This is a genomic window from Roseobacter sp. HKCCD6576-2 (genome assembly GCF_013179285.1).
GTDB lineage: Bacteria > Pseudomonadota > Alphaproteobacteria > Rhodobacterales > Rhodobacteraceae > Rhodophyticola > Rhodophyticola oceani.
This window is the reverse complement of sequence record NZ_WVNW01000001.1, coordinates 1012440-1428089: the sequence shown is the minus strand read 5'-3', so window position 1 is coordinate 1428089 and position 415650 is coordinate 1012440. Positions and strand designations below refer to the sequence as shown.

The window sequence follows — 415650 nt, the reverse complement described above, 5'->3', positions numbered from 1 at the left end:
TAATCGTTTGACCTGAAATGATCGACGATTGTGATGGTCTCGCCATTGCCGAAGGTAATCACGAGGTCTTGCCCCCAGTTTTGACCAAAGACAACGTCACCTGCATTAACGTCACTGAGCACAAGCCAATCAATGGCATTCGTTGGTAAACCATAGTCAGTGATCGTGTACGAGCCGTCCCCCAGCGCGTGATAATAGTGCTCAGCCTCCCTCGATCCGATCACCGTCCCGCTGGCTTTTTGGTCAGCCACGGATTTGTTGCGAATTTCTTGAAGGCCCAAAACCGTGCCGTCAGCGAAGGAAATCTGTTCCAAATCATAATCGTTTGACCTGAAATGATCGACGATTGTGATGGTCTCGCCATTGCCGAAGGTAATCACGAGGTCTTGCCCCCAGTTTTGACCAAAGACAACGTCACCTGCATTAACGTCACTGAGCACAAGCCAATCAATGGCATTCGTTGGTAAACCATAGTCAGTGATCGTGTACGAGCCGTCCCCCAGCGCGTGATAATAGTGCTCAGCCTCCCTCGATCCGATCACCGTCCCGCTGGCTTTTTGGTCAGCCACGGATTTGTTGCGAATTTCTTGAAGGCCCAAAACCGTGCCGTCAGCGAAGGAAATCTGTTCCAAATCATAATCGTTTGACCTGAAATGATCGGTGACCGTAATCGTCTCACCATTGCCGAGGGTGACGACCAGGTCTTGCCCCCAGTTTTGGACAAAGCTTACTTCCGACATAGTCACATCAGTCAGCGCTAAACGGTCAATGACAGTGCCAGAGATTGCATAGTCGAAAATCGTGTACGAACCATCGTCCGGACCATGAACGTAGTTCTCGGCACTGGCCGTGCCAGTGACGAATCCGCTAGCCTTTTGATCTGCGACCGACTTGTCTCGGATATCTTGTGCATCCAGAACGGTGCCGTCAGCGAACTCGATCAACTCGATGGCATTATACGACCACTTGAAGTGATCGATAACCGTAACAGTTTCGTTATTGGCGAAGCTGATCACCAAATCCTGTCCCAAGCTCTGGTCGAATAAGACATCCGCAATGTTGGCATCCGTCAATACCAAACGATCGGGGTTCAAGTTGCTTATAATGCTATAGTCGGTAATCACGTCTGACCCGTCACTGGACGTGTAAAAGTAGGTATCAGCAAGGGCGCTGCCGCTGAGCGTGTCATTACCCTCTCCGCCGATTAGGACGCCTTGGTCGGAAACACTCAACACATCGTCTCCGGCTGTTCCAAATGCTGTTTCTAAACCCTCGAAAGTCGCCCGAATCCCTTCGCTCAGAATGTAAGCTTCCGCTGTACCGTTGGCATCGGCTAGTCCCCGGAGCTTGTCGGCATAAATAGTTGTATTTGGCTCGAGATCGTGGCGCATCATATATAACAGATGTGTTGCGTCTTCTCGCGCGAGGCTCCCAGACTGAATTGATGCCACCAGGCTGTCGAAGAACGGACCAAGGTCGCCCTCCAGGCTTCGTGAAGATGGAGAATAACCCGCAACCAAGTTCGACATCTCAGAAAACAGATGCGCATCGAACAGCGTGTTGAACTCGGCCTGAGTCGTAGAGGTTAACAACGCGTCAGACGCCGCTGACTGTGCCACAAACCGTATTGCCAGTCGTTCAACGAGATCGTCAAACTGTTCTGTTAGTGCGGCAGCTGCGAGGTGGTAAGGATCCGAAGCAAAGATATTGAACCCCCACGTCTGCAAAAATCCCGTCCCGTATGCCTTTTCGAGGAAGGTGAGATGGCGTGCGTCCATACCAATCTCTCCAGGGTTGATATTCGTGTTTCGGCTATCAGGATCGATATGATCCACATCGGCCCAGGCAAGCAGGTAGTCCTCAAACGCGGTCATGAACCCACTGACATTTCCGACCGCCAATAGGTCTAGCAAGGCTTCGGCATCGGCCCGCAGCGTGGCGTCTTGCGAGAGAACCACCCAAGTCGAGGCAATCTGCCCATAGCCGAACAGCACCGGCAGTTTGAAGGCATCTACATGATACTGGAAATCGTCGGGCAGGAGCGCCACCGATGCCCGCGTGTCATTCTCGAAATGCACATCTTCGATGGATGTGTTGGTTCCGTCGCCCCAGGTCACCGTGCTCACATCGGAGACCCAATGGCCCTGATTGGTGAAATCGGTACTGGTCGAATTGAGGCTGATCGAAACGATCCCAGCATCCGCTAGGCCCATCATCTCGCCGGCATCACTGAACCCATCGCCATCAAGGTCTTGCCAGACAATCAAATCGGCATAGACTGCGTCATTTGCGTCGATAACCCCGTCCGCGTTCGCGTCATGGGCGGCGAGCGCGAGGAAGCCATTGGCGAACCCAGTCTGATTGCCGAAAAGCTCGGAATTGTCGTCGATGATCCCGTCACCGTCCACATCGAGCGCCAAGAGCGCGTCGTCCGGGTTCACCCAACCGGTCAGTTCGGCATAGCCGTCAATATTGAGGTCGAAGAATGCGGTGCTATCGGCCAGTGAGACCAGTTCCACGCCGTCGCCATCCATGTCGATGACAAGAGGCGTGACGATCTTGGCAAGGAAGGCGGCTAGCAGAGAAAGATCACCGTTGACGCAGCCTCCGTAGTGGTACCTACCAAATGCCGTTGCTATCATTGCTCCGGCAACGCTTGCAGGTAAAACCAGAAGAGCTAGGGCGCTAAGACCAACTAACGCTAAGTCGTCCGATCCAAGCCAACCTGCTCCCCGATCATCGCTAATATAGTCCGCCGCACCTTCGACGCCATCGTAGTTGAAGTTATCCGTCCAAGGATTGAGTGTATCACCAGTCGGCCAATTTGCGTCAGAAGATGGCATCCTATTTCCATCTTCGTTGCGGGGGTTCGATCCTTGCCAGGCAGCAGGATTAGTCTCCGCCAATAGAATTGGACCAACAACAGTGCCGTCAGGCAGAGTGATGCTTGTTGCGTCCAACGCTTGGAAAAGATCGTCATGAGCTACCCAGTCACCATCATACGAACTCGGCAGCGACGCATTCATTACTTTGTTTACCAATGCGAGCACATCTTCCGTCGAACCATTGATACTCGCGACATATCGACCAATCAGCTCACCCACTGAGTTGTTGTGTCGATCCATGGGCCCATTCGAACCACCGCCAACCTCGTGAAGCTCCAAAAACACATCTGCTATTCCTGGCTCGAACCGTCTATGAAGTTCTGCGGAGATAACAAGATGTCTGTAAGCATCGGCGGGGCCATCTGTACGCCCCGGCAGTTGAGATGCGACCGCAATGTCTTGAGCAAAACTTGCCGTACCGTCAGTGAAGAAGTCGCGAATGCCCTCCGTAGAAAGATCAAAGTCTGGCAATGGGCATGGCTGAGGAACTACGGTCACTGGGATTACTCCGGCGTACTATGTGTCTGATTCCTGCGATCGCAAGAAAACTATCGTGCCGATCGATAGCAGAAGCGGAATTATCAAGGCAAATGATAAAACGAACAAACTAGAGAAGGACCCCTCAGAGAGAGCTCGAAAAATCAAATCCGTTCTAATGGTAATATAAAAGCTCCAAAATAACAGAAATGCAGGTACTAGAAAAATGAGCCCTCCAAGCGACCTAACGAAACTAAGAAAATAAGCTAAAAACGCCAGCGGCAGACCGAATCTAGCCAGTATTGAGTCATCTATCCAACCAACCGACCAAGGCATGAGATACAGCAGACAGCTTACCGCTAGAACATGCGCTTCAAGCGAAAATCGATTGACATACAGCATGGCTGGTCACCTCTTAAGTCTTGCAGATCACTCTTTGGCACTGCGGAAAAGTCTCTTACTAATGCCTATTCTTCTTATCTGACTCGAGACTAGCCATCCAGGTTAAGGTGATAGAAGGCGGTGCTGTCGGCATGGGAGACCAGTTCGACCCCGTCGCCAAGTTCATGTACACTAGACCGTCAAGTTGAGCGTCGACATCATTCGTTAGGCTGGATCGGTTTCTGACAAGCTCACTTAAAAGGGATAGCGGACCACCTCCGTCTGTCATTGCATCAAAACTCTTTACTATCATCCAATTTGCACCATCACTCGCTGCCCGATGGAGATTGTAGATGGGTTTATTGGAGCAGTGTGACATATCAACCTCACAAGGAAATCATTACCCACGCGACTATTAAGCTAGACGCGCATCATTCATCGAGGTCGTTTTCGGAGAAGTCAATTTCGATTTGATTAAATTTTGCCTCTCAAGTCATCCCAAATACTGGCCTGATAGCGAGTGATCGTTTCTGCAACTATTCTGGCTCCCATCTCTTCATGACTTGCGTAAACGCAGCTTTCAGTGCGTCGTTAACGCCCTTTCGGTCCACCACAGCCTCCGTCAAAGGTGATGGCGTGTGCTTCTGATCGAACTCGCCCAACGCAGCGACGTAAACCCTGCTGGCTGCGATCACGGCCTATGCTCCCCACGGGCCGATGCTGGTCCCGCTCAACCGTTCGAACGCTTCCAGATCAATCCAATCTAGCGAGACCGGCCTAAAGCGAAGATGAAGCGCGAGAATCCTGAGGAAGCTCAAGTGAAGGCTCTGGCGGATGCGTTTTCGCTTGGGTGCGGCTGGCTGGTGATCAACTCCGATCAGACTGAGGAGCATGTTTCGCCGAAGGACGTTTATTGGTCCTGTGACGATGAAGAACAGAACAAGCCCGAAACGTGAAAGTATGAAACTATGTGTAAAAACCATTAGATGTGCGGCATATGCGGCACGACAGAAGTGAAAATTCACTTTATATATCAAAATATATCAAAATGGTGCGGGTGGAGGGACTTGAACCCCCACGCCTTGCGGCGCCAGAACCTAAATCTGGTGCGTCTACCAATTTCGCCACACCCGCTTGCGCTGCGCTATGTAGCAGAGGCTTTCCGGGCAGGATAGAGGCAAAACGCATGGCTCGATGACCATCTGGACCAATCGGTGAGAGGAACAAAACCAGCCTCATGCCGGGCGATCTGCGCGGTCTTGGAAAACCTTTTGGGAAACCGCACGTTTTGGAGTAACATCTCGTTAATCAAAATCGAGGCAGAATTGCCCGTGATCCGAGAGCAGGACTCAGATGACCGACCCCTATGACCAGTCTCGCACTGGCACGTCACCCCTTTTGGAGACCCGGCTGGAGGCAGCTTTGCCTCTGGGCACAACCGTTTTAACGCTTGATGGTGCCCTGCCGGTCGAACATCTCACCCCTGGAGATCGGGTGATCACGCGAGATGCGGGCGCGCAGCGTCTTCGCGCCATTATACGTCGGAAAGTGCCGCAGGGGTTGCGCATGGTTCGGGTCGGTCGCGATGCTTTGGGCGGCAAACCTGATGCGGACATCACGCTTTTGCCGCATCAACGCATCCTGATCCGTGATTGGCGCGCCAAGCTGCTCTATGGTGCCCCGCAAGCCAAGGTCGCAGCGGCGCGGCTGATCGATGGCGAGTTTATCAGGTGGGCCACCGACACTCCAACCGACGTGATTTCGCTGCATTTCGAGCGACTGCATATCCTTTATGCGGGCGGGTTGGAGTTACAGAGCGCCAATCCGCATTACGCGCCAGGCTTCGGCGCGCAGTAAATCGAAGACGTGATTCACACACACGCAGGGTTCTCATCACACCATCCGAAAGAGCACAACGCGGGCGCACCCATCCCGCGGCAGCGCGGGCTGAGGATGGCTCCCTTTAGGGGGCCTGACGAGGGGCGCCCGCCCCCTCCAAGGTCCGAAACACCTTTGGCAGCATTTCGGGCAAGTCTTCCGCAATCAGTCCTGGGCCGAACATGCGGGCACATTCCACATGGAGCCACGCCCCCGCCTCCGCGGCCTGTATCGCGTCAAGCCCGCGCGCCATCAGCCCAGAGATAAACCCGGCCAACACATCGCCCGCGCCTGCCGTCGCCAGCCAAGGCGCGGCCCGGTCATAGGCCGCAGAATTGATCGCACAGCGCCCGCTCGGACCCGCGATCACCGTGTCGGGCCCTTTGAACAACACGACACAGCCCGCCCGCGCCGCCGCCTCTCGGGTCGCGTCGACTTTGGAATAGGCCGGGCCCGTTTCAGGTATGGCGTTCAGCTTCTCTGCAATATCTGGGAACAACCGGGCAAACTCGCCCGCATGAGGGGTCAACACGACCTCGTCATGAAGCAAGGCAAAAAACGCCTCCGGCTCCGCCTCGAAGGACGTCAACGCATCGGCATCCAGCACAACCGACCGCTCCGACTGCAACGCAACCGCAACCACCTCCCGCGTCGCCGTACCAACCCCCATCCCAGGGCCGAGACAGAGCGCGTTGATCCGCTCATCCTCCAAAACCGCAGCCAACCCATCAGCGCCATCACATTTCCGCAGCATGATCACGGTCAGTTGTGCCGCGCATTCCATCATCGCCGACTCCGGCGCGGCCACCGTCACCAACCCGGCACCGACTCGGAGCGCACCCCGCGCCGCCAGCCGGGCCGCGCCAGAGTGGCCCATGGGGCCGGAGAGGATCACCGCGTGGCCATGAGTGTATTTGTGCTGATGAGACTCCTTTGCGGCCATCGCGGCATCACCGCCATCCGCCAGCCGAACCAAATTGCCCGGCGGCACGACCAAGTTGCCCCCGACCGCCCGCCCGGATGCGCCCTCGAGCCCAATGCTCTTCACACTCGTTTTGCCGCTGATATCCGCGCCGTCGCTTGCGCGATGCCCGATCTTCTCACGGTGGAATGTCACCGTCAGGTCTGCCGGGATCGCCGTGCCCAAAACGCGGCCGCTATCCGAGCACACTCCACTGGGAATATCCAAAGCGACAACGCGCTCGGAGCTGTCGCGCAAGAAATCTCGCGCTTCGGCGAAGATCGTGAACGGCCCTTGAAAAGGGCGTATCAGGCCCGTCCCAAAGAGCGCGTCGACAAGCAGGTCGACATGCTGCGGGATCACCAGGCTGTTAGTCTCCGATGACGGCAGGTTCACGGCATAGACGCTCACCTCGCCCATCTCCACCCACCGCTCATAATTCACCTTCGCATCCGGCGGCAGCTTGTCCGGATCACCGTAGAGGAACACCTCCACCTCCCAGCCCCACTCTTTCAGCAAGCGGGCCACGACGAACCCGTCGCCGCCATTGTTGCCCGGCCCACAGAGGACCACGGCCTTGTGCGGCGCCGCGGCAAGCTCTGGCCATTCCTCGAAGACCGCCTCGACCACGCCACGTCCGGCGCGTTCCATAAGTTCCAGCCCTGTCACCTGCCCGCTTTCGATCGCGGCGGTTTCGATGGCACGCATCTGCGCCGCCGTTAGCAATTCAGTCACTGGACATCCCTCACGATTCACTTCTGCGTAAAAAATAGGCGCAACGCACAATCTCTCATCGCCACGCGCGGATTCCCCTTCCGGCATGGCCCCTGCGTCATGCTACCCGATTGCTCCAGCCATGTGAAAGTGGTGTCACGGGCGGGCATGCAAGGCGAGGAGGCGCGGGTGTCATGAAGAAGATCGAGGCCATCATCAAACCGTTCAAATTGGACGAGGTGAAAGAAGCCCTGCAAGAGATCGGCATCCAGGGTCTGAGCGTGACCGAGGTCAAAGGCTTCGGCCGCCAGAAAGGCCATACCGAGCTCTATCGCGGCGCCGAATATGTGGTGGATTTCCTGCCCAAAGTGAAAATCGAGGTGGTGCTGGCCGATGATCAGGTCGACGCCGCCATTGAAGCGATTATTGATGCCGCAAAGACCGACAAAATCGGCGACGGCAAAATCTTCGTCTCCCCCATCGAACAGGCGATCCGCATCCGGACCGGCGAGGCCGGCGAAGACGCGCTGTAACATACAGAGAATTTTGGGGCGCTGCCGCCCCAGCAACAGACTCAAACGTCAAGGAAGGTCACGATGAGCAAAGAGAACGTTCTGTCCATGATCAAGGATGAGGATGTCGACTATGTCGATATCCGCTTCACCGATCCGCGCGGCAAGCTGCAACATGTCACGGTCATGTCCGATCAGGTTGATGAGGATTTCCTTGAGGAAGGCTTCATGTTTGACGGCTCGTCGATTGCCGGCTGGAAAGGCATCGAAGCCTCGGACATGAAACTGATGCCCGACACCGAAAGCGCCTATATCGATCCGTTCTATGCGGAAAAGACGCTGTGCCTGCATTGCTCCATCGTTGAGCCCGACACCGGCGAAGCCTATGAGCGCGACCCGCGTGGCACCGCCGAGAAAGCCGAGGCCTATCTGAAATCCTCCGGCATCGGCGATGCGGCGTATTTCGGCCCCGAGGCAGAGTTCTTCCTGTTCGACGATGTGCGCTTCTCGGTCGCGATGAACAAAGTCTCTTACGAGGTCGACGCCCAGGATGCGTCCTGGAACACCGACAGCGAGTATGAAATGGGCAATATGGGCCACCGCGCCGGCGTCAAAGGCGGCTATTTCCCGGTCAACCCGACCGATGCCAGCCATGATCTGCGGTCCGAAATGCTCTCCACCATGAAGCGCATCGGCATGAAGGTCGACAAGCACCACCACGAAGTGGCCTCGTGCCAGCACGAGCTTGGCCTGATCTTCGACAGCCTGACCAAACAGGCCGATGAGCTGCAGAAATACAAATACATCATCCACAATGTGGCACACGCCTATGGTAAATCGGCAACCTTCATGCCGAAGCCAATCGCGGGCGATAACGGCACGGGCATGCATGTGAACATGTCGATCTGGAAAGACGGCAAGCCTTTGTTCGCGGGCGACAAATATGCCGATCTGTCGGATGAGGCGCTGTATTTCATCGGTGGTGTGCTGAAACATGCCAAAACGCTGAACGCGTTCACCAACCCGTCAACCAACAGCTACAAGCGCCTGATCCCGGGTTTTGAAGCGCCGGTTCTGCGCGCCTATTCGGCCCGCAACCGCTCCGGTTGTGTCCGTATTCCGTGGACGGAAAGCCCGAAAGCCAAGCGCGTCGAAGCGCGGTTCCCCGACCCCTCGGCGAACCCCTATCTCTGCTTCGCAGCTCTGCTGATGGCGGGCCTCGACGGTATCCAGAACAAAATCCACCCCGGCGATCCGTCGGACAAAGACCTCTACGATCTGCCGCCGGAAGAGCTGGCCGGCATCCCAACCGTCTGCGCCTCGCTGCGCGAAGCGCTTGAGGCTTTGGAAGCGGATCATGACTTCCTTCTGGCCGGTGACGTGTTCACCAAAGACCAGATCGAAGGCTATATGGAGCTGAAATGGGAAGAGGTGTACGCGTTCGAACACACCCCGCACCCGGTGGAATACCTGAACTATTACAGCTGCTGATTGCAGGTGGAGCAAAACACAAAAGGGCGCCCGCGGTGGCGCCCTTTCATCTTAGAAAGATGGCTTTGAAGCTGGCCGATCAACAGATCCAGCGCCGGTGAACCCGGTGACCTAGAACCGCGTGAACCGCGAGGCCCGGCGCATCATGCGCATGGCTTGGCGGGTGTTTTGCTGACTATTCTGCACTTTCTCACGCTGCTCTGGCGTCATCGCGTTTTCGCGGTCTTGGCCCTGACCCCGGCGCGATACGCGATCAATGCCCGCATCCACGCCGCGATTGACCACGCGTCGAATGATGCGGTTGATCACCATGGTGATGATACGGTCCATGTTTTGCGCCTCCATTTCGGTGCTGCCGCTTAATATAGGGCAAATATCGGCAAAAATCAGGCGCAAAGGCCGTCATTCGCCAAATAGCTCGTCCTGGCCATCATCTTCGGGGCCATCATCGAGTTCGGCGAGATCATCTTCGCCGCCCGGACCTGGCATCATTGAAGGCGGCAGGCGGCTGTCGAGAAGCCCCGCCGAACGGAGTTCTTTCAGGCCCGGCAAATCCCGAGCGCTTTCCAGCCCGAAATGATCAAGGAACCCTTGCGTCACAACATAGGTTACAGGGCGCCCCGGAGTCATCTTCCGCCGACCGAACCGGACCCACTCCATCTCGATCAACTGATCCACCGTGCCCCGGCTGACGGAAACGCCGCGGATTTCTTCGATCTCAGCACGTGTGACCGGCTGATGATAGGCGATAATCGCAAGCGTCTCGATCGCCGCGCGGCTGAGTTTGCGGGTCTCGACCGTCTCCCGGCTCATCAGAAACCCAAGATCGGCGGCCGTGCGGATCGCCCAGGCATCGCCGACCTTAGCGACGCTCACCCCCCGACCCTCATAGCGGCGGCGGAGCAGCACCAGCGCCTCGGCGGCATCGCAGCCATGCGGCATCCGCGCCTCCATCTCGCGCGTGCTCATCGGCTCCGTGCTGGCAAAGAGCATCGCCTCAACCATGCGTTCTTGTTCGGCCAAAGGCGGGGCCTGAAACAGGCTCTCTTCGGTATCTTGGTCTGCGTCGCTCATGCGGGATCGTCTTTTCGTTTCAATTGGATCGGCGCGAAAGTCTCGGCCTGCCGGATCGTCACCTTGCCCGCCTTGGCCAGCTCCAACGCGGCGGCAAATGTGGACGCAGTGGCGGAGCGGCGGCGCTTTGGATCAAGCTCCCACCCTTCCGGGATATAGGAAGAAATATCGGTCCAATCCCCCGCGAACCCAATCAATCCGCGCATCCGGTCCAGCGCTTCTTCCATGGTAAACACGCTGTCGCGGTCCATCGTGAAGGGGCGGAACTCGTCGCGGGTGCGGATCCGTGCATAGCCCTGCATCAAGTCGATCAGACTGGCGGTATAGGTGACTTTGCGCGCGGTTGTGATGTCTTCCGGCAGGCCGCGCACAAACCGGTCGCGCCCCAGGCGGTTGCCCGCCATCAACTTGGCCGCACATTCCCGCATCGCCGCCAAACGTTCGAGCTGAAACGCCAGATGCGCTGCCATTTCCTCGCCTGATGGGCCTTCTTCGGTCGGGTCCGGCGGCAAGAGCAGGCGGGATTTCAGGAAGGCCAACCAGGCGGCCATCACCAGATAATCGGCGGCCAGCTCAATCCGCAGCGTGCGCGCCTTCTCCACAAAGACCAGGTATTGCTCGGCCAATTGCAGGACCGAGACCTTGCGCAAATCGACCTTCTGGGTGCGCGACAGCATCAAGAGCAGATCGAGCGGCCCTTCAAACCCGTCGACATCGACGATCAACGCCTCGGCGGCGCGTCGCTCGGCGACCGCGTCCCATTCCGCGTCATTGTCATTTGCCGGTGTCGGAATCTCAGCCATAAACCTGCCCGTCCAGAAGCGTCGCAAGGTCGGCTTCCACGGCCTCAATGTCAAGCGGATCAGGGGCGCGACGCCACGCGAGCGCTGCTTCGGTGCGGGTCTTCGCGGGGCCGTCTAGATCACCGCTGGCCGCCACGACCTCTTCCATTTCGGCGCGTTTGCCATTGCAATGCAGAATGATATCGCAGCCTGCGCCGCGCGCGCCTGCGGCCCGCTCGGCCAAGCGCCCCGGCAACGCCCCCATGGAAAGATCATCGGTCATCAAGAGCCCGTCAAAGCCGATCTCCTCGCGGATCAGCGTGATCAGGTGCGGCGACATGGTGGCCGGCAAGCCATCTTCAATCGCCTCATAGACGATATGCGCCGTCATCCCCATCGGCAGGTCAGAGAGCGGTTTGAACGCCGCGAAATCCACGGCGCGGAGTTCGTCCAACGGCGCCGCCACACGCGGCAAGCTTTTGTGACTGTCCACCTCGCCCAACCCATAGCCGGGCAGATGTTTGAGAACCGGCAAAACGCCGCCCGCCAAGAGGCCATCGGCAACGGCGCGGGCAGTTTCAACCACATCTGGCACGTCCTCTCCGTAAAGCCGGTTCAGAAGGACGGGGTGCGTTGTCTCTCGCGCCACATCGGCCAGAGGCGCGCAGTTCACGTCAATCCCAACGGCCCGCAATTCATCCGCGATCAGCCGGGCGCGGAGCCGCATGGACCGCGCCGCGCCCTCCGGTCCGGCGTGCCGCACCTGGTCCAGCGCCGGGTGCCATTGCCGCCAATGAGGTGGTCCCATCCGCTGCACGCGACCGCCCTCCTGATCGATCAGGATCGGCGCGTCCCGCCCAACTGCGGCGCGCAAATCATCCGTCAGGCGGCGCAGTTGGGCCGGGGTCTCGATATTGCGAGCGAAAAGGATGAAGCCCCACGGTTGCGCACCCGCAAAAAACGCGGCTTCGTCTTCGGATAGGACCGGGCCCAAACAACCAAGAATGGTGGCTGAGGCCCCGGCCATATGGCTTAGCGCACCGTGACCGGGATACAAGCCGCGCCCTGCGCCAAAAGCGTTGTGCAGAAGCGCCGCGCATCGCTCAGATCCGTGAAGCCATGGGCGCGAAGCCGGTAGAACTCCCGCCCGCCAGACACCGCCGGTTGGACGATCCGCGAGCGCCCATCAAAGAAATCGGGGAAGCTGCCGGTCAACCGTTCCCATTCGGACCGGGCGGTTTCTTCGTCATCAAAGGCGCCAAGCTGCACCAGCCGTGTCCCCGATGTCAGCGTATTTGGATCAATCTCCGCGCTGGCCGCGGGCGTCGGCGCGGTCGGCGCCGCAAGGCTGGCAACCTGCACATTGGCCGGACGGCCCGTCGGGCGCGGCGAATTTCGTACCCCGGGCACCGAGATCGGGATCACCGCGATGGTTTCGCGGGTCGGCGCGGCAACGGCATCTTCCGCCACAACTCCTGCCTCTGCATTTTCGGCGGCAGGGGCCGCAGCTTCGTCCTGGATGAGCCGGTCAATCAAAGCCAAGGTCGCCTCGCTCGCCGCTTCTGGGGTCGGGGCTGAGGCCGTCGCCTCGGGCACAACCTCTGTCGTCACCTCAGGCAGGCTGGCCGAGCTGATATCCACTTCGGTCAGCTCCACCGGCGGCGGCGCCAAAACGATCCGATCCGCCGCAGGTTCGGCCTCTTGCCCCTCGGCAATGCGGTTAACCGCCAAACCTTGATGATCCGCTTGACTGCCGCCGGGGTTTTCCGGGGCCACCCGCATCGCGCCTTCCAGCGCGCGGATCACCGGGACCCCGGCCACATCGCGCACTGTTAACTGCCAAGCCCAAACCGCCATGCCTGCGATCAGCCCAAATGAAACCAGCGCCCCGGCCCAATTGACCAAGGTGCCAAAGCGCGACGGCTCCACCTGCGGTGGAGACGCATAGGCCTCTTCCTCGAAATACTCGATATCTGCCATGCCTGCCCTCTTTTGCCCGGCACTGGCGCGCCGGGGGTCTTGCCTGCTCGGCCCCACCAGCGCGCTTTGTTTATCGAGGTCTCGCCTCAGCGCATTTCGTTAAGCGGGGTCACCCCTAAAATACCAAGACCTGATGAAATAACAACGGCTACGGCACGAATCAGCGCAAGTTTTGCCAATGTTGCTGTTTCGTCATCCTCTTGCAGGAAGCGCAAAGACGGGTCGGCATTGCCTTTGTTCCAAAGGCCATGGAATTCGGAGGCCAGATCGAAGAGGTAAAACGCCACCCGATGCGGCTCATGCGTGCTGGCCGCGATTTCAACCAGACGCGGCCATTCCGCGAGCTTGCCCGCCAGCGCGAGTTCCGCTGGATCGGAGATCGCCGAAAGGTCCGCCGCAGCAAGAACCGCGTCATCCGTTGCAATCCCGGCCTCCGCTGCTTTGCGCAACACCGACGCGATCCGGGCATGGGCATATTGCACATACCAGACCGGGTTTTCTTTCGATTGCTCCGTCACTTTCTCAACGTCGAAATCAAGCGGTGCATCGTTTTTCCGGGTGAGCATGACAAAGCGGGTCACATCCGGCCCAACCAGATCGACCACATCGCGCAGGGTCACAAAGGTGCCCGCCCGTTTCGACATTTTCAGCTCTTCATCGCCGCGCCGCAGCTTGACCAACTGCGTCAGCTTGACGTCGAGCGGCACTTGGCCATCCGACAGCGCCGAAACGGCCGCCTTCATCCGTTTGACATAGCCGCCATGATCGGCGCCAAACACATCGATAAGCTCATCGAAACCCCTGGAAACCTTATCAAAATGATAAGCTATGTCCGGCGCGAAATAGGTCCAGGAGCCATCGGATTTCTTCACCGGACGGTCGACATCATCGCCATGCTCGGTGGATTTGAACAGCGTCTGCTCGCGCGGCTCCCAATCTTCGGGCTTCTTGCCTTTCGGGGGCTCAAGCACGCCTTCATAGATCAGGCCCTTGCCGCGCAGATCGTCGATCGCGGCTTCGATCCGGCCCGTGCCATAAAGCGATTTCTCGGAGTAAAACACGTCCATCTCGACGCCCAATTGCGCCAAGTCGGAGCGGATCATCTCCATCATCGTTTCAGTCGCGAACTCCCGTATGTCGGCCAGCCAAAACTCTTCGCCCTTATCGACAAACGCATCGCCAACCTTGTCTTTTAACGCCTGGCCAACGTCGATCAGGTAATCGCCCGGATAGGTGCCGTCTTCAAACGCAACTTCCTGGCCATGCGCCTCCAGGTAACGCAGATAGACTGAGCGGGCGAGCACATCGACCTGCCCACCGCCATCGTTGATGTAGTATTCGCGGGTGACGTCATGGCCGGTGAAATCCAGCAGACTGGCTAGCGCGTCGCCAAACACCGCGCCGCGTGTGTGGCCCACATGCAAGGGCCCGGTCGGGTTGGCCGAGACATATTCGACATTCACCTTACGGCCGGCCCCCATCGTGGAACGGCCAAAACCGGTGCCAGTTTGCACCACATCGCGGATCACTCCACGCCAAGTCTCGGCAGAGAGCCGCAAGTTGATAAAGCCCGGGCCTGCCACCTCAGCGGTCTCAATCCGGGGGTCTGCGCCCAGTTTCACCGACAAAGCTTCGGCAATATCGCGCGGTTTCTGCCGGGCGGGTTTCGCCAACACCATCGCGGCATTGGTTGCCATATCCCCATGGGCGGCATCGCGCGGCGGCTCCACGGTGACGTTTCGCATGTCCAATCCGGCGGGCAGATGGCCATCGGCCACCAGGGCATCGAGGCTTTCCAGAACAAGCGCGCGGATATCGGCAAATAGGGTCATCGGGGCATCTTTCGGGAAACAATTGCGCGGGGGTGTATCACGGGCAGGGCCGAGGTCAATTGCGGTTCCCGGATCGTTGCATATGAAAGATATGTGGCGAGGCGGCGAGCAGTCTGGCAGTCTCGGCCCATCTCAACAGCGATGGGAGCGTCCTTATCATGCGTATCTTGACTCCGCTTCTCCTATGCACGGCCCTCTCTGTGCCTGCACTCGCGGAAGTTCCTGCACCGACCGGCGCCACGATCCTCACCCTTGCCGGCGCGATCCCAGAGGGGAACCGTGGCCCCTCGACCGAAGACGATATCACGGTTTTGGGCCGGATGGGTTTGAGCTTCGAGACCGGGGTCGCGCTTGATGCGGCAATGCTGGCCGCCCTGCCCGAGGTCGAAATCACCACGATGATGCCAGATGACGAAACACCCGCAACATTTGCTGGCCCCAGGCTTTCGGCAGTGATGGAAATGGCAGGCGCAGCTGGCCGGTCGGCCTTTCCAACGGCGCTTGACGGGTATCAGGTCGAAATCCCGTGGGAGATGACCGAGACCTATGAACCGATCTTGGCCACGCATCTGGACGGGGTGCCTCTGGGCATTGGTGATCTGGGGCCGATCATCGTGATCTTTCCAGTGGTGGACGATCCGGAAATGTCCGAGATCTTCGTATCGCTTCAGGTTTGGGCGACCTTCTTTATTGACGTGGAATAGACCCTTACCGCAGGGTTATCCGTGTTTTGTCACGGTCGTTGGCGTGCCGGTGACAAGGTCTGCGTGCCTCTGAAGCGCGAAGCGATCTGTCATACCGGCGATGTAATCGGCCACGATCCGGGCCAGTGCGATCTCGCCCTCCGCCTCTTCCACATCCTTGCGCCACTGCTTCGGCAAGGCCTCCGGATGGGCCATGAAATACGGAAAGAGGTCGTTGACCACCTGCGTCACCTCTGCGCGCATCTCGATCACCCCTGGCGCGCGGTACATGCGTTTGAACAGAAACGCCCGGATCAGGTTGAGATCCGCCCAAAGCGCATCGGAAAACCGGATCACACCGCGCCCTGCCCCGCGGATATCGGCCACGCTCTGCGGCGCGATTTCGGCCAGATTGCCCCGCGCCACCGCAATCACATCCTCGACCAAAACGCCGAAGAACCGCCGCAGCGCCTCATGCCGCCGCTTGTAGTAGTTCAGCCCCGGATAGCGCTGATCGACTTCTGCAAAGCAATCCTGCAAAATCGGGAGCTCCGCCAGCTCATCAGTCGAAAACAGCTCGGCGCGGAGCCCATCATGTAGATCGTGATGGTTGTAGGCGACATCATCGGCAATCGCAGCCACTTGCGCTTCCGCACTCGCATGGGTGTCGAGTTCCAGATCATGGCGTGCGTTATAGGCGGCCAAAGCATAGGGCAGATCGCCTGTGACCGGGCCGTTATGTTTCGCCAGCCCTTCCAAGGTTTCCCATGTCAGGTTCAGCCCATCAAACTCCGCATAGTGCCGCTCTAGGGAGGTTACGATGCGGATCGCCTGCGCATTGTGATCGAACCCGCCATAAGGTGCCATCAGATCGGCCAAGGCATCTTCACCGGTATGCCCAAAGGGCGTGTGGCCGAGATCATGGGCCAAAGCCAAGGCTTCGGTGAGTTCCGCATTCAGCCCCAAAACGCCCGAGATCGTTCGCGCCACCTGCGCCACCTCAATCGAATGGGTCAGCCGCGTGCGATAGTAATCGCCCTCATGTTCCACAAAAACTTGCGTCTTATGTTTCAGCCGCCGAAAGGCCGACGCGTGGATGATCCGATCGCGGTCGCGCTGAAAACAGGAGCGAAACGTGCTTTCCTCCTCCGCAACCAGCCGCCCACGGCTCTCCGCAGGGTCGCATGCATATACCGCCAGCATCGATGTCTCCTTGTCGCCCCCGTTGCCGGTCCATATATTCGGTTCAAACCCGATGCGACACCGCCCGGAGCTTAAAAATGACCCTGACGCTGACTGTTCCGCCAAAAGTAACGCCTCGCGCCTTCGAGCGTCTGGCCGAAATCAACGAGGATGCGGATGCGCCCAAAGCGCTGCGTGTGGCGGTCGAGGGTGGCGGCTGTTCTGGATTTCAATATGAAATCAAGCTCGACGAGCCCGCCGAGGATGATTTGGTGCTGGAAGGCGAAGGCCAAAAAGTGGTCGTCGATAGCGTGTCGTTGCCGTTCCTGGCCGACGCGGTGATCGACTTCAGCGAAGAACTCATCGGCGCGCGGTTCACCATCGAGAACCCAAATGCCTCGTCGTCCTGCGGCTGCGGCACGTCGTTTTCGATGTAGTGACCTAAAGAACGCGCCGAACCATTTGGCGACGCTTGGATGCCTCCGGCGGGGATATTTGAGAAGCAGAGAAGACCGGACCGGGTCCACCCCCACTGTCCCGGAGGCACGGTGGGGGCTTCTCCGCTTACGGCCATCGGCGTCCCCGCCTGTACCGCAAGTCGAGATTAGCGGCGCATGGTTAATCAAACCTGAAGGGCCCTTCTCTGCTTCTCAAATATCCCGGGGGAGTCGCGGCACGCGACGGGGGCTGGCCCCCTCCTCGGCCCGATTGACGCAGATCATGGTGCGGTTTAGCGGAACCCGCCAGCGTTAGCCCATAATAAGGAGACGGCGGATGAGCACACCCAGTTTCAGCAGCAATTTGGAAACCCCAAACCTTTTGGTGATCGAGGCGCATGGAAGTCTGGATGCCGTGGGGATGGAAGTGACGCTTGATATGCTGGTGCGCGAGATGGAGGGCATGCATCATGGCGGCGTCCTGATGCGTGCCGAAGCCGTCGCCTGGCCAAGCCTGGGCGCTATCGGCGTCGAGTTGCGCCATTGGGTGCAGTTGATGGCGATGATCGAGAAGGTCGACAAGGTGGCGGTTCTGACCGATCAGACCTGGGTCAAAGCGGTCGCTGGTGTCGAAAGCGCGCTACTGCCCAACCTGGTGATCAAGAGCTTCGCGCCTGATGATGAAGACGCCGCGCGCACCTGGTTGGCAGTCTCGGATGAGAGCGAAAGCGTGACCGGCTAGCAACAGCGCCTAGTGGCGTTGCGTATGGGCGCTTCGCTCGCATCGGGTAGGGCCACATCAGATGGGACCGATGCGAGGGGCTTATGCTCTGGACACTGCCATCGGAGGCCAGCGCCGGTTGCACGCTGTCGGGCTTGGCCGCGTGTGGCTTTGGCAGAGCGAGGGCCTCATCGGGACGAAACCGGATCGCGCGCTCAAGCCTAAGCCACTTAGGTGGATTCGAACTCGGGGAATTCCCGTCAGCGCTTGGCATTCCTGATCCGTCGAGGCAAAACGGTGGGAGCCGAGGGAGATGCGCCAATGAAAATCGCCACATTCAACATCAATGGGATCAAGGCGCGGGCCCTGGCCCTTCCCGATTGGCTGGATGAGGCGAAACCCGATGTGGCGCTCTTGCAGGAGATCAAAACCGTCGATGAGGGCTTCCCGCGCGAGATTTTCGAAGAGCGCGGATACAATGTGGAAACCCATGGCCAGAAGAGCTTCAACGGCGTTGCGATCCTGTCGAAATACCCGCTGGAAGATGTCGTCCGCGGCTTACCCGGCGATGAAAGCGATGAGCAAGCACGCTGGATCGAGGCGACCGTGATGGGAGAGGATGCCGCAGTACGGGTCTGCGGCCTCTACTTGCCCAACGGCAATCCGGCGCCGGGGCCGAAATATGACTATAAGCTTGCCTGGATGGCCCGGATGGAGGCGCATGCAAGGGCGCTGCTGGCCACCGAAATGCCGGTGGTTTTGGCGGGCGACTACAACGTGATCCCGCAAGATGAGGACGCGGCCCGCCCCGAGGTCTGGCAAGAAGATGCGCTGGCCCGTCCTGAGAGCCGCGCGGCATTTCGGCGGATTTTGAACCTGGGCTATACCGAAGCGTTCCGAGCACGGGTGTTTGGGCCTGGGCATTACTCGTTTTGGGATTATCAAGCCGGGGCTTGGAACAAGAATGACGGCATTCGGATCGATCATTTGCTGCTCAGCCCGCAAGCCGCCGATCTGATGCGCGATGTGCGGATCGACCACGAGGTACGCGGCCGGGAGAAACCCTCGGACCATGTGCCGGTCTGGATCGATTTGGCGGCTTAGGTTTCCTTGCGGTCCATCTGGATAAAGGCCGGGACCAAGAAAGTCAGAAACAGCAATCGATAGACATGATGCAGCGCGGTAAAGGCCGGGTCTGCGCCCAGCATGATCGAGAGCGCCGCCATCGTCTCCAACCCGCCCGGCGCAAAGGCGATCATCAAATCGGTAAGCGGCAGCGCGGTCATTTGATTGACCAATAGGGCCGCGATCAGCGTGGTGACCAGAGCGAGCGCCGTCAGAACACCCGACGCCGCGGCCGCGCGGGCCACAAGGTTTAGGGTGACGCCGGAAAACCGAGTACCGATAAGCGTGCCCATGACGGCGAAAGTTGGGACCGCGATCCAAATCGGCATGCCGCCTTCGACCACGCCCGCGCCATGCGCCAAGGTTGAAATGACCATCCCCGCCAGAAGCAGCGCCGCCGGGACATTCCAGCGCTTCAGTATCAACCCGATGCCGGTTGCCAAAACCAGGACACCCGCCAGCGCGAGGATTGGCATCGCGGCCATAGGAGATTGGCTCATCGACAGATCCGCTTCGGTGATCAACGCGACGACAGCGGGGACCAGAAGGGTCAGGATCAGCACGCGCAAAGACTGGATCACCGCAACGATGGGAATATCTGCTTTCACCTCGGTCGAGAGCGACAGGATAAAGCTGAGATGCCCGGGTGTGGCGGCCAAACGGGCGGTATTTTGGTCATAGGCGAAGAGGCGTTGCACGCTCCAAGCTCCGCCAAAGAAGATCACCAGAAGTAGCACCGACAAAACCACCAGCGGCAACGGCCATTGCCGCGCGGCCTCCACCACTTCGGGCGTCACACCTGCGCCCATCCCGATCCCCAAAAGCACAAAACACGTGTCACGGAGTGGGATCGGAATGTCCGTTTTCACCCCCATCAACGAGGCAAAAGAGACCAAAGCCGCAGGGCCGGTCAAAAACGGTGCTGGGATGCCGAGCGCCCAAGCCAACGCGGCGCCGATCGCCCCGATCACCAGGGTCGTCAGAGTGATTCTCATGCGGTCTCGCTTGAGGGAATGTCTGTATGTGCCATGTCTTTGGCGTGGCACTGTCCCAAGGTCAAGTCACCCGCGCCACAGAGGCGATGCCCCTCAATCGCGACCAATCATCAGCTAGTCGGTGGTGAAACCAGCCTCTTTGTGGCTGCCATCGCAATAAGGCTTGTTGCTGGAAGCCCCACAGCGGCACAGATAGAACTTGGTTGTGGTATCCACTTGCCGGCCCGAGCCCGCCACCACTTCGAGATTGCCCGAGATAATCACCGGCCCATTCGGCGCGACCCGCACATTCAGCGGTCCATCCCGCGCCTCTAACGGTTCCGCCGCATCATTGGAGGCCGGTTCCGACGTCGCCTCGAGCCCGGCCTGAATATGGGAGTTATCGCAATAGGGTTTATTGGCCGATTTCCCACAGCGGCAGAGCGTGGCGCGGCTCCGCGTCTCATCACCGATGACGATCTCACCATGCAGCTCCACTGGACCGTTTTCCCAAAGCCGCGCGGTGTTGACCTCCGGCAGCGGCTCCTCCGGTCCGTCCTTCCGCGTGTAGCTCAGCGCGCCGGAGGGGCAGGCTTCGATCACCCGGACCAGCGCCTCGGTGTCGGCCTGATCGGCCAGGATCCATCCGCCTTTGGTGCCCGGCTTGAACACATTCGGCAGGCCCAACACACAGCGGCGGGCATGGATACAGGTCTTGGCGTCAAATTCGATTGTCAGATCATCGGTTTCGACCGGGCGCATGGAGATCTCCATTGGCTGAGGGAAAGATACACAATGCACAAAGAGAACCACAGCGCGGAGGCTTGGGGCAATAGATTTGCGCGCCGCCTTCTCCGCAAGCTCAATAGGTTAATCCTAAGGCAATCCTCGGGCCTTCGGACGACAAGATCGAGCGGCACGCCTTGCCAACGGAAAATTCCCGGGCATACTCAGGCGCATAACACTTCAGGGAGCAATACCATGACACTTCGCTTTACCGCGATGGCGGCCGCCTTGCTGGCCACCACCGCCATGACCGCCGCCCCGGTCGACGCCGAGACACTGCGTTGGGCGCGCGCCGCCGAGGCGCTGACGCAAGACCCCCATGCGCAAAATGAGGGCCCGACCACAACGCTGAACCACCAGATTTACGAACCTCTGATCCTGCGCAATATGGAAGGCGCGATGGAGGCCGCCCTCGCCACCGATTGGCAGCCCTCGGGCGACAACCCGAATGTATGGGTGTTCACGCTGCGCGAAGGGGTCACCTTCCATGAGGGCCAGACCTTCGACAGCGCCGATGCGGTCTTCTCGCTGAACCGCGCGATGTCGGACAACTCGAACTTCCGAGAGCTGTTGAGCGGTGTTGTCGATGTGCGAGCCACCGGCCCCTACACGGTTGAAATCGAAACCGACGGCCCCAACCCGCTTCTGCCGAACAACCTGACCAATATCTTCATGATGGATGAAGGTTGGTCGACGGAAAACGGCGCGGTCGAGGTGCAAGATTATGCCGGCGGCGAAGACACGTTCAGCGCGCGCAACTCCAATGGCACCGGGCCTTATGTGCTGCAAAGCCGTCAGGCGGATGCGCAAACCGTGCTGACCGCGTTTGAGGATTATTGGGGCATCGGGGAGTTCCCGCTGGCGGCCTCCGAAATCATCTTCACACCGATCCAGAACCCCGCGACCCGTGTGGCGGCTCTTCTGTCGGGCGAGGTGGACTTCATCCAAGACGTACCCGTGCAGGACCTCGACCGTGTGGCCAGCGCCGACGGGCTGGGCCTTGCCACCGCGCCGCAGAACCGGGTGATCTTCTTCGGTCTGAATGTCGGCGCAGAAGATCTGAGCCGGGATAACGTGGAGGGCGCGAACCCGCTGGCCAACCAGCAGGTGCGTCAGGCGATGGATATCGCGATCAACCGCGAGGCGATCATGCAGGTCGTAATGCGCGGCCAGTCCGCACCCGCCGGTGTCGTTCTGCCGCCGCCGGTTCATGGCTGGACCGAGGCGTTGGATGCCTATCCCGAATACAATATCGACGCAGCCAACGCGTTGATGGAAGAGGCCGGATATGGCGATGGGTTCACGATCCAGCTCGACTGCCCGAATGACCGCTATGTCAATGACGAAGCGATCTGTCAGGCGGCCGTGGGCATGTTCGCTCAGATCGGCATCACGGTGAACCTCTCCGCCCTGCCCCGCGCACAGCATTTCCCGCTGATCGCGAATGGCGAGACGGATTTCTACCTGCTGGGTTGGGGCGTTCCGACCTATGACAGCGAATATATCTTCAACTTCCTCTATCACACGCGTGACGAGGGCCGCGGCAGCTGGAACGGCACCGGCTTCTCCAACGAGGTGATGGATGAGATGATTGTGGGCCTGTCCTCTGAGGTCGATCTGGACGAGCGCGACGGCATGATCGCGAGCCTCTGGCAGATGGCCGAGGAAGAGCTGATCTACCTGCCGATCCACAACCAGATCCTGAACTGGGGGGTCAGCGATGACTGGTCCACCCTGGTGGATGCGGACGATCAGGTGAAGTTCAAGTATTTCTCCGCGAACTAAACCGCGCTTGAAATGTTGATCGACAGGGCGTCGCGCATGCGGCGCCCTGTTGCGTTTGGGCGGGGTCTCGCACTGCGCTTATCACGGCGTTGTGATCTCTTTGCCTTTACACTGGCCCAGCTTCTGCGTCAGGCTGCCACAGGCCCCGATGGACGGCGGGCCAACCACTTACAGGGAATTGCTTGCATGAAACGCGCACTCACTCTCACCGCCATGGCGCTCTGCCTTGGCACGACGGCCGGGGCGGAGACCTTCCGCTGGGCCACCACAACCGACCCGCAGACCATGGACCCGCATGCGGTCAGCTCCGCGCCGGTTCTGGGTTTCTTGAACAATGTCTACGAAGGTCTGGTCCGCCGCGGTCGCGACATGTCGATCGAGCCGGCGCTGGCCACCTCTTGGGAGCCGATTGGCGAGGGCGAAGGCTGGCGCTTCAACCTGCGCCAGGGTGTGACCTTCCACGATGGCAGCGCATTTGATGCCGAAGATGTGCTGTTCTCCTATCAGCGGGCGTCTTCTGAACAATCCGATGTAGCAAGCTGGTTCTCGCCGGTCTCGGACGTGATCGTGGTGGATGATTTCACCGTCGACATCATGACCTCTTCGCCGCAGCCGATTTTCCCGGATTCTATCGCGAATTGGATGATGATGGACAGTGGCTGGGCCGCCGCCAATGGCGCGGAACTCCCCGCGCGCGACGAGGAAAACCACGCAACCTTGAACGCCAACGGCACGGCCGCCTTCATGCTTCAAGAGCGTCAGCCGGGCCTGACCACGGTCTTGGTGCCCTATGACGGTTGGTGGGGCGAGGTGGAACACAATGTCACCCGCGCCGAACTGACCCCGATCCAGAACTCCGCCACTGCTGTGGCCGCGCTCCTGTCGGGCGATGTGGATATGATCAATCCGGTGCCAATCCAGGATGCCGAACGCCTGTCAGGTTCTGACGGCGTCCAAGTGATCCAAGGCATCGAAGCGCGCGTGATCATGCTGGGCTTCGCCCATGATCATGACGTGCTTTACGCCGGCGGCGACGCCGGCGCGCCAAACCCGTTCTCCGATGTCCGCGTGCGTCAGGCCGTGGCACATGCGGTGAATGTCGACGCGATCCTGCAAACCATCATGCGCGGCAATGCGGAACCGGCGAGCCAGTTGGTCAGCCCGGCGATGCGCGGCTATTCCGAAGCCCGCGATGCCCGGCCCGAGGTCGATCTGGATGCGGCGCGGGGGTTGCTGGCCGAGGCCGGCTATCCCGATGGGTTCTCCTTCGGCCTCTCTTGCCCCAATGACCGTTACCTGAACGACGAAGCCGTCTGTCAGGCCGTGGTTGGGATGCTGGCACAGATCGGGCTGGAGGCGCAGTTGGACTCCATGCCGGTGTCGAATTACTGGCCGGAACTCCGCGCCGATAATTTCGACATGTATCTCTTGGGCTGGTCACCCGGTACCTTTGATGCTGAGCACCCGATCCGCTTCCTGGTTCACACCAATGGCGAGCGCCTTGGCACTTGGAACTTCGGCGGCTATTCCAACCCGCGCATCGACGAAATGCTGCCGATGATCCAATCCGAGATCGATGACAGCGCACGTCAGGCGATGCTGGATGAGGCCGCCGCGATTATTCAGGACGATATGGTATATGTCCCGATGTATGTGCAGCCGCTCGTTTGGGGCGCTGGCGACAATATCGAACTGACACAGCGCCCGGATAACTTCTTCATCCTGCGTTGGGTGACCGTAAACTGATCTGAGTTTTGGACGCGCCTGTCGGACGGCTCCGCCCGGCGCGTTTTGAGACAGAGCAAGGCAGGGCGTATCGCGAGATGCGCCCTGTTTGATTAAGGAGGCGCGACATGGGTGTGATGATCGAGGGGGTCTATTATGCGGAGGACCCGGGGCCGGACACGACGCTGAACGGCGCGTATGAGCGGCAGAAAGCCACGATCCGGCACTGGATCACCCGCGATGGATCGTCGGGGTTTGGGCCTGAAACCGGGCGCTATCATCTTTATGCCGCCTGGAACTGCCCTTGGGCGCATCGGGCGCTTTTGACCATTTCCCTCAAGGGTTTATCGGAGACCATCAGCGTGTCTTATGCCCGGCCACGGCGGACGCCGGAGGGCTGGGTTTATGATGAAGCGGGGCCGTATGCCGACCCGTTCAAGGGCGTCACTGCGCTGCATCAGGCCTATGCCCTGGCCTCCCCAGCCTATACCGGGCGGATCACCGTGCCGCTTCTGTGGGACAGGGAGACCGATCAACCGGTCTCGAACGAAAGCGCCGATATTGTGCGAATGCTGAACGATGCATTCCCCGGCCCCGACCTTGCGCCTGAGGCGCTGCGCTCGGAGATCGACGCCTGGAACGCGCAGATCTATGCGGAGGTGAATAATGGCGTCTACCGCGCCGGGTTTGCGCGGACACAAGAGGCATATGATACCGCCGTCCTGCGCCTCTTCGCGACGTTGGACGAGATCGAGGCACATCTGGGTCATCATCGCTGGCTCTGCGGAAACCGCTTTACCGAGGCGGATCTAAGGCTCTTCCCAACGCTGGCTCGGTTCGATGTGGCCTATCACTATGCGTTTAAATGCAACATCCGGCGGTTAATGGATTACCCACACCTCTGGGCTTATGCCCGCGAGATGTACCAGATGCCGGGTGTGGCCGAGACGGTCAAATTCGACATCTACAAACAGGGCTATTTCTCGCCCTCGGAGCTCCGCAACCCGCTTGGGATCGTGCCCGCCGGGCCGGCGATCGACTGGACGCTGCCCCACGGCCGCTAACCGTTTCGAAGGGTGCACCAGGCCTGGATAATGGCGGACAATTCCGAAGCTTGCCCGTCTAGATCATTGAATGCGGCGACTCAGAAGCTCCGCGCCTCTTTACCGTCTCCTGCCAGATTCGGAAATCCGCCGGGAGTTGCCGCGCCATTATGGAGTATCAAGCGCGCGTGTTGCTTTGTTTTCGGAAAGACGCGCGCGGTAACCGATTTCATCGGGTTGTGATAGGCCGCAAGCCATGCATCCACATCCGGCGATCTGGTCATTCCCCGGCCCCATCCAATGTGGTGATCAATCGCGTGATCAGCCCATCTTTCAACGTGAACCGGTTCTTTCCACTGCCACGACCGCCGGGGATTGAGGGTGAGTGGCAGGCCCAATCCACCTGCACCTCGCCGTCCACGACCTGCGCGCCCAGCACCTCGATCCGTGTGTCCAACATCGGCATTTCCCAACCAAGCGCCATTGCCTTGATAATCGCGGCCCGGCCTTCATGGCGGCGCGTTTCGCCAGTGAAGGGTTCTTCATAGACAGCATCCTCGGCAAAACAGGCCTCCAACGCCGCTGCGCCGGGCTTGCCCGCCTGCATGGACAAAAAGAAATTACTCACTTCCACCGGAATTTGGGCCATACTTCCCTCCATGTTCGATGTTTCATCTGCCGAAAACCTGCGCCAAGCCCTTGAGGGGCTGACGGCGCGCGATGGTTCCGCTATGGCGTGGAGTGCCATCCCCGCGCTTGGCCGCTTGGCCGAAGCTGGTCATCACGTGGAGATCGACCTGACCACCACCGCCATCATCGGGGCGCCGGTCATCATCGCCCACCTGCCGGCCCCCACCTTCCAGGGTTTGACGCGGCGCCAGCGCGAGGTGGCGCAGTGCCTGTTGCAAGGCCAGTCGAACAAAGACATCGCCCGCCATCTGGGGATCAGCCCCGCCACCGTCAAAGATCACGTCCATGCCATCCTCACCCGTCTTGGCCTCAGCCGCCGGGGCGAACTTGCCGCCTATGCCCGACAGAACAGAGCCTAACAAGCGGGCATCGCCCGGCCCATCCGCCAAAGGATGGATCACAACCACAATAACCGGCCCCCCGGCCTCTTGACCCCAGTCATCCAGCAGATCAGAAGAGCCAGATGCTTAACTATATCATCCGCCGTATCCTCCAATCCGTTCTCGTGCTGCTTGTTGTCGGGTTGGTGGCTTTCGCCATGTTCCGCTTCGTCGGCGACCCGATCGACAACATGCTCGGTCAAGAACGCACCATGGAGGATGTCGAACGGCTCCGCGCGCAGCTTGGCCTCGATCAATCCTTTTTCGTACAGTATTACCGCTTCCTCGAAGGCGCGGTGCAGGGAAACTTTGGCATCTCTTACCGACAAGGCCGGCAAGTCTCTGAAATCATTGCCGAACGCATTCCTGCGACGCTTGAATTGGCGGCCGTTTCCGGGGTGTTCGCCTTGGTTCTGGGCATTGGCCTGGGCGTGTTTACAGCGATCCGACGAGATGGGTTTGCCTCAAATGCGATCATGACGTTATCGCTCATCGGGGTGTCGCTACCCACCTTCCTGATCGGGATCTTGCTGATCTATCTGTTCTCGGTGGAGCTTGGCTGGCTCCCCTCATTTGGACGTGGGGAGGTCGTCCAGCTTGGAAGCTGGTCCACCGGCTTCCTCACACAATCGGGGCTCCTGGCCCTGATCCTGCCCTCGATCACGCTTGGGCTCTATCAGATGACGCTGATCATGCGGCTGGTCCGCTCGGAAATGCTCGAAGTTCTTCGACAAGATTACATCCGCTTTGCCCGGGCGCGCGGCTTGAAACAACGGGCGATCAATTTCCGCCACGCGTTGAAAAACACTCTGGTGCCGGTGATCACCGTGACCGGCCTACAACTCGGCTCGATCATCGCTTTCGCCATCATCACCGAAACGGTGTTCCAATGGCCGGGCGTCGGCCTCCTCTTCATCAATGCCATCCAGTTCGTCGATATTCCGGTGATGGCGGCCTATCTGATGCTGATTTCGGTGATGTTTGTCGGCATCAACCTGGCCGTCGATTTGCTTTATGTCGCGATTGATCCGCGCCTTCGGACTGAGGGGAAAAGCCAATGACCGATACCCCGATCACCCCGGAAAAGCCCCGCGCGCAGTCCCGTCTGGCCATCGCCTGGGACAGCGATGTGGGCTATTCCTTCCGCCACTCACCGGTGGCGATGGTCTCGCTTTGCCTGACGCTGATTCTGGTGTTGAGCGCTGTGTTCGCGCCGCTCATCGCGCCGCATGATCCGTTTAATCCGGCCACGCTGAACCTGTTGAACGGGTTCACCGCCCCGGGGGAGGCCAATGCCTTTACCGGCGAAAGCTTCCTGCTTGGAACCGACGACCAAGGCCGCGATGTGTTCTCAACCATCCTTTACGGGCTGCGCATCTCGCTTTTCGTGGGGTTTGCGGCCGTGGCCTTTGCGATGGTCCTGGGCATCTCGCTTGGCTTATTGGCCGGCTATGTCGGCGGCTGGACCGAGACGATCATCATGCGGGTCGCCGATGTTCAATTGACCTTCCCCGCTATTCTGGTGGCAATGCTGATCTTTGGGGTCGCCAAAGGCATCACCCCGATTGAATACCGCGATCAGGTGGCCATTTGGGTCCTGATCATCGCGATTGGCCTGTCGGATTGGGTGCAATTCGCGCGGGTCGTGCGCGGCGCGACCTTGGTGGAGAAATCCAAGGAATATGTGCAGGCCGCCCGCCTGATCGGGCGCTCGCCATTTGCAATTATGGCGCGGCATATCTTGCCCAATGTCCTCTCGCCGGTTCTGGTCATCGCCACGATCTCACTGGCGCTGGCCATTATCGCCGAGGCCACGCTCAGTTTCCTCGGCGTGGGCGCGCCACCAACCCAGCCTTCGCTTGGAACACTGATCCGCATCGGCCAAGGCTTCCTCTTCTCCGGTGAGTGGTGGATCTTGTTCTTCCCGGCCTGCACGCTTTTGGTGCTGGCGCTGGCGGTCAACCTGTTGGGTGACTGGCTCCGCGATGCTCTGAACCCGAGGTTGCGCTGATGGGTCTGCTTGAAATCACCAATCTGACGGTGGAGTTTCCCACCCGTCGCAAGACCTTCGTGGCTGTGAACAAGGCTGATCTGACCGTCGAACCGGGTCAAATCCATGGGCTGGTGGGCGAAAGCGGCGCTGGCAAGTCGACCATCGGCGCCGCCGTTATGGGGCTTTTGGACAGGCCCGGCCATATCACCAGCGGCACGATCCGCTTCCGAGGTGACGAAATCTCGGGCCTTGATGCGGCGGCGATGCAGGCCCTGCGCGGCAAGAAAATCTCGATGATTTTCCAAGACCCGCTGACGTCGCTGAACCCGCTCTTCACGGTGAAACAGCAGCTGGTCGAGACAATTCAGGAACATCTGGGGTTCGACGATGCCGCCGCCGAGGCCCGCGCCATCGAGCTGATCAACCGCGTCGGCATCCCCGATCCGGAAACCCGCGTGAACCAATACCCGCACCAATTCTCCGGCGGGATGCGGCAGCGGGTGGTGATCGCGCTGGCGCTTTGCTCGGAACCCGATGTGATCATCGCGGACGAACCCACAACCGCGCTCGACGTCTCGATCCAGGCGCAAATTCTGGACCTGATCAAAGAACTGGCTGCGGAGCGCCAAGTGGGTGTGATCCTGATCACCCATGATATGGGTGTGATCGCCGATACGACCGACAAAGTGACGGTGATGTATCAAGGCGAAGTGGTGGAAAGCGGCACAACCGAGCAGGTTATGGGCCAACCAAACCATCCCTATACGAAATCGCTCATCGCCGCCGTGCCGCGCCCGACAGTGAAGCTGCATCGCTTCCCCTTGATCGGCTATGGCGGGCGGGTCACCGAGTTTCATATCGAGGATTTGGCGCGCAACTGGCCCTCGACCGAGGCCGAACGCGGCAGCAAGCTGCTAGAAGTCACCGGTCTGACCAAACGGTTCCTGCAAAAACCCGCGCTTCTGCCCTCGCGGCGGGAGTATTTCACCGCCGTGGACAGCGCCAGCTTTGAGATCAAACAGGGTGAGGTCTTTGGCCTGGTGGGTGAAAGCGGCTCGGGCAAGTCGACCATCGCGCGGATGATTGCGGGGCTGTATGCGGTGGATGGCGGCTCGGTTCAATTCGAAGGGCAAGACGTGACCGCCGGGCGGCGCGGCGTGCCAGAGTTTTATCGCAAACAGATCCAGATGATCTTCCAGGACCCCTATTCGAGCCTCAACCCCCGCATGCGCGTGGATCAGATCGTGGCCGAGCCAGCCCGGCACCATGGGCTTCTGTCCGGTGAACCGTTGAAGGCCCGGGTTGATGAATTGCTAGATCGGGTTGGTCTTGGCGCGGAAGCGGGCTTGAAATTCCCACATGAGTTTTCTGGCGGGCAGCGGCAGCGGATTTCCATCGCGAGGGCGCTGGCGACCCAGCCCCGGTTCTTGATCTGTGACGAGCCGACCAGCGCGCTGGATGTCTCGATCCAGGCGCAAATCCTCAATATCTTGAAGGATTTGCAGGAGCATCTGAACCTAACGATGTTGTTCATCAGCCACGACCTGCCCGTCGTGCGGCAGATGTGTGACCGCGTCGGCGTGATGAAAGGTGGGCAACTGGTCGAGGTGGCCGAGACCGAAGCGCTCTTTGCCGATCCGCAGCATCCCTATACCCGCGATCTTCTCTCGCTCATGCCGCGTCTGGATGGGTTGTCGAACGAGGGCCTCGCGGTCGCATGAACGAAAACCGGCCCGCCGTGGGGAACGGCAGGCCGGTGCACATCCGGGTCTGATTGGGGAGGATCAGAGCCCGGCGAGGGTTTCGATCAAACCAAGGATCGCGGCCAATTCCGGATCAATGCCATCCTCGTCTTCTGGTTCAGGCGTGACCTCAGCGGTCTCCTCTGGCAACGGCGACGGCATCACCGGGATCGGCATGGGCGTTGCATCGGCAATCTCGGGGAGAGGGGTGAAAAAGCGCCGCGCCAAGTCACCTTCGGTGATCCGGGCGATGACCTCGGGGCTGAGCGTGACGCCCGCGTAATGCATGTCGTCGCAAGATTCCATGCCGGCATCAGCACAGATCCCGGAACGGGCAGCGCCATCGCACGCGCGGATCACTTGCGCATAACACGCGCGCAGATCGTCTTCCGCGCCGGCAAATGCAGCGGGGGACGTGGCCAGTGGGCCTGCGAGGGCGGCGAGCAGAATGGCGGTGCGGATCATGGGACGATCTCCAGAGCTTGCGCCGGGTCCAGCACCCCGCGCGTCTATGCTCATAGGTCGTCCGACCTCGGACAAACGTTCAAAGAAAGCCTAGCAGCCGCCCGCGCGGACCAGCCCCCAGCCGAATTCCGCATCCCGGCCCGGGCTACCCAAATCGACGGAGGCGGCGCGGAGCCGGTTGCGCACCGTCTGCACCGAGCCACCGGGCGCCAAACGGGCCGCAAGCGCTGTGATGATCGGCGCAGCGTAGGACGTGCCGGAAGCATAATGCGCGCCGCGACGGGTGGCCACGAAGAGGTCAACGCCAGGGGCCGCAAACTCGATATGCTCGCCAAAATTCGCGCGGCGATAGCGGCGATAGCCCGCATCAACAGCCGTTACCGCGATCACATCCGAATAGCCCGCCGGATAGGCGGCCAAGGCCTGACCATTATTGCCCGCGGCGGCGATCATCACCGCACCTCGTCCGGCGGCGGCGTCAAGCACATCCGCCATGGCGCGGTTTTCCGGCCCCGCGAAAGACATATTGATCAACCGCACGCCCTGGCTCAGGAGCCGGTCCAATGCCGCCGCGATCCGCTCAATATCGCCCGCCTCCCGGCCTCTCGATTGCGTGAAAGCGGAGATCGCATGGAGCCGCGCGCCACCCGCAAACCCGGCCAGGGCACCTGCCTCATCCCGACCGGCCATGAGAATCGCCACGGCCGTGCCATGATCCGCGCCGGGTGGCCGGTCATCACGGTTCAAGACGCTCTCATTGGTGACACGAACCCGGGCCAAAGCCGGATGCGACGGATCAACAGGACCGTCGATCAGCCCAAGCGTGACCGAGCCTGACAACTGGCACCGCTGTGGGGCGGCCATACCGACCATTTCGGGCGCATAAAGCCGAGGCGAGCCTTGGGCAAAGCGGTAAATCGCATGGATGTCGACGAAGCTCTGCGGGGCCGCCGCATCCAGCCGGACTTGCGCAAGGGTGCTGGTCAACCCTTGCGGAAAGGCAAAAAACAGTGCCCGGCGGTTCAAGGTGGGGTAGTCTCGCGTGCGACGCAGATCGGCACCGAGATCGCTCAGCGCCTGGGCCGCGGCATTCGATTGGCCGGGCGGCCCGATCACCACATATTCGATGCGGCCTCCTGCGATACGCACCGCATCGCGCGATGCGCCGCCGCGCGTGCCTTCGCCGTCATCACCCCTGTCGGTGACAACGCCCTGGCCACCTTGGCCCCCGGTTGTTTGTGCCGAAGCCATAGGCCCTGCCACGGCGAACGCCGTCACGAAAATGAGCAATGCCGCCAGTCGTTGCATGGTCACGGCCTCTTAATCAGTGGCCATCGCCTCAAAGGTATCGATGATCCCACCCTCGGCAGCCCTTAAAATCTCGGCTGCGGACTCCGCCATAGCATCGTCGAAGATCGTCAATTCGTAAAGCCCGAGGGCAGACGGGCCGGAAATGATCTCCACCCCGGCTGTCAGAAGAAGGTCTCGCATCTCGGCTTCGGACGTCCCCGGCGCGAACCCAACGACAAATGCGGCCTCGCCCCGCGCGGTGCCGCCGCTCGCCAATTCGAAGCCAGGCTGATTCGGCGCGGTCATCACAAAGACCGTTTGCGCCAAGCCCGCCGCCAACACCAGCGCTGCCGCAATCTGCCAGATTCTGAGCCGCCGGAGTGGGACAACATTTTCGGGCGAGGCCGTTGGGATGACGTCCTGATCCGTGCCCTCCACATCCCGCATCAGCCGCGCCAACCCAAACTCGCCGGGGCTCTGCACCGCCTCGGCCTGCATCGCAGCACGAAGGGCCACAAGAACCTCCAACTCGGCGCGCAAATCACCATCTTCGGCAAGGGCCGCCTCGACCTCGGCGCGTTCCGCCTCGTCCAGTGTTCCATTGGCATAAAACGGCAGCAGTTCTTCGATATTCTGGGTCATGCCGGAACCCTCCGCTCCACAAGGCCCGAGAGACAGCGCATCAACAGTTTCTTTGCGTGAAAGACCCGGGTTTTGATTGTGCCCTCGGGCACGCCCGCAACCTCGGCAATCTCGCCATAGGTCATGTCGTCATAGAAGGCCATCGCGATCGCGGCGCGGTGGTCATCCTTCAACGTCTCTAGGCAATGACGCACATGCTCCGCCTCTTGGCTCGAGGCCAAACAGGTCTCCGCATCGGGGCTATCATCCACGCTGTCGGGGGTTTCTCCCATCAGATCGGTGCGCCCGCGTTTGCGGTGCGCGTCGATCACCTTTCGGTAGGCAATGCCAAAAATCCATGTCTGCACTTTTGATCTTCCTTCGAAACGGCCGGCGGAACGCCAAACCTCCATAAACACGTCATGGAGTATGTCGCTGGCTTCAAAGGAATCGTTCAATCTGGAGCGGATAAATCGGAAAACCGGCTTCTCCAGCGCCTTATAAAGCGCCGCAAGCGCCTGTTTGTCGCCCTCGGCAACGCGCGCCAAGAGCGCCGCTTGGGTCTGGTTATCGGTCATCGCGCCACCTGTGGTCGGGCGGTTTGAAAGCTTCGCATGTGTCCTCAACCTGGCAGGTCCGGAGTATTCGGACATGTCTTAACAATTTCAGGGCTCTATGGATATGCTTTCTCTGTCAAGACGCTAGAGCTGAGCACTGACGTCCAAATCGGTGACGAAAATGCCGTCATGCCCGCCAGTTGCCGCAGCCACCAAGAGCGCGCCTGCCGCTTGATGGTCAGGATGGGTCTCATATTCCAGATGCGCCGCCCGGTCGGTGAAGGTGATGATGAAGCCATAGGAGTAGGTCTGGGATTTTTGCTCGAAATCCAGGTTGGGCCCATGGGCGAGGTCCAGCATGCCCGGCAGCTTTGCTTGAAGCCCTTCAATCAACGTCATCGCATCGGACACTTTCGCCAAGGCGTCTGAATCATGCGCGGCGATATAAACACTATGTTTCAGCATGTTATGCAGGTCCTTCAATTAAAATGGCGCGGAAATCATTCACATTTGTCAGGGTCGGCCCGGTGATCACTTGATCGCCCAAAGCCGCGAAGAACCCATGCGCGTCGTTCTGCGCTAAAGCCTCCGCCGCATCCGCCCCCGCCGCCACTGCTTTGACCAGAGTCTGCGGCCCGATCACGGCACCGGCAACCTCCGCCGCCCCATCCACGCCATCCGTGTCACAGGCCAGTGCGTGGATACCTGGCGCCCCCTTTAACGCCAAAGCCAGCGCGAGCGCATACTCCGCGTTCGGCCCGCCAACGCCCGCGCCGCGGCGCGTCACGGTCAGTTCACCGCCCGAAAGGATCAGATGTGGCGCGGCGCCAGGTGCCATCGCCCGTTGGCGGGTCAGCGCAAGGGCGGCGTGTTCGGCCGCAACGTCGCGGGCCTCTCCCTCAAGCGCATCACTCAGGATTTCGACGGTTATACCCCCCTGCTCCGCCAGTTCTGCGGCGGCAGCCAGAGATTGCGACGGCGCGGCGTAGAGGCGGTTCTCAACCGTTTCCAAACGTGGGTCACCGGGAGGCAGGACCCCAGTGGGCTCGGACAAAACCGCGCCCACCGAGTCCGGTATGTCGATCCGCCACGCCGACAAAATGCGCGCGGCGTCTTGTCGGGTGCTGCTATCGGCCACGGTTGGACCGGACCCGATAAAAGCCGGATCGTCGCCCGGCACATCGGAGATCAACAAGGTCAACATCTTGGCGGGATAGGCTGCGGCGGCCAGTTGCCCCCCCTTCACCCGGCTCAGATGTTTGCGCACCGTGTTCATCTGATCAATCGGCGCGCCGGAGGCCAAAAGCGCGGCATTGATCGCTTGCTTTTCGTCCAAACTGATCTCGCCCGCGGGCTGCACCAGCAAGGCCGAAGCCCCACCCGAGATCAGCGCCAAGACAAAATCATCTGGGCCAAGACCGTCAAGCAACGCCAACATGCGGGCGGTCGCCGCCTGCCCGGCTGCGTCCGGCACCGGATGCGCCGCCTCGACGATTTCGATACCCTGGCAAGGGCGCGCATAGCCATAGCGCGTGATGACGAGCCCGTCGCAAGGCCCCCAAACGCTCTCCACCGCTTCCGCCATACGGGCCGACGCCTTGCCCGCGCCGACCACCAGCACCCGGCCATCTGGTTTGGGCGGCAGGTGATCGGGCAAGCTGCGCATCGGGTCAGCCACTTCGACCGCCCGGTCAAAGAGGGTACGGAGGCGGGTTTCTGGCGTCATATCTGCCCTCGTTGACTGGAGGCTCGGGTCACGAGATGCACATCGGTATAATACTCCGATGGCGGCTTCCTTCCATTTTCTAACCAACTTAACATCAAATTGGCAGAAAAATCCCCGAAACTTGCAATATCGCAACTTACCGAGGAGAGTTGTGGATAAACCTGTGCACATTCTTCGATATCGTCGAAGCCGACCACTTGAAACTCAGGCCCGACCTTCCGGCCAATCTCCGCAAAGCCCGACAACATGCCCAGGGCCACGAGGTCATTAAAACACACAGCCGCATCGATCTTGGGGTGATCCCGGGTCAGTTGCAAAGCCGCCTCCCGCCCAAACCCCCGCGCTGCGCGACCGGGCAAGATGAACGGTTTGCGTCCTGCGGCGGCCAGCGTGCTGAGATAGCCCGACAGCCGCTCTTGCGTGATCGGCAACCCCTCCACCCCGCCGACAAAGGCGATGTTCTCCGCGCCAGTGTCCAAGAGATGCTGCGTCGCCTCCGCCCCGCCTGTCGCGTAATCGAAGGACGCGAATGGGAAGAGATCGGTCCGCGGGTCCGCGCAGCGCAACATCTGTAGACACGGCAGACCGGCGCGCGCGATCCGATCGAACATCGCCTCCGTCTCGCCATAGGCGGGTGAAATTACCAAGCCTGACACGCCATGCTCAATCATCGAGCCTGCAACCTGGGCCTGCAACACGTCGTCCTCATCGGTGTTCGAGATGATCGTGGCATAGCCGCGCGCGGCGAGGCTCATTTGCACAGAGGTGGCAAACTCGGTGAAAAACGGGTTGCGGAGGTCGTTGATCACCATACCGATCAGCCCCACCCCACCCGCGCGCAATTGCGCCGCCGCCCGGTTATAGACATAGCCCAGATCGGCCATAGATTTGCGCACCAGATCAGCGGTCTCCGCCTTGACCAGTGGGCTCCGCTGCAACACCAGCGAAACCGTGGATTTTGACACGCCCGCATGGTCGGCCACATCCAATATGGTCGGTCTTTTACTCAACCCCGACTATCCCCCGTCGATCCCATACAGGCCCAATAACACGCGCATCCGCGCCTCCGCCAGATCAGGCCGGGCCAAAAGCCGCGCCTGATCCGCAAGGCGAAAGACCTCCGCATAGTGGGCAATCTCGCGGGCGGATTGGAACCCGCCGGGCATAATGAAATGGTCCTGTGCGCCATTCAGCCAAGCCAGAAAGGCGATGCCCGCTTTGTAGAATTGCGTGGGAGCTTTGAAGATTTCCCGGCTCAACGGAACGGTCGGGGTTAACAGCGTGTGATAAGTTTGATGATCACCACGCGCGAGCGCTTCAAGCGCTTGCGCCGCAGCCGGTGCGATCGCCGCGAAAATACCAAGAAGAGCGTGGGAATGGTGGCTCCCGTTGCCCTCGATCAAGGGCGCATAGTTGAAATCATCACCCGTGTAGAGCCGGACGCCCTCCGGCAGTCGCGCGCGGAAGGCTTCTTCATGCGCCTGATCCAAAAGGGAGATCTTTATGCCATCGACCTTATGTTGATGCGCCTTGATGATCGCCAGCACCGCGTCGGACGCGGCGGCCACATCAGCACTGCCCCAATAGCCAGACAGCGCCGGATCAAACATATCGCCGAGCCAGTGCAGGATCACAGGGTCCTTTGCTTGGCCAAGCAAATGGCCATAAACGCGCGCATAGGTTTCGGTATCTGCCCCGATCGCCGGAAGCGCGCGGGTCGCCATCAAGATGATCTGTCCCCCCGCCGCCTCAATCGCCGCCATTTGCTCTTCATACGCCGCGATAATCGCATCGACGGTGCGAAGTTCTTCCAGCGGCACCTTATCGGTTCCCGCGCCGCAGGCCACGCGCGGGGTCAGCGGATGCGCCTTCGCCTCGATCATGGTGCGCTCGATTAGCTCTTTGGCGGTGGCCCAATCCACCCCCATCCCGCGCTGTGCCGTGTCCATCGCTTCGGCCAGGCCAAGCCCTTGATCCCATAGATAATGGCGAAATTTCAACGTGCTGTCCCAGTCCACCGCTGGCCGCCCCTGCCAGGGCGCGCGTTCGGCCACGGGATCACTCACCACATGGGCCGCCGCAAAAGCCGTGCGGGTAAAAGGCACCGATGGCGCGCGTGGGGTTAACGGATCACCTTGCAATCTGTAGGGTTCCAGCGTGCCGGAATAGGTTGGGAGCAGCATCGGATCACACCCCATGATCGGCGCGGATCATGTCGGCGGCTTTCTCCGCGATCATGATGGTCGGCGCATTGGTATTGGAGGAAATCAGCCGCGGCATGATCGACGCATCGACCACGCGCAACCCGCTGATCCCATTGAATTTCAGCCTGGTATCGACCACCGCCGCAGCATCCGGACCCATGCGGCACGTCCCCGCCGGGTGATGGTCGGTCTTGGCATTGGCGCAGGCGAAGTTGTGGAATTCTGCGTCGCTTTGGACATCCGGGCCAGGCAACACCTCCCGCTTCACGAAGGGTTTCAGCGCATCCTGGCGCAGAATCTCCTGCGCCAGTTTCAGCCCCCGAATCGACATCTCGCGATCATGCGGGTCGGCCCAGTAATTCGGATCGATGAGGGGCGCGGCCGCCGGGTCCGCACTGGCCAATCGCACGGTGCCACGCGACCGCGGGCGCAGATAAGCCGAGTTGAGGGTGACACCGGGGTTCGCCATCTTCGCAACGCCCGCTTCGATCCCGGAGCCAAGGCCAAGATGGAACTGAATATCCGGGCTGCGCGCGCCCTCTTCGGCATACCAAAATCCCCCCGTCTCAAAGAGGCTGGAGGCCACCGGCCCGCGCTTGGTGAGCAGATATTGCAACCCCGCAACCGCGGACCAATGCGGCTTGGCATATTTGTCATAGGTATGATCGCCGGTGCATTCGGAGATCGTGAAGAGGTCCAAGTGATCCTGTAGATTGGCACCGATCTCCGGCTGATCGAGGATCACGTCAACACCCACCTCTCGCAGATGATCCGCTGGGCCAAGCCCTGAGAGCATCAGCAATCGGGGCGACCCGATCGCGCCGGAAGACAAGATCACCTCCTGCTCCGCCATCACCCGAGCGCCATCCATCAATTCCACACCAACCGCACGATGGTTTTCGACAATGAGCCAGCGCACTTGAACACCGGTTTTGACCGTCAAGTTGGACCGATTGAGAGCCGGCTTTAGATACGCAACTGAGGTTGAAGATCGGCGCGCATGTTTTTGAGTAAGTTGATAAAATCCAACCCCATCTTGGGTCTCTCCGGTCATATCATGATTGCGCGGGATGCCGAGTTCAGCCGCCGCTTCGAAATACGCATCACAGATCGGCAAGGGCGCGCGGGGTTGTGAGACGCCAAGCGGACCGCCCTGCCCGTGATAGGCGTTGTTATAGGTGTCATTGTCTTCGGCCTTGCGGAAGTAAGGCAGCACATCGTCGTAGCTCCAGCCATCGCACCCGATCTGCCGCCACTCATCGTAATCGAGCGCATTGCCGCGCGTGTAGATCTGTGCATTGACGGTCGAACCGCCGCCGATCACCCGAGCTTGCGTATAGTTGAGCACACGGTTCTGCATGTGCCGCTGCGGCACGGTCTGCCAGCCCCAGGCACCAATCCCCTTGGTCATTTTGGCGAATCCCGCAGGCATCTTGTAAAACGGGTGCCAATCACGGCCCCCGGCCTCCAGCAGGCAGACCTTCAGGTCAGCGGCCTCAGACAGCCGCGCCGCGAGGACGCACCCGGCGCTTCCGCCGCCAACGATGATAATGTCGTAGCTCTCCGCCATCTTCCCCTCACAACCGCTGGATCGACAAGCCGCCATCGACCGGGATCACTGCCCCGGTCGCGAAGGCGAATTGTCCGCTCGCCAAGGCCGCAACTGCGCGCCCGATATCGGCGGGCTCGCCCCATCGTTTCGCCGGGACCAAACCGGCCTGAATCGACGCGTCATATTTGTCTTTCACCGCAGCGGTCATCGGGGTGTCGATAATGCCGGGGCGCAGGTCGAAAACACCGATCCCCGCCTCGGCCAATCGAGCCGCATAGAGCTGCGCCATCATCGCCGCCGCGGCTTTCGAGATACAGTATTCGGCCCGCTCAACCGAGACCATTTCGGCACTGACCGAGGTGACGAATTGGATCGACCGATAGGGTCCATCTGGGGCGGCCAACATGCGCCGGGCCACCTCTTGCGCCAGGAAGAACCCGCCGCGCAGATTGACGGCCATGACATGATCGAAACTCTCGACCGTCATCTCGAGCATATCGCCCCGGATCTTGGCCGGTACGCCCGCGTTAGAGACAAAGCAGCTCACCGGTCCGAGACGTTCAGCAATGGCATCTAGAAGATGAGCTTCACCTCCTACCACGCTCAAATCATGATGATAATAGTCAGCGCCCAACATTGAAACGGCATCCTGAACAGCGGCACTGTCCTCAGGTTGCTCCGCGCAAATCGCAACCCGAAACCCGGCCTCTTTCAGGGCTTGCGCAATGCCAAACCCGATCCCTTGTTGTCCCCCAGTGATCAGCGCGACGCGGGTCATGCGGCAAGCTCCGTTTCTGTGACATGTGCCGCGCTGCGCAACGCGTTGGCGGCGATGGTAAGCGCTGGGTTCACGGCGGCCGAGGTCGGCAAAATGCTGGCATCGGTGATAAAGAGATTGGGATGATCGAAGCTCCGGCCGAAGGAGTCGACCACGCTGAGCGCCGGGTCTCGCCCCATCCGGGCGGTGCCACATTGATGCGACGGCGTGCGGCGGTCAAAGGGGCGCGAGAGGATCACCGGGAAGCCAGCTTTGCGCAGCACCCGTTTCAGGCGAGCAACCAGGGCTTCATGGGTCGCCCAATTGGAGCGTTTCCAATCCAGCACGATCCGATCCCCTTTGAGTGTCACGCGGCTCTCCGGATCGGGCAGGTCCTCCGACATGACATAGAAATCAATTGCATGATCCGCGATCCAGCGGGCCAGCGGACGTGGCAATCGCGTCTGCGCCGCAAGGATCGGGGCGGAGACCCGGCCAAGCAGTTGAATATTGCCAAGCGGCGCGCCATCTGCGCCACCGCTGGTATAGAAATCATTGATCTGCAGCGTCTTTTGGTAGGTCGCGCGGTTGCGGCGGAACGGGTGGATCGCCAGTGCGGCGGAGCAATTGTGGTTCATGAAATTCCGCCCGACCTGATCGGAGCGGTTGGCAAGACCGGTCGGGTAAGCTTCAGTCGCGGACCGCAGCAAAAGTGCGGCGGTGTTTACGGCACCAGCGGCCAGTGCCACATATCGAGCGGCTATTTCGACCTGGCCCGTCGGTCCGGTCGCCCGAACGCCAAGAATGCGGCCCGCGCCATCAACCTGCAGCTTGTCAACATGCACACCCGTCTCAACCGTCACGTTTTCAAACGCCAAAGCTTGGGCCAGCCCGACGCTCTCCGCGTCCATTTTGGCGCCGGTTGTATCTGGAAATGCGTCCCAAGGCGTCGCTGCGCGCGCCAACCACTTCGGCAAATCCACGCCAAGTGGCAAAGAAGAAGGGTGCAGCCCCACCCCAATCAGACGCGCGCGCAGATCGGCAATCTCGGGTTCATCGGGCAGCGGCGGATGTGGGTAAGCCCCGGAATGCGGCGGCTCGGTCGGGTCTTCACCTTGCGCGCCGCGCACCTGATACATCTCTTCAGCCGCCTGATACCACGGCTCAAGCTCTGCGTAGGTGATGGGCCAGCCAGGCGTCGTGCCGCCCAGATGGGCAATCGGCGCAAAATCCGCCGCGCGATAGCGCAGCAAGACCGCCCCGTAGAATTTGCTGTTGCCACCAACGCAATAGTAATTGCCGGGATCGAACGGTTGCCCCGCTCCATCAAGCCATATCTCATCGGGCCGAAACACACCCTTCCCGAATATCGCCTGCGGATCGCGCGCATCGTCACTGTCGTTCAATCGCTCACCCCGTTCCAGGATGACAATGCGCGCCCCGGTCGGCGCCAGAGCAGCGGCCAACGTCGCCCCGCCCATGCCGGAGCCGATGATCAAAACGTCGATGCTCATCTCGCAACTCGCATTTGGAACCTTCCAATTCCAACTCAAAAGAAAGGGCGGCACGCGGGCCGCCCCGATGGGTCAGCCGATCCGATCTTCGGTCTTGGGATCGAACGCCACAGCCTTGTCCATATTGATCGCGAAATCAAATGCGCTGCCGGGATGCACATTTGCGTCGGCCCGCATCCGCGCGATGCAATCCTTGCCCGAGATGGTTGAGGTCACGAATGTGTCGGCCCCGGCCGGTTCCGTGACACCCACCGTGTTTGGGAAGCTTTGCACATGTAGCGCCTTGCGATCCGCGCCTTCTGGGTCGGTGATCGCCTCGGGCCGGATACCAAGGATGATCTCCTTGCCCAAATAGGCGCGCAAATTGGCGGACTCTGCGGCGAACCGCAGGCGGACCGGTTTGCCGTCGGCATCGGTCACCTCGGCATGAAGCGCGCCGTTTTCGTCCACCACCGTCGCAGGCAGAAGGTTCATCGAGGGCGACCCCATGAAGCTCGCCACAAACAGATTGGAGGGGTAGTTATAGATCTCGCTCGGCGTGCCAAGTTGCTGCACATACCCGTTGAACATCACCGCGATCCGGGTCGAAAGCGTCATCGCCTCGATCTGGTCATGGGTCACGTAAACGATTGTTGTGCCAAGCTTTTGGTGCAGTTTCTTGATCTCGGTCCGCATATCGACACGCAATTTCGCGTCGAGATTGGAAAGCGGCTCGTCAAACAGGAAGACATCCGGGTTCCGCACCAAGGCACGGCCCATCGCAACCCGCTGGCGCTGCCCGCCGGAAAGCTGGCCCGGTTTGCGGTCGAGCAGGTTTTCGATCTGCAAAAGCTTGGCCACATCGGCCATCGCCTTCTCGCGCTCCGGCTTCGGCGTGCCATGCATTTCCAAGCCAAAGGTGATGTTCTGGCCAACCGTCATATTCGGGTAGAGCGCATAGGACTGAAACACCATCGCGATATTGCGTTTGGACGGGTGGACGCCATTCACAACCTTGTCCTTGATCGCGATCTCACCGGACGTGATCCCCTCAAGCCCCGCGATCATGTTCAACAGCGTGGACTTTCCGCAGCCGGATGGACCCACCAGAACCAGGAACTCCCCCTCCTCCACCGAGATATCGACTTGGTGCAATACCTCGACCGCGCCGTAGGATTTGGTGACGTTGTTGATGTCGAGAAAACCCATGGGTCTATCCTTTGACTGAGCCGGCCATGAGACCGCGTACGAAATATCGACCCGCAACGATATAGACGAGCAAGGTGGGCCCGGCGGCCATGATCGCGCCGGCGAAATGGACATTGTATTCGCGCACACCGGTCGACGAGTTTACGAGGTTGTTCAGCGCCACGGTCATCGGCGCACCGCCACCACTTGCGAAGGAGGCGCCGAAGAGGAAATCGTTCCAGATATTGGTGAACAACCAGATCACGCAAACAACTGTGATCGGTCCCGATGACGGGATCAGAATGCGCCAGAAGATCTGAAAAAACCCGGCCCCGTCAATCTGCGCCGCCCGCACCAGTTCGGTCGGGAAGGCGGCGTAGTAGTTGCGGAAATAGAGCGTCGAAAACCCGATGCCATAGACCACATGAACCAGCACGAGGCCTGCGGTGGTGCCCGCGATATCGAGGATACCAAGGATACGGGCCATCGGGATCAGCACGATCTGAAACGGGATGAAGCAGGAAAACAGCATCAAGCCGAAGACCAACGTATCGCCCCGGAACCGCCATTTGGTTAGGATATAGCCGTTCAATGCTCCGATGATCGTGCAGATCACCACCGCCGGCACGACCATCCTGATCGAGTTCCAGAAATAGGGGCGCAAGCCCGTGGGTTCGACACCGATCTGTGCCGTGGACCAGGCATCTAGCCAGGGCTGGATCGTCCAGACCTCCGGCAGGGCGATCATCTGGCCACCGGTGATCTCGCTAAGCGGTTTGACCGAGTTCACCAGCATGATGAAGAAGGGCAGAAGGTAGAAAAGCGCGAAGAGCAGCAAGAAAAGATAGATGAAGGTGCGCGTGGCGCGGCTCATCCGAATGGCACTGTCTTGGGAGGCGATGGACATCACTTCTTCTCCCTGAGTTCGGCATAGAGATAGGGCACCATGATCGCGGCGATGGTCATCAACATGATCACGGCCGAGGAGGCGCCGATCCCCATTTGGTTCCGGGTGAAGGTATAGGAATACATGAAGGTCGCCGGCACAGCGGTCGCGTTACCGGGACCGCCACCGGTCAGCGCAATGACCAAGTCATAGGATTTGATGGCCAGGTGGCTGAGGATCACAAATGCACTTAGGAAAGCGGGCCGGAGCTGCGGGATGATGACCCGGCGATAGAGGTTCCAGTTCGACGCACCGTCCATCTGCGCCGCCTTCAATATCTCGGTGTCGATACCGCGCAGGCCCGCCAGGAACATCGCCATGACAAAGCCGCTGGTTTGCCAGACCGCCGCAATGACGACGGTATAGATCGCCATCTCCCGGTCTTTGATCCAGTCAAACTCGAAACTCTCCCAGCCCCAGAGATGCATCGTCGCTTCGATCCCGATGCCGGGGTCGAGAAACCACTTCCAAGCGGTGCCGGTCACGATGAAACTGAGCGCCATCGGGTAAAGGAAGATCGGGCGCAGCACCCCCTCACCCCGGATTTTCTGATCGAGGAAGATCGCGAGGAAGAGGCCGATCAGCGTACAAATGATGATGTAGAGCGAGGCGAAAATCGCCAGATTGGTGATCGCGGTGTCCCATTCGCGAATCCGGAACAGGTTCTGATAGTTCTGCAGGCCCACCCAGTCATAGCTCGGCAACATGCGGCTGCCGGTAAAGCTCAGATAGAGGGTGAATAGGATAAACCCGTAGACAAAGATCAGGACCATCGCGAAGGACGGCGCCAAGACAAGCTTGGGCAGCCAGACTTGGATGCGCGTGCGCAGATCCGTGGGCGCGTTGGCGGCCATGGCGATCCCTCCCTAATGGTTCTGGCAGATACGTTCGGAAGTCCGGGCCGAGGTGGCGGGGCACCCCGGCCCGGACGGTGATCAGATCAATCGCTTACTGTGCGATCGAAACGGCGGTGACCATTTCCTCGGCCGCGGTGGCTGCATCATACTCGCCGTTGAAATGCGCGGTGATCACGTCATACATCGCGTTCTGCACCGACGGATTGTTGGCGTGGCCATGGGCCATGGAGCCAAACAGAGTCCCGTTCTCGGCCGCTTCTGCCAGCTGCGCCATACCAAGCTGGCCGCAAGCATCAAACGCCTCATCCGAGATGTCGGTCCGGGCTGGCACAGAGCCTTTGACGGTGTTGAACGCCACCTGGAATTCCGGGCTCATCACCGACGACGCCATGGACATTTGCGAGGCCATCGCCGTCTCGTCGGAGACGTTGAACATCGCAAATTGGTCGGAGTTGAAGGTCACGGTGCCTTCGGTGCCGGGCACGCGGAAGCACTGGAATTCAACGCCGGCGGTCTGGCCTGCGTTGATGAACTCCCCCTTTGCCCAATCGCCCATGATCTGGAACAGCGCATCGCCATTGGCAACCATCGCCGAGGCGAGGTTCCAGTCGCGACCGGAGAAATTGTCATCAACGAAGCCGCGCAGGGTTTCCATCCGCTGGAACGCTTCAACCATCTGATCGGAGCCAAGGGCGTCCGCATCCAGATCGACCATCGCGGCCTGATAGAACTCCGGCCCGCCGACGCCCATCACGATGGAGTCGAAGATGGTCGCGTCCTGCCAGGCTTGTCCACCATGGGCGAGCGCGGTGTAACCTGCATCCTGTGCCGCTTGCATTGCGGCGACGAACTCATCCCATGTTCCGGGCTGTTCGATGCCGAGCTCTTCCATCAACGCGGTGTTGGCCCAGACCCAGTTGGTCGAATGCACGTTCACCGGCGCCGCCACCCAAGAGCCGTCATAGGTGGAGAAGCGCTGCAACGCCTCTGGCACAACATCGGACCAGTTCTGCTCGGCGGCCAAATCGTCGAGATTGGCAAGCGCGCCTTCGGCGGCCCAGTCCTGAATCGAGAACCCGAGCATTTGCACCGCGGTCGGCGGATCGCCAGCCGTCACCCGGGCGCGCAGCACGGTCATCGCGTCAGACCCGCCGCCGCCAGCGACGGGCATGTCCATCCAACCGATGCCCTGGCCTTCCAGATCCCCTTTCAGCACGTTCAGCGCCGCCGCTTCGCCGCCTGAGGTCCACCAGTGCAGCACCTCAACCTCTTGCGCCGCCACGGCTGTGACCGACAGGGCCACCGCAGCTGCCGAGAGCGGCAGTTTTCTAGTGAATGTCATGATTGTCCTCCCTTTTTGTCGCGAGTCCCTTTTGGACTGGCGGAATTAAAACGTTATAATTCGACACAAAGTCAACGGTAAACTTTGACATAGCGACGCATCGTGAACAGCAATTACTTGCTTTTATAAGTGACAAATGCCGCGACGCCGCAATGCACCCGCAAAACGCTTTTCTGTTGAAACGTTTCAAAAACTGACCATAGTTGCAGGTAATTCTCATGCTGGATAGACCCGCCCCATGACCCGCGACGCCGACGAAATTGCCCCGCTTGCCCCAAGCGAAAAACCGACCCTCCGCACCATTGCGGAGATGACGGGCTTCGCAATTGCGACCGTTTCGCGCGCCTTGGCGGATGACCCGCGAATCGCCAAAACGACGCGTGAAAAGGTCGCCAAGGCGGCGAAATCGGTGGGCTATGTCCCGGACCGTGCGGCGCGGCGCTTGCGAACCGGGCGCACGCAGGTGGTCAGCCTTCTGCTCAATACCGAGCATGAGTTTCTGGGCTTCACCCATGAGTTTCTGACCGGCATCACCGACGCGCTGCGTGGCACCGGCTATTCCGTAACCGTGGTGCCGGATCAGGTGGGGGAAGATCGCTTGGCACCGGTCCGCACCATCCTTCGCAACAACCTGGCCGATGGGCTGCTGTTCACCCGCACCGAGTGTTTTGATCCCCGCGCCCGGCTGTTGATGGAAAGCGGGTTTCCCTTTGTCAGCCATGGACGAACCGAGTTCACCACGCCCCACGCTTGGGTCGATTTCGACAACGAGGCTTTCGCGCGCGCTGCCGTCCATCGGCTGGTCGAAAAGGGCCGCAAACGGATCAGTTTGATCCTGCCCGAGGATCGGTTCACCTTTGCCCAACACTTGCGTTACGGCTTCATGAGTGCCGTGCGAGAGACCGGCGTCGAGTATGAAATTGTCACCGATGTGACGCTCGATTCCTCGACCCGCGCGGTTTCTGAGGCGCTGATCGAGCGGCGGCAGAAACCCAACCCGCCGGATGGCTACATCTGCGTTGGCGAAGTGATGGCGCTGGTCACGCTTTCGGCGCTGGACGATACCGGCGTGACCCCAGGGGTTGAGGCCGATGTGCTGGCCAAGCGCGCCTCGCCGATTTTCGACAATATCCGCCCACGGATCGAAACCGTCTTCGAAGACCTGCGCGCGACGGGCCGGGCGATGTCGGAGATGCTGCTCCGCCGGATGGCGGGCGAGCCGCCCGAGGAGCTGCACGTCATGTTCAAACCCGATGCTGGATTTGGCGACAAAAGCTGACATCACGCCACCCAAGGCGCACGCGTGTCGCCAATGCGCATCTGAACGGTTTTGACCTCCAGGAATTCCTCCAACCCATAGCGCCCGAGCTCACGCCCCTGCCCGCTTTGCTTCACCCCGCCAAAGGGCAACTCGGCAAAGCCATCCATCCAGGTATTGGTCCAGACCGTGCCCGCCTGCACCCGGCGCGAGAAGGCCAGACAGGTATGCACATCCCGGCTCCAAACTCCGGCAGAGAGGCCGTAAGAGGCGGAATTGGCGAGAGAAATCGCGCCTTCCATATCGCGGAAGGTCAAGACCGACAGAACCGGGCCAAACACCTCTTCTGAGGCGATCGGCATCTCCGGCGTGACGCCGGTGACGACCGTTGGGCCGTAGAACTGGCCATCCATTCCCTCCAAGTCCAGCGCTGCGCCCCCAAGGGCCAGCGTCGCACCGGCGGCGACGGCCTGCTTGACGTAGCCGTCGATCTTGGCTTGATGCTCTGGCGAGATGATCGCGCCCACCTGCGTTTTCGGGTCGAGTGGATCGCCAAAGGGCACCCGGCGGGAGAGCGCCACGACCTTCTCTGTCAGCGCCTCGGCAATGTCTTCGTGCACAATGATCCGGCTGCCGGAATTGCAGCATTCGCCAGCGTTGAAATAGATACCGAAGGTGATGGCATCGGCAGCGGCGTCCAGATCGGCATCCGGGAAGATCACTTGCGGGTTCTTGCCACCCAGTTCCAGCGAGACCTTTTTCAGTGTCTCCGAGGCGGCCGCGCTGATCCGTTTGCCAACACCGGTTGAGCCGGTGAAAGACACCATATCCACATCCGCATGGGTCGACATCAGCGCCCCAACGGGGTCGCCGTAACCCAAGACGATATTAACCACGCCAGCGGGCAGCCCGGCCTCTTGCAGCAACCCACCGAGGATCACCGTCGTCGAAGGGGTCATTTCCGATGGCTTCACCACCGCCGTGCAGCCCGCGGCGAGCGCAAAGGGCAGTTTCTGGCTGATGATCAGGAAGGGGAAATTCCAGGGCGTGATGAGCGAGACGACTCCGATTGGCTCTTTCAGCACAAGCCCCAACATGTCGGGTCCGAGGCTGTTATGGCTGTCCCCATGCATGGTGCGCGCCAGCGCGGCGGCGTAGCGCCAGAGGTCCGCCGCACCGTCGATCTCGGCCTTGGCCTGGCTGATCGGCTTGCCGCTCTCGAGCGTCTCAATCAAGGCAATCTGATCGCGTTTTTCATCAATCAGATCAGCCACTCTGAGCAGAATCTTCGCGCGATCCGCGCCAGAGGAAAACGCCCAATCGCCCGCATCAAAGGCACGCCGTGCGGCGGCGATCGCTGCTTCAGTCTCGGCCACGCCGCCTTGCGCGGAGCGGCTGATCAAATCGCCATGGGCCGGGGAATGCCGCTCGAACCAAGCGCCATCTGCGCTTTCGACCCAGGCACCATCGATCAGGTGTTTGCCGATGAACGGCTCTGCCGGAATCGGCGCGTTGGTGGCTGGGATCAGGGTCAGGTCTGTCATCACTTACGTCCCAGGGAAATCTGGTTTGCGTTTCTCGGTGAAGGCGGCGACGCCCTCAGCCTTGTCGGCGCTGGCGGCAATCATCCCACCGGCAAGCGCCTCGGTAACGGCCGCGCGGTCTTCATCGGCGGCGGCGTGGATCAGGTATTTTGCGACTTCCGTGGCGCGCGGGCTGGTTTGAGCCAAGCACGCCGCGATGACCTCAGCCGCCGCCAGCGGGTCATCTGCAACGTCGGCGACGAAGCCGAGCGCCAACGCCCGCTCCGCATCCAACCGTCGCCCGAAAAGCGCCATCTCTTTCACAACCGGCTCCGGCAGAAGCCGCAAGAGCCGCTGCGTGCCGGACCAGCCCGGTACAATGCCCACAGAGGTTTCCGGCAAAGCCAAGGTTGCCTGTGGCGCGATCACGCGGATGTCGCAGGCCGCTGCCAACTCCAACCCGCCACCAAACGCATGCCCACCAAGGACCGCAATCGTCGGTTTCGAAAGTCGCGCCAGCCGATCAAAGACTCGGTGCCCGTCGCGCACCCAATGACGCGCGAAATCGGCCGGGCTGAGACCACCCCAGGCGAGGATATCCGCGCCAGCGCAGAACGCTTTGGCCGGTGCGGCGGTGAGCAGGACGCCCAGAACCGACGAGTCCGCATCGAGCGTCGCGCAATGGTCCTCCAAGGCCGCGAGCATCTCAGGTGTGAAGGCATTGAGCTTGGCCGGATTGTCCAGTTCCAGCCGGGCAATAGGCCCCAAATGAAGATGCACCGCACTCATAGCGTCAGCCCCATCGGCTGCTCCGACAGCAGGCTGAGCGGCATCGCGGTCGCATCATCGGAGACCGTCACCCGCCCATCGGAGGCCGCAACGATGTCCCGTTCCGGGTCGATCCCCGGCATGATTTCGGTCGCGAGCAGACCGGCTTCGGTTAGTCGCATCACGCAGCGCTCGGTGACGTAAAGCACCTCTTGGCCTTGGCGAAGGGCCCTTTGCCCCGCGAAGGTCACATGCTCGACAGCCTCAACCATTTTGGTGAACTTGCCGGGTTGAGAGACGCTCAGCCCCTCCTCGGTCAGCGACAGGCCCGCGCCTGCCTCGAAATACCCGGAAAACACGATCTTCTTCGCATGCGCCGTGATATCAACGAACCCGCCGCAACCCGCTGTCAGGTAAGGCTTTTTCCCAAGCTTTGAGACATTTACATTGCCCTCGATATCGACCTCAAGGAACGACAAGAACGAGACGTCAAAGCCGCCGCCTTGGAAATAGGTGAACTGGTTCGGGCTTGGCACAAAGGCATCGGCATTCGAGGCGCAGCCAAAGGCAAACCCGGTGAGCGGCATGCCCCCCACCGCGCCCTGCTCGATGGCCCAGGTCACGGCTTGCGCCTGCCCCTCTTCCAGCAGAATGCGCGGGACAATCGCGGAAATCCCGAAGCCCAGATTGGCAGTTTGTCCTGCCTGCAACTCCATCGCTGCGCGGCGGGCGATGATTTTCTCCACATTATGCTCGGCCAGCGCGAAACTCTCCCAAGGCCGCATCACTTCACCAGAGATTGCCGGATCATAGGCGGTTTCGGTGGTCTGTTTCTGGTCCGGTGCGACCACGATCAAATCCACCAGATGACCGGGCACATGCACATCATGGGGGCGGAGCGAGCCTGCCGCCGTCACCCGTTTGACCTGCGCAATCACCAACCCACCATGGTTTCGGACCGCAATCGCCTGATCCAACCCGCCAAGCGTCGCGCCCTCATGCTCATAGGTCAGATTGCCACTCTCATCGGCAGTGGTCGCCCGGATGATCGCCACATCGGGGACGATATTGGGGAAATGCAGCCAGGTTTCACCGCCAAATTCTTGGCGCTGAACGATGGGGCGATCCGCCGCCAGATCATTCATCGCGCAGCCTTCGCGGATCGGGTCGACGAAGGTCTCTAGGCCGACTTTGGTCAAGACACCGGGCTTCCGCGCCGCCACATCCCGATGCATGTCGAAGAGGATACCGGAGGGCACGTTATAGGCCGCGACGCGGTTCTCGACGACCATCTGCCAGATGGCGGGCATCGGTAGATTGGAGGGACCGGAGGGGTACGATCCGCCGATGATCGTGCCAAGCAAACCATCGCGCGCGATGTGGTCGACACCTTTCACGCCATACATGTCCCCCGCCGCAATCGGATGGATCGTGGTGAGGTCGCGTGGGTGGCCTTCAGCTTCGAACCGCGCGCCGATGGCCTGCAAGACCGCATCCGGGCAGCCCAAAGCGGAGGAGGAGGAGACGGTCACCACCGCCCCATCTTTGATCCGCGAAACGGCCTCCGCCCCGGAAACGATCTTACCCATCACTCAGATCCCGCCGTAATCGACGGCGGTCCGCTGACCGGTCTCCGCCGCTTGGGTCACCGCCGCCGCGACGGCCAGTGACTTCACTCCGTCAACGCCATCCGCCGAGGGCCGCCCCTGCCCATTCACCGCATCGCAGAACAGGCCGATCGCGCGGTGATAAAGATTGTGGGTGCTGAAACTCAGCGCTTCCGTCCCGGCCTCAGTGGTCAGGATAATCTCGCCCACCGGCTGCTGCGTCATGACGTTCCGCGCGACAATCGAGCCTTCGGTGCCATGGATCTCAAACCCCGATTTTGCAAAGCGGTGGGTGAAGCTCTCATGAGTCATCACGGTCGCGCCCGATGGCATCGACCAGACCGACATCACGCTATCTTCAACGCCCTGCCCCATGCCAGCACTGGTCGCGAGGGCGACGATATCCGTTGGGTCCTCGCCGAGATGAAACCGCACCGTATCGGCGTCATGGACCACGATATCGGGGATCACGCCGCCGCCCGCGCTCGGGTTATCAAGCCGCCAGCCCTGCAGATGCGGTGGCAGATAAACCGCGTGGAAGACGCGCAGACTCAACACATCCCCGATCCGCCCGGCCTGCACCGCCTCGCGGATCGCCAGATGGCTGCCGGCATTACGCAGGTGATGGTTGGTGGCAAAGACCAGCCCCGCCTCCTCCGCTGCGCGCACCATCTTGGTGGCGTCGGCGACATGCATCGCCAGAGGCTTTTCGCACAGCACATGTTTGCCCGCCGCAATCGCGGCCATGGCTTGCGGGAAGTGCTTTTCATTGGTGGTGGAGATGTAAACGGCGTCGACCTGCTCATCGCCGAGAAGCGCATCTAGATCGGTCAAACCATGGGCAATCCCATGCTCCGCCGCGTAAGACGCCGCGCGATCTGGGCTGGATGACAAAACGCTGACAACCTCACCACCCTCGACAGCCCGAAATGCGCCAATCATATGCTCGGCGGCAATCGTACTGGCCCCGATCAGACCCCATTTCATTCAGACATCCTCCCATCGTTCCAGATCATGACGCGACTCACCCAAATTGGAACGTTCCACATCTTTATTGGATCGATCCAAAATTCGTCAATAGATTTCTTGTGAGGCCTCTGGCCCCTGGCGCTGAGACGGGTAATAGTTGCAATCACAACGAGCGTTGGGAGGCGCACGTCACGCATGACTATCCGGTTCTTTTCCGACGCCAAACGCCCGGTCCATTTAGGCCCCTATCCGCTCGAAAGACTGGCCCGTGGACAAATGCCGGACCTTGACCAAGTGCCGCTGTTTCAACCGCTCGATTTCACACGGGCGGAGGTGCCGCACTCCATCGTGAACGCGATGACGGAATATCAGGCGATGATGGATGCGATCCGCGACGGCTTGGTCAACAAGGCCCGTGCCGACTGCCCCGTCGATCCAACAGAACGCGCCAACCACCTGAAAGCCTTTGGCTATTTCGCCGACGCGTCGATGGTGGGTGTTGGGCCAATCCCAGAGGCCGCGCGCCTTGATCAACCCTATCGCAATCCCGGCATTGATGCGCTGGCCCATGACCTGCGCACCAAACAGACCAAGACACTGGCCTCCGGCATCGACATGATCATGGCCGATCTCAAAGAGGCCGCCGAAGCCCCGCCCAGCACCATCGACAGCCACACCCGCGCGATTGTCTATCTTTACGAAATGCCACGTGACCCGCGCCCAGAGGAGCCTGGCACGACATGGCTTGAAGACGCGCAAGCGCATCGCGCCTGCCTGCGGGCCACCGAAACCGCCGTGGTCCTCGCCAACTACATCCGCATCCTGGGCTGGGACGCGAAAGCACATACGGCAACCTCGGCCGATGTAGACCTGAACCGGCTGACCGTGGCGGCAGGGCTTGCGACTTGGGAAGACGGCAAACTGGTAAGCCCCTATCTGGGCGATCGGTTTGGCGTGGCCATTGTGACGACCGATTTCGACCTGACGGTTGATCAGCCGCTGATTCCGCTGGCCGAACAGCCTTGGTTCAAGACCAAAGGCCCGGCCTGGTGGGTTGGTAAGGGCTTCGCCAAATCGGCCCTAAACGGCGACCCGTTCGCCAAACGCGATTTCGTCAACGGCCCGCACCCGTTTGAAACGCTGAAACGGGTCGACACACCAACGACCTATATCGACGAGGCCAATGTGGCCCGCGTCCCGAAACGCGCCGACATGTTCGCCCGCGCCCAGTTTGGCGACATGGGGAAATCGAACCAAGCGGCGGCCACGGGCGGATATTATGTGCGCAAAGCCGCCCCCTCCATGGCGCAGCGGCGGATGCTGGGGGCGTTCGTGCTCCTACAAGACGGGGCATCTGAGGACGGCCCGCGCCCGGGCGATGCTCAGGCCAATGCCGAGGCAATCAAGGCCGCAAGCTATTTCCTCGGCGTCGACGCCGTGGGCATCAGCCGCTGCCCGGATTGGACCTGGTATTCTCATGACGCGCGTGGCGAACCCATCGATCCGCCCCATGATCAAGCGATCTCGATGATCATCGATCAGGGATACGAGACGATGGAGGGCGCCTCGGGCGATGACTGGATCAGCGTCGCCCAAAGCATGCGTGCCTATCTGCGGTTCTCGCTTCTTGGGGGTGTGATTGCCAAGCAGATCAGGAACTTGGGCTACAAGGCGAAAGCCCATTCAGTGATGGATGGTGAGGTGCTACAGCCGCCGCTTTTGCTGCTTTCTGGCCTGGGCGAGGTCTCCCGCATCGGCGAAGTGATCCTGAATCCGTTCCTCGGCCCGCGCCTGAAATCTGGCGTCGTGACGACAGACATGCCGCTCGCCCATGACAAACCGATTGATTTCGGGATGCAGAAGTTCTGCGACAGCTGCAACAAATGCGCCCGCGAATGCCCCTCCGGCGCGATCACCGCCGGGCCAAAACTGATGTTCAATGGCTATGAGATTTGGAAATCCGATAGCGAACGCTGCGCCAGTTACCGGATCACCACGCTCGGCGGCGCGATGTGCGGGCGCTGCATGAAGACCTGCCCCTGGAACCTTGAGGGGCTCTTCGCCGAGAAACCCTTCCGATGGGCCGCGATGAACCTGCCCGCCGCCGCGCCTGCGCTGGCCAAGCTCGACGATATGGTTGGCAATGGCGGGCTGAACCCGGTCAAAAAATGGTGGTGGGATTTGGAGCTGGAGGAGGATGGCGGCTATCGCCCGACCCGGCACAAGGTGAATGCCCGCGATCTGCAACGCGATCTGAACCTGAAATACGAGGATCAGACGCTGGCGGTCTACCCCGCCCCGCTGGCCCCGCATCCTTACCCCTACCCGTTCCCCATGGATCGCGAAGCCGGGATCGAAGCCTATCAGGCCATGGTCACCGCCGAGGAGTACCAGACCCGATTGGCAGACGGGGACGAAAGCGTGATCCACCGCTACACCAATGATGGCGACAGTCCCGTCTTGCAGGTGGTCGTCGCGAAGTCTGAGGCGATGACGGCGGATGTCACCAAATACGAATTCCGCAACCCCGATGGCGGCGACCTGCCCGAATGGACCGCGGGCGCGCATCTGGACATCGTGGTCGCGCCCGAATTCCTGCGGCAGTATTCGATGTCGGGCGACCCGGCGGACCGGTCAAAATATCAGATCGGCGTGCTGCGGGAAGACGGCGGCCGGGGCGGCTCGAAACTGATGCACCGGATTTTCAGCGAAGGGCGGCGGATTTTCATCTCGAAACCGATCAACCATTTTCCGCTGGTCGAGGAGGCACCGTTCAGCCTGCTGATGGGCGGCGGCATTGGGATCACGCCGATGATTGCGATGGCGCATCGGCTGCACGCTTTGGGCAAACCCTTCGCGCTGCATTACTGCACAAAATCAAGACGCTCGGCGGGATACCTGGACGATCTTGCGGCGATGCCCTGGGCCGACAACCTACATCTGCATATCTCCGATGAAGGGACGCGGGCTGATCTGGACAGGATCATGAAAGCAGCGCCAGAAGGCACCCATATCTATACCTGCGGCCCCGAGGTTTTCATGGGTGCGGTGATGGACAGCGCCGAGCGCGCGGGCGTACCGGAAGAGGCGCGGCATTTGGAGTATTTCTCCGTCCCCGACCTGCCGGAATACGAAAACCACGATTTCACGCTGCGCCTGAAAGATGGCCGAGAGCTGCTTGTTCCGGCGGACAAGCCCGCCACAGATGTGTTGGCTGAAAATGGCATCCATGTGGATGTGAAATGCTCCGACGGCATTTGCGGCGTCTGCAAATGCGGCGTGATCTCTGGCGAAGTGGAGCATCGCGACTTCGTGCTGTCGAAAGCGCAGCGCAAGGACGCGATGATCCTCTGTCAATCCAGGGCTGCGGTACCCGGCGGTGTGGTCGAGATCGACCTCTAGCCCCGGTTGTAATAGGTCATCACCGCGTGTTCAGCCTCGGCAAAGAACAACCAGCGTTCGGCCAAAAGCCCGCCGAGAAACGCCAGAACCGCGATCACCATAAAGAGGCCAGGCAAGACCCCCCATGAGGCCAGAAGCGTCGCGACCAGCGGCAGCGCACCGCCAAGTGCAATTGCGATCTGGCGCAGCTTGGCCTGGTGTTTGCGGGCCACCTTGTACCCCATTTCCTTTAAGAGGTAATTGCCGCCGGTGTGCGGCGCTTCCAGCATCCGAACCCGGCCCATATGCCCAAGCCCGGTCGCGCTCTCCGGCGTCGACAGGGCCGGTGCCTCATCGCCCCGCCGCCACCAGAGCAGTTTCACCCCCCAGGCCGCGAAGATCAGAAGCGCGGCCAGAGTCGGGAGGATACCGCCGCCGCCATAGGCCATCACCCGCAGACTGGCATAGAGCAACGCGCCGCTCGCCAGTGCGAAGCTCAAGAACATCACCGGTGTCAGAGACTGCGACCAGCGTTGGACGGTCTTGAGTTGCCCATAGATCATCGAGGTGGAGTAGACCGTCACCAAAGACAGGATGGTGGTGAGCAGGCCCCATATCTGCCCCGCGCCGCCGATCAATAAGATCAGCGCGAAGACGCCGCCAATGGCCAAGGTGGCGATCGCCAACACCCCTTCGCGCGACAGCCAAGAACTGCGCCATTGGCTGAGCGCGCGCCAGGCCCGTTCCGGATGCCCCAGATGGAAGGTGGAAGAGATCAGCCCAGCACCCGAGAGCCCGAAACCAAGGACAAAGCCCGCCCAATAGACCACGCCAAGCGGCGGCAGACCGAAAAACGCCGCGAGCCCCAAAGCGGCCAACAGCCCAAACCCGGCACCGGAACTGACGGTGAAGAAAATGATCGAATAGGCTGGATGCATTAGAGTTTCTCCAGGGCGCGGTCGAGCCAGCCGAAGAAGCCATCGGCCTTTTCCTCGGCGCGGCTCGCGGCCAAATCGGTCAGGTCCGGCAACTCCTGCACCGGCGTCACGGTCTTCGGTCGCGGCGGCAGGTATTTATTCACCGGTTTGGTGCCCTGCTCGGGCATCAGGTCAAACCCGCCCCGCGTTTCAACCAATTGCGAGATATCCGAGTCTGGATCGCCCAGATCACCGAAATGCCGCGCGCCTGCCGGGCAAGTGCGGACGCAGGACGGCACCCGATCTTCCTCGGGGATATTCTCGTTGTAAATCCGATCAACGCAGAGGGTGCATTTCTTCATCACCTTCTCAACCGGGTCCATTTCCCGCGCGCCATAGGGGCAAGCCCAAGCGCAGAGGCCGCAGCCGATGCAGGCATCTTCATTGACCAAGACAATCCCGTCTTCGGCGCGTTTATAGCTCGCCCCGGTGGGGCAAACCGTGACGCAGGGCGCGTCTTCGCAATGCAGGCAGGATTTCGGGAAATGCACCACAGCGGCCGGGCCATCCTCGGGCTTGGCCTCAAAGGTGTGGACCCGGTTCAGAAAAGCACCGACCGGAGCGTCGCCATAGGCGTCTTGATCGCCAAGCGCAGCGCCATAGCCGCCGGTGTTCCATTCCTTGCAGGAGATCACGCAGGCATGGCAGCCGACGCAGGTGTCGAGATCGATGACGAGGCCGAGTTTGACATCGGACGGCGCGGGCAAACTGGTCATGTCCATTCCTCTCCAAAGGCCACATCGCCCTCCGCTGTTCCGACCGGGCTTTCCTGCGCCTCGATCTGTGGTTCAGGTGGCCCGGCCTCTGCCGGTTCAATCCGCACGCGCAGGTCATACCAGGCCGCTTGACCCGTCACCGGATCGGAATTTGCCCAACGCAACCCATCCCCTTTTGGAGGAAGAAGCTCGCTGATCAAATGGTTGAGAAGAAACCCTTTTGTCGCCTCGGGCGCGCCCGGCGACAGAGCCCACGCGCCTTTGCGTTTGCCAATCGCGTTCCAGGTCCACATGGTCTTGCCATTGGCCGCATCGGTCCGCCGCACCGGCACTTTGATCTTGCCGTGATGAGAGATCACCCAGGCCCAGCCACCATCGGTCAGACCGGCGCTCTCCATCACCTCGCCCGGTACATAAAGCGGGTTTTGGCCGTGGATCTGCCGGAGCCAGGCGTTTTGCGAACCCCAGGAGTGATACATCGCCGCCGGGCGTTGCGTGATCGCATGCAGCGGGTAATCGGCAAGCTCCACCCCGGCCCCTTCAAAGGGTGCATACCAGGTGGGCAGCGGGTCGAAACTCTGACCTATCTGGTCTTTCAGATTGTCGGGCGGTTGCCTATCGCCATGCCCCTCGGCGGCAAGCTGAAACTTGCGCAGCGTCTCGTTATAGAGGTCAAACGTCACCGGCTGCGGCGCATCGAAAAAGCCCATCCCAACGGCCCAGTCCTGATAGGCCGCATTGGCCATCTTGTAAAACCGAGCCTCCTCCGGAATTTCACTTTCCCAGAAGCCGCCATTTTCGATGTAGCGCTGCAACTGATCCGGATTGGGATCACCGCGACCGTTTTCGCTGCCATCGCCGCGCCACCCAGCCAGCGGACCCACGCCCGGTTTGCGCTGATGCCGAACAATGTAATCGGCATAGTCGGCATAGGCCGCCGCGCCGTCCTCCGTCACAAACCCGGGAAGCCCCAGACGCGCCCCCAAATCAAGCAGTGCCGATTGGAAGCCGCGCACATCGCGATCGGGCTCCACCACAGGCCAGCGGATCGCATCGGCCACCGCATCGGGCTCGGAAATCGGCCGGTCAAGCAGCGAGATGCAGTCATGACGCTCCAGATAAGTCGTATCTGGCAAGATCAGATCGGCATAAGCCACCATCTCCGAAGAATAGGCATCGGAATAGATGATATGCGGGATTTTATAGCTGCCATCGGCATGTGTCGCGCTCAGCATCTCCATCGTGCCGCGCGTGTTCATTGACGAGTTCCACGCCATATTGGCCATGTAGAGGAAGAGCGTGTCGATCTCGTAAGGGTCGCCCGCAACCGCATTCGAGATCACCATATGCATCAACCCATGGACCGAAAGCGGTGCCTCCCAGGAGAAGGCTTTGTCGATCCGCTCCGGTTGCCCGTCGGCGTCAATCCGCAGGTCCTCCGGCCCTCTGGGATACCCCAGATGCGGGCCTGGCAACGGGGCATTTGGAAGGTTTTCGGTATGCGGCGTCGGATGCGCCGCGACCGGTTTGGGGTAAGGCGGTTTGAAGCGGAACCCGCCCGGGCATTCGACCGAGCCCAGCAAAATCTGCAACAGATGCAGCGCGCGGCAGGTTTGGAACCCGTTGGAATGCGCCGAAATCCCGCGCATTGCATGGAAGCTCACCGGACGCCCAATCATCGTTTCATGCCGCTCGCCGCGCATATCGGTCCACGGCTGATCAATGGTGATCGCCTCGTCAAAGGCCGTGCGCGCCAGTTCCGCCGCCAGACGGCGGATCGTGTCGGCCGGCACGCCGGTTTCTTCCGCAACGGCGTCGGGCGCATAGCGTGGATCGAGATATTTCCGTGCCAAAAGCTCAAAAGACGGCACGGCTTGACGGCCATCGGGGAGCGTGACCTCGCCCTTCATCGCGGCTTGGGTGCTGATCTCGGAGGCCGGGCGGGCCCGTGCCTCTTGCCGGTCCCAAACCAGAGCTGCGCCGTCATCATCCCGGGCAATCAACCCGTGATCGGCCCCACCCGCGTTCTGTACCACCAAATGCGCCGCATTGGTGTAGCGCATCAGGTAATCCAGATCGATCCGTCCTGCCCTCAGCAATTCATGCACAAGGGCCAAAATGAACAAACCGTCGGTGCCCGGCGTGATCCCAACCCATTCATCGGCAATCGCGTTATACCCGGTGCGGACCGGGTTCACCGCGACCACTTTGGCACCGCGCGCTTTCAGCTTGCCCAGACCCATCTTGATCGGATTGCTGTCATGGTCTTCGGCCACGCCGAAAATCATGAACATCTTGGTCCGCTCCCAATCCGGCGAGCCAAACTCCCAAAACGCGCCGCCCATGGTGTAGATGCCAGCGGCCGCCATATTGACCGAACAGAACCCGCCATGGGCCGCGTAGTTCGGCGTGCCATATTGCTGCGCCCACCAGCCGGTGAAGCTCTGGCTCTGATCGCGGCCAGTGAAAAAGGCCAGCTTCTTCGGGTCGGTCTCGCGGATCGGCTTCAACCAAGAGACAGCAGTTTCGAGCGCCTCGTCCCAGCTGATCTCTTCGAATTCGCCCGATCCGCGCGGCCCGACACGTTTCAAAGGTGCCTGGAGCCGTGACGGCGCATAATGCTGCATGATCCCGGCGGAACCCTTGGCACAAAGCACGCCCTTATTCACCGGATGGTCGCGGTTGCCCTCAATATAGCGCACTTTCGGCGTGCCATTTGCATCGGCTCTGAGATGGACATTTATCCCACATCGGCAGGCGCACATGTAACATGTGGTTTGGCGAATTTCGTCGGAGACATCTGGCGATAGATCCAGATCAGGCTGTTGTAACGTCACGTGCGCCGCCCTCGCATCCGGGCGGGTGTCACTCCATAACTGTCTACGATTATCGCCATTTAGACCCTCCCAAGCCACAATGGGCGCGTCTTGGACGGCGCCTTTTCTGCACATTGTGGGCATAAGGTACCGATGACAAGGGCCAGAACGGCGAGCGGATAAGGCCAGTGAGCTTGGCAGCTAAGGCCAATCCAGAAACAACGTCAATCAGATGGCCCGCTCAATCAGGTCGCCCAAAGGTTGTGCTCGGGATGTCGACCGCCGCGATGACAGTGTGGCTCACACCAAACTTGGCAACCACAACACGATGCCAGGGAACGCCACCAAGAGTGCGATGGTGATGCCATCGGCGATGAAGAACGGTGTCACGCCTCGGAACACATCCTGGACCGAGATATCGTCGCGCACACCGGCCACCACGAAGCAGTTGAGCCCAATCGGCGGTGTGATCAGGCAGAACTCCGCCATTTTCACCACCAAAATCCCGAACCAGATCGCACACATCGGCCCGCTCATCCCGAAGGCACTGTCTGCCGCCGAGACATCGAGGCCACCATTCAATGCCATCACCGCAGGATAGACGACCGGCAGCGTCAGAAGCAGCATGCCAATCGCATCCATGAACATGCCCAAGACCGCATAGGCCAGAAGGATGCAGATCAGGATCAACATCGGCGACATCTCAAGCGAGGTGATCCAATCCGAAAACGCCCCTGGCAAATCGGCGAACCCTAGGAAGCGCACATAGATCAAGACGCCCCAGATGATGGTGAAAATCATCACGCTGAGCTTGGCCGTCTCCAGAAGCGCGTCTTTCAGCTGCTCCCACCGCATCCCGCGATAAAGCGCCATCAAGAACACAACGAAGGCGCCGATCGCGCCGCCTTCGGTGGGCGTGCCCCAGGCATCGCCGCCGAAGGGGTTGTAAACAAAGAAGATGATGATCACGACAACAAACACGATCGGCAGAGCGGGCGGCAGAGCCTCGAAACGTTGCCGCCAGGTGAAGCCCCGTACTGGCGGGCCGAAATTCTTGATCGTCAGCGCCAGCCCGATGATCAGAAGACCATAGATGATCGCGGAGAATGCGCCTGGGATGAACCCTGCAAGCAGCAGTTTACCAACATCCTGCTCCACGATGATCGCATAGATCACCAGGATGGCAGAGGGTGGGATCAGGCTGGCCAAGGTGCCGCCAGCGGCCACGACGCCGGCAGCGAAGCGCTTGTCATAGCCGATCTTCAACATCTCGGGGATCGCGATCCGCGCGAAAACGGCGGAGGTGGCGACCGAGGCGCCAGAGACCGCCGCGAAGCCCGCCGTGGCGAAGACGGTGGAGACGGCAAGACCGCCCGGCACCCAGGCCATCCAGCGTTTGGCTGCCTCGAAAAGCGCCTTGGTCAGACCGGCGTAATAGGCGAGGTAGCCGATCAGGATGAAGGTCGGGATCAAACTCAGCGCCTGGCTGGAAATCTTCGAATGCGGCACCTGCCCGGCGGTTTGCACCGCGACGCCAACCGCCCAAGAGAAGCGCTCTAAATCGTAATCGCTGCGCGCCCAGAAAATCCATACCAGGCCAACCAGACCGGCGAGACCCGCGGCAAAGGCGACACGCATGCCCAAGACCACCATGACCAGCAGGCCACCGGTGACAAAAAGGCCAATATCAATCGAATCCATTCTGCCGCCTCTTAATCATCTGCGCCCGACACATGGTCGGCTTCCAAACGGGCTTGGGTCGCGGCATCGGCGACCAGCGGCACCGCCACGGGCTCGGTAGCGCCGGAGATCAGCGCGCGGGTATAGGCCACGATCTGCAAGACCAAACGCAGGCAGATCACCGAAAACGCCACAGGCGCCAGAAGCTTGGCCGGCCAAATCGGCAGCGCGATATCCATCGAGCTATCGCGGCTCCAGAGCGGCGCGTTGAAATCGAAGCTGCGCTGGAAATGGGTCCAACTGCCCCAAACCAGAAGCGCCATCAGCAGCAAAATCGCCAATGTCGTGATAAGCTCGGCCAGCCAAAGCGCCCGCCCTTTCAGCGCGCCGACAAGCAGGTCCATCCGGATATGCCCGCCTTCACGCTGCGCATAGGAAATGCCCAAGAAGGCGATGATCGGCATCGCCTGCTCGATCCAGTCGACATAGCCCGGCACAGGCTGGTTCATGAAATTCCGCCCGCTGACCGAGATCACGGCCAAGATCATTAGCGCGAAAACCGCAAGCCCACTGATCAAAGCGAGGAATTTCTCCAGCCGGAACAAGGTCTGATCCAACCGACTGAGTTGGCTCTCATCAGACCGTACCAGAGACGCACCAGCCATGGCTGCCCCCTTTCAAAAGAGACGCGAAAGCGCCCCGTCCGGTCCACTGGAGGGATCGGGCGGGGCTCGTCGAGTTTGGCTTAGCTGCCGTCGGCGATCATGCCGGTGACGTAATCGTAAAGCTCCTGCGCCGGGAGGCCGCGCGCGGTGTTCTCTTCGATCCAGGCGGCGGCTGCCGGGGCAGCAGCGGCCTCGCGGAAGGCTGCAATCTCTTCATCTGTGAAGGTCACGCGTTCGATCCCACGCTCATCCAGTGCCGGGCCCCACGCGGCCATGGTCTGGTTTTCGTAGTACTCGACATAGTGGTCGAGCGCTTCGTCCACCGCACCTAGAAGCACCTCGCGATGCTCATCTGAAAGCATGTCCAGCGCGTCGGAATTCACCACAACCGGGCAGTTCACGGTGCCGGGGTTGAGGTTCGTCGTCCACCATGTGCCGTTTTCAATAGTGCCGAAGGACATATGGGCATGCGGCGCGAAGCTGACGGCGGTCACAACGCCGCTATCCATCGCCTGGCGCACTTCGGTGGCCGACATCGAGGTCGGAACCGCACCCACGGTCTCCATCGCGGCACCGATACCGCCGGTCGCACGAACAGCCAGGCCTTCAAAATCGGCCAGTGTTGCGGGCGCATCACCGCTGCCGACGATGTTGTATTGCGGCAAGGGCGACGGCATCAGCAGCGTCGCGTTCCAGCGCCCCAGATCGGCCTGAACCGCCGGATGCTGATAAAGCGCTTGGCTGATCTCGCGTTCTTGCTGCAACGTGGTCACGCCGAGGAACGGCAATTCCAGCACGGTGATCGAAGGGTTTTTGTCCCGGTGATAGCCAGCGCAGAACTGCGCCATCTCAAACGCGCCGATCGAAATCCCATCAAGGTTCTCGCGGTTGCCTGAGAGGCCGCCGTAAGAGATGTTCATGGTGAACTCACCATCGGTGCGCTCAGACACCAGTTCGGCGAGGCGTTCCACATGTTCGGTAAACGCACGACGTGTGCCCCAAACGGAGACGTTCCATTCGGTTGCGAGCGCCTCGGTCACGAAACTGGCGGACAGAATGACGGCGGTGGTTCCGGTTAAAATCTTCTGCATGGGTCTCCTCCCTGGATCCTGCATATGTCGGTCTGCGCAGCATCACGGATTCGTGTGGCTTTGCCTATGAGAGATTTTGCCGACAGGATCCGCCCTGCCCTGCGGAAATCCGCAGAGCTTAGAGCAGTGCGTCTTTGTCGAGGCCGAGCTTGACGATTTTCTCGTTCAATGTCCGCCGCCCAATGCCAAGCGCTTCGGCGACGGCGTCCATCCGGCCTTGATGCGCGCGGATCGCTTTGCCGATCAATTCGCGCTCAAACACCGCCACGGCCTCGCGCAGGGTTTCGGGCACATCTTCGACAAGAGGATCGCTTTGGATCGCCGCCGCGACTGACCCGGCACCGCGCCGGGCTGCCAGAACCCGGCGTTCGGCAGCGTTGCGCAATTCGCGCACATTGCCGGGCCAGTCATGCGCCAGCAAGGCCGCCACATCCTCAGGGCCAAGCTCCGGCGGGGTGACCTCATAAACCTGGCCAAACTCTTGCAGGAAATGGGTGTAAAGCAGCACCAGATCATCACGGCGGTGCCGGAGCGGCGGCAGGGTCAACACCATTGTGTTCAACCGATAGAGCAAATCCTGGCGCAAATGGCCGTCCTGCACCGCCTGCTCGGTGTCGAGATTGGAGGCTGAGATGACCCGGAAGCGCACTGCAACCGGCGTCGTGCTGCCGATCGGGGTGATCTCTTGATCCTCGATCACCCGCAGCAATTTCGCCTGAACCGGCAGGGGGCACGCGCTGATCTCATCCAGGAACAACGTACCGCCGCTGGCCGCGATCAACTTACCCGCATGGCTGCCTTTCACGCCGAACATCTCTGTCTCGAATTGATCCGGCGGGATCGCGGCGCAATTTAATGGCAGGAAGGGCGCGGCGGCACGCGGCCCCAGATCATGCAACGCGCGGGCGACCAGTTCTTTGCCGGTCCCGGTCTCGCCTTGCAGCAGCACCGGCATATCGATCTCGGCCAAGTCCAAGATCTCTTCGCGCAGCGCTGCGATCTCCGCGGTCTGACCGATCAGAAGCCGGTCGAGCCCGGAGAGGCGCGCCAGTTGCACCTTCAGCCGCTCGGTACCCTTTGCCATGCGGTGTTGTTCGGCGGCATGGCGCAGGATGGTCAGAAGACGGCGCGGCTCATAAGGTTTCTCCACGAAACTATAGGCCCCGTCCTGCATCGCCTGCACCGCTGTCGGGATGTCGCCATGGGCGGAGATCAGCACCAAAGGCGGTGCGATACTCTGGTCGAGGCTGGCCAGAAGCTCCAGGCCAGACATGCCCGGCATCCGCACATCCGACAGGATAACATCGGGCTGCAACTCGGGCCAAAGCGCCTCGACCTGCGCCGCGCGAGAGACCGCTTCGGCCCGCCACCCCGCGGCCTCCAGCAGGTTGATCAGCGAGACGCGCATGGATTTGTCGTCATCCACGATCAGAATGCTGTATGTATCTTGCGCGCTCATGCCACCGCCTCTGCCACCGGCATCTCAACCCGAAACACCGCCCCTCCGCCATCGCGGTCCTTAGCCATCATACGCCCATGATGCTCTTTCACGATCCCCGCCGAAATCGCGAGGCCCAGCCCCATCCCCTGCCCCGACGCACGGCTGGTCACGAAGGGTTCTTGCAACTCGGCCAGATCGGCGCCGCCCAGACCATGGCCGCGATCTCGGACCTCAAACCAGGCTGTCTGACCGGATATGCCCATCTCGATACTCAATGCGCGGTCATCCATTTCTTCCATCGCATCCAGGGCATTGCGCAGCAGATTGGTCATCACTTGCTCAACCCGCAGCTTGTTGCCCTGCACAATTACCGGATTGGGAGGCAACGTGGCCTCAAGCGCAACCCCGCCCGCCTCGATATTCGGTTGCACCAATGTCAGCGCCTCGCCCATGGCCGCGCGCAAATCGACGGGCTCCAAGGCCTCCGCCCCAGGGCTGGCAAAGAATTTCAACTGCCGGGTGATCCCGGCCATCCGCTCGACCAGCCCGCTCAATTGGCCAACCGGCTGAGATCGGGGCGGGTCAGTCATTTCGGCGGCGGCCAGATGATTGCGCATTGCGGTGATCGGTTGGCCCAGCTCGTGGGTGACCGACGCCGCAAGTTCGCCCAGAGCGGCCAAACGGCTGGCGCGGGCCAGCTCATCGCGGGTGCGTTCCAGCCGCCGCTCGGCCGCACGACGCTCTTCGATCTCGACCGCCAGGCGTTCATTGGAGCGGCGCAGCAGGACCTCCTCAGCCTCGGATCGGCGCAGCGAGGCCTCGATCTGCGCATTGCGCCGCAACTGAAACGCGATCAGCAGTGCGCCGCCCAAGATGATCGCGAGACCGGCGGCGAGCCAGCTTCGCGTCACGGCGGGCTCGTCAGACGCGAAATAGTGCAGGACCCAATCATGCGGCAGCCGGTCCGTGGTCAGATGTATCTGCTCTTGGCCCGCAATCTCGGCCCTGGTGTCGCCCAGAAGCGTCCAGTCAAGTGGCGCCAGGTCTTGCCCGTCAAACTGCCGCGCCTCAGCGATTTGAGCGCGTTGATCGGCGTTGAGCGGCGCGAGCGCCCGATAGCGCCAAGACGGATCGGAGGCGAGAAGCACCACCCCATCCTGATTGACCAACACGACCGTCTCGCCGGCCTCACGCCAGGTGTTTTCCAACCGGATCAAATCAAGCTTGAGCGCGATGACACCGACCACTGCGCCCTCGTCATCCACAACCGGATCAGCGATGAAAAATCCAGGGAGCCCCGTGGTCGCCCCAATGCCGTAAAACTCGCCCTGCCGTCCGGCGAGCGCGTCCCGGAAATAGGGGCGGAACGCATAGTTCTGCCCGACAAAGCTTTGCGGCGCGTTTGCGTTGGACGACGAGATCGTCAGCCCGTCGGGCGTCATCAGATAAATCGCATCAAGCTCCGCCTGTTCCGCAAAGGCCGCAAGCCGAACATCAAGCGTTTCGGTCGGCGCGCCTGTCGCCGTCGCCACCACAAACGGGTCCCGCGCCAGGACGAAGGTCAGATGTGAGAAGCGTTCAAGCTCGGCCACAACAGTGCTGCGATAGAGCGACAATCGCCCCTCGGCCTCAGTCAATTCATTGGACAGAAACACCCGATAGGCCAGCGTAAAAACCATGGCCGCAACCGCCAGCGGCAAGACGCCATAGAGCAGACCCGGGCGCATATAGCGCGCCAAACCGCCAACCCCGCCAGCAGGCGGAGCAACGATGGTCGATGTTTTGCTCACAACGGGCCCCTCCTCCCCAATCCGGCCGCCCCCCTTAAGACTGACCATTTCATTTGATGCCACGCCGAGGGGCGTTTTCGCAATGCCGGGTGGGTCACCTTATCTGGCGAACGGGTTTGCGTCCGGTGAGGCGGGCGTATAAGTTGTCGATCAACGGAAAAAGAGCGGTTTGGAAACACCCCCAATATGCAGGTTGTCTATCATCTCGGCGCCCCTTGCACCGACGAAGATCGGCTGATCAAATCGCTGTTGCAGAACCGTGCGCAGCTGGCGGATTTGGGAGTCGTGGTTCCACCGCCCGGTCGATACCGGTCAGTGATCCGCGATGCGAGCCGGGCCCTGAAGGGGGCTGCTGCATCAGAAGACATTCAAGACGCGCTGCTTGATGCCATCATGGATGAGGAAGATTGCGAACGTCTGGTCCTCTCGGACCCGCATTTCATCTGCATCAACCGTCTCATGGTGCAGCGGGTGCAAATCTGGCCGATGATTGAGCGCGAAACGACGAAGCTGCGCAATCTGGTGCCGCACGCGCAGGTCGAATTCTTCATCGGGATGCGCGACCCCGCCACCTTGATTCCCGCCTTGTTCAAAGCATCGCGGTTCACCGATTTCGATGAGTTTACCGAAGGCATGCAACCCGGGGCGGTGACCTGGTCCGAAATGCTGGGCCGGTTGCAACGGGCCCATCCCGATTGCCAAATCACGGCGTGGAACAACGAGGACACCCCATTTCTTTGGGGTCAATTGATGCGGGAACTGGCAGGGATCGGCAATGATGTGCCGTTGGCTGGCGTTGATGATCTGCTTGAGTCGATCATGGATCCGGCCGGATACAAACGGATGCAGGCTTATGTGGCGCAGAATCCACCCGAAACCGAGATTCAACGGCGCCGGATCGCAGCGGCGTTTTTAGACAAATTTGCCTTGGAAGATGCGATCGAAGAGGAACTCGACGCCCCCGGGTGGAGCGAAGAGATGATCGAACAGATGACCGAGGCCTATGAGGCCGATATGGACTATGTCGCGGATTTGCCCGGCGTGACCTATATCAGGCCCTAACCGTCCCGTCCGGCGATCATCGCATCCCAAGCGCTTCTTTGTACATCTCCAACACCGCCTCTTCTTCGGCGATATCATCCGGTTCCCGTTTGCGCAGCGCGATGACTTTGCGGATGACTTTGGTGTCATACCCTCGGCTCTTGGCCTCGGCCATGACCTCTTTTTGCTGATCCGCGATATCCCGCTTTTCCGCGTCCAAGCGCTCGAAACGCTCAATGAACTGCCGCAGCTCGTCGGCGGTCACGCGGTAGCTATCGGAGGGGGTTTGAGCGTCATCCATCATGTCTTGGGGACCTTTATGTTCGCAGGATCGGGCCAAAGCTCTACATCTCGCACTTAGGAGCCGCAAGTGATGCTGGACCCCGGCGCGCAAATTGCGCAAACTGACACACTCTGACGATGAGGAATGTGGCCAATGGAACTGTTGATCTGGATCGGAACCGGACTTGCGATTTTGGGCCTCATGGCCATCGGATACTGCATCGTTGTCGCCATCGGCGCGAAACGGGCCAAGCTTTCCGATAGTGAGCTGCGCGCCCGATTGCAGCGTGTCGTGCCGATTAATATGGGCGCGGTCCTGGCCTCGGTCTTGGGCATGATGAGCGTCGTGGTCGGCGTGGTGATGGGCGGCTAACCCCCTGCCAACCGACTGATATATCTTTAAAATTCAGCCGAACAGCAAATCGCTGCTGTCTAATGGCGCAAGTTGATTGGCCCGCTTGACCTCGCTCTTCTAATCGTGATCCCGTCGCCGCGACGGCCGCCCTCACAAAATCCCGCGCGCTTCCCGCAACATTCAGATTGATGACATCGCTCTCGGCACCGCCGAAACGCACATTGCTCAGAGCATTTGCGTGAGTATTGATCATAGATTCAGTCTCTCTATGAAAGTCTGGAAAATGGGCCTTTCCAAAAAAGACTCCTGCAAAAGTGATCTTAGGTCCGCTTTTTTGCCCGGATGCGTATTGCCGTCCGACCTGTTCCACCCCAGCATGACCGCGAACGACATAGCCAACCGGGAGGTCCCTTATGCGTCTCATTCTCTTTTCAACCACGGCCCTTTTGCTGACGACCAGCCTCGCGCTGGCGCAGGACGCCGCCGATGCCGTTGCACCCGAGGGGGCCACCGAAACCGGCGCGATGGCACTGTCGCAGGCTGCGATGGATGCCATGGCAGCGCGCGATGCCGGGCAGCCGGTGACAGCGGAAAACTGGATGGTGGCCGCGGCCAATCCGCTTGCGGTCGAAGCGGGTGCGGATGTTTTGCGCGCCGGTGGATCAGCGGCGGATGCGATGGTCGCCGTGCAAGCCGTTTTGGGCCTTGTGGAGCCGCAAAGCTCGGGCCTCGGCGGCGGGGCGTTTCTGGTTTGGTATGACGCGGCGACTGGCGAGGTCACCACGCTTGATGGCCGCGAAACCGCACCGATGGCGGTGACCCCCACCCTGTTTCAAAACGAAGATGGTGAGCCACTGGGCTTTTTCGATGCCGTTGTGGGCGGGCTGTCCGTTGGCACACCCGGCACGCCCGCGTTGATGGAAGAGGCCCATCGGCGATGGGGCGAGGCAAACTGGGGTAGCCTGTTTGAGGCCGCGATCAGCCATGCCGAAGACGGGTTTGAGGTTTCGGCCCGGATGGCCGGTTCCATCGCGCGGGATGCTGAGCGGCTCTCCACCTTCCCGGCCACTGCGGCCTATTTCCTGCCGAACGGCACGCCGCTGGCCGAAGGCACGCTTCTGCAAAACCAGGCCTATGCCGATACGCTGCGCGCGATGGCCGCTGAGGGTGCCGAGGTGATCTATAGCGGACCGATTGCCGAAGGGATTGTCGAGACCGTGCGTAGCGCAGAGGGCAATCCGGGTCTGCTCTCGCTTCGCGATCTCGCGCTTTATGAGGTGATCGAACGTGCGCCAGTCTGTGTCGAATACCGCGCCTATGATGTCTGTGGCATGGGTCCGCCCTCCTCCGGCGCGCTGACGGTTGGGCAAATCCTTGGGATCGTGAACAATTTTGACATCTCGGACCCGACCGATCCTGACACTTGGCGACTGATCGGCGATGCCTCCCGCCTCGCCTTCGCCGACCGCGGCCGCTACATGGCGGATAGCGATTTTGTGCCGATGCCGACGGCGGGTCTGGTCGATCCGTTCTACCTCGAGGAACGCGCGGGCCTGATCGCGGGGGATCGGACCGATGGGTTCGGTGCGCTGCCCGAGGTGGCCCCCGGCAATCCGGAATGGGATCACGCGATGCTCTGGGCCGATGACCAGTCGCTCGAACTGCCCTCAACCAGCCATATCTCCATCGTTGATGCAGAGGGCAATGTGCTGTCGATGACCACGACCATCGAAAACGGCTTCGGCTCGCGGTTGATGGCGCCCGGTGGGTTCTTGCTCAACAATGAGTTGACCGATTTCTCCTTCCGCACCCATGTGGATGGCGTCCCGATTGCCAACCGGATCGAGCCGGGCAAACGCCCCCGCTCCTCCATGGCGCCGACGATCGTGTTGGAAGATGGCGCACCGGTCCTGGCCGTGGGCTCGCCGGGCGGCAGCCGGATTATCGGTTATGTCGCGCAGACGATCCTCGCGCATCTGGAGTGGGGGATGGATGTGCAACAGGCCGCGTCGATGCCGCATCTGGTGAACCGCTTCGGCACCTATGACCTGGAAGAAGGTACCGAGGCCGAAGGCTTTGCCGAGGCTTTGACCGATTTGGGTTATGAGGTGAATATCCGCGGCCTCAACTCCGGCATCCATGTCATCGCGATTGGTGACGATGGCTTACAAGGCGGGGCCGACCCGCGCCGCGAAGGCATTGCCTTGGGTGAGTAAAACCAAAACAGGCCGGGGATTTGCTCCCCGGCCTGACGACCGCGCCCGCGCGGTCTGATCATCGACGTACAACGTCTGTTGCGCACGTCGTCTGCGTCAAACCGGCATATCGTTGAAGAGATCATCCAGAAGATCGTCCTCTTCGGCTTGTGCAGCCGCCACTTTCGAGCGTTTTGCGACGCCGGTTTTTACCTCTGCCTTGCCAGCCGTTTTCAGCTTGCGAAGCTCGGTATGCACCTCTTGTGGAGGGGTTTCCTTGGGGTCTTCAGTCATGTCGTCACCTCCCGTGTTACAAAGCGCCTCTACCCGAGCGCCCCAGGGTCGTCATGTGTCTCGTCCCGCGATCCGTTTCAGGTGGCGCATTTGCGGCAAAACGGCGTGAAGGGCAGCAAGTCCAATCGTTCCTCCGAGATCACTTCACCACATTTCACGCAGTCGCCATACTCTCCTGCATCCATCCGGGCGAGCGCGGCCTTGATCTGGCGGATTTCCGCCTGACCGCTGACACCCATCTGTTCCAGCACCTCATCGCCTTCGCGTTCGGTCGCCAGTTCTTCCCAGTCTTTGGATTGGTGGCTATCGAGCTCATCCTCGATCTCATGCAACCGCTCCTCCAAAGCGGTCAAACGATCCATCAGTTGTTGCCGGCGCTGAACCAGGTTTGTCATCGTTTGATCCTCCTCTCAGGGCCCGCCTCGGCGCGGTTTCGCCCTTATCCCATGCTATCTTGCGCAGAACCGTTGAGCTTTGACTTCGATCAAAGGGCATAAGACAGGCTTGACCTTGAGCCCAAAAACCCCAAGATAGTTGACAACGTAAACTTTAACCGGGGAAAAATCGATGCATCCCGAGATCACGCCCTTTTTCGACACCGCGACAAACACTGTCTCTTACGTTGCGCGCGACCCCGCGGGGAAAGCCGCCGCCATTATCGACAGCGTTTTGGATTTCGATCAGGCCTCCGGCCGGACCACAACCGACAGCGCCGATGAGATCATCGCACATTGCAAGGCCGAAGGGTTGGATGTGCAATGGGTTCTGGAAACCCATGTCCATGCCGATCACCTCTCCGCCGCGCCCTATCTGCAAGAGCAGCTTGGCGGCAAGATCGGCATCGGCAAGAACATCACCGTGGTGCAGGACACTTTCGGCAAGATCTTCAACGAAGGCACCGAGTTCCAACGCGATGGCAGCCAGTTTGATGCGCTTTTCGGCGAGGGTGACAGCTTCCATGTCGGCCAGATGCGCGGCGACGTCATGCACACGCCGGGCCACACGCCGGCTTGCATGACCTATGTCATCGGCGACGCGGCCTTTGTCGGCGACACGCTGTTCATGCCAGATTTCGGCACCGCGCGCTGCGATTTCCCCGGCGGCTCGGCGTCGGACCTCTACAACTCGATCCAGCGGATTTTAGCCCTGCCGGATGAGACCCGCGTCTTTGTCGGCCATGACTACAAGGCCCCGGGCCGTGACCAATACGCTTGGGAAACCACCGTGGGCGAGCAAAAGGCGCTTAATGTGCATGTCGGCCAAGGCCGCCCAATCGAAGAGTTCGTTGAGATGCGGGAGACGCGGGACGCCACCTTGGGCATGCCCCGTCTGATCCTGCCCTCGCTGCAGATCAACATGCGCGCAGGTCAGATGCCGGAGCCGGAAGATAACGGCACCTCGTATCTGAAGCTGCCCTTGAACACGCTCTAACCCCGAGGCGCACATGGAATTGCATTATCTTTACGGCCTGCTTGGCGGGCTGATCATTGGCACGGCAGCGGCGGTTTTGTTGCTGATCAATGGCAAGATCATGGGGGCCAGTGGCATCTTGGGGTCAATTGCCGACGGATCGGCAGAAGGCAGCGATCGGCGCGAAAAACTGGCCTTCTTGGGCGGGTTGATCGGCGCACCGGCTCTGGTGGCGCTGTTCTTCGGCGCGGGATCGACCAACCTGACGACAAATGTGGTGGTGATCATCGCCGCTGGCCTTCTGGTCGGCATCGGCACGCGGATCGCCAATGGCTGCACCTCGGGTCACGGGGTTTGCGGCATCTCGCGCCTGTCGATCCGCGGCATTGTCGCGACGGTGTTTTACCTTCTGGCCGGTGGGATCGTCATGGTGCTGTTCCGCCACGTTCTGGGGGTGATCTGAGATGCGGATGTTTGCCTCGGCGCTGGCGGGCGCCCTTTTTGGATTGGGCCTGATGCTGTCAGGGATGACCGACACAACCCGGGTTCAGGGCTGGCTAGATATCTTCGGCGCATGGGATCCGACCCTGGCCTTTGTGCTTGGCGGCGCGATCCTTCCGATGGCCGTGGCCTGGCGGATGACGCGGAGATTCGCCTCGCCGATCTTGGGCACCGCATTCCCACCGCCACCGCAGCCCAAGCTCGGTCGCAACGTCGTGGTCGGCTCGACGCTCTTCGGCATGGGCTGGGGCTTGGCCGGTCTTTGCCCAGGCCCAGCCTTGGCCTCGCTTTCTTGGGGTGGTTGGGGCGGAGCGCTCTTTCTTCTTGCAATGGTGGCGGGCATGGTGGTTACACCGCCCCTGCGCCGACGTTTCGCGTTGTTCGCCTGACCGACAAAGAAAGAGTGCCTAATGGATATCCGCCCGCTGACCGAAAGCTATGCCGTCGCCCCGCAGCTTGAACCTGCCGATATGGCAGCCTTGGCCGCGCAAGGCGTCACGACAATCATCTGCAACCGGCCTGACCCGGAAATCACGCCCGACCTTCATGCGGCGCAGATGCAAGCCGCCGCAGAAGCCGCTGGTCTAGAGTTCGTGTTCAACCCGATTGTCGGTGGTGCGATGACCATGGCCAATGTGGAAGAGCAAGCCGACGCAATCGCGGGCGCAGATGGCCCTGTCGTGGCCTATTGCGCCAGCGGCAACCGGTCGAGCATCGTTTGGGCCCTCACCCAAGCGGGGCAGTTGCCAACAGATGAGATTTTGGCCGCAACCCGGGCCGCCGGTTATATGCTCGATGGCATGCGGCCCCAAATCGACGCTCTCGCCGCAAACCCACGGGGGTGAGCGGGCTAAGCCCGACGGCGCGCGGCATTCTCTACATGCTGGCGGCGATCTTTCTCTTCTCCGCCATGGATGCGTTGGCCAAGCTTTTGACCAGCCGTTATGACGTGTTGCAGGTGGTTTGGGCCCGTTATGCAGGCCAGACTCTGGTTGTGGCCGCCGTCTTGGCACCACGACTGCATCTCGTCATCCGAACCCGGCATCTGGGGCTGCAACTGCTGCGTTCCGGCTTTCTGTTCGCGGCGACAGTCTGCTTTTTCCTTGCGCTCAGCCTGATGGAGATCGCCTCGGCCACAGCGGTGATGAACATTCACCCGGTGCTTCTGACACTCGGCGCGGCACTGATCTTACGCGAAGCGCTTGGGCCACGGCGGATTTTCGGGATCGTCGCGGCGATGATCGGCGCCTTGATCATCATCCGCCCGGGCACCGATGTCTTCACCCCCGCCGCTCTCTTCCCGCTTTTGGGGGGCGTGTTCTATGCCAGCTACGCGCTCAGCACCCGGTTTCTGGGGCGTGACGAGGGTATCTTGACCTCTTTTCTCTACACCGCCCTAATCGGCACCATTGTGGCCAGCTTGGTGGTCCCGTTTTTTTGGACCACGCCCGATCTGGCGGACGCAGCGCTTTTTGTGCTTTTGGGGGCGGTTGGCGCGGGCGGGCAATTCCTGCTGATCAAGTCACTGACGACGGCGGAGGCCGGCGCGGTCGCCCCCTTTGGCTATGCCGGGGTGATCTTTGCGACCACCTGGGGCCTTCTGGCCTTTGGCGAGGTGCCGGACGCGTTGACCATTCTGGGCGCGCTTGTGATCATCGGGGCTGGTGTCTATGTCTGGCACCGCGAAACCCGGGCCCGCCGCGATACCGCGGCAATATCGCCTGAAACCTAAACCTCGCCGAAAGGTCGCCACCCGAATGGGCGTCTCAAATGCGCAAAGCTTTACCTGGCGCGACTGGCTGACCGATCGCGGGGCGCGCGGGTTGATCGGCCTGGCCCGCGCCCTGCCCTACACGGCCAGGGTGCCGATGATGGGGTGGTTGATGCGCCGCATTGTCGGCCCGCTTACCGGTGCCCGCGGGCGGGCATTGGCCAATATGGCCCATGTGTGGCCCGGGCTGCCCGATGAGCGGGCAAACAACATTACCAATCGGATGATGGAAAATGTCGGACGCACGCTGATCGAGAATTACTCCACATCCGACCTCTTGGCTCGGGCGGAAGCATGGGACCCGAGCGGCCCCGGTGTCGCCGCTTTGGCCGAGGCGCAAGGAGCTGGTCGTCCCGTGTTGCTGATCACCGGGCATTTCGGCAACTACGAAGCGGCGCGCGCCGCGCTGACCGTGCGGGACTATTCCATCGGTGGACTCTATCGACCAATGAATAACGGCTATTTCAACCGCCACTATGTTGCGACGATGGAGAGCTTCGGCGGCCCGGTCTTTCCGCGAGGCCCGAAAGGTGTCGGGAAATTCGTGCGACACCTGAGATCAGGCGGCCAGGGCGTGCTGTTGACCGATCAGTATTTCGCCGCCGGCGAACAGTTGGATTTTTTGGGAAAGCCCGCGCCCACCTCGCTGTCGGCGGCGGAGATGGCGCTGAAATACGACGCGCTCTTGATCCCGTTTTATGCCCGACGCCTAGAGAGCGGTCTCGATTTCGAAGTGACCCTTGAGGCGCCGATTGCCCACAGCGATGCCAAGACGATGACGCAGGCGCTGAATGACAGCCTCGCGGCCCAAGTTACGCAACATCCGGAACAATGGTTTTGGATTCACCGGCGCTGGAAACCGGGACGCCAGGCGAGGTATTTCCGGACTGCGAACGAAGACTGACAAACGCGGCTAGTTGAGGCGTGCGGCCCCGAGAATGGCACCATGTCCGGCGCTTTGAATGATCACCACCAGCGGCGTTTCACTCTGCGGGCGCACCCGCGATTGGAAAGTGCCAGCGCCATCCCATTCATCCATAACCTGCCAAGACGTCACGACATTGTGGTAGCTCACCACCCGGCCCGCATTCTCGCCACGGCGAATATCGACCTCCTCATATGGCGAATACCCAACCAATTGCACCACCATCTCGGGGCGCGGCGGGGCCATGTCGGTTTCGGCACGGATCACAAACACATCGTCTTGACGGGTCACGCTGACTGACACCGGGTCGGCCTGTCCACGGTGCGCCATGATCAGATCGGCGACATCCATCGGTCGGTACCCCACAACGTGATCGACGCCGCCGATGACCATTTGCGGCGTGTAAACCACGGTCGACCCTGCTGCACGGCCATAGGCGTGCTGCCGCGCAGTGTATTCAGGCGTCGCGAATGTGTCGGCCCAGCCAATGTAATCCCAGTAGTCCACATGCAGGCTCAACGCGATGATGTCCTCTCGTTGGGCCAGTTCCCCCAAGAGCGCATCCGCTGGCGGACAAGATGAACAGCCCTGCGAGGTGAAAAGCTCCACCACAACGAGATCGTCTGCCTGAGCCATGGCTGCAGGGGTCAAACCGGCGCATGCCAGCACAAAGGACAGGATCAGCCGCATGAGATACCTTTCGTCACATGGGAGTTGCTCCCCATAGCTAGCGGCGCGACAGCAGTGAGGCCAATCAAGGATTTGCGAGGCCGCGTTACAACCAGCGCCGTGTGGCTTGCAGGTATCGCTCAGCCTCAGCTCCGAAAGCATCGGCCAAGCGGGCCTCCTCGGGTTGGATGAACCGCAGCGTCAGCACACTGATAAAGAGGCCCGGCAGCAAAACAGCGCTGAGGGCGCCCAACCAGAGGACATAGCCGGTCAAGATCATCACCAGACCCAGATAAGTCGGGTTCCGCGAATAGCGATATGGACCCTCGGTGATCAACGCCTTCGGCGCTTCATGAGGTTCAATGGTGGTTTTCTTTCGCCAGAACCACAGCGCCGACCAGGCGATGGCGGCAAACCCCGCGAAACAGGTTACCAGGCCCAGAAGCTGAAAAAGTGGACCAAACACGATCAGAAGCGGTAGTTCCGCAGCCAAAAACCAAGCAATGACGACAAATCCAGCCAGCCAAATTGGTGGTAGGTCGGGAAAGCCTTTCACGAAACCGCTCGCTCGAGCAGCACATTGTTGCGCATGTTTCCAGTGGTCTCAAAACCGCGTTCTGCAAGCGAGGCCAGCAAATTGTCGATCTTCTGCTGACCGACGATATGGGGATGCAACTCAACGACCAACGCCTTAACGCCGTCTAGGGATAAGTTGGCAAGCAAGTCGATCTCTGCCCCCTCCACATCCATTATGACCACATCCGGGGCCAGTTCGACCAAGACATCGGCGAGCGCATCGCTTTCCACCGTAACTGTGGTTTGTGTCTCAGCACGCTGATAGAGTGAAGAGGAAATCACATTATCACTTTGATGGAAGCTTACCGGCTTCCCATCGACAGTGATCGCCTTCATTCGTAGGTCTGGCGCAATGCTGTTGAGCGCGTAGTTCGCTTCGATCATCGGTTTCATCAGCGGATTAGCCTCATATGACGTGACCTGTCCTGATCCGGCAATCCGTGCCGCGATCAATCCAACCAGACCAATGCCGCCGCCAATCTCGAGCACTTTGCAACCGGATTTCAGAACCCGCGCCATCAAGGCACGTTCGGCATCTTCATAAGTGCCTTTGAACAGCCCGTTTCGAACCGGTCGCGGCACACGGTCAGCGTCAGCATGGACCCGGACACCATCCATGGTGATCAGAGATGTCTTCATCATCCGGTGCCAGTAAAGCCGGAGGTTGCGGAACGGATCAGCCAATCGAGAAATCCTTTGCTTTTTCAATCCCTATAGCCTCAGGCATACAGGCACGACAAGCTGTAGAACGGCTGACCACTCTCGATCAGCTTCGTCCCCGATCTATCTCGGGCAAGCTAACTTTGAGCGGTGGTGTTGCTTGATGCCATCATTGGAGGCCAGCTGGCCGCTGGTCGAATGTGTCTCCGAACGCCTTTCGACAACCTCACGGCCTGACGCAGCCCCATCCGGACTTGCGCCCAAACACGACGGCGGCGAAACGCCTTCTGTTCCACCTCCGAATACCGCTCCAATGCGACCGGCTTCTTCACCGCATCGATCAGAGACGTGGTCGGGATCGGTTGCGGCACACCATAGGCGGCGCATTGGTCAAGCTGGATCGCGAGCGCCGGGTCGGCTTGATAGCTCTCCATCCCATAGGTCGAACTGATGATCGCATCAGAGGGGCCGCCCGCATCCCGCGCATGTTCCAGCATCTCGCGCGCGCCCCGAGGCCAAGCAATATAAGCCGCCGAGCCGGTGCGATCCTGCCAAAGCCGCCGGATCGGGGCGGCGGGATGCATATGAAACCCAACGAATTTCTTCCGGCTGCGGGTCTCCAAGCTGATGTGATCGATCCCCGGCAAAGGCGCCACGCGCGCCAAAAACCCCGGGAGATCGACCGCCAAAACCGCGTCATCCTCCAAGACAAGACAAGGTGCGTCCAACTCCAAAACCCGGGTCCATGCGCGCATATGCGAAGCGCAAAGCGCCATCTCGGTCACGCGTAGGGGCCGCTGCCAGCGGTGCCAAACCGGGTCGTCTTCGGGCGGATCCAAAGTTTGGGGCGTCACAGCCTCGATCCGCTCCCAGTCGAACCCAAAATGATCCATCTGCGCGCGCATGAAGCCCATGCGGTCCGTCGCGCTGGCCATATTGATGATCAGCACGCGCATGGCTCAGTAGCCGCCATTGAAGATTTCGAAATACTGGTCGAGCACGCGGTCTTTAGTGAATTTCGCTTCAAGCGTCGCTGTGCCTGCGGCCACCAGGTTTGCCGCCAGGCCCTCTTCATCCCGAACACGCTCAATAGCGGCGGCCGTCCCGTCTACATCATCGATATCAACCAGCAAGCAATCCTGCCCGTCGGTTGCGAACCAGCTTGGCCCTTCGGATTTCGTAGAAATCGTCGGCACCTGTGCCTTCCAGCTCTCCAAAATCACATTGCCGAGGGGCTCATGGCGCGATGGCATCACAAACACATCCGCCGCGGCCACATAGTGCATCGGCTCGTCGACCCACCCAAGAAACCGCACCCGCTCGGACATGCCGAGTTCCGCCACCAGCGCTTCCAATTCGGGCCGTTTTTCCCCCTCGCCCAGCAACCAGAGCCAGGCATTCGGGATCTTGGCTGCTGCCCGGATCAACACATCGAAGCCCTTCCGATGCACAAACCGACCCGACCCGCAGATTACAAAAGCGTCGTCTGGCGTGTTCACACTCACCCGGCTGATCGGGACCGGCGTAATCTCGCGCGCGAAGTTCGAGATGACCAGCGCAGGTTTTTGCCATCCCAAATCGCGACACGCCTGCGCGATGCCGGGCGTATTCCCGATGATTAGGTCGTTGTACCGGAAATGACGCAAATGCCGCGGGTAATCGCCAAGACGGGTCAGTTTCACCGCTCCGGGATAATCCGGGATCAGGCGAGACGACCGCGACATCCACGCCATGATCACATCAGGTTGCCAACGCTGGATCATCCGGTGGACCCGCCAGGTCAAAAGAGGCGTCGATATAGACAAGCGGCGATAGTGGTTTTCCATAATCGGACCCAAAGGGGCGATTTCGTCTTTCCAGATGCGTCCGGGGCGGGTGACAAAACGCTGCTCGGCACCGCGCACGCCAAAGCCCTGAACAAGGTTCACGAAAAACCGCTCGGCTCCACCATCTTTGCCGAAATGCATATGGAGGATTTTCTTGCTCATTGCCCTTGTCCTCTGAACCGAGCCAACCGCAGCCGCGTCTCGTAACCCAGTTGATATTTCAGATTGTGCCATGCCCCAGCCAAGCCGGTCCGCCCCGGCGCTGTTGAACGGCGCGTCTCGCCAATCGTACCTGTCTCTGCCTGCTGATCCCCAACCAGAACCGGCTGCGGCAAGATAAGTGCCACTCGCAGGCCCGTTTCCCAAAAAAACTTCTGATCCTCATCCACCGGCCGAAAAAACGGTATCGCTCGCGCCACGAGCTTGCGGGCCGCTTCACGGGTGACGCCATAGCCGATCAGACAAGTCGGTACACGGTACGGAATGCCAATTTTGAATGGGCCAAGTGGCTTGGTCGCGATCATTTTTGGTGCAGGATCAAAGGAGAACAGCTTGACCATATCCCAGTCATCCTGAGCTGCGCTCAAATGCGTCAGGGCAACGCCAAGATCATCACTGGCCGCGAAATCATCCTCAAAAACAAACCCGCCCGGCGCGTCCCCTTCGGCGATCGCTTGCCAAGCCGCAATATGGCTAAGATAGCAGCCGATCTCTGGCGGAACCAACGGATGTTTTGCTGCGATAGCGTTACGATCTGCGTCATAGACTTTCGCCAATGCGCTGTCGTCCATCGCCCATCCGTTAACACCTTCGAGCCGCCGCCAGGGCAGACCTGCCGCCTCCAGTTGTCGGGAGCTGGTCTCCATCCGGCGGGTATTCTCGGCCAAGTTGATGACATAGGACGGCCAGGGGGCCATGGAACTCTCCCACGCGGGTATTCGTGCCGGTTTAGGCCCGGCGGAGCACGAAAACAAGTCACCCGCCCAAGACTTGCCCCCGCGCGCGCTTTCATGACAGAACACGTCGGCCTGCCCTGCTTGTCTGGACGCAAATGCCCCAATCCCTCCCCATCTATGTGATCAATCTGACCCGCCGCCCCGACCGGTTGAAGCGGATTGGCGACCATCTGGCGGAGCGCGATGTGGCGTTCATCCGGCAAGAGGCCTGCGATGCGACCACCACCCCCGAGGCAGCGATTGCCAGCGTGATCCACAGCAGCGGCCCCCTTGGGCAGCTTGGCCAGGGGGATCGCGCCTGTACCGTCAGTCATAGCTGGGCCTGGCAAGCCTTTCTGGAGAGCAGGGCCAGCCATGCCCTGTTTCTGGAAGATGACATCTATCTGGCGGAAGACTTGGCATCGGTTCTAGACCATGCGGATTGGATCCCGCCGGGCATCGAGGCGGTGAAACTGGAGAAATTCGGCGCCGGCGCCTCGCGGCTTCTGCTCGGCCCCAAGATCGGCGCGACACCGACGGGCCGCGCTATCCACCGGATGATGTCCCGCCATGTGGGCGGCGGGGCCTATATCCTCTCACGCACGGGTGCCGAGGCCGCGCTCGCCTGGCGTGGGAAGATCCGGGTGCCGATTGATCATTTTCTGTTCAATGACACCGTGTCACCGCTCCGCCGGGCGCTGAAACCCGCGATCATTGTGCCCGCCATGGCGACACAACGCGCCTATGATTACAACTCTGATATCGCGCCCTTGGGCAAAGCGATCCGGCCCAAAGGGTGGCGCAAACGGCTGCGGACGCTCCGGCGCGGCGCCAATGAGGTCAACCAGGCCCCGCGTCAAGTGCTGCAATATCTCACCGGCCAGGCGACACTGGTGGATGTGGCCTTCGCCGAGACCCCACCCGCTCAGAGCCGATAGCCGCCCGCCACGGTCAAAACCTGCCCGGTGATGAAGGACGCCTCTTCGGAGAGCAAAAACGCGACGGCACCCGCGATATCCTCCGGTCGCCCAATCCGGCCAAGCGGCGTCTCTTCCAAAACCATATCGATGATCTCCTGCGGGCGCGGCTTCTCCACCCGCTCGATCAGACCTGGGGCCACCGCATTCACACGGATTCCGAGAGGCCCCAACTCGCGGGCAAAAGCCGCTGTCGCGCCATCGAGGCCCGCCTTGGTCGCCGTATAGACTACTGCGCCAACAGGCGGGCGGATCGCATTGAGCGAGGAGATATTCACAATCGCGCCGCCCCTCGGCAGCACTGCCCGCGCGGCATCCATCATCGCGATGGGCGCGGTGAGGTTCACCTCGATCATGTCACGATGGGCCTCGGTCACGCCGCCATCTGGCCCCTCCGCGACGCCAGCAGCGTTGCAGACAATCTCATCCAGCCGCCCCGCCTTCGCCGCGACGTCTTTCACAAGCGCCTCGGCAGCACCCGGCTCGCGGAGGTCACAGGGCACCGCCTCGACCCGGTTGCCAAGCGTGGCCTCCAGTTCCCGCGCCTCAGCCTCGCGGCTGACATAGGTGAAGACGACCTGCCGCCCGGCGCGCAACATCCGTTCGACGATCGCCCTACCAATGCCACCCGCTCCGCCAGTGATCAAACACACTTGGTCCGTCATTTCATCTTCCTCCATTGAAGGCTACAGATGGCTTAGGCGCCTGACGGCAGCGAATAGCGCAACGACATGCAAGACAGCCCGCCATCCAGCAACGCGGCCTGGGTCGTTGGCATCGGCCAAATCTCATAGCCCGCCGCATCAAGCCGATCCGCCGTTTGCGAGAACCCGTCCGACAAAAACACCGGCGCGTTGAAGCGGATCGCGTTGGCCGCGCCCTCCTCGCCCGGTGCGGTCTCAATCACCTTGTAGCCATCGAAACAGCCCGTCGCCGCCAGCCTGGGCGAGGCCAGGATCGTTTCGGGGTCTAGAAGGCTACTTTCGGTTTTGAAATGCAAGATCTCGGGCGGCGTCTCGACCATGCGCAGGCGATAGCCCAGATCCTCGACAATCGGGCGCAAAGCCGCCACGCCCGCCGCATCGGTGCGCGCTGACAAGCCGACCATCACCTCGGTGTCGGAACACAGGATATCGCCGCCATCGACAAATCCCTCACCGTCAAGCTCCCGGACCTCCGGAAACAGGCGGATCAAATCCGGCCGCAGCATCGCGGCCTCTCCCCGTCGGCTTGGGGCCTCGGGCCGCAACACAATCGCCACACTGTTCAGGCAGAGCGCCGGATCTTCGATGAACACGCTGTCGGGGAAGTCTTCTCGCGGTGGCAGAACCGTCACCTCAGCCCCGGTTTTGCGCAAGGCCGCGACATATGCGGCATGCTCTGCGGCAAACAGATCCGCGTCCGGCGCGCCCCGATCCTCCGCGCGCAACCCATCCGTGACGGATCGGGACGGCGCACGGCAGAGCGCATGGGTGAAGGTAACGGAGTGACCAGTCATGGCCTCCAATCTGACCGCAGACCTTACGATTGCAAGCCCGAAACGACAACAGCCCCCGGCGGGATCGCCGGAGGCTGCTGCGGGATGTCTTGCGGGCGTTGTTTACGCGGCTTTCGCCAGGTTGCGCAGCACGTAATGCAGCACACCGCCATGTTCGACATATTCTTTTTCAATCGCCGTATCGATCCGGCATTTCAGCTGAATCTCTTTGCTGGTGCCATCGGCATAGGTGATCGTGCAAGGCACGATATCCTGCGGCTTCAGATCGCCGGCCAGACCAGAAATGGAGACCGTCTCGTCCCCTTTCAGGCCCAAAGACGACCGCGTATCGCCGCCGGTAAACTCAAACGGGATCACGCCCATGCCGACCAGGTTCGAACGGTGGATCCGCTCGAAGCTCTCGGCGATCACAGCCTTCACACCCAAGAGGTTGGTGCCTTTCGCAGCCCAGTCGCGAGACGAGCCCGCACCGTACTGCTCCCCACCGAACACAACCAGCGGCGTGCCATTGGCCTGATGCGCCATGGCCGCATCGAAGATCGAGGTCTGCTGCCCATCGGGACCAAGCGTATAGCCGCCTTCAACACCTTCCAGCATCTCGTTCTTGATGCGGATATTGGCGAAGGTGCCGCGCATCATCACCTCGTGGTTGCCACGCCGCGCGCCGTAAGAGTTGAACTCCCTGACCGGCACCTGACGGTCGACCAGATACTGCCCGGCAGGCGTGGTGTCTTTGAACGAGCCCGCGGGCGAGATGTGGTCGGTGGTGATCATGTCGCCCAAGATCGCCAGGACTTTCGCGCCCTCGATATCGGTGATGATCCCCGGCTCCATCCCCATGCCTTGGAAATAGGGCGGGTTCTGCACATAGGTCGAGCTCGGCGGCCAATCATAGGTCTGGCTGTCGGTCGTCTCGACATCCTGCCATTTCTCGTCGCCTTTGAAGACATCGGCATATTTCTCGATGAAGGCTTCGCGGGTGACGGTCTTTTCGACCAGTTCGGCAATCTCGGCCTGGGTCGGCCAGATGTCTTTCAGATAGACATCCTTGCCCTCCGGCGTCTGCGCAATCGGGTCATTCGCGAGATCAATATCCATCGTCCCCGCCAGCGCATAGGCCACAACGAGTGGCGGCGAGGCGAGGTAGTTGGCGCGCACATCGGGCGAAATCCGGCCCTCGAAGTTCCGGTTGCCCGACAGGACCGAGGTGGCCACCAAGTCACCCTCGGCAATCGCCTCGGAGATTTCTTTTTGCAGCGGGCCGGAGTTGCCGATGCAGGTGGTGCAACCATAACCCACGAGGTTGAAGCCGATGGCGTCGAGATCGTCTTGTAGCTCCGCCGCTTCCAGATAGGCCGACACAACTTGCGAGCCAGGGGCCAGCGAGGTCTTCACCCACGGTTTGCGGTTCAAGCCCAGTTCATTGGCTTTCCGCGCCACAAGCCCTGCGCCGATCATCACATACGGGTTCGACGTGTTGGTGCAGGAGGTGATCGAGGCAATGACAACCTTGCCCGATTCCATCGTGTAGCCCTCGCCCGCAACGGTCACTTCTTTGCCCATCGGGCGTTTGAAGGTCTCCGCCATCTCGCGGGTGAACGCCGCTTTCGCATCGGTCAGCGCGACATAGTCCTGCGGCCGTTTCGGACCCGAGATCGCGGGCACGATGGTGCCCATATCCAGATGCAGCGTGTCGGTGTAGACCGGCGCGTAATCTGCGCCGCGCCAGAACCCGTTTTCTTTTGCGTAAGCTTCGACCAGCGCAACCGTGTCTTCGTCGCGACCGGTGTTCCGCAGATAGCGGAGCGTCTCACCGTCGATTGGGAAGAAGCCGCAGGTCGCGCCATATTCCGGCGCCATATTGGCAATCGTCGCCCGGTCCGCCAGAGGCAGGGTGTCGAGGCCCGCGCCGTAGAATTCAACGAATTTGCCGACAACACCGCGTTCACGCAGCATCTCGACCACCTTCAGCACCAAATCGGTGCCGGTTGTCCCTTCGACCATCGCCCCGGTCAGCTCGAAGCCCACGACTTCGGGGATCAGCATCGAAATTGGCTGCCCCAGCATCGCGGCTTCGGCCTCGATCCCGCCAACGCCCCAGCCCAGAACCGCAGCGCCATTGACCATAGTGGTGTGGCTGTCGGTGCCGACCAGCGTGTCGGGATAGGCCACCATCTCACCCGACTGATCGGTGTCGGACCAGACGGTTTTCGCCAGATATTCCAGGTTCACCTGGTGGCAGATACCAGTGCCCGGCGGCACGACGCGGAAGTTGTTGAACGCCGACTGGCCCCATTTGAGGAAGGTGTAGCGCTCCATATTGCGCTCGTATTCGCGGTCCACATTCATCTGGAACGCGCGCGGGTTGCCGAACTCGTCGATCATCACCGAGTGGTCGATGACCAGATCAACCGGGTTCAGCGGGTTGATCTTTTCCGGGTCGCCGCCAAGTGCGACCAGACCGTCGCGCATCGCAGCTAAGTCAACCACCGCCGGCACACCGGTGAAATCCTGCATCAAGACGCGCGCAGGGCGATAGGCGATCTCGCGCGGGTTCTTCCCGCCCTTCTGCGCCCATTCCGCAAAGGCTTTGATGTCCTCCACGCTCACCGTCTTGCCATCTTCGAAGCGCAGCATGTTCTCCAGAACCACCTTCAACGCGGCAGGCAGTTTCGAGAAATCGCCAAGACCCGCGGCCTCGGCGGCGGGGATCGAATAATAGGCGTATGATTTGTCGCCGACCTTCAGCGATTTGCGGGTGCCGGATGTGTCGTGGCCAACGATGATGGGCATGGGGCTAGGCCTCCCTATAATCCAGTGGAATTGGGTTGGTGCTGCCCCGGCCTATGCCACCAAGATCGGAGCCGATCAAGGCTGATCGGTCGGGGTGCGACACTTTTTGTATGCAATTGCATACCGTTTTTCAAGATGTATCGCGTTTGGCCCCGGGTGAGTCCGCCGTTCTGGCCGCTCTGCCGCAGGTGGCCACCCTTCCCTCGCCCCGATCTTTCCGCTACCCCTCGACACGATGCATATGACGGTCACCGATCTGGCCTGCGCACGCGGGTCGCTGCAAGTGCTTGCGGGCGTGTCTTTTACCCTTTCTCCGGGGCAGGCATTGATCCTGCGTGGGCCGAACGGATCGGGGAAAACGACGTTATTGCGAACCCTTGCGGGGCTAACCCCACCTCTAAACGGACAGATTGAGGCCGCGCCAGACAGCCTCGCCTATGCCGGCCATGCGGACGGATTGAAAGCGCAGTTGAGCGTGGCCGAAAACCTGCGGTTCTGGTCTGGTGTGTTCGGCAAAACCGGGATCGACGCCGCCATCTCCGCCTTTGATTTGACCGAGCTTCTGGACCGCCCTGCGGGCGAGCTGTCTGCCGGGCAAAAAAGACGCCTCAGCTTGGCGCGGCTTCTGGTCACAGGACGGCCGATTTGGGGCCTGGACGAGCCAACCGTCTCGCTCGACACGACCAATGTCGCCCGGTTTGCCGCCGCCGTTCGCACCCATCTGGCCGCTGGCGGCAGCGCGATTATCGCCACCCATATCGACCTCGGCTTGCCGCAAGCCGACATCCTCGACATCAGCCCCTTCATGGCCAAATCCCTGCCCGAGCGTGACCCATTCAGCGATGAGGCCTTCGCATGATGGGTCTGTTCAAACGCGATTTGGCGCTGGCCATCCGGGCGGGCGGTGGTTTTGGCCTCGGCCTCGCCTTTTTTCTGATCGTGACCGTCTTGGTGCCCTTTGGGGTCGGCCCGAACACTGGGGTCTTGTCCACCATCGCCCCCGGCATCCTCTGGCTCGGCGCGCTCCTGGCTTGTCTCTTGTCGCTTGATCGCGTCTTTCAACTCGATTGGGAGGACGGCTCGCTTGATCTGCTGGCCACCTCCCCCCTGCCGCTAGAAAATGTCGCGGCGGTGAAGGCCCTGGCGCATTGGGTGACAACGGGCCTGCCACTTGTTGTGGCCGCGCCGATCCTTGGGCTGCTCTTGAACCTGCCCGCGCCCGGCTATGGCTGGCTCATGGCGTCCCTGGCCATTGGCACCCCCGCGCTCAGCGCCATTGGAACATTTGGTGCCGCGCTCACCGTGGGGTTGAAACGCGGCGGACTGCTTTTGTCGCTACTTGTCCTGCCGCTCTATGTCCCGACCCTGATCTTCGGCGCCTTGGTGGTCACGCGCGGCGGCGCTGGCCTTGACGCCATGACCCCGCTGGCGCTTCTGGCCGGTATCACTTTGGTCACGATCGCCACCCTGCCCTTCGCGGCCGCCGCCGCCCTCCGCGTCAATCTGCGCTAGCCCTGCGCGCCCTTGGCATATTGTGAGCGCTCACAGCCCCGCCTACATTCGCGCCCATGTCGTTCTGGGAATACGCAAATCCGCGAAAATTCATGGCGCTTTCGAGCGCTCTTTTGCCATGGGTCGCAGGCATCGCGGCGCTCTGCTTGGGCGTCGGACTGATCTGGGGCTTTTTCTTCACACCGGATGATTTCCGTCAGGGATCAACGGTGAAAATCATTTATCTGCACGTGCCCGCGGCGCTCATGGCGATCAACGCCTGGTTGATGATGCTGATCACCTCCCTGGTCTGGGTGATCCGACGCCACCATGTCAGCGCCTTGGCCGCCAAGGCCGCCGCGCCCGTGGGTATGGTGTTTACGCTCATCGCGCTTTTCACCGGCGCGGTCTGGGGCCAGCCGATGTGGGGCACCTGGTGGGAATGGGACCCGCGCCTGACCTCTTTCTTGATCCTCTTCCTGTTCTATCTTGGCTACATGGCTCTTTGGGAGGCGATCGAGAACCCCGATAGCGCGGCTGATCTAACGGCGGTGCTGTGCCTCGTGGGATCGGTCTTTGCGATCATTTCCCGCTATGCGCTGCTCTTCTGGAACCAGGGTCTACATCAAGGTGCAACACTGTCACTCGATGCGGAGCAAAACATCTCAAATGTGTTCTGGTATCCGCTGGTTATCTGCATCGCCGGTTTCGGGTTTTTGTTCTTGGCCCTCGTACTGTATCGCACCCAGACCGAAATTCGCGCGCGACGGCTGAAAGCGCTGATTGCGCAAGAGAGGATGGCGTGATGCCGGATCTGGGCCGATACGCAACAGAGGTGTTGTCCGCCTATGCGGGGTCTCTGGCACTGTTGATCTTGGTTGTTGTCGTCTCTATTTGGCAGGCACGACGGGTTCAGAGGCGGCTGAACTCTGTCGAAGAACGACGCGGGAAATCCACATGAAAGTCAATTGGTTGATGGTTCTGCCCGTGGTGTTGACCATCGGGTTCTTCGGGATCGCAGGCGTTCAGTTGATGATGAATCAGGACGATCTGCAGCATGGCGTGGACACGATGGCCTTGCGCTCGGCGCAAGAGGGGCGGCCTGCCCCCAATCTGGAACTGGCGCCGCTTGAGGGAACCGCGCTTCTGAGCCGGGAAGATCTTGAGGGGAATGGCCTCATCATCGTGAATTTTTGGGCGAGCTGGTGCCCACCTTGCCGTGCGGAACACCCGGTTCTGACCGAGCTGGCCGAAGCCGGAAACCCGCTCTTCGGAGTCAACTACCGGGATCGATACGATCAGGCGCTGGCGTTTTTGGACGAGCTTGGCAATCCCTATGACAGGATCGGGCGGGATGAGTTGGCCCATAACGGTCGGGATTGGGGGGTCGTCGCGATGCCAGAAACCTTCTTCATCAATGATGAAGGTGTTGTGGTTTACCATTTCCGCGGCCCTGTTCTGGCCCGCTCGTTGGAGAACCAGATTCTCCCGGCCCTTGAAGCGGCCGGATATACTCTGGCGATAGGCACCAGCGACGCAGCCTCTGATAGCTAGGGCTCACATCGTATCTAGTGGCGACCACTTGCGACAGATGCGGGCAAAACGGTTGAGCCAGTTTTTCTGTTCGCGAATATCTGAGCCCTGCCCCTGACAAAGTCAGCCGACCCCTCAACGCCGATGCCGATACAGCATCCGGAACCAGGCCGAAGGCATGTACGCGACCGCCGGGACCCTATCGCTGCGATGGACAATTGGGTCTGCTGTTAGTGCGGGCGGCGCAGCCGAGATGCTCAATAGATGTACCGAATCTGATCCGCCCAATAGCGCTCGACCCGTTTCAGAGAATGGTTGATCTGATTAATCCCATCAGGACCCAGAACCCCATGCGATTGCAAGCCATCGGCATGACGCCCGAAAAGATCAGCCACCACATCGCGCACATGGCGCCCTTTCTCGGTCAATCGCACCCGAACCGAGCGGCGATCGATCTCGCAGCGTTGATGGTGCATGTATCCCATTTCGACGAGCTTCTTTAAGTTATAGGAAACGTTGGAGCCCTGGTAATATCCCCGGGTCTTCAACTCCCCCGCAGTGACTTCATTATCGCCGACATTGAACAAGAGCAGCGCTTGGACGGCGTTGATCTCTAATAAACCAAGGCGTTCGAACTCATCTTTGATGACATCGAGCAGAAGCCTGTGCAGCCGCTCTACCAAAGACAAGGATTCCAGATACCCGGTGATGAAACCGTGGTTGGACGTCTCCGCGACAGGGGCGTGCATACTCATTTGTGACTCCGCATATCTGCTCGATTCAAGAGATGCGGGAAAAAGACCAACAAGGAGTTAAGACCTCGCCGGATTTGCGTCGAGGCGGCAGATTTCCGACGTCTAACCGGCAAAAATCCGCCCGCGACCTTGGCGGAACTCTTAGAATTCGAGCTGGAATCCGGCTTCAACGCCATAGCTCACCAAACCCGACCTGCTCCCGATCCCGTCCATGAAAGCGCGCGCGTTGGATGTCAGGCCGCGGCCGTTATCAAGCATGTAACCGAGATCAAGACGCCCGCGCACAGTCTCCTCTTCGGTTACAAAGGCTGAGGCTTCGCCGCCGCCGTGGATCTGAGACATGATACCCGAAACACCCCAGGTGATCGTCAAATCTCCTGCATCCAGCGCAAAGGGCATCTCAAAATCCACGCCAAGCGATAGCTCACTCAACGCGATCCTCTGGGCCGGGACCAAGGCGCCCGCGCTATTGGAATAAGCATCTTGCCGGTCGTGGACCCTGCTGAACGTCAGGCTTGGATAGGTGCTGAGGTTTTCGCCATGATGCGCGCCACTTACAGCCAATGTGGCCAGCCAGCGCGTCCCTTCGAACTGCTCAGGGACACCCCCCGCCGGGGCTAGGGTATTCTTGACCTGTCCCCTCAACAGCCGCCCCTCAAAATAGAGCGGTTGGCCCGGAAGATGTGCCGCAAAATAGGGGCCGAGGAGCCAGCCGTCACCTTCAATCTCGACACCGCCGTTGCCGATCATCTGAGCATGATCGAATTGCAGCATCGCACCGAGTATGGCGGTCGGACCAAGCTCCAAATGACTGCCGAAAACCGCCAAGGCATAGGTCGCGTCTTGCCCGCTGTCATCTTCGCTGCGCGACGCTTGGAAAGACATCCAAACTGGGCCTCCGCCATTGGTCTGGAGATCCAAACTGGCCTGCCCCCGGCTGACATCTGCGATGACCTGGCCCGACTGGCGGCCTCTGAGGAACTCCGTAAGCCCCGGCTGACCCGCGATTAAATCGCGGGAGCGCGCTTGTAGGAAATCGCTGATCTCATCGCTATGCGTTGTATCGATGACAACCATTGCTGCAAGGCGCGCCGGCATTGACCCCTGCCCCGATGCATCATGCGCGGCCCCACCGGCCACATTGAGGCTCAGAGGCCCCTCACCCGTGGGGGCTATTTCAACCGAATAGTGTTGCGGCCCGCCCGACATTCCCAGCATCACCGCATTTATCAGATTGATGTCGTTCGATGAAAAGCCGACGACGGGTTCCGAAAAGTCGAACCTGAGCGTCACCGGTTCACCTGCCCTTAATGAAGATGGCATACCGTTGATCTGAAGCGATGGCGGGTGTCCGTCAGGGACGATTTCGAATGCTGTGGAGGCTCGGTTCCCACGACCTGCGGCATCCTGGGTGGCGTTTTCAGGCAGTCGAACGGAATGCGCCATCTGGGTCGCGGTGAGTTGCATCTGATACACAGCACCGCTGCCCGTGAGTTGGGTCACGGTTGCACCGACCGTCACGAAATCGGAGAGGTCGAGCCCCGTCACCGGTTCCGAAAAGACAACTGCGATCATGTAGGCCACGCCCACAGGCGCTGGTGTGCCGCTCAAAGAAACGGTTGGCGGCGTGAGGTCCGCCAACACCGACGGCATCACAAAGGCTTCATTCCCAGCTCCGCTTGTCGCGACCGCCACATCTTCGGGAATACCAAGCGAAACCGCACCCTCATTTTGGGGGGTCACACGCACGGCATAATCCGCGCCGGAGCCGGAGAAATCCGACAAGGCGGCATTGCTGCTTTGGATATCACCAAGCTCGAACCCAGTGACCGGTTCGGAGAATCTGATCTGCACAAGCGCCGGTCCGAGGATTGGGTTAGGTAGCCCCGTGATCGACACAGTCGGTTTCGGCACGACGCCCAGGCTTGTCCACAAATCCGAAGCTTGATTGGGCCGCCCCACGCCGTCAGTTACAACGCCCTCCGGGATCGAAACAAAGATCGGGCCATTGCTTTCTGGGGTCAGCGTCACCGTATAAACCGCTTCGTTTCCGGAGAAATTCGTGAGCGTCGCGTTTGCGACGACGATATCAGCCAACGTGAATCCAATGACGGGTTCGCCAAATGCGATGGTAATCGGCTGCGCGCCAGCGACTGTTGTCACCGATGGCGTGATATTGACCGTGGGATCGGTCATGTCCGCAACACTGTTGATGGCCAAGGAAGCCACATTCGCATGACCGGCAGCGTCAAAAACGCGACCACTGGGTAACTGCATCTCGACGGGCCCGTCCCCCGATGGGATGAGCGTCACCTGATAACCCGCCCCGCCACCAGACAGATTCGACACCATCGCATTCAGGGTCGTGAAATCGGCGACCTCAAGACCGGAAACCGCCTCGCTAAACGTGATAGAAACCTGCACCGGCGCCCCTAAAACGGATGGCAGGGGCGAGAGTGTTACGGTCGGAGGGGAGATATCTGCCACGCTGCCAACCCAGTCAGATGCAAGGTTCGGATTTCCCGCCGCATCGTTCAGCCGCCCGGCAGGTAGGCGCAGCGAGACCGCTCCATCCGCATCTGGTGTGATCTGAAGCGTATAGCTGCTGCCCGTGCCCGTCAGCGCGGACAGTTGTGCATTGACGGTTTCGAAATCGCTCAGCTCAAGGCCGAATACCGGCTCTGAAAACGTCAGGTTCACTGAGGTTGAGCCGGTGATCATGGGCGGCAAAGCAGAAACACTGACCGTCGGGCCGGACATATCCGCCAATGCAGAAATTGGATTGGGGGCTGTATTGCCATTGCCCGCTGCATCGATAGCGGCATTGGCTGGCAGCAATAGGCTGACGGGGCCGTCCGCCTCTGGGGTCAGTGTGAACTGATACTCTGCACCGTTCCCGGAAAACATGCTGATCTGCGCATTGCTGAGCGTCAAATCTGCGACCGTGAACCCGGTCACCGGCGCGCTGAACCGGATCGTCACAAGCGTTGGCCCCGCCAGATCCGGCGGAACCCCCGTGATCATCACCGACGGGGCGCTCAAATCTGCGGTCGCGGTGGCAGTGTTCGAGACGGTATTGAACCGCCCTGCCCGATCTTGGGCCGCATCTGCCCTGACGCCCACGGTCACCGGGCCATCGGCTAGAGGTGTTAGCAGGACCTGATACACCGCACCGGCTCCGGACAAATCGCTGGCCGAAGCATTGCTGAGCACCAGATCAGCGATGTCAAACCCACTCACGGGCTCATCGAATGTCACGGTGATTGTCGCGGCTCCGTTTAGAAGGGCCGGAAGCCCGGTGATCGACACGCCGGGCGGGCTTAAATCCGCTGTCGCTGCTATCGTTCCACTCTCCTGATTGCCGTTTCCCGCCGCATCCTCGGCCCGGCTTGCCGGAACCTGAACAGAGACGGCACCATCGGAATCTGGGGTCAAGGTCACGGAATAGGCGCGGCCACTCCCGGCAAACCCAGAGAGTGTGGCGTTCTCAACCGCGATATCAGCTTCCACAAAGCCAGTGACGTCTTCGGAGAAGCGAACGGTCAGCGGCACCGCTTCCGTGATAAGAGCGGACAGCCCGGATATCGCAACGTCTGGCACGGTCCGATCGGACAGGATGCTAAGGGCGGTGGCCGCGAGATTGCCGTTGCCGGCGGCATCAACAGCCACCGCCGCATTGACCATTGCCGTCACCATCCCATCGGCGCTCGGCGTTAGTGTTGCGCTATAGGTCGCGCCGCTGCCTGAAATTGCGCTGATCGTGCCACCCGTGACACTCACATCGCCATCACCGAAGCCGCTCACCGGCTCGTCAAAGACGATCATCAGCGGGAAGCTGGCCGCGTTGCTTGGCGATGCGGCGCCGCTCGACAGAGTAACGCCAGGCGCCGTGTTGTCCAAAAGCGCCTCCCGCGTATCCGGGCTGCTGCTCGTGATGAGATTGGCGAGCGCATTGCCCGCGAGATCGGTGATGTTTTGGACCACCGCGAAACCTAAGGTGACCGTCCCGCTCAGAGACGGGATATCTCCCCCAGAGACCACAACATCATAGAGCATGTCGGTTATCGGACTGACCACAACGGTCCCGGTCCCGGGCACAGCCCCGGCAATCGACAAATCGCTGGCATCGAAACCCATGACGGGCTCATCGAATGCCAAGCGCCAGTTCAGCGTATCGGCGTTGCTTGGCGTTGTCGCGGGCTGGAGTCGCGTGACGGAAACCAGCCGCGGTGCGGTGACATCGGGGCCATATTCCCGCGATAGGGTCGCTTCGCCGGTTGTATTCCCGGCGGCGTCGCCAAACGCACCGGCTGGCAATCGCACGGTCACAGGTCCGGGGTCGGTCGGGGTGATGACGATGTTCAGGGTGCGCGCATTAGGTTGGCTTTGACTTGTAAGCGTGCCGTTGGTGATCTGAAGTGCGCCGCTTCCAAACCCTGGGATCACCTCATCGCTTTGCATCACAAGGGTTAAATCGCCCTCGGCGAACGGATCGGGCGTGGTTGAACTCAAGCTGATGGCGGGGGCGATGTTGTCGAGCATATAGCTCTCATTTGTTCCGACCGGCTGCGGATCACTGATCGAGTTTGTGGCCAGATCCTGTATCGCCGCGCTCCCGGTCACCGCTAAGCTGACGGTGCCTTCGAAACTCGCCAGAAGACCGCCAGAGGCTGTTACGTCATATTGAGTTGAGTCGATCGCGGCCACAGACAGATCCGCACTGGTTCCTGAGAGCGTGAAATCCTCCGCGCTGACGCCGGTTACGGGTTCGTCGAACACAACCCGCCACGTCAGGCTGTCCGCATTGCTCAAGGCATCACTTGGTGTACGGCGTTCGATCGACGCAACACGTGGCGCGCGGCGATCCGATGTGATCGTGAAGGTCTCCGCCGCCAGGCTGGGTTGCCCCACCTGATCCAATGCAGCGGCGGACGGAAGGTCGACCGTTATTACACCGTCGCCCGAGGGGGTCAGGTTTGCGCTGTAATCCGCTTCGGTTCCTGAAAACCCGCTGATCGCGCCGCCGGAGACGATGAAATCACCCACGGTCAACTCGGTCACGGCTTCTGAAAACTGGATTGTCAGCGGGATCACCGCGAGATTGGTCGCGGCGCTTGCGCTGCTGCTGATCGTGGGGCTCGGTCGCGCCGTATCCAAAATGAAACTCGGTTCATTGGCCCCGGTCGGGGCGGTTTCGGTCAGTGCATTACCCACCAAGTCGGTGATGTCTTGCCCCGGCACCAAGCTCAATTTCACCGCCCCATTACCGGACATAAGCGCCGCGCCTTGAAAGGTGATCTCATATTGGCGGTCGGTCAGTCGACGCAGACCAAGAGAGCCTTCCCCTCCGGTCGCGACAAAATCACTGACATCGACATTCTGGACGTCCTCATCAAAGGCAATCTGCCAGACCAGTTCCGGCACGGCACCGGTCAACTCTGTCGTCGGGCGGATCCGTGTCAGGCTGGTGATGGTCGGTGCATCAGTATCGGCGCTGCTGCCCTCGCGCACGCTCGTGACATCTAGGCTGGCCGTCTTTGTGCTTCCATCGGTCGTCACGGTCGCCGTGAACTCAACCGTCACGGCGGTCACATCAGCCACGTAACGCAAGGTGCATGCATTCGGCAGTCCATCCACGTCCGCCCGATAAGACGCCAGGTAGAAGGGCGGCGCTGTCGACGTGCCAAAAGATGTGGCGCAGTCAAGTGAGACATCAGAGATGTCGGCCCTTGGCTGAATCCGGAACATCAAGTCATATATGTTGTCGCTCAGCGCGGGGGGCACCGTGAGCGCAATCAAAACACCGTCGCTTGGGATAGATCCGATTGGCGTGCAGCTATCTGCGCCAAAGTCAATTCGTTGAAATAGCGTTCGACCAGCCGCATCCGGCTCGGAGACTACTGAACAGGAAATTGCCTCCGCGCGGACTGCGGCGAAAGCGCTGCCCAGTGCGGCAAGTCCAACGACAAAGACAATGGTCGCCAGCCGGTGGAAAAGACCTGCGCAACGTCCCTCGCTGGAGCGTTCAAACCATCGCCACGCATCCGATCGTTCGAATGCCACTGGGACCGGACCAGATCGCCCATTCCGTTTGGCCATTATACTACCAAGACTTGTAACCCCAGGTTACGATGTCTTAACCAAACATTAATAAACGGTTAAATTTAAAGAGAAAATTGTCGAAAGGGATATCCACCCCAGTGGCGGTGGGAACGCTCGAAACGGGTTTTATTGCGAGCCACGCATGCCGAAAAGCCGGGGATTAGGCGTTGTCGCCACTGATCGTTTTGGACAGTTCAGCCATGAAATTCTCATAGGCCGTTGGCACAACAGCCTGCCCCGTCACCCAATTGTAAAGGTCGTGATCGGCCTCAGCCAAGATGGCCTCAAACAGGTCCACTTCTGCGTCGGAGGCGGTTGCAAGATGCGCCGCCGCCCACCCGCCCAGGATCAAATCCATCTCTTTGATCCCGCGATGCTCGGCCCGCATTTTCAGACGTTTTAGGCGAATGTCACGCGGCTCTTCTTGCATCAGGAGGTCTCTGCCAGGGCACCTCGCAGGCGTTTTTCCAACCGGCCCATTTTCTCGGCAATCTGCGCCTGCTCGGCGCGCAGCTTGCGCATCTCGGTCAGCATGTCTTCAAGACCTGTGGGCAAGCTCTCGACCATTTCAGGGCCGTCCAGCCCCTCCCCTTGCCCGGTCAGGAGCCACATGATCGACACGTTCAACAGCCCCGCCACCATCTGCAGTTTATTGGCCCGGGGCTCGTTTTGATCGTTTTCCCAACCCTTGATGGTCTTGGTCTTGGTTCCCAAGCGCCGCGCCAACTCGGCCTGGCTCAACCCGGCGGCATCACGCGCACCGGCCAGACGGTCGCCAAAGGTCGCCGTGTCTTCGTCAAACCAGCCTGCGCCGAGTATTGCCTCTTGGGTCATGGGATCTCCTGCTTCAGATGCGGTGCGGGTCATGGGGCCATTCTTGCGATCTAACCAGCCCATGATCCGCGTCGATGCGCCGTTTCCACGCTTGATTGCGACGCGGCGCGACCCTAAGCATGGGCCTGCCTGATGTAAACCGGACCGCCTGACGCGGCCCGACCAGCCCCGGAGACCGCCGATGCCCTTCCTGTCTGACACTCTGTCCCGTGTGAAACCCTCGCCGACCATCGCGGTTTCGAACCTGGCTGCCGAGTTGAAGGCTGCAGGCAAGGATGTGATCGGTCTGGGTGCGGGCGAACCCGATTTCGATACGCCTCAGAACATCAAAGATGCCGCAAAAGCCGCGATCGATGCGGGCAAGACGAAATACACCGCGCCGGACGGTATCCCAGAGTTGAAACAGGCGATCTGCGCCAAATTCAAACGCGACAACGGGCTTGATTACACGCCCGCCCAGGTCTCTGTTGGTACGGGCGGCAAGCAAATCCTTTATAACGCCCTGATGGCGACTCTGAATCCAGGCGACGAGGTGGTGATCCCCGCGCCCTATTGGGTGAGCTACCCCGATATGGTGCTCCTGGCCGGGGGGGAGCCGGTGATTGCTGAGGCCCAGGCGCAGACCAGTTACAAGCTGACGCCCGAACAGCTTGAGGCCGCGATCACGCCGAAAACCAAATGGTTCATCTTCAACTCACCCTCCAACCCAACCGGCGCGGGGTATACGGCGGAGGAGCTGAAAGGTTTGACCGATGTGTTGATGCGCCACCCGCATGTTTGGGTGATGACCGACGACATGTATGAGCATCTGGTCTATGGCGATTTCAAGTTCGCCACGCCGGCGGAAGTGGAGCCTGGGCTGTATGACCGCACGCTGACCTGTAACGGCGTCTCCAAAGCCTATGCGATGACCGGCTGGCGGATCGGCTATGCCGCCGGCCCCGAAGAGTTGATCAAAGCGATGCGGAAAATCCAGTCGCAATCGACCTCCAACCCCTCCTCGATCAGCCAATGGGCGGCGGTCGAGGCGCTGAACGGCACGCAGGATTACATCCCTGAAAACAATGAGATTTTCAAACGTCGCCGCGATCTGGTCGTTGAGATGCTGAACGCGGCTGAGGGCATCACCTGCGCGACACCGGAGGGCGCGTTTTATGTCTACCCGTCGATCGCGGGCTGCATGGGCAAGACCTCACCGGCGGGCACGGTGATCGATAGCGACGAGACGTTTGCGACCGCGCTGCTGGAGGAAAAAGGCGTGGCCGTCGTCTTTGGCGGCGCGTTCGGGCTTAGCCCGAATTTCCGCGTGTCCTACGCCACTTCGGATGACAACTTAAAAAACGCCTGCACGCGCATCAAAGAGTTCTGCGCGGGGCTGAGCTAAGACGTCACGATCAGGAAAACACGCGCCACCCGTTTTGGGGCGCGTGTTTTCCCATCATATCTCCCGGTCTTTAGCTGCTGACGCTTGTCACGCAGCGCTGGCTCTCAGCATCCCAGGTCGTTCCCTGAGCACAACTGATCGAAGCTTCATTGCTGCCGTGGCCCCAACTGCATTCGGCGATGGCGAAGCTTGGGGCTGTCATCAGCGCCAAGGCGGCCAGAAGGGTCTTGATACGCATCAGGCGTCTCCCTGTTGGTCGATCTTAAGCTCGTCTCTTGCAGGTCAAAGCCTAGCACGGATCGGCCAAAAGACAATCAGCCTTGCCGCGCATGCAGGACAAAGCGCCGCCAGAACACCGGCTCAGGCAGTTACACGGACGGCGTATCCTCAGGGCCAATCCAGCCAAATGGATTATAAGCCACCTCCCAGAGATGCCCGTCCAGATCGCTGAAATAGCCGTGATACCCGCCCCAATCGGCCTTTGCTGCGGCTTTGACCAGCGTGGCGCCCGCCGCAACGGCCTCCTCCAAAAGCGCGTCGACCTCTGCCTCAGACGCAAGATTGTGCGACAGGGTCACACCGGAAAACCCCTGCCCCGCGCCTGAAACGCCGGCATCTTCGGCCAAGGCATCGCGGCCAAACAAGCCCAGCCAACTGCCGTTGAGATTGAAAAACGCCACACTGGGCGGGCTGTCGATTTTCGGCAGACCCAGCCCATCGCGATAGAAGGCCACCGCGCGTGGCAGGTCTTTGACGCCAAGGGTGATCATGCTGATGCGCGGCTTCATGTCTGTCTCCATTGGTTTGAAAACAGCCTGGAACATATAGCGAACATCGTCAAGTCTTAGTCGCCGAACACCCGCGCGAAAATCGTGTCCACATGTTTGGTGTGATAGCCCAGGTCGAACTTCTCTTCGATCTCGGCGGGGCTAAGCGCGGCGGTGACGTCTGCATCATCAAGAAGCTCGGTTTTGAAATCCTTGCCCTCTTCCCAGACCTTCATCGCGTTGCGCTGCACCAGGCGATAGGCATCTTCCCGGCTCACCCCGGCTTGGGTCAGCGCCAGAAGCACCCGCTGGCTCATCACCAGACCGCGGAACTTGTTCATATTGGCGAGCATATTGTCGGGATAGATCACCAGCTTTTCGACCACACCCGCCAGCCGGTTCAGGGCGAAATCCAGCGTCACCGTCGCATCCGGCCCAATCCCGCGCTCAACCGAGGAATGCGAGATGTCGCGCTCATGCCAAAGCGCCACATTCTCCATCGCCGGCACCACCGCCATCCGCACCAACCGCGCCAAACCGGTCAAGTTCTCGGTCAGAACCGGGTTGCGCTTATGCGGCATCGCCGAGGACCCCTTTTGACCCTTGGAGAAGAACTCTTCGGCCTCCAAAACCTCGGTCCGCTGCATATGCCGGATTTCGGTGGCGATGTTTTCGATTGAGGAGGCGATCACCCCAAGCGTGGCGAAGAACATCGCATGCCGGTCCCGCGGGATCACCTGGGTTGAGATCGGCTCCGCCCGCAGGCCAAGCTGCTCACAGACATGCTCTTCCACCGCCGGGTCGATATTGGCAAAGGTCCCGACCGCGCCGGAAATCGCGCCGGTCGCCACCTCCCAGCGGGCCTTTTCCAGCCGGTTTTTGTTGCGATCCATCTCGGCATAAAACCGCGCGAAGGTCAGGCCCATAGTGGTCGGTTCCGCATGAATGCCATGTGACCGCCCGATCCGCACATCCATCTTATGCTCCAGCGCGCGCGTCTTGAGCGCCGCCAAGAGCCGATCCATATCGGCCAACAGAATATCCGCCGCACGCACCAGTTGGATGTTGAACGTGGTGTCGAGCACATCCGACGAGGTCATGCCCTGATGCACGAACCGCGCCTCATCATTGCCGATGATCTCGGCCAGATGGGTGAGAAACGCGATGACATCATGCTTGGTGACCGCCTCGATCTCATCGATCCGGGCCACGTCGAACTCCACATCTTTGGCCTTCCAGACCGCATCCGCGTTTTCCTGCGGGATCACGCCAAGCTTGGCCTGTGCATCGCAGGCATGGGCCTCGATCTCATACCAGATGCGGAACTTGGTGGCGGGGTCCCAAATGGCGGTCATCTCGGGGCGGGCGTAACGGGGGATCATGGGCAGGCCTTGCTTTTCGGGGGCATTCGGCGCTCTCATATGGCGGTGAGGCGCAAGGAACAAGGCACGAGGAGGTCGCAGGAGGATGCGGAGCGTTTTGGCACTGGCGGCGTTGCTCGTTCCGGGTGTCGCTTTGGCTGACGATTGGGTCCGGCTTGATGATGCCGGGATCACCGAGATTCTGACCACTCACGACCTGATCTACGAAAACGACGCTTTCCAGCGCTTCCTGCCCTCCGGTCGCACGCTTTACCGCTATGGCGAGACCTCTTGGGGCTATTGGCGTGCCGAGGAGGGCCGCTATTGCAGCCAATGGCCGCCTGGCGACGAATGGGATTGCTATGATGTCGAGTATGACGGCGCCACCGCGCTCCGCTTCATCGACGATTGGGGCAATGTCTCATCCGGGGTGTTTGACGAGTGATTTCTCTGGCCGCGCTTGAGGGCGTCTGGCGGCTCGAGCGCCAGATCGAGGATCGCCGGGCGAAGCTGACCGGGCACCTGACCGGCGAAGCGCATTGGGTGCCGGACGGAGACGGGCTTTTGCAGATCGAAACCGGCCTGCTCCACTATGGCGATGCCCCCCCGATGCAGGCCGAGCGGCGCTATCTTTGGCGCGATGGGACCCATGGGCTTGAGGTGTTCTTCGAGGACGGCCGCCCATTCCATAAGGTCGATCCGACAACGCCCGAAGCCGACCATTTCTGCGCACCGGACAGCTACCGCGTGCGCTATGACTTTGCCGACTCGCCGAGATGGTCCAGCCGCTGGCAGGTGACCGGCCCGCGCAAGGACGCGGTGATTTTCAGTCGATATAGTCGATAGGTTCTCAGTTTCTCTGGTGATGAACGACCAGAATGAATGTCATGATCTGTTGTTGATGAGATATAGAGCTGTCGCGAGCTACTCTCGAGGTTTCCATATGAATATATGCCCAAAGAGACCATATATGGCGATGTTATCTGCATGTGATCCAATCTCTATCTCTAGAGAATGTTGATCGACGAAGAGACCGCATCGGGAAAAGGTGATGGCGTCGGCGCCTGGGTCATCAACTCTCGGGCGAGGGGCATAATCGTGTCTTTCGCACTCATCATAAGCTGAGCTAAGGCGGCGATCTATCTCAGCCCAATATGGAGATGCCCTATCGCTCAGGGAAGAAATAACTGGTCGGCGCGGCGGCGAGTCAAAATAATGGGAAACCAGTGAAATACTGCAGCCAAGCTGCAAATCCTCTATGGTCAGTCGGTTTTCGGTAGATTCAAAATGAATCGTATAACGAGAGTTCTCAAACGAAAGATCGCCAATCACAAGAGTTCCAAATTCAAAGAGATCCGGCCTTTCCAAAGGCGATGTGCATTGAATATCACCATCAATCTCCAGCCCATCTTGTATCTGAACCCTAGGAGCTTGAGGTTCGAAGCTGCATGATACCAGCACAAAAATCATCAATACCGAAAGAACAAACCTCATATGACCACGCTCCTCAAACCCCAGCATCCATAACGATTTAACAGTCTCTCAAAGGGCTTCTCTGTTTGAACAGGCCGTAGGTTCTTTGATTATCTACGATCTCGACTGACGGTGTTTCGTGACACCCGGCGATCACCGAACCGTCGGACGGCTCGAAAAGATTCACATCGCTCAGTTTCGTCGCAACAATCTCCTCAATACTGTTTGAATTATGGCCGGAACCCCAACCAACACATTGATTTTGATCAAACCGCCCGAGGAGATCGGATATCAGACAGAACCGTCGCCAAGCCTACAGATCCCCGTCGCTTTGGGTGCTCTTAAGCAAACACCCACGCCCGGGTCTGGTTGATCGCGCTATTCGCCCGCTGCCACCCAAGCCGTGTGTTAGAGAAATCCGCCATCGCTCGTATTAATGGTGCCGCCGATTGGCTCGGCGGCCATCGGTTTCTTCGAATGCTCTCTGCTCCCACCCATTTCTCGAGGAATTTCCAACGCCGTTAGGCATGTCATCGCCAGCACCGCAGATATACGGTGCAGTTTGGTATCTCGGTCGCGCTCGTTTGAACGACATCAGCCTCGAGAGCGCGGCCCGTTTCCTTGCCGCGCCCTCTCTTCAATCAAACATCGACGCCTGCTTGATCAGCACATGAACCAAAAGACGTCCATCTCGGCGACATCTGTGATCCCGTCCAGTGTCAGCGCGTTGCCATCACCGAAATCGACAACCGCATTGCCATCGACCACTTCGGCGGCATCGGAGAAGGCTGCTTCGAAAGCGATGCCAAAATTGACAAGGAACGCATCAAGGACCAGGACATCTTCGCCAAGGGCAAAGTCGGTGATCCTGTCATTGCCACCGATGAAATGGAAGACATCTTCACCTAATCCGCCGGTCATGATGTCGTCACCGGCACCTCCGACGAGATAATCCATCCCCTCGCCGCCGTCCAAAGCATCGTTGCCCTCACCCCCGATCAGAGCGTCGTCCCCCTGCTCGCCCGTCAATGCGTCGTCACCTGCCTCGCCATCAAGATAGTCGTGACCGTCCGACCCCGTGACCGTGTCATTGCCAGCATCTGCGAAGACCATCGCCCAATCGCCTTCGGCCGTGATCTCATCATCGCCGGTTGTCCCAAATTGCACATCTGTGTCGTCGCAACCGACCATATCTGGCTCTGGTGTCGGGGTGGGTGTGGGATCTGGCTGTGGCTCGGGCTCTGGCGTTGGGGCCAGATCGGGGGTCGGCTCTGGGGTCGGGTCTGGTGCAGGGGCCGGATCTGGCTCAGGTGTTGGCACGGGCTCTGGCGCGGCATCGGGTTCGACGGACCCAGAGGTATCGCCATCGGTCCGCGCAAAGTTCTGTGTCACAACAACAGAGTCGAAGCCCTCCATGTCGCCACGTTCGATGCCAATCCCGATCTCGGTGAAGTCGGGGTTGAGAATGTTTGCGCGATGCGCGGGGCTTTCCATCAATCCTTGGTGAAGTTGGATCACATCATCCGCAATCCCATCTGCGCCACGTTCGGACTGCCAGGCGATGTTCTCGCCAGACGCCCACGAGCCTTCAAACGGATAGTTTGCGGCCTGCATACGATCCGTGGCGGATGATCCCCCCTGTCCGGTATGGGAGAATGTGTCGGTGTTGATCATCCAGGTGCTGTGATCCTCACTGGACTGGTTGAGGAGAGTGTTCAGTTTCAACGGGTTCAGACCGGCATTGGCCCTCTCCACATTGATCAGATCAAGCATCTGTCGTTCAGTTTCGCTCGCAAGTGACATAGGTCTGCCTTTCATTGCCTAGGGTTGGAAGGCCAACCAACAGCGCCGACCGGTACAAGCGCAATCACCGGCAAAACCGCGCCTGCAAACCAGCCAGCAACTGCCAAAAACGGCGCGAGGCCATCGCAGGACTTCGCTGAGAATTTTTCTGCTGGGACTATGCGGAATGCCGCCGAGCGGCCCGCATTGGCGCTACTCTTTCAGGCCGCAAGGGGTGGCACTCTGGCTCAATTCGTTTGGACCTATAGCTGTCAGCGTCGGCGCTGGCACTACTGCCACGCAACGCCCGTATCTCCTGGAACTGAAATGGGTCGCTGATTTCGGCGGGCACCATCATGCGCACCCCTGAGACCTTCCGGTCCGCAGATGTCATCCAGTGGCGGCACCGCCACCTGACCCCTTCATCAACCGATCCGCCTTTTTGCGCACCAAGACGCTGCGCAGATCATGCATCGCAAGCAAGAGCCGGTCTGTCACATCCTCTAGGTCCTCATCCGAGGCTCGGCTTTGCGCCCAATGCGTCGTCAGATTCAGATAATCGACTGCCCGGTGGATATCGTCGATGTCACGATCCGCTAGGACCGCTCGGCGCTCCTCCATCCACTCGGCAATCACGGTTTGCTCTTCGTCGGTCAGAACGTGCTCGCCATGGGGCTTCACATTGCCGTTGCGGATATTCACCACGGCAATCTCCTGCATCTCGATCCGGCGTTGGCGGTTCTCGGTATCGACCCGAAACACCGCCGCGCCGTTTTCGCGGATGCGGAAATAATACTCTGGTAGCTCTGACATCGCCTGCACCCTGCCCGTTTTCGCCAAACTATGGAGCGGCGCGAGCGGTGTCAAAGGCCGATGAGGTTCAACGGTCCGGTTTCCGGGCCACCACAAAGCGGCTGATTCCACCGGTCGGATGGGTGTCGGTCTCGACCAGTTCGAACCCAGCCCCTGCGATCACATGCTCCACATCTGCCCCCGACAGGAAGGCGACAAACGGCGCCTTACCGATAGCTTGCATCGCCCAGATCACCGGGCGCAGATACCATTTCCCACGCAAGCACACGGTTTTGGAGATGAAATACCCGCCGGGTTTCAGTTGCGCATAGGCCTGCGTCACGCCAGCGTTCATGTCCTCCAGCAGATGCAACAGATTGTAGGCCAAAACCGCATCATAGGGTGGTGTGCCAATTGTGTCTGCATCCGCCTCGGCTTGGACCACGTCGAGATTTTTCAGACCCGCGTTCCAGACCTTCTCGCGGCCGATACCGACCATCTCAGCCGAGATATCGCTGGCGGTGTACTGAGCGACCAAAGGCGCCAGAAGGATCGCGGTCGACGACGTACCGGCGCCAATCTCCAACACATGATCGCCCTCACGCAGATAGCTGCGGGTCCGCGCCATCGTGTGCTCATAGGCTTCCATATTTTTGATCGGGGATTTCGCATAGCGCGCGGCGGTACGGTCCCAAAATGTCATACTGTCCATGATGTGCTCCTTTTGGCGCCACCTACCCAGGTTCCCATTCAAAAGAAATTGCATATTTTTGTACTTATTATATGCATTTTTGCATGGATTGGCGATCAATCTCCTTCGACTGGAACCAGGTCCGGGCGTTTCTGGCCACGGTCGAAGAAGGCTCGCTGTCCGCCGCAGCCCGCGTTTTGGGTCAGGCGCAACCAACTCTTGGCCGCCAAGTCACCGCGTTGGAAGAGACGCTTGGTGTGACCCTTTTTGATCGGGTCGGCAAAAGCTTGGTCCTCACACCCTCCGGTGTCGATCTTCTCGACCATGTGCGCGATATGGGCGAGGCCGCGACCCGGATATCTCTTGCCGCCGCCGGACAGTCGCAAGAGATCGCGGGCGACGTGCGGATCTCGGCCGCCGACTCCACCGCGGCCTATATCCTGCCCGACATTCTCGCGGACCTGCGCGCGCAAGCGCCCGCGATCCGCATAGAAATCAGTGTCTCCAATGAAATCAGCGACCTGCGTCGTCGAGAGGCCGATATCGCGATCCGTCATGTCCCCCCAAAGGAGCCCGATCTGGTGGCGCGTAAATTACCGGGCAGCATGGGTCATCTATATGCTGCGCCGTCTTATCTGGCGCGTTATGGCCGCCCGCAGACCGTCGATGATCTGATCGATCACGTCTTTATCGGGGTCGACCAGACCGACCGCATGATTGAGGTCTTGCGCCAACACGGGTTGAACCTCAGCCACGCCAATTTCCCCCTTCTCTCCTCGAACACCGTCGCGATTTGGGAAATGGTCCGAAAGGGCCTCGGGATCGGGATCATGTCCGAGCAGATTGCAAGCAGAACCGAGTCTGTCGAAAAGATCGACCCGCCGGGATTTCTGCCAATCCCAGTGCCCGTCTGGCTCACCACGCACCAAGAGCTGCATACCAGCCGCCGCATTCGCCTTGTCTTTGATTTCCTGGTGGAGAGACTTTCGGCCTAACCACATGCGGTGGACATGGTTGCGTGTCGACGCCTCGCACCCCGAGTGTCATGAGGCGGAAGCGCAAATCGGCTGCTGCAGCCCCAAAAGACCTGATACCATCCAAGATGGCACCCGATTCCTCGCGCCGTGGCGCCCGGCATATCTTGAGAAAGGGAGACCTCACGCCATGTATCGCGCCTTGCTATTGGCAGTCGCAGTCTGCCTGCCGGGTCAGGCTCTCGCCGTCGGTCCCGATGATAGCCCGCCAACCCCGACCGAAACGACGATGACCTGCGATGAAGGGTTTATCTGGGATGGTGTGATCGGTCGCTGCGTGGTGATCCGCGAAAGCCGGTTGGGCGATGAGGCTCTTTACGAGGCGGCCCGCGAGTTGGCCTATGCCGCGCGCTATGGCGATGCCATCGCCGCGCTAAACCAAATATCGAACCAAGACGATAGCCATGTGCTGACCATGCTCGGGTTTACCCACCGCCAAGCCGGGCGTGTAGCGCTTGGGCTGGCCTATTATGACCGGGCCCTCGACGCCGACCCGGATAACCTTTTGGCGCGATCATATCTTGGCCAGGCGCATGTGCTGGCCGAGCGTTACAATCTGGCGCGGCAAGAACTAGACCAGATTCGCAATCGAAATGGCGCCGGCACATGGGCAGAAACCACGCTGATCCAAGCCATCGCCACCGGCCAAACCACAGATTACTAGGGAAATTCTCTATAAATCTGGCCGATTTCTACGCCGCTGCAGAAACCTACGCTTAACCCTGAAACGGGATGCTGCATCATAGGTGGGACAATGGGGTAATGGGGCAATGCAATGCTGCGGGATGCCGATTTGATAGATGACCCGGTCGCCGAAGGGGTCGGCGGGCGGTTGAGAGTGCGAAAGTTGAGCTCCGGACAAAAGGCGGCCGTGATCGTTCGGCTGCTTCTGTCCGAAGATGTGGCATTGGCGTTGGACCGGTTGACCCCGCAACAACAAGAACGCCTCGCGCGATATATGGCCACGCTCAGCCATATCGATCGCGTGACATTGGCCAGTGTCGTGCAGGAGTTCACATCCGCGCTCGACAATCTCGCGCTCACATTTCCGGACGGTCTGCCGGACGCGCTCGCTTTGTTGGAGCCATATCTCTCCTCCAACGCCCGCGACGGCTTGCTGGCCGAGGCAAATGCCAATGTTCCGGCTGATCCGTGGACCCAACTCGCGGAACTGGATGATGAGGAGCTCACACCGCTCATCGCCCAAGAAAGTGCCGAAGTGTGCTCAATCTTGCTTTCAAAGCTCGACGTCGCGCGCGCCGCGACCCTGCTTGGCAAGATGCCCGAGGATCGGGCCGAAGTGATCGCCCATGCGGTCTCGCTCACCGGCACAGTCTCCCCCGAAATGGTGGACCGGATCGGCGCAACCTTACTTACCCAGCTTGAAAACAAACCCAAGGCCGCCTTTAACGACAGCGCTGTCGACCGGATCGGCGCAATCCTGAATGCCGCTTCAGGCTCGATCCGCGACGCCATCATGGACGGGCTTGAAACGCGCGATGCCAGCTTTGCCGAAGCCGTTCGCAAGGCGATCTTTACCTTTGATCATATTCCAAAGCGCCTGAAACCGACGGATGTGCCCAAGGTTTTGCGCCAGATCGACCCGGAAAGAACCGTCGTCGCCTTCGCTTCGGGCATGGTGGAATCCCCCATCGCCGTCGAGTTCCTGTTCGAAAACATGTCAAAACGGATGGCCGAACAACTGCGCGAAGAGGCCGAAACATTCGGCACGCCCCGGCTTAGAGAGGGCGAGGCGGCGATGGCCGAAATTGTCACTGCGATCCGCGAATTGCAGGAGGCCGGTACGATCACATTGATCCCGCAGGACGAGGAAGAGGAGTAGCCGCCGCCCGTCTCGCGCCCTATCTTGGATCGGGCAACGGAAAGGCAGCGCATGGTCCTCACCTTCACCGATCGTGGCATCTACTGCCCGGCTGGCGATTTCTATATCGACCCCTGGCGACCGGTGGAGCGCGCCTTGATCACCCATGGCCATGCCGATCATGCGCGCGCCGGTCACCAAGCCTATCTCGCGACCGAGAGCGCGGCCCCGGTTCTGCGCCACCGGTTGGGTGATATTCCCTTAAAAACAATCACCTATGGCGAGACCCGCGAGATCGGCGGCGCAACCGTCAGCTTTCACCCCGCCGGCCATGTCCCGGGCTCAGCCCAGATCCGTGTCGAGGTGGCGGGCGAGGTTTGGGTCGCGTCGGGTGATTACAAAACCATTGATGACGGGCTGTCGGAACCGTTCGAGCCCGTCCGCTGCCACACATTCATCACTGAAAGCACTTTTGGACTGCCGATCTATAGCTGGCCCGACCAAGCCAGCTTGGCGCAAGAAATCAACGCCTGGTGGGCGGAAAATGTCGCCGCCGGGCGCGCCTCGATCTTGGGATGCTATTCCCTTGGCAAGGCGCAGCGGGTCTTGCGCCTGCTGGACCCGGCCATCGGCCCGATCCTGACCCACGGCGCGATCGAGGCGACCAATCAGGTGATCCGCGCCCAGGGCCTGTCTCTGCCGGAGACGACCAATGTCACCCCCGATCTCGATGCCAAAGCCTTTCCCGGCGCGATGGTTATCGCCCCGCCCTCAGCACTCGGCTCGGCCTGGATGCGCCGCTTTGGGGCGGCTTCGACCAGCTTTGCCTCAGGCTGGATGCGGCTTCGCGGTGTGCGCCGCCGCCGCGCCGCCGACAGGGGTTTTGTGATCTCGGATCACGCCGATTGGAGCGGGCTGAACGCCGCCGTTGAAGCCACTGGTGCAGAACGGGTTTTTGTCACCCACGGCTATACCGCTCAGTTCTCTCGTTGGCTGACCGAACAAGGCTATGACGCGGGCATTGTTGAGACCGATTACGGCGGCGAAACGCTTGATGACCCACAGGATGCGGAGGTCACGGAATGATCCGACAAATTGGCCTCGCCTTAACCCTGATGGTCATAGCGGCCCCCGCGCTCGCACAAGAGTTCTGCTTCTGCCTGCGCTGCACCATCGGCACCCATCGCAGCTTCTCCCCGGAGACCGAGGCGATGTCGCCCACCGTGCCCCGCGGCCTCTGCACCGTGTCTGAACGCATCTTCCCCGGCGCGGCCGACCCGCAGCCTGGCGACGTGATCCTCTACACCCATCAAACCCAGGGCCGGATCGAGATGGCGCGTGTCGTCGCCCTGCCAGGTCAAACCGTTCAGATGATCGGCGGCCTTCTCCATATCGACGCCACGCCAGTGACGATAGCCCCCCTCCCGCCATTCACCATCCAGCGCCGAGCGGACGCCACCGGTGCCTTGCCCACCTGCCCTGCCGAGACACCTGACACCGCTCCAACATGTGACATCCCGCAAAACCTGGAAACGCTGCCCAACGGTGCCAGCTATCCGATTCTGAACCTGACCGAGGGGCATCGCTTCGATGATACACCCCTGTTCACCGTCCCAGAGGATCACGTCTTCACCCTTGGCGATCATCGCGACCTTGCGCGCGACAGTCGGGTCAGCCTCTCGCGCGGCGGGCCCGGCTTCATCGGTCTACATCTGATCCTCGGCACGTTGGAGACCCCCGTGCCCTATCAGACGGCGCCCGAATGAACCGTTTCGCCGCCCTTTTCACCGCGCTGGACCAAACCACCAAAACCAGCGTCAAAACCGCGGCCCTCGCCGCCTATTTCCGCGCCGCGCCCGATGATGACAAACTCTGGACCATCGCGCTCCTGTCTGGCCGCCGACCACGCCGAACCGTGACCACAACCAAACTCCGCGAATGGGCCGCAGAAGTGGCCGGCATCCCGCTATGGCTGTTCGAGGAGTGTTACCCTGTCGTGGGCGATCTCAGCGAGACCATCGCGCTGGTGCTGCCACCCGCGACGCAGACCAGCGACCATACACTCACCCATTGGATCACCACCCTCCGCAGCCTCGACAAGGCGGAGGAAGAGGAGAAAAAGGCCGCGATCACAGCGGCTTGGGATCAGCTGCCACCAACAGAGCGCTTTGTGTTCAACAAACTGATCACCGGCGGCTGGCGCATGGGGGTGAGCCAGAAACTGATGACGCGGGCGCTGGCGCAAGCCACGGGTATGGATGAACCTGATCTGACCCACCGGCTGATGGGCAATTGGACGCCCGAGACCACCAGCTATCACGCCTTGATCGAGACGCCGGACCCGAGCGCCGATCTCTCCCGCCCCTACCCGTTCTACCTGGCCTATCAACTGGACGGCGTCCCCGAAGCCCTCGGCCCGGTCAGCGATTGGCTGGCCGAGCGGAAATGGGACGGTATTCGCGGCCAGTTCATCTTGCGCGAAGGGCAGCATTTCCTGTGGTCGCGCGGCGAAGAGTTGATGACCGATCGCTTTCCGGAATTGGCGCAACTAAAGGACTTCCTGCCAGATGGCACGGTGATCGATGCAGAGGTCTTGGCCTTCGCCGATGAAAAACCGCTGCCCTTTGCCCGGTTGCAACCCCGGATTGGTCGCAAAACCGTGCCGAAAAAACTGCTGGCCGAGGCCCCGGTGATCCTGATGGCCTATGACCTCTTGGAAAAAGACGGTGCCGATATCCGCGCGCAGCCCTTGGCGGATCGTCGCGCCGCGCTGGAGGCGATCATCGCCGATCTGCCGCCTGGGTCACCGCTACGCCTCTCTGCGGCTGTGCCGGCAACCGACTGGCCCGATCTGACCGCCGCGCGCGAGATCAGCCGCGAGGTCGGCGCCGAGGGTCTGATGCTGAAGCGCCTCTCTGCCCCCTATCTTTCGGGCCGCAAGAAAGGCGATTGGTGGAAATGGAAAGTCGATCCGCTGACCATCGATGCGGTGATGATCTATGCCCAGGCCGGGTCGGGCCGCCGCGCAACGCTTTACACCGATTTCACCTTCGCGGTCTGGAAAGACAATGATCTGGTGCCTTTCACCAAGGCTTATTCCGGCCTAACCGACGCCGAGTTTCGTGAAATCACCGCTTGGGTGCGGAAAAACACCCTGGAACGGTTCGGCCCGGTCCGCGCGGTCACCCCGCAACATGTGTTCGAGATCGCGTTTGAGGGCATTCAGGCCAGCCCCCGGCACAAATCCGGCGTCGCGCTCCGCTTCCCCCGCATGGCCCGCTGGCGCAAGGATAAGCCCGTGCAAGAGGCCAATACCTTCGAGGACCTGCAAGAGATGTTGCGGCTCTACGGCTAGCGCCTCAACCCCCAAGCCGAGATCGGCAAAGACACGCTGGCAACCGCACGCCTTGCCTGAAACCCCAAAAACTATGCTACACTGAAGCCCCGAGGGACCTTCTCAACACCAAAACAGGAGGAGAGACCAATGAAGATGAACGAAATCATCGCTTATGCCCGCTCACTCTATCGCGCCCATGGCGACAGAGCGGAAGCCGAGGCGGCGCAGCGGGTTCTGGTCGAGGAAGCCGCCGGTCGCGCAGACCAGGCCGAAACCTGGCGCCGCATTCGCCGCGCGATTCATGAGGCCAGAGGACCCCGCGCCACCTAACCGGCCAAGGCAGCGCGGATTCTGTCCGCATGCGCCGCGATCACCGCGTGGTCGCCCATCTTGCCAGGCGGGCGCAGCGACACGCCCGCATGGCGGGGCAAGATATGGAAATGTAGGTGGAACACCTCCTGCCCGCCGGCCGCCTCATTGAACTGCTGCAGGGTCACGCCCTCGGCCTCAAACGCCGTCATGACCGCATGGCTGATCTTCTGAACCGTCGCCATGCAGGCCGCCAATTGCTCCGGCGTGGCATCAAGGATATTCCGCGCCGCGCTGCGCGGGATCACCAGCACATGCCCATCTGCGCGCGGCATGATATCCATCAAAGCAACGGTGTCGTCATCCTCATAGACCCGCTCGGATGGCAGATCGCCGCTGAGGATTTTCGCAAAAACATTGTCTGGATCATAGGTCATTCACGCAGCCCTCGATGTTCAAGCCTCGGCCCAATCCGACCGTTTGGCTCAGACATAGCCCAACGATAGAGCTTAGGCCACATCCGCGACCGAAACCGGGCGACGCCCCGCCGCCCAAGCCGCCGCCGCCGCGCCAAACGCCTCGAACAAGGGGCGCGAGACCGGGTCTTCGGCGGCGCGATATTCCGGATGCCACTGCACCGACAGTGTGAAACCCGGCGCATCGGCCACATAGATCGCCTCTGGCGTGCCATCATCGGCATGGCCATCAATGATCACCCGAGAGCCGGCCGTCTTGATCCCCTGCCCATGCAGCGTGTTGGTCATCACCTCACGCGCGCCCATCAAGCGATGGAACGGGCCACCTTCCGTAAAGGTCACTTTGTGGCGGATCTCGAATTTCTCATCCAGCGTCCCGTCGGGTGGCATCCGATGGTTCATCCGCCCCGGCAAATCCCGGATCTCTGGGTAAAGCGTGCCGCCCAAGGCCACATTGACCTCCTGGAACCCGCGACAGACGCCCAAAATCGGCTGTCCGCGCGCGACACAAGCCCGGATCAGCGGCAAGGCCACCGCATCCCGCGCCCTGTCGAACGCACCATGGGCCTCGGTCTCCGCCTCGCCATATTCCTCTGGGTGCACATTAGGCCGCCCGCCGGTGAACAGGAACCCGTCACAGGTCTCCATCAACTCCTCGGTCGAGACAAAGCGCGGATCGGCCGGGATCAACATCGGCATGCCGCAGGAGACCTCGGCAATCGCGGCGGAGTTCATCGTCCCACCCGCATGGGTCGGATATTCATCATTGATCAGGTGATGATTGCCGATGATGCCAATCACTGGGCGGGCCATGGTACCTCCGTCGCGCGTTGGCCTTCTATATAAGCCATCGACGCGTGAGGAAACCCACAGCCCTCGCAGATTCCGCTGTGCATCTGCGCACCTGCCCGCAAATTGGGCACTTACGGCAGCCGTGCGGTGACTTCGATCTCGATTTTCATCCGCGCGTCCTGAAGGCCCGCAATGATCATCGTCGCCGCTGGCCGCGCCGCCCCCAGCCAAGCGCGGGTGACTGGCCAACAGGCCTCCCAATCACTGCCATCGGGCAAGATGTAATTGACCCGCACCACATCCGCCATTGAGGCACCGGCCTCCGTTAACGCCTTGTCGATATTGCGGAAACACTGTTCGGCCTGCACCGCAACATCGTCACTGATCTCCATCGTGGCATAATCAAAGCCTGTGGTTCCGGCGACGAAGACCCACCCGTCACAGACAACCGCCCGCGAATAGCCGATCTCCGCCTCAAATGCCGACCCTGAGGAGATCCGCCGCTTCACGCAGCACCCTCAAGACCCGCCGCCGCAATGCCCGCCAGCGCCGCTTCTGCGTCATTGTCCGAGGTGTCACCTGTCACGCCAACGGCACCAATCACCGCGCCCGCGCCGTCTTTCACCAAAACACCGCCCGGCACCGGGATCATCTTGCCGCCCAACGCGCCATTGGCCGCCGCGATGAAATAGGCTTGTTCCTCGGCCCGCGCCATCTGCGCCGAGCCCGGCATCCCCAACATCACCGCGCCATAAGCCTTGCCGCGCGCAATCTCAAACCGTCCCGGGCTCGCACCATCTTCGCGCTCAAACGCCAACACATGACCGCCCGCATCCAGCACCGCCACCGACAAGGGCTTCAACCCCATCGCACGGCCCTTCTCCAACGTACCGCGCACCATCGCCCGCGCCTGGTCCAGTGAAATCATCATCTCATCTCCTTCAAGGTCGTCTCAGACGCCCTTGCTTCTCTGCTTTACAAATATCCCCGCCGGAGGCAGCCGGTCAAAGACCGGCCAGCGCCTGCCAAGGGCTCCCGAATGGGGGCACGCGGCAGGCGCTCCCCCGCTCAGGCCGCCTTCTTCTGCAACCGCCGCGCATGCAGCACCGGCTCGGTATAACCGCTCGGCTGGACCCGGCCCTTGAAGACCAAATCACACGCCGCGGCAAACGCCACGCCATCGAACCCCGGCGCCATCGACTCATAGAGCGCATCACCGGCATTCTGACGGTCAACCACCTCCGCCATCTTGCGCATGCCCGCCATCACCTGCTCTTCGGACACAACCCCATGATGCAGCCAATTCGACAGGGCTTGCGAGCTGATCCGGCAAGTCGCGCGATCCTCCATCAGACCCACATCATGAATATCCGGCACTTTCGAACAGCCAACGCCCTGATCCACCCAGCGCACCACATAGCCCAGAATACCCTGAGCGTTGTTTTCGATCTCCTGGGCAATCTCATCAGCACTCAAGTTCCGCCCATCCATCACCGGAATGGTCAAGAGATCGCTCAAACTGCCCCGCGCACCGCCAGATTTAATCTGATCCTGCACCGCAAACACGTCCACCTGATGATAATGCGTCGCGTGCAAGGTCGCCGCCGTCGGGCTCGGCACCCAAGCGCAGTTGGCGCCGGCTTTCGGGTGGCCAGCCTTCTGTTCCAGCATCGCCGCCATCAAATCGGGCATCGCCCACATGCCTTTGCCGATCTGGGCCTTGCCCTGCAACCCGCAGGCCAGCCCGATATCGACATTCCGGTCCTCATAGGAACTGATCCAAGCCGTTGATTTCATGTCACCCTTCGGCAACATCGGTCCGGCTTCCATCGAGCTGTGAATCTCATCGCCCGTCCGGTCCAGGAACCCGGTATTGATGAAGGCCACCCGGTGTTTCGCCGCCCGGATACACTCCTTCAGGTTCGACGAGGTGCGCCGCTCTTCATCCATGATCCCGAGCTTCACTGTATGCTGCGGCAGGCCCAAAGCCGCCTCCACGCGGGTGAAAATCTCATCGGCAAAGGCCACTTCCTCCGGCCCATGCATCTTCGGCTTAACCACATAAACCGACCCTTTGACCGAGTTCCGTGCGCCCTCGGTCTTCTGCAGGTCATGGCGCGCGATCAGCGTGGTGATCATCGCATCCATCAGCCCTTCGAACACCTCATGGCCATCGCCATCCAAGATCGCCGGATTGGTCATCAAATGCCCGACATTCCGGATCAGCATCAGCGACCGGCCTTTGAGCGTGACCGTCTCGCCCGCCTTCACGCAGGTGCGATCTGCATTCAACGCCCGGGTGAAGCTTTTGCCGCCCTTTGCAACGGTTTCGGTCAGATCGCCCCGCATCAGCCCGAGCCAGTTACGATAGGCCACAACTTTGTCGGCGGCGTCGACGCAAGCCACCGAGTCCTCGCAATCCATAATCGTCGACAGCGCCGCCTCCAACAGCACGTCATTGACCCCCGCCGGATCGACTTTCCCGATCGCGCCATTCCGGTCGATCTGCACCGCGATATGGAGCCCATTATGACGCAGCACCAGCTCGGTCAGCGTTCCATCCTCGGCGTGATTGGCGCCGACGAACTGCGCCGGGTCGGCCAGCGCCGGGGTCATGGCATCGCCCGCAACCACATAGCCCGTCACATCCGCATGGCTGCCATCGGCCAAGGGCGCGGCCTGATCCAGGAAGCCTTTCGCCCAGGTGATCACGCGATCCCCCCGCGCCGGGTCATAGCCACCGGCCTGGGGCAGATCCCCCATCGCATCGGTGCCATAAAGCGCATCGTAAAGGCTGCCCCACCGCGCATTGGCAGCGTTCAGCGCATAACGCGCATTGGTGATCGGAACGACCAATTGCGGCCCGGCGATCTCGGCGATCTCCGGATCGGTATTGCCAGTCTCGATGGCAAACTCCGCCCCCTCGGGCACCAGATACCCGATCTCGCGCAGAAACGCCTCATAAGCCGCCGCATTATGACCCTGCCCGCGCCGCTCACGGTGCCAGGCATCGAGTTGCTCTTGCAAGGTCTCACGGGTCTCAAGAAGGGAGCGGTTTTTCGGCGTTCCCCAAGCCAAAAGCCCGGCGAAGCCGTCCCAAAACGCCTCTGGCGCAACACCTGTCCCCGGCAGCGCCTCGGCCTCCAGGAAATCCACCAATTCAGCCGCAATCTGCAGCCCAGCGCGTTCAACCCGCTCGGTCATGCTCTCCCCTCTCTTCGCAATGCATCTCGGTTTCCGCGCACTTAGCGCGAAACCCAGCCAGAGGCAAGAAAACCGGTCAACTCCTTTTACCAATACGAGAAAACATCGCCAATATACGGCGCTGGACGCCGCCCCGGCGCTGGCCTACCGTCCGTCGAAACCGCTCAAACAAGGACGTCCCGTGACCGACGCTGCCCCGCAACCGATCCATCTTTCCGACTATCGCCCGCCCAATCATCTGGTCGATGAAGTGGCGTTGACCTTTCGTCTCGATCCCAAGGCGACACGCGTGCGGGCCCGGATCGCCTTTCGCACGAACCCAGACGGCGTTGATGGGGCTGACCTGACCCTTGATGGCGAGGATCTGAAAGTGATCTCGGTGACCATCGACGGAACGCCGCTCGATGCCACCCAGTATGTTCAAACCAAAACTGGCCTAACCGTGCCTGCCGCCCATTTGCCCGGCCCGGCCTTCATCTGGGAGGCCGAGGTGGAAATTGCGCCCGAGGCGAATACCGCGCTCGAAGGGCTCTATATGTCCAACGGGATGTATTGCACGCAATGCGAGGCCGAGGGCTTCCGCAAAATCACCTATTACCCGGATCGGCCCGACGTCATGGCGCCCTTCACCGTCACAATTGAAAGCGATCTCCCGATCATGTTGTCCAATGGCAACCCGGGTGATGCGGATTTTTCGAAAAATCCGGCTGGAAACCGCGCGGTTTCCAGCACCACGTGGCACGACCCTTGGCCCAAACCCGCCTATCTCTTCGCCCTGGTCGCGGGTGATCTGATCGCTGTCTCGGACACATTCACCACGATGGAGGGCCGCGACGTCGCGCTCAACATCTGGGTCCGGCGTGGCGATGAAGACCGCTGCGATTACGCGATGGACGCGCTGAAACGGTCGATGATCTGGGATGAAAAGGTCTATGGCCGCGCTTATGACTTAGACATTTTCAACATCGTTGCCGTCGATGACTTCAATATGGGCGCGATGGAGAACAAAGGCTTAAACATATTTAACTCCAAATATGTTCTGGCCTCACCCGAAACCGCCACGGATCGCGACTTCGACTTCATCGAACGGATCATCGCGCATGAATATTTCCACAACTGGACCGGCAACCGGATCACCTGCCGAGATTGGTTTCAACTTTGCCTGAAAGAAGGCCTCACCGTCTTCCGCGACCAACAATTCACCGCCGATATGCGCTCAGCTCCCGTGAAGCGGATCGAAGACGTCTTGACGCTGCGCGCGCGGCAATTCCGCGAAGATGCTGGACCCCTGGCCCATAATGTCCGCCCGGAAAGCTATATCGAAATCAACAACTTCTACACCGCGACCGTTTATGAGAAAGGCGCGGAGGTGATCCGCATGCTGCGCCTCCTCGTCGGGGCGGAGGCCTATGATGCCGCGCTGAACCTCTATTTTGAGCGGCATGACGGCCAAGCCTGCACCATCGAGGATTGGCTCAAGGTGTTCCAAGACGCCACGGGCCGCGATCTCGGCCAGTTCAAACGCTGGTACACCCAAGCGGGCACGCCCCGCGTCCATGTCAGCGACCGATTTAAAGACGGCACCTATACGCTCCACCTTCGGCAGAAGGTGGCGCCCACGCCGGACCAACCGGAGAAGGCTCCGGCGGTGATCCCGGTTGCATTTGGCCTTTTGGCGCCCGATGGCACGGAAACACACTCGACCCAGGTGATCGAACTGGCCGAAGCGGAGGCCGAGATTGTGATCGACGGGCTCGGCGCCTGCCCCATCCCGTCGATCCTGCGGGGGTTCTCCGCGCCGGTGATTTTGGATCATCAGCCAAGTTTCGAGGATCGCGCGCTGCTTTTGGCGTTCGACACCGACCCGTTCAACCGGTGGGAGGCCGGGCGCAGCCTGGCGCGCGAGACGCTTTTGGGCATGTTGGCCGACGGTGCAAGGCCACAGCCGGTCTTCCTGGATGGGTTGGCGCGCGTGGCCAGCGATGACAGCCTCGATCCCGATTTCCGGGCATTGGCTTTGGCCCTTCCCTCAGAGGATGACCTTGCGCAAGGCGCTGTCGATGCCGGGATCGTGCCAGACCCGCTGGCGATCCACAGCACGCGCAAGACCCTGCGCCAGGCGATTGGGTCGCATCTACAGCCAGTGCTCGATACCCTTTACGCCGAAATGGACCCCGGCCCCAGCTACAGCCCCGAGGCCAGCCAAGCGGGCAAACGCGCGCTCCGCAACACGGCCCTGGCGCTCACCGCGCATCTGGATGGCGGGGCGCGCGCAAAGGCCCATTACGATGCGGCCAGCAACATGACCGATCAACTGGCCGGGTTCGCCAGCCTATTGGAGCTTGGCCACGCCGAGATTGCCACGCGGTTCCATGATCAATGGCAGGATGACCGGCTGGTGATGGACAAATGGTTCACCCTGCAAGTGAGCCTCGCCGCGCCGGATCAGGCCGTGGCCATCGCCGAAACCCTCACCGCGCATCCGCTTTTTGACTGGAAGAACCCCAACCGGTTCCGCGCTTTGGTCAGTGGTCTGGCCGCCGGCAACCCGGCGGGGTTCCATGACCCCTCCGGCGCGGGCTATGCCTTCCTGGCCGACTGGCTCATCCGGCTCGATCACCTCAACCCGCAAACCGCCGCGCGGATGTCCACCGCCTTTGAGACTTGGCGCCGCTATGACGCCGATCGGCAGGCCCTGATCCAGGGCCAACTCGCGCGGATCGCCGACACTGAAGGCCTCAGCCCCGATCTCTCGGAAATGGTCGCACGGATGCGCGGCTAGCGGATCACCTGGGTCACTAGCCACAGCCCAGAGATCAGCACCGGCTGGTGGACCAGGTACAAGATCAGCGAATGCCGCCCCGGCCACGCCAAGAGCCGGGCGGTGTGCCCCGGCACATGCGGGCGCGGCATCCACCCGGAAAGATCGACAAACCGCGTCAGCGCCAGGCCCGCCAGAAACGGCGCCAGCCACGGAAACACCGGCTCATAGTCAATTGTCGGCGGCCAACTCGTGCCCAGCCCGGTCCAATAGAACCAGGGCGCATTGAACATCTCGAACCGCGCATATTGCGGCAGGAAAAACACGCCCATTGCCACCGCTAGAGTGACCAAAACCGGCAGCCGCAGAAACGCCAACCCGATCACACTGCACAGCGCGATGGAATGCAAAATGCCAAAGAAAACAAAACTCTGCGGCATAACCACATAGGTCGCCACAGAGATCAATGCCGCCGCGCCGCCAACCATCGCAATCCGCCGCCAGAACGCAGGCCAGCGGATGCCGCGCCCATGCGCCAACCATAGGCTTACCCCCGCCAGGAACAGAAAGCTGCCCGCAACCAGCTTGGCAAACAGCGCCCAGCCACCGGTGACGGCCGTTTCTGGCGGCACATAGCCGAACAGCGCCAGATCGAAGATGAAATGATAGATCACCATGCCGGCGAGCGCCGCCGTGCGGGCCAAATCCAAGGCCACGATCCGGCCTGGAACGCTGATTTCTGATTGTGCTCTCATCTCATCTCGCTCTTGCGCGCCCTACCCTAGCGGCCCGTCAACGATCCGCCACCCTATATCCGCTGATCGCCGCTCACGGGGCTCTATCGTCATGGCCGCGTCATACAAAGGGTGTTTTTGCGCCTTATGACCATCGCGGCTCGCACCGATCCTTTGATTGCCGAACGGGCACCCTGGTTGTTCTCCGACAGGCCCGGGACGCGGCACGTGCGCGCGTTGCTGAACATGCTTTTGGCCTACAATCGTACCTTGGATTTGGGCGAGACACTTAGCCCCTTGCCGATGCCAGAGATCATGGCTCGTTTGGCCGGTCTGATCGCGCAAGATGTCACAGTTCGGGGCCTCGCCCATATCCCGACGGAGGGGCCCGCTCTGATCGTCGCGAACCACCCGACCGGGATTGCCGATGGGATTATCCTGCACCATCTCATCGCCCGGCGCCGCAATGACAGCTTCATCATGGCAAATGCGGATATCCTGCGCGTCTTACCACAGATGGCCGATCTCATCCTCCCGGTGGAATGGCGTACTGAGAAACGGTGCTATGCCAAAACCCGCGCGACGATGCACGGGCTGCATCGCGCGCTGGACGCGGGGCGGATCGGTGTGATCTTCCCATCGGGGCGGCTCGCCAAACGCCACGGTCTGCGGCTAGAGGAGCGCCCGTGGATGGGTTCGGCGGCAATGATCGCCCGGAGATTCGAGCTTCCGGTGATCCCGGTTCATATCTGCGCCCGCAACTCCGCCCTGTTTTACGCCTTCGATGCGCTGCACCCCAGCTTGCGCGACATCACGCTCTTTTATGAAACGCTGAATAAGGCCCGCCAACCGTTCCGCATCAATATAGGCGCGGCCATCGCGCCCAGTGCCTTACCTGCCGATGGCCCATCTGCGATCGAAATGCTGCGCGCCCGAACCCTGGCGTTGGGCGGACGCGAGCGGACTCACGGGTTTTCTCTGCTGCGGGCCAGCCGCCCATCTTTGGCCAAGGTTGGGCCTAAGCTTTCCCCAGACACGCCACATTGCAGGCTCAATACTTTCTTATGCAACGGCCATGACCAGTGACTTTGAATATCGTGCCCGTCCGGGCAATCTTGCCTTGAGTGCCACGGCCTTTGGAGTCCTGGTATTATTGACCGCTTTTCTATGGCAGTCCGTGCCGGGATTGGTGCTGTTGTTGCTGATCCCCGCGCTTTGCGTCTGCTTCTGGCAAATCGTTGTAACCCCGGTTTATGGGCTGCATTTATCCCCCGAGTGTTGGCATATTTTTGAAGGTCCGCGCGACCGCAGCCTGCCCGCGCGATCGATCGCGCATCTGCGTGTCTATGACGGGGATGGCCCGACGCGATGCACCATCGTGATGACCGATGGGACCGAGGTGAAGCTGCATCACATGGCTGTGCCCGACCCGACCGTGTTGATCCGTGAAGCCACCAATCGCGGGGTCCCCGTGCGCGAGGGTTAACCCGCTTCTGCAAGACCCGCGAAAGGTTCAGGTCGCGGCACCGGCAAAACCGGCTCTGGCACCAGCCCGACCGGTCGGATTTGCGGCCGTGTGGGTGGACGGCAATAATCTTGCTGACGCACCCAATTCCGCATCTCTTCGCGCTTCCGCCGCGAATGAAATGGCCCCCAATCGGCAGCTACACCGCGCATCCCTTCTGAGACCACCCCGTCGCGCGGCACAGTGATGGCCATGATCCGAATGCCGCACCGCAGATTGGCTGCGCCATCCAGCAGCGCCTGGCCCGACCGCACCTCGCAATTGCGCCAGCGCGCCGTGCCGGGCGCGATCTGCACCAGGCCGAACCAGCGCCCGCCGCCGCCGACCGCTCGCGGCCGATGGGTGCTTTCATGAAACGCCAGCGTCGACGTAAGCCCGGCCCAAAAGGCCGCGCGCTGCGCCCGATCCGCCGCTTCATAGGCCGGGCACCAAGCCTCGATATCTTCGGGCACCACATCCATAAGACCGGCGCCATGCCCTCTGAGCGCGCCCATGACGGCAAGACTCCATCGTGCACCACGCGGGTGGCCATCCCACATCATATCGGGCATCGCCCATTCCGGTCGCGATAGCGGCCGCAGGCTCACCCGCGGCGCTTGGGTCTCGGGCTCGATCGGTTCAAGAAACTCGGATTGCGGCGTCAAAGTCATCGCACCAACCGTCACAGTTGGCCCGGCCTGAGCCGCCGCCATCCCTGGCAACAAGCCGAAAACAAGAACATAGCAAGTGTCGCGTAAGCGCATAACCTGGCCCCCTCCAGATAACACGGACCTCAGGGTGACGATGCGTTAACCATTGCGCAAGCCCGTGAGTTGCCCGATTCGGGAAACAATCCACAGGGCTGTGGATTACTCCTGGCAGTAGCTTTGCTGCGACACCCAAGCGCGCATTTCCTCGCGCTTGTTGCGCATGACCATCGGACCCCAATCCGCGGCGACACCACCGCCGCCAGCGGAGATCACACCGTCGCGCGGCACGGTCGTCGACCAGATGCGCAGGGCACATTGCAAATTGGCCTCGCCATCTTGCAGCGCAGTTCCACTGCCCGCGCCGCAGCCATAGCCGCGCGCGGTCGCCGGCGCGATCTGAACCAGGCCAAACCAACGGCCCCCACCGCCCACCGCTTCAGGCCGCCACGTGCTTTCATGCTTGGCCAAAGCGGACAAAAGTCCAGTCCAAAACGCCGCGCGCTCCTGCACGCTGGCCTCTGGGTAAGCGGGGCACCAGGATTGGATGTCGCCCGGTACGGTTTCTGTCAAAACAGCCGCGTCTGTGGCCAGCATTTGCAGCGACGCATCGGTCCACAATCGTCCCTCCGGTCGGAAGTCCCACCGCATCGGGGGCGGCATATCGGTTGTTGAAACATCCGGCGTGGCCGACACGCAGCCCGACAGGCCGAAACAGGCCAGCAAAACCATGGCAAAGACACGCATTAGATTGGACCTCAAACGGAAACAATGAGCAGGCCAACTAATCTGCCCGGTCGGGCGGAGTGGCACAAGGGGCTGCGCAGATTTGGGCCGATATCCGCCGGGATAAGGGCAGAACGCGCTCGGTTCCGCCGGTCGGCTCTGGCACATCTCACCCTTAATTATGGACCAGACCAGCGGACCTCATTTGTCTTGATCATCGACTGTCCGAAAACTCTAGACTGACCCTTGCAAATGACCAACAACCGTCGGCGCGTGGCGCTCAAAGACCTGACCGTGATCTATCGCCGCGAGGCCAACACATCCAACCGCCCCTTGCCCGTCTCGCCCGGCTCGCTTAAACCCGCTCCGACCGATGCGGAGGCCCCCATGCTCGACCTGACCTACGAGACCCCGAAACCCAAAGTGATCCCCGGCGCCAAGCAGGACTGGGAACTGGTGATTGGGATGGAAGTGCATGCCCAGGTCTCGTCGAACGCCAAGCTCTTCTCCGGCGCGTCCACAACTTTCGGCGCGGAGCCCAACTCCAACGTCGCCTTCGTCGACGCGGGCATGCCGGGCATGCTGCCAGTGATCAATGAATTCTGCGTCGAACAGGCCGTCCGCACCGGTCTGGGCTTGAAGGCCGAGATTCACCTGCGTTCCGCCTTCGACCGGAAGAACTATTTCTACCCCGACCTGCCCCAGGGCTATCAGATCAGCCAGCTTTACCACCCGATAGTCGGCGAAGGCGAAGTGCTGGTCGAGATGGGCGACGGCACCGCGCGCCTCGTGCGCATCGAACGCATCCACCTGGAGCAAGACGCGGGCAAATCGATCCACGACATGGACCCCGCCATGTCCTTCGTCGATCTCAACCGCACCGGTGTGGCCCTGATGGAGATCGTCTCCCGCCCCGATCTCCGAGGCCCCGAAGAGGCCGCGGCTTACGTCACCAAACTGCGCCAGATCCTGCGCTATCTCGGCACCTGCGACGGCAATATGCAGAACGGCAACCTGCGCGCCGACGTCAACGTCTCCGTCTGCCCGCCCGGCCAGTACGAGAAATATCAAGCGACCCAGGATTTCAGCCATCTGGGCACGCGCTGCGAGATTAAGAACATGAACTCCCTGCGGTTCATACAGCAAGCCATTGATTTCGAGGCCAAACGCCAGATCGGCATTCTGGAAGCAGGCGGCGAGATCGATCAGGAAACGCGCCTCTATGACCCCGACAAAGGCGAAACCCGTTCCATGCGCTCCAAGGAAGAGGCGCATGATTACCGCTATTTCCCCTGCCCCGACCTCCTGCCGCTGGAGATCGAACAGGCCTGGGTCGAAGGTATCGCCGATACGCTGCCCGAATTGCCCGATGCAAAGAAGGCCCGCTTCATCGGCGATTTCGGCCTATCGGATTATGACGCTTCGGTGCTTACCGCCGATACGGACTCAGCGGCCTATTTCGAAGCCGTCGCCTCGGAAACCGATGGCAAACTCGCCGCCAACTGGGTGATCAACGAACTCTTCGGGCGCCTGAAGAAAGAAGACCACGACATCACGGAAACGCCGGTCACGCCCACCCAGCTCTCAGGCATCATCAAACTAATCCAGTCCGGCGATATCTCCGGCAAAATCGCCAAGGACCTTTTCGAGATCGTCTATACCGAAGGCGGCGACCCGGCAGAGATCGTCGAGGCGCGCGGCATGAAGCAGGTCACCGACACCGGTGCCATCGAGGCCGCCGTGGATGAGATCATCGCCGCCAACCCCGACCAGGTTGAGAAGGCGAAACAGAACCCGAAACTCGCGGGCTGGTTCGTCGGCCAGGTGATGAAAGCGACGGGTGGCAAGGCCAACCCGAAGGCCGTGAATGAGATCGTGTCCGGCAAGCTTGGACTTTGAAAGCTTGGCCAAGCAGGACGCGAGCGCTCGTGCACGTTGCTAACTGGTCAATTTGAGGCCAGCCCAAAACTGATTTGAGGGCATTATGATCCGATATGAATACAAAGTGGTTCCTGCGCCAGATAAAAGCTTGAAGACCAAGGGGATAAAGGCCAATGCCGACCGGTTCGCGCATACCCTTGAAACCCTGATGAACGAGGTCGGCGCAGATGGGTGGGAGTATGTCCGCGCCGACACCCTGCCCGTGACCGAGCGCGCGGGCCTGACCAGCAGTCAGACCGTCTATCGCAATGTCCTGGTTTTCCGTAAACCCCTTGAGGACGAAGTCGCTGAGCCCGCGCCGGAACCGGTGCTGATCGAAGCGCAGCCCGAGCCGGAGCCAACCGATCTTATAGAAGAAGACAGCGCCCCAAACCTCGACACGCGTGAGGCCGTCGAGGAAGAGACCGTCACGACCGACAGGGGCTAGCTGCGGATATCCAGCGACAGTGCGTGAATCTCTGCCATGAGCTCCTTGCCCAAGGCGTCATGCACCGCGCGGTGTTTCGCGATCCGGCTCAGACCTTTGAAGGCATCGCTTTGAATAGCCACATTAAAATGGCTCTCTCCGCCTTCCTGATACCCGGCATGACCGCGATGGCTTTCGCTGTCATCAACCACTTCAAGCAGGACAGGATCAAACGCCTCGCTCAGCCGTGACTGGATTTTCTCGGTTCGCGTCATTATTTTCGCCTGCTCCCTCTTCACCTCACCGACCAAAACTCTAAACTGGCTGCTCCGAGTCGAAAAGGCACTTCCGATGACCGACAAAGACCCGTTCAATTTCGACCTCCGCGTCTCGACCGACAAAAAGAAACGTCGGGGCGGCCGTCGGGGTATGTCTGGCGCGTTTGAGACGTCGCAGCGGGTTTGCGAACATCCGGGCTGTGAAGAACCGGGGCAATATCGCGCGCCGAAATCGCCCGATGTGTTGGACGATTTCTTGTGGTTCTGCCGGGAACATGTGCGGGAATACAATCTGAAGTGGAACTTCTTTGACGGCACGACCGAGGCCGAGATGGAAGCGCAGCTTGACCGGGATCGCGTGTGGGATCGGCCCACAAAGCCGTTCAAGCAATCGGCCGAAGAACGGGCATGGGCGCGGCTTGGTATCGATGATGCGCATCAGGTTCTGGGCGGCAACGCGACGCAAAACCGCGGCAAATCGATCACCGGGACACGAAAGCTTCCGCCGACGGAGCGTCGGGCCCTCGATATTCTTGAGGCCAAGGACCATTGGGCCAAGGCGGAGATCCGCAAGAGCTACAAAGCCCTGATCAAAATCTTGCACCCCGATATGAATGGCGGTGATCGGACCGACGAAGACCGGTTGCAAGAGGTCGTCTGGGCCTGGGACCAGATCAAAGAAAGCCGGAATTTCAAAGACTAACGGCACGTCGCGCTCGCTGTATCTTTGCTTCATACCCCTCGCCGGAGACGTCGACCGTTGCTGCAAGACATGACCATGCAATGAGCGCGAAACACGTCAAAACACTTATCTTAGGAGCAGGCGCTGCCGGGCTTTTATGCGCGACATATGCAGGCCCGGACACATTGGTTATCGATCACGCCAAGGCGCCAGGCGAGAAGATCCGCATCTCGGGTGGCGGCCGGTGTAACTTCACAAATATGGGCTGCGCGGCAGAGAATTTTCTGTCGGAGAACCCACATTTCGCCAAGTCAGCGCTGAGCCGGTATACGCAATGGGATTTCCTTGATCTCGTTGGGCGGCACCAAATCCCTTGGCATGAGAAAACCCTGGGGCAGCTCTTCTGCGACCGATCGGCCAAGGACATCATCCAGATGCTCCTGGCGGAAATGCAGCCTGCCGAGCTTTGGCTGCAGACCTCTGTGGGCGAGGTCGCCCATGACGGGATCGCGTTTCGGGTGTCGTTGGTCCGGGACGGTAGGCCGATCACCGTGACCGCAGAAAATCTCGTGATTGCCACCGGCGGCAAATCGATCCCGAAAATGGGGGCCAGCAGTCTTGGGTACCAAATCGCCGAGCAATTCGGCCACCGGCTGACGGAAACCCGCCCGGCCCTGGTGCCGCTCACCTTCAATGACCCAGCCAAGACGGAGTTCGCGGCGCTCTCCGGCACGGCGGTCAACACCCGGATTAGCTGCAACGGCACCGCTTTCGAGGAGGCGATGCTCTTCACGCATCGCGGGCTATCCGGCCCGGCGATCCTGCAAATCTCGTCCTACTGGCGCGAGGGCGACAGGCTATCGGTCCATCTTTTGCCGGACCAGGACCTATTTGCCCATCTGCGGGCGCGCCGCGCGACGGCGGGCGGCAAAGCAATTGGCACCTGTTTGGCCGAACTGCTGCCGCAGAAACTGGCGCGGCATCTGACAACGGAGTGGGGTCTCGGTGGCAATCTGGCCGATATGTCGGACACCGCCCTGCAGACCCTCGCAAAGGCCTTAACCCAATGGGACCTGACGCCGACTTCGTCGGAAGGATATCGCACGGCTGAGGTGACCCTTGGCGGCGTCGCAACGGATCAGGTCAGCTCCAAAACCATGGAATCCTCTCGCATCCCTGGCCTTTACCTTATCGGTGAAGTGATGGACGTGACCGGTTGGCTTGGGGGGTACAACTTCCAATGGGCATGGTCATCCGGCGTCGCGGCGGGGCGTGCGATCACCGCCAAGCAGTAGCCGTTTTCCGGCCAAACCTCTTGCGAGGTCCAGGGCTCACCCGCGCCAAAACGCAGCAGTGAACAACACAAAAACCGCCATCAGCTCCAGACGCCCAATCAGCATCGCGGCGGAGAGAACCCATTTCGCGGTGTCATTCAGCTCGGCAAAGGTGCCTGCCGGGCCGATCACCGGGCCAAGACCCGGGCCGATATTGCCCAGCGCAGTGGCCGCACCAGAGATCGCAGTAATGAAATCAAGCCCGGTCAACCCAAGCAGAATCGCCACCACGCCCAATGTCACAAAGAACAGGACGAAAAACGCCATGACCGAATTCAGGACATCTTCGGCCACCGGGCGCCCCTGATATCGCGGCTCAAAAACACCATGCGGCGCATAGAGCCGCCGCACCTGGGTCGAGATGGACGTCATCAGCAACTGATAACGGAAGACTTTGATCGAGCAGGAGGTCGAGCCCGCACAACCACCGATCAAGCCAGCGAAGAAGAACAGCACGACAGCAAAGGCGCCCCATTGCATATAATCCGCGCTGGCATATCCCGTGCCTGTCACGATGGAGACTGTGTTGAAAAGGGCTTTGCGCAGGGCAATCTCCTGCGCCTGCCCTTCGCCCATCACAAGCCATGTGCCCATAACGGCGGTGAGGATGGCCACCGTGGCAAAAAACGCCCGAATCTGACTGTCTTGCCAGAATGGGCGGGCCGATCCAGCGATCAATTGCACATAGCGCACGAAGGGGAGCGCCGCGAGCAGCATAAAGATGACCGCCGCATATTCGACGCCCGGCGCGACATCGGCAAAGGATGTGTCCGAATTGGCAAATCCGCCGGTGGCCACCGTCGTCATCGCATGAACGATGGCGTCGAAGACCCCCATGCCCAGAACGGAATATGCCCCCGCGCAGGCCAGGGTGAGCGCGATATAGATGACCGAAATCCGACTGGCGATCTCCGTTGCACGAGGTAGGATCTTCCCAAAGGTATCAAAGCCTTCCGAGCGGAAGATTTGCATCCCGCCGACACGAAGCTCAGGCAGAAACACCATCGCAACAACGATGATCCCGATACCGCCAAACCATTGCAGAAGACCGCGCCAGAGCAAAAGACCCTCGGGCAAAGCGTCCAACCCGGTGAACACGGTCGAGCCGGTCGTCGTTAACCCCGACATCGCCTCAAAAAACGCATCGACATATTGTGCTTCCGTGGCCCCGAAGACGAAAGGTAGCGCGCCAAAAATCGGCAAGACCAGCCAGACACCAGTGGTCAGCACAAAGGTCTGCTGCAAGCTCAAGCCCTTGGTCACCGCATTGGCGCAGGCCAGCGTTAGCAATCCGCCGATCACCATGGTCACCAACGCGCTTTCCGCGAAGATCAACCAGTGACCATTTTGCAGATAAAGGTCCACCACCATGGGCAGCAACATCGTTGCGCCCAGCACCGACACCAAAAGTCCCAGAACGTAGCCGACAGGGCGCAGGTCAAACATGAGGCCGAGCGTTGGCGCGCCGACGCTGGCCTGTCAAGCAGGACCAGAGGCGATGCAACCGCAGCGTGAAAACATGGCACCATTCCCGCTATTCCTATTGAGTTGATAGGGCAAGCAAGCTAGCCTGCCGCTAAGTCAGTATATTTTTGTTCTTTTTTTGGCGGGATGTCCGCCCGCAACTCATCATAGCCGGCAGATATCTGTGCTGCCTTTCGCCATTGGGAGTGTATTATGAGCGATAAAGACGACAAGAAACCATCCCTTTCCGATAGCGATATTATCACCTCCGTCAGCCGACGCGGCATGATGCGTGGTGCTGGAACTGCGGCGCTTGGCGCGACGATCGTTGGTGTCAGCGCAGGAACTGCCGAGGCGGGCACGGATAACGATAATGGCGCGATCACTGATCCTGGCGGTCGTGGCCGCGGCTACTGCCGCGCCTATGGTTCTGGCGTGACAGACCAAGACAATGGCACCTGGCGCGATCCGGGCGGCAATGGCCGCGGCGATGGCCGTCAACAGCGTGCAGGCTATACTGATCGCGACAACGGCTCCTGGACCGATCCGGGCGGCGCGGGCCGTGGCAACCCGCGCAACGCCGCCAGCGGCATCACTGATGCGGACGGCGGCAATTGCTCTGATCCGGGCGGCAACGGCCGCGGGTGAGCGACGACAGAGGCACATCTGCGGTCGCACCCGACCCGTCCCTTTTTGTGTTCTGACGAGGGACGGCGACCCGGTTGGCCTCAGCTTCGGCAGCAATAGCCAGAGGTGGGACTATGAAAGACGGCAAAGAAGACAAAACTCCCAAGCTGACCAGCTTGGACGATGATCAGATTGAAACACGGCGCGGCCTCAGCAGACGCCGCATCCTGCAGGGGTTTGGCATCGGTTCGGTCGGCCTTGGGTTGAGCGGCTGTGTCGTTGTGCCAGCCACGATTGGCACCGGCGTTACAGATCGAGATAATGGCCCGATCACTGATCCGGGCGGCGTCGGACGCGGAGGATTGCGCTCCTCCAGAACCGGGCTGACCGATGCCGACAACGGCCCGATCACCGATCCGGGCGGGTTTGGTCGCGGCGGCGGCAATGGCAGCTTCACCCCGATCCGATCGGGCATCACCGATGCGGATAACGGACCAATCACCGATCCGGTGGGCAATGGCCGCGGTGGGCGGCGCAGCTTCCGTACCGGGATCACCGATAGGGATAATGGCCCCATCACCGATCCGGTCGGGTTTGGCCGCGGCAGCTAACCACCGCGCACCGCTAAGCATGTATTTTTTGGCGCTCCCGGCCCAGGGCGCGCCACTCAGGACGTCGAGCATCGAATAACCCGGCGTATCGGCACGGGTGGTGTTGGTTTGGAACAGCTGCGCGGCTGTGTCTGTTGAGCCATCGAAGAACGCATCCGACAGGGCGTCTAGCCCAAGATGCGCCAAGTAACGCCCTAACATATCCGGGTCGAACCCCGCCTCCGGCTGCTCTGCCGCTTCGAAACGAAGAGGCGTCCCGCGCTCGGCAAAATGCCACACGCCCTCCTCTTTCCAGGCCCGAAGACTCCGCCGGAACCCTGTGTCATCCCCGCCAAGTTGTTTCGGCGCATAAATCTCCAACACGGTTTCAGGCGCAGTGAATTGCCCGGACTTGCGGCAAATTCTATACGCCCGAACGCGCAGCTTGCGCGCCAGCGAGCGCATCGTCATCGCTGGTGCGGAGCCATCAAACCCGTTCTGAAAAAATGCCGTGCGATTGCCAGCGCAAGGCACCAAAATCCTGCGGTCTAGCCGCTTGTTGAGCGGGAACAACGCCTCCAAAGCCGCGCCGAGCCCTCCCGGAACATCCTGGCGTGTCGCGGGTTTGCCGGTCAGCGACCACCAGCTCATATAGGCAGCGGTCACGTCGTTGATCGGCGCGTCGATGACCCCGAAATCCTGGGTGATCGGCCAATACTGATCCAAATAGTTCGGCACATGCGTCATCCGTGCAGCCTAGCACGGACACGCCTATCCGCCAGCGGCTTTAACCGACATGAAAGAGCGTTGCGAACAGCTTTGGGTCCAGACTATCGGCTGCGAAGCTGTCCCCTTCGGTCAAAACGCTCACCGCATCATGGCTGTGCAGGCTTTCTTGATGGCTGGCCACCACACGGAAATCCTTGATCCGCGCATCCGCTTGGAATTGCTCAGCAAAGAGCCGCGCAGCGTCTTCAACAAAGATTGGATTGGCCGCGTTCAACTCGGCAAAGGCCTGCTCATCTTCACGCTTGACCATCACCTGAGTTTCGGTCGGCACGGCGGCGCGGGCCATATCGATGATGTCTTCGAACCACAGGCAATTCTCGGCGCAGTTCACCTCCACCGACAGCCGCGCAACAGAGCGCTGCGAATGTGGTGTGGCGAGTTGGTTCCGGGTCATCCGCGCATGTTCGGCAAGTTCGAGAGAACAGGGACACGTCGAAGAATAGACATAGTCCAAATGGACGATCTTCTTGCGTACGCCGGCCTTCTCAACCAGTTCCAAGGCGATATCGTAATATTGATAACCTGCCAGGCCGGAGCGCAGGCTTTCGACCTTCATTGGAAAGCTCAGGCGCATTTGAATGCGCGCGTCGAAGCTTTCCAAATCGGCTTTGTAATCATCAAGCGCGGCCTCGATCACCTCAAAACTGAAGGTGCGCTCCGCATGGGCATAGAAGGACCGCATGATGCGGCTCATATTGATGCCCTTCTTCTCCGCCTCCAGGCTCACCGTGCCGGTGACAGAGGTTTCGAGGGTCAGGTCGCCATTATCCCGCGTGTGATACCGAAGCGGCAGGCGGAAATTCGAAATCCCCACATGCTGGATTTGCCGGTTCGCCCCTTTGATGAGCGAGGCCGGGCCGTTCTGAAGATCCGGCAGTGACGCTTTATAAGCGGCATCCACTTTGAAATCGGCCGGATAGTCGCGCGCAAAATCGGTATAGCCCTCGGATGTCAGAAGCTCTGCCGCCGCAGGATGCAGCGCCGCCACTTCTTCCTTCCCCGCGGTCTCGGCCCAGGCTTTCAACACGCGAAGCGCGTCAGCGGCCTCCTCGCGGCTTGGTCCATCCGAGGTCGGTGTGACAAAGACATTCATTTGAGGCCCCTTTGCGCCCTGCTCCGGCCTCAGCATATGGGCCAAATGCAGAATTATTCAAATACTTGATCTCAAGAAAGGATACGCAGGCCGGGGCAGGCCGGATCATCGCGCCGCGAAAAAACTCTCTCGGGGCGCGGGTTTAGCCGCGATATCGCGTCACAAAGGAGTGCAGCATCTTTTCCGGCACCGTTACATCCTCAGCCCGGCACGCGACCTTCAATGCCTCGGCCTCATCCGGCGCGAAATAGCCCCGGTCTTTGTAAATCTCGATCCGCGTGGCGAAGCTTTCGCCATTGGCTTCGGGGTGGAATTGGGTGGCATAGACATTTTGACCCGCCCGGATCATCTGAAACGGGCATGGGCCAGAGCTGGCCAGATGCACCGCGCCGGGCGGAAGGGCTTGCACGGCCTCTTTGTGACCAACGAAGGCTTTGAACGAACGTGGCAAATCCGTCATGAGCGGGTCGCTCACCCCATCCACGGTCAGGGCGCAGTCCACCGCGCCAATCGGCTCACCATAGCGCGCTTTGCTGACCTCGCCGCCCAGATGTTTGGCCAAGATGCCTAGGCCATAGCAGCAGCCCATAAACGGCATGTCGCGGGCCGTGATCTCGGGCATGAGCGATAGGATATCGGCCTCGATCCGCGCTTCCAGCGGGTCTTTTTCCTCGGGCGCGTCGCTAACGCAGCCCGGGCCGCCGCCGACAATCACGCCGCTGTACTCCTCAAGCTGCATCGCCGGGAGTGTCTGCTGATCCAGCCGGACGCGCCGGGTCTCCGCTTCGGCCATCCCACCACGCGCCAGCAGCGCGTGATATTCTTCATCCGCAGCCTCGTCTTCAGGGCGGAGTTGGATGACCAGAAACGGTTTCATACACGCTCCATGGCTTGGGTGAGATCGTCGAGCAAGTCTTGCACATCTTCCAACCCGACGCTCAGACGCAAAACCCCATCGCTGATCCCAAGGGCGGCGCGTTGCTCTTCCGTCAGCCGTTGATGGGTGGTCGTGGCGGGATGGGTGATGATCGATTTGGCATCGCCCAGATTGTTGGAAATGGTCACGATTTCCAGCGCATTCAGCAACCGGAACGCCGCCTCGCGCCCGCCTTCAACCTCCAGAGCAAGGACGGTGCCGCCCTGCTCCATCTGCCGACTGGCCAGCGCATGTTGCGGATGGCTGGCAAGCCCGGGGTAGAGCACCCGTTTCAAGCCCGGCATGCCTTCGAGGCCTGTTGCAAGGGCCAAGGCGCTCGCGGCCTGCGCCCGGCACCGGAGATCCACGGTTTCAAGCGATTTCAGCATCACCCAGGCGTTGAACGGCGACATCGAGCCGCCGGTATGTTTCAGATAGGGTTCCGCCGTTTTGCGGATGAACTCTCGACTGCCGCAGATCACACCGCCCAGAACCCGGCCCTGCCCGTCGATATGTTTGGTCGCGGAATAAACGACCACATCGGCGCCGAGACCCACAGTGTCTTGGAACACCGGCGTGGCAAAGACATTATCGACAATCACCAAAGCCCCGACCGCATGGGCGATTTCGGCCACGGCAGCGATGTCGATCACTTCCAAAACCGGGTTCGAGATCGCCTCGAAAAACACCGCTTTCGTATCGGGCCGGACGGCTTCTTTCCACTGATCCAGATCTGTGCCGTCAACGAAGGTCACCTCGACGCCATAACGCGCCAGCACCTCCTCTAGGATGTAAAGACAGGAGCCGAACAGCGCCCGTGCGCTGACCACGTGATCGCCCGCCTTCAGCATCGAGGTGAGCGCGCCGTTGACCGCCGCCATGCCGCTGGCCGTCGCAAAGGCGTCTTCGGTGCCTTCCAGCGCGGCGATCCGCTCTTCGAACATCCTAACCGTCGGGTTGCCATAGCGGGCATAGATGAATTCATCCTCGCCCGCCTCGATAAACCGCGCCTCGGCTTGTTCGGCGGTGTCGTAAACGAAGCCTTGGGTCAGGAACAGCGCCTCGCTAACCTCGCCATATTGGCTGCGCCGGGTGCCGGCATGCACGGCGCGGGTTCGGGGGTTCCAACGGCGCCCTGTGGTGTCTTTCATTGTCTCATCTCCATGCGCGTCCGGGCATAAAAAGACCCCGGACCTGGGGTGGCCGGGGCGCGCATCTCATCAAAAGCACCTTCGACCTCTTTAGCGGGATGTTTTACGTGGCCCGCAATCCGGTAAACAAATCGCCACGACAGCTGGATTAGGCCGCGCCAACAGTTTGGTCAAGCCGCAATCCACGGGCTGTCATCTTGGCTTCATGGGCGCGTCACGCATCTGTCGCTCCGATGTCACCTAAATGTTGCGGACAGGCTTTATCCACACCCCAAACCTTGTGGGGGTCGTGCCATGCCCGTTCTCGCTTTGAATGCTCAGGATGCCCAGATAGACTCGCCGGATGCGCTCCAGTCCACCTTGGCAGATCGGGCTACGAACGAGACTGTCACCCTCATGGTGCATGGCTATCGGTTCTGTCCGTTCAGCGCCCGGGACAATCCGCATCATCATATTCTGTCGCTGACACCCCAGGCCAGGTGTTGGAAGGCTGTGAGTTGGCCACGACATTTGCATCTCAATCGGCCCGGCGCGGGGCTGGGCATCGCTTTCGGCTGGCCGGCGCGGGGGCGTCTGGCGGAAGTCGCAGCTCATGCGTTTGTGGCCGGAGACGCCCTGGCCGAGGCCATTCGCATCATCCGGGATGTCCGGCCCGACCTGAAAATCAACCTGATGGCTCATTCCCTCGGCGCGCGGGTTGCTCTGGCGGCATTGGCGGCATCGGCACCCGGCGCCGTCCGGCAAATGGTCCTGCTCTCAGGCGCGGAGTATCGCAGCATTGCCGCCGCCGCCATCGCGGGCAAAGGCGCGCGGATTTTGAATGTCACCAGCGGCGAAAACGCAATGTTTGATGCCTTATTTCGCGCCTTGATCCGCGCCCCAAGCTGGACCGATCGACCTTTGGCTGCGGGGCTTGATCGGCCCACGCCGCGCTGGATTGATCTGGCGATCGATGCAGCCGAGCATCGCGCCGTGCTGACCCAGTTGGGCTTTGCCACCCGTTCGCCCAGCACCCGGATCTGCCATTGGTCGGGGTATCTCCGGCCTGGCCTGTTCCCCCTCTATCGCGGGCTATTCGACCCCGCCCAAGATGGGCTGTTCGATCGACTTGGCGACGCCCTGCCGTCCCGCAAAGCACGGTACCGGCCACAGCTCTATGGACTTGCCAATCCCTGGCGCGGCACGGCCCGACCCTAGGCTCTTGTTCCGTCAGACATTCTGGTTGATGCTGCCGCGCGCGCAGCAAAGGACAAGTCCATGACAGCCCCAATTGATCTCTATTTCTGGCCCACGCCAAATGGCTGGAAAGTCGCTATCGCCCTGGAGGAGATGGACCTGCCCTATAAGCTGAACCTCATCGACATTGGCGCGGGCGATCAATTTGCGCCGGAGTTCCTCAAAATCTCGCCGAACAATCGTATGCCCGCGATTGTGGACCCAGATGGCCCCGACGGTGCGCCAATCTCGATCTTCGAGTCGGGCGCAATCCTGCAATACCTGGCCCGCAAGACGGGCCGGTTCGGCGGCCCGACCGAACGCGACAGGATCACCGTCGATCAATGGCTGATGTGGCAGATGGGCGGCGTCGGGCCGATGGCGGGCCAGGCGCATCATTTTCTGAAATACGCGCCCAATATGGAGCCGCCGAACGACCTGCCTTATGCAAAAGACCGATATCGCGGCGAAACGGGGCGCCTCTATCGTGTCCTGAACACACAACTGGCTGATAATGAATTTGTCGCAGGCGATTTCTACTCCATCGCGGATATGGCGATTTGGCCTTGGGCCAGCCTATGGGAAGGTCAGCAACAAACGCTAGACGACAAACCACACATGGCGCGATGGCTCGACATGATGGCCGCGCGTCCCGGCGTGCAACGTGGGCGGGCGCTTGCCGCAGAGAAGCGCGGCGAGACCCATGACAAGGCCGCGCAAGACAGGCTTTTCAAACAGAAGTGACGGGGAAAATGCGCGCGCCACTCCCCACCGATAAGCGCCCAAACCCAAGCCCTGTTGAGGTTACCACGCGGCAGTGCGGCGTTTGCGGTCACAGGATCACCGGTCATGTCTAGTTTTTGTCATGCGAAATGCCTATTCTGTTGATCGAAAGGGGTCTTTTATGAGCCTAGAGACCATACGCGGCGTGGCCTTTGCGGCCTTGTTGATCATCATCGTGATGTCCGTCTTTGGCGGGTTTGGAGGGCTGTAGATGGCCAAGCGTTACGGTGGAGAGTTCAGCCCACAGGGCGAGAGCAGCCGCGAGAGCGTGACTGCGCCGCCTGCGCGCCCGCTTGAGGCGAGCTTCAAAGGCCGCGCGCCTGCACGGCATGGCGCTAAGATCAATCTGCTGTTTATCGCGCCGCTTGGCGTGTTTCTCACCGCGTTCTTTCAACCGACTGTTGCGATGGTCACCGATCTGGCGGGCGGCGCCATTTTGCTTTTGGCAGCGTGGTTGCTGCGCGACGGCATTCGGGCAGAAGATGCCTATAACGAGCGGAAAGTTGCACGGCGTCCCGCGATCCCCCGGAAAGTCTTCGCCAGCATTCTGACGGCCGTTGGCGTCGGGCTCTTGGTGTTCGGCGGGCAATGGAACCCCGCCTCGGCCTTGATCGCGGCCGTAGTCGCCGGCGCGCTCCACTTGTTCATTTTCCAGCCCGACCCGATGAAAGACAAAGGGCTCGAAGGGGTCGATCAATTCCAGACCAACCGGGTCGCCCGCAAGATCGAAGAGGCCGAGACCGTTCTGGAAGCAATGAAGGATGCCATCCATCGCGCCCGGGACAGACAGTTGGAGGCCCGCGTCGATGGGTTTCAGGCCACCGTGCGCGAGATGTTTCGCACCGTCGAAGACGACCCGCGCGATTTGACCGGGGCCCGCAAATATCTCGGCGTCTATTTGCAAGGCGCCCGCGATGCGACGGTGAAGTTTGCCGATATCTATGGCCGCGGGCGCGACCCGCAGGTGCGTGCCGATTACGTGACTTTGTTAGACGATTTGGAAACCAATTTTTCCGCCCGCACTCAGAGGATGCTGCTGGATGATCGCAGCGATCTGGATGTGGAAATTGAGGTCCTCAGGGACCGCCTGAACCGCGACAATCTAATTCATGAGCGAGGACAGACGCATGAGTGACACCATCCGGCAGCAAGCCGAAGCGGCGGCCAAAATGGTCGATGAAATCAACGCGACCGTATTGCCCGAACCCTCAACCGAGTTGGTGCCTCTGGCCGAGGCCGAACCACCGACCGCCGAAGAGATCCGCACCCGGATGGCCGAGATCGACATAAGCGACACGAACTCCATCGTGAGTTTTGGCTCCAACGCGCAGGCCGAGTTGCAAACGATCTCTCAGGCCATGTTGCAAGGCGTCAAGAACAAAGACGTTGGCCCGGCGGGCAACAGCCTGCGCGATATTGTGGGCACGATCCGGGGCTTCTCGGTCGATGAGTTGGATCCAAACCGCAAGCAGAGCTGGTGGGAGCGGCTTTTTGGTAAGGCCAAGCCAATCCATGATTTCATGGCGAAGTACGAGGATGTGCAGGGCCAGATCGACAAGATCACGGATGAGTTGCTCGCCCATGAGCACACACTGATGAAAGACATCAAATCACTCGATCAGCTCTATGACAAAACGCTCGCCTTCTATGACGAATTGGCCCTCTACATCACCGCGGGTGAGGAAAAGCTGAAGGTTCTGGATGAGGAAGAGATTCCCGCCAAAGAGGCCGAAGTTCAGGCCGCGCCTGAGAACGATCAGGTGATGAAGGCGCAGGAGTTGCGCGATCTACGCGCCGCCCGCGATGATCTGGAACGCCGGGTGCATGACCTGAAACTGACCCGTCAGGTAACGATGCAATCCCTGCCCTCGATCCGGCTGGTGCAGGAGAATGACAAGTCCCTGGTGACCAAGATCAACTCGACACTCGTCAACACCGTGCCGCTTTGGGAAACCCAATTGGCGCAAGCCGTGACGATCCAGCGCTCGACAGAGGCCGCCAAAGCGGTGCGCGAGGCCAATGATCTGACCAATGAGCTTCTGACGTCCAATGCCGCGAACCTGCGCGAGAGCAATCGCATGGTGCGCGAAGAGATGGAGCGTGGCGTCTTCGACATCGAAGCGGTGAAACAGGCCAATGCCGAATTGATCGCGACGATCGAGGAAAGCCTCGCCATCGCCGATGAAGGCAAAGCGCGCCGCGCCGCCGCCGAGGTCGAAATGGAGAAGATGGAGAGCGAACTGCGCGATACGCTTGCCGCCGCCAGCGCGCGGGGCGATGGCACCGGCAGCAATGTGGGCGGTGCCGTAAACCCGGCGGGCTAAGAGCCCAACGACAGGCATAGGAACGGGGCATGGCGATAGGTAAGGGCCGAATCTGGACCGGGATGGTTGCAGCGCTAGCTTTGGCGGGGTGCGACCTCTTGGACCCGGGCGAGCCGCCTCAGCGCCCCGTTCCGCGCGACGTGTCCGAGACAGCCGAAATCCCCGAGCCCTCGCCCGAGAGCCAGTCTTTCGCGCGCTACTATGCCAGCGTGCAGCAACGGCTGGTTTCCGACGGTCTTTTGCGCACCGACGGTGGCGGACCCGACACACCAATTACCACCCGCAATCTGGTGGCGAATTTCGAGCGCATCGCCCTTTTTGACGAATATACGCTTACCAATGGGCGCTTCATACAGCAGCAAACGCCGTCGCAACTGCGCCGTTGGCAGGGGCCTGTTCGTTTGCAAGCGCATTTCGGCGCCTCGGTCCCCGAAGCCACGCGCGACCGAGATCGGTCGATCTTGGGCACCTATGCCACACGGCTGGCGCGGGTCACCGGGCATCCGATCCGCCAAGTGTCAACTGGCGGCAATTTCCACGTCCTCTATCTCAATCGCGATGAGCAACGCGCCGCTGGCCCTATACTCCGACAGATTCTGCCCAGCATCGGTGAGGAGACCGTGAATGAGATCACCAGCCTGCCGCGCTTCACCTTCTGCTCGGTCTATGCCTTCTCGCAAGCGGGCGACAATCCGACCTATGTGACGGCCATCGCGATCATCCGCACCGAACATCCCGACCTTCTGCGCCGATCCTGCGTACATGAAGAGGTTGCCCAAGGTCTGGGCCTGCCCAATGACAGCCCGGTCGCACGGCCCTCAATCTTCAATGACGATGAAGAATTTGCGCTGTTGACCCGGCATGACGAATTGCTGCTCGAAATGCTCTATGACGACCGTCTGCGCCCCGGCATGTTGCCAGCCGAAGCCCGCCCTATTCTGCGGACCCTGGCCGATGAGCTACTTGGCGGGCCGAGTTGAGCCGCCTAAATTGATTTCAAAGGAGACCGCTTATGCCGATTTTCGATTTTCTCTCCGGCCAGTTCATCGACGTCATCGAATGGACCGATGATACCCGCGACACGATGGTCTATCGCTTTGAGCGCCACGGCCATGAGATCAAGTACGGCGCCAAGCTGACCGTGCGCGAAGGTCAGATGGCGGTCTTCATTCATGAGGGCCAACTGGCAGATGTGTTCACGCCCGGGCTCTACATGCTTGAGACGAACAATATGCCGATTATGACCTCGCTTCAGCACTGGGATCACGGCTTCAAATCGCCCTTCAAATCCGAGATCTATTTCGTCTCGACCAACCGTTTCACGGATCTGAAATGGGGGACGAAAAATCCGATCATGCTGCGCGACCCGGAATTTGGGCCGACCCGCATCCGCGCCTTTGGCACCTACACGGTCAAGGTCAAAGATGCCGCGCGCTTCATGACCGAGATTGTCGGCACAGATGGCGAGTTCACAAAGGATGAAGTCACCTTCCAAATCCGCAACATCATCGTGCAGCAGTTCAGTCAGACGGTCGCGGGTTCCGGCATCCCCGTGCTCGATATGGCGGCCAATACCGGCGAGTTCGGGGGCCTCATCGCGCAGAAGATTTCCGAGACGATCGATCAATACGGGCTGACCCTGCCCGAGCTGTATATCGAGAACATCTCGCTGCCTCCGGCTGTGGAGGAAGCCCTCGACAAACGCACATCCATGGGCGTGGTCGGTGATCTGAACAAATATCAGCAGTTCCAGACCGCAGAAGCGATGCGCGCGGCGGCAGAAAACCCAAGCGGCGGCGGCGGCATGGGCGCCGGGCTCGGCATGGGAATGGGCATGGCCATGGCCAATCAGATGGCCCAATCCGGCCCTTGGGGCGCACAGCCGCAACCCCAGGCCGCGCCTGCCGCGCCACCTCCGCCACCCGTGGAACATGTCTGGCACATCGCCGAGAACGGCGCGACCAAAGGCCCGTTTTCCAAAGCCGCCCTTGGCCGTATGGCGCAGGAGGGCGGCCTGACCCGCGAAACGCTGGTCTGGACCCAAGGGCAAGACGGCTGGATGAAAGCCGACGATGTGCAGGAACTGGCACAACTCTTCACCGTGCTGCCGCCACCGCCTCCGCCACCGCCGCCCGCGGGCTAATCGACCCCGGGGGCCCGCAGTCCGCCCCGAACTTTAGGAAACCACCACACCCGCCCGAGGCACGACCCCATGGCAGACGGCCCGCCCCCCGCCCCGCCGACCGAGGAACATCGGTTTCCCTGCGACAATTGCGGCGCCGACTTCCGCTTTGACCCGGAAGCCGGGCGGCTTGTCTGCGACCATTGCGGCAATGAGCAAGAGATCGAGGGGCCGGGCGGCCCCTGGGGCAATGGCGCGATCCGCGAGTTGGATTTCCGCGACGCGATAGAGAACCAGCTTCCGGCGCAGGAGATGGAGGAGACCCGGGTTCTGCAATGCCCCAATTGCGGTGCGCAGGTCGAGTTCAGCGCCGATATCCACGCCAAAGAGTGCCCGTTTTGCGCGACACCCGTCGTCACCGATACCGGGACGCATCGGCATATCAAACCCAAAGGTGTCATCCCGTTCAAACTGGACGAAGAGGCCGCGCGCGATGCCATGACCACATGGCTGGGCAAGCTTTGGTTCGCGCCAAATGGGCTTAAGGAATATGCCCGTAAGGGCCGCAAGCTTGACGGCATCTACAGTCCTTATTGGACCTTCGATGCCGACACGAACACGCGTTATTCCGGCCGACGCGGCACCTATTATTATGTCTCGGTGCCCGATGGCAAAGGCGGCACCAGACGCGAGCGTCGGGTCCGTTGGCGCCCGGTTTCGGGCCGCGTCAGCCGGTTTTTCGACGATGTGCTGGTCCTTGCCTCGCGCAGCTTGCCGAAACGCTACACCGACCGTTTGGCGCCTTGGAACCTGTCCGAGCTCGATGCCTATGCGCCTGAATTCCTGGCCGGATTTCGGGCCGAGGGGTACACGGTCGACCTGCAAGAGGGCAAAGACGAAGCCAAAGAGATCATGGAGCAGACGATCCGCCAGGATATCCGCCGCGATATTGGCGGCGATCTGCAACAGATCACTCAGATGCACGCGCAGCTGAGTCGCGTGACCTTCAAACACATCCTCCTGCCGGTTTGGCTTGCTGCCTACAAATACCGGGAGAAGAGTTATCGCTTCGTGGTCAATGGACAGACCGGCAAAGTGCAGGGCGAGCGCCCCTATTCCGCTTGGAAAATCGCCTTTGCCGTGCTGATCGCCCTGATCCTCATCGCGGGCGGGGCGTATCTCTACAGAGTCTATGGCGAAGGGAGCAGCGGGCAGCTTTTGCCCGCTGGCGGTCTCAGTATCGAGACGAAGTAAGCGGTGGCGCCTTAGCCACGCTTGATCGTGACTTTTTGCGTGCCCTCATCAGGGACCGGCGCGATCTTCTGCACTGTAATGGTCAGAACACCATCCTTAAGATCGGCTGAAACGCCGCCCGAATCCGCATCGGGCGGCAGGCGAAAGCTCCGCGAAAACGCCCCGTATTCCCGTTCGCTGAAATACCAGGTCTCGCCCTTCTCTTCGCGCTGCGATTTCTTCTCGCCTTTCACGGTGATGACGCCATCAGCGACCGAGAGGTCTATGTCACTGTCATCGACCCCTGGCAGTTCCATGACGATCTTGTAGGCATCGCCATTGGTCGCGGCCTCGGATGCAGGCGCAAACCAATCCGCTACTCGCGCGCCCATTGTGCGAAAAGGATCATAAAGTGAGGGCCAAAAACCTGTGGTATGAGATTTCTCGACCATGATCGCCTCCTCAGTTCGGTCAAACTCTCTGTACGCGAAAGTCATAGGCGTTCTGTCTTGCCCCCTCATTGACGTGCGTCAAATCAGGCTGGCCCGGGCGGTCACTTGCCGTTAGGCAATACGGCAGAGCTTTGAAGGAGCCCTGCGATGATCCTGTGTTGTGGCGAAGCGCTGATCGACATGTTGCCGCGCAAAACCGAGGACGGAGAGGCGAGCTTCGCCCCCTACCCTGGCGGCGCGGTGTTCAATACCGCCGTGGCGCTGGCGCGGTTGGGCGTGGGAACCGGGCTTTTTACCGGGTTATCTCGCGATCTTTTTGGCGCGCGGCTGGAGGCCGTCTTACAACTCAACGGCGTGGAAAGCGGGCTTGCCGCTCGATCGGATCGGCTCACAACTCTTGCCTTCGTCACGCTGACCGACGGCCAAGCCGAATACGCGTTTTACGATGAGAACACCGCCGGGCGGATGCTCAGCACCAGCGATTTGCCCGATGATCTGAGCGGCATCGACGCGCTGTTTTTCGGCGGGATCAGCCTTGCGGTGGAACCTTGCGCCGAGGCGTATGAGGCGCTTTGCTTGCGGGACCCGAACGCCCGGCTGATCATGATCGACCCCAATATCCGCCCCGATTTCATCGCCGATGCTGATCGCTATCGCGCGCGCCTGGCGCGGATGATCGCGGTGGCGGATATCGTGAAGCTGTCCGACGAAGATCTGCATTGGCTGGAAGGCGCGGGTGAGATCAGCGATCTGGCGCAAGGCCTGTTGGCCAAAGGGCCGAAACTGGTGCTGATCACCGAAGGCAGAGCCGGGGTCACGGCCCATTCGGCCAAGGGTCAGGTCCATGTGCCCGCTGAGCCGGTCGAAGTTGTCGATACGGTCGGCGCAGGTGACACGTTTAATGCGGGGTTCCTTGCGGGTCTGTCCGATGCGGGCTGTCTGACAAAATCCGCACTGGCGACTGGATTGGATGACGCGGTTCTGACCGCCGCCCTCACCCTCGGCGTGAAAGCCGCCGCTGTCACGGTGTCGCGCGCAGGGGCGAACCCACCGATGCGGGCGGACCTGTCATGAGGGCGCTGATCCAACGCGTCGCCGAGGCCAGTGTCAAAGTCGATGGTAACCTGATCGGCCAGACCGGTCCCGGCTTGCTGATCCTGGTCTGCGCGATGCAGGGCGATGGCGAGACCGAGGCCGAAACCCTCGCGTCGAAAATCTCCAAACTCCGGATTTTCAAGGACGACGCGGGCAAGATGAACCGCAGCCTGATCGACACCGGCGGCAGTGCGCTTGTGGTCAGCCAGTTCACGCTGGCCGCCGACACCTCGCGCGGCAACCGCCCCGGTTTCTCAAGCGCGGCTTCGCCCGTTGACGGCGAACGGCTCTATCTGCATTTCGCCGCGGCCTTGCGAGGGTTGGGCCTCTCCGTCGAAACCGGCGCATTCGGCGCCGATATGGCCGTGAGCCTGGTCAATGACGGGCCGGTCACGATTTGGCTCGACACGGGTCAATCTGCCTAATTATTGGGCGAAATTGGCGGAATCTCTTGGAAAAACAGGGCAAAAGCCCGCCAATGATGCAAATAGTTGCAGTCCGAGATTCAGCCGATAGGCTGTATATCCATGACGGAAGGGCCTGTTTTCTTCGATGAAATGAGCGGCGGCGCAGACGCCGCACGTGCGCCTTACCAGCCATATGAAGCCTGGTTTCAAAACGAAGACCTGCGCGAGTTACGCAAGAAATCCATCGAGGCCGAACGGTTTTTCCGCCGCACCGGCATCACCTTCAATGTTTATGGCCAGGACGAGGCCGATGAGCGCCTGATCCCTTTCGACATTGTGCCCCGGATCATCTCGGGCCGCGAATGGGCGCGCCTGACTAAGGGCATTGAGCAGAGGGTCCGCGCGATCAACGCCTTCCTCTATGACATCTATCACCGGCAGGAGATCTTGCGCGCGGGCCGTGTGCCGAAAGAACTGATCGCGCGCAACGACGCTTTCCTGCCGCAGATGATCGGCGTCGCCCCGCCCGGCAACATCTACACCCATATCGTTGGGGTCGATCTCGTGCGCACTGGCGAGGATGAGTTCTATGTCCTCGAAGACAACGCCCGCACACCCTCCGGCGTCTCCTACATGCTGGAGAACCGCGAGACGATGCTGCAGATGTTCCCGGAGCTGTTCAGCCGGATCAAAGTCCGCGAGGTGCAGGACTACCCTGTGCAGTTGCGCCGATCACTGGCCGCCTGCGCGCCACCAGCCGCCGCCGGTGGCTGTACCGTCGCCGTTCTGACCCCTGGTATCCACAACTCAGCCTATTTCGAACATGCGTTCTTGGCCGATCATATGGGTGTGGAGCTGGTCGAAGGCAGCGATCTGCGTGTCATCGATGGCCGGATCGCGATGCGCACAACCCAGGGCTATAAGCCGATTGATGTCCTCTATCGCCGGGTCGATGACGATTTCCTCGATCCGCTGAACTTTAACCCGGAGTCGATGCTGGGCGTGCCCGGCATCATGGATGTCTATCGCGCGGGTGGGGTCACGATTGCCAATGCGCCCGGCACCGGGATTGCCGATGACAAAGCGATCTACAGCTATATGCCTGATATCGTGGAGTTCTATACCGGCGAGAAAGCGATCTTGCAGAACGTGCCGACGCATCGCTGCTCGGAACCTGACGCGCTCGCCTATGTGCTCGACCATCTCAGCGAGTTGGTCGTGAAAGAGGTCCATGGCTCGGGTGGCTATGGCATGTTGGTGGGTCCCGCCGCCTCGAAGAAGGAACTCGCGGCGTTCCGCACCAAGCTCGAAGCGAAACCGGGCAACTATATCGCGCAGCCCACGCTTGCGCTCTCCACCGTGCCTATCTTGACGCAGAAGGGCCTCGCGCCGCGGCATGTGGATCTGCGGCCCTTCGTTCTGGTTGCCCCCGATCGGATCAATATCACGCCCGGCGGGCTGACGCGGGTGGCGCTCAAGAAAGGCTCTTTGGTGGTCAACTCGTCGCAAGGCGGCGGCACCAAAGACACCTGGGTCTTGGAGGAATAGGCCGATGCTGGGCAAAACCGCAGGGGGCCTGTTTTGGATGTTCCGCTATCTGGAGCGTTCGGAAAACACCGCGCGGTTGCTTGAGGCCGGATTTCGTATCGCGCTCACCCGACCGGACGGGGCCGATGATGAATGGGCCAGCATATTGCAAACCGCCGGGGTGACAGATCTCTATGGTAGCCGTCATGACGGGATCGATGCGGCCCGAGTGATCGATTTTCTGCTGCGCGACACCGCCAACCCCTCTTCGGTTCTCTCCGCGATTTCCGCCGCACGGCAGAATGCAAGGCTGGTCCGCACCGCGATCACCCGCGAGGTCTGGGAGGCGGTGAATGACACTTACATGACCTTGAAGCAGACGCTCTCCCGGCCCGTCGCGCCCCGAAACCTGCCTGCGATACTCGGCATGGTTCGGCAGCATTCGGCCCTGGTCCGCGGCGCGATGCATGGCACGATGCTCCGCAATGATGTGTTTGATTTCTGCCGGATCGGCACGTTCCTGGAACGCGCCGACAACACCGCGCGCATTCTGGACGTCAAATACTATGTGCTCTTGCCCTCGATCAGTCAGATCGGCTCCAGCCTGGACAACGTGCAGTGGGAGACGATCTTGCGCTCGGTCGCCGGGCAACGGGCTTATCGTTGGATCAGCGGCGGGGAGTCGAGCCCAATCGGGATCGCGAATTTCCTGATTTTCGACGGGCGGATGCCGCGCAGCCTGCGCTTCACGGTTGGCAAATTGACCAACAATCTGAGCTACCTTGAGCGAGAATATGGTGACCGGCATCTCTGCCAGGATTTGGCCGATCAGTTGGCGGCGCAGCTGACGACAACCACGATTGAGCAGGTGTTTGATGACGGCTTGCATGAGTTCATTATCGAATTCCTGCGCGATCTGGGGCAATTGGGCGCCCAGATCGACCGCGATTATCGGTTTTTGGGATAGCGGATATGCGGCTCACCATCCTTCACACCACGACCTATCATTTTGATCATCCGGTGCCTTACGGGCTGCAACAGTTGCGGTTGATCCCGAAGAGCCGCGCCGGGCAGCAGGTGATGAGCTGGGAAATGGAGATCGAAGGCGGTCGGGCGCAGACCGAATTCAACGATCATCATCTGAACCGGGTGTCCTTGATTTCCTTCGATCCAGATGCAACCTCGATCGTTGTACATTGCCGCGGCGAGGTAGAAACCGCCGATGAGGGCGGTGTGATCGGCAAACATGGCGGTTTCGCGCCGCTTTGGCTGTTCCAACAATCGACCGAGCTGACCCGCGCCGGTGCCCATGTGCGCCGCTTGGCTAAGGGGTTGAAAGACGAATACGAGGAGGACATCCCCAGGCTCCATGCCCTCTCGGCCCGCGTTCTGGATGCGGTGCCGTATGAGATTGGCCCGACCCATGCCGCGACCAGCGCCGAGGAAGCGATCGAGCATGGCGGGGGCGTGTGCCAGGATCACGCCCATATCTTCATCGCCGCCGCCCGTGCCCTGGGATATCCGGCGCGCTACGTCTCGGGGTATCTGATGATGGATGACCGCGTGCATCAAGACGCCAGCCACGCTTGGGCCGAGGTGCATGTGCCAATCTTGGGCTGGGTCGGATTTGACATCTCCAACGGCATTTCACCTGATCCGCGCTATGTGCGGGTTGCGACAGGGCTTGATTACACTGAGGCGGCCCCGATCTCGGGTCTGCGCTTCGGCACGGCTGGCGAAGCGATGATGGTCGATATACAAGTACAGCAGCAGTGATGGCGCGGGCAGGCGCGCAAGCGTAAGGGACGAACAGGCATGACCTATTGCGTGGGCCTCAGGTTGAACCGCGGGCTTGTGATGATGTCGGACACACGGACCAATGCCGGTGTCGATAATATCAGCGTTTTCAAGAAGATGTTTCTTTGGGAAACCGAGGGGGAACGGTCGATCACATTGATGACGGCGGGCAACCTCGCGACCACCCAGGCCGTGGTCAGCCTGTTGAACGAGCGCGCAAAGCCAGCCGAGGAGCGCGGACAACCCTCGATTTTGGAAGCGCCCTCGATGTTTCAAGTGGCGCGTTTGGTGGGTGAGACCCTGCGCGAGGTGATTGTGGATCAGGCTGGCGAGGGCGGCCCCGCGAGCGAGAGCACCTTTGGCGCCTCGATGATTTTGGGCGGACAGGTGAAGGGCGGCGATCCGCGGCTTTTCATGATCTATCCGGAAGGAAATTTTGTTGAGGCCAGCAGCGATACGCCATTTTTCCAGATCGGCGAGACCAAATATGGCAGGCCGATCCTGGTCCGGGCCTATGACTCAGAGATGAGTTTTGAAGAGGCGGTGAAGCTTTTGATGGTGAGTTTCGATTCGACCATCAAAGCGAACCTCTCGGTCGGGTTGCCGCTCGATATGCATCTTTATGAGGCCGATACGTTCCGGCATGGGCGGCAAGGACGGATCGAGCGCGACGATGCATATTTCGAGATGATCTCATCTCGGTGGGGCGCCGCCTTGCGGGAGGCGTTTCAGAGCCTGCCGTCTTATTCAATGGAGTGAGAGCGGCGGCGACTCGGCTCAGGCCCCCTAGCGGGAGCCATCGCCGCGCCGCGTTGCCACGGCCATCTGGTGATGCTCGTCTGACGTAACGAGGCCAGGACGATCATTGAGATTTCGGATGCCTCCAGTGGGGATATTTTTAAAGCAGAGAAGGGAGGCGTGTCAGCCGTCTGTGACGTCGTGGCCATAGAGCCATTCGAATTGGTTCGACGCCATTTGAGGTGCAAAACGACTGGCCAGACGCAGAGCCGTATGCGCGGCAGTGCGGTAGGGGCCGGGCCGCAGGTGATAGTTCTCGGCATTCTTTGAAGCCGCATCGACAATCCGCGCGCACCGGGGGCGGCGTGTGGCGGCGTAGCGGGCGAAGCCGGTCGAGAGATCATCCTCTTTGGCCAAGCTGTCCGCCAATACCCACGCGTCCTCAAGCGCCATGTTCGCGCCCTGCGCCAGGAAGGGCAGCGTCGGATGGGCCGCATCGCCGAGGAGTGCGGCATGGTCATTGTGCCAGGTTTTGGCCAGCGGATGACGGAAGAGCCCCCAGAGGAAGACATCATCGGCCCGCGCCAACATCTCGCGAATCTCGGGCGCGAAATCTCGGAACGCGCGGTGGAGATTGGCCGGGTCATCTCGATGGTTCCAGCCTTCCTCTGCCCATCCATCTCGTTCTTCGACGGCCACAACATTCATCTCCGCGCCATGGCGGAGCGGATAGCGCACCAGGTGACGCCCGGGGCCCATAAAGACCTGCGCTTCGGCTGGTGTGTCCGGCGCATCCATCGGGATCGTGCACCGCCACGCCACCTGCCCGGTGAAAAACGGCTGAGTCTTGGGATTGAGCGCGGCGCGGGTCGGCGAATGCAGCCCGTCAGCGGCAATCAGACAGGTCACAATCTCGGTTTCACCTGTGGCGAAATGGAGTTCCATGCCACCTGGGGCCTCGGTCACCGCCGCTATCGCGCGGCCCAGTTCGACGTTGACGCCTGCCGAGACAGCGGCTTGGCGCAGCATCTCAATCAAATCGGCGCGGTGCATAAGGTGATAGGGCCGGTCGGGACGCGAGAGTGGCAGGTGAAACACCTCGGCACCGCGGCGGAAATCCCGCAACCGCACCGCTTGCGCCAGGGGCGCCGCTTGTAACAGCGCCTCGCCTAGACCAAGCGCTTTTAAAACAACCGCTCCGTTGGGGCTGATCTGGAGGCCCGCGCCAACTTCGGTGATCCGGTCGCTCTGTTCCAGCACGCGGACCTGTGCACCACGTTGGGCAAGCGCTGTGGCCACGGCCAACCCTGCGATCCCTGCGCCCAGAACCGTGATCTCGCGTCCGATCAGCATAATGCCTCCAAAAAAGAAAGGGCAGCGCCTGTGCAGCCCTGCCCTCTCATTAGATTTATCCGTTCATGTCCGCGCGCGGTTAGTCGTCGCGGTGGACCTTCTCACGCCGCTCGTGACGTTCTTGCGCCTCGAGGCTCATCGTCGCGATCGGGCGGGCATCCAGCCGTTTCAGCGAGATCGGCTCGCCCGTGTCTTCGCAATAACCGTATTCGCCTTCTTCGATCCGGCGCAGCGCCGAATCGATCTTGGCGATCAACTTGCGTTGGCGGTCACGTGTCCGCAACTCAAGCGCCCGGTCGGTTTCTTCCGACGCCCGGTCGGCGACATCCGGAATATTGCGCGTGCCGTCTTGCAGGCCCGCAACCGTATCCCGGCTTCCGGCCAGGAGGTCTTCTTTCCAGGAAATCAGCTTGCGGCGGAAATACTCCACCTGGCGCTCGTTCATAAACGGTTCGTCCTCTGCGGGACGATAATCTTCAGGCAGAAAGACTTCGACTTTCATGTCACTCCCCTTGTCGGGGCCGGATTGCTCAATCATGTCTTGTGTCGCGCCCATCCGGCTACTCCCCGGGGTCCGATTATCGGAATGTCTCTTGCTTGTCACGCACCTAATGTGCCGCTATGGCGAAAGAAAGGCTGACGTCGGTCAGAAACGCGTGAAGCGCCATTTTTTTGAGGGGGTTGCATGAAATTTAGCGGCACAAAAGACTATGTGGCGACCGAAGATTTGACCGTTGCGGTCAATGCCGCCGTGACATTGGAACGCCCGCTTCTGGTCAAAGGCGAACCCGGCACCGGCAAGACCGAACTGGCGCGGCAAGTGGCTGGCGCCTTGGGCCTGCCAATCATCGAATGGCATATCAAGTCGACAACGCGGGCGCAGCAGGGCCTTTACGAATATGACGCCGTTAGCCGGCTGCGCGACAGCCAGTTGGGCGATGAGCGGGTCAATGATGTGGCCAATTACATCAAGCGCGGGAAGCTCTGGCAGGCCTTCGCCGCCGAGGAACGGGTGGTCTTGTTGATCGACGAGATCGATAAGGCGGATATCGAGTTCCCGAACGATCTTCTACAAGAACTCGACCGTATGGAGTTCTTTGTCTATGAAACCGGCGAGACGGTGACAGCCCGCCAGCGACCCATCGTCATCATCACCTCGAACAACGAAAAAGAACTGCCGGACGCGTTTTTGCGCCGCTGTTTCTTCCACTACATCCGATTCCCCGAGATGGAGGTGATGAAACAGATTGTCGAGGTGCATCATCCGGGCATCAAGCAGGCGCTTCTGACCACGGCTCTGACGCAGTTCTATGAGATCCGCGACCAACAGGGGTTGAAGAAGAAACCCTCAACATCTGAGGTTCTCGACTGGCTGAAACTGCTGTTGGCCGAAGACCTGGATCCGGAAGACTTGCGCCGCGACGGGGCCAATGCGTTGCCGAAACTACATGGCGCGCTCCTCAAAAACGAACAAGACGTCGCCCTGTTTGAACGACTGGCCTTCATGGCGCGCGGACAGCGCTAGTGCTGCAAACCCTTGCAGACCCGATTCTACCAGTTTTTCTGGCGCTGGTGACGGGATATGCTCTGCGCAAAGGTGGCGTGATGGAGGCCGCCCATGCCGCTGCGATCAACAAGTTCGCCTTCTATCTGGCGGTGCCTGCGCTAATCGTCTCGGTCGTCGGCAAGGCACCCATCGGAGACTTTGAATGGGCGGCTGTCGGCGTCTATTTTGTGGTGCAGATGATGCTCTATCTGGGCACATTTGCCCTACTGAAAATCGTCCTCCGCCTGCCGACGGCTGAAGCGCTTTTGCTCGGCATGGCGGCCAGCTTCGTCAACCATGTCTTCTTTGTTTTACCGATTGCCGAACGCTTGGTTGGCCCGGATGCTGGCGTGCCGATGGCCGGGTTGGTCATGCTGGATGCGGGCGTGATCTTTCCGGCCACCGTTCTGGCCACGGCCCTTCTGACAGCCAAGGGTGAGACCAGATCCGGCATGGCGGGCCTGATCCTGAAGAACCCATTTGTCTATGCCTCGCCCATCGGCATCGCCTTGGGCCTGTTGGGCGAGGCGGCCCCATCGGGCATTATGACCTTCGCGGAGTTTGCCGGGGCATCGGCGGCGCCCGTGTTGCTCTTTACCCTTGGGGTCACGCTTGCGGGCTCCTCCCTCGCCCGCATCGGTCCCGAGGTTTGGATCGTGACAACGGTGAAACTGTTGGTGCATCCGGCCTTGGTTGGGGGCCTCCTGTCCCTGGTGACGGTCAGCCAACTCACGACCGACATCACGCTTTTGGTGGCTGCCGGCCCCTGCGGCGCGATGCCGTTCGTGATCGCCACGCAATACGGCGTTCGCACCGAGGCGATTGCGAAGGCGGTTCTGATCTCGACCGTGCTTTCGATCCTGTCGCTTGCAGTTTTAACCGCTTAGGAAACAATCCGTTTTTGGCAACCGACCAAATTTGTGCCACATTTGAACCATAGCTCAACACCTCCACCACGGACCGAATGGGACAGTTTTCCAGTGACATCTGACATTTCCATTCGCCCGCTTTCATCAGATGACAAGGCGGTCTGGGTTAACCTGTGGCGGGACTATCTGGCGTTCTACGACACCACCCTCCCATCGGAGATTTATGACCTGACGTTCGCGCGCTACACCGATACCACCCGACAAGACATGCGCGCCTGGCTCGGTTGGGACACAACAATGGCGGTCGGTCTGGTTCACGCAATCGCGCATCCCCATGGCTGGAAGGCCGAGCCCGTCACCTATCTGCAAGACCTCTTCACCACGCCCGCGGCGCGCGGCAAAGGCGTGGCGCGGGCGTTGATCGAAACCGTCTATGCCGATGCGGATGCCGCGGGGCGCCCATCGGTCTACTGGCTTACACAGATCGGCAACACACCGGCCCGCGCGCTCTATGATCGCGTCGCGACCCCGACGGATTTTATGAAATATCAAAGGACCAATTAGTGTTTCGATTGTCTCTTCTCGCTGCTTGCGTCGCGCTTTGCGGTTGTGTGCCTGCGGCGGTCTCTGACTTGCCCGAACGTCGCGATGCCACACTGCCGACCGCGCTGCCACCGATGGCGCAATTCTCGCTCCGCGCGGCGGCGGCTCCGAGACGGTCGAATATCGAGATTGCTCGCGATTTTCTGGAGCTCAGCTTCGAGATGGAAAGCGGCCGGCACATCGACCGGATTAGCCGGTTCGAAGGCCCAATTACGGTGGCCGTCGCCCCGGGGGCACCCACCTCGCTTGGCCCAGATCTCGACCGGCTTTTGGCGCGCCTGCGCCGCGAGGCCGATATCAACATCTCCCGAGTGCAACGCGGCACAGGGCCCGCGTCGATCACGATCGAAACCCTGCCGCGTGCCCAGATGCAGCGGATCGTGCCACAAGCCGCCTGTTTCGTGGTGCCCCGGGTATCAAGCTGGCAAGAATTCCGCCGCGCCCGCACGTCGCGCGATCTGGATTGGACAACGCTTGCAACCCGCGAGCAGGTGGCGGTGTTCATCCCCTCTGACGTTTCCCCGCAAGAGATACGCGACTGCCTACATGAAGAAGTGAGCCAAGCGATCGGCCCGCTCAACGACCTCTATCGCCTGTCCGATAGCATCTTCAACGATGACAATTTCAACGCGGTCTTGACCGGGTTCGATATGCTGGTCCTCCGCGCTTATTACGATGACAGCTTACGGTCGGGGATGACCCGCGCCGAGGTGGCCAATCGCCTGCCCGGCCTGCTGTCGCGCCTGAACCCGCGCGGCAATCGCAGCGCGGGCCCCGCCGCACCACGCAGCCCGGATGCCTGGATCAACGCCATCGAAACCGCCCTTGGCACTGGAACCAGCGGCCCGCGCCGACTATTCGCCGCGCAGCAAGCGGTAGCTTTGGCACAGTCCGCCGGGCTCCACGACGGTCGCCTGGCGTTTTCCTATTTCGCTTTGGGCCGCCTGACGCTGGCCCGGGATCCAGACCTGTCCCTCACCTCTTTTTTGAATGCTGGGCGTCTCTATCGCGAGATTGACCCAAATGGCATCCAGTTAGCGCATGTGGATATGCAACTGGCGGCATTCGCTCTCTCCTCTGGCCGGATCGACCAAACGCTCGCCTTGACCGGGGGTGCGATGCCCGCCGCCACACGGGCCGAAAACGCCAGTCTCTTGGCCACGCTGTTGATGATCCGCGCCGAAGCATTGGATGCGGCCGGGCGCGCGTCAGAGGCCCGTGCGGTTCGGCTCGACAGTCTTGCCTGGGGCCGTTATGGCTTCGGCCGGACCGAGGCCGTGCAGGCCCGGCTAACCGAGGTGGCCGGGCTCAGCCCGCCAGCCTGATCGGGAGCGGAAGGGGGCGACTATGTTGAATTTTATCGGCTTGGCGGTTGGGGCAGCCCTCGGGTTCTGGACCGCGCGGCGCCGCGGCGGCAACCGGTTGGATATGCTCCATTATGCGGCGATCTATGGGTTGATTGGCTTCATCATCGGTGCCTTCGCAATGCTTGTGATCCCCGCCCCTGCGTGACAGGCTGGCGCCTATGTTCCTGCCGTTTTTTGAAACCCTGCGCATGGCGCGCATCCCAGTCTCCCTGCGGGAGTATCTTGGGTTTCTGGAAGGTGTTTCCGCCGGTTTGGTGACCTATGATGTGGACGGGTTTTACTACCTCGCCCGCGCCGCGATGGTGAAAGACGAACGTCACCTGGATCGGTTCGACCGCGCCTTTGCCCATGCCTTTGGCGGGCTGGAGCAGATCACCCCCGAACAGGTTCTGGAAGCCACGGAAATCCCGCAAGACTGGTTGGAGAAACTGGCCGAGAAGCACCTGACGGAGGAAGAACGCGCCGAGATTGAAGCGCTTGGCGGATTCGACAAGCTTATGGAAACGCTCCGTGAGCGGTTGAAGGAGCAAGAGGGTCGGCACCAAGGCGGCAATAAATGGATCGGCACCGCAGGCACCTCGCCGTTCGGTGCTTATGGCTACAACCCTGAGGGCGTGCGCATCGGACAGCACGAGTCGCGCCATCGCCGCGCCGTCAAGGTCTGGGACAAGCGCGACTTCAAAAACCTCGACGGCGATGTGGAGCTTGGCACCCGCAACATCAAAGTTGCGCTCAAACGCCTCCGCCAATGGGCCCGCGACGGCGCGGCGGATGAGTTGGACCTTGATGGCACCATTCGCGCCACGGCCGAGCATGGCTATCTCGATGTACAAACTCGGCCCGAACGGCGCAATGCGGTGAAGGTGCTGCTGTTCCTCGATATCGGCGGCTCAATGGATGACCATGTGCAGATCGTCGAAGAGTTGTTCTCGGCTGCGAAGTCCGAGTTCAAACATCTCGAACACTATTACTTCCACAATTGCCTCTATGAAGGCGTCTGGCGCGACAACCGCCGCCGCTGGACCGAACAAACGCCGACTTTCGATGTGCTCAACACCTACGGCTCTGATTACAAATGCATTTTCGTGGGTGATGCGGCGATGTCGCCCTATGAGATCGCCTTTGCCGGGGGGGCGAATGAGCATTGGAATGCCGAAGCAGGCCAGGTCTGGCTGGAACGCGCTTGCGCGCAATGGCCCGATCACCTCTGGATCAACCCGACCCCTGAGAAGCACTGGCGCTATACCCAATCGACGCAGATGATCGGCGAGATTTTCCAAGGCCGCATGGTGCCGATGACGTTGGAAGGGCTCGACCGAGGCATGCGCGAATTGAGCCGGTAATCGGTCGTAACGGCTCCCGCCCCGTCAAACCCAGCCCGGGATATAGTTTCATCCGCAAATAAGCGGGAGAATTTCCATGCGTGCCACCTTGCCCTTACATGGTGCAAAAGGCCTCGGCCAATCACGACGATACGATGTTCGACGCCGCCGACACTGTTTGACGCCCTGCCTGATCTGCGCCTGACCGGCCCGGCCAGATTCGGCGGCTGGGCTTTCCGGGGGCCGCTATCCGTGCCCGTGGCCTGGGCCGCGTAGGCGGTCCCAAAACGGGGCGGAGTAGACCAGTTTCGCTTTGCGTTTGAAGCAAAAATCGCAGGCCTCGCAACCCTGCGCCAAGGTGCCCGAGCGGCTGATCGATACGGGCCTGTCGGACGCATTCACGATCTCCATCCATTGTGCATCCCAGGCACAGAGGATCGGCGTCAGATCGCTGCGCCCGGCATCCCAGAAATAGTCCACAAACACGCATTCTGTGACCATCAAAGTCGCATGATCCGGGCCATTCTCCTGATGAACCGTCAACCCGCTTCCCCAAGCCATCCGCGCTCGTTCGGCCAGTTTGTTGCCCGCTTTCGCGTGGCCAACCGGGTCCGGCGTGACCCAAAGCCAAAGCCGCATCGACCAGCGCGCCAGGTTTTGACCGGATTTCAGAAATGCGACCCCGGCCCGGTCCCGCGCGTCGCGACGGCTTAGTCCCGCCTCTTCTAACAATTCTGTCGCCGCATGTAGCCCGGTGGCCAATGCATGAGTCAGTTCGGTCTGCCCATCTTCGGCCACCAAATGCCGCCGAGCAGCCAAATGCCTCGCACGCGCAGTCAAATCTTCGTCGGATATGTGCGGGTCACCACCGCGATTCAAAGCGCTCAAAAACCCGCGCCGCCACAATCGTACAATCATCTTTCCCATGTCTTTTCTCCCACTCGCGTCTCAAATCTCTCCGCCCGTCATGGCTTACACGGTGCCATCGGGCCTTTCCGTCGCGGGCTGAAATCGGGCCCGCAGCAACTCGTCAAACAACAAATAAATCCGTCTTCTCTCATCGATCGAAATATCTGGGTTTAGCAGAACGATCCCGCTGAAGGCGCCATAGTCCAGGAGCGACAGGTCGCGCGCGGTCTCTTCATCAACACCGAAACGCGATTTGTAGACCTCGGCGACAAAGGCAAGCCGCGCCGTTTCGGTCTCCGCCAGCAAGGCCGCAATTCGGTCATCTCGCTTCGCCAACTCACGAATGTTAAGCTCCAAATGAATGTCGATTTCCAAAGCTTCTTCAATCAGCGCGGCAAGCTGTGTGTCGGTGAGCGTCGCCGGGTTGAACTGCTCCACGAAGATATCGGTGTAGAGCACCCGCCACTGCTTGGCCAAGGCTATGAGGAAGCTGCTAAGATCCTCAAAATGATGATAGAAAGAGCCTTTAGTGACCCCCGCCTCGGCACAGATCCGATCAACACGCAGGGCATCGGGCCCATCGGCGCTCAAGAGCTTCAACCCAAGATCAAGCCAATCTTCCCGGTAGAAGCGTTTGCGCGACCCGGTCATAAGAGCAGCCCCCAAAGACCCAGCCCCGCAACCGGCACAAACAACCAGCCTTGAGGCAAACGCGCATAGCCCGCGCCAATCCCAAGCGGCAGGAGGATACCGATTGCCGCGAAGCCCGCCGCCAGGGCCACACCTGCCATCGCCAAACCGGCGGCACCGCTTGCGCCGAGGCCGGCGGCCAGGAACAATCCTGCCATGATCGCCAAGGTGATCGAGACCAGATGCCAACAGAGATAGGCCGTGTCTCGCACCATCGCGGGCAGGTCACGGCTCTGGCGCAATGGACCAGCCACCTGCGCCCCACCCATGAACAGATGTACCACCGTCCAAAGGGCTGAAAGCGCTGCGGCCGCAAGGAAGAGGGTGCTGGACATGGGTGACCTCGACTCAAATGTTACGGCGATATACATACCATACCGAACGGTATGTCAACCGCCTATTGCCGCCCTCCTCCAAAGGCCCCATATCCCCTATATGCTGAAGTTCACCCCGATCCTTTTGGCCATTCTCTACGCGCTTGCGATGTATCAGTTTTCGGCCTGGCGGACGCGGCGGGAACTGGATCAACGCTCCAGCGAGTTGGCCGATGCCCGGTTGCGCGGTTTGACCGATCAAATGGCACGCGCCCTTGGGATCGAGCGGATCAAGGTCCACCTGTATGAAATCGATCCCGTGAACGGATTGGCCGCGCCCGATGGGCGGATTTTCCTCACGCGCGGGTTCTACAACAAATACCGGTTGGGCGAGGTCAGCGCCGAAGAGATTGCGAGCGTCATCGCCCATGAATTGGGCCATGTGGCGCTTGGCCATACGCGCCGCCGGATGATCGATTTCTCCGGGCAAAACGCCGTCCGAGTAGCCCTCGCCACGGTTCTGGGTCGCCTCATACCGGGCGTCGGCGTTTGGATCGCCAATATGCTGGCCTCGCTTCTGATGGCCCGGCTCAGCCGACAGGATGAATACGAAGCTGACGCCTATGCCTCGGCACTTTTGGTGAAAGCGGGCATCGGGACCGGCCCGCAAAAGACACTGTTTGCCAAGCTCGAAGGGCTAACCGGCATGGGTGGGCGGGGTATGCCCGCCTGGCTTATGAGCCATCCCAAGACGCAGGACCGGATCGCAGCGATCGAGGCGCTCGAGGCCCGTTGGGCCCGAGAGTTGCCAAGCGAGTAACCCGATGCCGATGCCCACCACCTATCGCCACGCGACCAAGGATTGGCAAGCCTTCTTGGCCGATGCGAAAGATCAGATGGGGCTGATCTCGGACAACTCGACCTATACGGCCATCGACGCGGTGTTTCAGGTGTTCCGCCGCCGATTGACCGTGGCCCAAGCGCTAGAATTCGCGGATTTGTTGCCCGCCGTCGCCCATGCGCTGTTTCTCGCCCGCTACGACAGTGCGGCGGTGCCCCTGCCCTTCGCGGATCGCGCCACGATGACCGCGGAGGCAAAATCGGTGCGCCCGCATCACAACCTGACCCCCGACAACGCCATCGCGGCGGTTGCCTATGCGCTCCACCGCCACACAAACCCGATCGACCTTGCCCGGGTCTTGGCAGCAATCGGTCCGGAGGCCGAAGCGTTCTGGCACGTGGATGTGGCCGATCCGTCGGAGTTGGCGCGGCAGATCACCTAAGTCGAAAGCGCTTTTCCCAATCGGGGCAGCCGCGCCCGCTTCATCAGCTTTCGCAAATCAAGCCTCTCGCCCGAGAGCCTTTCTGCCTGGCCATGCACCCGATTAATCACTTCGGCGATGATATCTGGTTGCTCCTGCCAAAGCCGATAGAGCAAGGCATCGGGATGGATGGCTTGCAAATCATGACCGTGCAGCTCCCGCGCCGGAAAATCCTTGAGATTGAAGGTCAAAATTGCCTCAGCGCAGCCCGCAATCGCCGTTTCCAGCACATGGATGTCATGCGCATCGGGAAGCCAGAGTTGCGCCTCCAAATCGGGCTGCGGCGCGATCTCGGCTTCGGGCCATGCGCTCCGCAGAACAGCGATCTCACCTCGCGCAATGACGTCATCTGCCGTGTTTCGCCGCGCTGCAGCGCGCGCCCATTCCTCCAAGATCCGCGCCGACCAAAGCGGCTGGATCAGCCCGGCCTCCGCCACGCCAATCAGGATCTCGCGCAGAACCGTTGGATAGAGCACGCAGGCGTCGAGGCACAGCCTCATGGCATCAACCGAAACGCCAGCGCTTTGAGATACCCTGTCTCGCTCAGATCAGGATGTTGCGGATGATCCGGCCCCGCAAAACCGGTATAGATCAATCTCGGCACCCGGCCCGCGCGCCCGATCCCGCGCAAACAGGCCGCACGGAACTTGGGCAGCTCCGCGGCGTGAGAACAGGAGCACAGGATCAAGACGCCGCCCGGCGCGACCAGAGGCGCCGCGAGGCGCGCCACACGTTCATAAGCGCGAAGCCCCTTTTCAAGCGCCGGTTTCGACGGTGCAAAGGCGGGCGGGTCGGCAACAACCAGATCGAACTGCGCGCCCTCCCCTGAGAGCGCCTCCATCACGTCAAAGGCATCTCCCGCGCGAGTCTGGAACCGCGCTTCGGCCCCAATTGCTGCTGCGCCGGCCTGGGCCAGGCTCAACGCGGGTGCCGACGCGTCCACGGCCATCGCCTCGCTTGCGCCGCCTGCCAGTGCGGCCAAACCGAACCCGCCGACATGGGAAAATACATCCAAAACCCGCGCATCGCGGGCCAAAGAGGCCGCAAATGCGTGGTTCGGGCGTTGGTCGTAAAACAGGCCGGTTTTCTGGCCACCGATCACATCGGCCAGATAAGTCGCCCCGTTCATTGAGACCTGTATCGGGGCCTCAGGGGCCGCCCCCCGCAACACCGTCATCTCTTCCGGCAGGCCTTCGGCCGCGCGCGCGCGACCGCTGCCGTTTTTGATCAGCGTGGTGCAGCCGGTCAGGTCGAGCAAGACATCGGCAAACACCTCCAACCGCTCTTCCAGCCAGATCGCATTCGGTTGCATCACCAGCGTGTCGCCAAACCGATCCACGATCAGCCCCGGCACGCCATCGCCCTCGGCATGGATCAACCGGTAAAATGGCGCTTCAAAGAGCTGGTTGCGTAATGCCAGAGAGGCGCGCACGCGGCCCCTGATCCACGTCTCGTCTATGACCGCGTCGGGATCGCGATCCAGCATCCGAAAGGCGATTTTGCCGCCGGTCGTGGCCACGCCCATCCCAAGTGGCCGCCGCTCTGCATCTTCAAGTACCGCCAAAGCCCCGGCCGTCAATCCGCGCGAGCGACGATCCAACACCAGCTCATCGGCCCAGGCCCAGGGAAAGCCATGGCGCAAACGGCGCGCGTCGGCTTTCGGTTTCAATCTCAGGGCGGGTAATGTGGAAAGGGGCGCTGTCATGCGCCCCCTCTATCTTGCCTTATCGATGGCGAAAAGGGATCAGTTGGTCAAACTGGCCATGACAGGTGCGGGTGCAAAGGTTTCTGATACCCAGGTCTGCAACCGCGCCTGAATACGATCCCGTTGAAAAATGCCTTGTCGTTCTGCGGCGATGGCTTCGGACCCGCCAAACGCGCGGAAGGTCAAATCCACATGCTCCGGACCGTGCAAGAGCGCGCCGGTTTCCGCATGGCGCACGGTCAGATCGAACTCGACCTCATGTTCGCCACCAAAGGTATAACGCGTGCGTTCGGTCAGAGCGTGGAACCGTGTCACCACAAGCTGAACCTGCACCGGCACCTCGCCTTGCAAGCCGGAAAAGGCAGCTTCAAGCGGCGGCGTCATCACATTGGCGACCTGCTGGTGACGATCGCCAATCGGATCCTCGCGCCAGACGATATCTGCACGGGGTTTGATCGAGTTGGCCTCAGAGACCGTAAGCGCACCGGGCACATCCACCCGCAACGCCGAAACCTGCCAATTCTGCGCCTGAATCGCCAAAGCCGATGGCGCGGCTTGTCCAGCGGGCGAGAAATCGAGCGGCGCGGCGCGGCTCACGGGATCCGGTGTGGCACATGCCGATACGGCTAGGCCAAAACCCAGAATGATGAAGGGAATCAATCGTTTCATGCTCTTCCTCCTACCCATTTTCCTGGGTTTCGGTGGGACTCTAAGAGCAGAAATAGCCCCCAAAAGGGGCCGGATTGGGATACCGATGGTGCGTTGACTGGGCGTTTTGGTGATGAAACCCTGTTCTAAATACGGCGAAAATCGGCGTAACTGACGGGCATCAGCCTGCTTCAACCGTCATTTTTTGTTGACCCAACCCGTCGATTTCCAGCGTGATCTCATCACCTGGGGCAAGAAACACCGGTGGTGTCATGCCCGCGCCCACACCTGGCGGCGTGCCCGTGGCGATGATGTCACCAGGCTGCAATGTGAAGAAATCGCTGAGATATGAGATGAGTTTTGGGACGCCGAAAATCATCTGCTCGGTCGACCCATCTTGCCGCGTCTCACCATTGACCCGAAGTCGGAGGCCCAGTTTCTGTGGGTCGCCCACCTCGTCCGGCGTCACTAACCAAGGCCCGATCGGCGCAAAACTGTCGCAGCTCTTACCTTTGGTCCACTGTCCGGCGCGATGTTTCTGAAAGTCACGCTCTGAGACATCATTGACCGCCACATACCCCGCGACGTGATTGAGAGCCTCCGCTTCGGTCACATGTTTTGCAGGTTTGCCGATGACCACGCCCAATTCCACCTCCCAATCGGTTTTCACCGACCCGCGCGGGATATAGATTGTATCATTCGGCCCAGTGATGGCCGAAGTCGCCTTCATGAAGATCAGAGGTTCAGGCGGCGGCGTGGCCCCAGTCTCCGCCGCGTGATCGGCATAGTTCAATCCGATACAGATGATTTTACCCGTGCCGGTGAGTGGTGGCCCAAGTCGTGGCGCGCCGGGCACAAGTGGGCCGTCGGCGGTGAGGTCGGGCAATCGGGTCAACACGTCGCCGCTCAAATCTGCGACTTGTCCCGAAAGATCCCTAACTTGGCCCGCTGCGTCCAACACCCCGGGCTTCTCCATCCCCGGTGCCCCATATCTTACAAATCGCATCGCGCGTCCTCTTCTAGTCGATCTTCCGAATACCAGCGACCTCGGTTCTGGCGCCGGACAACATCCAAGCGTGTTCCGAGGCAATGAAAAACGCGCTGAACCCATATTGGCGGAGCGCCGCTGCCTTCTCGGCATTTGGCGTGAAGGTCATATACGCTTTGCCAGCCGATTTCGCTGCGTCTCCAACCGCCGCCATGGCGGCCATCAATTCCGGGCTGTCTTGGTTCATTTTGCCATACGCCACGCTCAGGTCGGCCGGCCCGAGGAAAAGCGCATCTATCCCATCGGTCTTGGCAATCGCGTGGGCCTGATCCACCGCCTCGGGGTCTTCGATTTGTGCGATCACGACCGTTTCCTTGGCGCTTTGCGCCAGCAATTCTGGCATCGCGCGGGTGGCAAACCCCGCCCATCGGGTCGAGCCCGCATAGCCGCGCCCGCCATGGCCAAACCGGGCGGCCTTGGCGATCCGCGACGCATCTTCGCCATTCATGACATGAGGCACGACGATGCCCGTGGCACCGGCGTCCAAGGCCTGCAAAATATGTTCCGGCGCAGCGGACGGCACCCGCACCAAGACCGGAAACCCGGCAGCCCGCGCCACGGCGAGGCAATTGTTGAGCGTTAGACGATCGAAAGGCGCGTGTTCGGCATCGATACAAACAAAATCGAGGCCCGAGAGCATCAGAACCTCCATCACATCGACTGCGGGCGTTTTCATGAAGGTTCCGGCCATAACCTGACCCGATGCGATCTTCGATTTGAACGTTGTGCTTGCCATGCCCCTGCCTCAGGTGATCCTGCTTTCCTCCTGGGCAACCTGACCGGATCGGGATCGGAATGCAATTGCGGGGATTTAGTCCGCTTCATCACTCTCCGACTCCACGACATCGGGCAGTGGCACGCTTGGCGGGGCTGCCTCGGGCGGGCGTGGCGTCACCGGCGGCTCATTGACAGGTTGCGCCTTCGGCACAGGTGCGGGTCCGGTCGTCATCAACATCGCGCGGCGCCCATATTGCTGCCCCAACCTCCCACGAAATATCGTTTGCCCGGCCGTGTCTTCTAGGCCAACCTTGGTTAAAGCCGCCGGATCAAACCCAATCAGATCACCAGGGGCCAGTGCTTCCAGTTCTGCAAAACTCCGGCGTACTCGGGTCAAGATGACGCCAACTGGCACCTCTGCCTGCCCAACAGCCCGACGAAAGGCGGCCTGCCACGCCGGGTCTGGGTCGACCGATGCCGCCGCTTCCGATGTCATCGCTCCGTCGGCAGCAGCCGGCACGGCAAGAAGCAAGGACCCGGATTTTGCGCCTTCCCCCAGGGCCACGTCGACCCCAAACCGGTGATATCCGACATCAGGCATCAAAAGCGGCAATTGACGCCGATCCGAGAGCACTCCACCGAAACTCAAGCGCCGGGGCCAATCAACGCCCGAAACCCCGTCCAGTTCAGCTGCAAAGGCCGAAAGAAACAGTTCGACGAAATCCCGGGTCAGTGCGATATCGATTTTGGTCACGGGGCGGCCCGGCCCCTGCACCCGATCTACCCGACCGGTCGTTTGAACCTCAATCAGCGCATCAACCAAAGGCTGCTGCAGCAGGCACAAGCCGCGCCCATTCTGCGGCGCATCCAAGCCAATCAACAAGCCTCCATCGGGAAGCTCGGTTAGCAAATCGCCCAATGGGAGGCCCCAGTTCACCTCTTCCCTTTTCGGCTCGGGCGACAGCCCTGGAAACGGTGCGCCAGCCCGACGAACCGCACGCTGAAACGCCCGCTTTGCCCGGGTTCCGCGATCCGGCGCGGGCGTCGCATGCGCCCGCCTTGTCATCCGTTGTATCGCCGAGAGATTGGCGGGTTCCGCCATATCGAGCCTTCCCGTTTACAGTGTGGCAGCCGTTCAGACCTTATGCGCCCGGCAAGGTTAAAAATCTCTCAACCGCCACCCATCATGCAGCCCTAAGGGCACGCCCCGGCAGACGCACTCGGAAACATGCTCCGGACTGGCCTGGTAAGAACACCAGGCCGCCGCCCAAACGGGCCATGATCTCGCGGCTGATCGCCAGCCCTAACCCCGCGCCCGGGGCCTCCCGCGCCGTATCGGCCCGTGCGAATTTTTCAAATATAAGAGCGTGTTGGCGCGCCGGGATGCCCGAGCCGTTATCGGCAAACTCAACCTCGGCTCGGCCCGGTAACTGCTTGAGTGTGATCCGAAGCTCCGGGGCCTCTGCATCGCAATATTTCTGAGCGTTCGAGATCAGATTGATGAAGACCTGCGCCAGACGGTCCGCATCCGTCCAAAGCGGCAAATCTTCCTGGTCTTGCTGTCGAATGATCTTCAATCGCGCGCCGTGTTCCAGTGCACTGGTCGCGTCGACCGCGCGATCCAACACATTGCTGAGCGTTGTCTCCCCTTCGTTCAGCGTCACCCGCCCGTCTTCGAGCACACTCAAGTCCAACAGATCATCCAGCAAGCGAGTCAGTCTGAGGCTCTCGTCGTGAATGATCCGGCTAAAGCGCGCGCGCCCCGCGCTATCCAAGCCATCGCTTTGCATCAAGATTTCCGAAAACGCCCGGATCGATGTCATCGGTGTGCGCAACTCATGGCTGATCTGGCTGAGAAACGCGTCTTTTTGAACCGACAACTCGGTGAGTTTCTCATTTGCCTCACGAAGCCTTGCAGCCGTCTGCGCCAGTTCGGCGGACTTCGCCTCAAGCTGGCTAGAATACTCCATCATCTGCGCTGTTTCATCGGCCACCGCCAAGAGATCCCGAACCGAGACGCTGGCGCCACCGGTGATCTGCCCGACCATGGCATTTGCAGTGGCCGCCCCGACGGACCCGGCCAACTCCCGCTCCAAGTGCTCCAAGAAATCCGGCGTCGGCTCTGGCAATTGCGCCTCCCGCCCTTGCCCGGCCGCCGCATCCCGAAAGAGCCGCGCGGCGCGCCCTGCCCCCAATATCCGCTGCGCCATGATCAGCAGATCATCCGCCGTACCGGCGCTGCCCTTCCAGGCCAGAGGGGTCTGCGAATGCTCATACACATTGACGAATTGCGCCCCCATGAGCCGCTCCATCGGACTCGGGAAGGTGAAGAGCGAGACCAGGACAAACGCGAAGGTGTTCACCCCAAGCGACAGGATCATCGCGGTCAAAAGCGGGTCGGCGCCATCAAGGCCCAAAGGGGTTGCCGGGCGGAGCCAGGCAATGCCAAAAGGCCCGTTCTCCAACACGCCCTGCATCAACCCGGCGGTTGCCGCATTGGGGACCAAAAGCACCCAACCCCAGATCAAGAAGCCCAGTCCAATCCCCGCCGCAGCCCCGGGTCGCGTCGCGCCTCGCCAAAAAATCCCGCCCAAAAGCGCGGGTAAGACCTGCGCCACCCCGAGAAACGCGATCAAGCCGATCGAGGCCAGCGCATCATCGCCGCCGGAGAGCCTGTAGTAGAGCAGGCCAAGCGTCAAAACGCCTGCGATGCTCAACCGCCGCGCCATCAGGGCCACGCGGCGCATGTCCCCCGACATCGGGTTTTCGCCTTTCGTGGCCCGCATCCAAAGCGGCACGATGATGTGGTTCGACACCATCGTGCTCAGCGCCAGCGCGGCAATGATCACCATTGAAGTTGCGGCCGAAAACCCACCCAGAAAGGCAAAAAGCGCAAGCCCACCCTGCCCCAGTTCCAGTGGAAGGGTCAGCATGAACAGATCGGGGTTCGCGCCCGCGGGCATCATCTGCAACCCAACCACCGCAATCGGGATCACGAAGAGGCTCATAAGCAGCAGATAGAGCGGGAAGGCCCAGCTCGCCGTCGCCAGATGCCGCTCATCGGCATTTTCCACGACCAGGACCTGAAACATGCGCGGCAGGCATAAGATGGCTGCGCCGCTGAGCACGGTCAGCCCGACCCAACGCGCGCCGTTGGAGGTCCATTTCGCGATCGGACTATCTTCGACCCGCGCCAGAATATCCGCTGGCCCATCGGCCAAGCCCCAGACAACGAAAGCGCCAACCGCGATCAGCGCAAAAAGCTTCACAATCGCTTCCAATGCGATCGCTGAGACGAGCCCGGGATGACGCTCATTCACATCGAGCGACCGGGTTCCAAAGATGATTGTGAACAGCGCCAGACCACCGGCGACCCAGATCGCAGTGCTCTCGGCATCCGGCTGTCCCAATGCTCCCGGTCGGACGAAAACCGAGAAAGAAAGCGTCACCGATTGCAACTGAAGCGCGATATAGGGCGTCGTGCCGATCACCGCCAGGACCGTGACCAGCGCCGCCAGACCGCCGGATTTGCCATAGCGGCTTGAGATCATATCGGCGATCGAGGTGATCCGCTGCGCCCGCCCGATCCGTACCATCTTCCGCAGCAGCCAAAACCAGCCGATAAAGACCAGCGTCGGCCCCAGATAGATCGTCATGAATTCGAGGCCGGACCGCACCGCCGAGCCGACCGCACCGTAGAAGGTCCACGCGGTGGTATAGATCGACAGGCTCAGCGTGTAGACCAAAGGCGAACTCAGCCATCTCGCCTTGCCCAAAGAGGCCCGTCTTTCCGCCCAGAACGCGACCCAAAAGAGCCCCGCCACGTAGACAATGCAAACCGCAACCAAGCCATTGAAGGACAACATGTTAGCTACCGTCCGGCTGGTCCGGGCCGCGCGGGGTGATCCGGTTCAGCGCCGCGGCCAAACCGGCGGCCACCCCAATCAAAATCAGCCAAACCACCAGGAAATAGACAAGCCAACGGGCGGTGCCGCCACCGACACCAGAATCGGTGGTGAGAATAAAGACCGGCCCGAAAAACATCAGCGCCCCCAAGACCGGCAGCAACTTGGCCGCATCTTGCAGTCGGTTCCGCCGATAGGTTCGGCGCTCCAAAAACACGCGCTGCTTAAGAGCCTTGCGCGACTCTGGCGCAGTCCCATTGGGTTTGTCGCGGCTCACGACGCGATCCCTTGACCACTGACCTCGTCGGCACCGTCTTTCCCAGCCACATGACGTAAGGTGTCCAGCATTTCAGAATTGGAGAACGGTTTTGTCAGATAGGCGTTCGCGCCAAGTGCCAAGGCCATATCGCGATCCTTGGCCTGCCCCTTCGCGGTCAACATCAGAACCGGCAGATGTTCGGTTTCGGCACCGCTTCGCAACTCGCGCAGAATGTCCAAGCCCGACCGGCCGGGCAGCATAACATCCAGCACCACCACATCCGGTTCGACCCGCATCACCGCGTCCAGCGCGGTTGCGCCATTGCCATGGCCATGCACCTCCCATCCGTCACGCGACAGGATAAAGCTGATGGCTTCCAGAATGTTGGCCTCATCCTCGACCAATAAGACTCGCGTGCCCAAACCACTCTCCTCCACTGGTCAGGCGCTCCCAACTCTCACACTGCCCGATTTCGGTGCAATGTCAAACGCCTCCGCCCCATGACCTCAACTCACCAAACTGGCCGCTCGCCGCGCACCACATTCGGCACGCGGGCAGACAGCGCAGCCAGGGCCAACCGGTTGTGCATCCCTGTACTGCTCATCGTCCAAGGGCTTGAGCAACATCGTCGCCCGCATCACCGGCTCTGTGCCAAAGCCCACCGGCGCAATCGGCTGGCAAATCGCCCAGGCTTGAAACTGCGCCCCGTTGGGCAAGTCCAAAATGGCGGTCTCCGGCACCATCGGACGGCTCAGCGCGTGATAGAGCGGCCAGAGCGGACAGCCCGCCCCAAAGCGCGGGATTGAAAAGGCATTGATCCGGCGGCGGAAGAGCAATGCCCCCGCCGCATCGCATACCGCCAGGCCGAGCGCTGGCGCGCCGCTGCTGCGCGGCAGCGTCGCCAAGCGCCGTAGGACAAGCGCCACATCCCCCCCTGCCTTTGGCAAAAGCGGCTCAGGCGCGAATTCGGCCGCAATGGCAGCTTCTAAGAATGGTTTGATCGGCAGACGCACGGCGTCTTCGGCGTAGCCTTGCAAGAGTTGGTTGGCCAAGACTCGCGTGGCCTCATCCTCCATCCCGGGCGCGTCTGCCAAAAGCGTGGGGATCGCCGCCACCCCTCCGGCCTCAATTGTCGGAAAATGATGATCAGCCGCATCAAACAGCGCCTCGACCGTTTCTTGCGGCGTCGATGGCGTGCCTTTCCGGCGGCCTTGGTCTTCAAAATGCGCCAACATAGCTGTCGCCCGGGTCGAAAGCCGCTCCGCCTCTTCATGCAGGTTGCGGTGAAACCGTGTGCGCCATTGCGGCTCAATGTCCGGCTCACGGACAAGAATGTCGGCCGTGGACCGGATCGCCGCAACGGTGGAGAGCACTTCATGCATCGCCTCGGCCAGAACCGGATCATGGCTCAACCGGTCATGCAGACCATCGACTAGCCCCTCTAACCCGGCAATCCGCTTATGCTGCGCCGCGATCAAGCCGGTCCAACCCGGAAACCGGCCCGCAATCTCGTCAATCCGATCCGTCTCAGGCGTTGGGCCAAAGCTGGTCGCCGTTTCCGCAGCCGCCCCCTGTAGCGCATCGAACAGTGTTGCATCGGCCCCTTCGCTCAACGCGGCGGGCTCAACCTCAAGCCGTTTTGCCAAATCGATCAAGAGCTTCCCGCCGATCCGGCGCCGATTATGCTCGATCAGATTGAGATAGCTTGCCGAAATGCCCACCGCCTCGGCCAATGCGGTCTGCTTCAAACCCATGACCGTGCGCCGCTCCCGAATGCGGCTCCCGGTGAGGGTGTGGCGGCGGTGCGAACTGGGCGGTTTCGTCATCGGGGCCTGCTACGATCCTGCGAAGGTGTCAAAACCTTTACAGACCGAGGCGTCAAACTCAACGCCCCTCGTCGTCGCAGAGGCCGCCTCTCTCAAAAGGTACTCTTTGAGCAGTCGATGACTCTCAGAGGGTGCCGCCACTGAGGACCCATTCGCGCCGACACCGCGCGCCCCTTTGGAAGCGCGGTGTCTCAATCTGTGCAGGGTCAGCCGCGCCGTTCGGCCAGCATCAACTGCGTGCGCTTCAACTCGCGCAGCACGCGGTCGGCCTGGATCTGCGGCATGAGGCTCAATTTCATCTGCAGCGCCATCAAAATCAGCACCGTACTGGGCAGGCCCCATTTCAACGCCAGGAGCATGTCACCTGCGGCAAAGAACTGCACCGCGCAATACGCACCAATCACAAACAGCGCGACTTGCACAATCATCACCACCCAAGTGACCCAGCCCAATTTGCCCCGGAACTGCGCCCGGCCCAGTTGGAACCAGCCTTGTTCCTCGGTCGCTTCCAAAATGGCGCGATCTTCCGTTCTCAGCGCCTCTTCGATCAGTTGGTCAAGCTTACTCATCCTCTTCTCCTTTCAACGCCTCTTTCAGTTTCGCCCGCGCATGGACCAGCCGCGATTTAACCGTGCCCACAGGGATATCGAGTGCGATGGCCACCTCGGCCACACTCATGTCTTCGAGATAGAACAGCGCTACCGTGGCCGCGTGATCCGATGGCAACGCCGCAATCGCCGCCCGTATGGCACGGGCATCCGCGGCTTCTGGGCCAGCCTCAGAAACCTCAGCGGCCATCTCTACTGCGGCCTCTCGCATCAAATCGCGCGCGGCGATCTGGGTCTTGATCTGTCGAGCCACCCGCCGCGTGACGATCCGCGTTGCCCAGGCCGGAAAGGCCACAGGTTCACGCAGCTTCGGCAGGCCGCGTAAGATTTCGACCCAGGCCTCCTGAACCACATCCCGCGCAAGCTCCCGGTCGCCCAAGAGCCGGGTTGCATGGGCCAAGAGTCGAGGTCCGCGCAACTCTGCGATCTCCGCCAGCGCGGCCCGGTCTCCGGCTTGGGCCTGCGTCACAAGCATCTCTTCAAAAATCCGGCCTGCCTGTCTCATCTGCCTTATCTTTCCGTCTTGCAGGGATAAGGTGCCTCGAAACCGGAAATCGGTTCACCAGAAAATCCACTTTCAACGAAGAAGGGCCGCCCCTCGCATGGGACGGCCCTCTGTCGCCAAGATGTAACGACGCTTACTCGCTCAGCGCTTGGTCGGTAATCACATGGGTCCAGGCCCCTTCGGGCGCGGCGGTAATGACTGGGTCAGAGCCTCCGGCAAGAAGCGTGGCGACGGTCCGCTCATAAGCAGCCTCGTCCAGCGCCCCATTGGAGCCCGCAGTCAGCAAAGCCACCTCGCCCATCATCCGGGTCTGGTGCTCTTCGGTCTGCGCGCCGGTCTCGTCATAATCGAGCACGATCAGCGCCGCCTCATCCGGGTTTGCTTCGGCCCATTTCCAGCCTTCCATCGAGGCCCGGACAAACCGCACCATCCGGTCGACGAATTCTGGGTCTTCCAGGTTCTCTTCCAGAACCCACATCCCGTCTTCCAGCGTCGCGACGCCCTGATCCTCATATTTGAACGTGATCAGATCATCTGGGCTCACGCCCGCATCGATCACCTGCCAATACTCGTTATAGGTCATGGTCGAGATGCAATCGGCCTGACGCTGCAAGAGCGGATCAACGTTGAAACCCTGCTGCAGCACCGTCACGCCGTCCTCGCCACCTTCGGTCGAGATGCCCAACTGGCTCATCCAGCTCAGGAACGGGTATTCATTGCCGAAGAACCACACGCCGATGGTCCGACCGGCCAGGTCAGCAGGCTCTTCAATACCCGCATCGGCCCAACAGGTCAGCATCAGCCCCGAGGACGCGAAGGGCTGCGCGATGTTCACCACCGGCAGACCACGCTCCCGCGCAGCAAGTGCCGAGGGCATCCAGTTCAGCATCACATCAGCGCCACCGCCGGCGAGCACCTGCGGTGGTGCGATGTCAGGGCCGCCGGGCTGGATCGTCACATCGAGCCCTTCATCGTCGTAATAGCCATTCTCGAGCGCCACATAATAGCCCGCGAATTGCGCCTGCGTGACCCATTGCAGTTGCAGCGTCACCTCGTCAGCCGCCGCGGCGCCCGTGGCCAGGCCGAGCGCCAGCGCGGATGTCATCAGTTTTTTCATTGTTTTCCCTCCAAGTTGGTTCGTTGTTATCTCTGTTGGTGCGTTTCTTATCACTCTTTACCGTTGCGACGGATGCCAGAAGGTCAGCCTCTTCTCCGCCAGGGCCATCAACCCATAAAACCCCGTCCCGGCCAATGCGGCCACGGTGATCGATGACCAGACCATATCCATGGCCAGCCGCCCCACCTCGATTTTTATCCGAAAGCCCATGCCAACAGTGGGTGAGCCAAAAAATTCCGCCACAATCGCCCCGATCAGCGCAAGGGTTGTGCAGATTTTCAACCCGTTGAAGATGAAGGGCATGGCCGCTGGCAGCCGCAGCTTGAAAAGCGTCTGCCAATAACTTGCCGCATAGGTCCGCATCAGGTCGCGCTGCATCACCTCGCTGGCCTTCAAGCCCTGCACCGTGTTCACCAGCATTGGGAAGAACACCATCACGACGACCACAGCGGCCTTCGATTGCCAGCCGAACCCGTACCACATCACCAGGATCGGCGCGGTGCCGACAATCGGCAGCGCCGCGATGAAATTGCCCACCGGCAAGAGGCCGCGTTGCAGGAAATTCGACCGATCCACGGCCAAGGCCACGGCGAAGGCCGCCGCGCAGCCCATCACATATCCCGACATCGCGCCCTTCACGATGGTCTGGATGAAATCGGCCCAAAGCACATCGGTTGAAGAAATCAGCCGCACCCAGATCGCCGAGGGTGCGGGCAAAATAACAGGCGAAATCTCATAAAGACGAACGGCCATCTCCCAAAGCACAAGCAAGGTCACGCCAAAGAGTACCGGCACCAGAAACCGTCCAACCGCCCCGCGCCCATCGGCAGAAAGCCAGATGTTCATCCCCCAAGCGAGAAGCCAAACCGCGAGGATCAGCCCCAGACCCTGGTCCGTCATTAAGCCGACAAACACCACCAATGCCGCAACAACGGGCCCGATCAAGGGGTTGCGCATAATCCCCGTCATCGCGCCATCCCCATCCGCTTCAAGGTCAACCGCTCAATCAAACCCAGCCCGCCAACCAGCACCGCCGCGCAGATCGCCGCCATGAAAAGCGCCGACCAGATTTGGATCGTCTGCCCATAGTAGCTCCCGGTCAGCAGCCGCGCGCCGAGCCCAAACCGAGCGCCTGTCGGCAGCTCCGCGACAATCGCCCCGACCAGCGCCGCCGCGATGGCGACCTTCAACGAGGTGAACAGAAACGGCGCTGAGGCGGGCAGACGCAGTTTCCAGAAGGTCGCAGCGTGACTGGCCGAATAGGTTTTCAGCAGGTCCAAATCCATCGGGCCGGGGCTGCGTAGCCCTTTCACCATGCCAACCACCACAGGGAAGAAACTCAGATAAGCCGAGATCAGGGACTTCGGCAGCAGCCCCTCTACCCCGATGGAATTGAGCACCACAATCACCATCGGCGCGATGGCCAAGATCGGGATGGTCTGCGATGCAATCGCCCAGGGCATCACCGACATATCCATGGCACGGTTATGGACGATGCCAACCGCCAGAAGAATGCCCAGCCCAGTGCCGAAGAGAAAGCCGAGCAGGGTCGGCGCAAGGGTCTGATACGCATGGAAGAACAGCGAGCGCGGATTGCCGCGCAACTCGCCCCGCCGCTCGCGGAACATCGCCTCCCCCGCCGTTGTATTCCAAAGCTCTGCAAAGACCTGATGCGGGGTCGGCAATACCGGCCGTTCTTGGTTCATCGCATCGGCGATCACCTCGCCTGCGCTGAGTTCCACCCCAGCGCGTTCTGCCTGATCCAGGGTCCAGGCCCGGTTCATGCCGACGCTGGCGGCATACCAAAACGCGACGATACAGGCGACCACGACCAATACCGGCATCACGTGATGCACAGCCCCGGCGACGCTTCGGCCAAGAAGGCTCCGGCCGGTTGAAGCGTGTCTGGCTTGGGCGACGTCAGTCATTGGCGCGCCACTCCATCTTCACCTCGCGTACGGTCTCCGGCGGCTCGGGTATAAACCGCTCCACCTCCGTAAAGCCTTCGCGGATATAGAATTTCTGCGCCCGGAGATTGGGTTCATGGGTGGTCAGCCAAAGATAATCCTGCCCCTCTTTCACCCGATCCATAAGCGCCTTTCCAACGCCGCGCCCACCATGGCGGCAAAACAATGCGCCGACGCGTTTCTTTTCGGGATCATAGGACAGATACGCCTCCACCGGATCACCCGCGACCCAAATCTCGCGGGTCGGCAACGCGTCGCGGATCATCCCCTCGATGGCCTCGGGCGGATAATCGCGCGGCAACCAATCTGTGTCGTCAATCCACCAGTTGGCCACCGCCGCGCAGGCCGGGACATCGCCGATCTCGGCGCGCCGTATGGAGATGGCCTCAGTCGTCATAAGCATGCCCCGCGCGCAACCCCTCGCGCACCCGATGGGCAATGGCCAGAAACTCTGGCGTGTCGCGAATATCGAGCGGGCGCTCCTTCGGCAAATCGCTCTCGATCACGTCTGTGATCCGCCCGGGCCGGGGCGACATCACAACGATCTTGGTGCTAAGATAGACCGCTTCGGGGATCGAGTGGGTCACGAAACCAATCGTCTTCTCCGTCCGCGCCCAAAGGTCGAGCAGCTGCTCATTCAAATGGTCGCGGACGATTTCATCCAACGCCCCAAAAGGCTCGTCCATCAACAGCAGATCAGCATCAAAGGCCAGCGCCCGCGCGATACTCGCCCGTTGCTGCATGCCGCCGGATAGTTGCCAGGGGTACTTCTTGCCAAACCCTTCGAGATCGACCAATTGCAGAACGTTCTTTACACGTTCCGCTTGTTCCGAGGCACTGAACCCCATGATCTCCAGCGGCAGCTTGATGTTCTTTTCAATCGTCCGCCACGGATAAAGCCCCGCGGCCTGAAACACATAGCCATAAGCCCTCTGGCGCCGCGCCTCATCGGGGCTCATCCCGTTCACAGTGATCTCGCCGCCCGTTGGGTGCTCCAGCGCGGCCACGACTCTCAGAAACGTGGTCTTACCGCAGCCAGACGGCCCGATGAAGCTGACAAATTCACCTTTGTTGATCGTCAGATTGACGTCTTTTAACGCCTGGACCGGGCCGTCATTGGTTTGGAAGGTGAGATCAAGGCTTTTCGCTTCAATCACGGGGGATTGCGTCTGGGTACTCACCATCCGATGTGCTGCCTCGCCCGCCATCACACCCCGCTCGGAATGTTCATTGGATTACGCTCGATCTTCCGCGGCGTGTTCAGCGATTTCCATTTGCTGAGCGCCTTGGACGCACTGGCATATGGTGAGCGTTTCACAAATCGGCCGCGCCCCGGCTGCGGCTGTGAGTTCTGACCATAAGCCCAGATCACATCGCCCCGGGAGAGCGTGTAGCGGGGCTGCGCCGTCACCTCCATGCCCTCGAAAACATTGTAATCAATGATGGATTTCTGGGTGCTCACATGCACGGTCTTGGAAATCGTCGGATCCCAAACCACGACATCGGCATCCGCGCCAGGCACCAAAGCGCCCTTCATCGGGTAGATGTTCAGGATTTTCGCGATGTTGGAGGAGGTCACCGCCACAAACTCCTCAGGTGTCAGACGGCCAGTCTCAACCCCTCGCGTCCAGAGCATCGCCATGCGTTCCTCAAGCCCGCCGGTTCCGTTCGGGATCGTCGTGAAATTGTCCAACCCCATCCGCTTTTGCTCATCAGTGAACGCCGCATGATCCGTCGCCACAACCTGCAAAGAGCCCGCTGACAAACCCGCCCAAAGCGAGTCTTGGTGGTCCTTTGACCGGAAAGGCGGCGACATCACGCGCCGCGCCGCATATTGCCAGTCTTTGTTGAAATATTCCGTCTCATCCAAGGTCAGATGCTGGATCAACGGCTCGCCATAAACCCGCATGCCCTTTTGCCGGGCCCGCCGGATCGCCTCATGCGCCTGCTCGCAGCTAACATGCACGATATAGAGCGGCGTGCCTGCGGCATCCGCGATCATAATCGCCCGGTTCGCGGCCTCCCCTTCGACCTCAGGCGGGCGAGAATAAGCGTGCCCCTCGGGGCCTGTCACACCTTCGGCCAGGTATTTGTTCTGCAACTCCTGGACGATATCGCCGTTTTCCGCGTGGACCAGCGGCAACGCTCCTAGCTCAGCACAGCGCTTGAAGGAGGCATACATCTCGTCATCCTCCACCATCAACGCGCCCTTATAGGCCATGAAATGCTTGAACGTGTTCACGCCGCGCTCTTTAACAACGGCCTCCATCTCATTGAAAATGCTTTCATTCCAATCGGTGATGGCCATGTGGTACGAGATGTCGGTGCATATCTGATCTTTCGACTTCCGATCCCACTCATCAAGCGCGGTGAGCAAGCTGCCATCCTCACCGGGCAGGCAGAAATCGACCAACATCGTCGTCCCTCCAGCCGCCGCCGCAAAGGTACCGGACTCGAAGGTTTCCGCCGCCGTGGTGCCCATAAACGGCATTTCCAGATGGGTGTGCGGATCGATACCGCCGGGGATGACATGAGCGCCCTCTGCGTCGATCACCTCGTCGCCGGTGAGGTTCTCACCAATCTCAGCGATCTTCTCGCCTTCGATCAGCACATCGGCTTTGAACTGACGGTCGGCGGTGACAATTGTGCCGCCCTTGATCACTTTGCTCATGTCATCTCTCCCCTTTCGGTCAACTCGGCGCTTGCGTGCAGATGCCCCGACCTTCGGTCGTCAAGAGCGGGATATAGGTGTCTTCGACGGGTCCGCTGTGCAGATACCAATAGCAATTGTCGTCCTGCAGAACGACATTCCGCAGATCCTGGCCCGGCGGCAAAAGCGCCAGCGTTTCCTCGGAAAACTCAACCGACGGGGCGTTGGGGTCGGCGGGCGGGGCCGGCTCGCAGGCCGCCAATGCCAAGACGCCACCTAAAATCAAGAATTTCTTCAAAGTCATCACTCCACAATCTGAGCTGTTTCGACGACAGCATGGAACAAGACATTCGCCCCCGCTGCGGCCCAATCCGGGCTGATCTCTTCTGCCTCGTTATGGCTCAGCCCGTCAACGCAGGGGCACATCACCATCGCAGTTGGTGCGACCCGGTTGATCCAGCAAGCGTCATGGCCCGCGCCCGAAATCAGATCGCGGTGGGAGTAGCCCAGGCGTCCCGCCGCGCTTCGCACGGCAGTTACGCAGGCCTCGTCAAACCTTACAGGATCGAACCCCCCAACCTTCTCAAACGCCACTTCCAGGCCCATTTCCTTGCAGATTTCAGATGCACCGGCTTGAAGGCGGCTTTCCATATCTTCGATCACCGCAAGCTCGGGCGACCGGAAATCAATGGTGAAGACGACCTTGCCGGGGATCACATTGCGTGAGTTGGGATACACATCGATATGCCCCGCCGCCCCAACCGCATGCGGTGCATGGGACCAAGCAATCTCATCCACCAGATCCAGAACCCGCGCCATGCCGAGACCAGCATTCTTGCGCATTGGCATGGGAGTCGAACCGGTATGGCTGTCTTTGCCGGTGATCGTTACTTGCGTCCAACTCAGGCCCTGGCCATGAGTCACAACGCCGATCTCTTTGCCTTCGGCCTCCAGGATCGGCCCCTGCTCGATATGCAACTCAAAGAAGGCATGCATCTTGCGCGCGCCCACCTCTTCGTCGCCTTTCCAACCGATCCGCTCCAACTCGGCGCCGAATTTTTTGCCCTCCGCATCTTCGCGGTCATAGGCCCATTCCTGGGTATGAATGCCCGCGAATACGCCGGAGGAGAGCATCGCCGGGGCATAGCGCGTCCCCTCCTCATTGGTGAAATTCGTCACCACAATCGGATGCTTGGTTTTGATGCCGAGATCGTTGAGCGAGCGGATGATCTCTAGCCCTCCGAGCACCCCCAACACGCCGTCATATTTTCCGCCCGTCGGCTGCGTGTCGAGATGCGAGCCCACATAGACCGGTAGCGCATCAGGGTCTGTTCCCGCGCGCCGGGCGAACATATTGCCCATCTGGTCCAGCCCCATCTCGCATCCGGCCGCTTCGCACCAGCTTTGGAACAAGGCGCGGCCTTCGCCGTCTTCATCTGTCAGAGTCTGACGGTTGTTGCCGCCCGCCACACCCGGCCCGATTTTGGCCATCTCCATTAACGAGTCCCACAGGCGCTCGCCATTGATCTTCAGGTTTTCGCCAGGTGCCGACATCGATTTCTCCCAAGTATTTCTTTTGGCTCGGCCGCAGTCTCAATCCAGAGCCATCAGCACATCTCTGAGCGTTCCAAACAGTTGATCAATCTGCGGTTTCTCGATGATCAGGGGCGGCGACATCGCGATGATGTCTCCGGTGGTGCGGATCAACACACCCTTCTCATAACAATCAAGGAAGGCCTGGAAGGCGCGTTTTGTGGGCTCCCCCGCAATCGGCTCCAGTTCCACCGCTCCGATCAGGCCCATGTTTCGAATGTCGATCACATGCGGGCAATCGCGCAAGGAGTGCAGCCCATCCTCCCAATAACCTGCCAAATCAGAGGCCCGCTCAAAGAGACCGTCTTCACGATAGGTTTCCAGCGTCGCCAGACCGGCGGCGGCCGCCATCGGATTGCCGGAATAGGTATAGCCATGGAACAGCTCGATCAGATGCTCCGGTCCGGTCATGAAGGCATCATGGATTTGCTTTGTTGCCAGCACCGCCCCCATCGGGATCACCCCATTGGTCAGGCCTTTGGCGCAGGTGATCATATCCGGCATCACCCCGAAATGCTCGGCCCCAAAGCTTGAGCCGAGCCGCCCGAACCCGGTGATCACCTCATCGAAGATCAACAAGATGCCGTGCTGCGTGCAAATCTCGCGGAGCCGCTCCAGATAGCCCTTGGGCGGCATCAAAACGCCGGTGGAGCCCGCCATCGGCTCCACAATCACCGCCGCGATGGTCTCGGGCCCATGCAAGGCAACGATCCGTTCCAAATCTTCGGCCAGATAGGCGCCATGTTCCGGCTGGCCGCGTGTGAACGCGTTCTGATCCGGCAAATGCGTATGTGGCAAATGATCGACGCCCGTCATCAGGGTGCCGAAGAACTTGCGGTTGTTGACGATCCCGCCGACCGAGATGCCGCCGAAATTCACCCCGTGATAGCCGCGCTCTCGCCCGATTAGCCGGGTCCGTGTCCCCTGCCCAATCGCCCGCTGATAAGCGATGGCGATTTTTAGGGCGGTTTCGACGCTTTCGGAGCCGGAATTGGTGAAAAACACATGCTCCATCGGCTCGGGCGCCATATCGCGCAACCTGGTCGCCAGCTCAAAGGCTTTCGGGTGGCCCATTTGGAAGGCCGGGGCGTAATCCAACTCCGCCGCCTGCGCCTGGATCGCCTCGACGATCTTTGGCCGCTTGTGGCCCGCATTGCAGCACCAGAGCCCGGCCGTGCCGTCCAGCACCTGTCGCCCGTCGCCCGTGGTGTAATGCATGCCTTCAGCGGCGACAAACATGCGTGGGGTCTGTTTGAACTGTCGGTTCGCGGTGAATGGCATCCAAAACGCTGAGAGGTCGTTCGGATTGGAACGGTCGAGTGCCATGGGGCCCACCTTATCTGGCAGCGCCGGTGCGCCACCGGGCGGCTGGAGTTAATGTTTTGACCATCTGGTCAATATCACGCTAGCAGAGGCGCATGGTCAGTCAAGAAATTGAACGCCTGAATCTGCCCAATCGCAAGGCAAATGATGGCCAAACGGGCGGAGATGACGCTCGTTTGGGCGCATCTTGCATGGCACTTGCCCCGCATGGGGGCGGAATGGCAGAGTGATGGTATGAATATTCAACCGCCGCGCACCCGTATTCAGCGCAAGAATACTGAAGCCATTTTGAACGCCGCGCTGGAGGTGTTCTCGCAACATGGGTTCCGCGGCGCGACACTGGATCAGATCGCGACCGAGGCGGGACTGTCGAAACCCAATCTGCTCTACTATTTTCCCTCGAAAGAAGCGATCCACGTCACGCTGCTGAGCCAGTTGATGGATACCTGGCTCGACCCGCTCCGCGAGATGGACCCAGAGGGCGACCCGGTGGAAGAACTGCTTGGCTACGTCCGCCGCAAACTGCAAATGAGCCGGGATATGCCGCGCGAGTCACGTCTCTTCGCCAATGAGATCGTGCAAGGCGCCCCGCGGATGCAAGAGGCTTTGGCCACCGATCTGAAAGAGTTGGTGGACGAAAAAGTGGCGCTTTTGAACCGCTGGATGGAGGCCGGCCAAATTGCCCGGGTTCATCCGCATCATCTGATTTTCTCGATCTGGTCGCTGACGCAGCATTATGCTGATTTCGATGTTCAGGTCCGGACACTGATGGGCGACGACGATCCGTTCGACGCCGCCCCCGCGTTTCTCGAAACGCTTTATCGACGGTTGCTCACCCCCTGATCAGGCGGCGGCACTTTCCGGCGCGGCATGCACCGCACGAAACGCAATCGACAGCCGGTTCCAAGTGTTGATCATGGTGATGACCGTGGTCAGTTTCACAATCTCGTCGCCGGGGAACTCCCATTGGGTGTCGGCGAAAAGCGCGTCATCCGGTCCGTTATCCCCCAAACGGGTCAGCGCCTCGGCCCAGGCCAGGGCTGCACGCTCCCGCGGGGAAAATAGAAAGCTGTCGTGCCATGCGGAGGTCAGATAGAGCCGCTGCTCCGTCTCCCCATCGGACCGGGCTTCACGGCTGTGCATATCGACACAGAAGGCACAGCCATTGATCTGCGACACCCGCAGTTTGACCAGATGCAGCAGACTCCTTTCAAGCCCAGAGGCCTCGATCTGTGTATTCAGGGCCAGATGCCCGTTCATCAGCTCCGGGGCCGCTGCCCAGTATTCGATGCGCGGTTCCATATCGTGTCTCCTTTCGGTTGAGAGGTTAGGTGGATTGTGGTCGGCGATGCAGGTCGAGAAAGGCGCAGCCGCGCTGCATCACCCGCGGGTCTGCGGTGCTGACGTGGTCCTCGATGATCGAGGCGAGCGTCGTTTCGGCCAATGCAGCCCGATAGGCCCGTTCGGCGCGGAGCATGGCCAGTTTGATCCCGCAAGGGCTGGAAAACACCTCCTCCGGCAAGGGGTTAGGCCCCCGTTTGCGGATTTCCTGGCATTGGAATGCGAAACCGGGGCCTTCGACAGCCAGAACGATATCCAAGAGCGTGATTGCGTTTGGCGTCTTGGCCAATCGGTAGCCGCCATTGCGACCGGGTATGGAGTGCACCAACCCCGCGCCGACCATGGCGTTGAGATGTTTCACCAAATAGCTGGGGGACAGCCCGTGAAACTCCGCCAGAGCGGCGCCGGGCATGACCGCGCCATCTTCCAGGGCCGCAAGCGCTGTGGCGCAGTGAATGGCGGCCTCAACACCGTCTCCAAGCTTCATGATCGTCACCTTCTGATTCGTAGATATATTTTATCCAGGATAAACTTTATCCTCAAATAGAATCTAAAAAAGGCCCCAAACGTTCGCCTGGGGCCTCAAACTGACTTACTCGGCGGCGCAAGCCCCTGGGTTGTTGGGGTGCGTCGTCCAGTTGGCGTATTCCTTTTCCACCACTTTGCCGGTGCGGGTGTCGGTCACGCCAGGCTCCAACTCGACCATGGTGATGCAATCCTCCACCGGGCAGACATTGACGCAGAGATTGCAGGCCACGCATTCCGCATCAATCACCTCGAACACCCGATCCTCCGACATCGAAATCGCCTGATGCGAGGTATCTTCGCAGGCGGCGTAACACCGACCACATTTGATGCAGGCATCCTGATTGATCTTCGCTTTGGCCACGTAGTTGAGGTTGAGATATTGCCAGTCGGTGACATTCGGCACCGCGCGTCCCACCACCTCGTCGATGGATGTGTAGCCCTGCTCATCCATCCACTGGCTGAGACCCGACTTCATCTCTTCGACGATCTTGAAGCCATAGGTCATGGCGGCCGTGCAGACCTGCACAGTCCCCGCGCCAAGCGCCAGGAACTCCGCCGCGTCGCGCCAAGTGGTCACGCCGCCGATACCGGAGATCGGCAGACCGGCTGTTTCGGGGTCTCGGGCAATCTCCGCCACCATGTTGAGCGCAATCGGCTTCACCGCCGGGCCACAATAGCCGCCATGGGAGCCTTTGCCGTCAATCGAGGGCTCCGGGCTCATCGTGTCGAGATTGACCGACGTGATCGACGAGATCGTATTGATCAGGCTGACCGCATCGGCCCCGCCGGCCTTGGCCGCGCGCGCCGGATAGCGGATATCGGTGATATTCGGCGTTAGCTTCACGATCACCGGCATCCGCGTATTCGCCTTGCACCAGCGCGCCACCATTTCGATATATTCCGGCACTTGGCCCACGGCGGAGCCCATGCCGCGCTCGCTCATCCCATGCGGGCAACCGAAATTCAGCTCGATCCCGTCTGCGCCAGTATCTTCGACCAGCGGCAGGATGCGTTTCCACGAGGCCTCCTCGCAGGGGACCATCAAGGACACGATCATCGCCCGGTCGGGCCAGGCGCGTTTGACCGCCTTGATCTCCTGCAGGTTGGTCTCGAGCGGGCGATCCGTGATCAACTCGATATTGTTAAGGCCCAAAAGCCTCCGGTCGGCGCCATAGATCGCGCCATAACGCGGGCCGTTGACGTTCACCACATGGGGGTCTTCGCCAAGCGTCTTCCAGACCACGCCACCCCACCCGGCCTCAAAGGCGCGGACGACATTATACTCCTTGTCGGTCGGCGGCGCCGAAGCCAGCCAGAAGGGATTTGGGGATTTTATGCCTAAGAAATTCGTTGATAGATCAGCCATTTATCCGTTCTCTCCCATCAATGCGATGTGAATATCCTCGGCTGCATCGCGCCCTTCAGCGACGGCGGTCACCGTCAAGTCTTCGCCGCCGGAGGCACAATCGCCACCGGCCCACACGCCCGCCAAGCTGGTCTGCCCGGCGCCGGTCACCGCGATTTTGCCGCCATCCAGAGTCAGACCATCGGGTGTGCCCTCCAAGGTCTGACCAATCGCTTTCAGAACTTGATCTGCAGGAACTTCAAAAGTCTCGCCCGTGCCGACCAGGCTTTGGCCCTCGGCACGCGTATACTCCGCCTTCACAGCTGTGACAGAGCCATTGCCTAGAACGGCGACTGGCATCGCGTTGAAGACGATCCGCACGCCTTTCGAGGCCGCGAGATCTTGCTCGTAACGGCTCGCAGGCATCGCGTCACGGTCGCGGCGATAGAGGATCGTCACACTCTCCGCGCCCAGAAGCTTCGATTGCACCGCGGCATCAATCGCGGTCATCCCGCCACCGATCACCACCACATTGCGACCAATTGGAAGCGAGGCGACATCGCCCGCTTGCCGCAGATCGGAGATAAACCCGACCGCATCGAGAACGCCGGCTTTGTCCTCACCATCGGCTCTGAGCGCATTCACGCCAGCCAATCCCATACCGAGGAACACGGCATCGAACTCGGCCCTCAGACTGTCGAGCGTCATATCGACGCCAAGCGCCTTGCCGGTCTCCAAGGTGATCCCGCCGATCTTCATCAGCCAGTCGACTTCCGCCTCGGCAAAACCGTCCACGGTCTTATAGGCCGCGATCCCATATTCATTGAGGCCGCCGCCCTTGGGTCGCGCATCATAGATCGTCACCTCATGGCCATGCATCGCCAACCGATGCGCGCAGGCCAGGCCCGCCGGCCCCGCCCCCACCACCGCGACGGATTTGCCGGTCGGCGCGGCGCGGGTGAAGGGATGGACGCCCGCCTCCATCACGGTGTCGGTCGCATAGCGCTGTAATTGTCCGATCAGAACCGGCTTGCCCTCGGCCAACTCCCGCACACAAGCCTCTTCGCAGAGCGTCTCCGTCGGGCAGACACGAGCGCACATCCCACCCAGAATGTTCTGGTCAAAGATCGTCTTGGCCGCCGCCTCTGGCGTGCCGGTCGCGATCTGCCGGATGAAGAGCGGAATGTCGATCTCCGTCGGACAGGCCGTGATACACGGCGCATCATGGCAGAAATAACATCGATCGGCGGCCACAAGAGCCTCGTGCCCGTCCAGGGGCGCATGCAGATCGGCGAAATTCGCCTCATACTCGGCGTCATCTAGCCGACCCGGGGCGATACCGGGGGTAAAGGGGCTGTTCGTCATGGGGCGTTTTCCCTCCCTGATCGAATGGCTGCTGTCCAACAAACGCTGGCACGGATCCGTTTTTTGATCAAATGGTAAATTCTCTGTCAGGCCTTTTTTGCTGATAAATGCCCGCAGACCGCCGGATTTGCGCGTTTCCTGGGCACTCGTTGCAGCCCGATAAAGGGGGACGTTCCGAGCGCTTTTCCCGTCGCAAGCGCTTTTCTCCCCGCCACGGCTCATGTAAAGAGCGGCAAAGCCAGGGATAAGGGCGAGGAGCGAAATGACCAAAAACACCCGTGACGGAGACGTGGCCTTTATCAAGGCTCTGGCCGAGTTGCTGAATGAAAACGACCTGACCGAGTTGCAGGTCAAACGCGACTATGGCGAGGCCGACAGCCTGAATGTCCGCGTATCCCGTCAAAAACAGGTGGTTCAAGCGGTCACTGCCGCAGCGCCTGTTGCCGCCCCTGTTCCGCAGGCCGCAGCCCCCGCCGCCCCGGCGGATGCAGCTGCCCCGGCCCCTGCCACCGACCCTGCGCAAGACCCGAACGCCGTCACCTCACCGATGGTCGGGACCGCCTATCTTCAGCCGGAACCCGGCACACCGGCATTTGTCTCGGTCGGCGACAAAGTGGCCGAAGGCCAGACACTCATGATCGTTGAAGCGATGAAGACCATGAACCAGATCCCGTCCCCCAAAAGCGGGACGGTCAAACGTATCCTGGTCGAAGACGGCGCGCCGGTGGAGTTTGGTGCACCGTTGATGATCATCGAATAAGGCGGCGGGCGCATGTTCTCCAAAATTCTCATCGCCAATCGCGGCGAGATCGCACTGCGTGTCATCCGCGCCGCGCGTGAGATGGGTGTGGGCACCGTCGCGGTGCATTCGACCGCAGATAGTGACGCGATGCATGTGCGTATGGCCGATGAGGCGATTTGCATCGGCCCACCACCGGGCACGCAGAGCTATCTATCCGTGCCGGCGATCATCTCGGCCTGTGAGATCACCGGGGCTGAGGCGATCCACCCGGGCTATGGCTTCCTGAGTGAGAACGCGAATTTCGTGCAGATCGTCGAAGATCACGGCATCAAATTCATCGGCCCCTCGGCGGAGCATATCCGAATGATGGGCGATAAGATCACCGCCAAAGACACGATGAAGGCCTTGGGCGTCCCTTGCGTGCCGGGCTCCGACGGCGGCGTGCCTGATCTGGACGCAGCCCGTGCGGTGGCGGAAGAAACCGGTTATCCGCTGATCATCAAGGCGACCGCCGGCGGTGGCGGCAAGGGCATGAAGCTCGCCCGCTCATCAGATGAATTGGAAAACGCGTTCCGTACCGCACGCAGCGAAGGCAAGGCCAATTTCGGCAATGACGAGGTCTATATCGAGAAATACCTCGGCGCGCCGCGTCATATCGAGGTTCAGGTGTTCGGCGATGGGCGCGGCAATGCGGTTCATCTGGGCGAGCGCGATTGCTCACTACAACGGCGGCACCAGAAGGTGTTTGAAGAGGCCCCCGGGCCCGCGATCACGCCCGAGATTCGCGCCGAGATTGGCGCCACCTGCGCCAAGGCCGTGGCCGAGATCGGCTATGAGGGCGCGGGCACGATCGAGTTCCTCTATGAGAATGGCGAGTTCTATTTCATCGAGATGAACACACGTCTTCAGGTCGAGCATCCGGTGACTGAGGCGATTTTCGGCGTCGATCTGGTGCGCGAGCAGATCCGCGTCGCAGCGGGCGAGCCGATGTCCTTCGCGCAAGAGGATCTGACCGTGAATGGCCACGCCATCGAGGTGCGGATCAATGCCGAAAAGCTGCCGAACTTCACCCCCTGCCCTGGAAAAATCACGCAATATCACGCGCCTGGCGGTTTGGGGGTGCGAATGGATAGTGCGCTTTATGACGGCTACGCGATTCCGCCCTATTACGACAGCCTGATTGCCAAGTTGATCGTCCATGGTCGTGACCGGCCCGAAGCCCTCGCACGGCTGAGCCGCGCCCTGGGAGAGTTGATCGTCGACGGTGTAGACACGACGGTTCCGCTCTTTCTTGCGCTTGTCGAAGAAGGAGCCGTGCAAACCGGCGAATACAATATCCACTGGCTTGAGAAGTGGTTGGAAACCAACTTGGGTTAGGCGGCGATCAAGTCGCGAACATCTGCTGCGGAGCCCATACCTCGATTTTCTGCAGCATCTACCAATGTCTGCGATGGGCGATTGGCAGGTCATCGTTGCGATGACCTGCCCTGTCGCTAGCCGCAGCAACTTGCAGTGTTCCCTTGCGGCACTTCTGGAACAGGCTCCGAAAAGTCAGCGCCACGGCCAAGGAACGTGCGGTCGGCGAGATAGAAGTCCGAGAACGTCTCTTGGAAGTCGTCCGCGACAGACTTTGCATAAAGGCCGGTATCGGCCAGCGCAGACTGCCAAGCTCGGATTTTGGGATAGTCGGCAAGGAAGTCGTAGCCGGAATGTTCTCGGACGATCTGAGCTCGGTGGAGTAGCGGGAGCCAGGCAATATCCACGTTCCCGAGAATGTCACCATTAAAGAAAGGGCCTTTGCCAAGTTGCTTTTCGGCTTTTTCGAACGCCTTGGTCAGTTTGGCTTCGCGTTCCGCTAGGACAGTTTGGTCCTTACTCTGCATCGTACTGCATTGAACGAGGTAATGCTTGGAGGCCTGATAACTCCATGCGCGATCTTTCGCACGTTGCACTGGAGTGACTTCGGGCACTAACGGCGGCGTGACTTCCTCGATGTATTCGACGATTGCGTCACTCTCGAAGAGAGCATCACCGTCATCAGTAATCAGCATCGGCACCTGCCCGGTGGGTGACATGTCCAGAAACCATTGCGGTTTGTCGCTGAGATCGATGAACTCAATGTCATAGGGAACTCCCTTGGCTTCCAGCAATGCGGTCACGCGCTGAACGAAGGGGCAGATTTTGAAGCTCACAATTTTGATCATCGGTTTGTCCTTTCAATGTCGATGTCTACAAGTGAGACGGGCGACATCAGGAAAAGACGAAACATCGTCGGATTATTCTTTGAGAAGAGGACCTGAGCGGTCAGCAGCGATCGCAACCTGTCGATTTTCTGCTGTAGTCCATGATTGAGCCATCGGACGCGAAAGCGATATCACAGCACTGATCGAAGAGTTGACGTAGCTGTCTTCGGCTGGCTTGAACTCGAGATTTAAGAGTCGAGTAGCTGATCCCGGCTTTCTCGGCATATTCCTTTTGCGAGATGCCCTGCAGCTCTACAGCACGAAGCAAATCGGCCGCCTCGCTCGGTAGCGCGTCCAAGAACGGCGCGACGCATCCTTCGAAGGCGTGTTCCCGTGCTTCGACTGGTTCACTATATCAAAGATCACCGGCCTTAATCGAAGCCTCAGGACCTCTCCGACGATGGTGATCCATCATTGCATTTTGAGCGATCTGAAACAGCCAAGGCTTGATCTTTTCTTCTGATTGCAGCGTATGAAGATTCTGAAACGTCTTGGTAAGAGCATCCTGTAGAACATCATCAACATCTGATGGATCTCGCATACGTGATAGGAGAAAGGCGCGAAGAGACGACTGATACTCTGCGATGACGTCATTCGCGTTCATGGGCCTTCAAACCTTCTCCGAGCTCCTTGGCGGTGTTTATCTCTAGAATGCAACGAGGTTGGCAAGTCTTGCGCTGAAAATGTTCTACACCCGGCGTCCGGCACGAGCCCAGTGTACCAGATGCTGCACGCCGCACGAACGACTGCTATGCAGTAGCTTTGCTTGTGGGTTGCGCGCTTAGGAAGAGCGCCAGCACACCTGCGCCAACAGCGAGCCAGACTGAACCGGTCCAAACAAGATCGTAGGTCTGTGTCGCGGTAAACAGATAGCCACCGGCAAATGCACCCATGGCACCGCCAATCGCGTGCCCAGCTGAGATCATACCCATCGCGAGACCCATCATCTTGATGCCAACATGGCTGGCCACCAGGCTGGCCGTGACAGGAACGGTCGAATAATCGACCGCCCCGAACAGAACTGCGAACAGGAAAAGCATTTCGATGGATGTGCCTGGAAGGCTGCCGAGCAGAATGAATGTCAACGCACGCAGCATATAGATTGAGGCCAGAAGCATTGGACGATTGACCCGATCCGTCAGCCAGCCCGCAGCGATCATGCCAATCAAGTTTACCAGTGACAGAAGGCCGTAGGCAGTTGCACTTGGGATCGGAGGAAAGCCACAGAATGCAGCAAACGGGAGTAAATGAGTCTCGATCACCCCAGTTGTCGTGAACCCACAGATCAGAAAGCTCCAAAACAGCAAATGGAATGCTGGTTGTCGAACGATCACGGCAAGGTCTTGACGCATTGAGGAGGACGGGGCCTCGGCATCGGTTCTCTCATCCAGCGGGGTATCTGCCCGCATACTCATACGGATACAGGGAATGAGGGCGAGGCTGGCGAGAGACAAAGCACCAAAACTCCACCGCCAACTTGCAAATGCCAGTAATGCCGCAATCAGCGGCACAATGAGGAACTGCCCGCCTGTCGCGCCAGATGTGCCGATGCCGGTCGCCAGGCCCTGATTTTCGGAAAAACTACGGGTGACGGCTGTGGCCACAACATGCGTGGCGACAATCCCAAAACCAATCGCGCTGAACCCCGCGAAGCCGATGACAAACATCAGCTTGCTATTCATCAACGCGACGATGGCGCATCCAACCCCAAGAAGCCCCATGCCAAGGTTGAGCGTGAACTGCGTTCCGCGCCTGTCCACGAGCCGCCCGGCAAAGGGGGCAACAACGGCCATGACGACCAGAGCGGCGGCCCCCACACTTGAGATATAGCTGCTGGTCCAACCAAACTCCGTTTGCCAGACTGGCATGATGAGCCCAAGTGCAGCGCGGCTGGAAAAGGCCAGCGATAGCGCCAGAAAACCAAACGCAACAACGGTCCAGTTTTGGCGTGACGAATGGGTGCGTGTATCTGACATGAAGCGTCTCCTTGATGTCCAGATGCCATCAAGCCCGCGCTTTGACGAACGATATGCTGGTCACATGACTTTAGGTGATCTAAAGTTAAATATGGCCATCCGTATCCAAGACCTCTATACATTTCATGTTGTTGCCCGAACTGGCGCGATGCAGGACGCGGCGCATGAACTTGGTGTCACGCCCGGTGCCATCAGCCAGCGTATCCGGGAGGTCGAAGAGCGTCACGGTTTGCGTCTGTTTGACCGCAGCAAGCATGGGATCACACTGACAGCAGCAGGGCTGGCACTGCAATCCGATGTGGGGGCTGCGTTCTCCAAGATTGAAGCTGCCCACGAAGAGCATTTCTCAACCTATCTTAACACGGTGCGGATCAGCGCATCGGCAACCTTCGCGCAATCTATGCTGGTCTCTAGCGTCGGTCGGTTCTCAGAAAAGTATCCCACGATCAGGGTTTCAGTTGAAACGGCGGATCGACTGGTCGATCTCAAATCCGAACCGATTGACCTTGCCATTCGCCATGGTCTCGGCAGGTATCCCGGCCTTCGTGCCGAATGGCTTTGTGCGCCCGAGCTCGTCTTGGTCTCAAGTCCCGCCTTGCTGGAAGAGCATGGCCCACTTGCACAACCTGCAGATTGTTTACGTTACAATCTGCTGCCCGATGCAACTGGCAAAGATTGGTCGATCTGGTTTGAAGCCCAAGACGTTGATGCCACAACCGCACGCTATGGTCCGCAATATGGAGATGACTTTCTAACCGTCAAAGCAGTGACCGAAGGCCAAGGTTTGGCCTTACTCAATGATCTTTATGTCAAGGAAGGCTTGGCTTCGGGTGCGCTGGTACGTGCTTTGGAGACCGTGTGGCCAACCAAATTTGCTTACTACGCCGTGGCACTTCCGGAGGCATTCGAAAAGCCATCTGTGCGATCTTTCGTGACTTGGCTGAAAGACGAAATGAGCTGATCTGAAACTGCAGAAACAGACATTGACGCAGCCACAGCGAGGGTCAGAAAAGTCCGCAAAACCGCCTCTCGGCAACCTGGAACAGTCCACCATCTTTGTAAAAAACATCCGGGTTTTTTTTCACGTTGTTGCCCTATTATCCCACCAATGCCCCATGAACGGCGACCAACTCTCCGCCCGGCCCTGAGGGCCGATTTCAAGGACAATCATGAAAAGAGTATTCAAGATAGCAACGCTCGCACTCAGCCTCTTCTTTGCCGGGGTGCTCGGCTACGGCGCTTTTGGATTTTGGGATGCTGTTCGTCAGTCGGATGAATACGCAACGCGCGCGAATGCTCTGATTGCAGATGGACGGGGACCGGCGGACTTGGGAGCCGAACGCCTGCGACAGCTCATTTTGGTTCAGGACCCTGGCTATCTGGAACATGGCGGCATTGATCTTTCCACAGGAGGGGCCGGTTTGACGACCATTTCCCAATCCGTTTCCAAACGACTGGGATTTGAGGAATTTCGCCCGGGCATTGGCAAAATACGCCAGACCGGTTTCGCTTTCGGTCTGGAGAGCCGTCTTAGCAAAGAGCAAATCCTTGCACTCTGGCTCGATACCGTCGAGATGGGGCGCGGTCCCGATGGGTGGATGACGGGCCTCTTCCATTCCAGTCAAAGCATCTATGGTCGGCCTCCCTCGGAGCTTTCCGATCAGGAATATCATCGTCTTTTGGCTGTCCTTATTGCGCCAGGCCAATATCGATTGCTTGAAGAAGATGAAGCGCTCGCGGATCGCGCGTCACGGATCGCGCGGCTTGTATCAGGGGATTGCCGCCCCGACGGCCAGAGAGATGTCTGGCTGGACGGTTGCGCTTAGGGCCTGCACGCCCTGGAAGACGCACCGGACTAGGTTTTCATCAGCATGAGAGTTGGCGTTTTCCGTTCAAGGACCAACGGCAAATCCGTCTTGCAAAGCGGACCTTCGGCGGCCGAAAACACCCGGCCGATCTTTAGGAAAAACATGCGAGATTTTTTCGCGGCATCGCCTTATCATCCCATCAATGCCCCATGATGTGCGACCAACCCGCCGCCCGGCCCTAACGGCCGATCTTCTGCTCCGCGCTTATGCGGCGGGTATTTTTCCGATGTCTGAGGGGCGCAACGACCCCAATCTCTTCTGGGTCGATCCGCAGCGTCGGGGCATCCTGCCGCTTGATGGGTTCCACATGTCGCGCAGCTTGGCGCGGCGGATTAAGGCGGAACCGTTTGATATCCGGGTGAACAGCGATTTTGACGCCACCGTAGAGGGGTGCGCCGATCGGGAAGAGACGTGGATCAACGCCGAAATTTTCGCTCTCTATCAACAACTTCACGCCGCAGGTTACGCCCATTCCCTCGAAGTCTGGGATGGGACGGAATTGGTTGGCGGTGTCTATGGCGTCACGTTGGGTGCCGCGTTTTTCGGCGAAAGCATGTTCTCGCGCAGGCCAGATGCGTCGAAAATCGCGCTGGCCTATCTGGTCAGCCGCTTGCGCTATGGCGGGTTCCAACTGTTCGATACGCAGTTCGTGACCGACCATCTGATCCGGATGGGTGCGGTAGAGATACCGCGCGCCGACTATCACAAACGTTTGGAACGCGCCTTGGGGTGGGCGGCTGATTTTCTAGCGCAACCGATGCCAGTTCCAGTTCAAGACGTGTTGCACCTGAGAACCCAAACATCATAGCGCGGGTGCTCAAGCGCGACGAGCGCGGGGCTGGACGCGACCATCCAGCCGTCAAACAACTCTGTGCCTTCCAAATCCAACACCTGGACATGGGCGAAGGCGTCCGATGATGGATTGTCGATCGGATAGCGGCATTCGAACATCCGGATCGCAATCCGGCCAAAGACCACAGCCTGCCCGTTGGAAAGCTCAATATCCGTTGGCCGACCCAAGGTCTTGTCGAGCGCGCGCAAGATCGCACCATCGGCCGGGGCAACATTTGGCGCCGAAACAGATGTCGACGCGTTCAGATTGGGCCGTTGTTCCAACCGCACGCCATCGCCAAGGTCCTGCAGAAAGGTCCCCAGATCATCATTCTGCTGCGCACCGGTCGTCAGCGGCCACAGCGCGAGTGTCAACGCGATCAGGGCAAGCCTCATTGGGAACCGGTCCCATCGCCGCCGACATACCGCAAGAGAAGCGTGATCAGGCTGACCGAGCTTTGCGTGTCGATGATCTCCCCACCCTCTTCCAATGCGAAGGGCGACCCGCCCGGCACAATCTCAACAAAGGCCCCGCCCAACAGGCCTTCGGAGGCAATCGAGATTGCACTATCGTCAGGGATCTCGATGCTATCGAGCACCGTGAAGGTGGTGTCGGCGCGATATGTCGTCTCATTAAGGGACAGGTCGGTGACCGACCCGACGCGGACACCCGCAAGACGGACATCGGTGCCAACGCCAATCCCCTCAACCGAGCGGAACGATGCGGTCAGTTCATAGCTCCCGGTATCGCGCTCAAACCCCGTGGCCTGCACGGCATAGACGAAAAATCCGACCGCTGCGGCCAGGACAACGCCGCCCACGGCGATCTCGGTGGTGGTGTTTTCAGACATCGGACGCTCCCTGCCCTAAGCCATCAGCTTATTCCGGGCTCCAAGCCTCATAGTCCCGCCGCTCTTCTGGTTCGGCCCGGCGAAGCGATCCTGCGGGGGCATAAGCTTCGGCGGTTCCCGTCAGGTTTGGCAGATGCGGCTTTTCCCAGGGCTTATGCACCACGGGCCGGTCTGTCGGCGGCTCATCCCAGGTATGATGAAGCCACCCATGCCATTCCGGGCTCACCCGGCTGGCCTCGGCCTCGCCATTGAAAATCACCCAACGGCGGCTGCCATCCTTGGTCTGGTAGAAGATATTGCCGGCCTCGTCTTCGCCAACCTTCTGCCCTTTGCGCCATGTCAGAAGCTGTGTGCCGATGGTTTGGCCATGCCACCATGTCACAAGACGTTTCAGGAAAGTGAGCATCGGGGCCTCCGGATCAGGCAAAAGCACGTTGCATCGGTAATGCCGTAACCGACGGCGGAGGTCTAGGGGCAAAGGCGCACGCCGATGTCGCGGGCGCCCCGACGCCGATTGCCATCTGGCGATACTCATAATCATGAGCGTCGAGGCAAAGCGTTCAAAACACTGGTTCTCAGCGAGACGGTTTTCCTACACAGACCAAGCATCGACAAACCCTCGTCCTCCCCGGCCAATCCGACAAGCGCACATGTTCTTTATGAATGTGATGACGTTGTCGCATTGTCCGGCTTGCCCTAAAGCTGTCGCCAACCACTGCTTTCCAGGGAGGAACACTCATGACTGACGGACCCAGCTACGGTTTCGACACACTGCAAATTCACGCCGGCGCGCGGCCCGACCCGGCCACAGGCGCACGGCAGACTCCGATTTATCAGACCACGGCCTATGTGTTCCGTGACGCCGATCACGCCGCCGCACTCTTCAACCTGCAAGAGGTCGGCTATATTTATTCCCGCCTGACCAACCCGACCGTCGCCGTTCTGCAAGAACGCCTGGCGACGCTGGAAGGTGGCGTCGGCGCGGTCTGCTGCTCCTCGGGCCATGCGGCGCAGATTATGGCGCTGTTCCCACTGATGGAGCCGGGCCGGAACGTCGTTGTATCAACCCGACTTTATGGCGGTTCTGTCACGCAGTTCAGTCAGACCATCCGGCGGTTCGGCTGGTCCGCGACCTTCGTGGATTTCGACGATTTGGACGCGGTGCGCGCGGCGATTGATGAGAACACCCGCGCGGTCTTCTGCGAGAGCATCGCCAATCCCGGCGGATACATCACCGATCTGCGCGCGATCGCGGATATCGCCGATGCGGCGGGTCTTCCGCTCATCGTCGATAACACCTCGGCCACGCCTTATCTCTGCCGCCCGATTGAACAAGGCGCGACGCTGGTCGTACATTCGACCACAAAATACCTGACCGGCAATGGCACCGTCACCGGCGGCTGCGTTATCGACTCGGGCAATTTCGATTGGTCCGCATCGGACAAATTCCCGTCGCTCAGCGCGCCGGAGCCTGCCTATCACGGGCTAAAGTTCCACGAGACCTTTGGGCCCCTCGCCTTCACCTTCCATGGTATTGCCATCGGATTGCGCGATCTCGGTATGACGATGAACCCGCAAGCCGCACATTACACGTTGATGGGCACCGAGACGCTCAGCCTGCGTATGGAGCGCCATGTGGAAAACGCGGTGAAAATCGCGAAATGGTTGGAGGCAGACCCACGCGTCGATTTCGTGACCTATGCCGGGCTTGAAAGCTCCCCCTATTACAGCCGGATTGAGAAGGTCTGCCCGAAAGGCGCTGGTGCGCTTTTCACCTTCGCAGTGAAAGGCGGTTATGAGGCCTGTGTGAAACTCGTCGACAGTTTGGAGATCTTCTCCCATGTGGCCAATCTGGGCGACACACGCTCGCTGATCATCCATTCGGCCTCGACCACGCACCGGCAGCTTACGCCGGAGCAGCAGGAGGCCGCAGGCGCGGCACCGAATGTGGTGCGGGTCTCCATCGGGATCGAGAATGCCGAGGACCTGATCGCCGATCTGGATCAGGCCCTGGCAAAAGCGACAAGCTAACTACCCGCCGATTTCATAGATAATGGTCACCGTCGCCGAGACGGTGACCTCGCCCTCGGCAATTGGCACGGCATCGCGGGCCAACATGCCAAATTCCGCCCTGCCCGCCGGGCTCATCCCGCCGGTGCTATCCTCAATGCGGTGGATACCGACAATCTCCACCTCTGCGGCCTCGGCCAGCAACGCAGCGCGCGCCTGTGCATCGGCCACGGCCGCCAAGCGGGCCTCTTCAGTCACTGGGTCGGGATCGCTGAGCCCAAAGGACAATCCGCGCATCGTATTCGCGCCTTGCGCGGTTACAGCATCCAGCACATCACCCAGTTTCTCCAAATCGCGGACGCGGACGGACAGTTCATTGGTCGCGATAAACCCGGTGATCTGACGATCTCCGCCCTGCGAGATGTTTGACGTATGGTCAGACCAGATCGGATGGATTGAAAGCTGCGAAGTTTGAATGTCCCGCGCCTCGATCCCGGCAGTGCCTAGCGTGTCCAAAACCGCGGTCAGATCAGCGCTGTTGGCCGCCAGCGCCGCGCCAGCCGTTTCCGCTTCGGTCACGACGCCAAGCCGTAGGGTCGCCATATCTGGCGTCACGGCGATCTCGCCCTGGCCATGAATCGTCATCGTCGCGATCTCTTCCGCCGAAGCGACCGCTGCGCCGCCTAGGAAAACCGCCATACTCAGAACAAGATATTTCATCTTTGGAATGCCTCTTTTGTCATATCGAAATCCACCCTAGGATGATCTTCGCCGGTCCGCATCCGAGATGTGTTGCGTTGTGGTTTCCACAAGCGATTTCCTGCTATAAAGATCGGCGTTAGGGAGGAGCCGCTGCCCGGTGGCTCCGTGGATTGAGGTCACCCGTGACTGTCGAGTTTGCGCTGTTTCTGTCGCCGGAAGGCATAGCCTTGGCCCATCGCCAGGAGGCGGGCCATTGGGCGCTTATCGGAGATACGGGGTTGGATGTGCCCGATCTGGGCGGCGCGCTTGCCGAATTGCAGGCCCTGGGCGAAGCCCGTGGCGGGACAGATTTTCCGACACTCTTGATCCTACCAGACGATCAGATCCTTTACACTGAGCTGGATGGTCTTGGCGGGTCTGCCAGCATCCCTGGCAGGTTGGAAGGTCTGACCCCTTATGAGGTGGCCGATCTGGCCTATGACTGGCGGGATCTGGGCGGCGGACGCGCCGTCTTGGCCATCGTCGCCCGCGAAACATTGGATGAGGCGGAGGGGTTTGCCCGCGAGCACGGGTTTAACGGTGTTGGCTTTGCCGCATCGCCGCCGGTCGAAAAGTTCCCCGGCGTGCCATTGTTTCAATTGGCCGATGATGCCAAAGGGCTGGACCTGCCGGATACCGGCTTGGCGATTGGTCCAGATACCTGGACACCGCCCGCACCCGAACCGGACCCAGTGCCAGAACCCGAGATCGTGCTGGAACCGGAGGTGTTGTCACCAGTTCTGCCGGAACTGGAACACTCCGCAGAAGATATGTCGGATTCAGCCGATCCGCAGGAGCCATATCAGGAAGATGACCCATCGCCCGCGGCAACCGACGCCGATGTAGGGACGGAACCTGAACCATCAGACGATGCGGACAGCGATACGCTCGCGCCGGTGATGAAATCCCGCGCTCCGCGCCGATCCCAGCAAGAGCCCCCGCTACAGATGCCAAGCGGTTTCGGTGCCAGACGCGGCAAGGCCCCTGCACCCGATGCCGAGCCGGGCCGCTTGGTTGGTACAAGACCAAGCCGCATCGGATTGACCAACGTTCCGCAAGAAGCGGAACAAGCGCAATCCGCCGCCGAGCCCGGAGACGACACGCCGCCGACGCCCAGCACTGGCCTGACCGCAGAGCCGGTCGAGCCACAATCAACCGACACGCCCACCGGCATTTCAGCACCCACGCGGTCTCCCACCGCTTACGCCAGCAGCGTGCCTGGCCGCCGCCTATCACCGGCAGCGGACACGCGAATGGGCAACCTGTCACCCGACTCCGCCGCAACCGATCAGAGAGAAGATGCAGCGCCCATCGCCGCTCTCACCGCCGGAGCTGGCCGAACGAAACCGGCAGACACCGATCCCGCAGCGGGAGACCCATCGATAATAGGGGGGCTTCTGGCCCGGCGCGCACCATCTGGCACAGGCCCATCCTTCCGCACAGGGCTTGTTTTGACACTGGTTCTGCTGCTGATCTTGGCCCTGATCGCCGTATGGTCGGCGTTGTTTTTGCCCGACAGCACGGTGGCCAGGTTGTTGGGTCGCACCACGCCCGATGTAGAGATTGCTACATCACCCGAGCATTCGGCCCCATCGGCTACCGTCAGCGCCCCGGCATCGGTGGACCGGAACGACACGTTGGCGCGGCTCGACCCAGAGGCTGACGCGCTGCCGGACCCCGTTGAACCCACCGCCGCGCCGGACCTCAATGACGTCGATACCCAGGCCGACCTGCCAGATATCGACGCCGATATCGATCTCGGCCCGACGCCAGTCGATCCAGAGACGTTGCTGCCGTCCGCCGAAGAAACAGAGGCGCTCTACGCCTCGACCGGGATCTGGCAGCGCCCACCAGAGCAGCCGATTTTCGTTGATCCCGGCCTGGAAGATGAGATCTACATGGCCGCCATCGACCCGGTTGTCGTGACCCATGATGCGCTTGCCATTCCGGCCCCGGACGTGATCCCTGAGGTCACACGGAGCTATGCCTCGCCCGCCCCGTTCGGCACCAGTTTTGCACTCGGCCCCAATGGTCTGGTCATACCAACACCAGAGGGCGCGACGACGGCGGATGGCGTGCGGATCTTTGCCGGCACACCGTCGATCCAACCGGTCCCCCGCGCGGGCGGGCCCGGCCCAACGTCGGCGGAGGGCGAAGCGACACAGCCTGATCTTGATGTGAATGCGACCCTTTTGGCCGCCTTTCAACCCACGCCCCGTCCTGGCGATCTTGCCGAACGGCGCGAACGCCAACGTCTCGGCGGATTCACGATCAGCGAACTGTCCAGCCGACGCCCAACAGAGCGGCCGCCATCGGTGCAGCAATTGGCGCTTGCCGCCCGCACGCTCGCAACCGAGACGACACCGGAAGCCTCAAGCGGCACACCAGGCGCGACCTTTGACGCCAATGCTCTGACGGGGCGCAACACCACGGATGATGCGCAGATCATTCAAGCCAGCGGCTTGGCTGTCGCCTCCTCTCGCATGCCCGCGATCCGTCCCGGCGATATCGGGGAGATCGTCGCACGGGCCACCCGCAGCACTGCAAGCAGCGGCGCCAGCACGGCGGCCGTTCAACAAGCCAGCGCGCCGGCAACCGTGCAACCATCTATCCCCTCAACGGCCACGGTTACCCGAGCCGCCACGGATCGGAATGCGATCAACCTCCGCAATGTCAATCTAATCGGCGTCTCTGGCACGCCATCGAACCGCCGCGCGTTGGTGCGTTTGCCTTCGGGTCGGTTTGTGCGGGTTGGCGTTGGCGATCGGGTCGATGGCGGCCGGGTGGCTGCGATTGGCGAAGACAGTCTGCAATATGTGAAAAACGGTCGGAACATCACTTTGGACATTCCGGGCTGACTCAGCCGCTACAAAAGCACCAAGACCGCCAGTCCGAGAAACGCGAAAAAGCCGACCACATCAGTCACGGTGGTTACAAACGCCCCCGATGCAAGCGCCGGATCAACGCCGAACCGATCAAGCGTGACGGGCACCAGAATACCCGCCAGCCCCGCGACCAAGAGGTTGATCACCATAGCCAAGGCAATCACGCCACCAAGCGCCATCGAGCCGAACCAGATCAGCCCGACCGCCCCCATCACGACCGCGAAAATCAATCCGTTGATCAGACCGACACCAGCCTCCCGCACGATCACCCGCATCAAGTTGGAGCGCGTCAAATCCTTGGTCGCAATGGCGCGGACGGCGACCGTCAGGCTTTGTGTCCCCGCATTCCCGCCCATCGAAGCGACGATCGGCATCAGCACGGCCAGCGCCACCAATTGTGCAATCGCCGCCTCAAACTGCGCAATCACCAGAGACGCCAGGATCGCCGTGATGAGGTTCACCGCAAGCCAGGGGAACCGCCGCCGGGTTGTATCGATGATCCGGTCGCTGAGCCTGCCCTCGCCCACGCCCGCCAGGCGCAGGATATCCTCTTCGGCCTCGGCATCCAGAACCGCCATCGCATCATCAATTGTGATGGCGCCCACCAAACGGCCATCATCATCGACAACCGGGGCCGAAATCAGATGGTACTGGTTGAAGGCGTAAGCGACCTCTTCCTCGGGTTGGGTCGCCGGAATGACCCGAAAACTGTCTTCAGTGATCTCGGTCAGCTCCGTCGTGCGCGGCGTGGACAACATCCGACCAAGCGTCACATAGCCGGTGGGTTTCATCCGCGGATCGACCAGGATCACATGATAGAATTGCTCCGGCAAATCGGCTTTGTGATGCCTTAGATGATCGATCATCTCGCCGACGGTCCAATGCTCAGGCGCGCGCACCACCTCGCGCTGCATCAAACGGCCAGCAGAGTCTTCCGGGAAGCTCAGCGCCTCTTCAACGGCGGCCCGGTCGGCGTCGTCCAGCGCGCCGAGGATGGCCTCTTGCTGGTGATCTTCGAGATCCTCAACAAGATCGACCACATCGTCACTGTCGAGGTCCCTGACAGCCTCGGCCAGCACATGATCGGGCAGGAAGGAGATCACCTCCTCGCGGAGGTTTTCGTCCAGTTCAGAGAGAACGTCGCCGTCGACGCCAGCGGACCACAGGTGCAAGAGCGCCTCACGCTCGGCGCCGGAAATCTGCTCCAAAAGGTCCGCGATATCCGCCGGGTGGAGCGGCTCCATCAACGCGTCGATAGCGGCCAAATCCTCCGCCAGTACCGCGCGGCGCACCTGCCCGCGCAGCGATTCATCCAGCGCGTAGCTGTCTTTTTCCTCTAGCAGGATGTCATCCGCCTCGTCCGCCATGCCCGACCTCACCTGACATCTTTCGCTTTTGGCCTAACATAGGCCACGCCTCATCGCTATGACAGGCGCGGGGAAAACTGCAACCATAAGGTGCGCGAGATGTCCGACATACTCCTTCTGGGCCAAACCCTTCGCTTCACCGGCGACCCGTTTGCCGAGGGCACAGAGACGGCCGAACACACGCGTCATGGCGCGGTATTGCTCCGCGATGGCCTGATTGCTGAGGTCGGCACCGCTGACAGCTTGCGCGCGGCGTATCCGGCGGCGGCAGTCGTCGATCATGGTGATGCGCTGATCTTGCCGGGCTTCATCGACGCCCATGCCCATTATCCGCAGACCGCGATCATCGCCTCGTGGGGTCTGCGCCTGATCGACTGGCTGAACCGCTATACCTTCCCCGAAGAAATGCGCTTTGGCGACCCGGCCTATGCCGCCGATGTCGCCGCGCGGTATTTCGACCTAACGCTCGCGGCGGGCACCACGACGGTCGCCAGCTATTGCACTATCCATGCCGAGAGCGTCGATGCGCTTTTCGGCGAAGCCCAAGCCCGGGGCGTGCGGGCGCTTGCGGGAAAGACCTGCATGGACCGGAACGCGCCGGAGGGGCTCCGCGACACGGCGCAGTCGGCCTATGACGACAGCAAAGCCCTGTTGGAGCGGTGGCATGGGCAGGACCGGCTCAGCTATGTGATCACGCCGCGGTTTTCGCCAACCTCGACGCCGGAGCAACTCTCGGCCCTGGGCGCGCTCTGGGCCGAGCACCCAGAGTGCTTGATGCAGACCCATTTGAGCGAGCAAACCGATGAGATTGCATGGGCCAAATCGCTCTTTCCTGACGCGCGCGATTATCTCGACACCTATGAGCAGCACGGGCTTCTTGGCCCCGGCGCGCTTTTTGGGCATGCGATCCATTTGGAGCCGCGCGAGATTGACCGCTTGGCAGAGGTTGGCGTAGCGCTGATCCACTGCCCCACCTCGAACACGTTCATCGGCTCAGGACTCTTTGATATGGCGCTCACCGCGCGGCTGCGGGTCGGTCTGGCGACGGATACCGGCGGCGGCTCGTCCTTCTCCATGCTGCGCACCATGGCGGCAGCCTATGAAGTGGCCCAGTTGCGCGGCCAAGCCTTGCACCCAAGTCAGCTTCTCTGGCTGGCGACGCAAGGCTCGGCCAAGGCGCTTGGGTTGGAACATCAGATCGGAACTCTCGCGCCAGGCATGGAGGCCGATCTGATCGTGCTGGACCTCGCCTCAACGCCCGCCATTGCGCAACGAGCGGCCCGCGCCGATGATATTTGGGAGGCGGTGTTCCCGACGATCATGATGGGCGATGACCGCGCAATTGCGCAGACCTATATCGCCGGGAAGCCGGTCAAAGCCTGACGCGGTTCAGTTCCAGCAACTCACCAAGACTGTCATATTCGCACCAAGCCGGGCCAAGGCTTCACGGCCCAGCGCTTGCCCGCCCGGGGCCATAGCGGGCGTGATCCCTGCCTCAGCCAGAACCGTGTTCAGCTGATCTCCGCGCAGCGCAAAACTGACCCCCTCGGGCAGCGCCCGGCCCGAGCCATCGCCCGGCAAAACCATGCCAAGCACGGCGCCAGTTGCGTCCAGAACCGGACCGCCCGCCTCACTCTCCGCTGCTGAGATGTCCAGCCGCTGAATGGTATCTTCGCCATTTAAACCGCTCAGATCCGCCAAGGTCCCGAAGGTTAGCGAGGCGGTGCTGAGCGCGCCGTTGAACGGGAAACCCGCCACGGCAATGTCAGAGCGAAGCCGCGCCGGTGCAGGCGCGAAGGTCGCATAGGACATCGGTGCAAGCTGGCTTCGCGGTCGCAAAACCGCGAGGCCCAGATCATCATTGCGATAGGTCAGTTCAACCTCATGCACATCATCGATCAAAAGCCGTGTGCACTGGCCGATCACCTCGGTCGTGGTCAAAACCGCGCCCTCTGCACTGATATAGAAACCAGAGCGGCTGATATCCGGGCGGCGCACCTCCAGGCCCGAGACGAGATCGATGCCCTGTTCCGTGGTCGGATCGGTCGCCCCAGGGTCCAGCGCCCCGTCGAGGAAGGTCAGGCTCTGCTCCATCATCGGCAAAACGCGCGCCATCTGCGCGTCGCGTTCCGGTGTCCAGATCAGAGAGAACCCTTTCACTTGGCCGTCTTGCAGCCGCGCCACGGTGTGCGACCGCAGACTGGCGCTTTGGCCGGTCAGAACGAAGCTGTCATTCCGCCGCTCGCGCTCGCCTTCCAACGGCACAACCTCTAGCGTCTGCATGATTTCATAAAGCCCCGCGAGCGTTGCGCGGTTGCCGGTTTGCGAGATCAGCAAGACTTGGACACCGGAGTTGTCGCGGCTGGCGAAATGCACAAACGGGTATTCATACCGGTCAAATTGGATCATCGCCATCGGCAGGTTGATCTCGATCCCGGCGCGCTCATCGCGCACCGGTTCCATCCCAAGCGCCGCCAACTCACCAGCATAAGCGTCTAGCAATTGCGCCCGTTGGCGCGTGGTCAAGATGCCGGTCGGCTCAAACCCATTTGCCGTTTGCCAGTCGGTCATGGCGCGACGGGTGCCGGGACCAAACGCCCCATCGATGCCCGAATTGTAGAACCCAAACCACTGCATCGCGATCTGTAATGCTTCACGTGCGGGGCGATCCAGCGCGCGTTCGGACTGCCGCGCCTCGGACACGGTTTCATCCAAAGGGGCCGCCGGCACGATCGGCGCCGCTGGCTCAGCCGTGACGACCGGCGCGGTTGGCGTCGCCGGCGTTACGGGCTGCGCCGTCAGGGTATTTGCGCCTATGGGCCAGAATTGCTGCCGGTAGATGGTGCCCAATTCGATATAACTGTCGCGTGGGATCAATCCCTGAGCCTGGAGGGCGCGCAACTGTTGATTGGCATCTGCCGGGCCGAAGGGCCCAAGCGCGACCGCATACCAACCGGAGGCCAGGCGGTAGCCGTTCACATTGTCGATCAGCCGCGAATAGGCCCGCACCCGGCTCTCGGCGGTGGCCAGATCGGGATGCGCCTCGATCTGAACCCAAACGCGTTCCTGTGCCGCCGCACCACCGGCGGAAAATGCCGCCACACATAAAGCAATCCCAATCGCAAGACAGACCTGCGTAAAACCGCGTTTCATCAAAATAGACCCCGTATCGTCGGTTATCCGGGCCATAATGCCCGTTTCTTATCGGCGGCAAACTACCAAAGCCCACAGGATTCGCACTCGAAATATGCGCGGCGCGGCAATTGACCCTCGCGGGGGGCACACGTATGGAAGCGCGAGCCTGTTCAACCCCGGAATCCTGCCATGTCTGCGCTTGTCCACCCGAAGAGTTTTCAGGAGATCATCCTGAGGCTGCAAAGCTATTGGGCCGAAAAGGGCTGCGCGATCATGCAGCCCTATGACATGGAGGTCGGCGCGGGCACGTTTCACCCGGCCACGACGCTCCGCAGCCTTGGATCAAACGCCTGGGCCGCAGCCTATGTGCAGCCGTCGCGGCGGCCGACCGATGGGCGCTATGGCGAGAACCCGAACCGGTTACAGCATTATTATCAGTATCAAGTGCTGATCAAACCCTCGCCGCCCGATCTGCAGGCGCTCTATCTCGGCTCCCTTGAGGCGATCGGGATCGATATGGCGCTGCATGACATCCGCTTTGTCGAGGATGACTGGGAAAGTCCAACACTGGGCGCCTGGGGCCTTGGTTGGGAGGTCTGGTGCGACGGGATGGAAGTGAGCCAGTTCACCTATTTCCAACAGGTCGGCGGTCATGATTGCAAACCGGTTTCGGGCGAGCTGACCTATGGGTTGGAACGCTTGGCGATGTATGTGTTGGGCATCGATCATGTGATGGATATGCCGTTCAACGACCCTGCCGCACCGATCCCGCTCAGCTATGGCGACGTGTTCCGCCAGACGGAGCAAGAATACAGCCGTTGGAACTTCGACGTCGCCAACACCGATGTCCTCCTGAAGCAGTTCGAAGAGGCAGAAGACGCGTGCCAAGCCATTCTCGCCGAAGAACATCACGACCCGAAAACCGGCAAACGGATCGTCATGGCGCACCCCGCCTATGACCAGTGCATCAAGGCCAGCCATATCTTTAACCTGCTTGATGCACGCGGCGTGATCAGCGTAACCGAGCGACAAGCCTATATTGGGCGCGTCCGGGCGCTGGCCAAACAATGCGCCGACGCGTTTGTCATGACTGAGGCGGGCGGTTGGGCGGCATGACGTCGGTGCAGTTGAAAGACATGATTGAGCAAGACTTGATCCCTCGGGGTTGGGTCGAGCGAGGTTTTGCAGCCTTCAGCGGGTTGCCCAACCCAATTGGTTGGATGATGTATCGCAAGCTCAAACGGCGAATGGCAAATCGGGCCTCCGCTCGCTTTGATAGCGTCGTGGCAAACCTGGGTCCTGACGATGTGGTTATCGACCTGGGCGCGAATGTTGGAGACATTACGGACGTGCTCGCCAAACATGGCGCGAGCGTCTATGCCTTTGAACCAGAGCCGTCCACTTATGCGGCCCTGTCAGAGAAAATGGCGGGTCGACCGAATGTCACTGTTATCAATAGCGCAGTATCTGATTTCGACGGTCACACCAGCCTCGTCCTTCCAGCATCCTTCCGCGACAACCCGCGCAGCGCATCAAAAGCCGCATCAATCGTCCATGAGCGCTACAAATCGGATCAGGCTTGTGAGGTCGAGGTGAAGGTCACGGATTTCGCGCGGTTTCTTGCAGAGCTGGGATCCAAGGTCACATTGATCAAGGTGGATATCGAGGGCGCCGAATGGCCCGTGCTGAAGGCCTTGAGAGACGCAGATTTGATGGACAAATTCGACATGATGTTCGTTGAAACCCATGAGCGGTTCGATGTGTCGACCGTTCCCTCGGTCAAACAACATCAAGCCTGGGCGGCGGGTTTGACGCGCCCCTACATCAACTTGTTTTGGAAATGACACCGTGAGCGGAAAAATCATGGCCTCCCTCATCGTTCTTTCAACGGCAATCTTTGGTGCCGCACTGTGGTGGTTCCAAACCCGCGCCTATTACGAGCCGGTTTTGGCGGATGCGCCTGCGGCCGAGATTCGGTTAACAGGGTTTTCCGGCGTGGTAGAGCCGCTTTTGATCGAGGATTTCGAGGGGATTGATGCCGAAAGCTCGCCGCTTCGGTTTCGCGCCTGTTTCACGACACCGATCAGCTTGGCGACTCTGACGGAGAGCTTTGAGCCCTACGAAGATGCCGCGCCGCTCGTGGCACCCGGTTGGTTCGACTGTTTCGATGCGGCTGAAATCGGGGCGGCGTTGGAAAACGGCTCTGCCCTCGCCTTTTTGGGTGAGGCCAACACCCCTTACGGAATTGACCAGATTGTGGCGGTGACAGGCGACGGGCGTGGCTACGCCTGGCCGCAGATCAACGCCTGTGGCGAGGCCGCCTTTGCCGGTGACCCGCTGCCCCCGGGCTGCCCGCCCGCGCCTGAGAGGACTGAGACTGATGCCTGACCTGTTGTTGGAGCTGTTTTCCGAAGAAATCCCCGCCCGGATGCAACGCCGCGCGGCGGAAGACTTGAAAAAGCTGGTGACTGATGGCTTGGTCGAGGCTGGCCTGACCTATGCCAGCGCTGGCGCGTTTTCGACGCCGCGGCGATTGGCGCTGACCATCGAAGGGCTGCTTGACGCCTCCCCCACCCTTCAGGAGATCCGGCGCGGCCCCCGGGCCGATGCGCCCGAAAAGGCGTTGGACGGGTTCTTACGCTCCACTGGAACCAGCAAAGAGCAGCTTGAACTGCGGGAAGAGAAGAAGGGCAGTTTCTACTTCGCCACAATCGAAAAGCCGGGGCGCCCAGCGGCAGAGATCATTGCCGAGGTCATCCCGCACGTCATCCGCAATTTCCCTTGGCCGAAATCCATGCGGTGGGGCAGCGGGCCGCTCAGATGGGTCCGCCCCCTGCATTCGATCCTCTGCGTCTTAAGCGCTGAAGACGGGTCCGAAACCGTGGCGTTCGACGTCGACGGCATCGCTTCGGGCAACACCACCGAAGGCCATCGCTTTATGGCGCCGGGGGCATTCTCGGTGAACGGCTTTGCCGATTATGAAGCGAAGCTGAAACAGGCCAAGGTAATCCTCTCGGCCGAGGAACGCGCCGAGCATATCTGGCACGACGCGACCAATATGGCTTTTGCAGCCGGGTTGGAAGTGGTCGAGGACCCCGGGCTTCTGGCCGAGGTCGCGGGGCTGGTGGAATGGCCCGTCGTGCTGATGGGGCAAATCGGCGCGGATTTCCTCGATCTGCCGCCTGAGGTGCTGCAGACCTCGATGAAGGAACATCAGAAATTCTTCTCTGTCCGGAACCCGAAGACCGGGCGGATCGAGCGGTTTATCACGGTCGCGAACCGGGAAACGGCGGATCAGGGCAAGACGATCCTGGCAGGTAATGAGAAGGTTCTGGCGGCCCGGCTTTCGGACGCGAAATTCTTCTGGGAGAACGATTTGCGCGTCGCGCGCGCAGGCATGCAGCCCTGGCTCGATCAGCTTGGCAATGTCACCTTCCATGCCGAACTTGGCACGCAAGCCGCCCGGATCGACCGGATCGCCGCCCTGGCGCGAGAAATCGCCCCGGTGGTTGGGGCCGAGGCGGATCAGGCCGAACAAGCTGCGCGCATCGCCAAGGCCGATTTAAGCACCGCAATGGTCTATGAGTTCCCGGAGCTTCAAGGGCTTATGGGCCGGTATTATGCCGAGGCTGCGGGCTTCTCCGCTGAGATCGCCGCCGTGGCCGAAGATCACTACGCCCCTCTTGGACCCTCCGACGCTCTGCCTGAGGCACCGCTTTCGGTTGCTGTCGCGCTGGCCGATAAGATCGACACGCTCACCGGATTCTGGGTGATCGACGAAAAACCCACAGGCTCAAAAGATCCGTTCGCGCTCCGCCGTGCGGCATTGGGCATCATTCGGATCGTGCTCGGCGGGGATCGCCGGATCAATCTGGACCGGTTCATCGACAGCCAGATCCTGAAACATAAAATCGCGATCAACCGCGGCGGCGCCAAGGAAGCCGAAATCGCAGCGCTGGAAGATGTTCTGCAAGCGATCGCTGCTCATGGCGTGTTTGGCGCGGCCTTCGAAGCGGTCATGAATGTCATCCGCGCCAATGGCAAAGACGAGCCTAAGACCGGCGAGGGTTCGCTCCTGCGCACCGTTGGTGATCTGGTACCCGATATCTCGACGGACCTCCTGGCATTCTTCCATGACCGGCTGAAAGTGCATCTCCGCGACGAAGGCATCCGCCACGATGTCATCGACGCGTGCTTGGCGATGCCTGGCCATGACGATCTGACCCTCATCGTGATGCGCGCCCGCGCCCTCGCCGCGTTCTTGGAGAGCGACGAGGGTGGCAATCTGTTGCAAGGCTACAAACGCGCCGCCAATATCTTGAGTCAAGCCGAGGCGGCCGATGGCGTCGAGTACCGCTATGGCGCCGATGTAAAATATGCCGAAATGGATGAAGAACGCGCCCTTTTTGCCGCTTTGGACCAAGCTGAACAGGCCATCGCGCCCGCGCTAGACGCCGAAGATTTCGCAACAGCCATGACCGAAATGGCACATCTCAGAGGGCCGATTGACGGCTTCTTTGACGCGGTTCAGGTGAATACCGAGAACCAAGTCTTGCGCCGTAACAGGCTGAATTTGCTGCACCAAATCGTCGAAATCTGCACCCAAGTGGCCGATCTGTCGCATATCGAAGGGTAGCGGCATCACGTTCCGAGATAGGTTGGGGCACAAATCCTTATCGGCCCTTAATCAGCTGTTCGCGATGAAAAGCTAGACAGGTCGCATGCGGGTTGTATCTTATGCTGCACCTGCAAAGGACGTGCCCACCTTATGTTGACGACCCCAGATTTCACCGAGATCACGCCGACGGCGGATATCAAAGCCACACGTCATGGCAGCCGGGCGAAATGCCTGCAGCGGCTGGTGCGGCTTGATTTGCCGGTGCCGTTGTCGGTAGCGTTGCCCTTTGACACGGTGCGGTCGATTGCCAAAGGCAAGCTTCCGAACATGCAGGCCTTGATGGGTGTCTTTGGCGATGGCGCGTTGGTTTCGGTGCGGTCGTCCAGCCAGGCGGCCGATTGGGGCGGGCCGGGCACGGTGTTGAATATCGGGATGAATGATGCGGTGGCGGCCCGTCTGGCCGAGACCCATGGCCAAGATGCCGCCGACGCGCTTTATCTGAGTTTTATCAAAGCCTACGCCGTCGACGTTTTGCGGCTGGATGAAGACATCTTCGACGAACCGATCACCCCGCGCTTGGCCAAATCCTATTTCGAAGACGAGACCGAAGAGCCGTTCCCGCAAGATCCAGGCGTGCAACTCACCGAAGTGTTGCGCTCCATGGCGCGGGCTTGGGAAGGCACGACCGCGCGGCTTCTGCGGCAGGCGCAAGGCGCGCCCGCGGATGCTGGTTTGGGGCTCGTAGTGCAGCAGATGGCGCTTGGAATTGGTCAGGGCATCAGCGGCTCAGGTGTGATGCAGTTTGTTTCGGCGCAGACCGGCAAGCCGCAAGTGACGGGACGCTATCTGCCGCAAGGCCAAGGCCGCGCAGCGCTTGATGAGCAAAATGCGCAGTTTGTTGAAAGCGATGCGCGGGGCCCAGCTCTGGAAGATGCTTGCCCCAAGCCAGTGGCGGCCCTCAGGGAAGCTGGCGCATTGATCCGCACGCGGTTGCGCGAAGAGTTGCAGATTGAGTTTACCCTGATGAATGGCGAACTGTTCATCCTGGATGCAGTCCGCTGCCCGCGCTCCGGTCAGGCGGAGGTCGCGATTGCGGTGGCGCTGGCCGAAGATGGGGTGATCTCAAAAAGTGAGGCGATGCTGCGCATCCCGCCATTCACCTTGAACCAACTCTTGCACCGCCAAGTGAACCCAGAGGCGCCGCGCGATGTGTTGACCCGGGGCATTGCCGCCGCGCCTGGAGCGGCGACCGGCAAGATCGTCTTCACCTCCGAGGCCGCGCAAGCCGCCGCCGCGCAAGGCGACGCCTGTATCTTGGTACGGCGCGATACCTCCCCTGAGGATATTCGTGGCATGCATGCGGCCCAAGCGATCCTGACAGAGCGCGGCGGGATGACCAGCCACGCGGCGGTGATCGCGCGCGGGCTCGGCTTACCCTGTGTCTCGGGCGCCACGCGGCTGCAGCTGAACAGCCGCAAGAAGACCCTGACCGTACCCGGGCGGAAAGTTTTCCACGAGGGCGATGTTATCACCGTTGATGGCTCATCCGGCGAGGTTCTGGCGGGGACCGCCGAGATGATCGAACCCGCGCTTGGCGGCGCCTTTGCAACGCTGATGAAATGGGCCGATGAGGCCCGCGATATCGGGATCCGCGCCAATGCCGACACACGCGAGGATGCCGAGGCTGCGCAACGCTTTGGCGTCGATGGAATCGGCCTTTGCCGCACGGAACATATGTTCTTCGATCCGATCCGCCTGACCGTCATGCGCGAGATGATCTTTGCCGAAGAGCCGGGCGACCGGACCGCCGCGCTCGATCGGCTTTTACCGATGCAGCGCAAGGACTTCACCGAGCTTTTTAAACTCATGCAAGGGCAGCCGGTTTGCATCCGTCTGTTCGACCCGCCATTGCACGAGTTCCTTCCGACCGAGCGCGACGGCATCCGGGCGATGGCCGAAGCGATGGATATGTCCGTCAGCCGGGTCGCATCGCGGATTGAAAGCATGCAGGAGTTCAACCCGATGTTGGGCATGCGCGGCGTCCGTTTGGGGATCACAGTGCCTGAAATCTACGACATGCAGGCGCGCGCGATCTTTGAGGCCACCATTGCCGCGAGCGACGGCGACGCACCTGTGGTGCCCGAGATCATGATCCCGCTGGTCAGCGCCCGCCGCGAGGTGGAGCTGGTTAAAGCCCGGGTCGATGCGGTTGCCGCGGCAGTGCGTGCCGAGACAGGTGTCGCATTCGACTATCGGCTTGGGGTCATGGTCGAGACGCCCCGCGCAGCGCTTCGGGCGGGTGAGATCGCGGAAAGCTCCGCCTTTTTATCTTTTGGTACCAACGATTTGACCCAAATGACCTATGGGCTCAGCCGTGACGACGCAGGCCGGTTCATGTCGGCCTATGTCCACCAAGGTGTGTTCCCGGAGGATCCGTTCCAACGGCTCGATACTGACGGCGTGGGCGAACTGCTCTTGCTGGGCGCCGAACGGGGGCGCGCCGCACGGCCGGAGCTGGTCTTATCGCTCTGCGGCGAGCATGGCGGACACCCTGACTCGATTGCCTTCTCGCGGACCGCCGGGTTCGACTATGTGTCCTGTTCACCATTCCGTGTGCCGGTCGCCAAGCTTGCGGCGGCACAATTATCGGTCCAGGACAAAGAATTGCCCTAATTAACGCGTAGTTATGAGGCGAGGCTAATGATTCCCTAAAGGGAACGGCGCTACCTATTGGGGGGCGCATACAGGACACTCACAAAACTGAGGGTCGGGTTTACGATTTTGGGTCCTACCTCTATGAGGCGGGGCTGAATTTGCTGGAAGCTATGCAGGTGGGGCACTGGAGCCCCCGAAAGTGGATCGATGGTGGGAAAACAGGCAATTGCCGCAGCAGCGGCGGGCGTTATGCTGTGGGCCGGGGCCGCAATGGCCGATGTGACGGCAAGCTCTTCAACCGACCCAACCGCAGGGATCAACATTCGGCTCTCCTCTCTGATGGGCGAAGAACATGCGGCCCTGGGTGCCGTAAGCGCAGATCGTCTGCGCCGGATTGGCACGCCCTTCACTGCGCGCGATTATGGCGTGCGGAATGGCCAGGGCGCGATTTATGACGCCGCGACGCTTGATGCGATGCCGCGCGCCCGGGGTGGCCGCGATCTGCAATGCCTCACCGAGGCGCTCTATTTCGAAGCCCGTGGCGAAAGCATCCGTGGCCAATACGCGGTGGCTGAAGTGATCCTCAACCGGGTCGACAATGCCAATTACCCCAATTCGGTTTGTGCCGTGGTCAACCAAGGGACGGGTCAGCGCTATGCCTGTCAGTTCACCTATACCTGCGATGGCCGCCCCGAACGGGTGACCGAGACCACAGTGCATCGCCGCTTGGGCCAAATCGCCCGGATCATGTTGGATGGTGGCCCGCGCAACCTGACGCAAGGCGCCACGCATTATCATACCACGGCGGTTAATCCTCGTTGGGCCCGCGTCTATCCTCGCACCGCACGGATCGGCACCCATATCTTCTATCGTCAGGCCTACTGATCTGGTCGTTTTGACGCGCTTTGCCGCCGTCTTTGGGGCGGGCCATGACGCTCTCGCTTTGTTAGATTGGCCCATGCTGCAGCCGGAGCGTGATCATGACTGACGAAACCCGCCTCGCCTTTGCCCACCCCTCGGAGCGCGCCAAAGCGACCGCCCCCGAGGGTCCGCTCGACCGGATTAGTCTCAGCGATCATGAGCGCGAGGTGGAAATCGGCGCGTTCCAGGCCGAACGCGGCACCACGCAGCGTGTCCGCTTCAATGTGGTGGTCGAGGTGCGCTCAGAGGCCGATCCGGACGCTGACGATGTGGACCGGATCCTGTCCTATGACACGATTGTCGAAGCAATTGATATCGAACTGGCCGCCGAACGGCTGAACCTGCTGGAGACCCTCGCCGCGCGCATCGCAGAGCGCATCCTGGCGCACCCGTTGGCCGCGCGCTGTTTTGTGCGGATCGAGAAGCTTGACCGGGGGCCCTTTGCCCTAGGTGTCGAAATTGTTCGCAGCGCGCCGGAGAAACCGAAGTTGCGCCTTCTGGCCGAGGAGATGCCGCACCCGCTGATCGTGTTTCTCTCAAATGGCGCAATATCCCGGGCCGATCTGGCGGCACTTTTGGATCGTTTAGAAAGCAGTGGCGCGCCGGTGATCCTGTGCGTCGGTGCCGCCGACCTGCCCCGCCCCCAGGCAGCGCATGGCATGCCACAACGGCGGATCGAACTTCTGGCGATTGAACAAAACGCTTGGGTTCTCGCCGCGCGCGATGATCGCTGTGTCGTTGTCGATAGCCGAACTGAGCTCGACTGGGCGATGAAGCAGGGACAGATCAGCGTCTGGGCCCCGTCGAAACTGGTCTTGGATGCTGTCGACGGCCCCGCCACCCATATCCTGGATGGCGAAAGCTTGGCGCTCTGGCTCGCCGAAAGCTTTGAAGCCGAACGACTGGTGCTTCTGGGAGGTGATATGCCCGAAGATGGCGCCTTGCCGGTACAAAGCTGGCCCGCTGAGGCGCTACCGGAGCTTTAGGCGCAACTCGGTCATCGGGGCGCCGCTCACCATATGTTCGGCGGCATGGATGAACCCGGCCTTCTCCAAGACCCTGGTCGAGGCCGTATTGGCGGGGCGGACAAGGCCATAGACCTCCTGGGCCTTCAGGGACAGCGCGGCATAATCCAGCGCGCCACGAACAAACTCGCTAGCCAGCCCCTGCCCCCATAGATCTGGCAGAAGATGATAGCTAAGATTAAGCCCGCGATATTGGAACTTCAGGCTGAGCCCCCCCAGACCGACCGTCCGACCGGCATGGACCAAGGCCCATCTGCCAAAGCCATGTTGTTTCCAATGGGCCAAATCCTCACCGAGGCGCGTGGCACTGCGCGCGGCATCAAACGGCGTCGGATCCGGGCGATACGCCACCAGTTCCTGCCGCGAAAACAGATCCGCATAGAACGGCGCATCCGACGCCTCAACCGGGCGACAGGTCAAGCGCGCGGTGCGAAAGATCGGGTCCAGTTCGGTGGTGCGCAGAGCAACAGTCATACGATATTCTGCCCATGGGCCAGCGGCGGGGGCAACCTGTTTGCGCCAGCGCTGCGCCGCGGCAAGCAAAGCTTTGCCACTTGCGATACGGCCGTCGCGGGTCTACGCCCGGCATTATGACGCGCTATTTTAGACCGATTCCGCTGACCGACCCGGCACGTATCCCGGGGGCTAGAGGCCTCGCCGGAGGCTGGTGCCATTTCACGCAGGTGGAGGTGTTGTCTCGTGATGACGCATCTCGAGTCGTGCCGATAGAGGCCGTGCCACCGGAGGTCATGGCCCGGCTGACAGGGCCCCGTGCAGCCATCAACGGACTGTCTCTGGACCAGCCGCGGATCATGGGGATTTTGAACCTCACCCCCGATAGCTTTTCCGATGGCGGCCGGTTCAACGCGCCGGATGCGGCACTGCAGCGCGTTCGGGAGATGTTGGATAATGGAACCGACATGCTCGATATTGGCGGCGAATCGACCCGCCCCGGCGCGGCGGAAGTCTCTGTCGAAGAGGAGATCGCGCGGACTATCCCCGTGATCGACGCCATTCGCACCAGCGGGTTGCAGGTTCCGATCAGCATCGACACTCGGAAGGCCCCGGTTGCAAAGGCCGCTCTGGCTGCGGGTGCGCAGGTTGTGAACGATATATCGGGGCTGCAGTTTGACGCCGATTTGGCGCGGGTCGCGGCGGATGCCAACGCGCCAATGATCCTGATGCACTCCCAAGGCCTGCCCGAGACGATGCAAGACGATCCGCGTTATGATCACGTCCTTCTCGATGTGTATGACGCGCTGGAAGCCGCCATCCAACAAGCCGAAGCTGCAGGCATGCTGCGGGACCAGATCATGGTCGATCCCGGTATCGGATTCGGCAAACGCGACCCGCACAACCTGGCGCTTCTCAGCCGGGTCAGCCTGTTTCATGCCTTGGGGTGCCCGATCCTCTTGGGCGTGTCCCGCAAAGGCATGATTGGTCGTTTGGCAGGGGTCGAGCCACCCGAAGCGCGCGGCCCCGCCTCGGCGGCAGTTGGCCTATGGGCGATCAGCCAGGGGATACAGATGCTGCGCGTTCATGATATAGAGGTGCACAGGCAAATGATTTCGCTGTGGTCAGCCGCAAGCGGAACGGGCAGTGAAGGAGAGACCGGGGCATGACGCGCAAGCTGTTTGGCACCGATGGGGTGCGAGGCCGGGCCAATGAGTTCCCAATGACCGCCGAGTTGGCGCTGCGCTTGGGCGCGGCGGCGGGGCGGTATTTCCGCACCGATGGCAGCCGGGCGCACCGGGTGGTGATCGGCAAAGACACGCGGCTCTCGGGCTATATGATCGAGACGGCATTGACGGCGGGGTTCACCTCGACCGGGATGAATGTGCTGTTGCTCGGTCCGGTGCCGACGCCGGCTGTCGGGCTTCTGACACCCTCGATGCGCGCGGATGTCGGGGTGATGATTTCCGCGTCGCACAATCCGGCGACCGATAATGGCATTAAGCTCTTTGGCCCCGATGGGTTCAAACTGAGCGATGAGGCCGAGGCCGAGATCGAAGCGCTTGTCGCCTCGGATATTCAACCGGCGCAAGCGCAGAATATTGGCCGCGCCAAACGGATTGATGATGGCCGGTTCCGCTATGTCGAGCGGGTGAAAAGCACGTTTCCAGCAGGGTTGCGGCTTGACGGGCTGAAAGTGGTCGTGGATTGCGCCAATGGCGCGGCTTACCGGGCGGCGCCCGAGGTGCTGTGGGAGCTTGGCGCCGAGGTGATCGCAATCGGCGTGAACCCGGACGGGTTCAACATCAACGATGGGGTTGGGTCCACCGCGCCGCAGACGGCGATGGCGAAAATCAAAGAGACCGGAGCCGATCTGGGGATTTGTCTTGATGGTGACGCCGATCGCGTGATGCTGATCGATGAAACGGGCACGCTGGCCGATGGCGATCAGATCATGGCGCTTTTCGCCAATCGGTGGGCCGCCGAAGGCCGCCTGAAGGGCCAAACTTTGGCTGCGACGGTGATGTCCAATCTGGGGTTGGAGCGGTTCCTTGCCGAGCGCTCGATCGACCTGCATCGCACCCCCGTGGGCGACCGCTATGTGGTCGAGGCGATGCGAACCCATGGGCTGAACCTGGGCGGAGAACAATCCGGCCATATCGTGATGACGGATTATGCAACGACGGGCGATGGATTGATTGCCGGTCTGCAATTCTTGGCTGAGATGGTGCGCACCGGCCAGCCCGCCAGCACCCTGGCGCAGAGCTTCGAGACGGTGCCGCAACTCTTGAAAAACGTGCGGTATGGCGCCGGGCAAGTGCCTTTGGACACGCCTTCCGTCCAAGCCGCCATCGCCGCTGGTGAGGCCAAGCTCAATGGCCACGGGCGGCTCTTGATACGGAAATCCGGCACGGAGCCTCTAATCCGGGTGATGGCCGAGGCGGAAGATGAAGCGCTTATGGTGTCGGTGGTCGATGAGATCGTCGGAGCCGTCGAAGCAGCGATCTGACCCGCGCATCTTCTCCGTGGCAACGCGGACCAAGGATGGCCCCACGGGGCCTGACGCGGCCCGCCGCCCCGGTCGATCAGCCGTCAGGCTGGGCGAAACACCAAGGACACGCCATTCAAACAATGCCGCAGCCCCGTGGGTTGCGGCCCATCGCCGAAAATATGCCCCAGATGCGAGCCACAGCGGCGGCAATGGCATTCGGTCCGCACCCGCAGCAATCGACGGTCCTCCATTGTCCCGATCGCATTCGGCAGCACATCCCAGAAACTCGGCCAACCCGTCCCGCTGTCGTATTTGTGGCGCGAGTGATAGAGGCGTAAATCGCAGCCCCGGCAGTGGAACCGGCCCCGGCGATGCTCGTCGTCGAGCGGGCTTGACCCGGCGCGCTCGGTGCCGCCCTGGCGCATTACCCGATACTGCAAATCGGTCAACATCGCGCGCCATTCTGCATCGGTGCGTTCCACTTCGAACGGCCCCGGCGCGATGGCCGCCCATGACGGCAGTCCCAAAAATACCGACGCTGAGACGGCAGCGCCCAGAAATACTCGTCGATCCATATCGCGTCTCCCAATTGGAACCACGACCACTCTAGCACAGGATACCAAGCGCCAAGTCACGATGCGGTGAGAAACCGCGCCGCAAAGCACCGGCCTGCCCTTGCAGCCCCTTGGAAATTGTTGCACCACATCCCAGTCGAACCGGACGTAAGAAAACAGATAGGGCGGATGCGCGATGAGCAGTGATCAAAAACCCACCGAAGAGATTTCCGTCCGCGAAACCTTTGGCATCGACAGCGATATGAAAGTCAAAGCCTTCGCCGATGCCACCGACCGTGTGCCCGCGCTGGACACGACCTATAAATTCGACCCCGACACGACTTTGGCCATCCTGGCGGGCTTCAGCCATAATCGCCGGGTGATGATCCAGGGCTATCACGGCACCGGCAAATCGACCCATATCGAACAGGTCGCCGCGCGCCTGAACTGGCCCGCCGTGCGTGTCAATCTCGACAGCCACATCTCCCGGATCGACCTGATCGGCAAGGATGCGATCAAGCTCCGGGACGGCAAACAGGTCACCGAGTTTCACGAAGGCATCCTGCCCTGGGCGCTTCGCAACCCCGTCGCCATCGTCTTCGACGAATATGATGCGGGCCGCGCCGATGTGATGTTCGTCATCCAGAGGGTGCTGGAGCATGACGGCAAGCTGACGCTGCTCGACCAGAACGAAATCATCACACCGCACCCGTCCTTCCGCCTCTTTGCGACCGCGAACACGGTCGGCTTGGGCGACACAACGGGCCTTTATCACGGCGTGCAACAGATCAACCAAGCGCAGATGGACCGTTGGTCCCTCGTCGCGACCTTGAATTACCTGTCGCATGACGCCGAAACCGCCATCGTTCTGGCGAAAAACCCGCTCTACAATACGGAGCATGGCCGCAAGCAGATTGCCCAGATGGTTACCGTCGCCGATCTGACCCGGACCGCGTTCATGAATGGTGAGCTTTCGACGGTGATGTCGCCACGGACCGTGATCAACTGGGCCGAAAACGCCGCGATCTTCCGCAATATCGGCTACGCGTTCCGCCTGACCTTCCTCAACAAATGTGATGAGTTGGAACGCCAGACTGTGGCGGAATTCTATCAGCGCTGCTTTGACGAGGAACTGCCGGAAAGTGCCGTCTCGATGAGCATGGGATAATCCCATCAGGACCTGAGACGGCCTGCCGCACTCGCAGGACGCTCAAACGATACCTCGGACTATCCTGGGCAAAAATCCGCTCAACGAAGAGCGCTTGACCCTACGTTAACTTTTTGCGTTGGGAAGCGTGATATCCGGACTCTATCGAAGCGCATATTTAGTTCTGCCTTTTCTTCCAATGGAGGGCGAATATGCTGCGCCATGAATCCTATCCAAATTATATTGTCGCCGATGCGGGAGTGGTCTCAATCCTTGATTGCGATACATTATCTCTCGCAACCGGAGCCAGCCAATCTCAACAAGATGCGCTCAACGCAATTCGACGCATAGATCCTGCCGTCAGACATAAGGTCGATTTACACGCCGGTGCGGATCCATTCTTTCCGGTCGCCGTCGACACACCGTCCGATGATGATATCCGACTCAGAGCACGGCAGTCTTCATTCGCGCCCTTCATTCTGGGGCAACGATCATATCTCAACCGCTTAACAATAAATATCGCGAACAGTTGCAATCTTTGGTGTTCTTATTGCTATGCCGATCACGGGCATTATCATGATACAAAACACCTGATGAAGCCGGATCGCGCCCTGCGGATCTTTGAGCAAACATCCAGGCTCTATGACGGTATCGGCAATATCCATTTCTTCGGCGGCGAGCCGCTATTGAATCCCAAGACCATCGATGCCGTCTGCATCGCGGCGAAGGCCCGTTTCCCAGATATCGGCTTCGCAGTCACTACAAACGGGACGCTCGCAACGCCGGAAATCCTCGATGTCCTCTCTCGACACGGCATCGCGCTCACAATCAGTATCGATGGCCCGGCCCCGGTCCATGATGCACAGCGCCCGACTGTCTCGGGCGACGGCAGCCACGCAAAGATTTGCCAATCAGTCGAGCTGTTTACCCAACGCGGCATCGAATGGAGCATTGAGTGCACCTTCAATAAGGCGCATCTGGAGGCCGACGTCTCGGTGTCTGACCTGCTCCGGTATTTCGACGCCGAGTTTAACGAACCCGTGCCGCATATTGCCTGGTCCTATGTGCCGCTCAAGGACCTCGTCGCCGATGACGGCTACACCAAAAACGGCGTCTTCCGTGACGATCTGGAAGAGCAGCAGCAAAGCTTCATCTCAGTTGATCAACTGATCACTCAGTTCCGAGATGCCGCCCGGCTTTCGATGCAAAACATTGCGGCCGGCAGCGGTGGCGTTCTTTCCTTTGTTCAGGATACACTGACCTCATTGCAACTGCGCCGCAAATCTGACGCCTATTGCCCCGCTTTTTCCAGCCAAATCTCTATTGGCTCGAATGGCGATATCTATCCATGTTTCATGTTCTTTGGCGACCCAAGAATGTGCATCGGCAATATCGACCGGGCCAATATTGATGTTCCACGGGCACAGGAAATTTGGAGGAAATACAGTAGGGAATTCTCTGATAGTGCAACCGGCACGCAGCGTTGGTTTCGAAACCTTGGATTTGGCTGTATTGCTGGAGATTACATTTCAACAGGTACATTTTCGAATAGACTTTATTACGACATACAAGAAGCAATTGTCGAAGAAGTTCTTCTCGGCATTGCTCAATTCGAGGCAACCCGAATGGCGAAAACCGATTCCGGCAGCTTAAAAGCAACCTAATAGAGGAAATCGATATGCCACATGAGAAGATAGCTCGCGCGATTATCCGCGAGGTTCCCGTGATGTCCATTGGCGAATTGCTCAAAGGGCTAGACGACCCCACCACGCCCCTGGCCGCCGGCAATGGCTGCGGCAATGGGTGCGGTGGGAATTGCCGGGCCCCGGTCGGGCTCTCGTTTGACCAGTTCGGACATGCCGAGATCTCGGAAGATGAACTGCTCAAGGCCTCGAAGGACGCCGCCGGTCTGCGCGACGCATTGAAAGCACAGATCGCCAGCAGCTTCTAACGGCGGTCCGGCACCGGCGGCAGGGACTGCCTCCTTCGAGCGACTCGAGCGCTTCGATGGCCGAAGGTTTACGCCCGGATGAGACTGATCCGGAACGTGCTAGGCAGAACAAATCGCCATTTTGCGATACTTCCCTGTCGCCGGGCTCAAACCCCGTCATCCGAAGCGGGTGACATGGAACCGCTGCGCGCCCCCAGCAGCACCAGCCAAAATCTTGAACATCACCAATCCTGATTTGACGAACAGACCTTCGCATTGATGAAATGCACCGACCTTAACAGGAGCATGTTCAATGCATATCGGCTTGATAGGCGGCATCGGCCCTGCCGCGACACTTGTCTATTACGAACGGCTCGCGGCGCGAATGCGCACCCTGGACAGCCGGTTGGAGCTCACCATCGTCCAAGCGGACGTCCACGACCTGATCCGGAACAACAACGCCGATCAACGCCACGCCCAGGCGGAGATTTACCTCGACCTTCTCAACCGTCTCAAAGCGGCAGGTGCCGATTGCGCGGCCATCACCTCTCTTGGTGGGCATTTCTGTTATGCCGAGACCGAGAAAATCTCTCCCTTGCCTTTGATCAGCGCCATCACCCCGCTAGACGAGGCCTTCGCAAGTGAGGGCCTGGAGACCGTCGGCCTGCTCGGCACGGAGGTTGTCATGCGCACCGGCCTTTACGGTCAGATGGCCAAAACCCGCACCGTCGCACCCGCATGTGACTTGGTGGAGCTCGGCAAAGTTTATCAAGATGTCGCGGTATCCGGCATTTGCACCGAGGCACAGCGCGCACGGTTCTTTGAGGAAGGTCGCCGGATGATCGACGATCAAGGCGCCGAGGCGATCGTTATGGCTGGCACCGATCTTGGCCTTGCATTTGACGGCTACGACCCCGGTTACCGCATCATCGATGCGCTCGACATACATGTAGATTTGCTCGCCCGCTTGGCTGCCGATCACCTGACGCTTGGGCAGATCACCTGATTGACCGCAAGCCAAGGACATGGAACATGTTTTTCCATGTTAGACCCGAGCCAAATCACCGCCGCCGCGACGCGCATTGCCCCACATATTCGCCACACGCCCATGATCGGCATCGAACCCGGGGCGCTTGGCCTGGAGTATCCAATTCAGGTCAAGCTGGAACACACGCAGGTCACCGGCTCCTTCAAGGTGCGCGGCGCGTTCAACAACCTGCTCAGCCGTGAGGTGCCTGAGGCCGGTGTGGTTGCAGCATCAGGCGGCAATCACGGCGCGGCAGTGGCTTATGCCGCCACGAAACTTGGCCACAAATCGAAAATCTTCGTCCCAAAAGCGATTGCTAAGGAGGAAAAACTCCGCCGCATGCGCGCCTTCGGCGGCGAGGTGATCCTAACCGACGGATCCGTCGCGGATTGCATGACACAATATGCCGACCACGCGGCCGAAACCGGTGCGCTTGCGGTTCATCCCTATGACACGGCCCCAACGCTTGCCGGCCAAGGCACTGTCGCCAAAGAAATCGAAGAGCAACTGGACGGTCTCGACACGATCATGGTTGCCGTCGGCGGCGGCGGTTTGATTGGCGGTATCGCGGCCTGGTTTGGCGAGCGTGTGAATGTCGTATCGGTCGAGACGGAGGGGACAAATACGCTCGCTCGGTCTCAGAAAGAGGGTCCGAATATCGACGTCTCCGCCTCGGGCATATCGGCGGGCTCATTGGGCGGTCCGGCGCTCGGTGCCCTGCCCTATGAGATTGTCATGGAGCGGGTCAAAGACACGATCGTGTTGCCCGATGCCGAGGTCTACACCGCCGCACGCCGCCTCTGGGAAGCGACGCGCCTGATCGGAGAACCCGGAGCCGCAACCGCGCTGGCTGCATTGACCTCTGGCGCCTACACGCCTGCACCTGACGAGCGTGTCGCGGTGCTTCTGTGTGGCGGCAATGCGGAGGTGGATTGGTTCACCGGCTAGCCACGCCGCCATTGCCTGATCAAGACAAATTGCATATCTGCGGGAATTCGTGATTTTGCCGATGTTTGAAGCTTTGCTACCCTTCTGATCAGGCCCCGCAATGGGTCCAATCCTGCCGCAACGAGCAGGTGTCACGACTGGAAAGGGTAATACGATGCGCGCAAGACGCCTTTGCGCCGCCATTGGTTTGGCGGCATCACTACCCCTATCAACAACCGCCGCGCCGATTCATTGGCCCGCTGATGGAACGGGAGAGGCCGGTGTTGCCTTTCACTGCGCCGCGGTCATGACGGCCTTCGGTCAAGCTTATGAATTCGCGACCGAATTGACCGGCTCCGAGAATGCCCCGCGGTTCCAAACGCCCACAAGATTGGTTGATCTTGCAGGCGGCCCGGACCGATTGGGTGAGATCGCCGAGGCCGCAAGCGCTTGGCGCGACAATTGGGAAAGTCTGGGGCGAACCAGTTTCTATCCCCGGCTGACCGAATCCGGCACGCCTTACCTGGCCGATGATGGGCTTGAACTGCAAAGCGCGGTGAGCCGCTGCGCCGCGCATTTCGAACTCTAGGCACCGATACCGCGCGCCTTGAAAAGACCTCTTGCCTTGCAACAGGTCGCTCTCCAAGTTGCGCCCATGGCACCGATCCGTTTGTTCCTCGCCGCCCTTTTTCTGCCCTTGCCAGTTTGGGCGGACGGCCTTTCGGCGCCGGAGGCCGCGCTGTTGCCGCGCATTATCGATCACGAATGTTTCGACATTCGCAGCGATCTGAATGGCTGCGAATCCGTGATCTTAATGACCTCAGAGATAGATCCAGATGCCGCGGATCTCGTCATCTACCCCGACAGGCGAACCGATGACGCTACCGGCCCGTTGCTGCTGGCGCGTGCCGTAGCCTTCAATGGCAGCATGTGGGGCATGTCGCCCTCTCTTGCGCAGGCCGATAACGGCTCGTTGTTGGTGCATTCTGAGCAATCCGGTATCGGCCGCGCGCCCTGGTTCCAAACGCTGACCATCGCCTGGCGTGACAATGCGTTTGTTGTCGCAGGGTTCAGCTACTCAACCTATGACCGGCTCACTGCCCGCGATTTCCACTGCGATATCAACATCCTCACTGGTGACTACACCCATGAGCTCAAAATTCCGGAGCCCGAAGGTGACGGCGACCACGATGAGGTCATCGCCGATCAAGGCCGCGGTCCCGGCGGGCATATTCCGCTCACAGATTGGGATGTCTTCGGCCCTTTGCCCGCCCCGTGCAATGCCGCGATCAACCGGTTCTACGCCGAATAGCGGACATCAAGCGGCATCCCAGTGACCGCGCCGTAGCGCCCCGCGCATGGCAACCGACCAACGGCGCCACAGATCCGCGGCAGCATGGCCGGGTGAGGCCTCCCGAAGGGCGGGCCGAGTCGGCCATTCTCCCCCCGCCGCATCTTGCCACCGCCCGCGATCTGGCCCATCTTCGCGCCCATGAGCAAGCCACCCGCCGACAACCCCACCGAACCGTTCAAAAAGGCCCTGGCCGAGGCCACGCGCGTCCTGGCCGATGACCCAGAATTGTCGGTGAGCTATTCCGTCGACCCCCCCGGTGCGACCAATGATAGCGTGCGCCTGCCGCAGATCAGCCGGCGGATGACGCGGGACGAGATTCTGCTCGCCCGCGGCACCGCGGACGCCCTGGCGCTGCGCCACAAATACCACAACCAGGCCACCGCCAACCGCTATGCGCCGCAGGGGCAGATGGCCCGCGATCTGATGGAGGCGATGGAAACCGCGCGCTGCGAGGCGATTGGCGCCCGCGAGATGCCCGGCACGGCCACCAATATCGACGCAAAAATCGGCTCTGAGGCCCGCCGCAAAGGCTATGGCGAAATCCGTCAGGCTTCCGAGGCGCCGCTTGCGACGGCCGCCGGGTATCTGATCCGCCATTTGGCCACGGGCCGCGATCTTCCGCCGGAAGCGGCCAATGTGATGGAACTCTGGCGCGGTTTCATCGAAGATCGCTGCGCAGAGACGCTCGACAATCTCGATGGCACCCTCGCCGATCAACAGGCCTTTGCCCGGCTCGCCCGGCAACTGATTGATGATCTCGGCTATGGCGACCAACTCGGCGACGACCCTGACGAGACCGACCCGGAAGGCGAAGACGAAGCCAGTTCCGAAGAGGAAGAGCAGCCCGATTCCACCGGCGACGCGGATGATGACGACGAGCAAGACAGTGAAGCCGCGCCAGAGCGCAGCCAAGAAGAGCAGCAGGACGCGTCTCAAGCCCAGGTCGAAATGGACGACACTGGCGAGATGGAAGAGGCCGAAGAGCAGGAACTGCCCGATGGAGAGGCCCCGCTCGAGCCGCCTCCACCCGCGCCGCACTCCGAGGCCGACCCGGATTACACCGTCTTCTCAACCGAGTATGATGAGGAAATCGCCGCCGAAGACCTTGCCGAGCCGCAGGAGCTGGAACGCCTCCGCGCCTATCTCGACCAGCAGCTTGAACCGCTGAAAGGCGCGGTCAGCCGTTTGGCCAACAAACTTCAGCGCCGCTTGCAGGCGCAACAGAACCGGTCTTGGGAGTTCGACCTCGAGGAAGGCACGCTAGACGCTGGCCGTCTGGCCCGCGTTGTCGCCAACCCCACCACGCCGCTCAGCTTCAAGATCGAGAAAGATACGGAGTTTCGCGATACGGTGGTGACGCTCCTGCTCGACAATTCCGGCTCGATGCGAGGCCGCCCGATTTCAATCGCGGCGATCTGCGCCGATGTTCTGTCCCGCACGCTGGAGCGCTGCGGCGTGAAGGTCGAAATCCTGGGCTTCACCACCCGCGCTTGGAAAGGGGGCCGCGCCCGCGAAGACTGGCTTGCCGCCGGACGCGCACAGCAACCGGGCCGTCTGAACGATCTCAGGCACATCATCTATAAGAAGGCCGATGCGCCGATGCGCCGGACCCGGGACAATTTGGGCCTGATGATGAAAGAGGGCCTGCTGAAAGAAAACATCGATGGCGAGGCGCTGGAGTGGGCGCATCGGCGGATGATTGGGCGGCCCGAGGCCCGGAAAATCCTGATGGTGATCTCGGATGGCGCGCCTGTCGACGATTCAACACTGTCCGTTAATCCCGCGAATTACCTGGAAAAACACCTCCGCGATGTGATCGCCATGGTGGAGAAACGCCGTGCGGTAGAACTCCTTGCCATCGGCATCGGTCACGATGTGACGCGGTATTATGACCGCGCCGTGACCATCACCGATGTCGAGCAATTGGCCGGTGCGATGACGGAACAACTCGCCAGCCTCTTCGACGCCGACCCCCGGGCCCGGGCCCGCGTCATGGGGATGAAGCGGGCCAGCTGATGTTTCAAAGTTTCACCGCCACCACCCGGCCCGAACAGGGCCCACCCCGCCTCGCCGCGCTTCGCGCAGAAATGCTGGAAGCCGAGGTTGATGGATTTCTGGTCCCACGCGCCGATGCGCATCAAGGTGAGTATGTCGCCGCACGGGACGAACGCCTGCCTTGGCTGACAGGCTTCACCGGGTCCGCCGGGTTTTGCGCGGTACTGCCGGAGATCGCTGGCATTTTTGTCGATGGCCGCTACCGGCTGCAGGTCAAAACCCAAACGGATACGGATCACTTCACGCCGGTCGATTGGCCCGAAACCAAGCTCGAAGACTGGCTGATCGCCGAGCTGCCGGGCGGCGGGACCATCGGCTATGATCCTTGGCTGCACACAACCGCCGAGATCACGCGGCTTGAGAAAGCCCTAGCACTGCATCAGATCACACTGCGCCCGATAGACAACCTGATCGATGCCATCTGGGCGGATCAACCCGACCGTCCCGATGGCGCGGCCCTGGCCTATTCGGCGGAACTCGCGGGAAAGACATCTGGCGAGAAACGCGCCGAGATTGCCGCGCTCCTGCAAGAGGCTGGTGAGGCCGCTGCCGTTCTGACCCTGCCGGATTCCATTGCTTGGCTGCTGAATATCCGTGGCGCGGATTTGGTGCATCTGCCCGTTGTCCAGGCGTTCGCCGTGATTGATACGGCCGGGCATGTGACCCTCTTCTCTGAACCCACCAAATTAGCCGGTCTGGGTCCCGACCCCGACATCACACTCCGCGACTGGTCCGATTTCGAGGCTGATCTGGCGACTCTGTCCAGCCCGGTGCGTGTTGACCCAGCTACGGCGCCACATCAGGTGCGCCTGGTGTTGGACGCAGCTAGCATTGAAGTCTCGGACGGTGCCGACCCCTGTCTCTTACCAAAGGCGCGCAAAACCGCCGCCGAGATAGCCGCGACAACACAGGCGCATTTGCGCGATGGCGCGGCGATGGCGCGGTTTTTGCATTGGTTCGACGAGACGGCCCCGGACGGCGGATTGACAGAAATCGACTGTGCCAAAGCGCTGGAAGGCTTCCGGGCCGACACCGGCGCCCTCAAAGACATCAGCTTTGACACAATCTCCGGCGCCGGCCCGAATGGTGCGATTGTGCATTACCGGGTCACCGAAGAGACAAACGCGCCACTCCTGCCCGGTCAGCTTTTCCTGATCGATAGCGGCGCACAATACGAAGACGGGACCACTGACATCACCCGGACCTTGCCGGTGGGTGAGGTCGGCCTCGAAGAGCGCACAGCCTTCACTCAGGTCTTGCGCGGCATGATCGCGATCCATCTGGCGCGGTTTCCAAAGGGTCTCACCGGCCGCGATCTTGACGCTTTGGCCCGTGCGCCGCTTTGGGCGGCCGGACGCGACTATGATCACGGCACCGGCCATGGCGTCGGCGTCTATCTCAGCGTGCATGAAGGCCCGCAACGCCTCTCACGCGCCTCCGATGTCGCGCTGCAACCCGGCATGATCCTCTCCAATGAGCCAGGATACTACCGCGAGGGGGCCTTTGGCATTCGGATCGAGAACCTGGTGGTGGTGACCGAGGCGGAGACGCCGCAGGGCGGCGATGCACATCGTGAGATGTTCTGCTTCAACACCCTAACCTATGTACCGATTGACCGCCGCCTGATCGACCGAGATCAGCTTTCGCCTCTGGAACTCGGCTGGCTCAACACCTATCATAAGGAAGTGGCCCGCCGGATCAGCCCGCTTCTTGAGGGACCGGTGGTCGAGTGGCTGGCGCGCGCGACAGCGCCCCTCTGACACATTACCGTTACAGGCCCAGGGCACATCCTGCCCGACAAGGGTCTTTTCACAGACAAAAAGACTGGCAAGGGGAGGCAGGTCATGGCTGAGCATATTACAATTCGCAACGCGCCCGGAAAATGGGTGGTGCGCGCCGATGGCGCCGTGATTGGCGAGACGGACCGCGCGTTGGAGCTTACCGAGGGCAGCTATGCGCCGGTGATTTACTTCCCGCGCGACGATATCGGTATGGCGTTTCTGGAACAGACAGCGAAGAGCAGTCATTGCCCACATAAAGGCGATGCAACCTACTTCACCATCTCGACCACGGGCGAAGAACTGACGAACGCGGCTTGGAGCTATGAGGCGCCGAAGGCTGGCGTCGAACAGATCCAAGATCATCTTGCGTTCTTCACAGATCGGGTCGCCATCGAACAGCTCTGACGGGGCGCGCGCCAGTTAGCTGTGCTCTTCGGCCGCCGTCGCGGCCAGAGCACGGTTATACGCTTTCAAGGCGTCGACATGGAACAAAGCGCCCGTGAGCCTGGGTGAGGTGTCGCCCGGCGTCAGGCGCACCACAGGAATGAAATCCAGCGCCGTCCGCTCGAAGATCGGCAAGGCCCGCTCCAATGTCGCGTTTTCATCTGTGAAAATGCCCTGCTCCATCAATGTGTTGAGAGCATCCTCAGATGCGGCATTGTCATGATCCATCGGGCGCATCACTTTGCTCACACGGAACATCGACAAGAGATAGGCCTGCGGTCCGGCGGCCAAATGGATGTTGCGCCGCTCCAGTTGGGTCAGGAAGAAAGATCGGTCGACCAATCGCGACGACAACGCCGTCGACATCGAGACGGCCACCATCACCGCCAAGCCGGTCTGCCAATCGCCCGTCAACTCAAAGACGATAAGGGTCGTCGATATGGGTGCCCCCAAAACCGCGGCGGCCACAGCCCCCATGCCGGCCAGCGCGTAAAGCGTCTCGGACCCTGACACAGTGGGCAGAAGTCCGGTTGCGATGATGCCGAAGGCCAAACCGGCCAGCGCACCGACCATCAGCGATGGCGAGAACACGCCACCTCCCATCCGCCCGCCCACCGTGATGGCCACGGCGGCGGTCTTGATCATCGCAAAGACGATCGCCTCATGCAGAAGCAACTCGCCGGTCAACGCGGCGGATGTCGTCTCATAGCCGACGCCGATAATGTGGGGGAACCAAATCGCGATGGCACCCAGCAATAGCCCCGCCACAGCCGGGCGAAGCCAACGCGGAATATTCGCCAAACGTTGAACCAAGCTCGCCATATCCTCGGCCCAAAAAATCGACCGCATGAAGGCCACCGCGATCAGGCCGCAAATCAGCCCCAAGATCAGAAAAGCCGGCAATTCCACATAAAATTGCAAGGCCCCATCACGGCCCAAACTGAACTCCGTCACGTTCCCAAATTCGAGCCGGTTGATCACTGTACCCGCGGCGGAGGCGATAACAATCGGCGCGAAGGCATGCACAGCGAAATGGCGCAGCACCACTTCTAACGCAAATATCGCGCCCGCGATCGGCGCGTTGAACGACGCACTTACCGCCGCCGCCACAGCGCATCCCAAGAGGTCGCGTCCAGTGATCCCGTTGGCTTTGATCCAATTGGAGACTTGGCTGGAAATCACAGCGGCCAAATGCACCACTGGCCCCTCCCGCCCCGACGACCCGCCCGAACCAAGCGTAATCAACGAGGCCAGCGCCGACGCAATCCCGGCGCGGGTTTCGACCCGGCCATCGGCCAAGGCCGCGCCCTCGATCACATCCGCGACGGATCGCACCCGCGCATCCGGCGTGAACCAGTGTAAAATGAGCCCCACAGCCAATCCGCCCAGAGCCGGGATCACCAGAATCCAATACCACGGCAAGCTTTCGGCGAAGCTATGCAGCATCCGCACATCTTCGACACCGTAAAGCTGTTCCTGAAGCGCATTGATCCCCATGCGGAAGAACAGCGCGGCAAAGCCCGCGGCGATCCCAATGGCCAGGGCGATGAACCAAAACTGAACCTGGCTCGGCCCCTTCTGGCGCAACACTTGCCAACCACCACGACAGGTCTCGGAAAACCTGCCGAGCTGATCTTTGACAATCGGGCCTATGCCTTTGAACAAGGGGGAGATCCCCATCTGATAACCCATGTCGGATATGCACGCCTGCGGCGGGGTCGATCATGTCACCACGAGCGGGCGGCGTGCACCCAAAGGCTTGAGCGCAGGCCTATCTCGGTTCTAAATCAGGATGTTGTGCCTGGAAACCCCACGAAATGGATAGGTTCATGCCCGCCCTGCCCCAAACACCGGAAGATATCCCCAACGCCTTTGCCGCCGCTTGGATGGCTCGCGATGCTAAGGTGCTCGCCGCCTTTTTTGCCGAGGACGCGGACTTCGTAAATGTGGTGGGAATCTGGTGGGAGGATCGAATGGCCATCGAAAAGGCCCATGACTATGGGTTGCGAACGTTCTTTTCCAAATCCCGCCTCGCAATCGGCCGGGTTAAAACGCGTCGTGTCACGGCGGATGTCGCAATAGTCCACGCCAGAATGCGTCTCACCGGCCAGCGCGCGCCAGACGGTTCCGAAGCAGCAGGACGCAGCACGATCCTGTCATTCGCCGCCCATCACACAGATCGCGGCTGGCAGGTCGTCTCGGCGCAGAACACCGACATCGTGCCCGGCGTCGAAACGCAGCTCAACACCGGCGGGCACCTTACGCCTGCGGATTACCGCAATCCGTAAACTTTCTCTGCTTCTCAAATATCCCCGCCGGAGGCCTCCATCCGCGCCACACAGCAGATGCCCTATGCCCCACACCCAGGTCGACAGAAAGCACCAATCAGAAAAAAGCGTGGCCCGGAACGGGCCTCAACCGGATCACTCAGATCCCGTCTGAAGCAAAGCCTTCGCGGCGTCGCGCGCAGCGTCGGTCACGATGTCACCCGCCAACATCCGCGCAACCTCATCCACGCGCGCATCTTCGCTCAATGGGCTCACATCCGACGTAGTCACCCCATCGGCCACAGCTTTGGCCACGCGCCAATGATGGGCACCGCGCGCAGCAACTTGCGGTGAATGGGTCACAACCAATACCTGCCCACCCTCGGCAAGGGCTGCCAAGCGTTTGCCTACAGCATCCGCTGTCGCGCCCCCCACGCCACGGTCGATCTCGTCAAAGATCATTGTGACGCCTTCCGCTTCCCGGGTCAGGCAGACCTTCAAGGCCAAGAGAAACCGCGACAGTTCCCCGCCGGAAGCAATTTTGTTCAACGGTCCCGCAGGCGCACCGGGATTGGTGGCCACCACAAAGGCGACGGTGTCGATCCCGTCTGGCCCCGGCGCAGCGTCGGACAACGCCGTCGAAAACACCGCGCGCTCCATTTTCAGCGGCGCCAGTTCGCCAGCCATATCTGCGTCCAGCCGCTTGGCGGCTGCTGCCCGCGCCGTTGAGAGCGCCTGCGCGGCTTTGTCATACGCGGCCTCCGCCGCGGCCAATGCCGCCAGCAGCACATCGATCTGTCCGGCCCCGCCATCCAACGCCGCCAGACGGCCCCGCAAGTCATCGGCGAACCCGCTCAGATCGTCGGGCGGCACCCCATGTTTGCGTGCGAGGCCTCGTAACGCGAAAAGCCGCTCTTCTGTTTCTTCTAACTCGCCCGGGTTGAAGGCCAGGGCCGCCGCAAACCGCTCCACACCAGCTTGCGCCTCGCCCAAATCGACCAATGCCCTCTCAATCGCTTCGATGGGTGCCTCCAAACCGCCCTCCGCCCGGTCGGATAGACCGTCGAGCCAACGGACCGCATCGCCCATCGCGCCTTCGGCCCCGTCCAGACCCAGAGCCGACAACGCCTTGCTCAGATCCTCGCGCATCCGTTCCGCCCCCTGCATCAGGCGGCGGCGGGTATCCAGCTCCGCCTCCTCTCCCGGGATCGGGTCTAGCGCATCCAATTCGCCAACCGAATGCCGCAGGAAGTCTTCTTCGGCTTGCATATCTGCAAGCGCGGCCTCGGCCGCGGCCAGATCCTTGGCCGCGACAGATCGGGCGCGCCAGAGGCGCGCAACCTCATCGCGCATGGCGTCCAACCCGCCAAATGCATCCAGCATGGCCCGATGCTGGCGCGGGTCCAGCAGCCCACGATCATCTTGCTGACCATGCAACTCGACCAACGTCTCGCTAAGCGCGCGCAACACCTCGCCCGACGCGCGGCGATCATTGACCCAGGCGGTCTTGCGCCCCTCTGGCGTATTGACCCGGCGCAAGATCACCTCTGCGCCGCCGGGCAACCCCGCCTCTTCCAAAATCCGATGTGCTGGATGGTCAGGTGCCAGATCGAAGACCGCCACGACCTCGCCTTGCGCGGCGCCCGCGCGCACCAAATCGGCCCGACCACGCCACCCCAGGACAAAACCCAAACTATCGAGCAGAATGGATTTCCCGGCTCCGGTCTCACCAGTCAACACATTCAAGCCCGGCTGAAACGCGAGGTCCAACCGATCGATTATTAACATTTCGCGAATATCGAGACCGCGCAGCATCAGCTCTCATCCCGCCGGGTGGGGCATGGCCCCAATCCTATAGCCAATCGCCCCGTACCGTTTGCCGCCAGATGTCGCGCAGCCAGCCTTCGCCCGACGCCTCGGGGCTGAGTTCTTGACCGGTGAGCAGACGGAAACTGTCATCATAGAAGGGCGACGATTGGAAGTTATAACCCAGGATCGCCGCCGCCGTTTGGGCCTCGTCCGTCAATCCGAGCGATAGGTAGGCTTCGGCCAAACGGTGGAGCGCTTCGGGCGTGTGGCTCGTGGTCTGGAACTCCTCAACCACAACACGGAAACGGTTGATCGCCGCCGTGTAGTGGCCCCGGCGCAGGTAATAGCGACCGATTTCCATCTCTTTGCCGGCCAGATGGTCGAAGGCGAGGTCGAATTTCAAAATCGCCGATGTGGCATAAGGGCTATCGGGATAGCGTTCGATCACGACACGCAGAGCCTGCAAGGCTTGAAATGTGAGGCCCTGATCCCGGCCCACTTGATCAATCTGATCGTAATAGCTCAGCGCCAAGAGATATTGGGCGTAAGCCGCTTCCTCATCGGCGGGATAGAAATCGATATAGCGTTGCGCCGCAATGCGCGCGTTCTCATAATCCTCATCTGCGTGATACGCGAAGGCGGCCATAATCAGCGCGCGCTGCGCCCATTCAGAATAAGGATGTAGGCGTTCAACCTCAGTGAAAAGCTGCGCCGCCTCATCGGGATTGTCTTGTTCCAGTTCGAACTCGGCGCGCTGGAAAATCTCTTCGGCCCCCAACTCTTCCAAGGGAACCTCATTGGAGCGGTTACCAAACAAGCCGCCGCCGCCGAATAAGCCGCCACCCTCTCTGCCGCCACCACAGGCCGCTAAGGTCAGAATCAAAGCCATCGCAACACCGAATCTCAAGCGTGTTCCGATCATGCTTCGCCCGCGTGACATTGCCTGCAACCCCGTCCACCGTCTTCGGCAGGCTTGATCGCCTGCCCTGTCTGACCATGGTCCTAGCACATTAAATCTGAGGGCAAAATGCCTGAATGCAGCCCATCGGCGCTTCAAGCAACGTGGGCGAGATCGGCGGCATTCACCCCGACACCCGGAAGCCGGGCCACTTGCGCCGATGTGCATTCCACCAGGCGGTACGCCGAAGGCGTTGCGAAAAGAGCCCTGAGAAGCTGGTTGGTCAACATGTGACCGGCCCGTTCCCCTTCATAATGACCCAAAATCGGCGCGCCCGCCAAAGCCAGATCGCCAAGTGCGTCCAACATTTTATGACGGACCGCTTCGTCCGCGTGCCGCAACCCGCCCGGACTGGTGACCTCATCACCATCAAACACCACCGCGTTTTCGCCCGGAACACCGCCCAAGGCCAAGCCGCTGGCTTGCATCGCGTCCACATCCGACTGACGACAGAACGTACGACTGTCGCAAAGCTCGCGCACAAACCGCCCATTGGCCAGATTGGCGGTCCGTGTCTGGCGACCAATTGCGGCGTCGGTGAAATCGATGGTGAAACTCATCGTGAGCCCATCCGCTGGTGTGAGAGTCGCGACCGCGTCACCGTCGCGCACGCTTACCGGCTGCAATATCTCGATCGCGTGGATCGGCGTGCCCTGCCGCTGAAGACCGCGCGCCAGGAACCCTCGCACGAATTTCGCAGCCGACCCGTCAAGGATCGGCACTTCCGGCCCGTCAATCTCGACCAACGCATTGTGAATACCACAGCCCGCAAATGCCGCCATCAGATGTTCAACCGTCGAGACCTCGACACCCACATCGTTCCGCAGCTTCGTGCAAAGTCGGCTCTCTGGCACCAGGTCAAACCGGGCCGGGATCAAATTGTCTCGATCTTGGATGTCGCTGCGCTTAAACCAAATCCCGAAATGCGCGGCCGCCGGGCGCACGGTCATCCGTACCGGATGCCCGGTGTGCAAGCCGGAGCCTGCGAAGCTGATAGGGGAACGAAGGGTCGCCTGCACGAAGTCACCGTTTGCGCGTTTGAGTTACGATCTGCTCATAGGTCTCGATCCACAGTAGATCGGTTCAATCTGCTCCCTATCGGTCCGGCCAGATAGAGACAATTCAACCTTTATGTCGGCTTGCAACAATGCCCGTGAGGCTCGGCGAGATTCTGCCACCTAGGCAGGGAACATAGGGTAAAGAGTTGTTTTAAAAATAAAAAAGGCCAGCGCGATGCTGGCCTCTTCTTGTCTGTTGTGATGACTTAGTTGGCCTGGCGACGCAGGAATGCCGGGATTTCGATCCGTTCCTGTTCCGGGTCCACCTGGGTCTCTTCCGGCGCCGGGCGACTTGCCACGGGCGGTTGGCGGCGCTCAATCGGCGTCGGTTGGTCCTCGCCATGGCCAGTCATCCGATTGATCAGAGAGTTGATGCCAAAGCGCGGTTTGCCAGCGCTTTCGGCGTCCGCAGCAGCCTGGGCCACGGGTGCATCCTTGTTGATCGCGGCACGGAGGCGCGCCAAAGCCTCAGGCGACGGCGTACTGGCTGAGGCCGGACGTGGCGCTACAAACTCTGCCTCAGGCTCTGCCGCAGCGGCGGGAGCTTGCGCCGCCGGAGCGGCGTATGTGGCCACCTCAGGCTGCGGTTGATAGGCAGGAGCTGGCACATCGTCCTCCGCGACCTCGACAGCCGGTTCCAGCTCAGCAAACAGGCTTGGTTCTGGCTGCGCGGCATCGGCGGCGATCTGCGGCTCAACGACGTCTTCCTCCACGTCGGCCTGGGGGGCAGCAACCGGCTCACGCAGGCTGCGGCGGGTGGCGACGGGAATGTCTTGATGAATCTCGCTGGCATCGATGCCGGTGGCGACAACGCTAACCCGCATTTTGCCTTCCATCGACGTGTCCAGGGTCGACCCAACGATGATATTCGCCTCGGGGTCCACCTCTTCGCGGATACGGTTGGCCGCTTCGTCCAACTCGAACAAGGTCAGGTCATAACCACCTGTAATATTGATCAAAACGCCGCGCGCACCGCGCAAGCTGATCTCATCGAGAAGCGGGTTGGCAATCGCCTTCTCGGCGGCTTGAACCGCGCGGCTTTCGCCATCGGCCTCGCCGGTGCCCATCATCGCTTTGCCCATCTCGTTCATCACCGCGCGGACATCTGCGAAGTCGAGATTGATCAGGCCTGGGCGTACCATCAGGTCGGTAACGCCCTTGACGCCCTGATAAAGCACATCATCGGCCATCGCGAAGGCTTCGGTGAAGGTGGTTTTTTCGTTGGCGAGGCGGAACAGGTTTTGGTTCGGGATGATGATCAGCGTATCGACAACTTTTTGAAGCTGCTCAATGCCCTCATCGGCCTGACGCATCCGCTTCGCGCCTTCGAATTGGAAGGGCTTGGTGACAACGCCCACGGTCAAAACACCAAGTTCGCGTGCGGCCTGCGCAATGATCGGTGCCGCGCCGGTGCCGGTGCCGCCGCCCATACCCGCGGTGATAAACGCCATATGCGCGCCCGCCAGGTGGTCGACGATATCTTCGATGCTTTCCTCTGCAGCGCTCGCACCAACAGCGGGCCGGGCACCTGCCCCAAGGCCTTCGGTGACGCGCGCGCCCATTTGAATGCGCGCCGTGGCGGTCGACTGGGCCAGCGCTTGCGCGTCGGTATTGGCGACGACGAACTCACACCCGTCCAGCGATTGGTCGATCATGTTATTGACCGCGTTGCCGCCAGCGCCCCCCACGCCAAAGACTGTGATGCGAGGTTTCAAATCCGGCTGATCATCCGGCAAGGTGAGATTCAATGTCATAAGCTCTGTCCGCCTGTTTCATGGATAAGGGCCCCGGTCTTGTGCCGTTCGGCCATGTGCTGCCTCATTTTCATGCGAGATTACCTGTTTCGTTGACCTCCGTCACGTGAAAACTGGCAAAAAACCACGAAATATGGTGGAAATGTGGCAGAGATCGGCGGTATTTCGCCCGATCCGCTGTATCTTGCGGTCACCAGTTGTCTCGGAACCATTTTACCGCCCGTTTCAGCGACCGCGCCGGGTACCGATCAGCCGGCACTTCGAAGTCCCACCACTCGTCTTGCGGATAGGCCGCAAAGAGCGACAGCCCGACACAAGCAGAGAATGCCGGACCACATGCCGACTGCGGCAGGCCCTGCACCCGGAGAGGCCGCCCAAGCCGCACTTGGTTGCCCAAGATCTTCGACGCCAACGCATCCAGCCCCGGCACTTGGCTCGCCCCACCGGTCAGCACGATCCGCTGACTCGGCAAATGGTCGAAGCCCGCCGCATCGAGCCGCGCCCGCGCCTCTTCCAGAATTTCCTCGACCCGTGGCCGCATCACCCCGATCAGCTCGGCCCGGCTTATTGCGCGGCGGTCATGGTGCCAATCGCCGGTATCGGCCTCCAACTCGATCATCTCGCGATCGTCCATGCCGGTCGCCACCACGCCACCGAAGCGGGTTTTCAGACGTTCGGCATCGTTGATCGGGATCTGCAGCGCTTGCGAGATGTCCGAACTGACATGATCGCCGCCCATTCGCACGGTATCCGCAAAAATCATGTGTTTCTTGATGAAGATCGAAATACTCGTCGATCCGCCACCCATATCGACACAGGCTGCGCCGAGCTCCTGTTCATCCTCAACCAAGCTCGAAATGCCCGCCACGTAAGGCGACGACGCCACACCAGCCAGTTCCAAGTCACAGCGTTTGACGCAATAGAGCATATGTTCGATCGCATGCGCATCGATGGTCAGCAGATGCATATCCGTCGAAAGCCGGTTGCCGACATGGCCACGCGGGTCACTCAAGCCCGTGCGATGGTCGAGCGCGAAATTCACCGGCTGCGCGTGCAGAACCTCGCGGCCTTCGCCAAAGTCTGGCACATCGCAGGCGGCCAAGACCCTTGCCACGTCACATTCGGTCACGGTGCCGGTCTGCAAGCTGACCTCACCAGTCAATCCGTAGGACCGTGGTCGCGCGCCTGCAAAGCTGACGATCACATGATCCACCCGGGTGGCGGCCATCTTCTGCGCGCCCTGCACGGCGGTCCGGATCGCACGCTCAGTTTCCTGCATCGTGTCGATTTCGCCGAATTTCACGCCGCGAGACCGCGTCGTCGCGGCCCCAATCACTCGGAAGGAACTCTGCCCCGCCATCGCGCCCACGCCATCAGCGGGCCGAAACTCATCGGAACTGTCAAAGCGCAGCACCAGACAGGCGATCTTGTGGCTGCCGATATCCAAAATGGCCATCACGCCTCGGCGCATCGCTTCCTGGCGTTTGGCGCGCATGGCCCGCTGTGACTGGTACAGCATACTCATCCGTTCCCATCTCCGATCTCAATGCCCCGCATCCGGCGCAATTCCGTCAGCGCATGGGGGCTCAGTTGTAAACTGGGGCGCGCAGGGTTGCGCATATCGATCCTGACCACATCGCGGCCAAGCACATCTTGGGCATCATCGAGCGCCAGCACGCGATCGAGCGCGGTCTGGGCGTCTTCCGCGGGTAGCAAAATGCGCCGCCCGTCTCTCAACACCACGTCCCAGCGGCGCTCTCCCATCCGCACCAGCCCATGCAGCCGCTCACCCAAGGGCGCGGCGGCCTCGATCAGCGCCAGCGCCTCTTCAACCGCCAAATCGGCGCCCTCCCCCGCAATCATTGGGAGCGGTGCGATCAATTCCCGTTCGGCAACGCTGGCCACATAATTGCCCTCGGCATCAAGCAGGACAGGCTCAACGCGGGTTTGCCAGATTATAACCGGCTGACGCTCTTCGATGGTTACCGCCAAGTATCCGCCGGATTGGATGCGCAATTCGGCGCGGTCTACGGCGGGCACCTCTTCGAGCGTGGTGCGCATCGCATCCAAGTCCAGATCGAAAGACGAGACTGGCAAATCCAGCGCCAAGACCCCCCTGAGCTCTTCGGCCAATTGCGGGCTGGCCCCGTCGATATTCATCAGGTTCACGCGAAACTCGGGCCGGTTCTCGATCTCGCGCCGCACCTCCGACACTTGATCCGTCACCGCACGCCAATTGGCCGGTTCTGACATATACCATCCCACGGCCATAATCACCGCAAACGCAGGCAGACCGACCCGGAGAAAAGAGCGGAAAATCGGCGTCAGCCAGAGCCGCTGGAACCGATAAGACCAGATCGACGGCGCGGGATCGCGCGGCGGTAGAACCGGGCCACGGCGGGCGATCAGCGGTCGCATGATGCATCCTCCACGATCCAGGCACAAAACTGCCCGAAACTCATGCCGCAGACCTGCGCCTGCTCGGGGCTGAGCGAGGTCGGGGTCATGCCCGGCTGCGTATTGGTCTCCAAGATGATCAACCCATCCAGACCGCGCGCCTCATCCCACCGGAAATCAGTCCGCGACACACCACGGCATCCCAAGGCATCATGCGCCGTCACTGCCATGTCCATGCATGCATCAAAGATCTGACTCGGGATATTGGCGGGCACCTCATGGCGCGACCCACCAGGTGCGTATTTGGCGTGATAGTCATACCAGCCATCGGTGATAATATCAGTGACGGTCAGCGCCTTGTCGCCCATCACGGTCGTGGTGAGTTCGCGACCCGGCGCATAGGTTTCCACCATCACCTCTGGCGGCATGATGTCTTCAAGCTGCGGCGGGCCGTTGGCGGCCTCTTGCACAATATAGACGCCGACCGAGGAGCCTTCGTTGTTCGGCTTCACCACGTAAGGCGGGGTCATCACATGGTCGGCCATGACGTCGGCTTTGGGGGCCAAGAGGCTTTCAACCACGGGCAAACCATGGGTCCGAAACACGGTCTTGCTGCGCTGTTTATCCATCGCAAGCGCCGAGGCCAGCACGCCGGAATGGGTGTAGGGAATGCGCAGCCACTCGAGAAGGCCTTGGACGCAGCCATCCTCACCCCACCGGCCATGAAGGGCATTAAAGACAACATCGGGTTTGAGATCGCCCAAGCGCGCAGGCAGATCGGTGCCCGCATCGAGCTCCGTCACCTGATATCCCTCACCCCGCAGCGCGTCGGCGCATTCACGCCCAGTGGACAGAGACACCTCGCGTTCCGCCGAGGGGCCACCCATCAAAACCGCAACTGTGGGGCGTGCTCTGCTCGAACGCACCGCCACGATCTGCCTCATATACCGCCGGGCTTATTTGACGCCCGTTTGGTGTTGTTTTCCGCCGGTTAGTCCGACGGTTTGTCGCCCGCAGGTTCCCCCACGCGCATAATTTCCCACTCTAGCTCTATTCCACTGTGTTGGAAAACCTTTTTTCGGACCTCCTCGCCCAATCCTTCCAGATCGGCTGCGGTGGCGGTACCGGTGTTGATCATGAAATTGGAGTGTTTCGGGCTCATCTGCGCCCCACCCCGGGTCGCCCCGCGCATGCCCGCCTGGTCAATCACCTTCCAGGCCTTGAGATCATGGATGTCGTCGGCGCGCCCAGTGGAGCTGAACCCCGCGGGATTACGGAAGGTCGACCCGGCGCTGCGGTCTTTCGTGGGCTGGGTCGCGTCGCGTTTGGCGAGTTGATCCTCCATGCGGGCTTCTAGCGAGGCGGGATCACCCGGTTCGGCACGGAACGTAACGGAGGTGATCACCGCGCCCTCGGGAATGTCGGTCTGACGGTAGGCGAAATGGATATCATCGGGTCCAAGTGTCACCCGGCTGCCATCTCTGAGGATGGCTGTCGCCTCGACAAAATGATCCGCGACATAGGAGCCATAACAACCTGCATTCATCTTCAGCGCACCCCCAATCGAGCCCGGAATGGTGCGCAAGAAGGTCAGATCCAGCCCAGCCTTCGCCGCCTTCCGCGCCACATGAGCGTCGAGCGCAGCGGCCCCCGCCGTAACGCTGGTCTCTCCCGTCTCAATCCCGTTGAAGCCGCGCCCAAGCCGGATCACCACAGCGCGAAGGCCCCCGTCGCGGACGATCAGGTTGGACCCCACGCCCATCGGAAAAACCGGAAGCGCCGGATCGAGCGCCCTTAGAAAAGTCGCAAGATCGTCTTCATCGGCAGGTTGGAAGAACACATCTGCCGGGCCACCCACACGAAGCCATGTGAGATCGGCAAGAGGGCGCGCCAGGGTCAAATGGCCACGAGTTTGGGGAAGTTTTGTCAATCGGGCGCATCCTGTTCCAAACGCCGCCCTGCGACAGGCGAACCGATGCGGCCATCGATAAACGCGCCAACAGTGACGAGCAAGGCGCTATGAACTCGATACGCTGCTGCCAAAGCATCCTAAAGGTGACTTCATTGTCTTGTCAGGCGGTTCGACAGCGAAAGGGCGTACCTATTGGCTGCCGCTAACCCGGCGCAACCAGCGACCCAAATAGATCAGCGGCCAACGCAAGATCGACGCCCCCGCCAACAACAGCCCCAAGCCCCACCACGGCCCAAGTTGCCAGGTCACATAGCCCAGAAGGGGGATACCGGTCGCGATCAGTATCCAAGCCGCCGGCCAATGATACCGCTGCGGCCCAAGCCCGATCAGACAGGCGATCAGCGCCCAAAGGCATGCCAATGTCAGCGACAAAGGCATCAAGTTTCCCCTTTCAAGCGATCCAATGCGCGGCGGGCGAAATAGATTAGGGGGCGGCGGAACATCGACAGTACGGCGAACACCACCAGCAGAACCAAAAGCGGGCCATGTTGCAAAGCCACATAAACGGCCAGCGGAACGGACAGGATCAGTAGCGTAATGCCCGGAAGATACTGATGCCGCATCGGCAACATCGCCACGATGGCGGCGGCCAGCACCCACAAACAGGCCAAGGTCAAGGATACGCTCATATGGCCGCTCCCGATCTCTGGCTGGGCAGGACCACTTCGCCACACGCCAAGACCCGCACCATAGCTCTGAGCAGATCAACGGAATGGAAGCCCGGCCCGATCATAACGGTTAACGCTTCGATAACCGGTCGGGCAAACCATGGGCCCAAGCGGAAATCGTGCCCGCGCCGAGGCAGACCACCATATCGCCAGCGCGGGCTTGCTCGCGCACAAGGCGCTCAAGGTCATCCTCATGATGTAACGCGCGCGCATGGCGGTGGCCATGGCGGATTAATCCGGCCACCAAATCATCCCGGCTCGCGCCCTCGATCGGCTCTTCGCCTGCCGCAAATACCTCGGCAATTGCCACCACATCCGCCTCGTTGAAACAGGCGCAGAACTCTTCGAAAAGCGACGAAAGGCGGCTGTAGCGGTGCGGTTGATGCACCGCGATCACCCGCCCCTCGCAGGCTTGGCGCGCCGCTTTCAACACGGCGGCAATCTCCACCGGGTGATGGCCATAGTCGTCAATGATGGTCACCCCATCCACCTCGCCAACTTTGGTGAAGCGGCGGTTGACACCTTTGAACGCGGCCAGGGCATCGCGGATTTCGCTTTGTTTCATACCCAGATGCCGCGCGACGGCCACCGCGGCCAGGGCATTTGAGACGTTGTGATCACCCGGCATCGGCAGGGTACACCCCTCGATCACATGCCCTTCGGCCTGGAGCGCGATGTCGAACTGCGCTGCGCCTTTGGCATAGGTCAGATTGACCGCCCGCACGTCGGCCTGCGCATTGAACCCAAAGGTCAGGACCCGGCGATCGGTGATCTTTCCAACAAGCGTTTGCACATCCGGATCATCGGTGCAGCAGACCGCCAAGCCATAAAACGGAATGTTGGAGACGAAATCGAGAAAGCCCTGATGCAAGGCCTCTTCGGTGCCCCAATGCTCCATATGTTCGGGGTCGATATTGGTGACAATCGCGATGGTCGCGGGCAGCCGGTTGAAGGTGCCGTCGCTCTCATCGGCCTCGACCACCATCCATTCGCCCTGCCCCATCCGCGCGTTGGACCCATAGGCGTGGATGATCCCGCCATTGATCACCGTCGGATCGACACCACCAGCGTCAAGAAGTGTCGCAACCATGGTTGTGGTTGTGGTCTTTCCATGTGTGCCCGCGACGGCGATGTTGGATTTGATCCGCATCAGCTCGGCCAGCATCTCCGCCCGGCGGACAACCGGCAGGCCCATCGCGCGGGCCGCGTCGAGTTCGGCATTGCCCGGCTTGATCGCGCTGGAGATCACCACGACCTCGGCCTCTTCCAAGTTCTCCGCCTTCTGGCCGATGAAGATTTTCGCGCCCAACCCGCCCAAACGCTCCGTGATCTTCGAGGCTTTCAGATCCGAGCCCTGGACCTCATACCCGTGGTTCAGCAGAACCTCTGCAATACCCGACATCCCGATCCCGCCGATGCCCACGAAATGGATCGGTCCCAATTGGGTGGGAAGTTTGGTGGCGGCGTTCATGACTGACCTTTCTTTGCCAATTCTTCGACCAGAACCGCCAGCCTCTCGGTGGCGTCGGGAAGCCCGGTGCTAAGCGCGGCAAGCGACATCTGCAAGGCGGCATTTGGCTGGTTCAGAATGGCGGTGATGTGCTGGGCCAGGCTCTCCGGTGTAAACTGACTCTCGGGCATCAAAATCGCGGCATTGGCCTCAACCAAAGCTCGAGCATTGGCCGTCTGATGATCCGCGGCGGCCGCGGCGAAGGGCACCAGAATAGACGGGCGTCCGATGATCGAAATATCGGCCACCGAGGACGCGCCCGAGCGGCTGATGACCAGTTGCGCTTCGGAAAGCCGACGTGGGATATCGCGGAAAAATGGCTCGACCTCGGCATCGACCCCCATCTCGGCATAGGCCTGGGCCACACGCACCTGATCCTCCGGGCGCGCCTGTTGCGCCACACGGATATTGGCGCGAAACGGCTCAGGCAGAGCGGCAATCGCTTCCGGCACCACATCGGAGAGAATGCGCGCGCCCTGGCTTCCACCAATCACGACAACCGACATTGGATAGTCGCCCGGCGCGATATAGGCAGCCCCGGCGCGTTCCAACACCGCTGCGCGCACCGGATTGCCGGTGTGAACCGCGTTGGTGCCGTCGGGCAATTCGGTTGGCCAAGTCCCGCAAGCCACAACATCCACGCGTTTGGCGAAGACCTGATTGACCCGGCCCAAAACGCCATTTTGTTCGTGCAACATGCGCGGCCGCCCAGTGAGCAAAGCCGCCCCCATCGCCGGGATCGACGGATACCCACCGAACCCGACCACGACCGCGGGCTTCTCCCGCGCCATTCGCGCGGTCGCCGAGAGAATGCCCCCCAAAATCCGAAACGGAGTCACCAGCTTCGCCAAAAGCCCGCCCCTTGCGAATGTCGCCGACGAGACCTGTCGCACCTCCACCACATGTGGGAACCCACCGGTATAGCGCGCACCGCGCGCATCGGTCGACAACGTCACTTTCCACCCTCGGCGTAGCATCGCCTCGGCTAGAGCTTGCGCCGGGAACATGTGACCGCCGGTGCCGCCAGCCGCGATGATCAGATGTGGAGCGGTTGCAGTCATAGGCCTACCGATGCCGCGACAGAAGAATATCGCCGATTTCGCCTTGAGGACGGGTTCGGGTCAGGGCTAGAAGCATACCGATGGCAATACCCGTGGCGATCAGGCTGGATCCACCATAGCTCACAAAGGGCAAGGTCATGCCTTTGGCCGGCAGAAGCCGTACCGCGACCCCCATATTGATGATCGCTTGCAGGGCCAGAAGGCTCACCAGCCCGGCACCGGCGAGACGGATGAACGGATCCCGCTCCTTCATCAACCGGAAGAACCCACGCAGCGCGATGGCTCCAAAGAGGGCGATGATCACCAGAACCAGAACCAGCCCATATTCCTCCGCCGCCACGGCGATGATGAAATCCGTATGCGCATCCGGCAGGGTCCATTTCACGGCCCCCTCGCCCAGCCCCGCGCCGAAAAAGCCGCCTTCTCGGATTGCGTTCGTAGCATAGGCAAGCTGCGTGTTGGGGTCGAGCTCTGCCGAAAGGAACCCATCGATCCGACGCGCGAAATGTTCCGAGTTGGAGTAGGCCACCGTTCCGGCCACGGCCACCGCAGCCCCCACCAAACCCAAAAGCAGCATCGGCGCACCGGCCACAAAATAGATCACACACCAGGCAAACAGCACCAGCGCCGCTTGCCCGAAATCGGGCTGCATCGCCAAGAAGCCAACAATTGTCAGCGTCACAACCAGCGAGACCAGCTTGCCCGGCGGGCCGCCGACCTCTTGGCTGGCCGCCACCATCCAGGCGACGAAAATCACATAGACGGGTTTGAGGAATTCAGACGGCTGCACGCTGGCGAAACCAAGCGAATACCAGCGCACCGCGCCTTGCCCGTAATCCGTGCCAAAGGCCGGCAAGAGCGCCAAGGCCCCAAACGCCGCGAAAAACCCAAGAACTGCGAGGCGGCGGATTTGGATCGGCGTCAGCATGGACACCATCACCATCACCGTCAGAGCCAAGCCGCCAAAGGCCGCTTGCCGCAAAACATAGTGAAACGGATCATGGCCATTTCTCTCTGCCAAAGGTGGCGACGCCGCCAAGCCCAAGAGCAGACCAATGGCGAAAAGGGCCAAAATGCACCCAATGGTGACCCGGTCCACTGTCCGCCACCAGCGCGGCAGAATCGCCTCGCCCGATTGCACGATCACCGTGCCATGCGCCATTTCCGTCATGGGATACCGCCCGATACTGCCTCATTGTGCCCGGTTTTCCGGGTCTGCGCGGCAGCTTAGCGCGAAATCGTGCCCGGGGCCAGCAAAACAACAGCCATGGGCGGGGAGTGGCCGATCTCAGCTTGGCGGTTGCCAGAGCTCAATCTTGCGACCATCAGGGTCTAGAATCCAGCCGAATTGCCCGTATTCGAGATTTTCGCGCGGCTGCAACTCTTCCACACCCTCGGCTTTCGCGCGGGCCAGCATTCCGTCGAGATCATCAACCATCAAGTTCAGCATGAACGGCAGTGTCGACGGTTTGAAATAGTCGCTATCCGCCGCAAATGGCGCAAAAATCGTCCGCGCCCCTTCGGGAAACTGCTTTGCGCTCTCGCGATGCCCGAAATCGAACCCGCCATAATCGTTCGGCACCATCCCCAAGACACGCGCATACCAAGATTTCGTCGCATCCGGGTCCGCGCAATGCAAAAACACGCCGCCCACACCGATCACATCCGCCATATCGACCTCCCTGCCGAAAGATTTCTGAAACGGGTTTCAGGCAGAGACTAACACGGATTGTAAAACGACCCTATCCGGCCAGATGACGGGAGACGTGATCCATAAAATCCTGACCGCGCTGTTCGAAGTTGTCGTACTGGTCAAAACTCGCCGCGGCAGGGGCGAGCAAGACTGTCTCGCCCGGCGCGGCCTCTGCCGCAGCCCGATCCACCGCCGTCGCCATATCGGTGCAAATCTCATGAGGCACATCGCCCAGTTGCAAGGCAAAACCCTGCGCCTCGCGCCCTATGACATACGCCTTCACAACGGTTCCAAGCGCCGATTTCAGACCGTCCAGCCCGCCCTCTTTCTCCAACCCGCCGCAAATCCAGCGGATGCTTGGAAAGGCCGCAAGTGCCTTGGCCGCCGCATCCACATTGGTGGCTTTGCTGTCATTCACAAAAACAACGCCGTCTTTCTCACCGACAATCTGGCTCCGATGCGGTAGCCCGGCAAAGCTATGGAACGCGGCTTCGATAGCCTTCGGTGCGACGCCGAGCGCGCGCAAAGCGCCATAGGCACAGCACGCGTTCTGATGGTTATGCGCCCCTGGCAACCCCCGAATGCCGCGCAAATCGATGGAGGCCACCTGCCGCCCCTTTCGGGTTTCGCTGAGCCAGCCTTTGCGGGCCACGATATCCCATCCGGGACCAGACAGTTTCTGCGCCCCCGACACGCGGATCAAGCGCCCATCAGCCGGGCTTTCGACCAGTTGATTGGCCATATACTGGCCTTCGCGCTCATCCACACCGATCACCGCGCGATCCGGCCCGCCTTCGGCAAAAAGCCGACGTTTGGCGGCGAAATACCCGCCCATGCCGCCATGGCGATCCAAGTGATCGGGCGAGAGATTGGTGAACACCGCCACATCCGGGGTCAAGGCACGGGCCAGGTCGATTTGATAGCTCGACAACTCCAGCACGATCACCTCGCCATCGATGGGTGGTTCGATATCCAAGACACCCACGCCGATATTGCCCGCCAGTTGCGCCGGAATGTCGGCCTCTTCCAAGCAGTGGTGGATCAGCGCCGAGGTGGTCGATTTCCCGTTCGAGCCGGTGACTGCGATCACCCGGGGCGGGGTTGGGTGATCCATCCAGTCGCCGGAACCGAGAGAGCGGAAAAACAGCCCCACATCATTGTCGACCGGCACGCCCGCCGCCCAAGCCGCCGAAATGGCCGGGTGTGGGGCCGGATACAAATGAGGGATGCCCGGCGAAACGATCATCGTGGCCACCCCTTCCAAAGCGCCTGGCTTCGATGGGTCACGAAGCGAAAACCCCTCCGACTCGGCCAGATCGCGCGCGGCCGCGCCGTCATCCCAAACCAACGGCTCCGCGCGCCCCGCGCGCAAGGCCCGCGCGGCGGCCAAGCCAGACCGGCCCAACCCCAACACAGCCACTGTCGCGCCTTCAAACCCTTGAACCGGGATCATATCTGCCCCACCCCCAGCTTATTCTGATCTCTCGTCGTCGCGCCGAAGGCTGCCTTGCCGTTGCACATTCTACAAGCCCCAGAGATCGGATCACCCCGCCGACCACAAGCGCCAGTCAAATATTGCGTGGCCCGGAACGAGCCTCCTTTGGATTGCAGGCGCTTACCATGCAATTGGCGTCCGACGGCGGAAAAACCCGCCCGTCGGGCCATCTTCGGGCAATGTCGCCAGCCATATGGCGGTATCGGCGCCCTCTTCCGCGCTCAAACTCGCGCCCGCGCCGCCCATCCGGGTCCGCACCCATCCCGGGCACATCGCATTGATTTTCACACCTGTGGGCAAATCCCGCACCATTGCGAACGTGAGCGCATTCAGCGCCGCCTTCGCGACCCCATAGGCGCCCGGCCCGCCGAGACCTTCGTCAAAACTGCCCCAACCAGAGGAGATATTGACGATCCGCCCCCAGTTTTGCGCCCGCATATGTGGCGTACAGATCCGGATCATCTCATAGGGCGCGTGGAACATCACGTCGACAGAGGTATGAAACCCCTCCGGGTCGTCCATCATATTGGTCTCGATCAAGACACCGGCGTTGTTCACCAACACATCGACACCGCCGATCCCGGCCAAAACGGCGGCAAATGTGCTCGGGTCTTGCAGGTCCAGATGCACCGCCTCAACCCCAATCTCGCCCGCCACGGCTTGCCCTGCCGTCAGATCACGCACGCCAATCACCACGCGATACTCTTGATCCCGTAAGCCCACAGCAATCGCCCGCCCGATCCCGCGATTGCCGCCAGTCACCAAAGCGGTGGGGGTCGCCGGGCACGTCATCAGCGCAGCTTCAGGGTGGCCAGGCCGATCAACGCGAGGATCAGCGAGATGATCCAGAACCGGATCACCACCTGCGGCTCGGCCCAGCCCTTCTTCTCGAAATGGTGGTGGATCGGGGCCATCAAAAACACCCGTTTGCCGGTGGATCGGAAGTAGATCACCTGCACGATGACGGAGAGCGCCTCTGCCACAAACAACCCGCCGACAATCGCCAAAACAATCTCATGTTTGGTGGCCACCGCAATCGCGCCAAGCGCGCCGCCCAAAGCCAACGACCCGGTATCGCCCATGAAGACCGCCGCCGGGGGAGCGTTATACCAGAGGAACCCCAGGCCGCCACCGATTAGACCGGCCGTGAAGATCAACAACTCACCGGTACCTGGCACGTAATGCACATCGAGATAATCGGTGAAATCGACCCGGCCCACCGCATAGGCGATCACACCCAACGTGCCCGCCGCAATCATCACCGGCATAATCGCCAGCCCGTCCAACCCATCGGTCAGGTTCACCGAATTGGCGCTGCCCACAATCACGATCATCGCGAAGGGCACGAAGAGAAAGCCCAGATTGACCAACACATCCTTGAAGACCGGCACCGCCAGTTGAAACGCCAAACCATCAGGGTGGAGTTGCGTCGCGACATAGCCCGCGACGCCTGCGATCACCAAACCAATGCCAAAACGGATACGCCCCGGCACACCCTTGGTGTTGTTCCGGCTGACCTTCGCCCAATCATCGGCAAATCCGACCAGCCCGAAGGCCACGGTAACCAGCAAAACCAGCCAGACATAGGGGTTGTCGAGCCGCGCCCAGAGCAAGGTTGAGAGTGTCAAAGCGGCCAAAATCAGCAGTCCGCCCATGGTCGGCGTGCCGGATTTGGTCGCGATATGATGCGCCGGGCCATCCTCGCGGATCGGCTGCCCATTGGCGTATTTCCGACGCAACGCATTGATCAGCGGGCGCCCAAAGATGAACCCGAAAATCAGCGCCGTGAAAAAGGCCGCCCCGGCCCGAAAGGTGATATATCGGAAAAGATTGAAAAAATCGCCGCCGTCAGACAGCTCGCTTAGCCAAAACAACATATAGCGGTTTCCTTACGCTTTATCCGCAATCGCTTGCCCCAGTTTCCGTAGCGCGTCAACCGCGAGGGAGAGTTTCGTGCCCTTGGAACTTTTGATCAGCACGATATCGCCCGGCTGCAAAAGCCCCGGCAGGATATGCGCCATCTCTTGCGCCGTCTCGACATGCGGTCCGCGTTTGTCCGCGGGCAAGACCGCATCGAGGGCGGCCATCAATGGCCCGGTGGTGCAGACCAGATCAACCGCCGCCATGGAGGGCAAATCGGCCAGAGCCGCGTGCATCGCAGGCGCGTCTGGACCGAGTTCCAACATATCGCCCAAAACCGCGACCCTGCGCCCGCGCCCCTCTGGCGTGGCGACCGCCAAGACCTCCAAGCTGGCTTCCATCGCGGCGGGGCTGGCGTTGAACGCATCGTCGATCATCTCGACCGCGCGATCTTCGGCCAGATCCAACACGATCCGCTCGCGCTTGCCACGCCCGATCACCGCCTCCCAAGCGCCAAGCGCTAAGGCGGCACGGGTGACATCCGCGCCCACGGCGTCAACTGCCGCCAAGGCTGCAAGGGCATTGAGCGCCAGGTGCCGCCCCGGCGCGGTGAGTTTGAACAAGATCGGGGTGTCGTGCAGATCAGCTTGAACAACTGTTGCCGCGTCACTCAACGTGACCGTCTCCAAACGGACCGGCAGCCCCTCCCTCTCCCCGAAATGGACCAAGCGCGCAGCGGCGTCCTGCGTCGCGGATTCCAGAATTGGCGTGGTTTCCAAATCGGCATTGATCAAGGCCACACCGCCGGGCTCCAACCCCTCAAAAATGCTGGCCTTCTCCCGGGCGATGCCCTCGATGACGCCAAAAGCTTCCAGATGCACCGCCGCCACTGTGGTCACCATGGCCACATGCGGCCGGGCCATCCGGCTCAAAGGGGCAATCTCACCCGGCGCGTTCATCCCTATCTCGATCACCGCGAATTCGGTATCCGCTGGCATCCGCGCCAGCGTCAGCGGCACACCCCATTGGTTGTTGTAACTCGCTTCGGCCACGTGGGTGCGCCCTTGCGGCTCCAACGCCATGCGCAGCATGTCTTTCGTTGTGGTTTTCCCGACGGACCCGGTGATTGCGATCACCTGACCGTTCATCCGTCCCCGACCGGCCCGGCCCAGATCGGCCAGCGCCTCCAAAACATCCGGCACGATCAGAAGTGGCGCATCCTGGGCGACATCTGCGGGCCGATGGCTGACCAATGCCGCTGCCGCCCCGATTTCCAGCGCTTGGGCCACAAAGTCATGCCCATCCCGGATATCCGTCAGCGCCACGAACAAATCGCCGGGTGCAAGCATCCGCGTATCAATCGACACACCGCTCGCGGCCCAATCCCTGGTGACCTGTCCGCCCGTCGCGGCGGCGGCGTCGGCGGCAGTCCACAGCACGGTCATATCGCCCCCTCCAGCGCGGCCACGGCCACGCTCGCCTGTTCCACATCGTCAAACGGATACACCACATCGCCAATGGTCTGGCCGGTTTCATGCCCCTTGCCCGCGATCAACAACGCGTCGCCGGGTTGCAGCGCATCGACGCCGCGCAAAATCGCCTCGGCCCTGTCCCCCACATTGATCGCGTCGGGACAGCCTTCCATCACGGCAGCGCGGATCACGGCGGGGTCTTCGCTGCGCGGATTATCATCGGTGACAAAGAGCATATCCGCATTCTCCGCCGCCGCTTTACCCATCAAGGGGCGTTTGCCCCGGTCGCGATCTCCGCCCGCCCCAAAGACCACGATCAACCGGCCCAGCACATGCGGACGCAGCGCCTTGAGGGCGGTTTCGAGTGAATCCGGGGTATGAGAATAATCGACGAAAACGGGTGCACCAAAGCTGCGTCTCGCGGCCAGCTGCATCCGCCCCCGCACGCCTTCAAGCTGCGGTAGCACTGCAAAGACGGCTTGGGCCTCGGCCCCGCCTGCAATCGCCAGCCCGGCGGCGGTCAGCACATTCATCGCCTGGAACCCGCCGATCAAATCCAGCCGGGTCTGATAGTTCTGCCCCTGCCAGCGGAACAGCACATCTTGCCCCGCCTCATCCAACCGCCGTCCGGTGATTTTCAGCCGCGCGTCCTCGGCATATTGCCCAATGGTGATCGCCTCGATCTCCCGCTCGGCGCAGGCTTTGACCACATCCGCACCTCTTGGGTCGTCCAGATTGACCACAGCCGTGGCCTCTTCAGGCAAAAGCTCGGTGAAAAGCCGCAGCTTGGCTTGGAAATAGATCTCCATCGTGCCGTGATAATCCAGATGATCCTGGGTCAGATTGGTGAAGGCAGCGGCGGCCAAGCGCACGGCGTCCATCCGATGCTGATCGAGTCCATGCGAGGACGCTTCCATCGCCACATGCGTCACCCCCGCCTCGCCCATTTCGGCCAAGACTTTCTGCAAGGTCAGCGCATCTGGGGTTGTATGAATGCCCGGCGCGGCAAACGCCCCTTCGATGCCGGTTGTGCCGATATTGACGGCATCATGGTCCAAAGCGGCCCAAATCTGCCGGGTAAAGCTGGCGACCGAGGTTTTGCCGTTGGTCCCGGTCACCGCCACGATCGTTTCGGGCTGCGCCCCAAACCAGAGGGCGGCGGCATGAGCCAGCGCCGCGCGCGGCTCCTCAACCACAATCAGCGCGACATCGCCCAGATGATCCGCCGCAATCTCAGCGCCTGCCCGATCGGTCAGAACCGCCGCGGCCTGCATCCGCACGGCATATTGGATGAACTCCGCACCATGAACTTGAGTACCGGGCAAAGCCGCGAAAAGATGCCCCGGTTTGACCTCGCGGCTATCGAGGCTCACGCCCGTGACAGTCACATCCGCGCCCCTGGTGGGGGTTAGTCCAAGCGCCGATAGCGGTTTTGCCCTTGGCGCCATGGCCGATTCCCCCGAACTCTATTCTGAGGCGCTGGATAGCTGAAAGCCGTCCTGAGGTTCAATCTCTGGTCTCAATCCCAAAAGCGGCGCGACCCGGCGGATCACTTCGGCGGCAACGGGCACGGCCGTCCAACCGGCTGTCCGCCGCGCCTCGCCCAAAGCCACGATCTCCGGCTCATCTAGGGTCACGATCAGCACATAACGTGGGTCATGGGCCGGGAAAACGCTGGCAAACGTGGACAGAACCCGATCCTCATAATAGCCACCATTCGGGCGAGGCTTATCCGCCGATCCGGTTTTGCCGCCAACCGCATAGCCCTCGACATCGCCGAAACTGGCCGTGCCCTCGGTCACCACGTCGCGCAACATGCTGCGGATCTGCTCTGAGACCTCTTCGGACACGATCCGTTCGCCATTCTGCGGCCCGTCTTGGAGCAACAATGTCGGTCGGATCAACGTGCCACCGTTGGTGATTGATGCATAAGCTGCGGCGAGGTGGATCGGCGACGTGGAAAGGCCATGACCATAGGAGACGGTCATCGTCGTCAACTCGCCCCATCGCTGCGGCAGAAGCGGGCGGCCTGAAGGCGCCTCGATCATCTCGACCAAGGTTGGTTGGAAGAAGCCGAGCTGTTCTAAGAAACGTTGCTGCCGCTCCGCGCCCAGCATCTGCGCTATACGCGCGGTGCCGATATTCGAGGAATGGATCATCACTTCGGTGACCGAGAGGCGCGAGCCATAATTGCGGAAATCCGAGATCGAGAACCCGGCCATACGAAGCGGCCCGGCGGTATCGATGATCGTCTCCGGATTGACCATCCCCTCGTTCAGCGCCTGCGCGACGGTGAACATCTTGAAGACGGAGCCAAGCTCATAGACACCTTGCAGCGCGCGGTTGAACAGCGGGCTGTCGGCCTGTTCGCCTTCGGTCAGCGGTGCCGGGCGGGCATTTGGGTCGAAATCGGGCAACGACGCCATGGCGCGGATTTCGCCCGTATGCACATCCATCAACACGGCGGACGCGCCACGCGCGTTCATAATCACCATGCCGCCGGCCAGCACCTGTTCGACAGCAGCCTGCACTGTCAGGTCAATGGAGAGCTCCAACGGTGCGCCGTCACGCGCCGGATCGCGCAGCGCGTCGTCAAACCGCGCCTCAACTCCGGCGACGCCAATCACTTCCGCCGCGTTCACCGCCTCTTCCCCAAAACCTGCGCCACCCAAGATATGCGCGGCGACAGAGCCATTGGGATAGAGCCGCATCTCGCGTGGGCCGAAGAGCAACCCCGGCTCACCCAGATCATGCACCAATTGCTCCTGTTCCGGTGAGATATACCGGCGCAGCCAAATGAAGCGGCTGTCCGAGGTGAAGCGACGCAAAAGCGTTTCCTCATCCAGATCAGGGAAAATCTGAGCCAACCCACGCGCCGCTGTGGCAGGGTCGATGATCTCATGCGGATGCGCATAGAGCGAATTCGTCACCAGATTGGTCGCCAAGACCCGGCCTTGCCGGTCCACGATATCGGCCCGAGTGTTCAAGATCGCCGAACCAGACGTCGCAATGCGCGGCTCTTCCGGCTCACTCGCGGCAAGCGTCGACATGCGCAGGCCAACGGTGATGAAGGCCGCGAAGAAACACATCGCCAGGAGTAAGAGCCGCGTTTCCGCCCGCTGCCGCATCTTATCGCGCATCGCCTCATGACGCAGACGTAGGTTCTCGCGTTCAATCGCGTCCGGGTTCTCCCCATGTTCACGCGCACGGAGGATGCGGGTCAGAGGGCGCAACGGCGTGCGGAGCGTCATGGCAGCATCTCCGGGCTTGAGGCGCTATCGATCAGCGCCTCGTCGATCAATTGGTCAAGCAGGGTTGGATACACGACCTGATGCACATCGCCGAAATGCTCCGGCGTCATCGGCATCAAGCCGAGGCGCTCGAAGTTCAGATCCGCCAATTCGCGCAACCGGTCGGGGCGATTGAGATAGGCCCATTCGGCGCGCAGAACCGACAGGCGCTCACGTTCGACACCAATCTGCCGCTGCAACTGCTCGACCTCGCGGATCGAATGCTGGGTCAGGATGTTTTGGTGATACGCCCAATAGCCGAGCCCGATCACCGCCAATGCCGCCAGTAAACTCGCAAATCCCCGCATCTTACATCCCCTCCGCCAATTGCGGCAGGCCCAGGGTCTCGCGGCTGACCGGGGCCGCGGGGGCATCGGTGCGCTTAGCTACGCGCAGCTTTGCCGAGCGCGCCCTTGGGTTTGCGTCCAGTTCTTCGGAGTCCGGGGCGATCGCCCGGCGTGGGGTCAGTTCAAAACCTGGGGTCCGCGCGGCTTCTTCCGGCGCATAGCGCGACCCGCCACCGCCACTGCTGGCACGATCTTGCAAGAACCGCTTCACGATCCGGTCTTCGATCGAGTGAAAGCTCACAACCGCCAATTGACCACCCGGTTTGAGCGCGCGCTCGGCGGCTTGCAGGCCTTCGGCCAATTGACCCAATTCATCATTCACCGCGATCCGGATCGCCTGGAAACTCCGGGTCGCCGGATGGCTCTGTCCGGGCTTGGCACGCGGCAGGTTTTTCTCAACGATGGCAGCAAGTTCTGCCGTCCGCGTGATCCGGCGTTCCGCGCGGGCCGCGACAACCGACCGGGCAATCCGACGCGCCGCCCGCTCTTCACCATAATGATAGAGAATGTCGGCCAAAAGCGCCTCAGGGGCCTCATTCACCAGGTCTTCGGCCGAAAGCCCCGCCTGCCCCATCCGCATGTCCAGCGGCCCATCATTGCGGAACGAAAACCCGCGCTCGGCTTGATCAAGCTGCATTGAGGAGACGCCCAGATCCAACACGACCCCGTCCAGCTCTGGATACCCAGCCGTCCGCGCATGTTCATCCAAATCGCCAAACTCGCCCGCGACCAACACCAAGCGATCTCCGAAAGTGCTGGCCCAATCGCTGGCCATCTCAAATGCTGAAGGGTCGCGATCCACGCCAATCACGGTTTCGGCCCCCGCTTCAAGCAAGCCACGGGCGTAACCACCAGCGCCGAAGGTTCCATCCAGCCAAACGCCGCCCACCGGCGCGACCGCGTGCAGAAGCGGCGCCAACAAAACAGGAATATGCGGAGACGCGGGCAGGCGGTTGGGCCGCTCGGCCATGATCACGCACCTCCGTCATCCGGGCGCCCTGTCCCGGCCTTTCCCGCAAGCGAAAGCGGATCGAAGAACTCATTGCCCTGCCCCAGTGCCGCCAACATGGTCTCGATATCCTCCTCCGCGGCGGCGCCATCTTCGGGGTTGAGGATATGGAATTTGTCGCCCTTGCCCTGGAACAACGCCTCAGGGCCAAGCGCGATTTTGTCCCGCGCCGCAGGCGGCAAGACCAGACGACCCGTGTCATCCACGCTCGTCTCGTCACATTTTGAGTAATAGAGATGCTCAAGCGCCGCGCGCAGCGGCGTGCCGCGCTGCTCCGCCTGGATCAGCGCGTCGATCTCATCGAACGCGTCACCTGACAGACATTCAAGAAACTTGGCGCTTGGATTGCCATAAGCAATGTAAAGACGCGGCGCGCCACCGGGTGCGTAATGCTTGTCGGAGTTTTGCAGGACGCGACGAAACTTGACCGGGATCGAGACCCGGCCCTTTCCATCGACTTTGTTCAGGCTTTCACCCTGAAACCTGCGTTCCACTGTCCCGCGTCCTTTTTCAACGCCTCACCTTCGCCGTCCGAAACGGACAACGGCGGATCGAGCAAGCTGCCACTGCCCAATCCGCCGCCCTCGTCCCATTTCTGGGTGTCCGACTGCGCAGGCCACCTGGGGGGATGTCTGCTCGCTTGCGCGCCGGATCTCTTTGTTCAGCATGTGAGAGTGCCTGTATAAAACCTGCCGTTTTTTATTTTTGATCCAGACCTCGTTGGGTCCGGTACGTTCTCAACTGCTGTGCAAGATTTGTGACACGGAAGTTTTTCCCAATCAATCCCTTTTTATGGGAAATTTCTCCATTCACTGGACTCAACAACCTAATAGACACAACAGATGGCGGCCCAAATGCCCCCCCACAACCCCATAGGTTGTACCCATGAAGCGCAGGGAGCCTACATATAGGCGCGGCTACTCATCACCCGATTATGGGAAAAAACCCCAGCCTGACGGCATGTTTTGGCGATTTTTGGATGGATTGAGGCCTCGAAAGCCCGAATCACCCCTTCGACCTCACGGAAAACGGTGTCGATCCGCTGTTTTGCGCGGCTTGCCAAATCACCGTGGCAACGCGGCGGGCCGAGGGGGCCCTTTCGGGGGCGCGAGGCGCGCCGCCGCCTGTCTTAGGCCATCCCGCCAGCCACCAATCGCGCCGCAAGCGCGCCATATGCATCCGCCATTGCCCCATCTCCCACGGCGATCGGCACACCACTGTCTCCCGCGATCCGTGTTTCGAGGGAGATCGGCAAAGCGCCCAAGAACGGCAATCCCATCTGCTTGGCGGCAGCCTCGACTCCACCTTGACCAAAAATATGCGCTTCATGTCCGCACTTGGGGCAGGCATAGGTCGACATGTTTTCAATCAGGCCCAAAACCGGGGTCTCCAACATCTCAAACATATTGAGCGCCTTGCGCGCATCCAAAAGCGCCACGTCCTGCGGCGTGGAAACCACAATCGCCCCGGTCAGCTTGGCGCGCTGACACAAGGTCATCGCCACATCGCCCGTGCCAGGCGGCAGGTCGACCAAGAGCACGTCGAGCGTGCCCCATTCCACCTGCCCGAGCATCTGCTGTAGCGCGCCCATCAACATCGCCCCGCGCCACGCCACGGCTTTCTCTTCCGGCAACAGAAAGCCGAGCGACATGCATGTGACGCCATGGTTGCGCAGCGGAATGATTGTCTTGCCATCAGGAGAGAGGGGGCGCTGGTTCACGCCCATCATCCGCGGCTGCGACGGGCCGTAAAAATCGGCATCCAACAGGCCAACTTTACGGCCCTGTTTCGCCAAGGCCACCGCAAGGTTTGAAGTGACGGTGGATTTCCCCACGCCTCCCTTGCCGGACCCGATTGCGATGATGCGGGCCACGCCTTCGGGGTTCATCGGCTCGGTCTGAGGCTTCGGATGCTGACCAATTGTGAGATTAGGCGGATCTGCTGCCGGCTCGGCAGCGCGCGCTGGCCCCTTCGCCGCCGGACCATGCGCGGTCAACGCCACGGTCGCTGTGCGCACTCCCGGCAATTTCATGATCAATTGCTCGGCCGCCAGACGCACAGGCTCCATTTTCGGTGCCTGATCTAGGCTCTCTACCTCAATGACAAAACTCACATGGTTGCCCTGGACCTGGATCGCTCGCACCAAATCCCGGCTCACCAAATCGCCGCCATCCGGCAAAGTCAGCGCAGCGAGCGCCTTAACTACAGTTTGCTTCGTTACAGTCATCGGGCGTCAGCCTCGGCTTTCGGCGGGAATTGGTCAGGTTTGTCCACCACATAGGGCAGTTTTCATCGCCGCGCACCCCATAGGACAAGAAGGATCTGGCACAATCCGCCCGCAACACCCGCCATCACCAAAGCCAAACCGATGCCAACCCACTCCGCCAAGCCGCCAATGGCAAAAGCCCCAAGCGCCACGGTGCCGAACCCCACGACAGTCCAAAGGCTCATCACCCGGCCGCGCAGGTCATCGGGCAAGTCGGTCTGGATCGCCGATTGCAGGCTCACCCCCGACCAGGTGGCGCAGAACCCCGCCAAGGCTGTCGCCGCCAGCGCGACGGGCCAGATCGGCGCAAGCCCCATGGCGATCACCGCGCCCTGCCCGGCCAGCCCGACGACATACACCGCTGGTGGAATACGTGCGCCAACGGCCCCCAAACCCAAAGCCTTCGCGATCGCGGCCAGCAACGCGCCAGCGCCCGCCGCCGCCGTCAGCAACCCCAAGCCCTCCGCACCGCGTTGAAATGCGCCGTCGGCCAAGACCGGCAACACCTCCAGCGCGCCGCGCACCTGTGTCGCAAAGATCAAGGTCAACAGAAACGCCATGCGGATCAGTCGCGTGTCGCGGGCATAGTGCAGCCCATCGAGCAATTCGCGAAAGAAGGCGCGCGGCGGGCGTGGCGGCAAGCTTCGCGGCGTCAATTGCGTCAGAACAACCAACATCGGCAGATAGAAGACCACCGCCACCCAAAGCGCCACCGGCGCACCGAATTGCGCGATGATGAACCCCGCTCCGGCCGGAGCGACCAGTCTCGCAATGTTGAAATTGAGCGCCGTGGCCGACACCACATGCTGCACCAAATCAGGCGGCACCAAGCGCGGCCCGAGCGACATCCGCACCGGGTGATGCGCCGAACTGACCAACCCGATCGCCAGAGCCGCCACAGCCAAACCTGGCGCGCCAATCCACGGTAAAGACAACGCCAAAGCCGTAATGCAGACTACCTGAGCGGTATTTGTGACGACGGAAGCCCGCCGAATATCGACCCGATCCGCGATGACCCCGAAAAGCGGGCCAGTCAACAAAGTCGGCAACAAGCTGAGCCCTGCAACCAGCCCCACAAACGCAGCAGAGCCGGTCCGTTCCCACGCCAACCAAGACAGCGTCACCCGTTGGACCCAAATCGCCTGAACCGCGAAAAACACACCTAAGAAAAACAGCCGGAACTGCCTGTTCGAAAAAGCAGCGCCTTTCATCGGCATTGCTCAAAAAAGCTGCAAAACAAGGGCGGTTGATATGCAATTTCTGCATGGCAGCAATGAAAGGAGGGGGGATTGTGCATCCGCAGCATGGGGCTATCTTCTATCCGCAAGAGGCAGAACGCCCCGATATCCAAAGCGCTTCGGAAATGGGTCCGATACCGCGCGACAGACTCTGATTGAGGTACAACCAATGGCCTATGTAGCGGGCTCTCGTTCATCTTTTCTTTCTTTCGGCGACCGGCTCGCCGAGATCAAGAGCCAGTTTGCAGACGCGCTTGCCGCGCGCCGGCTCTACAACCGGACCGTGTCCGAGTTGCAAAGCTGCACCGATCGCGAACTGAACGATCTTGGCATCTCGCGCTCGATGATCAAATCCATCGCGCTTGAAGCCGCCTACGGCAAGGCTCCGCGCTAAGCCGATACGACCGAATTCGCGCGGCCCTCTCCTCCCTTCGGGCCCGCGACTACAGGCGATATCATCCCCTCCTCCCGTTTGGATGATGTTGCGACCCAGAGCCCACCCTCTCCTCCTCCCTTTGAGGTTGGGCTCATCCACGGCGGTTCCGACCTCCTCCCTGGGGCCGCCGTTCGTTTCCGGGCCAATTGGCCCAACATATCGGTCCCCTCTCCTCCTCCCTTTGAGGTGGACTGAGATCTGGCGGTGGCACCTTCTCCTCCCTTTAGGTGTCACCGCCTCTTTTTTTCATATGCATGATCAACCTGCTCTACCTTGCGGTCCTCTATGGATCCGTTATTATATGCCATATAATTAAACAGGAGAGACCGATGACAACCGGCCATGTCTTCATTGCAACCTCGCTTGACGGGTTCGTCGCACGGCCTGATCACAGTCTCGATTGGCTCATGGCGCGTGATGATGGTGACGAGGATCAGGGCTATGAGGCCTTCATCGCCGAGATGGATGGCTTGATCATGGGCCGCGCGTCTTACGAAACCGTGCTCGGGTTTGGTGACTGGCCCTACGCGAAGCCTGTTGTCGTTCTCAGCCGTAGCCTGACCCAAGCTGACCTGCCCGAGGCTCTTCGCGGCAAGGTCACAATCAGTAACGCATCCCCGGAGCAAGCGATGGCGGATCGGGCTGAGCAAGGCTGGCGCAAAGCCTATGTGGATGGCGGGCAAGTCGTGCAGTCCTTCCTGCGCGCTGGCTTGATTGCGGAGCTCACGATCACCACGATCCCGGTTTTGATCGGAGAAGGGCGGCCCCTCTTTGGACCGCTCGACCGCGATATCGAGTTGGAGCTTTGCGAAAGCCGTGCCTTTGCCTGCGGTTACGTTCAAACCCGCTACAAGGTTCGGCCATGAGCCGCCGCCGAGGGCGCCCGTCAAGCACCACCGTAACGCTATCGAAACCCCGTATTCTGGAGGCCGCGAAAGCGGTTCTGCACGAAAGCGGGGCCGATGCCGTCACCTTCCGCGCCATCGCGGATCGGTTGCAAGTCACGCCCATGGCGATCGCCCATCACACTGGCCCAAGAGCGGATTTGATGGCGGATTTAGTGACCGAGATTTACCGCTCCCTAGATGCACCGCTCACCGCCGGTCCACCCAAAGACCAACTCCGTGAACTGCTCCTCCGCCATGCCAGATGCGTGCAAGAAGTCCCGTCTCTCGCGCTCTACATCTTCGCCACACCCACGCTGTTTTCAGGGCGGTTTGAGAAGATGTTCGAGCAGCTTTGCGACCTTGCGGCGCAGATGGGTCTCGCTGACCCAGATCGGATGTCCCAAGTGCTGATCGACTACACTCATGGGGCCGTCCTAGCCGCGGCGCACGCACCGGCAGACCTGACCGAGACGGCTTGGGCTGAGTTAGGGCTTGGGTTGGACTGGCTCTTGGCCAGAGAGACCGCAAGCTAAGCGCGTTCGTCCTTCGGTGACCCCATCACCACATAGGTCGTGATCGTCGCAACTTGCGGCAGCGCGCCCAGAACATCGGTATGAAAGGTCTTGTAGCTGCTCAAATCTGCCGCCTCGACCCGCAACAGATATTCCACGCTGCCGGTGATGTTATGACACTCCCGCACCTCCGGCGCTCGGGCAACCGCCCGCTCAAACGCCTCCTGTGCGCGCTTGGAATGCTCCGACAGCCCCACGGCCATATAGGCTGTAAAGCCGATGCCCATTTTCACCGGGTCCAAAACCGCGCGATAGCCCGTGATGACGCCAGCGGTTTCGAGCGCCGCAACCCTCCGCAGACAAGCCGACGGGCTGAGCGTCACCCGCTCAGCCAGATCCAGATTGCTGATCCGCCCATCCCGGGACAGTTCACGCAATATCTGGCGGTCTTTTCCATCCATCCTCGTCATTTGTTGCAAGATTATCCATTGAACACGTCACTTTGCAATTTCATTGCGCCTGATGCCGCCTAACGTTGCGCATATGACACTTGACCTCATCACCGCGCTTGCGCTTTTCGCCTTCGTCAGCTCGATCACGCCGGGACCGAACAACTTGATGCTGATGGCGTCCGGCGCCAATTTCGGGATGCGCCGAACCATTCCGCATATGTTGGGCGTGGCGCTTGGCTTTGTGATCATGGCCGTGGCAATCGGTGCCGGTCTGATCCAGATCTTTGATGCCTATCCGGTGATCTATACGATCCTGAAAGTCGTCAGTGTCGGCTATCTGCTTTATCTGGCGTGGAAAATAGGCTCAGCCGTCCCGATTTTACCGGAGGTGCAGGCCGCCGGCACGCCGCTGACCTTCCTGCAGGCCGCCGGGTTCCAATGGGTTAACCCAAAGGCGTTGAGCATGGCCTTGACGGCCATCACCGTCTACACGCCGCCTGGGCGCGGCTTCGACGATCTGCTGGTCATGGCGGTGGTCTTTGGCGTGATTAACCTGCCCTCGGTTGGGTCTTGGGCTTGGTTGGGTCTACAAATGCGCCGCTTGTTGACCAACCCGGCACGGCTCCGGGCCTTCAACATCTTGATGGCCCTGCTTTTGGTGGCCTCGCTCTACCCAATTTTGACGGCATAGAACGCAGGCTGAGGCTAACCGAAGCATGCGAAACGGTGCTTACAAGATGCTAGGCACCATAGAGGCCGCCGGACGACCGATAGATCGCTGCCTAAGGCTCCGCCCGCAGATCGCGTTTCGCATCCGCCAAGAGGCCCAAAGAGGGTCCGGAAATCGGGCGCCGGGTCTTTCTATTGAGATCAACGACTTCACATTCCGGGTTGCAAGCCCGCGCGACAGACAAGATCGCGTGGCTTTGCCCCTCCAACTGGCCGGGCCTGAGACAAAGCCGGTCATATGTTTCGGCAATCAGCATCAGCCGCGCCTGCCCCGGGCTTTGCGCCACATCGCAGCTGTTATGGGCCATGCCATAGCGTGCAACCCACGCCCGGGCGCGGACAGGATCGGGTTCCAAAACCAGTGTTTTCATGCGGCAGCCTCCCCGGTTCGGGTCATCCCTCCGTCGGCAAGCACGTGCTCCCCCGCCGTTTGTCCCTAAAACGGCACGTCTCCGGCGCTATCTGCGGCGACCAAGAACCGGCCCACCACATGTTTCACGCCCGCCTTGTCGAAAACGACTTCGACCTTATCCCCTTCTACCGCATTCACGCGGCCATAACCGAATTTTTGGTGGAACACCCGGTCGTCCAGCAAAAACGCGCTGATCGCTTCGGCATCGATGGTCATGTTGCGGCTTTCCCGCGGCTGGCTCATGCCGCGTTGGCCCTGATTGGCCTGGAGCCGCCGCCAGCCGGGCGAGTTATAAACATTCGCCTCCGCCGCTTTCTGGTGCAGGTCCGAGCCGCGCATCATCCCCGCCGTCGGCGACGCACTGCCCGACATGCCCGTGCCGTGGCCGTAAAGCCCAGGCGGGGTCAGCACCTCCACATGCTCTTCGGGCAATTCATCGATGAAACGCGAGGCCATTTGGCTTTGCCATTGGCCATAGACCCGGCGATTGCCCGCGAAAGAGATCGTGCAGACCTCTTCGGCCCGGGTGATGCCGACATAGGCGAGCCGACGTTCTTCCTCGAGTCCCTTCATCCCCTCCTCATCCATCGAGCGCTGACTGGGGAACAGCCCATCCTCCCAGCCCGGCAAGAACACAGCGGGGAACTCGAGCCCTTTGGCTGCGTGCAGCGTCATCAACGTGACTTTCGGCTCTCCATCCTCGGTCTCGTTATCCATGATCAGACTGACATGTTCGAGGAACCCTTGCAGGTTTTCAAAGCCTTCCAGGGCCTTGATCAATTCCTTCAGGTTCTCCAACCGTCCCGGCGCTTCGGGCGTTTTGTCGTTTTGCCAATGGCCGGTATAGCCGCTCTCATCGAGGATGATCTCCGCCAGTTCGATATGGCTGGGGGCGGCCCCCGCCGGGCGCTCCACCTCGATCAGGTCACTCTCCGGCGCAGAGGCCACTCTCGACCCAAGCAGCATCATGCGCCAGCGATCGATCCCCTCGATCAACCGGGCCAGTTCCTTGGCACCCTTGCCACCGATGCCTTTCTCGGCCAGCAAAATCCGCGCGCCTTCCACCAGGCTGACGCCGTTTTGCCGGGCCGTGATCTGGATATTCTGCTGCGCTTTGTCACCAAGGCCCCGTTTCGGCGTGTTCACGATCCGCTCAAAGGCCAGATCGTCCTCGGGGCTGACCACCACGCGGAAATAGGCCATCGCATCGCGGATCTCCATCCGCTCATAAAACCGCGGGCCACCGATGACCCGATAGGGCAGACCGATGGTCAGAAACCGATCCTCGAAGGCGCGCATCTGATGGCTGGCGCGGACCAAAATCGCCATGCCGTCCGGGCTGATCGGGTCCATGCCGCGCGTGCCCTTCTCCATCGCCTCGATCTCATCGCCAACCCAACGGGCCTCCTCGTCGCCATCCCAATGGCCGATCAGGCGGATTTTCTCGCCATCCTCGCCATCGGTCCAAAGCGTCTTGCCAAGCCGCCCTTTGTTGCCCGCAATCACGCCCGAGGCCGCCGCCAGGATATGCCCAGTCGAGCGGTAATTCTGCTCCAGGCGCACGACCTTCGCGCCTGGGAAATCCTTTTCAAACCTCAGGATATTGCCCACTTCGGCCCCGCGCCAACCATAGATCGACTGGTCATCATCGCCGACGCAGCAGATATTCTGATGCCCCTGCGCAAGAAGCCGCAGCCAGAGATATTGCGCGACATTGGTATCTTGGTATTCGTCCACCAGGATATAGCGGAACCAGCGCTGATACTGCGCCAGAAGATCCTCATTCTCCTGGAAAATCGTCACCATATGCAGGAGCAGATCGCCAAAATCGGTCGCATTCAGCGTCTTCAGTCGCGCTTGATAGGCCGCGTAAAGCTCGACACCGCGTTTGTTATAAGCCCCCGCCTCTCCAGCGGGCACTTTCTCCGGAGTCCAGGCGCGGTTCTTCCACCCGTCGATGATCCCGGCCAGCATCCGCGCAGGCCAACGTTTTTCATCAATCCCTTCGGCCAGGATCAACTGCTTCATCAGCCGGACCTGATCATCCGTATCCAGGATGGTAAAATTCGACTTCAACCCAACCAGTTCGGCATGACGCCGCAGCAGTTTCACGCAGATCGCGTGGAAGGTGCCGAGCCACGGCATGCCCTCAACCGCCTCGCCCATCAACCCGCCGATCCGGTGCTTCATCTCGCGCGCGGCTTTGTTGGTGAAGGTCACCGCCAGGATTTCATTCGGTCGCGCCGTGCCGGTGGCCAGCAAATGTGCGATCCGCGCCGTCAGCGCCCGGGTTTTTCCGGTGCCCGCGCCGGCAAGCATCAAGACCGGGCCGTCCAGCGCCTCGACCGCCTCGCGTTGCGCCGGGTTCAGCCCGTCCATGTAAGGCATGGGCCGCGCGGCCATGGCGCGGCGCGACAGGGAGGCCGCCTCGAAAGCGTCCGTCTCGTCAAATGTGTCGTCAAATCTGCTCATGCGCGCAGCATATATAGGGTTGCTGCGTCTGGGAAGGCATGTTCTTAGATTGTTCTGCCTGCAGGATTTGTGGATCAACCCGCGCCGAGGCGGAAGACCTTCGAGCCATAAAACGGTGGTCATGACACATCTGAGCCGTTGATTTTTCTGGACAAGCGCGCGGCGGCGGGTTTGCTGGGCCTCATGAGCTTGGAGCAGCAATATCCCGCCCTCAGCGATCTGAAAGCCCGTGCCCGGCGGCGTATTCCGCATTTTGTCTGGGAATATCTCGATAGCGCCACGGGCGCCGAAACCGTCACGTCCCGCAATCGGACCGCATTCGATCAGGTGCTTTTGCAACCGTCGATCCTGCACGGTGAGATCGCGCCCGATCTCTCGACCCGGTTTCTGGGCCGTGACTATCCGGCCCCTTTCGGCATTGCGCCTTTGGGGATGTCGGGCCTGATCTGGCCCGGGGCGGAGCGCATCTTGGCGCGCCATGGTGCAGCCGCAGGCGTGCCCTATTGCCTGTCGACCGTCGCGACTCAAACCCCGGATGATTTGGCCGATGTGATTGGCAACCAAGGCTGGTTTCAGATGTATCCGCCACGTGATCCTGCGATCCGGACCGATATGCTGCGCCGCGCCAAGGATGCCGGGTTTCACACATTGGTCTTGACCGTCGATGTCCCCGCCCCCTCGCGCCGCGAGCGGCAAACCCGCGGCGGCCTGGTCCAACCGCCACGGCTCACGCCGCGCTTGGCGTTGCAGGTGGCGCGCTGCCCTGCCTGGGCGGGCCAAATCCTGCGAAGCGGCATGCCCCGCATGCGGCTGATGGACAGCTATGCGCCGAAAAACACGGGCACTTTGCCCTCGACGGCCCATGTTGGTTACCTGCTCAGAACCTCACCGGATTGGGCCTATCTTGCTGAGTTGCGTGCCGCCTGGGACGGCCCGTTGATCGTCAAAGGCGTGTTGCAGGCCGAAGATGCGGCACGATTAGGCGGCGAGGGGGTTGATGCCATCTGGGTCTCCAACCACGCGGGACGGCAGTTTGATGCTGCACCTGCAACGATCGACGCATTGCCCGCCATTCGCGCCGCGACAGCTCTGCCGATCCTGTTCGATAGTGGGGTCGAGGGCGGCCTCGACATTCTGCGCGCGCTGGCGCTTGGGGCGGATTTCGTGATGATGGGGCGGCCCTGGCATTACGCGCTCGGCGCCTTGGGAGCGGACGGGCCAACCCACCTCCACGACCTTCTTGTGAAAGATATGATTGCCAATATGGCGCAGATCGGGGCGGCGCGTTTGGCCGATCTGCCGGAGCGGTTGGTGCCCCGCCAGTAAGCCTGAAGTCTTACAGGCTTGTCATGATTCGTGACGCAGCGTCACAGCTTGCGGTTGCAGCCGTCACATCTCCGTCATAGACATGCTGCAACTGCGAAAAGGAGGCCCGTGTCCGATGCCTGAATTCCAGAAAATCCTCATTGCCAATCGCGGCGAGATTGCCATCCGCGTCATGCGCGCCGCCAATGAGTTGGGCAAACGCACGGTCGCGGTTTATGCCGAAGAAGACAAGCTGAGTTTACACCGTTTCAAGGCCGATGAGGCCTATAAGATCGGTGAGGGCCTGGGACCGGTCGCGGCCTATCTGTCGATTGAGGAGATCATCCGGGTCGCCAAGATGTGCGGCGCCGATGCGATCCATCCTGGCTATGGCCTTCTCTCCGAAAACCCCGATTTCGTCGATGCCTGCACCAAGGCCGGAATCACCTTTATCGGCCCGAAGGCGGAAACCATGCGCGCCCTGGGCGACAAAGCCAGCGCCCGCCGCGTGGCAATTGAGGCCGGTGTGCCGGTCATCCCTGCCACCGAGGTCCTAGGCGACGATATGGAGGCGATCCGCGCCGAAGCGGCGGAGATCGGCTATCCGCTGATGCTGAAAGCCTCCTGGGGCGGCGGCGGGCGGGGGATGCGCCCAATCATGGGCCCCGATGAGTTGGAAGAGAAGGTCCGCGAGGGGCGGCGCGAGGCCGAAGCCGCCTTTGGCAATGGCGAAGGCTATCTAGAGAAGATGATCCTCCGCGCGCGTCATGTGGAAGTGCAGATTCTCGGCGACAGCCATGGCGCGATCTATCATCTGTATGAGCGCGATTGCTCCGTCCAGCGCCGCAATCAGAAAGTCGTGGAACGCGCGCCCGCGCCCTACCTGTCGGAGACACAGCGCGAAGAGATTTGCCTGCTCGGCAAGCGGATCTGCGAACATGTGAACTACGAGTGTGCCGGCACGGTCGAGTTCCTGATGGATATGGAGTCCGGCGCGTTCTACTTCATCGAGGTCAATCCACGAGTTCAGGTTGAACACACTGTCACCGAAGAAGTCACCGGTATCGACATCGTCCGGGCGCAGATCCTGATCGCCGAGGGCAAAAGCCTGGTCGAAGCCACCGGCACCGCCTCACAATATGATGTGAAGCTTGATGGCCACGCGATCCAGTGCCGGGTCACAACCGAGGATCCGACCAACAATTTCATCCCCGATTATGGCCGGATCACCGCCTATCGCGGGGCCACCGGCATGGGCATCCGGTTGGATGGTGGCACCGCTTATTCGGGGGCGGTGATCACCCGCTATTACGATTCGCTTCTGGAGAAGGTGACGGCTTGGGCCCCCACACCCGAGGCGGCAATTGCGCGGATGGACCGGGCACTCCGCGAGTTCCGCATCCGGGGTGTTTCGACCAATATCGCTTTTGTCGAGAACCTGCTGAAGCATCCAACTTTCCTGAATTATCAATATCATACGAAGTTCATCGACGAGACGCCGGAGCTGTTCGATTTCGCACCACGCCGCGACCGCGCGACGAAAATCCTGCGCTATATCGCAGATATCACCGTCAACGGGCATCCTGAGACCGCCGGTCGCCCCCTACCCGTCTCGGATATCAAACTGCCCCGCGCCCCCGCGCAAAAGGCCGATATCCTGCCGGGCACCCGCGATTTGCTGGATAAGAAAGGCCCGCAAGCCGTCGCCGATTGGATGGCGGCGCAAAAACATCTGCTGATCACCGACACCACAATGCGCGACGGGCACCAATCGCTTTTGGCGACGCGGATGCGCTCAATCGATATGATCAATGTGGCGCCCGCCTATGCCGCCAATCTGCCCGGGCTGTTCAGCGTCGAATGCTGGGGCGGTGCGACCTTCGACGTGGCCTATCGCTTCTTGCAGGAATGCCCGTGGCAACGTCTGCGCGACATCCGGCGCGCAATGCCCAATGTGATGACGCAAATGCTGCTGCGCGCCTCCAACGGGGTTGGCTACACCAACTATCCCGACAATGTGGTGCAAAGCTTCGTGGCCCAAGCCGCCACATCTGGCGTCGATGTGTTCCGTGTCTTTGACTCGCTCAACTGGGTCGAAAACATGCGCGTTGCGATGGATGCGGTGATCGAGGCGAATAAGGTCTGCGAAGGCACGATTTGCTACACCGGTGACATCCTCGACCCGGCGCGCGCCAAATATGACCTGAAATACTATGTGGAGATGGGCAAATCTCTGCGTGATGCGGGCGCCCATGTTCTGGGCCTGAAAGACATGGCGGGGCTTCTGAAACCGGCCTCCGCGACGCTCCTGATCAAGGCGCTGAAAGAAGAGGTCGGCCTGCCGATCCATTTCCACACCCATGACACGGCAGGCATCGCCTGCGCCACGATCCTGGCAGCGTCCGAGGCAGGCGTTGATGCGGTCGACTGCGCCATGGACGCCCTCTCGGGCAATACCAGCCAGGCGACGCTTGGCACTGTGGTTGAGGCGCTGAAACACACGCCGCGCGACACCAGGCTCGACATCAAATCCGTGCGCGAGATCAGCGACTACTGGGAAGCGGTGCGCGGCCATTACGCGGCCTTTGAAAGCGGCATGCAGGCCCCAGCTTCCGAGGTGTATCTGCATGAGATGCCCGGCGGTCAGTTCACCAACCTCAAGGCGCAGGCGCGGAGCCTGGGGCTGGAAGAACGCTGGCATGAGGTCGCTCAGATGTATGCCGATGTGAACCAGATGTTTGGTGATATCGTGAAAGTCACGCCGTCCTCCAAGGTTGTGGGCGACATGGCGCTGATGATGGTCAGCCAGGGCCTGACCCGCGATCAGGTCGAGGATCCGACAACTGATGTTGCCTTCCCCGACAGCGTGATCGACATGATGCGCGGCAATCTAGGCCAGCCGCCGGGTGGCTTCCCGCCGGGTATTTTGAAGAAGGTCCTGAAAGACGAAGCGCCGGTACTGGATCGTCCGGGCAAGCATCTCAAACCGGTCGATTTGGAGAAGGCGCGGAGCGACCTCTCCGCCGAGCTGGGCCTGGAGATCGATGACGAAGACCTGAACGGATATCTGATGTATCCCAAGGTTTTCACCGATTACATGACCCGCCACGCGGAATACGGGCCAGTCCGGACGCTGCCGACACGCACCTTCTTCTACGGCATGGACTCGGGCGAAGAGATCGAAGCCGAGATCGACCCCGGCGTCACCTTGGTGATCCGGATGCAAGCCGTGGGTGAAACCAATGACGAGGGTGAAGCCAAAGTGTTCTTTGAGCTGAACGGCCAACCCCGTACCATCCGCGTCCCCAACCGAAAGATCGCAGCCAGCACCGCTAAACGTCCGAAAGCTGAGTTGGGCAACCCAAACCATATCGGCGCACCGATGCCGGGCGTCGTGGCCAGCGTCGCCGTGCAGCCAGGCGCCAAGGTGAAAGAGGGCGATCTGCTTCTGACCATTGAGGCGATGAAAATGGAAACCGGCATCCATGCCGACCGCGACGCAACAGTCAAAGCGGTGCATGTCACGCCAGGCGGTCAGATCGATGCCAAAGATTTGTTGGTGGAATTGGGATGAGGTGCTTCCGCGCCATCACTCTGCCGCTCTTGATGTCTCTGGCTTTGGTCACGCCACTGGCCGCCCAGGTCAAAGGCGGCGGCGGCGGGGGCGACGAAACAACCGTGTTTGAAGAGCATGATCCGGTGATGAATGCCGCTATCGCCGAGGCCCAGGCAGGTCTGCCACGCTTCTTGGCCGAGGTGCTGAACGCGGATGGCGAAAGCCAAGGGCGCGGCACAGTCAAGGTCGCGTTTCAAACCTTCCCGGTCGATCATGGCGATGAGATCATCTGGGTCCGCGACATCTCACAGCGCGCAGGTGGTCAATTCACCGGCTTTCTCAACAATGCCCCGGTCAATCTGGGTGATTGGCGAGAGGGCAGCCAGGTGCAGTTCTCCTATGAGATGATCCAGGATTGGAGCCTCACCTCGCCCGCCGGTCGACTTTGGGGCAATTACACCACACGGGTTATCGCCGATTTGCCGGGCAATGGTTATCTCTGGGATTATCTTGAGCCAGCGCCTTTGCCGCCAGGCTGGTGATGGCCACCAGGCGAGGATGAAAACTGCGCCCAGGATGCATTTTTTCTCTTGCAGCCCCGGCCCGGTCAAAATAGATACCACCTCCACAGAGCGGGCGTAGCTCAGGGGTAGAGCATAACCTTGCCAAGGTTAGGGTCGTGAGTTCGAATCTCATCGCCCGCTCCAATCAAAAGGCCCGGGGATTTTCCCCGGGTTTTTTGTTGTTTGGCGATCAGCGTTAACCCCATGGCCATCTACGGCCAAACTTGGCTATACCCATCGGAAGGATTGGCCCTACCCGGTCTATAGCTCTTCTGCTTGATCCAATAAAACCTCGCGATTTGCGGCCAATCAAGCCTTGGGAGAGAACACGATGAAAATGACAACCGAAGAAGCCTTTGTGAAGGTCCTGCAGCGCCACGGGATCGAACATGCGTTTGGGATCATCGGCTCTGCCATGATGCCGATCTCCGATCTGTTCCCAAAGGCCCGCATCACGTTCTGGGACTGCGCCCATGAGGGCAGCGCGGGGATGATGGCCGATGGCTACACCCGCGCCACTGGCAAGATGTCGATGATGATCGCGCAGAACGGACCCGGCATCACCAATTTCGTCACCGCCGTGAAAACCGCCTATTGGAACCACACGCCGCTTTTGTTGGTCACCCCTCAAGCCGCGAACAAAACAATCGGCCAAGGCGGGTTCCAAGAGGTCGAGCAGATGAAACTGTTCGAAGATATGGTGGCCTATCAGGAAGAGGTGCGTGATCCGAGCCGCGTCGTCGAGGTGCTGACCCGGGTGATTGCGCAAGCCAAGCGCCTCTCGGCCCCGGCGCAGATCAACATTCCGCGCGATTTCTGGACCCAGGTCGTGGATATCGAGATCGCCGACCCGATCGAGTTTGAACGCTCTCCGGGCGGAGAAAACTCTGTCGCGGATGCCGCGAAACTGCTGTCCGAGGCGCAAAACCCGGTGATCCTGAACGGCGCGGGCGTGGTCCTCTCCGAAGGCGGGATCGACGCCTCCAAGGCGCTGGCGGAGCGGCTCGATGCGCCGGTTTGCGTCGGCTATCAGCACAATGACGCCTTCCCCGGCAACCACCCGCTTTTTGCCGGCCCGCTTGGCTATAACGGCTCAAAAGCCGGGATGGAGTTGATCAAGGGGGCCGATGTCGTGCTCTGCCTCGGCACCCGGTTGAACCCGTTCTCGACTCTGCCGGGCTATGGGATGGAATACTGGCCGACAGACGCGAAAATCATCCAGGTCGACATCAATCCGGATCGGATTGGGCTGACCAAGAAGGTCACGGTCGGCATCGTCGGCGATGCGGCGAAGGTCGCGAAGGGCATTCTCGCCAACTTGAGCGACAGCGCGGGCGACACAGGCCGCGACGAGCGAAAAGCACGGATCGCGCAGACCAAATCAACCTGGGCGCAGCAGCTCAGCTCGATGGATCACGAAGACGACGATCCAGGCACCACCTGGAACGAACGGGCCCGGTCCGCGAAACCGGATTGGATGTCGCCCCGCATGGCTTGGCGCGCGATCCAGCAGGCCCTGCCGCGTGAGGCGATTATCTCGTCCGACATCGGCAACAATTGCGCCATCGGCAACGCGTATCCTTCCTTTGATCAGGGTCGCAAATATCTGGCACCAGGCCTCTTTGGCCCCTGCGGGTATGGCTTGCCCGCAATTGTCGGCGCCAAGATTGGCTGCCCCGATGTACCGGTCGTCGGGTTCGCAGGCGATGGCGCGTTTGGCATCGCAGTGAATGAACTGACGGCGATTGGCCGGGGCGAATGGCCCGGGATCACTCAAATCGTGTTCCGCAATTACCAATGGGGCGCGGAGAAGCGGAACTCGACCCTCTGGTTTGATGACAACTTCGTCGGCACCGAGTTGGATGATGACGTGAGCTATGCCGGAATCGCGCAGGCATGTGGCCTGAAAGGCGTCGTGGCTCGGACAATGGACGAGCTCACCGCCGCGCTGAACCAGGCGCTGAAGGATCAAGCCGCAGGCAAGACCACCCTGATTGAGGCGATGATCAATCAGGAACTGGGTGAGCCCTTCCGCCGCGATGCGATGAAGAAGCCGGTCGAAGTGGCGGGCATTTCACCTGATGACATGATCCCCCAGGCCGGCGCATGACCGCATCGGTCCTGACCGATCTACATGCCCGCGCGGCCGTTGCGGGGAAGCGTATCGTGCTCAGCGAAGGTAACGACCCCCGGGTCGTTGCCGCGGCTTTGGCCGCACGGGATGCTGGCTTGGCGCAGGTCTCGCTTGTCGGCGGCCCAGATGTGGTCGCCGAGATTGCACGACAAGGTGGCTCGGCTGACGGGATTACCATCTATGATCCGCTACACTCCGATCTGACGCCGGGCTTGGCCGACCTGCTTGTGGGCCTGCGCGGCCATAAGGGTATGACCCCGGAAAGGGCGGCGGAGCAGGTTCTGGACCGTTTGGTCTTTGCCGCGCTTCTGGTGCGCGCTGGCCATGCGGATGGCACAGTGGGCGGCGCCGTTGCGACGACCTCTGATACTGTCCGAACCGCGCTTCAGATCATCGGGAAGGCCGAGGGCGCGGCGCTCGTTTCGTCCTTCTTCTTGATGGTTTTGCCAGAGGCCCACGCTTCAGACCGGGATGCGATGATCTTCTCCGATTGTGGGCTGGTCATTGACCCATCCGCCGAAGAGCTCGCGGCCATTGCGGCCCAGGCTGCCGGGTCTTGGAGTGCTCTGACGGGGCGGGAGGCCAAAGTCGCCATGCTGTCCTTCTCGACAAAAGGCAGCGCCCGCCATGAGAGAGTCGACAAGACGACAGAGGCGCTCGCCATACTGCGCGCGGCCCATCCCGAACTTGATGCCGACGGCGAATTTCAGTTCGACGCCGCGTTTGTGCCTGAGATCGGTGCCAAGAAAGCCCCCGGGTCGACGAGCGCGGGCCAGGCCAATGTGATGATCTTTCCCAATCTGGACGCTGGCAATATCGGCTACAAGATTGCCCAGCGTGTGGGCGGGGCGAAGGCCATCGGCCCCGTTCTGCAGGGCTTGGCGCGACCGGCCAATGACCTGAGCCGGGGCTGCGTGGCCGAAGACATCGTCGACATCATCGCCGTGACTGCGGCGCAGGCCATCGCACTGGACGGCTAACGCCTCTGCCCGATCATAAGAACGGCCCCGAGGTTTTGCCTCGGGGCCTTTTTATTAGGCTGCTCGACTGTGGAGATCGGGTTTCCGATGCTCCGCCCGTTCGCGTCTGGAAAGCCCCCACTGGCGGCTTTCCAGACCAGCGCTCACCCCTTCCCGCGCCAGGGGATCAAGATGCGCTCAAGCCAGCGCATGAACATCTCGATCCCAAAGCCGATGACACCGATGATGATGATACCAAGCACCACCACTTCGGTTTGCAGAAAGTTCTTCGCGATCAGGATCATCGAGCCGAGGCCCTGATCCGCCGCCACCAGTTCCGCAGCCACCAACGTGCCCCAACAGACGCCCATCGCCGTCCGCAACCCGGTGAAAATCTCGGGCAGAGCATTGGGCAGGATCACATGGCGCAAGACCTGCATCTTCGACGCCCCAAGCGAATACGCGGCGTGAACCTTAGAAATCCGAACCGAGCCGACACCGGAGCGCGCGGCGATGATCATGATGAAGAGCGCCGCGAGGAACAGCAGGAAGACCTTTGCCGTCTCATCGATGCCCAACCACAAGATCACCAGCGGGATCAGCGCCAGAGGCGGGATCGGGCGCATGAACTCGACAATTGGGTCCAACAGCCCGCGCCAGAAAGAGCTGAGCCCCATGGCAAAGCCTAGCGGAATGCCGACCAACGCACCGAAGAACACGCCCAGCAGCACCCGATAGACCGAGGTCCAGACATGCTCCCAAAGCGCCACGTTGCGGTAGCCATCGGCGATGAGTGAGAAGAACCGGTCGATCACGCCCGGGCGCGCCCGTTCGGGGTTGGGCCAGGGATAAAGATCGCCCTCGATCGGCGGCCAGAAAATCGGATCGATGAGACCGATCACGGTGGCAAGCGTCCACCCCCCGAAGAGCACGACTAGGGTTATGATCGACCAGAACCGCCCGGAATTCACCGCCGAGGCATCGCCGAATTTCACGGTCTTTTGCCGGGTGAAGCTGTTATCGGCCAAGCCAAGCCAGATCATCATCTGACTGGGGGAGCTTTGCGGCTCACCAGTGGGCGGGGTCTGATCTGTTTCAGAGCTTTGATCGGTCATCACGCATGCCCCCCGGCCATAATGTCTTCTTCCATGCTCCAGATCATGTTCAAGATCTCCTCGCGGTTCTCCACGAATTCATGGCCCGCCTTGATCTCGCGCGCATCGCCCTCGACGCCCTGATCGGCAAAGGGCAGATCATAGACTTTGTGAATCCGCCCCGGACGTGGGGCCAGAACCACCAGCCGTTCGCCGAGAAACAACGCCTCTTCCACCGAATGGGTGATCAGAATGATCGTCTTCCCGGTCTCTTTCCAAAGCTTTAGGACCAAGCCTTGCATCTTTTCGCGGGTCAGGGCGTCCAATGCGCCAAGCGGCTCATCCATCAAGATCACGTCTGGATCATTGACCAAGCACCGCGCTAGGGCGACCCGCTGCTGCATACCGCCAGAAAGCTGATAGACCGGTTTCGGCCCAAAATCCTTGAGCCCGACCACGTCCAGCATATGCTGCACATGGTCCTTGGCCTCGGCGTTGTAGACACCCCGCATTTTCGGCCCGAAGGAAACGTTTTCCTCCACCGTCATCCATTCAAACAAGGCGCCCTGCTGAAACACCATGCCGCGTTCGGCATCGGGGCCAAGCACCTTGTGGTCATTCAACAAAACCTGCCCGTTGGTCGGCGCAAGAAAGCCCGCGACGATGTTGAGAAGGGTTGTCTTGCCACAGCCCGATGGGCCGAGGATGCTCATCAATTCGCCTGAGTTCAGTTCAAGCGAGACATCTTTCAGCGCCTGGATGTGCCCGCCATCGGGCAAATCGAACCGCATAGAAATGTTCTGGATGGATAATTGTGACATGGCTACTCCCTCGCCAAAAACGAGCGGCCGAATGGCCCCGGCCGCTCGTCTCTTTGGGTTAGTTGACGAAGTTTGCGTTGACCGTCGAAGAGTAGTCATCCAGCGCCACGTCAAGCTGCCCCTGCTCGACAAAGAAATCCGCCACTTCTTTCATGAAGGCCTGCACCGTTCCGCCGAGCCAAGCCTCCGATGCCTGATCGGCGCTGGAGGGGAAGGAGAACATGCCCAGCATGTTTTCAGTTGCGGCGAGATCCATACCGGCGGCACCCGCGATGGTTTCCACATACGCGCTCGGGTCGGCGGCATAGGCCAGGTTGGCCTCGTCCGTCACATCCATAAACGCTTGCAGCAGATCGGGATGCTCAGCCGCGAAATCCGAGGTGACCGAGACGACATCGAAGACGCGGATACCGATGGCTTCCTGCTCCGCCGCCGTCATCAACGGCTCGCCATACTCCATCATCCGCTGCAGAGCGCCGCCAAAGGCGCAGCCGACGGCCACATCGCCACGAGCAAGAGCCACCGCAGCATCAGCGCCGTTCATCTGCACGAAATTCACGTCATCCGCATTCACACCCAGATGGTCGAGCATCCGCAGCAGTTTGTAGTGGGTCACGTTGCCGATCGGCGTCGCGATGGTCTCTCCAACAAGTGCTTCCGCAGCGTTTTCTTGGGTCACACCTGCATCCATATGCACGACGCAGTTATCGGCCTCGGCATAGCTCACGGCGACGCCGACAAGCTCAAGCGGCAACCCGTTGGACACGGCGACAACAAACGGCACCAAGCCTTGCGAGAACGCGATATCCACGTCACCCGAGGCCATCGCCTGGGTCATTTCATTGCCGTTGCCGAATGCGCGCCATTCCACATCGACGCCCATACGCTCCTGGTAGGTCTCTTCGACTTGCGCCACCTGGTTCGCGGTGGGCCATTCGAGGAAATACGCTACTGTAACCGTCTCTGCCGACACCGCGCTTGCTGTGAATGCAAGTGCTGCGGCGCCTGCCATCATTTTAAAGCCAGACATATTTGTTAACTCTCCATGTTGGTGGCCGTATATTATTTTGGACTCTCGGCCATTGGATAAGAGGCTTGTCTCCGCAAGCCGCGCCTGACAGGCTCATACGGAACCTGCCCTTGCTATATATCCAAATCGCACGGGTTATAGGTCCAGGTGATCCAGCGTCCTGGCCTTATTCTTTTCCATAGCTGGAGGTATACGTGCTCGGGGCGCGGCGCGAGTTTCACCAAATCACACAGGAGGATGCCATGGCTTACGACTCGAGCACAAACTCGCTTGAAGCGCACTGGATGCCGTTCACGGACAACCGTGGTTTCAAAGAAGATCCGCGCCTGATCGTGCGCGCCGAAGGGGTGCATCTTTATGATCACCATGGCGGCCAGTTGATCGACGGCTCGAGCGGTCTGTTCTGCTCTCCGGCGGGCCATTGCCATCCGAAAATCATCGAAGCCGTGCATCAGCAGATGAAGGATTACACCTATGTGATGCCGTTCCAGGCCGGGCACCCCGCCAGTTTCGCGCTGGCCGAGAAGGTCTCGCGCCTGACGCCCGAGCCGATGAACCATGTTTTCTTTGTGAATTCCGGGTCAGAGGCCGTGGATACCGCGATGAAAATCATCATGGCCTATCATCATGCCCGTGGCGACATGCGGACCCGTTTTGTCAGCCGGGAGCGCGCTTATCACGGGGTGAATATCGGCGGTGTCTCCCTCTCGGGCATGGTAAAGAACCGCGACATTTTTCATGCCACCGTGCCTGGCGTGGTGATGATGCGTCACACCTGGAGCGAAGATGAGCTGTTCATCCCGGGTGGGCAGCCGCAAAACAACGGCGTCGAACTGGCCAATGACTTGGAGCGCATCTGCGCCACCTATGGCCCCGGCAATATCGCCGCCGTCTTTGTCGAGCCGGTCGCTGGCTCTACCGGCACCTTGCCGCCGCCCGTAGGCTATTTGGAACGGCTCCGCGAAATCTGCGATCAGCACGGCATTTTGTTGGTGTTTGATGAGGTGATCACCGGCTTTGGCCGGCTCGGCACCAATTTCGCGGCACAAAAATATGGCGTTGAGCCCGATATCATGACCATGGCGAAGGCGCTGACCAACGGCTCGATCCCGATGGGGGCCGTTGCCGTGAAGGACGAGATTTATGACACCGTGGTCGGCAGCAGCCCGCGCGGCCTGACCGAGTTCTTCCACGGCTACACCTATTCCGGTCATCCCGCCGCCTGTGCCGCAGGTATCGCGATGATGGACATCCTGGAAGAGGAAGACCTGATCCAGCGCGCCGCCGATCTGGCGCCCTATTTCGAAGAGGTACTCTTTGCCGGGTTGAAGGGCCACGAGATGGTCAAGGATATCCGCGTCGCTGGCCTTATGGCCAGTGTCGAGGTCTTCCCCAATGGCGGCCCCGGCATGCGCGGCACCGCGCTTCAGAAAGAGATGTTCTGGGAAGGGCTCAGCGTCAAATTCACCGGCGACAACGCGGTTCTCGCGCCGCAATTCATCGCCGAGCGCGCCCATGTCGACGAGATCGTCGATAAGTTCCGAAAAACCCTCGATAAAACCACGGCTTAATCATATGGCAGATTTCCCCTCTACCGCACGCGTCGTCATCATTGGTGGCGGCGCGGTCGGCTGTTCGACGCTTTACCATCTGACGCAGGCCGGTTGGTCCGATGTGGTTCTTCTCGAAAAATCCGAACTGACGGCGGGCTCGACCTGGCACGCCGCTGGTAATTGCCCAACCTTCGCGGGCAACTGGACCATCATGGCGATCCAAGCCTATTCGATCGACCTCTTCTCGAGACTCGGCGACGAGGTCGGATATCCGATCAACTATCACCAGACCGGTGCCGTACGGATCGCCCATACCGACGAACGGATGCGCGAATTCGCGCATGTGGCCGACATGGCGCGCAGCCAGGGCCGCGTGATGGAGATGATGGATTTCAACGATCTGCGCGAGAAAATCCCGCAGATGGAGCATCATGACCTGAAAGGCGGGCTTTGGGATCCGCTGGATGGCGATATCGACCCCTCGCAACTGACCCAGGCCTATGCCACCGGCGCGCGGAAAGGCGGCGCGACGATCATTCGCGGCTGCCCCGTCACCGGCATTGACCGGCAGGGCGATGAATGGGTCGTGAAATCCGAAAAGGGTGAGATCCGCTGCGAGATCGTGGTGAACGCCGCGGGCTATTACAGCCAGGATATTGCGGCGCATTTCCTGCCCTTTGGCGGTCGGGTGATCCCGCAAGTGGTGATGGCGCACCAATATCTCGTCACCGAAGAAATCCCCGAATTGGTTGACGCGCCGGTGATGCCTATGCTGCGCGACCCCGACAGTTCTTACTATCTCCGGCAGGAGAAACACGGGCTGCTGCTTGGCCCCTATGAAAACGGCGGGCGCATTCATTGGCAATCGGCCGATGACCCACGCCCCGATGATTTCAGCTTCCAGCTTTACCCGGATGATCTGGAGCGGATCGAGAGCTATATCGAGGATGCCTGCGAACGCGTGCCCCTTCTGGGGTCGGTCGGTTTGCAGCGCGTGATCAATGGCCCGATCCCCTATGCGCCGGACGGCTTGCCACTGATCGGGCCGATGCCGGGCGTGCCAAATGCGTTCGAGGCAACCGCCTTCACCTTTGGCATTGTGCAATCGGGCGGCGCTGGCAAGCTGCTGGCGGACTGGATTGTCGAAGGCGAGCCGGAATGGGATGGCTGGTCCGTCGATCCGCGCCGTTTCACGGGGTATGCCGATCAGGACTACGCCAACGCCAAGGGCAAGGAGATTTACGACCACGAATACGCGATGGGCTTCCCGCACTACAACTGGCCTGAGGGACGGAACAAACGGCTTTCCGCGATCCAGCCGAAACTGGCTGATACGGGTGCCGTATTCAGCGCATTTTCGGGCTGGGAGCGCCCGGTCTGGTTTGCGGAACCGGGCGACAACACCGACCCGGAAGATTGCGCGACTTGGGACCGCGAAGGCCCTTGGTACAAGGCCGTTGCGCGCGAGGTGGCACATGTCACCGAAAAGGCAGGCCTCCTCGATCTGACCGGCCTCACGCATTATCACCTGACGGGTGCGGGCGCGGCGGAATGGCTGGAAGGTCAAATCCTTGGCAAAGCGCCAAAGGTCGGGCGGACGAAACTTGGCTATTTCGCAACGAGCAAGGGCCGGTTTGCCGCAGAGATGACGATCACCCGGCGCGGCGAGGAGGATTTCCTCCTGATGACCGCGGCGGTGGCCGAATGGAAGGATTTCGAGCTTCTGAAATCCACCCTGCCCGCCGGGCTGACACTGACCAATACAACCGATGACACGGTGGTCATGCTGGTCACCGGCCCCAATGCGCGCAAAGTTCTGGAGGGCGCGATCGAGGCTGATCTCGAGAAAAGCTGGCTCAGCCATCAGACGGCGCAAGTAAATGGCCAGCCCTTCGACCTCCTGCGGCTCTCCTTTGTGGGTGAGCTTGGTTGGGAGTTGCATATGCCGAAAGAGATCGCAGCCGAAGCTTTCGACACGATTATGGCGGCGGGTGCGGCCCATGGCCTGAAACCCTTCGGCATGTATGCGATGGAATCGATGCGGATCGAGAAGGGGTACATGCATTGGGGCAATGACCTGAACGCCGATTACACACTGGCCGAACTTGGCGCGCCCCTTGCGGGCGAAGCCGATCGCCGGATGGTCTCGATGCTGGTCGAGCCGGGCGAACGCGACGCGCCAGGGCTGAGCTCGATCTGGCAAAACGGCGCCCGGGTCGGCCTCGTTAGTTCCGCCGCCTATGGCCACCGGACTGGCCAGGCCATCGCGCTTGGCATGGTGGATCGCGGCATTGAGGGCGAGGTGGAAATCGATGTCTTTGGTGAGCGGTTGAAAGCGGTCATCCAACCGTCGATGACCCTCTATGACCCGACAAATGAACGGATCAAAGCATGAGCCAAATTCCCTCCCATGCCCGTGTCGTCATCGTTGGTGGCGGTGTCGCCGGCTGCTCGGTCGCCTATCATTTGACCAAGCTCGGTTGGACCGATGTGGTGCTTTTGGAGCGCAAGCGCCTGACCTCGGGCACCACATGGCACGCGGCCGGCCTGATCGCGCAGTTGCGCGCCTCAAAAAACATGACGCGACTCGCGAAATACAGCCAAGAACTCTATTCCGAGTTAGAGGCCGAGACCGGGATTGCGACGGGGTTCCGCCGCTGCGGCTCGATCACCATGGCGCTGACCGAGGCGCGGCGCGAAGAGGTGCTGCGCCAAGCCTCGATGGCGCGCGCCTTTGGTGTCGAGGTGGAGGAGATCACCGATACAGAGGTGAAATCCCGCTATCCGCATGTCAGCACCGATGGAATGACGGCAGCAGTCTATCTGCCGCTGGATGGCCAAGGCGATCCGGCGAATATCGCCATGGCGATGGCGAAAGGGGCCCGGCGACGCGGCGCGAAGGTGATCGAGAATGTCAAAGTCACCGGTGTGAGCCAAGAGGGCGGTCGGGTCACGGGCGTGTCCTGGGATCAGGGCGGCGAGACAGGCACGATCACTTGCGATCACGTCGTCAATTGCGCCGGCATGTGGGCTCGCGATTTTGGTGCCATGGCAGGTGTGAATGTGCCGCTTCAGGCCTGCGAGCATTTCTATATCGTCACCGAAAACATTCCCAATCTGACGCAGCTTCCGGTGCTGCGCGTCCCGGACGAATGCGCCTATTACAAAGAAGACGCGGGCAAGATCCTGCTTGGCGCGTTTGAACCGGTGGCCAAACCCTGGGGTCCGATCCCAGAGGATTTCGAATTCGACCAACTGCCCGAGGATTTCGACCATTTCGAGCCAATCCTTGAACAGGCCATCGAACGGGTGCCGATGCTGGCGGAGGCGGGCATTCATACCTTCTTCAATGGTCCGGAAAGCTTCACGCCCGATGACGCGTATCACTTGGGCCCTGCCCCCAATCTTGACGGCTATTGGGTTGCGGCAGGCTTCAACTCCATCGGCATTCAATCCGCTGGTGGCGCTGGCATGGCGCTGGCGCATTGGATGGACACGGGCCTTGCGCCGTTCGATATCGGCGATGTCGATATCCAGCGCGCGCAGCCGTTCCAACGCAACAAACGCTACCTCAAGACCCGCGCCAGCGAGACGCTTGGCCTGCTCTATGCGGATCATTTCCCCTATCGCCAGAAGGCCACCGCGCGGGGCATTCGTCGCTCGCCGCTGCACGAACATCTGAAAGCCCAAGGCGCCGTCTTTGGGGAATTTGCCGGATGGGAGCGCGCCAATTGGTTCGCCAATCCCGGTCAAGCGCCGGAATACGACTATTCCTGGGGCCGCCAGAACTGGTTCGACAATCAGCGCGCAGAGCATGAAGCGGTCCGCGAAGGGGTTGGGCTTTACGACATGTCGTCCTTTGGCAAAATCCGGGTCGAAGGCCGGGATGCAGAAGCGTTCCTGAATTTTGTGGCAGGCGGCGACATGTCTGTGCCGGTCGGTCGGATCGTCTATAGCCAGCTTCTGAACGCAAATGCCGGGATCGAGGCCGATGTCACCATCACCCGGCTCAGCGAGACCGCCTATCTCATTGTGACCCCGGCTGCGACACTCATCCGTGATCTGGCTTGGCTGCATCGCCACAAAGGCAACCACAGTGTCGTCCTCACCGATATGACCGCCGCCGAAGCGGTGATCTGCGTCATGGGGCCAAAATCCCGCGATGTGATGCGCGCGGTCAGCCCGGCCGATTGGTCGGGCAATGCCTTTCCCTTTGGCTGGGCCCGCGAGATCGAGATCGGCATGGGCCTCGCTCGTGCCCATCGCGTGACCTATGTGGGAGAGCTTGGGTGGGAGCTTTATGTCTCCACGGATCAGGCCGCGCATGTATTCGAGACCTTGCTTGAGGCCGGGGCCGCGCATGGGATGAAACTTTGCGGCCTGCATATGATGGACAGTTGCCGGATCGAAAAGGGCTTCCGCCATTTCGGCCATGACATCACCGGCGAGGATCATGTGCTCGAGGCGGGCCTCGGCTTCGCGGTGAAAACGGCCAAGCCGGATTTCATCGGCAGGGACGCGGTGCTCAGACGCAAGGATGAGGGGCTGCAAAGCCGCCTTCTGCAATTCCAACTGACTGAGCCAGAACCGCTTCTGTTCCATGCGGAGCCGATCCTGCGGGACGGCGAGATCGTTGGCTATATCACCTCGGGCAATTACGGCCACACGCTTGGGGCCTCAATCGGGATGGGCTACGTCCCCTGCCCCGGCGAAGCGGCGGCGGATGTGCTGGCCTCAAGCTATGAGATCGAAGTCGCAGGCGACCGGATTGCCGCCACACCCAGCCTGAAACCGCTCTACGACCCGAAAAGCGAGCGGGTGAAGGCTTAGCGTTCGGCCAGTTGCGCCCGGATTGCGGCGGCGATGATCTGAACGCCATCCGGAATACGCGCGGTGGGGATTGTTGAGAACCCCACCCGAATGGTGTTTCTGGGCGGCGCGTCGGACGCATAAAACGCTGATCCCGGCTCGATCAGCACATTTTTCTCGCGAAGATCGACGGCCAGCCGGTCGGCATCCAGCCGCTCCGGCCCGGTCAGCCATAAAGACGCGCCGCCAAAGGTTGTCGTCGCATCAGAGGTCAGCAGCCCCTCGGCCTGCAACGCGCTCCGCAGAATTGAGTGACGCCGCTCCATCCGCGCCCGCATCCGCCGCGAATGGGCATTGTAATGCCCGGCGGAGAGGAAATAGGCCACCGTGCGTTGGGTCAGCCCCGGCGGATGGCGCACCACCATGGTCCTCAGAGCGCGGGCATGCTGCACAAACGGCTCTGGCGCCGCCAGATAGCCCAGGCGGAGCCCCGGAAAGACCGATTTCGAGAAGCTGCCGATATAGATCACCCGGGCGCGCTCATCGAGGGATTTGAGCGCTGGCAAGCTTGGGCTTTGATAGCTCATTTCATAATCGTAATCGTCCTCGACAACGATGAAATCATCCGCTTCGGCCCGCTCCAAAAGCGCCTTGCGCCGCGCCATCGACATCGTGGCGCCGGTTGGCGCCTGATGGCTGGGCGTGACGAAAACCACGCTTGTGCCGGGCGGGATCTGATCAACGATCAACCCTTCCTCATCGACCGGCACAGGCGCAATCTTCACCCCCATCGCAGTCAGCAGGTTGCGCAGTTCTGGATAGCCCGGCTCCTCCATCACCATCGTGCCGTCTGGGTCTTGTACCCGCAACACACGAGCCGCGAGCCAAAGGGCGTTCTGCGCGCCGGTCGTGACCAAAACTTCGGACATTTCGGCCGCCACACCCCGGCCTGAGATGCTGCGTTTGACGATTTGCTCCAACAGCATCGGGTCATCGCGGTCTGCCGCATCATCCGCCACCCGCTCGAAATAACGCTTGCCCAGCGCCTGACGGACGCAGTCGCGCCAGTCATCCACGGGGAAGTGTCGCAAATCCGGCTCACCAAAGATGAACGGGTATTGGAAGCGCCGCCAGTCTTCGGTCTTGGCCTGATTGCCCAGCGCCGCTGGCGGAGGCCCCAAGCGCGCCTGCCAATCCAACCGCTGATCCGAGCCCGGTGTCGCCGCCCCGACCGTGTCGCGCCGATTGGGGGCGTCATCTGCCACGAAAAACCCACTGCGCGCATGCGGCACGACATAGCCAGACGCAACCAGGGCGTCGTAAGCCAGACTGACCGTGATCCGCGAGATACCCAGATGGCGCGCCAATGCGCGGGTGGCAGGCAAACGATCGCCGGGGGAGAACCGGCCATCCCATATGGCCCGCGTGATCGTCTCTTTCAGTCGGGTTTGCAGCCCCACCGAATGATCCTCGGACAAAAAGATATGATGTTCCGAGATAACGGCCACAGATACCCTTTCCAGCACTTAGGACTGGCTAAGAACATGCTCTGTCAGAAGAAAAACCGCAAGACATCGGCACGGCAGTCGTCTTTTGCCGATCACGTCGAGTAATCGTCGATCAATGGGCTCGGTTTTGCCAGTTTCCGCAGGTCGTCCAAATCGGTGATCCTGACCTTTTGGCCATCGATTTCGACGCCATAGGGTCTCAGCGCTTTAATCGCGCGTGAGAGGTTTTCTGATGTCATGCCGAGAAACGAGGCCAGCCGGCGCTTCTCCAGGTTCAGATCATATTCAAGCGCGTGGCCATTGGTTTCATGACCCCGGATCAAGAAATTCGCCAGCCGTTCAATCGAGCTGCGTAGTTTGAGGTTCTTGGTGTTCTTGATCACCGAGCGATAGCATTGCGCCAGCTCTGTCACCACGGCGCGGGCAAACTCGCTATCTGTCTCAAACACATCCCGGACATCCATGGATGGGATCAACACAACCCGGCTCTTCTCCATCGTCCGCGCAGACATCAGATAGGGCGCGTCCTTGATTGTGGCCGCCAAGATAAAGGTTGATATCGGGCGCACCGTAGCCATTGTCGTGTTCCGTCGGTTCCAACTCGCGAAGAGCTCGACACTGCCAGAGATCACGACATGCAGAAAATCCGACCGGTCACCCTCAGTGATGAGCTCCACCTGCGGTGGAAAGGTCTGCACATAGGCACCGCGAAACAGCGCGTCGAAGCTTTCCTGTGCCATATCTTCAAACAGTGGCAGGGCCCGAATCTCGGGCAGGTCGTGAATGGGCATCAAGGGCTCGCAAGACAGTGATTGACGATTGTCGTCTGACTACTTGATAAATATCAATCAATCGATACGCAATTCTTGAGTGGGAACTTGACCCCAGTTTTCGCTCGACACAACAGTTTTCGGTAATCCATTTATTTTAAAAGAAAAATCCCGGTTTTTGATCCGGATCAAGTCGGAACGCCGAGTTTAGGCGCCTCCTTGGGCAAGCACCCGCATCGCAAAGCGGGAAGGGACAGACCTAGGAGGACACAGATGGATGTCATGATCGCCTACGACCATTCGCGCAACGCGCGGATCACACTTGAGGTCGTCAAGGAAATGTTCGCATCCGCCAAGCCCAGCATTACGCTGATCTCGGTAATCGAAGATGTCGGCAGCGCCACGGCGGGTGCCGATGACATGTTTAATGAGCAATTTGCGGATCAGAAGGCCGGCGTTGAAGCCGCCGCAGCTGAGCTGACTGCGGCGGGGTTTTCAGCCCAGGTGCTGATGGCCGAGGGGGACGCCCGCAAGATGATCTTGCGCGCGGCCGATGAGCGCCGCCCAGACCTCTTGGTCATGGCGCGCCACAGCCACAAGCCCGACGGCAATTTCATCACCCGCCGTCTCGACGCGCTGGTGGAAGAGTTCGACCACATGACCTTTGGGTCGGTTTCGGCCTTTCTCGCCCGCCGGGCGCAATGCCCGCTCCTGATTATTCCGACCGGTGCGGATTGATCCCCAACACACAGTGAAACGCCAGCCACTCTTTAAGCCCGACCGAGGTTAGAAATGAAAGTCTCAGACGTCTTCCGGTTTAAAAACCGGGAAATTCGGGCGCTCCACCTCACTTGGATCGCCTTCTTCATCACCTTCTATGTATGGTTCAACATGGCGCCGCTGGCGTCGTCCATTTTGCGGTCCGCCGATTGGTTGACCCGGGACGACCTGCGGCTCTTTGCGATTGCCAACGTGGCCCTGACGATCCCGGCGCGGATCGTTGTCGGTATGGCGCTCGACAAATGGGGGCCCCGGCGAGTTTTCTCCGTCTTGATGGTCTCAATGGCCATTCCGACGCTGTTCTTCGCCTTCGGCGATACCCGTGAACAACTCTTCTTCGCCCGTTTGGTGATGTCCTCGGTCGGGGCCTCCTTCGTGGTCGGCATTCACATGACCGCCCTGTGGTTCAAACCGCGCGACATCGGCTTTGCCGAAGGCTTCTATGCCGGTTGGGGGAACTTCGGGTCCGCCGCTGCGGCTCTGACCATCCCGACGGTGGCCTTGTCGGTCTATGGCGGCGACGATGGCTGGCGCTATGCGATTGCCACCTCCGGCATCATCATGGCGGCTTACGGCGTTTTCTACTGGTTCGCCATTACCGATGGTCCGACCAAAGACACCCATAAGAAACCTCGCAAAGCTGCGGCTTTGGAGGTCTCCACCTATCGCGACCTTGGTCTGTTGATCCTCTTCACCATCCCCCTGATCGGGATTCTGTCGATCCTTGTCTGGCGGGTGCAGAACCTCGGCTATATCGACACGATGACGGCCAGCTTCTGTTATGCCGCAATCGTCGTGGTGGTGATCTACCAGGTCTGGCAAGTGCTGCGCGTCAACCTTCCGATCCTGCGCAAAGGTGTGCCGGAGGATGACCGCTATCCGTTTAGTTCGGTGGCGGCGCTCAACACGACCTATTTCGCCAACTTTGGCGCGGAACTGGCCGTGGTCTCGATGTTGCCACTGTTCTTCCAGGAAACCTGGGGGCTGACCCCGGTGACCGCCGGTATCATCGCGTCGTCCTTCGCCTTCGTGAACCTTTTCGCCCGACCGATGGGCGGCCTGGTCTCCGACCGGATGGGCAACCGTCGCTTCGTGATGCTGGCCTATATGCTGGGGATCGCCATCGGCTTTGCGCTCATGGGTCTGCTCGACAGCACCTGGCCGTTGATCATCGCGATTGCCATCACCATCGGCTGCTCGTTCTTCGTGCAAGGAGCCGAGGGAGCGACCTTCGGGATCATCCCATCGATCAAGCGCCGCGTCACCGGCCAGATCGCGGGTATGGCAGGGGCCTACGGCAATGTCGGCGCGGTCTTCTACCTCTTCATCTTCATGTATGTCACGCCGTCGCAGTTCTTCTTCATCATCTCGGCTGGTGCCGCGATCAGCTGGTTGGCTTGCTACTTCCTGCTGAAAGAGCCCGAAGGCGGGTTTGGCGATGAATATGTGATCTCGTCGGTCGACCAAGCCATCGCTGACGAAGCCCGTGTCCGCCAAGAAACCGAAGCCGATCTGGCCACGATCTTTGCCGGCAGCGAACGGGTTGGATTGGCCGATCGCGGCACCGGTCTGACCGTCACGGCGCGGTTCAAGGACATGGATGACCTCCGCGAAGCCCTGGCCAAGCTCTCACCCGCTGGCGGCACGCCACAAACCCAAAAGTAACGCGATCTGCGGCCCGGTCACTCCGGGCCGCAGGTTGACCCTCCACGCAAAAGCACAAGTCCAAGGAGACACACGTGGGACAAGACCTTAGAAACTACACCCCGGATGACGAGGCCTATTGGGCCTCCACCGGCAAGGCGATTGCGAACCGCAATCTCTGGATTTCCATTCCATCGCTGCTCTGCGGCTTTGCGGTCTGGCTTTATTGGGGGATCATCACCGTTCAGATGATCAACCTAGGCTATCCGTTTGAAAACTCGCAGCTCTTCACACTGACCGCGATTGCGGGCTTGTCAGGCGCCACCCTGCGTATCCCGGCCACGTTCTTTATCCGCATCGCGGGCGGGCGAAATACAATCTTCTTTACGACCGCGCTTCTGATGATCCCGGCCATCGGCACAGGCATCGCATTGCAAAACCCCGATACGCCGCTCTGGCAGTATCAGATCCTGGCGCTTCTGTCGGGGATCGGCGGCGGTAACTTCGCGGCCTCGATGTCCAACATCTCGTTCTTCTTCCCCAAGAAGATCCAAGGTTACTCGCTTGGCATGAACGCCGGTTTGGGCAATTTCGGTGTGACCACGATGCAGATCGTGATCCCGCTGGTGATGACCTTCGGCCTCTTCGGTGGCGCGTCGCAAACGCTGGTCAACACGTCTGGCACACTGATCGGGCGCATCCCCGCAGGCACCGAGACCTATATCCAAAACGCCGGTCTGGTCTGGCTTCTGGCGCTCATCCCGCTGGCCTTCCTGGGTTGGTTCGGCATGAACAACATCCGCGACGAGCATGTCAGCCCCAACATCCCGAACCCAATCGGCGCGTTTAGCATCATTGGCTTCATGTATGGCATCGGCCTGGCTTGTGCGGGCTTTGGCCTCTGGCTGATGTTGCCAGCCGCTGTTGGTGGCTCCGGCTTCATGATCTCGAAATGGTTCGTCCTGCCGATCGTCATCGTTCTGACCGTGGCCGCGCTCCGGATGATCCCCGGCCAAGTCGGCCAAAACCTGTCGCGCCAGTATAAAATCTTCGGCAACAAGCACACTTGGGCGATGACCATCATCTATGTGATGACCTTCGGCTCCTTCATCGGCTACTCCGCCGCGATGGGCCTGACGATCAAGGTGGTCTTCGGCTTCCAACACATCATGGTTGATGGCGTCATGACCCACGATGTGGCGAACCCGAACGGGCCGTCTGCCCTGATGTTCGCTTGGATGGGGCCGTTTATCGGCGCGCTGATCCGCCCCTTGGGCGGCGTCTGGGCCGATCGGGCTGGTGGCGCGAAAGTGACCCAGATCATCTCTGTTGTGATGGTCGGCTGTGCACTCGCCCTCGCCTACATCCTGCAGCAGGCCTATGCCTCGGCCACGCCTGAGACGTATTTCGTGCCCTTCCTGCTGATCTTCCTGTTGCTCTTCGCGGCAACCGGTATCGGCAACGGCTCGACCTTCCGCACGATCGCGGTTGCGTTCAACAAAGAACAGGCTGGGCCCGTTCTTGGCTGGACCAGCGCCGTGGCGGCCTATGGCGCCTTCCTCATCCCGCAAATCTTCGGGGAACAGATGGGCGCTGGTACACCGCAATACGCGCTCTATGGCTTTGCCGTCTTCTACACGGTCTGCATCGCCATCAACTGGTGGTTCTACCTGCGCCCCAATGCGTACATCAAGAACCCGTAAACCCTGATCTCCCCCGCCCGGAGATCCCCTTCGGGCGGGGCCGCGTAACCCCTAGGGAGCAAGAGATATGAGCCACCTGCTCGACAGACTGAACTTCCTCCAGTCCAAAGAACTGGACCAGTTCTCCAATGGCCACGGGCAAGTGACCCGCGAAAACCGCGATTGGGAAGACACCTACCGGAACCGTTGGCGGCATGATAAAGTTGTCCGCTCGACCCATGGCGTGAACTGCACCGGGTCCTGTTCCTGGAAGATTTATGTGAAATCCGGGATCGTCACCTGGGAAACCCAGCAAACCGATTACCCCCGCACGCGGCATGACTTGCCGAACCACGAACCGCGTGGCTGTGCCCGGGGCGCCTCTTATAGCTGGTATCTTTATTCCGCGAACCGGGTGAAGAACCCGCTGGTGCGCGGGCGGCTGATGAAGGTCTGGCGCAAAATGCGCGAGACGCTCAGCCCGATCGAGGCTTGGACCAAGCTGCAATCCGATCCGATCCTGCGTGCGTCTTACGTGGAGACTCGTGGCAAAGGCGGGTTTGTCCGCGCCACCTGGGATGAGGCCACTGAGATCACGGCTGCGGCCAACGCGTATACGGTCAAAACCTATGGCCCCGACCGCGTCTTCGGCTTCTCGCCGATCCCGGCGATGTCGATGATTTCTTATGCCGCCGGCTCGCGTTATCTGTCGCTTCTGGGCGGCGTCTGCATGAGCTTCTATGACTGGTATTGCGACCTGCCGCCGGCCTCGCCGATGACCTGGGGCGAGCAGACCGACGTGCCCGAAAGCGCCGATTGGTACAATGCGGGCTATCTTCTGGTTTGGGGCTCAAACGTGCCGCAAACCCGGACGCCAGATGCGCATTTCTACACCGAGGCACGCTATCGCGGCACCAAATCCGCCGTCATCTGCCCGGACTATTCCGAGGCGTCCAAATTCGGCGATGTCTGGCTCAACGTAAAGCAAGGCACCGACGCAGCGCTGGCCATGGCCTTTGGCCACGTGATCCTGCGTGAATTCCACCTGGACCGTCAGGCCGAGTATTTCGAGGAATACACCCGGAAATACTCCGACTTCCCGATGCTGGTGAAGCTCGAAGAGAAAGACGGGCGTCTAATCCCCGGCCGTTTCCTCCGCGCCGATGATCTCGATGGAAAACTGGGGGAAGACAACAACCCCGAATGGAAAACCGTGGCGTTTGACGGCGCATCGGGTGGGTTGGTCGCGCCGAATGGCTCGATTGGCTATCGGTGGGGCGAAGACGGCGAATGGAACCTCGAAGAGCGCGCTGGTGAGGCTGAGACCGATCTAAAAATGTCGCTGATCCTCGACGATGATCATGACGATGTTTTGGGCGTCGACTTCCCCTATTTCGGCGCTGCGGCGACCGAGCAATTCACCACTGGCGACACGCGCCCCGACGTCTTGACCCGGCATATTCCGGTCAAGGTGGTCAACACCGCCGAAGGTGAGATCAAAGTCGCCACGGTTTTCGACCTGTTCTGCGCCAATTATGGCCTCGACCGGGGCCTGGGCGGTGATTGGGTCGCCTCCGACTATGCCGATGACGTGCCGGGCACCCCCACCTGGGCCGAGAAGATCACCGGCGTTTCCGCCGACAAAATCATCCATGTGGCCCGGGAGTTCGCGCAGAACGCCGAGAAAACCCAAGGCAAATCGATGGTCATCATCGGTGCGGCGATGAACCACTGGTACCACATGGATATGAACTATCGCGGCGTCATCAACATGTTGGTGATGTGTGGCTGCGTGGGGCAATCCGGCGGTGGTTGGGCCCACTATGTGGGTCAGGAGAAGCTCCGCCCGCAGACCGGCTGGCTGCCCTTGGCCTTTGCGCTCGACTGGGGTCGTCCGCCCCGGCACATGAACTCCACCTCCGCTTGGTATGCCCATACGGATCAGTGGCGTTATGAGCAGCTGACCTCGGACGAGATCCTCTCGCCCACCGCGCCAGAAGGCGACTGGGACGCAACGATGATCGACTACAACATCCGAGCGGAACGGATGGGCTGGTTGCCCTCGGCCCCACAGCTCAAGACCAACCCGCTGGAGGTGGTGAAGGCCGCCAAAGCCGCAGGTCAGGAGCCCAAGGATTACATCGCTGCGCAGCTCACCTCCGGCGATCTGGAAATGTCCTGCGAAGACCCGGATGCGCCAGAGAACTGGCCGCGCAACCTCTTTGTCTGGCGCTCGAACCTTCTGGGCTCCTCCGGCAAGGGCCATGAGTACTTCCTCAAACACCTGCTTGGCACCGATCATGGCGTTCTGGGCAAGGATCTGGGCGAGGAAGGCAAGCAATTGCCGAAAGAAGCCAAATGGTACGACGATGCCCCACGCGGCAAACTCGACCTTCTGGTCACCATCGACTTCCGGATGAGCACCACGGCGGTTTACTCCGACATCGTGCTGCCCACTGCGTCTTGGTACGAGAAAAACGATCTCAACACCTCGGACATGCACCCGTTCATCCACCCGCTTCAGGCGGCCGTGGACCCGGCCTATGAGTCCAAATCGGATTGGGAGATTTTCAAGGCCATTGCCAAGAAGTTCCAAGAGGTTGCGCCGGAGGTGCTCGGCAAGGAGACCGATGTGGTGGCCCTGCCGATCTTGCACGATACCCCAGCTGAGATCGCGCAAGACCAGGTCAAAGATTGGAAGAAAGGCGAATGTGACCTGATCCCCGGCAAAACCGCGCCGAACTATGTGCCGGTGGAGCGGGACTATACGGCGATCTATGACCGCTTCGTGGCCCTTGGCCCGCTTATGGACAAGCTTGGCAATGGCGGCAAAGGCATCACCTGGAACACAGAACATGAGGTGCAGCATCTGCGCGATCTGAACGGTGTCTGGGAAGATGGCCCCGCGAAAGGCTGCGCCAAGATCGTCACCGATATCGACGCCTCGGAAGTGGTGTTGATGCTGGCGCCGGAAACCAATGGCGAGGTCTCGGTCAAAGCCTGGGATGCGCTTTCCAAAGCGACGGGCCGCGATCACACCCATCTGGCCAAGCCGAAAGAGGATGAGAAAATCCGGTTCCGCGATATCGCGGCACAACCGCGGAAGATCATCTCTTCGCCGACTTGGTCGGGGCTTGAAAGCGAAAAGGTTTGCTACAACGCAGGCTATACCAATGTCCACGAATTGATCCCCTGGCGCACACTCACGGGACGCCAACAGCTGTACCAGGATCACTTGTGGATGCGGGCCTTCGGCGAAGGCTTGATGTCCTACCGCCCGCCGGTGGATCTCAAGACCATTACCGATGACATTCACACCGATAAGGACAATCCGCATCTGGTGCTGAACTTCATCACCCCGCACCAGAAATGGGGCATCCATTCCACCTATACCGACAACCTGTTGATGCTGACGCTCAACCGGGGCGGTCCGGTGGTCTGGATCAGCGAGAATGACGCCAAAAGCGTCGGGATCGCTGATAATGACTGGGTGGAGGCCTATAATGCCAACGGGGCGCTCACGGCTCGCGCGGTTGTCTCTCAGCGGATGAAAGATGGCACCATCTTCATGTATCACGCGCAGGAGAAAATCGTGAACACGCCGGGCTCCGAGAAGACCGGCAACCGGGGCGGCATCCACAACTCCGTCACCCGGGCCACGCTGAAACCCACCCATATGATCGGCGGCTACGCCCATCAGGCCTATGGCTTCAACTACTACGGAACCGTCGGCGCAAACCGGGATGAGTTCATCGTTCTCAGAAAAATGCGAAAGGTCGATTGGCTCGACCAAGAGGCAACCAAATCGGAGGCAGCCCAATGAGAGTGCGCGCACAAATCGGCATGGTTCTGAACCTGGACAAATGCATTGGCTGTCACACTTGTTCAGTCACCTGCAAAAACGTCTGGACCAGCCGCGAAGGTGTTGAATACGCCTGGTTCAACAATGTGGAGACCAAACCGGGCACCGGCTATCCCACGGATTGGGAAAACCAAGAGCGCTGGAATGGCGGCTGGACGCGCACCCGAGGGGGCAAGCTCCAGCCGAAACAGGGGGCCAAGTGGCGGATCCTGTCGAATATCTTCGGCAACCCCGATCTGCCCGAGATCGACGATTACTATGAGCCGTTCGATTTTGACTATGACCACCTGAAATCGGCGCCCGAGATGAAGGCGTTCCCGACGGCGCGCCCGTTCTCAAAACTTACCGGCGAGCGGATCGAGAAGATCGAGAAAGGCCCGAACTGGGAGGAAATCCTGGGCGGCGAATTCGCGAAACGGTCGCAGGATTACAACTTCGAGGGTGTCCAGAAGGAGATCTACGGGGAATACGAGAACACCTTCATGATGTATCTCCCCCGTCTCTGCGAGCATTGCCTGAACCCGACCTGTGCCGCCTCCTGCCCGTCCGGCGCGATCTATAAGCGTGAGGAAGACGGTATCGTCCTGATCGACCAGGAAAAATGCCGGGGCTGGCGGATGTGCGTCTCGGGCTGCCCTTACAAGAAGGTCTATTACAACTGGGAAAGCGGCAAATCCGAGAAATGCACCTTGTGCTATCCCCGGATCGAAAGCGGCAACCCGACGGTCTGTTCTGAGACTTGCGTGGGGCGCATCCGGTATCTCGGCGTGATGCTTTACGATGCCGACAAGATCGAAGAGGCGGCCAATCAGGCCAACACAACCGATCTGTACGATGCGCAATTGGGTGTCTTCCTCGACCCCAATGATCCCGGCGTGATCGAAGCCGCGCGGGCCGATGGCATCCCCGAGGATTGGCTGAAATCGGCGCAGGAAAGCCCGATTTGGAAAATGGCAATGGAGTGGAAAGTCGCCTTCCCGCTGCATCCGGAATATCGGACCCTGCCAATGGTCTGGTACATCCCGCCGCTCTCCCCGATCCAAAACGCCGCCGAGGCCGGTGCGATTGGCGTCGATGGCGCGATGCCAGATGTCCGGTCTTTGCGCATCCCGCTGAAATACCTGGCGAATATGCTGACGGCAGGTGATGAGGCGCCGGTGGCTCAGGCGCTGGAACGGATGCTGGCGATGCGCGCCTATATGCGGTCGAAAACCGTGGATGGCGTGATCGACGAGGGCATTGCCGCGCGGGCGGGTCTCTCCGGTCGGGTGATCGAGGACATGTACAAAATCATGGCCCTTGCCGATTACGAAGACCGGTTTGTGATCCCGACCACGCACCGGGAACAGGTCGAAGATGCTTATGATCTGCGCGGCGGCTGCGGCTTTACCGATACCAATGGCTGCTCACCCGGCATCAACAAAGGCTCGCTCTTCGGCGGGTCCAAGAAACCCCTAAAAATGCCGGAGGCGATGTAATGGACCGCACCTTAAAAGCCCTTTCGCTCATCCTCAGCTATCCGACCCGGGAGCTGCAGGAGGCGATGCCGGAAATCGGAGGCGTCTTGGCCTCCGATACAAGGCTTACCGCGGCGGCCCGCAGGGCATTGCGCCCGCTGGTCGAGGATATTGCCCAAAGCGATATCTATGACCTGGAAGAGCGCTTCGTGATGCTCTTCGATCGCTCGCGCACCCTCTCGCTCAACCTGTTTGAGCATGTCCATGGCGAAAGCCGGGACCGGGGCGGTGCCATGGTCAGCCTGATGGAGACCTATCGCGAGGCTGGGTTTGAACCCATGACCTCGGAACTGCCCGATCACTTGCCGGTTTTGCTCGAATTCCTGTCCACGCGTCCCTTCGTCGAGGTACAGGATACTTTGGCGGACGCGGCCCATATATTCCAAGCTTTGGCTGACCGGCTCGACCGGCGCGAAAGCCCGTATGGTGCCGTGTTCGCCGCTCTTTTACAGCTTTCCGGTCACAAAGCGGACGCCGCTGCCGTGGCCGAATTGCTGGAAGAGCCCGAGACAGACCCCAATGATTTGGAGGCGCTGGACCAGGTTTGGGAGGAAAGCGAGGTCGTGTTTGGCCCCGATCCCAATGCCGGCTGCCCACAAGTGCGCGAGATGCTCTCGCGCATGGAGACCCCCGTACCCACCGCTCCGCAACACGCGGCCGAATAGGGAGAAAGAGACATGTTTTCGAACTTCAGCCTCGACTTCATCATCTTTGGAGTCATGCCCTATGTCGCACTGACCGTGCTGCTGGTGGGCACCATCGCGCGTTATGAACGCGACCCCTACACCTGGAAATCCAGTTCTTCGCAATTGCTGCGGCGTAAGCAGCTGATCCTGGGCTCCGTCCTCTTCCATGTGGGTATTCTGACGGTGTTTTTCGGCCACCTCTTGGGGCTGTTCACGCCGGTCTGGGTGCTGGATGCCTTGGGCATACCCTACGCCTTGAAACAGTGGCTGGCGGTTGTTGTTGGCGGCATTGCGGGGATTGTCGCGCTGATCGGGGCGACCATGCTGATGCATCGCCGCCTGACCGATCCGCGTATTCGGGCCACCTCCAGCTTTGCTGATATCGGCATTCTGGGCCTGATCTGGCTGCAACTTCTGATCGGGTTGCTGACGATCACGCAGACGATGCAGCATATGGATGGTGCCGAAATGGTCCGCTTCATGACCTGGTCACAAAGCGTGGTGACCTGGAACCTGAACGCCTGGCTCATGGTTGTGGATGTGCATTGGCTCTACAAGATCCACATCTTCCTAGGCCTGTTGATCACCATGCTCTTCCCGTTCACCCGGTTGGTGCACATGATCTCGGCCCCGATCCGCTATCTTTGGCGGCCCGGCTATCAGGTGGTGCGCTCGCGCCGTCAAACCTCCTTGCCGGCACGGTCGGCCAAACCTCAGACGCCAGCGGAGTAAGGCCCGATGAGCACTGCCCTTTTTCCCGATCTAATCGTCAACGGTCAGCTGGTGCCCCAAGCCCAGATCGCCGCCGAGGCGCAAAACCACGCCGCGCCGAAAGGCAAGCCCGGCATCGCCTGGCGAAAAGCGGCGCAGGCCGTGGCGATCCGCACGCTTCTGCTGCAAGAGGCGGCGCGGCAAGGCCTGACACCCGCGCCGGAAGAGATTGGGCCGGGGCAGTTTGAAACCGAAGAGGAGGCCCTGATCCGGGGCCTTCTCGACACCGCCGTCGTGGCGGACATCCCCGACGAAGCTGACATCAAAGCCGAATGGGAGAAGGACCCGGATCGATTCAAGACACCGCCGCTTTGGGAAGTGTCCCATATCCTCGTCGCCTGCGACCCGCGCGACGAAGAGATGTGCGAGATTGCCCAGAAACGGGCGGCCGGTCTGATTGAGCTGGCCCTTGAGACCCCGACAAGCTTTGCCAAGCTGGCCCGCAACAACAGCGATTGCGGCTCAAAGGCAAATGGCGGGGCGTTGGGTCAACTTGGCCCGGGCGACACCGTGCCGGAGTTTGAGGCCGCTCTGCGCGGTATGGATGAGGGCGAGATCACGCCCGAGCCTGTTCTGACCCGCCATGGCTATCACATCATCCGCATGGATGCGCTTGGAACGCGAAAAACCCTACCCTATGACACCGTGCGACCAAAAATCTCTGAGGCGATGGAGAAAGCCGCCTGGACCCGTGCGGCGGAAGCTTATGTGAATGACTTGGTGGCAGGGGCAGAAATCACTGGTGCCAACATGGTGCCGATCTGAGCCTGCCAACCGGATGACGGCCATGCTATCTTCAGCCCCACCCCGGCCGCCGCGAGACACAGGCTTTGACGCCGAAGGGTTGGCGACGCTCCATGCTTTTGGCAATCTGTAAGAACGAGGATTGATATGAACATCGCATACACCATAGCACCCGGACGCGGCGATACAGATCTGCTTTTGGCGGGCGTCGCCGCCCGTCTGGCCGCCTGCGGCGTGAAGGCCGCAGGCACGGTGCAGATCAATACCGATCGTGAAACCTGCCATGCCTGCGACATGGATGTCCGCGTTCTGCCCGATGGCCCGGTGATCCGCATCTCGCAAGACCTCGGCAAAGCCTCGCGCGGCTGTCGTCTAGACCCAGAGGCCTTGGAACAAGCCGTGGCGCAGGTTCAGACCAATCTCGGCGCAGGCGTCGACCTTCTGATGGTCAACAAATTCGGAAAACATGAGGCCGAAGGGCGCGGGTTTCGCCCGGTGATCGCCGAAGCCCTGGAACTGGGATTGCCGGTTTTGGTCGGGTTAAACACGTTGAACCAAGCCGCGTTTATGGAGTTTACCGCCGATCTCGGTGAGGCCTTGCCGCCTGAGGAAGCCGCACTTGTGGACTGGGTCAAAGCGCATTTGGCGGCAGAGGCTGCCTGAGCGGCCTCTTGTTCATTCTGCAACCCTGACCGATTGCGCGTTTTGCGCCCCTAGGCAGCGGGCTCGCCCACGCCTATAACGCGCCGGAGATCAGAACCGGAGGCGCCCCAATGCGCAGCGCAGAGATCAGCCGCAAGACGGCAGAAACCGATATCCGTGTCGAGATTAATCTCGACGGCACGGGGGTTTATGACAATCAGACCGGCGTGGGCTTTTTTGACCATATGCTGGATCAACTGGCGCGCCATTCGCTGATCGATATGAAAATCCGCTGCGCGGGTGATCTGCATATCGATGATCACCACAGCGTTGAAGATGTGGGCATCGCCCTTGGCCAGGCGCTGACGGCCGCGCTAGGCGACAAACGTGGCATCCGGCGCTATGGTGCCTGTCTTTTGCCGATGGATGACGCTTTGGTACGCGCCGCGCTTGATCTGAGCGGGCGGCCCTATCTGGTTTGGCATGTGGAGATGCCCACCGCGAAGATTGGCGCCTTTGATACCGAGCTGGTGCGCGAGTTTTTCCAGGCGTTTTCGACCCATGGCGGCATCACACTGCATGTGGACCAAATCCACGGGATCAATAGCCACCACATCGCCGAGGCGGCATTCAAAGCGGTCGCGCGGGCGCTGCGCGAGGCGGTTGAAACCGACCCGCGCAAGGCCGATGCCGTGCCGTCGACCAAGGGCAGTCTCTGAGCATATGACCACCGTTTTAATCGACTATGACAGCGGCAATCTGCATTCCGCAGAGAAGGCGTTTCAACGCATGGCGCGCGAGGGCGGCTATGAGCCGGTGATCGTGACCGACCGGCCCGAGGATGTGGCGCGTGCCAGCCGCGTTGTGCTGCCCGGTGACGGGGCGTTTCCGGCCTGCCGGCGTGGCCTGCAAGCGATAGACGGGCTGGAAGAGGCCATTGTTGAAGCTGTCGAGGCGCGCGGCGTGCCATTCCTCGGCATCTGTGTGGGCATGCAGATGCTCGCCTCGTGGGGGCGGGAATATGAGGATGTGGCGGGGTTTGGTTGGGTTCCGGGCGAGGTGGTCCGCATTACGCCTTCAGAGCCGCGGATGAAAGTGCCGCATATGGGCTGGAACGATCTGGTGATCGATCAGGTCCATCCGGTCTTGGCCGGGTTGGAAACCGGCAATCACGCCTATTTCGTGCATTCCTATCATATGCAGGTGGCCGAACCGGGCGACCTCTTGGCGCATGTGGACTATGGCGGGCCGGTGACAGCAATTGTCGGTCGGGACAATGTGGTTGGCACACAGTTCCATCCGGAAAAGAGCCAGCACGCGGGGCTACGGCTGATTTCAAACTTTCTGGGTTGGGCCCCTTAGGGCTTGCGCCGGTCCGTATCGGACCGACGCGGTGGCGCGGTGCGGCTCAGGCCCCTTTGGGGCCATCGCCACACCGCATTGCCATGAACTTGATGCAACCGCTCAGTTGACCCGCTGCCAGCGTCCGCCTTCGCGGCACACGGCTCCACCCATAACGCAGCCCGAGACGACCAGTTGATCGCCAGAGAGCTGCAAGCGCGAGCGATAGGTGCGGTCACGATCCGGCGAATAGAGCCGCCCGCGATATTCGCCACCGCCCTCGGGCATGGTGTCCCAGATGATTTGACGTCCGACATTCTCCGAGGTCATCGTCGCACCCGAGGCATCAAAGGCCTCGATCAGCGTCCCGCAGAGCGCCGCGCCGCATTGTTGCACCTGGATGATCCCAGTATTGCCATTGTCGTCCGGTGCCGTCCGCCAATTGCCGATAAGATCGTCCGCGCTCGCCATGCCAGTCATCGCGAGGCTGGCGGCAGCCGCCAAAATGAGATGTTTCATGATCGTCTCCTCCCACAGATTGGCCAGATGGTGAGGCATGGGCGGCCCCTCTGGCAAGCCTGACGTTGGGGTCACTTAGGTCTCTGGCTTGGCAATCGGTCGCGGCTGCGTCAAAAGGGCGGCGCTGAATACACCTGGAAAGCCCGCGCCATGATCCTTTATCCCGCCATCGACCTCAAAGACGGCCAGGCCGTGCGCCTCCTGAAAGGCGATATGCAGAAGACCACCGTTTTCAACGACGATCCCGCCGCTCAGGCCCGGGCGTTTCAGGATGCAGGTTGCGCCTGGCTGCATTTGGTCGATCTGAACGGCGCATTTGAAGGCCAGCCGGTCAATGGCGCGGCGGTCGAAGCGATCTTGGCCAAGACGGACGTCCCCGCGCAGCTTGGTGGCGGCATTCGCGATATGGCAACGATCGAGATGTGGCTGAGCCGGGGCATCGCGCGGGTGATCTTGGGCACGGTTGCGGTCGAAGACCCCGATCTGGTGCGCGCGGCGGCCCGCGCCTTCCCCGGCCAAGTGGCCGTCGGCCTGGATGCGCGCGACGGGCGGGTGGCGACCCGGGGCTGGGCCGAAGAAACCGATATGATGGTCACCGATCTGGCCAAGAGCTTCGAAGATGCGGGTGTGGCCGCGATCATCTATACCGATATCAACCGCGACGGCGCGATGCAGGGGCCGAACGTGGCCGCAACCGCCGATCTCGCGCGGGTCACGTCCATCCCGGTGATCGCGTCGGGCGGCGTCTCGTCTCTCGCCGATCTGATCGCTCTGCGCGACACGGGCGTGATCGCGGGCGCGATCTCGGGTCGGGCGCTTTACGATGGCGCGCTGGATCTGGCCGACGCCCTGGCGCAGCTGGCCTGACCTCACACCCCTTGCCAAAAAATGCCGTCGCTCTCGGGTTATTCGGGCGGTTCCATAGTCATGCCGCATTCAGTGTCCAGAGTGACTCTTTGAGAACTCCGGCAACTTGGCCCATAGCGCCCGCCGGATGAGCTGGGGGACGGCACATGGCCATTGGCGAAGCGGGCAAACTTTCGGCAAACACCTCTTTCGAGGGTGAGCCGATCGCGGTGACATTCACCGAGCCGCTGACCGACCCCGTCGTGGTCCTGACCGGGACCAATTTTGGGGGAAACAAGTTCTCGATCCGTGTGTTGGACATCCAAACCAATGCGGACGGCGACGCCACCGGGTTCACCTTCACCATCGATGAATGGGAAAATCATGACGGTCGGCATCCGCGGGTTGAAGATTTCAACTGGCTAGCTGTCGAATCCGGCGTCCATACCTTGCCCGACGGTCGGGTGATTGAAGCAGGGCATAGCAGCGCCGACAGCAATGGCGAGACGGTAAGCTTGTCGGGCACCTTCGCCACCCCACCTGTGGTCGTGACAACAGTCGCCTCGAATGATGGCACATCCTACACCGACAGCGACCCGTCGAACATTACCTCAAGCGGCTTTACCCTGACCGTGGAAGAGGCCGAGAGCCAAGATGGCGTTCACGGCCTTGAAGATGTTGGCTGGATCGCCATTCAACCCGGCGGCGATGGTAGCGCCGGAACCGCCTTGAACAGCGATACGGTGGACAGCTCGTGGGACGAAACCAGTTTGGGCGCAACCTTCACCGACGGCGTGGTGCTGGCCGAGACGCAAACCCGCGACGACACCGACCCGGGCAATGTCATCTTGCGCAACCAAGATGGCGACTCGGTCGATATTCGGTTTGAAGAAGACACTTCCGTCGATAGCGATGGCGGCCACGCGGCCGAGGGTGTTGGCATCGTCACCTTTGAAGACGGGCTGATCCTCTGCTTCACCGCGGGCACGAAAATCGCAACGCCTCATGGTGACCGATTGGTAGAAGATCTGCGCCCGGGTGATCCCGTGCTCACCCGTGACAGCGGTGTTCAACTTCTTCGTTGGACATGTGCCCAACCTGTCGATGCCGATCTTCTGGCGGAAGAGCCGAGCCTCGCGCCGGTCCGGATTCCGAAGGACAGCTTTGGCACTGGCCTTCCCGCGATTGACACATGGGTATCGCCACAGCACCGGCTTCTGACAGGTGGCCCCGAGGCGGAGTTGCTATTTGGCGCGCGCGAGGTATTGGTTCCGGCCAAGGGCCTCTTTGCCGCTGATCCCCTGCCCCGGCTCACCTGCTATATCCATCTGTTGTTTGACCACCATGAGATCATCCTTGCCAATGATCTGCCGATGGAGAGCTTTCATCCCGGCGATATGATCGAAAGCACCCTGACGGGCGCCGCGCGGGAAGAGCTCTTCGCCCTCGCCCCCGATCTGCGCACTGCGCCGAATGCATGGGGCCCAACCGCGCGGCTCGCATTGCGGCCACGCGAGGCGGCCCTCTTGGCCGCCTAAGGCTTTTCTCCGGCGCTGAGCTCGGTTAGACCGCACCTATGTTGAAAACCCGGATCATTCCCTGCCTCGACGTCGCCGATGGGCGCGTGGTCAAAGGTGTTAACTTCGTTGATCTCGTGGATGCGGGCGACCCGGTGGAAAGCGCCCGTGCCTATGACGCCGCGGGCGCAGATGAGCTCTGTTTTCTCGACATCCATGCAACCCACGAAAATCGCGGGACGATGTATGATCTGGCCACCCGCACGGCGGAGCAATGCTTCATGCCTTTGACAATCGGCGGCGGCGTCCGCACGGTCGAAGACGTGCGCGCCTTACTCTTGGCCGGTGCCGATAAGGTCAGCTTCAACTCCGCCGCTGTGGCCGACCCTGATGTGGTGGCGCGGGCGGCAGACAAGTTTGGCTCGCAATGTATCGTGGTCGCGATTGACGCCAAAACCACGGCCCCCGGCACATGGGAAATCTTCACCCATGGCGGGCGCAAACCCACCGGCATCGACGCGGTGGCATTCGCCAAGACCGTCGCGGAGAAAGGGGCCGGTGAGATCCTCCTGACCTCGATGGATCGTGACGGCACCCGGGCAGGCTTTAATCTTCCCCTCACACGCGCCATCGCAGATGCGGTACCGATCCCAGTCATTGCCTCGGGCGGCGTCGGGACATTGGATCATTTGGTCGAAGGCGTCACCGAGGGCCATGCCAGCGCGGTTTTGGCCGCATCGATCTTCCATTTTGGCGATTACACAATTGGCGAGGCCAAAGCGCATATGGCCGCCGCCGGAATTCCGATGAGGATGTCATGACCGTTCTGGACCGTTTGGGCGCCGTCATCGCAGCCCGCAAAACCGCCGACCCCGACAGCTCTTGGACCGCGCAATTGCTTTCCCGTGGCCCGGAAGCCTGTGCCCAGAAATTCGGGGAAGAAGCCGTCGAGGCGATTGTCGAGGCCGTGCGCGGTGACCGCGACGCTTTGGCCAGCGAAGGCGCCGATGTGCTCTATCATTTCCTGGTCATGCTGGCGGCGCGGGACCTGACGCTAGAGGATGTTCTGGCCGAACTAGAGCAGCGGGAAACTCGGTCTGGCATTGAAGAAAAGGCCAGCCGCTGACCCTTTGTCCGCCTTTCCGAAAACGACCGACGTCTCAAGCGCCCTAGCCACAACCGCTATAGTTTCGAGCTGATCACCCCGGTCGCGAACCCACCCATCCGAAGCTCTCCGAAAAGCCGTTGATACTCGATTTTCGGGCAGCGGTTCTGGATCACCTGGACACCCGCCGCCTCGGCCTTGGCCGCCGCCTCGGCATGGGTCACGCCAATCTGCATCCAGATGGTTTTCGGCAGCGGATTCATTGCCAACGCTCCATCAACAATCTCTGGCACCGCTTCCGGGCGACGGAAAATGTCCACAACATCCAACGGCGTGGTGATCTCCGCCAAATCGGCCACGACCGTCGCGCCGAACAGGGTCTTGCCCACTTGGACCGGGTTCACCGGGATCACCTCATACCCTTTCAGGTCCAGATACCGCGCCACATAATGGCTGGGCCGGATCGGGTTGGGCGACACGCCAACACAGGCAAACACCCGACTTTCCTTGAGGATTTTGCGCAGCAGATCATCGGAAGGGTTCTCGGTCATGCCGCCGACTTAGCACAGCAAAAAAGCGCCCGCAGCGAAAAAGCAGCGGGCGCAAGTCACGGAACGAGGGACAGTGATGGACGGGCGGTGTTCCGAACCGCCGCGTCATACGTTGTATTTAGGCAACGGGCTGCGACTTTAAAGGCAATCGCACGACTTTGTGATAATTGGCCTAGCCAAGTATCCCCGGCCAATTCGCCTCGCCCGCCGCGATCACATCGGGCAAGCCCGCCAACCACAACTCCCGCGCACGCAGGCTCGCATTGAGGTACAAGCGGCCTTCATAGACCGACCATGCCTCCGGGACCGTCGGCGCGAGATAGCCAAGCGACGCGGCATAGGCGCAGTAGCCACCAAAGGCCGGCGCGTAGCGTTCGGGGTCGGAGACAAACATGTCGCGATTGGCGGCGGAAGCAAACTGCCAGCGCGCGCCCATCCAGTCATGGGTGAATTCCGCACTGCCGGGCACCGGGCCATTTTCGGCGAAATAAGCAACCGCATCGCTGCCATTGATGGCGAAACCACCGTCGGCATAGACAGGCGGCTCTGCGGCAAAGGCAGCGGGCGCAAGGGTTATCAACGGCGCGGCGGCGAATAGGCCAAGCGTGGTGCGGCGGGTCAGCATAATGAAACTCTCCGTGTGGGTGTGTCGCCCCAATATGCTGACGCGAAACCGTGCGTGACATCCCCCCTGACGCAAGCGTGAAGCCGCGTGTGCGCCGCTGAGGACCTAGTCGAAAATGTCCTCGACCAGATCAAACGCCTCTTCGAAAGCCTTCTTCCACATGGGCTTGCGCCGCTTCTGCTTGCGCTTGGCATGATGGCGCGGCGGGCCATGAACGTAGTCGACATAAGGCGACGGCTGCGGCCTGCTCCGCTTGACCTCATGGCTGTCGCTCTTTTTCAAAGCCTTCATCTCATGGATCGGCGCACCGCAGGAGGCGCAGGCCAGCTCATGCCCATCCCGCGCAGTGAGTTTCAGCAAGGTCCGGGACCCGCAATAACAACAGGTGCCGATTTTCGTTCCTTTGGGCATCAGCGATTATCCTTTCGACACCGCATATAGGGAGACTGCCGCCGCATTTGAAACATTGAGCGAGCCAAAATCGCCCGCCGCCGGAATCCGCACCAGATGATCGCAGAGCTCCCGGGTCCGTTCGCGCAGACCTGGCCCCTCGGCGCCCAGCACAAGCGCCACGGGCTTGCCAGCATGCTCAGCCGCCGCCGCACCGATCTCGGCTGTGCCCTCACCGTCGAGACCAAACAGGACATAGCCGAGCTTCTTCAGCTCCAGCATCGTGTCGCCAAGGTTTTTGACCCGAATATAAGGCTGACGCTCCAGCGCGCCCGAGGCGGTCTTGGCCAGCGCCCCAGTCTCTGGCGCCGAATAGCGCGACGGGGCAATCACAGCGCGCGCGCCGAACACCTCGGCCGAGCGCAGAATCGCGCCCACATTATGCGGATCCGTCACCCGGTCGAGCAGCAACAAGAGCGGCGCCCCCGCGCCAGAGACTGCGATCTCGGCCAAAGGCTCCCAATCCAGCTGCTTCACCTCAAGCGCGGCCCCTTGATGGACCGAACCGGGATCAAGCGGCACCGGGAACTTGCGCGGATCAGCCATCTCAGGCTCAACGCCCCCCGTCGCGATCGCCTCGGCGAGCTTATCGGCCGCGTTCTTGGTGACCACCAGCCGCAATTTCTGCCGCGCCGGGTTCATCAACGCATCCCGCACCGCATGCAGCCCGAAAAGCCATATGGTCTCTGCCGCTGCGGCGCGCTTCGCCTGCTCTTTTTCGATCACCCAGGTAGGTTTCTTGGCCATGGTGGCACCTCCAGCGCGGACCTTGCGTCGTGCCCGACGGGAGTGCAAGCTAAAGCCTCTCCGTAGATCAAGGGCAAAGCTATGATCTCTCTTGCACTTCTGAAGATCCCGGTCACCGACCTGAGCCGCGCGCGGGCATTTTACACAACGTTGTTTGAGACCGAACCCGTGTTTCACAGCACGGAATATGGCTGGACCCAATTCATGCTCGGGAAACTGCCTGTTGCCCTCTACACGCCCGGCGCAGGCGGTGGCGCAGGTGTCCCCGGCCACGACTTGGATTTCCAACTGACGAGCCCCGATCTTGAGGCGTTGAAGGCGCAAATCCTGCCACATGCGCCCGATGCCGCAATTCATAAAAACGCCGATGGCAGCCAATCACTTGAGTTTCGCGACCCCGATGGCAACGGGTTGAAGATAATGGCGCGAGTTGACCCTTGACGCCCCCCGCCGCGCCCGATATTTCGCGATCCGTTGGGCGACAGGCCGCAAGGTGTGGCAGGGGACTGTAACTCCCTCGCGGAGACGCACGCCTGGTTCGATTCCAGGGTCGCCCACCATTCTACTCTAAGCCAATAACTTAGGCTGCATAGACCGTGGGTGAGCGGCAATTGTGGGACACATCATGCGCCTCGCAGCCTATCTGGGCACTTTTCGGCACGGCATTTTCGACTTCCGCTCCCCAGTTCCAGCGGCATATCACCCAAACGGAAAGCGAACCCAAATCAAAGTATCTTTTCGGCACTCGCAGCCCGTGTGACGCAGCGGATTTCTCACGGCTGCTGGCCGTCGCCGGATATTCCGCCCTATCGCATCAAAAGTTCCGACGTATACGTTACGAAGAAATGAGAGAACACATGCGGGATCACTTCGGAGAATTACTCTGAGAGTTCCGCGAACGAAGCACCGTAGAGGGAGGCACAAGCCAAGACCTCTATACCCAGAAGGCCTCCCAGGGGCTCGCTGAGGGGGACGCTGGCGGTCGGGCCACATGACCTATCCTGATGGCGAAAGTGGGACTTCTGCGTTCGTTCTGCTAAGCCCGTGGGATCACGCCGGAGCCCGGAGGGCGTGAGCGGGATTTGCTGCTTGGTGAGTTGCACACGGGCTATCGAGAGTATCTTGGCAGGGCTGTAGAGCACAAAGCGGGGTTCGACGCTCTCCCGTTGGATGAAGTCGCAAGCCAAGCATTGGGCGAAGCACAAACTGTAAGTTGATGCGCCTGTCTTCCATGAGCGTGGCGATGGTCGAGACCTTCCGGGACAGCCTGTCCAGCTTGCTCACCAAGAGCGCGGACCCGGTCTTGCGGCACATACCCGACGCGACGGTGAGTTCTGGCCTGTCGTTATCCATACCGCTGAGTACGTCCGTGAATGTAGCCGCGGCCCCTAGAGGCTCAGTGTTGACCTGACCTAGGTATACAGGTCGATCAACTGCTTGCGTGCGGCGCGCCGGCGCGATCCGCCGGAAGTGTCATTGGCCGTCTCGCTCGCGCCCATCGTCAAGGCCGAGGCCAGTGCCTCGCTGGGATTGAACCCGAAGGTGGATCGGAACAGCCGGGTGAAATGGGCCTGATCGTGAAAACACCAGTGTTTGGAGATGCGCCCAATCGCACCGCGTTCGGGTGGTGACACCGATAGATCCTCCAATGCGCGCTCAAGACGCATGCGCGTCACCGCGCGACGCAGGCCGCCGTCTTCCGAAAACATGCGATACAAGACCGGCCGGGACACCCCCACAGCCCGACAGATCGCGTCTGCATTAAGCTCGGGCTCACGGAGATGCTGCTCGATATACCGGCGGACTGCGACCTCCCGGGCGCGAACCGACGCTCGGAACACAGTCTCATCGCGCAGATCGCGCGTAATCAGCCCCTTCATCAGGCCAACAAACCCATCTGCCAAAGTGAGGGCATCGTTGACCGACCCCGGTGGGACGATATCGAGAAGCATTTCAAGGTTGCTCCGAATGACCCGTCCCACTGCCGAGTCGACCGGCAATTGCAAAAGCGCGGCATGTTTCGATGGGTCATACCCAAGCGCCGCATAAGGAAAGGTCAGACTGACAAAATCGGCATCGTGTTCGCTGGCCTGATAGTCCTGATGAAAATCAAATAGCGTCAGACGGCCGGGTTCCATCTTGAATGAGACACCACCCATCGCCCCCCGCGTCACGCCGGCCAGATGGATCCGAAGTACCAAGAGGTCTTCCCGCTCCAGCTTCAGGTTCTTCTGAGTGCGCCGGATGCCGGAGTTCGTCACCCGATAATGGCCGAGGACAGTTTGACCGATGCGATAAGCCTCGGCGCTCGCGTCAAACTCCTGATGTGCCAGGTTGTGCAAACTCACATCGAACAGGCCGGAGAAATGCGCGCGCCATACATCCATCTTCTCTTGTTGAGACAAGCCCTCAAGATCGAGCTTTGTATGGGGCAGGCTGTAGTTGGCCTCCGGCACTTCACGCGCGCGATTGGCCGGCGCGGGCGTGGAGATCGGCGCAGCCACGACCACCGGCCTCGTTGGCAGGTCGCACTCGGCGCCTCGGCTGTCTAACTGCGGTTTGGGCATGTATTTGACCGTCGAACCCAGAACAATGATGTCGTGTCGCGGGCAATCGCGACCTAGCACGATGCGATGCCTTCCCCCGCAACTTCGATATCTGACTGAACGATCGCCGACGCTTCGGATACCGCGTCCAGGAATATTGAGACGGGCATCCAAGTGAGCTCTGCCATCTCACGCATTCGTGATCTGAGCGTCCATTTTTTGAGGTGCCGCGGCTGGGTGCGCGCCGCGGCCTCGGGGCGTGATTGCAAACGCGGGAACCAGCAACCGACGACAGGCCCAGACCCGACGATTTTGGCGAAAGACCTCTGCTTCAATGCTGACCGTGGTACGCATGCACTGCCGGTGGCCGTCACGAAATCGCCTCAATTCGAGCCTTCTTCGAGACGCCCATCCAAAGACGGAACCGGCGGGCGGCCCTAACCTTCCTACTGAGATCAGCACAGCATTCGTCACCTGGGCCGTGCCCTGGCTGTGATGGGAACCTTTGGATGGGACCGACACGATGACACAAATGACTGCACCCGTCCTTGTCGAGCAGATCGATTCCGCAGAGAGATCGACCAACCCAACTGCCGCGGCACCGGCAGCGCTATTGGTGCTTGAGGCGATTGCGACATTGGGGCCAATTACAGTCGCCCAGATGGTTCGTGCCCTGTCCCTTCCCGAAGACGAAATCTGGCAGGTGATAAGTGCGCTTGAGAGACGTGACTGGGTCTCGGCACGCATCAGCGATCATGCCTTCGAGATCAGCCCGAAGATTGACACGTTTTTCGCCCGCGCCCATGTGGCCCTTCCGGAGGCAGATGAGGCGCGACAGATTCTTGAACCGGTGGCGGCCAGTCAACGCATGCTGGCAACAGTCGGGGCGTTCAGTGCAAAAGGCGAGTTCTGCGCAATGGATGCAACCGGCTCCCAAACGGATCTTGGGCAGCCCCGGTCGCTTGCCTTCGATCATCTCGCATTGGCCGCGCAATCCGTGTTAACGCCAAGCGCCCTCAATCGGCATCTGACAGCGTTTCAGGAGAAGTTCGCGACGCCTGAGGACTTGGCGATGATCAAGTCCGGCGGGCATGCGGCCAACCTCGCCCGGCTGCAGTTGGATGGCCTTGTTTGGTCCGCGACCAAAGACGGGTTCGCTGTTCCTTTACGTTTCGCCTTCGGCGCGGTTGGCGCCGTCGAGTTTGCCGCCTGCCCAGAGTTGGGCACGCAGGCGTTCTTCTTTCAGGAGTTCGCTCGGCGTCTAAAGATAACCTACTTGCCTGGCCGCTATGGGATCGAAGCAAGGGGGTTGTCCGATCTTCTGAAACTGTCCCTCGCATTCGACGACTTCATCTATGACCAACGGGAGGCATGACGATGACACGCGCAAGCGGACCCCCGCGAGATTTCCGGCTCGGATACAGCCCCAATTGTCGGCTTTTCCATGATACGCTGTTGTCGCGGATGGCGCGCAACCAGCTTTTCGACAGCCGCACCGGCGGAATGGCCGGTGATACCCCGATTTATAGCAAGCGCGGTGTTGTGCAGGTCAAAGACCTTGAGCCGGGCGACTTCGTGCTGGACCAGAAACACGGCGGTTTTGTACGGGTTGTTGACATTGTGCATGAGACGAGCGGGCAGGACAGAGGCGGCATCGCGGTCGAGGTGCCCAGTTCCGCGCTATTCTCACATCGCAGCATTACCCTGCATCCCGCGCAACCGATCTTGCTCAACACCTTGCCCGCAGCCAAGCGTATCTTTGGCACCGACCAAGTCATGCTGCCGGCCCTCTGGGCCAGTCCGTTTCTGGGTGCGCGATTACGGCCCGCCGCGCTGAGCGGGCTGTACAGACCGATCACGGAACGTGCCATGCTGATCTGGACGGTGGAGCGGCCAATCCCCTGTCTCGGCCCCGATCAACGGTGGGCCGATTTGCAGCCGCAACACACGGTTTCAGATGTCGAGCTGCGCAAATGGCTGTTCCTGTACAGCTTTCGCGTGGAACACTTCTTTAAGCACCTACCACCCGGCCAACGGCACTTCCCCGTCGGTTTGGCCGCAACGCATCCGTTGGATGACGCCAAAGAGAGTGGCTCAGCCATCGGCTAGGGGGGATGCTAGGTCCCCAGCCCTGTTGGTCACTCCAGTGCTCTGCTCTGTCTTACGACTCGCCAAAGCAGAGCGACCAACAGGGTCGAAGAAACCGCGCCCTGATCGTTGTTCTCCGGTTGCTTGGCGGTCGCAATCGGATCAGCGGCGCGGCTTCTTCGCATAACCTGGTGACCAGGGCGCGGATCAGTTGATGACCGTGCCCGGCACGTTGGGGCGCAAGGCTGCGGCCCCAACCCGATCGCTCTCCCATCCCATCTGGCAAGAGGCTTTCGGGCACCGTGCTCGGCAGACGCTGAGATGCTCCCATGACGTCAGATAGGTGTGCTGCGGCACGAATCGTCAGAATCATTGCTTAGGTGAGAGATTGTTTCGCGGATCCACACTGGGCTTGCCGCGACAGATGGACCGTTTCCGTTTCCTGAACCAGCGCCACAGTTCCGCCGCAAAATGGCCTGCGGTGCAAGAGTCTTCGAGACGCCGGTCCAAAGAACCCACAGGCCCGCCCCGCTAGCCTGATCCCGCAAACATCACGCAATTGCCTCCGATCCGACGCTGGATCTGGCCCCGGCTGACGGAGCCACACCAGCCCCGGGGGCAGGACCGTGAGCAAGGGACTGGACCGCATCATGCCAACCACCACCAAAGCGATATCGGCTGCGGCCGCAGTGCCATCCGCTCAGCGCCATTCCGGCCCTCTGCGGTTGTTCTGCGTTGCCAGCAACCCGACGCGGCACTCCCGCATCCCCCCCCTATCTGCAGAAGGATAACTCGACGATGACAACCGCTGAAAAAACCACCGCCGCCCCCGCAGCCGGGGTGACGTCCGAAATCACGATCACTTTGTCCAAAGAGGTGCTGGGCAAGCTCAGCACGCAGGTGGCGTTCAAGACGGCCGCCGATGTGCGCGCGTTGGTTGCCGACGCCATCAACACCTACGTCCAGATCGGCAATTTGCGCGCCAGCGACGTCGGGATTTTCGCCAAGCAAGGCGAAGACGGAGACCTTGTTCGGCTGCGCTTCCCCTTTGATCCCGCGCCGGACGCATTGATCGCCCCCACAGATGAAACGCCCGGCGCGTAAATCGACAGAAGCAAGGATCACATCATGGCCATCAAATCGTATACGTTTATTGGCGGATTAGGCGGCGAAAACGCTGGGTTTTCGGTATCCTCCGCAGGGGACGTCGATGGCGACGGGTTTGACGATATTCTCGTTGGGGGCGGCGGTTCCGCGCCCGTCGGTTTCAACACGTTCGCAACCCTTGGCTATCTGCTGACAGCCAAGGACCTTGAGGCCATCGATGCCGCTGATGGATCCGCTGACGGCGTGATTGATCTGGCCAATGTCGACAACCAAAGCAGTTCTTTTACCTTTGCCACGTTTAACGGATCGGCCAGTGGGAGTTTCACCATGTCGTCGGCAGGCGATGTGGATGGCGACGGGCTGGATGACCTGTTGATCGGCGATCCCGACAATAGGCTCAGTGGTGAAACCTTCCTGCTGACCGCCGCTGATCTGGCAAGCGCGGACGCCGCTGATGGGTTTTCGAACGGCGTGATCACTCTGGCCAATGTCGGAGCGCAAGCCGGTTCGTACCGTTTCATCGGCAACACCTCCAGTGGCGATCTAGGGCTATCTGTCTCATCTGCTGGGGACGTGGACGGTGACGGCCTGGATGATTTGCTCATCGGCGAGCCGAACGGCGGCAATCTTGCCTTGCGCGAAGGCGCGGTACATTTGATGACGGCCGATGATCTGGCCGCAGCCGATGCGGCGGATGGGTTTATCGACGGGATAATCCAGGTCGACAATATTTCCGCTCAACCCGGATCTTACAGCTTTACCGGCGAGAGCTTGAATTACGAGGCCGGGTCTGCGGTGACATCGCTGGGTGATATCGATGGCGACGGGCTTGATGACTTGGCCATTGGATCAGAAAACGCGGATGATGGCGGGCTCAGGTCAGGATCGATCTATATCGTAGCTTCCTCAAATCTTGCCGCGGCGGATGGCGCGGATGGGGCAACCGACGGAGAAGTCGATCTTGGAAATGTTGCGGCTCAAAGCAATTCTTACGAGATTCAGGGCGCTGGACCCAGCCAAAACACTGGCAATTCGATCGCCAATGTCGGCGATGTGGACGGGGACGGTCTCAACGATCTTTTGATCGGTGCGTTTCTTTTGGACGAAAACGGGAACAATGCCGGTGGTGCCTATCTGTTGAGCACTGCGGATCTCGCCGCAGCGGATGCAGCAGACGGTGCCGCAGACGGCGTCATCGACCTGGCAAACGTAGCTGGCCTGGGGTCGTCCTATCAGTTTATCGGGTCAGAAGCCGGGGAGCTGGCCGGATTTTCAGTAAGTGCCGCAGGCGATGTTGATGGCGATGGGCGCGGCGATTTGCTGATCGGGTCGAACAGCGGCGTCAGCTATCTTGTGGCGATCACTGATCTGGCCGCGGCTGATGCAGCAGATGGGTCGGTTGACGGCATCATCCAACTCGCAAATGTGAGTGACCAGGACAACTCCTACGAGTTCGAGGAGGGAACCGGGATCGGCAATGCTGGTTTCTCGGTCTCCTCTGCGGGCGACGTGGATGGCGACGGGCTTGATGACCTGGTGATCGGAGCGCCAGATGGTGGCGGGGGCGGCGGATACATCATCAACGCCACCGATCTGGCCGCCGCAGATGATGACGGCACAGGCGAGGACGGCATTATCAATCTGGGTGCCTTGTTCTTTGACGGTGTGGTCGAGGGCACCTCGGGCAACGATCTGATTGATGGCGACTACCTGGGCGATCCTGAATTGGACCTGGTCGACAACAACGACAACCCGTTGGGCAACAATGACGATGTGATCCGGGCCGGGGCTGGCAATGACACGATTGTCGCCAGCTACGGCGATGACGATATCGATGGCGGCGCCGGGCGCGACACCTATGTCAGTGCCGATCTTGGCACGAGCTACACGTTCCTTGGTCAGGGCTTTCTGGCAAACTCCGGCACTAGGGCGTCGATGATCGGTGACATCGACGGCGACGGGCTGGCAGACTTTGCAATCGAGTCGGACAATATCTTTGCGACGCTCCCGGACACACGTGAGGTCTTCATTGTTTCTGGCGCCGATCTGGAAGCAGCCGATGCGGCGGACGGCACTGTCGATGGCGTGATCAATCTCGAGAATGTGGATGAGCAGGCGAACTCCTACCAGATCATCGGTGGCCCGGACCAGTTCAACCCGGTCCAGGACATCTCTGCCGCCGGGGATGTGGATGGCGATGGGTTGGGCGATTTCCTGATCGGAATTACCCCCCTAACGGGGGGCGGTGGGGCCTCGAGCTATCTGGTGACCGGTGCTGGCCTGTCGGCGGCGGACGCAGCGGATGGCTCTGTCGATGGGGTGATTGCATTTGACAATATTGCCAGCCAGGCAGGCTCCTACGCGTTCGTTTCAGCTACAGGGGACGCTCTTGGAACCGCGGTCGGGACGGTCGGTGATTTCGACGGCGACGGATTGGACGACCTGATCCTTGGCGCCCCTTTGGCCGACGGGGCGGCGGATGCCGGTGGTTTCGATGCCGACGGTGATAATTACCTGCTTTCCGCCGCTGACCTGCAAGCGGCTGATGCCGCGGACGGTGTGGTCGATGGTGTGATCAATACCGCCAATATCGGCGCACAGGCCAACTCCTTCGTGATCCAGTCTGGTGGCGCCGCCGGCGCCAGTGCCGGCTACTCCCTATCGTCGGCGGGCGATGTCGATGGCGACGGTCTCGATGACTTCCTGGTTGTGGGTCCGGATGGTGGCCCCTCCATTGGCGATGCGGCGTTCCTGATATCCGCGGCGGAGTTGAGTGAAATCGACGCCTGGGATGGCAGCCAGGACAGCGTTCTGAACCTATCCGAATACTTTGACACGTTCTTCGGGGGCGCTGGCGGACCGGGTTCGAACTCATACCAGTTCACACCAGATGATGTGACGAGCAATGGACGCGGTTTCGGGCTGCAATTGGCCGGGGGGGCAGATCTGGACGGCGATGGCATCACTGACATCGTGATCGGCGAACCCGAAAACCCCAGCCCAGTGGCGGGCGATCCGGGATCGGTCTATTTCGTGAGTGGCACAGATCTGGCTGCGGCGGATGCGGTCGATGGGTTCGTTGATGGCGCAATCCAACTCAACCAGGTGCATACGCTTGCCAACTCCTATGAGTTCCGGGGCGAAAACGCAGGCGCCAATGCTGGCATAAACCTGTCGATCGTGGAGGATACCGACGGCGATGGTCTCAGCGATCTGCTGATTGGCGCCTCCGGCGGCTTTGGTGGAACGGGGACCGTTTACCTTGTCAGCAGCGAAGATTTTGCTGCAGCTGACGCTGCGGACGGGACTGTGGATGGGATTGTCGATCTGGGCAATGTCCATGATCAGTCCAACTCGTACCAGTTTGTCGGACTGCGAGGAAATGCGGTTTCAGGTGGCGATGATGTGGACGGCGACGGGATCGCCGATTTTCTCATCGGCTCGTCCGCAACAACGACAGGTGTTAACTCGTTCGAGGGCGGGGCAACCTACCTCATCTCAGGCAATGATCTTGCCGCCTTGGACGCGCTCGATGGCAATACCGATGGCATCATCAATGTCGGTCTTGTCACGCGGATCGACGACACAGTTACTGTTGATGTGAATGATGACGGCGACGGGACGGTGACAGGCACCTATGTTACCGGCACCGATACCATCACCTCGGTGGAGAACTACGTCGCAGGCGAAAACCCCGATGAGACTGACACGATCACCATTACCGATACCGGATCCGGGTATCTCACATCTGACATCTCTGGGCTCGACAACAACGCAACGGGCACGTTTACGCCCAACAACGGCGATCCGGTGGTCAGCTTCGCGCCTGGGTCCGGGACCGAGTTCAGCGATGTGCTTCAGGCGATCGAAAATGGCCCCTATGTCAGCGGCGGCACCTTCCAGATCACAGGTGGCGATGAAGACGGCCAGGTTGGCAACATCTCGTTCGAGAATTTCGAGACGATCAATTTCAACATCGTTTGCTTCGCTCGCGGAACGATGATCACGACGAAGACCGGGTTTGTCCCGATTGAGGATCTCGCGGTCGGCGCCGAGGTCATGACATTGGACAATGGATATCGCCCGATCCGCTGGATTGGGTCGCACAAACTCGATGCGATCAGTCTGAGGCACAAGCCGAAGCTCAAACCGGTCCGTATCCGCCAAGGCGCGCTTGGGCACGGCCTACCATACTCGGATTTGTGGGTCTCTCCGCAACACCGGGTGTTGATCCGCTCGGCAGTCGCGCAACGCATGTTTGGCCAATCCGAAGTGCTGATCGCGGCCAACAAGCTTCTTGATGTTTATGGATTTGAGATCGATCACGACGCGCAAGATATGGAGTATTTTCACATGCTGTTCGATCAGCACGAGATCGTCTTTTCGAACGGTGCTCCGACCGAAAGCTTGTTCACAGGGCCTGAGGCGCTGAAATCCGTTGCGCCTGAGGCCCGGGCGGAGATTCAATCCCTCTTCCCTGAACTCCTTGAGCCTGATTTCGTCCCGGTTCCCGCCCGGCTGATCCCCGAGAAGGGACGGCGGATGCGGCGCTTGGCCGAACGCCATCAAGCCAATGAGAGGCCATTGCTGGCGATGTAACGGCTTTTTGGCACGTGCCGCTATATTTTGTGGTATGGTCACGCATAGGCGCTAGAACTGCAAGCCAACAACGCTGTCCATGGAGCCCCTGGAGGGTCGGGTCTGCTCCGGCTCTAAGGGGGTCATCCTTGGAGCCAGGCAGTGTCGGGGGCGCGGTGTACTGCAGGGCGACGGAAACCGATCGAGCGGCCGGACAAGACCAAAAGCGAGACAAAGATTTAGGGAAACTCGGACTCTTGAATGTGCATCTTCACCACTTTTCGGTCAGGCGGCGAGATGAGCCGCCGGTTATCGAGACTGCGCGATCGGCATGGCGATGATGCCGGATAGCGCACCGCAGATCCCGTCGGTCTCGTTCGATACTTCGGCTTATGCGCCCGAGCATCGGATTGACGCGTGGTGTCGCTTCAATGCCGGGCTTTTCGAGCTGAGGAAACACGAGATCCCCGAGCACGGCTTCGCGGCCAGCGCCCAGTCCTACCGCGTTGGTCAGGCTGTCCTCGGACGTTACAGCGTTACAGGCAACATCGTCCGGCGCGCAGAGAACCGGTTGAAGGTCGAACGCGAGGATCTCTTCGTCTTGCGGCTGCACCGGGCCGGCTACACCAAAGGCGTAATGAGCGATGCGAGCTTCACAATGCAATCGGATCGCTTCACATTGTTCGATTTCCACCAAGATCTAAACGCCGAGACCGAGAACGTCGATTACATCAGCGTGACGATGCCCTATGCAGCCATCGGTTATGACCCGTCGCGGCACTCCAAGCTGCTCCAACTGCCCTATGCCTCGCCGGTGGGGCGGGTTCTGCGGAGCAATCTAGAGATGATGTTGGAGCTCGCGCCGACCCTCACGCAAAGTGAGGCGGCTGTCTTGGCTGACGGGTTCTCGGGTCTGCTCAAAGGGATCATTACCAGAGACCTGAGGGACGAGTCGGTCTTCCAAAAGTCTCAACAGTCTCTCGAAGTCGCCGCGCGGCGGTTTGTCGAGTCCAACCTGCGGGAACCATCTTTGGATGCCGGAACCATTTGCCGGTCGGTTGGCGTGTCTAGGCCAACGCTTTACCGCATGTTCGCAGACGACGGCGGGGTCGGTCGTGCAATCACAAAGCAGAGACTTGAACGTGCTTTTGAGGATCTGGCCGCATCTGAACCCGCGCGCGGCGCAATCGCGCGAATTGCCCGGTATTGGGCATTCAGCGACCCGGCATATTTTTCGCGGCTGTTCCGTGACACGTTTGGCGTCACGCCAAGCGAGGCCATTGGCTCTTCGATCGGATCACTGAAACCATCGCCATTGGGCCGACGGCACCATTCGCGCGCAAGCGAACGACCATCCTGGTCATTGGTCGATCTTTACAACATGGGTGGCACAGCATCGGTCTCTTAGATGCGACGGGTTTCGTGGTTCCCGCCGCGGGCGTTTTTCTCAGCACCGCGGCACGAACGCTGCCGCCCTGCGCGTGCGGATCATTGTCGGCTCAGGGCGACAAGTTCCAGAACAGATTTGTTTCGCTGACAAGATTTGCACCGAACTGCAAAGTCGCGCGAATGGTTGTTCCGTTCGCATCATAAAGAAGCTAAGGGTTTCGGTCTCCAGCAATCCAGACTTGAGAGGAGCCGATAATAAGCGCCCTGGAAAAGGGCCACAGATCCGGCTCGAACGAACCATAAGGGTTTAGAGATTATGGATTCACTGGCTCTATTTGGTATAGTAATCTCAAAACTACAACGGGAGTGGCAAAGGGTCACGAGAAATAAGCTGACGCTCTGACCACGGCAAGCGCAGCGCAGTGCTTGGAGCGCTTCGCGATCTACACCATCTGTTAACACTTCAATTGGCATAAGCCTTCATAGCAAGAACTCTGATGCGCCAAGATTCGACAACGAAACAGATTGCAGCACGATTGTATTCCCTGAGAGGTCGTCAATGATGACGTCTGAGCCCACTTGGCTCAAGTGATTGGCTGTAAGGTCAGCAAAGTCTACAATTGCAGTCACACCGGTGAGATCAATGACGTCGCCGCTCGCGAAGTCCGAGACGATGTCGCCGCCATCCCCGTCTACGAAGACAAAGGTGTCATCTCCCTCGCCACCGACCAGCACATCGGCGCCATTGCCGCCATTGAGCGTGTCGTTGCCTTCATAGCCATAGATATGGTCTGCGAAGCCCCAGCCTGTGAGGGTTTCGCTGGCGGCGGTACCTTCGATCATGGTCTGGGCGACGGTGTCTTAAGTATCTCCAGGCTGACGCCATCGGCGAACTCCCCTGCTATCGCAGACTATCAGATCGGCCTTCGTGCTTAACGGGCATCCGCCGCGGCGCATACACACGAGCGCTCGCGGCCAGTTGAGACAAGCGGCCGCGAGCAAGCTTTAAGCGATGCTTAGAACGAGACGTTCAGACCAAGCCGCAAACCGTGATCAGCGAAGTTGTCTGCCAAGCGGCCAGAGTAGCTGACGTTGAAAGTCGAGCTGCCCGACAACGCGATGTCCAGCCCGGCCTCAATCATCAACTCGTTGCGCGCGACCGGCATGCCTTGAACGTCGAACGCGTTCCCGAGGAGCGAGGCACTCTGCAACGGGTCTGTATCACCAAATGCATGGCGCCAGCCCAACATCCCGGTTGCGACCGTATTGACCCCCAGGCCGTCAAGCGGTGTTACACCACGGAGGCCAAGCGTCGCGAAGGTGGTGTTGGTCGAAACACCTGAAACGGTCAACGCACTCGTGCTGCCTGTTTCGGTGAAATCATCGCTGTCGTATGCGACATGGGTTAGACCAAAGAATGGCTCAAGCGCGTAGCGACCCACCTGATGCATGTAGCTGGCTTCGGCAAAGATCGAATAGCTGCGCGCATCATATTCGCCCAACGCGATATCCGTCCCGACGGTCGACAGGCTGCGCATCGTCTCAACATCATACTCGCTCATCAGAACACCACCGCTCCACTGCAGGCCCGGGCGGTTCTCGTCCGTGCTGAAATAGAGGCCGAAGGTGGTGCCATCCGCATCCGAACTGGCACCGGCATCATTGCGGATAGACGAGTTTGAATAGCCTGCCAAGATCCCAACCTGTAACCCGTTGGACATTTGGTAGTCGTATCCAAGGGCAAAGCCGCCAGAGTCACGACGGGTTCCGACGGTGTTGCCATCCCCATCGAAATCCGACCAAGACCCGAACCCTTCCATCCAGACACCTTCAGCGCCCGAGGTCCCGGCGGGGTCCGCACTCATGTTATTGCGGCTGACAAACCTGTTGCTTGGGGTGTTCCGCTGCTCTCGCAGCCGGTGCAAAAGCGTTTCTTGCATCACGACGACATCTTGCACAACCGCCGAGGCGCGAGAGCCATGGATCTCTCCGGCCAGTTGCTCATAGGCCTGACGGGCCGAGCTTGGCGACATCGTCAGAACCGTCTGTATCAGCGGATCATTCTCATCCAATCCCGACAGCACGCTGCTCAAACTACGTTGATTGGAGGTAAGCGCAATATCTTCTAAGCCGATGTCATTGCGCGACAGATCCATCCAGACTTCGGTGCCCGTGTAACTTAACTCTGGTGTCATGAAGGCCAGTTCTGACGTCACGCCATCAAACTCTCCTTGAACACCACCCTCCGCTAGAGCGATCCGGTATCTGGATAGCAGATTGAAGTCGGCAGTGCTTTCCTGGTGGCGCACGGTGCCGCCATCCACGGTAAGCGTGCCGGTAACCGACAGAAAGTCGCTGCCAGTTGGATCCGCATCGACCAGATAGAAAGAGCCAGCGTCAAAGCTGGCATCGCCTTGAACCGTCAGCGTGCCGACCGGGGCCAGATTGCCGCCCGTCGCCACATCAAGGCTAGACACCGTGCCGCTGCCGCCAAAGGTCCCGCCATTGAGAACATTAAGCGTACCACCCAGAGCCCCCTCGCGGAGCAGCAGGCTGCCGCCTTCGACGTTGGTCGTGCCGGCAAAGCCGCTGCTGTCAGCGGTCAGCGTCGTCTCGCCCGACAGATGCGAGATGGTCCCAATGCCCGTGAAATACGGGGCGAACTGATAACCTTCGGTATTGTGGTTAAACACCAGCTCCGCAGTCCCTGGGCCGAAGCGCACTTCATCAACAGCGACAATACCAGCGCCGACGGCTGCAGCGCCCCGCGCAGCCCCGATATTCACTGTCCCGGTCGAGCCCGCATTTTCGGCGATACGAAGGGTCGTGGTGCCAGCCCCTTCCGCCGCCTCCAAGGTCGCCCCATCTGACAGCGTCGCAACGCCCTCCCCGTTAAAGCCGACTCTCATGGTTGTCTCGACCGCAATACGGCTTTCAGCGCCGGATGCCTCCAGATCGCCGCTGCTGCCCGCAAACCAGCCGAGCATCACTTGGTTCGCTTGCAGACGGCCGCCGTCGGTGACTGAAGCGGTGCCAGAAGCGGGCGTAGTGGTGTGGTTGCCCAGGACGAACACTTCCCCAACCGTCAGAGCACTGCCAGCGCCGTCGATTGTCACTGTTGCAGTTGCGTCGTCGTTACGCGTGCCGACGACCATCCGTGCCGCCGCGTCCACGGTCCCACCGTCGCGGATGTTGAGCGTGCCGGACCCGTCCCTTAATGCCAGGTTCAAAGTGCCCGTGGTCACTGTGAAGTTCGAACCGGCACCGCTGACTTCCATTGTCGCCGGGCCGTCTTGACCGATTGTCGCCCCACCGGCCGTGACCCGCGCACCATTTGTCACGGAAACGGTCGAGCCTTCGGTCGCACCTGCCACCAAAGCGCCCAATGTGGCGGTCGTGCCAACACCATCGAAAGACAGAGTGCTGTCTTGGCTTCCCTCAGGGCCGCCCATATTGACGAAACCATCCACCACCAAATCGGCACCGTCAGAAAAACTGGCGGTTCCGGAGCCATAGAACCCAACTTCCAGCGAATTGGTTGTGAGAAGACTGTCGTTTCCCGTTACATTCAGGGTGCCCGATTGCTCGAATAACCGGTTGTTGGGATTAGCGTTGATGATGTTGACGCCGATGGTTGTGCTATTGAGGGTCAACTGGGCCCCATTTCGAATGGTCAGTTCAGCGCCCGCAAGCGACCCCAGAAACACGACGTCTACCGCGCGCGGATCGCCGCCGTCCAGAACGGGCTGATTGTCAACCGGCTGAGGTTGGTTCGGACTTCCAGAAACCAACAAATCGCGCGAGATGGTGACCCGATCTGTCTCTCCTGGAACACCGTCACTCCAGTTGGCGGCGTTGTTCCAGTCGGAATCCTCCGCGCCGGTCCAGACGGTCTGGGCCTGCGCGGCATCGGCCACAAAACTGGCCACGACTGCCGAAATGACCAAGCTGGCGATATTTATACGAGATTGACTGGCCGATGAGGCTGGCGAATTAATCACAAAGACTACTCCCTTTAAGTCTGTTTTCTGAAGTTTTCGAGATTTGTTTGACTTCTTCCTCGCCACCCAAAGGCTGGCGAGATCACGTAACGGTGTGTCTGATTGTCCCTGTTCCACTCACGTACTGCGATGGGCAGAGGGCGCGATTGATGGCGACGCGCGGCCACCAAATCTGCGGGCAAGACGCCCGGGTCCATTGGTGTATAGATTGGCATTGGTGTGCGGTTCGGTCGGGTCAACGCGCGCAGCCGCCCAGGGGCAAACAAGCGCCAAGATCGCTGCTTCGGTAAAGTAGGTTCCCCGCACGATCACCAGATACCGCGCGCCCATCCGGCGACTGCGTCCGGTTCTTGACACTCGTCGCGACGGTCGTTGCAACCAACACCGCCCGCATCGGCGCTCTGCGCATCCTCGCACCCCTTCACCACTGATCTTTGCGCCGTCATGAGCAAGATATTGCCGATTAGTTGCACATGAAAATGACAACCTCATGTCCGATGCCGATCACCCAAGAGCTGTTGCCCCAGCGCAACTAATTGCTGCACCAGCAAAAAAAACGAACGCTTGTTCATCAATTGTTAAGGCCGCCGAGAATCATCCCATGAGCGCGGGATGTCGTGATTGACGGGGATGGTGATGGCCGTTCAACCGGCCAGGCTCCACCGGCGGGCAAGACACCAGAGAGGATCGCGCCAAATCACACCTATAGTGCCGACCCAATCAGGCTTATCTTGAGCGGTTCGGCGCGACAGTACGCGTGGCACATCCCATGCTAGACGACGCGCCAATTGAGCCTGCGTTTGGTAAGGCAATTCGGATGCCTCGGGTCCAGACGCGCCGAGATGCCTATGGCATTGGGCCGGGTAAAACGGGTTGGAGCAACGGCAATCAGCTAAAGGACCGTCCGCTCACAGCAAGCCGACACGCCACAAAGAAAAACGCGGGCCGTGGCCCGCGTCTTGATGTGGTGCAATCGAGTGCTTGTTAACGGCTCGACCACGAATTCTGAATGTGGAAATACTGTAACCGATCTCGCGATGCGGTCCAAGCAAAAAAATCCTCAATCTGAAACTACGCTTCTGTCAGCACTCAACCTACCACTTATACCCCGGCAAACGGCGCCACACTTGTCATTGCGTGTCGGTCGACGGTGGCTTTGAAGTGCTACGCGCATTCTTGCGGCCTTGGGCGTCGCAAAGGACAAGCATCACCACTCTCCAACCGAATATCTATTAAATCCAATGGCCCACGCTCTGATTTGATTGCCAAAGCCACTCATTTTTATGACTAATGTGTTGTGGTAATTGGTTTGGAGCATTCTCTATGCACACGCGTCTCGGCCTCGATATCGGCACCAACTCCATCGGCTGGTGGCTCTATGAAACGGATGGCGACCGGATCATCTCCGTTCTCGATGGCGGTGTCCGCATCTTCTCCGACGGGCGCGACCCGAAATCGGGGGCGTCCTTGGCCGTGGATCGGCGCGCGGCCCGCTCCATGCGCCGCCGCCGCGACCGGTACTTGCGACGGCGCAGCGCGTTGATGCGCAAGCTGGCGGAGGCCGGCTTGATGCCGAAGCACCCCGCCGAGGCAAAGGCACTTGAGTCCCTCGACCCCTACGCGCTGCGGGCACAAGGGCTGGACGAAGCGCTTCCATTGCACCATCTGGGCCGGGCGCTATTCCATCTCAACCAAAGGCGCGGCTTCAAATCGAACCGCAAGACCGACCGAGGCGACAACGAGTCCGGCAAGATCAAGGACGCGACCGCGCGGCTGGATCAGGCGATGATGACCAAAGGCGCGCGGAGCTATGGCGAGCTCCTGCACATGCGCCGTGCCGCCGCGCCCGATCCGCGGCAGACGCCCTCGGTCCGCACCCGGCTGACCGTCGCGCGCCGCGGCCATGCCGAGAAGGAAGAGGCTGGGTATGATTTCTATCCTGATCGGCGGCATCTGGAGGAGGAATTTCACAAGCTTTGGGATGCGCAGGGCGCGTTTCACCCTGAAACCTTGACCGATGATCTTAAAGACGCACTCTTTGAGATCATCTTCTACCAGCGCCCGCTGAAAGCGCCGGCCATCGGCCTGTGTCTCTTCGCTGGCATGGGCGATGTGCCGGACGGCGAGCGCCGCCTGCCCAAAGCGCATCCGCTGACCCAGAGGCGCACGCTGTATGAGACGGTCAACAACCTGCGGGTCACCTCGGATGGGCGGGAGCGGCGCCCGCTCACCCTGGAAGAACGCGATCAGGTGATCGGGCTTTTGGACACGAAGAAGTCCACCAAAACCTTGACCTCTATGGCGATGAAACTCCCGGCTTTGGCCAAAGCGCTAAAGCTGCCGCCCGGGGCCCGCTTCACCCTGGAAACGGCCAATCGCGATGCCATCGCCTGCGACCCGGTGCGCGCCAGCCTGAGCCATCCAGACCGGTTTGGACCAAACTGGTCAAAGCTCGATCCCGATCAGCAATGGGAGATCGTGCGCAGCATCCAAGCAGTGGAAAGCGACGCCGAACACAGCGCTTTGGTGGATTGGCTTTGCGAAGCGCACGGGCTCAACCGGGACCATGCGGAGGCCACGGCACATGCACCACTGCCCGAGGGCTACGGGCGGCTTGGGGAAACCGCGACCCGGATGATCCTGTCCGTCCTGGAGAACGACAAGGATGAAGACGGCTATCCGCTGACCTATGCCGAGGCCGCAACGCGATGCTTCGGGCACCATTCCGACATGCGCACCGGCGAGGTTCTGGACGCCCTGCCCTACTACGGTGAGACTCTGGAGCGCCATGTGATCCCCGGCACTGGCGACCGGCATGATGACGACATCACCCGCTTTGGCCGCATCACCAACCCGACGGTGCATATTGGCCTGAACCAGTTGCGGCGATTGGTGAACGGTATCATCACCGTTCATGGCAAGCCGGATCAGATCGTGGTGGAACTGGCCCGCGAGCTGAAGATGTCGGAGAAGCAGAAAACCGAGGTCAACAAGAAGAACCGCGACAACCGCGCGGCGGCAGAGAAACGCAGCGAGAAGCTGGCCGAGCTTGGTCAAGCCGACACCGGCGCGAACCGGATGGTCCTGCGCCTCTGGGAGGATCTGGGGCATGATGTGATGACACGCAACTGCCCGTATACTGGGCAGCGGATCAGTGCGGGGATGCTGTTTGACGGCGCCTGCGACGTCGACCACATCCTGCCCTATTCCCGGACGCTCGACGACAGTTTCGCGAACCGCACGCTTTGTCTGCGTGAAGCCAACCGGGAAAAGCGCAACCAGACGCCATGGGAAGCCTGGGGCGAAACGGATCAATGGCACGCGATTGAAGCCAATCTGAAAAACCTGCCCGACAATAAGCGTTGGCGCTTCGCCCCAGATGCGATGGAACGCTTCGAAGGGGAAAACGATTTCCTCGACCGGGCGCTGGTCGACACGCAATACCTGTCGCGCATCGCCAAGACCTATCTGGAGGCGCTCTACACCAAAGGTGGACATGTCTGGGTTGTGCCCGGGCGCTTGACCGAGATGCTGCGCCGGCATTGGGGGCTGAACTCCCTGCTGCCCGACCACAACAAAGGCGCGGGCAAGGCCAAGAACCGAACCGACCACCGTCACCATGCCATCGACGCCGCCGTGATCGCGGCCACCGACCGCGGCCTGATCAACCGGATCAGCAAGGCCGCCGGACGGGAGGAAGCGGATGGGAAAAGTGCCGAAGACATCGCCCGAGACACACCGGAACCCTGGGAGCATTTCCGGTCGGACATCCGCACGCAGTTGGACAAGATCACCGTCAGCCACCGTGCCGATCACGGTCGCATCGACCCGCAGGCCCGCAAACAGGGCCGCGACAGCACCACCGGGCGGCTCCACAATGACACGGCCTATGGCATCGTCGATGACCAAAGCGTGGTCAGCCGTGTGCCGCTCCTTGCCCTGAAACCAGGCGATATCGAAGTGACATCGCGGGGCAAGAACATCCGTGACCCGTTCCTGCAAAAGCACTTGGCCCGGGTGACGCGCGGCAAGACGGCACCGAAGGAGATCGAGGCCGCTTTAGTGCAGTTTGCATCTGCTGAGACACTGCCCGATGGGAAAGACAACCCCTATCGTGGCCTCCGCCATGTGCGTCTGATCGAGAGCCTCCAAGCCTCGGCCCGGGTCGTGCCGCCAAGCCAGCCCTTCAAAGCCTATAAAGGCGACAGCAACCACTGCTTCGAGATTTGGCGGATGCCGGATGGCAAGCCGAAAGCCCAGGTCATCACCACGTTTGAGGCCCATGGCGCGGATCCGCGCAAACCCCATCCGGCGGCAAAACGACTTCTGCGGTTGTTTAAACGCGACATGGTGGCGATGGAGACAGACGGTCGCACGGCGACCTACTATGTGCAGAAATTCAGCCAGGCTGGCACCCTTTGCCTTGCACCACAAACTGAATCCAACGCGGATGCCCGAGACCGCGACAGCGCCGATGACTTCAAACTGATCAGGACCAGCGCAAGTTCAATGGTAAAGGCGGGGATTCGGCGGGTCTTTGTCGACGAAATGGGCCGACTGCGCGATCCGGGACCGGCAGGTTAGCGGCCAGATTCGCCCGAATCGGCAAAATATGCCATGCTTCCAAGCTGTTGGGAGTGTGACCAGTGGATCAGATTATCGATATCGCCGTCGATGGGCGGCACCTGTCGCGCGATCGCGGCTTCCTGAAAGTCTCTGAAAATGGCCAGGAGATTGGCCGCACTCCGCTTGATCAGATCGCTGGCGTTATCGTGCACGCCCATGGCACGACCTGGTCCACATCGCTCCTGACAGAACTGGCCGATCGCGGCGCGCCAGTAGTCTTGTGCGGGTCCAATCATGCGCCGCGCTCTGTCCTGATGCCGCTGGAAGGCCACCATGCGCAGGGCGGTCGCCTGCGCGCGCAATGGCAGGCCAAAGCGACGCTCATGAAACAGGCTTGGAAGCAGATCGTGGCCTCCAAAATCGCGATGCAAGCCGCTGCCCTTGAGGCGGTGGGTCAGTCCCCCGCGCCCCTGCGGATGATGATCCGCAAAGTCACCTCGGGCGACAAAACCAATATCGAAGCGCAGGCCGCCCGCCACTACTGGCCACGAATGATGGGCGATGACTTCCGGCGCGACACCAACGCGCCAGACGTCAATGCGCTCCTGAATTACGGCTATACCGTCCTGCGCGCGACCACCGCCCGCGCCGTCGTTGCCGCCGGGTTGCACCCTTCCATTGGGTTGCATCATTCCAATCGCGGCAACGCGTTTGCGCTGGCCGATGATCTGATGGAGCCCTTCCGCCCTCTGGTCGATTGCGCCGCGCGCCGTCTGGCCACACAAAACGGCGCGAAGGTCGACACAGCAGCCAAGCAAGCACTGGCCCGATTGATCGCCATTGATCTGCCTCTCGATGACGCGATGAGTCCGGTTTCTATCGCCGTGATCAAACTCGCCACCTCGCTTGGGCAAAGCTTCGAGACCGGCAAGCTCTCTCTCGCCCTGCCGCGACCGCCCGATACCCTGACGCTCGCGGGGTTGGGTGCATGACCTTTCAGCCCGCCATTCTTTCAGGATACCGCCTCATGTGGATACTTGTGATGTTCGACCTGCCCACCGACACCAAGCCGCAGCGCAAAGCGGCCACGGATTTCCGCAACTTCCTGCTCGACGGGGGCTTCGAGCGGAGCCAGTTTTCGGTCTATGCCCGGTTTGTGAATGGCAAGGAGGCGTTTCAGACCCGGGTGACCCGTATCGAACGGAACCTCCCTGCGATGGGCGACATTCAGATCCTCAATTTCACGGATCGTCAGTATCGAGATATCATTCATTTCTCAGATCAAGGGCGACGCGCGGCGCGCAAGAATCCAGAGCAATTGGTGATGTTTTGAAGATAATTGAGCGGATTTGCGTAACAACAAACCGTGTATCCTCTTGTAAAAACAAGAAGATACACGGCGATCGAGTTTAGCCATTCAGAATTCGAGGTCCAGCCGCAACACGGCTGGAGGCCAGAAGATTGGCCAGAGTAGTTTAGCCATTCAGAATTCGAGGTCCAGCCGCAACTCGCCCGGATAGGGGCGCAGCTTGTTATGGAGTTTAGCCATTCAGAATTCGAGGTCCAGCCGCAACTCCTGGCCGGACATCCGGTTGAAGAGATCGGAGTTTAGCCATTCAGAATTCGAGGTCCAGCCGCAACGCGTCGAAGCCGCCCTTGCCAAAAGGCGCGAGTTTAGCCATTCAGAATTCGAGGTCCAGCCGCAACCGTTGCCTGCATCCCCTCGCATGGCCCAGCAACCGGACGCACAGACTCGGATGCCGAACAGCTAGTCGACATCCCGTCTCTCGCCCCTTCGGCCCACCGCCATCGTCGCCGATCTACGGCCCGGCTTAGCCCCGGGATGGGAATCGCTTGACAACTTTGCGGCACGCGAACCAAAGTAAAATTGGTTCGGACCAAATCCACTTTGGTCCCGGTTCTGGAGAAAGCCGTGCGCGATACAGCTCAGATCATGCAAGACAACGCGTCGCTCGCTCGCGCCAAGATTCGCGAGTTGATCCGTCGTGGCGCGGTCGAGAAAGACGGAAAACTTCCGACAGAACGGGAGCTATCTGGGCGCTTCAATGTCAGCCGCCGGGCCGTGCGCCGGGCACTAGATGCGTTGGAGGTCGAAGGGCTGGTTTGGCGACGTCAGGGCAAGGGTACGTTCATCGGCGAGCCACCAAACCCCAACGATCATTTGATCGCCGCGCTCGCGCCCGATATCGACCCCATCGGGGTGATGGAGGCGCGCCTGGCAGTCGAGCCTGAACTGGCCGCGCTTTGCGCCCGCCGGGCGACCGCCGAGGATGTCGCGCGGATGCGTGACTTGGCTGACCGAGCATCGCAGGTGACCGATTCCGATGCTGCCGAGCTCTGGGACGGCGCGCTGCACCGTTTTATCGCCCGCGTCGCCGATAACCCGATCTTGCACGCCGCATTTGGCCTGATCAATGACGTGCGAAGCGACGCCCGCTGGCAGACCGAGCGCCAGATGGCCCGCTCGACCAAGCTCGTCATGGAATACGATGCGCAGCACCTGGACATCATCGCCGCGATCGACGCCCGCGACGAAGATGCGGCGCGCAACGCGATGCGCGCCCATCTCAACGCGCTCAAGACCAACTTGGAATCCGCCCGCCAGAAAGGGCCATCATGACCGCCACACCTGCACCTCTTTTGGAGGTTGCCCATCTGTCGATCCGGTTGGGACGTTTGCCACAGAACATCGTCGATGATGTCTCTTTCACGCTGAATGCTGGTGAAACCTTGTGCCTTGTGGGGGAGAGCGGCTGCGGCAAGAGTCTGACCGCTCTGGCGCTGATGGGGCTCTTGCAATCTCCGCCTCTGGCGATTGCTGGCGGGACCGCGCGATTTGAGGGGGAAGACCTGCTGACGATGCCGCCCACGCGCCTGCGCGAGACCCGCGGCGGCCGGATGGCGATGATTTTTCAAGAACCGATGACCTCGCTAAACCCAGCGATCAAAATCGGGGAGCAAATCGCGGAGTCCGTCCGGCGGCACAAACGTGTCTCCCCCGCCGCCGCGCGGGAGCGCGCTTTGGAAATGCTGCGCCGGGTGCGCATCCCGGCCCCGGAAAAACGGCTTGATGAGTTTCCGCATCAGCTCTCTGGCGGTATGCGCCAACGGGCGATGATCGCCATGGCGCTGGCCAATGACCCGCAACTCTTGATCGCGGATGAACCCACCACGGCGCTGGACGTGACGATTCAGGCGCAGATTCTCGAGCTTATGCGCGACCTGCAATCGGAAACGGGTGCCGCGATGATCATGATCACCCATGACCTGGGCGTTGTGGCAGAGATGGCCGATAAGGTCGCCGTGATGTATGGCGGTCGCATTGTCGAGGCGGGCACGACCGAGGCGGTCTTCACCGATCCGCAGCACCCTTACACAATCGGCTTGATGAGCTCGATGCCCTCCCTTGGGGATCGTCATGACCGGCTTGTCACCGTGCCAGGTTTGGTGCCGCAACCAGCCGAGATGCCCTCAGGCTGCCGGTTTGTCACACGATGCCCCTTTGCCGCGCCGATCTGTGCCGATGTGCCGCCGTTGCAAAGCTGCGGCGAAGATCACGCCGTCGCCTGCGCCCGCGCCCCGCTGGAAACCCTGGCCGCCGCAGAAATGCAGGAGACAGGAACATGAGCACGGCCCTGTCCGCGCGAAACCTGCGCAAGGAATTTGTTACCGCCCGCCCGCTTTTCGGCGCTCCGACGGTGGTTCGCGCCGTCGATGGCGTGTCGCTCGACATCGAGGCAGGGGAGACTTTCGCGATCGTCGGGGAAAGTGGCTGCGGCAAGTCCACCTTGGCCCGGCTGCTCTTGCGGTTGATCGATCCGACCGATGGCGAGGTCTGGTTCAATGGCGAGGACTTGGCCCATATCGATACCGCCCGAATGCGGGCCCTGCGAAAGGACCTGCAGTTCATTTTCCAGGATCCGTTTTCGTCGCTGAACCCGCGGATGACCGTCGGCGCGCTGATCGCCGAACCGATGGAAGCCCATGACATCGGCACCGCCGAAAGCCGCCGTGACCGGGTGGCCGAACTTCTGACCCGCGTTGGTCTCCCCACGGCCGCCGCAGATCGGTTTCCGCATGAGTTCTCCGGCGGCCAGCGGCAGCGGATCGGCATCGCGCGGGCCTTGGCCACAAGACCGACCGTGTTGATCGGGGATGAGCCGGTCTCGGCGCTTGATGTTTCGATCCAGGCCCAGGTGATCAACCTGTTGGAAGATTTGAAAGACGAGTTGGGCCTGACCCTTGTGGTGATCGCGCACGATCTGGCCGTGATCCGGCACATGGCGGATCGGGTGGCGGTGATGTATCTCGGGGAAGTGGTCGAATGCGGCCCGGCCGATGCGCTGTATGAGCAGCCACGTCATCCTTATACCGAGACGCTGCTGGCCGCGATCCCAATCGCCGAATATGGCGCGCGCCGGGCCAGGATCGCGGTTGAAGGTGATCCACCCAACCCCATCGCGCCGCCGCCTGGCTGCCGGTTCCACACGCGCTGCCCCTATGCCACCGATCTGTGCAAAACCGAGCGGCCGACGCTGAGCGCCCTGCCCGATGGCCGCCAAGTCGCCTGCCACCACGCCCAAGATTTGACGCTTGAGGGCTTGACCAGCATCGAACCCGCCCGGAGCGCCGCCGCCGCAGAGCGCTTCGCCCTTTACGCACGCGGATCAAGCGCATCGGCCACCGAAAATCCGAATAACGACTCGTAAGTGAGCACCCAAATCCGAACAGATGGAGGAATTCCAGAATGATACGAACGAAACATATCGCCCTTGCGCTGGCCTTTGGGGTCGCGGCAACGGCCCTTCAAGCGCAGGATTTGCGCATCGGCTTGCAAGAGGACCCCGACGTCCTTGACCCGGACCAATCGCGCACATTCGTGGGGCGGATCGTCTATGCCTCAATGTGCGACAAGCTGGTCGATATCACCCCGGGCCTTGAGATCATCCCGCAACTGGCCACTGGTTGGGAATGGTCCGACGATGGCCTGCAACTGACCATGACCCTCCGCGAGGGCGTCGTCTTCCACGATGGCACGGCGTTTAACGCCGAGGCGGTCGCAGCCAATATCGACCGCAGCCAGAACCTGCCGGAGAGCCGCCGGAAGTCGGAACTGGGCTCGATCACCGGGGTTGAGGTGGTCGATGACTACACGATTACCTTCACGCTCGGCGCGCCGGACGCGACCCTCTTGGCCCAATTCGCCGACCGCGCGGGCATGATGCTGTCGCCCACGGCCTTTGAAGCGGCGGGAACCGATTTCGGCCTCAATCCGGTGTGCTCCGGCCCGTTCAGCTTCGTTGAGCGGATTCAGCAAGACCGCATCGTGCTTGATCGGTTCGCTGATTACTGGAACGCCGATGCGATCAACGTCGACAGCGTGACCTTCCTCCCGATGCCCGACACCACCGTGCGTCTGGCCAACCTGCGCGCTGGCGATCTGGATATGTTGGAGCGTCTTGCGGCCACCGATGTGGCCTCGGTTCAGGCCGACGATAGCCTGACGATGGAACAGGCCGTGTCGCTTGGTTACCAGGGGATTACGATCAATGTGGCCAATGGGGCGGGTGCCGACAATCCGCTTGGGCAAGACGAACGCATTCGCCAAGCGTTGTCGCTTTCGATCGACCGCAACGTGATCAACCAGGTCGTGTTTGAAGGTGCCTTTGCCCCTGGAAACCAGCCCTTCCCGCCAACCTCGCCCTGGTACAATGACGCCTACCCTGTGCCTGAGCGTGATGTGGAGGCCGCGCGCGCGCTTCTGGCCGAAGCCGGATTTGCCGATGGGATCGACATCACCGTTCAGGTGCCGAACAACCCTGTCCAACTGCAGATGATGCAGGTGGTTCAGGCCATGGCTTCGGAAGCCGGGATCAATATCGAGTTGCAGGCCAAGGAGTTCGCCACCCTGCTCGCCGATCAATCCGCCGGTGACTATCAGGCAAGCCAGGTTGGCTGGTCTGGCCGGGTCGACCCCGATGGCAACATCCACCAGTTCATGACCACCGATGGCGGCATCAACGACAGCGCCTATTCCAACCCAGAGGTTGACCGATTGCTGAACGAGGCGCGGACCTCGACCGACACCGATGTGCGCTTAGCCAGCTACAATGCCGCGCGGGATATTCTGATCGAGGATACGCCGATCATCTATCTTTACCACGTGACCTGGATCTGGGCGCTGGATGATGCGGTGCAGGGGTTCGTGCCCTACCCCGACGGGATGATCCGCCTGGAAGGTGTCACCCTGGCCGAATAATCGGCTGATCTAAACTGGCTCCGCGCGACACCCCTCGTCGCGCGGGCCACCCCCACGCCGCCTTCACCCCTGGGAGAGCGCAATGCTGGCCTTCATCGGACGCCGTATCCTCATCGCGATCCCGACGATCATCCTGATCTCGGTTTTCGTCTTCACCTTGCAGCATCTGCTACCCGGCGATCCGATCCTGGTTTTGGCGGGAGAAGAGCGAGACCCCGAAGTCATCGAGTTCCTACGGGAGAAGTACCGCCTAAATGACCCGATCCCGATCCAGTATCTGGCCTGGGTCGGCAATGCGCTTCAAGGCGACCTAGGCATTTCGCTCAGGACAAATCAGCCGGTTCTGGAACTGATCGGTGAGAAGCTTCCGGTCACCTTACAATTGGCCACGATGGCGCTGATCATTGCCATGGTGATCGGCATCCCGGCGGGTGTCCTCTCGGCCTATAAGAAAGGCACCTGGATCGACTGGGTCGCCAATGTCGTTGCCCTTTCGGGCCTCTCAGTGCCGAATTTCTGGCTGGGGATCATGATGATCCTTCTGGTCTCGGTGCAGCTTGGCTGGCTGCCCGCCTCGGGCTATCAGCCTTTTGCTGATGACCCGCTCCAATCGATCAAGACCATGCTGATGCCCGCTTTCGTTCTGGGAACGGCGATTGCCGCAACGCTGATGCGGCACACCCGCTCAGCGATGCTGAGCGTGCTGAAATCCGATTATATCCGCACCGCGCGCGCCAAAGGCCTGGCGGAGCGCGTGGTGTTGGTGAAACACGCCCTCCGCAATGCGCTTGTGCCAATTGTCACGGTCACAACCTTGATTTTTGGAGAGCTTCTGGCCGGCGCCGTGTTGACCGAGCAGATCTTCACGATCCCCGGCTTTGGCAAGCTCGTCGTCGATGCGGTCTTTAACCGTGACTACGCGGTGGTGCAGGGCATCGTGCTGTGTACCGGGATCGCGTTCATCTTCATGAACCTGCTGGCCGATGTGGCCCAACGCATTCTCAACCCACGTATGAGGGACAAATGAGCGCTCTGACCGATTCACAGACGCCCGCAGGGACGCTCCCCAAAAGGCGGAGCCGCTTCTGGGCCAAGATGCGCAAAAACCCCGCGGCGCTTCTGGGCGGCGCGCTGGTCCTGTTTTTTGTCATTGTGGCGGTAATGGCTCCGCTGATGCCGATCGTCGACCCAACCGCGACGGACTGGCTGGCCGTGCGGCAAGCGCCGTCGGCCGCGCATCCTTTCGGCACCGATGAGATTGGCCGCGATGTTCTCTCCCGCATGATCTGGGGCGCGCAGGCATCGCTTCTGGCCGGGGTGGTCTCGGTCGCGATCGCGGTGTGCCTCGGCGTGCCGCTTGGTGTTGCCGCCGGTTACATGGGCGGCTGGACCGATGCGGTGATCAGCCGGGTGACCGAGGCGCTTCTGGCCGCACCCTTCCTGATCCTAGCGATTGCGCTGGCGGCCTTCTTGGGCCCCAATCTGACCAATGCGATGATCGCCATCGGTGTGTCTGCCATGCCGATTTTCATCCGTCTGTCCCGGGCGCAAACCATGTCGGTGATGACCGAAGACTATGTGGAAAGCGCCCGCGCCGTGGGCCTGAAACCCCTTGTTCTGGTGCGCCGCTACATCCTGCCGAATATCTTCCCGCCCCTGCTAGTGCAGGCCACACTCACCATCGCAACCGCGATCATTGCTGAGGCCTCCCTGTCTTTCCTTGGGCTGGGGCAACAGCCGCCCGCGCCGTCTTGGGGCTCTATGCTGAACGTGGCGAAAAACTTCCTGGAACAAGCGCCCTGGATGGCGCTTTACCCCGGCGCGGCGATCTTCCTGGTCGTGCTGGGGTTCAACCTGCTCGGCGACGGTCTGCGCGATGCGCTTGACCCGCGTGATCACTAATGGCTCGACTATGAAAGGCGTGTTCCCAAAATGACGTTTACGACCCGTCCCGAAATCACTGGCACCTTTGGGGTTGCCACGTCGACCCATTGGATCGCCTCCGCCATTGGCATGAAAATCCTCGAAAGCGGCGGCAACGCCTTCGATGCGGCGGCGGCCATGGGCTTTGCCCTCACCGTTGTGGAACCACATCTGAACGGGCCGTTGGGCGATATGCCACTGATGATCCGCACCGCCGGGGCCGAGGCGCCGCAAATGATCTGCGGACAGGGCACCGCCCCCGCGAAGGCCACGATAGCACATTACAAAAGCGAGGGGCTAACGCTGATCCCCGGCTCGGGACTTCTGGCCACGGTCGTGCCCGGTGCGTTCGGGGCTTGGATGCTGATGCTGCGCGATCACGGCAAACTGTCGCTGCGCGAGGTTTTGGAACCCGCGATCCACTACGCCCGGCGTGGCCATCCGGTTCTGCCCCGCGTTGCCCATACCATCGCCGGATTGGCCACGTTCTTCGAGGAGGAATGGCCGACGTCGCACGCGACCTGGCTGCCGGGTGGGTCCGCCCCCAAGCCGGGCGAATTGTTCCGCAATCCCGACCTGGCCGACACGTGGGACCGCCTGCTGGGAGAGGCTGAGGCGGTTGACGGTCGGGAAGCGCAGATCGAAGCGGCGACAGACGCATTCTACAAAGGCTTCATCGCCGAGGCGATCGATGATTATCTGCAAACCGCCAGCGTGATGGATGCCGCAGGCGGTCGCCGCAAAGGCGTGTTGGCCGGCCAAGACATGGCCGATTGGCAAGCCACCTACGAAGACCCGCTCAGCGTTGACTATCACGGTTGGAAAGTCTGGAAAGGCGGCACTTGGACCCAAGGCCCGACGCTGCTGCAATCTTTGATGACTCTGTCTGGCCTCGACATCGCCGCGATGGATCTGAATGGCGCAGAGTTCGTTCATACCGTCACCGAGGCGATGAAACTAAGCTTCGCAGATCGCGAGGCCTATTACGGCGACCCGCTCCATACCGACATCCCGGTGGAAACCCTGCTTTCGGCGGAGTATGCGGCCACACGACGCGCGCAGATCGGTGCAACGGCGTCTTTGGACCAACGCCCCGGCCAGATTGCAGGTCATGAGGCCTGGGCAGAGGCCGCTATCGACAGGGCTGGGCGCGATATGGCCGCAGGCCCGGGCATCGGCGCTGGTGAACCAACCATGGCGCATTTGACCGAGCGGCGCGGCGACACGGTGCATATCGATGTGATCGACCAATGGGGCAACATGGTTTCGGCCACGCCGTCGGGCGGCTGGCTGCAGTCATCGCCGGTGGTTCCGGGCTTGGGTATGCCACTCAATTCGCGCGCGCAGATGTTCTGGCTGGACGAAGGCCTACCAACGTCGCTGGCGCCCGGCCGGCGACCGCGCACGACCCTCTCGCCCTCGATGGCGGCGCGGACGGATGGCTCACTAGATCTGACCTTCGGCACGCCCGGCGGCGACCAACAGGATCAATGGCAGCTGATCTATTTCCTGCGCCTGGTCCATGGCGGCCTGAACCTGCAAGAAGGGATCGACGCGCCGCTGTTCCATACCGGGCATCTCCAATCCTCCTTCTATCCGCGTGGCGTGCGGCCGGGTCACCTGATGGTGGAGCCGGCCTTTGACGAGGCGGTGATCGCCGATCTGCGTCGCCGGGGCCATGATATCGAACTGGCCGAGCCTTGGACCGTGGGTCGCCTGACCGCCGCCTCGCGTGATCGGGACGGGCTGCTCAAAGCCGCCGCCACCCCGCGCCTCATGCAAGCCTACGCCGCCGGGCGTTGAGACAGGAGAACCGAGCATGACCTATTCCATCGCCGCCCGGGATGCCGAAACCGGCCAATACGGCGTCGCCGTGGCCAGCCGGTTCTTCGCCGTCGGTGCGCTGGTGCCGCATCTGCGAGGCGGCAAATGCGCCGTGGCCACGCAAGCCTTCGTGAGCCCGATCTGGGGCATCGAAGCCGCGGATCGCATGGCCAAGGGCGAAGCGGCCGCCGATGTCATGGCCGATTTGGTCGCGCGCGACGGTGGCCAAGCGATCCGCCAAATCCACATGATCGATGCGCAGGGCCAAACCGCTGCCCATACCGGCTCGGATTGCGTTGAGTGGTGCGGGCATATCGCCGGTAATGGCGTGTCGGTGGCGGGTAATATGTTGGCCGGACCTGCCGTGATCGCGGACAGTTTGGCGGCGTATGAGGCGCATCTGCACATGCCGCTCCCTGAACGTCTGATGACCGCGATGGAGGCGGGCCAAGCCGCAGGCGGCGACAAGCGCGGCACCCAATCCGCCGCTCTCGTCGTGCACCGGACCGAAGATTACCCATGGCTATCGCTGCGGGCTGATGACCACCCTGATCCGCTCGAAGAGATCCGGCGCCTCTATGATGTGGCCCATGAGCGCTTCGTCCATGTGGCCGATGCCATGCCGACGCGAGACAATTTCTCGGGCACAACCGACCGAACTGGGATCGATGCCGCGATCATGGCCTCCGACGAGAAACGCCGTGCCGAAGGGCGCGCCAGCCGCTCATTCGCGACAGAGTTGCTAGCCTGATTGCCCAGGCCGCAACCTGCGTTTGGCCGAGGGCTTCGGCGTCTCTACGGCGGCAACGGGAACCGGCGGCCCTTCACCAAGTGGTGCCTTGGGCCTTCGGGCGGCTGTATCACCTCAATCCGGCGCCTCGAAATCCAAGCGATCCGGACGATAGTTGAAGAGTTCCAGCCGGGCGGGCTTGTCCTTTCCCAATCTAATTGATGTTAGACTGGCCGGCGCGACGGGGATGATCCGGGCGGGATTGAGGTTCAAAAACCGTTGCAGCACTGCGCGGATGACACCGCCATGACACACCACAAGTAGGTTCCGGCAAGGAGTCACAGCGGCCTCGTCAATCACCGCCGTGACCCGGTTTGAGAAGGCCGTCCAACTTTCGCCACCCGGCGGAGATCCATTGCCCGCGCGCCAGTCGAGATAGGCCTGCTCGTCCTCAGCTTCGATTTCCGGGATCCCGCGCCCGGTCCAGTCGCCTACATCGATCTCCCTGAGCCGGTCGGTGAATGTCACATCCGGCGCACCGATCCGCGCCGCGGTTTCACGCACCCGTTTGAGATCGGAGGAGATGGCCCGGCACGGCCCGATATGCGCGATCACCGGTCTCAAGGCATCGGCCTGCTGACGGCCAAGCGCGGTCAACGCAATATCCGCCTGTCCCTGCAGCCGATGATCGGCGTTCCATTCCGATTGGCCATGACGAACAAGAAGTACACGCATCAGCGGATCCTTTCGCCGTCAGGGCCAAACCAGCTATCGGGTTCGGGCGGCAGTTGGAACTGTACGATATCGCCAATGCGCGCCGTGGGTGCCTGATCGACGATCGCGGTCAGACGAAGACCTCCTCCCAAGCCCGTCACCATGGTGCGCCCGGCAATTGCACTCATCTCAACCAGCTCCATCGGGAGCGTTGTCGCGGTTTCCTCGGCAGCCATACCCATCGCTTCGGCCCGGTACATCGCCATGCAGTCATCCGCTGGCGGCTGAACCGGCATATGCCGTCCGCCGACCTTGTAGCCGGTGCCGTTCTTCACCACCGGCACCATATTGTTGGGCGGCGTGCCCACGAAAGTGGCCACAAAGGCCGTCTCCGGGTGGTCGATCAGATCGGCCGGTGTGCCGAATTGCTGGACTCGACCATGGTTCATCACGGCGACATGGCTGGCCATCGTCATCGCCTCGATCTGGTCATGGGTGACATAAACGGTCGTGGCGCCCGTGGCGCGGTGTAGCCGCATCAGCTCGGTCCGCATCTCGACCCGGAGCTTGGCGTCAAGGTTCGAGAGCGGTTCGTCGAAGAGCAACACCGAGGGTTTCGGGGCGATGGTTCGGGCGATGGCCACGCGCTGCTGCTGTCCGCCGGAAATCTCATTGGGATACCGGTCGGCGAGTGGGCCGATGTCGAGGAGCGCCAACACTTCTTCGACGCGGGCGGCGCGCTCAGATTTCGCCATCCCGGCGACTTTCAACGGCCAGTCCACATTGCCGCGCACCGACATGTGCGGCCAGAGCGCGTAGGACTGGAACACCAGCCCGGAGTGGCGTTTGGCCGGGTCGACCGACCAGTTTTTGTCGCCATCCGACACCACATGACCGTCAAACACGATCTGCCCCGCGCTTGGCAACTCCAGCCCCGCCAGCATCCGCAGAAGCGTGGTCTTGCCGCAGCCAGAGGGCCCGAGCAGGACCAGAAAAGCGCCATCGGGGACAGAAATCGAGACGTCTTTGACGGCCTCGAAGCTTCCGAATTTCTTATAGAGGTTTTTGATCTCAAGCATCGCTCAGACCTTCAGTTTTGCAGCCAGGGCTGGGATTTGGTTTGCAGCCGCTGCGCGATAAGCGTTGCGGCGATCGAAATGGCCAGGATCACCACGGTGATCGCATTGGCGAATTGGGTGAACCCTTCCGAAGCGTAGCGATAGGCCACGACCGAGAGGACCGGCATCGTCGGTGTGAAGAGCAGCACCACGAGTGACAGATCGCGGATGATTTTCACGAAGATCAGGATACCGCCTGCGGCCAACCCGCGGATTGCCAAGGGCACGGTAATCGCCGCCAACCGGCGGAGAAACCCCGCGCCGGTGATCCGAGCGCTTTCCTCCAACTCACCGCCCACCTGTTGGATCACGGCACGGCCTGTTTGCACCGAAAACGGGAGGAGATAGGCGGTGCCGGCGATCACCAGCAGCGCGAAGGTGCCGTAGAGCGCGGGCAGCGGGCCGATCGGCGCGCCAAGATAGGCGATATAGGCCGCGCCGAAGGCAATGCCGGGCACCAGAAGTGGCAGGAAACTGATCTGAGTGATCGCCGCCGACATCCAGCCCTCGCGGTAACGCGCGGCGGTGTAGGAGGCCAGAAGCCCGACCGCCATGCCGGTGAAGGCCACCGCCAGGCCAAGGCTCAGCGTGACCCACAGCGCCCGCAAGATATCCGAGTTATGGACGATACCTGCAGTGCCCTGCGCGAAGTCTGGGCGGCTCTCCCCCAGCCAGAAATGCAACGTCCAGTTCGAGAACAGGTCCGACGAGGATTGCGCGAAGCTGGACGCGGTTAGCACAATCACCGGCACCACGGTCGAGGCCATCAGGAGGGTCATCGCCACGGCGAAAAGCGGCCAGCGCGCGCCGCGCAGATCGAAGCGCTTGGCACGTCCGCCCTTGCCGGTAATCGTCGCGTAGGAGCGGCGGCCCGAGACGATCCTGTTGCCCGCCCAGAGGAAGGCACCCGAGATCAAAACCAGCATGATGCCGATGACATAGCCCCGGCTTACTTGCCCGACCTCGATCATCCCGAAAAGACGGGTGGAGAGGGTCTGCATCCTTACCGGCAGGCCCAGAAGCGCCGGTGTGGCGAAGTTCGAGACGGCCCCTGCAAAACAAAGCGATCCGGCGGCGACCAACGCGGGCGTCGTAACGGGCAGGATGATCCCCATCAGAATGCGCCGCCCTTTGGCACCGGCGATCTGCGCCGCCTCGACCAGATCGGAATTCACCGTGGCCAGCGCCGCGGCGATGATCGTAAAGGCAAGGGAGAAGTAATGCAGTGTCAGCACGATCAGGGTCGGCACCATGCCCCAGGCCAGCCAGTCCGGCACATCCAGGCCGGAGCCTTGCAGAAACCCGACCTGCCCCCCCACACGGTCATTCCGAAACAGCGTGCCCCAGGCGAGCGCCGCGGCAAAGCTCGGGATCATGAAGGGCAGGGTCGCCATCACCCCGATCAGTTTGCGGTAAGGCACGTTGGTCATCACCACCAGCCAAGCCAGAAACCCGCCAATCAAGACACAGAAACTGGCCACGACAACGCCAATGATCAGCGTATTGGTCAGCGGCTTGTAAAACAGGTTTTCGCTCAGCCGTCCGGTCAGAACATCGGCCCAGGCGCGCAGGTTTTCAGGCTCCAGGGTGAACAAGACAGTCCGGAGCAGCGGCAGCACAATCAGCGCGATCAGAAGGGCGAGAACGACCGTCTTCAACACGGTGCCCTGTTTGAACAAGACACGCCGTCCTCGACCGTTCATGGCGACATCGGCCATCTCAGGTAGTCCTTCGTTTGATGACAGGAAGAGTAAGGTGGGGGCGGGCATCTCACAACGCCCACCCCTGCGCGGGAGAGGCCCGTTATTGCAGGGTCAAGACCAGATCCCCGATTTCGGCGCGGATCGTGGCGGTTTCCGCCGGATTGATGCGCCATGCGGTGAAATCTTCCAGAGGCACAGCATCGGGATGCGGCGGGATATCGGTCCGCGTCACATAATCGCCCGCCACATAGAAGGGGGCGAGGCCAGGGCCGCCGGTTTCACTTTCGTCGCCCATCAGGAAGTCGATGACCAAACGCGCAGCGGCCGGGTTGTTCGGCTCGGTTGCGAGCGCGACGACTGCAGGGAAGATGATACCGGGCGCCGGGCTCACATCATTGGCCACTTGTAGCGCCCACCCCTCATCTTCATTGTCGCGACGGTCGGAATAGGAGGTGAAGCCCACCGGTGGGTTCTCCTGCCCAAGCGCGCCGACTGCGGCATTTACATCATCGGTAGAACCGACAAGGATCAGGTCATTGGCGAAGAGGTCCATGATGAACTGCTCGCCCGCGTTGGCCGCGCCATCCAGTTCGATTGCCATCCCGAATTGCGCCTCATAGGCCTCGGCCATCTGGTCGGATTGCAGCACGATCTCCGTCATCAAGTCGAGATAATCGCCCCGTTGCAGCGGATCGACCATGATGACGCGTCCGCGCCACTCATCGGTTGTCAGTTCCCAAAGGTTCGACACCGGCGCGCCGTTGGGGTTCGCTTCTTCATTATACATCAAGACCTTGGTCGAGAGGCGTTGCGCGAGAAGCGGGGTTTGGAATTCCGCCGGAACCCGGTCGGCCACGCGCGGCGGCACATAAGGCGCGATAATCCCGGCCTCCAGAAGCGCGGTCAGCACCACAGGCGTGTCCGAGATATAGATGACATCGGCATTGGTGACACCGGCTTGCGCCTCAGCGGTCAGACGCGCGATTTGTTCAGTCGACGAGATGTCGAACCCTTGCAAATCGACGTTCGGATAGGCCTCTTCAAAGGCCATCTCGACCCGCCCAATTCGGCTGGTGAAGGAATAGACGATCACCTTGCCTTCCGCCTCTGCCATGGGCAGCAACTCGTCCGCCGTCATCTCGTTCAGATGGCCATCGGCGAATGCGACCGTCGCCGTAGACAAAGCGATAGCGATCGCGCCGAGGCGCGTTTTCATCAGAACCTTCATGATCTTCTCCCTTGGGTTCGTCCTTGGTTATTCGAACCGCTCGATGAGTTGCCCCAGATGTTCGAGTTTCTTGAGTGACTCTTCTCTTTCCGTATGCCCCGCCGCGATGACAATGGCATTACATACGGTCATCGGCACGGTGAGTGTTTGAAACGCGTCCGGATCGCCCGAGCGCGGCGCGGCCAGCAGATGATCGGGCGCGGGCGACAGCAAAGCACCGGAGGTGCCTGAGATGACGATTGTCTGCGCCCCTGCATCGCGGGCCGTCTCGAGCAGCGCCGCATAAGCGCGCGGCGCGCGGCGAAATGCAAAGGTCAAGACGGCGTCTCCAGCGCGCAGGCCCAAAGCTTGTTCGGCCAAACCGCGCGGATCGGCCGCCAGCTTATGAACATCCTTGCCGAAGCGCCGAAATCGTTTGATCATCAACAGCGACAAGACTTCGGCATTGCCATAACCATAGACGAAGATCCGACCGGCCCGCATCAGAACCTCCGCCACTTCAGCGATTTGATCGGCGGTAATGAAGTCTTCGATCCGTTCGAGCGCTTGGGCCTCATCCGCGGCGAGCTTGCCCAAAACCGTATCAGAATTGCCCTCGGCAATCGTTTTTTCAAAACGGGTTGCGGTGTCTCGGGTGGCTATAAACTCGTCTCGCAACGCATCGCGGAAAGCGGCGTAGCTGTCATAGCCAAGCTTGCGCGCCAGGCGCGAGGCCGTCGCCTCATGCACGCCCACGGCCTTGGCCAACTCATTCGCTGTTCCAAGGGCCGCGGTGGTTGGGCTGTCGATGACAGATTGCACCAATCGCCGTTCATTTGGCGTGAGATTGGTGGCCTCACCGGAAATCTTCTCGAGAAGAGACATGATATTCGAATCCCCTTTGCGCAACTAAACTTGCACAGGTAACTTATAATTGCAAGTTAACTTGCAATCACTGCGGTAGATATTGGTTTCCACGACGCCTCTGACCGAAGACAGAGGTCGTTAGACATACGGAGATTTGCGTGTTAATTATAGGTTTCACGCGCTAGGTTGGGCCCCGGCGCGCGCCGCCCAGGCAAGCCAGACTAGCGCAGATGGCGGCCGCCATTTCGCTTAACTAGACACGAAATGCACTGTCACGCGTCAAACCCGAGCCCTCAATGGGTTCCGAAAGAGCCGTTGACCAAACACACTTCCAGTTCGGCCAGAGTGTCACCGGGGATCGCCCGGCAACAAGCAACGATTGCTCTCGCCCGACGACACGTCCAAGCCTATTGCGCTCCGGCACCGCTTTTGACCAGCTTCAACAGCGCCACCAACATGGCCTGGCCAACCGTGGCCCCCTGCCCGACGCCGACAAAGGCGTCATTGTCCCGCGACGACGATTCCCGCAGCGAACAGCGCCAGTGCCCATCGGGCTCCAACGCCTTGCCATGAAGCGAGATCGTCCAGCCCGGCAAACAGGTATCGACCAGATGTAGCGCCCCATCGGTGACGGATAGCCCGTCGAAATCCAGCGCCGCAGTACTTGGAAACCGATCCGCGATCTTGGCACTGACCGCACCAAGTACGGCGACATCCAAACCGTCTGTCGCTTCTACCTGAGCCAAGAGCGTGTTGATCTGGTCCTCTGTCATGGCGTCGAGTCCTTGCGTTTTTGTCATCATCGGTCGGCATCTCCCGACACCAGCCAAACTAACCACAGTTCCCACAACCAGAAATTGATTCACCTCAAATCGCGACGCCGCGCATCCGGCCATACTGCGCCAGGAATGGCCGCAAACACGCCGAGGAGGGCGACATGCAATCTGACATCAAAACAGTGATCTGGTTCGAGACGTTGTCGCGGGGCGATGTGGCCCTTGTGGGTGGCAAAAACAGCTCACTGGGCGAGATGGTGCAGCAATTGGGCGCGAAAGGCATCCAGGTTCCGCCGGGTTTCGCCACCACATCGGATGCGTTTCGCGGCTTCATCGAGGCCAATGGGCTGAACGGTTTCATTGCGGAGACGATGGAAGATCTGGCCGCGCATAAGATCACGTTGCAAGACGCCGGATCGTCGATTCGCGCCGCGATTGTGAAGGGCGATTGGCCCGAGGCGAGCCGCAAAGCGATTCTCGACGCGTATGCCGAACTCTCCGCGCGCGCCGGGGTCACCGACATGCCCGTCGCCGTCCGCTCCAGCGCCACGGCGGAAGACTTGCCCGATGCCAGCTTCGCCGGGCAGCAAGAAACCTTCCTCAATGTCCGCGGCGAGACCGCGCTCTTGGCCGCCTGTTCCCGCTGCTACGCCTCGCTCTTCACCGATCGCGCCATTACTTATCGCACCCTCAAAGGCTTCGATCATAACCAGGTCGCGCTCTCCATCGGTGTGCAGCGTATGGTGCGATCCGATATCGGCGGCTCAGGTGTGATGTTCTCCATCGATACCGAGACCGGGTTTGACAAAGTGGTCTTAATCAATGCGGCCTGGGGCCTTGGCGAAAACGTCGTTCAGGGCGCCGTCAACCCCGATGAATACATGGTCTACAAACCACTTTTGGATCAGCCCGACCTTGTGCCCATTGTCGAGAAAGCCTTGGGCGCAAAAGAGAAAAAGATGATCTATGCTGGACGCGCCGGCGGCGACATCAAAAACGTGCCGACCTCGAAAGTCGAACGCGCATCCTTTGTGCTGAGCGACGCTGAGATTCTTGAGCTTGGCCGCCAAGCCGCAACCATCGAAGAGCATTACGGCCAGCCAATGGATATGGAATGGGCCAAGGATGGCGAGACGGGCGAGCTTTTCATCGTCCAAGCCCGCCCCGAAACCGTGCAATCCCGGGCCGATACCGGGGCGGTCAAATCCTACACCGTGAAAGAGGCGGGTGAGGTCATCCTGACCGGCTTGAGCGTCGGCGCGGCGGTCGCGACGGGGCGCATCTGCCTGATCGAACATGCCGCTGATATCGACCGTTTTGTCGATGGCGCGATCTTGGTGACTTCCACCACCGATCCCGATTGGGTGCCAATCATGAAACGCGCCGCAGCGATCATCACCGACCATGGCGGCCGCACCTCCCACGCCGCGATTGTCAGCCGCGAGTTGGGCCTGCCGGCCATCGTCGGCACCGGCAACGCGACCCAGGTGCTACACGATGAGCAAGAGGTGACGGTCGATTGCGCCAGCGGCGATACCGGGATGATCCACGCCGGCATCGCGGAATATGAGGTGGAGGAGCTGCGCCTCGACCATGTTCCCGAGACCAAGACTCGGATCATGCTGAACCTCGCCAACCCATCGGCTGCGTTCCGTTGGTGGCGCCTGCCGGCCGAAGGGGTTGGCCTCGCGCGGATGGAATTCGTCGTGAACAATGCCGTGCAGGTCCACCCGATGGCTTTGGTGAACTATGACAGCTTGCCGGAGAATGAGGTCAAAGAGCAGATCGCCGATCTCACCCTTGGCTATGATCATAAACCGGATTTCTTCGTCGAAACCTTGGCCCGGGGCCTCTCGCGGATCTGTTCGGTGGTCTATCCGAAACCGGTCATCATCCGGATGAGCGATTTCAAGACCAATGAATATGCCGAATTGCTCGGCGGCCATGATTTCGAGCCGTCGGAAGAAAACCCGATGATCGGCTTCCGCGGCGCGTCCCGCTATTACTCGCCGCGCTATCGCGACGGGTTTGCGCTGGAATGCAAAGCGATCAAGATGCTGCGCGAGACGATGGGTTTCGACAATGCCATCGTGATGATCCCGTTCTGCCGCACCCCCGGCGAGGCCGACAAAGTATTGGAGGTTATGGCCGAAAACGGCTTGGCACGGGGCGAAAACGGTTTGCAGGTCTATGTGATGGGCGAAATCCCGTCGAATGTGATCCGGGCCGAAGAGTTTGCCGAGCGGTTCGTCGGGTTCTCCATCGGGTCCAACGACTTGACGCAGTTGACCCTCGGGATCGATCGCGACGGCGAAGAGCTGGCCGACCTTTTCCGCGAGGATGACCCTGCGGTGCTGTGGATGATCGAAACCCTGATCACCCGCGCCCATGCCGTGGGCGCGAAAGTCGGGCTCTGCGGCCAGGCGCCTTCGAATGACCCGGCCTTTGCCCGACGTCTGGTCGAGGCGGGGATCGACACGATCTCCGTCACGCCCGACAGCTTCCTGGCCGTCAAAACCCACGTGGCGGCCGCCGAGGGCTAAACTGGTCGCGTTCCACCGATCCGCGCTTGGATTGATACGCGCGGATCGGCTAGACTGCGCCCGACCAATCGGGCCAGCGAGCAGATATGCCCTCAGATCAGACCTTTAACGTCTTCGTCGTCGGCCAGGCCGGTCGGCTGCAATACGAAGCCGCGCTCTTCGCGGCCTCGTTCCGGCATTTCAACCCAGATTTTCCCGGCAAGCTTTTCATCGCTGAGCCACAGCCGGGTGGCGCATGGCCAAATGACCCACGGATCAATGACGAGGCGGTCCGCCAACTCCTAGACCGGTTGGGGGCCGAAATCCTCCCCTTCGAGGCGCAGCATTTCGGCCAATCCTACCCCTATGGCAACAAGATCGAAGCGCTCAGCGCCCTGCCGAAAGACGAACCGTTCGTCTTTTTCGATACCGATACGCTGATCACTGGCGATCTCACCGAGATTCCCGTCGATTTTTCCAAACCCTCCGCCTCGCTCCGCCGCGAAGGCACTTGGCCGCAACTGGAACTCTACGGACCCGGCTATACCGCCACGTGGAAATCGCTCTATGACAAGTTCGGGCTCGATTTCGAAAGCTCGCTCGACCTCGGCCATCCCGATGAATACTGGCAGCGCTATCTCTATTTCAATGCGGGCCTTTTCTACTACAAATGCCCACACGTGTTTGGCGAGAAGTTTCTCGATTACGCCCTGGCGATCCGGGACGAGCGACCGGAGGAGTTGGTCTGCCAGTCGCTCGATCCCTGGCTTGATCAGGTCGCGCTGCCACTGGTGATCCATGCACTCGGCGGCGGGCGCGACGCACTCGACCCCGGCTGGCTCGATGGGTCCCACAGCTGCCACTACCGGGTTCTGCCGCTGCTATATGCACGCGAGGCCCAATCGGTGATTGATGTCTTGGAAGAGGTCACGGCGCCGAACTGGATCAAAAAGGTTCTGAAAGCCTATGAGCCGATGAAGCGGATGATCTATCAATCCAAAGGCCAGAAGGCCCGCGCGCTCTTCGATCAAGAGAACCTGCCGCGCAAAGAGCAAGCCATCCGCAATGCGCTCAAACGCGAGAAGCTCTGGCTCCGCTGATGCCACCTGCGCGCCGGAGATATGCGCCGCAGGCATCCAACGGCAAATCTCTTCGCAACGCTTCAGGCTCGGGTTCACCGCCCCACAAACCCCAAAAAAGAAAGCCCCGGCGCATGCGCCGGGACCGTTGGATTACGGAAAGAACTGTGGAGATCACCCGGCGCTGGCCGGCTCCTCTTTCGAGCGTTCGATATAGATCATCAGCGGCTGTGCATCCGAGGTCACGGCCTCTTCATTCACCACAACCTCTTCGACGCCTTCGAGACCGGGCAGATCGAACATAGTATCCAGAAGGATATCCTCCATGATCGACCGCAGACCCCGCGCGCCGGTTTTCCGCTCAATCGCGCGCTTCGCAATCGCGCCCAGCGCGTCATCGGTGAACTTCAGCTTCGCATCTTCCAACTCGAAAAGCCGCTGATATTGTTTGACCAAAGCGTTTTTCGGCTCGGTCAGGATCGTCACCAGCGCGCTTTCATCCAGGTCTTCCAGAGTCGCGATCACCGGCAGACGGCCAACGAATTCCGGGATCAACCCGAATTTCAGCAGATCCTCAGGCTCAAGCTCTTTGAAATGCTCGCCAACGCTCTTCTCGCTCTCATCGCGCACATCGGCACCAAAGCCCATGGCGGAGCCCTTGCCCCGCTGCGCGATGATCTTGTCGAGACCCGCGAAGGCACCGCCGCAGATGAAGAGGATATTCGTTGTATCCACTTGCAGGAATTCCTGCTGCGGATGCTTGCGGCCACCTTGTGGCGGCACGGAGGCAACCGTGCCTTCCATGATTTTCAGAAGCGCCTGCTGCACCCCCTCGCCCGAGACATCACGGGTGATCGACGGGTTGTCCGATTTGCGGGTGATCTTATCGACCTCGTCGATATAAACGATCCCGCGCTGCGCCCGGTCCACGTTGTATTCCGACGCCTGCAACAGCTTCAGGATGATGTTCTCGACATCCTCGCCGACATACCCGGCCTCGGTCAGCGTGGTCGCATCGGCCATGGTAAACGGCACATCGAGAATCCGAGCCAGCGTCTGCGCCAAGAGCGTCTTGCCGCAGCCGGTTGGGCCAATCAGCAGGATATTTGACTTCGCCAATTCGATATCGGTTTTGCCTGCGTGGTTCAGGCGTTTGTAATGATTGTGCACCGCCACCGACAGAACCCGTTTCGCATGGGCCTGGCCGATCACGTAATCGTCTAGCACCTCGCAAATCTCTTTCGGGCTCGGCACGCCATCGGTGGATTTCAGACCCGCCGACTTCGTCTCTTCGCGGATGATGTCCATACAAAGCTCGACGCATTCATCGCAGATGAACACCGTCGGCCCCGCAATCAGCTTGCGGACCTCATGCTGGCTTTTGCCGCAGAACGAGCAATAAAGCGTGTTCTTTGAGTCGCTGCCGGATGAATTTGCCATATCGTCTACCTCAACGGGTTGCGTCCGGAGGCCCGCCCAGAGCCAGAATGGCCCATATCTGGGATGCCGTTCGCGGCAGCCTAGAACAGGCCAAACCCGGCCACAACGCCAAAATGTGTGCGGCGGGGCCAACCCCGCCGCATTGTGATCGTCTAGCTATCGTCGCCATCCGCCACGCGGTTTTCGACGATTTCGTCAATATGGCCCCAATCCTTGGCCTCTTCCGGCGACATGAAATTGTCGCGCTCCAGGGCTTTTTCCACCTCTTTCAAGGTGTTGCCCGTGTGTTTGACATAGATACCATAGAGCTGCTCTTTGACCTTCTGTGTCTCAGCGGCGTGGATCATAATGTCCGTCGCCTGGCCCTGATAGCCGCCCGAGGGTTGGTGCACCATGATCCGCGCATTGGGCAGCGAGAAGCGCATGCCCGCCTCCCCGGCGACCGACAGGACCGAGCCCATCGAGCCCGCTTGGCCAACAACCAGGGTCGAAACCTTCGGTTTGATGTATTGCATCGTGTCGTAAATCGACAGGCCTGAGGTCACCACGCCCCCAGGCGAATTGATATACATCGAGATTTCTTTCGTCGGGTTCTCGGCTTCGAGGTGCAAAAGCTGCGCCACGACCAGTTGGCTCATCCCGTCATGGATTGGGCCATTGACGAAAATGATCCGCTCTTTCAGGAGCCGCGAAAAGATATCATAGGCGCGTTCGCCGCGGCTGGTCTGTTCGACCACCATCGGCACGAGATTGTTCTGAAGATAATCAACGGGGTCTTGCATCGGGTCCTGCCTGTCTGATCTCGGAAGAGTCTTATGAACTTACGGTTAAGAGAGTCTTAGTTGTGGGTCACCGGGGCTTCAAGGGGCGGCGATCCGCCGAGATATCCCCGATTGACAGAATCGTAAGTAGATACTTACGGTAAGCCATGGCGAACGCAAGACCCACTCCAGAAGAAGCCATCGCCGCGCTCGGCGACCCGACCCGCCGCGCGATCGTTGAGCAGCTGCGTCACGGCGCGCTCCCGGTGGGCGAACTGGCCCAAGGCTTAACCGTCAGCCGCCCGGCAGTGTCGCAGCATCTCAAAATTCTCAGCGATGTCGGCTTGTTGGAGGTCACGCCTCGCGGCACCCGCCGGGTCTATGCGCTTGCACCGGATGGCGTCGCAGCCCTGCGCCGCTATCTCGACGGGCTTTGGGATGACGCTCTATCTGCATTCGCAGCCGAGGCCGAAACCCGTGCCTCTAGCCCCAACACGGAGACCGATTCATGACCGATCCAATCGAAAAAACCGTCACCGTTCCTCTGCCGCCTCATGAGGCTTTTGATCTTTTCACCAAAGATATCGCCAAATGGTGGCCGCTCGACAGCCATTTTCTCTCTGCGTCCCACGGGGAGACCGCCGCCAATGTCACAGTTGACCCCCGCGAAGGCGGCCAAATCATTGAAACCCAGCCAGATGGCGAGACCGCCCCTTGGGCGACAGTGACCGAATGGCGCCCCGGGGCGCGTCTATCGCTCGACTGGTATGTCGGGCGCGACCCGTCCGAAGCGACCCAGATCACCGTCACCTTCACGCCAGAAGGCCCGGGCACGCGGGTCGATCTGACCCATGGCGGCTTTGCAGTCTTGGTCAGCGCCGCCACCGAGACGATGGCGGGCTATCAGACCGGTTGGGATCATGTCTTGGGCAGTTGCTATCGCGGCGCCTGCACCAAACGCGCGGCCTAACCGCAGGTCGCAAAGCTTTCGACCGATGCCCCGCTTAGGCGGGGCGCAGGCCCAACATCTCGCGCGCCTCGGTCACGCTCGCCACAGGGCGCTCATAACGGTCGCAAATCTCCACAACCCGGCGCACCAATGCCGCGTTTGACGGTGCTAAGGTCTCGCGGTTCAGCCGAACATTGTCTTCCAGACCCGTCCGCGCATGCCCGCCCGCGGCCACCGACCATTCATTCACCTCGATCTGATGTGGGCCAATGCCTGCTGCGCACCATTCGCTCTCGGGCAAAAGCCGCTCCATGGTTTTGACGTAGTAGTCAAACACATCCCGATCGGCGGGCATCGCGTTTTTCACGCCCATGACGAACTGCACATAAGCCGGCGCGGCCAAGCGCCCGTCGCGCTGCATCTTGGCGGCCTGATGAATATGGCTCAGATCAAAGGCTTCGATCTCGGGCTTGATGTCATAGGTCAACATCTCGCCCGCCAACCAGTCAACCAAATCCGGCGGGTTCTCATAGACCCGTGTGGGGAAGTTGTTCGACCCGACAGAAAGAGACGCCATATCGGGCCTCAAGGGCAACATGCCACCCCGCGCCTTGCCTGCGCCAGACCGCCCACCGGTGGAAAACTGGATGATCATCCCCGGGCAATGCTGCTCCACCGCGTCTTTCAGCGCGGCGAATTTCTCCGGGTCCGAGCTTGGGGTTTCGTCGGCGTTGCGCACATGGGCATGTACAATCGCAGCGCCCGCCTCAAAGGCTTCATGGGTGCTTTCAACTTGCTCAGAAATGCTGATCGGGACGGCTGGATTGGCGGCTTTGGTCGGGACTGAGCCGGTTATGGCGACGCAGATAATACAAGGTTTAGACATCGGTTCTCCTTCGCGCGCCAACCTGCCGCCAATACCCGGCGACTGCAAGCGAGAGCATTTGTGCCCGCCGCGTGATCGGCGTAGACCAAGGGCACGGACGCGAAAAGGACCGCTTGCATGACCGACCCCGTTGCCACGCTTCTCGACCTGCTCGATATCGAACCACTGGAGCTGAACCTCTATCGCGGTAAGGGCTCGGGCGGTGAAACCTCTAAGCGGATTTTTGGCGGTCAGGTTGTGGGGCAGGCCCTCTCGGCGGCCTATCACACGGTCGAGGGGCGGAGCTGCCATTCGCTGCACGCCTATTTCATGCGCCCGGGCGATCCGTCTCGCCCGGTGATCTATGAGGTCGACCGTGCCCGCGATGGCGGCAGTTTCACCACCCGCCGGGTCATCGCGATTCAGAACGGCAAGCAAATCCTCAACATGGCCGCGTCGTTTCACGTCGACGAACCGGGACTTCACCACCAGCACGATATGCCCACAGCGACCGACCCCGAGACGCTCCCCACCCGCGCCGAGGCCAAGGCGAAAATGGCCGCCCGCGCGCCGGAGGCTCGCCGCGCCGACATCTTGCGCCCCTCGCCGATCGAACTCCGGCCCACGGATGACTATGATCCGCTGACCCCAAACCCTTCGCCCGACGGCCATTCGGTGTGGTTCCGGCTGACCCGCCCGGTGCCCGACGCGCCCGCCTGGATGCAGCATTGCCTGCTGACCTATGCCAGCGACCTCCATCTGATGGGCACCGGCCTGCGCCCCCATGGGAAAAGCATCTTTACCGGCGAAATGATGATCGCCAGCCTCGATCATGCGATCTGGTTTCACGCGCCGGTCGATTTCGGCAACTGGCATCTCTATGTGATGGACAGCCCCTGGACCGGCGCCGGGCGTGGCGTCAATCGCGGCTTGATCTATGCCGCCGATGGCACGCTTGTCGCCTCGACCGCGCAAGAGGGTCTGATGCGCCCGGTCACTCCGGGCTAAAACCTACGCAACGGAAATCGCGCATTTTCCAAACGCCCCGCTATTCTCTGCCCCGTGGCGTGGAGGATGCCGCCCCAAAATCGACCCGGAGGAGGACAGATGGATTTGACCTATTCGCCTGAGGAACAGGCATTTGAGGCCGAGGTGCGCGAGTTTCTGCGCGATCACCTTCCCGAAGATCTTTCCACCAAGGTCCGCACCCACCGCGAATTGGCCAAAGACGATATGGATCGCTGGCACGCGATCTTGAACGCCAAAGGCTGGCTCGCCGCCACTTGGCCGGTCGACCATGGCGGCACCGGCTGGTCTCCGGTAGAGCAGCATATTTTCGAGGAAGAATGCTGCCGCGCGCACGCGCCCCGCATCGTGCCCTTCGGACTGAAAATGCTCGGACCCGTCCTCCTGAAGTTCGGCAGCAAGGCGCAGCAGGAAGAATATCTCCCCCGCATCCTCGATGGTACCGATTGGTGGTGCCAGGGCTATTCCGAACCCGGCGCGGGCAGCGATCTCGCCTCATTGAAAACCCGGGCTGTGCGGGACGGCGGTGACTACATCATCAATGGTCAGAAAACCTGGACCACGCTCGGCCAACACGCCAATCGCATCTTCTGTCTGGTCCGGACCTCGACCGAAGGCAAACCGCAAGAGGGGATCAGTTTCATCCTGGTCGATCTCGACACACCCGGGATCGAGATGCGCCCAATCCGCCTGATCGAGGGTGGCCATGAGGTCAATGAAGTCTTCTTCACCGATGTCCGCGTGCCAGCCGGCAACCTGGTGGGCGAAGAAAACATGGGCTGGACCATCGCCAAATATCTGCTTCTGCATGAGCGGACCAATATCGCGGGCGTCGGCTACTCCCTACAAGCGCTCGAAGAGCTGAAATCCCTCGCGACGCAGATCAAACGCGGCGGCAAACCCCTGATCGAAAACCCGTTATTCGCCGCGAAATTGGCGGAGGTGGAGATTGATCTCGAAGCGATGAAGCTCACCAATCTGCGCATGCTCTCCGAGGCGCAGAAAAAGGGCGCGCCGGGCCCGGAAACCTCGATGCTGAAGATCAAAGGCACCGTGATCCGGCAGGCGATCAACGATCTGGCCCGCCGCGCGCTTGGGCCGGCTGCCGCGCCCTTCCCCTCCGAAGCGCTGGAGGGCAACGCGGCGCTGGTGCCCGAGGATCACGCGGCCAATGCGGCAAGCTATTTCAACAACCGGAAAATCTCGATTTATGGCGGTTCGAACGAGATTCAGAAGAATATCTTGACCAAGGGGATCCTGGGCTGATGGATTTCGAGATTTCCGAAGACCGCCGGATGTTGGCCGACAGCCTGGGCCGGTTCCTCACCGATCAATACGGCATCGAACATCGCAACACGGTCGCCTATGAGGCGCCGTTCCACGACCCGGCGAAATGGACCGATCTGGCAGAACTGGGTGTGCTCTATGCACTGGCACCCGAGGATCAGGGTGGCTTTGGCGGCACCGGGTTCGATATTGTGACGGTGTTCGAACAGCTCGGGCGCGCGCTCTGCCCCGAGCCGGTTTTACCGCAACTTCTGGCCGCACGGCTGCTGATCGCGGCAGGTGCGGATCTCGAGCCGCTCCTGTCGGGCGCGACGCGCTACGCGGTGGCTCTAGGAGAAATCGACGCGCCTTATGCGCTCGATCAGATCACGACGGAGGCAAAGAAAACAGGCGGCAACTGGCATATTTCTGGGCGAAAATCCGTAGTTTACGGGCTCGGCGCTGCGGATGCGCTGCTCGTTGCGGCGCGTCATAACGGTGGACTCGGCCTGTTCCAGCTCACCCCGCCCGAGGCAGATGTGACCGCGTATGGCATGATCGATGGCGGTGGTGCCGGCGAAGTCTTCTTGGACAACGCGCCGGCAGCCTTGCTGTTCGATGAGGCCGACGCCGCGCTGCAAGACGCGCTTGATTGGGGGGCATTGGCGCTTTCGGCCGAGGCGGTCGGGGCCATGGATGCGGCCAACGCGATGCTGATCGACTATCTGAAAACCCGTAAACAATTCGGTCGCCCCATCGGCACGTTTCAGGCCCTGCAACATCGCACCGTCGAACTTGGCATCGAAATTGAACAGGCGCGGTCGATCACTACGCTTGCAGCCTCCCGGATGGGCACGGATCAGCAATCCCGCACGGTCTCGATGGCGAAAAACCTGATCGGCCGCGCGGCGAAACTGGTCGCCGAAGAGTCGATCCAGATGCAAGGCGGCATCGCGATGACCTGGGAGTATCCGGCCTCGCACTATGCCAAACGGCTGATCATGATCGACCACCAATTGGGTGATACGGAGTTCCACCTGGAACGGGTCATGGCCGACCTGCACACCGCATCTTAACTAAGAGTTAAGGATAACCCGCCCCTTCTCTGCTTCGGAAATATCCCGGGGGTGTGGGGGCTGGCCCCCACCATGCACTCGACCACACATAGATAGGTTACAAAACTCCGCAATATCGCAGATCTTTGTAACCTATTCCCCCGCCGCCTTGAGCCCGCCGCGGGCGAATTCCGGCACATAAGCACCAAGCTTCAACCCGCGTTTCGGGTCCGACGCATTGCCGTCCAACGCCCGCTTTTTCACCCCCTGCAAAATCGCGCCCATGCGGAAGAAACTGAAGGCCAGATAGAAGCCGAAATCCGGAATGCCCGACAGGCCCATCCGCGCGCAATAGGTCGCGATAAAGGCCTGATCCGAGGGCAACCCCTCGGCGGCCCGATCCACCCCGGCCAAGCCGCGCCCCTCGCGCCCGGGCGGCATCTGCCACTGCATGATGACGGCGGCCAGATCGGCGAAGGGATGGCCGATCGTCGACAGCTCCCAATCCAAAACCGCAAGGATGTCAGAGCTGCCCGGGGCGAAGAGCAGATTGTCGATCCGATAATCGCCATGCACCAGACAGCTCAACCCGTCATCTGCGGGGCAAGCCGCGCCGAGCCAAGCGATCAGCCGGTCCATCTCGGGGATCGTCTCGGTCTCAGAGGCGCGGTATTGCTTGGTCCAACGGTCGATCTGGCGCTGATAATAAGCCCCATGCGGCCCGTAATCGCTCAAGCCCGCAGCCTCAAGATCGACGGAATGAATTGCGGCCAGGACCCGGCCCATTTCGTCGAAAATCGCGGCCCTGTCCGAAATCGGCACATCGGGCAAACGCGGGTCATCGAAGTTTCGGCCGTCAACATAGTCCATCACGTAAAAGGCCGAGCCGATCACCGCATCGTCTTCGCACAGCGCCAACATCCGTGCGACGGGCACATCGGAGTCCGCAAGCGCCTGTTGCACGCGGAACTCCCGATCCACCGCATGGGCGGATTTCAGAAGCTTTCCCAGAGGCTTACGCCTCAGAACATAACGTCCCGACACGGCATCCAATAGATAGGTTGGGTTCGATTGCCCGCCTTCGATCTGTTGCGCCCGGAGCGGCCCGTCAAACCCCGCGACATGGGCCGCCATCCAACCCGCAACCTGATCCAAATCCAGATCTGTCATCGCGCTTGATTGCTGTATTTCTTCAACTCGGCGCGCGCCACCTGCCGCCGGTGCACCGCATCTGGCCCGTCGGCCAGGCGCAGCGTCCGGATCCGGGTCCACATCGCGGCCAGCGGAACATCTTGCGAAATCCCGGTCGCGCCATGCATCTGTACGGCTTCATCCACGACTTGCAGCGCCATCAGCGGGGCCACCACCTTGATCTTGGAAATCCAGGGCTGCGCCGCGCGGACACCTTCATGATCCATGATCCAGGCGGTTTTCAGGCAAAGCAGCCGCGCCATTTCGATCTCCATCCGCGCATTGGCGATGATGTCATGGTTCGCGCCCAGTTGCGCCAGCGGCTTGCCAAAGGCCTCGCGGGTGAGCGCCCGGCGACACATCAACTCCAACGCATATTCCGCCTGGCCTATCGCACGCATACAATGGTGGATGCGGCCCGGCCCAAGACGGCCCTGCGCCACTTCGAAGCCCCGGCCCTCGCCCAAAACCACATCCGTCGCCGGCACCCGCACATTGGTGAAGCGGATATGCATATGGCCGTGCGGCGCGTCATCGGTGTGATAGACATGCATCGGCCGCAGCACCTCGATCCCGTCCGCATCGGACGGCACCAGCATCATCGTGTGGCGCGCGTGTTTCTCGCCTGCCGGATCGGTGCAGGTCATGACGATGTAAAGAGCGCACCGCGGATCACCGGCGCCAGAGGCCCAGTATTTCTCGCCATTCAGGACGTAATCATCGCCATCGCGGACAGCGGAGAGGCTGATCTGCGTCGCGTCCGAGGAGGCCACATCCGGCTCAGTCATCAGATAGGCCGACCGGATCACACCATCGAGCAAGGGCGGCAGCCAGCGGGCTTTCTGCGCCTCGGTGCCATAACGCTCCAAGACTTCCATATTCCCGGTGTCCGGCGCATTGCAGTTGAAGATTTCGGCGGCAATCCCAACCTTGCCCATCTCTTCGGCCAGATAGGCATATTCGACCGTGCTGAGGCCAAAGCCCTTCTCGCTATCGGTCAGCCAGAAATTCCAGAGTCCCCGCTCTTTCGCCTTGGCCTTCAGGTTTGAGAGAATTTCCAACTGCCGCGCCGTATGCTGAAATCGGTCGCCCGAGGGGTGTTTGCCAACCTCGGCTTCATATTCCGCATCCAGCGGGGCGATCTCTTCCATCACCATCTGACGGACTTGCGCCACCAGCGGGCGAACGCGGTCACTCATGCCAAGGTCCATCAGTCTCTCCCCTTCGCGTAATCCATCACGGAGACCAGGGCCGCATCATATTCCCGGGCCAGGCGATCCACCAAATCGCTGGCGGGGCCCACCGCTTTGACCGTGCCGATCCCCTGCCCCGAGCCCCAGATCTCTTTCCAGGCTTTCGGTTTCGACGAGCCGGATTTGAAACTCATCGACGAGGCATCGGCGCCGGGGAGATTGTCTGGGTCCATGCCCGCCTTGGCGATCGACGGTTTCAGATAGTTGCCGGAGACCCCGGTGAAGAGCGAGGAGGTGACAATATCTTCGGCGCCACCAGCGACGATCATCTGTTTGTAATCGGGGACGGCATTCGCCTCTTCCGTCGCGATGAAGGGGGAGCCGATATAGCCCAGATCAGCGCCCGCGACTTGCGCGGCCAGGATCGCGTGACCGGTGGCGATGGAGCCCGACAGAAGCAAGGGTCCGTCGAACCATGCCCGGATTTCTTCGATCAGAGCGAAAGGATTCTGCGGCCCGGCATGGCCACCCGCCCCGGCGGAAACGGCAATCAGCCCATCGGCACCTTTGTCGATCGCTTTCTTGGCGAAGGTGTTGTTGATGATGTCATGGAGCGCGATGCCGCCACAGCTATGCGCCGCCTCGTTCACCTCCACCCGCGCGCCGAGCGAGGTGATCCAGATCGGCACCTTCCAACGGGCGCAAATCTCCAAATCGCGCTCCAGCCGGGTATTGGAGCGATGCACGATCTGATTGACCGCGAAGGGTGCAGCCGGACGGTCGGGATTGGCCTGATTATGCGCGTCCAACGCTTCGGTGATCTGTTTCAGCCAAGCCTCCAGCATCGGTGGCTCGCCCTGGGCCTCGCGGGCATTCAGCGCCGGAAAGCTGCCGATGATGCCAGAGGTGCACTGGGCGATAACAAGATCAGGCACCGAGACGATGAAAAGCGGCGCGGCGACGGCGGGAATGCGCAGGCCTTGCAGCGCTTTGGGCAGATGGTTGTCAGAGCGCATGAAGCGCCTGTGATGAATGCAACATTATGATCCTCCCTCAGTTGTCAGGACGGTAGAGGGGGTATCGTGCCTCGGCAAGCGGGCGCGCTCCTGCGGGACGTCACGTCAGATCATTGCCCGCGTATGGGTGGGTCAGCCAAGGCTCTTGGCATAAGTCGTAAAGTCGGCGATCTCGTCAGGCTGCGGCTGCCGCCCGGTGAAGACATAGAGATACATCGGCACCAGTTTCAGGCGGTCCTCGACCGGCTCTTTCAGATCGGCGTCGTTATAGCCGATCTGCATATAATAAAGCGTGCGGGCCCGAGTCAGGGCCTCAAGCGGCGGGTAATCATAGCGTGCGAACATCTGGGTCAGCGCGTCGAGACGTTTCGCGTCGGAGCGGTCCAAGACTCGCCGCACCGCGCCAGATCGGCGGGCCCAATCACGCACGGCGAAATCAAACGCGACATCAAAGAGCTGCGGGTTCACCACGGCGCGAAAGACGTTGCAAACCGCGCCCGTGACGGTTTTGGCATCGGCGCCAGCCAGATCGACCAGGGCGGCGGTGTTGGTATCTTCCCAGTGCTTCAGAAGGGCATCCAACAGATCCTGCCGCGAGCTGAAATACCAATAAAAACTGGACCGGGAGACGCCGAGACGATCCCCCAGGGCCAGCACTTTCACTTGTTCCACCCCGTCGGAGACCAGCACATCCAAGGCGACGTTGAGCCAATCCTCACGGGTCACTTTCACATTGCCGACCAGCGGTTCTTTGGCGGGGTCATTGCGGTGCAAGGGGCGCGAGCGTGGCATGGCTTAGCTTTCGGGCGGCGCGCCACCAGCGGCGCTTTGGATACGAATATACTCATTTAGCGCCGCAACCCGGTCTGGGTCCATCGGGGGCGGGGTGAAACTCGCGAGCTTTTCTTGCCAAATGCCGGTGGCCCGGTGGTTGGCGTCGATCTCACCGCGCTCGGTCCAGGTGCCGAAATTCGACCAGTCGGCCACCAGCGGTTCGTAGAATTCGGTCTGATAGCGCTCCATCGTTTGACCGGCAGCAAAGAAATGCCCACCGGGCTGTACCTCGGCCAGCGCGTCGAGACCGATCTCCGCGTCGCCCGCCTGGGTCTCGGCGCACATCTCGGCCACCATTTGCAGGACTTCCAGATCCGTGATCAGTTTCTCATAAGACACGGTCAGCCCGCCCTCGAGCCAACCCGCCGAATGGATCACCACGGTGGCGCCCGCCAGAAGACAGCCCCAGATGCCGAACTGTGTCTCATTCGCCGCCTGCGCGTCGTTGATATTGGCCGCCGAACCGCTGGCGCAGCGCCAGGGCAGCCCCACCAGCCGGGCGAGTTGCCCCGCCGCCAGCGAAGCTTTGACATGTTCCGGTGTGCCGAAAGCGGGCGCGCCGGATTTCATATCCACATTCGAGGTGAAGGTGCCGTAGCAGACTGGCGCGCCGGGTTTGACGAGTTGCGTAAGCGTGATTGCCGCCAGCGCCTCCGCATGGCTGAGCGTCATGGCACCCGCCACAGTGATCGGCGCCATCGCGCCCATCAGCGTGAACGGCGTCACGATCGAGACCTGACCCGCACGTGCGAAATCGATCAACCCCTGGGCCATTGGGATGTCGAGCGTGCGCGGCGAATTGGTGTTGATGATCGTGTAACAATGCGGCGCGGCGTGGAAGTCCGCATCCGACAGGCCCCGGAAATCGCGCAACATTTCAAAGCTTTGCGCGACCTGCGGGCTGCCACGGGAGAAGACAAACGGCAGCTTGTCGGTCAGCGTGAGCTGCGCCTCCATCGTTGTATAGTGGCGCAGATGCGTGGGCGCGTCTTGCGGCTCGATCAGCGGCGGGACCATGTGGAGCACGTCGAAAACCTGGGTCAGGATCGTCAGCTCGCGGTAGTCCTGGATGGTGCCAGGGCGGCGGCCACGGACCAGATCGGTGGCATGCGGCGCACCCGCCCCGGGTTGGAAGATGAGATTGCCCAATTCCAGGGTCAGATCACGGTCGGGGTGACCGGCCTTTACCGGGATCGATTTTGGCGCTGTGGCCAAAGCGGCCTCGATCATCTCGCGCCCGAGAAACACCATCTCCTCGGTCTCATCGACGGTCGCGCCCCCGGCTTTGAACTGCGCCCGCGCCTCGGGCAGAAGGACTTTCACGCCGAGGCGCTGCAAGACATCGAGCGCGGCCTCATGGATCGCATGAATGCGATCTTCGGAGAACACGGTCATTTGCGGGAAAGGGTTCTTCAGATGGCGATAGTCGGTTTTGCGTTTGGGTGGGGCCGCCGCAGCCCCATCCCGCCCCCGTCTGCGCCGTGTGCCCCGGGTCATCCGCGCATCGCCTTGCCTTGCGGATCATAAGGCGATGGCGCGATCACCTTTGCGGCGCGTTCGACCCCGACGACATGAACGCTCAACGCCGCCCCCTCGCCCGCATGCTCCTGGTTCACCAACGCCATGGCCAGCGATTTGCCGGTGTGATGGCCGAAGCCGCCAGAGGTCACGAAACCCACCTTCTCGCCCTCAGCCCAGATCGGCTCAAACCCGCTGGCGTCGGCCCCATCGGCGTCGATTTCCAAGGTCACCTGCACCTGAGCCGGGCCGTTGCCATCGCGTTCGGCAATCGCGGCGTCGCGCCCGATGAAATCCGGTTTTTCCCAATCGATCCAACGATCCATGCCGGTCATCCCGGGAGTGTAGCCTTGGGTGAACTCGGCGTTCCAGATGCCGAAGCTTTTCTCTAGCCGGGTGGAGAGCATCGCATTGAACCCGCATTCGCGGAGCCCCTCTCCGGCACCGGCCTCAAGCAGCATCCGGCGGAGCGCCACGTGATCGCCAATGCGGCAGTTGATCTCAAACCCGAACTCCCCCGTCACCGACATACGCGCCACACGCGCCCGGATCAGCCCGATATCGGCCTCCATACAGCCCATGAAGGGCAAGCCGGAAAGATCGGTTTCGGCCACTCTCTCGATCACCGCGCGGGATTTTGGCCCGGCGAGACCAAAGCCGCAGATTTCCTCGCCCAGATCGCGCACCTGAACGCCCTCGGTCAGATGATCGTTGAACCAGCGCATATGCCAGGCACGGAGGTAATAGCTGCCCATAATCCACCAGCTGCCATCACCCCAGTTGAAGACCGTTAGGTCACCTTTGAGTTTGCCGGTTTCACTCAGCATCGGGGCCAGCCGCGCGCGGCCTGGCGCGGGCAGTTTCGAGGCCATGATCCGGTCGAGCCACGCCTCGGCATTGGGGCCGGTGACCTCGTAGCGCGAGAAGCCGGTGATATCGAGCAGGCCGACGCCTTCGCGGATCGCGCGGCATTCTTCGGCCACGATGTCATGGGCGTTGGAGCGTTTCAGCGTTGGCGTCTCTTCGAACCCTTTCGGCGCGAAATAGAGCGGTACCTCCAAGTCCCAACTCACGCCCCATTTGCAGCCGGCTTCCGTCATCGCGTCATGAGCCGGAGCCATTTTCAGCGGGCGGCCTGCGGGCAGTTGCTCGTTCGGATAAGTCATCACGAAACGGCGGGAATAGAATTGCCCGGTGGTCTCGCGAATATAGCGCCGGTTCTCCGCAAAGCCGCCATAGCGGGCGACATCCATGCCATAAACATCGGCCTCAGGCTCGCCATGGATCATCCATTCGGCCAGCGATTTGCCGACGCCACCGCCTTGCAAGAAGCCTGCCATCACGGCGCAAGCGCACCAATAGCCAGGTTTGCCGGGGACCGGGCCAACCAGCGGATTTCCATCGGGCGAGAAGGTGAAGGCGCCGTTAACCCAGGTTTTCACGCCGACCTCTTGCAGCGCTGGGTAACGTTCGAAGCCGAGGATCAGCTCCTTTTCGATCCGGTCGGTGTCTTCCTGAAACAGCTCCATGCCATAATCCCAAGGCGCGCCATCCATTGCCCAATGCTCATGGTCGATCTCATAGATCCCGAGCAAGACGCCCTTCTGATCCTGCCGGAGATAGGTGAACCCTTCGAGATCGACCGTCATCGGCACCTCGAAATCCAACTCTTCCAGGGCCGGGATCGTGTCGGAGATCAGGTAGTGGTGTTTCAAGGGCGAAACCGGCAGTTCGATCCCCGCCATGCGCCCGACCTGCTTGGCCCAAAGCCCGCCCGCATTGACCACATGCTCGCAAGTGATCGTGCCTTTGTCGGTCACCACCTGCCAACCATCAGCGGTCTGGATCAGCTCTTCGACCTTGGTGTGCTCAAAGACCGAGGCGCCGTTTTTCTTGGCCGCGCCCGCATAGGCATGCACCGTGCCGGTGGTGTCGATATACCCCTCGCGATCGGCCCACATGCCGCCCAGAAGCCCGTCGCCCGACATAATCGGATTCAGCGCCACTGCTTCTTCCGGCGTGACCAGGCGACAGTCTTCGATGCCAATGGATTGGAACACCCGATAGGCCGATTGCAGCCATTCCCAGCGGTCCGGCGTGCCCGCCATGGTCAAGCCGCCGGTCATATGAAGGCCGATATTCTGACCACTCTCCTCTTCGATTTTCGGAAGAAGATCAATGGTGTAAGCCTGAAGTGCCGCGATATTCGGGTCCGCGTTCAAGGCGTGGATGCCCCCCGCTGCGTGCCAGGAGGACCCAGCCGTCAAGACCGAGCGTTCCAGCAGGCAAACATCGGACCAGCCGAATTTGGCCAGATGGTACAGCACCGATGCGCCGACAACCCCGCCACCGATGACCACAACGCGATACTGCGATTTCATGCCGAGCCTCCCATATCCTCATGGCTTTGGGGGGAGGCTATGCGCCGATTCCGACCCTGTCTAGACACATTTGTCTAGTGCTTGCATGTCGCTTTTAGACCACCAGCTTGCGTTGATCCTCCCGCCCCATGGCGATCAGGAATGGGTTCTGGGCCTGTCGGGTCTGGAAATCCGCCTTGCTGGCGAGGCCGCGCCAATCGCAAGCGATCAGCGATTGTGCCACGGCACCGCCAAGCGTCGTGCCCGGACCGGTGACAATGAAGAGATCGGGGGCAAATTCACGGGCCGCGACCGTAACGGCACGGGTGAAATCATAAGGTTCGAAGACCTGATGCCCAAGCGTGTAATCCCAAAGCGCCGCCGGATCGGTCGCATATGGCCACCAGATGGCGCCCCGACCGTCAATGAGCGCGGCTTTGGGTTGACCAAACATCTCTGGAGACAGGAGGCCACGCCCCTGTTCTGCAACGGGGGTCTGCATCCCGGTATGAAAAGCCGCATGGTTCGGCAGGCGCAGTGGCGCCCGCGTTGCATCCTTCGGCGCAGCTGCCTCAAACGCGGAGAGGCCCGGCTCGTCACCGGCCAAGACAAGCATCCCGCCCAAATCGATCGAGAGCGCCAGAGTGTGGTTTTCTCGGGCGTTGATCTCTGCCACCAAGGCCAGCAGATCGCTCTTTCGTGCCGGATCGGGCTGCCAGGTCTCCCCCACAACGGGATAAACCAATTGCCCGCCGATTGAGGCCTCTTGCATAAAGCGGCCCATCGTATTGACGACCCGAAACCCATCTTCGGCGGAAAGCGCACCTCCGGCGGCCAGTGCGATGTACCAGCCCATGGAATTTCCGGTGACGGCGACAATCTCGATATCCTCGGCCAGGGCCTGTGCATCGGCAAAGGAAGACGCATAGATCAGCGGGGATGCGATATCGCCGCGGGTGTGCTTGGCCGTCTGGAACCGCGCGGCACCGTCAAGCTCCGTAACGGTCTCTTGCCCCTCAGCGGTGCGGATCGCATTGAAGCGCGCCAGAAGATCCGGTTTGTCGCCGTGATGACGTGCCAGATACCCAAGTTCGGCTTTGTTATAGGTGCCCCGCCCGGGGCAGATCAGCACCGCCCGCCGGGTCATTTTGCACCTCCTACGAGAGCCATTGCTGCCTCAACGATGCCGTCTGCCGAGGGCATGGTGGCGGCATAGGCCGGCCCGGTCGCGATGAAACTGTCCTCCGCCGTGAACCGGGCATAAGAGGCCACGCCCGCTTCGGCCAGCATCGCCATCAACGCCTCGGCCACACCGCCAGAGCGCCGGGTTTCATCGACGATCAGCACATGTTTGCAGCCCGAAATGGACTCTCGCACAGCAGGTTCCGGCAAGGGGGATAACCAACGCAAATCAATCACCCGCGCATCGACACCCGCCGCCGCAAGCTTTGCCTGCGCCTGATGCGAGAGATAAGTGCCATTGCCGAATGTGACGATGGCGAGGTCCGTGCCGTCGCCCTGTTGGCCGACCTCGCCCAAGGCGATCCGCTGATCCGGCGCGGGATAGGTCTGCATCCATCCGCCATCGCCGGGCTCATGCAGATCCCGCATCGGATAGAGTGCGATGGGTTCGAGGAAGACCACCAGCCGCTGCTCTTCACGCGCCAGCCGCACGGCCTCGCGCAGCATCATCGCGGCGTCGGCACCATTGGACGGGCACGCCAAGATCAACGCCGGGATATCGCGTAACACGGCGACCGAATTGTCATTGTGGAAATGGCCGCCGAAACCCTTTTGATAGCCGAGTCCGGCAATGCGAAGGACCATTGGGTTGGTGAACTGGCCCTGGCTGAAGAACGGCAATGTTGCTGCCTCGCCCCGGAGCTGATCCTCGGCATTGTGCAGATAAGCAAGGAACTGGATCTCGGGCATCGGGACAAACCCGTTCTGCGCCAAGCCAATGGCCAGACCGAGGATGGATTGCTCGTCCAACAGCGTGTCGATCATCCGGTCCGCGCCAAAACGCTGATGCAGCTTCTGTGTGACGCCGTAAACGCCGCCTTTGCGCCCCACATCCTCGCCCATCATAACGATCTCGCCATGCTCCAACATCAGATCGGTCAGCGCCCAGTTGATCAGGCGCGACATCGGTTGCGGGCTGTCCAACTGCTTGAGATCGCTGCCAAAGGCCGCCGCCCGCGCCTCTGCCGACGGGCCATTGGTCGGGCGGCAGGCGCGTTTCGGCGGGATCAGGCTCGCCATCACATCTTTCGCGGTTTTCAGACGTGGGCGGGTCGTCGCTTCGGCGGCAATGGCCTGTACCCGGGCGCAGGTCTCGTCATAAATCGCCAGAGCCGCGCTGCGATCCAGTGCCCCGGCCGCTTCCAACAAGCGGACGGAGTGCAAAAGCGGGTCATTCGCCTCCTCCGCCTCGACCTGCGATTTTGGCAGATAGGTGGTGGGCAGATCGGCCCCCGCATGGCCGTAGAGCCGCACCATGGTCAGGTGGAGCACCGCCGGTTTGCGGCGCGTGCGCACATAGTCGGCGGCCTCAGCAGCCGCGCGCGCCGTATCGTAGAGGTCCAGCCCATCGGCATGGACGTATTTCACGCCAGGGCGATGCTGTAGCGAGGCCGCGACCCAGCCTTTCGGCGTTTCCGTCGAAATCCCAATGCCATTATCCTCACAGACGAACAGAAGCGGCAGCGGCACCGATTGCACCGAGGTCCAGCCCGCCGTGTTAATCGCGCCTTGCGCCGTGGAATGGTTCAACGAGGCATCGCCAAAGGAACAAACCGAGATGGCATCCTCGGCCAGCATCCGGTGTTCGGGCGGGTGCCGCCGGGCCAAGCCCAACCCATAGGCCGCGCCGACGGCTTTCGGCAGATGGCTGGCAATGGTGGAGGTTTGCGGCGGGATCATCAGCGGCTTGGAGCCAAGCACTTTGTGCCGCCCGCCAGAGATCGGGTCTTCGGAAGAACACGCAAAGCTGAGGAGCATATCCCAAGCGATCGATTGCCCCGGCACCTGATCGGCGCGGGCGATTTGAAACGCAGCATCCCGGTAATGCAGGAAGGCGATGTCATCGGGGCGCAGCGCATGCGCGACGGCGGCCATCCCCTCATGGCCAGACGATCCAATCGTGTAAAACCCCTGCCCGGCTTTCTGCATCGCGCGGCTTGTCCGATCCAACGCCCGGCTGAGGCATTGCGCCCGAAACAGCCGCACCGCATCCGGGTTGTTAAGCGCGGCATTTGGTGCCGCCCCAGGCGGAAGGTCGCCCGCGCGGACCCGGGTTTGGAAATTCTCATGTACGATCTCGGCGCGGTCCATCCTGCTCCCCAAATGATGGTGGTGCCCGGGTTCCGGCCCGGGGTCGGCGCGAGGTTAGCGGCAGTGTCGGGGACTTAAAACTCCCTGATTGCGGAGGGCGGCACCGGGTTCCGGCAAGTTGCCGGAGCAATGTGTCAAACTGCATGTATGGGCTGGCACCGGGGAAGAATCTGAGCAAAGCTTGCCTCGAACTTTGCTGAGGACAGCCGTCATGCCGCATCCGCTTGTCACGCCCGACCAAATCACTGCCTATCAACGCGATGGCGCCGTGCTGATCAAAGGGCTCTTTGCCGATCATGTTGACACCTTGCGCAGCGGCATTGCCCGCAACATGGCAGAGCCCGGGCACTATGCTGCCGAGAACCTCAAGGAGGGCGAAGCGGGCCGGTTTTTCGATGACTATTGCAACTGGACTCGCATCCCCGAGTTTCAGGACGTGATCGCCAGCTCGCCCGCCGCTGAGGTGGCCGCCGATTTGATGGGGTCAGAGCGTGTGCAAATGTTCCACGATCATATTCTTGTAAAAGAACCGGGGACCTCGAAACCCACGCCCTGGCATCAAGACGGGCCGTATTACTTCGTCGAGGGGCGGCAGGTGGTTAGCTTCTGGTCACCGCTTGACCCAGTGCGCGAGGCGTCGTTGCGTTGCGTCGCAGGTTCGCATCTATGGGAAAAGCCGGTCTTGCCGACCCGCTGGCTGTCGGAGGAAGATTTCTATGCCGAGAGCGACGCCTATCTGCCGGTGCCGGACCCTGATGCCGAAGGCATGACGGTGTTGGAGTGGGAGATGGAGCCGGGGGATGCGGTGGCGTTTCATTACGGCTGTTTGCATGGCGCGCGCGGCAACGAGGCCGCAACCCGGCGGCGCGCCTTTTCGCTCCGCTTGTTGGGTGATGATGCGCGCTATGTAGAGCGCCCGGGGCGGACGTCGCCGCCCTTCCCCGGCCATGACATGGTGCCGGGCCAGCGGCTCCGCGAAGACTGGTTCCCGGTGATCTGGACCCGGTCGGCACAGAGCGGCTGACACGTTTCGCTCAGCGCTGCGCGGTCTGCCAATCGGGATGCATCCACGGTTCCGCATTGGAGGGCGGTAAGGGTGTCTTACCCAGGATGTGATCCGCCGCCTTCTCACCCACCATGATCGAGGGGGCATTCAGGTTTCCATTTGGAATCAATGGGAAGACAGAACTGTCAGCCAATCGCAGCCTGTCGACACCAATAACGCGCGCTTGCGGGTCCACGACCGCCATCGGATCATCGGTACGGCCCATCCGCGCCGTTCCGCAGGGGTGATAGGCGCTTTCGGCATGCTCGCGGATGAAACCGTCCAACTCGTCATCCGATTGCAGCGCATCGCCTGGTTGGATCTCATGCTTCACATAGGGTTTGAACGCGTCTTGCGCGAAAATCTCCCGGGTCAGGCGGATGCAGCGGCGGAAATCCTCCCAATCCTGCGCGGTCGACATGTAGTTGAAGAGAATTTTGGGTGGGTCCTTTGGGTCGGCCGACGCCAAAGTGACGGCACCGCGTGACGGGCTGCGCATTGGGCCGACATGGGCTTGGAACCCGTGGCCTTCGGCGGCTGTCTTGCCATCATAGCGCACCGCAAGCGGCAGGAAATGAAACTGAATATCGGGATAATCGATGCCCGCACGACTACGGATGAAGCCGGTGGATTCAAATTGGTTCGACGCGCCCAGACCGGTTTTGGTGAAGAGCCACTGCGCCCCGATCACCGCTTTCGAGATCAGGTTCCAATGCTTGTAAAGTGTCACCGGCTGACTTGCCGCCATCTGGATATAAAGTTCCAGGTGGTCTTGCAGGTTCTGCCCCACGCCCGCACGGTCTGCGACAACCGGAATGCCATGCTCAATCAGATGCGCAGCCGGGCCGATCCCGGAGAGCATCAACAGCTTCGGTGAGTTGATTGAGGAGGCGGCGAGAATCACCTCGCGGCGCGCTTTGATCACGTCGGTCCCGCTGCCGCGCGTCACTTCGACCCCGACGGCGCGGCCTTGTTCGATCACCACACGTCGAACCTCTGCACGCAACAAATCGCAGTTTTCCCGCTTTAGCGCGGGCCGCAGATACGCATTGGCCGCCGACCAACGCCGCCCGCGCCAAACAGTTTGCTCAAACGGGCCAAAGCCTTCCTGTTGATGGCCGTTATAGTCATCCGTCTTGGGATAGCCTGCCTGCTGCCCGGCTTCGACAAAGGCGTGATAAAGCGGGTTCTTTCGCGGACCACGGGTCACATGCAGCGGACCCGTTGTGCCGCGCCAATGCATGTCGCCGCCCCAAGGGCCCGGATGCCAATGCTCCAGCCGTTTGTAATAGGGCAGCACATCGGCATAGCTCCAGCCATCCGCGCCCATCTCGGCCCAGGTGTCGAAATCGCGCGCATGGCCGCGCACATAGATCATGCCGTTGATCGAGCTTGATCCACCGACGACTCTGCCGCGCGGCGTGGCGAGGCGACGACCGCCCAGATGCGGCTCCGGCTCGGATTGGAAGCCCCAATCATAGCGCCGCATATTCATCGGATAGCTGAGCGCAGCGGGCATCTGAATGAACGGGCCGATATCGGTGCCGCCAGCCTCTACAATCAAGACCGAAGCGCCGCTCTCCGACAAACGATAGGCCATTGCACAGCCAGCCGAACCGGCGCCGACGATCACAAAATCTGCTTCCATGTCAGAGCCTTAGAAAGGAGCCTCTACAGCGTTCATCGCGATGTAGACGGTCCGGGTTTGGGAGTAGTGGTTGAGTGCTTCGCGGGAGTTTTCGCGACCGACGCCGGAGGCTTTGACGCCGCCAAAAGGCGCTTCGACGGGCGCGAGATTGTAGCAGTTCACATAACAGGTGCCGGCCTCGAAACTTTGCACCACCCGGTGTGCGCGGGTGATGTCTTGGGTGAAGACACCCGCGGCCAGGCCAAATTCGGTGTCATTGGCGCGCGCGATCACGTCCTCTTCGGTCTCGAAATCGAGGACACTCAGCACCGGGCCGAAGATTTCCTCTTTCGCGATGGTCATCTTATCGGTGACGTCGGCAAAGACCGTGGGGGCGAGGAAGAACCCGTCGCGGTCGAGGCGTGTGCCACCAGTGACCAAATGTGCGCCTTCCTCAAGACCCTTGGCGATATAGCCCGCAACAATCTTCATCTGCGCCTCTGACACCATTGGGCCGAAGCTTGTTTTCTCATCCAGCGGGTCGCCGATCACGGCATCGGCAAGCCGTTCACTCAGCCGGGCAAGAAACGCCTCTTTGATACCGCTTTGCACGAAGACTCGGGTGCCGTTGGAACAGACCTGACCCGAGGAATAGAAATTCGCCATGATCGCGCCAGACACGGCGTTTTCCAAATCGGCATCGTCAAAGATCACCAGAGGGGATTTGCCGCCGAGTTCCATGGTGACATGCTTCATCCCCGCCGCAGCGGCAGCATAGACCTTCTTGCCCGTTGGCGCCGAGCCGGTGAGCGAGACCTTGGCCACGCGCGGATCGGTGGAGAGCGCCGCGCCAACCGTGCCATAACCTTGGATCACGTTGATCAGCCCCGGGGGCGCACCGGCTTCGGTGAGGATTTCAGCAACTTTCAGGGCACAAAGCGGCGTCGTCTCCGACGGTTTGAACACCATCGCATTGCCGCAGGCGAGCGCCGGGGCGGTTTTCCAGCAGATGATCTGCGTCGGGTAATTCCATGCACCGAGCCCCGCACAGACGCCAAGCGGCTCGCGGATCGTATAGGCGAAATCGCCGCCAGGCAGCGAGATATGTTCCCCGGTCATCGTGGCCGCATGGGCCGCGAAGTATTCGAGGGCATCGGCACCGGAGGTCGCATCGGCCACCAGTGTTTCCTGCAACGGTTTGCCGGTGTCGTAGGTTTCCAACACGCTCAGCTCACGATTGCGGTCACGCATGATTTCCGACGCCCCGCGCAAGATGCGGGACCGATCCGCGCCGCTGGTCTTGGCCCAAACCCTCTGCGCCGCCTTTGCCGCCTCCAGCGCCTGATCAATGATCGCAGGCGTGGCAGCATGGAGCGTGCAGAGCACCTCTCCCGTGGCCGGATAGACCACCGGAATCGGGTCACCAGCGCTGTCTTCAACATAGGTACCATTGACAAAATGGCTGGCTTTGGGGGGCGTGAATGTCATTACAATCCTCATTCGGCGCGCCGCTCGCGCGCATCACATTCAAGGTCGGTCCGTTGCAAAAAGCGGCCAAATCGGCACGCCTTCGCATCTCTCTTTCGTGGTCTTAGGGCAGCGATCCGTCCGGCACGCGCACGGTCAGCTCCAGCTCGATCTTGAGGTCCGCGCCCGCTAGGGCGGCCACGCCGACGCCGGTGATGCAGGGCTCTGCTCCATCCAGAAACTCCAACAGCGGCGGAAACGCCTCGGCCAGCGGGTCATCATTCAAATCGGTCATGAAACAGCGCAGCATGACGATATCCTGGGGTGTCGCCCCCAGGGCATCGAGGGCGGCTTGCGCATTGGCCGCCGCAAGACGGGTCTGCTCGGCCAGGCTGTCAGGTGCAGGGGTGCCATCGGGCGTCCAAGCAACCTGACCTGAGACATAGGCCATCCGGCCCGGCTCAACGATCGAGATCTGCGAATATCCCATATCCCGAGAATTCGGCATGGTCGGCGGGTTAAGCCTGATGATGGGCTGTGTCATGATCCGGTCCTCATCCTTTGATGTCAGCCGCGACGGGCCGTCATTCGCCGCGCGGGAAGCGCTGGCTTTCTTCGAGTGTGTTCAAATCCATATGGTTGCGCATGAAGCGCTCGCTGGCCTGTTGCAGGGGCTGAAAATCCCAGGGGTAATAGCCGCCCTTGCGGAGCGCCTCATAGACCACCCAACGACGGGCCTGGCTTTCGCGCACCTGCGCGTCGAAGGCCTCCAGGTCCCAGCGCGCCTCGGATTTGGCGCGGAGCGTCGTGACGGTGCCCTGATGGTCCGGGTGATCGGCCAGATTGGTCAGCTCCTGCGGGTCAGCCTCCAGATCGAAGAGCTGATCGGGATCGAGCGCGCAGCGGGTGTACTTCCACTTGCCATACCGCAGGCAGACCAGCGGCGCGTAGGAGGCCTCGGCGGCATATTCCATCGCCACAGGTGTGTCGCGCGTGCCGCCTTGGCCCAGCGGTACGAGACTTTCGCCCGTGGTCCATGGGGCCACCTCATCCATCGACACACCCGCGAGATCGCAAAGGGTCGGGCAGATATCGATGTTCGAGACCGGATCAGTGACAAGGCCCGGTGCCATATCCGGCGCGGAGATCATGATCGGAACGCGGGCAGACCCCTCATAGAAGCACATTTTGAACCAGAGCCCGCGCTCGCCCAGCATATCGCCGTGATCCGAGACGAAAAGGATGATCGCCTCTTGCCGTGTCGCCTCTAGCGCCTCCATCACCTCGCCGATCTTGTCGTCGAGATAAGAAATATTGGCGAAATAGGCACGGCGGGACCGGCGGATATCATCTTCGCGGATGTCGAAACTGCGCCAGTCATTGGCGTCGAAGATGCGCTGCGCGTGGGGGTCATGGTCTTCATATGCCATCGCCGGGACCTCGGGCAGCAGATGGTCGCAATCCTCATAAAGGTCCCAATATTTCTTGCGCGCCACGTAAGGGTCGTGCGGGTGGGTGAAGCTGACCGTCAGGCACCAGGGGCGGTCGTCCTTGCCGCGCGCGAGATCATAGACCTTCTGCCGCGCCTGAAACGCGACCTCATCGTCATATTCCATCTGGTTGGAAATCTCGGCCACGCCTGCGCCCGTCACCGAGCCCATATTGTGATACCACCAGTCGATCCGCTCGCCCGGCTTGCGGTAGTCCGGCGTCCAACCGAAATCGGCAGGGTAGATATCGGTGGTCAGCCGTTCCTCGAACCCATGCAACTGATCGGGACCGACGAAATGCATCTTGCCCGAGAGGCAAGTTTGGTATCCCGCCCGGCGCAGGTGATGGGCATAGGTGGGGATATCGGAGGCGAACTCGGCGGCGTTGTCATAGACGCGGGACCGGGACGGCAGAAGGCCGGACATGAAACTGGCGCGGCCTGGGGCGCAGAGCGGGCTGGCCGTGTAGCTATTGGCAAAGCGCGTTGATCGGGCGGCGAGTTTCTTCAGGTTCGGGGCGTGGAGCCAATCGGCCGGACCATCGGGAAAGAAGGTGCCGTTCAACTGATCGACCATGAATATCAGGATATTGGGCTGGGTCATGTGTCAACCTCCGCCGCGAGGGCGGTGTCGAGATAATCGAGCAGGAGTGCAATCGCGTCCTCCGCGCGCAGCTGCTCGGCATTCAGAGCCTGGCGGATATAAAGCCCGTCGATCATCGCCGCGATGCCGCGGGTCAGCTTCATCGCCTGGGCGCGTGAGAGTTTGCGCAGATCATGATGCAGATTGCTGCGCAGACGCGCATGATAGAGGCGCAAAAGACGCGCTGCCTCGTCAGACCGCTGCGCTTGGACGTAGAAATTGAGCCAGGCCGCGACCACTTCGGGCCGGAAATGGCTGGGTGAGAAACTGGCGCGGATCACCGCCTCGATCCGCGCGCGTGGGGTTTTCGCCATTGCCAAAGCGCCACGTATTTCGGCCCCATAAAGTGTCAACACATGCCGCATGGCCGCGGCGAACATCTGTTCCTTGCCGCCAAAATAATGATGCGCCAGCGCGCTCGACATGCCCGCGCGCTTTGCAATCTGCGCCACGGTGATGTCTAACGTCCCTACACGGCCGATCTCGATGATCGTTGCCTCGACCAAAGCAGATCGACGGAGAGGTTCCATACCGATTTTGGGCACAATCTTCTCCGTTGACAGGATGCAGATTAAGATTCGTTAATGTTGACTGACGAGTCAATCAAAAAACAGGGAGTAGCACAATGCTAAAACTGACGACAACCTCCGCCATCGCCTTGGTGATGAGCGCGGGCCTCGTGGCCGCCGAATGCGAGACAATCACCTTCTCGGATGTGGGCTGGACCGACATCACCGCGACGACCGCGGCGACCACCTATGTGCTGGATGCGCTTGGTTATGAAACGGATATTCAGGTGCTGTCCGTGCCGGTGACCTATACCGCTCTGGCTTCAGGCGATATCGACATCTTCCTGGGCAACTGGATGCCAACCATGGAGGCCGATATCGCCCCATACCGCGAGGCGGGCACGGTCGACACCGTCCGCGCAAACCTGGAAGGCGCGAAATACACGCTGGCGACAAACGCCGCCGGAGCGGCCCTGGGCATCACCAGTTTCGATACGATCGCCGCCAATCTCGACGCGTTGGACGGTGAGATTTACGGCATCGAGCCGGGCAATGACGGCAACCGCCTGATCCTCGACATGATCGAAGCCAACGCGTTCGGGTTAGAAGAGTTCGACGTGGTGGAAAGCTCCGAAGCTGGGATGCTGGCGCAAGTGGCGCGCGCCTCGGACCGCGATGAGCCCGTCGTGTTTCTTGGCTGGGAACCGCACCCGATGAACGCGAATTTTGACCTGACATATCTTGAAGGCGGCGATGACTGGTTCGGGCCCAATCTGGGCGGCGCAACCGTCTACACCAACACCTCTGCTGGCTATGTGGATGCCTGCCCGAATGTGGGCGCGTTTCTGAACAACTTGGAATTCACGCTGGCGATGGAAAACGAGATCATGGGCGGCATCCTGAATGACGGGATGGATCCGCGCGATGCGGCCTCGGCCTGGCTGTCGGCGAACCGGGATGTATGGCCTGCTTGGCTGGATGGCGTGACCACCATGGATGGTGGCGATGCGGTCGACGCCGTGACTGCCGCGCTCGACATGTAAGCAGACATTCGGGTGGGCATGTGACAAACGCGTGCCCGCCCCGCCGGCCCCGGAATTTTGAAAATTCCGGACCGGTTTTTTCAAAAAACCGGGGGCGTGATGCTAGACTGGATAGAAGACAATAAGATCCCTGTAGGTCGGATCGCGGGCGACGCCTTCGATTGGCTGCAGGAGCACGGCGCACTGTTTTTCGACGGGCTGTCGATTTTGCTTGAGGCGATGATCGACGCGATCCTCGCGATCCTGCAAGACCCGCTCGACATCTCTTGGGCCACCGGGGCTGAACGCTATCAACCGCTGTACAACCCCGATCTGCACCCGTTTCTGATCATCGCGATTTTCACCTGGCTGGCCTGGTATATTCATCGCCGCTGGCAAGTCCCTGCCCTTATTTTCTTGGGCTTTCTCTTCATTCTGAACCAAGGTTATTGGGAAGAAACCACCGAAAGCCTAACCCTCGTGCTTTCGGCCTGTGTGGTTTGCATGGTCGTCGGCGTGCCGATTGGCATTGCCGCCGCACACAGGCCTCGTCTCTATCAATTCATGCGGCCAGTCTTGGACCTCATGCAAACGCTGCCGACCTTTGTCTACCTGATCCCGGCAATTGTGTTTTTCGGCATCGGCATGGTCCCCGGCCTGATCGCAACAGTGATCTTCGTTCTGCCCGCGCCGATACGGCTGACACATCTGGGCATCTCTTCAACGCCGCAGCCATTGATTGAGGCGGCGGAGGCTTTTGGCGCCACCCCGCGCCAGAAGCTTTGGAAGGTCGAGCTGCCTTACGCGCTACCGCAGATCATGGCCGGTTTGAACCAAACGATCATGCTGTCGCTCTCGATGGTGGTGATCGCGGCGCTGGTTGGGGCAGATGGCCTCGGTGTGCCTGTCGTCCGCGCCCTGAACTCCGTCAACACCTCGCTCGGCTTTGAGAGTGGGTTTATTATTGTGGTTGTGGCGATCATGCTCGACCGCATGCTGAGGGTGGAACGCAAATGAATACCGCTGTTGAATTCGACGATGTTTCCATCGTCTTCGGCGAAAAACCGGAAACCGCTCTGCCATTGATGGATGACGGCAAATCGCGTCATGACGTACAGGCTGAAACCGGCCAAGTGCTTGGCGTCCATAACTGCAAACTCGATGTGCAAGAGGGCGAAATTCTGGTCCTCATGGGCCTCTCCGGCTCGGGGAAATCGACCCTTCTGCGCGCCGTGAACGGGTTGAACCCGGTGGTCCGCGGCACGGTCCGGGTCAATGACGGCACCGAGATGATCGATGTTACGCATGCCAATCCGGCGACACTCCGACGGATGCGCCAGACGCAGATTGCCATGGTGTTTCAACAGTTTGGCCTGCTGCCTTGGCGGACAGTGCGCGAAAATGTGGGCCTGGGCCTGGAACTTGGCGGCATCTCAGCGGCGGATCGCAAGGAGCGCGTGGATCGGCAGTTGGCGCTTGTGGGTCTGACCGATTGGGCCGACCGCAAAGTCGGCGATCTCTCTGGCGGGATGCAGCAGCGCGTGGGTCTCGCCCGCGCCTTTGTCACCGACGCGCCAATCCTGCTGATGGATGAACCCTTCTCGGCGCTGGACCCGCTCATTCGCACGCGATTGCAAAATGAGTTGATCGAGCTGCAACAGACCCTCAAACGCACCATCATCTTCGTCAGCCACGATCTGGATGAAGCCTTCAAACTGGGCGATCGGATCGCGATTATGGAAGGCGGGCGGATCGTGCAATGCGGGACGCCGAAGGAAATCTATTCCGATCCGGCCGACGACTATGTGGCCGACTTTGTCGCGCATATGAACCCGCTCGGTGTGCTCTGCGCCCGCGACGTGATGGTGCCGGTTGAGGGCACTCCGACCGTGTGGGTCGGGCCGGATGAAGACATCCGCAAAGTGATGGAGATCATCGAGGGCGAGAACATGCCCGTCGGCGTGGAACTGGACGGCAAAGCCATCGGTCAGGTGACGAAAGACCGTGTCTTGGCCAAGCTTCTCGACCCGCGTCAGGCCTGATCGGCGGCGAGTAAGTCCATTACCAACCGGCCGTTGATGATCATGCAGGTCAGATCGACCTCGGGCCGGTCTGACCCAGATTTCGGATCAATCACGCAGGCGCCCGTCTTGGCCGCACCAACCCAACGCGCCGAAAACCGCTTGCCACGCCGCGATGCCGTGATGGAGAGTGCGGAGCGATATGGTCGAATACGCCGGAAGTCTGAGGGAGTCCGGACGTTTCCCCGCTGGAGGAGCCGAAGATGCCGCAACCCGAAACAATGAAGGCAATGGTGCTGACCGGTCATGGCGATCTCGACGCTTATGAGTGGCGCGAGGATTGGCCAGTTCCCGTGCCTGGACCCGGTCAGGTTCTGATCAAGGTCGCAGCCTGCGGGCTGAACAATACCGATGTGAATACGCGCTCCGGCTGGTATTCGAAGGCCGTCAGCGACGCCACAACCGGCGGCGCCTATGCGGAGCTTGCCGAGGACGACCCCTCCTGGGGCGGTGCCCCAATCACCTTTCCGCGCATTCAAGGCGCGGATGCCTGTGGCCAGATCGTGGCCGTTGGCGATGGCGTCGACGCGGCGCGCATCGGCGAACGGGTCATCACCGATAATTGGATCCGCGACCCGGAAGACCCAGAGAATAAGGACAAAGCCGGATATTTCGGGTCCGAAATGAATGGTGGCTTTGCTGAATACACGGTCATCCCATCGACCAATGCGCTTGCCGTCCAGTCAGAGTTATCCGATGCCGAGCTGGCGACGTTCAGTTGTTCCTACTCGACAGCCGAGGGGATGCTGAGCCGCGCTAAGGTGGGTGCGGAGGACACCATATTGGTTCCAGGTGCCTCGGGCGGGGTCGGCGGCGCGCTGGTGCAATTGGGCAAACGTCGGGGGGCGCGGGTGATTGCTATGGCATCTGAGGCCAAACACGCGGATATGGCCACACTGGGCCCCGACAAAATCTTGCCGCGCGCGCCGGAGAACCTCCGCGAAGCGCTTGCGGGGGAGCGTATCACTGTCGTTGCGGATGTGGTTGGCGGGGCCTATTGGCCGCATCTCATCGATATCCTGGCTCGAGGCGGGCGCTATACCTGCTCGGGTGCCATCGCCGGACCAATGGTTGAGTTGGATCTGCGCACCCTCTATTTGCGCGATCTGACCTTCACCGGCTCGACCGTGATCGACCGGGAGGTCATGCCGAACCTGATCCGCTACATCGAAGCCGGGGAGATCAAACCGGCGCTCGCCGCGACCTATCCGCTGTCAGAACTTCGCGCGGCGCAGCAGGCCTTCATCGACAAGACCCATACTGGCAACATCGTGGTGATCCCGTGATAGATCTGCCACCGGCTGTCGCCGCCGTGTTTGCCGCCACCCCCACGGCACCACGCGAGCGGATCATGGAGATGCGCGACCTGATCTTTGCGGCGGCTGAGGCGACCGAAACCGGGCCACTGACCGAAACACTGAAATGGGGCCAGCCCGCTTATCTGACCGAGGCCACCAAAGCCGGTACGACAATCCGGCTTGGTTGGTCGGAGAAGCAGCCAGAGCATTGTGCGTTTTATGTCCACTGTCAGACCGATCTCCTGGATCGCTATCGCGCGCGATTTCCAAGCGAGTTCACCTATGAGGGCGCGCGCGCTGTCCTGATCCCGACGGAGGGCCCCTATCCGCAAGCGGCACTGCAACAGGTGGCCGCGATGGCGCTGACCTATCATCGGGACAAATCCAAGGTTGCGCGGCCATAAAGGTCCCCTCGCTCACAATCAACCACTTGGCCCGCTCTTGCCGCCACCCGTCTCGTTCCGGGATCGGCGGTGTTCGTGACGTCACTTGATCTGCCGCCGCAGAGCCAAGGATGAAAGCGAGACAGGCTAGGTTGTCCGCAAGGCGCGCTCCAACTGATCTTTGAGCGCGACACGTTCACCGGGGGTTAAGAAGGCGCCAAGCTCCACCTCACGCGGGCCACCTGAAAGGGTGACGTAATTGGGCACCGGCCCGCCACGCGGGTGCAGGTTCACGCGCACCCAATAGGGGTTGGCCTCCCACTCTTTGACCCCGCGTTTCGGCTCATGACGTTCAAGGCGGATCAAATCGCGCCAAAGGACCACCTCTTCGTAAAGCTCCATGTCCCGCCAGCTGCGTTTGAGCCCCCACCAGATGGCCGCCACTGCCGCGACGATAAAAGGTAAGAGGCCCCAGAAAAGCGAGGTGCCGATGACTGCCAGAAGCGGCAACGAAATCAGCGACGCGGTGAGCCCGATGAACCAGACGAACCCATCAGGTGTTAGCGAGCGATAAGGGGTCAACACCACGCGCAGACATGGCGCGCCGTGGCCGGAATGAGAAAGGGCCCCGAATATCTCCGGGGCCCCAGTCTCTGTGGTTTCGATCAGGACCGGCATGGACCCTAATGATGCGGCTGCTTGTCCCACATCTCCCGCGTCGGCAGCTCCTCGAAGGTGTGCTCCGGCGGTGGGTTCGGCAGGGTCCATTCCAGCGTATCCGCATGTTCGCCCCAATAGGCCTTCTCTTCGACCTTGCGACCAAAGCGCAGCGTGTAGAACACGATGCCGATGAAGAGCAGGAAGGAGGCAAAGGATAGGAACGCGCCCCAGGACGAGATCCAGTTCCAGTAAGCGAAGGCTTCCGGGTAGTCGATATAGCGGCGCGGCATACCCTGACGACCCAGGAAATGCTGCGGGAAGAAGGTGATGTTCGCGCCGATGAAGAAGAGCCAGAAATGCAGCTTACCAGCCCATTCCGGATATTGCCGACCGCTCATCTTGCCGATCCAATAATAGACCGCCGCGAAGATGCCGAAGACCGCACCCAAGCTCATCACATAGTGGAAATGGGCCACTACATAGTAGGTGTCGTGATACGCCCGGTCCACGCCTGCCTGGCTGAGCACGATGCCGGTCACACCGCCAAAGGTGAACAAGAAGATGAAACCAATGGCGAAGAGCATCGGGGTTTTGAAGCTGATCGAGCCCTGCCACATGGTGGCAATCCAGGAGAAGATCTTGATCCCCGTGGGCACCGCGATCACCATCGTGGCGACCATGAAATAGGCCTGCTGCGTCAGCGTCATGCCGACGGTGTACATATGGTGCGCCCAGACCACGAAGCCCAAGCCCCCGATTGCCACAAGCGCATAGACCATCGGCAAATAGCCAAAGATCGGCTTTTTCGAGAAGGTCGCCACCACATGGGAGATTACGCCAAAGGCGGGCAGAACAACAATGTAGACCTCAGGATGGCCGAAGAACCAGAAGATGTGCTGGAACAAAACCGGGTCACCGCCGCCAGCCACATCGAAGAAGGTGGTGCCGAAATTCCGGTCAGTCAGCAGCATGGTGATCGCGCCCGCCAGAACCGGCAGCGCCAAGAGCAGCAGCCATGCAGTGACAAAGATCGACCAGGCAAACAGCGGCACCTTATGCAGCGTCATGCCTGGCGCGCGCATGTTCAGGAACGTGGTGATGAAGTTGATCGCCCCCAGGATCGAGCTGGCGCCCGAGACGTGGATGGCGAAGATCGCAAAGTCGACGCCCGGCCCGGCAGAGTACTGGCTTGACGACAGCGGCGGATAAAAGGTCCAGCCCGGACCAGCCGTACCATTGTTTACCCCACCGTCAATAAACACAGCGCAGAAAGCCAGCGCGGTCCCGGCGACATACATCCAGTAGCTCAGGTTGTTCAAACGCGGGAACGCCATATCCGGCGCGCCAATCATCAGCGGCATGAAATAGTTTCCAAACCCGCCGAACAGCGCCGGAATCACCACAAAGAACATCATCAAGACGCCGTGGCCCGTGATCATCACGTTCCACAAATGGCCATCTGGCGTACATTCCGCCTCTGCAGCGGCGCTCAGGAAACGCGCGCCTTCGGCGCACATATATTGCACACCCGGCTCCATCAGCTCCAACCGCATATAGACGGTGAAGGCGACCGAGATCAGCCCCACCAAACCTGCGGTGAAGAGATAAAGGATGCCGATATCCTTGTGATTGGTGGACATGAACCACCGGGTGAAGAACCCCGGCCGCTCGTGATCATGCCCGGAAATGGCGGCGTCTGCCATAGCGCACTCCTGTTCAACTAATGCGTTTCGGCAAAGGGTCTGGCCGCATTGCCCGCGTTCCTAGCCTTCGTTCTAGTGCTGTGCCCGGGGTGGTGCAATGCGGAAGGGCCGGTTCAAGTGGGAAAAATTGCCTCAGCCGAGGCGGGATCACCCCCAAATGGCCAGCAAGATTGCCATGGCTCCAGCAATTGGTAGAAGCGCGACCAAGGCCCAAAGCCCGTCACGGGTCGTTATCGCCAACCCCATCAGGCAGATAGCCGTCGCCAAAAGGGAGGACGAAAATGGCACCAATTCCAGAAACGGCATCGCAAGGCCGCAAAGCGCGGCGGCCAGATGAAGCACGCTGAGAAACGGTTGCTGCGTGAGCAGCGTGAGCCGCCGCCCGCTATGCCCATCGAGCCAGAGGGCCGTGCCACGCAGTCGTGCCATGCCCGATTTGAGCCGCGATGTGGCGATACTCCGGCGACACAACCAACGCGGCAGCCAGAGATGCCGCCGCTGTGCCAGCATTTGCATTGCAACCAGAAAAATCATTGTGCCGCAGATGGTTGGCAGTATCGGTATCCCACTCAACGGAGAAACCACGATCACCGCCGGGATCAACAGAGCCGGGAGAAATCCGGCGCCGCCAAACGCGGACAACATATCGCCGATGCTGACCCGTTCTGTTTCACAGAGCGCCAGAACATCGTCGACGATCTCGGTCAGCCCGGTCGGGTTGGGCGGCAATGTGCCAATTGAATTTTCGGTCGAAGTCATCCTGCGCGATACATCCCTGATGCAGCGCGCATCCTATCTGTGATCATCCGACGCTGCCAGCCTGCCCTAGCGCGCGTCCGACACCCAAGCCGTCTGCAAAACTGGCGTGACATTTTGCGATACTTGCGGTGTCGTGAGGTCGAGCATCAAGCCTGAAATCGCGATCCCGAGAATCGCGCATAAACCAGATATCGCCCCGATCATCACGGCAACCTCAAGCCAGTCATCGCGCTTGGTCGGATCACCTGTATCTTGGCGTGGGACCACCCCGTAATGCATCATCCGTCATCCTCTGTGTCATCCCCAGATGGCAGAATAGGAACATTTCGTGAACAACATATTGCCAGATATGGCGAGAACGGAAGAGCCTTGATAAGGATTTCACCAAAATTGAGCAGTCACTTGCCGAAGATCGGCGGAAATGTGCGCTTTAGCGCGTCGTCCACGTCTTCGAGTGTCACCGGCAGCCCCAAATCCACCAGGCTCGTCACCCCGTGTTCGGCAATGCCACACGGCACGATCCCCTCAAAATGACCAAGATCCGGCTCTACGTTTATTGAGATTCCGTGGAAACTGACCCATTTGCGGATCCGCAACCCAACGGCGGCGATTTTATCCTCGCGCGGGCTGCCATCGGGCATTGGTGGCTTTTCCGGCCGGGTTACCCAAACGCCAACCCGGCCCGCGCGGCGTTCGCCTTTGACGTTGAATTCCGCCAGTGTCGCGATCACCCAATCCTCTATCTGATGCACGAATCTGCGGACATCTCGACCGTGCGCGTTGAGGTCGAGCATGACATAGGCGACCCTTTGGCCAGGCCCGTGATAGGTGTACTGCCCGCCGCGGCGGGTCTCGTAGACCGGAAACCGGTCGGGCGTGAGAAGATCGGCGGGCTTGGCCGATGTGCCCGCGGTGTAGAGCGGCGGATGTTCCAGTAGCCAAACCGCCTCATCCGCATCACCCCCTGCGATCCGCGCGACGCGCGCCTCCATCTCGGCCAGCGCGGTCTCGTAGGGCACAAGCCCGTGAGATGTTAACCATTCCACCATCGTTTAGCGCGGCAAAAGTCTGGCCGATTTGGCATCGGCGAGGCGAGATCGGCTTACGGGGATGTCGCCCCCGTGGCTCATCGTCAGGATCGCCCGATCCCCCTCCCGCCGTGCAGATCGAACGGCATCGAGCGCGACCCAATGAGATCGATGGACTTGCAGGCCCGCCGTCGCGCCCACCTCACGGATCGCATCCGTTAGCCGCATCAACACCATCTCTTCCCCTTTCGTCGTTCTCACCCGGACATAATGATCCTCGACCGAAAGCGCCACCAGAGGGCCCCGCTTCTCAAGTGGCAGCCGATCAAGGAGTGGCGCGGGCGGCGCCTCATCATCGGGTGGAACAGACCGTGTTTGACGGTCGGCGACATCGAAAACAAACGTGATGATCATGGAGATCGCCACAACCGTCGCCACAAAACGCGGAAGGTCGCCCGGATCCGGCAGAAAGGAAAAGACGGCGTAATTGAGCGCCACAACGAAGACGCTCACACCGAGGCCGATGACCAACCCGATCCAGATGACCGCCCCGCGCGTCGGCAAAACGGGTTTCAGGACGGCGCTTGCCCAATATCCGATCACATAACTTGCCGCGACCAAGACCGCCCAATACCCAAAGCGCGGCACAAGACCGAGCACGCGATCCGTCCCAAACGGCCCGATAAGCGCGAGAATTGCGCTTAGGCCAGCCAGCGTCACGACCACCGCCGGTTGACCCATATGAAGCCCCCATCTGCGAAGCGCGGATTGCGGATCATTGGTGGTCACGCGGCTCTCCCGTTTTTGGCGCATCCAGAATTGAGATGGGTGGCCTCTCACATTGTGGTGCCATGGCAAACCCGTCTTGCCAAGAAGGTCCCCCTAAGATGACATTAGAGCCTATCCTATCGGCCCCCGCCGCCGTGCAACTTCATATGATGGCTGCGGTTATGTCGATCCTCCTCGGCCCGTTTGCGATCTATCGGCGGCGGCGGGACCGAGTGCACAGGATGATTGGTTATGCCTGGATCATCTCGATGGTCCTGCTTGCAGGCTCCGGCCTCGCGATCCCGGCTGTTGTTCTTCCGCTCTTGGGACCCTTTGGTCCAATACATGTTTTGTCAATCGCCATGCTCTATTGGCTTTGGGAGGGATATCGTCACATCCGCGCCGGTCGGGTGACCGCCCATGAGGCATCCATGCGAGCCCTGTTCTGGAACAGTTTGGGGATTGCCGGTGCGTTCACCTTTCTGCCCGGGCGGAGACTCAACACGGCTTTCTTCGCGGACGCGCCGGAGCGGGGCTATGCCGTGATTGCGGTATTGCTGTGCTTGGGGCTGGCCCGGATGATCCGTCAAAACCGACTCAGGGATGCTTCGTGATGGCGGCGCTTGGGCTGCAAGACCAATCTCGTCTGGATCTTGGACAAATTTCCTCTTTTCTTTCCAGGACGACCTGCGTAAACGTGCGCGCACTTCTGATCACGTGCGGTCGTGGCGGAATTGGTAGACGCGCAGCGTTGAGGTCGCTGTGGGGTAACTCCCGTGGAAGTTCGAGTCTTCTCGACCGCACCATTTAACCTTCTCTGCCGCGCAGATTTGGCGTCCTGAGATGGATCGACAACCAGGAGTCATTCGGTTGATCTGAAACGTTTCGATACTGCGGCTTGTGGCCTTGCGCTTTCGGGACCCGTTTCCGAAAGCCGTCTTACCGATCTCACTGATGCAGCCCATACCTCGATAGTATCCAGATCGCCTTATGCAGCCCATTGGGGTTGATTGAGAATCGCAATGCCGTCCGGCAGGCAATTGATCTGTCGCATATCGGTGGACGGCCTTGTGGCCATAATGCGGCGCATCTGCGTGCTTCTCTCTCAGGTCATTTCATGTCCGATTCTATACCATTGCCCGAACACGGGCTGACATCCGCAGCCGTCGCCGAAGCCAGAGACCGCTACGGCTGGAACGAACTGCCAAAGGCCAAACGGATTCCTTGGATCTTGGTTTTGCTCCGCCAGTTCACCGGACCTTTGGTATTGATCTTGATTGCGGCCGCAGCCATCGCTTCGGTCTTGGGCGAAGTCGTGGATGCCATCGCCATCGGTCTGGTCGTCTTGCTCAACGGTATCTTGGGCTTTGTGCAGGAATGGCGCGCCGAAAACGCGCTGGACGCGTTGCGTTCGATGCTGACCCCAACCGCTTTGGTTCTACGCGATGGGGAGGAGCATGTGATCCCAGCCAGGGAGATTGTGCCGGGCGATTTGGTCATCGTTGCCTCGGGCGACAGTGTTCCCGCCGACCTGACGCTGATCTCGGCAACGGAACTGCACGTCGATGAAAGTGTTGTGACGGGCGAGTCCGTCGCGGTTAGCAAGCGTGTCGACGGGGACTCCGACGCAGGCCGCCTTCTGATGGGAACCGGCGTGACCGCAGGGCGTGGCGAGGGGATTGTCTCGGCCATCGGCGCGGCGACCAGTTTTGGCTCGATTGCCGAAATGACCCAATCCGTTGGTCAGAAACAGACGCATCTGCAACGCAAACTGGGGCATTTGGCTCGACAACTCGGCATTGCCGCCCTGCTGATTGCAGCGGCGATTGTGGCGCTTGGGACATACGTTGGGCGGCCGCTGTTCGAGATGTTCATGACCGGCCTCTCGCTCGCCGTCGCGATGGTGCCTGAAGGCCTGCCTGCCGTCGTTACGATTACGCTGGCGCTCGGCGCATCCGTGATGGCGCGGAAACGGGCGCTCGCGCGGCGGCTGCAGGCGATTGAGACCCTGGGCGCGGCCTCCGTGATTTGCACTGACAAAACCGGGACACTGACCGAAAACAAGATGACAGCAACCCAGGTCTGGACCTTGGATGCGACGTATCACGTCACCGGAACGGGTTATGACCCCGCCGGCCATATCGCGCGCGATGGGCAGCGGGTCCGGGCCGTCGATGACCCGGTGCTGGCGCTGCTGCTTGAAACTGGGTTGACCTGCACCCATGCGCGATTGCGGCGGAGCGGCGGCGATTGGACGATGATCGGGACGCCAACCGAAGGCGCCTTGGTCACTTTGGCGTATAAAGGCTGGGCACCGGCACCAGCTGAACTGACTGCGGAGCGCCCGTTTTCGAGCGAACGTAAGCGGATGAGTGTGGTCGGCCCATCGGCCGATGGGCATCGGCTGTATATGAAAGGGGCGCCTGAGGCCGTTTTGGCCTGCGCGACAACCCTGCAAACGGCGGATGGCCCCATCCCTTTGACGGAGAACCTGCGGGATCAGGTGTTGGAGACACATCGCATGATGGCCGCGCACGGGCTGCGCGTCATCGCCCTGGCGTGGCGTGAAGCTGACAAGGATGACCTGGAAGAGGAAAGGTTGACCTATATCGGGCATGTTGGCCTGATCGACCCGCCCCGGCCCGAGGTGAAAGACGCCGTAACGCAAGCGAAACAGGCGGGCATTCGCGTGATCATGATCACCGGCGACAGCCCGGTAACCGCTGGTGCGATTGCCGCGCAGCTTGGGATGGGAGAGCCGCGCTGCATCCAAGGTTCTGAACTCGACAATCTCTCAGATGAGGCTTTGGATCGGCTTCTGGCCGAAGACGTGATTTTCGCGCGGACGCTACCCGCTCATAAGATGCGGATCGTGGCAACGCTTCAGGGTCAGGGGCAGATCGTTGCGATGACCGGCGATGGCGTGAACGACGCCCCTGCCCTCAAGCGCGCCGATATTGGCGTGGCGATGGGCATTCGCGGCACGGATGCGTCGAAGGATGCCGCCGATCTGGTCCTGCTCGACGACAATTTCGCCACTATTGTTGGGGCCATCGCCGAAGGGCGGCGGCAATTCGACAATGTGCGCAAATTCGTGCGCTATCTCTTGTCCTCAAACGCCGGTGAGGTTTTGGCGATCTCGGTCAATCTGTTGCTCGGCGGGCCGCTGATCTTTCTGGCGACGCAGATCCTCTGGATGAACCTTGTCACCGACGGGGTCACCGCCGTGGCCCTTGGGTTGGAAAAGGGCGAAAAGCAGCAAATGGCGCGCCCGCCCCGCCGCCGGGACGAGCCGATTTTGGGCGGACATGGCTTTGCCCTAATCCTGCTCTTCGGCACCTATACGGCCACGGCCAGCCTGTGGCTGTTCTATAGTTTGATGCCGCTTGGCGTTGATCTGGCACGTACGGCGGCGTTCACGGGCATGGTCGTCTTTGAAAAGATGAGCGTCTTTGCTTTCCGGTCCCTCACGCAGCCCTGTTCGCGGATCGGCTGGTTCAGCAATCCGTTCCTGATGCTGGCCCTTGTTGTCACCCTATCCTTACAGGTCTTGGCGGTCTATTGGCCGCCGCTGCAGACGCTTTTGCGCACGGTGCCGTTGGAGTTCGAACATTGGGCGATGATCGCCGCCTTGGCGCTGCCGCTGATCCTGGTGCCGGAAGGCGTGAAATTCCTGGCCACGCGCCGGGCTATTCCGGGGAATGTGACATGACCCTTTCTCGCGCGATGGTCCTGACGGCGCCCGGTCAACCTTTGCAGATGGTCGCCCGCCCCTGCCCCGAACCAACTGCCGGCGAGGTCTTGATCAAGGTCGAAGCCTGCGGTGTGTGCCGGACTGATCTGCATGTGATCGATGGCGAGTTGCCGTCACCGACATTGCCTCTGGTGCCTGGGCACGAGGTTGTGGGCCGGGTGGCGGCCCTTGGCCCTGATGCGCCGGGAGATCTGGCGTTGGGCACCCGGGTTGGCATTCCCTGGCTGGCCTGGACCTGCGGCAGGTGCCGCTATTGCCGCGCGAGGCAGGAAAACCTCTGCGATCAGGCGCGGTTCACCGGCTACACCGCCAATGGTGGCTATGCCGAGCATTGCGTGGCGGATGGTCTCTATGTGCTGCCCTTGCCGGCGGAGGCCGATCCGGTCGCGCTGGCGCCGCTGCTCTGCGCTGGTCTAATTGGTTATCGCACGCTGTCCTTCGCGGGCGATGCGAAGCGGATCGGCATTTACGGCTTTGGCGCGGCGGCCCATATCATCTGCCAAATTGCCCGCCATCGAGGGTGCAAGATTTATGCCTTTGTCCGGCCCGGAGACGAGGCGGCAGCGGATTTCGCGCGCAGCCTTGGGGCGGTTTGGGCTGGCCCCTCGACCGCGCCGCCGCCTGAGGAACTGGACGCGGCCCTGATCTTCGCACCCATCGGTGACCTGATTCCGGCGGCGCTGAAAGCGGTCCGCAAGGGCGGGCGGGTGGTCTCAGGCGGCATCCATATGAGCGACATCCCAAGCTTTCCCTATCGCGATCTCTGGGAGGAACGGTCACTCTATTCTGTGGCCAATCTCACCCGGCAGGACGGGCTCGACTTCTTCCCGCTCGCCGAAGCGGCAGGCGTCAAGACCGAGACAACACCCTACCCGTTGGAAGACGCCAACCGCGCATTGGACGACCTGCGCACGGGACGGTTGCAGGGGGCGGCCGTGTTGGTGCCCTAGGCGGTGGCATGCAGCAGCGTCGTGACCTCGGCATCGCTTAATTGATCGAAACGTTGGTAATGGGCCCCGATCGCATAGAAGGGCTCCGGCGTCACGAGGCAGATCAGGTGATCGACCTCCTGTTCAAACTGCCGCAAGGTTGATGCCGGAGCCACGGGCACGGCCAAGACCAGCGGCCCCGGGTTTTGCGCCTTCAGCCCCCGAAGCGCGGCGCGAACGGTCGCCCCCGTCGCAATCCCGTCGTCAACCACGATCACCGGGCGTCCGGACAGGGCGACCCGGTCCCGCCCTTTCAGATACCGGTGCCGCCTGCGCGCGATCTCGATCAGGGCGTCCGCCTTCAACGCCTCGATTTGGCCGTCGGTCAACCGGCTCCGCGCGCGGATATCTTCATTGAGAACAAGCTGAGGCGGGTCACCATCGACAACCGCCCCAAGCGCCAGTTCGGGATGGGACGGCAGCCCAAGCTTGCGTGCGAAGAGTAAATCCAAGGGCGCACCGAGCCTTTGTGCGACTTCGGCGGCCACCGGAACCCCGCCGCGCGGTAACGCCAAGACTACCGGATCGACCAAGGCCGGCTCGACCGCCATCAACTCGGTGAGTTTGGTGGCCAGCAACCGCCCGGCGTCGGCGCGGTCTTTGAAGGTGGGGCCTATCCTCATCGACCTCCCTCTATTCCTTGATATAGGGCTTGCCGTCCGCCGCCGGGGCGCGAGCGCGGCCAATCAGCCCCGCAACCACGATGATCGTCGCGATATAGGGTGCCATGGCCAGGAACTCCGACGGGATCGGCGTGTTCAGCAGCGCCAGTTTCTGCTGCAACGAGTCGGTGAAGCCAAAGACCAGCGCCGCCATCAGCGCGCCGACCGGGTGCCAGCGCCCGAAAATCATCGCCGCCAGCGCGATAAAGCCGCGCCCGCCGGTCATGTTCTCATCAAACCGCCCGACCGAGCCAAGCGTGAACCAAGCTCCACCAAAACCGGCGATCATGCCGCCGATCGTGACATGCACATAACGCGTCCAGTAGACGTCAATGCCAAGCGTGTCGGCGGCGCGGGGGTGTTCGCCGACGGCCCGCGCCCTCAGCCCATTTCTTGTGTGAAACAGGTAGTAGGTTGAGACCGCCACCATGATCAGCGCGCCGTAGACGAAGATATTCTGGTGAAACAGCATCGGGCCGATCACCGGGATATCACCGAGAACGGGGATCTTGATCGCACGGAAAACCGGCGCGTTGTTCAGGTGTCGCATCTCGGCAAAGACCTGGCTTGAGACATAGCTGGTGAGGCCCAGTACAAAGAGGTTGATCACCACGCCCGCGATGATCTGATCCATCCGGTAGGTCACGACCAACGCGGCGAGGATGAAGCCGAAGAGGCCGCCGATCACCACGGCAGACAAAAGCCCGCCCCATCCGCCTAGAACCGAGCCCATCAAGGCACCGGTGAAGGCGCCTGCCAGCAGCATGCCCTCGACCGCGATATTCACCACCGCGACCCGTTCACAAAACACCGCCGCCAGCGCGCCGAGCGCAATCGGCATGGCGCGCACAACGGTGGCTTGCAACATACCAGTCAGTGAAAAGGCGTTCCCAGCGGTGGCCCAGAGCAGGAAAGCGATCACCAGCAATATGAGCCCTACGCCCAGAGACAGGGTGGTCCACCGCCCTCCACCACGCAGGAACAGCCGGGCGCCGAGGAAGGCCGTCAAAACGGCGGCGACATAGATGAAGGGGCGCGCCGGGACGACCAGATCGCCGATCACCCAGGTATCCCGCACCCGCGACAGGCGGAAGGTCGCGTCGCCCGCCGCGTCACCGAAGGCCACCACAATAAACAGCGCCAGCGCGATCATCACCCCGCCTGTGATCTGCGCCCGGCGCGTCTCTGCCCGATCGACAATGGGGGCGGCCGCCCGACGGTCGGGGATCGCGGTCATGACGCGCCTCCGCTATCGCCGCGCCGGAAGCCCCAGGGGAATATCGCTCGGACCAGGAGCGGCGCCGCGATGAAAACGATGATCAGCGCCTGAATGATGCCAATGAGGTCGATGCTGACGCCCGCATCCACCTGCATCTGCCGTCCCCCGGCCTCCAAAGCCCCAAACAAAAGCCGGGCAAAGAGCACGCCAACCGGATGCGAACGGCCTAGAAGCGCCACGGCAATGGCGTCGAACCCGATCCCGGCAGAAAACCCGGGGCTGGCGCGACCCAACACACCCAGGACCTGATTGGCCCCGGCCAGGCCAGCCAGCGCGCCGGCGGTGGCCATGGCCAGCACGATCACCAGGCCGGCCCGCATGCCCGCATAACGCGCCGCCGAGGGGCTGGCCCCACTGGCGCGAAACTCGAAGCCAAGTTTGCTGCGGAACAACAGCCAATAGACAAAGGCGACAGCCAGTAAGGTCACGAAAATCCCGGCATGAACCCGCAGATTGGGGTCGATCCAGTCCAGAAGTCGGGGCAGCTCCGCACTTGGCGGCACCGATTGGGAGACTGGATCGGACCGTCCGGGGCGCTGCACCCAGGGCAGGCGCAGCATGTAATCCACCACCCGGAAGGCGATCATGTTCAGCATGATTGTCGATATGACCTCATTGGCACCGGTTGTGGCACGCAAAACCCCGGCGATAGAGGCATAGGCCGCCCCTGCGACCCCACCCGCGATGAGGCAGAGCGGCAGCAGGATCGCGAAAGGCAGCCCCGGAAAGCTGAACCCGCAGATCACCGCCGCCATGCCGCCAATCAGGATTTGACCCTCCGCCCCGATATTGAACAACCCGGCCCGGAACCCCAGTGCCAGCCCCAGGCCCGCCAAGATCAGCGGGGCGGCGGCCGTTAGCGTTTCAGAAAGCGCATTGAGCGACCCGACCGAACCTTGCAAAAGCGCCACATAGGAGCGCCCAATCGTTGCCAGATCGACATTGGCCGCCAACATGGTCAGCGCCCCAAGGATCAGCGCCACCAAAATGGCAAAAAGCGGGACAACCACCAGATCTTCAAACGCCACCCGCCCGGGCGCGGCGCGTTCCAGAAGCTTTCGCGTGGCTGTGTTGATCGCGTCCTGCGTGCTCATGCCGCAACTCCCGCCATGGCCAGGCCGACGTCGGATTTCTTGGGCGGGCCGGTGCTGGCATCGAACTCGGCAACGATACGGCCTTTGAACATCACCAGAACCCGGTCCGAGAGCGACAGAATTTCATCGAGTTCCGAGGACATCAGCAATATCCCATCCCCCTCCGCCCGCGCGGCCATCAGGCGTGCGTGGATGTATTCGATGGACCCCACATCCAGCCCCCGGGTTGGCTGCGCCGCGACGACGAATTTCGTGTCCCGCGCCAGTTCGCGCGCCACGATAAGCTTCTGCTGATTGCCGCCGGAGAGATGCCCGGCCTCGGCAAAGACCGAGGGGGTGCGAACGTCAAACTCAAGCACCGCCTTGGCCGACCAGTCTTGGGCGGCTGCCCAGTTCACCTGCGGCCCGCTTGAGAAGCGATCATCGTAATAGGCATCCAGCACCATGTTCTCGGCCACGGTAAAGCCGGGGATCAGCCCGACATGCTGCCGGTCCTCAGGGATATGCGCGATCCCCATACGGTGCCGGGCGCGGACGCTGACATCGGTGATGTCCTCGCCCAGGAACCGGATCGCGCCCTGCGCTGGGGCGCGCAACCCGGTGATCGCCTCGATTAGCGCCGATTGGCCATTGCCCTGCACTCCGGCCAGACCGACCACCTCGCCGCTGCGGATCGTGAGGCTTACATCGTCGACCGCCCGGTCGCCATTGTCGCGCAACACGGTCAGGCGGTCGATCTCAAGTAAGCTTTCGCCAGGATCGAAGGCGCTCTTATCGACCTCGAATTGCACGGGACGGCCCACCATCATCTCGGCCAGATCGGCCTTGCTGAGCTGTTTCGGATCGCCCTCACCGATGATCCGCCCACCACGCAGCACACTGATCCGATCCGAGATGTCGAGGATTTCGTTGAGTTTGTGAGTGATGAAGACAATCGCCTTGCCGCTGTCACGAAGCGATTTCACGATCTCGAAGAAATCGCGCACTTCCTGCGGTGTCAGAACGGCGGTGGGTTCGTCGAGGATCAGCACATCGGCCGAGCGGAAGAGAACCTTGATGATCTCCACCCGTTGCTGCACCCCGACTGGGAGCGTTTCGACCAGGGCATCGGGGTCAACCGTCAGGCCATATTCGGCACTGATCTCGCGCACCTTGGCGCTGGCCGTCTTGAGGTCCAGATGATCGAACCGCCCGGTCGGTTCGACACCCAGCACAACATTCTCGGCAACGGAAAAGACGGGGACCAGCATGAAATGCTGATGCACCATGCCAATCCCCGCGGCGATGGCATCCCGGGGACCGTCGAACACAGACGGTGTGCCATCAATGATAATCTGACCGTCGTCGGGCCGGTAGAGGCCACAGAGGACGTTCATGAGGGTGGATTTGCCCGCACCGTTTTCCCCCAGAAGACCCAAAACCTCGCCAGCCCGGATGGTCAGGTTGACGTCTTCATTGGCCACAACCGACCCGAAACGCTTGGTGATGCCGCGCAGCTCGACGTCCATATCCTGTCTCCGCGCCGCTCAGATCAGTTGCTACCGACGACAATGCTGCCGCCAATGATCCCGGCACGGATTTCGACCAGCTCCGTCATCAGACTTTCCGGCACTTCGGAGGCCAAGTCATGAAACGGCGCCAGATCGACACCGCCATTTTCCAGCGTTCCGACAATGACCCCACCCTCGAATGCGCCGCTTTGGACCCGTTCGATCACCTGATAGACGGTGGCGTCCATGCGTTTGACGATCGAGGTCAGGTAGACATGGCCGCGTTCGGGGTCGGTCTCGTAGAGATCGGCATCGACGCCGATGATCATCAACTCCTCCACACCCAGTTCATTGGCCAGTGCCGCGGACCCGAGCCCCACCGGGCCCGCCACTGGCAACACGATATCGGCCCCCTCGTCATAGAGGTTCTGCGCGAAGGCACGGCCATCATCGAGGGAGTCGAAATTGTTGGTGAAAAGCCCCTGGCGCGTTTCTGGGGACCAGCCGAGAACGGTCACATCGGTCCCGTGACGGGCGTTGTAATGCGCAACACCATAGGCAAAGCCATCCATGAAGATCGTCACCGGTGGAATGTTGATGCCGCCAAAGGTGCCCACAATACCTGTCTCGGTCATACCGGCCGCCAGATAGCCCGCGAGGAAGGCGGCTTCATCGGTGGCATAGACTTGTCCCAACACATTGGGCAGCGGTGGGTCATAGGCGAAGTCGACGATGGAAAAGACCTGGTCGGGATTGGCCGCCGCGGCGGTTTGTGTTGCATCACCCAGCAGGAACCCGATAGTAAAGATCACGTCGCAGGCGCCACCCAGGAGCGAGTTGATATTGGCCTCATAATCGGTTTCGGCCTGCGACTCGAGGAACCGGCCCTGGATACCAAGCTGCTCCTCTGCATCCAGCACGCCTTGCCATGCCGTCTGGTTGAAACTGTTATCGTCGATCCCACCCGTGTCGGTCACCTGACAGGCCGTGAAGGCGGTCGCCGGGGCCGCAAGGCCAATGGCCAGGGCCATCGCGAGCCCGGTCAATCCTTGGTATCGTGTCATGATGTATCCTCTCCAGTTTTGTGCGAGATCACCGACCGCCAAGCTTGTGAGACTGGGCCGCCAGTGCCTCACTCGGGCGCGGCAGTGCCAACTTGACCAATGCTCACGACATCTCCCGCCGCCCAGACGGCCTGATCCGCCAGCGCCAAGATATGATGTTTGGGACGCACAGCCGGATATGCCGCTCACCTAGGTAAAGTATGGGCCCGGGTCAGAGCGGATCATTAATCCAGGTTAATCCCGCTGCCCCCATAATGACGCATGTCGAACGCCTCCCAGATCAATGGGATACCCGCAGATGAAATAGTTGACGGTATCGACAAAAACCGGACTCTGAGGTAATGAGACATGGTGCGGAACTTGGCTGGGTTGCTGCGTGCCGCGATAGCCCCGTTGATCCGGGGCCTTCTGTTTGGACCTGCCGCTTGCAAGAGGTCAGTCACAGAGAGGCCTCCCGCAGAAAAGGGACTTTGTCGATATGCAGTCAACATGCGGATCAGCCAAAGCGCAGACGGGCGGTGGCCATGGTCAAGGCGGTTTGATCGCAGTTTATGATGATGGCGGTCCACTCCATAATCTTAGGCGGAATGCGCGACGCGTCCGGGCTGGCCATGTGCTGGTTCAGGATGGCGATGAGTTCGACAAAGTGATCGTCGTGATCGAGGGTTGGCTTGCGACGTCGAAATCCTTCGAAGATGGCGAGCAACAAATCATCGATTTCATACTCCCGGGCGATATCCTTGACCCAGCAACCGCCGATGGTCTGACAGTCGGGGTGACATTGGAAGCGGTGACGGACGCGCTCGTCTCGATCATCCCAGCAAGCGTGTGGCAAACGATGTTGAAAACCTCGCCCACTTGGGAGGACATGGTCGGGCACCTCTGGGCGGCGACACAAGCGCGGACTTCAGAACGACTGCTACGGCTTGGAAAGGGCACGGCGCCCATGCGGATCGCATTTGCAATTCTGGAACTGTCGCTCCGGCTCCGAGCTCTTGGCCATGATACGGATATCGCCTTTCACCTGCCTCTGACGCAGAAGGCGCTTGGCGACTATACCGGCCTCTCCTCGGTCCATGTCTGCCGCACCATGCGGCGGCTGGTCCGGCATGGGGTGATCGAGACCAGCGATCACATAGACATCCGGATCGTCGATCTACAGGCTCTGTCCGAGATCGCCGGGATTGATGTCAAGCGCTTGCAACAAGAGATCACGCCAACCGCCGCTTAGCGATCTTCGACAATCTCCCCAAGGGCTTCGCCGGCCAGAAGCTCCGACACATGCTCGGCAATATCACTTATTGAAATCATGCCCACCAGCACGCCGGCGTCATCGATCACGGGCAAGCGCCGGATTTGATGATCTCCCATCAGACCGGCGATTTCTTCGATGGTCTGATGGGGGCGGCAGCAACGGACATCGGGTGTCATGACATCCCGCGCTGTCTTTGGGCTCTCGAAATCTACCGTCGCAATCAGCTTCAGAACGATATCGCGATCTGTCATAAGCCCTACAAGATCGCCATTCTTCATGACTGGGAGCGCGCCGATATCTTGATCCCGCATAAGCGCAGCCACTTGCCTGACGGGACAGTCTTGGGCGACTGTCACAACAGGCGTTGTCATGATGTCCTTAACCTTCATTTGATTCTCCTGCGCAAAACTGCACGGGCGCCGATATGGAGGTGGCGATTTATGAACCGGCGGTCATCTTGCAGCCCCTGTCCATGATCTTCGACGAAGCCGTCTCGGGTCTCTGAGGCATTCTGCGTCCCACACGATTAGGGTGCGTATCGACGCCGCAGATAGTGTCAGCACTTGCATCGGTCGCGCATTAACAGAAGATAAACGCCCGCCACACGGGCCCTATGCCCCGGCTGATCTTGGTGGCTCAGGTTCTTGCTCGTCGAAATGAAACAATCTGGTAGAGACCGGTTCGATCTCACCGGGATGGCCGTCAAGGACCGATGCACCGCTCCAGTTTGGCGTCTAGCCGAGCCGGGCTTTCACCGCAGGACCGACAGTGCCGAAATCCATCTGACCGGTGTATTTCGACTTCAATACACCCATCACTTTGCCCATATCGCGGATGCTATTGGCTCCGGTTTCGGCAATCGCGGCGTCCACGGCTTTGGCAACTTCGTCTTCGCTCAATTGACGGGGTAGGAAATCCTCGATCAACTTGATCTCGGCCAGTTCCTTCTCCGCCAGCTCCAACCGCCCGCCCTCTTCATAGGCGCGGGCGCTTTCCTGGCGTTGTTTGACCATCTTGCCCAGAATCGCGAGCACCTCGGCCTGGCTGACGCCATCGGCATTGCCTTTGGCGCGCGCGTCAATGTCCTGGTCTTTGATCGCGGCATTGATCAGACGCAGCGTCGACAGCCGGGTGGCGTCTTTCTCGCGCATGGCCTCTTTCAATCCGGTATTGATCCGCTCTCGGAGTGGCATAGTGATTTGGTCCCTGTGGCTATCCCCAAGCCATGTAAGATAAGGGATCGGAGCAGTCACAACAACACCCCTTTGACCATCTTGACCCGACGCGCCCGCCCCCATAGGTTGCCGCGAATTTGCCAGCCCTAATTGACGGAGTCGCGCCATGACCGACCATCCCACTGCCTGCCTTGTGCTTGCCGATGGCACGGTTTTTTACGGGCGTGGCTTCGGTGCCACCGGGCAAACCGTGGCCGAACTCTGCTTCAACACTGCGATGACGGGCTATCAAGAGATCATGACCGACCCGTCCTATGCGGGGCAGATCGTGACCTTCACCTTCCCCCATATCGGCAATACCGGCGTCACCGCACAGGATGATGAGACAGCCGACCCCGTGGCGGCCGGTATGGTTGTGAAATGGGATCCAACCGAACCGTCGAACTGGCGCGCCGAGGCGGAGTTAACGGCTTGGTTGGCCGCACGGGGGCGGATTTGCATCGGCGGCGTCGACACCCGCCGCCTTACGCGGGCAATCCGGCAACAAGGGGCGCCGCACGTGGCCTTGGCCCATGACCCGGACGGTCAGTTTGATCTGGAGGCCCTGGTTGCAGCGGCGCGCGGGTTCGCGGGGCTCGAAGGGCTTGATCTGGCCAAAGACGTGACCTGCGCCCAAAGCTATACGTGGGACGAGATGCGGTGGGCCTGGCCCGAGGGGTATCTGCGCCGGACCGAGCCGGGATTCAAAGTTGTCGCCGTCGATTATGGCGCAAAACGGAACATCCTCCGCTGCCTCGCCTCCGCGGGTTGCGATGTAACCGTGATGCCAGCCACCTCCACCGCCGAGGATGTTTTGGCACAGAACCCAGATGGGGTCTTCCTGTCCAACGGACCCGGCGACCCGGCGGCGACCGGCGAATATGCGGTGCCGATGATCCAAAGCGTCCTGGAAGCCGATCTTCCGGTCTTCGGAATTTGCCTGGGCCATCAGATGCTGGCCCTGGCCCTCGGCGGTCGGACGGTGAAGATGAACCACGGGCATCACGGCGCTAATCACCCAGTAAAAGACCTCGAAACTGGCAAGGTTGAGATTACCTCGATGAATCATGGCTTCACGGTCGACAGCCAAACTCTCCCCAAAGGCGTCAAAGAGACCCATGTGTCGCTGTTCGATGGCTCCAACTGCGGCATTCGCGTCGAAGACCGCCCGGTCTTCTCGGTGCAATACCACCCGGAGGCGAGTCCCGGTCCGCAAGACAGCTACTATCTGTTCGAGCGCTTCGTTGCCGCCATGCGCGCGCGCGCGACACAGCCCGCTTAGAGACTGTCTCCTCCGTCCAGTTCTTGGTTAACCGGCTGTTAACAAAACACATCGCATTGTCTGCGTATCGTTTTGTGTGCAGTGCTGGGGACGCCTGCTTTTGGATTCACCGATCTTCAAATCGGTCCGAGCTTTTTCGGGCCAGCAGGTCCTGCGCGACCCGCCAGTCCGCGTTGTCGAAAAGGGACGGCGGCGACCGCGCCCATTGGCAGAGATTCTTGTCGATCAAGGCGTTATCGACCAAGAAACTCTTTTGAAAGCGGTCGCGCTTCAGCGCCATCAAGACTTGCCAATTGGCGAAATCCTCATCGCCCATGACAAGATCACCGAGGATCAATTGGTTGCTGCGCTCTGCGCGCAATTTGGCGCCCAGACGATTAATCTCAAAGACGAACCTGCGGATCAATCACTCGTCAGTCTCCTTCCTGCAAAGACAGCCGTTACGTTGAACGCGTTGCCGTGGCGGCGCGTCGGGCAAGCATTGATTGTCGTCACCAACCGCCCTGACCGCGAAGCGAAAATCCGCGATGCTTTTGGCCCCTATCAGCCGGTGATTGTGGCCCTGGCAGACCGCGCGAGCATGCAGGCCGCCTTGACCCGCGCCTATGGGGATCAACTCGCGCGGTTGGCAGAGGCCCGTGTTCCCCTCGGCGCAAGCTGCCGAAGCTGGAACCCAAAGCGCCTAACACCCTGGCTCGCCGCCCTCGGGATCTGCCTGCCGCTCGCGGTTTGGTTGGCTCCTGTCACACTTGCGGCATTCACGTTCGGCCTGGCGCTGTTTGTGTTCGCATGCAACACGGGCTTGAAACTGGCCGCGTTGATCGCGACATTGCGCACCCCTCTGACCGAGACGGCCCAGGGAAACCAGTCAGCGACCTCCAACACAGGGCCAATCCCGCTGCGCCGCCAGCCTGTTGTCAGCATCCTCGTCCCCCTCTTGCGGGAGAAGGACATTGCCGGGCAATTGGTGACGCGGTTGTCAGAGCTCGATTATCCGCGCGAGTTGCTGGACGTGATCCTCATTTTGGAGGCCGATGACACAACCACGCATGCGGCGCTTGCGCAAACCAAGCTCCCCACATGGATGCGCGCCATCACAGTGCCCCCTGGTCAGCCGCGCACCAAGCCGCGGGCACTCAACTATGCTCTGAACTTCGCCCGCGGATCGATTGTCGGGATCTATGACGCCGAAGATCGGCCCGAGCCAGATCAGATCCGCAAAGTCGTCCAGCGCTTTTCTGAATGCCCGCCAGAAGTGGCCTGCTTGCAAGGCCGGCTGGACTATTACAACGCCAATCACAACTGGATAAGCCGTTGTTTTACCATCGAATATGCTAGCTGGTTCCGGTTGATGCTGCCTGGCGTTCAGCGGCTTGGCCTGTTTGTTCCCCTTGGCGGCACCACGCTTTTCATGCGTCGCGAGGCGCTGGAAGATGTCGGAGCCTGGGACGCGCATAATGTGACAGAAGATGCCGAGTTGGGCCTGCGATTGGTCCGCAACGGCTATCGAACGGAAATCGTGCGGACGACCACGTATGAAGAGGCGAACTCCGCGATTCTGCCCTGGATTCGACAACGCTCTCGTTGGCTGAAAGGCTATGCGATGACGTGGGTGACGCATATACGCCAACCTGTTGCGCTTTGGCGGGCGCTTGGGACGCGGGCGTTCTTGGGCTTCCAGCTTCAGATTCTCGGAACTGTTATTGGGTTCCTCGCCGCGCCGCTTTTATGGAGCTTCATGCTGGTGCCTTTCGGACTGCCCCACCCCTTGGATCCTCTGGTTTCACCACTTGGCTATGGGATCATCGGTTTTGGCTTTGTCTTCTCATTCGCATTGACGCTGACAGTTTCCTTCATCGCGTGTCGTGCGCGCCATTTGCGGCGACACCGCTTCGCGCTGCCCCTGCTGGCGCTCTACTTCCCCCTTGCTTCAGTAGCGGCGGCCGTCGCCGTGGCTGAAATGCTGCTCAGACCGTTTCACTGGGCCAAAACAGCCCATGGGAGGTTCAGTCAGACCGAAGGTCCGACGGGGGCAGAACCTGCCGTAGACACCACCCCCTAATCGCGTCGCGCCTGTTCTTTTAGCCGAACTTCGAAGGCGATCGACAGGTGATCTTTCAGAGCTTTTGCCGCCGTATCGCCATCCCGATCCGCGATGGCTTGCACGATCGCCGCATGTTCAGAGAGCGCATCTTCCCCGCGCCCTTCTGCAGCCAATGACGTCGTCGCCATCAGCGCCATAGAGCGATGCACCAGATCGAGTTGCTGCACCAGATATCTATTGTGGCTAGCCAGGTGGATTTGCTTGTGAAACCGCCGGTTCGCGCGGGCCAGGGCAGCCGGATCATCCAACAACGCATGATCGGCTTTCACCATCTCGCGCAGGACTTTGATCTCTTCTTCGGCCGCATGTTGCGCAGCCAAGCGCGCCGCCAACCCCTCAAGCTCGGTCCGCACCGCGTAAAGCTCCGCCGTCTGCGCGTGATCCAGCGAGGCCACAATCAAGCTCCGCCCATCACGCGTCAGCAGGCTTTGGGTCTCCAGCCGCTGTAGCGCTTCGCGGATCGGGGTGCGGCTGACGCCAAATCGTTCGGCCAGTTCCGATTCCACAAGGCGCGAGCCGGGCCGGTAAACACCGATATCAATCGCTTCGAGGATCAGGTCGTACGCATCTTTATGCGGGGGTTTTTTCTGCGCCATCGCCTTTGTCCTTGTGATCCAGGCGAGGCTAGGCGGGCACGCGCCGCAACACAAGCACCCCCTTGCCGCGCCCTTTGCCCTTGCCTAAACCCTCACTATGCCTGCCGAACACTTCTCTCATGTCGAAACCTGGGTCTTCGACCTTGATCACACGCTTTACCCTCCGGAAATGGCGTTGTTTGATCAGATCAATATCCGCATGACCGCATATGTCATGGAGGCGCTTGGCGTTGATCAGGTGGAGGCAAATCGGCTACGTCAGAAATACTGGCGCGAGCACGGCACGACTTTGGCGGGCTTGATGGATATTCACGGCGTCGACCCCGGGCCGTATCTCACCGAGGTGCATGAGATCGATTTCACGGTCCTCGCCCCCGACCCGGATCTCGCCGCACGGATCGCGGCCCTGCCTGGCCGTCGGATCATCTATACCAATGGCACCGCACCTTATGCCGAGCAGGTGATCGCCCATCGTGGATTGTCCGGCCTCTTTGACGCAATCTATGGCGTGGAACATGCCAATTTCCGCCCAAAGCCAGAGGTCCGCGCGTTTCAGGCCATCTTTGACGCCGACGGATTGACCCCAACCCGCGCCGCGATGTTTGAAGATGACCCCCGCAACCTGGCCGCCCCCCATGCCATGGGGTTGCGCACGGTGCATGTCGCACCAGAGCCCGATCCGGCGGACCACATCCATCATCACACCGATGATCTCACCGCATTTTTGTCGCGCTTGATCCGCTAAGCGCTTTTGTCGCGCTCACGGCTGCTGCACTGCGGCGATAAGGACCATCGCAATTCCCCTGTCACGAACCACATCTGGCGGAGCGAACAGGAGATCCAAATGACGATGACATCTGCGGCCGATACCGGCCATTTCACCCGTAAAATCACATATCGCATTCCGCTGATCGGACGGATGGCGCGCGAGATTGTGGAAGGCGATGAGGACACGCCGTTTTACGCCGTTGCCATGCTGGTGAGCCTTTGGGCGTCTGCTTTCATTATTTTTGGCTATGCTGGCTTGATCATCCCGGCGCTGATCATGGTTGCGGTTATGTTTTTAACGCTGATCCGCATCACGATGGGCTAGGACCCTGTGCGCGTTTGACGCTTCGACCCTCTGCTGAATGCGGCCTATCTCTGGGCTATGGCAGAGGTGATTGATACCGATATTCTGGTCTCCGGCGGCGGCGTCGCCGGATTGATCGCAGCTTCGGCCTTTGGCCAAGCTGGGTTTTCCGTCATATGCGTTGATCCGGCGCCGCCAATCACAGAACGCGACGCCGAGGGGTCGGACCTGCGGACCACGGCGTTCTTGCAACCTTCACAGACTTTCTTGGACAAAATCGGGCTTTGGGACCGGTTTGCGCCGTTTGCCATGCCGCTTCAGATCATGCGGATTGTGGATGCCGGCGGCGAGACCACAGAACCGCGTGTGGCGCATGACTTCAACGCCGCCGATATCTCGGATGCGCCCTTTGGGTGGAACTTGCCCAACTGGCTGCTGCGCCGCGAAATTCTGTCTTTTCTCGACGCGTTGCCCAATGTCGATTTCCGCCCCGGCACCGCAACGACACAGGTCCTGACGCGGCAAGCCGAGGCGCGCGTTGGTTTGAGCGACGACACGCAGGTGCGCGCGCGTTTGGTTGTCGCCGCTGATGGCCGCAACTCGCCGGTGCGCGAAGCGGTGGGTATCGACACAAAAACAATGCGCTATGGCCAGAAGGCGCTGGCCTTCGCGGTCACCCATCCGACCCCGCATGAGAATGTCTCTACCGAGATTCACCGCTCTGGCGGGCCATTCACGCTGGTGCCTTTGCCGGATTATGAAGGGCACCCTTCCTCCGCCGTGGTTTGGATGGAGCGCGGGCCAGAGACGAAACGGTTGATGGCCCTCGACACCGCTGATTTCGAACGCGAAATGTCGGATCGCTCGGGGCATCTGTTTGGCCCGCTGACCCTGGTTTCACGACGGACAATCTGGCCGATTATCAGCCAATATGCGGAACGGATGGAGGCGGAACGGGTCGCTTTGATCGCCGAGGCTGCGCATGTGGTACCCCCAATCGGCGCCCAAGGGCTCAATATGAGCCTTGGAGATTTGCGCGCGCTGCTCGAGCTGGCCGAGGCGCACCGAGATGACCCCGGCGCGCGCGACCTGCTGAAAAAATACAACCGGATACGCCACACGGAGGTTCTGGCCCGGGTGACGGGTGTGGATGCGCTAAACCGCGCGTCGATGGTCGAGGCGCAGGGGCTCCGCGATGCGCGGATGCATGCGCTGAACCTGTTTTATTCTGTGGCCCCAGTCCGCCGGGTGTTGATGCGGGCCGGATTGGGCACCTCTGGCCGCGCGTCCTGAGCGCGGGGGCGGATCAGGGGAAGACCTGATCCACCACTGCGCGAAGACGCGCCACCGCACCCTCCACATCGTAGAGCTTATCGAGGCCAAAGAGGCCCAACCGGAAGGTCATGAACCCCGCCGGCTCATCGACCTGCAAGGGCACACCCGCCGCGATCTGCATCCCCAAAGCGGCAAACTTACTGCCGTTTTGAATGTCGGGATCATCGGTATAGCTGACCACCACGCCCGGCGCGCCAAACCCTTCGGCGGCGACAGATTTGACGCCCTTTTCGGCCAGCAACGCGCGGACAGCGCGCCCAAGCGCCCATTGGTTCTCTTTCAGCTTTTCAAAGCCGTATTCGCGGGTTTCCAACATGGTATCGCGGAAGCCACGCAATGCATCCGTCGGCATCGTCGCGTGATAGGCATGCCCGCCACCTTCATAGGCCAACATGATCTGATGCCATTTGTTCAGATCGACGGCAAAACTGTTGGAACTGGTGCCCTCCATCCGAGCAACGGCCCGATCTGACATCATCACAACCCCGGCGGAAGGGGACGCGGACCACCCCTTCTGAGGCGCCGAGATCAGAACGTCGACACCTGTCGCCTTCATATCGACCCAGATGCAGCCCGAGGCGATGCAATCAAGCACCATCAGCGCCCCCACCTCATGGGCGGCGGCGGCCAGGGCGGTGACATACTCGTCGGGCAAGATGATCCCTGCGGAGGTTTCCACATGGGGGGCGAAAACGATATCGGGCTTTTCTGCCAGAATACGAGCCGTAACCTCTTCAATCGGGGCAGGCGCAAAGGGCGATGTGGCGGCATTTCCCGCCGCCCGCGCCTTCATCACCGTCGTCTCTCCCCCGAAACCCTTGGCATCGAGAATTTGCGACCAGCGGAAGGAGAACCATCCATTGCGGACCACCAACACCTTGGCATCTTGGGCAAATTGCCGAGCCACGGCCTCCATCGCATAGGTGCCGCCGCCGGGGATGATCGCCACAGCATCGGCGTGATAGACCTCTTTCATCATCGCGCCGATATCGGTCATCACGGTGCGAAAGGTCTGGCTCATATGATTGAGCGAGCGGTCGGTGAAAACGACCGAGTATTCCAGAAGCCCCTCCGGGTCGACGGTGTCGAGAAGTGCGGTCATTTCATCCTCCATTTGCTTACGCCAATGGGTAGCGAGGTCCGGGCAAGCTGGCAACGGACGGAATGTCACCCAAGCGGACCCGGGCGGCGCTCTTCGGAGAGGAGCACATTGGCCTCGACATTTCCAACGCCGGGCAGGGTCATGATCCGGCGGCGGAGCACACGCTCAAAATCGCTCAAATCGCGCGCGACAACACGCAGGCGGTAATCGTAAAGCCCCAAGACATGCTGCACCGTCTGCACCTCCGGGATCGCCGACACGGCGCGCTCGAAGTCTTCCAAGCTCACGCGGCCTTTCGTGGCAAGTTTCACACCCAAAAACACGGTCACACCGAAGCCCAGCTTCTCCGTGTCGAGGTCTAGGCGGCGAGTCTGCCACACGCCGGCTTCTTGCAGCCGCTTCACACGACGCCATGCGGCGGGTTGGCTGAGACCAAATCGGCGCCCGAGTTCAGAGGCTTTCAGCGTCGCATCCGCTTGCAGCGCGCGCAGGATATCACGGTCGATGGCGTCGAGATCGATCATATCGGCAGCGCCTCCGCGTCTTTGATCGTCGCCACATGCATCAGCGCTTCGATATCGGCGATATGCGGCAAGGTCAGAATGCGCGCCCGATAGATCTCCTGATAATGCGGCATGGTCCGGGCAATCACCGTTAACCGCACATCGACACGCCCCAGAAAGGTTTGAATTTCAGTGACTTCCGGCACGTCACGCGCGGCCGTGAGGAACTCATCGAAAGCGCGTGGATTGGTCTTGTCGAGCGTCACGCGGAGCGACACTTCCACCGTGAACCCAAGCGCAGGCCAGTTCAGGACCATCCGCTGACCACGCAAAACACCCTGCTCGCGCAATCGGTCGCGGCGTTTGTAGCAGGTGGCCACGGGGATGCCGGTCGCCGTACTGAGCGCAGCCATCGATTGCTCAGGATCGGCCTGGAGATGGCGGAGGAGTCGCCTGTCGCTGTCATCAAGCATAGATATCTCTCGCATTACTCCATATAGGCGAATGATTTTCTCGCATACTTAGTAAAACTTGCCAAGACTCATGCGATATCACGTCTTCTTCCCCGTATGGTCTGCGGCCAGAGAGACATGCCAACAAGGAGCATCAAGACATGCGCGTGTATTACGACCGGGATTGCGACATCAACCTGATCAAAGACAAAAAAGTGGCCATTCTGGGCTATGGCAGCCAGGGTCACGCCCATGCGCTGAACCTGCGCGACAGCGGCGCGAAAAACGTCGTTGTGGCGCTGCGCGAAGGCTCCGCCTCTGCCGCCAAAGCCGAGGGCGAAGGTCTGAAAGTCATGGGCATTGCCGAGGCCGCGGCCTGGTGTGACCTCATCATGTTCACCATGCCCGATGAATTGCAGGCCGAAACCTACAAGAAATACGTGCATGACAATCTGCGCGAAGGTGCGGCGATTGCCTTCGCGCACGGGTTGAACGTGCATTTTGGATTGATCGAGCCGAAGCCCGGCGTCGATGTGATCATGATGGCGCCGAAAGGCCCGGGCCACACCGTACGCGGCGAATATACCAAAGGCGGCGGCGTGCCGTGCCTCGTTGCGGTGCATAACGACGCCTCGGGTAAAGCTCTGGAGCTTGGCCTCAGCTATTGCTCGGCCATCGGCGGTGGCCGCTCCGGTATCATCGAGACCAATTTCCGCGAGGAATGTGAGACGGATCTCTTCGGCGAGCAAGCCGTGCTCTGCGGCGGTTTGGTCGAGCTGATCCGGATGGGCTTTGAGACCCTGGTCGAGGCCGGGTATGAGCCCGAAATGGCCTATTTCGAGTGCCTGCACGAGGTGAAGCTGATCGTCGATCTGATCTATGAAGGCGGCATCGCCAACATGAACTATTCGATCTCCAACACCGCCGAATATGGCGAATATGTCAGCGGCCCCCGCATCCTGCCCTATGATGAGACCAAAGCCCGGATGAAAGCGGTTCTGACCGATATTCAGACCGGCAAATTCGTCCGCGACTTCATGGTTGAAAACGCTGTGGGTCAGCCCTCGTTCAAAGCCACGCGTCGCCTGAACGACGAGCATCAGATCGAACAGGTCGGCGAGACCTTGCGCGGGATGATGCCTTGGATCTCCGCAGGCAAAATGGTGGACAAGGCCAAGAACTAAGGCCAAACCAGGGGCATGACCCCGGTTCAAAAACGCATCGTCAGATTGTCTGTCGCGGTGGTGGCCCTCGGCCTAATCCTCGACGGCGGTCTGACGCATTTAACGGCGCGCACCCACGGGGACGCGCCGTTTGATTTGGTGTTTGAGGGGGAGCGCTATCCGGTTTGGCGGGGTGGCGAACCTGCGCCTACGGACGCGGCCTTTGCCTTGCCCGATCCCGAAGGCTCGTTCGGCCTGACCGAACGCTACACTCTCCCTGATGGCACGGAAGTCTCCTGCCGCTTCATCACCACTCGCAGCTGGTGCGGGCAAGGATGGGCCGTGGAGTACACCACACCGTAGCGCGCACAGATTTGGTGCATTTTTGTTATCTTGTAACAAATCCACACACCCCCATCTGCCCTGTCATGACACATCTTGATATCCATACCCGTACGGGGTGGCCCTCGGATGTGGAGACTTTGCTTGCGGAGTATCCACGGGAGGCCTGGCCCGATCACCCGCATTTCGCGCAATCCATTCGCAATTGGATGGGGGCTCATTTGGGCTTTCGTCAGTTGGGAGAACTGGTCCGGCTGGACACCGAGGCCTATCTTGGCAAAGCCCGCGCACCGGAAGATTACGGCGCGCGCCTGGGCTATTTCGGCAATCTCATGGTGCGCAACTTACACGGCCACCACACCTGGGAAGACCGGTCGTTTTTCCCGGAGATTCAGGGCGTTGATGATCGGTTCGCTACTGGGCTGGAGACATTGGAAAGCGATCATGAAACCTTGGATGAGGTCTTGGAGCGGATCACCGGGCAGGCCAATCGGGTGATAAAATTGATCCAACTGGACGAGGCCCAGGCCAGGGAAGAGGCCAAAACGCTAAGGGACACCGCGGCGGAGATCGAAGGGTTTCTGGCCCGGCATCTAGAAGATGAAGAAGACCTGATCGTCCCAATCCTGCTGCATCACAAAATGCGGGGCTAGGGACCCGGAAACTGCGCCTCGAAGGCGCTTTGCCCGGCATCGGAAAACAGGACGGCGCGGCTTTTGGGGTCGCGCCGCGCCCAACCAAGCGCCTCGATCCGGGCGAAAAGGGCCCTGCCCAAAGAGCCCGCAAGATGGGAGCGGCGCTCGGACCAATCGAGACACTCTCGGCAGAGCGGCGCCCGCCTTGCGCGCAGCTCGGGCAGATCCACGCCAAAGGCCATCACAGCCTCTGCGCCTGCCGGACTCAACACGGGCCCAACCTTGGTTTCCTCCACCAGGCCCTGGGCCAAGAGACTGTCATAGAGCCGGATTCCCATAGCCCCTGCCAGATGATTGTAACACACCCGCGCATGGCGCAGCGCGTCATCGCGCGGCCCGGTGCGGGTTCGGGCGCGGGACAGACCCGCGGAAAGACCCATCAACCGCTCCAACACCTCGGCCACTTCGTCATGGGCCAGCGCAAAATACTTATGCCGTCCTCGCTTTCGGGGTTTCAGCAACCCGCCATCGGCCAATTTCGCCAGATGCGCGCTGGCCGTTTGGGCCGTTACGCCGGCCTCAACCGCCAGCTCCGACGCGGTCAGCGCCCGACCATCCATCAGCGCGGTCAGGATATTCGCACGCGCCGGATCACCGATCAACGCGGCAATGAAAGCAATATCGGGCCCTTCTTTCATAGTTCGACCATAACCGAAGCATTCGCGCAGGTCGATACGGTAGATCAGGCCGTGAGATCACAGAAAGGAACCTCGATGCTCACCTGTATCATTCGTTATCATATCGATCCGACCAAAAGGGACCAGTTCACGCAATATGCCCGCAATTGGGGCAAGGCGATCCCACGCTGCGGCGCCGACCTCATCGGGTACTTCGCGCCGCATGAAGGATCGAGCACTTTGGCCTATGGCCTCTACAATATCGATAATCTCGCCGCTTATGAGGCCTATCGCGCCCGTCTGGCCGCCGACCCCCTTGGCCAAGAGAATTATGCCTTTGCTCAGAAAGAGAAATTCCTCTTGCGTGAGGATCGGACCTGGTTGAAACGGGTGTCTGACACTGATGGAGACCGCCGATGATCGCCGTGATATTTGAGCTGTGGCCGAAAGCGGATCACCGCGACGCCTATCTGGACATCGCGGCGCGGATCAAGCCGGAGCTTGAGGCGCTGCCCGGGTTTATTTCGGTCGAGCGGTTCGAAAGCCTGACCGAGCCAGGAAAACTACTATCGCTCTCGTTTTTCGAAGATGAGCGCGCATTGGAGAGCTGGCGGAATCTACCCAATCATCGGGGGGCACAGACATCCGGTCGAGATCAGCTCTTTGCCGACTATCGGCTGCGTGTGGCGGGTGTGATTCGCGACTATGGGATGTTTGACCGAGCTCAAGCCCCCGACGACAGCGTGGCGATTCATGACACGCCCGACAATGGTCAGGGGGCATGAGCCCAACCACCTTACCCAACCCAGACCGGCCTGGCGCACTCAACTGGGCGCTCATCCTCGGCCTCGGCGTGATCTGGGGCACGGCTTTTATGGGGGTCTCAACCGCACTCGAAGGCTTTGGCGTCTGGACGGTGACGGCTGGCCGGACCGCACTGGGCGCGCTGGCCTTGATCCTAGCCGGGCCGTTGATCGGCCAAGGGTTGGGGCAGATCAAAGGCATGCGCGCGTGGGGGTATTCCATCGTGATCGGCACGGTCTCGGTCGCGCTGCCCTTTTCATTTCTCTCTTGGGGGTTGAGCCATGTGCCCTCGGCCTTTGCTGGCGTGGCAATGGGGGCGGTGCCGCTCTTGGTCTTGCCACTTGTTGCCATTTTCTCGCCCGAGGAGGGCATTGGCCCCAAACGGATCGCGGGGGTCACCTTGGGCTTCTTTGGCCTTATTTTATTGGTTGGTGACGGCGCATTCGACAGTACGGGGCGCGACGCAGAATGGCTTGGTCGGCTCGCCTGCATCGGCGCAGCAGGATGTTATGCAATCGGCTCGGTCATGACCCGGCGGGCGCCCAAAATGCCGCCGGTGAGCTTTGCGACCGCAACGCTGCTGGCCGCCGCCGTCGTGATGATGCCCGTCGCGCTAATCACCGAGGGGGTGCCGACAGATTTTCCGACCCTTCCAACCGCGGCGCTAATCTATGTCGCGCTTCTGCCCACCGGCCTTGCCGCGATCATTCGCGTGCGCGTGATCACCACGGCGGGTTCAATGTTCATGAGCCTGGTCAGCTATATGGTGCCCGTCTGGGCGGTGATTTTCGGGATCACTTTGATGGGCGAAGCCTTGCCCGCAACGCTCTTCTGGGCGCTCGGCCTGATCCTTGCGGGCATCTTGCTCAGCCAATGGCGAAGCCTATTCGGCCCCCGTTAGCAGGGCCGCGCCAGCACAAGAACCCACGTATTGCCCGCGCGCGCGAAGCCGAATTGCGAGGCGTTGGGGTTGACCATATTCGCTTGGTGGGCCGCAGAATTGGTCCAAGCGGCAATCGCACTCCGCGTATCAGTCTGCCCTTGCGCGACATTTTCCGCCGTGAAACAGGCTGTATATCCGGCCCGGTTCACACGATCGGTCAGGCTCGACCCATCGCTGCCGGTATGACTGATCCCGCCGGTCGCTGACATATCGTCGGCATGAGCCTGCGCTGCGGCCTGAAGCGCGGGGCTATGCACCAAGGGGCGCAGGATGCCTGCGCCCGCCCGTTGCACCGAGATCAAGGTATTGGCCTGCGCGATCATCCCCGTCGACGCCAACGGGACCCGTTCCGTCCCTGGCGCGGGGGCGCAGGCGGCAAGAGCTGTGACAAGAAGCAAAGCGGTGAAGCGGATCATGGCCTGTCTCATTGATTGGAACTGCGTTTGAGCGGAGTCTGCGGGAGCCGATGCCGGTCCGCAAGGGGGTGTTCCCGCGCGAAAGAATTCGGCAGGGATCGGCTGTTGCCCAAATGAACGCTACGCTCTCAGAGCAAGTCGCCAGATTTAGGCAGGAACCTCTCGCAGCAGAGCCAATGCCGCAGCATGGAGAACCGGGTTGGCCGTCGCCACAACGCGCCCGCCGGGATGGGCCGGCTCACCTTGCCAATTGGTGACCACACCACCGGCCGCTTCGATCACCGCAATCGGCGCGGCGATATCATAGCTGTGCAACCCCGCCTCAATGACCAGATCGACCTGCCCCACCGCCAGAAGCGCATAGGCGTAGCAATCCATGCCATAACGGGTCAGCCTAACCTGATCACGAACGGCCTCGAAGCCGGCCCGCTCGGCAGCTGTTCCAATCTCGGGGAATGTGGTGAAAAGCACCGCGTCGGCTAGGTCGTCCGTCTGGCGTGTCTTCAGCGGTGCAACGCCATGAGGGCCCGCCACCGCGGCATGGCCAAAACCGCCTTCGAACCGCTCTCCAATATAGGGTTGATCAATCAGCCCATAGATCGGCCCGGCCTCCGCCTGTAGGCCGATCAGGACGCCCCAGGTCGGGGTCCCCGCAATAAAACCGCGGGTGCCATCAATCGGGTCGAGCACCCAGGTTAGCCCGGATCGGCTCGGCACGTCTTCGTCTTCCTCGCCAAGGATGCCGTCTTCGGGCCGGCGCTCTGCAAGCACGGCACGCATCGCCGCCTCGGCCTGCCGATCGGCCTGCGTTACGGGATCAAATCCCGCTTCTTGTTTGTTTTCCGTCACAAGGCCAGGCGCGCGGAAATGCGGCAAGGTCGCCGCGCGGGCAGCATCAGCCAGCGCATGCGCAACAGCGCGCAGTTCGTCAACGGGCATGGAATGATTTGCGGCGGGCGGCATAGGCGACATCTCACAAGCTCTTGGGAACGTTAAGTTGCAAGAGCCGGGGTCGCATGCCGCCCAATGGGCGTCAACAGGGCTTAGGCCGCGTCAGACAAAACACGGGCCAGTTCAAACAGACGCCGACGCTGATTTTCAGGGATCGCGTAATACGACCGGACAAGCTCCAGCGCTTCCTTGTCGGCTAGGATATCTCCCGGTACCGCCGTCTCAGTCGCCTTATCTTCGGCCCCATCCAAGCCTTCGAAGAAATAGGCCACCGGCACACTCAACGCTTCGGCAATATCCCAAAGCCGAGAAGCACTGACACGGTTCATGCCGGTTTCGTATTTCTGTATCTGCTGGAACTTAATCCCCACCTTTTCGGCCAGCTGTTGCTGTGTCATGCCCACCATCCATCGGCGATGGCGCACACGTTTGCCGACATGGACATCAACAGGGTGTTTCACTGGTTTTCTCCTTACCTTACAAGACTTAGCCTCACTGCCACGGCGCAACGCGCGCCGTCATTGATGCCGCTTCACACAGGCGGCAGCCTATCGAGACCGTCTCCGAATAGCAGCTATCAGATACATATCCGCAGCCAAGTCAGCTAACGCCTACTATCGCAGGCATAGGTTAAAACTACTCTACCTAGGCGTGTTCAACAATGATGTGGATCAACTAGCTCAGATTTTCAGCCTGTCTTCGCGCTGGCTCTTTGCTGCGCCGCAGCTTAGCCTGCGACCGACCGCAAGAGAAAGGATTTCAACAGATGCGTGCCTATCGCGTAAGTGACTTTGACAGCCCCCCTGCCCTGGCTGAAATCGAGACGCTCGCGCCGGGCAAAGGCGAGGTGCTGATTGAAATCGCGGCGTGCGGTCTGAACTTCGCCGATCTGTTGATGATCAAAGGCCAATACCAGGATACGCCGCCGCCGCCCTTCACCCTTGGCATGGAGATCGCAGGCACGGTCCGCGGCTTGGGCGAGGGCGTGAGCGGTCCCGCGATTGGCACGCGGGTGGCTGTGTTTGCTGGTCAAGGTGGCTTGGCCGAGTTTGGTTGTTTTCCAGCGGCACGCTGCATCGAGATCCCGGATCAGATGCCGTTTGAAGACGCAGCCGGGTTTCTGATCGCGTATGGCACATCCCATCTGGCGTTGGACCATCGCGCACGGTTGCAGCCTGGCGAGCGGTTGTTGGTCTTGGGAGCGGCTGGCGGTGTTGGTCTCACTGCGGTCGAGATCGGTGCGCGGATGGGCGCCGAAGTTATCGCTTGCGCGCGCGGGGCGGAAAAGCTGGCGGTGGCCAAGGCCGCGGGGGCCACACATCTGATCGACAGCGAGAGCAGTGATCTCCGCGCCGAGGTGAAGGCTCTGGGCGGTGCAGATGTTGTCTATGACGCGGTCGGCGGCGATCAGTTCACTGCGGCGATGCGAGCGACCAACCCCGAGGGGCGGATCTTGACCATCGGCTTTGCCAGCGGCGAGGTGCCGAAAATTCCTGCTAATCATTTGTTGGTCAAGAATATTTCGGTGATCGGGCTCTATTGGGGTGGCTATATGGGATTTGCGCCTGAGACCTTGACTAGGAGCTTGGCGACCCTGTTCGATCTCTATCGCGACGGCGGTCTCAGACCGCATATCGGCGCCCGTTTCCCGCTCGCCGAAGCTGGGGACGCCTTGGCCTTGCTGAAAGCGCGAAAATCCACGGGGAAAGTGGTCGTGACGCCCTAATTGGCGGCCCGCCAAGACCCGTATCGGCCGCACCGCCGGTGAATTATGGCACCACCAAGGCGGGGTGCCCCTAAATCGCCTTGGCTGAAGCGAAATCCCGCCGCAGCAGCCCCCTACGGAACCTTGAAGCAATACGCCCGGCAACCGGGCATTTGGGGCAATGCGGCTGCCCTGGACAAGGTCAGGATCTCCGCGCGGCCCGACATTGGGTGGACACACCCGCTTTGAGGTGGAGCGCAGGATATGCCCGATGGCTATCTGGTCAGCTTAGGAACGAATTCCGCGCTGGATGCTGGCGACAGCATTTCCGGCGGGCTGGTCACGTTCACCACCGCCTCCACCATCGGCGCGGGTCAGTGGGAATGGTCGGGCACCTGGAGCGGTACCACGTTCACCAATGAGTTGGAACCGGGCGTCTATTACGAGGCGACCGACGGCAACGTTTATTTTGTCCCCGACTTTGGGCCGGTCGATACGCTGACCAGTTCAAGCGTCGTGTCTGCCCCCGCTTATTCCCAAGATGACGGGATCGTCGAAGGCACCGACGGCGATGACCTAATCGACGGCTCTTATGTCGACGAGGATGGCAGCCAAGTCAGCGGTGGAGCCGACAGCGTCGTGGCGGGTGACGGCGACGACACGGTGATCGCGGGCGGTGGTGCCGACACGATCTTTGGCGGCGCGGGCGACGACTCGATCGAAGGCGGCGGCGGCGCTGACGTCATTCACGGCGACAGTGGGCCGGCGGCAGCCGTCACCTCAGAAGCCCTGGTCTGGGAGAATGTGGCGGCCGATGAGGCCGATGTCTCAGCTGGCTTCACGCAATCGACGGGCGAGATCGATGTCACGCTGAGCTTCACCAATACCGGCAACAACACGCCGGAATTCGAGATCGAATCGACCGACGATATCTATGTCGGAAGCGGCGAGCCCTTCGGCAGCACGTCGAGCCTGCGGCTTTGGGGCAATGGAGATGGGCCAACCTCGACCACAACGATCGATTTCTCGACAGGCAATCCCGCCTATTCGGGCGAGGTCGAAAACGTCCAGTTCCGGATCAACGATATCGATTGGGCCTCGGGCAATCACCAAGATGAAGTGACGGTCAACGCCTTTGACGCCGATGGCAATCCGGTCACGGTGACATTGACCCCCGGCGGCGGCGATACGGTCAGCGGCAATACGATCACCGCCGAAACCGTTGGGGAATCGCCCGACGATCTGGGCGGGTCCGTCTTGGTCGAGATCGCCGGCCCGGTGTCGCAAATCGAGATCATCTATTCCAATCTCGACGATGGCACGCAGGCGATCTGGGTCAGCGACATTCATTTCGACAGTGTGCCAACACCAGACGGCAATGACACGATTGATGGCGGCGGCGGTGCCGACGATATCGATGGCGGCGGCGGCGACGACCTACTGACCGGCGGCACGGGCGATGACACGATCGCCGGTGGTGCCGGCAACGATACGATCAACATCGCAGAGGGGGACGTTGCCACAGGCGGCGACGGCGACGATCTCTTCATTCTCACCGATCTCGGTGAAGCCGGCGCGCAAGACATCACCATCACGGGCGGCGAAGGCGGCGAGATCGGTGGAGATACGCTTGATCTGAACGGGATTGCGCCGCTGAGCTCGGTCGTGATCACCAATTCCGACGACGCGTCCGGCGGGTTGAGCGGGTATGCGATCCTCAACGATGGCTCGACACTCTTTTTCAATGAGATCGAGAACATTATCTGCTTCACGCCGGGCACGCGGATCCTAACGCCCCATGGTGAGCGTGCGATCGAGACCTTGAAGGCCGGAGATTTGGTGGTCACCCGGGACGATGGCGTGCAACCGATCCGCTGGATTGGCAGCCGTATGGTGCCCGGTGTCGGCAAGTTCGCTCCGGTCCAAATTGACGCGGGTGGCGCGTTTGGGGCCAAGCGGCCGCTATTGGTCTCGCCACAGCACCGGATGTTGGTTGAGGGCTACCGCGCAGAGTTGACCTTTGGCGAAGACGAGGTGTTGGTCGCAGCAAAACACCTGATCAATGGGCGCTCCATCAAGCAGGAAGAGCGTGGTTTCGTCACCTACATCCACATGATGTTTGACCGGCACCAGATCGTTTATGCCGAGGGCGCGGCGACCGAGAGCTTCCATCTGGGCGATCAGGGGTTGGAGGCATTGAGTAACGAAGGCCGAGACGATCTCTTTCGGCAATTCCCACATCTCCGCGCCGACCCGAACGTCTACGGCGACACAGCCCGACGCTGCGCCAAGGCGCATGAAGCGCAACTGATCCTCGCTTAGACCAGGACGTCCTCTTCAACTTCGTGCGGTGTAGGTCAAACGATCATCTGTTTCCCGAACATGCCGCGCCGGCCCATTTGCTTTCGCTGTCAAACACGCCACTGACCCGGGTACGCACCTCCCCCTGGGCCGAGCGATTTACCCGTTTAAAGACCACCGGCGACCCTGATGGCACAAAGCTGGCCAAGCAGGTCTTCGAAGATATGATGGGCCCGCTGGATTAGCTTGCGCGGAAAGCCTGCCGCACTAGGTCGGTCAACGCCTGGGCGGGTTCATCGCCCGCCAACTCCGCCCGATACATGTTGATCTTGACCGACGGCAGCTCTGGCAGAGTGCCGTTATGTTGTACCCGCTCCACATAGGGCGGCTCGGTGCCTGCGATGCTGGCATGAATCGCCAGATCGGCGCTAACCGACGCCTCAACGGTACGTGTTGAATCACTTTCGACCGCCATTTCCCAACTGATCGCATGGGCATCCAGCGCCGACTGGACGGCTTTGCGGAAGATACAGTTATGCTCGAACGCGAGGCGCAGCGGGCGTTGTTTCCAAACTTGGCCATCCTGCGCCCCCACCCAGACCAAAGGGCGTTCGCGGAGTGTCTCGCCGCCCGTATCCAGATGGTCCTCGGTGGTCAGGATCACGTCGATCTCCCCCCGGTCGAACATCCGTTTCAGGCGGGACGTATAAGATGACATTAGTTGCACCTTCATCCGCGGATAAGCCGCATTGAACCGGTGCAGCACCTGCGGGATCGCGGGATAGACGATGTCATGCGGTACGCCGAGGATCAGCTCGCCCTCGTACTCCTTGGCCGTCAGACGGCCCAGAACCTCGTCATTCAACTCCAACATCCGCCGGGCATAGCCTAACATCTGCTCCCCCGCGCCGGTCAGAGACAGCCGCCGCGCGGTGCGGTCCAGAAGCGTAACACCAAGACTTTCTTCCAGTCGCTTGAGCTGCATCGACACGGCCGATTGGGTCAGGTTCAAAAAGCCACTGGCCTTGGTCACACCGCCCGCATCCGCGACAGTCACGAAGGAGCGCAGGGCCGTCATATCGAGGTTCCGAGGCATATCACATTCCTTGATGTCAAACTTCAGAAATATTCGTTTTTAAAATGCACATTCCTGCTCCATATATCAAGCATCGAAATGTCTTCCCCAAGACCCATCACAAAAACGAAAGGACTTGTCATGGCTCATACCGTTGCACATCACCGCGCCCTCCCTGCCCGCCAGGCAGGCCTGTTCCACCTGATCTCGACCGCATTCGCCGTCTGGCGTCAGCGCCGCGCACTGGCTTCGCTGGATGCCAATGCCCGCCGCGACCTTGGCCTTTCGAACGAAGAGATCTCGATTGAAACGGCCCGCCCGATTTGGGATGTGCCGCAGACTTGGCGCTACTGATAGTAAAAAACTATCCGATTCCCGGCTCGGCGTACGCCAAGATAGCTTGAAAAAGCGCCCATCCTCGCCAATATTCAACGGCAAGGATGGGCGTTTTTTTATTGCGCCCCAAACGGCCAATTAAGTGGAGGACCACATGGCAGAATTCGACACGATCCGGACCCGCGGCGCAGCCGTTAGCCAGGCCGAGATCGATCAGGGCCTGCGCGCCCATATGAACAAGGTCTACGCCACCATGTCCGGTGGTATGGCGATCACCGCTGCTGCGGCCTGGGCGATTGCCAATCTGGCCGTGACCAGCGACCCGACCGGGGCGACGGTGGCGCTGCGCGATGGCGCCTATCTGACTGGTCTGGGCGAGGTTCTGTTCACAACGCCGTTGCGTTGGGTGGTGATGTTTGCACCGCTGGCTTTCATCCTCTTCGGTTGGGGCGCTCTGATGCGTCGTGGTTCCGCCGCGGCCGTGTCGCTTGGCTTCTTCGTCTTTGCCGCCGTGATGGGCGTGTCGATGAGCTCGATCTTCCTGGTCTTCACGCCCTATTCGATCGTGCAGACCTTTTTGGTGACGGCCATCGCCTTCGCGGGGCTGAGCCTCTGGGGCTACACGACCAAGCGGGACCTCTCAGGGATGGGCACCTTCCTGATCATGGGCGTGATCGGCCTGATCGTGGCGATGGTGGTCAACATCTTCCTGCAGTCGCCCGCTATGATGTTCGCAATCTCGGCCATCGGCATCCTGATCTTCGCCGGTCTGACCGCCTTCTACACCCAGGCGATCAAAACCGAATATGTGGCCCACGCGGCCCATGGCGATCAGGAATGGCTGGACAAAGCAGCTATCGACGGCGCGCTCAGCCTCTACATCGCCTTCCTGAACATGTTCCAGTTCTTGCTGATGTTCATGGGGCAACAGGAATAGCCTGACGACAACATGTTTTTCGGAAGGGCCGGTCCATGCGACCGGCCCTTTTCTTTCGCGGCCTCAAAGCGCCCGGATCATCTGCACCGCCGGGAAGGTGATGCCGGGACGAAGCGCGATCTCGATCTCGCCTTGGACTGCAAAGCCCATAGCGGCGTAGAACGGCAGAGCCGTACGGGTGCTCTGACAACTGAGCCGGGTGACGCCTGCCGCGCGCGCCTGCTCGAATGCATGGCGCAAAATTGCCCCCGCCAAGCCCCGCCGCGTGGCCTTCGGATGTGTCACCACATGACGAATATGCCCCAAATCGCGCGGGCCAACGCCGCCTTGTGGACCTGAGTGGGTCCACCCACCCGCAGCCAGCGCCTCCCCCTCATCATCCTGCGCCATGTAGAATGTGCCCGAGCGTAGCAGCTCGGGCCGCGCCCGCGAAATGAGTGGCAGCGCCGTGACCAGGACCGAGGATGGGTAATCCGGTTTCAACAGCACCGGATAGCTCGCCGCCAAAAGCGCATCGATCGCCGGTGTATCGGCCCCTGAGGTGGGCCGGATGGTGATGTTCTGAGTCATCGCGTTGCCCCTTCTAAACAACAAAAGGGCCGCGGAGCGAATGCTGCGCGGCCTAGGTCGGTAGACTGTAAGAAGGCTTACTTGATTTTGCCTTCCTTATATTCCACGTGCTTGCGCGCAACCGGGTCGTACTTACGTACGACCATTTTCTCGGTCATGGTGCGGGCGTTTTTCTTGGTCACATAGAAGTGGCCGGTGCCTGCGGACGAGTTCAAGCGGATTTTGATCGTGGTGGGCTTCGCCATGTCACAGGCTCCTTGGAAGGTCGGGCCGGGGCGCGCGTGCAGCCTCCGGGAATCTCGGAATGAGCGCGCTTTTTATCTGCCGCGCGCCCCGTGTCAACCATCAAATGCCGGGAAGGAGCAGATGAAGGGCGATGCCGGGCAAAAGCATGAGGGCGATCACCTTGAGGAGGTCCAGCTTCCGCCAGAGCAAGAGATAACCGGCCAGGCAAGCCAACAGCAACGCGGGCCAAGAAAGCGTGGAAAGCGTCGGCGTCCAGAGCTGCAGCGGACCAAGGGGCTCGCGGCTGACCTCGGCGAAAAAGACGTTCAACGCGAACCAAAGCGAGAGGTTCAGGATCACGCCCACCACAGCAGCCGTTATGGCGCTGAGCGCGCCGGTCAATCGGGGTTGGGCCGAAATCCATTCGATATAGGGCGCGCCAGCAAAGATCCAAAGGAAACACGGCGCGAAGGTGACCCAGAGCGTAACGACAGCGGCGGCAATGCCGTAGCCCGTGCCACCCGCCTGCGCGCCCGCCAGAAAGCCAACGAACTCGGCAACCAAGATCAACGGCCCGGGCGTGGTCTCTGCCAGGCCAAGCGCGTCCATCATCTGCCCGGTGGTCAGCCAGCCGAAATCGCCGACGACTTCCTGAACCATATAGGCCAGCACGGCATAGGCCCCGCCAAAGGTCACCACCGCCAGTTTCGAGAAGAAAAGCCCGACCTGGGTGAGGACGCTTTCGGGCGCCATAAGCCACAGCACGGCCAGAGGCGTCAGCCAGATCACCGCCCAAGTGACGATGGTTTTCAGCGTTTGACCGCTCTTCACTGCGGGCACAGGCGCGACATCCGTCGCCCCTCCAGCCATGAAGAGCGCACCGATCACCGCAGCGGCCACGATGATCAATGGAAACGGGAGTTGCAGGAAGAAAATCCCGACAAAAGCCGCAGCCGCCAACCCATAAGCCAGCCGCGATGTCAGGGCCTTTTGGCTGACTTTGATCAACGCCTGGATCACGATGATGATCACCGTGGCTTTGATGCCCAGGAACATCGCTTCGACCAGCGGGACCTGGCCAAAGGCGGCATAGAGCATGGCCAAAGCGAGGATCAGAGCCGCCCCCGGCAGCACAAAGAGCATCCCCGCGATCAGCCCACCCATCGTGCCAGCGAGGCGCCAGCCGGAATAGGTGGCCAATTGCATCGCCTCGGGGCCGGGCAACAGCATGCAGAAGGACAGCGCGTTGAGGAATTGGCGTTCGGTGAGCCAGGGGCGGTCCTCGACCAGTTCCTTGTGCATCAGGGCGATCTGTGCTGCCGGGCCGCCGAAGCTGAGCAGGCCGATCCGGGCGAAGACGCGGGTGAGATAGGCAAGGTCGGGTTGCTCTTTGGCCGTGGTGTTTTCGGCAACGCTCATGCCGCACATCCTTTCGTCTCGGCGGGGCCTGTCCCCACATAAAGGGCGTCGAAGACGCAGGCCAGACGTGAGAGCCATGCCCGATCCCCATGACCTTGGCGTGACAAACCGCGGATGACCACCGCAACCGGACCGGTCTTGCTGCTCCCCTTTCGGCAAGCACCATGATATCAATCAGTTTGACCAAGAAACTGGTGCCAAGGGCCCGCGCCTCAAGCCAAGCCCTCGCGTCACATCGGTCGAACACGCTCGGCCTATGATCACGGCGGACGGAACTCGCCTCTGTCAGAGGTTCAACCTAGCGCAGAAAAACCCAAGCTGAGAGCACTCTGGTGAAGCTCCGACCCCTCCAGCCCCATGCCGCCCTCGGTCGTGACACAGCTTCGGCTGCTAGAGCGAGATTGGCACCAAAACCTCAGGGTCATGCACCGTCACACCCGGCAGCGCCGCTTTCAACTCGTCAGCGTTTTGCGCCAGGAGCGGGAAGGTCTTGTAGTGATAGGGAATGACCGTCTCGAACTTGAAGAGTTTCGAGGCCGCATATGCCGCGCGCTTCATATCCATGGTGAAATGCCCGCCCGCACAGAGAATGCCGATCTCCGGCGCGTGGAGATCCTGCAAGACGCCCATATCGGCCATCACATCAGTGTCGCCCGACACATAAACGGTGCGCCCCTCGCCCGCGATCATGTAGCCAGCCTCCCCACCAGTATACAGCGGCCCCTCATCGGTGCCGATGGAGGAGGAATGGGCCGCATTGACCATGGTCACCGCGACATCACCGATCTGCACAGTGCCGCCCTTGTTGAAACCGACCGTCTCAATCCTTTCGCTTTCGCTCCACCACGCCATGAGGTCATAAATCCCATAAACCGGGACGCCCAACTCTTTGGCGAGGACCGGTACATTGCCAGTATGATCAAGATGGCCATGGGTGATCAGAATGGCCGTTGTCCCTTGATTGGCCTCATCCCGGCGGTCCTTTGGGAACAGCGGATTGCCGTCTTCCCAGGGGTCGATCAGCAGCACTTGATCGCCAATTTCAAGCCGCACTGCGGAATGTCCAAGCCACGTGTATCTCATCGGGGGCGTCTCCTTCTGGTCTGCCTGCCAAGAAGGATGCCTCAATTGCAGCAACTGGGCAAAGCCCGATTAAGGGGCGGGCGCCACCCGGCGACGCAGGATCTTGGCCGTGATCGCTGCAGAACTGCCAGCAATAAACAAAACGAGCGTCACAAATGGCATGAACGGCAAAGCCATATGCATGAGCATGGGTGTCAAAGAGATCGAGACAAGCAACGATCCAAGCAGCGCGGCAAAAACAATGATGATGGATGTCTTGGCGGGGTGTTCCAAGGGCTTTACCTCTTTGCAGATGAGGCAAAGAGACCTCCAGACCAGGACAAAAATGAGGCGAAGTTATGGAATTAGACGACGCCATTGACGCCTATTGCGAGCGGCTTGACCCTTCGTTTTGGGCCGAACCGCTGAATGCCGTGACCAATTCCGCCTTTCTTCTGGCGGCGGTGTTTATGGCGATCCGGTTGCGAGACGCACGGCTCCCTCTGGCCTGGGGGCTGGTGGGTCTTCTTGCCGCGATCGGGATCGGATCGTTTCTGTTTCATACCTTTGCTACAGCCTGGGCTGCGCTCTCCGATGTGATCCCGATTGCGCTCTTCATCTTGGTCTATCTCTTTGCGCTCAACCGTGACGTCTGGCGCTGGCCGTTTTGGACCGCCTTTCTCGGGACGGTCGCGTTTCTGCCCTATGCGGCCCTGGTCACACCGCTTTTCAACGCTCTGCCCTTCTTTGAGGTCTCTGCCATCTATTGGTCTGTCCCCCTGGCGCTTTTGATCTATGCCGCCCTGCTCCGGTCCCGAACCCCCGAAATCGCACGTGGCATGGTCATCGGCGCGGGCATTCTGATGCTCTCACTCACAGCGCGGAGCCTCGATATGCCGCTCTGTGCCGCCCTACCCTTTGGCACACATTTCCTCTGGCATCTGCTCAATGCGGTCATGCTGGCCTGGATGATCGAGATTTACCGCCGCCATATGCTTGCGGCGCAGCAAAGGCAGGGCTAAACCCCATTCGGGTAAAGAAGACGGAGCGCCCATGTCCATCGACAAAGACACCGCCGCGAAAGTGGCGAAATTGGCCCGGATCAAGGTCGAAGAGCAGGAGCTCGACGCCTTGGCCGGAGAGTTCAACGCAATTCTTGGCTTCATCGAGCAATTGAACGAGCTGGATGTGGAAAATGTCGAGCCGATGACCTCCGTCACACCGATGCGGCTGAAACGGCGCGCAGATGTCGTCACGGATGGCGACCAGCAGGACAAGGTTTTGGCCAATGCGCCCGATGCGCGGGAAGGCTTCTTTGCGGTGCCGAAGGTGGTGGAATAATGTCTGATCTCAACACATTGACCATTGCCGCAGCACGCGATGCGCTGCGGGCGGGTGAGACCACATCGGTCGAACTGACCGAAGCCTGCCTGACGCAGATCGATACGGCTGACGGCCTTGGCGCCTTTGTCCATAAGACACCTGAGCTGGCGCTGGAGCGCGCCCGCGCGGCAGATGAGCGGATTAAAGCCGGGGACGCGCCAGATATGTGCGGTATCCCGGTGGGCATCAAAGACCTGTTCTGCACCGAGGGCGTGGCAAGCCAAGCAGGTTCGAAAATCCTCGAAGGGTTCTTGCCACAATACGAATCCACCGTCTCGGGTCAGTTGAAATCGGCGGGAGCCGTGATGTTGGGCAAGCTCAACATGGATGAGTTTGCGATGGGGTCGTCGAACGAGACATCCGTTTATGGCAATGCGGTGAACCCCTGGCGCTCCGGCAATTCTGACGCAGCACTGACCCCAGGCGGCTCGTCGGGTGGCTCGGCCAGTGCGGTCTCCGCCGATCTCTGCCTTGGCGCCACGGGCACCGACACCGGTGGTTCCATCCGCCAACCCGCAGCCTTTACCGGCATTGTCGGCCTCAAACCCACCTATGGCCGTTGTTCGCGATGGGGCATTGTCGCCTTCGCCTCCTCGCTTGATCAGGCCGGCCCGATGACCAAAACCGTACGCGACGCGGCGATCATGGGTCGCGCGATGATGGGGCATGATCCGAAAGACTCAACGTCCGCCGATCTGCCCGTGCCGGACTTCGAAGCCATGCTGACCGGCGACATCAAGGGCAAAGTTATTGGTATTCCAAAAGAATACCGGATGGATGGCATGCCAGATGAGATTGAAACGCTTTGGACCCAGGGCCGCGAGATGCTGGCCGATGCAGGCGCCGTCATCCGCGATATCTCGCTGCCCCATACGAAATATGCGCTGCCCGCTTATTACGTGGTCGCGCCGGCTGAAGCATCGTCGAATCTCGCCAGGTATGATGGGGTTCGCTTCGGGCACCGAGCACAACTCAGCCAGGGTGACGGCATCACCGAGATGTATGAAAAAACCCGCGCCGAAGGGTTTGGGCCGGAGGTCAAACGCCGGGTGATGATCGGCACCTATGTGCTCTCCGCCGGGTTCTACGATGCCTACTACAACCGCGCGCGGAAAGTGCGGGCCTTGATCAAGAAAGACTTCGAGGATGTGTTTGCCGACGGCATTGATGCGATCCTGACACCTGCCACACCATCCGCCGCGTTCGAGTTGGGCAAAGAGCATACCGACCCGGTGGAGATGTATCTCAACGACGTCTTTACCGTGACTGTAAACCTCGCGGGCCTGCCCGGAATTGCCCTGCCGACCGGGCTGGACCGGCAAGGCTTGCCGCTTGGCTTACAATTGATCGGGCGGCCTTGGGAAGAGGGTGATCTGCTCAACACCGCCTATGCACTGGAACAAGCCGCTGGTTTTGTGGCGAAACCGGCGAAATGGTGGTAAGAGCAAGCGCTCAAGAGCAAGACATGAGGTTGAGCGATGCGGAGAGTTAGCCTGGCCCTGGCCTCGGTGATGGTGGTCGCGGCTTGCGTAAGCAGCCCCCCAAATGACGTATCCGAAGGCGTCGGCTTTGGCGATTATGGCCGTTATTCCGCCGACCGCGCCGCGCGGCAAGCGCAGCTGCGCGGTGACGCCCCGCCGCAAACCGTCCTGCCCCCTACCAGCGCCACGGCGTCGACCAGCACCACGGCCAGCGCGACCGGTGCGACCGATAACGTGACCGCCCGCGCTGCTGCGGCCATCGCAGAGGCCGAAACCGGGCCTCAACTCACACAGACGCCCAGCACCCAAGTGGCCGCCAACAATCCCAATATCTCCGATGAGCAAGATTTCGGCGCGGTAAGTGCGCGCGAAAGCATCGAAAGCGACGCCGAACGGCGCGCTCGGATGCAGGAACAATTGGTCATCGTGCAGCCCACGGCGGTGCCGGATCGGCCCGGAGCCACGGGTCCCAATGTGATCGAATACGCGCTCAGCACATCTCACCCGGTCGGCGAGCAACGCTACCGGCGTTCGCCTTTCCGTCAAGGACGGCATGAGGCGAACTGCCTCGCCTACCGTTCAGACGATTTGGCGCAGGAAGCGTTTTTGTCGCTCGGCGGACCGGAGCGAGATCGCCAAGCGCTCGATCCCGATGGCGATGGCTATGCCTGTAACTGGAACCCGTCGGTCTATCGCAATGCCGCCCAGGCCGCGCGCGGGAACTGATGCGCTCGCCCAATTTCGGGGAGCGGCGCGACGGGCTAAGCCCTGCGCTTGTTGTCAT

Annotated in this window: 392 protein-coding genes, 4 tRNA genes, 1 pseudogene, 1 CRISPR repeat array and 1 riboswitch (1 of these 399 cut by a window edge); of the genes and pseudogenes, 184 read left to right on the top strand and 213 right to left on the bottom strand. The window is 60.7% G+C overall.

Annotation, left to right across the window (positions count from 1 at the left end; all coding sequences use genetic code 11):
• Nucleotides 1-3383, bottom strand: a 3383-nt coding sequence (locus GTF44_RS22505; RefSeq protein WP_171564023.1) for a calcium-binding protein, incomplete at its 3' end; no start/stop codon positions are given.
• A 1148-nt stretch (nucleotides 3384-4531) separates the two neighbouring features.
• Between GTF44_RS22505 and GTF44_RS07045 the strand changes: the two genes are divergently transcribed.
• Nucleotides 4532-4699: a hypothetical protein gene (locus tag GTF44_RS07045; protein WP_171558540.1), complete on the top strand. Its 168-nt coding sequence runs from the start codon at nucleotides 4532-4534 to the stop codon at nucleotides 4697-4699.
• A 93-nt stretch (nucleotides 4700-4792) separates the two neighbouring features.
• On the opposite strand, the gene GTF44_RS07040 is transcribed toward GTF44_RS07045, so the two are convergent.
• Nucleotides 4793-4877: transfer RNA gene (locus tag GTF44_RS07040), tRNA-Leu, on the bottom strand.
• 219 nt (nucleotides 4878-5096) lie between these two features.
• On the opposite strand from GTF44_RS07040, the gene GTF44_RS07035 reads away from it, so the two are divergent.
• Nucleotides 5097-5600: a Hint domain-containing protein gene (locus tag GTF44_RS07035; protein ID WP_171558538.1), complete on the top strand. Its 504-nt coding sequence runs from the start codon at nucleotides 5097-5099 to the stop codon at nucleotides 5598-5600.
• A 106-nt stretch (nucleotides 5601-5706) separates the two neighbouring features.
• On the opposite strand, the gene GTF44_RS07030 is transcribed toward GTF44_RS07035, so the two are convergent.
• Nucleotides 5707-7317, bottom strand: coding sequence for an NAD(P)H-hydrate dehydratase (locus GTF44_RS07030; protein ID WP_171558536.1), 1611 nt, complete (start codon nucleotides 7315-7317; stop codon nucleotides 5707-5709).
• A gap of 173 nt (nucleotides 7318-7490) precedes the next feature.
• On the opposite strand from GTF44_RS07030, the gene GTF44_RS07025 reads away from it, so the two are divergent.
• Both GTF44_RS07025 and glnA read left to right on the top strand, forming a co-directional pair.
• Nucleotides 7491-7829 (top strand): P-II family nitrogen regulator, encoded by a 339-nt coding sequence (locus tag GTF44_RS07025; RefSeq protein ID WP_145209915.1) that lies wholly within the window; start codon nucleotides 7491-7493, stop codon nucleotides 7827-7829.
• A 63-nt stretch (nucleotides 7830-7892) separates the two neighbouring features.
• Complete coding sequence (glnA, locus tag GTF44_RS07020) at nucleotides 7893-9299, top strand: type I glutamate--ammonia ligase (RefSeq protein ID WP_171558535.1); 1407 nt, start codon at nucleotides 7893-7895, stop codon at nucleotides 9297-9299.
• A 111-nt stretch (nucleotides 9300-9410) separates the two neighbouring features.
• On the opposite strand, the gene GTF44_RS07015 is transcribed toward glnA, so the two are convergent.
• The 6 genes from GTF44_RS07015 to argS form a co-directional block, all read right to left on the bottom strand.
• A complete protein-coding gene (locus GTF44_RS07015) occupies nucleotides 9411-9629 on the bottom strand; it encodes a hypothetical protein (protein ID WP_145209922.1) in 219 nt (72 codons plus the stop codon).
• 72 nt (nucleotides 9630-9701) lie between these two features.
• A complete protein-coding gene (gene scpB, locus GTF44_RS07010) occupies nucleotides 9702-10373 on the bottom strand; it encodes an SMC-Scp complex subunit ScpB (protein ID WP_171558533.1) in 672 nt (223 codons plus the stop codon).
• Nucleotides 10370-11176 carry a ScpA family protein gene (locus GTF44_RS07005; RefSeq protein WP_171558531.1) on the bottom strand — a complete coding sequence of 269 codons (807 nt, stop codon included), beginning with the start codon at nucleotides 11174-11176 and terminating at the stop codon, nucleotides 10370-10372. Before GTF44_RS07005 ends, scpB begins: the two co-directional genes overlap by 4 nt.
• A complete protein-coding gene (locus tag GTF44_RS07000) occupies nucleotides 11169-12182 on the bottom strand; it encodes a glycoside hydrolase family 3 protein (RefSeq protein WP_171558529.1) in 1014 nt (337 codons plus the stop codon). The genes GTF44_RS07005 and GTF44_RS07000 overlap by 8 nt, the downstream gene beginning before the upstream one ends.
• Nucleotides 12183-12187: 5 nt before the next feature.
• Complete coding sequence (locus tag GTF44_RS06995) at nucleotides 12188-13135, bottom strand: SPOR domain-containing protein (protein WP_171558527.1); 948 nt, start codon at nucleotides 13133-13135, stop codon at nucleotides 12188-12190.
• A gap of 86 nt (nucleotides 13136-13221) precedes the next feature.
• Entirely contained in the window at nucleotides 13222-14967 is a 1746-nt protein-coding gene (argS, locus tag GTF44_RS06990) for an arginine--tRNA ligase (RefSeq protein ID WP_171558526.1), read from the bottom strand.
• Nucleotides 14968-15125: 158 nt separating this feature from the next.
• Between argS and GTF44_RS06985 the strand changes: the two genes are divergently transcribed.
• The gene (locus GTF44_RS06985; protein ID WP_171558524.1) at nucleotides 15126-15671 is read left to right on the top strand and encodes a hypothetical protein; all 546 of its coding nucleotides are present in this window, start codon (nucleotides 15126-15128) and stop codon (nucleotides 15669-15671) included.
• A 15-nt stretch (nucleotides 15672-15686) separates the two neighbouring features.
• Here the strand turns inward: GTF44_RS06985 and GTF44_RS06980 are convergent, their stop codons facing one another.
• On the bottom strand, nucleotides 15687-16853 hold the full coding sequence (locus tag GTF44_RS06980) for a deoxyguanosinetriphosphate triphosphohydrolase (RefSeq protein WP_171558522.1): 1167 nt from the start codon (nucleotides 16851-16853) through the stop codon (nucleotides 15687-15689).
• Nucleotides 16854-16930: 77 nt separating this feature from the next.
• Between GTF44_RS06980 and GTF44_RS06975 the strand changes: the two genes are divergently transcribed.
• From GTF44_RS06975 to xth, 3 genes are all read left to right on the top strand, one after another.
• Nucleotides 16931-17269 (top strand): iron-sulfur cluster assembly accessory protein, encoded by a 339-nt coding sequence (locus tag GTF44_RS06975; protein ID WP_171558520.1) that lies wholly within the window; start codon nucleotides 16931-16933, stop codon nucleotides 17267-17269.
• Between the two features lie 337 nt (nucleotides 17270-17606).
• Nucleotides 17607-18011 carry an STAS/SEC14 domain-containing protein gene (locus GTF44_RS06970; RefSeq protein WP_171558518.1) on the top strand — a complete coding sequence of 135 codons (405 nt, stop codon included), beginning with the start codon at nucleotides 17607-17609 and terminating at the stop codon, nucleotides 18009-18011.
• A gap of 300 nt (nucleotides 18012-18311) precedes the next feature.
• Nucleotides 18312-19094, top strand: a complete 783-nt coding sequence (gene xth, locus GTF44_RS06965) for an exodeoxyribonuclease III (RefSeq protein WP_171558516.1) — start codon at nucleotides 18312-18314, stop codon at nucleotides 19092-19094.
• Here the strand turns inward: xth and GTF44_RS06960 are convergent.
• Entirely contained in the window at nucleotides 19091-20110 is a 1020-nt protein-coding gene (locus GTF44_RS06960) for an AbrB family transcriptional regulator (RefSeq protein ID WP_171558515.1), read from the bottom strand. The genes xth and GTF44_RS06960 overlap by 4 nt on opposite strands.
• Before the next feature lie 114 nt (nucleotides 20111-20224).
• The gene (locus GTF44_RS06955) at nucleotides 20225-20851 is read right to left on the bottom strand and encodes a CDGSH iron-sulfur domain-containing protein (RefSeq protein WP_171558513.1); all 627 of its coding nucleotides are present in this window, start codon (nucleotides 20849-20851) and stop codon (nucleotides 20225-20227) included.
• A 219-nt stretch (nucleotides 20852-21070) separates the two neighbouring features.
• Between GTF44_RS06955 and GTF44_RS06950 the strand changes: the two genes are divergently transcribed.
• From GTF44_RS06950 to GTF44_RS06940, 3 genes are all read left to right on the top strand, one after another.
• Nucleotides 21071-22660 carry an ABC transporter substrate-binding protein gene (locus GTF44_RS06950; protein ID WP_171558511.1) on the top strand — a complete coding sequence of 530 codons (1590 nt, stop codon included), beginning with the start codon at nucleotides 21071-21073 and terminating at the stop codon, nucleotides 22658-22660.
• Between the two features lie 186 nt (nucleotides 22661-22846).
• Nucleotides 22847-24406, top strand: coding sequence for an ABC transporter substrate-binding protein (locus tag GTF44_RS06945; RefSeq protein WP_253261160.1), 1560 nt, complete (start codon nucleotides 22847-22849; stop codon nucleotides 24404-24406).
• A 107-nt stretch (nucleotides 24407-24513) separates the two neighbouring features.
• Nucleotides 24514-25449 (top strand): glutathione S-transferase family protein, encoded by a 936-nt coding sequence (locus tag GTF44_RS06940; RefSeq protein WP_171558510.1) that lies wholly within the window; start codon nucleotides 24514-24516, stop codon nucleotides 25447-25449.
• Between the two features lie 80 nt (nucleotides 25450-25529).
• Here GTF44_RS06940 and GTF44_RS06935 read toward each other — a convergent pair whose 3' ends face one another.
• Together GTF44_RS06935 and GTF44_RS06930 are read right to left on the bottom strand one after the other, a co-directional pair.
• Nucleotides 25530-25712 (bottom strand): hypothetical protein, encoded by a 183-nt coding sequence (locus tag GTF44_RS06935; RefSeq protein WP_171558508.1) that lies wholly within the window; start codon nucleotides 25710-25712, stop codon nucleotides 25530-25532.
• Nucleotides 25709-26077 (bottom strand): nuclear transport factor 2 family protein, encoded by a 369-nt coding sequence (locus tag GTF44_RS06930; RefSeq protein ID WP_171558507.1) that lies wholly within the window; start codon nucleotides 26075-26077, stop codon nucleotides 25709-25711. Before GTF44_RS06930 ends, GTF44_RS06935 begins: the two co-directional genes overlap by 4 nt.
• A gap of 10 nt (nucleotides 26078-26087) precedes the next feature.
• Here GTF44_RS06930 and GTF44_RS06925 point away from each other — a divergent pair, with 10 nt between their 5' ends.
• The 4 genes from GTF44_RS06925 (at nucleotide 26088) to GTF44_RS06910 (ending at nucleotide 30212) form a co-directional block, all read left to right on the top strand.
• The gene (locus tag GTF44_RS06925; protein ID WP_171558505.1) at nucleotides 26088-26477 is read left to right on the top strand and encodes a LuxR C-terminal-related transcriptional regulator; all 390 of its coding nucleotides are present in this window, start codon (nucleotides 26088-26090) and stop codon (nucleotides 26475-26477) included.
• Between the two features lie 104 nt (nucleotides 26478-26581).
• Entirely contained in the window at nucleotides 26582-27559 is a 978-nt protein-coding gene (locus tag GTF44_RS06920; RefSeq protein WP_171558503.1) for an ABC transporter permease, read from the top strand.
• Nucleotides 27556-28509, top strand: coding sequence for an ABC transporter permease (locus tag GTF44_RS06915; protein ID WP_171558502.1), 954 nt, complete (start codon nucleotides 27556-27558; stop codon nucleotides 28507-28509). Before GTF44_RS06920 ends, GTF44_RS06915 begins: the two co-directional genes overlap by 4 nt.
• Nucleotides 28509-30212, top strand: a complete 1704-nt coding sequence (locus tag GTF44_RS06910; RefSeq protein ID WP_145209972.1) for an ABC transporter ATP-binding protein — start codon at nucleotides 28509-28511, stop codon at nucleotides 30210-30212. Before GTF44_RS06915 ends, GTF44_RS06910 begins: the two co-directional genes overlap by 1 nt.
• A gap of 63 nt (nucleotides 30213-30275) precedes the next feature.
• Here the strand turns inward: GTF44_RS06910 and GTF44_RS06905 are convergent, their stop codons facing one another.
• From GTF44_RS06905 to GTF44_RS06835, 15 genes are all read right to left on the bottom strand, one after another.
• Nucleotides 30276-30698 (bottom strand): hypothetical protein, encoded by a 423-nt coding sequence (locus tag GTF44_RS06905; protein WP_171558500.1) that lies wholly within the window; start codon nucleotides 30696-30698, stop codon nucleotides 30276-30278.
• A gap of 90 nt (nucleotides 30699-30788) precedes the next feature.
• On the bottom strand, nucleotides 30789-32006 hold the full coding sequence (locus GTF44_RS06900) for a S8 family serine peptidase (protein WP_171558498.1): 1218 nt from the start codon (nucleotides 32004-32006) through the stop codon (nucleotides 30789-30791).
• 12 nt (nucleotides 32007-32018) lie between these two features.
• Entirely contained in the window at nucleotides 32019-32630 is a 612-nt protein-coding gene (locus GTF44_RS06895; RefSeq protein WP_171558496.1) for a zf-HC2 domain-containing protein, read from the bottom strand.
• Entirely contained in the window at nucleotides 32627-33187 is a 561-nt protein-coding gene (locus tag GTF44_RS06890) for an RNA polymerase sigma factor (protein ID WP_171558495.1), read from the bottom strand. Before GTF44_RS06890 ends, GTF44_RS06895 begins: the two co-directional genes overlap by 4 nt.
• Nucleotides 33188-33310: 123 nt before the next feature.
• Nucleotides 33311-33631: a Dabb family protein gene (locus tag GTF44_RS06885; RefSeq protein WP_145209987.1), complete on the bottom strand. Its 321-nt coding sequence runs from the start codon at nucleotides 33629-33631 to the stop codon at nucleotides 33311-33313.
• Nucleotide 33632: 1 nt separating this feature from the next.
• Complete coding sequence (locus GTF44_RS06880; RefSeq protein WP_171558493.1) at nucleotides 33633-34892, bottom strand: glycerate kinase; 1260 nt, start codon at nucleotides 34890-34892, stop codon at nucleotides 33633-33635.
• Nucleotides 34889-35902: a LacI family DNA-binding transcriptional regulator gene (locus tag GTF44_RS06875; RefSeq protein ID WP_171558491.1), complete on the bottom strand. Its 1014-nt coding sequence runs from the start codon at nucleotides 35900-35902 to the stop codon at nucleotides 34889-34891. Before GTF44_RS06875 ends, GTF44_RS06880 begins: the two co-directional genes overlap by 4 nt.
• Nucleotides 35903-35908: 6 nt before the next feature.
• Nucleotides 35909-37075: a dihydrodipicolinate synthase family protein gene (locus GTF44_RS06870; protein WP_171558490.1), complete on the bottom strand. Its 1167-nt coding sequence runs from the start codon at nucleotides 37073-37075 to the stop codon at nucleotides 35909-35911.
• Between the two features lie 4 nt (nucleotides 37076-37079).
• On the bottom strand, nucleotides 37080-38666 hold the full coding sequence (locus tag GTF44_RS06865) for a GMC family oxidoreductase (protein ID WP_171558488.1): 1587 nt from the start codon (nucleotides 38664-38666) through the stop codon (nucleotides 37080-37082).
• 7 nt (nucleotides 38667-38673) lie between these two features.
• Nucleotides 38674-39426: a 3-ketoacyl-ACP reductase gene (locus GTF44_RS06860; protein WP_171558486.1), complete on the bottom strand. Its 753-nt coding sequence runs from the start codon at nucleotides 39424-39426 to the stop codon at nucleotides 38674-38676.
• On the bottom strand, nucleotides 39423-40919 hold the full coding sequence (locus tag GTF44_RS06855; protein WP_171558484.1) for an FAD-dependent oxidoreductase: 1497 nt from the start codon (nucleotides 40917-40919) through the stop codon (nucleotides 39423-39425). Before GTF44_RS06855 ends, GTF44_RS06860 begins: the two co-directional genes overlap by 4 nt.
• A 72-nt stretch (nucleotides 40920-40991) precedes the next feature.
• On the bottom strand, nucleotides 40992-42107 hold the full coding sequence (locus GTF44_RS06850; protein WP_171558483.1) for an ABC transporter ATP-binding protein: 1116 nt from the start codon (nucleotides 42105-42107) through the stop codon (nucleotides 40992-40994).
• A gap of 4 nt (nucleotides 42108-42111) precedes the next feature.
• On the bottom strand, nucleotides 42112-42993 hold the full coding sequence (locus GTF44_RS06845; RefSeq protein ID WP_145210009.1) for a carbohydrate ABC transporter permease: 882 nt from the start codon (nucleotides 42991-42993) through the stop codon (nucleotides 42112-42114).
• On the bottom strand, nucleotides 42993-43886 hold the full coding sequence (locus tag GTF44_RS06840; protein ID WP_171558481.1) for a carbohydrate ABC transporter permease: 894 nt from the start codon (nucleotides 43884-43886) through the stop codon (nucleotides 42993-42995). The genes GTF44_RS06845 and GTF44_RS06840 overlap by 1 nt, the downstream gene beginning before the upstream one ends.
• Before the next feature lie 94 nt (nucleotides 43887-43980).
• Nucleotides 43981-45231: an ABC transporter substrate-binding protein gene (locus tag GTF44_RS06835; RefSeq protein WP_171558479.1), complete on the bottom strand. Its 1251-nt coding sequence runs from the start codon at nucleotides 45229-45231 to the stop codon at nucleotides 43981-43983.
• Between the two features lie 238 nt (nucleotides 45232-45469).
• Between GTF44_RS06835 and GTF44_RS06830 the strand changes: the two genes are divergently transcribed.
• Nucleotides 45470-46510, top strand: a complete 1041-nt coding sequence (locus tag GTF44_RS06830) for a LacI family transcriptional regulator (protein ID WP_171558478.1) — start codon at nucleotides 45470-45472, stop codon at nucleotides 46508-46510.
• 2 nt (nucleotides 46511-46512) lie between these two features.
• Here the strand turns inward: GTF44_RS06830 and GTF44_RS06825 are convergent, their stop codons facing one another.
• The 4 genes from GTF44_RS06825 to GTF44_RS06810 are packed head-to-tail and all read right to left on the bottom strand — an operon-like array spanning nucleotide 46513 to nucleotide 51374.
• Nucleotides 46513-48033, bottom strand: coding sequence for an aldehyde dehydrogenase family protein (locus GTF44_RS06825; protein ID WP_171558476.1), 1521 nt, complete (start codon nucleotides 48031-48033; stop codon nucleotides 46513-46515).
• A gap of 3 nt (nucleotides 48034-48036) precedes the next feature.
• Nucleotides 48037-48801, bottom strand: a complete 765-nt coding sequence (locus GTF44_RS06820) for an enoyl-CoA hydratase/isomerase family protein (RefSeq protein WP_171558475.1) — start codon at nucleotides 48799-48801, stop codon at nucleotides 48037-48039.
• Nucleotides 48798-50369, bottom strand: a complete 1572-nt coding sequence (locus GTF44_RS06815) for an acyl CoA:acetate/3-ketoacid CoA transferase (RefSeq protein WP_171558473.1) — start codon at nucleotides 50367-50369, stop codon at nucleotides 48798-48800. Before GTF44_RS06815 ends, GTF44_RS06820 begins: the two co-directional genes overlap by 4 nt.
• A gap of 3 nt (nucleotides 50370-50372) precedes the next feature.
• A complete protein-coding gene (locus tag GTF44_RS06810; protein WP_171558471.1) occupies nucleotides 50373-51374 on the bottom strand; it encodes a Gfo/Idh/MocA family protein in 1002 nt (333 codons plus the stop codon).
• A gap of 177 nt (nucleotides 51375-51551) precedes the next feature.
• On the opposite strand from GTF44_RS06810, the gene GTF44_RS06805 reads away from it, so the two are divergent.
• Complete coding sequence (locus tag GTF44_RS06805; RefSeq protein WP_171558470.1) at nucleotides 51552-54758, top strand: reductive dehalogenase; 3207 nt, start codon at nucleotides 51552-51554, stop codon at nucleotides 54756-54758.
• Here GTF44_RS06805 and GTF44_RS06800 read toward each other — a convergent pair.
• The 8 genes from GTF44_RS06800 to GTF44_RS06765 all read right to left on the bottom strand — a co-directional run bounded on the left by GTF44_RS06800 (nucleotide 54755) and on the right by GTF44_RS06765 (nucleotide 65913).
• Nucleotides 54755-55675 (bottom strand): DmsC/YnfH family molybdoenzyme membrane anchor subunit, encoded by a 921-nt coding sequence (locus tag GTF44_RS06800; protein ID WP_171558468.1) that lies wholly within the window; start codon nucleotides 55673-55675, stop codon nucleotides 54755-54757. The genes GTF44_RS06805 and GTF44_RS06800 overlap by 4 nt on opposite strands.
• Nucleotides 55675-56430, bottom strand: coding sequence for a 4Fe-4S dicluster domain-containing protein (locus GTF44_RS06795; RefSeq protein ID WP_171558467.1), 756 nt, complete (start codon nucleotides 56428-56430; stop codon nucleotides 55675-55677). The genes GTF44_RS06800 and GTF44_RS06795 overlap by 1 nt, the downstream gene beginning before the upstream one ends.
• Nucleotides 56427-59267: a molybdopterin oxidoreductase family protein gene (locus GTF44_RS06790; protein ID WP_367383364.1), complete on the bottom strand. Its 2841-nt coding sequence runs from the start codon at nucleotides 59265-59267 to the stop codon at nucleotides 56427-56429. Before GTF44_RS06790 ends, GTF44_RS06795 begins: the two co-directional genes overlap by 4 nt.
• Nucleotides 59268-59546: 279 nt before the next feature.
• Nucleotides 59547-60947: a TRAP transporter large permease gene (locus GTF44_RS06785; RefSeq protein ID WP_145210047.1), complete on the bottom strand. Its 1401-nt coding sequence runs from the start codon at nucleotides 60945-60947 to the stop codon at nucleotides 59547-59549.
• Nucleotides 60948-60958: 11 nt separating this feature from the next.
• Nucleotides 60959-61591 (bottom strand): TRAP transporter small permease, encoded by a 633-nt coding sequence (locus GTF44_RS06780; protein WP_171558464.1) that lies wholly within the window; start codon nucleotides 61589-61591, stop codon nucleotides 60959-60961.
• 80 nt (nucleotides 61592-61671) lie between these two features.
• On the bottom strand, nucleotides 61672-62682 hold the full coding sequence (gene dctP, locus GTF44_RS06775; RefSeq protein WP_171558462.1) for a TRAP transporter substrate-binding protein DctP: 1011 nt from the start codon (nucleotides 62680-62682) through the stop codon (nucleotides 61672-61674).
• Between the two features lie 118 nt (nucleotides 62683-62800).
• Nucleotides 62801-64141 carry a sigma-54 dependent transcriptional regulator gene (locus GTF44_RS06770; RefSeq protein ID WP_171558460.1) on the bottom strand — a complete coding sequence of 447 codons (1341 nt, stop codon included), beginning with the start codon at nucleotides 64139-64141 and terminating at the stop codon, nucleotides 62801-62803.
• Nucleotides 64138-65913, bottom strand: coding sequence for a cache domain-containing protein (locus tag GTF44_RS06765; RefSeq protein WP_367383363.1), 1776 nt, complete (start codon nucleotides 65911-65913; stop codon nucleotides 64138-64140). Before GTF44_RS06765 ends, GTF44_RS06770 begins: the two co-directional genes overlap by 4 nt.
• 186 nt (nucleotides 65914-66099) lie before the next feature.
• Here GTF44_RS06765 and GTF44_RS06760 point away from each other — a divergent pair, with 186 nt between their 5' ends.
• A complete protein-coding gene (locus tag GTF44_RS06760) occupies nucleotides 66100-66975 on the top strand; it encodes a hypothetical protein (RefSeq protein ID WP_171558459.1) in 876 nt (291 codons plus the stop codon).
• A gap of 16 nt (nucleotides 66976-66991) precedes the next feature.
• Here the strand turns inward: GTF44_RS06760 and GTF44_RS06755 are convergent, their stop codons facing one another.
• Nucleotides 66992-67255 carry a DUF2312 domain-containing protein gene (locus tag GTF44_RS06755; protein WP_145217193.1) on the bottom strand — a complete coding sequence of 88 codons (264 nt, stop codon included), beginning with the start codon at nucleotides 67253-67255 and terminating at the stop codon, nucleotides 66992-66994.
• A gap of 135 nt (nucleotides 67256-67390) precedes the next feature.
• Between GTF44_RS06755 and GTF44_RS06750 the strand changes: the two genes are divergently transcribed.
• Complete coding sequence (locus tag GTF44_RS06750) at nucleotides 67391-67609, top strand: hypothetical protein (RefSeq protein WP_145210061.1); 219 nt, start codon at nucleotides 67391-67393, stop codon at nucleotides 67607-67609.
• Between the two features lie 395 nt (nucleotides 67610-68004).
• The gene (ggt, locus tag GTF44_RS06745) at nucleotides 68005-69807 is read left to right on the top strand and encodes a gamma-glutamyltransferase (RefSeq protein WP_171558457.1); all 1803 of its coding nucleotides are present in this window, start codon (nucleotides 68005-68007) and stop codon (nucleotides 69805-69807) included.
• Between the two features lie 96 nt (nucleotides 69808-69903).
• Here the strand turns inward: ggt and GTF44_RS06740 are convergent, their stop codons facing one another.
• Entirely contained in the window at nucleotides 69904-70080 is a 177-nt protein-coding gene (locus tag GTF44_RS06740; protein WP_171558455.1) for a hypothetical protein, read from the bottom strand.
• A gap of 77 nt (nucleotides 70081-70157) precedes the next feature.
• Nucleotides 70158-70475: a TraR/DksA C4-type zinc finger protein gene (locus GTF44_RS06735; protein ID WP_145210067.1), complete on the bottom strand. Its 318-nt coding sequence runs from the start codon at nucleotides 70473-70475 to the stop codon at nucleotides 70158-70160.
• Nucleotides 70476-70647: 172 nt separating this feature from the next.
• Here GTF44_RS06735 and GTF44_RS06730 point away from each other — a divergent pair, with 172 nt between their 5' ends.
• Genes GTF44_RS06730 through GTF44_RS06705 form a run of 6 tightly spaced genes read left to right on the top strand, consistent with a single transcriptional unit; the run spans nucleotide 70648 to nucleotide 74666 of the window.
• Nucleotides 70648-71511 carry an MBL fold metallo-hydrolase gene (locus GTF44_RS06730; RefSeq protein ID WP_145210070.1) on the top strand — a complete coding sequence of 288 codons (864 nt, stop codon included), beginning with the start codon at nucleotides 70648-70650 and terminating at the stop codon, nucleotides 71509-71511.
• A gap of 13 nt (nucleotides 71512-71524) precedes the next feature.
• Nucleotides 71525-71953 carry a YeeE/YedE family protein gene (locus GTF44_RS06725; protein WP_171558454.1) on the top strand — a complete coding sequence of 143 codons (429 nt, stop codon included), beginning with the start codon at nucleotides 71525-71527 and terminating at the stop codon, nucleotides 71951-71953.
• 1 nt (nucleotide 71954) lies between these two features.
• The gene (locus GTF44_RS06720; protein ID WP_171558452.1) at nucleotides 71955-72380 is read left to right on the top strand and encodes a DUF6691 family protein; all 426 of its coding nucleotides are present in this window, start codon (nucleotides 71955-71957) and stop codon (nucleotides 72378-72380) included.
• A 21-nt stretch (nucleotides 72381-72401) separates the two neighbouring features.
• Complete coding sequence (locus tag GTF44_RS06715; protein ID WP_171558451.1) at nucleotides 72402-72836, top strand: TIGR01244 family sulfur transferase; 435 nt, start codon at nucleotides 72402-72404, stop codon at nucleotides 72834-72836.
• Entirely contained in the window at nucleotides 72833-73723 is an 891-nt protein-coding gene (locus tag GTF44_RS22500; protein WP_171558449.1) for an EamA family transporter, read from the top strand. Before GTF44_RS06715 ends, GTF44_RS22500 begins: the two co-directional genes overlap by 4 nt.
• Nucleotides 73724-73748: 25 nt before the next feature.
• Nucleotides 73749-74666: a lysophospholipid acyltransferase family protein gene (locus GTF44_RS06705; RefSeq protein WP_171558447.1), complete on the top strand. Its 918-nt coding sequence runs from the start codon at nucleotides 73749-73751 to the stop codon at nucleotides 74664-74666.
• A 9-nt stretch (nucleotides 74667-74675) separates the two neighbouring features.
• Here GTF44_RS06705 and GTF44_RS06700 read toward each other — a convergent pair whose 3' ends face one another.
• From GTF44_RS06700 to GTF44_RS06675, 6 genes are all read right to left on the bottom strand, one after another.
• A complete protein-coding gene (locus GTF44_RS06700) occupies nucleotides 74676-75377 on the bottom strand; it encodes a thioredoxin family protein (protein ID WP_171558445.1) in 702 nt (233 codons plus the stop codon).
• 85 nt (nucleotides 75378-75462) lie between these two features.
• On the bottom strand, nucleotides 75463-75912 hold the full coding sequence (locus GTF44_RS06695) for an isoprenylcysteine carboxylmethyltransferase family protein (RefSeq protein WP_171558444.1): 450 nt from the start codon (nucleotides 75910-75912) through the stop codon (nucleotides 75463-75465).
• The gene (locus tag GTF44_RS06690) at nucleotides 75909-76616 is read right to left on the bottom strand and encodes an FkbM family methyltransferase (RefSeq protein WP_171558441.1); all 708 of its coding nucleotides are present in this window, start codon (nucleotides 76614-76616) and stop codon (nucleotides 75909-75911) included. Before GTF44_RS06690 ends, GTF44_RS06695 begins: the two co-directional genes overlap by 4 nt.
• A gap of 113 nt (nucleotides 76617-76729) precedes the next feature.
• On the bottom strand, nucleotides 76730-77548 hold the full coding sequence (locus GTF44_RS06685; protein ID WP_171558440.1) for a glycosyltransferase family 25 protein: 819 nt from the start codon (nucleotides 77546-77548) through the stop codon (nucleotides 76730-76732).
• Nucleotides 77549-77551: 3 nt separating this feature from the next.
• Nucleotides 77552-78580, bottom strand: coding sequence for a glycosyltransferase (locus GTF44_RS06680; protein ID WP_171558438.1), 1029 nt, complete (start codon nucleotides 78578-78580; stop codon nucleotides 77552-77554).
• On the bottom strand, nucleotides 78577-79335 hold the full coding sequence (locus tag GTF44_RS06675; RefSeq protein ID WP_171558437.1) for a glycosyltransferase family 25 protein: 759 nt from the start codon (nucleotides 79333-79335) through the stop codon (nucleotides 78577-78579). Before GTF44_RS06675 ends, GTF44_RS06680 begins: the two co-directional genes overlap by 4 nt.
• 134 nt (nucleotides 79336-79469) lie before the next feature.
• Between GTF44_RS06675 and GTF44_RS06670 the strand changes: the two genes are divergently transcribed.
• Nucleotides 79470-80291 (top strand): glycosyltransferase family 25 protein, encoded by an 822-nt coding sequence (locus tag GTF44_RS06670; protein ID WP_171558435.1) that lies wholly within the window; start codon nucleotides 79470-79472, stop codon nucleotides 80289-80291.
• On the opposite strand, the gene GTF44_RS06665 is transcribed toward GTF44_RS06670, so the two are convergent.
• The 3 genes from GTF44_RS06665 to acnA all read right to left on the bottom strand — a co-directional run bounded on the left by GTF44_RS06665 (nucleotide 80279) and on the right by acnA (nucleotide 84621).
• Complete coding sequence (locus tag GTF44_RS06665) at nucleotides 80279-80995, bottom strand: SDR family oxidoreductase (protein WP_171558433.1); 717 nt, start codon at nucleotides 80993-80995, stop codon at nucleotides 80279-80281. The two genes, GTF44_RS06670 and GTF44_RS06665, sit on opposite strands and share 13 nt — an antisense overlap.
• A gap of 32 nt (nucleotides 80996-81027) precedes the next feature.
• Nucleotides 81028-81828 carry an arginine deiminase-related protein gene (locus GTF44_RS06660; protein ID WP_171558431.1) on the bottom strand — a complete coding sequence of 267 codons (801 nt, stop codon included), beginning with the start codon at nucleotides 81826-81828 and terminating at the stop codon, nucleotides 81028-81030.
• Between the two features lie 102 nt (nucleotides 81829-81930).
• Nucleotides 81931-84621 (bottom strand): aconitate hydratase AcnA, encoded by a 2691-nt coding sequence (gene acnA / locus GTF44_RS06655; RefSeq protein WP_171558430.1) that lies wholly within the window; start codon nucleotides 84619-84621, stop codon nucleotides 81931-81933.
• A gap of 235 nt (nucleotides 84622-84856) precedes the next feature.
• Between acnA and ccmA the strand changes: the two genes are divergently transcribed.
• The 5 genes from ccmA to GTF44_RS06630 are packed head-to-tail and all read left to right on the top strand — an operon-like array spanning nucleotide 84857 to nucleotide 87666.
• Nucleotides 84857-85480: a heme ABC exporter ATP-binding protein CcmA gene (gene ccmA / locus GTF44_RS06650; RefSeq protein ID WP_171558428.1), complete on the top strand. Its 624-nt coding sequence runs from the start codon at nucleotides 84857-84859 to the stop codon at nucleotides 85478-85480.
• Nucleotides 85477-86133, top strand: a complete 657-nt coding sequence (gene ccmB / locus GTF44_RS06645) for a heme exporter protein CcmB (RefSeq protein ID WP_171558426.1) — start codon at nucleotides 85477-85479, stop codon at nucleotides 86131-86133. The genes ccmA and ccmB overlap by 4 nt, the downstream gene beginning before the upstream one ends.
• Before the next feature lie 56 nt (nucleotides 86134-86189).
• The gene (locus GTF44_RS06640) at nucleotides 86190-86918 is read left to right on the top strand and encodes a heme ABC transporter permease (protein WP_145210132.1); all 729 of its coding nucleotides are present in this window, start codon (nucleotides 86190-86192) and stop codon (nucleotides 86916-86918) included.
• Entirely contained in the window at nucleotides 86918-87073 is a 156-nt protein-coding gene (gene ccmD, locus GTF44_RS06635; RefSeq protein WP_216364877.1) for a heme exporter protein CcmD, read from the top strand. The genes GTF44_RS06640 and ccmD overlap by 1 nt, the downstream gene beginning before the upstream one ends.
• Nucleotides 87070-87666 (top strand): DsbE family thiol:disulfide interchange protein, encoded by a 597-nt coding sequence (locus tag GTF44_RS06630; protein ID WP_171558424.1) that lies wholly within the window; start codon nucleotides 87070-87072, stop codon nucleotides 87664-87666. The genes ccmD and GTF44_RS06630 overlap by 4 nt, the downstream gene beginning before the upstream one ends.
• Nucleotides 87667-87902: 236 nt before the next feature.
• Here the strand turns inward: GTF44_RS06630 and GTF44_RS06625 are convergent, their stop codons facing one another.
• The 4 genes from GTF44_RS06625 to GTF44_RS06610 form a co-directional block, all read right to left on the bottom strand.
• A complete protein-coding gene (locus GTF44_RS06625; RefSeq protein WP_171558423.1) occupies nucleotides 87903-88400 on the bottom strand; it encodes a MarR family winged helix-turn-helix transcriptional regulator in 498 nt (165 codons plus the stop codon).
• Nucleotides 88401-88541: 141 nt separating this feature from the next.
• Complete coding sequence (locus tag GTF44_RS06620) at nucleotides 88542-94001, bottom strand: Ig-like domain-containing protein (protein WP_171558421.1); 5460 nt, start codon at nucleotides 93999-94001, stop codon at nucleotides 88542-88544.
• Between the two features lie 661 nt (nucleotides 94002-94662).
• On the bottom strand, nucleotides 94663-94932 hold the full coding sequence (locus GTF44_RS06615; protein WP_171558419.1) for a succinate dehydrogenase assembly factor 2: 270 nt from the start codon (nucleotides 94930-94932) through the stop codon (nucleotides 94663-94665).
• A complete protein-coding gene (locus GTF44_RS06610; RefSeq protein WP_171558417.1) occupies nucleotides 94932-95336 on the bottom strand; it encodes a helix-turn-helix domain-containing protein in 405 nt (134 codons plus the stop codon). Before GTF44_RS06610 ends, GTF44_RS06615 begins: the two co-directional genes overlap by 1 nt.
• 181 nt (nucleotides 95337-95517) lie before the next feature.
• Between GTF44_RS06610 and GTF44_RS06605 the strand changes: the two genes are divergently transcribed.
• Nucleotides 95518-96720 (top strand): pyridoxal phosphate-dependent aminotransferase, encoded by a 1203-nt coding sequence (locus tag GTF44_RS06605; RefSeq protein WP_171558416.1) that lies wholly within the window; start codon nucleotides 95518-95520, stop codon nucleotides 96718-96720.
• Between the two features lie 70 nt (nucleotides 96721-96790).
• On the opposite strand, the gene GTF44_RS06600 is transcribed toward GTF44_RS06605, so the two are convergent.
• From GTF44_RS06600 to purB, 3 genes are all read right to left on the bottom strand, one after another.
• The gene (locus GTF44_RS06600) at nucleotides 96791-96958 is read right to left on the bottom strand and encodes a hypothetical protein (RefSeq protein ID WP_171557015.1); all 168 of its coding nucleotides are present in this window, start codon (nucleotides 96956-96958) and stop codon (nucleotides 96791-96793) included.
• Nucleotides 96959-97088: 130 nt separating this feature from the next.
• Nucleotides 97089-97508 carry a VOC family protein gene (locus GTF44_RS06595; RefSeq protein WP_171558414.1) on the bottom strand — a complete coding sequence of 140 codons (420 nt, stop codon included), beginning with the start codon at nucleotides 97506-97508 and terminating at the stop codon, nucleotides 97089-97091.
• Nucleotides 97509-97564: 56 nt separating this feature from the next.
• Nucleotides 97565-98869, bottom strand: a complete 1305-nt coding sequence (gene purB / locus GTF44_RS06590; RefSeq protein WP_171558412.1) for an adenylosuccinate lyase — start codon at nucleotides 98867-98869, stop codon at nucleotides 97565-97567.
• A gap of 85 nt (nucleotides 98870-98954) precedes the next feature.
• Here purB and GTF44_RS06585 point away from each other — a divergent pair, with 85 nt between their 5' ends.
• Nucleotides 98955-99293, top strand: coding sequence for a hypothetical protein (locus tag GTF44_RS06585; RefSeq protein WP_171558411.1), 339 nt, complete (start codon nucleotides 98955-98957; stop codon nucleotides 99291-99293).
• Nucleotides 99290-99694, top strand: coding sequence for a DUF6314 family protein (locus tag GTF44_RS06580; protein WP_367383362.1), 405 nt, complete (start codon nucleotides 99290-99292; stop codon nucleotides 99692-99694). Before GTF44_RS06585 ends, GTF44_RS06580 begins: the two co-directional genes overlap by 4 nt.
• A 78-nt stretch (nucleotides 99695-99772) precedes the next feature.
• On the opposite strand, the gene GTF44_RS06575 is transcribed toward GTF44_RS06580, so the two are convergent.
• The 4 genes from GTF44_RS06575 to GTF44_RS06555 all read right to left on the bottom strand — a co-directional run bounded on the left by GTF44_RS06575 (nucleotide 99773) and on the right by GTF44_RS06555 (nucleotide 103607).
• Nucleotides 99773-100342 carry a hypothetical protein gene (locus GTF44_RS06575; RefSeq protein ID WP_171558409.1) on the bottom strand — a complete coding sequence of 190 codons (570 nt, stop codon included), beginning with the start codon at nucleotides 100340-100342 and terminating at the stop codon, nucleotides 99773-99775.
• Between the two features lie 642 nt (nucleotides 100343-100984).
• Nucleotides 100985-102094, bottom strand: coding sequence for a CAP domain-containing protein (locus GTF44_RS22080; protein ID WP_253261159.1), 1110 nt, complete (start codon nucleotides 102092-102094; stop codon nucleotides 100985-100987).
• A 399-nt stretch (nucleotides 102095-102493) separates the two neighbouring features.
• On the bottom strand, nucleotides 102494-102916 hold the full coding sequence (locus tag GTF44_RS06560) for a hypothetical protein (protein ID WP_171558407.1): 423 nt from the start codon (nucleotides 102914-102916) through the stop codon (nucleotides 102494-102496).
• Between the two features lie 67 nt (nucleotides 102917-102983).
• The gene (locus GTF44_RS06555) at nucleotides 102984-103607 is read right to left on the bottom strand and encodes a class I SAM-dependent methyltransferase (protein WP_171558406.1); all 624 of its coding nucleotides are present in this window, start codon (nucleotides 103605-103607) and stop codon (nucleotides 102984-102986) included.
• A gap of 83 nt (nucleotides 103608-103690) precedes the next feature.
• Between GTF44_RS06555 and GTF44_RS06550 the strand changes: the two genes are divergently transcribed.
• From GTF44_RS06550 to GTF44_RS06520, 7 genes are all read left to right on the top strand, one after another.
• Complete coding sequence (locus tag GTF44_RS06550; RefSeq protein ID WP_171558404.1) at nucleotides 103691-104581, top strand: LysR family transcriptional regulator; 891 nt, start codon at nucleotides 103691-103693, stop codon at nucleotides 104579-104581.
• Nucleotides 104582-104750: 169 nt separating this feature from the next.
• Nucleotides 104751-105284: a tetratricopeptide repeat protein gene (locus tag GTF44_RS06545; RefSeq protein ID WP_171558402.1), complete on the top strand. Its 534-nt coding sequence runs from the start codon at nucleotides 104751-104753 to the stop codon at nucleotides 105282-105284.
• Between the two features lie 111 nt (nucleotides 105285-105395).
• Nucleotides 105396-106463 (top strand): flagellar motor switch protein FliG, encoded by a 1068-nt coding sequence (locus GTF44_RS06540; protein ID WP_145210176.1) that lies wholly within the window; start codon nucleotides 105396-105398, stop codon nucleotides 106461-106463.
• Between the two features lie 51 nt (nucleotides 106464-106514).
• Entirely contained in the window at nucleotides 106515-107528 is a 1014-nt protein-coding gene (locus GTF44_RS06535) for a ligase-associated DNA damage response exonuclease (protein ID WP_171558400.1), read from the top strand.
• On the top strand, nucleotides 107525-108208 hold the full coding sequence (gene lepB, locus GTF44_RS06530) for a signal peptidase I (protein WP_171558398.1): 684 nt from the start codon (nucleotides 107525-107527) through the stop codon (nucleotides 108206-108208). Before GTF44_RS06535 ends, lepB begins: the two co-directional genes overlap by 4 nt.
• Complete coding sequence (locus GTF44_RS06525; protein ID WP_171558397.1) at nucleotides 108205-109797, top strand: ATP-dependent DNA ligase; 1593 nt, start codon at nucleotides 108205-108207, stop codon at nucleotides 109795-109797. Before lepB ends, GTF44_RS06525 begins: the two co-directional genes overlap by 4 nt.
• A gap of 129 nt (nucleotides 109798-109926) precedes the next feature.
• Nucleotides 109927-110109: a hypothetical protein gene (locus GTF44_RS06520; protein WP_145210189.1), complete on the top strand. Its 183-nt coding sequence runs from the start codon at nucleotides 109927-109929 to the stop codon at nucleotides 110107-110109.
• Here the strand turns inward: GTF44_RS06520 and GTF44_RS06515 are convergent.
• The 5 genes from GTF44_RS06515 to GTF44_RS06495 form a co-directional block, all read right to left on the bottom strand.
• Entirely contained in the window at nucleotides 110106-110525 is a 420-nt protein-coding gene (locus tag GTF44_RS06515) for an HIT family protein (protein ID WP_171558395.1), read from the bottom strand. The two genes, GTF44_RS06520 and GTF44_RS06515, sit on opposite strands and share 4 nt — an antisense overlap.
• 72 nt (nucleotides 110526-110597) lie before the next feature.
• Nucleotides 110598-111377 carry a gamma-glutamyl-gamma-aminobutyrate hydrolase family protein gene (locus GTF44_RS06510; protein ID WP_171558393.1) on the bottom strand — a complete coding sequence of 260 codons (780 nt, stop codon included), beginning with the start codon at nucleotides 111375-111377 and terminating at the stop codon, nucleotides 110598-110600.
• A gap of 110 nt (nucleotides 111378-111487) precedes the next feature.
• Nucleotides 111488-111865 carry a Rid family hydrolase gene (locus GTF44_RS06505; RefSeq protein WP_171558391.1) on the bottom strand — a complete coding sequence of 126 codons (378 nt, stop codon included), beginning with the start codon at nucleotides 111863-111865 and terminating at the stop codon, nucleotides 111488-111490.
• Nucleotides 111862-112287 (bottom strand): heme-binding protein, encoded by a 426-nt coding sequence (locus GTF44_RS06500; RefSeq protein ID WP_145210201.1) that lies wholly within the window; start codon nucleotides 112285-112287, stop codon nucleotides 111862-111864. The genes GTF44_RS06505 and GTF44_RS06500 overlap by 4 nt, the downstream gene beginning before the upstream one ends.
• A gap of 137 nt (nucleotides 112288-112424) precedes the next feature.
• The gene (locus tag GTF44_RS06495; RefSeq protein ID WP_171558390.1) at nucleotides 112425-114560 is read right to left on the bottom strand and encodes a malate synthase G; all 2136 of its coding nucleotides are present in this window, start codon (nucleotides 114558-114560) and stop codon (nucleotides 112425-112427) included.
• 181 nt (nucleotides 114561-114741) lie between these two features.
• On the opposite strand from GTF44_RS06495, the gene pepN reads away from it, so the two are divergent.
• The gene (gene pepN / locus GTF44_RS06490; RefSeq protein WP_171558389.1) at nucleotides 114742-117342 is read left to right on the top strand and encodes an aminopeptidase N; all 2601 of its coding nucleotides are present in this window, start codon (nucleotides 114742-114744) and stop codon (nucleotides 117340-117342) included.
• On the opposite strand, the gene GTF44_RS06485 is transcribed toward pepN, so the two are convergent.
• Nucleotides 117339-118076, bottom strand: coding sequence for a heparan-alpha-glucosaminide N-acetyltransferase (locus GTF44_RS06485; RefSeq protein ID WP_171558388.1), 738 nt, complete (start codon nucleotides 118074-118076; stop codon nucleotides 117339-117341). The genes pepN and GTF44_RS06485 overlap by 4 nt on opposite strands.
• Nucleotides 118077-118202: 126 nt before the next feature.
• Here GTF44_RS06485 and GTF44_RS06480 point away from each other — a divergent pair, with 126 nt between their 5' ends.
• Together GTF44_RS06480 and GTF44_RS06475 are read left to right on the top strand one after the other, a co-directional pair.
• Entirely contained in the window at nucleotides 118203-119141 is a 939-nt protein-coding gene (locus GTF44_RS06480) for a lysophospholipid acyltransferase family protein (protein ID WP_171558386.1), read from the top strand.
• Complete coding sequence (locus tag GTF44_RS06475; protein ID WP_171558384.1) at nucleotides 119131-119541, top strand: hypothetical protein; 411 nt, start codon at nucleotides 119131-119133, stop codon at nucleotides 119539-119541. The genes GTF44_RS06480 and GTF44_RS06475 overlap by 11 nt, the downstream gene beginning before the upstream one ends.
• On the opposite strand, the gene GTF44_RS06470 is transcribed toward GTF44_RS06475, so the two are convergent.
• Nucleotides 119538-120323 carry a transglycosylase SLT domain-containing protein gene (locus tag GTF44_RS06470; RefSeq protein WP_216364875.1) on the bottom strand — a complete coding sequence of 262 codons (786 nt, stop codon included), beginning with the start codon at nucleotides 120321-120323 and terminating at the stop codon, nucleotides 119538-119540. The genes GTF44_RS06475 and GTF44_RS06470 overlap by 4 nt on opposite strands.
• 105 nt (nucleotides 120324-120428) lie before the next feature.
• Nucleotides 120429-121013: a transglycosylase SLT domain-containing protein gene (locus GTF44_RS06465; RefSeq protein WP_171558383.1), complete on the bottom strand. Its 585-nt coding sequence runs from the start codon at nucleotides 121011-121013 to the stop codon at nucleotides 120429-120431.
• A 366-nt stretch (nucleotides 121014-121379) separates the two neighbouring features.
• Between GTF44_RS06465 and gatB the strand changes: the two genes are divergently transcribed.
• Both gatB and GTF44_RS06455 read left to right on the top strand, forming a co-directional pair.
• Nucleotides 121380-122891: an Asp-tRNA(Asn)/Glu-tRNA(Gln) amidotransferase subunit GatB gene (gene gatB, locus GTF44_RS06460; protein ID WP_171558659.1), complete on the top strand. Its 1512-nt coding sequence runs from the start codon at nucleotides 121380-121382 to the stop codon at nucleotides 122889-122891.
• An 85-nt stretch (nucleotides 122892-122976) separates the two neighbouring features.
• Nucleotides 122977-123360 carry a DUF4177 domain-containing protein gene (locus tag GTF44_RS06455; protein ID WP_171558381.1) on the top strand — a complete coding sequence of 128 codons (384 nt, stop codon included), beginning with the start codon at nucleotides 122977-122979 and terminating at the stop codon, nucleotides 123358-123360.
• On the opposite strand, the gene GTF44_RS06450 is transcribed toward GTF44_RS06455, so the two are convergent.
• Complete coding sequence (locus tag GTF44_RS06450) at nucleotides 123357-123614, bottom strand: BolA family transcriptional regulator (RefSeq protein WP_145210224.1); 258 nt, start codon at nucleotides 123612-123614, stop codon at nucleotides 123357-123359. The two genes, GTF44_RS06455 and GTF44_RS06450, sit on opposite strands and share 4 nt — an antisense overlap.
• A gap of 76 nt (nucleotides 123615-123690) precedes the next feature.
• Between GTF44_RS06450 and GTF44_RS06445 the strand changes: the two genes are divergently transcribed.
• Nucleotides 123691-124320, top strand: coding sequence for a DnaJ domain-containing protein (locus GTF44_RS06445; protein ID WP_145210227.1), 630 nt, complete (start codon nucleotides 123691-123693; stop codon nucleotides 124318-124320).
• 80 nt (nucleotides 124321-124400) lie between these two features.
• Nucleotides 124401-125594, top strand: a complete 1194-nt coding sequence (locus GTF44_RS06440; RefSeq protein WP_171558379.1) for an NAD(P)/FAD-dependent oxidoreductase — start codon at nucleotides 124401-124403, stop codon at nucleotides 125592-125594.
• 36 nt (nucleotides 125595-125630) lie between these two features.
• On the opposite strand, the gene GTF44_RS06435 is transcribed toward GTF44_RS06440, so the two are convergent.
• Complete coding sequence (locus tag GTF44_RS06435) at nucleotides 125631-127079, bottom strand: TrkH family potassium uptake protein (RefSeq protein ID WP_171558377.1); 1449 nt, start codon at nucleotides 127077-127079, stop codon at nucleotides 125631-125633.
• A gap of 231 nt (nucleotides 127080-127310) precedes the next feature.
• On the opposite strand from GTF44_RS06435, the gene GTF44_RS06430 reads away from it, so the two are divergent.
• Complete coding sequence (locus GTF44_RS06430; protein ID WP_171558375.1) at nucleotides 127311-127745, top strand: hypothetical protein; 435 nt, start codon at nucleotides 127311-127313, stop codon at nucleotides 127743-127745.
• 80 nt (nucleotides 127746-127825) lie between these two features.
• Here GTF44_RS06430 and GTF44_RS06425 read toward each other — a convergent pair whose 3' ends face one another.
• From GTF44_RS06425 to metZ, 4 genes are all read right to left on the bottom strand, one after another.
• Nucleotides 127826-129061: a hypothetical protein gene (locus GTF44_RS06425; RefSeq protein WP_171558374.1), complete on the bottom strand. Its 1236-nt coding sequence runs from the start codon at nucleotides 129059-129061 to the stop codon at nucleotides 127826-127828.
• Between the two features lie 40 nt (nucleotides 129062-129101).
• On the bottom strand, nucleotides 129102-130196 hold the full coding sequence (gene folE2 / locus GTF44_RS06420) for a GTP cyclohydrolase FolE2 (RefSeq protein WP_171558372.1): 1095 nt from the start codon (nucleotides 130194-130196) through the stop codon (nucleotides 129102-129104).
• Between the two features lie 142 nt (nucleotides 130197-130338).
• Nucleotides 130339-131073: a glutamine amidotransferase gene (locus GTF44_RS06415; protein ID WP_171558370.1), complete on the bottom strand. Its 735-nt coding sequence runs from the start codon at nucleotides 131071-131073 to the stop codon at nucleotides 130339-130341.
• Nucleotides 131070-132263, bottom strand: coding sequence for an O-succinylhomoserine sulfhydrylase (metZ, locus tag GTF44_RS06410; RefSeq protein WP_171558369.1), 1194 nt, complete (start codon nucleotides 132261-132263; stop codon nucleotides 131070-131072). The genes GTF44_RS06415 and metZ overlap by 4 nt, the downstream gene beginning before the upstream one ends.
• Before the next feature lie 69 nt (nucleotides 132264-132332).
• A riboswitch (SAM riboswitch) is annotated at nucleotides 132333-132411 on the bottom strand.
• A 146-nt stretch (nucleotides 132412-132557) separates the two neighbouring features.
• Here metZ and GTF44_RS06405 point away from each other — a divergent pair.
• The 7 genes from GTF44_RS06405 to GTF44_RS06375 all read left to right on the top strand — a co-directional run bounded on the left by GTF44_RS06405 (nucleotide 132558) and on the right by GTF44_RS06375 (nucleotide 139961).
• Nucleotides 132558-133460, top strand: a complete 903-nt coding sequence (locus GTF44_RS06405; protein ID WP_171558367.1) for an alpha/beta hydrolase — start codon at nucleotides 132558-132560, stop codon at nucleotides 133458-133460.
• Between the two features lie 60 nt (nucleotides 133461-133520).
• Nucleotides 133521-134222, top strand: a complete 702-nt coding sequence (locus GTF44_RS06400) for a glutathione S-transferase N-terminal domain-containing protein (protein WP_145210257.1) — start codon at nucleotides 133521-133523, stop codon at nucleotides 134220-134222.
• Nucleotides 134223-134472: 250 nt separating this feature from the next.
• The gene (locus GTF44_RS06395) at nucleotides 134473-135396 is read left to right on the top strand and encodes a 5-bromo-4-chloroindolyl phosphate hydrolysis family protein (RefSeq protein WP_171558365.1); all 924 of its coding nucleotides are present in this window, start codon (nucleotides 134473-134475) and stop codon (nucleotides 135394-135396) included.
• Nucleotides 135389-136585: a toxic anion resistance protein gene (locus tag GTF44_RS06390; RefSeq protein ID WP_171558363.1), complete on the top strand. Its 1197-nt coding sequence runs from the start codon at nucleotides 135389-135391 to the stop codon at nucleotides 136583-136585. Before GTF44_RS06395 ends, GTF44_RS06390 begins: the two co-directional genes overlap by 8 nt.
• A 29-nt stretch (nucleotides 136586-136614) precedes the next feature.
• Complete coding sequence (locus GTF44_RS06385; protein ID WP_216364873.1) at nucleotides 136615-137565, top strand: DUF2927 domain-containing protein; 951 nt, start codon at nucleotides 136615-136617, stop codon at nucleotides 137563-137565.
• Nucleotides 137566-137597: 32 nt separating this feature from the next.
• Complete coding sequence (locus GTF44_RS06380) at nucleotides 137598-138728, top strand: SPFH domain-containing protein (RefSeq protein WP_145210270.1); 1131 nt, start codon at nucleotides 137598-137600, stop codon at nucleotides 138726-138728.
• Nucleotides 138729-138797: 69 nt separating this feature from the next.
• Nucleotides 138798-139961: a TFIIB-type zinc finger domain-containing protein gene (locus GTF44_RS06375; protein WP_171558362.1), complete on the top strand. Its 1164-nt coding sequence runs from the start codon at nucleotides 138798-138800 to the stop codon at nucleotides 139959-139961.
• An 11-nt stretch (nucleotides 139962-139972) separates the two neighbouring features.
• Here the strand turns inward: GTF44_RS06375 and GTF44_RS06370 are convergent, their stop codons facing one another.
• On the bottom strand, nucleotides 139973-140392 hold the full coding sequence (locus tag GTF44_RS06370; RefSeq protein WP_171558360.1) for an Hsp20/alpha crystallin family protein: 420 nt from the start codon (nucleotides 140390-140392) through the stop codon (nucleotides 139973-139975).
• Between the two features lie 147 nt (nucleotides 140393-140539).
• On the opposite strand from GTF44_RS06370, the gene GTF44_RS06365 reads away from it, so the two are divergent.
• The 6 genes from GTF44_RS06365 to GTF44_RS06340 all read left to right on the top strand — a co-directional run bounded on the left by GTF44_RS06365 (nucleotide 140540) and on the right by GTF44_RS06340 (nucleotide 145977).
• The gene (locus GTF44_RS06365; protein ID WP_171558358.1) at nucleotides 140540-141466 is read left to right on the top strand and encodes a carbohydrate kinase; all 927 of its coding nucleotides are present in this window, start codon (nucleotides 140540-140542) and stop codon (nucleotides 141464-141466) included.
• Nucleotides 141463-141912 carry a D-aminoacyl-tRNA deacylase gene (gene dtd, locus GTF44_RS06360; RefSeq protein WP_171558356.1) on the top strand — a complete coding sequence of 150 codons (450 nt, stop codon included), beginning with the start codon at nucleotides 141463-141465 and terminating at the stop codon, nucleotides 141910-141912. The genes GTF44_RS06365 and dtd overlap by 4 nt, the downstream gene beginning before the upstream one ends.
• 102 nt (nucleotides 141913-142014) lie before the next feature.
• Nucleotides 142015-143442, top strand: a complete 1428-nt coding sequence (locus tag GTF44_RS06355; RefSeq protein WP_171558354.1) for a circularly permuted type 2 ATP-grasp protein — start codon at nucleotides 142015-142017, stop codon at nucleotides 143440-143442.
• Between the two features lie 4 nt (nucleotides 143443-143446).
• On the top strand, nucleotides 143447-144388 hold the full coding sequence (locus GTF44_RS06350) for an alpha-E domain-containing protein (RefSeq protein ID WP_171558352.1): 942 nt from the start codon (nucleotides 143447-143449) through the stop codon (nucleotides 144386-144388).
• A gap of 5 nt (nucleotides 144389-144393) precedes the next feature.
• Complete coding sequence (locus GTF44_RS06345) at nucleotides 144394-145197, top strand: transglutaminase family protein (protein WP_171558350.1); 804 nt, start codon at nucleotides 144394-144396, stop codon at nucleotides 145195-145197.
• A gap of 39 nt (nucleotides 145198-145236) precedes the next feature.
• The gene (locus tag GTF44_RS06340; protein ID WP_171558349.1) at nucleotides 145237-145977 is read left to right on the top strand and encodes a proteasome-type protease; all 741 of its coding nucleotides are present in this window, start codon (nucleotides 145237-145239) and stop codon (nucleotides 145975-145977) included.
• 162 nt (nucleotides 145978-146139) lie between these two features.
• Here GTF44_RS06340 and GTF44_RS06335 read toward each other — a convergent pair whose 3' ends face one another.
• Both GTF44_RS06335 and dksA read right to left on the bottom strand, forming a co-directional pair.
• Nucleotides 146140-147309, bottom strand: a complete 1170-nt coding sequence (locus GTF44_RS06335; RefSeq protein ID WP_171558347.1) for an FAD-dependent monooxygenase — start codon at nucleotides 147307-147309, stop codon at nucleotides 146140-146142.
• A gap of 79 nt (nucleotides 147310-147388) precedes the next feature.
• Entirely contained in the window at nucleotides 147389-147865 is a 477-nt protein-coding gene (gene dksA, locus GTF44_RS06330) for an RNA polymerase-binding protein DksA (RefSeq protein ID WP_171558345.1), read from the bottom strand.
• Nucleotides 147866-147994: 129 nt separating this feature from the next.
• Here dksA and GTF44_RS06325 point away from each other — a divergent pair, with 129 nt between their 5' ends.
• The 6 genes from GTF44_RS06325 (at nucleotide 147995) to GTF44_RS06300 (ending at nucleotide 153037) form a co-directional block, all read left to right on the top strand.
• Complete coding sequence (locus tag GTF44_RS06325) at nucleotides 147995-148834, top strand: MoxR family ATPase (RefSeq protein WP_171558344.1); 840 nt, start codon at nucleotides 147995-147997, stop codon at nucleotides 148832-148834.
• Nucleotides 148834-149742 (top strand): AEC family transporter, encoded by a 909-nt coding sequence (locus tag GTF44_RS06320; RefSeq protein ID WP_171558342.1) that lies wholly within the window; start codon nucleotides 148834-148836, stop codon nucleotides 149740-149742. The genes GTF44_RS06325 and GTF44_RS06320 overlap by 1 nt, the downstream gene beginning before the upstream one ends.
• A 93-nt stretch (nucleotides 149743-149835) precedes the next feature.
• Nucleotides 149836-150288, top strand: a complete 453-nt coding sequence (locus tag GTF44_RS06315; RefSeq protein ID WP_171558340.1) for a GNAT family N-acetyltransferase — start codon at nucleotides 149836-149838, stop codon at nucleotides 150286-150288.
• Nucleotides 150288-151652 carry a DUF2927 domain-containing protein gene (locus tag GTF44_RS06310; RefSeq protein ID WP_171558338.1) on the top strand — a complete coding sequence of 455 codons (1365 nt, stop codon included), beginning with the start codon at nucleotides 150288-150290 and terminating at the stop codon, nucleotides 151650-151652. The genes GTF44_RS06315 and GTF44_RS06310 overlap by 1 nt, the downstream gene beginning before the upstream one ends.
• A 22-nt stretch (nucleotides 151653-151674) precedes the next feature.
• Entirely contained in the window at nucleotides 151675-151839 is a 165-nt protein-coding gene (locus GTF44_RS06305; RefSeq protein WP_171558337.1) for a hypothetical protein, read from the top strand.
• Between the two features lie 13 nt (nucleotides 151840-151852).
• Nucleotides 151853-153037, top strand: coding sequence for a VWA domain-containing protein (locus tag GTF44_RS06300; RefSeq protein ID WP_171558335.1), 1185 nt, complete (start codon nucleotides 151853-151855; stop codon nucleotides 153035-153037).
• 225 nt (nucleotides 153038-153262) lie between these two features.
• Here GTF44_RS06300 and GTF44_RS06295 read toward each other — a convergent pair whose 3' ends face one another.
• Genes GTF44_RS06295 through GTF44_RS06285 form a run of 3 tightly spaced genes read right to left on the bottom strand, consistent with a single transcriptional unit; the run spans nucleotide 153263 to nucleotide 154950 of the window.
• On the bottom strand, nucleotides 153263-153943 hold the full coding sequence (locus GTF44_RS06295; protein ID WP_171558333.1) for an L-2-amino-thiazoline-4-carboxylic acid hydrolase: 681 nt from the start codon (nucleotides 153941-153943) through the stop codon (nucleotides 153263-153265).
• A gap of 45 nt (nucleotides 153944-153988) precedes the next feature.
• Entirely contained in the window at nucleotides 153989-154576 is a 588-nt protein-coding gene (locus tag GTF44_RS06290; RefSeq protein ID WP_171558331.1) for a TetR/AcrR family transcriptional regulator, read from the bottom strand.
• Nucleotides 154573-154950 (bottom strand): hypothetical protein, encoded by a 378-nt coding sequence (locus tag GTF44_RS06285; RefSeq protein ID WP_171558330.1) that lies wholly within the window; start codon nucleotides 154948-154950, stop codon nucleotides 154573-154575. The genes GTF44_RS06290 and GTF44_RS06285 overlap by 4 nt, the downstream gene beginning before the upstream one ends.
• Nucleotides 154951-155050: 100 nt before the next feature.
• Here GTF44_RS06285 and GTF44_RS06280 point away from each other — a divergent pair, with 100 nt between their 5' ends.
• Together GTF44_RS06280 and GTF44_RS06275 are read left to right on the top strand one after the other, a co-directional pair.
• Nucleotides 155051-155749 carry a M48 family metallopeptidase gene (locus tag GTF44_RS06280; RefSeq protein WP_171558328.1) on the top strand — a complete coding sequence of 233 codons (699 nt, stop codon included), beginning with the start codon at nucleotides 155051-155053 and terminating at the stop codon, nucleotides 155747-155749.
• A 4-nt stretch (nucleotides 155750-155753) separates the two neighbouring features.
• Complete coding sequence (locus tag GTF44_RS06275; RefSeq protein ID WP_145210326.1) at nucleotides 155754-156212, top strand: DUF2267 domain-containing protein; 459 nt, start codon at nucleotides 155754-155756, stop codon at nucleotides 156210-156212.
• Here GTF44_RS06275 and GTF44_RS06270 read toward each other — a convergent pair.
• The 21 genes from GTF44_RS06270 to GTF44_RS06170 form a co-directional block, all read right to left on the bottom strand.
• The gene (locus tag GTF44_RS06270; RefSeq protein WP_171558326.1) at nucleotides 156209-156751 is read right to left on the bottom strand and encodes an RSP_2648 family PIN domain-containing protein; all 543 of its coding nucleotides are present in this window, start codon (nucleotides 156749-156751) and stop codon (nucleotides 156209-156211) included. The genes GTF44_RS06275 and GTF44_RS06270 overlap by 4 nt on opposite strands.
• Nucleotides 156748-157956 (bottom strand): RSP_2647 family RNA methyltransferase, encoded by a 1209-nt coding sequence (locus GTF44_RS06265; RefSeq protein WP_171558325.1) that lies wholly within the window; start codon nucleotides 157954-157956, stop codon nucleotides 156748-156750. The genes GTF44_RS06270 and GTF44_RS06265 overlap by 4 nt, the downstream gene beginning before the upstream one ends.
• Before the next feature lie 39 nt (nucleotides 157957-157995).
• A complete protein-coding gene (locus GTF44_RS06260) occupies nucleotides 157996-158625 on the bottom strand; it encodes a DUF6778 family protein (protein ID WP_171558323.1) in 630 nt (209 codons plus the stop codon).
• Between the two features lie 160 nt (nucleotides 158626-158785).
• Complete coding sequence (locus GTF44_RS06255) at nucleotides 158786-159610, bottom strand: fumarylacetoacetate hydrolase family protein (protein ID WP_171558321.1); 825 nt, start codon at nucleotides 159608-159610, stop codon at nucleotides 158786-158788.
• Between the two features lie 13 nt (nucleotides 159611-159623).
• Entirely contained in the window at nucleotides 159624-160388 is a 765-nt protein-coding gene (locus GTF44_RS06250) for an HpcH/HpaI aldolase/citrate lyase family protein (RefSeq protein ID WP_171558319.1), read from the bottom strand.
• Between the two features lie 75 nt (nucleotides 160389-160463).
• The gene (locus tag GTF44_RS06245; RefSeq protein ID WP_171558318.1) at nucleotides 160464-161471 is read right to left on the bottom strand and encodes a FliM/FliN family flagellar motor switch protein; all 1008 of its coding nucleotides are present in this window, start codon (nucleotides 161469-161471) and stop codon (nucleotides 160464-160466) included.
• Between the two features lie 82 nt (nucleotides 161472-161553).
• Nucleotides 161554-164235, bottom strand: coding sequence for an ATP-binding protein (locus GTF44_RS06240; protein ID WP_171558316.1), 2682 nt, complete (start codon nucleotides 164233-164235; stop codon nucleotides 161554-161556).
• 1 nt (nucleotide 164236) lies between these two features.
• The gene (locus tag GTF44_RS06235) at nucleotides 164237-164551 is read right to left on the bottom strand and encodes a hypothetical protein (RefSeq protein WP_171558314.1); all 315 of its coding nucleotides are present in this window, start codon (nucleotides 164549-164551) and stop codon (nucleotides 164237-164239) included.
• The gene (locus tag GTF44_RS06230; protein WP_171558312.1) at nucleotides 164548-164955 is read right to left on the bottom strand and encodes a response regulator transcription factor; all 408 of its coding nucleotides are present in this window, start codon (nucleotides 164953-164955) and stop codon (nucleotides 164548-164550) included. The genes GTF44_RS06235 and GTF44_RS06230 overlap by 4 nt, the downstream gene beginning before the upstream one ends.
• An 84-nt stretch (nucleotides 164956-165039) precedes the next feature.
• Entirely contained in the window at nucleotides 165040-166359 is a 1320-nt protein-coding gene (locus tag GTF44_RS06225; RefSeq protein WP_171558310.1) for a helix-turn-helix domain-containing protein, read from the bottom strand.
• A gap of 206 nt (nucleotides 166360-166565) precedes the next feature.
• A complete protein-coding gene (locus GTF44_RS06220; RefSeq protein WP_171558308.1) occupies nucleotides 166566-166928 on the bottom strand; it encodes a DUF6768 family protein in 363 nt (120 codons plus the stop codon).
• On the bottom strand, nucleotides 166921-167472 hold the full coding sequence (locus GTF44_RS06215) for an RNA polymerase sigma factor (protein ID WP_171558306.1): 552 nt from the start codon (nucleotides 167470-167472) through the stop codon (nucleotides 166921-166923). The genes GTF44_RS06220 and GTF44_RS06215 overlap by 8 nt, the downstream gene beginning before the upstream one ends.
• Before the next feature lie 133 nt (nucleotides 167473-167605).
• Nucleotides 167606-168589, bottom strand: a complete 984-nt coding sequence (locus GTF44_RS06210) for an ABC transporter substrate-binding protein (RefSeq protein ID WP_171558305.1) — start codon at nucleotides 168587-168589, stop codon at nucleotides 167606-167608.
• A 57-nt stretch (nucleotides 168590-168646) separates the two neighbouring features.
• Nucleotides 168647-169435 (bottom strand): ABC transporter permease, encoded by a 789-nt coding sequence (locus GTF44_RS06205; protein WP_253261183.1) that lies wholly within the window; start codon nucleotides 169433-169435, stop codon nucleotides 168647-168649.
• A 119-nt stretch (nucleotides 169436-169554) separates the two neighbouring features.
• The gene (locus GTF44_RS06200; protein ID WP_171558655.1) at nucleotides 169555-170445 is read right to left on the bottom strand and encodes an ABC transporter permease subunit; all 891 of its coding nucleotides are present in this window, start codon (nucleotides 170443-170445) and stop codon (nucleotides 169555-169557) included.
• Nucleotides 170446-170509: 64 nt separating this feature from the next.
• A complete protein-coding gene (locus GTF44_RS06195) occupies nucleotides 170510-170953 on the bottom strand; it encodes a GNAT family N-acetyltransferase (RefSeq protein ID WP_171558301.1) in 444 nt (147 codons plus the stop codon).
• Nucleotides 170943-171740: an ABC transporter ATP-binding protein gene (locus GTF44_RS06190; protein ID WP_171558299.1), complete on the bottom strand. Its 798-nt coding sequence runs from the start codon at nucleotides 171738-171740 to the stop codon at nucleotides 170943-170945. Before GTF44_RS06190 ends, GTF44_RS06195 begins: the two co-directional genes overlap by 11 nt.
• A gap of 23 nt (nucleotides 171741-171763) precedes the next feature.
• Nucleotides 171764-173227: a dihydropyrimidinase gene (gene hydA / locus GTF44_RS06185; RefSeq protein ID WP_171558298.1), complete on the bottom strand. Its 1464-nt coding sequence runs from the start codon at nucleotides 173225-173227 to the stop codon at nucleotides 171764-171766.
• Nucleotides 173228-173246: 19 nt separating this feature from the next.
• Nucleotides 173247-173510 carry a hypothetical protein gene (locus GTF44_RS06180; RefSeq protein WP_171558296.1) on the bottom strand — a complete coding sequence of 88 codons (264 nt, stop codon included), beginning with the start codon at nucleotides 173508-173510 and terminating at the stop codon, nucleotides 173247-173249.
• A complete protein-coding gene (locus GTF44_RS06175; RefSeq protein ID WP_171558294.1) occupies nucleotides 173510-174760 on the bottom strand; it encodes a Zn-dependent hydrolase in 1251 nt (416 codons plus the stop codon). The genes GTF44_RS06180 and GTF44_RS06175 overlap by 1 nt, the downstream gene beginning before the upstream one ends.
• A gap of 39 nt (nucleotides 174761-174799) precedes the next feature.
• Nucleotides 174800-176125 (bottom strand): aspartate aminotransferase family protein, encoded by a 1326-nt coding sequence (locus tag GTF44_RS06170; RefSeq protein ID WP_171558292.1) that lies wholly within the window; start codon nucleotides 176123-176125, stop codon nucleotides 174800-174802.
• A 231-nt stretch (nucleotides 176126-176356) separates the two neighbouring features.
• Between GTF44_RS06170 and GTF44_RS06165 the strand changes: the two genes are divergently transcribed.
• The gene (locus GTF44_RS06165) at nucleotides 176357-176965 is read left to right on the top strand and encodes a TetR family transcriptional regulator C-terminal domain-containing protein (RefSeq protein WP_171558291.1); all 609 of its coding nucleotides are present in this window, start codon (nucleotides 176357-176359) and stop codon (nucleotides 176963-176965) included.
• On the opposite strand, the gene GTF44_RS06160 is transcribed toward GTF44_RS06165, so the two are convergent.
• The 4 genes from GTF44_RS06160 to GTF44_RS06145 all read right to left on the bottom strand — a co-directional run bounded on the left by GTF44_RS06160 (nucleotide 176966) and on the right by GTF44_RS06145 (nucleotide 180701).
• Nucleotides 176966-177424, bottom strand: coding sequence for a carboxymuconolactone decarboxylase family protein (locus GTF44_RS06160; protein WP_171558289.1), 459 nt, complete (start codon nucleotides 177422-177424; stop codon nucleotides 176966-176968).
• A 25-nt stretch (nucleotides 177425-177449) separates the two neighbouring features.
• Nucleotides 177450-177950 (bottom strand): Rrf2 family transcriptional regulator, encoded by a 501-nt coding sequence (locus GTF44_RS06155; protein ID WP_171558287.1) that lies wholly within the window; start codon nucleotides 177948-177950, stop codon nucleotides 177450-177452.
• A gap of 105 nt (nucleotides 177951-178055) precedes the next feature.
• Entirely contained in the window at nucleotides 178056-179357 is a 1302-nt protein-coding gene (gene preA, locus GTF44_RS06150) for an NAD-dependent dihydropyrimidine dehydrogenase subunit PreA (RefSeq protein WP_171558286.1), read from the bottom strand.
• Nucleotides 179358-180701 carry an NAD(P)-dependent oxidoreductase gene (locus GTF44_RS06145; RefSeq protein ID WP_171558284.1) on the bottom strand — a complete coding sequence of 448 codons (1344 nt, stop codon included), beginning with the start codon at nucleotides 180699-180701 and terminating at the stop codon, nucleotides 179358-179360.
• Between the two features lie 262 nt (nucleotides 180702-180963).
• On the opposite strand from GTF44_RS06145, the gene accB reads away from it, so the two are divergent.
• A complete protein-coding gene (gene accB, locus GTF44_RS06140; protein ID WP_171558283.1) occupies nucleotides 180964-181461 on the top strand; it encodes an acetyl-CoA carboxylase biotin carboxyl carrier protein in 498 nt (165 codons plus the stop codon).
• Between the two features lie 12 nt (nucleotides 181462-181473).
• Entirely contained in the window at nucleotides 181474-182820 is a 1347-nt protein-coding gene (accC, locus tag GTF44_RS06135) for an acetyl-CoA carboxylase biotin carboxylase subunit (protein ID WP_171558281.1), read from the top strand.
• A gap of 116 nt (nucleotides 182821-182936) precedes the next feature.
• On the opposite strand, the gene GTF44_RS06130 is transcribed toward accC, so the two are convergent.
• From GTF44_RS06130 to GTF44_RS06115, 4 genes are all read right to left on the bottom strand, one after another.
• Nucleotides 182937-183647, bottom strand: a complete 711-nt coding sequence (locus tag GTF44_RS06130) for a glutathione S-transferase family protein (protein ID WP_171558279.1) — start codon at nucleotides 183645-183647, stop codon at nucleotides 182937-182939.
• A 100-nt stretch (nucleotides 183648-183747) separates the two neighbouring features.
• The gene (locus GTF44_RS22495; RefSeq protein WP_171558278.1) at nucleotides 183748-183984 is read right to left on the bottom strand and encodes a sigma factor-like helix-turn-helix DNA-binding protein; all 237 of its coding nucleotides are present in this window, start codon (nucleotides 183982-183984) and stop codon (nucleotides 183748-183750) included.
• Nucleotides 183985-184041: 57 nt separating this feature from the next.
• Nucleotides 184042-184290: a sigma factor gene (locus tag GTF44_RS06120; protein WP_171558276.1), complete on the bottom strand. Its 249-nt coding sequence runs from the start codon at nucleotides 184288-184290 to the stop codon at nucleotides 184042-184044.
• A gap of 145 nt (nucleotides 184291-184435) precedes the next feature.
• Nucleotides 184436-185662 carry an MFS transporter gene (locus GTF44_RS06115; RefSeq protein WP_171558274.1) on the bottom strand — a complete coding sequence of 409 codons (1227 nt, stop codon included), beginning with the start codon at nucleotides 185660-185662 and terminating at the stop codon, nucleotides 184436-184438.
• Here GTF44_RS06115 and GTF44_RS06110 point away from each other — a divergent pair.
• The 3 genes from GTF44_RS06110 (at nucleotide 185661) to aat (ending at nucleotide 188338) form a co-directional block, all read left to right on the top strand.
• A complete protein-coding gene (locus GTF44_RS06110; protein WP_253261158.1) occupies nucleotides 185661-186623 on the top strand; it encodes a LysR substrate-binding domain-containing protein in 963 nt (320 codons plus the stop codon). The genes GTF44_RS06115 and GTF44_RS06110 overlap by 2 nt on opposite strands.
• Nucleotides 186624-186831: 208 nt before the next feature.
• Nucleotides 186832-187488: a transglycosylase domain-containing protein gene (locus tag GTF44_RS06105; protein ID WP_171558272.1), complete on the top strand. Its 657-nt coding sequence runs from the start codon at nucleotides 186832-186834 to the stop codon at nucleotides 187486-187488.
• A 184-nt stretch (nucleotides 187489-187672) separates the two neighbouring features.
• Complete coding sequence (gene aat, locus GTF44_RS06100) at nucleotides 187673-188338, top strand: leucyl/phenylalanyl-tRNA--protein transferase (protein ID WP_171558271.1); 666 nt, start codon at nucleotides 187673-187675, stop codon at nucleotides 188336-188338.
• On the opposite strand, the gene GTF44_RS06095 is transcribed toward aat, so the two are convergent.
• From GTF44_RS06095 to GTF44_RS06085, 3 genes are read right to left on the bottom strand one after another with little or no spacing between them, the layout of a single operon-like run.
• The gene (locus GTF44_RS06095; protein ID WP_171558269.1) at nucleotides 188302-188757 is read right to left on the bottom strand and encodes a DUF2155 domain-containing protein; all 456 of its coding nucleotides are present in this window, start codon (nucleotides 188755-188757) and stop codon (nucleotides 188302-188304) included. The genes aat and GTF44_RS06095 overlap by 37 nt on opposite strands.
• Entirely contained in the window at nucleotides 188754-189212 is a 459-nt protein-coding gene (gene mlaD / locus GTF44_RS06090) for an outer membrane lipid asymmetry maintenance protein MlaD (protein WP_171558268.1), read from the bottom strand. Before mlaD ends, GTF44_RS06095 begins: the two co-directional genes overlap by 4 nt.
• A 28-nt stretch (nucleotides 189213-189240) precedes the next feature.
• On the bottom strand, nucleotides 189241-189618 hold the full coding sequence (locus GTF44_RS06085) for an NADH:ubiquinone oxidoreductase subunit NDUFA12 (protein ID WP_145210428.1): 378 nt from the start codon (nucleotides 189616-189618) through the stop codon (nucleotides 189241-189243).
• 332 nt (nucleotides 189619-189950) lie between these two features.
• On the opposite strand from GTF44_RS06085, the gene GTF44_RS06080 reads away from it, so the two are divergent.
• Entirely contained in the window at nucleotides 189951-191243 is a 1293-nt protein-coding gene (locus GTF44_RS06080) for an O-acetylhomoserine aminocarboxypropyltransferase/cysteine synthase family protein (protein ID WP_145210431.1), read from the top strand.
• Here GTF44_RS06080 and GTF44_RS06075 read toward each other — a convergent pair whose 3' ends face one another.
• Nucleotides 191244-191942, bottom strand: a complete 699-nt coding sequence (locus GTF44_RS06075) for an SIMPL domain-containing protein (RefSeq protein ID WP_171558266.1) — start codon at nucleotides 191940-191942, stop codon at nucleotides 191244-191246. It lies immediately after the preceding gene.
• Between the two features lie 164 nt (nucleotides 191943-192106).
• On the opposite strand from GTF44_RS06075, the gene GTF44_RS06070 reads away from it, so the two are divergent.
• Nucleotides 192107-194821 (top strand): hypothetical protein, encoded by a 2715-nt coding sequence (locus tag GTF44_RS06070; protein ID WP_171558264.1) that lies wholly within the window; start codon nucleotides 192107-192109, stop codon nucleotides 194819-194821.
• 8 nt (nucleotides 194822-194829) lie between these two features.
• On the opposite strand, the gene mgtE is transcribed toward GTF44_RS06070, so the two are convergent.
• Nucleotides 194830-196215, bottom strand: a complete 1386-nt coding sequence (gene mgtE / locus GTF44_RS06065) for a magnesium transporter (RefSeq protein ID WP_171558263.1) — start codon at nucleotides 196213-196215, stop codon at nucleotides 194830-194832.
• Between the two features lie 99 nt (nucleotides 196216-196314).
• On the opposite strand from mgtE, the gene guaD reads away from it, so the two are divergent.
• The gene (guaD, locus tag GTF44_RS06060; protein WP_171558261.1) at nucleotides 196315-197598 is read left to right on the top strand and encodes a guanine deaminase; all 1284 of its coding nucleotides are present in this window, start codon (nucleotides 196315-196317) and stop codon (nucleotides 197596-197598) included.
• Between the two features lie 6 nt (nucleotides 197599-197604).
• Here the strand turns inward: guaD and GTF44_RS06055 are convergent, their stop codons facing one another.
• Nucleotides 197605-199404: a serine protease gene (locus GTF44_RS06055; protein ID WP_253261157.1), complete on the bottom strand. Its 1800-nt coding sequence runs from the start codon at nucleotides 199402-199404 to the stop codon at nucleotides 197605-197607.
• Between the two features lie 135 nt (nucleotides 199405-199539).
• Between GTF44_RS06055 and GTF44_RS06050 the strand changes: the two genes are divergently transcribed.
• From GTF44_RS06050 to GTF44_RS06020, 7 genes are all read left to right on the top strand, one after another.
• Nucleotides 199540-200466 carry a glycine--tRNA ligase subunit alpha gene (locus tag GTF44_RS06050; RefSeq protein WP_171558259.1) on the top strand — a complete coding sequence of 309 codons (927 nt, stop codon included), beginning with the start codon at nucleotides 199540-199542 and terminating at the stop codon, nucleotides 200464-200466.
• Nucleotides 200463-201194: an FkbM family methyltransferase gene (locus GTF44_RS06045; RefSeq protein ID WP_171558258.1), complete on the top strand. Its 732-nt coding sequence runs from the start codon at nucleotides 200463-200465 to the stop codon at nucleotides 201192-201194. Before GTF44_RS06050 ends, GTF44_RS06045 begins: the two co-directional genes overlap by 4 nt.
• Before the next feature lie 19 nt (nucleotides 201195-201213).
• Entirely contained in the window at nucleotides 201214-201738 is a 525-nt protein-coding gene (locus GTF44_RS06040) for a DUF6446 family protein (protein WP_171558256.1), read from the top strand.
• Nucleotides 201731-203986 carry a glycine--tRNA ligase subunit beta gene (gene glyS / locus GTF44_RS06035; RefSeq protein WP_171558254.1) on the top strand — a complete coding sequence of 752 codons (2256 nt, stop codon included), beginning with the start codon at nucleotides 201731-201733 and terminating at the stop codon, nucleotides 203984-203986. The genes GTF44_RS06040 and glyS overlap by 8 nt, the downstream gene beginning before the upstream one ends.
• Nucleotides 203987-204118: 132 nt before the next feature.
• Nucleotides 204119-206641 carry a putative PEP-binding protein gene (locus tag GTF44_RS06030; protein WP_171558253.1) on the top strand — a complete coding sequence of 841 codons (2523 nt, stop codon included), beginning with the start codon at nucleotides 204119-204121 and terminating at the stop codon, nucleotides 206639-206641.
• 189 nt (nucleotides 206642-206830) lie between these two features.
• Nucleotides 206831-207508, top strand: a complete 678-nt coding sequence (locus GTF44_RS06025; RefSeq protein ID WP_171558251.1) for a cell wall hydrolase — start codon at nucleotides 206831-206833, stop codon at nucleotides 207506-207508.
• Nucleotides 207509-207603: 95 nt separating this feature from the next.
• Complete coding sequence (locus tag GTF44_RS06020; protein ID WP_171558250.1) at nucleotides 207604-208530, top strand: dihydroneopterin aldolase; 927 nt, start codon at nucleotides 207604-207606, stop codon at nucleotides 208528-208530.
• Here GTF44_RS06020 and GTF44_RS06015 read toward each other — a convergent pair.
• A complete protein-coding gene (locus tag GTF44_RS06015) occupies nucleotides 208516-209043 on the bottom strand; it encodes a GNAT family N-acetyltransferase (RefSeq protein WP_171558249.1) in 528 nt (175 codons plus the stop codon). The two genes, GTF44_RS06020 and GTF44_RS06015, sit on opposite strands and share 15 nt — an antisense overlap.
• 116 nt (nucleotides 209044-209159) lie before the next feature.
• On the opposite strand from GTF44_RS06015, the gene folP reads away from it, so the two are divergent.
• Together folP and glmM are read left to right on the top strand one after the other, a co-directional pair.
• Nucleotides 209160-210191, top strand: coding sequence for a dihydropteroate synthase (folP, locus tag GTF44_RS06010; protein ID WP_171558247.1), 1032 nt, complete (start codon nucleotides 209160-209162; stop codon nucleotides 210189-210191).
• Nucleotides 210188-211531, top strand: a complete 1344-nt coding sequence (gene glmM / locus GTF44_RS06005; protein WP_171558245.1) for a phosphoglucosamine mutase — start codon at nucleotides 210188-210190, stop codon at nucleotides 211529-211531. The genes folP and glmM overlap by 4 nt, the downstream gene beginning before the upstream one ends.
• 83 nt (nucleotides 211532-211614) lie before the next feature.
• On the opposite strand, the gene msrB is transcribed toward glmM, so the two are convergent.
• Nucleotides 211615-212088, bottom strand: coding sequence for a peptide-methionine (R)-S-oxide reductase MsrB (gene msrB, locus GTF44_RS06000; RefSeq protein WP_171558244.1), 474 nt, complete (start codon nucleotides 212086-212088; stop codon nucleotides 211615-211617).
• A 175-nt stretch (nucleotides 212089-212263) separates the two neighbouring features.
• Between msrB and cobS the strand changes: the two genes are divergently transcribed.
• The 10 genes from cobS to GTF44_RS05950 all read left to right on the top strand — a co-directional run bounded on the left by cobS (nucleotide 212264) and on the right by GTF44_RS05950 (nucleotide 222693).
• Entirely contained in the window at nucleotides 212264-213235 is a 972-nt protein-coding gene (cobS, locus tag GTF44_RS05995) for a cobaltochelatase subunit CobS (protein ID WP_171558242.1), read from the top strand.
• 191 nt (nucleotides 213236-213426) lie between these two features.
• On the top strand, nucleotides 213427-214878 hold the full coding sequence (locus GTF44_RS05990; protein ID WP_171558240.1) for a radical SAM protein: 1452 nt from the start codon (nucleotides 213427-213429) through the stop codon (nucleotides 214876-214878).
• 14 nt (nucleotides 214879-214892) lie between these two features.
• Nucleotides 214893-215165 (top strand): hypothetical protein, encoded by a 273-nt coding sequence (locus tag GTF44_RS05985; RefSeq protein ID WP_145210487.1) that lies wholly within the window; start codon nucleotides 214893-214895, stop codon nucleotides 215163-215165.
• Between the two features lie 292 nt (nucleotides 215166-215457).
• Nucleotides 215458-216150, top strand: coding sequence for an aspartate/glutamate racemase family protein (locus tag GTF44_RS05980; RefSeq protein WP_145210490.1), 693 nt, complete (start codon nucleotides 215458-215460; stop codon nucleotides 216148-216150).
• Nucleotides 216151-216186: 36 nt separating this feature from the next.
• Complete coding sequence (locus tag GTF44_RS05975; protein WP_171558238.1) at nucleotides 216187-217119, top strand: threonine/serine dehydratase; 933 nt, start codon at nucleotides 216187-216189, stop codon at nucleotides 217117-217119.
• Nucleotides 217120-217273: 154 nt separating this feature from the next.
• Nucleotides 217274-217687, top strand: coding sequence for a hypothetical protein (locus GTF44_RS05970; protein WP_171558236.1), 414 nt, complete (start codon nucleotides 217274-217276; stop codon nucleotides 217685-217687).
• 66 nt (nucleotides 217688-217753) lie between these two features.
• Nucleotides 217754-218410, top strand: coding sequence for a hypothetical protein (locus GTF44_RS05965; protein WP_171558235.1), 657 nt, complete (start codon nucleotides 217754-217756; stop codon nucleotides 218408-218410).
• Between the two features lie 180 nt (nucleotides 218411-218590).
• Nucleotides 218591-220468, top strand: coding sequence for a cobaltochelatase subunit CobT (cobT, locus tag GTF44_RS05960; protein ID WP_171558233.1), 1878 nt, complete (start codon nucleotides 218591-218593; stop codon nucleotides 220466-220468).
• Nucleotides 220468-222267, top strand: a complete 1800-nt coding sequence (locus GTF44_RS05955) for an aminopeptidase P family protein (protein ID WP_171558231.1) — start codon at nucleotides 220468-220470, stop codon at nucleotides 222265-222267. The genes cobT and GTF44_RS05955 overlap by 1 nt, the downstream gene beginning before the upstream one ends.
• A gap of 84 nt (nucleotides 222268-222351) precedes the next feature.
• Nucleotides 222352-222693, top strand: coding sequence for a DUF427 domain-containing protein (locus tag GTF44_RS05950; RefSeq protein WP_145210507.1), 342 nt, complete (start codon nucleotides 222352-222354; stop codon nucleotides 222691-222693).
• A gap of 15 nt (nucleotides 222694-222708) precedes the next feature.
• On the opposite strand, the gene GTF44_RS05945 is transcribed toward GTF44_RS05950, so the two are convergent.
• Nucleotides 222709-224412, bottom strand: coding sequence for a chloride channel protein (locus GTF44_RS05945; RefSeq protein WP_145210510.1), 1704 nt, complete (start codon nucleotides 224410-224412; stop codon nucleotides 222709-222711).
• 149 nt (nucleotides 224413-224561) lie between these two features.
• On the opposite strand from GTF44_RS05945, the gene GTF44_RS05940 reads away from it, so the two are divergent.
• Nucleotides 224562-225020, top strand: coding sequence for an SgcJ/EcaC family oxidoreductase (locus GTF44_RS05940; protein WP_171558230.1), 459 nt, complete (start codon nucleotides 224562-224564; stop codon nucleotides 225018-225020).
• 135 nt (nucleotides 225021-225155) lie between these two features.
• On the opposite strand, the gene recN is transcribed toward GTF44_RS05940, so the two are convergent.
• From recN to GTF44_RS05815, 25 genes are all read right to left on the bottom strand, one after another.
• Nucleotides 225156-226814 (bottom strand): DNA repair protein RecN, encoded by a 1659-nt coding sequence (recN, locus tag GTF44_RS05935; protein WP_171558228.1) that lies wholly within the window; start codon nucleotides 226812-226814, stop codon nucleotides 225156-225158.
• 37 nt (nucleotides 226815-226851) lie between these two features.
• Nucleotides 226852-227730, bottom strand: coding sequence for an outer membrane protein assembly factor BamD (locus GTF44_RS05930; RefSeq protein ID WP_145210518.1), 879 nt, complete (start codon nucleotides 227728-227730; stop codon nucleotides 226852-226854).
• A 131-nt stretch (nucleotides 227731-227861) separates the two neighbouring features.
• Nucleotides 227862-228785 carry a UDP-3-O-acyl-N-acetylglucosamine deacetylase gene (lpxC, locus tag GTF44_RS05925; RefSeq protein WP_171558227.1) on the bottom strand — a complete coding sequence of 308 codons (924 nt, stop codon included), beginning with the start codon at nucleotides 228783-228785 and terminating at the stop codon, nucleotides 227862-227864.
• A gap of 245 nt (nucleotides 228786-229030) precedes the next feature.
• The gene (gene ftsZ, locus GTF44_RS05920) at nucleotides 229031-230578 is read right to left on the bottom strand and encodes a cell division protein FtsZ (RefSeq protein WP_171558225.1); all 1548 of its coding nucleotides are present in this window, start codon (nucleotides 230576-230578) and stop codon (nucleotides 229031-229033) included.
• 190 nt (nucleotides 230579-230768) lie between these two features.
• Nucleotides 230769-232103 (bottom strand): cell division protein FtsA, encoded by a 1335-nt coding sequence (gene ftsA, locus GTF44_RS05915; protein WP_145210527.1) that lies wholly within the window; start codon nucleotides 232101-232103, stop codon nucleotides 230769-230771.
• Nucleotides 232100-232996, bottom strand: a complete 897-nt coding sequence (locus GTF44_RS05910) for a cell division protein FtsQ/DivIB (RefSeq protein ID WP_171558223.1) — start codon at nucleotides 232994-232996, stop codon at nucleotides 232100-232102. Before GTF44_RS05910 ends, ftsA begins: the two co-directional genes overlap by 4 nt.
• On the bottom strand, nucleotides 232984-233862 hold the full coding sequence (locus tag GTF44_RS05905) for a D-alanine--D-alanine ligase (protein WP_253261181.1): 879 nt from the start codon (nucleotides 233860-233862) through the stop codon (nucleotides 232984-232986). The genes GTF44_RS05910 and GTF44_RS05905 overlap by 13 nt, the downstream gene beginning before the upstream one ends.
• 104 nt (nucleotides 233863-233966) lie before the next feature.
• Nucleotides 233967-234905, bottom strand: a complete 939-nt coding sequence (gene murB, locus GTF44_RS05900; protein WP_171558220.1) for a UDP-N-acetylmuramate dehydrogenase — start codon at nucleotides 234903-234905, stop codon at nucleotides 233967-233969.
• A gap of 171 nt (nucleotides 234906-235076) precedes the next feature.
• Nucleotides 235077-235325 (bottom strand): DUF2484 family protein, encoded by a 249-nt coding sequence (locus tag GTF44_RS05895; protein WP_145210539.1) that lies wholly within the window; start codon nucleotides 235323-235325, stop codon nucleotides 235077-235079.
• On the bottom strand, nucleotides 235325-235576 hold the full coding sequence (locus GTF44_RS05890) for a DUF2484 family protein (RefSeq protein WP_171558218.1): 252 nt from the start codon (nucleotides 235574-235576) through the stop codon (nucleotides 235325-235327). Before GTF44_RS05890 ends, GTF44_RS05895 begins: the two co-directional genes overlap by 1 nt.
• A 109-nt stretch (nucleotides 235577-235685) precedes the next feature.
• The gene (gene murC, locus GTF44_RS05885) at nucleotides 235686-237086 is read right to left on the bottom strand and encodes a UDP-N-acetylmuramate--L-alanine ligase (protein ID WP_171558216.1); all 1401 of its coding nucleotides are present in this window, start codon (nucleotides 237084-237086) and stop codon (nucleotides 235686-235688) included.
• On the bottom strand, nucleotides 237083-238186 hold the full coding sequence (murG, locus tag GTF44_RS05880; protein ID WP_171558215.1) for an undecaprenyldiphospho-muramoylpentapeptide beta-N-acetylglucosaminyltransferase: 1104 nt from the start codon (nucleotides 238184-238186) through the stop codon (nucleotides 237083-237085). Before murG ends, murC begins: the two co-directional genes overlap by 4 nt.
• A gap of 4 nt (nucleotides 238187-238190) precedes the next feature.
• Nucleotides 238191-239357: a putative peptidoglycan glycosyltransferase FtsW gene (locus tag GTF44_RS05875; protein WP_171558213.1), complete on the bottom strand. Its 1167-nt coding sequence runs from the start codon at nucleotides 239355-239357 to the stop codon at nucleotides 238191-238193.
• 117 nt (nucleotides 239358-239474) lie between these two features.
• Nucleotides 239475-239858 carry a VOC family protein gene (locus GTF44_RS05870; RefSeq protein WP_171558212.1) on the bottom strand — a complete coding sequence of 128 codons (384 nt, stop codon included), beginning with the start codon at nucleotides 239856-239858 and terminating at the stop codon, nucleotides 239475-239477.
• 70 nt (nucleotides 239859-239928) lie between these two features.
• Nucleotides 239929-241332 (bottom strand): UDP-N-acetylmuramoyl-L-alanine--D-glutamate ligase, encoded by a 1404-nt coding sequence (gene murD, locus GTF44_RS05865; protein ID WP_171558210.1) that lies wholly within the window; start codon nucleotides 241330-241332, stop codon nucleotides 239929-239931.
• A gap of 162 nt (nucleotides 241333-241494) precedes the next feature.
• Nucleotides 241495-242166 carry an SDR family NAD(P)-dependent oxidoreductase gene (locus GTF44_RS05860; protein ID WP_171558208.1) on the bottom strand — a complete coding sequence of 224 codons (672 nt, stop codon included), beginning with the start codon at nucleotides 242164-242166 and terminating at the stop codon, nucleotides 241495-241497.
• Nucleotides 242166-243251, bottom strand: coding sequence for a phospho-N-acetylmuramoyl-pentapeptide-transferase (gene mraY / locus GTF44_RS05855; RefSeq protein ID WP_145210563.1), 1086 nt, complete (start codon nucleotides 243249-243251; stop codon nucleotides 242166-242168). Before mraY ends, GTF44_RS05860 begins: the two co-directional genes overlap by 1 nt.
• A gap of 12 nt (nucleotides 243252-243263) precedes the next feature.
• Nucleotides 243264-244679 carry a UDP-N-acetylmuramoyl-tripeptide--D-alanyl-D-alanine ligase gene (gene murF / locus GTF44_RS05850; protein WP_171558207.1) on the bottom strand — a complete coding sequence of 472 codons (1416 nt, stop codon included), beginning with the start codon at nucleotides 244677-244679 and terminating at the stop codon, nucleotides 243264-243266.
• The gene (locus GTF44_RS05845) at nucleotides 244676-246154 is read right to left on the bottom strand and encodes a UDP-N-acetylmuramoyl-L-alanyl-D-glutamate--2,6-diaminopimelate ligase (RefSeq protein WP_171558205.1); all 1479 of its coding nucleotides are present in this window, start codon (nucleotides 246152-246154) and stop codon (nucleotides 244676-244678) included. The genes murF and GTF44_RS05845 overlap by 4 nt, the downstream gene beginning before the upstream one ends.
• Before the next feature lie 18 nt (nucleotides 246155-246172).
• Complete coding sequence (locus GTF44_RS05840; RefSeq protein ID WP_171558203.1) at nucleotides 246173-247957, bottom strand: penicillin-binding protein 2; 1785 nt, start codon at nucleotides 247955-247957, stop codon at nucleotides 246173-246175.
• Nucleotides 247954-248304, bottom strand: coding sequence for a cell division protein FtsL (locus GTF44_RS05835; protein ID WP_171558202.1), 351 nt, complete (start codon nucleotides 248302-248304; stop codon nucleotides 247954-247956). The genes GTF44_RS05840 and GTF44_RS05835 overlap by 4 nt, the downstream gene beginning before the upstream one ends.
• A 1-nt stretch (nucleotide 248305) precedes the next feature.
• Nucleotides 248306-249313, bottom strand: coding sequence for a 16S rRNA (cytosine(1402)-N(4))-methyltransferase RsmH (gene rsmH, locus GTF44_RS05830; protein WP_171558200.1), 1008 nt, complete (start codon nucleotides 249311-249313; stop codon nucleotides 248306-248308).
• Nucleotides 249314-249315: 2 nt separating this feature from the next.
• Complete coding sequence (locus tag GTF44_RS05825; protein WP_216364870.1) at nucleotides 249316-249846, bottom strand: division/cell wall cluster transcriptional repressor MraZ; 531 nt, start codon at nucleotides 249844-249846, stop codon at nucleotides 249316-249318.
• A 635-nt stretch (nucleotides 249847-250481) separates the two neighbouring features.
• Nucleotides 250482-251579 carry an Mrp/NBP35 family ATP-binding protein gene (locus GTF44_RS05820; RefSeq protein WP_171558198.1) on the bottom strand — a complete coding sequence of 366 codons (1098 nt, stop codon included), beginning with the start codon at nucleotides 251577-251579 and terminating at the stop codon, nucleotides 250482-250484.
• Nucleotides 251580-251641: 62 nt separating this feature from the next.
• The gene (locus GTF44_RS05815) at nucleotides 251642-252829 is read right to left on the bottom strand and encodes an MFS transporter (RefSeq protein WP_171558197.1); all 1188 of its coding nucleotides are present in this window, start codon (nucleotides 252827-252829) and stop codon (nucleotides 251642-251644) included.
• Between the two features lie 196 nt (nucleotides 252830-253025).
• On the opposite strand from GTF44_RS05815, the gene GTF44_RS05810 reads away from it, so the two are divergent.
• From GTF44_RS05810 to GTF44_RS05800, 3 genes are all read left to right on the top strand, one after another.
• Entirely contained in the window at nucleotides 253026-253250 is a 225-nt protein-coding gene (locus GTF44_RS05810; RefSeq protein ID WP_145217212.1) for a DUF1127 domain-containing protein, read from the top strand.
• Between the two features lie 371 nt (nucleotides 253251-253621).
• The gene (locus GTF44_RS05805) at nucleotides 253622-254158 is read left to right on the top strand and encodes a dihydrofolate reductase family protein (protein WP_171558195.1); all 537 of its coding nucleotides are present in this window, start codon (nucleotides 253622-253624) and stop codon (nucleotides 254156-254158) included.
• Entirely contained in the window at nucleotides 254155-254712 is a 558-nt protein-coding gene (locus tag GTF44_RS05800) for a TetR/AcrR family transcriptional regulator (protein WP_171558193.1), read from the top strand. Before GTF44_RS05805 ends, GTF44_RS05800 begins: the two co-directional genes overlap by 4 nt.
• Here GTF44_RS05800 and GTF44_RS05795 read toward each other — a convergent pair.
• The gene (locus GTF44_RS05795) at nucleotides 254709-255161 is read right to left on the bottom strand and encodes an Lrp/AsnC family transcriptional regulator (RefSeq protein ID WP_171558191.1); all 453 of its coding nucleotides are present in this window, start codon (nucleotides 255159-255161) and stop codon (nucleotides 254709-254711) included. The two genes, GTF44_RS05800 and GTF44_RS05795, sit on opposite strands and share 4 nt — an antisense overlap.
• Before the next feature lie 73 nt (nucleotides 255162-255234).
• Here GTF44_RS05795 and GTF44_RS05790 point away from each other — a divergent pair, with 73 nt between their 5' ends.
• Nucleotides 255235-255834, top strand: coding sequence for a LysE family translocator (locus GTF44_RS05790; RefSeq protein ID WP_171558190.1), 600 nt, complete (start codon nucleotides 255235-255237; stop codon nucleotides 255832-255834).
• Between the two features lie 91 nt (nucleotides 255835-255925).
• On the opposite strand, the gene GTF44_RS05785 is transcribed toward GTF44_RS05790, so the two are convergent.
• On the bottom strand, nucleotides 255926-256243 hold the full coding sequence (locus GTF44_RS05785; protein WP_171558188.1) for a hypothetical protein: 318 nt from the start codon (nucleotides 256241-256243) through the stop codon (nucleotides 255926-255928).
• A 65-nt stretch (nucleotides 256244-256308) separates the two neighbouring features.
• Nucleotides 256309-258756, bottom strand: coding sequence for an ATP-dependent helicase (locus GTF44_RS05780; RefSeq protein ID WP_171558186.1), 2448 nt, complete (start codon nucleotides 258754-258756; stop codon nucleotides 256309-256311).
• A gap of 183 nt (nucleotides 258757-258939) precedes the next feature.
• Between GTF44_RS05780 and GTF44_RS05775 the strand changes: the two genes are divergently transcribed.
• From GTF44_RS05775 to pta, 6 genes are all read left to right on the top strand, one after another.
• Nucleotides 258940-260082: an alpha-hydroxy acid oxidase gene (locus tag GTF44_RS05775; RefSeq protein WP_171558650.1), complete on the top strand. Its 1143-nt coding sequence runs from the start codon at nucleotides 258940-258942 to the stop codon at nucleotides 260080-260082.
• Between the two features lie 115 nt (nucleotides 260083-260197).
• Complete coding sequence (locus GTF44_RS05770) at nucleotides 260198-263635, top strand: pyruvate carboxylase (protein WP_171558185.1); 3438 nt, start codon at nucleotides 260198-260200, stop codon at nucleotides 263633-263635.
• Nucleotides 263632-264159 (top strand): DUF2314 domain-containing protein, encoded by a 528-nt coding sequence (locus GTF44_RS05765; protein WP_171558183.1) that lies wholly within the window; start codon nucleotides 263632-263634, stop codon nucleotides 264157-264159. Before GTF44_RS05770 ends, GTF44_RS05765 begins: the two co-directional genes overlap by 4 nt.
• A gap of 90 nt (nucleotides 264160-264249) precedes the next feature.
• A tRNA-Gly gene (locus tag GTF44_RS05760) sits at nucleotides 264250-264324 on the top strand.
• Nucleotides 264325-264511: 187 nt separating this feature from the next.
• Nucleotides 264512-266290, top strand: coding sequence for a sulfoacetaldehyde acetyltransferase (gene xsc / locus GTF44_RS05755; protein ID WP_171558181.1), 1779 nt, complete (start codon nucleotides 264512-264514; stop codon nucleotides 266288-266290).
• Nucleotides 266287-267294: a phosphate acetyltransferase gene (pta, locus tag GTF44_RS05750; protein WP_171558180.1), complete on the top strand. Its 1008-nt coding sequence runs from the start codon at nucleotides 266287-266289 to the stop codon at nucleotides 267292-267294. The genes xsc and pta overlap by 4 nt, the downstream gene beginning before the upstream one ends.
• Nucleotides 267295-267437: 143 nt before the next feature.
• On the opposite strand, the pseudogene GTF44_RS05745 reads toward pta, so the two are convergent.
• From GTF44_RS05745 to GTF44_RS05735, 3 genes and pseudogenes are all read right to left on the bottom strand, one after another.
• A pseudogene (locus GTF44_RS05745) lies at nucleotides 267438-268058 on the bottom strand (ABC transporter permease); the annotation flags it as partial.
• 329 nt (nucleotides 268059-268387) lie between these two features.
• Entirely contained in the window at nucleotides 268388-269188 is an 801-nt protein-coding gene (locus tag GTF44_RS05740; protein WP_145210619.1) for a taurine ABC transporter ATP-binding protein, read from the bottom strand.
• Between the two features lie 58 nt (nucleotides 269189-269246).
• A complete protein-coding gene (locus GTF44_RS05735) occupies nucleotides 269247-270218 on the bottom strand; it encodes an ABC transporter substrate-binding protein (RefSeq protein WP_171558176.1) in 972 nt (323 codons plus the stop codon).
• Nucleotides 270219-270460: 242 nt separating this feature from the next.
• Between GTF44_RS05735 and GTF44_RS05730 the strand changes: the two genes are divergently transcribed.
• From GTF44_RS05730 to GTF44_RS05720, 3 genes are read left to right on the top strand one after another with little or no spacing between them, the layout of a single operon-like run.
• Nucleotides 270461-271789 carry an aminotransferase class III-fold pyridoxal phosphate-dependent enzyme gene (locus GTF44_RS05730; RefSeq protein WP_171558175.1) on the top strand — a complete coding sequence of 443 codons (1329 nt, stop codon included), beginning with the start codon at nucleotides 270461-270463 and terminating at the stop codon, nucleotides 271787-271789.
• 4 nt (nucleotides 271790-271793) lie between these two features.
• Nucleotides 271794-274166 carry an FAD-dependent oxidoreductase gene (locus tag GTF44_RS05725; RefSeq protein ID WP_171558173.1) on the top strand — a complete coding sequence of 791 codons (2373 nt, stop codon included), beginning with the start codon at nucleotides 271794-271796 and terminating at the stop codon, nucleotides 274164-274166.
• Nucleotides 274163-276601, top strand: a complete 2439-nt coding sequence (locus GTF44_RS05720) for an FAD-dependent oxidoreductase (RefSeq protein WP_171558172.1) — start codon at nucleotides 274163-274165, stop codon at nucleotides 276599-276601. Before GTF44_RS05725 ends, GTF44_RS05720 begins: the two co-directional genes overlap by 4 nt.
• Here the strand turns inward: GTF44_RS05720 and GTF44_RS05715 are convergent.
• Nucleotides 276598-278088, bottom strand: a complete 1491-nt coding sequence (locus GTF44_RS05715) for a PLP-dependent aminotransferase family protein (protein WP_171558170.1) — start codon at nucleotides 278086-278088, stop codon at nucleotides 276598-276600. The genes GTF44_RS05720 and GTF44_RS05715 overlap by 4 nt on opposite strands.
• Before the next feature lie 92 nt (nucleotides 278089-278180).
• On the bottom strand, nucleotides 278181-278879 hold the full coding sequence (locus tag GTF44_RS05710; protein WP_145210637.1) for a helix-turn-helix domain-containing protein: 699 nt from the start codon (nucleotides 278877-278879) through the stop codon (nucleotides 278181-278183).
• 252 nt (nucleotides 278880-279131) lie between these two features.
• Between GTF44_RS05710 and GTF44_RS05705 the strand changes: the two genes are divergently transcribed.
• From GTF44_RS05705 to hisH, 11 genes are all read left to right on the top strand, one after another.
• Nucleotides 279132-279596: a universal stress protein gene (locus GTF44_RS05705; protein ID WP_171558168.1), complete on the top strand. Its 465-nt coding sequence runs from the start codon at nucleotides 279132-279134 to the stop codon at nucleotides 279594-279596.
• Between the two features lie 54 nt (nucleotides 279597-279650).
• Entirely contained in the window at nucleotides 279651-281303 is a 1653-nt protein-coding gene (locus tag GTF44_RS05700; RefSeq protein WP_171558166.1) for an MFS transporter, read from the top strand.
• Nucleotides 281304-281377: 74 nt separating this feature from the next.
• Nucleotides 281378-282985 carry an antiporter gene (locus tag GTF44_RS05695; RefSeq protein ID WP_171558165.1) on the top strand — a complete coding sequence of 536 codons (1608 nt, stop codon included), beginning with the start codon at nucleotides 281378-281380 and terminating at the stop codon, nucleotides 282983-282985.
• Between the two features lie 67 nt (nucleotides 282986-283052).
• Nucleotides 283053-286787, top strand: coding sequence for a nitrate reductase subunit alpha (locus GTF44_RS05690; RefSeq protein WP_171558163.1), 3735 nt, complete (start codon nucleotides 283053-283055; stop codon nucleotides 286785-286787).
• The gene (narH, locus tag GTF44_RS05685; RefSeq protein ID WP_171558162.1) at nucleotides 286784-288304 is read left to right on the top strand and encodes a nitrate reductase subunit beta; all 1521 of its coding nucleotides are present in this window, start codon (nucleotides 286784-286786) and stop codon (nucleotides 288302-288304) included. Before GTF44_RS05690 ends, narH begins: the two co-directional genes overlap by 4 nt.
• Complete coding sequence (gene narJ / locus GTF44_RS05680) at nucleotides 288304-289008, top strand: nitrate reductase molybdenum cofactor assembly chaperone (RefSeq protein WP_171558160.1); 705 nt, start codon at nucleotides 288304-288306, stop codon at nucleotides 289006-289008. Before narH ends, narJ begins: the two co-directional genes overlap by 1 nt.
• 12 nt (nucleotides 289009-289020) lie before the next feature.
• A complete protein-coding gene (narI, locus tag GTF44_RS05675; protein WP_145210656.1) occupies nucleotides 289021-289761 on the top strand; it encodes a respiratory nitrate reductase subunit gamma in 741 nt (246 codons plus the stop codon).
• Nucleotides 289762-289767: 6 nt separating this feature from the next.
• Nucleotides 289768-290565 (top strand): peptidylprolyl isomerase, encoded by a 798-nt coding sequence (locus GTF44_RS05670; RefSeq protein ID WP_171558158.1) that lies wholly within the window; start codon nucleotides 289768-289770, stop codon nucleotides 290563-290565.
• Between the two features lie 126 nt (nucleotides 290566-290691).
• Complete coding sequence (locus GTF44_RS05665) at nucleotides 290692-291207, top strand: DUF2478 domain-containing protein (RefSeq protein ID WP_171558157.1); 516 nt, start codon at nucleotides 290692-290694, stop codon at nucleotides 291205-291207.
• A gap of 110 nt (nucleotides 291208-291317) precedes the next feature.
• Nucleotides 291318-291905, top strand: coding sequence for an imidazoleglycerol-phosphate dehydratase HisB (gene hisB / locus GTF44_RS05660; RefSeq protein ID WP_171558155.1), 588 nt, complete (start codon nucleotides 291318-291320; stop codon nucleotides 291903-291905).
• 4 nt (nucleotides 291906-291909) lie between these two features.
• A complete protein-coding gene (gene hisH / locus GTF44_RS05655; protein ID WP_171558154.1) occupies nucleotides 291910-292548 on the top strand; it encodes an imidazole glycerol phosphate synthase subunit HisH in 639 nt (212 codons plus the stop codon).
• A 102-nt stretch (nucleotides 292549-292650) separates the two neighbouring features.
• On the opposite strand, the gene GTF44_RS05650 is transcribed toward hisH, so the two are convergent.
• The gene (locus GTF44_RS05650; protein WP_171558152.1) at nucleotides 292651-293046 is read right to left on the bottom strand and encodes a DUF2147 domain-containing protein; all 396 of its coding nucleotides are present in this window, start codon (nucleotides 293044-293046) and stop codon (nucleotides 292651-292653) included.
• Between the two features lie 150 nt (nucleotides 293047-293196).
• On the opposite strand from GTF44_RS05650, the gene hisA reads away from it, so the two are divergent.
• The 4 genes from hisA to GTF44_RS05630 all read left to right on the top strand — a co-directional run bounded on the left by hisA (nucleotide 293197) and on the right by GTF44_RS05630 (nucleotide 296535).
• Nucleotides 293197-293913, top strand: a complete 717-nt coding sequence (hisA, locus tag GTF44_RS05645; protein WP_171558150.1) for a 1-(5-phosphoribosyl)-5-[(5-phosphoribosylamino)methylideneamino]imidazole-4-carboxamide isomerase — start codon at nucleotides 293197-293199, stop codon at nucleotides 293911-293913.
• Between the two features lie 146 nt (nucleotides 293914-294059).
• Complete coding sequence (locus tag GTF44_RS05640; protein ID WP_171558149.1) at nucleotides 294060-295430, top strand: Hint domain-containing protein; 1371 nt, start codon at nucleotides 294060-294062, stop codon at nucleotides 295428-295430.
• A gap of 38 nt (nucleotides 295431-295468) precedes the next feature.
• Nucleotides 295469-296230 (top strand): imidazole glycerol phosphate synthase subunit HisF, encoded by a 762-nt coding sequence (hisF, locus tag GTF44_RS05635; RefSeq protein WP_145210680.1) that lies wholly within the window; start codon nucleotides 295469-295471, stop codon nucleotides 296228-296230.
• Nucleotides 296227-296535 carry a phosphoribosyl-ATP diphosphatase gene (locus GTF44_RS05630; protein WP_171558147.1) on the top strand — a complete coding sequence of 103 codons (309 nt, stop codon included), beginning with the start codon at nucleotides 296227-296229 and terminating at the stop codon, nucleotides 296533-296535. Before hisF ends, GTF44_RS05630 begins: the two co-directional genes overlap by 4 nt.
• Nucleotides 296536-296591: 56 nt before the next feature.
• Here the strand turns inward: GTF44_RS05630 and GTF44_RS05625 are convergent, their stop codons facing one another.
• The 4 genes from GTF44_RS05625 to rlmB form a co-directional block, all read right to left on the bottom strand.
• Nucleotides 296592-297065: a CoA-binding protein gene (locus tag GTF44_RS05625; RefSeq protein ID WP_171558145.1), complete on the bottom strand. Its 474-nt coding sequence runs from the start codon at nucleotides 297063-297065 to the stop codon at nucleotides 296592-296594.
• A gap of 172 nt (nucleotides 297066-297237) precedes the next feature.
• The gene (locus GTF44_RS05620; protein ID WP_171558143.1) at nucleotides 297238-297690 is read right to left on the bottom strand and encodes a YHS domain-containing (seleno)protein; all 453 of its coding nucleotides are present in this window, start codon (nucleotides 297688-297690) and stop codon (nucleotides 297238-297240) included.
• A 105-nt stretch (nucleotides 297691-297795) separates the two neighbouring features.
• A complete protein-coding gene (locus tag GTF44_RS05615; RefSeq protein ID WP_145210692.1) occupies nucleotides 297796-298101 on the bottom strand; it encodes a hypothetical protein in 306 nt (101 codons plus the stop codon).
• Nucleotides 298102-298107: 6 nt separating this feature from the next.
• Nucleotides 298108-298887, bottom strand: a complete 780-nt coding sequence (rlmB, locus tag GTF44_RS05610; RefSeq protein ID WP_171558141.1) for a 23S rRNA (guanosine(2251)-2'-O)-methyltransferase RlmB — start codon at nucleotides 298885-298887, stop codon at nucleotides 298108-298110.
• Between the two features lie 81 nt (nucleotides 298888-298968).
• Here rlmB and GTF44_RS05605 point away from each other — a divergent pair, with 81 nt between their 5' ends.
• A complete protein-coding gene (locus GTF44_RS05605; protein WP_171558140.1) occupies nucleotides 298969-299328 on the top strand; it encodes a VOC family protein in 360 nt (119 codons plus the stop codon).
• Nucleotides 299329-299363: 35 nt separating this feature from the next.
• Nucleotides 299364-299447, top strand: a tRNA-Tyr gene (locus GTF44_RS05600).
• Nucleotides 299448-299937: 490 nt separating this feature from the next.
• Here GTF44_RS05600 and GTF44_RS05595 read toward each other — a convergent pair.
• Together GTF44_RS05595 and GTF44_RS05590 are read right to left on the bottom strand one after the other, a co-directional pair.
• Complete coding sequence (locus tag GTF44_RS05595) at nucleotides 299938-300348, bottom strand: recombinase family protein (protein ID WP_367383367.1); 411 nt, start codon at nucleotides 300346-300348, stop codon at nucleotides 299938-299940.
• Nucleotides 300300-301391, bottom strand: coding sequence for a helix-turn-helix domain-containing protein (locus tag GTF44_RS05590; RefSeq protein ID WP_171558136.1), 1092 nt, complete (start codon nucleotides 301389-301391; stop codon nucleotides 300300-300302). The genes GTF44_RS05595 and GTF44_RS05590 overlap by 49 nt, the downstream gene beginning before the upstream one ends.
• 565 nt (nucleotides 301392-301956) lie before the next feature.
• Here GTF44_RS05590 and GTF44_RS05585 point away from each other — a divergent pair.
• The 5 genes from GTF44_RS05585 to GTF44_RS05565 all read left to right on the top strand — a co-directional run bounded on the left by GTF44_RS05585 (nucleotide 301957) and on the right by GTF44_RS05565 (nucleotide 310614).
• Entirely contained in the window at nucleotides 301957-302808 is an 852-nt protein-coding gene (locus GTF44_RS05585) for a hypothetical protein (RefSeq protein ID WP_171558134.1), read from the top strand.
• A gap of 2 nt (nucleotides 302809-302810) precedes the next feature.
• A complete protein-coding gene (locus tag GTF44_RS05580) occupies nucleotides 302811-303542 on the top strand; it encodes a hypothetical protein (RefSeq protein WP_171558133.1) in 732 nt (243 codons plus the stop codon).
• 777 nt (nucleotides 303543-304319) lie between these two features.
• Nucleotides 304320-304625 (top strand): hypothetical protein, encoded by a 306-nt coding sequence (locus tag GTF44_RS05575; protein ID WP_171558131.1) that lies wholly within the window; start codon nucleotides 304320-304322, stop codon nucleotides 304623-304625.
• Nucleotides 304626-304649: 24 nt separating this feature from the next.
• A complete protein-coding gene (locus GTF44_RS05570) occupies nucleotides 304650-309227 on the top strand; it encodes a Hint domain-containing protein (protein ID WP_171558129.1) in 4578 nt (1525 codons plus the stop codon).
• Between the two features lie 310 nt (nucleotides 309228-309537).
• Entirely contained in the window at nucleotides 309538-310614 is a 1077-nt protein-coding gene (locus GTF44_RS05565; RefSeq protein ID WP_171558127.1) for a helix-turn-helix domain-containing protein, read from the top strand.
• A gap of 461 nt (nucleotides 310615-311075) precedes the next feature.
• Here the strand turns inward: GTF44_RS05565 and GTF44_RS05560 are convergent, their stop codons facing one another.
• Both GTF44_RS05560 and GTF44_RS05555 read right to left on the bottom strand, forming a co-directional pair.
• Nucleotides 311076-311438, bottom strand: a complete 363-nt coding sequence (locus GTF44_RS05560; protein ID WP_171558125.1) for a calcium-binding protein — start codon at nucleotides 311436-311438, stop codon at nucleotides 311076-311078.
• A gap of 173 nt (nucleotides 311439-311611) precedes the next feature.
• Nucleotides 311612-314596: an autotransporter domain-containing protein gene (locus GTF44_RS05555; protein ID WP_171558123.1), complete on the bottom strand. Its 2985-nt coding sequence runs from the start codon at nucleotides 314594-314596 to the stop codon at nucleotides 311612-311614.
• Nucleotides 314597-315919: 1323 nt separating this feature from the next.
• Here GTF44_RS05555 and cas9 point away from each other — a divergent pair.
• From cas9 to GTF44_RS05500, 11 genes are all read left to right on the top strand, one after another.
• Nucleotides 315920-319180: a type II CRISPR RNA-guided endonuclease Cas9 gene (gene cas9 / locus GTF44_RS05550; protein WP_171558122.1), complete on the top strand. Its 3261-nt coding sequence runs from the start codon at nucleotides 315920-315922 to the stop codon at nucleotides 319178-319180.
• 62 nt (nucleotides 319181-319242) lie between these two features.
• Nucleotides 319243-320154 carry a type II CRISPR-associated endonuclease Cas1 gene (gene cas1, locus GTF44_RS05545; RefSeq protein WP_171558120.1) on the top strand — a complete coding sequence of 304 codons (912 nt, stop codon included), beginning with the start codon at nucleotides 319243-319245 and terminating at the stop codon, nucleotides 320152-320154.
• Between the two features lie 35 nt (nucleotides 320155-320189).
• Nucleotides 320190-320495 (top strand): CRISPR-associated endonuclease Cas2, encoded by a 306-nt coding sequence (gene cas2 / locus GTF44_RS05540; protein ID WP_171558118.1) that lies wholly within the window; start codon nucleotides 320190-320192, stop codon nucleotides 320493-320495.
• Nucleotides 320496-320567: 72 nt separating this feature from the next.
• Nucleotides 320568-320869: a CRISPR direct-repeat array (repeat unit 36 nt; unit sequence AGTTTAGCCATTCAGAATTCGAGGTCCAGCCGCAAC).
• 226 nt (nucleotides 320870-321095) lie between these two features.
• Nucleotides 321096-321803: a FadR/GntR family transcriptional regulator gene (locus tag GTF44_RS05535; RefSeq protein WP_171558117.1), complete on the top strand. Its 708-nt coding sequence runs from the start codon at nucleotides 321096-321098 to the stop codon at nucleotides 321801-321803.
• Nucleotides 321800-322810, top strand: a complete 1011-nt coding sequence (locus GTF44_RS05530; RefSeq protein WP_171558115.1) for an ABC transporter ATP-binding protein — start codon at nucleotides 321800-321802, stop codon at nucleotides 322808-322810. Before GTF44_RS05535 ends, GTF44_RS05530 begins: the two co-directional genes overlap by 4 nt.
• Complete coding sequence (locus tag GTF44_RS05525; protein ID WP_171558113.1) at nucleotides 322807-323892, top strand: ABC transporter ATP-binding protein; 1086 nt, start codon at nucleotides 322807-322809, stop codon at nucleotides 323890-323892. The genes GTF44_RS05530 and GTF44_RS05525 overlap by 4 nt, the downstream gene beginning before the upstream one ends.
• A gap of 38 nt (nucleotides 323893-323930) precedes the next feature.
• The gene (locus GTF44_RS05520; protein WP_171558112.1) at nucleotides 323931-325442 is read left to right on the top strand and encodes an ABC transporter substrate-binding protein; all 1512 of its coding nucleotides are present in this window, start codon (nucleotides 323931-323933) and stop codon (nucleotides 325440-325442) included.
• An 82-nt stretch (nucleotides 325443-325524) separates the two neighbouring features.
• Nucleotides 325525-326469, top strand: a complete 945-nt coding sequence (locus GTF44_RS05515; protein WP_171558110.1) for an ABC transporter permease — start codon at nucleotides 325525-325527, stop codon at nucleotides 326467-326469.
• Nucleotides 326466-327344, top strand: coding sequence for an ABC transporter permease (locus GTF44_RS05510; RefSeq protein WP_171558108.1), 879 nt, complete (start codon nucleotides 326466-326468; stop codon nucleotides 327342-327344). The genes GTF44_RS05515 and GTF44_RS05510 overlap by 4 nt, the downstream gene beginning before the upstream one ends.
• Nucleotides 327345-327374: 30 nt before the next feature.
• Entirely contained in the window at nucleotides 327375-329168 is a 1794-nt protein-coding gene (locus GTF44_RS05505; protein ID WP_171558106.1) for a gamma-glutamyltransferase family protein, read from the top strand.
• Between the two features lie 16 nt (nucleotides 329169-329184).
• On the top strand, nucleotides 329185-329940 hold the full coding sequence (locus tag GTF44_RS05500; RefSeq protein ID WP_171558105.1) for a DUF1028 domain-containing protein: 756 nt from the start codon (nucleotides 329185-329187) through the stop codon (nucleotides 329938-329940).
• A gap of 114 nt (nucleotides 329941-330054) precedes the next feature.
• On the opposite strand, the gene GTF44_RS05495 is transcribed toward GTF44_RS05500, so the two are convergent.
• The 6 genes from GTF44_RS05495 to GTF44_RS05470 form a co-directional block, all read right to left on the bottom strand.
• Entirely contained in the window at nucleotides 330055-330654 is a 600-nt protein-coding gene (locus GTF44_RS05495) for a histidine phosphatase family protein (RefSeq protein WP_216364867.1), read from the bottom strand.
• Entirely contained in the window at nucleotides 330654-331712 is a 1059-nt protein-coding gene (locus tag GTF44_RS05490; protein WP_171558103.1) for an ABC transporter ATP-binding protein, read from the bottom strand. Before GTF44_RS05490 ends, GTF44_RS05495 begins: the two co-directional genes overlap by 1 nt.
• An 11-nt stretch (nucleotides 331713-331723) precedes the next feature.
• The gene (locus tag GTF44_RS05485) at nucleotides 331724-333469 is read right to left on the bottom strand and encodes an iron ABC transporter permease (protein ID WP_216364866.1); all 1746 of its coding nucleotides are present in this window, start codon (nucleotides 333467-333469) and stop codon (nucleotides 331724-331726) included.
• An 85-nt stretch (nucleotides 333470-333554) separates the two neighbouring features.
• Nucleotides 333555-334682 carry an ABC transporter substrate-binding protein gene (locus GTF44_RS05480; protein WP_171558100.1) on the bottom strand — a complete coding sequence of 376 codons (1128 nt, stop codon included), beginning with the start codon at nucleotides 334680-334682 and terminating at the stop codon, nucleotides 333555-333557.
• A gap of 27 nt (nucleotides 334683-334709) precedes the next feature.
• The gene (locus tag GTF44_RS05475) at nucleotides 334710-335546 is read right to left on the bottom strand and encodes a MurR/RpiR family transcriptional regulator (RefSeq protein ID WP_145210774.1); all 837 of its coding nucleotides are present in this window, start codon (nucleotides 335544-335546) and stop codon (nucleotides 334710-334712) included.
• Nucleotides 335547-335935: 389 nt separating this feature from the next.
• Nucleotides 335936-336301: a hypothetical protein gene (locus GTF44_RS05470; protein ID WP_171558098.1), complete on the bottom strand. Its 366-nt coding sequence runs from the start codon at nucleotides 336299-336301 to the stop codon at nucleotides 335936-335938.
• A 164-nt stretch (nucleotides 336302-336465) separates the two neighbouring features.
• Here GTF44_RS05470 and ppsA point away from each other — a divergent pair, with 164 nt between their 5' ends.
• Nucleotides 336466-338847, top strand: coding sequence for a phosphoenolpyruvate synthase (ppsA, locus tag GTF44_RS05465; RefSeq protein WP_171558096.1), 2382 nt, complete (start codon nucleotides 336466-336468; stop codon nucleotides 338845-338847).
• Nucleotides 338848-338933: 86 nt separating this feature from the next.
• A complete protein-coding gene (locus GTF44_RS05460; protein ID WP_171558094.1) occupies nucleotides 338934-339926 on the top strand; it encodes a hypothetical protein in 993 nt (330 codons plus the stop codon).
• A gap of 153 nt (nucleotides 339927-340079) precedes the next feature.
• Here the strand turns inward: GTF44_RS05460 and clpX are convergent, their stop codons facing one another.
• Together clpX and GTF44_RS05450 are read right to left on the bottom strand one after the other, a co-directional pair.
• On the bottom strand, nucleotides 340080-341345 hold the full coding sequence (gene clpX, locus GTF44_RS05455) for an ATP-dependent Clp protease ATP-binding subunit ClpX (RefSeq protein ID WP_171558093.1): 1266 nt from the start codon (nucleotides 341343-341345) through the stop codon (nucleotides 340080-340082).
• A gap of 152 nt (nucleotides 341346-341497) precedes the next feature.
• Nucleotides 341498-342127, bottom strand: coding sequence for an ATP-dependent Clp protease proteolytic subunit (locus GTF44_RS05450; protein ID WP_145210791.1), 630 nt, complete (start codon nucleotides 342125-342127; stop codon nucleotides 341498-341500).
• A 146-nt stretch (nucleotides 342128-342273) separates the two neighbouring features.
• Here GTF44_RS05450 and GTF44_RS05445 point away from each other — a divergent pair, with 146 nt between their 5' ends.
• Together GTF44_RS05445 and GTF44_RS05440 are read left to right on the top strand one after the other, a co-directional pair.
• Nucleotides 342274-342618: a helix-turn-helix transcriptional regulator gene (locus GTF44_RS05445; protein WP_171558091.1), complete on the top strand. Its 345-nt coding sequence runs from the start codon at nucleotides 342274-342276 to the stop codon at nucleotides 342616-342618.
• Nucleotides 342615-343076, top strand: coding sequence for an SRPBCC domain-containing protein (locus GTF44_RS05440; RefSeq protein WP_171558089.1), 462 nt, complete (start codon nucleotides 342615-342617; stop codon nucleotides 343074-343076). The genes GTF44_RS05445 and GTF44_RS05440 overlap by 4 nt, the downstream gene beginning before the upstream one ends.
• Nucleotides 343077-343110: 34 nt before the next feature.
• Here the strand turns inward: GTF44_RS05440 and GTF44_RS05435 are convergent, their stop codons facing one another.
• Nucleotides 343111-343941: a 3-keto-5-aminohexanoate cleavage protein gene (locus GTF44_RS05435; protein ID WP_171558088.1), complete on the bottom strand. Its 831-nt coding sequence runs from the start codon at nucleotides 343939-343941 to the stop codon at nucleotides 343111-343113.
• A gap of 117 nt (nucleotides 343942-344058) precedes the next feature.
• On the opposite strand from GTF44_RS05435, the gene GTF44_RS05430 reads away from it, so the two are divergent.
• The 3 genes from GTF44_RS05430 to GTF44_RS05420 all read left to right on the top strand — a co-directional run bounded on the left by GTF44_RS05430 (nucleotide 344059) and on the right by GTF44_RS05420 (nucleotide 347288).
• On the top strand, nucleotides 344059-344928 hold the full coding sequence (locus GTF44_RS05430; protein WP_171558086.1) for an acyl-CoA thioesterase II: 870 nt from the start codon (nucleotides 344059-344061) through the stop codon (nucleotides 344926-344928).
• 99 nt (nucleotides 344929-345027) lie between these two features.
• A complete protein-coding gene (locus GTF44_RS05425) occupies nucleotides 345028-346212 on the top strand; it encodes an acyl-CoA dehydrogenase family protein (protein WP_171558084.1) in 1185 nt (394 codons plus the stop codon).
• Nucleotides 346212-347288 (top strand): acyl-CoA dehydrogenase family protein, encoded by a 1077-nt coding sequence (locus tag GTF44_RS05420; protein ID WP_171558082.1) that lies wholly within the window; start codon nucleotides 346212-346214, stop codon nucleotides 347286-347288. Before GTF44_RS05425 ends, GTF44_RS05420 begins: the two co-directional genes overlap by 1 nt.
• A 132-nt stretch (nucleotides 347289-347420) precedes the next feature.
• Here GTF44_RS05420 and GTF44_RS05415 read toward each other — a convergent pair whose 3' ends face one another.
• The 8 genes from GTF44_RS05415 to GTF44_RS05380 form a co-directional block, all read right to left on the bottom strand.
• Nucleotides 347421-348437 carry a phosphotransferase family protein gene (locus tag GTF44_RS05415; RefSeq protein ID WP_171558081.1) on the bottom strand — a complete coding sequence of 339 codons (1017 nt, stop codon included), beginning with the start codon at nucleotides 348435-348437 and terminating at the stop codon, nucleotides 347421-347423.
• A complete protein-coding gene (locus GTF44_RS05410; protein WP_171558079.1) occupies nucleotides 348434-349669 on the bottom strand; it encodes an acyl-CoA dehydrogenase family protein in 1236 nt (411 codons plus the stop codon). The genes GTF44_RS05415 and GTF44_RS05410 overlap by 4 nt, the downstream gene beginning before the upstream one ends.
• Nucleotides 349669-350667, bottom strand: a complete 999-nt coding sequence (locus GTF44_RS05405; protein ID WP_171558077.1) for a nitronate monooxygenase family protein — start codon at nucleotides 350665-350667, stop codon at nucleotides 349669-349671. Before GTF44_RS05405 ends, GTF44_RS05410 begins: the two co-directional genes overlap by 1 nt.
• A gap of 132 nt (nucleotides 350668-350799) precedes the next feature.
• Entirely contained in the window at nucleotides 350800-351459 is a 660-nt protein-coding gene (locus GTF44_RS05400; protein WP_145210820.1) for a TetR/AcrR family transcriptional regulator, read from the bottom strand.
• Between the two features lie 3 nt (nucleotides 351460-351462).
• Nucleotides 351463-352998 carry a trimethylamine methyltransferase family protein gene (locus tag GTF44_RS05395; RefSeq protein WP_171558076.1) on the bottom strand — a complete coding sequence of 512 codons (1536 nt, stop codon included), beginning with the start codon at nucleotides 352996-352998 and terminating at the stop codon, nucleotides 351463-351465.
• Complete coding sequence (locus tag GTF44_RS05390) at nucleotides 352995-355400, bottom strand: FAD-dependent oxidoreductase (RefSeq protein ID WP_171558074.1); 2406 nt, start codon at nucleotides 355398-355400, stop codon at nucleotides 352995-352997. The genes GTF44_RS05395 and GTF44_RS05390 overlap by 4 nt, the downstream gene beginning before the upstream one ends.
• Nucleotides 355401-355494: 94 nt before the next feature.
• The gene (locus tag GTF44_RS05385) at nucleotides 355495-356526 is read right to left on the bottom strand and encodes an ACP S-malonyltransferase (RefSeq protein WP_171558073.1); all 1032 of its coding nucleotides are present in this window, start codon (nucleotides 356524-356526) and stop codon (nucleotides 355495-355497) included.
• On the bottom strand, nucleotides 356523-358712 hold the full coding sequence (locus GTF44_RS05380) for a thiamine pyrophosphate-dependent enzyme (protein ID WP_171558071.1): 2190 nt from the start codon (nucleotides 358710-358712) through the stop codon (nucleotides 356523-356525). The genes GTF44_RS05385 and GTF44_RS05380 overlap by 4 nt, the downstream gene beginning before the upstream one ends.
• 211 nt (nucleotides 358713-358923) lie before the next feature.
• Here GTF44_RS05380 and GTF44_RS05375 point away from each other — a divergent pair, with 211 nt between their 5' ends.
• The gene (locus tag GTF44_RS05375) at nucleotides 358924-359736 is read left to right on the top strand and encodes a phytanoyl-CoA dioxygenase family protein (RefSeq protein WP_171558070.1); all 813 of its coding nucleotides are present in this window, start codon (nucleotides 358924-358926) and stop codon (nucleotides 359734-359736) included.
• 10 nt (nucleotides 359737-359746) lie between these two features.
• On the opposite strand, the gene betA is transcribed toward GTF44_RS05375, so the two are convergent.
• The 5 genes from betA to betI form a co-directional block, all read right to left on the bottom strand.
• Nucleotides 359747-361405, bottom strand: coding sequence for a choline dehydrogenase (gene betA, locus GTF44_RS05370; RefSeq protein WP_171558068.1), 1659 nt, complete (start codon nucleotides 361403-361405; stop codon nucleotides 359747-359749).
• 9 nt (nucleotides 361406-361414) lie between these two features.
• Nucleotides 361415-362872, bottom strand: coding sequence for a betaine-aldehyde dehydrogenase (gene betB, locus GTF44_RS05365; protein ID WP_171558067.1), 1458 nt, complete (start codon nucleotides 362870-362872; stop codon nucleotides 361415-361417).
• Nucleotides 362873-362975: 103 nt separating this feature from the next.
• The gene (locus tag GTF44_RS05360; protein ID WP_171558065.1) at nucleotides 362976-363395 is read right to left on the bottom strand and encodes a RidA family protein; all 420 of its coding nucleotides are present in this window, start codon (nucleotides 363393-363395) and stop codon (nucleotides 362976-362978) included.
• A 40-nt stretch (nucleotides 363396-363435) separates the two neighbouring features.
• Nucleotides 363436-364944, bottom strand: coding sequence for a choline-sulfatase (gene betC, locus GTF44_RS05355; RefSeq protein ID WP_171558063.1), 1509 nt, complete (start codon nucleotides 364942-364944; stop codon nucleotides 363436-363438).
• Nucleotides 364941-365513, bottom strand: coding sequence for a transcriptional regulator BetI (betI, locus tag GTF44_RS05350; protein ID WP_171558646.1), 573 nt, complete (start codon nucleotides 365511-365513; stop codon nucleotides 364941-364943). The genes betC and betI overlap by 4 nt, the downstream gene beginning before the upstream one ends.
• 95 nt (nucleotides 365514-365608) lie before the next feature.
• On the opposite strand from betI, the gene choX reads away from it, so the two are divergent.
• The 5 genes from choX (at nucleotide 365609) to GTF44_RS05325 (ending at nucleotide 370297) form a co-directional block, all read left to right on the top strand.
• Nucleotides 365609-366535, top strand: coding sequence for a choline ABC transporter substrate-binding protein (choX, locus tag GTF44_RS05345; RefSeq protein WP_171558061.1), 927 nt, complete (start codon nucleotides 365609-365611; stop codon nucleotides 366533-366535).
• A gap of 99 nt (nucleotides 366536-366634) precedes the next feature.
• On the top strand, nucleotides 366635-367531 hold the full coding sequence (choW, locus tag GTF44_RS05340) for a choline ABC transporter permease subunit (protein WP_171558060.1): 897 nt from the start codon (nucleotides 366635-366637) through the stop codon (nucleotides 367529-367531).
• Complete coding sequence (gene choV / locus GTF44_RS05335; protein WP_171559562.1) at nucleotides 367528-368556, top strand: choline ABC transporter ATP-binding protein; 1029 nt, start codon at nucleotides 367528-367530, stop codon at nucleotides 368554-368556. Before choW ends, choV begins: the two co-directional genes overlap by 4 nt.
• Before the next feature lie 242 nt (nucleotides 368557-368798).
• Nucleotides 368799-369881, top strand: coding sequence for an alcohol dehydrogenase family protein (locus GTF44_RS05330; protein WP_253261156.1), 1083 nt, complete (start codon nucleotides 368799-368801; stop codon nucleotides 369879-369881).
• Nucleotides 369878-370297: a DUF1801 domain-containing protein gene (locus GTF44_RS05325; RefSeq protein ID WP_216364865.1), complete on the top strand. Its 420-nt coding sequence runs from the start codon at nucleotides 369878-369880 to the stop codon at nucleotides 370295-370297. The genes GTF44_RS05330 and GTF44_RS05325 overlap by 4 nt, the downstream gene beginning before the upstream one ends.
• Nucleotides 370298-370423: 126 nt before the next feature.
• On the opposite strand, the gene GTF44_RS05320 is transcribed toward GTF44_RS05325, so the two are convergent.
• From GTF44_RS05320 to GTF44_RS22490, 6 genes are all read right to left on the bottom strand, one after another.
• A complete protein-coding gene (locus GTF44_RS05320) occupies nucleotides 370424-370954 on the bottom strand; it encodes a DUF2244 domain-containing protein (protein ID WP_171558056.1) in 531 nt (176 codons plus the stop codon).
• Between the two features lie 5 nt (nucleotides 370955-370959).
• A complete protein-coding gene (gene ctaD / locus GTF44_RS05315; protein WP_171558054.1) occupies nucleotides 370960-372639 on the bottom strand; it encodes a cytochrome c oxidase subunit I in 1680 nt (559 codons plus the stop codon).
• A 147-nt stretch (nucleotides 372640-372786) separates the two neighbouring features.
• Nucleotides 372787-373398, bottom strand: a complete 612-nt coding sequence (locus GTF44_RS05310) for an exopolysaccharide biosynthesis protein (RefSeq protein WP_145210866.1) — start codon at nucleotides 373396-373398, stop codon at nucleotides 372787-372789.
• 66 nt (nucleotides 373399-373464) lie between these two features.
• The gene (locus tag GTF44_RS05305; RefSeq protein ID WP_145210869.1) at nucleotides 373465-373680 is read right to left on the bottom strand and encodes a hypothetical protein; all 216 of its coding nucleotides are present in this window, start codon (nucleotides 373678-373680) and stop codon (nucleotides 373465-373467) included.
• 116 nt (nucleotides 373681-373796) lie between these two features.
• Complete coding sequence (lipB, locus tag GTF44_RS05300) at nucleotides 373797-374447, bottom strand: lipoyl(octanoyl) transferase LipB (protein WP_171558053.1); 651 nt, start codon at nucleotides 374445-374447, stop codon at nucleotides 373797-373799.
• A gap of 3 nt (nucleotides 374448-374450) precedes the next feature.
• Nucleotides 374451-375215 carry a LytTR family DNA-binding domain-containing protein gene (locus tag GTF44_RS22490; RefSeq protein ID WP_171558051.1) on the bottom strand — a complete coding sequence of 255 codons (765 nt, stop codon included), beginning with the start codon at nucleotides 375213-375215 and terminating at the stop codon, nucleotides 374451-374453.
• A gap of 98 nt (nucleotides 375216-375313) precedes the next feature.
• Between GTF44_RS22490 and GTF44_RS05290 the strand changes: the two genes are divergently transcribed.
• The 4 genes from GTF44_RS05290 to GTF44_RS05275 all read left to right on the top strand — a co-directional run bounded on the left by GTF44_RS05290 (nucleotide 375314) and on the right by GTF44_RS05275 (nucleotide 379898).
• Nucleotides 375314-375808, top strand: coding sequence for a DUF2306 domain-containing protein (locus tag GTF44_RS05290; RefSeq protein ID WP_171558050.1), 495 nt, complete (start codon nucleotides 375314-375316; stop codon nucleotides 375806-375808).
• Nucleotides 375809-375913: 105 nt separating this feature from the next.
• Nucleotides 375914-376000: transfer RNA gene (locus tag GTF44_RS05285), tRNA-Leu, on the top strand.
• 311 nt (nucleotides 376001-376311) lie between these two features.
• Nucleotides 376312-378906: an HAD-IC family P-type ATPase gene (locus GTF44_RS05280; RefSeq protein WP_171558048.1), complete on the top strand. Its 2595-nt coding sequence runs from the start codon at nucleotides 376312-376314 to the stop codon at nucleotides 378904-378906.
• Nucleotides 378903-379898 carry a zinc-binding alcohol dehydrogenase family protein gene (locus GTF44_RS05275; protein WP_171558046.1) on the top strand — a complete coding sequence of 332 codons (996 nt, stop codon included), beginning with the start codon at nucleotides 378903-378905 and terminating at the stop codon, nucleotides 379896-379898. Before GTF44_RS05280 ends, GTF44_RS05275 begins: the two co-directional genes overlap by 4 nt.
• Here the strand turns inward: GTF44_RS05275 and GTF44_RS05270 are convergent.
• The 5 genes from GTF44_RS05270 to GTF44_RS05250 are packed head-to-tail and all read right to left on the bottom strand — an operon-like array spanning nucleotide 379895 to nucleotide 385526.
• Nucleotides 379895-380560, bottom strand: a complete 666-nt coding sequence (locus GTF44_RS05270; RefSeq protein WP_171558045.1) for a phosphoribosyltransferase — start codon at nucleotides 380558-380560, stop codon at nucleotides 379895-379897. The genes GTF44_RS05275 and GTF44_RS05270 overlap by 4 nt on opposite strands.
• Before the next feature lie 10 nt (nucleotides 380561-380570).
• On the bottom strand, nucleotides 380571-381836 hold the full coding sequence (locus GTF44_RS05265; RefSeq protein WP_171558043.1) for an ABC transporter permease: 1266 nt from the start codon (nucleotides 381834-381836) through the stop codon (nucleotides 380571-380573).
• Complete coding sequence (locus GTF44_RS05260) at nucleotides 381833-382972, bottom strand: ABC transporter permease (protein ID WP_171558041.1); 1140 nt, start codon at nucleotides 382970-382972, stop codon at nucleotides 381833-381835. The genes GTF44_RS05265 and GTF44_RS05260 overlap by 4 nt, the downstream gene beginning before the upstream one ends.
• Nucleotides 382969-384480, bottom strand: coding sequence for an ABC transporter ATP-binding protein (locus GTF44_RS05255; protein WP_171558040.1), 1512 nt, complete (start codon nucleotides 384478-384480; stop codon nucleotides 382969-382971). Before GTF44_RS05255 ends, GTF44_RS05260 begins: the two co-directional genes overlap by 4 nt.
• A 23-nt stretch (nucleotides 384481-384503) precedes the next feature.
• Nucleotides 384504-385526 (bottom strand): BMP family protein, encoded by a 1023-nt coding sequence (locus GTF44_RS05250; RefSeq protein WP_171558038.1) that lies wholly within the window; start codon nucleotides 385524-385526, stop codon nucleotides 384504-384506.
• Between the two features lie 478 nt (nucleotides 385527-386004).
• Between GTF44_RS05250 and GTF44_RS05245 the strand changes: the two genes are divergently transcribed.
• Nucleotides 386005-386757: a Crp/Fnr family transcriptional regulator gene (locus GTF44_RS05245; RefSeq protein WP_171558036.1), complete on the top strand. Its 753-nt coding sequence runs from the start codon at nucleotides 386005-386007 to the stop codon at nucleotides 386755-386757.
• Here GTF44_RS05245 and GTF44_RS05240 read toward each other — a convergent pair.
• Nucleotides 386754-387170, bottom strand: coding sequence for a CBS domain-containing protein (locus tag GTF44_RS05240; protein ID WP_171558034.1), 417 nt, complete (start codon nucleotides 387168-387170; stop codon nucleotides 386754-386756). The two genes, GTF44_RS05245 and GTF44_RS05240, sit on opposite strands and share 4 nt — an antisense overlap.
• A 345-nt stretch (nucleotides 387171-387515) precedes the next feature.
• Nucleotides 387516-387974: a GatB/YqeY domain-containing protein gene (locus GTF44_RS05235; protein WP_171558033.1), complete on the bottom strand. Its 459-nt coding sequence runs from the start codon at nucleotides 387972-387974 to the stop codon at nucleotides 387516-387518.
• A 148-nt stretch (nucleotides 387975-388122) separates the two neighbouring features.
• On the opposite strand from GTF44_RS05235, the gene carA reads away from it, so the two are divergent.
• Both carA and GTF44_RS05225 read left to right on the top strand, forming a co-directional pair.
• The gene (carA, locus tag GTF44_RS05230; RefSeq protein ID WP_171558031.1) at nucleotides 388123-389277 is read left to right on the top strand and encodes a glutamine-hydrolyzing carbamoyl-phosphate synthase small subunit; all 1155 of its coding nucleotides are present in this window, start codon (nucleotides 388123-388125) and stop codon (nucleotides 389275-389277) included.
• Nucleotides 389278-389377: 100 nt separating this feature from the next.
• A complete protein-coding gene (locus tag GTF44_RS05225; protein ID WP_253261155.1) occupies nucleotides 389378-391339 on the top strand; it encodes a glycosyltransferase in 1962 nt (653 codons plus the stop codon).
• On the opposite strand, the gene GTF44_RS05220 is transcribed toward GTF44_RS05225, so the two are convergent.
• Nucleotides 391336-391977, bottom strand: a complete 642-nt coding sequence (locus GTF44_RS05220) for a GntR family transcriptional regulator (protein ID WP_145210914.1) — start codon at nucleotides 391975-391977, stop codon at nucleotides 391336-391338. The genes GTF44_RS05225 and GTF44_RS05220 overlap by 4 nt on opposite strands.
• Nucleotides 391978-392074: 97 nt before the next feature.
• Between GTF44_RS05220 and GTF44_RS05215 the strand changes: the two genes are divergently transcribed.
• From GTF44_RS05215 to GTF44_RS05205, 3 genes are all read left to right on the top strand, one after another.
• On the top strand, nucleotides 392075-392722 hold the full coding sequence (locus tag GTF44_RS05215) for a pyrimidine 5'-nucleotidase (protein WP_171558029.1): 648 nt from the start codon (nucleotides 392075-392077) through the stop codon (nucleotides 392720-392722).
• Between the two features lie 99 nt (nucleotides 392723-392821).
• Nucleotides 392822-393070, top strand: coding sequence for a hypothetical protein (locus GTF44_RS05210; RefSeq protein WP_171558028.1), 249 nt, complete (start codon nucleotides 392822-392824; stop codon nucleotides 393068-393070).
• 57 nt (nucleotides 393071-393127) lie between these two features.
• Entirely contained in the window at nucleotides 393128-394342 is a 1215-nt protein-coding gene (locus GTF44_RS05205; RefSeq protein ID WP_171558026.1) for a UbiH/UbiF family hydroxylase, read from the top strand.
• Between the two features lie 13 nt (nucleotides 394343-394355).
• On the opposite strand, the gene GTF44_RS05200 is transcribed toward GTF44_RS05205, so the two are convergent.
• The 3 genes from GTF44_RS05200 to GTF44_RS05190 all read right to left on the bottom strand — a co-directional run bounded on the left by GTF44_RS05200 (nucleotide 394356) and on the right by GTF44_RS05190 (nucleotide 396462).
• A complete protein-coding gene (locus GTF44_RS05200) occupies nucleotides 394356-395486 on the bottom strand; it encodes an aminotransferase class V-fold PLP-dependent enzyme (RefSeq protein ID WP_171558024.1) in 1131 nt (376 codons plus the stop codon).
• A 65-nt stretch (nucleotides 395487-395551) separates the two neighbouring features.
• Nucleotides 395552-396010 carry an Lrp/AsnC family transcriptional regulator gene (locus GTF44_RS05195; RefSeq protein ID WP_145210923.1) on the bottom strand — a complete coding sequence of 153 codons (459 nt, stop codon included), beginning with the start codon at nucleotides 396008-396010 and terminating at the stop codon, nucleotides 395552-395554.
• Nucleotides 396007-396462, bottom strand: a complete 456-nt coding sequence (locus GTF44_RS05190; protein ID WP_171558023.1) for an Lrp/AsnC family transcriptional regulator — start codon at nucleotides 396460-396462, stop codon at nucleotides 396007-396009. Before GTF44_RS05190 ends, GTF44_RS05195 begins: the two co-directional genes overlap by 4 nt.
• A gap of 140 nt (nucleotides 396463-396602) precedes the next feature.
• On the opposite strand from GTF44_RS05190, the gene ilvC reads away from it, so the two are divergent.
• The 3 genes from ilvC (at nucleotide 396603) to GTF44_RS05175 (ending at nucleotide 398599) form a co-directional block, all read left to right on the top strand.
• Nucleotides 396603-397625 carry a ketol-acid reductoisomerase gene (gene ilvC / locus GTF44_RS05185; RefSeq protein ID WP_145210928.1) on the top strand — a complete coding sequence of 341 codons (1023 nt, stop codon included), beginning with the start codon at nucleotides 396603-396605 and terminating at the stop codon, nucleotides 397623-397625.
• A gap of 15 nt (nucleotides 397626-397640) precedes the next feature.
• Complete coding sequence (locus tag GTF44_RS05180) at nucleotides 397641-397967, top strand: hypothetical protein (RefSeq protein WP_171558021.1); 327 nt, start codon at nucleotides 397641-397643, stop codon at nucleotides 397965-397967.
• Between the two features lie 65 nt (nucleotides 397968-398032).
• Entirely contained in the window at nucleotides 398033-398599 is a 567-nt protein-coding gene (locus GTF44_RS05175) for a hemerythrin domain-containing protein (protein ID WP_171558019.1), read from the top strand.
• Here the strand turns inward: GTF44_RS05175 and GTF44_RS05170 are convergent.
• A complete protein-coding gene (locus GTF44_RS05170) occupies nucleotides 398596-399279 on the bottom strand; it encodes a helix-turn-helix transcriptional regulator (RefSeq protein ID WP_171558017.1) in 684 nt (227 codons plus the stop codon). The genes GTF44_RS05175 and GTF44_RS05170 overlap by 4 nt on opposite strands.
• 75 nt (nucleotides 399280-399354) lie before the next feature.
• Between GTF44_RS05170 and GTF44_RS05165 the strand changes: the two genes are divergently transcribed.
• The 3 genes from GTF44_RS05165 to GTF44_RS05155 are packed head-to-tail and all read left to right on the top strand — an operon-like array spanning nucleotide 399355 to nucleotide 400963.
• Entirely contained in the window at nucleotides 399355-399678 is a 324-nt protein-coding gene (locus tag GTF44_RS05165; RefSeq protein ID WP_171558016.1) for an NIPSNAP family protein, read from the top strand.
• Nucleotides 399675-400043 carry an antibiotic biosynthesis monooxygenase gene (locus GTF44_RS05160; RefSeq protein ID WP_171558014.1) on the top strand — a complete coding sequence of 123 codons (369 nt, stop codon included), beginning with the start codon at nucleotides 399675-399677 and terminating at the stop codon, nucleotides 400041-400043. Before GTF44_RS05165 ends, GTF44_RS05160 begins: the two co-directional genes overlap by 4 nt.
• On the top strand, nucleotides 400040-400963 hold the full coding sequence (locus tag GTF44_RS05155; RefSeq protein WP_171558012.1) for a DMT family transporter: 924 nt from the start codon (nucleotides 400040-400042) through the stop codon (nucleotides 400961-400963). Before GTF44_RS05160 ends, GTF44_RS05155 begins: the two co-directional genes overlap by 4 nt.
• Here the strand turns inward: GTF44_RS05155 and GTF44_RS05150 are convergent.
• The 3 genes from GTF44_RS05150 to GTF44_RS05140 form a co-directional block, all read right to left on the bottom strand.
• A complete protein-coding gene (locus tag GTF44_RS05150; protein ID WP_253261154.1) occupies nucleotides 400960-401421 on the bottom strand; it encodes a CAP domain-containing protein in 462 nt (153 codons plus the stop codon). The genes GTF44_RS05155 and GTF44_RS05150 overlap by 4 nt on opposite strands.
• Before the next feature lie 147 nt (nucleotides 401422-401568).
• Nucleotides 401569-402384: a histidinol-phosphatase gene (gene hisN / locus GTF44_RS05145; RefSeq protein WP_171558639.1), complete on the bottom strand. Its 816-nt coding sequence runs from the start codon at nucleotides 402382-402384 to the stop codon at nucleotides 401569-401571.
• 80 nt (nucleotides 402385-402464) lie between these two features.
• A complete protein-coding gene (locus GTF44_RS05140) occupies nucleotides 402465-402833 on the bottom strand; it encodes a helix-turn-helix domain-containing protein (RefSeq protein ID WP_145210955.1) in 369 nt (122 codons plus the stop codon).
• A 305-nt stretch (nucleotides 402834-403138) separates the two neighbouring features.
• Between GTF44_RS05140 and GTF44_RS05135 the strand changes: the two genes are divergently transcribed.
• Together GTF44_RS05135 and GTF44_RS05130 are read left to right on the top strand one after the other, a co-directional pair.
• On the top strand, nucleotides 403139-404098 hold the full coding sequence (locus GTF44_RS05135; RefSeq protein ID WP_171558009.1) for an NADPH:quinone oxidoreductase family protein: 960 nt from the start codon (nucleotides 403139-403141) through the stop codon (nucleotides 404096-404098).
• 243 nt (nucleotides 404099-404341) lie between these two features.
• The gene (locus GTF44_RS05130; protein WP_171558007.1) at nucleotides 404342-406399 is read left to right on the top strand and encodes a Hint domain-containing protein; all 2058 of its coding nucleotides are present in this window, start codon (nucleotides 404342-404344) and stop codon (nucleotides 406397-406399) included.
• Between the two features lie 220 nt (nucleotides 406400-406619).
• On the opposite strand, the gene GTF44_RS05125 is transcribed toward GTF44_RS05130, so the two are convergent.
• Nucleotides 406620-407474 (bottom strand): LysR family transcriptional regulator, encoded by an 855-nt coding sequence (locus tag GTF44_RS05125; protein ID WP_145210964.1) that lies wholly within the window; start codon nucleotides 407472-407474, stop codon nucleotides 406620-406622.
• A gap of 120 nt (nucleotides 407475-407594) precedes the next feature.
• On the opposite strand from GTF44_RS05125, the gene GTF44_RS05120 reads away from it, so the two are divergent.
• A complete protein-coding gene (locus GTF44_RS05120) occupies nucleotides 407595-407807 on the top strand; it encodes a DUF1127 domain-containing protein (RefSeq protein WP_171558006.1) in 213 nt (70 codons plus the stop codon).
• Between the two features lie 136 nt (nucleotides 407808-407943).
• Nucleotides 407944-408726, top strand: a complete 783-nt coding sequence (locus GTF44_RS05115) for a Bax inhibitor-1/YccA family protein (protein ID WP_145210969.1) — start codon at nucleotides 407944-407946, stop codon at nucleotides 408724-408726.
• 63 nt (nucleotides 408727-408789) lie between these two features.
• Here the strand turns inward: GTF44_RS05115 and GTF44_RS05110 are convergent, their stop codons facing one another.
• The 5 genes from GTF44_RS05110 to GTF44_RS05090 form a co-directional block, all read right to left on the bottom strand.
• Complete coding sequence (locus tag GTF44_RS05110) at nucleotides 408790-409296, bottom strand: GNAT family N-acetyltransferase (protein ID WP_171558004.1); 507 nt, start codon at nucleotides 409294-409296, stop codon at nucleotides 408790-408792.
• 77 nt (nucleotides 409297-409373) lie between these two features.
• Nucleotides 409374-409541, bottom strand: coding sequence for a 50S ribosomal protein L33 (gene rpmG / locus GTF44_RS05105; protein WP_011454349.1), 168 nt, complete (start codon nucleotides 409539-409541; stop codon nucleotides 409374-409376).
• A 100-nt stretch (nucleotides 409542-409641) separates the two neighbouring features.
• A complete protein-coding gene (gene chrA, locus GTF44_RS05100; RefSeq protein WP_171558003.1) occupies nucleotides 409642-410940 on the bottom strand; it encodes a chromate efflux transporter in 1299 nt (432 codons plus the stop codon).
• Between the two features lie 390 nt (nucleotides 410941-411330).
• On the bottom strand, nucleotides 411331-412023 hold the full coding sequence (locus tag GTF44_RS05095; protein WP_171558001.1) for a metal-dependent hydrolase: 693 nt from the start codon (nucleotides 412021-412023) through the stop codon (nucleotides 411331-411333).
• 69 nt (nucleotides 412024-412092) lie between these two features.
• Entirely contained in the window at nucleotides 412093-412296 is a 204-nt protein-coding gene (locus tag GTF44_RS05090) for a hypothetical protein (protein WP_171557999.1), read from the bottom strand.
• 65 nt (nucleotides 412297-412361) lie between these two features.
• Here GTF44_RS05090 and GTF44_RS05085 point away from each other — a divergent pair, with 65 nt between their 5' ends.
• The 5 genes in view from GTF44_RS05085 to GTF44_RS05065 are tightly spaced (at most 36 nt apart) and all read left to right on the top strand, a layout consistent with a single transcriptional unit that may run on beyond the window.
• The gene (locus GTF44_RS05085; protein ID WP_171557997.1) at nucleotides 412362-413024 is read left to right on the top strand and encodes a ceramidase domain-containing protein; all 663 of its coding nucleotides are present in this window, start codon (nucleotides 412362-412364) and stop codon (nucleotides 413022-413024) included.
• Between the two features lie 31 nt (nucleotides 413025-413055).
• On the top strand, nucleotides 413056-413343 hold the full coding sequence (gene gatC / locus GTF44_RS05080) for an Asp-tRNA(Asn)/Glu-tRNA(Gln) amidotransferase subunit GatC (RefSeq protein WP_171557995.1): 288 nt from the start codon (nucleotides 413056-413058) through the stop codon (nucleotides 413341-413343).
• A complete protein-coding gene (gene gatA, locus GTF44_RS05075) occupies nucleotides 413343-414827 on the top strand; it encodes an Asp-tRNA(Asn)/Glu-tRNA(Gln) amidotransferase subunit GatA (RefSeq protein WP_171557994.1) in 1485 nt (494 codons plus the stop codon). The genes gatC and gatA overlap by 1 nt, the downstream gene beginning before the upstream one ends.
• 36 nt (nucleotides 414828-414863) lie before the next feature.
• Nucleotides 414864-415592, top strand: a complete 729-nt coding sequence (locus tag GTF44_RS05070; protein ID WP_171557992.1) for a hypothetical protein — start codon at nucleotides 414864-414866, stop codon at nucleotides 415590-415592.
• Nucleotides 415589-415650, top strand: the 5' end (the start) of a protein-coding gene (locus tag GTF44_RS05065) for an N-acetylmuramoyl-L-alanine amidase (protein ID WP_171558637.1). It continues 613 nt past the right edge of the window; the window shows 62 of its 675 coding nt (coding positions 1-62); its start codon is at nucleotides 415589-415591; its stop codon lies beyond the right edge, outside the window. The genes GTF44_RS05070 and GTF44_RS05065 overlap by 4 nt, the downstream gene beginning before the upstream one ends.

What these genes read in the sequence shown, in the direction of transcription:
- GTF44_RS05270 (WP_171558045.1), bottom strand. Translation starts at nt 380,560, where the DNA reads ATGAGGATAGGCCCCACCTTCAAAGACCGCGCCGACGCCGGGCGGTTG.
- GTF44_RS06270 (WP_171558326.1), bottom strand. Translation starts at nt 156,751, where the DNA reads ATGAGGCTGTGCCTCGACGCCTGCGTGCTCTATCCAACGGTTCTGCGC.
- GTF44_RS06225 (WP_171558310.1), bottom strand. Translation starts at nt 166,359, where the DNA reads ATGACGAAACCGCCCAGTTCGCACCGCCGCCACACCCTCACCGGGAGC.
- GTF44_RS06020 (WP_171558250.1), top strand. Translation starts at nt 207,604, where the DNA reads ATGACTGACGAAACCCGCCTCGCCTTTGCCCACCCCTCGGAGCGCGCC.
- GTF44_RS05620 (WP_171558143.1), bottom strand. Translation starts at nt 297,690, where the DNA reads ATGCTGACCCGCCGCACCACGCTTGGCCTATTCGCCGCCGCGCCGTTG.
- lipB (WP_171558053.1), bottom strand. Translation starts at nt 374,447, where the DNA reads ATGGTGGAATGGTTAACATCTCACGGGCTTGTGCCCTACGAGACCGCG.
- GTF44_RS06390 (WP_171558363.1), top strand. Translation starts at nt 135,389, where the DNA reads ATGAGTGACACCATCCGGCAGCAAGCCGAAGCGGCGGCCAAAATGGTC.
- GTF44_RS06930 (WP_171558507.1), bottom strand. Translation starts at nt 26,077, where the DNA reads ATGGCCCAAATTCCGGTGGAAGTGAGTAATTTCTTTTTGTCCATGCAG.
- GTF44_RS06290 (WP_171558331.1), bottom strand. Translation starts at nt 154,576, where the DNA reads ATGACCGGGTCGCGCAAACGCTTCTACCGGGAAGATTGGCTTGATCTT.
- gatA (WP_171557994.1), top strand. Translation starts at nt 413,343, where the DNA reads ATGTCTGATCTCAACACATTGACCATTGCCGCAGCACGCGATGCGCTG.
- GTF44_RS05490 (WP_171558103.1), bottom strand. Translation starts at nt 331,712, where the DNA reads ATGCTTGAGATCAAAAACCTCTATAAGAAATTCGGAAGCTTCGAGGCC.
- GTF44_RS07005 (WP_171558531.1), bottom strand. Translation starts at nt 11,176, where the DNA reads ATGGCTGAGATTCCGACACCGGCAAATGACAATGACGCGGAATGGGAC.
- GTF44_RS06415 (WP_171558370.1), bottom strand. Translation starts at nt 131,073, where the DNA reads ATGAAACCGTTTCTGGTCATCCAACTCCGCCCTGAAGACGAGGCTGCG.
- GTF44_RS06130 (WP_171558279.1), bottom strand. Translation starts at nt 183,647, where the DNA reads ATGATCAAAATTGTGAGCTTCAAAATCTGCCCCTTCGTTCAGCGCGTG.
- GTF44_RS06820 (WP_171558475.1), bottom strand. Translation starts at nt 48,801, where the DNA reads ATGAGTGCGGTGCATCTTCATTTGGGGCCTATTGCCCGGCTGGAACTG.
- accC (WP_171558281.1), top strand. Translation starts at nt 181,474, where the DNA reads ATGTTCTCCAAAATTCTCATCGCCAATCGCGGCGAGATCGCACTGCGT.
- GTF44_RS05525 (WP_171558113.1), top strand. Translation starts at nt 322,807, where the DNA reads ATGAGCACGGCCCTGTCCGCGCGAAACCTGCGCAAGGAATTTGTTACC.
- GTF44_RS06520 (WP_145210189.1), top strand. Translation starts at nt 109,927, where the DNA reads ATGAAGATGAACGAAATCATCGCTTATGCCCGCTCACTCTATCGCGCC.
- GTF44_RS06945 (WP_253261160.1), top strand. Translation starts at nt 22,847, where the DNA reads ATGAAACGCGCACTCACTCTCACCGCCATGGCGCTCTGCCTTGGCACG.
- GTF44_RS06860 (WP_171558486.1), bottom strand. Translation starts at nt 39,426, where the DNA reads ATGACCCGCGTCGCGCTGATCACTGGGGGACAACAAGGGATCGGGTTT.
- GTF44_RS06815 (WP_171558473.1), bottom strand. Translation starts at nt 50,369, where the DNA reads ATGGGTAAGATCGTTTCCGGGGCGGAGGCCGTTTCGCGGATCAAAGAT.
- GTF44_RS06955 (WP_171558513.1), bottom strand. Translation starts at nt 20,851, where the DNA reads ATGCGCCCGGTCGAAACCGATGATCTGACAATCGAATTTGACGCCAAG.
- GTF44_RS05890 (WP_171558218.1), bottom strand. Translation starts at nt 235,576, where the DNA reads ATGAGCGTATCCTTGACCTTGGCCTGTTTGTGGGTGCTGGCCGCCGCC.
- betI (WP_171558646.1), bottom strand. Translation starts at nt 365,513, where the DNA reads ATGGAACCTCTCCGTCGATCTGCTTTGGTCGAGGCAACGATCATCGAG.
- GTF44_RS05205 (WP_171558026.1), top strand. Translation starts at nt 393,128, where the DNA reads ATGGCAGAGGTGATTGATACCGATATTCTGGTCTCCGGCGGCGGCGTC.
- GTF44_RS06500 (WP_145210201.1), bottom strand. Translation starts at nt 112,287, where the DNA reads ATGATGATTTCACTGGACCAGGCGCGGGCGATGGTGCGCGGTACGTTG.
- GTF44_RS06870 (WP_171558490.1), bottom strand. Translation starts at nt 37,075, where the DNA reads ATGCTGCTCCCAACCTATTCCGGCACGCTGGAACCCTACAGATTGCAA.
- GTF44_RS06685 (WP_171558440.1), bottom strand. Translation starts at nt 77,548, where the DNA reads ATGCGCGTGCTGATCATCAATATGGCCAGCGCGACGGACCGCATGGGC.
- GTF44_RS06175 (WP_171558294.1), bottom strand. Translation starts at nt 174,760, where the DNA reads ATGTCGGCACCTGGCGAAAACCTGAAGATCAATGGCGAGCGCCTGTGG.
- GTF44_RS06750 (WP_145210061.1), top strand. Translation starts at nt 67,391, where the DNA reads ATGGAACTGTTGATCTGGATCGGAACCGGACTTGCGATTTTGGGCCTC.
- GTF44_RS06640 (WP_145210132.1), top strand. Translation starts at nt 86,190, where the DNA reads ATGTCGTTCTGGGAATACGCAAATCCGCGAAAATTCATGGCGCTTTCG.
- GTF44_RS05480 (WP_171558100.1), bottom strand. Translation starts at nt 334,682, where the DNA reads ATGAAGGTTCTGATGAAAACGCGCCTCGGCGCGATCGCTATCGCTTTG.
- GTF44_RS05840 (WP_171558203.1), bottom strand. Translation starts at nt 247,957, where the DNA reads ATGACGCTCCGCACGCCGTTGCGCCCTCTGACCCGCATCCTCCGTGCG.
- GTF44_RS06615 (WP_171558419.1), bottom strand. Translation starts at nt 94,932, where the DNA reads ATGCAAGAAGAGCCGCGTGACATTCGCCTAAAACGTCTGAAAATGCGG.
- GTF44_RS06085 (WP_145210428.1), bottom strand. Translation starts at nt 189,618, where the DNA reads ATGCTCACTTTCCTGAAACGTCTTGTGACATGGTGGCATGGCCAAACC.
- ftsZ (WP_171558225.1), bottom strand. Translation starts at nt 230,578, where the DNA reads ATGACATTGAATCTCACCTTGCCGGATGATCAGCCGGATTTGAAACCT.
- GTF44_RS05120 (WP_171558006.1), top strand. Translation starts at nt 407,595, where the DNA reads ATGGCTCATACCGTTGCACATCACCGCGCCCTCCCTGCCCGCCAGGCA.
- GTF44_RS05175 (WP_171558019.1), top strand. Translation starts at nt 398,033, where the DNA reads ATGACACATCTTGATATCCATACCCGTACGGGGTGGCCCTCGGATGTG.
- GTF44_RS07000 (WP_171558529.1), bottom strand. Translation starts at nt 12,182, where the DNA reads ATGGCCGGGGCCTCAGCCACCATTCTTGGTTGTTTGGGCCCGGTCCTA.
- GTF44_RS06450 (WP_145210224.1), bottom strand. Translation starts at nt 123,614, where the DNA reads ATGACGCGAACCGAGAAAATCCAGTCACGGCTGAGCGAGGCGTTTGAT.
- purB (WP_171558412.1), bottom strand. Translation starts at nt 98,869, where the DNA reads ATGATCCCCCGTTACGCCCGCCCCGAGATGACCGCCATTTGGGACCCC.
- GTF44_RS05735 (WP_171558176.1), bottom strand. Translation starts at nt 270,218, where the DNA reads ATGTCTGGCTTTAAAATGATGGCAGGCGCCGCAGCACTTGCATTCACA.
- GTF44_RS06385 (WP_216364873.1), top strand. Translation starts at nt 136,615, where the DNA reads ATGGCGATAGGTAAGGGCCGAATCTGGACCGGGATGGTTGCAGCGCTA.
- narI (WP_145210656.1), top strand. Translation starts at nt 289,021, where the DNA reads ATGTTTTCGAACTTCAGCCTCGACTTCATCATCTTTGGAGTCATGCCC.
- GTF44_RS05500 (WP_171558105.1), top strand. Translation starts at nt 329,185, where the DNA reads ATGACCTATTCCATCGCCGCCCGGGATGCCGAAACCGGCCAATACGGC.
- GTF44_RS05780 (WP_171558186.1), bottom strand. Translation starts at nt 258,756, where the DNA reads ATGAGCAGATTTGACGACACATTTGACGAGACGGACGCTTTCGAGGCG.
- hisF (WP_145210680.1), top strand. Translation starts at nt 295,469, where the DNA reads ATGTTGAAAACCCGGATCATTCCCTGCCTCGACGTCGCCGATGGGCGC.
- GTF44_RS05280 (WP_171558048.1), top strand. Translation starts at nt 376,312, where the DNA reads ATGTCCGATTCTATACCATTGCCCGAACACGGGCTGACATCCGCAGCC.
- GTF44_RS06810 (WP_171558471.1), bottom strand. Translation starts at nt 51,374, where the DNA reads ATGAAATGGGGTCTGATCGGGGCCAGTACGATTGCCGCCGAGCATATG.
- GTF44_RS06210 (WP_171558305.1), bottom strand. Translation starts at nt 168,589, where the DNA reads ATGAAAAAACTGATGACATCCGCGCTGGCGCTCGGCCTGGCCACGGGC.
- GTF44_RS06165 (WP_171558291.1), top strand. Translation starts at nt 176,357, where the DNA reads ATGAATATTCAACCGCCGCGCACCCGTATTCAGCGCAAGAATACTGAA.
- GTF44_RS06240 (WP_171558316.1), bottom strand. Translation starts at nt 164,235, where the DNA reads ATGTTGTCCTTCAATGGCTTGGTTGCGGTTTGCATTGTCTACGTGGCG.
- GTF44_RS06850 (WP_171558483.1), bottom strand. Translation starts at nt 42,107, where the DNA reads ATGGGTTTTCTCGACATCAACAACGTCACCAAATCCTACGGCGCGGTC.
- GTF44_RS06430 (WP_171558375.1), top strand. Translation starts at nt 127,311, where the DNA reads ATGAGCGATAAAGACGACAAGAAACCATCCCTTTCCGATAGCGATATT.
- GTF44_RS05255 (WP_171558040.1), bottom strand. Translation starts at nt 384,480, where the DNA reads ATGGACGTCGAGCTGCGCGGCATCACCAAGCGTTTCGGGTCGGTTGTG.
- GTF44_RS06455 (WP_171558381.1), top strand. Translation starts at nt 122,977, where the DNA reads ATGATCCGATATGAATACAAAGTGGTTCCTGCGCCAGATAAAAGCTTG.
- GTF44_RS06280 (WP_171558328.1), top strand. Translation starts at nt 155,051, where the DNA reads ATGCTGAAGTTCACCCCGATCCTTTTGGCCATTCTCTACGCGCTTGCG.
- GTF44_RS05515 (WP_171558110.1), top strand. Translation starts at nt 325,525, where the DNA reads ATGCTGGCCTTCATCGGACGCCGTATCCTCATCGCGATCCCGACGATC.
- GTF44_RS05410 (WP_171558079.1), bottom strand. Translation starts at nt 349,669, where the DNA reads ATGGACCTTGGCATGAGTGACCGCGTTCGCCCGCTGGTGGCGCAAGTC.
- GTF44_RS05405 (WP_171558077.1), bottom strand. Translation starts at nt 350,667, where the DNA reads ATGCGCTCTGACAACCATCTGCCCAAAGCGCTGCAAGGCCTGCGCATT.
- guaD (WP_171558261.1), top strand. Translation starts at nt 196,315, where the DNA reads ATGTCCGACATACTCCTTCTGGGCCAAACCCTTCGCTTCACCGGCGAC.
- GTF44_RS06380 (WP_145210270.1), top strand. Translation starts at nt 137,598, where the DNA reads ATGCCGATTTTCGATTTTCTCTCCGGCCAGTTCATCGACGTCATCGAA.
- ccmA (WP_171558428.1), top strand. Translation starts at nt 84,857, where the DNA reads ATGCATATGACGGTCACCGATCTGGCCTGCGCACGCGGGTCGCTGCAA.
- folE2 (WP_171558372.1), bottom strand. Translation starts at nt 130,196, where the DNA reads ATGAATGTCTTTGTCACACCGACCTCGGATGGACCAAGCCGCGAGGAG.
- GTF44_RS06535 (WP_171558400.1), top strand. Translation starts at nt 106,515, where the DNA reads ATGGTCCTCACCTTCACCGATCGTGGCATCTACTGCCCGGCTGGCGAT.
- GTF44_RS06780 (WP_171558464.1), bottom strand. Translation starts at nt 61,591, where the DNA reads ATGGCTGGTGCGTCTCTGGTACGGTCTGATGAGAGCCAACTCAGTCGG.
- GTF44_RS05810 (WP_145217212.1), top strand. Translation starts at nt 253,026, where the DNA reads ATGGCCTATGTAGCGGGCTCTCGTTCATCTTTTCTTTCTTTCGGCGAC.
- GTF44_RS05990 (WP_171558240.1), top strand. Translation starts at nt 213,427, where the DNA reads ATGCTGCGCCATGAATCCTATCCAAATTATATTGTCGCCGATGCGGGA.
- GTF44_RS05190 (WP_171558023.1), bottom strand. Translation starts at nt 396,462, where the DNA reads ATGCTTGATGACAGCGACAGGCGACTCCTCCGCCATCTCCAGGCCGAT.
- GTF44_RS05530 (WP_171558115.1), top strand. Translation starts at nt 321,800, where the DNA reads ATGACCGCCACACCTGCACCTCTTTTGGAGGTTGCCCATCTGTCGATC.
- GTF44_RS05870 (WP_171558212.1), bottom strand. Translation starts at nt 239,858, where the DNA reads ATGGCGGATGTGATCGGTGTGGGCGGCGTGTTTTTGCATTGCGCGGAC.
- GTF44_RS06275 (WP_145210326.1), top strand. Translation starts at nt 155,754, where the DNA reads ATGCCGATGCCCACCACCTATCGCCACGCGACCAAGGATTGGCAAGCC.
- GTF44_RS06115 (WP_171558274.1), bottom strand. Translation starts at nt 185,662, where the DNA reads ATGTCAGATACACGCACCCATTCGTCACGCCAAAACTGGACCGTTGTT.
- GTF44_RS05165 (WP_171558016.1), top strand. Translation starts at nt 399,355, where the DNA reads ATGCTCACCTGTATCATTCGTTATCATATCGATCCGACCAAAAGGGAC.
- GTF44_RS06030 (WP_171558253.1), top strand. Translation starts at nt 204,119, where the DNA reads ATGTTGACGACCCCAGATTTCACCGAGATCACGCCGACGGCGGATATC.
- GTF44_RS06670 (WP_171558435.1), top strand. Translation starts at nt 79,470, where the DNA reads ATGCCCCAATCCCTCCCCATCTATGTGATCAATCTGACCCGCCGCCCC.
- GTF44_RS06980 (WP_171558522.1), bottom strand. Translation starts at nt 16,853, where the DNA reads ATGCTGGCGGTATATGCATGCGACCCTGCGGAGAGCCGTGGGCGGCTG.
- scpB (WP_171558533.1), bottom strand. Translation starts at nt 10,373, where the DNA reads ATGAGCGACGCAGACCAAGATACCGAAGAGAGCCTGTTTCAGGCCCCG.
- GTF44_RS05565 (WP_171558127.1), top strand. Translation starts at nt 309,538, where the DNA reads ATGGCGATGATGCCGGATAGCGCACCGCAGATCCCGTCGGTCTCGTTC.
- lepB (WP_171558398.1), top strand. Translation starts at nt 107,525, where the DNA reads ATGATCCGACAAATTGGCCTCGCCTTAACCCTGATGGTCATAGCGGCC.
- GTF44_RS06910 (WP_145209972.1), top strand. Translation starts at nt 28,509, where the DNA reads ATGGGTCTGCTTGAAATCACCAATCTGACGGTGGAGTTTCCCACCCGT.
- ftsA (WP_145210527.1), bottom strand. Translation starts at nt 232,103, where the DNA reads ATGAGTATGCTGTACCAGTCACAGCGGGCCATGCGCGCCAAACGCCAG.
- GTF44_RS05875 (WP_171558213.1), bottom strand. Translation starts at nt 239,357, where the DNA reads ATGACGGAAATGGCGCATGGCACGGTGATCGTGCAATCGGGCGAGGCG.
- argS (WP_171558526.1), bottom strand. Translation starts at nt 14,967, where the DNA reads ATGACCCTATTTGCCGATATCCGCGCGCTTGTTCTGGAAAGCCTCGAT.
- GTF44_RS05260 (WP_171558041.1), bottom strand. Translation starts at nt 382,972, where the DNA reads ATGAGCACGCAGGACGCGATCAACACAGCCACGCGAAAGCTTCTGGAA.
- ggt (WP_171558457.1), top strand. Translation starts at nt 68,005, where the DNA reads ATGCGTCTCATTCTCTTTTCAACCACGGCCCTTTTGCTGACGACCAGC.
- GTF44_RS06160 (WP_171558289.1), bottom strand. Translation starts at nt 177,424, where the DNA reads ATGGAACCGCGCATCGAATACTGGGCAGCGGCCCCGGAGCTGATGAAC.
- accB (WP_171558283.1), top strand. Translation starts at nt 180,964, where the DNA reads ATGACCAAAAACACCCGTGACGGAGACGTGGCCTTTATCAAGGCTCTG.
- GTF44_RS06825 (WP_171558476.1), bottom strand. Translation starts at nt 48,033, where the DNA reads ATGACAGACCTGACCCTGATCCCAGCCACCAACGCGCCGATTCCGGCA.
- GTF44_RS06300 (WP_171558335.1), top strand. Translation starts at nt 151,853, where the DNA reads ATGTTCCTGCCGTTTTTTGAAACCCTGCGCATGGCGCGCATCCCAGTC.
- GTF44_RS05475 (WP_145210774.1), bottom strand. Translation starts at nt 335,546, where the DNA reads ATGTCTCTTCTCGAGAAGATTTCCGGTGAGGCCACCAATCTCACGCCA.
- GTF44_RS06295 (WP_171558333.1), bottom strand. Translation starts at nt 153,943, where the DNA reads ATGGGAAAGATGATTGTACGATTGTGGCGGCGCGGGTTTTTGAGCGCT.
- GTF44_RS06920 (WP_171558503.1), top strand. Translation starts at nt 26,582, where the DNA reads ATGCTTAACTATATCATCCGCCGTATCCTCCAATCCGTTCTCGTGCTG.
- GTF44_RS06325 (WP_171558344.1), top strand. Translation starts at nt 147,995, where the DNA reads ATGAAATTTAGCGGCACAAAAGACTATGTGGCGACCGAAGATTTGACC.
- GTF44_RS06155 (WP_171558287.1), bottom strand. Translation starts at nt 177,950, where the DNA reads ATGAAGCTTGGAGACGGTGTTGAGGCCGCCATTCACTGCGCCACAGCG.
- betB (WP_171558067.1), bottom strand. Translation starts at nt 362,872, where the DNA reads ATGACATTCACGCCCCCCAAAGCCAGCCATTTTGTCAATGGTACCTAT.
- GTF44_RS22080 (WP_253261159.1), bottom strand. Translation starts at nt 102,094, where the DNA reads ATGCTTGATCTGATCAATGTGGAGAGGGCCAATGCCGGTCTGAACCCG.
- GTF44_RS05670 (WP_171558158.1), top strand. Translation starts at nt 289,768, where the DNA reads ATGAGCACTGCCCTTTTTCCCGATCTAATCGTCAACGGTCAGCTGGTG.
- GTF44_RS06510 (WP_171558393.1), bottom strand. Translation starts at nt 111,377, where the DNA reads ATGGCCCGCCCAGTGATTGGCATCATCGGCAATCATCACCTGATCAAT.
- narH (WP_171558162.1), top strand. Translation starts at nt 286,784, where the DNA reads ATGAGAGTGCGCGCACAAATCGGCATGGTTCTGAACCTGGACAAATGC.
- pta (WP_171558180.1), top strand. Translation starts at nt 266,287, where the DNA reads ATGACCGCATCGGTCCTGACCGATCTACATGCCCGCGCGGCCGTTGCG.
- GTF44_RS05575 (WP_171558131.1), top strand. Translation starts at nt 304,320, where the DNA reads ATGACAACCGCTGAAAAAACCACCGCCGCCCCCGCAGCCGGGGTGACG.
- GTF44_RS05375 (WP_171558070.1), top strand. Translation starts at nt 358,924, where the DNA reads ATGCCGCATCCGCTTGTCACGCCCGACCAAATCACTGCCTATCAACGC.
- GTF44_RS05905 (WP_253261181.1), bottom strand. Translation starts at nt 233,862, where the DNA reads ATGGGTGGCCCCTCGGCGGAACGCGAGGTGTCTCTGTCCACTGGGCGT.
- GTF44_RS06680 (WP_171558438.1), bottom strand. Translation starts at nt 78,580, where the DNA reads ATGAGCAAGAAAATCCTCCATATGCATTTCGGCAAAGATGGTGGAGCC.
- GTF44_RS05400 (WP_145210820.1), bottom strand. Translation starts at nt 351,459, where the DNA reads ATGCCACGCTCGCGCCCCTTGCACCGCAATGACCCCGCCAAAGAACCG.
- GTF44_RS05130 (WP_171558007.1), top strand. Translation starts at nt 404,342, where the DNA reads ATGCCCGATGGCTATCTGGTCAGCTTAGGAACGAATTCCGCGCTGGAT.
- GTF44_RS06760 (WP_171558459.1), top strand. Translation starts at nt 66,100, where the DNA reads ATGCAGGTTGTCTATCATCTCGGCGCCCCTTGCACCGACGAAGATCGG.
- dctP (WP_171558462.1), bottom strand. Translation starts at nt 62,682, where the DNA reads ATGCAGAAGATTTTAACCGGAACCACCGCCGTCATTCTGTCCGCCAGT.
- GTF44_RS05385 (WP_171558073.1), bottom strand. Translation starts at nt 356,526, where the DNA reads ATGACCCGGCGGGCGGTGCTGATCTGCCCCGGGCGGGGCACCTATAAC.
- GTF44_RS06605 (WP_171558416.1), top strand. Translation starts at nt 95,518, where the DNA reads ATGCCCTTCCTGTCTGACACTCTGTCCCGTGTGAAACCCTCGCCGACC.
- ppsA (WP_171558096.1), top strand. Translation starts at nt 336,466, where the DNA reads ATGCAATCTGACATCAAAACAGTGATCTGGTTCGAGACGTTGTCGCGG.
- GTF44_RS06700 (WP_171558445.1), bottom strand. Translation starts at nt 75,377, where the DNA reads ATGCGGCTGATCCTGTCCTTTGTGCTGGCATGCGCCGGTTTGACCCCT.
- GTF44_RS05240 (WP_171558034.1), bottom strand. Translation starts at nt 387,170, where the DNA reads ATGAAGGTTAAGGACATCATGACAACGCCTGTTGTGACAGTCGCCCAA.
- GTF44_RS06350 (WP_171558352.1), top strand. Translation starts at nt 143,447, where the DNA reads ATGCTGGGCAAAACCGCAGGGGGCCTGTTTTGGATGTTCCGCTATCTG.
- GTF44_RS06935 (WP_171558508.1), bottom strand. Translation starts at nt 25,712, where the DNA reads ATGACCAGATCGCCGGATGTGGATGCATGGCTTGCGGCCTATCACAAC.
- GTF44_RS05785 (WP_171558188.1), bottom strand. Translation starts at nt 256,243, where the DNA reads ATGAAAACACTGGTTTTGGAACCCGATCCTGTCCGCGCCCGGGCGTGG.
- GTF44_RS06515 (WP_171558395.1), bottom strand. Translation starts at nt 110,525, where the DNA reads ATGACCTATGATCCAGACAATGTTTTTGCGAAAATCCTCAGCGGCGAT.
- folP (WP_171558247.1), top strand. Translation starts at nt 209,160, where the DNA reads ATGACGCGCTATTTTAGACCGATTCCGCTGACCGACCCGGCACGTATC.
- GTF44_RS05765 (WP_171558183.1), top strand. Translation starts at nt 263,632, where the DNA reads ATGAGGTGCTTCCGCGCCATCACTCTGCCGCTCTTGATGTCTCTGGCT.
- GTF44_RS05690 (WP_171558163.1), top strand. Translation starts at nt 283,053, where the DNA reads ATGAGCCACCTGCTCGACAGACTGAACTTCCTCCAGTCCAAAGAACTG.
- GTF44_RS06560 (WP_171558407.1), bottom strand. Translation starts at nt 102,916, where the DNA reads ATGTCAGAGCTACCAGAGTATTATTTCCGCATCCGCGAAAACGGCGCG.
- GTF44_RS06405 (WP_171558367.1), top strand. Translation starts at nt 132,558, where the DNA reads ATGCCCGTTCTCGCTTTGAATGCTCAGGATGCCCAGATAGACTCGCCG.
- GTF44_RS05985 (WP_145210487.1), top strand. Translation starts at nt 214,893, where the DNA reads ATGCCACATGAGAAGATAGCTCGCGCGATTATCCGCGAGGTTCCCGTG.
- GTF44_RS06915 (WP_171558502.1), top strand. Translation starts at nt 27,556, where the DNA reads ATGACCGATACCCCGATCACCCCGGAAAAGCCCCGCGCGCAGTCCCGT.
- GTF44_RS05615 (WP_145210692.1), bottom strand. Translation starts at nt 298,101, where the DNA reads ATGCCCAAAGGAACGAAAATCGGCACCTGTTGTTATTGCGGGTCCCGG.
- GTF44_RS05795 (WP_171558191.1), bottom strand. Translation starts at nt 255,161, where the DNA reads ATGACGAGGATGGATGGAAAAGACCGCCAGATATTGCGTGAACTGTCC.
- GTF44_RS06575 (WP_171558409.1), bottom strand. Translation starts at nt 100,342, where the DNA reads ATGAGGTTTGTTCTTTCGGTATTGATGATTTTTGTGCTGGTATCATGC.
- GTF44_RS06475 (WP_171558384.1), top strand. Translation starts at nt 119,131, where the DNA reads ATGACCAGTGACTTTGAATATCGTGCCCGTCCGGGCAATCTTGCCTTG.
- GTF44_RS05650 (WP_171558152.1), bottom strand. Translation starts at nt 293,046, where the DNA reads ATGAAACATCTCATTTTGGCGGCTGCCGCCAGCCTCGCGATGACTGGC.
- GTF44_RS06660 (WP_171558431.1), bottom strand. Translation starts at nt 81,828, where the DNA reads ATGACTGGTCACTCCGTTACCTTCACCCATGCGCTCTGCCGTGCGCCG.
- preA (WP_171558286.1), bottom strand. Translation starts at nt 179,357, where the DNA reads ATGGCTGATCTATCAACGAATTTCTTAGGCATAAAATCCCCAAATCCC.
- GTF44_RS06485 (WP_171558388.1), bottom strand. Translation starts at nt 118,076, where the DNA reads ATGAGAGCACAATCAGAAATCAGCGTTCCAGGCCGGATCGTGGCCTTG.
- mlaD (WP_171558268.1), bottom strand. Translation starts at nt 189,212, where the DNA reads ATGTCTGAAAACACCACCACCGAGATCGCCGTGGGCGGCGTTGTCCTG.
- GTF44_RS06900 (WP_171558498.1), bottom strand. Translation starts at nt 32,006, where the DNA reads ATGCAACGACTGGCGGCATTGCTCATTTTCGTGACGGCGTTCGCCGTG.
- GTF44_RS07015 (WP_145209922.1), bottom strand. Translation starts at nt 9,629, where the DNA reads ATGGACCGTATCATCACCATGGTGATCAACCGCATCATTCGACGCGTG.
- GTF44_RS06195 (WP_171558301.1), bottom strand. Translation starts at nt 170,953, where the DNA reads ATGACGACTGAGGCCATCTCCATACGGCGCGCCGAGATCGGCGATGTC.
- GTF44_RS06610 (WP_171558417.1), bottom strand. Translation starts at nt 95,336, where the DNA reads ATGACCCAAGAGGCAATACTCGGCGCAGGCTGGTTTGACGAAGACACG.
- rsmH (WP_171558200.1), bottom strand. Translation starts at nt 249,313, where the DNA reads ATGGCCGAGCGGCCCAACCGCCTGCCCGCGTCTCCGCATATTCCTGTT.
- GTF44_RS06495 (WP_171558390.1), bottom strand. Translation starts at nt 114,560, where the DNA reads ATGACCGAGCGGGTTGAACGCGCTGGGCTGCAGATTGCGGCTGAATTG.
- GTF44_RS05800 (WP_171558193.1), top strand. Translation starts at nt 254,155, where the DNA reads ATGAGCCGCCGCCGAGGGCGCCCGTCAAGCACCACCGTAACGCTATCG.
- GTF44_RS05775 (WP_171558650.1), top strand. Translation starts at nt 258,940, where the DNA reads ATGAGCTTGGAGCAGCAATATCCCGCCCTCAGCGATCTGAAAGCCCGT.
- ccmD (WP_216364877.1), top strand. Translation starts at nt 86,918, where the DNA reads ATGCCGGATCTGGGCCGATACGCAACAGAGGTGTTGTCCGCCTATGCG.
- glmM (WP_171558245.1), top strand. Translation starts at nt 210,188, where the DNA reads ATGACGCGCAAGCTGTTTGGCACCGATGGGGTGCGAGGCCGGGCCAAT.
- GTF44_RS06705 (WP_171558447.1), top strand. Translation starts at nt 73,749, where the DNA reads ATGGGCGTCTCAAATGCGCAAAGCTTTACCTGGCGCGACTGGCTGACC.
- GTF44_RS06205 (WP_253261183.1), bottom strand. Translation starts at nt 169,435, where the DNA reads ATGAACATCTGGCTTTCTGCCGATGGGCGCGGGGCGGTTGGACGGTTT.
- GTF44_RS06370 (WP_171558360.1), bottom strand. Translation starts at nt 140,392, where the DNA reads ATGGTCGAGAAATCTCATACCACAGGTTTTTGGCCCTCACTTTATGAT.
- murF (WP_171558207.1), bottom strand. Translation starts at nt 244,679, where the DNA reads ATGACCGTGCTGTGGACTGCCGCCGACGCCGCCGCCGCGACGGGCGGA.
- murG (WP_171558215.1), bottom strand. Translation starts at nt 238,186, where the DNA reads ATGACTGCAACCGCTCCACATCTGATCATCGCGGCTGGCGGCACCGGC.
- GTF44_RS06715 (WP_171558451.1), top strand. Translation starts at nt 72,402, where the DNA reads ATGGATATCCGCCCGCTGACCGAAAGCTATGCCGTCGCCCCGCAGCTT.
- gatB (WP_171558659.1), top strand. Translation starts at nt 121,380, where the DNA reads ATGCTCGACCTGACCTACGAGACCCCGAAACCCAAAGTGATCCCCGGC.
- gatC (WP_171557995.1), top strand. Translation starts at nt 413,056, where the DNA reads ATGTCCATCGACAAAGACACCGCCGCGAAAGTGGCGAAATTGGCCCGG.
- metZ (WP_171558369.1), bottom strand. Translation starts at nt 132,263, where the DNA reads ATGAAAGACACCACAGGGCGCCGTTGGAACCCCCGAACCCGCGCCGTG.
- clpX (WP_171558093.1), bottom strand. Translation starts at nt 341,345, where the DNA reads ATGGCAAATTCATCCGGCAGCGACTCAAAGAACACGCTTTATTGCTCG.
- GTF44_RS06865 (WP_171558488.1), bottom strand. Translation starts at nt 38,666, where the DNA reads ATGGCGGAGAGCTACGACATTATCATCGTTGGCGGCGGAAGCGCCGGG.
- GTF44_RS05305 (WP_145210869.1), bottom strand. Translation starts at nt 373,680, where the DNA reads ATGATGCATTACGGGGTGGTCCCACGCCAAGATACAGGTGATCCGACC.
- GTF44_RS06015 (WP_171558249.1), bottom strand. Translation starts at nt 209,043, where the DNA reads ATGACTGTTGCTCTGCGCACCACCGAACTGGACCCGATCTTTCGCACC.
- GTF44_RS05570 (WP_171558129.1), top strand. Translation starts at nt 304,650, where the DNA reads ATGGCCATCAAATCGTATACGTTTATTGGCGGATTAGGCGGCGAAAAC.
- GTF44_RS06975 (WP_171558520.1), top strand. Translation starts at nt 16,931, where the DNA reads ATGACCCTGACGCTGACTGTTCCGCCAAAAGTAACGCCTCGCGCCTTC.
- GTF44_RS05170 (WP_171558017.1), bottom strand. Translation starts at nt 399,279, where the DNA reads ATGAAAGAAGGGCCCGATATTGCTTTCATTGCCGCGTTGATCGGTGAT.
- GTF44_RS05910 (WP_171558223.1), bottom strand. Translation starts at nt 232,996, where the DNA reads ATGCGACCGCTGATCGCCCGCCGTGGCCCGGTTCTACCGCCGCGCGAT.
- xsc (WP_171558181.1), top strand. Translation starts at nt 264,512, where the DNA reads ATGAAAATGACAACCGAAGAAGCCTTTGTGAAGGTCCTGCAGCGCCAC.
- aat (WP_171558271.1), top strand. Translation starts at nt 187,673, where the DNA reads ATGCCCCATGATGTGCGACCAACCCGCCGCCCGGCCCTAACGGCCGAT.
- GTF44_RS06960 (WP_171558515.1), bottom strand. Translation starts at nt 20,110, where the DNA reads ATGAGAATCACTCTGACGACCCTGGTGATCGGGGCGATCGGCGCCGCG.
- betC (WP_171558063.1), bottom strand. Translation starts at nt 364,944, where the DNA reads ATGACCCAGCCCAATATCCTGATATTCATGGTCGATCAGTTGAACGGC.
- GTF44_RS06265 (WP_171558325.1), bottom strand. Translation starts at nt 157,956, where the DNA reads ATGACAGCGCCCCTTTCCACATTACCCGCCCTGAGATTGAAACCGAAA.
- GTF44_RS06075 (WP_171558266.1), bottom strand. Translation starts at nt 191,942, where the DNA reads ATGAAATATCTTGTTCTGAGTATGGCGGTTTTCCTAGGCGGCGCAGCG.
- GTF44_RS05320 (WP_171558056.1), bottom strand. Translation starts at nt 370,954, where the DNA reads ATGCCGGTCCTGATCGAAACCACAGAGACTGGGGCCCCGGAGATATTC.
- GTF44_RS06525 (WP_171558397.1), top strand. Translation starts at nt 108,205, where the DNA reads ATGAACCGTTTCGCCGCCCTTTTCACCGCGCTGGACCAAACCACCAAA.
- GTF44_RS06895 (WP_171558496.1), bottom strand. Translation starts at nt 32,630, where the DNA reads ATGACCCAGAATATCGAAGAACTGCTGCCGTTTTATGCCAATGGAACA.
- GTF44_RS05860 (WP_171558208.1), bottom strand. Translation starts at nt 242,166, where the DNA reads ATGACGTGCCCGGCGACCCCCACCGCTTTGGTGACTGGCGGCAATCGC.
- GTF44_RS06970 (WP_171558518.1), top strand. Translation starts at nt 17,607, where the DNA reads ATGAGCACACCCAGTTTCAGCAGCAATTTGGAAACCCCAAACCTTTTG.
- GTF44_RS06080 (WP_145210431.1), top strand. Translation starts at nt 189,951, where the DNA reads ATGACTGACGGACCCAGCTACGGTTTCGACACACTGCAAATTCACGCC.
- GTF44_RS06940 (WP_171558510.1), top strand. Translation starts at nt 24,514, where the DNA reads ATGGGTGTGATGATCGAGGGGGTCTATTATGCGGAGGACCCGGGGCCG.
- GTF44_RS06805 (WP_171558470.1), top strand. Translation starts at nt 51,552, where the DNA reads ATGACTATCCGGTTCTTTTCCGACGCCAAACGCCCGGTCCATTTAGGC.
- GTF44_RS06785 (WP_145210047.1), bottom strand. Translation starts at nt 60,947, where the DNA reads ATGGATTCGATTGATATTGGCCTTTTTGTCACCGGTGGCCTGCTGGTC.
- GTF44_RS06105 (WP_171558272.1), top strand. Translation starts at nt 186,832, where the DNA reads ATGAAAAGAGTATTCAAGATAGCAACGCTCGCACTCAGCCTCTTCTTT.
- hisA (WP_171558150.1), top strand. Translation starts at nt 293,197, where the DNA reads ATGATCCTTTATCCCGCCATCGACCTCAAAGACGGCCAGGCCGTGCGC.
- GTF44_RS06835 (WP_171558479.1), bottom strand. Translation starts at nt 45,231, where the DNA reads ATGACATTCACTAGAAAACTGCCGCTCTCGGCAGCTGCGGTGGCCCTG.
- GTF44_RS06285 (WP_171558330.1), bottom strand. Translation starts at nt 154,950, where the DNA reads ATGTCCAGCACCCTCTTCCTTGCGGCCGCAGCGCTTTCAGCCCTTTGG.
- GTF44_RS05770 (WP_171558185.1), top strand. Translation starts at nt 260,198, where the DNA reads ATGCCTGAATTCCAGAAAATCCTCATTGCCAATCGCGGCGAGATTGCC.
- mraY (WP_145210563.1), bottom strand. Translation starts at nt 243,251, where the DNA reads ATGTTGTTTTGGCTAAGCGAGCTGTCTGACGGCGGCGATTTTTTCAAT.
- GTF44_RS05085 (WP_171557997.1), top strand. Translation starts at nt 412,362, where the DNA reads ATGGAATTAGACGACGCCATTGACGCCTATTGCGAGCGGCTTGACCCT.
- GTF44_RS06890 (WP_171558495.1), bottom strand. Translation starts at nt 33,187, where the DNA reads ATGACCGATAACCAGACCCAAGCGGCGCTCTTGGCGCGCGTTGCCGAG.
- GTF44_RS05625 (WP_171558145.1), bottom strand. Translation starts at nt 297,065, where the DNA reads ATGACCGAGAACCCTTCCGATGATCTGCTGCGCAAAATCCTCAAGGAA.
- GTF44_RS06630 (WP_171558424.1), top strand. Translation starts at nt 87,070, where the DNA reads ATGAAAGTCAATTGGTTGATGGTTCTGCCCGTGGTGTTGACCATCGGG.
- GTF44_RS06435 (WP_171558377.1), bottom strand. Translation starts at nt 127,079, where the DNA reads ATGTTTGACCTGCGCCCTGTCGGCTACGTTCTGGGACTTTTGGTGTCG.
- GTF44_RS05720 (WP_171558172.1), top strand. Translation starts at nt 274,163, where the DNA reads ATGAGCCAAATTCCCTCCCATGCCCGTGTCGTCATCGTTGGTGGCGGT.
- glyS (WP_171558254.1), top strand. Translation starts at nt 201,731, where the DNA reads ATGCCTGACCTGTTGTTGGAGCTGTTTTCCGAAGAAATCCCCGCCCGG.
- GTF44_RS06585 (WP_171558411.1), top strand. Translation starts at nt 98,955, where the DNA reads ATGCGGAGCGTTTTGGCACTGGCGGCGTTGCTCGTTCCGGGTGTCGCT.
- GTF44_RS05415 (WP_171558081.1), bottom strand. Translation starts at nt 348,437, where the DNA reads ATGACAGATCTGGATTTGGATCAGGTTGCGGGTTGGATGGCGGCCCAT.
- GTF44_RS05940 (WP_171558230.1), top strand. Translation starts at nt 224,562, where the DNA reads ATGCCCGCCCTGCCCCAAACACCGGAAGATATCCCCAACGCCTTTGCC.
- GTF44_RS06740 (WP_171558455.1), bottom strand. Translation starts at nt 70,080, where the DNA reads ATGACTGAAGACCCCAAGGAAACCCCTCCACAAGAGGTGCATACCGAG.
- GTF44_RS05155 (WP_171558012.1), top strand. Translation starts at nt 400,040, where the DNA reads ATGAGCCCAACCACCTTACCCAACCCAGACCGGCCTGGCGCACTCAAC.
- GTF44_RS06735 (WP_145210067.1), bottom strand. Translation starts at nt 70,475, where the DNA reads ATGACAAACCTGGTTCAGCGCCGGCAACAACTGATGGATCGTTTGACC.
- GTF44_RS06800 (WP_171558468.1), bottom strand. Translation starts at nt 55,675, where the DNA reads ATGCATCCAGCCTATTCGATCATTTTCTTCACCGTCAGTTCCGGTGCC.
- GTF44_RS05640 (WP_171558149.1), top strand. Translation starts at nt 294,060, where the DNA reads ATGGCCATTGGCGAAGCGGGCAAACTTTCGGCAAACACCTCTTTCGAG.
- GTF44_RS05390 (WP_171558074.1), bottom strand. Translation starts at nt 355,400, where the DNA reads ATGAAATCGCAGTATCGCGTTGTGGTCATCGGTGGCGGGGTTGTCGGC.
- GTF44_RS05585 (WP_171558134.1), top strand. Translation starts at nt 301,957, where the DNA reads ATGACACAAATGACTGCACCCGTCCTTGTCGAGCAGATCGATTCCGCA.
- GTF44_RS06770 (WP_171558460.1), bottom strand. Translation starts at nt 64,141, where the DNA reads ATGAGCGCGCAAGATACATACAGCATTCTGATCGTGGATGACGACAAA.
- GTF44_RS05930 (WP_145210518.1), bottom strand. Translation starts at nt 227,730, where the DNA reads ATGATCGGAACACGCTTGAGATTCGGTGTTGCGATGGCTTTGATTCTG.
- GTF44_RS05160 (WP_171558014.1), top strand. Translation starts at nt 399,675, where the DNA reads ATGATCGCCGTGATATTTGAGCTGTGGCCGAAAGCGGATCACCGCGAC.
- GTF44_RS06440 (WP_171558379.1), top strand. Translation starts at nt 124,401, where the DNA reads ATGAGCGCGAAACACGTCAAAACACTTATCTTAGGAGCAGGCGCTGCC.
- GTF44_RS06550 (WP_171558404.1), top strand. Translation starts at nt 103,691, where the DNA reads ATGGATTGGCGATCAATCTCCTTCGACTGGAACCAGGTCCGGGCGTTT.
- GTF44_RS06305 (WP_171558337.1), top strand. Translation starts at nt 151,675, where the DNA reads ATGTTGAATTTTATCGGCTTGGCGGTTGGGGCAGCCCTCGGGTTCTGG.
- GTF44_RS05820 (WP_171558198.1), bottom strand. Translation starts at nt 251,579, where the DNA reads ATGACTGTAACGAAGCAAACTGTAGTTAAGGCGCTCGCTGCGCTGACT.
- GTF44_RS06045 (WP_171558258.1), top strand. Translation starts at nt 200,463, where the DNA reads ATGACGTCGGTGCAGTTGAAAGACATGATTGAGCAAGACTTGATCCCT.
- GTF44_RS05150 (WP_253261154.1), bottom strand. Translation starts at nt 401,421, where the DNA reads ATGATCCGCTTCACCGCTTTGCTTCTTGTCACAGCTCTTGCCGCCTGC.
- GTF44_RS06725 (WP_171558454.1), top strand. Translation starts at nt 71,525, where the DNA reads ATGGAATTGCATTATCTTTACGGCCTGCTTGGCGGGCTGATCATTGGC.
- GTF44_RS06110 (WP_253261158.1), top strand. Translation starts at nt 185,661, where the DNA reads ATGAAGCGTCTCCTTGATGTCCAGATGCCATCAAGCCCGCGCTTTGAC.
- GTF44_RS06355 (WP_171558354.1), top strand. Translation starts at nt 142,015, where the DNA reads ATGACGGAAGGGCCTGTTTTCTTCGATGAAATGAGCGGCGGCGCAGAC.
- GTF44_RS05560 (WP_171558125.1), bottom strand. Translation starts at nt 311,438, where the DNA reads ATGATCGAAGGTACCGCCGCCAGCGAAACCCTCACAGGCTGGGGCTTC.
- GTF44_RS05215 (WP_171558029.1), top strand. Translation starts at nt 392,075, where the DNA reads ATGCCTGCCGAACACTTCTCTCATGTCGAAACCTGGGTCTTCGACCTT.
- GTF44_RS05180 (WP_171558021.1), top strand. Translation starts at nt 397,641, where the DNA reads ATGACCCCGGTTCAAAAACGCATCGTCAGATTGTCTGTCGCGGTGGTG.
- GTF44_RS05630 (WP_171558147.1), top strand. Translation starts at nt 296,227, where the DNA reads ATGACCGTTCTGGACCGTTTGGGCGCCGTCATCGCAGCCCGCAAAACC.
- GTF44_RS06675 (WP_171558437.1), bottom strand. Translation starts at nt 79,335, where the DNA reads ATGGCCCCCTGGCCGTCCTATGTCATCAACTTGGCCGAGAATACCCGC.
- GTF44_RS05440 (WP_171558089.1), top strand. Translation starts at nt 342,615, where the DNA reads ATGACCGATCCAATCGAAAAAACCGTCACCGTTCCTCTGCCGCCTCAT.
- rlmB (WP_171558141.1), bottom strand. Translation starts at nt 298,887, where the DNA reads ATGGCCAAGAAACCTACCTGGGTGATCGAAAAAGAGCAGGCGAAGCGC.
- GTF44_RS06255 (WP_171558321.1), bottom strand. Translation starts at nt 159,610, where the DNA reads ATGCGATTTGTAAGATATGGGGCACCGGGGATGGAGAAGCCCGGGGTG.
- glnA (WP_171558535.1), top strand. Translation starts at nt 7,893, where the DNA reads ATGAGCAAAGAGAACGTTCTGTCCATGATCAAGGATGAGGATGTCGAC.
- GTF44_RS05520 (WP_171558112.1), top strand. Translation starts at nt 323,931, where the DNA reads ATGATACGAACGAAACATATCGCCCTTGCGCTGGCCTTTGGGGTCGCG.
- GTF44_RS05725 (WP_171558173.1), top strand. Translation starts at nt 271,794, where the DNA reads ATGGCAGATTTCCCCTCTACCGCACGCGTCGTCATCATTGGTGGCGGC.
- GTF44_RS06145 (WP_171558284.1), bottom strand. Translation starts at nt 180,701, where the DNA reads ATGACGAACAGCCCCTTTACCCCCGGTATCGCCCCGGGTCGGCTAGAT.
- GTF44_RS06220 (WP_171558308.1), bottom strand. Translation starts at nt 166,928, where the DNA reads ATGAGTAAGCTTGACCAACTGATCGAAGAGGCGCTGAGAACGGAAGAT.
- GTF44_RS05710 (WP_145210637.1), bottom strand. Translation starts at nt 278,879, where the DNA reads ATGCCCATTCACGACCTGCCCGAGATTCGGGCCCTGCCACTGTTTGAA.
- hisB (WP_171558155.1), top strand. Translation starts at nt 291,318, where the DNA reads ATGCGCAGCGCAGAGATCAGCCGCAAGACGGCAGAAACCGATATCCGT.
- chrA (WP_171558003.1), bottom strand. Translation starts at nt 410,940, where the DNA reads ATGAGCGTTGCCGAAAACACCACGGCCAAAGAGCAACCCGACCTTGCC.
- GTF44_RS05580 (WP_171558133.1), top strand. Translation starts at nt 302,811, where the DNA reads ATGACACGCGCAAGCGGACCCCCGCGAGATTTCCGGCTCGGATACAGC.
- hisN (WP_171558639.1), bottom strand. Translation starts at nt 402,384, where the DNA reads ATGCCGCCCGCCGCAAATCATTCCATGCCCGTTGACGAACTGCGCGCT.
- GTF44_RS06250 (WP_171558319.1), bottom strand. Translation starts at nt 160,388, where the DNA reads ATGGCAAGCACAACGTTCAAATCGAAGATCGCATCGGGTCAGGTTATG.
- GTF44_RS07025 (WP_145209915.1), top strand. Translation starts at nt 7,491, where the DNA reads ATGAAGAAGATCGAGGCCATCATCAAACCGTTCAAATTGGACGAGGTG.
- GTF44_RS05210 (WP_171558028.1), top strand. Translation starts at nt 392,822, where the DNA reads ATGACGATGACATCTGCGGCCGATACCGGCCATTTCACCCGTAAAATC.
- murD (WP_171558210.1), bottom strand. Translation starts at nt 241,332, where the DNA reads ATGATCCCGGTTCAAGGGTTTGAAGGCGCGACAGTGGCTGTGTTGGGG.
- GTF44_RS06055 (WP_253261157.1), bottom strand. Translation starts at nt 199,404, where the DNA reads ATGGCCCGGATAACCGACGATACGGGGTCTATTTTGATGAAACGCGGT.
- GTF44_RS05805 (WP_171558195.1), top strand. Translation starts at nt 253,622, where the DNA reads ATGACAACCGGCCATGTCTTCATTGCAACCTCGCTTGACGGGTTCGTC.
- GTF44_RS06245 (WP_171558318.1), bottom strand. Translation starts at nt 161,471, where the DNA reads ATGGCGGAACCCGCCAATCTCTCGGCGATACAACGGATGACAAGGCGG.
- GTF44_RS06880 (WP_171558493.1), bottom strand. Translation starts at nt 34,892, where the DNA reads ATGACGCCAGAAACCCGCCTCCGTACCCTCTTTGACCGGGCGGTCGAA.
- GTF44_RS05435 (WP_171558088.1), bottom strand. Translation starts at nt 343,941, where the DNA reads ATGTCTAAACCTTGTATTATCTGCGTCGCCATAACCGGCTCAGTCCCG.
- GTF44_RS05275 (WP_171558046.1), top strand. Translation starts at nt 378,903, where the DNA reads ATGACCCTTTCTCGCGCGATGGTCCTGACGGCGCCCGGTCAACCTTTG.
- ilvC (WP_145210928.1), top strand. Translation starts at nt 396,603, where the DNA reads ATGCGCGTGTATTACGACCGGGATTGCGACATCAACCTGATCAAAGAC.
- GTF44_RS05135 (WP_171558009.1), top strand. Translation starts at nt 403,139, where the DNA reads ATGCGTGCCTATCGCGTAAGTGACTTTGACAGCCCCCCTGCCCTGGCT.
- GTF44_RS05505 (WP_171558106.1), top strand. Translation starts at nt 327,375, where the DNA reads ATGACGTTTACGACCCGTCCCGAAATCACTGGCACCTTTGGGGTTGCC.
- GTF44_RS05970 (WP_171558236.1), top strand. Translation starts at nt 217,274, where the DNA reads ATGCGCGCAAGACGCCTTTGCGCCGCCATTGGTTTGGCGGCATCACTA.
- GTF44_RS06095 (WP_171558269.1), bottom strand. Translation starts at nt 188,757, where the DNA reads ATGAGGCTTGCCCTGATCGCGTTGACACTCGCGCTGTGGCCGCTGACG.
- GTF44_RS05945 (WP_145210510.1), bottom strand. Translation starts at nt 224,412, where the DNA reads ATGGGGATCTCCCCCTTGTTCAAAGGCATAGGCCCGATTGTCAAAGAT.
- GTF44_RS06050 (WP_171558259.1), top strand. Translation starts at nt 199,540, where the DNA reads ATGTCTGCGCTTGTCCACCCGAAGAGTTTTCAGGAGATCATCCTGAGG.
- GTF44_RS06855 (WP_171558484.1), bottom strand. Translation starts at nt 40,919, where the DNA reads ATGAGCATCGACGTTTTGATCATCGGCTCCGGCATGGGCGGGGCGACG.
- hydA (WP_171558298.1), bottom strand. Translation starts at nt 173,227, where the DNA reads ATGAGCAAAGTGATCAAGGGCGGCACAATTGTCACCGCCGACCGTCAG.
- GTF44_RS05110 (WP_171558004.1), bottom strand. Translation starts at nt 409,296, where the DNA reads ATGACTCAGAACATCACCATCCGGCCCACCTCAGGGGCCGATACACCG.
- GTF44_RS06995 (WP_171558527.1), bottom strand. Translation starts at nt 13,135, where the DNA reads ATGGCAGATATCGAGTATTTCGAGGAAGAGGCCTATGCGTCTCCACCG.
- GTF44_RS06465 (WP_171558383.1), bottom strand. Translation starts at nt 121,013, where the DNA reads ATGCGTGTCTTTGCCATGGTTTTGCTGGCCTGTTTCGGCCTGTCGGGC.
- GTF44_RS05950 (WP_145210507.1), top strand. Translation starts at nt 222,352, where the DNA reads ATGGCTGAGCATATTACAATTCGCAACGCGCCCGGAAAATGGGTGGTG.
- GTF44_RS06395 (WP_171558365.1), top strand. Translation starts at nt 134,473, where the DNA reads ATGGCCAAGCGTTACGGTGGAGAGTTCAGCCCACAGGGCGAGAGCAGC.
- GTF44_RS05290 (WP_171558050.1), top strand. Translation starts at nt 375,314, where the DNA reads ATGACATTAGAGCCTATCCTATCGGCCCCCGCCGCCGTGCAACTTCAT.
- GTF44_RS06470 (WP_216364875.1), bottom strand. Translation starts at nt 120,323, where the DNA reads ATGCGCTTACGCGACACTTGCTATGTTCTTGTTTTCGGCTTGTTGCCA.
- choX (WP_171558061.1), top strand. Translation starts at nt 365,609, where the DNA reads ATGCTAAAACTGACGACAACCTCCGCCATCGCCTTGGTGATGAGCGCG.
- GTF44_RS06425 (WP_171558374.1), bottom strand. Translation starts at nt 129,061, where the DNA reads ATGACGCATGTGCCGAACTATTTGGATCAGTATTGGCCGATCACCCAG.
- GTF44_RS06625 (WP_171558423.1), bottom strand. Translation starts at nt 88,400, where the DNA reads ATGAGTATGCACGCCCCTGTCGCGGAGACGTCCAACCACGGTTTCATC.
- GTF44_RS05245 (WP_171558036.1), top strand. Translation starts at nt 386,005, where the DNA reads ATGCAGTCAACATGCGGATCAGCCAAAGCGCAGACGGGCGGTGGCCAT.
- betA (WP_171558068.1), bottom strand. Translation starts at nt 361,405, where the DNA reads ATGGAAGCAGATTTTGTGATCGTCGGCGCCGGTTCGGCTGGCTGTGCA.
- GTF44_RS06840 (WP_171558481.1), bottom strand. Translation starts at nt 43,886, where the DNA reads ATGGCCGCCAACGCGCCCACGGATCTGCGCACGCGCATCCAAGTCTGG.
- acnA (WP_171558430.1), bottom strand. Translation starts at nt 84,621, where the DNA reads ATGCCCATCATCGTTGGCCACGACACATCCGGCACCCGCAAATCGCTG.
- GTF44_RS05310 (WP_145210866.1), bottom strand. Translation starts at nt 373,398, where the DNA reads ATGACTTCGACCGAAAATTCAATTGGCACATTGCCGCCCAACCCGACC.
- GTF44_RS06540 (WP_145210176.1), top strand. Translation starts at nt 105,396, where the DNA reads ATGCTGCGGGATGCCGATTTGATAGATGACCCGGTCGCCGAAGGGGTC.
- GTF44_RS06885 (WP_145209987.1), bottom strand. Translation starts at nt 33,631, where the DNA reads ATGCTGAAACATAGTGTTTATATCGCCGCGCATGATTCAGACGCCTTG.
- ctaD (WP_171558054.1), bottom strand. Translation starts at nt 372,639, where the DNA reads ATGGCAGACGCCGCCATTTCCGGGCATGATCACGAGCGGCCGGGGTTC.
- GTF44_RS05845 (WP_171558205.1), bottom strand. Translation starts at nt 246,154, where the DNA reads ATGGCGCCAAGGGCAAAACCGCTATCGGCGCTTGGACTAACCCCCACC.
- GTF44_RS05265 (WP_171558043.1), bottom strand. Translation starts at nt 381,836, where the DNA reads ATGACCGCGATCCCCGACCGTCGGGCGGCCGCCCCCATTGTCGATCGG.
- GTF44_RS05425 (WP_171558084.1), top strand. Translation starts at nt 345,028, where the DNA reads ATGGATTTGACCTATTCGCCTGAGGAACAGGCATTTGAGGCCGAGGTG.
- cas2 (WP_171558118.1), top strand. Translation starts at nt 320,190, where the DNA reads ATGTGGATACTTGTGATGTTCGACCTGCCCACCGACACCAAGCCGCAG.
- GTF44_RS06445 (WP_145210227.1), top strand. Translation starts at nt 123,691, where the DNA reads ATGACCGACAAAGACCCGTTCAATTTCGACCTCCGCGTCTCGACCGAC.
- narJ (WP_171558160.1), top strand. Translation starts at nt 288,304, where the DNA reads ATGGACCGCACCTTAAAAGCCCTTTCGCTCATCCTCAGCTATCCGACC.
- GTF44_RS05605 (WP_171558140.1), top strand. Translation starts at nt 298,969, where the DNA reads ATGATCTCTCTTGCACTTCTGAAGATCCCGGTCACCGACCTGAGCCGC.
- GTF44_RS06480 (WP_171558386.1), top strand. Translation starts at nt 118,203, where the DNA reads ATGACCATCGCGGCTCGCACCGATCCTTTGATTGCCGAACGGGCACCC.
- GTF44_RS05740 (WP_145210619.1), bottom strand. Translation starts at nt 269,188, where the DNA reads ATGTCACAATTATCCATCCAGAACATTTCTATGCGGTTCGATTTGCCC.
- GTF44_RS07035 (WP_171558538.1), top strand. Translation starts at nt 5,097, where the DNA reads ATGACCGACCCCTATGACCAGTCTCGCACTGGCACGTCACCCCTTTTG.
- cas9 (WP_171558122.1), top strand. Translation starts at nt 315,920, where the DNA reads ATGCACACGCGTCTCGGCCTCGATATCGGCACCAACTCCATCGGCTGG.
- GTF44_RS05070 (WP_171557992.1), top strand. Translation starts at nt 414,864, where the DNA reads ATGCGGAGAGTTAGCCTGGCCCTGGCCTCGGTGATGGTGGTCGCGGCT.
- GTF44_RS06180 (WP_171558296.1), bottom strand. Translation starts at nt 173,510, where the DNA reads ATGACTTTGAAGAAATTCTTGATTTTAGGTGGCGTCTTGGCATTGGCG.
- GTF44_RS05450 (WP_145210791.1), bottom strand. Translation starts at nt 342,127, where the DNA reads ATGCAAGACCCCGTTGATTATCTTCAGAACAATCTCGTGCCGATGGTG.
- GTF44_RS05200 (WP_171558024.1), bottom strand. Translation starts at nt 395,486, where the DNA reads ATGACCGCACTTCTCGACACCGTCGACCCGGAGGGGCTTCTGGAATAC.
- GTF44_RS06190 (WP_171558299.1), bottom strand. Translation starts at nt 171,740, where the DNA reads ATGGTGAGTACCCAGACGCAATCCCCCGTGATTGAAGCGAAAAGCCTT.
- GTF44_RS06260 (WP_171558323.1), bottom strand. Translation starts at nt 158,625, where the DNA reads ATGAAACGATTGATTCCCTTCATCATTCTGGGTTTTGGCCTAGCCGTA.
- recN (WP_171558228.1), bottom strand. Translation starts at nt 226,814, where the DNA reads ATGCTGCGCGGTCTCGATATTCGCGAAATGTTAATAATCGATCGGTTG.
- GTF44_RS06600 (WP_171557015.1), bottom strand. Translation starts at nt 96,958, where the DNA reads ATGCGTATCAAGACCCTTCTGGCCGCCTTGGCGCTGATGACAGCCCCA.
- GTF44_RS05445 (WP_171558091.1), top strand. Translation starts at nt 342,274, where the DNA reads ATGGCGAACGCAAGACCCACTCCAGAAGAAGCCATCGCCGCGCTCGGC.
- GTF44_RS06345 (WP_171558350.1), top strand. Translation starts at nt 144,394, where the DNA reads ATGCGGCTCACCATCCTTCACACCACGACCTATCATTTTGATCATCCG.
- GTF44_RS06215 (WP_171558306.1), bottom strand. Translation starts at nt 167,472, where the DNA reads ATGAGACAGGCAGGCCGGATTTTTGAAGAGATGCTTGTGACGCAGGCC.
- GTF44_RS06845 (WP_145210009.1), bottom strand. Translation starts at nt 42,993, where the DNA reads ATGTCCATCGCCTCCCAAGACAGTGCCATTCGGATGAGCCGCGCCACG.
- GTF44_RS05430 (WP_171558086.1), top strand. Translation starts at nt 344,059, where the DNA reads ATGACCGACCCCGTTGCCACGCTTCTCGACCTGCTCGATATCGAACCA.
- GTF44_RS05790 (WP_171558190.1), top strand. Translation starts at nt 255,235, where the DNA reads ATGACACTTGACCTCATCACCGCGCTTGCGCTTTTCGCCTTCGTCAGC.
- GTF44_RS05730 (WP_171558175.1), top strand. Translation starts at nt 270,461, where the DNA reads ATGGCTTACGACTCGAGCACAAACTCGCTTGAAGCGCACTGGATGCCG.
- hisH (WP_171558154.1), top strand. Translation starts at nt 291,910, where the DNA reads ATGACCACCGTTTTAATCGACTATGACAGCGGCAATCTGCATTCCGCA.
- GTF44_RS06340 (WP_171558349.1), top strand. Translation starts at nt 145,237, where the DNA reads ATGACCTATTGCGTGGGCCTCAGGTTGAACCGCGGGCTTGTGATGATG.
- GTF44_RS06985 (WP_171558524.1), top strand. Translation starts at nt 15,126, where the DNA reads ATGCGTATCTTGACTCCGCTTCTCCTATGCACGGCCCTCTCTGTGCCT.
- GTF44_RS05895 (WP_145210539.1), bottom strand. Translation starts at nt 235,325, where the DNA reads ATGCCTTTGTCGCTGACATTGGCATGCCTTTGGGCGCTGATCGCCTGT.
- GTF44_RS05360 (WP_171558065.1), bottom strand. Translation starts at nt 363,395, where the DNA reads ATGACACAGCCCATCATCAGGCTTAACCCGCCGACCATGCCGAATTCT.
- GTF44_RS06595 (WP_171558414.1), bottom strand. Translation starts at nt 97,508, where the DNA reads ATGAAGCCGCGCATCAGCATGATCACCCTTGGCGTCAAAGACCTGCCA.
- rpmG (WP_011454349.1), bottom strand. Translation starts at nt 409,541, where the DNA reads ATGGCGAAGCCCACCACGATCAAAATCCGCTTGAACTCGTCCGCAGGC.
- GTF44_RS05125 (WP_145210964.1), bottom strand. Translation starts at nt 407,474, where the DNA reads ATGCCTCGGAACCTCGATATGACGGCCCTGCGCTCCTTCGTGACTGTC.
- GTF44_RS05485 (WP_216364866.1), bottom strand. Translation starts at nt 333,469, where the DNA reads ATGGCCGATGTCGCCATGAACGGTCGAGGACGGCGTGTCTTGTTCAAA.
- msrB (WP_171558244.1), bottom strand. Translation starts at nt 212,088, where the DNA reads ATGGATCGACGAGTATTTCTGGGCGCTGCCGTCTCAGCGTCGGTATTT.
- GTF44_RS06120 (WP_171558276.1), bottom strand. Translation starts at nt 184,290, where the DNA reads ATGAACGCGAATGACGTCATCGCAGAGTATCAGTCGTCTCTTCGCGCC.
- GTF44_RS05980 (WP_145210490.1), top strand. Translation starts at nt 215,458, where the DNA reads ATGCATATCGGCTTGATAGGCGGCATCGGCCCTGCCGCGACACTTGTC.
- GTF44_RS05330 (WP_253261156.1), top strand. Translation starts at nt 368,799, where the DNA reads ATGCCGCAACCCGAAACAATGAAGGCAATGGTGCTGACCGGTCATGGC.
- GTF44_RS05955 (WP_171558231.1), top strand. Translation starts at nt 220,468, where the DNA reads ATGTTTCAAAGTTTCACCGCCACCACCCGGCCCGAACAGGGCCCACCC.
- GTF44_RS06375 (WP_171558362.1), top strand. Translation starts at nt 138,798, where the DNA reads ATGGCAGACGGCCCGCCCCCCGCCCCGCCGACCGAGGAACATCGGTTT.
- GTF44_RS06730 (WP_145210070.1), top strand. Translation starts at nt 70,648, where the DNA reads ATGCATCCCGAGATCACGCCCTTTTTCGACACCGCGACAAACACTGTC.
- murC (WP_171558216.1), bottom strand. Translation starts at nt 237,086, where the DNA reads ATGAACGCCGCCACCAAACTTCCCACCCAATTGGGACCGATCCATTTC.
- GTF44_RS06665 (WP_171558433.1), bottom strand. Translation starts at nt 80,995, where the DNA reads ATGACGGACCAAGTGTGTTTGATCACTGGCGGAGCGGGTGGCATTGGT.
- GTF44_RS05965 (WP_171558235.1), top strand. Translation starts at nt 217,754, where the DNA reads ATGGCACCGATCCGTTTGTTCCTCGCCGCCCTTTTTCTGCCCTTGCCA.
- choV (WP_171559562.1), top strand. Translation starts at nt 367,528, where the DNA reads ATGAATACCGCTGTTGAATTCGACGATGTTTCCATCGTCTTCGGCGAA.
- GTF44_RS06925 (WP_171558505.1), top strand. Translation starts at nt 26,088, where the DNA reads ATGTTCGATGTTTCATCTGCCGAAAACCTGCGCCAAGCCCTTGAGGGG.
- GTF44_RS05220 (WP_145210914.1), bottom strand. Translation starts at nt 391,977, where the DNA reads ATGGCGCAGAAAAAACCCCCGCATAAAGATGCGTACGACCTGATCCTC.
- GTF44_RS06830 (WP_171558478.1), top strand. Translation starts at nt 45,470, where the DNA reads ATGACCCGCGACGCCGACGAAATTGCCCCGCTTGCCCCAAGCGAAAAA.
- GTF44_RS06040 (WP_171558256.1), top strand. Translation starts at nt 201,214, where the DNA reads ATGGCCTCCCTCATCGTTCTTTCAACGGCAATCTTTGGTGCCGCACTG.
- GTF44_RS05470 (WP_171558098.1), bottom strand. Translation starts at nt 336,301, where the DNA reads ATGACAGAGGACCAGATCAACACGCTCTTGGCTCAGGTAGAAGCGACA.
- cobT (WP_171558233.1), top strand. Translation starts at nt 218,591, where the DNA reads ATGAGCAAGCCACCCGCCGACAACCCCACCGAACCGTTCAAAAAGGCC.
- GTF44_RS07045 (WP_171558540.1), top strand. Translation starts at nt 4,532, where the DNA reads ATGAAGCGCGAGAATCCTGAGGAAGCTCAAGTGAAGGCTCTGGCGGAT.
- dtd (WP_171558356.1), top strand. Translation starts at nt 141,463, where the DNA reads ATGAGGGCGCTGATCCAACGCGTCGCCGAGGCCAGTGTCAAAGTCGAT.
- GTF44_RS06905 (WP_171558500.1), bottom strand. Translation starts at nt 30,698, where the DNA reads ATGATCCGCACCGCCATTCTGCTCGCCGCCCTCGCAGGCCCACTGGCC.
- GTF44_RS06335 (WP_171558347.1), bottom strand. Translation starts at nt 147,309, where the DNA reads ATGCTGATCGGACGCGAGATCACGGTTCTGGGCGCAGGGATCGCAGGG.
- dksA (WP_171558345.1), bottom strand. Translation starts at nt 147,865, where the DNA reads ATGGGCGCGACACAAGACATGATTGAGCAATCCGGCCCCGACAAGGGG.
- cobS (WP_171558242.1), top strand. Translation starts at nt 212,264, where the DNA reads ATGAGCAGTGATCAAAAACCCACCGAAGAGATTTCCGTCCGCGAAACC.
- GTF44_RS05195 (WP_145210923.1), bottom strand. Translation starts at nt 396,010, where the DNA reads ATGATCGATCTCGACGCCATCGACCGTGATATCCTGCGCGCGCTGCAA.
- GTF44_RS05395 (WP_171558076.1), bottom strand. Translation starts at nt 352,998, where the DNA reads ATGACCCGGGGCACACGGCGCAGACGGGGGCGGGATGGGGCTGCGGCG.
- GTF44_RS05095 (WP_171558001.1), bottom strand. Translation starts at nt 412,023, where the DNA reads ATGAGATACACGTGGCTTGGACATTCCGCAGTGCGGCTTGAAATTGGC.
- GTF44_RS05815 (WP_171558197.1), bottom strand. Translation starts at nt 252,829, where the DNA reads ATGAAAGGCGCTGCTTTTTCGAACAGGCAGTTCCGGCTGTTTTTCTTA.
- GTF44_RS05700 (WP_171558166.1), top strand. Translation starts at nt 279,651, where the DNA reads ATGAAAGTCTCAGACGTCTTCCGGTTTAAAAACCGGGAAATTCGGGCG.
- GTF44_RS06170 (WP_171558292.1), bottom strand. Translation starts at nt 176,125, where the DNA reads ATGGCACTCGACCGTTCCAATCCGAACGACCTCTCAGCGTTTTGGATG.
- GTF44_RS06720 (WP_171558452.1), top strand. Translation starts at nt 71,955, where the DNA reads ATGCGGATGTTTGCCTCGGCGCTGGCGGGCGCCCTTTTTGGATTGGGC.
- GTF44_RS05705 (WP_171558168.1), top strand. Translation starts at nt 279,132, where the DNA reads ATGGATGTCATGATCGCCTACGACCATTCGCGCAACGCGCGGATCACA.
- GTF44_RS06795 (WP_171558467.1), bottom strand. Translation starts at nt 56,430, where the DNA reads ATGACCAGTTTGCCCGCGCCGTCCGATGTCAAACTCGGCCTCGTCATC.
- choW (WP_171558060.1), top strand. Translation starts at nt 366,635, where the DNA reads ATGCTAGACTGGATAGAAGACAATAAGATCCCTGTAGGTCGGATCGCG.
- GTF44_RS06365 (WP_171558358.1), top strand. Translation starts at nt 140,540, where the DNA reads ATGATCCTGTGTTGTGGCGAAGCGCTGATCGACATGTTGCCGCGCAAA.
- GTF44_RS06025 (WP_171558251.1), top strand. Translation starts at nt 206,831, where the DNA reads ATGGTGGGAAAACAGGCAATTGCCGCAGCAGCGGCGGGCGTTATGCTG.
- GTF44_RS05380 (WP_171558071.1), bottom strand. Translation starts at nt 358,712, where the DNA reads ATGGACCGCGCCGAGATCGTACATGAGAATTTCCAAACCCGGGTCCGC.
- GTF44_RS05835 (WP_171558202.1), bottom strand. Translation starts at nt 248,304, where the DNA reads ATGCGGGGATTTGCGAGTTTACTGGCGGCATTGGCGGTGATCGGGCTC.
- GTF44_RS05420 (WP_171558082.1), top strand. Translation starts at nt 346,212, where the DNA reads ATGGATTTCGAGATTTCCGAAGACCGCCGGATGTTGGCCGACAGCCTG.
- mgtE (WP_171558263.1), bottom strand. Translation starts at nt 196,215, where the DNA reads ATGGCGGACGAGGCGGATGACATCCTGCTAGAGGAAAAAGACAGCTAC.
- GTF44_RS05665 (WP_171558157.1), top strand. Translation starts at nt 290,692, where the DNA reads ATGAACATCGCATACACCATAGCACCCGGACGCGGCGATACAGATCTG.
- GTF44_RS05510 (WP_171558108.1), top strand. Translation starts at nt 326,466, where the DNA reads ATGAGCGCTCTGACCGATTCACAGACGCCCGCAGGGACGCTCCCCAAA.
- GTF44_RS06400 (WP_145210257.1), top strand. Translation starts at nt 133,521, where the DNA reads ATGACAGCCCCAATTGATCTCTATTTCTGGCCCACGCCAAATGGCTGG.
- GTF44_RS05460 (WP_171558094.1), top strand. Translation starts at nt 338,934, where the DNA reads ATGCCCTCAGATCAGACCTTTAACGTCTTCGTCGTCGGCCAGGCCGGT.
- ccmB (WP_171558426.1), top strand. Translation starts at nt 85,477, where the DNA reads ATGATGGGTCTGTTCAAACGCGATTTGGCGCTGGCCATCCGGGCGGGC.
- GTF44_RS06950 (WP_171558511.1), top strand. Translation starts at nt 21,071, where the DNA reads ATGACACTTCGCTTTACCGCGATGGCGGCCGCCTTGCTGGCCACCACC.
- GTF44_RS05975 (WP_171558238.1), top strand. Translation starts at nt 216,187, where the DNA reads ATGTTAGACCCGAGCCAAATCACCGCCGCCGCGACGCGCATTGCCCCA.
- GTF44_RS06755 (WP_145217193.1), bottom strand. Translation starts at nt 67,255, where the DNA reads ATGGATGACGCTCAAACCCCCTCCGATAGCTACCGCGTGACCGCCGAC.
- xth (WP_171558516.1), top strand. Translation starts at nt 18,312, where the DNA reads ATGAAAATCGCCACATTCAACATCAATGGGATCAAGGCGCGGGCCCTG.
- GTF44_RS05235 (WP_171558033.1), bottom strand. Translation starts at nt 387,974, where the DNA reads ATGCCACTCCGAGAGCGGATCAATACCGGATTGAAAGAGGCCATGCGC.
- GTF44_RS06555 (WP_171558406.1), bottom strand. Translation starts at nt 103,607, where the DNA reads ATGGACAGTATGACATTTTGGGACCGTACCGCCGCGCGCTATGCGAAA.
- GTF44_RS05115 (WP_145210969.1), top strand. Translation starts at nt 407,944, where the DNA reads ATGGCAGAATTCGACACGATCCGGACCCGCGGCGCAGCCGTTAGCCAG.
- GTF44_RS06545 (WP_171558402.1), top strand. Translation starts at nt 104,751, where the DNA reads ATGTATCGCGCCTTGCTATTGGCAGTCGCAGTCTGCCTGCCGGGTCAG.
- GTF44_RS05250 (WP_171558038.1), bottom strand. Translation starts at nt 385,526, where the DNA reads ATGACACGATACCAAGGATTGACCGGGCTCGCGATGGCCCTGGCCATT.
- GTF44_RS05495 (WP_216364867.1), bottom strand. Translation starts at nt 330,654, where the DNA reads ATGCGTGTACTTCTTGTTCGTCATGGCCAATCGGAATGGAACGCCGAT.
- carA (WP_171558031.1), top strand. Translation starts at nt 388,123, where the DNA reads ATGACCGACCATCCCACTGCCTGCCTTGTGCTTGCCGATGGCACGGTT.